This window comes from Hymenobacter latericoloratus (genome assembly GCF_014199535.1).
Taxonomy (GTDB): domain Bacteria; phylum Bacteroidota; class Bacteroidia; order Cytophagales; family Hymenobacteraceae; genus Hymenobacter; species Hymenobacter latericoloratus.
Genome location: NZ_JACHNV010000001.1, coordinates 452,051 through 911,773 on the forward strand (window position 1 = coordinate 452,051; position 459,723 = coordinate 911,773).

Genomic DNA, 459,723 nt, shown 5'->3' on the forward strand with positions numbered 1-459,723 from the left:
CCTTAACCGCCCGCCAAACCTGGCAAACGGTTGAGTTTAAGCTGATCTGCGAGGCGTGCAGCTTTCCGGCCCGGCGCAACTTCCGCCCGGCCGGACCGGTATAGCCAAGCAACATTCTTTCCTTACACCACGCCAACCATCCTGATGAAGTCCTTTCTGACTATAGCCCTGCTGCTGCTCGTAACGCTGGTAAGCAGCTGTTCTTCGCCCGTCGCCGTGCAGCAAAAGCCCGGCGTCGATTTCAGCCGGTACCGGACCTATGCCTGGGCCAAAACCGACGTGAAATCGGCCGATTCGCAGAACCCCATCTACAAAAGCTCCCTCAACGACGAGCTCATCCAGAACGCCATCAACGGCGAAATGGCCAAGCGCGGCATCCGGCCCGTAGCCGGTACCGCCCGCCCCGATTTCTACCTGACCTACCACCTCTACATTGAGGAAGCCGAGCGCACCGTAGCCAACCCGCCGGCGCCGGGCTACGCCTTTCCCTATGCCATGTCGTACCGGGGGCGCTTTATCCCCATCAATTACGGCTACTGGTACACCTCGCCGTACTACAACACGGGCTACCGCACGGAAACCTACAACGAAGGCACCATGATTCTGGACATTATTGATGCCCGCAGCCGTAACCTGGTGTGGCGAGGCTCGGTGGCCGACCCAGTGGGCAACCCCGCCCGCCTCGGGGATGAGTTTGCTAAAGCCGCCAAAGACATCCTGGATAAATTCCCAGTTGAGGCAAAAAAGTAACCAGCCCGGTACGGCATCCATAAAAAAACGCCCGTCAGTCTGACGGGCGTTTTTTATGAATGCCATACCGGGTATTGTTTTTTCGAGGGAATTTATTGCTGATTTTTTAATGGCATAGTGCTGTTTTATAAAAGACAAATGCCAGAAGATAGGTAGCCTTCATTTGGCTTTTACTCGTCAAAGCGCCTTCCCGGAAAAGGTTGTACCTCATGAAGATAATTATAAAAGACAGAATTTTATAAGCAAAAAACACGACTTGGCGGTAACGGCGCGGCCAAGCAGGGGCGTAAAAAGCACCGCTATGAATACACCCCCTAACCCTGCGGCCGGCGCTGCCTCCCGGATACCTGAAGTAGCTACTGATGCCTCCCTGGTTGTTCCTGTTATTGAGGAGCAGGCCGTGGTTCGGCGGGAGGTAGTGGAAACGGGCCGGGTGCGCTTGACCAAAACGGTAGAGGAACACCCGGAGACCTTGAATTTCACCCTGCTTCACGATGAAGTACAGGTGGAGCGGGTACCCGTAAACCAGTTTGTGGCCGATGGAGCTACCCTACCCGGCGTGCGGTACGAAGGCGACACAATGATTATTCCGGTGGTGCGCGAAGTAGTAGTAAAGCGCATGCTGGTGGTAGAGGAGCTGCACATCACCAAGCACGAAGTACCCACCCAGGAAAGCCACCAGGTAGTGCTGCGCCAGGAAATGGTGCAGGTTACCCGGGAGCCTCTGGCGCCGCCCACCCCGGGCCCGCCTCCGGCTTCCTGACTTTCCTTTTCCTTTTTTCTTTTTTCACCCAATCCTTCCCCAAGAGTTATGAACCAGACCGTAGTAGGAATATTTGAAACCGCTGCCCAGGCGCAGCAAGCCGCTCAACGCCTGGCCGAGGCCGGCTTCAGCACCGAACATGTAGACGTAGCCTCCAGCAGCAGCTACGGCGGCAGCACCGGCTCTAACAGCAATTACCAGAATACCAGCGGCACAGCCGTGGAAGGCGCCGCCGACGCGGCCGGCCGCACTGCCGAGCGGGCCGGTGACGGTATCAGCAACTTCTTCAGCAACCTGTTCGGGGGCGACGACTCCGAGGATGCCCGCCGCTACTCGCACGTGGCCCGCAACAGCGGCTCGGTGGTAACGGTGCACGCCCACTCCGACGAAAACGCCCGCCGCGCCGCCGAAATTCTGGATGAGGCCGGTGCTGTGGATGTGGATGAGCGCGCTGGCCAGACGGGCTACCAGTACGGCAACAGCTACGCTGCCGGTGCTACCGCCGGTACCACCACCGATACCGGTGCCACGGCGCAGGTAATTGAAGAAAACCTGCAGATTGGCAAGCGGGTAGAGCAAACGGGCGGTGCCCGCCTGCGCAGCCGCATTGTAGAGCGCCCCGTGGAAGCCAACGTGCGTCTGCGCGAGGAGCACATCAACATTGAGCGCCGCCCCGTGGACCGTCCGGCCACCGAGGCTGATTTTGCCGCCTTCAAGGAAGGTGAAATCGAAATTACGGAAAGCGCCGAGCGGGCCGTAGTGGGCAAAGAGGCCCGGGTTGTAGAGGAAATTTCGTTGGGCAAGGAGGTCACGGAGCGGGAGGAAACCATCCGCGACACCGTGCGCAAAACCGAGGTGGATGTAGAGCGCCTGGAGGGCGGCCGCACCCGCACCGACCTCGATACCGACTACAACAACCAGCGCAACAGCTAAGCACCAGCGCCTGAAATAGCCCATTCCTGAGAAAAAACGCCCGGCGCAAACCGGGCGTTTTTTTGTGCGCGGTGGCTGGCCGGGTCACCTGGGAATATGCGTGCGTATCTTGCGGGCGTCTGTGGGCGAGGCGCCCGGCCCTCGGAAAAAGGGCCGGCTACTGCCGGAGCGGGCTTCAGATTTCGGCCACTTTTTGCTTGTTGCTACCATGAGTTTTTTACGCGTTTCCGGGGTTAGTGTGCAGGAGAAAGAGCGGCTTGCTGTGCACGAGGTTAGCTTCACGCAGCAGCGCTTCCAGAAGCTGGCCATTGCCGCCGAAACCGGGGCCGGCAAAAGCACGCTGCTGCAGGTGGTGGCCGGCTTGGTGCAGCCCACGGCCGGGGAGGTATGGCTGGAGGACAGACGCGTAAAAGGCCCAACAGAACAACTGATGCCCGGCCACCCCGGTGTTGCCTACCTCTCCCAGCAGTTTGAGCTGCCCCGGTTTTTGCGCGTGGAGCAGGTGCTGCGCTACGCCAACAAGCTGCCCGGGGGCACGGCCGAGCAACTCTACGAAGTGTGCCGCATCAGTCACCTGGGTGGGCGCCGCACCGAGGAGCTTTCGGGCGGGGAGCGGCAGCGCATTGCCCTGGCCCGGCTGCTGCTGTCCTCCCCGAAGCTGCTGCTGCTGGACGAGCCCTTTTCCAACCTCGACATGGGGCACAAGCGGGTGCTGAAATCCGTTATCCAGGACATCGGCGAGCAGTTGGGTATTACCTGCACGCTCATCTCCCACGACCCGCTGGATACGCTTTCCTGGGCCGATGAGATTTTGGTGCTGCAGGCGGGCCGCCTGGTGCAGCAGGGCACCCCGGCCCATATTTACCGGCAGCCGGCCTCGGAGTACGTGGCGGCACTTTTTGGGAGCTACAGCCTGCTCAGCGGTCCGGTGGCGGCCCGGCTGGTCGGAAAAGGCCGCCCGCCGGCCGGCCGGCAGCTGCTGGTGCGGCCGGAAAGCCTGCGCCTGGCGGACGAGGCCGCGGCCGGGGTAGCCGGCACCGTGGTAAGCAGTCGGTTTTATGGTAGCTACCAGGAAGTGACGGTGCAAGTGGCAGACGCCCAGGTGCTGGTAAAAACCACGGAGGCCGGCTACGTGCCGGGCCAGCCGGTGCACCTTGCGTTGGCCGCTACAGAGGGCTGGTACCTGTAAGCAAGCTGGTGGGGTAGGGGGTAGAAAGAGTGCCGAAAAAGCTCAGGTGCCACCCAGAAAGCAACCGAGTGAAGCCGGCCGCTACTCGAACCAGTGCACCGTGAAGGTAGTACCCCGCTGGGGGGCGCTGCTTACGCTCAGGTGTCCGCCGCGGCTATTAATGATGCGCTGCACCAGATACAGCCCTACCCCGGCCCCGGCTATGCGGGGATGCTGGCGCTCAAACGTGTGAAACATCGGCTCGGTCTCCGCATTTACACGCATGCCCAGGCCGTTATCCTGCACTACCAGCACGGGCTGACCGGAATCCGCAACCAGGCTGCGCACCACCACGTGCGAGGCGCGCTCGGGGTGGGCAAACTTAATAGCGTTGCTGATCAGGTTGTGCAGCACGGAGCGCAGATTGGCCCGGCCGTACAGCAGGGTAGGAGCGGCGGCTATGTCCAGGTCAATGGTGGCCTGGCTTTCCTGTACCTGGGCCCGCAGCCCCAACAGCACTTCCTCGGTTACGCTGCGCAGATCCAGCTCCTCGGTGGGAGCGGCCAGCTCGCGCTGGTCCTGCACGGTGGCGGCCAGTTCCTGCAGGGTACCATCCAACTGGCTCAGGGCCTCATCCACCATGGTCAGCAGGGCTGCCTGCTCGGAGTCGTGGAAGGTAGCGGTGCGGCGCAGCTCGTCAAACAGGCCCCGCAGGTTAAACAGGGGCTGCTTTAAGTCGTGCGAGGCCGTGTACACGAACGTGTCCAGGTCGCGGTTGGTGCGGGCCAGCTCATCGTACTGGGTTTGCAGCACTTCCCGCAGGCGGTGCTGGTCGTCCACGTCGGTGCAGGCGCCAAACCAGCGCGGGCCGTTGCTGTCCGTGAGCTGCCGGGCCCGGATGATGTGCCAGCGGTATTGCCCATCGTGGCGACGCATCTGGTACAAGCCTTCAAACTCTTGGCCCGTGGCCACGCACTGCACCCAGCGCCGGGCCGCGGCGGCTTGCTCGGCGGGGGCCAGTAAGGCTATCCAGCCCGTGGGCCCCAGTTCCTGACCCGAACGGCCCGTGTATTCGGCCGTGTGCTTATTGTAGTACTCAATAAAGCCTATAGTCGAGGCCGTCCAGATCAGCTGCGGAATACTGTCGGCCAGAAAACGAAGCTCTGCCTCGCCCCGGCGCAAGGCCTCCGCCAACTCGCGCTGGTCGTGCACTTCCGTAACTGCCCCGTGCCAGAACACGGGCTTGTTGGGGGCGTGCAGCTCGGGTAGGGCCTGGCTCAGCATCCAGCAGTACTGCCCGTCGTGGCGGCGCAGCCGGTATTCATAGTTCCAGCCCACCCCCGTGGTGCGGGCTGCCTCCGACTGATAGAGCACGCGCAGCCGGTCATCAGGATGAATCAGCAGGGGCCAGATAACGTTCAGGTCGGCCGTGGGCGGCTGCCCCGTGAAGTAGTACCACTGCGGGCTCACGTACTCAAACTGCCCGTCCGCGTTCAGGCTGAAGGTAATCAGCGGGGCAGTTTCCGTGAGCACGCGCAGGCGGGCATCGAGGCGGCGGGTTTCCAGGGCCAGCTCATGGGCCCGCTGGCGGGCTTCTTCCTGCGTTGTGACATCCACGGCAAACACCAGTAACCCCAGCGGCTGCTCCTTCTCATCGTGCAGGGGCTCCAGCGTCAGGTCAAAGTAGTGCCGGTTGGGCTCGGCCTGCGCCGGTCCTGAGAGCAACAGGGGGTAGGCCTTGGCAACGTAGGGGCGCCCTGCCAGATATACCTGCTGCATAACCTCCAGCAAATCCGGGGTCAGTGGCCCGGCGTGAACGGCCAGCGGCTCATCGGCAGGCAGGGCACCGCCCAGCAGGTTCCGCATAGCCTCATTCAGGAAGCCAATGCGCAACTCCGGACCCAGCAGCGTACCAATGCCCGCAGGCATGTGCCGAAGAATGTGTTGCAGTTGCTGTTCGCGCATGAAAAACAAAAAAGCCGGTAAGCAAACGACCCGGGCAGTGCCTACGGCTACAGCGCCGATTGATCGGCCGCTCCCAGCACGGCTTGGCGCACCAGGTCCACAATCAGGGCATCGGCAATGGGCAAGGAGTCGGGAGTGGGCGGCAGCTGATGGGGCAGCAGGAAACCCTCCAGGGCCCTGAAGCTCTCCGACTCAAGCGGATGAAAAGCCATCGACCACTCCGCGAAGCTGCGGTGGGCAATGGGTTTATTGGCCAGCTGCAGCACGTGTGAGTGGCGGCCGTCGCGGGCAATCCGCTCGTATAGAGGCTCAATGACGGCCGGGGCGCCCTCAATCAGCTGGGCAATGTTGCCATGGCTGTAGAACAAGATACCTGTTACCTCGTGGCGGGCGTTGTCGTAACGGCACTGGTCCAGCAGGTCCCTCAGATCCTGATCCGACAACGGCCGAACAGCCCGGCTCATATACACAATGTGGTTCATATAAAGCAGAAAGAGCCCCTTCCCGCAACATATCAACTGGTTTCAAAGGCACAGGAGGGGTAGGAGAGGACACCTGATGCCAGAGCAAGGTACAAGCCTATCCTGATACAGAACAGCTTTATCTTGGATAAGACAACTTATCCGCTGCTTGTTTAGTTGCCTGTGGTGGTTGGCGGGCCGTAGGCACACCCTTCGCTCCGGTTGTTGCGCAGCCCGGGCGTAACGGGTTGTGCAGCCCTGCGTAGGTAGTAGTACGCGGCAGCCTCCGCGCCAGCCTGCAGCCGGGGCTACCCCCCCGCACAGGCAACAAGCAAAGCGGCCTTGGACCGCATAAAATAGTGTTGTTTATTTTTTCACCTACCGCCGTAGAGCACTCTCCGGGGTAGCGTACCCTAGCCCCTGCGGGCTTCCGTCCTCTCTCATTTGCCCTCTATCTATGAATAAGCTTTCCAGTATTCTTCTGGTTGATGATGATAAAACGACCAATTTTCTGAATGAGCTGATGCTGAAAAAAATGGACGTGGCCGACCGGCTGCTGGTAGCCCTCAACGGCCGCGAGGCCCTGGAGATGCTGCGGGAGCACTGCGCGTCCGGCACGCCCACCTGCCCGGTTCTAATCTTTCTCGATATCAACATGCCCGTGATGAACGGCTTTGAGTTCCTGGATAGTTACAGCCAACTGCCCTGGATGCAGCACCAGACCACCATTATCGTGATGCTGACTACCTCCCTGCACTCCCGGGACCTGCACCGGGCGGAGCAGCTGCCCGTAGCCGGCTTCGTGAGCAAGCCCCTGACGGCAGAAAAGGTAGAGGCCATCCTGCGGCAACACTTTCCGGCCTCCGCGGCCAGAAGCTCATCCGGCGGGCCTGCCTAAGCCGGCAGCCGTTGCAATGGCCGCGGAGGCCGCCATTGCAACGGCTGCGGGTTGCGTAGAAAGAGGGTTTGTACCATACTTTTTAGCATTCCACATCATGGCTGACTCCTCCCTGGCTTCTACCTCTGCTTCTGGCTGGGCTGCCCCCGGCGGTTTGTCGCCCATCCCGAAAGAAGAGCTGTTTCGCGTACTCGACGAAGAAAACATGCAGCTGGCAGACCTCCCCCGGAAAAACAAGCACCTGGCCGATAAAATCCGGGACATTCACGAGAAGTCGTCCGGCGAAAAACTGCAGCCCGCCGACATGGAGGCCTTTGAGGCCCTGGTGGGCCGCGAGGCCACCGAGTGGATTGCCCGCCGGCCGCACGTATAATTTTCCGGCAAAACCCGGCCCTGCCGCCCTGGGCCGGCAGCCGTACGTGGCGCCCCGGCGCGGCAGCACCCAGCACTGCCGCGCCGGGGCGCTGGCGCGTGGGCCCGTACGCAAGCCGCCCGAAGGGGTAGCCGCCCCAACCGTAGAAGCCGGGTTTAACGCAAGCTGAGCAATATCCAGGGAGTTTTGGCGGCCGTAGGGGGTAGGAGGTTTACCACTATTCCCACCCTCATGAGCCAACTTCTTCTGGGCAGGCTACGGCCTGCCTTTTCCCGCCACCGGGGGCGTACTCCGCTGGCTTCCGTGCTGCTCCTGCTGCTTACGCTGCTGCTGGGCGGCTGCGCTACCTCCCGGCCCGGGGCCAGCGTGCAGAAAAAAGTGCAGGGCAAAACCTACGTAATTATCGGGGCCTCCAGCGGCTTTGGCCGGGGCATGGCCGAGCAGCTGGGCTCTATGAAAGCCAATGTGGTGCTGGCCGCCCGCCGCACCGAAGTGCTGGAGGAAGTAGCCGGCAACATCAGGGCCGCCGGGGGCCAGGCCCTGGTAGTCACCACCGACATCAGCCAACCCGAGCAGGTGCAGCGCCTCGCCGACGCCGCCCTGCAGCAGTTCGGCCGGGTAGATGTGTGGGTGAACGACGCGGGGGTAGGCGGCATTGGGCGGTTCTGGGACATTCCCCTGGCCGACTACTCCCGCCTGATTGACGTGAACCTGAAGGGCGTGGTGTACGGCAGCCAGGTGGCCATCAGAATTTTCCAGCAGCAGGGCAGCGGCACGCTCATCAATCTGGGCTCGGTGGAAAGCAAGGTGCCCCTGGCCTACCACGCCGTGTACGCCGCCACCAAAGGCGCCATCCGCAACCTGGATCAGGCCCTGAACCAGGAGCTGCGCCTGCAGGGCTACCCCACTATTAAGGTGGTGACCATTGAGCCCTGGGCCGTGGATACGCCGTTCTGGGGGCACGCGGCCAACTACAGCGGCGGCACCCCGCGCATGGCCGCCCTGGACGCGCCCCGCAAAGTGGTGAATGCCCTGGTGCGTGCCTCGGTGCGGCCCCGGCAGGAGCTGCCGGTGGGCTGGAAGGCTCGCGGGGCTTCGTTCTCGCACCAACTCCTGCCCCACTTCACCGAGCGGATTTCAGCCAACGTTGCCCACCGCTACCAGATGAAAACTGCTCCGCCCACCCCAGTTACTACCGCCTCCCTGCACCAGCCCGTGCCCACCGGCCAGGGCGTGGACGACGGGGTGAAAAAGCGCATCAGGCAGGAAAACCGTCAGCGGAAGCAGAAAAAGCACTAGGCCCGGGTGCAACGGAAGGGGTAGGCCGGGGCCCGGCGGTTGTTGACATAATGACCATCAGAAGATAATAGTGGCGTAACCTCAACCGGATGAACACCGGCGTTCTTTGCGGCTCAAATCACAGAATCCTTTTTCCTGCTTGTGTATGAGCCGCAAATTCCTGGCTGCCACGCTTCTCTGGGCCGCTACGGCCGCACCTTTCCTCACGGCCTGCGACGATGACGACGCCATTAAATCGTCGGACAACAAGGTTACCTACAGCCCGCCGGCCAGTGTGGCCTCCTTGCGCTTCATTGGGGAGAACATTGTGCCCTACAATCAGAAGTTCAACAACACCACGCTGGGCGGCTTCTCGGGCATCGACTACCGGCCCGAAACCGGCATGTACTACATCATGAGCGACGACGCCTCGGCCCTGCAGCCGGTGCGCTTCTACATGGCCCGCCTGAATTTCGATGAAAACAGCTTTTCCGACGTCACGTTCACGAACGTAACCACGCTCAGGCGCCCCGACGGCAGCAACTTTCCCAGCGCCACCGCCGACCCCACCGCCACCATCGACCCGGAGGGCATCCGCTACGACCCCGCCACCTGGCGCATCATCTGGTCGAGTGAAGGGGTGCGCAACCTGACCCGCACCCCGGCCGTGCTCAACCACCCCTTCCTGCGCGAAGCCAACCCCGACGGTAGCTACGTAGCCGAATTTGGGCTGCCCTCGCTGTTCCGGATACAGGCCACCGACAACGGCACACGCTCCAACGGCTCCTTCGAGGGCTTGTCGTTGTCGCCGGACGGGCGCTTCCTCTACACCGCCCAGGAAGAGCCCCTCTACGAGGACGGTCCCCGGGCCAGCCCTACCGTGGCCGGCTCGCCCGTGCGTATTCTCAAGTACGACCGCGCTACCCGCCAGCCCGTGGCCCAGTACGCCTACAAGCTGGATGCGGTGCACAAGGCGCCCGTGCCCGAAACGCAGTTTCAGCTTAACGGGGTAGTAGAGGTGCTGGCCCTGTCGGAGACGAAGATGCTGGTAATGGAGCGTTCCTTTGCCGTGGGCGCTACCCCCGACTACGCCGTGAAGATCTATGAAATTGACCTGACCGGCGCCACCGACGTTTCATCCCTGACTTCGCTGCAGAGTACCAGTTACACCCCCGTGAGCAAGCGCCTGGTGCTGGACGTGGCCACTACGGGTATCAAGCGCATCGATAACCTGGAGGGCATGACGTTCGGCCCCAAGCTGCCTAACGGCCACCACTCCCTGGTACTGGTATCCGACGACAACTTCGGGGCCACTCAGATTTCCCAGTTCCTGGCCTTTGAGGTAATGCCCTAAGGCGCACCCCGCATCTGCCGAAACCCAAAAGCCGGCCTAGTGCCGGCTTTTGGGTTTTTTAGTCGCCCCGCAGCCAGAAACTGCTCATTTTGCCCTTATAATGGGCCATGAAACCGCACTATCCTATCCTTGATGGCCTCCGGGGCGTGGCCGCCATTCTGGTGGTTGTCTTTCACATCTTCGAAGGCCACTTCCCCAACTTCGCCCAGCACCCCATTCACCACGGCTACCTGGCCGTCGATTTCTTTTTTCTGCTCTCAGGCTTTGTGGTGGGCTACGCCTACGACGACCGGTGGCCGCGCATGAGCACCTGGGACTTCTTCCGGATTCGGCTGGTGCGCCTGCACCCGCTCATTCTGCTCAGCGTGCTTATTGGCGGCGTCTGCATCTGGCTCGACCCGTACCTGCCCATTGCCGGGCAGGTGGGCCTGCTTAAGCTGCTGGGCATCATGCTGCTTACCGCCACCCTGCTGCCCGCCCCCGACCTGCGCGGCTGGGGCGAAACCCACTCCCTGAACGGGCCGCTGTGGTCGTTGCTGCAGGAATACTTGGCCAACCTGCTCTACGCCCTGTGGGGCCGCAAGCTTAGCCAGCGTGGCCTGTGGGGGTTGGTGGTTATCAGTGGGGTAGCTCTTACCTGGGTGGCCGTGGCCCGCGGCGACATTGCCACCGGCTGGGCCCACTCTAACCTCTGGATTGCTGTCATCCGGATGCTGTACCCCTTCTTCGCCGGGCTGCTGCTGTTCCGGGCGGGGCGGCTGGTGCGGGTGCCATTTGCGTTTCCGCTGTGCTCCCTGGCGCTGGCGGCGCTATTCTGCCTGCCCTACTTTCCCATCAACGGGCTGTATGAAGCGGCCTGCATCCTGTTCGCGTTTCCGCTGATTGTGGCCATGGGGGCCGGCGGGCAGGTAAGCGGGGCCGGAGCCAGGGTATGCAAGTTCCTCGGCGACCTTTCCTACCCCCTCTACATCACCCACTACCCCTTCATGTACCTCTACGGCAACTGGCTTGCCAACCGTAAGCCCACGCCCGCCGAGGCGGTGCCCGTGGCCCTGGGCCTATTCGTATTCCTGCTCCTGCTGGGCTACGCCGCCCTCAAGCTCTACGATGAGCCAGTGCGCGCCTGGCTGAAGCGCCGCTTCCTGACGCCCGCTGCCCCGCCCGAGCTGGCCCGGAAGTAGAGCAGCTCAATTGAGCTGCCTGGGCAGTGTTCGGCGCGCTCCTTACTGCACTACCGTTACGGCAGCGGGATGGTAGAGGCCCTGCCAGTCGCGGCGCAGGATGGCGTAGAGCAGCTCGTCCTCAAACTCGCCCTGGTCATTCACCCCCGACTCGCGCATCACTCCCTCAAACTGAAAGCCGGCGGTTTTCTCGATGGAGCGTTTCGAAGAGAGGTTCGAGACGCGGCAGCCGGTAGCCACCCGGTTGAGGCCCAGCAGCTCGAAGGCCAGGTAAAACAAGTGGGGCTTGCTGCGCGGCGTCACTCCCCGTCCGCGCATGTGCCGGAACACATCGGCCCCGGTGGAGCCGGCTTTTTCGTCCCAGCTATCCACCGAGAGCAGGGTCATGCCGGCCAGCTCCGCGCCCAGGTAGGAGTAGAACCCGAAGGTGGTGCGGCGGCCGGCGCGGTCGTACTGGGGCAAGTAGTTGCGAAACAGCTCCTCAAGCATCTCCCGCGAATCGGGGTAGCCCTGGAACAGCCCCGCTATGTCGGCCAGGTTGTCCTCCTCAATGAGGTGCAGGGTGATGTCGTCGGAAATTAAGGCACGGAACATGGAGGCAGAAGCTGAGGTGGCAGCTCTGAAGATACGCGGCGACCGGGTTCTTTTATAATTGCCGTTTTGGCCGCACAAGGCGATGTTGGGGTAGTACACCGCATTGCTTGCGTGATAGAGGACCGTTAGGTAAGCAACGTATGTACTCTACCTACATTATCCCCGTACTTTGTAGCAACTACTACGCTTGTCATGTCCGCTTCTGCCGCCGTTCCCGGCTACCCCCGTCTCACCTACCTGCGCATCAAAAACTACCGTGCCCTGCGCGACGTGGAGCTGCGCGACCTGACGCCCCTGACAGTGTTCATCGGTCCCAATGGCAGCGGCAAATCCACCATCCTCGACGCTTTGGCGTTTCTGGCCGAAGCCGTGAGCGGCAACCTGCAACAAGCCTGGGAAAAGCGCAACCGCTTCGCCGGCATGCGGACGCGGGGGCAAGAGGGGCCGATTGAGTTTGAGGTGGAATGCTTTATGAGTGATAAAGTACCTCGCTTACGTTATCTATTAAGCATTGATGAGGCTGGAGGAACGGTATTCGTCTCTGAAGAAAAACTGACGGAACCCGGTGCCGCATTAGAAAGGATAATAGAGTTAGTGAATGCGGAGCCTAATCCTTTGCAAACTCCAGGTTATGAGGATATTTTTCGAATCAATATTTATGAAAGGGACGGTAATGAGGGACGCTATTATACTAGCCCTTCTTCAGATCCAATCATATATTTCACTCACGTATCCCCAAATGAAAGAGCTTCTGTTGCACCCAAAACCTTAGCTCTAACAAAGGTTCTCACCTCCTACCGCTACATCCACCTCACCGACGACCACCTGAAGGGCTACTCCGATGCGGGGCCGCGGGAGAAGCTCTCGGCCAACGGCGACAATCTGCCCAACGTGCTGTACTACCTGCACACCAAGCACCCGGAGGCGCTGGCCCGCATCAGCGAGAAGCTGCGGCGCTGGGTGCCGGGGCTGGCCGAGGTAGTAACGGAAATAACCTCCGACGAGAGACTGTTGCTGCGCTTCCGGGATGCGCCCTTCGAGAAGCCCCTACCGGCCCAGTACATGTCGGATGGGACCATGCGGCTGGCGGCCCTGCTGACGCTGCTCTATGAGCCTAACGCTACCGGGCTGCTGGGTATTGAGGAGCCGGAGAACGAGCTGCACCCGCGCCTGCTGCCCCGCCTGGCCGAGGAGCTTAGCAAAGCCACCGAAACGCGGCATCTGCTGGTGGCTACCCACTCGCCCTTTCTGCTCGATGCCCTGGAGCCGGAGCAAGTCTGGATTCTGGACCGGGGCGCCGATGGCTACACCCAGGCCACGCGCACGGCCGATATTCCGCAGGTAAAGGAGCTGGTGGAAGATGGCTCGCCGCTGGGCTACCTCTGGACCAGCAACTTCTTCCGCCTCGGCGACCCGCTGGCCCCCCGCACCCCAGCCGCGCAGTAGCATGCACATCGAGTTCCTGCTGGAAGAGCCCTCGGCGGAAGCCGCGCTGAATATTCTGCTCCCCAAGCTGCTGCCCTCCGATACCACCTGGAATTGCTACCCCCACCGTGGCAAAACCGACCTGTTCCAGCGCCTGCCCGGCCGCCTGAAAACCTACGCCCGCCAGTTTCCGCACCAGCCCGAGCTGCGGGTAGTGATTCTGATGGACGCCGATACCGACTGTCGCCGCCGCAAAGCCGAGCTGGAACAGGTAGTAGCCGAAGCCGGCTTGCTGACGAAAACCACCGCTGCCGGGCAGCCCTTCCGCATCATTACGCACTTGGCCGTGCAGGAGCTGGAAGCGTGGTTTCTCGGCGACCGTGCCGCTATCCAGGCTGCCTACCCCCGCGTGCGCCCCCAACACTTCAGCGGCCTCCCGCATGACCCTGACACCATTGCCGACACCTGGGAAACTTTGTGGCGCGTGTTGCAGCAAGGCAAGTACTACCCCACCGGCAAGGCCAAAGTAGAGTGGGCCGAAACCATTGCCCCGCACCTGGAGCCAGAGCGGAATACCTCGGCCAGTTTTCAGTATTTCTGCCAGGGCCTGGCGCAGCTGTAACGCCCGCTGCTGGGGTGGCAATACTGTTGCTGCAGAGGCTATGGCGGGACTGGTTGTGGTAGGGTACGAGAAGCGCGGGTTATGGGGCAACTGCATTATTTCCCCGCTCTGGTATCGGCCGCCGCCAAGTAAGCAGAAATGGCAGGCACCCCAGTATTAGTAGTCCCGAGCCTACTATACCTAAACGAGTAGCCAGTGGCCACGCCTCAAACGGCCACCGCAGAAATGCCAAGCCACTTTTGACAGCCTCTCTTTCATAGTAATGCGTCCACGAAGTGACTATAGCAAGTACAAACAGCGCAATGGGAAGCAGCTTGCTTTCCCGCCTGTGCCATACTACGAGTGCTGACAGAGCGCAACCAGCCAGAATGGCTAGAAACCATGCGTATAGAGGGTCTGCAATCAGTCCCCCTATATCTGCTGCCGTAAAGACCTGAGGCGAATCCTTCATTGCCTGTATTCCTCCCTTTTGATACAGGATTATCATCTCAGCGTACGGAACCAACGCTAATTGTCGCGCACCAAGAATGAGCAGAGGCATTGACAGAAAATGAAGGAGCAGTAGACGCCAGTTGATACGTGACAGTTGGCTCGACATAGCCATATGCTATATAGGTACACTATTTCCGCGAAGAAAGTCAGAATAGTAGGTTCCTGTATCCGTACATATTGTGGGAAACTCCATAAACACCATTCATCAACTAAAAAGCCCGTCTGCAGCGCAGACGGGCTTTTTAGTTGATTAGGTAAGCTACTCAGCTTTAGAGTGTTTGGCAACATCTGACAAGTAGTTTTTAAGCTCCTGCAGTTGTGTCGGCTTATAGTTAGTTAACCGGATGCGTTTCATCAATCCAGGACCTTGTTGCTCATACAGAGCGCCAAAGGAGGAGTTTAGAAAGGAACTCGAAAATGCAGTCAGATTGAGCAAGAATAGGGTGACGGGAGCATCCTGTCCTTCCAATGCATGGCGCAAAGCCAAGAAGAGCTTCAGGCCGTCCGTATTAGTCAGTGTGTTATCGACAATGTCAAAAAGCTGCAATACCGGGCCATTGGATACCGTGGTGTTCATGAGGCAGGTAGTTGGCAGGTGAGAAAATATTTTAGGCAGTATACGGAGTTTCGCTAGAAAAGTCCGCACTACACCCCTACCTTTTCCTCACTGCCCAACTCGCTCAGAATGCGCTTGGCAGCCTGGACGTTTTTCACTTCCTCCACGGAGAGGATGAGCTGCTCCTTGCGCTCCTTCATGGAAGCGGAGCGGGGGTGGGTTTGCACGTAGCTGAGGATGTTGCCGAAGGTGTCGCTCTGGAAGTACCGCTCGTTGTTATTGGCCGGGATGAAGCCTTTCAGCAGGCCCTTCTTCAGCGTCAGCTTCTCGAAACCCACCTGGCAGGCCTGCCAGCGCAGGCGCACAATGTCGGCCAGCTGCTCTACTTCCTGGGGTAGGGGTCCGAAGCGGTCCGTCATGCCCGTAAGGATTTTGCGCAGATCCTCGGGGCTTTTAGCCCTATCCAGCTTGCTGTACAGCTGCAGGCGCTCCGATACGCTGCTCACGTAGGAATCGGGAATGAGGATTTGCAGGTCCGTTTCGATGTTGCACTCCTTGGGGCCGCTGGTGCCGGCCGCTTCCTGCAGGCGCTGGGTGGGGTCGCCGAGGAACAGGTCGCGGAACTCGGTTTCCTTCAGTTCTTGCACTGCCTCGTCCAGAATCTGGTGGTAGGTTTCAAAGCCCAGGTCGTTGATAAAGCCCGACTGCTCCCCGCCCAGCAGGTTGCCCGCCCCCCGGATGTCCAGGTCGCGCATAGCCACGTTGAAGCCCGCGCCCAGGTCCGAAAATTCCTCCAGGGTGCTCAGGCGTTTGCGGGCGTCGCTCGGCAGGCCGGCCACCGGGGGCGTGAGCAGGTAGCAGTAGGCCTTCTTGTTGGAGCGGCCCACCCGGCCCCGCATCTGGTGCAGGTCGGAGAGGCCGTGCATGTGGGCCCGGTTGATGATGATGGTGTTGGCGTTCGGAATATCCAGGCCCGATTCGATGAGGGTAGTACTCACCAGCACGTCGTAGTCGCCGTCCACGAACTTCATCATGCGCTTTTCCAGCAGGTCGCCGTCCATCTGGCCGTGCACGTAGGTCACGCGGGCATCGGGCACTAAGCGCAAAATCAGGTTGGCTTGCTCCTCAATGTCCTTCACCCGGTTGTGCACATAAAACACCTGTCCGCCCCGCTTCAGCTCCCGCGAAATGGCGTCGCGCACCAGCATCTCGTCGAAGACGTGCAGCTCGGTTTGCACGGGTTGGCGGTTGGGTGGGGGGGTAGCAATTACCGACAGGTCGCGGGCGCCCATAAGGGAGAAGTGCAGGGTGCGCGGAATGGGCGTGGCCGAGAGGGTCAGCGTGTCCACGTTCACCTTCAACTCCTTGAGCTTATCCTTGGTTTTCACCCCGAACTTCTGCTCCTCGTCGATAATGAGCAGCCCGAGGTCCTTAAACTTCACGTCCTTGTTGGTGAGGCGGTGGGTACCAATGAGGATGTCGGTTTTACCCTCTGCTACCCGGCCTAAGGTTTCCTTGATTTGCTTGGTCGTCTTGAAGCGGTTCACGTACTCCACCGTCACGGGTAGGTTGCTGAGTCGCTCCCGGAACGTTTTGTAGTGTTGCATGGCCAGAATGGTGGTGGGCACCAGCACGGCTACCTGCTTGCCATCGGCCACGGCCTTAAACGCCGCCCGAATGGCTACTTCCGTCTTGCCGAAGCCCACGTCGCCGCACACGAGGCGGTCCATGGGGTGGGGCACCTCCATGTCGCGCTTCACATCTTCGGTGGCCTTGGCCTGGTCGGGTGTGTCCTCGTAAATGAAGCTCGATTCCAGCTCGGCCTGCATAAACGAGTCGTGGGCGAAGGCGTGGCCGGGCGCGGTTTTGCGCTTGGCGTACAGCCGGATCAGCTCGGCCGCAATGTCCTTCACCTTCTTCTTAACCGACTTCTTCTTGTTTTCCCACTCCGGCGAGCCCAGCTTGCTCATGGTGGGCGGCGTGCCCTCGGCCCCGCTGTACTTGGCAATTTTGTGCAGGGCGTGGATGCTCACCGTCAGCACATCGTCGTCGCGGTACACCAGCCGGATGGCTTCCTGCACCCGGTCGTTGATTTCTACCTGCGTGAGGCCCGCGAACCGCGCAATGCCGTAGTCCTGGTGCACCACGTAGTCGCCGGGCACCAGAGTGCGCAGCTCCTTCAGGGTCAAGGCCTTTTTCTTCGAGAATTTCCTGCCCTCCTGAGCGCGGTAAAACCGCTCGAACAGCTGGTGGTCGGTGTACACCACCAGCTTCAGGTTTTCGTCGATGAAGCCCTCGCGCAAGCCCAGCAGCATGTGCTGAAACTGCACGTTGTTGTCCAGCTCATCGAAGATGGTGCGCAGGCGGTCGGCCTGGCGGACCTGCTCGGCGGCAATAATATTGGTGTAGCCCTTCGCCTGGTTGTCGTGCAGGTTCTTGACGATGCGGTTGAAGTCCTTGTTGAAGCTGGGCTGGGGCTTGGTGGTAAACTGAAATTCCTCAGCGCCTTTGAAGTAAAACCGCTTGCCAAACTCCACCACCGGAAAACCCTCTAGCAGCTTCTTGAACGTCTTGCCCGACTCAAACAAATCGGCGGGCTTGCTCACTACCTGGGTGCCGCCCGCTACCTCCAGCAGCTCCTTGAAACTCGCTTCGGCCTTGTCAAACGACTCATCCACCACGTCCAGGGTCTGGCGCACATCCTTAGCCCAGATGCAGGTGTTCTTCGGGATGAAGTCCAGGAAAGCCTCCCGCGTTTCCTGCAGCAGCTTGGTTTGCACGTTCGGGATGATGCTCACCTGCTGGCGCTTCTCCACCGAGAGCTGGCTTTCCGGGTCGAACGTCCGGATGGTTTCTACCTCATCCCCGAACAGCTCGATGCGGTAGGGCAGCTCGTTGGCGTAGCTGAAAATGTCCACGATGCCCCCGCGCACCGCAAACTGCCCCGCCTCATACACAAAGTCAGTCCGCTCGAAATCGTACTCCGCCAGCATGTCGCTGATGAAGTTCACGTCGAGCTTGTCGCCCACTTTCACCACGAACGTGTTGGCCACCAGGCTTTTCTTGTTGATAACCTTCTCAAACAGCGCCTCGGGGTAGGTCACGATAAGGGCTCCGCCCGTACCCGGCACTGGGGTGGGGGTAGGGGTTTCCGCTTCCGCTGAGCCCTCGGCGCCCAGGTTGGCCAGCGGCGAAACCGGCGTGGTGCCGGCTGCGGCCGCCGCTTCCCGCCGGGCCGTGTTGAGGCGGTTGAGCACTTCGGCCCGCATCAGCACGTTGGCGTTTTCCGTCTCATCAAACTTGTAAGGGTGCTTGTAGGAGCTCGGGAACAGCAGCACCTCCGGCCCGTCGGGCAGTAGGCTCTGCAGGTCGGTAATAAAGTAGGCGGCTTCCTCCTTATCGTGCAGAATGAACAGATGGGAAAGCGGGCCGTGCGTTACGGCGGCCGCTATGACGGCATCCTGGCTGCCTACCAGCCCGCGCAGCTGCAGGCGCAGGTCGGGGGTGGCGGCGGGCTTAGCCGCCCCGTGCAGACGGGCCGACAGAATCTGTACGTCGGTATCGAGGCGGTAGAGACGAAGGAAATCGGAGACTTTCAAAGCGGGCTGGGCTAGGGGAGGAGGCAAAGGTAGAAGCCCGGCCGAATGAATATCCGGTCGGGCAAAGGGCACTTGTCATTCCGAGCGGAGCGAGGAATCTGGGTTAATCCGTTGGATAATCCATCCAGATTCTCCGCTGCCCTCGGAATGACACGCCTGAAAAGAGGTCGGGCGTGTGCCTTACCCAATACCGCCCCCGCGCCCCGAAAGTTTCCGACACATTTTGGTAACACTCCCGTATCTTCCCACTTCACGCAGTACAAGTAGCCCCGGTGGGTGTAAGGCTATGACGGACAAGCAACAGGACAGTGGCGCGGAGGAGTGGGACAACCTCCTGAGCCACCTGCGCCAGATTCGGGAACAAGTGCGCCAGCAGGGCCCCTTACCCGACCACGAAAAGCAGGAAGTCGCCAACGTATTTCACCGCGGCCTGGAGCTGCTGGAAAACCAGGTCCGCGACATGGAAGGCGGCCTGCGGGGCAGTTCGGGCCGGTGGTGAGGGGTAGGGGCTAGATGAGCCCGCGTTGCCGACAGCAAAGAAAACGCCGGTCATTCTGAGCGCAGCGAAGGGCCTCTACCTCTGGCTAACCAGAAGCGAGTTACCCTTAGCAGAGGTCCTTCGCTGCGCTCAGGATGACCGGCGTTTTTGCGTTGGTAGTCTTCTGCCCGGCCTACCCTATTTTGATAGGTACGAGACAAAAGCTGCGCCATTGATGCGTATTGCGGCTCCCCGCGGCGGTATCTTCGCGGCTTATTCCCTACTGTATTTTTCTAGTGCGCGGTTCTTCTCACCTGGCCATCGGCCTGATTACCGGCGTGGCTGTAGCGGGCCTCGTGCCGGGCATTCCATTTTCAGCCGCGGGTATTGCCCTGGCGGGCTTCTCCTCCCTCGCCCCCGACCTCGACCACCCCGGCTCCCGCCTGAGCAAGCGCCTGGGGTTTGCCCAGAGCTACGTGCGCTGGGCCTTTGTAGCGGTAGGGGCCGCGCTGGCCCTGTACACCCATTTTCAGCTTCCGCCCGGCCCCGACCGGCGCATGGGGTTTACGGCGGCGCTGGCGTTTGGCCTTATCGGGGCCGCCATGCAGGGCGACTCTACCCGCAAGCTGGCCCTTATGTTCACGGGGTTGTGCACGGTAGTGGCCGGCCTGTACACCGGGTTCGTGTGGCTGAGTATGCTGGGCCTGTTTGTGGCCGTAGCGCCTTATACCTCCCACCGCTCCTGGACGCACACGCTCTGGGCCGCTGCCTTCTGGACCTACATCGGGCACTTGGCCAACCAGGGCCTGGGGTGGCACGGCGTGGCCTGGTTCGCGGGCGGCGGGTACGTGTCGCACCTGCTGGCCGACACGCTCACCAAAGCCGGCGTGAAGTGGCTCATGCCCCTCACCGACCTGACGCTGAAAATCCCCCTGATCCGGACCGGCTCCAAGAGCGGCAATTTCCTGGAGGTGGCTATCTGTGCGGGTTACGGCTTGCTGGTGCTGGGGCTGGTAGTAGGCAAGCTGGGCTTCTGAGGGCCACGTAGTAGCCGGAACCCGCCGCGTTGATCTGCTGTTCACCGGGCTTGGACCATGAAATAGCCTGACCAGGCGAAATTGTGTTTGCTCTGGCCAGCTACGCCTTACCTTGCGGCCAGCTGCGGCTCCAGGTCTGCTTTCGGCCTGCCGGGCTTGCCAAGCTTAACGCATGGCGTTTGGCAGGAAGCGGCGTATTTTGCACTTATCGGATTCGTATAAAGAATATATATTATATAATATTGTGGAAGGATGTCATTTACTGCTATATTATTAAGGTGTATAACCCGTTGACTGTAAGTCGCCCGCCGGTGGTTGTTTGCGCACCTCATTCCTTGGATAGGAACAGCAGAGCCGTAGTGCCACCCGCCTTATTTTTCTGGTAGTTAACTTCGATAGGATGATGAGATAACCCCCAACCTTTCGGCGAACGGCACTACCGTAAAAGTGACAACTTGTATCTTTGACCGGGACCGTACCCTATACGTTTCCTACCGAACCAACCTACCCGCTCTTACTCACACACACCTTTTTGCGCTCAACCCGTTTCCTGTATGAACCAGATGAATAGCCCCCTGATTAGGATCGGCGTCTTCTACGACGGCAATTATTTCCTAAAGATCAGTGATTACTACTACTTCCAGCATGACCGTAAGGCCCGTATTAGCCTGGAAGGTCTCCATGAATTTATCCGGCACCAAGTAGCTGAAGAAGAAGATGTTGATGTGCGTCTGAGCCAGATCATCGACTCGCACTTCTTCCGCGGCCGCCTCTCCGCCACCGAAGCCCGCGACAAAGACCGTCTGTTCCACGACCGTCTGCTCGACGATATTCTGATGAACATGGGCATTACTACCCACTACATGCCCCTGAAAACGCGCGATGGCCGTTTGCAGGAGAAAGGCATTGATGTGTGGCTGTCCCTGGAAGCCCTGGAGCTGGCCATCCACAAGAGCTTTGATGTGGTAGTGCTTATTGCCGGCGACTCCGATTACGCCCCCCTGATCAAGAAGCTCAACACGGTGGGTACCCGCGTGATGCTGCTGAACTGGGACTTCAAGTACACCGACTTCAAGGGCGAAAACCGCGTTACCCGCGCCTCGCAGCAGCTGCTGGAGCAGGCTACCTACCCCGTGCAGATGCACGACATCATCGACCAGGGCATCAGCACCGGCGACGAGCTGATTGAGGCCATGTTCGTGAACACGCCCGAGCCGGCGGCCTTCCCGGCTGCGCCCAAGCCCGTGCGCCCCACCGGCCCTACGGCCGCTGGCCCGGTTGGCACGGTCGGCATCAGCACCATCAAAAACCTGAAAAACGGCTTTGGTTTCGTGGTAATGCCCCCGAACAACCTGTTCTTCAGCTACGCTGATATGGCCGAAGGTGACTTCAATGACCTGCGCGAAGGCGACTGGGTGGAATTCACGGTGGGCCGCAACCACCGCGACGAAGACTGTGCCCGCAACGTGCGCAAAGTAGAAGCCCCCGAAATGGAAGAAGGCGACGAATACGATGAGCACGAACACGAATCGGCCAGCTCACCCGAACGCCTCTAACCCCGATTAGCTTTTCGGTTCGGTCGCTCGAAAGCCGCCGGGCAGCCCGCATGTGAGTCGGGCTGCCCGGCGGCTTTCCTTTTGGGTAAGAGCTGAAATGGTGAAGGAGTGAAGTAGGCGGCAAGCCCGATCCGTCTGAACGATATCCGCCTACCCCTCACTACCCCTGAAACTGCCCGGTAGCAAACGTCAGCACGAAGCCAACCGGTCGGACGGGCTTCGCCCGCCGGACCGGCCCCACCTATTTTACTTATTCACCCACTTACTCATTCTCCCTACCCTCCGAAGGAAACAGCAGGTCGTGAAAGTCGCGCTTGGTGGCAGGGTAGCGGTTGAAGGTGCCCATGCCGCGGGCCACCACCAGATTGTTGCGAGCGGGGCAGGTAATGAAGGCGCTGCTCACCACCAGGGTTTTGCCGCTGTGCTCCACTACTCCGTGGGCCACTAGCTCGTCGTGCAGGCGGACGGGGGCGAGGTAGTTGATTTTGAACTCTACCGTTGATACCAGCTCGGCGGCCGTAAACGCCAGCGACAGGGCCGCCGCACCCAGGGTAGCATCCATTAGGCCGGCCAGTACGCCGCCGTGGCAGGTGCCGGGCGAGGAAAGGTGCTCGTCGCGGATGGTCATGGTATAGCGCACGTCGCCGGGCTGGGTAACGGTCAGCTCCATGCCGTTGGTGCGGCCATACTGGTTCATCTGGTTGTAAAGGGCAACGAGGGCGGGTACGTTGGGGATGGGCTGCATGAAGGAAGTAGGAGTTGGAAGAGCCGTAAAAGGTAAAGTACTTTAGAGAAACCCCACCGCCGTGCCCGCGTACGCCTCCTGCGCCGGGTTCTACCCCTACTACCTGCGCGAGCATCGGCAGCGCGGCCCCGCATTCTGCATTTCGTGGGCACCTCGCTGTTTCTGACGGCCGTTATCCTGGCCGTAGCCTGGGGGCGGCCCGGGCTGGTGCTGGCGGGGGTAGGGGCGGCTTATGGGCTTGCCTGGGTGGGGCACTTTTTGTGGAGCACAACCGCCCGGCTACCTTCCAGCCCCCCTGGCTTTCCCGGCGCGCCGACTTCCAGCTGTACTGGGATTTACTGCGGAGCAAGGAAAAGTTCTACCCCCCGGCTACAGCACCCGGCGCATGAGCAAGTGCGGAATGGTGCCGAACAGCGTGTGGGAGGGAGCCACCACCGCGTAACCCAGGCGCTGGTAGAAGGGTACGGCCTGCTCGCGGGCGTGCAGCACCACCTCGCGCAGCCCCTGGCTACGGGCCGCCGTTTCCAGATATTCCAGTACCTGCCGGCCCACGCCGCGCCCTTGCCAGGCGGGGTGCACGGCCATAAACCGCACCTGCCCCTGCGCCGGCCCCGAGGGGTGCAGCCGCCCTACCCCAGCCGCGTACCCCTCGGGGGCCAGCAGCAGGGCATGGGTAGTGGTGGGCGCGTGGTCATCGTCGGCTTGCTCCGAGCCCTCCGGCTGCTGCCAGGGCTGGCGCAGCACTTCGTAGCGGAGGCGGTAGTAGGCAGCCCATTCGGCCGGGGTGTGGGGGGGAGTGATGGCAGGCATTGGGTAAGGAACAGATGGCTGCCGCCAAGATACCCAGAAGCCGTCGGCAACTCAGGGCCCGGCGGTTTCGGCATTTCGCGGCCTGCTTATCTTTGAGCCTAACATGCGCGGCTGCCTCACGTAGCCTACTCTACATTTCTCCCCCAATTTTCTCCCATGGCCTCGTTTGATATTGTCAGCAAAGTAGATCCGCAAACCCTCGAAAACGCGGTGAACACAGCCAAAAAGGAACTCCAGACCCGCTACGACCTGCGCGACACCAAGGGCGGCATCGAGCTGGATAAGAAAGCCAACACCATCACGCTCAGCTCCGAAAACTCCATGCGCATCAAGGCTCTGGAAGATATTCTGCTGGCCCGCATCGTGAAGCAGGGCATTGATGGTACGGCCCTCGATTTCACGGCCGAAGAGCAGGCCAGCGGCGCTCTGGTCAAGAAAGTAGTGAAGGTGCGGGCCGGCGTCGATAAGGAGGTAGGCCGCAAAATCATCAAAGCCATCAAAGACGGCAAAGCCAAGGTGGAAGCCCAGATGCAGGACGACCAGGTGCGCGTTACGGCCAAGAAAATAGATGAGCTGCAGGCCGCCATTGCCCTGGTGCGCCGCGCCGACGTAGGCCAGCCCCTGCAGTTCGTGAACATGAAGTCGTAGGGTGATGAGGTAAATGGTGACAGGTGACAAGTGACAGGTAAGCGGTGAAAAGCGCCTGAAAAAAGTCGGCCGAACAGCTTCTTGCTACCCCCTGCTTCATCGGAAACCGTTTCAACCTGTCACCTGTCACCTGTCACCATTTACCTCCTCACCTCTTCACCCCATCACCTCCTCCCTCCATCACCACCTTACCGCCAATCCATGAATTTCGACTTTTCCGTTTTCTCTGACCCCCAGACCTGGGTGAGCCTGCTCACGCTCACGTTCATGGAGATAGTGCTGGGCATTGATAACATCATCTTTATTTCCATCATCGTCAATCGCCTGCCGGCGGAGCAGCACAGCCGGGGCCGTAGCATTGGGCTGCTGCTGGCGCTGCTGTTTCGCATTGGGCTGCTGCTGAGTATTTCCTGGATTGTGGGCCTAAAGGCTCCGTTGTTCTCGCTGCCCGTGCCCTGGATGGAAGGTGGCTGGAGCGTAACCGGCCGCGACCTGATTCTGCTGGGCGGCGGCCTGTTCCTGATTGGCAAAAGCACCACCGAAATCCATACCAAGCTGCAGGGCGAGGAAGAAGGGGAGCACGGCGCGAAAGGCAGTGCTACCATGGGCAGCGTCATCATCCAAATTATCCTCATCGACATCGTCTTCAGCTTCGACTCCATCCTAACGGCCGTGGGCCTGGTGGACAATGTGCTGATTATGATTCTGGCCGTTATCCTGTCTATGGGCGTAATGCTGGCCTTCAGCGGCCTGGTGGCCGACTTCGTGAACCGCAACCCCACTATTAAAATGCTGGCCCTGTCCTTCCTGATTATGATTGGGGTGATGCTGGTGATGGAAGCCTTCCACAAGGAAATCGAAAAGGGTTACATCTACTTCGCCATGTTCTTCTCGTTGGTAGTGGAGGTGCTGAACATGCGCCTGCGCAAGAAAACGACACCTGTGCACCTGCGCGACTCCCAGTACGACTAGCCAAAGTCTGGTCTTTCCTAAACCAAAAAAAGCGCCCGGAACCTGTGTTTCGGGCGCTTTTTGTTTTTATACACCAAGCTAGGCGCTCCGCATGAAGTACAGTATCACTATCAGCAGAAGCCCGCATCCTACCCCGCAGTTAAGCGCCAACCCGGGGGAGCTGTGGGTGCGGGCCCCGAGTGCTGCCACCAGCAGGAGCAGCAAGGGCGCGAACAGGAAATTGCCATAAATCGTGACGTCATCCGCCCGCTCAAGCCGCTGCCCACTGACTGCTACAGCCCGCACCTGACCAAACAAGGCACTGGCCCGGATAGTCAGTGCCGTGCCTACTTCCCAGTTGTACTCGTAGGTGCGGAAATTAACGTGGGGCGTGCGCACGGTATAGTACGTCACGGACCCGCTCCGGCGCGAGGACATGGAGTGCCGCTCCACGCTTTGTACCCGCTCCCGCGGATACTCCCGCGTCCAGCAGAAATCCAGGACCAGCAGCCCGCAGAACACCAGCATCAACCGGCAGAACCGCCGGCCCCAGGGCGCATAACGAGCATACAGGGCCGCGTAGGGGTCGGGGGCGGGGCCCCGGCGCCGCGCGGCCGCCCGCCGCTGCCGGACTTCGGCCTGGGCGCGGGTTGGCGCCGCTTGAGGGGGTAGGGTGGCCGATGGGTCCGGCGGGCGCCGCCGAATGGCCAGGGCCGCGTCGTAGAGCTGCCGGCGCGCGGGCTGGCTCAGCACCTCGTACGCGGCATTGATGGCCAAGTACCGCTCGTGGGCGGCCGGGTCGGGCGTACGGTCGGGGTGGGTGAGCAGCACCAGACGGCGGTAGGCCCGGCGGATTTCCTCGGGCGTGGCCTGCTCCCCAACCTCAAGGGTAGCGTAAAACGTGCTCATTCCGGCCGGAGTAACTGCGCCAGAGCCTCCGTCTGGTCCTGGGCCCGGCGCACGGCCAGCTCCAGCAGGCGGCGGTTCAGCTCGGCCCGGTGAAGGCGGTAAAAAGCCGTTTCCGCCTCCGTAAACAGCCCCGTAACCAACCCGACGATGGTATAGCGCAGCTTGGTGTTGCGCGTCAGCAGCTCGGCCACCACCCGCTCCTGCTCCCGCGGGCCCGCACCAACGAAGGCTATGCGGTGGTCATGCACGAAATCGGCCACTGCGGCCAGCAGCCGCAGGTTCTGCAGCTTCAGCACGGGCCGGAGCGTCAGATGCAGGAAGCTCCCGACCGTATCGGCCGGGGCATCTTCGGGCAGGGAAATGGAAACCGGGGGGCGCAGGGCCAGCAGGGCAGCATCGGAGGCGGATAAAGACGACGACATAGGGCAATAACCTGAAAATAGGCTGGAGTACTAAAAAAACTGCCCGCCCGGCCTCAAGGAGCCAGACGGGCAGTTTTTTGTTTATCTGTCGGAAAAAATCAGCCGGAAGGCTGGTTTAGTGCTGCACTACCACCTTTTTGGTGATGGTACCTTCCGAGGTGGTGAGGCGCACCACGTACACGCCGCCCGCGAGGTCAGCCGTGTCAATGTTCACGCCATCCAGCAAGCGAGCCGCTGCCACCTGCTGCACCCGTACCCGCTGGCCCAGAATTGAAACCAGCTCAACCTGTACCGGCGTGGCGCTGCTGATCTGGGTGCGTACCCGTACCTGGCCGTTGGCCGGGTTGGGAGCTACCTCCAGCAGTTTCTCGCTGAGGGCCTGGCGGCTGCTCGTTACGGTAGAAGGCAAGTCGAAGGCGGCCGTCTGGTCGTTGAGCAGGTTCGAGCTGCCTTGCTTGGCGCTGAAGCCCAGGCCGCGGCGGGCAAACACGCGCCAGATCAGGGCCGAGTTGGCGGCCTTGTTGTTCAGGGAATCAGCCTTCAGAATGGCGTTGCGGCCATCCACGAAGCCGGGGTTGCAGGCTTGCAGCTTCAGGCCGTCCATCACCAGCTGCAGAGCAATGTTGTTGCCGCCGGTAGAGCCGCGCAGGTCGGCGTTGTAGCCGTACTTGTTGATGAGGGCCCAGTTCAGGTCCCAGAGCATAGAGGCCCACACGTAGCCGATGGCGTGTTCCGCAGTGTACTCGCTCCCATTCACTGTCTTGCCCACATAAGCGTAGGTAGAAGGGTTAGTGGTCATGTTGGTGCTGTAGCGAGTAGGGCGAATGCCGGGGCCGCTGATTTCCTGGAACTTAGCATACGTACCAATGCCCCGGGCCATCGATTCCGTATCCGTGGGCTTGGTCGTCATCCAGAGGCCGAAAAAGTCGCTCCAGCCTTCGCCCATCTGCTCGGCGCTGCGCAGGCAGTTCGGAGCCGAGGCGCCACCCGTCAGGCGGGTAGAGATACCGTGGCCGTATTCGTGGGCAATAATACCGTTGTCGAAGTCACCGTCGCGGTAGTTGGTGATGCCGCTGGCCGAGAAGGTTACGGCCGTGCCCGCCTGCAGGGCGGTTTTCAGCTTGTTGCCATCGGCCTGAGAAATCATCACGCCCGGAATCCGGATGCCTACCGTATCGGCGGCGGCGCCAAAGGAAACGGCACCCTGAGTAGCGTTGTTGTTGATGATAACCACCATGCGGGCGCCAGCGGCCTGGGCCTGCTGCACTTTCACGGCAAAGATGCAGTCGCCGCGGTCAACCAGGGCAATGTTGCCTTTCACGGCATCGGCGTTGGTGTAGGTAGCGCAGCCAAACGTAGGCGTAGCCGTGCCGTCGTTTACCAGTACCAGATTGCCGGTGATGGGGCCGCTCCGGGACAGGCGACGCGTAAACACCCCTTCGGCGGCGGCAATGGGGCCGGCCAGGCTGGCCGGGGCCGTTACGCTGGCCGTGGTAATGTTTTGGTCCCACAGGTACATCTGCATCCGGGGGTTGCGACCTTCGGCGGGGGTAGAGAAGTTGGCGTTGTTCAGGCTAACCGAGTTGGCAATAATGGCATCCTGGGCCTCGGCAAACACGGCATCGCCGCCCCGGCCCTGGCCGGAGTAGTTGGTAGCCTGGAAGTTGCCGCTGGCCTCGTTGAAGCCTTTGCGGGCCATCACGTCGTGCATCATGTTGTTCCAGTAGAACAGGTTGATGATGGCCGCGTCGAGGTTGGCGTTGGGGGCAGCGGTAACGGCGTTGCTGAAGGGAGCATCGAAGATTTGGTTGGGGCCGCCCTTGGGGGCGTAGCCTCCGCGCCACAGCTCCGTGGTGCCGTTATTGCGGTTGTTGCGGTCTTCGTAGGCGTACACGTTGTTGCCGGCCGTGCGCAGGGAGTCGGCGCCGGGCTTGCCGTCCACGTCGTGCCAGCCGTAGGGCGAAACGGCCGGGTCAGCCGGGTCGGTTACTACCTGCCGGGCGCCGTGGTTGGGGCTTTCCACCGTAATGGGCCACACGTTGTAGCTGTTGCCGGCCGTGGGGCGGGCGGCCGGAGCCGGAGAAGGAGTAGAAGCCAGGGCCATGGGCTCGGTGAGCGGAGCCAGGGTGAAGGGCTCGTTAATCACCAGGTCGTGCTGGTCGAGCAGGGCACCCGTGGAGGCATCTACGCGTACGCTCCAGTAGTTGCGGGCGTGCTTGGGGTAGATGGTTACGTCCCATACCAGGCGCAGCTCGCCAGTGGGCATGGGCAGGTACATGAGCTTTACCGGAATGGTTTCCAGGGAAATACCCCCGGTGGAGAACTCCAGGCCGGCAGCCGGGGTACCGGCTTTCTCCACCTGCAGCCCCTGGGGAGAAGGCAAACTAAGCGCCCGGGCCGCCGCCGATACGGCCTGCTCTGCCGTGAGGCCGGGCGTGGCCGGACGGGCCTGAGCGGCCGTGTTGGCTACAAAGCTGCTGTGCAGGGTAGCTACCTTGCCCGCGGCATTCAGGTGCACATCGGCCACGGCGTTGTAAATTTCTACCCCCTGGTACCGCTGCCGGAAGTACACGTGCGTGATGCCGTTGTGCTCATCGGTAAAGGAATTGGTTACTACCGGGTCCGCTACATCAGTCGTTTTCAAACCAAAAGCGGACGTACGTGCTTTCAGGGCATTGCGTGCCTGGTCGAGCAGCACCGACGATTGGGCTGCCGCCAGGCCCGGTACGGCCAGAAGCGCGGCCGCGGCCAATGCCCGTGCTGAAGGAGTAAAGGTTGACTTCATCAAGAAGGGGTAGAAGAGGTACGTAAATGTGTAAGCAGAAGAAACGGGCCACCTAAGTAGGCGGCCCGTTCAAATCTACACAACAAAACGCGTATTTCACGCGAGTGTTTTTAAGTAAATGACAAGCTTTATTAACAGGCTCGCATTTCCTGGGCTTAGTTACCGCGCCGCCGACCAGCCTATCTTACTGATAAAGTCCCACAGGACTACCCCGGCGGCCACGCTCACGTTCAGGCTGTGCTTAGTGCCAAACTGCGGAATTTCCACGGCCGCGTCGCAGAGGGCCAGTACCTCGTCGTCTACTCCAAACACCTCGTTGCCCATCACCAGCGCGTAGGGCCGGCCGGTTTCGGGCCAGAAGGAGGGTAGGGGCTGGCTGCCAGTGGTCTGTTCCACGGCCACCACCACGTAGCCCGCCGCTTTCAGCTGCTCAATAGCGGCCGTAGTGGTAGCAGCGTACTCCCACGCCACCGACTCGGTGGAGCCCAAAGCCGTTTTGGTGATTTCGCGCTGGGGCGGGCGCCCGGTAATGCCGCAAAGCCATATTTTTTCCACCGCAAAGGCATCGGCAGTGCGGAAGGCTGCGCCCACGTTGTGCAGGCTCCGCACGTTGTCGAGCACTAGGGTGAGGGGGAATTTTCGCGTATTTTTGAAGTCTGCCACCGTCAGCCGGTTCAGCTCTTCCATGGAGAGTTTGCGCATGGCCGCAAAGGTAGGAACGCCCGGCCGGGTGTTGGTGGTTGAGGTTGCTGCCGGCCCCTGGCGCAATGCTCCGGCCGTGCGCCCCACCTAACCAAACCAGTGCTCTAACGCGGCCCCCGCCGCCCCCACGATGCGCGAAGCCGCGGTTTCGCGCTACATTCCGCTTACGCTAGTGAAAACTGCTACCCCCAAGCCCGACAAGAAACCCATCCGCACGCACGGCTCCCTGGGTCCCGCCCCCGTAGTCGATACGCCGCTGATGAAGCAGTACTACCAGCTCAAGCAGGCCCACCCCGGCGCGGTACTCCTGTTCCGGGTGGGCGACTTCTACGAAACCTTCGGGGAGGATGCCGTTAAGGCCTCCCGCATCCTCGATATTACCCTGACCAAGCGCGGGGCCGGCACCGCCTCCGAAACCCCGCTGGCGGGCTTCCCTCACCACGCCCTCGATAACTACCTGCCCAAGCTCGTGCGGGCCGGGCAGCGCGTGGCTATCTGCGACCAGCTTGAAGACCCCAAACAAGCCAAGGGGTTGGTGAAACGCGGCATTACGGAATTGGTGACGCCCGGCGTGAGCCTCCACGACAACGTGCTGGAGCGCAAAAGCAACAACTACCTCTGCGCCGTGCATTTCGGCAAGCAGGAGGCCGGCATTTCGTTTCTGGACATCAGCACCGGCGAGTTTCTGGTGGCCCAGGGCACCGTGGACTACCTCGGCAAGCTGCTCCAGAACTTTCAGCCCGCCGAGGTTTTGTTCTGCAAGAAAAGCCGCCGCGAGTTCGAGGAGCACTTCGGCCCCGACTTCTGCCACTACGCCCTCGATGAGTGGGTGTTCGGCTTCGACTACGGCCACGACACGCTCACGCGCCACTTCAACACTACCTCCCTTAAAGGCTTCGGCATCGACGGGCTGCGCGAGGGCATCACGGCCGCGGGCTGCATTCTACACTACCTCGCTGAAACCAAGCACACCGACGTGGGCCACATCGGCAGCATCGGGCGTTTGGAGGAAGACAAGTACGTGTGGCTCGACCGGTTCACCGTCCGCAACCTGGAGCTGGTGCAGCCCCAGCACCCCGGCGGCGTGCCCCTTATTGATATTCTCGACCAGACCGTAACGCCCATGGGCGCCCGCTTGCTGCGCAAGTGGGTCGTGCTGCCTCTCAAGGAGCCCGCTCAGATTCAGCGCCGCCTCGATACGGTAGATGCCCTGCTGCAAACGCCCGAGCTACTGGAAAACCTCCTGCAACACCTTCGCCAAATCAACGACCTGGAGCGCCTGATTTCCAAGGTAGCCGTGCGCCGCATCAATCCGCGTGAGCTGCTGCAGCTAGCCCGCGCCCTGGAGGCCATCGGGCCCATTCGGGAGCAACTGGCCGCCTCGGGCATCCGGGCCCTGCAGAAGCTCGCCGATCAGCTCAACCCCTGCGCGGCCCTGCGCGAGGAAATCCGGGTGAAAGTAAAGGAAGACGCGCCCATCCTGACCAACCAGGGCGGGGTGCTGAACGACGGGGTGAACAAGGAGCTGGATGAATTGCGCCAGATGGCCTTCTCGGGCAAAGACTACCTGTTTCAGCTGCAGCAGCGCGCCATTCAGGAAACCGGCATTGGCTCCCTGAAGGTGGCCTATAATAAGGTGTTCGGCTACTACCTCGAGGTAACGAATGCTCACAAAGACAAGGTGCCCGCTTCCTGGATTCGGAAGCAAACCCTGGTAAACGCCGAGCGCTACATCACGGAGGAGCTGAAAACCTACGAGGAGAAGATTCTGCACGCCGAGGAGCGCCTGTTCGTCATTGAGCAGAACATCTACAACGACCTGGTGCTGTTTGCCGCCGAGTATGTGGCCCAGATTCAGCAGAACGCCCGCGCCATTGGCGTGGCCGACTGCCTGGCGTCTTTCGCCGCTACGGCCCGCCAGCACCGCTACGTGAAGCCCGTCGTCGATGACTCCACGACCCTCGACATCACGGCCGGCCGCCACCCCGTAATTGAGCGCCAGCTACCCCCCGGCGAGCAGTACATCCCCAACGACATCCGTCTGGATCAGGAGGACCAGCAGATTGTGGTGATTACGGGCCCCAACATGGCCGGCAAATCGGCCCTGCTGCGCCAAACCGCCCTGATTGTGCTGCTGGCCCAGATCGGCTCCTTCGTGCCCGCCGATGCGGCCCACGTGGGCGTCATCGACAAGATCTTCACCCGCGTAGGCGCCTCCGACAACCTGAGCAAGGGCGAAAGCACCTTCATGGTGGAAATGACCGAAACAGCCTCCATTCTGAACAACCTCTCGGACCGCAGCTTGGTGCTGATGGATGAAATCGGGCGGGGCACCAGCACGTATGATGGCATCAGCATTGCCTGGGCCATCGTGGAGCATCTGCATAATAACCCCAAGGCCCGGGCCAAAACCCTGTTTGCTACCCACTACCACGAGCTGAACCAACTGGCCGATGACTGTCCGCGGGTGCGTAACTACAACGTGGCCGTAAAGGAGGCTGACGGTCGGATTCTGTTCCTGCGCAAGCTGCGCGAAGGGGGCTCGGAGCACTCCTTCGGCATCCACGTGGCCCGCATGGCCGGCATGCCCACCTCCGTGGTGCTGCGCGCTAACGAAATCATGCACCACCTGGAGCAGGAACGCACTTCCACCGGCCCCGAGGCCGACGTGCCCACCGAGTTCGATGAAGTGCTGGCTGGCCTGGATGAGCAGCCGACCGGCGGCAAAGTAGTGCCGCTGAACGGCGTACTACCTGCTTCAGCCGAGGCAGCTCGGCGCGGCCCTAAAGCCCAGCCGGCCGCCTCCGTGCACAATGCCCCGCGCCCCAGCCTGCAGTTGAGTATGTTCGAGCCCGCCGACCCGGCCCTTGAGCGCATCCGGGAACTGCTAGAGAAGCTGGACGTGAATACGCTCACGCCCATTGAGGCCCTGCTCAAGCTCAATGAGCTCAAGCTGACAATAACTTCTCGCTAAAGCCGGCACTGGTGTTAAAAACGCTACCTCCACTGCCTTCATGAAGGGAATGGGGGTAGCGTTTTTATTTTCAGCCGCTCCGGGCAGAGGGACAGAGACGCAAAAACAGACTTTTCAGGTAAAATTTTTCTGTCTGAAAATCAGGAAAAAAGCTTTGACGGGGAGAAAAAGTGCAGATTTTTTTGAGGTCACCTCTTGACTTCAGGATTTCCTGTACTACCTTTGTCACATCAAAACGCCACTACGGCGCCAAGATCAAAAGCGAGAGTAGCTCAGTTGGTAGAGCGCGACCTTGCCAAGGTCGAGGTCGCGAGTTCGAACCTCGTCTCCCGCTCCAAAAAAGACCCTGCTAAACGGCAGGGTCTTTTGCTTTATAGCAAGTCTTCCGCAAATCAACTGCTTGGTTATCGGTTGTCGCTGCTCCGCGCAAGCACTCCATCACGGATGAGGATTTTCGCCAACTAATGGTTTGAAAGAAAAGCTTGGGAGGGTGACCCTTACTGGAGCTGCACCATATAAATGGCAGAACAGTGACCATCGTTTGAAGAATTTGCAGTTACTTTGCCCCAATTGTCACGCGCAGGCCACATGCTACCGGGGCAACAATCAAACTAAAGCCAGAGTGGTGTAATGGTAGCCACGAGGGACTTAAAATCCCTTGTCTTCACGGACGTACGGGTTCGAGTCCCGTCTCTGGTACAAGTACTTACAACCGGAAGACCCGGAAAATGCCTTCTCAGTTAGCAGAAGGGGTTTTCCGGGTTTTTTGCGTTCACGCCATCGGTACTCTGCAACGCGAAATATGGACTGTACAAAGGGAGGTTCGCCACCCCACACGCCACCCATTCCGGATGAACACACAATTCGTACTTCGCCGCAACAAAATGGACAGCGCGGGGCGCTGCCCGGTTGTTTTCAATGCCTACTTCGGTGGGCTACGCCTTCGCCATTCTACAGGCGAAATGTGCAAGCCTTCTGAGTGGAACGAGGACAAGCAAAGGTTTCGGTCCTCCTATCCACTGGCTGAGGAGGCAAACCTGTATCTGTCCCGGCTGATGACGGATGCCTTGGCCTAGTGGCGCAAACGGCGGGCCTCGGGCGAAGCACCTACTGTCGAGGGGCTGAAAGCAGTTCTGAAGCCGGCAGCAGAGTTGGTAGAACAGGAAGAGAAGCCGCAATCGGTGATGGGCATATTCGAGGAGCACTGGCAGTCGCTGCAGGCGCGGGGCTATGCGCACTACACGTTGCGGCAGCGCAAGATGCTGGGCTCGTGGCTGAGCGCCTACGAGCAGGACCAGGGCGAGCTGCTAAACCCCTGCACGTATGACCTGGCGACGCATGACCGGGTGCTGAACTACCTGCGCTTGCAGCGCAATCTGGCACAAAACACGGTGGCCTCGTTCGTGCGGGGGCTAAAAGTGTTTCTGCGCTGGTGCCGGGAAGAGCGTGGGCTGGTAGTGCCGGTGGAGCTGCGCAAGCTGCAGGGGCGACACGCCGACGTGTTGAAGATGTGGCTGACGGCCAACAACCTCACGGCCCTGGCCGCGGCCGAGCTGCCGGAGTACCTCACGCGGGTGCGGGACGTGCTCTTGTTCTGCTGCTACACAGGGCTGCGCTACTCGGACGTATTCGCCCTGCAACGCGGCAACCTGCACCAGTGGGACGGGGGCCTGATTCTGCGGCTGGTGCAGACCAAAACCCGTACCGGCGTAAGCATCTACCTGACGGAGGCGGCGCGGGCCATCCTGGACAAATACGCCGACCCCGGGCGGGTGCGCCTGCTGCCGGTGCTGGCCAACCAGGTAATGAACCGCTACCTGAAGCGCGTGGGCAAAGCGGCCGGGCTGCTGGATGAAGTGGTGGTGACGACGGTAGTGGGCGGGGAAGTGTTGAAAAAGTCGGTGCCGCGCTACGAGCTGCTGACCAGCCACACGGCCCGGCACACCTTCGCCACGCAGAGCCTGCTGCGGGGCATGCCGGTAGAGGTGCTGCAGAAGGTAATGGGGCACGCGAAGATTCAAACTGCGCTGGTGTATGCCAAGGTGGTGGAAGAGCTGCAGCACCAAACCATGCGTCGCATCTGGGAAGGTCAGGGCGCCGCGACAGTCAACGTGGGGGCGCGGGCCAGCCAGATCTGCGCAGCAGAACCCATGGCCGCTTGACCCAAGGGCGAGCGGGACGGCGCCGGCCCGCCGGCTTGGCGCCGCTAGTTTCGTCAATAGACAAGAGATAAGGCAGAGCTGCTAGCAGAAACTCCCCTGCGGTATAAATAGCCGAGTACGCCGGGGCTGAAACTTCATGCGCGTAAGCGGGGCGTTGCGGGTGGCAGCAATCTGCTGACAGTGGTCAGAAAGGCAATCTGTTGCGCACTAACCGGGTGCGTGGTAACCGCAGGTTGATGGCAGCAAGGGAACAAAAAAAGAAGCTAACTTGTATACATGAACAAATGATCATACATTTGCAGCGCCTTATGACACCGACCACCGCCACTGCCGATCTGAATCTGACCACCGAACGGATGGAGAAGGTGGCGTTTATCCTCAAGACGACGGCCCACCCTACCCGGATTGCCATTGTGCAGCTGTTGGCTAACCAGGAAAGCCTCTCCGTAAGCGACATCAGTGAAAAGCTGGGCGTGGAGCAGAGCCTACTGTCGCATCACCTGACGGGTATGAAGCTTAAAGGCATTCTGGATAGCTCCCGCGCGGGTAAAAACATCTTTTACTCGTTGAAGATGCGCGAGGTGGTGGACGTGATTCAGTGCCTGGCCGCGTGCACCTTCCTGTAGGCTCCGGTTTTTTTTGCCAAAACACATGAACAAGATTTCATAAGTACATACGTTCACTTGTTTATTCATGCAGCACGCTCTCGGATATTTCGCGGCTATTTTTATTGGGTTGTCGCTGGGGATTATGGGCGGGGGCGGCTCCATCCTCACCGTGCCGGTGCTGGTGTACCTGATGGGCGTGAGCCCGGTGCTGAGCACGGCTTACTCGCTGTTCGTGGTGGGTTCCACCTCCGTGGTGGGCGCCTCAGGCTACTTCCGCAAGGGGCTGGTGTCGCTGAAAACGGCCGTGGTTTTCCTGCTGCCTTCGCTGCTGGCCGTGTTTGCGGTGCGCAAGCTGCTGATGCCAGCCATTCCGCACGAGTTATTCACCGTGGGCAGTATCGTCTTCACGAAAGATCTGCTGGTGCTGGTGGCCTTCGCCGTGCTGATGATCGGGGCGGCCGTGTCGATGATTCGCAGCCAGCAGGCCGAAGAAGTGCTGGACGAAGAATTGCCCCAGCGGCAGGCTTTCAACTACCCGCTGATTCTGGGCATCGGCTTGGGGGTGGGTACGCTCACGGGGTTTGTGGGGGCGGGCGGCGGCTTCCTCATCATCCCGGCCCTGGTGCTGGGGGCGCGCCTGCCTATGAAGCTGGCCGTGGGTACCTCCTTAGTCATTATTGCCCTGAACTCGCTGATCGGCTTTACCGGCGACCTGAGCGCGGGCACCCCTATTGCCTGGACCTTCCTGCTCGGCTTCCTGGCCTTTGCCCTGGTGGGCATCGTGCTGGGCACCTACCTGGCCCGCTTTATCCCCGGGGCCAAGCTCAAACCGGCCTTCGGCTGGTTTACCCTGGTCATGGGCACATTCATTCTGCTGCGTGAGCTGGTGCTTGCGCCATAAGTGGCTGACTGGTAACCTGGTAAGTAGCTTTTTGCACCGCCTTTCTCCATCTTCTTTATTCCGCTTTCCTTTCCTCACTCAATTGCGTTTAGCCATGAAAATTGAACAGTTTGAAGACAAGAGCCTGGCCCATTTCTCCTACGCCATTCTCAGCGAGTGTGCCCGCCAGGTTGTGCTGATCGACCCGGCCCGCGACCCGCAGCCCTACTACGACTTTGCCGAGGCCCATAACGCCAGCATCGTCAGCATCATCGAAACCCATCCCCACGCTGACTTCGTGAGCAGCCACCTGGAAATTGCCCAGCAAACCGGCGCTACCATTCGGGTAAGCAAGCTGCTGGGCGCCGACTACCCCCACCAGGCCTTCGACGAAGGTCAGACCTTCACGGTGGGCCAGCTCACCTTCCGGGCCCTGAACACACCCGGCCACTCGCCCGACTCGCTCAGCATCGTGCTCAGCCGCAACGGCCAGGACGAGGCCGTGTTTACCGGCGACACGCTGTTCATCGGGGACGTGGGCCGGCCCGACCTGCGCGAGCAGGCCGGCAACCTGACGGCCAAGCGTGAGGAGTTGGCCCGGCAGCTGTACCACTCCCTGCGCGACAAGCTCATGCCGCTCGACGGCACGGTGCTAGTGTACCCCGCCCACGGCGCCGGCTCGCTCTGCGGCAAGGCCCTGAGCGGGGCTAGCAGCAGCACCATTGCCGACGAGAAGTTTGGCAACCCCATGCTGCGGGACCTTAGCGAAGCGGAATTCGTGCAAGAGCTGCTCCAAGACCAGCCCTTTATCCCGAAGTACTTCGGCTACGATGTGGCCCTGAACAAGGCCGGTGCCCCCGCCTATGCGCCTAGCGTGCAGCAGGTGCCGCGCTTGGCCGCCGGCGCGGCCCTGCAGGCCGGCGTACTGGTAGTGGATGCCCGCCCTGAAGCCGAGTTTAAGAAAGGCCACGTGGAAGGCGCTATCAACATACAGCAGGGCGGCAAGTTTGAAACCTGGCTAGGCTCCATCGTGGGGCCGGACGAGCCGTTCTACCTGGTGGCCGCCGACGAGGCGGCGCAGGAAGACCTGATCCGGAAAGCGGCTAAAATCGGCTACGAGACCCTGATCAAGGGGGCACTGGTGGGCACGCCGGCTACCGAGGCTACTATGCCGCAACTGGAGGTGGAGCAGTTCCGCCAGCATCCGGAGCAGTACACCATTGTGGATATCCGCGCTGCCACGGAGCACCGCGACGAGCCCCTGTTTGCCGGTTCGCTCAACATTCCGCTGCCCGAGTTGCGGGAGCGGGCCCAGGAAATTCCCGCCGGCAGGCCCGTGGTGGTCCACTGCGCCGGGGGCTACCGCTCGGCGGCCGGCAGTAGCATCGTGGCCCCGGCCCTGCCCGGCACCGACGTGTTCGACTTAAGTGAGGCAGTGAAATCCTTTTAGCCTGCCGCGGCACCGGCTACCGGCCGGGCCGTGAACCCCAATGGCGCCGCGCCCGACTTCGCCCGCCGCGGGTTGGGTACCACGTAGCCTCTTGTATTCGTTTCTGTAACTGCTCATTTCATGCTTGACTTACTTCGCCAGCCCTGGCCCTGGTACGTGGCCGGCCCGCTGATTGGGCTGACCGTGCCCGCCCTGCTGCTCATTGGCAACAAGGCCTTGGGCATCAGCTCCTCGCTGCGCCACGTGTGCGCCGCCTGCGTGCCCGCCGGCATTCCCTTCCTAACCTACAACTGGCGGGCCGAGGCCTGGAATCTGTTTTTTGTGCTGGGCATTGCCCTCGGTGGGTTCATTGGCTACCGGGTGCTGGGCCACCCCGACATGGTGGCCATTTCGGCCGAAACGGTGCGGGACCTGCAAGCGCAGCTGCACCTAACCGACTTCTCGGGCTTGTTGCCCAACGAGCTGTTTGCCCTGGAAAATCTGGCGAACTGGAAGGGCTGGGTGTTCCTGGTGTTGGGGGGCTTTCTGGTGGGCTTCGGCACGCGCTACGCCGGCGGCTGCACCTCGGGGCACGCCATTTCGGGCCTCTCGAACCTGCAGTGGGTATCCTTGGTAGCCGTGGTGGGCTTCTTTGTGGGCGGCCTGCTGATGACCTGGGTATTCTATCCGCTGCTGTTTTAACCTGCCTTACTCCATGAAAAATCTGAAATACCTGGTGCTGGGCGTGCTGTTCGGCATCATCCTCACGAAAAGCGAGGTAGTGAGCTGGTGGCGCATTCAGGAAATGTTCCGCTTCCAGAGCTTCCACATGTACGGGGTCATTGGCTCGGCCATCCTGGTGGGCCTGGTGTCGATTCAGCTCATCAAGCGCAACCGCCTCCGCAGCCTAGATGGGCAGCTGATCACCCTGGCCGACAAGGAATATACGCATGGTACCTGGATTGGCGGCATCCTCTTCGGCTTGGGTTGGGCGCTGACCGGCGCTTGCCCCGGCCCCATGTTCGCGCAGCTGGGCAGCGGGGTAGCCGGGGCGGCGGTGCTGCTACTGGCGGCCTTGGCCGGTACCTGGACCTACAGCGCCCTGCGCGAGCGGCTGCCCCATTAAAGCCTTGCCCCCAGATGAGTATTGGCTCGGTTCTATTTACGCGGCCTGCCAAATTGCTGATTGGTAGATAGTTAGACGAGAACTTGGCCCAGGCTACCGCGCCGGTAGTAGTGTAGCGGGCCACGTACAGTACCCGCCGGCTGCTTCTGACCACCTGAGAACCAAACCGGATGCCCCCGTAGTCTGACTGGCCCGTAACGTAGCTGTTGCCCGCGGCATCGGTGGTTACGCTTTTGGCCGTAACGGCCGCACCGGAGCTGGTAAGCTGATTTGCCCAGTGTCAGCTAGACTGGGCGGCGGCACGAAGGCTGCCGAATAGCAGTAGCAGTAGCAGTAGCAGAAGTGTTTTCATAACTACAGCAGGAAAGAGGGTGGGATGTAGGCATAGCTGCAGGCAGATGCCGGAGCCCGGTAGGCGCTGAGCAGAAATGCGGCAACCTAGCCCTAGAGGCTACGCCGTCTTAGCGAAAGAGAATAGAACAGCCCGGCAATGCGGGACAGCAACACTGATTATCAACAACTTCGGGCGCTGAATACACCTGAATTATTCAGATGAGTTATAGCGGTTATATATTTTGTTATAAATAAACATGTGCAACGCGTGGCCCGCTGGAGTTGCTATAAGGAAAACAGATGTCCTGCCGCGCAGCCGGTGGTAGCGGTACTGAGCCGGTTTCTCTACCTTTAAGCCTCTTAGACCTGTTTTGCTCCCGTATGATGCCTCCGCAACCCGCTTCGGTGCCCGACTACCAGCAGAAAATCAAGCAAGTCTTTGCCGAGGTGGGCAAAGTGGTGGTGGGGCAGCACTACATGCTGAACCGGTTGCTGATTGGCCTCTTTACCGGCGGACATATTTTGCTGGAAGGGGTGCCGGGTTTGGCCAAAACCCTCACCATTAGCACCTTGTCCAAGGTGCTGCACCTGCACTTTCAGCGCGTACAATTCACCCCCGACCTGCTGCCCTCTGACCTGGTAGGCACCATGATTTACAACCAGAATCAGTCGGAGTTTGAGGTGAAAAAGGGCCCCATCTTCGCCAACCTGGTTTTGGCCGACGAGGTAAACCGCTCCCCGGCCAAAGTGCAGAGCGCACTGCTGGAGGCCATGCAGGAGAAGCAGGTCACCATCGGCGAAACTACGTACCCGCTGGATCTGCCATTTTTGGTGCTGGCCACGCAAAACCCGGTGGAGCAGGAAGGTACCTACCCCCTGCCCGAAGCCCAGGTGGACCGCTTCATGATGAAGGTGTACGTGGACTACCTCAAGAAAACCGACGAGCTGGAGGTGATGCGCCGCATGGCCAACATGAGCTACGTGGGCGAGGTAAGCCCGGTGCTGACCAAGGAAGACATCTTCGGTATCCGGCAGCAGATCAACCAGGTGCAGATTTCCGAAACGCTGGAGAAATACATTATTGAGTTGGTGTTTGCCACCCGCAAGCCCGCCGAGTACGACCTCACGGAGTTTCAGCAGTACGTGCAGTTTGGCGTGAGCCCCCGGGCCAGCATTGCCCTGCACCGGGCAGCCAAGGCCGTAGCCTTTCTGGATGAGCGCGACTACGTGCTGCCCGAAGACATCAAGGAGGTAGCCACCGACGTGCTCAACCACCGCATCCTGCTCAACTACGAAGCCGAGGCCGACGGCATCCGAACCCAGGATTTGATTGAAGCCATCCTGCGCAAAGTTCCGATTAGCTAAGGGGTATAGGGCTGAGTGTGAGGGCAAGAGGGGTTGGGGGTAGAAGGGGTTTGAGGTGGTAAAGGGGGTAGGCAAAATAGCGACCCAAGGGGCGAAACTCTCTCCCTCCAACCCCTCCACTGCTCAGCTCAGGAATTGAGGCCTGTAACCACTCCCAACCTCACCCCTGTACACTCCCAATCCCTCCTAAACTCCTACCCCCAACCCCTCTTACCCTTCCGTTGTCCCGATTTATCAAAACTCTGCGCGGGCTGGGCAGCCTGCTACGCAACCCCTGGCTGCTGAACCATGTGCTGGCCGCCGATGAAAGCGCCTGGCAGGCCCGGGCGCTGCGCCACGGTGCTCGTTGGCAGGTGACACCCGCGGGGCTGCCGGTAGTAAGTCTGCCCCAGCTGCTGCCCACAGAAGGCGAAACGGTTCGCCCGTTTGCCTTCCGCGACGGGGGCTCGCTGCCTACTGATCTGGCCCTGCTCCGGGCACTGGTGCGCCGCAGCGTGGGTCGCCGCTACTTTGAAATCGGGACCTGGCGGGGCGAAAGCGCCGCCAATGTGGCGGAAGTAGCCGCCGAGGTAGTGACTCTCAACCTCTCGGCCGCCGAGCTGCAGGCCTTGGGGCTACCGGTCCGCTACCAGGAGCTGCACGGGTTTTTCTCGCGGCCCCTGCCTAACGTGCGCCATCTGTACGGCAACTCCACTACCTACGAGTATGGTCCCCTGGGGCTTTTTGATGTTGTTTTCATTGATGGGGACCACCGCTACGAGGCCGTGCGAACCGACACCCGCCGCGTGTTTGACCATCTGGTAGGACCCGAAACCATAGTAGTGTGGCACGATGCCAGCCGCCAGCCCGGGCAACCGCGCTGGGAGGTACTGGCCGGTATTCTGGATGGGTTGCCGGCTGCGGCCCCCGGTCAGCTTGTGCAGGTTGGCAACACCCTCTGCGCCCTGTATTCGCCTACCCCTCTGCCCACGCACCAACCTGACCCCTGGGCCGACCCAGCGCCGTGGTTTGAGGTAAGCGTGAAAGCAGCCCGTTAACCCAGGCGCCGGCGCAGCAGCTGCCAGCAGTACCCGGCATCGGCGGGGCGCGGCAGCAGCAGGGCCGAAGGGGGCGTGCCCGTAGCCCGGCGGAAATGGTGCAGCAAAAAGAGGGTGGATGCGCCATAGGAAACCGAAGCCGCCCCGGCCGCCCCCCGGATGCCGAAGTGCGGAATCAGCAGGGCGCAGGCCAGCAGCGTTACGCCCAGCCCCACCACGGAGGCCAGATTGTTGATGCGGTACTGAGCCCGGCCGGCGAAGTAGCTGCTTACCAGCATCTGCACCGCCATCAGCACCGCGCCGGGAGCCAGCAACACCATCACCGGTCGGGCCGCCCCAAACTCCGGCCCGAACACGGTCGTGAGCAGGGCTGTGGGCAAGATGATAAGCGTGCCCAGGGCCGTGGCCGTACCCAGCACCGTGAGCCGGGCCACCCGCAGCGCCGAGGGGGGTAGGGGGGCGGCCGGGCCAGCGTGCACCAAGTCCACATACTGCACCAGGGCCGTGCTGCGCGGAATCAGCCAGACGGCTTCCACCAACGCTACCCCCACCGAGAGGATGCCCACGGCCCGGATATCGGCGTAGTGCGCCACAAAGTAGTGGCCGAGGCGGTAGTTGGCAAAGGCCAGAATATTGGAAAAATGAGCGCCTCGGCTATGGCGGGCCAACTCGCGGGTGGTAGCCCGCAGGCGCCGGCCCAGGCGTTGGCGCCGGTCGGGCTGCCGGAGCAAAGGCAGAAAGCTCAGCAGCAGCGGAAGCCCGAAAGCCAGGTACGAAACCCAGTAGTAAGAGCGCACCGACAGCCATTGCCCGCCGGCCGCAAACGCCAGACCCAGGCCGCCGGCCAGCAGCGTTACCTGGCTTAGAGTAAGTAAGTTGTAGGCGGCTTCGCGGCGGCGGCCCAGCACCAGGGCCGTGTTAATGGAGAAGAAAGCCTGCAGCACGCTCAGGCCTGCCAAGTGCAGCAGATACTCGGGGCCGGGCTGGCGGAACAGGGCCACCAGCGCCGTGCCCCCCAGGCACACGGCCACCGCCCAGGCATAGGCCGGGAGCAGCAGATGCCAAAGGTTGCGGCGCGGAGCCAGGTAAATCAGCGAAGAGCCTCCCAGCAGCCCAATAAACAGCAGCAGCGCCGCGCAATCCGTCACGAACAAGCTCACAGCGCCCCGCCCCGCCGCCCCCAGGTAGCGCGCCGTCAGCCAGACGATGCCGAAGCTGAGCAAAGCCGTACCCAGGCGGGTAGCAAAGTTTTGAATAATACGACGAAGCATTCAGCGCAGCGGTTAAGGGGCCGCTAAGATGCACTGCTTTCGCCCGGGTTCGGGCCGGCGCCGGCCCGCAGGGTAGCGTATAGCTGGTAAAACGCCTGCCCTACGAGGAGGTAGCTGCACCGGCTTACGGCATCGGCGCGCAGCTGCTCGGCCTCAAAGCGCACCGTTTGTTGCAGCACGGCGGTAAGGGCTTCGGCCAGGGCGGCCTCATCATCGGGGGGCACCAGGAGCCCAAACCGGCCCGCGGGCTGAAACAGCTCGGGCACGCCGCCGGTAGCCGGGCCCACTACCGGGCAGCCCGTAGCGCGGGCTTCCAGCAGCACGCAGCCAAACGTTTCGGCCCTGCTGAAGGACACCAGGGCCGCCGCGCGCTGCATTTCGGCGGCTACGGCCGGGTGCGCCAGCTTGCCCAGAAACGTCACCGTACCTTCAGAAAGCAGGCCCAGCTCAGCCGCTTGCCTGCGCAGCAAAGTTTCATCAGGACCGTAGCCAGCCAGGCGCAGGCGCAGGTGGGGGTAGTGAGGGCGCAGGCGAGCTACTACCCGCAGAATGCCGCTGATGTTCTTCACCGAATCATGAAACGCCGAAACGACCAGCAGTTGCCCGGCCACGCGGGGGGTAGGAGTGGGCTGGAATAGGTCGGTATCCACCACATTGGCAATAACGGCGCTGCGTTGGCTCCGAAAGCCCAGGCCGTGCATGGCGTCCCGCAGGTTTTCTGATACCGTGTGCAGGGCCGCCGCCCGGCCTACTACCCACCGGGTAAGGAGTTGGCGCAACCAGCCAATGTGCCCGGCCCGCGCGGGTAGGTAAAGCGTCCAGTGCTCCGTGATGAGGTAGGGAATGCCGTGGCGAAGGCGCTGCCACCAAGCCCACAGGCCTGTGCGCAGCAGCACGTGCACGTGCACCAGGTCGGGTGGGGCGCCCCAGTAGCGCAGCAGGCGGCGGTAGCCCCGGCTGAGGCACCAGAAATATAGCCCCAGCTTCAGCAGCTTATCCAGCGGCCCGATACCCGTGAGGCGTTGCCGGTAGTAGTAGCGCAGCGTCGGGACTGGCCCCGCGAGGTCTTCTTCCCATTCTACCACCCGCGCCAAGGGTCCGCGCGCCACGGTGGCCAGCAGCACCGCAGTTTCCACTGCAGGACCTGTAGCCTGGGCAATGGCCGCTACGTGCCGCGCTACAAAGTCGCCGTCCTGGTCGTCGTAGCGGTGAGGGTACCACTTGGGCAGGTGCAGAACGCGGAGCTTGGGCATGCGTGCAAGTTAGAAGGTGACCGGCAGAACCAGGAAACCCCTGCCCGTTGCCTCAAAAAAAGAGCCGGCCACCCGGAGGCAGCCGGCTCATAACCGGATAGAAGGGTAACAATAAAGTCCTTATCTGGCTACCACGAAGCGCACCGATTGGCTGGTTTCATTGGTAGTGACGGTGGCCACGTACACGCCGGCCCGCAGGTTGGTGGGCAGGGCTACTTGCTGCAGCCCGGCGGCCAGTTTGCCATCGGTCAGCACGGTGGCTACCTGCCGGCCCGTCAGGTCCAGCACGCGCACCGTGGCCGTGCCGCCGCGCTTCAGCTCGAAGCGCAGCTTGGTTTCGCCGACCGCGGGGTTGGGGGTTACCGCCAGTTGCTGGAGCTGATCGGAAGTAGTGCGGGCGGCCAGCGTCAGGCCCGCCACGTTGTAGCAAGTAGTGTTGGGGTTGAAGTTGGTCCAGCCCGCCGCCCAGTTGGCAGTGCCGGCCGGCCCGAAAGCGCCTTTGTAGGCCACATTATCGAAAAAGTCACCGCTGAGCTTGGCATCGGTAAACGCGGCGCCCGTGACCAGGGGCGAAGCGGCCGGCAGCGTAAAATCGGGGGTGCCGTTGGGGGTGCCGTTCTGGTTCAGGGCCTTAAAGTTGTCGGCGTTCAGATTCAGGGCCGAAATAGCGGCCAGCGTGGTGTTGCCGTTGGCCGCGTTTTCCCAGAAGCCCTGCACGTTGTACGTACCGCCCGACTGCTGGGAGTAGGGCGTGGTCATGCCCGCCAGAACGTTGTTTTTGAGTACCAGCGCGCCGCTGGTGGCGTTGGCCTGAGCGCCGGCGCCGTCCAGCGTCAGGCCCTGGGGCCAGCCCGTGAATACCGAGTTAAAGATGGAAATGGAGGTGTTGCGGCGCAGGTGCATGGCCCGGGTAAACTGCGTCACGGCCGGCACGTTCTGCAGAAAGGCGCTGACGTTGGAGAACACCGGCGCGGTCAGGGGCGTCAGGGCCGAGCCGCTCCCATCGTTATCCGACTCAAACGCCGTGGAGCCCGATACGTCGGACTGCTGGGGGTCGCGTACGGTTACGGCGTACTGCACCTTGCCCGTAAAGCCAAAATCCGTGTCGAAGTCGTCGTCGGTGGCGGCTACGGCTACCAGGTGCTTGGCGTTTACGGTGCCCCCAAACCACTCGAAGGAATCGTCGCCGGAGGCGTACACCTGCACGTAGTCGATGATAGTACCCGAGCCCACCCCCCCTAGGGTCAGGCCGTTGATTTCGTTGCCGGTGGTGAGGGCAATGCCCGGAAACTCAATGCGCACGTAGCGCAGAATGCCGGAGTTGTCGTTGGGCTGGTTGCCCCCGAACGTGCGGCCGGGCACACCTTCAATAACGGGCGTGCCGGGCTGGTTAATGGGCGCGCGGCCCAGAATCACGATGCCGCCCCAGTCGCCGCGGTTGCGGCTGCCGGCCGGCTGGTTGGAGGTAAATACAATGGGCTTGTTGGGCAGGCCGTCGGCCAGCAGGCGTGAGCCTTGCTCAATCACCAGCGTACCCAGGCCCGAGCCCTTAATAATAGTGCCGGGCTGGATGGTCAGCGTAGCGCCATTGGTCACGTACACCCGGTCGGTGAGCAAGTAAATGTTATTGCTGGTCCAGGTAACGTCGCCGGAAATGGTTGAGGGCACCGTAATGGGGGTAGGGGCGGCGGGGCACACCGTCTGGGCCCGCGCCTGGGGCGCCAGTGCCACCGTAGTAAAGGCCAAAAACAGGGGGAGTACAAGCTTTTTCATGGGTAAAGGAGGAGGAAAAGGATGGCTCAGATTCGCGGGGTAAAGGTCCGAAATGAGTACGCCCACCGGGGGCCGGCGGGCGTTATCGTTTCATTAGCCTGGTGTTACCTTATTGTTTAGAAATTGTACACCAGCCCGAGCATAGAGTAGTTGCCCCGGCGGTAGCTGCCGAAGGAGCCCCGCTCATCTTTCCCGATTTTGCTGTTGCGGTTGAAGTCGTAGAACTGGCGCACGGGCTGATTCAGCAAATCCTGCACGCCCGCTTTCAGCTGCAGGTGCCGCCCGATGCCTTTGGTAATGGCCAGGTCAATAACGTGGCGCGGCATCTCAATCACGGAGTAGTTCTGGGTCTGGTCGCCGATGAAGGTGAAACGCTGCCCGATAACATTGTACTGGGCCGAAATCTGCCACTTGGCTTCATCGTCCTGGTAGAACACGCCCGCATTCACTACGTAGGGCGACTGGCCCTGCAGCGGCCGCCCCGACAGGGCAAAGCCGTTGTTCTGGGCCGTGTTGGCCAGCGTCACGCGGCTATAAATAAGGGAGGCGTTCAGAATAAAGGAGAAGCGCTGCAAGTATTTGTTTTCCGAGACATCCAGTAGGCCTTTGCGCACTTCCAGCTCGGCCCCCACGTCGTAGGCTTTGTCGGCGTTCTGGTAGGTGCGCCAGAGCTGGCTGCTGGTCTGGTTGTAGGTAACCTGCTCAATAGCGTCGCGGAACGACTTGTAGAACACGCCAATCGAAATCAGCTCCGAGCGGGAGGGGTAGAACTCGTAGCGCAGGTCGGCGTTGTAAATGGTGGCCGTTTTCAGGCTGGAATCCCCCAGGATAATGGAGTTGGTCGTGAAGTCGTAGTACTGGTAAGGCGCTATTTCCCGGAACTCCGGCCGGTTCACGCTCACGCTACCCGCCAGGCGCAGCAAAGAGCGCTCCGTGAAATTATAGGCCGCGTTCAGTGAGGGCATCGGGATGGTCCGTACTTCTTCGTAATCGGCGGCTCCCTGCAGGCGGCGGCGGTTGTACTCTACCCGTACCCCGCCCGAGAGGTTAAACTTGTCGGAAATTGGGGCTACGGCTCCCACGTAGCCGGCCACCAGCACGTTGTTGGCCTGGTAGCGGTCTTCGGGGCGGGTGCCCTCATCCACGGTAAAACCGGTAATGGCATCCAGGCTCTGCGGGCCGAAAATCTGGTCAATCGGCAGCGTGAGCAGGTCTTGGCGGTTAAAGCGCAGGCCCCGGATAAAGGAGAAGTACCGGTTGCGCAGGTCCCGCTCTTTGTACTCGGTGTAGAAGCCGGCCCGCAGCTTAAACTGATTGGCCCGGGTAGTATCGCGGCCCGTAAAGCGCCGCTCCCACTGGCCGCTGCCCATATAAGTGTTTTCCTTCAGGGTCGAGAAAAAGCGGCTGGTTTCCGTGATGTTGCCTTCCGTGGGGATGTTCACGCTGAAGGGCTGGTTGAACTCCGTGTTGCGGAAGTTGGTGTAGCGGCTGTAGTCGGGCTCGTCGCGGAACACGTAGTTGTAGCCCCCGGCCCAGGAGAGGGTAGTGTTGCCCTGGCTGCCTACCTCGTGCGTACCCTGCAGCTGGCCCGAGTAAATGGTCCGGCTCTGGTAGTGCAGGGCGTAGTCGTCGCGCTCAAACCCATCCACGTTCTGGCCGGTGCGGTGCACTACCTCGTCGGTGGCGTACTGGTTCAGGAAGTTGCGGAACTCCAGGCGGTGCTGGCTGTTAAGGCGCACTTGCCAGTTATGAATCAGGCCGATGCGCAGGCTAGTCAGGGCGCGCTCGTCGTTGTACTCGTATTGGGCCCGGGGCAGGTTGGTTTGCTCGTCGCGCTCCACCAGGTAGCGGTTGCGCTCAATATTGTATTGCTCGTGGGTACTGGAGTAGGAAAGGGACGTCACGTTGCTCAGGGTCGCTGAGCCAATGTCGAAGCGCCGGTTCAGGCCCAGCGAGGCCCGCAGGTCGGGCAGGGCCCGGCCCACCTGGGGTAGCCACGTAGTGCTGCGGAACGAGCGGCTGATGGCCGTAAGCTGGTCGCTGGGGGTGGTGCCGCGCTTCACCGGCTCGTCGGGCAGCAGCGCCGATTTTTCCCGCTTGCCGTCGTCAAACCCCAGCCAATCGGTGCCACTGCGCTGGCTGGTCATGTAGTCGTTGCGGAAGGTAGTGCCCCCGCGCACCCACCCCGATACGCTCAGGCTGGTGGAGTTATCGAGCACGCTATTTTTGGTGTACACCTTCACTACGCCGCCGCCAAACTCGCCGGGTAGCTCCGGCGCCCCCGATTTGAAAATCAGAACCCGATCAATCACCGAGCTGGGCAGGATGTCAAAGGAAAACGAACGGGTATCTACCTCCGCCGAGGGCGTGAGGGCATCGTTCAGCAGCACCGTGTTATAGCGCTCGGCCAGCCCCCGGATTACAATAAAGTTGTTGCTCTGAATGGTCACGCCCGGAATGCGCTTCACCACTTCGGCCGCGTCGCGGTCCAGGCTTTTCACAATCTGGTCGTTGCTCATGCCACTCACCACCACTTCGGCCCGTTTCAGGTCCTGAATCAGGGCTACCTCGGTGCCGGTTTGCTTCTGGCCCGTTACCACTACTTCCTTCAGGGCCTGAGCGTTATCTTCCAGTACGCCGTTGAGGGTAGTGCTTTGGTCAGCCTGAATAGCAATGGCGTTGAAGGTCAGGGTTTTGTAGCCGATAGATTGAATAGTGATGCCGTAGGTGCCTGGGGCCAGCCTCAGGGAGTAGGAGCCATCCAGCTCTACTGGCGCGGCCTGGGTAGTGCCCGTCACCAGAACGGTGGCACCAATGGCGCCTTCGCCGGTTTTTTTGTCGGTTACTTTTCCCGTTAAAGTTCCTTGCTGGGCCAGTAGCAAGTGGCTTATTGTCAGGAAGAAAAGCAGTAAAGCTGAGCGCCGCATAGCCAGGTTGTAAAAGGGTTTCGCAAAGCTAGACTGGCCTTGTTATGCTAATATTGTGGCCACGTTATGCTTGTGTTACTGCCCCGGTAACCGGCTCACTTTCTGCGGGAAACCTCTACTTTTGCGCCCACTTTGCCCTAATCTGCCCATGCTGCACTCCATGACCGGCTACGGAATCGCCCACCGCGAAACCGACCGCTACTCCGCTACCGTCGAGATTAAGTCGCTTAATTCCAAAACGCTGGATCTGAGCCTGCGCCTGCCGCGCTTTCTGCTGGATCGGGAGCTGGAAATCCGCAATTTGGTCACCAAAAGCCTGATTCGGGGTAAAGTCAACCTCAACCTGGATTTTGTGCGCCCGCGCGCTACCGGGGCCCAGGGCTCCATCGTTAATAAGGAGGCCCTAACGGTTGCCTGCCGGGAGTTGCAGGAGCTTAGCCAGGTGGTAGGGCTTTCCCTGGAGCAGCTAACGGCCGTGGCCCACGCCCTGCCCGGGGCCCTGCGCATCCCCGCCGACGCTACGGCCGCCACGGAGGAAGAGGAGGAAACGCCCTGGGAAGAACTGCTCCCGCTGCTGCAGGAGGCCCTGGACCGCGTCAATCAGTTTCGCCGCGACGAAGGCCAGGCCCTGACTTCCGAAATTCTGGGCTACGTGGACCGCATCCGGATTCTGCTCGCCGAAGTGGAGCGCCACGACCCGACCCGGATTGAGCAGGTCCGGCAGCGCCTGCAGAACCACTTGGCCGAGGTGACCAGCAGCGAGCATTTCAACCCTACCCGCTTCGAGCAGGAGATACTCCATTATATTGAGAAGCTTGACATTGCCGAGGAAAAAGTGCGGTTAATCAACCATTTGCATTACTTCGCCGAAACGGCCGGACTACCAGAGCCCACCGGTAAGAAATTAGCCTTTATTTCGCAGGAAATTGGTCGGGAAATCAACACCATCGGGTCCAAAGCCAACGACTCCACTATCCAGCACTTGGTGGTAAGTATGAAGGAGGAACTCGAGAAGATCAAGGAACAGATCAACAACATTCTTTAAGTACCAGCGCCACGCCCAACGACAAAGTGAAGCCCTAAATTGAACTTTGTCGTTAGTATGTCGTATAGGCTATTCCCAATACAGTATTGGGATTTTTCAGGGAGATGGATTTAATATGTGTCAACCTGTATTTTTGCTTAAAACCCGCTTTACAGGCTTGGATGGCTGTTTTTGCTGCTAAATACTTAATGATGCAGCCTAGCTTCAGGATTATTTTTTTGTAAAATACTTGCGGCTTACGATTTTGTGCGTAAATTGTGTTATCCAAACAGAGCGACTTTTCACTCTCCGGACCTTAGCTTGCTTTTGAATTCCACCTTTTTTCAGTCCATACTTATGAAAAAAGTATTACTCGCCGCCCCTGTTTTCTGCCTGATGCTGCTGCTGATGGCTGCCCGTCCCTTCGCCGAAGTGGAGCTGATCAAAAAGCGCGTGCTAAGTGAGCGGGTGGAGATTCTCATCCCCAAAGGCTTTGAGGTGATGAGCGAACAGCAGATGGATTTCAACTACGCCAAGGCGCAGAGCCGCCCCAGCGTTATCTACACCAACAACAAGGAGGCTAGCATCGCCTTTTCCTACACCGACAACACGGCCGATCAGGACATGATCGACATGTACTCGGATAATTTCTACAAAACCTACACCAAGCAGTTCAAGGAAGCCAAGTGGTTTAACCACGGCGTGAAGGAAGTGAATGGCCGTAAAATTGGCTACATGGAGCTCATGAAGCCCGAACTCGGCCACGAAGTGTACACCTTGATTTTCTTCACCGACGTGGAAGGCAAACTGCTGATGTGCACCTTCACCTGCGCCGACCGTCAGAAGCCGGAGTGGGAAAACGTAGCGAAGCAGATTATGTCTTCGTTCAAAGCCAATAGCTAAACAGATTATTCTGGGCCGCAATCCGCCAGCCCACTGCAAACAGTTCGGGACGCTTCAGCACTAGCTGGGGCGTCCCGAATTGTTTGTAACAGCATCAGCAAGCGCAACTCAATCCTTGAGCGGAGTTGAGGGCAGAGCATGACGGATGTTTTCAGTCCTGACTTTGCCTGACCATGCGCCACCCTATATGTTACCGGGCTCCCTGCTGGTTGAGAAAGTCACGAAGCAGCTGAAAGGCACCGGTAAAACCTGCCAACGATAGGTTTTCCGGTCGGTCATATAGGTCGTGGTAGGCGGGACTGCCGCCGCGGGTATAGAGGAAGAATGCTGGCACCCCGCGCTCAGCGAAGGGGTAGTGGTCGGAGTTGGCGGCCCGGCCCCGTGCGCCCAGGGCGGGTAGGTACCGTCCGGCCGTATTCAGGTCCGTTAGCTGGGCAAACTGCCGCTCCCATATCCGGCCGTTGACGACGGTGGCACCTTGCTCACCGGTGCCCAGCAAATCAAGGTTCAGCAAGAAGCGGATGCGGGGCAAAGGCACCAACGGGTGCTCCACGAAATACCGGGACCCAATCAGGCCGGCTTCTTCGGCCCCGAAAGCAATGAAGACCAACGAATACGCCGGCCGATTTTCGGGGCGGGCGTAGTGGGCGGCCAGCTCCAGGAGCATGGCTACGCCGCTGGCGTTGTCGTTGGCCCCGGGAAAGTACATACGCCGGCCCATGCGGCCCAGGTGGTCGTAGTGCGCCGAAACCACCAGAAACGAATCGGGTTGGATGCGGCCGGGCAGGTAGCCCACAATATTCTGGGTTTGGTACTGGCTCCGTAGCGTGGCCTGCACGCGTGCGGCTACCAGCGCCACCGTAGGGCCACTGCCAGTACCGGGCAGGCTGTTCCACACGGAGTCCAGCACTTGCAGGCGCATCTGCGGAGCCTGCTCAGCGGCCAAAGAAGCCGTGAGCTTGGGAACCAAGGTTAGGCGCAGCGCCGCCGAATCCAGGTGCTGGCGCACCGGCAGGGGCAACATAGGCAGGCGGCGTTCATCGGCGGCCCGCAGCACCAGCCCGCCTCCGTGCCAGGGCTGCCGTAGTAGTTGCCGCTGGGTCCCGGCATCGGTGAAGACCAGGGTATCAAGGCGAACTAGTGGTACTGCCGAAAAAGGGCCCCCAACACTGCCAGCACCCGAAGCCGGGTCCGCAATAAAGTCGTGGCCAGGGCGGAGACGCCGCGCGCTGCCCAGCCCTGGAAACCGCAGCATCCCGAAGCTAAATTCCAGATCCAGCTTGCCAGGAAACGTGTTTACATCCAGCGCAAATAGCTGCCGATACTCGGGGCTGAGCGGTTGTAGGCCGAGCGCCCGGAACCGTCTCTGCAGATAACGGGCCGCTTGCTGGTCGCCTCCGCGCACGTACCCGCGGCCATGAAAAACAGGCGAGGCCAGCGTGGCAATGGTTTGCCGGGCCCGGGGCAGGTCTTGGGCTTGGGCAGAGACAAGGGGTAGGCCCGGAGCCAACAAGGCTCCCGCCAACAGGTAGGCTCGCCGAATTAAGACGGGGTAGGCACGTTTCATTGCCAAAAGCGGCGAGTAAGCCACATGAGCAGCAGGCCGGCCCCTACCCCCAGCGTGTCGCTGAGCAGGTCAGACCACTCGCCGTGGCGGCCCAGGTCCATCTGCATCTGCACCACTTCAATAAAAGCCCCCATGCCAACGGTTACCAGCAAGACAAAGCGGAACGCCCGGACTTTCAGCCGCGGAAACCAGGACTGTCGCCGGGCGGAGAAAACAGCCAGCGCGGCCTGTACCAGAAAAACGAAGGCGTGGGCGGCCGTATCGAAGGCCAGCAGCTCCCAGTGCGGAGTGCGGGGCATTTCCTGCGACGGGGTCAGCGTCAGGAGAAACACTAGCGCCGCCCACGCCAGCGGCAGGACCACGAGGGCCCGGCGGCGGGACGGGGGCGGCGCGGGGGCAGACAAGGCCGGAGAAGGCAAGCGGCGAAATTAAGCGCCTACCAGCTCGCCGTAGGCCTCTGCCGACAGCAGGGCCTCCAGCTCGGCGGCGTTGCCGATAGACATTTTAATCATCCAGCCGTCGCCGTAGGGGTCGGAGTTTACCAGCTCGGGGCTGCCATCCAGCTTGTCGTTGATTTCCAGTACGGTGCCGGTAATGGGGCTGAACAGGTCAGAAACGGTTTTTACGGCCTCCACGGTGCCAAATACCTCGTTCTGGGTTACTTCTTTGTCGAGGGTGTCAATGTCCACGTACACGATGTCACCGAGTTCCTTCTGGGCATGGTCGGTGATGCCGATGATGGCAACATCGCCTTCCACGCGGATCCATTCGTGCTCTTTCGTGTACTTCAGGCTGGCGGGCAGATTCATGGGGTGCGGTACTTGGGTAGATGAAACGGGATAAAGAAGGTTGCCGGGGCGAACCGCGTCAAAAGTACGATTTGCCGGGGAGTTTCCGAACGCAGCCCGCCGGGAAGATTCGGGCTAGCCCAAACGGCAGCAGGCTAGACCGGGCGGCGTGTACCGCCAATAGCTCCAGGTGAGGCCGGTTACACAAAAGCCCACCTTCCGGGAAGGTGGGCTTTGGCAAGCACGAAGAAAAGCGGCCGGTTACTGCGAGAGGCTGTAGCGCAGCTGCACGCCGCCCTCGGTGGTGGTATTGCGGAAAGCGTTCTGCACCCGCGGAGCCGTAATGTTCTGGGTAAAGAAGAACTGTAGGTTCAGGCGCTGGTTGAGCACGTAATCGACGGTAGGGCGGAGCTGGACCTGGCGCGTGCCGTTGGTTACCTGGCTGGTGGCCCGGCCCGCCGAAGCCGTGGTTGTTCCGCCCGGATCAACTACGTCCAGAATGGTGCGCTGAATAGTGAAGTTGTCGCGGATGCTCAGGTCGAGGCGGGCGTTGAGCTCGTTGCGCAGCACCCGCTGCTCGCCCCCAATGCGGAAGGGCAGCTTCAGGCGGCTGGTAGCAAAGCCCGCCCCGATAATGATTTCCTTAGAGTGCAGCTCCGTTACCTGGGCCGTCGGGATGTTGAGGCCGATGTTGCGGTCGATGCGGTACTCCAGGCGGCCCGTCAGATTGCCGGATGTCTGAAAATTCAGCCCGATTAGAGGGGCGAGCCGCTCGGCAATGGTTACCTGGCCCAGAATGTAGTAAGGTATATACTGCTGATTGTCGCTGATAAGGGTAGGCAGCCCCTGCGGCTCGCGGGTGTACGCGGCATTGGTAGTGTAGCTGTTAATGTTGTAAAGGGCCGAGTACGCGTGGTTCAGGGTGATGGAGCGGAAGTAGCGCTGCATAAAGGGAACCTCGGCCAGACCGTTGTAGGCGATATTCCAGTTCGGAATCGGTAGTACACCAAAGGGGTTGAATTTCTTGGACTTGTAGCCGTCCGACGACTTGCCCCGGTAGGCATCAAGGAAGGCCGGCAGTAGCACATCCTGGGAGTTATAGCTGTAGCGGCCCTCATCCCCGGCGGAGTTGGCCGCCGAGTTGTCATCCGACAGCCGCTGCTGCACAAACACTCGGTTGTCAATGAACCGCTGGAACGCCTTGGATCCTTCGCCCCGGTTGCTCAGGTCACCGAACAGGGTTCGGATAGAAATAACCGAGGTGCTGAACGTGCCCGAGCCCAGGGCGTTGCTGGCTCGTGGCCCTTCGTTGGCAATAGGCCGCAGCGTCAGCGTATCTACCTGCAGGCGGTAGAACACTTCCCGGTTGCGCACCAGGTTGCGGCGGGCATCCAGCTGAATGTTAAAGTCGCGGAAGGGCTCCAGGGTAGTGCGCAGGGACAAGGCCTCCGTCAGCAGCGAGCTGAGCGGCGTATTCAGGTACTGGCTGCTGGTGGTGTACCAGCCGTTGTTGTAGGCCCGCTGGTAGAGGGCGTCCAAATCGTACTGGCGCCCTAGCAGGAAGGGCACGCCCGGCGCATCAAAATCACTGTTTAGCCCGAAGAAGCGGGTGCCGGGCAGGTAACCCGGGAGCAGGGTGCCGTTGGAGCGGGTGTAGGTGAAGTTGAGGGAGCGGGCCGTCATCAGGGAGCGAAGCACGGCCTTCAGTACGCGCAGCTCCGGACCCTTCGTGGAGTCGGTGGGGGTAGCGGCGTCGGTAGCGCCCGGCTGCAGGCGGCGGGCCAGGCCGTCGCGGGGGTTGGCCGGCGCCTGGGCCCGGGGCTGGGGCGGCGGGGCGTTGTTGATGATGTTGAGGAAGCGCACCTTGTTGTAGAGCTTCACCAGATCAATGCGGCCGTTGGCGCTCAGCTCCCCGTTGTTCTGCACTGTGTTGCCCAGATTCAGGGGCACGGTTTCGCTGTTCGGGTCGGTGGGGTCCAGGGGCGCGGTCAGGGCCGTGGAAGCGGCCTGCCAGGTGTAGTTGGCCGCGTAGCGCGCATCGGCCGACAGCCAATCGGTGAGCGGAAACTTGTCCAGGGGCAGGCGGTAGGTGAAGGCAACGGTCTGGTTGAAGTTGGTGGTGCGGCCCCCGCGCAGCAGGTTGCGGCGCAGCAGCTCCCGGTTCTGGCGGGCCACCGGGTCGTCGCCGATGCTGCGGCCGGGGTTTTCATCCACCACGGCCCGGTTGGTAGCCGTGTAATCAATAGCCAAGGCCTTGGTCAGGTCCCAGCGCAAATCATAGATGCGGTTAAAGAAGAAGGCCTTCTGGAAAATACCCGGAATGCCAGCCGTGACGGGTACCTGGCCGGGCTCCAGGGTGCGCTGCAGAAACCGCTCGTTGTAGCGGCGGTCCAGGTCGGCGCGGAAGGAGAAGCGCGAAGGCAGGGGCGTGAAGTTCACTTCCTGCAGCATCTTGAGGTAGGGCGAATCGAAGGCCTTTACCTTGGCCAGGGGCGTGTAGTTGCGCGGCGTAGCCTGGTACACGTAGGCCAGGGCCCCGGTGTAGGTGCGGGTGTAGTCCCGGTCGGTCCGGATGTCGGTGTGCAGGCGCTCGGTGAGGGAGTAGCTCAAGGCGAAGTTCTCCACGTCGTAGGGGCGCACCTTTTTGTCGGGGTTGGTGCGCTCCTTGCGCACGTTCAGCACCGAAATGCTCCGCTGGCTGGTCTGGTCCACTACTTCCTTGCGGTAGGCTGCCTTCTCCTCCGAGGTCTTGAACTTCTCCAGCGACTGGGTCAGCTTGGTATCGGGGTCGAGGGGGTCGTACTTGGGGGCGCGGCTTTCCACGCCGGCCTGCACCAGCACCGGTACCCGCAGGCCCAGCTTTTCGGGGAAGAACTTCTCGGCGGCTACCGTGGCATTCACGTCGCCGCGGGCAATGTTGTCGAGGGAGCGTTGCTGGGCGCGGTCCTGCAGGCCGCCAAACCCGGTCGTCACGTAGCTGCCCGTGGCCGTGATGTTGGCAATGTCGGCCAGCTTGGCGTTGAAGCGGGCGGTAGCGGCCCAGCCGTTTTCCGTCTCAAACTCCGATACCCGCAGCTCATCGGCCCACAGCGTGAGGTTCTTGCTGGCATTGTCGTCGCGGGGGTTCAGAATCCCAATCATCACGCCCTGCACCGCCGACAAATCCGGGTTGCCGACTACGGTAATGGTAGAGTTGTCGGGCAGGGTTACTACGAAGGGCTTGCTGTAGTCGGCGCTGGAGCCGGCCTGCTGGTTGCGGCGGGCTTTGGCATCAATAAAATCCTGCAGCTTCAGGTCGATGCGGTTCGCCTCGGGCCATACATCTTCCACCTTGCTCTGGCCGCGCTTGGTCAGAATCAGGGGCTTGGAGTACTCGTAGTAGTTCTGGGTGTAGTCGGTGCCGAGGCGCACAAAGCCGCGCAGCTGCCCGTCGCGGGTGGTGCCGTCTTCGTTTTCGGCGTGCAGAAACAGCTTCAGACGCTTGTAGCGCAGCAAACTCAGGTTGATGTTCTTGTAAGCAGCTTTGGCGAAACCGTCGCGTAGGCCTTCCACCACCAGGCGCAGGCTCTGCTCATTCTGCTGGCGGTTCACGGTGCTGGAGCCGTACTCCCGGTCGCGGCGGATGTTAGGGGGTAGCACGTAGGGAATAGCATCGGTGCCCACCACGGCGGCCGGACCGTTTTCCTCGATGCTGACCGTTGAGATGTTGAAGGCGTCGGCGTCGGTATCGGGACTGACGATAACCTGGGTCGGGTCGGCAATTTTGGTGAGGTAGCGGCGCCACTGGTTGGCCACAAACTGGGGCTGCACCAGGCGCAGCACCACCGGCTGCTGCCACTGCGTGAGGTACATGCGCAGAAACCGGATCGACTTAAACCCGAAGTCCTGGGTAGTCTGGCCCTGCAGCGGGTCCACAATGCCGGTGGGCTGGCGCACCGGAATCCGGAACTGGTACCAGGTTACTTCCTCGTTATCCGTATCCGAGTTCTTGTTCGTGATTTTGTCCACGATGAAATTCTGGCCTACCTCCAGCTGGCCCGGCCGCAGCTGCATGCGGTACTCGTAGTAGCGCTCCGTGTCGGTCAGTACGTTGTCCCGGTTCAAGTCTTCCTTGTCGGGGAAGGCCGTGGAGCTGAGCTGGCTACCTTCGGGCGAGTTGCCCTGCATGCCGTTGAAATCTTTGTAGCGGGCCAGCACTTTAGCGTCCTGCTGGTCGTAGCTGGGGTCGAGGTGGTGGCGGAAGTTGTCGGCGGCCGGGTCCGGCACCGTGCGGTACACGGGGTCTGCCTCGGGCAGAGCCTTCTCCTCGTCGTCATTCACCCCGTCCAGACCTACGTCCTGCTGGGTGCGGGCGCCGGGGGTAGCATTAAAGGCATCGGTCAGGAAGGGCTGGCGCGACACCCGGCCGTAGGGCGTGGGGTTGGTATCCTGGGTCAGGTTGGCCCGGTCCACAGGCAAGCCGTTCTCGAACGCGTAGCGGTTGTTGTCCTTCAGTACATCTTCCGAAACAGTGCCCAGGTTGATGTACAGGTCGCCGCCGGTGGTATTATTATCGTCCTGCCCGTCCTGGTCCTTCACTTTGCCATTCTCACCGCCCAGGAAGGGGTCCATCATCCAGAACTCCAGGTACTCTACGTTGGCGTTGTCGAAGTCGGTGTCGAAGGTGATTTCGCGCGAAATACCGCCATAACGGGCGCGGTTAGCGGCTGCATCGGTGGTAGCAAACCGGCGCGGCTGGCTGGGGTTTACGGCCGGGTTGTAGTTGTACTGGCCTCGCTCGTCGGGGAAATAAGCTAGGTCGAAGGTCGCCTCAAAGGAGTTGCCGGTGGTGCCTACGTCGCGGTTCGGGAATACCTCCGTGCGCTTGATGCCGCGCACGTAGTGGTTTTTCAGATCATTCACCCCAACGTTCTGGGGTTTGCTTTGGCCGTTGGTGTAGTACGTCTGGTCGATGGTGTACCAGGCCAGCTTGGCCCGGCTGAAGCCGGCCGCCAGGCCCTGCACCCCGCCACCCAGGGGGGCGGGGGTAGCGGCCAACCGCCAGGTAACCGCCGAGTTGATGCCGCCCAGGGTGTAAGGCGTGCGGGCATTCTCGAAGTCATCAAGGTAGGAAACCCCATTTTCGCCCCCGCTCTCGCCCGAGCCCAGCCGCGACTGGCCCGGCAGCAGCTGCGCAAACTCGCCACTAAACGCCACCGATGACACCTCCTTGGTTGAAATCAGCGGGAGCAGGTCCAGGTACTTGGTCAGGGCCCGGGACTCGCGGCGCATGTTCACATCAAAGCCGTAGATGGTGTTGTTGCCCGGCTCGTCGCCCACGTTCACGCGGTTGATGCCCGGGGCCTGGTTTTCGCGCAGGTGCAGCACCGTGGCGCCAAAATTCAGGTCCGGCGACACCCGGTAGTCGAAGCGGGCGCCCAGCAGCTTGCGGGGCTGCACCTGCACCAGGGCGTTCTTCTCGAACTCCACGCGCAGCTCGTTGGCCGAGTTGAGGTAGCTCGGGTTCAGGATCTTCACCTTGGCCTGGTCGTAGAACACCTGGTAGTCCACGCCTTCCTGGAGCAGCGTGCTACCGGCCCGCACCCGCACCGAGCCCTCGGCAATGCCGATGCCGGGCAGGTTAATCTCGTCGGTGGAGGTAGCCTGGAAGCGGCCGCGCAGGAAGAACTTATCTTTCTCCTGGCGCTGCTGGGCGTCGCTCTGCACCTGGGTGTACAGCTCGCGGTACACATATTTGCGCGCCAGGTCGCGTTCGGTAGTAGAGGTAGCCGTATCGAACTGCGCCGCGAGGTAGTTGCCAAAGGGCTGCACCTCGGGGAAGATAATACGTCCTTGTTCGGTATCAATGGTGATACCGGGGAAGAAGTCGAAGTTGCCGTCGGGGTTTCGGTCGTTGTTGGGGTTTACGTTGTCAAGGTTGAGCACCTCAATCAGGGGGCGGTTGGCAATACGCTGGCCTTCTTTCAACGAAATCAGGTCCACCCCCGTCACGTCGTCTTTATAAACGATCTGAAGCTGGAAGTTGTCGCGGTTGAGCTGGCTGGCGTTCAGGGGATAGATGTTTTTCATCATCAAATCCCAGGTCGGCAGGTTGCGCGTGAGCAGGTTTTCGTTGCTCGGGTTTTGGCTGGGGTCGGCCAGGCCCACAGCCGGGTTGGTGGCTTTCAGCAGCTTCAGGTAGATTACCTCATCCTGCCCCCGCGAGCCATAATCGGTGGTAATTTCCCCTACCTTCTTGGGCTGGTTTTGGCCGCTGCTACTGGCCACATTGGTGACGTACTGGTACGATACGGCCAGCACCTGCTCGGGCAGCAGCTGCGTGTTCAGCGAGATGTAGCCCAGCTGCGCATTGTAGGTGTACTCGCGCGGGTCCAGCTTGCGGGCCCGTACGTGCTCATAGTCCACGCTGCGCTGGAGCTGCAGCGAACCGGCCAGGTAGTCATCTACGCCCTGCTCGCTGCGGGCATCCGTGCCACCAGCCAGCACCTGGCTCAGCAGGGTGTTGGCGTTGTTGTCGGCCAGGGCGTTGGGGCCAGCGGGCTTCTGAAACCGGCCCCGGTAGAGGCGCTTGGGCTCCCCCAGATCCTGAAGGGCCACCACATTGCGCAGGTTGTCGCTCTGGCGGTTGTCGTTGGTGACGTACACCTCCAGATTATTGATTTCAACCCCGCTCTGCACGGTAGGCAGGTTGCGCAGGGCAGCATCGTACCGGTCGCGGAAGGCCTGGGACAGGAAGTAGTGCCGGTCCCGCTCGTACTGGCTGGCTTTCAGCTCAAATTGCCGGCTCTGGCCCCCGTTCTGAATCCGGACCTCATCGGCCTGTCCACGCAGGGTACTGGCAACGGTAGTAATGCCCAGGCGCCCAAACTGAAACTGCGCCTTTACCCCGAACAGGTTCTGGCCGCCCTGAATCAGGGAGTTGTTCAGGGGCAGGGACACGTTGCCCAGCTCTATCTTGCGGATGATATCGGTTTCGTAGCCCGTGTAATCGAGCTTCATGTTGTTCTCGAAATCGAAGGCCGCGCGGGTGTCGTAGTTAAAGGTGAGCCGGAGCTTTTCGCCAATCTGCCCGGTCAGGTTCAGGTTCAGGTTTTGGTCGTACTGAAAGTCGCCAACCCGTTGCTGGCGCAGCGTCAGGGTAGGGTTTTCGTTGCGGTTGAAGCGGGCCCCCAGGCGCAGCGTCACGGCTCCCTGGGGCCGGATATCCACGTAGCTACCCCCAAAAATCCGGTCGGCCATGGGGCCCAGGTAGATCTTCGGAATTAGGCGCTGGGCGGCGGGCGTATTGGGGCTGCCGGCTACCCCCCCAGCCGAGCGCTGCCGGAAATAGTTGCGCACGGCCTGCTGCTGCTGCCAGCGCGAGTACTCCTCAAACGTCATGCGGCTCGGGTCACGGTAGTCGAGGTCCGTGCCCAGCTTCTCGCGCACATCAAAGTTTTTCAGGCTGTCGTCGGCCTGTACATCGAGTTCTACGTTAGAGGGGAGGGGCAGCACCAGCGGGGAGCGGCGGCGCTGCGGCGAAAACGGCGTACCCAGCCGGTCCTGCGGGGCCACGCGGGGGCGGCGGCTGGGCCGGTAGCGGGCCGTATCAATGCGCGGCGTATCAGGAGAAAAGCCCAGCGGCAGCCGCAGCTTCGGCGAGCCGGCCGGTAGCCAGTCGGACCAGAGCTGCTGCATGGTGAACGAGGTGCCCGGGCCCCCCACCGGCTTAGCCTGCGACCACCAGGTCACCAACGATACAACGGCCGCCAGGGAGGCGGCCAGGGACTTCTTACCGGTATTCAAGCGTCAATAATCGTCGGGAAGGGCGAAGGAAAGAAAGCGGTAGGTTAGTTTCGCCGTTTGCTTTCTGTTTTCCCGAAGGGCCACGTACTCTCTGCCGTCAGCCCGTACCAAACCCGGCCGGGCAGCAAAAAGCGGAGAGTGGAAAGCAAAAAAACGAACCTGACCTAATGAGACTTAAGAGCGAATTTAATTAATTCCTCCACGCTCAGGTCGTTGCCGTGCTTGTTCTGGATCTGGTCGAGGGTTTTCTCGGCCGCAGCCCGGGCAAAGCCTAGCGTTACCAGAGCCGCTAACGCTTCGCTGCGGTTGGTATTGTGCGCTTTGGCCAGCGGTACGGTATCAATACCGGCTTTGGCCAGCAGCTCGTCTTTACGCAGCTTGTCCTTCAGCTCCAGCACCACACGCTGCGCCGTTTTGGGCCCTACCCCCTTAATGGCCTGAATGGCCCGGACGTCCTCGCTGACAATGGCCTGGCGGATTTCGCCTACCGACATCGACGACACCATCACGATACCCGTGCCCGGCCCAATGCCCGACACCGAAATCAGCTGCATGAACAGGGCTTTCTCGTTGGGGTCCAGGAAGCCATAGAGTGCCTGCCCATCTTCCTTAATGTGCTGATAGGTATAGAGCTTGGCCTTCTCGCCATCGGCGGGCAGCTTGGAGTAGGTAGCCAGGGAAATCCGGACTTCGTAGCCAATGCCATTTACGTCCAGAATGGCTTGGGTGGGGTCTTTATAAGCGAGTTTACCGTCAACGTAGGCAATCATGCGGGGTGGTTAAAGTAGAAGTTGTCAGAACGGGCAGAACAACCCGCGGCAGGGTTTCGTGCCAAGTAACTTAGGCGTTCTAATCAGATTAGCCGGCTCAGGGTGCGCCGGCCGGGGATACAAGCAAGTTGGCGCGAATTTGCCCGGAATCAAAGTCAGGGGTGAGGAGGTGAATGGTGAGGAGGTGATGGGGTGAGGAGGTAAAGGCAAGGAGAAAATCGAAAGCCGGAGAAGGCAGAAGCCCGGCTGCTTACCAGGCAGCCGGGCTTCTGATACTTTAGAGGGGTAGGGAAGTGCGTTCTACCGTCACCTATCACTATTCACTTCCTCACCATTCACCTCCTCACCCCATCACCTCATTACAACCCCTTGCCTTCCGGGTGTTGGGCATCTACCACGGCAATGGCGGCCATGTTCACGATTTCGCGGACCGAAGCACCCAGTTGCAGAATGTGCACCGGCTTGCGCATACCCATCAGAATGGGTCCGATTACTTCGGCGCCGCCAATCTCCTGAATGACTTTGTAGGCAATGTTGCCGCTAATCACGTTCGGGAAGATGAGCGTGTTGGCCCCGCCTTTGTCGGCCAGGGGCGAGAAGGGGTACTGCTCGCGCAGCAGCTCCGGGTTCAGGGCCGTGTTAGCCTGCATCTCGCCGTCCAGAATCAGGTCGGGGTAGCGCTGCTTGGCCAGCTCGGTGGCACGGCGGGCCTTGTCGGGCAACTCACCGGGATTCGAGCCGAAGTTGGAGTAGCTGATAACGCCTACCCGCGGCTCGGTATCGAAGAACTTCACGGCCCGCGAGGTCAGGCCAATGATTTCCACCATTTCCTCGGCCGAGGGGTCGATGTTCACGGTGGTATCGGCGAAGAAGTACGGGCCTTTCTTGTGCTGAATGATGTACATGGAAGCCACACGCTTCACGCTTTCAGCTACCCCAATTACCTGCAGGGAAGGCACGATGCTCTTGCCGTAGTCCTTGCTCAGACCCGTGATAAAGGCGTCGGCCTCACCGGTTTCCAGCATCATGCTCCCGAAGTAGTTCCGCTCGCGCAGCAAACGGCGACCTTCGTAGAGGGTAATGCCGCGGCGCTGGCGCTTCTCGTACAGCTTCTGGGCGTACTCCTCGCGCTTGGCCTCCTCGTGCAGAATGTCGATGATCTGGCAGCCTTCCAGGTCGAGGGAGTTTTCGGCGGCAATGCGCGCAATCTTGTTGCGGTTGCCGAGCAGGATGGGCTGGGCAATGCCCTCGTCGTGCAGAATCTGGGCAGCCTTGAGAATTTTATAGGTGTCGCCCTCGGCGAATACCACGCGCTTGGGGTTGCTGCGGGCCGCCTGGGTAATGCGGTTCATCAGCTTCTGGTTCACGCCGAGGCGGGCGCGCAGCTCGTCCTCGTAAGCAAACCAGTCGTCGATCTGGGTGCGGGCTACCCCGCTTTCCATGGCGGCCTTGGCTACGGCCGGGCTGACGGTGGTAATCAGGCGGGGGTCCAGAGGCTTAGGAATCAGGTAGGTGCGGCCGAAGGAGAGGGTGTTGTCGCCGTAGGCCTTGTTTACCATGTCGGGCACGGGCTCCTTGGCCAGCTCGGCCAGGGCGTGCACGGCGGCCAGCTTCATGGCCTCGTTGATTTCCGTAGCCCGCACGTCTAGCGCGCCCCGGAAAATGTAAGGGAAGCCCAGTACGTTATTCACCTGGTTGGGATGGTCGGAGCGGCCGGTAGCCATAATGATGTCCTGGCGGGTAGCCAGGGCTAGGTCGTAGGCTATTTCCGGATCGGGGTTGGCCAGGGCAAACACAATGGGGTTGGCGGCCATCTTCAGCAACAGCTCGGGCGCCAGCACGTTGGCCGCCGAAAGGCCCAGGAAGAAGTCGGCGCCTTCCATGGCCTGGGCCAGGCTGGTGATGTCGCGCTGGGTAGCAAACTGCATCTGCAGAGCCGCCAGATCGGTGCGCTGGGGGTTAATGATGCCGTCTTTGTCGAACACCACCACGTTCTCGCGCTTCAGGCCCAGCTCCAGATACAGGCGCAGGCAGCTGATGGCGGCAGCACCGGCCCCACTCACGACCACCTGAATTTCGTCGATTTTCTTACCGACTACCTCCAGGGCGTTCAGCAAGGCCGCCGACGAAATAATAGCCGTGCCGTGCTGGTCGTCGTGCATAAGCGGAATGTTCATCTGCTCACGCAGGGCAGTCTCAATGGGGAAGCACTCGGGGGCTTTAATGTCCTCCAGGTTGATGCCGCCGAACGTGGGCTCCAGCGACTTCACGATGCGGATAAACTCCTCGGGGTCGGTGGCGTCGATTTCAATATCGAAGCAATCGATGCCCGCGAACTTCTTGAACAGTACGCCTTTGCCTTCCATAACCGGCTTGGAGGCATCGGGGCCGATGTTGCCCAGTCCCAGCACGGCCGTGCCGTTGCTGATAACGCCTACCAAGTTGCCCTTGGCCGTGTATTTATATACGTCGTCCTTGTTGGCGGCAATGGCTTTGCAGGGCTCGGCTACCCCCGGCGAGTAGGCCAGGGCCAAATCCAGCTGGGTGCTGACGGGCTTGGTCGGAATGACTTCAATTTTACCGGCGGGACTTTGCGAGTGGTAATTGAGCGCGTCCTGTTTGTTTATCTTCAGCATGCTACAATGCGAGGGGTGGAGCTTCCTTTAAACGGCAAGAAAGCAGGATGGGGCAAAATCAACCCAGGGCAAAGGTACAAGCCCCCGCCCGGATAAGAAAAACACCCCAAACCCAGCAGTAGGGTTTGGGGCGGGCAGGGGGTAGGGAGGCGAGGCTCAGCCTAGAGCAGCGGAATTTCCTCAAACGTACCGTAGCCTTTAATCTCACAGCTGCTGCGGCCATCTGAGCTGGAGCCGATGGCCAGGTAGGTGTAGGGGTCTTTGGCCTGCTTCACCGTGAACGTAAAAGAGCCGCTGATAAGCTGGCGGGCGGCGTCGTATTTGGTAATGACCAGGGAGCCCTCCATGGGGTGCGAGTTGCCGGAATACTGGTTCAGGTACACACCCGTATTGAAGGTCGGGCGCTCGTAGGTAGCTACTACCTCGCCCTGGCCGGGGTCGGGCTGCGAGGCCAAGGTGTAGGAGCCTACCAGGCCGCTTTTCTGTTTGCTGCGGGGAAGTACAAACCCTATGCGCTCCTCCGTGAGCATACCCACGGCGCGTGGGGCTTTTTCAAAAGCGAGGGTAAGCTTATCGGACGCCAGCTTGCCGGTTGGTTCCTGGGCCAGAAATGTCTGGCCTCGGTTGGCGGAAGCCGTTGGGTAGGTGTAGGTTAAGCTAACGTTGGCCTCTTGCACCGGCGGCGTAACCGTTGGCTCGGGCATTTCGGTGTCTTTCTGGCAAGCCGTAGTAAGCACTAGCAAGGTAACGCCGGACAGAAATGGGATACGTACTGATTTCAACATAGTAAGGAAAGGATAGGAAGGAGGACGCGGAATACCGGTGCTTAGCCAAGCGCCGTGCCAACTTCAGCCGAAATAGTTCCCTGCCTTGAATTTACTGCTGCATTTTTTGTGCAGGGTGTTGGTAGTCAAAAACAAAAAAAGTGCAGAGCGTTAGCCCTGCACTTTCTGAAACAGCGGAAGTAAGCCGTTATCCAGGCACTTTTAGTCGCCCAGGAAGGTGGTGAGCTCCCCGGAGTACGTGAGGGTGAGCTGGTGCATAGCTCGGGTGCAGGCCACGTAGAGCATGCTGCGGTCCACCTCCGTTTTGTAGGTGCGCGTCGAGGCGAAGGGCACGATGACGGCATCAAATTCCAGTCCTTTCGCCAAATGGGCCGTCGTGATGATAACACCGTCTTTGAAGGTCGTGGACTCCTCCGTGAGCAGGGCTACGCCGGGGCCCTGCAGCACCTCATACGCCCGCTCGGCTTGCCGGAGCGTTTTACAGATGACGCCCAATGACTGACTGCCGGAGCCCGGAAACGCGGTGACAAGCGCCCGCACCGCTTCCAGCTCCGCTTCGGGGCTGGGGTAGCGCAGTACGGCAGGCTCCTGCCCGTGCCGCTCCAACGGAATAATGTGAGGGTTGGGGCTGATGCGCTGGGCAAAAGCGGTAATCTCCAGGGTAGAGCGGTAGCTGCGGTACAGCTTCACCACATCGGCCTGCGGGAACACGCGCTCAATGGCTTCGGCCGAAGAGGCACTGTAGGGATTCACCGTCTGGCTGACATCGCCCAGAATAGTTTTGCGGCACGGAAACAGCCTGGATAGCACGGCGTACTGCACCGGGGTATAATCCTGCATTTCATCCACCAGCAGGTGCTTCACGTGGTCGTAGGCCGTGAGACCCTCCAGGCGCAGGCGCAGGTAAATCAGCGGGAAAACATCGGCGTACTCCAGGTGCAAGCGGTGTTGGTCGAGCTTGAGCAACTCTGGCCGGCCGAGCCAGCGGTAAAAATCCCGGTAGAATTCCAGCACGTTGCCGTAGCGGAACATGCGCGGAATACCTTCCCCGATGGCGGCCTTTTCGCCCCCCGTGAGCTTGCGGTCAGCCTTGTCGCGCACGTAGGCCCGCACATCATTGGCTACCTGCCCGAAACGCTTGAGCAGCGGCACCCGGTGGTAGGCCTTAAACTTCTGCTGTATAAACGCGCCGGGTACCACCGTGCGCCCTACCCGTAGGTCGGCCACGCTGAAGTAATTATTCTCAACGTGCAGCAGGTACTGGTTGAGCTGGCTCAGAAACTCAAACGAGGACTTGAACCGGATGCGCTCAATGAAGGCCGCGTCGTGGCGCTCCAGCAGCGCCGATACCTGCTCGAAAAAGGTCTGGAAGGTGTAACGATTATCAAGCAGGTCGGCGGCCACCTCGTCCATGCCCAGCTCCGGAATGTGCTCCTCGCCCAGCTCGGGCAGCACGTTGGAGATGTAGTCGGCAAATACCTTGTTAGGCGAAATGATGAGCACATCCTTGGCGGCCAGTGTATCGCGGTAGCGGTACAGCAGGAAGGCAATGCGGTGCAGGGCAATAGAGGTTTTGCCCGAGCCGGCTACCCCCTGAATAATCATCACCGGCGCGGTTTCGTTGCGGATTACGGCGTTCTGGTCCCGCTGAATCGTGGCAACGATGTTCTTCATCTTATCGTCGGAGGACTTGGCCAGCTCCTGCTGCAGCACGTCGTCGTGAATGTTCACGTCGCTGTCGAGCAGGTACTCCAGCCGCCCGTCCCGGATCTTGTACTGGCGCTTCAGCTCAATGGTGCCCTTTACCGTGCCGGAGGGGGTAGGGTAAGAGGCCTCGCCCAGCTCGAAATCATAAAACAGGGAGGAAATGGGCGCCCGCCAGTCGTAGATCAGGTTCTGGCGCTGGGTTTCATCGAGAAAAGAATACACCCCGATGTACACCGGGTTGGCCGCCTTGCCGGGGGTAGCGAAATCGATGCGCCCAAAGTACGGCGACTGGCCCAGCTTGAGCAGGCGGCGCTTGCGGGCCACGGCGCCCTCGCCCGTGTAGGCCATGCGGTTGATGGACTGCTCAGCGGAAACCATATCGGCCTCATCCATGCCCGACTGATGCTCGTGGATGTACTGCTTTTTCTCCCGCAGCTCGTTGGAATACCGCCGCACGGCGTCATCAATGCGCCGGATGGCCAGGGTCAGCTTCTCCTTGATTTCTTCCAGGTACTCTCGTTCTTCTTGCGGCGTGGCGTTCATCCCCGGTGGCTAGTGAAAAATTGGACCTCAAAGGTGCCAGCAAATTCCGGTTAGGAGAAGGGTTTACCGTATTTTATTAACCGAGTAGCCGGTAAGTAGCTCAGCCGGGCAAGGGCGCTGACAGCCGTTGCCTGACCAGGTTTCGGTAGCTGCTTCCTGGAAGCACCTTCCATAAAAAAGGGCAAAGCATGCGCTCTGCCCTTTCCGGGAATAAGAGGGGTAGGACTTTAGCTCTTAACAATGAGCTTCTGCCCGGGCTTTACCTCATCCGACTGCAGGTTATTCAGCTCCCGCAGCTTTTCTACGGTGAGGCCCTGGTAGCGGCGCGAGATATTGTAGAGCGTGTCGCCGGGCTGCACCAAGTGCACCTGGGGCGCGGGCAGGGCAGGGCGGGCGGCCCGGCGAGCGGGTTCCTGAGCGGCAGCGGCCGCCTCGCGGGTAGCGGTGGCTATTTCAGCGGCTGTGTCTTCAGTTTCCCGCAGGTTCAGCTTCTGGCCGGGCGTCAGAGTCGCGGCTGTTAGCTTGTTGCGTGCCATCAACTGGCTGACGGTCAGGCCGTGCGTGCGGGCCACCTTCTCCAGAAAGTCGCCGCGGCGCACTACGTAGGTAGCCGGCCCCGAATCATCGGGCTGCGCAGCGGCCACCGTTTCGGGCACGATCCGCGCCGTCCGGGCAGGCGAGGCCAGGCGGGAGGCCGGCCGGGCCAAGGCTGGGCCTTCAGGCTCGGATGTTTCCGCTACAGGGCGGATCTTAACGGCCGGCCGGGCCACCGCAACGTCGTTTTTCCGGTTTTCCGTAGCCGCCATGCGCACTTCAGAGGAGGCCGTAGAAGTTGCTGGCACCGGCACAAACACTACCAGCTGGCGGCGCGGCGTAAGGGCGTTGGCCCTGCCAAGCGTGTTCCAGCGCCGCAGCTGAGCCGGGCTTACCGCGTAGCGCTCGGCTACCGAGGCTACCGTCTCGCCCCGCTTCACGGTGTGGCGCACGCGCCGGAACCGGGGCTGGGCCTCCCGCGCTTTCTCGCGCAAACCGCCATCAGCTACTGTCCGGGTTGGGAAAGGCTCCACGCCGGTCAGGGCTACCACGCGAAACGGCAGCAGCTGGGGCAGCTCGGCCAGGGGGCGGCAGTAGTCGAACAGCGTTGCCCGATCAACTACGGCCAGCGCCGGCCGGACCGCCGCCGGCAGCTGCACGGCGTAGGGCCGGTAGCCCTGGGGCAGCCAGAGCTTGCGCAGCTCCGGATTCAGCCGTGCCAGCGCCATGGAGTCGGAGTAGCCGCAGGCGCGGGCCAGGCGGGTGAGGTCGAAGGCCCGGCCGGCCAGCTGCAGCGTATCCATGGGCTCGGGGTACTGGTAGCGTAGGGCGGGGGAGTGCAGCTGGTGCTGGTGGGCGTACTTCAGGGTGTACATGATGGCCGTGAAGGTGGGCACGTAGTTGCGCGTTTCGGCCGGCAGGTGGGGGTGCACTTCCCAGTAGGTTTTCTTGCCGGTACGCCGCACTACCTTCTGCATGTTGCCCGCCCCCCAGTTATACGCGGCCAGCACCATTTCCCAGTCATGAAACACGCCGTAGAGGTAGCGCAAATGTTTGCAGGCAGCCTCAGTAGCCTTTTCCGGGTTCATGCGCTCATCCACCCACTCGTCGCGGCGCAGGCGCAGGTCGTTGGCCGTAGGCCCCATGAACTGCCAGAGCCCGGTGGCGCCTACCCGCGACTTGGCCGTTGGAATCAGGGCCGACTCCACCACAGCCAGGTACTTCAGGTCGGTGGGCAGGTTATACTTGGCCAGATACTTTTCGAAAAGCGGAAAGTACAGGTTTTCGCGTTCCAGCACCCGCTGGGTGTAGCCGCGCTGCCGCTCCGTGAACAGCCGCACAAAGGCCATAACGTGCGAGTTGAAGACGTGCGGCACGTCCGTTTCAAAGCAGCTGATCCGGTCCCCTACCAGGTCGCGCAGCTCGGGCGGGGTCCGGAGCCAGGCCAGCTTCACGGAATCGAGGGGGGTAGGGGCCGCTACCAGCGAGTCGGGCAGCAGCTTCAGGTTTACCTGTAAGGAGTCGTCCGCCGCCGGTGGGGTAGCCGGCGCGGAAGGGAGGGTGGGCTGCACCTGGGCCGCCGCCGGCAGTGCTGCCGAGGCAGCAAACAATACGGGAACAGCAGCACGCAGCAACAACTTCTTCATACGTACATGTAAACGGGCAGGTAAGCCGAACGCTCAAAATGCTGTACCTCAGGGGGGCACATCTTCAAAAATAGCACGAAACCAGTACAATGCCAGCCCGGGCCGGGAATAAGAACCCCGAAGCCCCACGCAGGTCCCGCATCAGCAACCAGCTTACCACCGGTTGTCGGCCAAGACCGGAGTGGAACTCCGGGGTATCGAAGATCAGGGTACCGCCCTAGGCTTCTACCGAAGCCAGCGTTTCGGTAACCGAGTTGGCGAAGGCCAGCAGGTGCTCTTCGCGGAACGCCCCGCTCAGAATCTGCAGGCCGATGGGCAGGCCCTGCGAATCGGTGCCGGCCGGTACTGAAATAGCCGGTACGCCCGCCAGGGAAGCCTGCACCGTGAAGATATCAGCCAGGTACATGGCCAGCGTATCCTTGTTCACGTCGCCGATGCGGAAGGCCGTGGTAGGGGTAGTTGGCAGCACCAGAAAATCGTACTCGCGCAGCAGCTCATCGGTTTTTTCCTTGATGAGACGGCGCACGCGCTGCGCCTTGGTGTAGTAGGCATCGTAGTAGCTGGCGCTCAGTACAAAAGTGCCCAGCAGAATCCGGCGCTGCACCTCGGGCCCGAAGCCCTGGGAACGGGTTTTCTTGTACAGCGACTCCAGGTCGGTGGCATCCGGAGCGCGGTAGCCAAACTTCACGCCGTCGTAGCGGCTCAGGTTAGAGCTGGCTTCGGCTGTAGTAAGGATGTAATACGTGGGCACAATATAATCGAGGTAGGGAAAGTCCACTCCCTCCACTACGTGGCCCTGCCCGCGGAACCGGTCCAGGGCCTGCTCCGTGGCAGCCTTGATTTCCGCGTTCAGCCCGGGGCGCTCCAGACAGTCTTTGATGTAGCCGATGCGATAGTGCGGGGCCGGGGCCAGCTGCTGGCTATAGGCAGGAACCTCACGCTGGCTGGCCGTGCTGTCAAAACGGTCAGAGCCGGCCATTACCTCCAGCAGCAGAGCGGCGTCCTCCACCGAGCGGGTAAGCGTCCCGATCTGGTCAAACGAGGAAGCATACGCCACCAGACCGTAACGCGAGATGCGCGAGTAAGTAGGCTTAAACCCTACAATGCCGCAAAACGCCGCCGGCTGCCGCACCGAGCCACCCGTATCGGAACCGATAGAAGCTAAACACAAATCGGCTTGCACGGCCACCGCCGAGCCTCCCGAGGAACCCCCGGGCACTCGCTCGGGGTCCACCTCGTTGCGGGCTGGCCCAAAAAAGGACGTTTCGTTGGAAGCGCCCATAGCAAACTCGTCGCAGTTCTGACGACCAATCAGAATGGCGTCCTCATCGAGCAGACGCTGCACGGCCGTACCCGTAAACAACGACTTGAAGCCGTCCAGAATATGGCTACTGCTTTGCAGGGCGTGGCCCTCATAGGCCAGCACATCTTTCAAACCGATAACCATGCCCGCCAGCTTCCCGGCCGTGCCAGCCGCCAGCTTGGCGTCTACGGCGTCGGCCTGGGCCAGGGCCTCTTCGGGCCACACCTCCAGAAAGGCATTGAGGTGCTGTTTGCGGCGGATGTTATCCAGATAATACTCCACGAGCTGACGGCAGGACGTGGTGCCTGCCGTCAGCTCGTGGCGAACTTCCGTGAGGGAGTTGAAGCGTCTCAAGACGAAAAGGGTTTGGAGGAGGGAAGAGGTAGGGGCCAGAGGGTAGGACGATGGGCGTTGGTTCTCACATCCTGCTACCTTACCCCCGCTACTTAGGTCGTTTGGTCGAGGCGGGGCCGCTGCTCGGGGGCCGGCGCAACCGGCGGGGTTATGCCGCCATCCATGGGCGGGGCCACCGGTGCTGGGGCGGCGGCTACTGGTGCTTCGGCTACCGGAGTGGGGGTAGGCGCGGAGTAGGGCTGCTGATTGAATTGCTGCTGGTAAGGCTGCTGGGGTTGCGGCGTCTGCCCGGCGTTTTCAATTTCGCTGCGGATTTCGCGGGAAGCATCCTTAAACTCCCGGATGCCCTTGCCCAGGCCGCGGGCCAGTTCCGGAATTTTGTTGGCCCCGAAGAAAATAAGGATAAACAGGACGATGACCATCAGCTCACCGCCACCGATACCCTCCAGAAACAGAAAGAGAGGAGCGTTCATAGGGTAGGCAGCTTAGCGGCGCGGGGCCGTAGGGTCGTTGGGGTTGGCCGGCTGGTCGCGGAACTCGGGCTTGGGTTCCTTGGAAGCATCCTTGAACTCGCGGATGCCCTGGCCCATGCCCCGGAACAGCTCCGGGATACGCTTGGCACCGAAGAGCAGAATAATAGCAAGTCCGATCAGAAGAAACTCAGTACCGCCGAAGTTTCCGATTCCGAGCAGGAGTGTGGCAAAGTTCATAAGGGGAAGCCGTTAGGCTGGGTTTAGAGTGGCAAAGCTACGTGTACGCAGTTTTGTACGCATCAAGATTGTAAAGGTACCGCATAATTTCAAAATCAGTTCCTTTGCCTGCGCGCCCGCAACAAGACAGGCCTACCCGGTTTTAGCGCGTGGGGCTTCGATCTGGTGTGCAGCCTTACCCAGCAAATCCAACCGTTAGCCCCGCAATTTGAGCTGCTCAGCGGGTCAATAGGAAGAAATTAAGGCTATATACGCTATTTAGAAGGCAATTTATGCTTCGTTAACCGGATAGCACGTTTCAACTCCTGCATTAGCCCTAATGTCCTCTACCCTTCTCTCTCCCGACCAGACAATACCGGCTACGGTCCGTCGTCCTGCCGCCGATGCGGCCCGATTGGAAGCATTGCGCAACTACCACATCCTGGATACCCCGCCCGAGGCCGTGTTTGACGACCTGGTGCGGCTGGCCGCCTACATCTGCGGTACCCCTATTTCACTGGTTTCGCTGCTGGATGCCGAGCGGCAGTGGTTTAAGGCCCGTATCGGGCTTGATGTGCCGAGCACGCACCTTCATCTGGCCTTCTGCCAGCATGCCATCCGCACGGATAACGTGTACGAGGTGGAGGATGCTACCCTAGACCCCTTATTTCAGCGAAATGAGCTGGTAACCGGTGAGCCCAATATTCGATTTTATGCTGGTGCTCCGCTTATAACCCCCGAAGGACAGGCGCTGGGCACCATCTGCACCATTGATGTAGTACCCCGGCGCCTGACCGAGGAGCAGCGGGATGCCCTGCGCATTCTGGCGCGGGAGGTAGTATCGCACCTGGAGCTGCGGCGGGCCCGCATCCAGCTGGAAGAAGAAAAACATAAGCTGGAAGGATTACTGCGAATGGCCAACGATACGGCTGAATCATTTTACCTGCACGGAGGTCAAAACGAAATTTTCATCAAGCAGGATCATAAGCTGCTCCGCGTTAATACGGCCGATATCCGCTACGTAGAAGCCCTGGGCGACTACGTGAATATTTACTCGGGCCGGGAGCGGTACACTGTGTACAGCACCATGAAGGAGCTGGAGGCCAAGCTGCCGGTCCGCGACTTTGCGCGGGTGCACCGCAAGTACATCGTGCGCCTCGACCGCATCATTGCCATTGAGAATGATGCCGTGATTGTAGAAGCCGGCCGCAACGCGGAACAGGCCACCAGCGTGCTGCCCGTACCCATTGGCAACTCTTATAAGGCTGCCCTGCTGAGCCGCTTAAACCTGGTGTAAGCTCAACCAGTAGCCGCGCGGTTCGGATTGCTACAGTTCACCGAGGGAATAAACAGATTCAGCGAATTTGCCGGCACCGGGTTTGCTCCTCCATGTATCTTACAGCATGTTATCGGGAATGACCCCGGCCCGCGGCAGTTTTACCGCTGCGCGCTGGCAGGGGGAGGGATTCTGATAGCTAAGTTTGTTTTCATAGCTCAGAAAGACACCGCATCCTGTGCGGTGTTTTTTTTGTTGCCTGATTTTGCTACCCCCTGCCACGCCTGGAAAGGGTTTGGCGGCCCGGCAGGGGGTAGGAATAGAGAGTAGGCTGAGGCCGGATTCTACTTGCGGCCCAACCAGTTTTCGGGGTTGAGATTGGAGCTGTTGTGCCAGACCTGAAACTGCACTTCGGAAGTGCCTTCCGCATCAGTGGACACGGTGCCAATAGTCTGGCGGGCCGTTATGGTCTGGCCTTCGCTCACGCTCACGCTTCGCAGCTTGGCATACACCGTGAAATAGTCGCCGTGCTGCACCATCACAATGGTGTTCATGCCCGGCACGCTGGCAACGGTCAGCACCTTACCCCCAAAAACCGCGCGCACGGGTTCCCCGGCGTTGGTTTGAATATCAACCCCCCGATTTTCTACCACCACGTTCTTCAGTACCGGGTGGTTGTGCCGCCCGAAGTGCTGGCTAATAAACCCTCGGCCCACGGGCCAGGGCAGGCGCCCCCGGTTGTCGCGGAAAGAGGAGGCCAGTTCCGCGCTTTCCGGTGTTAGCGTCACGCGGTCCACACGCTCGGCCTCCGCTTCGGCCGCTGCCTCCGCGGCGGCAGTGCTGTTGGTACGGGAGGTAGCGCCGGGGCTGCGGGAAGGCGCAGTTGCTGCCGTGCTGGTACGGGCCGCAGCGGCCTTAGCGGCCGCGCGGCGGGCGGCCAGCCGGGCCGCGCGGGCAATTTCCTCGCGCACGCGCTGGGCAATCAGGTTGTCGAGGCGGCTTACGGCCTGCTGCCGGGCGGCCAGCTCCTGCCGCAGCGTTTGCTCCTGCTGCGTCAGCTTGGTGACTACCTGGTCCTGCTGGGTTTTCAGGGTCAGCAGGTTTTTCTTTTCGGAAAGCTGGCTGCTGAGCAGGGTGCCTTTCTCTTCCTGCTTTTCCCTCAGGCCGTTGAGCTGGCTGTTAAGCCGCTGCTGGGTATTGCTGATCTGGGCGGCTTGGGCCTTGCGCACTTCGGTGTACTGCCGGATGTAGCGCAAGCGCAGCATAAACTGGTTGAACGACTCCGCGGCAAACAGAAACATGACCCGATTGTAGCCATTAGCCGTTTTCGAGCCCGTGTAAATCAGGCGGGCGTACTCGGCCTTCAGCTGCTCCAGGCTCTGGCGGGTCTGCTGCACCTGGGTTTCAGTCTGGCGCACATCGGTTTCAAGGTAGCGCAGCTCGCTGCTGATGTTCTTGATGATGCCCTGCTGCACCGTCAGCTTTTCCTTCAGGGCGTTGAGCTGGCCCACCGAGGCCTGCTTTTGCTGCTGGGTCTGCTCCAGAATGCGGCTGGTTTCCTTGATGCGGCTCAGGGTCAGGCGCCGCTCGCGCTCCAATTGGGCCTTGGTTTTGCGGCCGCCCGAGGAGTTGGTGCGCTGGGCCCAGGCCGCATCCGGGGAGAAGCTCAGTACCAGCAGCCCGCCTACCAGGAGCAGCCGCCAGGCCTTACTTTTTCCGCGCATAGCCCTTGGGTACTGAGAACGGAAACTGCAGCCGCTCCTTGTCGATGTCCACGGAGCGGTAGGTAATGGTGAGGGTGGTAGGGGGCGTCTGGCCCTGCTGGATCTGCACGAGGCTGCTGTAGGCAAACGGCTGGGGCGTGCGCTCCAGCGCCCGGAAATCGGCGTAGTCAACCGTCAGCTTGTTCTGGCTGGCCGGGGCCTGCACCTGCAACTGCTGAATCCGGCCGCGCTCCAGGTTGATGAGCTGCTGCACCAGCAGGCCGGCTTCTTCGAAGTTTACGCGCTGCATGGGCCCCTCCGTTACCACAGTCGGCTGGGTGGAGGCGTTCAGGGGCGCGAGGTAATTGCCCAGCAGCAGGGCCTGCACCATATCAAAGGTAACGGGCACGTTCAGGCGCTGGCTCAGGTAGGCAAAGTCGCCGGCGTAGTACTCGCGGTGCAGCTTGTCGAGCACCTGCACCGAGTCGCGGGTGATGTAAATGCGGCCGCCTTCTACCCCAATCAGCGAGGCCGAAATCCAGATAACGCTGTCCTTGCGGATGCGCACGTTGATGTTACCGCTCTGCTGATCAAACTGGGCCTTACCCTTGGCCGCCAGAAAGCGGAAGTCAACATTGGCCGCCTTCACTGATTCTGGTATGGCCGCCGTGGGCTTAGGGGTTTTAGAGCCCGAGGAAAGCAAATTGCGGCTGCAGCTGCCCAGCATCAGGGTGGCGCTCAGCAGCACCAGCAGAAGGCGGTTACTCATATAGTTTCTTGTCTTTGATCTTCCGGTCGATGAGCGGGGAAGCACCGCCTGTTTTCTGCGCCCTTTGCCACTGGGCCAGGGCCTTGTCGGTTTCGCCCAGCTGGAAAAGTACGTCGCCGTAGTGTTCTATCACGGTACCATCAGCGGAGGTTTTCAGGGCTTTCTCCAGCTGCTGGCGGGCCCCGGTGTAATCCTTCAGGCGGTAGAGCACCCAGCCGTACGTGTCCAGGTACGTGTCATTGTCGGGAAACTGCTTGACCAGCTTGCCCGCCATTTCCTTGGCCTTGTCCAGCTTCTCGCCGCGCAGGGAGAGGTAGTAGCTGTAGTTGTTCAGGGCCTGGGCGTTGTTGGCATCAAAGGTCAGCGCGGCCTCGTAGGCCGCATCCGACTTGGCGTAGTCTTTCAGCTCGTGGTAAGAGTCGCCGAGTTGGGTATCGAACTGGGCCAGCAGCTCCGGGTTATCGGTGGCCAGCTTGCGCCCGTACTCCAGTGATTTGATGGCTCTGGCCGGCTGCTTTTTCAGCTGATGGCCTACCCCATTGTAAAACCATAGCGGGGCCTGATTCGGGAACAGCTCCAGGGCCTGCTCCGTGTGGGTCAGCAGTGAGTCCACCTGATTCAGCTCGGCATCAATCAGCACTACCTGCTGCCAGATCTGGTAGCGGGAGTTGTCGAGGCGGATGGCTTTCTGGTAGTTGGCCCGCGCCGCCGCCCGGTTGCCGGTTACGGTCTGGATGTCGCCGGCAATGGAAAAGGCCTTGGCCTCGCGCGGGTGCACCCGGGTAGTAATGGCGGCCAGGTCCTGGGCCGTTTGGTTCAGGGCCGGGTTGGGCAGCTGCTTGATGTAGTCAATCAGGATGCGGACCTTATCGTCAATGTCGAGGGCCGGGCTTTCGAAAGCCAGCTTGATCTGTTTTTCCGATTCGGGCTGATTGTTCTGCTGCCGGTACACGTCGGCCAGAATCATACGGGCCCGGGGGTTGTCGGGGTCCTGCTTCAGGGCCTGCTGGGCTACCCGAATGGCATCGGGGAAGCGGTTGTTGGCCGCGTACATCTGGGCCTGGGCCAGCACGTAGCGCACCTGGTCGGGGTTGCTGGCAATCAGGGCTTCGCCTTCCTGCAGAGCCTTGTCCAGGTTGTTCTGCTTCAGGTAGATCTGCTGCTTCTTAAAGGAAACCTCGTCCAGGGGCCCAAACTCTTTCTCGGCCTGGTTGAAGGTGGCCAGGGCCTCGTTCAGCTTGCCCTGGGCCATGTACAGGTCGGCCAGATTAAAGAGGTAGTACCCCGAGTTGGGCACCTGCTTAATCAGGGTCGTGTACACCTGGGCGGCCTGGTCGTACTGCTTTTGCGAGGTATGAACCTGAGCCAGCAGCAGGTAATAATAGGCGTTCTGAGGATCGAGCTTTACGGCCGCCTGCGCGAAGTTGGTAGCATCCTGCAGGTTACCGCTCAGCAGGTTGGTTTCGGCAATCTTGTAGTTGACGGCCGCGTTGGTCGGGTTCAGAGCATAAGCTTTCAGCAGCCGCTCCAGGGCCTTGTTGTAGTCTTCGAGCAGCACAAACCGCACCCCATCCACGAAATAAGCCTCGCTTATTTCGCGGTCCTTCTCCGAGAGTGTGCGCTTTTGCTGGGCAGCCGCATCCAGGGCAGCCCGCCGGGCCAGCTCTTTGCGCTCTTTGCGCGTGAGCTTGCGGGGCTTTTTTTCCGGGGCCGAGGTGGCCGCGGCCGGCTTTGCCTGTTGGGCATAGGTAGGCCCGGCCACCAGCAGGCCCAGCAGAAGCACGGAAACAATGCCAAATCGACTCATAGGAGGGTAGTAAGTACGGGGTAGCTGGTAGTGGTCCGCGGGAGAGCATCCCACCACCAGCTACCTTCGACCAACTACTGAAACGTCAGAAGACGCAAAAATATCACACGCGCAGCGTGTTGTAGTCACCCAAACTCAGGTCATTGGGCGTGCTGGCTACGGTGGCGTGGCTGCCGACCATGGAGTTGGTCAGGTTGGCATGCAACACCGTGGCCGACTGCTGCACAATGGAGTTTGAAACGATGGACGCGCGCACGTTGGTATGGTTGCCTACCGATACGTGGGGACCTACCACCGAATCGGTAATGATAACGCCTTCGCCAATATACACCGGCGGAATCAGGACCGAGTTCGTCACTTTAGCCGATTCCGCTACCAGGTTTTCGCCCCGCTCCTGCAGGTACTCCAGGTAGCGCTGGTTGGTGTAAACAGTAGCGTCCTTGTTGCCGCAGTCGAGCCATTCGGTTACGCGGCCGGGCACGAACTTGGTGCCTTTGTTTTTCATATTCTCCAAGGCGTTGGTGAGCTGGTACTCGCCTTTGTCCTTGATGTCGTTATCGAGCAGGTACTGCAGCTCGCTGCGCAGGTACTCGCCATCCTTGAAGTAGTAGATGCCGATGATGGCCAGGTCCGAAACAAAGGTTTCGGGCTTCTCCACGAAGTCGGTAATCTGGCCGGCCTCGTTAAGCTTTACTACGCCAAACGGCTTGGGGTCGTCCACGCGCTGCACCCAGATGGTGCCTTCGGCGGAAGAGTCCAGAATGAAATCCGCTTTGAACAGGGTATCAGCAAAGGCTACCACCACCGGCCCATCGAGGGCCGACTGGGCGCACAGAATGGCGTGGGCCGTACCCAGCGGCTCGTCCTGGTAGTGAATGGTACCCTTGGCACCCACCGATTCGGCAATCTTCACCAGGCTCTTTTCTACTTCCGCCCCGAAGCGCCCGATAATAAACGCTACCTCCTCTACCTGCTCGCCGCACACCTGGGCAATGTCTTCCACCAAGCGCTGTACAATGGGCTTGCCGGCAATCGGAATCAGGGGCTTGGGAACGGTAAGCGTGTGAGGGCGCATGCGCTTGCCCATGCCAGCCATCGGGACGATGATTTTCATACAAAAGAACGAGTGAAAGGTAGATGTTGAAGTAAGAGAGAGTACAGGTGACGCAGGGTCAGCTTGAGAGAAGTAAAAGATATCAAAAGAGGCCGGCTGGCCGGGGGCTACCGTACGCCCGTACTGCCGTAGCCGCCGGTGCCGCGGGAAGTTTCGCTCAGCACCGCCACGGGCTGCCACTCCACCGTTTCGTGGCGGGCTACCACCAGCTGCGCGATACGCTCCCCATCCTGCACCACAAACTCCTGGTCCGACAGATTCACGAGCAGAACTTTCAGCTCGCCGCGGTAGTCAGCGTCGATGGTGCCCGGGCTGTTTACCAGGCCAATGCCGTGCTTGTAAGCCAGCCCGCTGCGGGGGCGCACCTGCATTTCGTAACCCACCGGAATTTCGAGAAACAGGCCAGTTGGAATCAGGGCGCGTTGCAGGGGCTTCAACGTAACCGGCTCGGGGAGGTTGGCGCGCACATCCATCCCGGCCGCGTGAGCAGTTTGGTATTCCGGCAGCGGGTGGCTGGATGTGTTGATAACGGAAATCAGCATGAAGAAAAGGACTACAGGCAGTTGCCCGCAGTAAAGGTGAAAAGAGAAAAATGCCGGCCGTGGGTAATTTGGCAGATTACGAGGAATAACTGGATGATTCCGATGCAAAAATTTTCAGACCAATGGCCGAAGCTAAGGGTATTTCACCGTTCCCCACGAGTGCGCCGGAATCAAATTGTCCGCAGACGACGGCCTTCTACTACCCCTACCAAGCCCACAAAGCCCAGCGTGAGCAGCGCCTGCAGGCCGTAGCGCGGCCAGCCTTCCGCTACCGGCAGCCACCAGCTCAGGGCTACTACCCCTACGGCCAGCGCCAGCCAGGCTAGCAGTCGGGCTACGGGGTAGGGCACCGGGAAGTGCCGCTCGCCCAGCCACCAGCATAGAGCCGCCATCAGGAAGTAGCAGGCCAGCGTAGCCAAAGCCGAGCCCATGTACCCCAGCAGCGGAATCAGCAGGAAGTTGAGGGCCACCGTCAGCACCGCCCCGGCAAACCCGATGTAGGTGCCGTAGTAGGTTTTATCGGTGAGCTTAAACCACACCGAGAGGTTCCAGTACACGCCCAAAAACAGGTTGGCCAGCAGCAGTACCGGCACTACGGCCAGCCCTTCCAGGTACTCAGGCCGCTGCAGAAACACGCGGGCTACCAGCTCCACGTTCACGCTCACGCCCACAAACAGCATGGCGCAGCAGAGCGTAAACCACTTCAGCACCAGGGCAAAGGTGCGGGGCGAGTTCTTATCGTTGCTTTGGCCGAAAAAGAACGGCTCGGCGGCGTATTTGAAAGCCTGAATGACCAGGCTCATCAGGATGCTGATTTTATAGCAGGCCCCGTAAATGCCCACGGCCGCCAGGTTGCTTTTGCCGGGGTAGAAGCCTTCCGGCAGCCAGCGGGGTAGCAGAATCCGGTCCAGCGTTTCGTTAACCATGCCGGCCAGTCCCATCAGCATGATAGGGTAGGCGTACTGGAGCAGGGGCCGCAGGGGCGCCAGAGTTAATTGCGGGCGAAAATCCAGCAACTCGCGGCCCAGCAGCAGCAGGGTAAACGCACTGGCCGCCAAGTTGGAAATAAATACGTAGCCTACCCCAATGGTGGGGTCATACAGGCCCTCAACCAAGGGCCGCAGCCCGGCCAAGTACTTGCCCGCCAGCACATCGGGGCAGAACACAATGAAAAATAGGTTGAGCCCGACGTTGAGCAGGATGTTGGCCAACCGGATTGCCGCGAACTTGCGGGCCTTGTTTTCCAGCCGCAGCCGCGCAAACGGAATAGCCGCCACCGCGTCGAGGCCCAGAATCAGGGCAATCCAGAGGGCATACCGCTCGTGGCCGGGCGGCAGGCTCAGCAGGCTCATCAGGGGGCGGGCCAGCAGGGCCAGTACGGTGGTAAGCAGGGCGCTGGAAAGCAGCAGCAGCGTCATCACCCGGCTGTATAGCTCCCGGCGGTCAGTGTCGGGGCGGTTGGCAAAGCGGAAGTAGGTGGTTTCCATGCCGTAGGTAAACACCACGTTCAGAAATGCCACGTAGGCGTACAGTCCGGTCACGATGCCGTACTCGGCCGCCGCAAACCGCGCTGTGTACACCGGTACCAGTAGCGTATTCAGTACCCGCCCTACAATGCTGCTTACGCCATAAATGGCCGTTTGCGAAGCCAGACGCTTGGCTATACTCATGAAGAATAGTTATCAGGAATGACAGAAGGAACCCCCGGAGTGAACAGCAGAACGTCATGCCGCAGCAGCCGCGCAGCATGACGTTTCAGCCTCTGGTGCCCGGGGTTACTTGCCCGAAAACACGGCCGGGCGCTTTTCCAGGAAAGCGGAGGTACCCTCGCGGAAATCCTCCGAGGTAAAGCAGCGGGCAAAAGCATTGGCCTCGGCCTGATAGCCGTGGCGGTCCTTATCATAATACGCATTCACGCAATCCAGGCACAAACCCAGGGCCAGGGGAGCCTTGGTCAGGATGCGGATCAGGAGCTGCTTCGTGAAGCTGAGCAGCTCCGCTTGGGGCACTACGTGGTTTACCAGACCCAGGCGCAGGGCCTCGTCGGCCTTTACCATATCAGCCGTCAGCAGCAGTTCAATGGCCTTGCCTTTGCCAATGAGCTGGGTGAGGCGCTGGGTGCCTCCGTAGCCCGGAATAAGCCCCAGGTTTACTTCCGGCTGCCCGAAACGGGCGTTTTCGGCCGCCACGCGCATGTGGCAGGCCATAGCCAGCTCGCAGCCCCCACCCAAGGCAAAACCATTCACGGCGGCAATAACGGGTTTGGAGCTTTCCTCCAGCAGGCAAAAAGCCTCCTGGCCACGCTCGGCCGCCCGGCGCGCCGAAATTTCATCCAGCTGGGTAAGCTCCGCAATGTCGGCCCCCGCTACAAACGATTTCTCCCCGCTACCCGTCAGAATAATACCGCGCACGGCCGGATCGTCGAGGGCCTGCTGAGCCGCCGCCCGGATTTCCTCAATCGTGGCCGCGTTCAGGGCATTTAGCTTGTCGGGGCGGTTGATGGTAATGGTCAGAATGCCGGTTTCGGCTTCCAACTGGTAAAGCAGGTTGGTAAAGGTCATGGTAGAAAGAGCAAGGGCCAGGAAACAGGGCAAAGATAGGACGAATTGCTCCGCCTGCAGGTAACGCCTTTGCTCACCGAGCCCGCAACGCATTGAACGGGTAGGCGGCCGGCTTAACCGAAATGTGGTGCCAGCCGCAGCGTGGGCGCCCTACTTTTATAGTCCGGGTACGATAGCCGCTTTATATAATTAAACGCATATATTTATCCGGCTGCGTTTCTACTTCCACTCTCAACTACTTTCTGACTATGAGCTTTGTATCTGAGTTCAAAGAGTTCATTTCCAAGGGCAATGTTCTTGACCTGGCGGTCGGGGTAATTATTGGGGGGGCCTTCAACAACATCGTTAAGTCATTGACCGACGATGTGCTGATGCCCGTGCTGAGCAAGCTTACGGGCGGCATGGATTTCAAGGACTGGTTTATTGCCCTGGACGGTAACAGCTACAATGATTTGGCGGCGGCCAAAGCCGCCAGCGCGGCCACCCTCAACTACGGCCTGTTCCTGAATGCTGTCATCAACTTCCTGCTGATGGCTTTCGCCATTTTCTGGATTGTAAAGCTGGCCAACCGTTTCAAGAAGCCCCAGGAGGTAGTGGTAACCGACCCTGCTCCCACGCGCGACCAATTGCTGCTCACTGAAATCCGGGATGCGCTGCGTTCCCGTACCTGAAAGCGGACCGAAACAGTTCGGGCTTCCGCGCCGGACTTTAGGGTAGCCGCCCGTGTAAAATGAGTACCTGCCTCGGTCAGCATGAACTGTTCCCGGCCGCGGAGTGGATGCCGCACCTCCTTGACCGGGACAATCAACCAGGAGGCCAATCCGCGGGACGAACTGCGTGGCAACTCGTCCCATGGATTTTGGCGGACTATTGCGCTGAAATACAAGTTTGAGCCCCAGATGAACTAACTTTGGCGGGCACCCGTTGGGCGCAAAGCTGACCCCTCCTTTTATTTAAGCGTAAGCGTACCACCGACTGGTTTTCTCTGTTATTTTTCTGCTATGAAGAAGCTGTTTTCCCTCGTGTGCATTGCCGTTGCCGGCTGGCTGGCGGCTCCCGCTGCCCAGGCGCAAACCACGGCCAGCGCGTCCTACTCGGGGCAAACGCAGCGCGACAATGGGCAAGGACAGCGGAAGAAACGGAAAGCCTCGGCTACCGATATTGCCCGCATGCAGCAGCGCATGAGTATGAACCCCGATGAAGCCAAGCGCGACCAGCAAATGGAAATTCTGGAGGCTCGTTCGGGTATGAGCACGGCCAATACCAGCTTCGGCCGCTCAGCGGGCCCGTCCCGGCAGTTTGAGAAAGGCTCGGGAGGCTTTACGGTGCGCAAATTCAAGGACAGCCGCATTGGTACGGCTCGTCAGAAGCGCGGTCAGACCCGGGCCGCCGGCTTCGTTGACCCCAAAGGCAAACCCCTGTCTCACAAAAAGAAAAAAGGCTTTTTGTTTTTTTAGAGCCCGCTCCTGACCGAGCACAACAAAACGCCGCGGTGCCCTGCACCGCGGCGTTTTGTTGTGCTACGGGTGCTAATGCCGCGAACGGATAAAGGAAGGCCAGTACAATACTACCGGCGTAGGGGCCGGCCTCACCAGGGCTACCTCGTCGTTTGGCGGCAGCAAAGTGCCAGGGTTTGGGGAGTCGTCAGCCGCTTTCGGGCGCGGCGCGGCGGGCTGGGAGAGGCTTGTGGTAACCCCCGAAGCATGTTGAATTCGCCGGCCGGTTTCGGGCAGCAGTGCACACGACGATAAGACTAAGCCAGCAAGCAGGGTAGAAAAGAGTAATGTCTTCTTCATACAGACTGCATTAGGTAGTGTCCTAGCCCGTGGCCGTAACAAAGGCAAGTCAGTAAATCAGCCTGCGCTGCTGATTGTACCGCATCATGATAACTCAAGGGCCAGCAAGCCCGGTTTAATCTCTCCATCACACAAAGCCGTCAGGGTTTTCGAAGCACTGTCACTACATCATTCTTGCACATTCCGTCGGACTGTAATGAATGCTCCAGTTCTAAAGTAGATATTATTCAGGACTTTCCTGCAGAAATCAGGTTGAAGGACGACAAAGTTCGGCCCGGGCAACACCTGCGGCCTTTTCGCTGGACCGTTTGCGGGTTGTAGTAAGCAGCCGGGGGCTTCGCCGGGGAGCGTGCAGACGGCATGTCCTGCAAACAAAAAGCCCCGGCTGTAGCAGCCGGGGCTTTTGCGTAATCGGACAACGAATTACAGCGTCCGCTTTACTTCTTTCTCTTCGAAGCCTTCAATGTTGTCGCCTTCGCGCAAGTCGTTGAAGCCTTTCAGCGAAATACCGCATTCGTACCCTTGGCGTACTTCCGACACGTCGTCTTTGTAGCGCTTGAGGTCCTGAATTTCGCCGGAGTACACCACAATACCGTCGCGCACCAGGCGGACTTTGGTTTTGCGGGTGAACGTGCCATCCGTTACCATACAGCCGGCAATGGTACCCACCTTGGTAATGTTAAACACCTGGCGAACCTCGGCGTTGGCTACTACCACCTCCTGTACCGTCGGGGCCAGCATGCCTTCCATGGCATCCTTCACCTCGTTGATGGCATTGTAGATGATAGAGTAGAGGCGAATATCAATCTGCTCCTGCTCAGCTAGCTTACGGGCGCTTTGCGAAGGCCGCACCTGGAAGCCGATGATGATGGCATCAGAGGCCGAAGCCAGCAGTACGTCGGATTCCGAAATGGCGCCTACCCCTTTGTTGAGGATGTTCACGGCCACTTCCGGCGTGCTCAGCTTCAGCAGGGAGTCGGCCAGTGCTTCTACCGAACCGTCCACGTCGCCCTTCACAATAACGTTGAGCTCTTTGAACGAACCGATTGCCAAGCGGCGACCAATCTCGTCGAGGGTGATGTGCTTCTTGGTACGCAGGCTCTGCTCGCGGGCCAGCTGCTGACGCTGGGTGGCCAGTTCGCGGGCTTCCCGCTCCGTTTCCATCACCTGGATTTTGTCGCCGGCTTGCGGGGCGCCGGTTAGGCCCAGCACCTGCACGGGGGTAGCGGGGCCGGCTTTCTTCATCTTCTTGCCGCGGTGGTCCGTCATGGCCTTTACGCGGCCAAAGTGCGGACCTGCCAGCACGATGTCGCCAACCTCCATGGTGCCCGTCTGCACCAGAATGGTAGTCACGTAGCCCCGGCCTTTATCGAGCGAGGCTTCAATAACGGCACCTACCGCGCTGCGGTCTGGGTTTGCCTTCAAGTCGAGCAGCTCGGCTTCCAGCAATACCTTTTCCAGCAGATCATCGATGCCCAGACCCGTTTTGGCCGATACTTCCTGGGACTGGTACTTACCGCCCCATTCTTCCACCAGAATATTGATAGCCGACAGCTCTTCCCGCACTTTATCGGGGTTGGCACCGGGCTTATCAATCTTGTTCAGCGCAATAACAATCGGTACCCCGGCTGCTTGTGCGTGGTTGATGGCTTCTTTGGTTTGGGGCATCACCGAGTCGTCGGCAGCTACCACAATGATGGCAATGTCAGTAATCTTGGCACCCCGGGCACGCATGGCGGTAAACGCTTCGTGACCCGGCGTGTCCAGGAACGTAACGCGCTTGCCCGACTTGGTCATCACGTCGTAGGCCCCAATGTGCTGCGTAATGCCCCCGGCTTCGCCTTTAGCCACGCTCGCATTGCGGATGTAGTCCAGCAGCGAGGTTTTACCGTGGTCAACGTGGCCCATGATGGTCACGATGGGAGCCCGCGGCTGCAGATCCTCTTCGGCGTCCTCAATTTCAACGGTCGTTTCTTCTTCTTCGGCGCTCAGGAACTCTACGTCGTAGCCAAATTCATCCGCAATAACGGTAATGGCTTCAGCGTCGAGGCGCTGGTTGATGGAAACGAACATGCCCATGTTGAGGCACACCTTAATAACTTCGTTCACCGACACATCCATGAACGACGCGAGGTCGTTGGCCGAAATAAACTCGGTTACTTTGAGCGTTTTGGCGTCAAGCTCATTCTGAGCGCGCAGAGCCTCGCGGTCCTCGGCCGCCATGTTCCGCTTGTCGCGGCGGTATTTGGCGCGGTTCTGCTGCTGGCCACCCCGGCCGCCGCTGAGCTTGGCCAGCGTAGCCTTGATCTGTTCCTGAATCTGCTTGTCGTTTTGCTCGGGCGTGAGAGCCGGAGCCGGCTGACGGTTGCCGCCGCCTTGCTGGCCCGGACGATTACCGCCCTGCTGACCACCCGGACGGTTACCGCCTTGCTGGCCCGGACGATTACCGCCGCCTTGCTGGCCGGGACCACCCGGACGGTTGCCACCGCCTTGCTGACCGGTACCGGTCTGGCCCCCTTGCTGGCCCGGCTGACCGGGGCCACCCATGGGAATGCGCTGGCGCTTCTTCTTGTCGGGGCTGATGCCGCTCTTGCGCACATCCGAGGAAGCCACCGGACGAGCCCCGCGGCCACCCCGCCGCGATGAGTCGAGCGGAAGTTCAATTTTGCCTAGTACGGTCAGGCCTTTCAGCTGATCGGCCTTGGCCACGATTGTTCCTTCCTCCGTAGCTGCTGCTTCGGGAGCAACTGGAGCAGTCGGGGCAGCAGGCGCTGCGGCCGGAGCAGGCTTAGGAGCCTCGGCAACGGGTGCGGGAGCCGGAGCCGCAGGCTGAGGCGCGGCTGGCTTGGGGGCTTCTGCTACCGGAGCGGGCTGAGGAGCCGGCGCAGGTGCTGCCGGCTTAGGAGCTTCGGGTGCGGGAGCTGGCTTGGGAGCTTCCGCTACCGGAGCCGGGGTAGGCTTAGGAGCCTCGGCCGCCGGCTTGGGAGCTTCAACTGCCGGAGCAGGGGTAGGCTGGGCCGGAGCCACCGGACGAGGGGGCACGGGGCGACCCTTCGAGTCCAGCTCAATCTTGCCCAAAACCTTCAGACCCGGTACTCGGGAGGGTTCCTCGGCCGGAGCTGGTTTAGGGGCTTCGGCGACCGGAGCCGGGGTAGGGGCTTGCGGAGCAGCCGGCTTAGGAGCCGGGGCAGCGGGAGCAGCTGGTTTGGGCGCAGCAGCCTCAGCGGCCCGCGCCTGAGCAGCCTGGGCCGCTGAGGCTTCCAGCTCGCTCTGGCGCTTGGCCTGGCTGAGCTTGGCAGCTTCCATCTTGTCCTGCGCCGACGATGCAAACGCCTTTTCGAGCAGGGATACCTGCTCCGACGTCAGCTTGGTCGTCGGCTTGTTTTCGATGTTGTGCCCTTTTCCCGCCAGAAAATCCACAATCGTGGAAAGCCCAACGTTCAGGTCTTTGGCTGCCTGATTCAGCCGTTTGGTTGCTGCTTCCGCCATTCTATGCTCGCGAACGATACTCTTATCTGGTTGCAAAGGTACTACATTAAATCTTGCCGGGCGGGGTCAAAATCAAGCCACCCGGCCTGATGTTAACGCCCTTGCCGTACCGGCCGCCGCGCACTCATTGCGCGGCGCCGGAATTTTGTGCTTCCTCGCCTTCCGGCTCGTCGCTCTCGTTGTCCTCGAACTCGTTGCGGATGACGCGGAAGAGCTCCTCGACGGTTTCCTCTTCCAGCTCCGTCCGCCGCACGATATCTTCCTTGCTGACCGCCAATACGGCGCGGCCGGTATCGAGGCCGATTTTCTTGAGCTCATCCAAGATCCAGCCTTCGATTTCGTCCTGGAACTCGTCCAGGGCAATATCTTCCTCGAAGTCGCCGGCATCCCGGAATACGTCGATTTCCATGCCTACGAGGCGGGAAGCCAGCTTGATGTTGGCGCCGCCGCGGCCGATAGCCAAAGAAACCTGGTCAGGCTTCAAGAACACCGAAACCCGCCCAGTTTGTTCGTTGATCTTCATCGACGTCAATTTGGCCGGTGACAAAGCCCGGGCGATGTACAGCTCCAGGTTGTCGGTGTAGTTGATGATGTCGATGTTTTCGTTTTCCAGCTCGCGCACCACGGCGTGAATACGGGAGCCTTTCATACCCACGCAGGCCCCTACGGGGTCAATGCGGTCATCGTAGCTTTCTACGGCTACTTTGGCCCGCTCGCCGGGCTCACGCACGATATTCTTGATGGTGATAAGGCCATCGAAGATTTCGGGTACTTCCTGCTCCATAAGGCGCTCCAGGAAAGCCGGCGCGGCGCGCGACAGGATAATTTTGGGCGTGCCGTTCAGCACATCTACGCGGTGCACTACGGCCCGGATGGTGTCGCCCTTGCGGTAGCGGTCCTTCGGGATTTGCTCGCCCTTGGGCAGCACCAGCTCGTTTTCGTCTTTGTCGAGGATGAGAGCTTCGCGGCCCCACACCTGGTACACCTCGCCCACCACAATTTCGCCTACCTGGTCTTTATAAGCCTGGTAGAGGTTGTCGCGCTCCAAGTCCTTCACGCGCTGAATCAGCGTCTGGCGGGCCATGAGCACGGCGCGGCGGCCGAAATCTTCCAGCTTAATTTCCTCGGCTACCGATTCGCCTACCTCGTAGTCGGGCTCGATCTTCTGGGCCTCGGCCAGCGGAATCTTGTCCAGGTCCCAGATATCCTCGGAGTTGTCGTCCACAATTTCGCGGTTCCGATAGATTTCCAGGTCACCTTTGTCCACGTTCAGGATGACGTCGAAGTTCGAGTCGTCATCATACTTCTTGCGAATCATGGTGCGGAACACTTCCTCCAGGATGCTCATCATCGTGGGGCGGTCGATGTTTTTCGACCGAGCGAATTCGGCAAACGATTCAATCAGGACGTTGCTGTTCATCTTTGTTTGAGCTATTAGCTGTTAGCTGCCGGCGGCCGGTAAGGCGCTTGAGCCAGGCAAATAAAACAGGTTAAAGGGCTGGTCGGGTGGCTAATACCAGCCGAAGCCGGTTCGACAGCCTTCTACTTAAAGGAAATAATCACTTTCGCTTCCTGAATGCTGGCGAACGGTACCAGGGCAGCGGGCAAGGATTTCTTTTTGTTTTTCTCTTTCACAACCTCCGCCAGCTGAATGCCTTCGGCTTCCACGGCTTCGAGGGCCCCGGTTTTCTCAGTCCCATCGGTGAGCTTGAGGCTGAGGCTGCGGCCCACGTGGCGCGTGTACTGGCGCGGGTCGCGCAGAGGCTGATCGGCACCCGGCGAGGTCACCTCCAGCGTATAGCTGGCATCCTCGCCGTACTCCTCATCAACGCGGCGAGCAAGGCGGCGGCTAATCTGAGCGCACTCATCAATCCCTACGCCCTGTTCCCCGTCGAGGGTAACAGTGACTTTGGGCCGAATGGCGTCGGAGACGGTCAGGTCCACTACGAACAGGCTGCCGTCGGTAGGCAGGCTGTCCTGCAGCAACTCCGCGAGGCGGGCACGGTCAAGTTTCATAGGCGAGGCACCGGGTGATAAAACAAAGAGGGGACTGTCCGTCCCCTCTCGTTGCGTTGTAGTTTTCAGGTGCAAATATACTATACTTTTGCCCTGAAAACAAGCCTGCTCAGCAGGTTTGCCTGAGGCCACAAACAGCCCGGTTGGGGGTGGGCTCTGCTACTCGGTATCGGAGCTGGTCAAGACTGTTGTTGCTGCCGAAGACAACCAGGCGACAAAGGCAGCAGGGGCCGTGGCAGAACCGCAGGCTGCTAACCCGGAACGGCTACCTTTGCGCCTGATCCTGTTGCTGGAAAAAGGTTGCCTGTGCGTCGTTCGTTTGCCTTCAAGTGTACCGTGTTGCTGATGCTGTGGGTGCTGGCAGCTATTGCCTGCGCTCAGATTCCGGCCTACACCTTCTGGCCCGCCATTTTTGGTGCCCTTACCCTACCCCTGGCGCTGGGGCTAAACCTGCTGGCGGGCCTGTACTGGTTGCTGCGGCGCTGGCTGGTGGCCCTGCTGCCGTTGGGGCTGGCCGTGCTTACCTGGCCGCATTTCCAGCGGGGGCTGGCCGTACACCCCTTCCGCTTGGCCTCTGCAGCCAAAGAGCAGGCCGGCGGGCCAGTGGTGAAGCTGCTGTCGGCCAACGTGCGCATTTTCAACGTGTATCCGCAGCTGCGCGACGCTGATTTAACCTCCTCGCGGGAAATGGTGCGCTGGCTGGCCGAAAACCCCGCCGACATTCTCTGCCTCCAGGAGTTCTACAACGAGCCCGTAGGTACCCGCTCCCGCGACGGCAACGTGTTCCGGACGGTGGACCAGATTGGGCGGCGGGCCGGCCGGGAAGTGTTTCTGTCGAAGACGCTGACCAACAGCGCCGGCGCCGAGTTTGGCATGGCTATTTTCAGCCGGTTCCCGATTGTGGCGAAGGGCACCGTCAGCTTCGGCAAGCTCACCCAGAACCACGCCATGTGGGCCGATATCCGGCTGCCCTCCCAGGATACCATTCGGGTGTACAGCTTCCATTTGCAGAGCATGAGCATGGAGGAGAAAGACATCGTGGACAGCTATTCCAGCAAGGCCGGCCTCAAGCAGAAAGGGCTGGGACTGCTGCGCCGCTTTAAGCGCGGGGCCGTGGCCCGGCACTGGCAGGTAGATACCCTGGTCCGCCGGTTTGAGCGCAGCTCCTACCCCCTGCTGCTATGCGCCGACCTCAACGACGTGCCCTACAGCTACAGCTACGACCAGCTGGCCGACCACTTCCAGAATGCCTGGGCCACCGTGGGCAACGGCGTGGGCAGCACCTACAATGGCCGCCTACCCTTCATCCGCATCGACAACCAGTTTGCCGGGCCGCAGTGGCGGATAGCGGACTATCAGGTGCACTACGATATTCCTTACTCCGACCATTTTCCTAGCACGGCTACCTATCAGTTGCGTGGGAGCAAGGAAGCTGAGTGATTTTATACTTGCAGTTCTATCTTATAAACTGGCTACGGAACTTTATAAACTACCAGCCTTTGGTTTTGTACCGTTTGAGGTGAGGTTTATACTTAGTTGCCGATAAATAGCGGCTTAGTGCAGCCATTTCCAGTAGTTTTCTGTTAGTACTGCCCGCAGTCTGGCCGGGTGGTAGCGCGCAGGTTACAAAATCTGTGCAATCCGCTTACTCTGCAGAATCTGCGGTTACTTTTGCACCTATGCAGCCTACCCTCTCGCTCTACAACACGCTTACCCGCCGCAAAGCCCCATTTCAGCCCCTGAATGCGCCTTTTGTGGGCGTGTACCTCTGCGGCCCTACCGTTTACAGCGAGGCCCACGTAGGCAATGCCCGGGGCCCGGTGGTGTTTGATGTGCTCACGCGCTACCTCCGCCACCTGGGCTACACCGTGCGCTATGTGCGCAACATCACGGATGTGGGCCACCTGGAAGGCGACGCCGACGAGGGCGAGGACAAAATCAGCAAGCGGGCCCGCGCCCAGCAGCTGGAGCCCATGCAGGTAGCCGAGCAGTACACCAACCTCTACCAGAACCACATGGAGGCGCTGGGCTGCCTACCCCCCGATATTACCCCCCGGGCCAGTGGCCACATCATCGAGCAGATTGAGATGATTCAGCAGATCATCAATAACGGCTTTGGCTACGAAACCAACGGCTCGGTGTACTTCGATGTGCCGGCGTACAACGCGGCAGGCCGCGGCTACGGCAAGCTCTCGAACCGGGTAGTGGAAGAGTTGCTGGCCGGCTCCCGCGACAACCTCGCGGGCCAGGACGAGAAGCGTAGTCCCCTGGACTTTGCTCTCTGGAAAAAGGCCGATGAGCGCCACCTCATGCGCTGGGCCTCGCCCTGGAGCGAAGGGTTCCCGGGCTGGCACCTGGAGTGCTCGGCCATGAGCCGCAAGTACCTCGGCGCGGAGTTCGATATTCACGGTGGGGGGCTGGACTTGATGTTCCCGCACCACGAGTGCGAAATTGCCCAGAGCCAGGCCTGCAACCATCCCACCAATGAGGCCCAGGTGTGGATGCACAACAATATGATTACGGTGAACGGCCAGAAGATGAGCAAGGCGCTGGGCAACTTCATCACCATGAGCCAGCTCTTCGAGGGTACCAATACTACGCTCAGTCAGGCCTACTCGCCCATGACGGTGCGCTTCTTCCTGTTGCAGGCCCACTACCGCAGCACCATCGATATTACCGATGATGCCTTGCAGGCGGCCCGCAAAGGCTACCGTAAGCTCATGAACGGTCTGCGTTTGCTGGATAAGCTGGTGCTACCCCAGGGAACCGAGCAAACCGCCGACACGGCCGCCGCTGATGCGGAGCTGCGCAAGCTTTCCGCTGACTGCTACACGGGCATTAACGACGACCTGAACACGGCCCGCACCATTGCCAGCCTGTTTAATTTGCTGCGCAAGCTCAATGCCTATGCTGCCAACCTAGCTACGCTGGCTCAGGTTAGTACCGAGGCGCTGACCGAAGCCACCACTACGTTCCGGACGCTGGTGCAAGACGTGCTGGGCCTGCAGGATGAACCGCGGGCCAATGTAGAGGACCTGCTGGGCCTGACCCTCGACTTCTATAAAATTGCCAAGCAAAGCGCCAACCAGGCCCGCGAAGAAGGCAACATGGAAGAGGCCACCAAGCACTACGGTGAAATTGACCGTATCCGAGCTGCTCTGAAAGACCAAGGGATTGTGGTGAAGGACACCAAAGCCGGCGTAGATTGGGCCTATAGCGAAGAATAAACAGTAGCGCGAAGCTCCAGCTTCGCGGCGTGCCCGTGCTGAGCGCGGGCGGCAGCAACCCCGACTGTTCAACGAGGTACAAAGCTGGAGCTTTGTGCCGCTGGTAACGCTCCCCGAATGAACCTTCTTTCTCGTCTTGCTCCGGCCGCAATGGTAGCCTTGCTGCTGCTCACGGCCTGCCCCTCTAAAAAGGAAACCACCGAAGCCGAAACCTCCGCGGCCAGCCAGCCTACCTTACCTAAAGCACCGGACTTCAACCCGGACTCGGCCTATGCGTACACGGCCAAGCAGGTGGCTTTTGGTCCGCGTGTGCCTAACACCAAGGCTCACGTGCAAACCGGCGACTGGATTATCGGCAAGTTCAAAGAAGCTGGGCTGACGGTGAAGGAGCAGCCGTTTGAGGCCATGGCTTTTGACGGCAAAATGCTGAAGTCACGCAACATCATTGCCCAGTACATGCCGCAGGCGCCTCGCCGCATTGCCATCTTCACCCACTGGGATACCCGCCCCTTCGCCGATAAAGACAAGGAAAAGAAAAACCAGCCGCTTGATGGTGCTTCCGACGGCGCCAGCGGGGTAGGCGTTGCCCTGGAAATGGCCCGGATTCTTTCCCTGCAGAAGGACGCGGCCGCACCTGGAGTTGGGGTCGATTTTATTCTGTTCGACTCGGAGGACTACGGCTACGACGGCAGCACCCAAGGCGAGAAAAAGAACCTACTAGGCCAGCAGGAAACCTGGTGCTTGGGCTCTCAGCACTGGGCCAAAAACATGGTGCCCGCCAACTACAAGCCTAACTATGGCATTCTGCTGGATATGGTAGGAGCCAAAAACGCCAAGTTTACCCGCGAGCAGCTTTCCCGCGAAAAAGCCGCCGACGTGGTAGAAAAAGTGTGGAACAACGCCGCTCAGCTCGGCTTTTCCGATTACTTCCTGTTCACGGATGGTTATGGCCTCACCGATGACCACGTTTTCACGAACCAGGCTGGTGTGCGCACCATTGATGTCATCGACTTCCTGCCTAATGGGGAATTTCAGCCCTACCACCACACCACTCAGGACAATATGAGCATCATCGATAAGCGGACGCTCAAGGCCGTGGGCCAAACCCTACTGACGACTATTTACGCCGAGTAGCCTACCTCTGCTAAAACGCCAAAGCCCTGACGATGCGAGTTGTCAGGGCTTTGGCGTTTTAGCAGGGGTAGGCTTTAGCTTATCAACTCAACAGCTTGTAGTAGTACACTGTGGCAAGCGGTTCGCCTCTCTCGTTATACACAAAGTTGGGGATGGCGCCTACTGGTACGTAACCGAGGTTCTGATACAGCCGCTCGGAGGGGGCGCCCTGTAGGGTGTCCAGTACCAGCGTAGTGCGGTGGTGCCGCCGTGCTACCCGCTCTACTTCCTCCATAAGTCGGCGGCCGATGCCTTGGCGCTGGGCTTTGCTATGCACGAGCAGCTTGGCTACCTCGGCGCGATGCAGCCCATTGGCTTTCCGAACTAGGTGCAGCTGTACGGTGCCTACCAGCTCGCCATCCTGTTCTGCCACTACCAGCAGTATGTTGCCCGACGGCAGCATTGTTTCAATCTCCTGCCAGTACTCCCGAGCCTCAGCAGCAGCTAGGGGCAGCAGAAACCCTACCGACGCACCCGAACCAACAGCATCTTGCAGCAGTTCAGTCAGGCCAGGGAGGTAGGGCGCAAATTCAGCGGCTGATACAAGACGAAGGACGATGGACATACCAAACAGAGGTAGGGATTATAGATATTCCAATCGGGCCCCGGCCTCATCTACAGTCAGGCGGGCCTGCCGACCTACAATCAGGGCTATGTTCTGGGGCTCGTGGCCGATGGGAAAGCCGTGGGCAACCGGGAAGCCATACTTGCCGGCGTAGTGCTGAATTATTTCGTTGGGTGTCTGGCCGTAGGGCACGGCGTTGTCCTGAGGGTTGGTGAAATGCCCTACCAGCAGACCGGCCAAATGGCGCAGCTTGCCGGTGCGGTCCAGGTGTAGCATCATCCGGTCGATGGCGTAGAGGTATTCATCGATGTCCTCTAAAAACAGGATGCGGCCGGCAGTGGATACATCGGAGGCGGTGCCGGTGAGGGTTTGCAGTAGGCTGAGGTTGCCGCCCACTAACTCACCGATAGCGGTGCCAAGCTGGTTGAGCGGGTGGGCCGACAACGTGTAGCGGAGCTCTTCGCCAAACAGTGCCTTCCGCAGGCTTTCTACCGATTCCTCTCCGCCTTCTTGGTGGAATAGCAGCGGCATCACGCCATGGATACTTTGGTGCCCGAGCTTCAGCAGATGGCAATGCAGGGTCGTAATGTCGGAGAAGCCGACAATCCACTTAGGGTCCTGGGCGAAGCGGGAAAAATCGAGGCCATCAATAATGCGCGGGGTACCGTAGCCGCCACGGGCGCACAGAATAGCCCGGATGTCGGGGTTGTCGAGCTGCTGCTGAAAATCCTGTCGGCGCACCTCATCGTCGCCCCCAAACTGGTGATGAGCAATGTTGGTGCTGGCTCCTAATACTACCCGCAGCCCCCAGCTTTCCAGCGTGGCAACGGCCGCCGCCAGTTCCTCGTGCGAGGCTTTGCGGGCGGGGCAGACAATAGCAACCTGGTCGCCGGGGCGGAGGGGAGCGGGGGCAGTGGTGGGCATAGCGAGGGGTAGGGAAATTCAGACGCCACAAACCTAAATAAACCCAGAGCCAAAAACGCTACCTCAACGCAAGGGTGGGGGTAGGGCAGGTGGTATCTTTGTGGTGGCGTGCGTAGCTCGTACCCTCTTACGTATGAAATTTTACCTTCTGTTGCTCCTACTCTGCTTGAGCTTGTGGCCCGCCAGCCTGCGGGCCCAGGTAGCTCCCGATACTACGCGGGGCCGCTACCATCGGCCCGTATTCCGGCAGGTGAACGTGCGGCGCAACGTGGAATTTGGGCAGGCTACCACGTTGCTCGGCCTCTCGCAAACGTTGTACATGGATGTGTATGAGCCAGCCGGCGACACCGTGCGCCGCCGGCCGCTGGTGGTACTGGCCCACGAAGGCGGCTTCCTGACCGGAACCCGCGACGACGCTGTGATGACGGCCCTCTGCAATCGGCTGGCGCGGCTGGGCTACGTAGCGGCTACCATTGATTACCGGCTTTACTTCTTCCCATTTGATACCGTGGGCATTGGGCGGGCAGCCATCCGGGCCACCCAGGACATGCGGGCGGCGGTGCGGTTTTTTCGGCACGATGCCGCTACGGCCAAGAAATTTCGGGTGCACCCGGGGTATGTGTTCGTGGGCGGGTCCTCCGCCGGCGGCTTTATGGCCCTGCAAACCGGCTACCTCAACAAAGCGGCTGAAGTGCCCGCCTACCTTGATCTGAAAGCTCTGGGCGGGCTGGAGGGCAGCGGCGGCCACCCCGGCTACAGCAGCAAGCCCCGTGGGGTTATTAACCTGTGTGGTGCTTTGGCCCGGGCCTCCTGGCTGGAAGCCGGCGACGTGCCCCTCTGCAGCGTGCACGGCACCCGCGACGGACTGGTGCCCTACGGGCGGGGAACGGTGGGCTCGGCTCTGCCCCCGCAGCTGGTGTATGGCAGTGGCGCCCTCCGCGTAAGGGCCAACGCTGTGGGCGTGCCCAATGTGCTGCGCCGACTGCGCGGGGCTGGTCATGTGCCGTACTCATTTGAGCCCACTTACCTTGATTCCGCCTTCTTTGCCATGCGTGACTTTCTGCGCCCTTTACTGGGGGTAGGAGCCCCCGGCCCCCTGCTGGCCGCAGCACTTAACCCGCGCCGAGTGGCGCAAGTAACCGCTCTGCTATTACCTCGCCGTATCGGTTTGCAAGGCTTATCAGCTCCTGCCGAAGTAACCTGGCGGCCGGATCTGCTGAAAGCCGTGCCCGATTCAACCCAGCGCCCCATCAGTCCAGCATCCTCACTACCGGCGGCTGATGCAGTTCCTGCCGCTCCAGCAGTTTCAGTTCCGCCAGGGGGTAGCAAATCAGAGCCGGAGCCCTAGGTAGGAAACCTAAGCTTGCTCTGTAAACCAGAAAGCCCCACCTGACGCAGTCAGGTGGGGCTTTCGCTTCTTGATCGGCGCTACTACGCCGAAAATTCCTCGGCCAGAGAGGCTACACTAATTGGGCGCAGGCGGCCGGTGCGGACGATGAAGGCGCCGTATTTGCGCAAAGTGTCACGGTGACGGATGAGGTTTTCCAGGGCCACGTAGCCTACTACATATTCATCCTCGTCGGCTTCTTCGGAAATCTCGCTGAAATCGAGCAGGTCGATGATGCGGTCTTCATCGGTGCGGAGGTAGATTTCCACTTCCAGGTCGGAGGCGTAGGTAGGCGGGTTAGCCGCTTTGGAATACTGATACGTAAAACCCTGCCGGAGGGCCGCTAAATCAGCCAGCACAGCCGAGCCGGTGGGGTGTCCACCAGCCCCACGACCACGTAGAAACTGCTCACCAGCAAAATCGGCTTCAAGTACTACCCCGTTAAACTCGTGGTCTACGGCGTATAGCGGCGACTCAGGGCCGACCAGCTGAGGTGTTACCAACACCGTCACGCGGCCATCGGGCAGGCGCTGCAGACCGGCTACTACCTTTATTTTCTGCCCCTGGCTAGCGGCGAAGGCAATATCAACGGCGCTGATTCCCTCAATGCCCAAGTTGAGTACCTGCTCCGGCTGCAGAAACGCCCCGTAGGCGTGCGCGGCCAGCAGCACGGCCTTGGAGCGCGGGTCGAAAGCACCCATGTCAAGGCTGGGGTCGGTTTCGGCAAAACCTCGTTCCTGGGCTTCTGCCAGGGCCGATGAGTATTCCGAGCCTTCCTCGCCCATGCGCGTGAGCACGTAGTTGGAGGAGCCGTTGAGGATGCCCGTCAGGCGGCTGAGTGGCTCTGCACTGAAATAGGCGTCCAGGGTCCGGATGATGGGAATACTGCCACACACGGCTGCCTCATATAATAAGGTGCCTTGGCCTTCGCGCTGCAGCTGCACCAGCTCGGGGAGGTGGCGGGCCAGCATGGCTTTGTTGGCCGTTACTACCCGGCGGCCCCGGCGCAAGGCTTCGGCCACCAGCCGGAACGCAGCGTCAGCATCGTCGATTACCTCTACCAGCACATCCAGCGTTTCGTCGTTCAGTAGGGCTTCCGCATCGAACTCAAACCGCTCGGCTGGAAGCGGCCGAACCTTGTCCGGGGTTTTCACCACAATGCGGGCAATGTAGAAACCAGCGTCGGGCTGCTGATCCAGAAGTTCGTAGAGGCCCTGGCCTACACAGCCAAACCCAATCAGACCCACCCGCCAGGGCCGAGCAACAAAGGAAGCAGAAACGGGGGCAGTGTTAGTGGGCATAGCTCTGAACGTAGAATCGGTCGAGGAAATGAGTAATCTGGGCAGTTTCAATCAGGAAGCCGTCGTGGCCGTAGTGCGAGTCCATTTCGGCGTACATGGCTCCCCGGATGTGGCGGACTAGCAGTTGCTGCTCGGAGGTCGGGAACAATACATCGGAGGTAATGCCAATGACCAGCGTGCGGGCCCGGATGCGGTCCAGGGCGGCTTTCACGCTTCCCCGGCCCCGGCCCACATGGTGGCTATCCATGGCCCTTGACAGCGTGACGTAGCTATAGGCGTTAAAGCGGTTCACTAACTTATCGCCTTGGTAGCGCTGGTAAGAGCTGGCGAGGTAGTTCGTCAGTTTCGTGTCGTCGGTGTCCGTCTGGGTCTGGCCGTAGGCCTGGTGGCTGCGGTAGCTGAGCAAGGCCATGGCCCGGGCCGCCCGTAGGCCCTCCGCGCCGCCTTCAGGCGTAGCGGAGGGGTAGGAAGGATCGGCGAAGATGGCCAGGCGCTGGGCCTCGTTGAAGGCAATGCCCCAGGCTGAGTGCCGGGCGTTGGTGGCCAGCAGTACTAAGTTTTCGAACAGCTCAGGCCGTTGCACTGCCCATTCCACGGCCTGCTGCCCCCCCAGGGAGCCCCCAATCAGGGTATGTATGGAGCTCAGGGCCAGGTGTTCGCGCAGGGCTTCGTGAGCCGCTACCATGTCGCGGATGGTGAGCAGCGGAAACTCGTGGTAGGCTACCTGTTCGGTCAGCGGGTCGGGGGTGAGTGGGCCGGTAGTGCCGTAGCAGGAGCCCAGCACGTTGGCACACACAATAAACCAGTCGGCTGGGTCGAAGTGGCAGCCGGGGCCAACCAGGCCCGGCCACCAGCTGAGCACATCGGCATTAGCCGTGAGGGCATGGCACACCCACACCACATTGTCGCGGGCGGCATTGAGGCGGCCGTAAGTATGATAAGCAACTTCTACCCGGGGCAGCATGGCCCCGCTTTCCAGCCGCAACGGCCGGGGTAGGCGGAACAGGTGTGGTTCGTCGGGCTCAGGCATACTAGGAGCATCTGTCAGCCGAAGCGGCGCCAGGAAGCTTCTCACAGGAGCCGTAGGAGTATCAGTCGTCTTCACAGGAGAAAATCCTTGCCGCGTCATCCTGACGCATGGTGGTGGTAATGCGCGAAAACCTAGCCCGCGGGCGGAGCCGATTCTGCCCGGCTCCGCCCCGGCTAAGCGCGGGCGGCTGTCTGCTGAAGATTCCTCTCTCACAAAAAACTTCAGCGCCTACCCGCTTACCGCGGTGCTGGAAGAAGCTACCTGGCGGCTCTCTCACCTGCCGCCAGGCATCAACCCCTCTCAAGTGCTAGACTTCCAGCGTAGCGGCGTGTTCTACTTCCGGCTCGGGCAGCAGGGTGCTACCGGCTTCCTCCGAAGAAACCGAGGCCGCGTTGCGCACGGCGTCAAAAGCTTGCGCCAAATCGGCCCGGATGTCTTCAAAGTGCTCAATGCCTACCGAGAGGCGCAGCAGGGTGGGCGTTACGCCGGCCGCGCGCTGCTCCTCGTCGGAGAGTTGCTGGTGGGTAGTGGCCGAGGGCTGAATGATCAGCGTCTTGGCGTCGCCTACATTCGCCAGGTGGCTTACCAGCTTCAGGTTATCAATAAACTGCGTAGCGGTTTCCTTGCTGCCTTTGATGGCGAAGGTGAGAACCCCGCCGTAGCCGCGCTTCAGGTACTTCTGGGCCAGGGTGTGGTAGGGGCTGCTCTTAAGGCCGGGGTAGTTCACGGCCTCCACCTGCGGATGCTGTTCCAGCCAGGTAGCCACGCGCAGGGCGTTTTCCACGGTGCGGTCCACGCGCAGGCTCAGCGTTTCCAAACCCTGAATCAGTTGCCAGGCGTTGAACGGGCTCTGCGAGGGGCCAAAGTCGCGCAGGCCTTCTACCCGTGCCCGGATGATAAAGGCGATGTTGCCGAACGGCCCGCCCTTCCCGAACACGTCGTTAAACACCAGCCCGTGGTAACCTTCTGATGGCTCCGTGAACTGCGGGAACTTGCCGTTGCCAAAGTCATAGGTACCGCCATCCACAATCACGCCCCCAATGCTGGTGCCGTGGCCACCAATCCACTTCGTAGCCGATTCTACCACGATGTGCGCGCCGTGCTCCAGCGGGCGGAAAAGGTAGCCCCCGGCCCCGAAGGTGTTGTCCACAATCAGGGGTAGGTCGTGCTTATGGGCAATGGCGGCAATGCGCTCAAAATCCGGGATGCTGAAGCTGGGGTTGCCAATGGTTTCCAGGTAAAGGGCCTTGGTGTTCTCATCAATCAGGTCCTCAAACTTCTCGGGCTGGTCGCCGTCGGCGAAGCGCACCTCAATACCGAGGCGCTTGAACGCCACCTTGAACTGGTTGTACGTGCCGCCATACAGGTGGGTAGTGCTCACGAAGTTGTCGCCGGCCTGCAGAATGTTGTTGAGGGCAATGAATTGCGCGGCCTGCCCCGAGGAAACGGCCAAAGCTGCTACCCCACCTTCCAGGGCCGCTACCCGCTGCTCGAACACGTCGGTAGTGGGGTTCATCAGGCGGGTGTAAATGTTGCCAAACTCTTTCAGCGCAAACAGATTAGCACCGTGCTCGGCATTTTTGAACACGTAGCTGGTGGTCTGGTACAGCGGCACGGCGCGGGCACCGGTTACCGGGTCGGGCTGCTGGCCGGCGTGGAGTTGAAGGGTCTCGAAGTGGAGGTTCTGCGTGGACATGGCAGGGCAGGGTTAAAGGCCGATTGGGGTATGGAATAGGAAGCGAAAACGCTGGAAATAGGCCACGACAAGGCGTAGCGCGGGCCGCACCGGAACCAGCGTGGAGTTGCTCCGAAAGCTGGTCAGGATGCGCAGAACCTGGGTGCCGCTGTGGGTCACCGAGGGTTCAGGCCGGAAGAAGGGGTAGGGATGCCGGGTAGCCGCCGGGGGGCTAGCAACAGCAACAACAGGCGCCAGAGCAGCGCATTCGCATTCGCCGGTTTGCAGCAGTGGCCAGAGCAGCTACCGAAACGCAGAAACCCCACGGCAAAGCGGCGCGCAACAAAGCGACCGGGGCGGTGGGGGTGAAGGGGGCGAAAGCGAGGGTGTTTTCCATGGTACTCCTGAGTTATATGCCCCGCCGGCAAAAGCTTGGTCGGGCAGGAATTGGCACCTTTCGCGCGGTCGAAGGTTGCCAGCGGGTCACGGAGCCTGTTCTCTCGCCGCTTCTGTATAAATCTTATGAAAACTACCCCGCCGCGAGCGGGGGAGTACCGGGTTGGTAGTGCAAAGGTATAGCGGCGTTTTTGATATATGCAATAGCTGAGTGAAAAATATCATTTCCGCTTGCTATAACTACTGTGGCGTTTGGAGGTAGTTAATACTCGTGGTTAATAGTCTGATTTACAACAAATAAATCCTATGAAGGATCAGCCGGGTTTAAGTTTAAGCGAAGGGGTAGGCCCTTGCCCATCGACGGAAATATTGGCCCTCGGTGCTCAATCTGAGTGCTCGGCGTTTGCAAAAACCGACCGTTGAACAGCAAAAAAGCCACTCCGGATAGAGTGGCTTTTTAGGATATTTCAAAGTTAGGGCAAAGGCTTACAGCTTGGGCAGCGTCAGGACCTGGCCTACTTCAATGTGGTCGGGGTTGGAGCCGATGATGTTTTTGTTGGCATCATAAATCTGGTGCCATTTGGCAGCGTCGCCGTAATGGCGCTTGGCGATTTTGGAAAGAGAGTCGCCGCTTACTACCGTGTAGGTTTCGCCTTGAGTAGCAGCCGGAGCGGCTGCGGGTTGGTTGGCGTTACCAAAAAAATCGGTGGCACCGCCGGCAGCAGGTTTAGCGGCAGGTTGTACAGGCTTTTTTTCGCCGTCGTTAGAGAGGAAATCGAACAGTCCCATGGCAGTAAAGTCAAGTAAGTGTGGAGGAAAGCGTCCGCTACGGAGTAGGTAGCGGGCGTTGGTTTCGGTTATTACGCCAAGGCCAGCAATAAGTTATAGGTTGGAGGCTCAACCCGGGGTGGGCTGAACATCTTGCGCAAAGGGCGCGTAAGAAGCCCAAAGTCAGCCACTCGGCCGACCCACACATTCTCTTTTACTCATTCTCCCTACCCCATGAAAACTCACGCTTCCCCCTTGCGCTACCTCGCCAGCCTGCTCCTGTTTGTGACCCTTTTTGCGGCCTCCTGCGGCAGCAAAGAAGGCAAAGTAGAAGGCGTAAATATGCTGTATGGCACCGAAAGCAAAGTCTGGAAAACCGATAAGGAACTGGATTCTGCTGGTGATAAGGTAAAGCAGACGGATGCCCAGGAAGACGACCGCATTACCTTCTTCGCCAACAAGCAATACAGCATGACCTCGTCCGCCGGCGCCGTAAACGGCAAGTACGAGTTCGACCAGGCCGGCAAGAAAATCACCATGACGCCCGACGGCGCCTCGCAGAGCAACACCTTCGACGTGGTAACTCTCACCGATGACAAGCTCACGCTCCGCAGCCCCCAGGGCGCTGAGCTGCGTCTGGAAAAAGAATAACCTGATTTAGCGTCAGAGTATCAAAAAAGCCCTTTCACGTTGCGTGGAAGGGCTTTTTTCGGTGTCAGGCGCAGCAAAAGCCCGGGCAGGCGGCAGTGACAGCCAGCCACGGCCGCCTGCCCGGCGGCGACCTTCGGCCGGCCGCAAATTTCCGGCCCGGCGAATTGTTTATGCTGTAACTATATTTATTTTTGATTGAGCTTGAGCGATATAGGCTCTATTGTTAGCAACCATAGTTCGTGCATATGTTGATACCCCAGGCAGCCCGCCGAGTGGCCTTGCTTTGCCGCCTTATCGTGTTTCTGCTGGCGCCATTGGCCAGCCAGGCACAAACTACCAGCACCATCGTCGCTTTTGACTTCAACTCCGGCACCAGCTACGAAACCTTGGCGCCGGTGACGGCCCCAGGGGTTGCGGCCGCGGCTTCCTCCACCGAAAGCTTCGTTACGTTTGGCGGGGTTGCTGCAGGGGCTAATGCGTTCAGCCCTGCTACGGCCGGGGTAGCGCTGGGCATGAGCAACTCCAGCGGCACCAACAGCCGCTTCTTTCAGTTCACGCTGGCCGGAGCCAACTTAAGCAGCTACTCGGCTTACAAGCTGTACTTCCAGTCATTTCGCCCTTCTACCGGTGCGCCCACCATTACGGTGACTTACAGCACCGACGGCGGCACGAATTTTACTGCCGCTACTTCCGTGAGCAACCCGGCGGTCAGCACCTTCGCCGAGCACGTGGTGGATTTGTCGGGCGTTACGGCCCTGAATAACAAGCCCTCGGTTATTCTACGCCTGCTGGCCAGCGGGGCTTCCGGCTCGGGGCCTCTGCGCATCGACAATTTCCAGGTACAGGCTACCTCTGCCTTAAACCCTACCCCCGTCCTCACGGCCGTAAGCCCCACCAGCATTGCCGCGGGCAGCAACGGCTTCGTGCTGACCGTAACGGGCAGCGGGTTTACCAGCGGCAGCGTAGTGCGCTTCAATGGCGCGGACCGGCCCACCACGTTTGTAAGCGCTACCCAACTGACAGCCACCATTCCGGCCTCTGATGTGGTACAGGCCGGCACCTATCCCGTAACGGTGGCAAACCCCGCGCCGGGCGGCGGCTCGTCGGGGAGCGTGGGGTTTGTGGTAACGCCCGTGGTGCGCTGGGACGGCGGGGCCAGAACCAACAGCTGGTTTGACGCCCTCAACTGGGATACCGATGCCGTGCCGACCACCACCGACGACGTGCTGCTGGACCACGCCACCGTTGCCGGCCGCTACACGGTGCTACTCGATGCCGGTGGGGCCGTGGCGCCGGCTACTACCCCCACGGCCGAGGTTCGGTCCCTGACCATCAATCCGGGCGCCGGGGACTCTATTCTGGTCGAAATTTCAGTGCTGAATACGGCCACCACTCCACTGCGGCTGAACCGGACGGGCGCCACGGAAACCGCCTTAGCCATCTATAACAAAGGCGTGCTGACGAACAGCAGTGACAGAGGAACCATTGACATTCCGAATGACAATCCGAATTTCTACCTCTACAATGGCGGCACTTACCGGCACTACACAGAGCAAGGGCATGCAGGGCTGGTAGAAAACCTGGCTGCGGTGCCTGGCACAGAAAACGGAACGTGGGAATTCCGGCGCAAAACAGCTGGCAGTACCACGTTGTCCTTCTCCGGAAGAAGCTATCCGAACGTCGTATTCAGGAAGCTGAACACCATCACAAATGCCTCCTACGCCGCAAGCGGCAGCAGTCCGATAACAATACGGGGTAGCTTGATAGTAGGACCTGGCGCCGTATTCACGGCTTCAGCCAGCAATGAGTTGCGGGTAGCCGCCGACATCGTGGTGCAGGGCTCCTTTCGGTTTCAGCCCCAAGTTGCCGGAACCACCACCGCGCGGCTGGTGCTCAACGGCACCCGGCCCCAGCGCATCAGTGGGGCGGCCTGGGGTAGCCCGGCAACAGCGGCTACCTTTCTTGGCAACGACGTTCCCCTGCAACTCAACAATACCAGTCCGGAGGGTGTTACGCTGGCTACCCCCGTTACGGTCAATAACGTGCTGCAGCTCACGGCAGGGCGGCTGAATACCGATGCCACGAACGTTCTGACGTTGGTTAATCAGCCTACCGGCGGCTCCGATAATAGCTTCGTGAACGGCCCCGTAGCCCGCCCGGCCAGCGGCGCCGCTACCCTCACGTTTCCGCTGGGCCGCCTAGACGCCCAAGGGCCGGCCTACCGCCCCCTGACGCTCACCATCAGCAGCCTGGGCCGGGCCACCACGTTCACGGCTACCCAAACCGAGGGCGGCTTTGCCACCAAAGACCTGACCGGCGACCTGCGCCGCCTGAATGCTACCCGCTACTTCACGGTAACGCCCACGCCCGCCCTCACCAGCGCCGACGGTTTTTCGGGCACCATCACCCTCAGCTTCGGCCCCGATGACCAGGTAGCGGACCCCAGCGCCAGCACCCTGGTAGTTGCCAAACACGACGGCAACGGCTGGGTGAATATCGGGCGGAGTGCTAGTTCCGGTTCCGCGAGTACCGGCAGCTTTGTGGCGGGTACGCTTACTTCCGGCCCGTTTACTTCCTTTAGCCAATTCACCCTGGCCAGTACCAGCGCGGCGGCCACGCCCAACCCGTTGCCCGTAACGCTGCTGCACTTCCGGGCCGAAGGTAAGCCCGAAGGCGTGCGCCTGAGCTGGGCCACCGCCGCCGAGCTGAACAACGCCCGCTTTGAAATTCAGCGCAGCTCCAATGGCCGGAACTTCACTGCCGTAGCCTCCCTGCCGGGCCAGGGCACCAGCACCACTTCGCGCACGTACAGCTGGCTGGACACGGCTCCGCCCGTGGGCACAGTGTATTACCGCCTGCGCCAGGTAGATGCCGATGGGTCCAGCCAATGGTTGGGGGTAGCAGTGGTACAGGGCCGGGCCATTGCTACGTTCTACCCGAATCCGGTGCAGGACCAGCTCTCCATTCAGGCCGCTTCGGGGCTGCGGTATCGGGTGCTGAACCCGGTAGGACAGGTGGTGCTCAGCGGCCAGACTTTAGAGGGCGGAACGCGCCTGGATGTGCGGCTGCTGCGGCCGGGCGTGTACTACCTGCGCCTGGAAGGCCACGGAAACGCAGAGGGCTTCAGCTTCTATAAGCAGTAAAGGCAAGGCAGAAATAAGGCTGGCGAGCATAGGATGAAGGCTATATAGCTGGCAATTGGTAGCTTGACCTGATTTTATTCGCGTCTCAATTCCTGCTGATATGCTTTCTGGATTACTTCGCGTAGCAACTGGGTTGCTGCTGCTGATTTTTTCGCCCTGCAGTTTGCTGGCCCAAACTACGCCTTCCGGGCTGCCAGTGCACGCTGTCCGTAGCATTGCCCCCGCCGATACCAGCTTCCAGGACCTGGAGTTTTTGCGGGCAGAGTTGGGTAAGGCCCGGGTGGTGATGCTGGGAGAGCCTACCCACGGCGAGGGCAACGTGTTTGCGGCGAAAGTCCGGCTGATCCGGTTTCTGCAGCAGCGCATGGGCTTTACCACGGTGGCGTTTGAAAGCGGCTTCTACGAGCTTGACAAGGCCCAGCGCCAGATAGAGGCTGGTACGCCCACGCAGGAAGCCATTGCCAACAGTGTGTTTCCGGTCTGGACCAGCACCCAGGAGTTTCAGGCGGTGCTGCCGCTGCTGGGCAAGGGCCGCTTGCGCGTGGCAGGTTTCGACTATCAATTGAGCGGTGCTTACCAAGATGAGCTGCTGGAAGAGTTAGAAACCTTTCTGAAATCCGAAAAAGGCGCCGACGGCATTGCCTACGACTACCTCGACGAGTGCCTGAGCATAATGGGGGAGAATTTCCTGTTCCCGCCCTCCCACCAGATCTTGCTCTTTAAGGCGCAGCTGGGCAAAGCCCGGAAGCTACTCGAAAAGGTAGCCGCTGGCCCCAACCCGCAGCGCCGGGAGCGGGCCGCCTTCTGGCTCCAGAACCTGCGCAGCCTGCAGGCCCTGGCCCACGACTACGCCACCAACGACCCCGGCACCAAAACCGAAGCCGAGTTCAACGCCACCGACAGCAACCCCCGTGACGCCCAGATGGCCGACAACCTGCTCTGGTACCTGCGCCAGCACCCCCAGGAAAAGGTGATTTGTTGGGGCGCGCTGCCTCACCTTGCCAATAAGGTGGAGGTGCTGGAAGATGCCGAAATCAAAACCTACAAGCCCATGGGCCGAGCCGTGAAAGCCGCTTTGGGCCCCGATGCAGTGTATGTAGTAGGTACGCTGGCCGGTAGCGGTACTCACGGTTTCCTGGGCATGGGTGGGTACAAAGATGTGCCAGTTCCGGCGGCTGGTACCCTGGAAGCCGAACTGCTGACCCAGGGGCAGGAATATAGTTTCGTGAGCCTGAAGCACGATGCCCCCGGCCGCGTGCTGACTACCTACGCCTTCGAGTACAAGCCCCACGCCGGCCCCTGGAGCGAGGTAGTCGATGGATTTCTGTTCTTACAATCGGTGAATCCGCCCCACGGAGCAGTTGCCACCGCGGCCGCAGCGGAAGAAGCTACGCCCGTAGCTGCTGCGGCCAGAGAGCCCAAAGCCCCACGTCGGCTGAACCCGGCGGCTCGCCCTAGCGCCAAAACTGGCGCTCTGCTTACCCTGAGCGGTACTATCCTCGACCGCAAAACCAACCAGCCGGTGCCCTTCGCTACCGTGGCCGTGCCCGTCCGCAGCGCCGGCACCGTGTCGGATGCTCACGGCCGCTTCCGGCTGCAGGCGCGTCAGGGCGAAATCATTCAGGTTAGCAGCATCGGCTATAAGCCGATTACGTTAGTCGCCCAGCCGGGCAGCGCGTTGACTATGCACCTCGTGCCCGCGGCTTTTGCCCTGGCCAACGTGCGGGTAAGTGCCGAGTCTCAGGACCCGAAGCGCATCATGAAGAAAGTCATTAAGGCGGCCGAAGCAAATTATGAGCAGCAGGACTACCTGGCGCAGGTGTACGCTCACCGCCGCATCAGCAACTTCGATACGCTGCAGTCGGAAGTGGAATATGTGAGTCAGCTATTTGAGCCGGCGGGTTACCGGCACCGGGATGGAGGATTTCTGTTTATGGGCCCCTTCCAGAAACACCGAGTACAGGAGAAGCACATTATAATACAGCCCCGGGATTCTACTCGCAGAAGCGGGTTGCCCATCGGAAGTTCCGGCGCGGAAACTTCCGACCCGGTACGGACCTCGCCGCTGTTCAAATCCGCTACGCTGGGCAAATATCGGCTACGGCTGGATACCATCAGGCGCTACGGCGAGGGCACGGTGTACGTCATTGATTTCACCGTCAAACGGGCCACGCACCGCAGCACCGGAACCTACCTGGAAGCCGGCTATTCCGGCAAAGTGTACGTGCGCCAGGACGACTACGCCGTAGTGCGGTACGAGGCTCTCTGGCAGTTTGATACCGTGCGTTACAACGCCGTGGCGCACAAATATTACGGCCGCAACAACCAGATTTCCCGGTTGTACACCGAAGTTTTCTCGGATAACCGGGCCACGAATACGGTGCTCTACGAGAAAGGCACGAATAGCCGTTATCATCCGGCCGTAAGTTCCTTTCAGAGCGTGGCAATCGGCCGAAAGCTAGGCGGCAGAACTTTTTACTACCAGGGGGCTGGAGAAGAATATTTCACCGGCTTGCCTGCCGGTACGGCTTTGTTGCCAGTAAACCCCAACATAGATCCGCGCCTCGCTGAGTCTCTGCAGGTTCAACTAAAGCATACACCCTACCGCCCCAAGTTCTGGCAAACCTACCAGCGCCCTAAACCCGCCGAGCCAGCCCCGGCGCTGGAAGCCACCAAGTAACCACCCGTCATTCTTCGTGCTGCTTGCGAAGTGATATACTAAGAGTGCATAACCTCTTCCACCTTGCGCTTGCCGAAGATGCGGGCCACCCAGCGGGGTAGGAACACCGCGCCCAGCACCAGGTAGAGGTAATACGTCACCACGCGGTAGAGCAAGACCATGAAGTTGGTCATAGTAGGCGTGCCGATGAACTTGCCGAAGAAGGTAGGGAAGGCACCCTCGGCAATGCCGGCGCCGCCGGGCGTAATGGCAATCAGCAGAATGACCTTATAGGTGAGGTTGCGCCCAAAAATCAGCCAGAACTCCGGCCAGGTCACGTCGATAAACGCCGCAATCAGGCACCCGATAACCAGGTAACGGGCCGTCCAGACGAAAGCCGTGCTCAGGCAGGCCCGCAGCCAGTACGCCAGCCCGTTGCCGCGCAGCTCGGCCGAAGCCAGCACCATCTCGTTGCCCATTTTGTAGGCCTTGCTGCGGAAGCGCCGGATGCCGCGCACCGAGAACAGGCGTACCAACAGCCGCTTCACGGCCTGGGGGTTGATGAAAATGGCGTACATCATCAGCAGGGCGTACACCGTCACGAACACATAGCTCAGGATAAACCCTACCCTCAGGGTCGCCACCAACCCGCCTTGCAGGGCCTCGTGGGGGTAGAGGGCGTCGCCACCGATGAGCACTACCAGCGGCACGGCCAGCACATAATACAGGTTATCGAGCATGGCCGTAGCCATAATGTAGGCCACCGATTTGCCCAGCGGAATACCTTCCTTGTGCAGCAGCACCGGGGCCACGGCCGTTCCGCCCACCGCCGAGGGGAGCACGCACGAAGAAAATTCCCAAAGCATAATCACATCCAGGGCGGCCCGCCAGCTCAGCACTTTCTGGGTGAGGTAGCGGATGCGGTACACATAGCCGGCGTCGCGGGCCACCAGCACCACCAGCATTACCAGCAGCCACACGGGCTTGGCATCGGCCAGCGGGGCCAGGTCGCCGGGCTGGTAGCTGCGCCAGAACATGAAGCCCACCACCCCTAATCCAATCAGTACCGGCAGAATAATCCGCGAAGGACGAAGCTTATCCAGCAGCTGCTGGTCTTCGGTCTGGGTAGTGGTGAGCTGAGGCATGCGGCGGAAAGGGGGTGGTACGAACAGTAAAGGTACGGATTCGGGTAGGGGAGGATGTTAACGTGTAGTGAATAGGTGATGAGGTGATGGGTAATAGGGATCTTTGCGGACTGGCGGCAGACTTCTCGCCTTCGGCGAGGCGTCTGCCGCCAGTCCGCAAAGATCCCTATTACCCATCACCCCTTGTCCCCTGTCACCATTTACCTCTTCACCCCATCACCTCCTAATTTCGCAACTCAGCAGTTCAACCGCTCGGCTGGAAAAGCCGTAACTTTGTTCACTCTGTGCATCAGTGGCCTGAAACAAGCTTAACCTTTTGCTTTAGCTGCCTGTTGCCTTGCTACTTATCCCCCTTTTCTACCCCCTGCGCATGATTGTTGAACCTGGTGCCCTGCTGGCGGAAATTAATTCCCCCGACGACCTCAAGAAGCTCAGCCCGGACCAGTTGGTTCAGGTTAGCCAGGAGCTGCGGCAGTTCATTATTGATTCCGTCTCGATTTATGGCGGGCACTTCGGGGCTTCCCTGGGGGTAGTAGAGCTGACGGTAGCCCTGCACTACGTCTTCAATACGCCCCACGACCAGCTGGTGTGGGACGTGGGACACCAGGCCTACGGTCACAAAATCCTCACCGGCCGCCGCGACCGGTTCCCGACCAACCGCCGCTACAAGGGCATGTCGGGCTTCCCGAAGCGCAGCGAAAGTGCCTACGACGCCTTCGGGGTAGGCCACAGCTCCACCAGCATCGGGGCCGCCCTGGGCATGGCCGTGGCCTCGGACTACAAAAAGGAGTTTGACCGCCAGCACATTGCCGTTATCGGCGACGGGGCCATGACGGCCGGCATGGCCTTCGAGGCCCTGAACCACGCCGGCGTCGAGAAGTCCAACCTGCTGGTTATCCTCAACGACAACTGCATGAGCATTGACCCCAACGTGGGCGCGCTCAAGGAATACCTCACCGATATCACTACCTCCCGTACCTACAACAAGGTGCGCGACGAGCTGTGGAACGTGCTGGGCAAGCTCAGCAAGTTTGGCCCCAACCCCCAGCAGATTGCCCGCAAAGTGGAGTCGGCCATGAAGGCGACCCTGCTCAAGCAAAGCAACCTGTTCGAGGCCCTGAACTTCCGCTACTTCGGCCCGGTAGATGGGCACGATGTGCAGCACCTGGCTACTATTCTACAGGACCTCAAGAGCATCCCGGGCCCCAAGCTGCTGCACTGCGTGACGGTGAAGGGCAAAGGCTACGCCCTGGCCGAGAAAGACCAGACCCTGTGGCACGCCCCCGGCCTGTTCGATAAGGTGACAGGCGAAATCCACAAGAAAACCTACGAGAAGCCCCAGCCGCCCAAGTACCAGGATGTGTTCGGGGAAACTATTGTGGAGCTGGCCGAGCAGAACTCCACAATCATGGGCGTGACGCCGGCCATGCCCTCGGGCTGCTCGCTCAACCTCATGATGAAGCAGATGCCCGACCGCGCCTTCGACGTGGGCATTGCCGAGCAGCACGCCGTGACCTTCTCGGCGGGCCTAGCCACGCAAGGGCTGGTGCCGTTCTGCAACATCTACAGCTCCTTCATGCAGCGCGCCTACGACCAGGTGCTGCACGATGTGGCCCTGCAGAACCTGCACGTCGTCTTCTGCCTCGACCGCGCCGGTTTTGCCGGTGCCGACGGCCCCACCCACCACGGCTGCTACGACCTCGCCTATATGCGCTGCATCCCGAACATGGTCGTTTCGGCGCCCATGAACGAGGAGGAGTTGCGTAACCTGATGTACACGGCTACCCTGCCCGAAAACGCCGGTCCGTTCAGCATCCGCTACCCCCGCGGCGAAGGCGTTATGCCCGAGTGGCGCAAGCCTCTGAAGAAGCTCGCCATTGGCACGGGCCGGGTGGTGCGCGAGGGCGAAGGCGTGGCCGTGCTCAGCATCGGCCACATCGGGAACTACGCCGTAAAGGCCACCGACAAGCTGCTCGCCGAAGGCCTCAACCCCGGCCACTACGACATGCGCTTCTGCAAGCCCCTGGATGAGGAACTACTGCACCGCATTGCCCGCCAGTATAAGGCTATTGTAACCGTAGAAGATGGCTGCTTGCAAGGTGGTTTCGGGGCCGCCGTGCTGGAGTTCCTCGCCGACCACGGCTACGCCCTCCCCGTGCGCCGCCTCGGCATCCCGGACCGCATCGTGGAGCACGGCACCCAGGATGAACTCTACAAAGAATGCGGCTTCGACGCCGACGGTATTGCCACCGCCCTCCGCGAAATGGCCGGCAAAGTAGCCGCCCAAGTTCCAGTAGAATCGGTGCTGCTGTAAGTTGCTGATATTGATATCATCGAAAAGCCCTGCTGGATTCGTCTAGCGGGGCTTTTTGCTGTTTATACTACTTTGATCTGGCTTTCTACTAAGAAGCGCAGACGTATCCGACGAGGGCTAACTTTATCGGCAAGGATGGCCTGCTGTTCTCGAAGCCGGGCACCGTTGTAGGGTATTTCGCGGGTGAAGCCGACGCAGGCGTAAGCAAACACCGTTTCTCCAGGCTCAATTATTTCTCGGTCGTATAACTCGCAGATTGAGGCGGCGAGTTGCCGGATACACTCACCCGGCCCCGTGTTACGGTCGGCTGCGGAGGTTTTGAATTCTATGAAGTGCAGCTGCTGGTTGATGATCAGGGCGCAGTCGCAACGCTCGGAGTCTCCATCACCATACAGGCATTTATCAATGGCAAGAAAGTGAATCTGCCGTTGCTCCGGGTTCAGTACATGTAAATCAGACTTAGCTCGTCGCGCATCAGTAAGCACCACGCACGGTCTTGCCGGGGGTGGAGGCGGGTCGTGCACAAATGAGCTGGCATGGCTATGTTGCTCCAGACACGGTTGTTGCTGAAGCTGCTGCTGAAAGGCAGTAGTGATACGACGAATCATTCTGCTTCCAGCCCTGCATTAATGTCTAACAACTGGTCGAACTCAGTGGCGCTGTTTCCCGCCAGTGCATCCAAGTCATTGTAGCTGATAAGTCCAGTCTCTGGATTTACAATGGAGTGTACCCCATTTTCCTTCTGACCTTCCACATGATAAGCAGCAAATTCCTTCGGGTTGATCCAGCTTTCCCGCGGCACAATTTTCGCAACATCATCCGCGCGGTCGGGGTGCCTCTCGGCTACTTGGTAAGCATAGAGAAGTAGGTTTAGGTGAGAAAGTATGTAAGGACTATGAGTTGTGATTGTCAAATCATTTTCACCAGTTGTACATTTCTCTACAAGCCAGTTTAATAGTCCTTGCTGCGTAGTTGGATATAGGTTTAATTCCGGTTCTTCAATAATAAAGCTTTGCGCTTGCTCGTTACTTTTAGCAAGGTGTTCTATTAAAACTAATAGGGGGGCCACTGACTGAATCCCACTAGCAGCATTGTGTAGATTGATTAATTTTTTATTGTTTTTTATTTCGATAAAATCCTCGTCTTTTCTGTGTATGTATTTTACGTCGAACATAGGTAGGTGTAAGGCATTTACTTCTGAGCGAATTTGAGCATAGTTATTAGCGAAAGTCAACAGTGGAGCTGGTAGTCCTATATCATCTCGCATTAGGCCAGCCCAAGAATTGTTAAGAGCAGATACAAATATTCTTTCAGATGGTATATAGACAGGATGTTTGTAAAAGAATATTTTGGAGAAAACTAATTTTAATATTTCTAAGCTTGTCTCATGTATTAATGTGTCTGTTATTGATTTTATGTTTTCTACTATTTCATCTATTTCTGTTGATACTAGTTCTGTCGACTTAGCTGTAGCTCTTATTGTCTTAGCTAATTCAGGTATTTTGTCTGTAGATTGTTTGTTGAATACCTGGGTAGCTTGCTTTACTTGGCTGTTTATTAAGCGACGCGTATTATGATCGTATGTAATACGACGGCCTTTCGCTTTTACTTTGTACCTACCCCTACTTAATTCTAATGCACTGCTTGAATTAAAATAATCTTCTAGGCTGTAGTAGTCAAAAAGATATTCAGGCCCATTTTGTTGCGCATAAAAATCTACATCTCTGAGCACCGCCGCCAGCTTCGCCAGCGTGCTCTTTCCTCCACCCGTGGGCCCGATGAACACCGTCACTTTCTTGAAGTCCACGGTGGCGTCTTTGATGGGGCCAAAGTTTTTGACAATGAGTTGCTCGTTCATAACGGTAGGTAGTCGGGCCGCCGAAGCGGCGGGAAGCAAAGGTAACTTTCTACACTAACCGCCGCTGCGGGGGTAGCGTTGCCGCATTCAAACCCGGAGTAGCCGCCGCTGCTTCGGGTTTGGAGCGTTTAGTGAGGTAGGGAACGAAAAAATATTTATTCGTGTAGGTACATCAATCAAATAAATGTCTCTACATTTGTTCCGGATTCAGCGGGGCCGGTGCCCTAGAGTCTGCACAGTGTACTTAACCGCAACGCCTACTACCATGGCTACTACCACTTGGGTTATCGACCCCACCCACTCCGAAGTACAGTTCAAAATCAAGCACCTCGTTATTTCCACCGTTACGGGCTCGTTCAAGAAGTTTGAGGGCCAGGCTGTAACCGAAAACGACAGCTTCGAGAATGCGCGCATCACGTTTGCCTTGGACGTGAACAGCATCGACACCAACCAGGAGCAGCGCGACGAGCACCTGCGCAACAACGACTTCTTCGACGCCGCTACCTATCCCCAAATCACTTTCACCTCGACCTCGCTGACCGCCAAAGGCGACGACGAGTACAAGCTGACGGGCAACATGACCATCAAGGACGTGACCAAGCCCGTAACCCTCGATGTGGAGTTTGGCGGCGTGGCCACCGACTTCTACGGCAACGAAAAGGCCGGCTTTGAAATTAGCGGCAAAATCAACCGCAAGGAGTTCGGTCTGACTTTCCACGCCGTAACCGAAGCCGGTTCCATCGTGCTCGGCGACGACGTGAAGCTCTCGGCCAGCGTGCAGCTGGTGAAGCAAAAAGAAGCAGTAGCCGCCTAAGTAGCGCCTGCCACACCCCTGGTACATCACGACGAGAGCCAGCGGCCCCGGGCCGCTGGCTCTTGTGCTATACCGAGGGAGCAGCGGCCGGTGCTTCGCAGCGCTGCCGGATGACCGTCAGGATACGCCGCTGTATCTCGCTCATCACGTAGTCGGTCCAGAGGCCGGCGTAGGGGTTGAGACGGGTGCTTAGGCGCTGCTGGCTGTAGAGAATGAGCCGGGTGCGGCCGGGGCCGGCGGGTTCCAGCTGGTAGGTACCGCGCAGCACATCAAAGAAGCGGCCGCCTACGGTAACGTGCTCGTCGAAGGTAGTGGGCGGAATAGTGGCCGTGTTGGGTACAATGCTGAACGATAGTCGCCGCTGAGGCTCCCACAGATCTATGGTTTCAATAAACTCTACGCCCCGCTCAAAGGTAGCGCGGCGCACTCCGCCCACCCCTTCGTGGCTAAGCGTGGCTTCTACGGGCCGCGGAAACCCAAAATCATCTACCAGGCTAGGGCCCAGATCCTGGGCCTGAATAGGCGGCACCCGGATAATGTGCTGCCAGACTACCGCCGGAGGAGCTTGAATAACGATAGTATTTTCCACTCGGCGGAAGTCATGAGGGGCGGTCAGCAGGCCCTCCAGGGGGGCCAAAAGAAACGGTAATAGCGCAAAAGCAGCTACCACGTAGGTATTCTGGTCGTTGGACCGGCCTTTTGTGAGGGTAGTGTAGAGGAAGGCACCTAGCCAGGAAGTGAAAAGAAAGAGGGGCGAAATAACCAGCACGCAGATCATGCCCTCCAGATGAAACAGCAGTGCCGTAACTAAGAATAGCATCACCGTCACGACCGGGCCCAGTACCAGGCTCCAGGTTTTGGTGGCAGTTGGTGGGATGAAATGGGCCGTAGTAGCTCCGAGGGCCATGGGAACCAGGAGCAGAAAGCAGAGCATCAGCAGTCCGCCGGCATCATCAAGAGCATCGCTGGCGAATACAAACCGGCCCAGCAGGGCAACGAATAAGCCAGCAGTTGCGGCAATGAGGTAGTGCAGATACTGACGTTGAATAAAGGCCATACGGGTGGGGGAGGCGCATAACGAACCGGGCAAAAGTGCGTAATTGTGCCCGTTCAATCTGCATAGCCGCTTGCGCAGCGGTGCTTTTCTTATGTCATCTTCCCAACCTACTATTCTTTTCCTGCACGGTTTTGCTGAAAGCCGGGAGGTCTGGACGGAATTTACCCGCGACTTTCCCGAGGGCTACCGCCTGCTTACGCTCAATCTGCTCGGGCACGGCACCAACGTGCACGACATCCGCGACTACTCCATGGAGGCCCAGGCCCGCTACGTGGCGGAGCAGCTGCGCCAGAAAAACGTGGAGCGGGCGCTGCTGGTGTGCCACAGCATGGGCGGCTACGTGGCGTTGGCTTTCGCGGAGCGCTACCCCGATATGGTGGCCGGACTGGTGCTGTTCCACTCCACGGCCCTGCCTGACTCGGAAGAGAAAAAGGCCAACCGCGACAAAAACCAGGACTTTGTGCGCCGCCACGGGGTCGAGAAGTTTATGGAGTCGTTTATCCGGCCGCTGTTTGCCCCCGCCAACCGGGAGCAGCTGCTGGAGCAGCGCGAGTTTCTGGAGGATATTGGCCGCGCCACGCCCGAGGCCACCGTGCTGGGCGCCCTGGAAGCCATGAAAAACCGCCCCGACCGCACCAAAGTGCTGCGGGAGGCCCGCTTCCCGGTGCTGTTCATTGCCGGCAAAGACGACGTGGCCGTGCCCACCGACGCGCTGCTGCCCCAGTTGGCCCTACCTGCCCAAAGCCACGCCCTGCTCCTGAGCAACGTAGGCCACCTGGGCTACTTCGAGGAGCCCGAGCTGACGCGCCGCGCCGTGGTAGATTTTGCGGGGGTAGTGTTTGAGGCGGCTACATAACCCCGCGGCCCGGCAACAAAACAGGAAGGTAGCCCCTTGCCCGCGGGGCAGGAATTAAAAAGTCCTGAAAGTCACAGGAAACAACTGGCATACTCGCACGGGGCGCCCGTTGTACCGAACTGGCTGGCACGGCAGAGCGGCTTCTACGGCGCGCTTGGTTGCGGCATCTACGCCCTGGGAAACAGAACGTACTATCTCTACCTTTTCCGGCCTTCCCTGCTCCGACACTTCTACGTACACCAACACTACGCCCTGAACTCTGTTATGAATAGCGCTGGGCGGGTAGCGCAGTGCGCGCGCTACCATTTCCAGGGCCCTGGGTCCCAAGGCCGGCAACTCGCCGGTATTAACCAGAGGAATAGCCTCGGGGGTGCCGCCAAACACCACCGGCACCCGCTGCACCGAAAAATCGGGTTTGCCATTGCGTACGGCTGGGGTCCAGGCGGGCATTGCGGCAATTAAGTCGGCGGCGGCCTTCAGCAGCTCTGCCGGGGCGGCGGGTACGGCGGGTTGCTGGTGCAGGCGGCGCTGGTCGCTGAGGGGCAGGGGTTGCACGGGCGTAACGTGTGATACCTGGCCCGTGGGAGATACCACAAACTCGACGTACACCCGCGCTGGCGTGCTGGAAGGCTGGAAGCTAGCCGGGAAGGGTGCCGAAGTAAGATACGTGCGGAGGGCTTCCAAGCCCCCGGGAAACCGGGCAACGCTGTCCGCGGCCGCAACGGGCAAGGGTTGTGCCGGTGGGGTAGTAACCAGGGCTGGGCGGGTGGAGGGCTCTTGGGCCGTACTACGCAGCGGCAGGGCCAGTAGGCAAATACTGCCCAGGATAAGGTAGAAGCGCATAAATGGGAAATGATAGTACTGCCCGTGACCACAGAAAACCTGGGCACGGATAAGGCCGGTAGTCGGCGGCCAAAATAAGCAAAATGCTGGGCAGCGAAAGCGGCTTTCCCCGGGGCACTGGGGCAGCCGGACGTAACAAGTGGCACGGGTGCGGAAGGTGGCCGGCTCAGGTAAGCGCCACGCTATACCCTGTGCTTGGTTAGCCCGTAAGAAAGAGCCTATGGCCCACACCCGCCCTACCCTCGTTTTTCTGCACGGCTTTCTGGAAAGCAGTGAAATCTGGGATGACTTCCTGCGCGACTTTCCGCCTCACTACCGCACCCTTCGGCCCAACCTGCCCGGCTACGGCCCGGAGCCGCCGCCCGCCCCCGACTGCTCCTTTGAAGCCGCCGCCAACTACGTGCAGGCGCAGCTACGGGCCGAAGGCATGCACGAGGTGCTGCTGGTGGGCCACAGCATGGGTGGCTACGTGGCGCTGGCTTTCGCCGAAAAGTTTCCGGCCCAGGTAGCGGGCCTCTGCCTGTTTCATTCCTCCGCCCTGCCCGATTTGGAAGAAGACCGGGAGCGGCGCCAGCGCAACCGCGAGTTTCTGGAGCAGCATGGGGTAGCGGCCTTCACCAAGGAGTTTCTGAAGCCCCAGTTTTCGGCCGCCCACCGCGAGTCCATGGAGCACCACCTAGCCACGTTGCAGCGCATTGGGGCCGCCGTGCCGCTGGAAACGGCCCTGGGTAGTATGGAGGCCATGGCCCACCGCCCCGACCGGCGCTCCGTGCTGGAAAAGGCTACCTACCCGGTCCTCTTCATAGCCGGTAAGGACGACAAGGCTGTGCCTCTGACCAAAACCCACGAGGAAAGCCTCCTGCCTGACCACTGCACGGTGCTCTGGCTGGCCAATGTAGGCCACCTGGGCTTCCTGGAGCGCCCCACCGATACGCGCAAGGCTATCGAGGGCTTTGCGGAGCTGGTGTTTGGCAAATAGGGAGTGCTGTTGCTGCAGTACCGCGCAAAAAAAGAGCCCAGGCCAGCTTGGCTCAGGCTCATTTTCTCTTCAAACAAAGAAAACTACGCCTGCAGCAAGCCCATCTGCAGCATTTTCTCGGCAATCTGGACGGCGTTGGTAGCGGCGCCTTTGCGCAGGTTGTCGGCCACTACCCACATATTGAGGGTGCGGGGCTGGGTTTCGTCGCGGCGGAGGCGGCCGACGAGTACGGCGTCGCGGCCGTGGGCGTCTTTGGGCATGGGGTACACGTTGTTCTTCACGTCGTCCACCACTTCCACGCCTTCGGTTTCGCGCAGGATGCGGTACACGTCTTCCAGCTCAAATTCCTGCTCAAACTCCACGTTTACGGCTTCGGAGTGGCCGCCCACTACCGGAATCCGCACGGTAGTAGCCGTTACCCGAATGCTGTCGTCGCCGAGGATTTTCTTGGTTTCCTTCACCATCTTCATCTCCTCTTTGGTGTAGCCGTTGTCCTCGAACACGTCGATGTGGGGCAGCACGTTCAGGTCGATGGGGTGGGGGTAGGCCTGGCTCGTTACCTCCTGGCCGGAGCGCTCCTGCATGAGCTGGTCCACGGCTTTTTTGCCGGTGCCCGTCACGCTCTGGTAGGTGCTCACCACAATGCGCTGCACCTTGTAGGTTTCGTGCAGCTTGTTGAGGGCCACCACCATCTGAATGGTAGAGCAGTTGGGGTTGGCAATGATTTTATCGTCGGGCGTAATTTCCTTGGCGTTGATTTCGGGCACCACCAGCTTCTTGGTGGGATCCATGCGCCAGGCCGAGGAGTTGTCGATAACCACGGTGCCCACTTCGGCAAAGCGCGGGGCCTGCTCCTTGGAAATGGAGCCACCAGCCGAGAAGATGGCCACGGCCGGGCGGGCCGCAATGGCGTCGTCCATGCTTACCACCTTGTATTTCTGGCCCTGGAATTCAATTTCCTGACCTACCGAGCGCTCGGAGGCTACGGGCAAGAGTTCCGTGACCGGGAAGTTACGCTCGGCCAGTACTTTCAGCATTTCGCCCCCGACCAGGCCGGTGGCGCCTACTACGGCTACTTTCATTGGGTTTCGGTGTTTACGAGGGCGTAAAGGTACATCACGATTTGTGGTTATATTTCACCCAGTGAAAGAAGGAGGGTTGCCCTGGCTTCGGCTGATTATCAGGTTGCTCCCTTTTGCTCACGGCGCATCTTATTACTACCGCCTTCATTCGCGTGAAACTATTATTACTGCTGGCCCTGTGCCTGGGGGCCACTACGGCTACCGCCCAGCTGACCGACTCCTTCGCCGACGGCAACTTCACCCAGAACCCCGCCTGGACCGGCGACGCAACTTCTTTTCAGATTAACCCGGCCCAGCAGCTACAAACCAACGGCCCCGCCGTAACCGGCGCCGAGGTGCAGCTGGTCACGCCCTGCGCCGCTATCACGGGCACTACCTGGGAATTCTGGACCAACCTGAAGCTGGCGACCAGCGGCGGCAACTACGCCGATGTGTGGCTGATGGCCGACGCTGCCGACCTGAAAGCCACCGGCACCAAAGGCTACTTTGTGCGCCTGGGCGGCACTCCCGACGAGGTAGCCCTGTTCCGGCAGGATGCCACCGGCAGCCCGGTGTATGTAATTAACGGCCAGGATGCTACCCTCAGCTCCGCTGCCAACAACCTGGTGCGGGTGCGCGTTACGCGCACCACCCAAAACGTCTGGACCCTGGAGCGTGACCTGACCGGCGGCACCACTTACACGCTTGAAGGCTCGGCCACCGATGCCACCCACCAGCGCAGCGCCTACTTCGGGGTGTACGCTACCTACTCTTCGGCCAACAACCGCGGGTTTTACTTCGATGATTTCCGGGTGACGGACGCCGCGGCGCCCCTGCTGCTGCGAGCCGCCGCGCCCAGCGCCCGCCAGCTCACCCTGACCTTCAACGAGGCCGTAGCCGCTAGCCAGTCGGCCGGCAACTACCGGCTCGCGGGCGGTGGCGGCCCGGCTGTAGCCGCTGCCGCCCGGGATGCCGCCGACCCCACGCTGGTGCACCTCACCCTAGCCGCCGACCTACCTCTGGGCAGCGTGACGGTAGAGGCCCGTAACGTGGCCGATGGATTCGGGAATGTGGCCGCCGGCCCGCTTACGGCTACTTTCCAGAACAACGGCTTTGCGGTAACGCCCGCGCTGAACCAGCTGCTCATCACCGAAATCCTGGCCGATGAAACGCCCAGCGTAGGGCTGCCGGCCTCGGAGTTCGTGGAAATTCATAACCCCTCCGCCACCGCCGTGCTGGATTTGGCTGGGGTTAGGCTTCTGAAGCAGGGTAGCACCGGCAATCCGGCCGTGTTTCCGGCCGGGGCGGTGCTGCTGCCGGGCGAGTACGCGGTGGTGTGCGGCAGTACCCGCACGGCGCAGTTCGCGGGCTACGGCAAAGTATTCGGGCTAACCAACTTCCCCAGCCTGACCAACAGCGGCGACCAGCTAGTGCTACGGGGCAAGGATGGCCGCACCTTGTTTGAAGTCAGCTACTCGGATGCCTGGTACCGCGACGCCCGCAAGAAGGAAGGCGGCTGGACCCTGGAACTGATAGACCCCGCCAACCCCTGCGGCGGCCCTGAAAACTGGCAGGCCAGCCAGGATGCCAGCGGCGGCACACCCGGCCGCGCTAACTCCGTGCGCGCCACCAACCCCGACCGCACCGCGCCTGTCCTGTTGCGCGCTCTGGCTCTTAATCCGACCACGGTGCGGTTGTATTTCGGCGAGAAGTTGGACAGCGCTGCCGCCGCTACCCCCGCGCTGTACACGCTCATGCCCGCCGCCGCCATTACCCGCGCCGCGCCCGTTGGCCCCGATTTCCGATTAGTAGATTTGACCTTGGCTACCCCGCTGACGCCCAATCAGCCCGTGGCGGTAACCGTGCAGCGCTTCCTCGATTGCGTGGGCAACGCCAGCGGCCCGGTCACTTCCGTCACGTTTGCCCTGCCCGTACCGGTAGCGGCCGGCGACGTGGTCATCAACGAAATCCTGTTCAATCCGCGCTCCGGTGGGGTTGATTTTGTGGAAGTACTCAACCGCTCCGGCAAGTACCTGGATGTGCAGGGGTGGCAGGTGGGGAGTGAGCGGGCCGGGGGCGCCCTGGATGCGGAAGTTGTGAGCAGTACCTCGGTACTGCTCCCGCCGGGCGGCCTGCTGGCCTTTACCACCAGCCTTTCGGTGCTGCAAAGCCAGTACCCGGCCAGCATCAATCCAGCCAATGTACTCCAGGTGCCTGCCCTGCCCACCCTGCCCGACGACGCTGGAGTAGTAGTGCTGCTCGATGCCCAGGCCCGGCCCCTGGACCGTGTGGCCTACTCCGAAAAACAGCACCTGCGGCTGCTCGACGACGTGAACGGCGTGTCCCTGGAGCGGATTCGGGCTACGGGACCCAGCGAGGCCGGCAACTTCCACTCGGCGGCCGGTAGCGCGGGCTACGCCACACCCGGCCGCCCGAACTCCCAGCAGCAGGCAGACCCTACCGGCTCAGATGTATTGACCTTGGCGCCCGAGCTGTTCACCCCCGATGACGACGGTCAGCAGGATTTCACTACCCTCAGTTATCAGCTGGATGCTCCGGGCTACGTAGGCTCCGTAACGATTTATGATGCTCAGGGACGTTTGGCCCGCCAGCTGGTGCGCAACGAAACCCTCGGCACGAAAGGATTCTGGCAGTGGGATGGCCTCACCGACCGGGGCCAGAAAGCCGCCGTGGGCTATTATGTGCTGCTGATTGAGCTGTTCAAACCCAGCGGCGGACAGCAGCAGCAGTACCGGAAAACGGTGGTGGTAGGAGCCCGTTTCTGAGTGCGCAGCTAAGCAGTTGGGCTCCCGGTATCAAGCTCAGCCTTGCGCGGGAATCTAAATGAAAAATTCAAAAAAATCTATACTCAACAATACCCTTTCAAAAAACAGGGCGTAAGATAGGGCAGTCAAGGACTTCAACCTCAAACTGCCTACCCATGAAAGTTATATTACCCCGCATGCACGGCATGCTCGACTACGGCACCATCGCCATTTTTGCGCTGGCTCCCACGCTGTTCAACTTCGCTGGCCCCTATGCTACGGCCTGCTACGTGCTGGCCGCCGGCTACCTGCTCATCACCCTGATGACCGACTTCCCGATGGGTATCATGCGGATGATTCCGTTCCCGATGCACGGCGGTCTGGAGTTGGTGAGTGGCCTGGCCCTGCTGGCCGCGCCTTTCATCTTTGGCTTCAACGACGATAATACCCTGGCCCGCAACTTCTTCATGATTATGGGGGTAGCCTTTTTGGGCTCCTGGATGCTGACCGACTGGCGCGCTGATACCCACACGGCCAACAACATGAATGCCCGCGGCCACAAAAACATGGCTCCTCAGCACTAAGCTGCGGTAACTAGTATGGATTTGAAAGGGCCTGATGACACTGTGTTATCAGGCCCTTTTGTTTGAGCGGTAGAATGTTGTGTCTAAGCTCGGCTATACCCTTGCTGCCCTGCCGCCGTACTTGTTTTATCCTTCCACCTCAGCTTCTGACCCTATGAAAATTCTGTCGCCGACTGCCCACGGCTTCATCGATGTGGCCTTTATTACGGTGCTGGCCATGGCTCCCATCATGTTCGACCTGGAGCCGGCCGTTGATACCGCCTGCTTTGTGCTGGCCGGGGGCTACCTGCTTATCACCCTGCTCACCGATTTCAAGCTGGGCATCTTCCGCGTAATTCCGTTTCCGGTGCACGGCTGGCTGGACTTGCTGACGGGCCTGGCTCTGCTGGCCGCGCCGTTTCTGTTTCATTTCGAAAGTGGCAGCGCCGAGCGGAATCTGTCGTGGCTGCTGGGGGTAGTATCGGTGGTAACCTGGTTTATTACCGACTGGAAAGGCCAGACCCGCAGCCTGATGACCGACCGGGGCTAACGCAGTGTACCTAGGCTGAGCCGGTTTCGGTGGTAGGGAGCGGGGCTTGCCCCCGCCCGGCGCCTGCACAACTACCTGAAGGTGGCCGGGCGGGACCAGACACGCTCCCCACCTACCGCCGGAACGTAAACCCCACGAAAAACTCCCGGTCGGTTTCCTTACTCAGGGCCAGGTGGGTGCCGAAATCTACCTGCAGGTTCTCGTTGAGGGTGAAGATAGGGGCCAGGTTAAGCGAGGAGCGCCAACCACGGCGCTGGGCATCCCACTGCGTCACGCCTTCCACCAGGAAGCTGAACACGTCCGTAAATTCGTGGTCGAGGGCAATGGAGGGCATCACGCGGGCGTAGTGCTTGCCCTGCTCCCGGTCGTAGTTCAGGTCACCTTGCACCTGCAAATCGAGGTTGAACCGGTCGGGCAGCTCAATATTGACGGGCACAATCAGGCCGCCTTCTACGGCGCCACTACCCGTTTTGCCACCCGTAGGCAGGCGGGTGTAGGCTACCACCGCCATGGCAACGGGCCCCTCCTGGTCGTCGCCGAGGAAGTTGTGCTTGAGCCGCAGGGCCACGTCGCCGAAGCTGGCCTGGCGCTGCCAGGCGGTTTCGCCGGCTTCGCGTTCCTTCTCCACCTTGTAAAGCGGCATTTCTACCTGCACATCGGTGCGGCGGCTCAGGCCTAGTTTCAGGGTAGTGTACGCCACCTTTAGCTCCCGGCCACGCGAGGTACCCTCCCGCTCATTCACGAGGCGAATGGCATCGGTTTCCGTCTGGAAGTGGCCGGCATCTACCGTAAAGGGGCTTTCCGTCACGCCGGGGCGGTCGGGGCGCAGGGGCCGCAGCTGGTTGCGGGGCACCGGCTTAAACAGGTTAAAATGGGCCGAATCATAAGGACAGGTTTTGGGCTCTTCCTGAACCTGAGCCTGGGCCAGGCTGGCTGCAGTCAGCAAACCCAGCAGCGCGATATAACGAGAAATAGGCATGAAATGAGGAGAGAAAAGAGTACGGTGCCCCTGATACGCAATCTGCCCCCGATAGGTGCCCCCACTACCCCCTAGGCAAGACCAAAGGCCTGTTGCTCACAAAAATCCCCTACCTACAGCGCGTATCGCACCCCTAAAAACAGCCGTCGGCCCTGAATGGGCGCGTAGTTGTAGCTGGTGTCAAAGGTGTAGCCCTGCGGATTATCTACCCCCACGTTTTTGTCGAAGGGGTCGAAGGGGCGCAGCAGGGCGTAGCGGGGCAGGAAGTTGAACAGGTTCTTCAGGCCCCCGTACAGCTCCAGCCCCTCGCGCAGCTTGCGCGTGACCTGCACGTTCTGCAAAGCATACCAGGGCGAGCGGCCGGGCCGAAAGTCGTTCGGGAAGACGGGCAAAGCCATGGGGCTGCTCACCTGACCCGTATAATCCAGCGCGAGGCCCAGCTTTTCCCAGGTGTAGCTCACGGCCCAGGTGCCCGAGAAAGGTGGCGAGTGGAACTGCGCTACCCGGCGGCGCGGACCGCCTTCCAGGGGCTGCTCCTGCCGGAATACATCCAGCAAAGTCACGCCCAGCATCACCTTCAGGGGGCGAGACAAAGCCAGGTCGGTGTTCAGAGTCAGGCCCCGACTGATGGCGTACCCATCGAGGTTTCGGTAGATAATCTGGTTGGGGTTGGTGTCGTAGTCGGGGCTGATTTTGTTGGTGAAGTAGGTGTAGAATACGCTGCCATCGAGGGTGAGGGTAGCGCCGCCGGGTAGCTGCAGAAAGCGGTTGTAGTTCACGTTCACGTTCCAGCTTCGCTCGGGCTCCAGGGCTTCGGGTACCACTACCTGCCGGGCGCCGGTGAGGGCGGCGTGGTCCTCGGTGAACAAATTCACTACCCTATAGCCGTTGCCTAACCCCACGCGCCACACCTGGCTGCCATCGGGCCGGCCCCACTTGTAGTTCAGGCGCGGACTCAGGATGCTGCCGTGGCGGGAGTTGTAGTCGTAGCGCAGGCCCAGGAGCAGGGTCGCGTCGGGCGTGAGGCGCCACTCGTCCTGCACGAACAGGCCGGGCAGCTGCACTAGGTCGGGGGCGTTGCGGCGGGTATCGTTGGGGCCAACTGAGGCGGTAGCGGGCGTGTTGTCGTCGTACCACGTGAGGCGGTAGGTAGCACCCGTGAGCAGGTTGTGCCGGATGCTCAGCTCCTTGGCCCAGGTCAACTGCCCAAAGCCCACGCGCTGCACCGCTTTGTAGAGGGTAGTACCGTAGGCGGAGTTCTGGTTGTGCTGGTTGAAGGTGCCGCTGAGCAGGATTTTCTGCCCCCGTACGGGCAGCTGGTACTGGCCCAGCAGCTCGTAGCGGCTGGTGTACACGCTTTCCCCGTACACGCTGTCCTGGCCGCGGTGCTCCGGGCTCCAGTTCAGCTGCCCCCCAAACCGGTCCTCGTAGTAATAGCGGCCGGCCAGACTAGCCACTTGCTGCTCGGGCCGCGCCCAGGTCCACTTATTGAACACCGACACGCGCTGCTGGGTAGGCACGTCGGTAAAGCCGTCGTTGTTCACATCGCGGCGCTGGTTGTAGTGGTAGAGGTTGGTACTGAGTAGGGTAGAGGCCGCCCCGATTTTGCGCGCCACCCCTAGGTCGAGGTTCACGTCGCGGTGGGAGGTAGCAAACACATCGGCCGAGAAGCGCGGGGCCTTCGCCGGGTTTTTGGTGATGACGTTGATGAGCCCACCCACGGCCTCGGAGCCGTAGAGCGTAGAGGCCGGGCCTTTCACTACCTCCACTCGCTCAATTAAGCTGCTCGGGATGCCGCTTAGCCCGTACACCGTGCTCAGGGAGCTGACCAGCGGCATGCCGTCAATCAGCACCATAGTGTAGGGCCCTTCCAGCCCGTTGATGTGGATGTCGCCGGTGCCGCACACGTTGCAGTTCAGCTGGGGCCGCACCCCGTTAATCATGGTCAGGTTCTCGAACAGGCACACCGCCGGGTTTTTCCGAAACAGCTTGGGCGAGTACAACTCCACCGCCACCGGCGACTCACTGCGGATCACCTCGTTCAGGGTCCCGCTCACCACCACGTCGCCGAGGGCGTTGGGGCCGGGGTTCAGGCTAAGGTGCAGGGTAGTGGTTTGGCCGGCCGTGACGGTGATACTCCGCTCGGTGGGTAGCAACCCTACCGCGCTACCCACCAGCCGGTAGCTGCCCGCCGGCACATTTGGTACCACGTAGCTGCCGTGCTCATCGGCGGTAGTGCCCAGGGTAGTCCCCTTCAGCCCGATGCTGGCAAACGGCACCTCTTTCCCTTCTGAGCGCACCACCCCCCGCACCGTACCCGTTGGCTGGGCCGCCGCCGCCAGGCAACTCATCATCAAAGCGAAGCAAAAGAAAAGGTGTTTCATTTTAGCAGGGTATGATGATAAAATTTAGATGAGCCTAAATCTGTCGAGCTTAAAAAAGCGCGGCGATGCGCGCTGTATGCAGGTGGTAGGGAGCGGGGCTTGCCCCCGCCCGCTGTTTGCACGGTATGTTGGAATGATTGCTGGATACCATACCACGCAAACGGCGGGCGGGGGCAAGCGCTATAGTTCTGGTATCGGGCGGGGGCAAGCCCCGCTCCCTACCCGAAAAACGTTTCCCAGAGCAGGTACACGTTCAGCAGAATGATGACGCCGGATACCAGCCAGGCCAGCAGCTGCACCCAGGGCTTATTCACGAACACGCCCATTTTGGCCTTGCTGCCCGTGAACATCACCAGCGGCACTACCGCGAAGCTGAGCTGAAACGACAGGATAACCTGGCTCAGGACCAGCAATTCGCCGGTACCCTTCTCGCCGTAAAGCAGGGTTACGATGAGGGCCGGTACTACGGCAATAGCGCGGGTAATGAGGCGGCGCAGCCAGGGCTTGAGGCGCAGGTTCAGGAAGCCTTCCATCACAATCTGCCCGGCCAGGGTGCCGGTGAGGGTCGAATTCTGGCCCGAAGCCAGCAGGGCCACGGCAAACACAATGGAGGCGGCTCCGGCACCCAGCACGGGGGCCAACAGCTCGTAGGCCTGGTTGATGTCGGCTACCTCGTGGTGGCCGTTTTTGTGGAAGGCGGCGGCGGCCGTAATCAGAATGGCGGCATTCACGAAGAAGGCCAGAAACAAGGCCACCGTGCTGTCGATGGTGGCAAACTTGATGGCCATGCGCTTGCCCTGTTCCGTCTGCTCAATGGCGCGCGTTTGCACAATGCTGGAGTGCAGGTACAGGTTGTGGGGCATCACGGTAGCGCCCAGAATCCCGATGGCCACGTACAGCATGCCCGGCGTGGTGACTACCTCCGGCCGGGGCACCAGCCCGCTCAGAATCCCAAAATAATCGGGGTTCGACACGATGATTTCGTACAGGAAGCAGCCGAAAATCAGCACGATCAGGCCGGCCACAATGCTTTCCAGTACCCGGAATCCCTTGTTCTGGAAGAAGAGCACCACCATCACGTCGAGAATGGTGAGCACTACCCCCCAGGGTAGCGGCAACCCAAACAGCAGGTTCAGGGCAATGGCCGAGCCGATAACCTCGGCCAGGTCGCAGGCGGCAATGGCGACTTCGCAGAGAAACCACAGTACCATGCTTACCGGCTTGGAAAAATGGTCGCGGCAGGCCTGGGCCAGGTCGCGCCCCGTCACGATGCCCAGCTTGGCGGCCAGATGCTGGAGCAGCATGGCAAACAAATTGGAAATCAGAATGACGGAAAGCAACGTATAGCCAAAGCGGGAGCCGCCGGCAATGTCGGTAGCCCAGTTGCCGGGGTCCATGTAGCCTACGGCCACCATCAGCCCCGGGCCCCAGAAGGCCAGCAGCTTGCGCCAGAACGAGGCGTCGTGGGCGGGCACCCGGATGGAGGCAAATACCTCCTGCAGGGAAGGGGCCGTGCGGGCGCGGCGCCAGCCGGCTTCCGGCGGCGTTGGGGAGGTAGCTTCTGTATCGGGGGTAGAAGGTAACACTGAAGGCATAGCGGCAAGTAAGGGCTCCGGCTAGTAACCGGAAGCGCTGGAAATCACAAAGAAAAATAAATTTAGAGTAGTCTAAATTTATTTTTAAGACAGTCTATCTACTGCTTTTGTTTGAAAAAGTTGCTGCCGCTGTCACATCCGCTGATTTTCCCGGAATTTTGCGGCCCTTTTCCGTGTCTTGGCTTGCCCGCCACCGGAACCTGAAGTAGCCGCGCCGCGCTATACTACCCCCCTCATTGCTCCCCATGGCTTCTCGACTGCTTGCCCGCTCCATGTTTTCGTTGCCGCTGAAAACGCGCTTCGCCCTGCTTTCCCTGGTCGTGAGCGTGGTGCTGGTGGCCGTGAAGTTCTACGCCTGGCTGCTGACCCGCTCCCAGGCCGTGCTGACGGATGCGCTGGAGTCTATTATTAACGTGGTAGCCAGCGGCTTCGCGCTGTACAGTATCTACCTGGCCAGTCTGCCCAAGGACGAAAACCACCCCTACGGCCACGGCAAAGTGGAGTACCTCTCGGTAGGCTTCGAGGGCGGACTGATCTGGATGGCGGGCGTGTACATTTTTTACACGGCGCTGCAGTCCTTGCTGCACCCGCACGCCGTAGCCCGCCCCGATTGGGGGATGGGCCTGCTGGCCTTCACGGCCCTGGTCAACCTGGGCACCGGGTTTCTGCTGGTACGGGCGGGGCGCAAGCACCATTCGCCTACCCTGGTCGGCGACGGGCAACACCTCTACCTCGATGCCGTGAGCACCCTGGTTTCGTGCGCGGCCCTGCTGCTGGTAGTGTTTACCGGCAACGTGGTTTATGACTCAGCTGCGGCGCTGATTCTAGGCGTTTTCATTGTAGTAAACGGGTACCGCATGGTACGCCGTTCCGTATCGGGGCTGATGGATGAGGTGGATGTAGCTACCGTGCAGCACGTGGTGGCCGAATTGCAGGAACACCGCGAGCCGGCCTGGATTGACGTGCACAACCTGCGCGTGGTGCGCTACGGAGCCAATCTGCACATCGACTGCCACATCACCATGCCCTACTACTTCAGCCTAGAGCAAACCCACACCGAGGTGCACCGCATTGAGGTGCTGGTGGACCAGGAGTTTGAAGTGCAGGTAGAAATGTTCGTGCACGCCGACCCCTGCAACTTTGCCGCCTGCTCCCACTGCCGCATGCCCGAGTGCCCCGTACGCCAGCACCCCTTCAGCCAGGAAATTCCCTGGACTCTGGCCAACGTGGTGAAAAACGAGCGGCACCAACTGGTTGAAGTGATGGGATAATGGGGTGATGAGGTGACAGGAAAAAAGCCGGTCATCCTGAGCGGAGCGAAGGACCTTATCACGCCAGAACGACCATCGTAATAACGGCCCGTTTTACCGTGATAAGGTCCTTCGCTCCGCTCAGGATGACAGTTGCCATTGCAACGGCAGCACGCGAGACTCCTCGACAAGCTCGGCATGACGTTCTGCTTGTCACCTGTCACCTGTCACGATTCACCTCATCACCCCATCACCTCCTCACCTCAACCCCGAATTACTCCACCACCAGCCGTTGCGTACCCAGATCTGATTTTACGGAGTAGAAGCCGGGTTGCAGGCCCTGGAGGGGTAGGGAGAGGCTGGACTGGCCGGCGGTGAACTGGGCGGTGCGGACCGTGCGGCCCAGCGCATCGTGGATCTGAACGGGGCTTGCGGCGGTGGCGGGGGTAGGGCGCTGCAGGGTTACGGCGTGGCGGGCGGGATTAGGCCACAGGCTGAGCTGGCTGGTGCGCCGGGCCGTGGTGGAGGTTGGCACGAAGGCCCGGTTCTCCAGCACCAGAATCTGGTCATCGGCGGCGCCGGGGGTAGCGCGGCCGTCGCGGTTGCTGGTGCCCACGTACACCCGGCCCTGCGGCGACACGCACACGGCCCGCAGCCGCCCGAAGGAGGTGAGCGTGAACACGCCTTCGCCGGCGGTGGTACCGGCCGTGTTCAGCGGGGTTTGGGTGAGCTTGTTGCCGCGCAGCGTGGCCGCGAGCAGGCTGTTACGCCAGCCCGGAATGGCCGGGTGGTCGTAGTACGCCAAACCGGCTACCCCCACCGTGGGAGCCCACGTAAAAATAGGCTGCCGCACGCTGTTAGCGGTGCAAAAGCCTTGTTCACTGGCTAGGTTGCAAAGCCCTTCCACGGTAGGCCAGCCGTAATTCTGGTTGGGCTCGATGATATTGACCTCGTCCTCGGCATTTTCGCCGTGCTCCGAGCTGTAGAGGCGGCCGTTGCCGGCGCGTACCAGCCCCTGGGGGTTGCGGTGCCCGAAGCTGTAGCTCCGGTTGCCGGCCACCGGGTTATCGGCCGGGATGGTACCATCGAGGTTGAGGCGCAGGACTTTACCGTTGAGGGAGGTGCGGTCCTGGGCGGCAGGGCGGTTCTGGGCGTCGCCGGTGGTCATGAGCAGGGTGCGGTCGGGCAGAATGAGCAGGCGGGAGCCGCTGTGGGTACTTACGGCCGGAATATCGCCCAGCAGCACCTGGGGGCTACCCAGCGTGCCGTTGGCGTAGGTCAGGCGCACCAGCTTTTCCTTGTAGCCGTTGTCGTTGTAGTTATACACCACGTACACGTAGGGCGAGGTAGCAAAATCGGGGTGGAGCACCATACCCAGCAGGCCGCCTTCGGAGGAAGTTGCCACGTCGGGCAGGGTAGTGAGCACCGTTACCTGGCCGGAGGTGGGGTCAACGCGGCTGATGCGGCCGCCGCGTTCCGTCATCCAGATAACGTTATCGGGGCCCCACACCAGCTCCCAGGGCACCTGCAGGCCCGTAGCCAGGGCCGAAACCGTCACGGTAGTAGCTCCCACCGGAAAGGTGGTCAGGGCGGGTGCCGGCGCCTGAGCCAGTGCCCCGGTGCTGCATAAAAAACTGCCAACGAAAAGCGTGTTCAGGTGTTTCATAGCCAGATAGTTAAGTGAAAGGTGAAGTATAGGAATAACGTAATGCCTCCGCTTTCGGATGAAGACAAGCCGTAGTCCTATCGGAACCTCCGTTCTTCCGGTATTCACCCGCTTTTCCTACGCCACTATGTACACCGTCAGCACCGATCCGCACCGCCTGGATATTCCCCTGATTCACCGCTATCTGGCCGAGGGCTCGTACTGGGCCACCAACATTCCGCTGGAAACCGTGGAGCGGGCCATTACCAACTCCCTTTGCTTTGGCGTGTATGGACCCGGTGGCGGACAGGTGGCCTTCGCCCGCGTCATCACCGACCGGGCTACCTTCGCCTGGCTCTGCGACGTGTTTGTGCTGCCGGAGTTCCGGGGGCAGGGCATCAGCAAGCAGCTCATGCAGGAAGTCTGGAGCCATCCGGATATCAGGGATGTGCGCCGGCAGATGCTGGCTACCCTGGACGCGCACGGCCTCTACGAGCAGTTCGGTTTCCGCCCAATAGCCAACCCTGAGCGGTACATGGAGGTAAAGCGGAGCAACCCCTACGGGGTGCCCACGGGCAACTAGCGTTTCACTCTGCTTTCTATTGCTACTATACCACCCTGCTGTTACCCAATTCGATTACTAACCATGAATACTACCCTGCTTGCCCGTTGGAACCGGCTTACTACCCCGCTGCTACCGGATGAAGCGCGGCGTAAAGCTACCTATCAGCAGCTCACCGACGCCTACAGCGCCTCCGACCGTCACTACCATGCCCTGCCCCACATCCGGGCCCTGCTGGATGCCGTGAAACAGCACCCTACCCTCGTTCAGGACCGGGAAGTGGTGGAGCTGGCCATCTGGTTTCATGATGCCGTGTATAGCACCCTGCGCGACGACAATGAGGCCCGTAGCGCCGCCCTGGCCCTGGAGTTTTTGCGACATTCCACCCTCTCGCCGGCGCGCCGCCAGCGCGTGGCCTACCTCATTGAGCGCACCAAAGACCACACCCAGCCCCAGCCCGCCGCCGACCCTGACCTGCACTTTTTCCTTGATGCTGACCTGCAAATCCTAGGTGCGCCGGAGGCCGACTACTGGCAGTACGCCCGCCAGGTACGGCAGGAGTACCGCCTCGTGCCCGACTTTATGTACCGCCGCGGCCGCCGCAAGGTGCTGGAGAAGCTGCTTGGCGTTCCGGTCCTTTATCAAACTCCCGCCTTCCGGGAGCGGCTGGATGCGCAGGCCCGCCGCAACCTACGGGCCGAGCTGAAAGTGTGGGAAAGTGGCGGGGAAGTGTGAGGTAATAAGAGCGGCGTCAGGGGGTAGCCGACGGCTTAAGATTAACCATGACACGGCACTCCGGCCTTTTCATGTCAATCAAATTTCACCCAGTCAATTTCAACGGGCATGGTGGTTTTGGCTGATACCACCAGCGTGTGCGTGCCGGGCTTGAAGGTAGATAGAGGGGCTTTCACCTCCTGCCAGCGGCTTCCCTTCGGTACAGTAACCTGAGCCAGGACGGGGCCAGAGGCTCCATCAACCCTGATCTGCACCGTGGCTCCGGCCGCGGCCGTTACGCGCATAGTCACCGTCCGGAGGGGCTTCGTGCCGAAGGCTACCCCATTGTACCGCACCCAACCCTGGCTGCCGTTGAATACCGTCTTCCAACCCTGAAACTTGTTGGCCGTATCCAGGAAAGCAACGGAAGCGCCGCCGGGGCTGAGCTGGCTGTAGCGGTCCAGCTGAATTTTCTGTCGGGCGTCCGTCAGGCCTACGCCGCGCAGGGTGGGCACTACTTTCCGGATGGCTCCATCGGGCTCAAAAAACAGACTGTCGATACGAACGGAGCGGTTTTTGTCGAAGGCCGGCGACAAATCGTTGTGGTGGTAAAATAGGTACCACTGGTTTTTGAACGGTAGGATGGAGTGGTGATTGGTCCAGCAGCCCGTTGGCGACTCGTCCATAATCACGCCCTGGACTTTGAACGGACCCAGCGGACTGGTGCTGGTAGCGTATTCGAGGCGCTCGGTTTTATTAGCCACGTGCGGATAGGTCAGGTAGTAGGTAGCGTTGCGCTTGAACACGTACGGGCCCTCCTTCAAGCCTTGCGTGGGCAGCTCGCCCAGCGTAACGGGCTCGGAGGCCAGCTCCAGCATGTTTTCCTTGAGCTTGGCCCCGTAGATGTTGCCTTGTGACCAGTAGAGGTAGGCCTGCCCATCCTGGTCGATAAATACATTGGGGTCAATGCCGCGCACTCCTTTGATAGGTAACGGCTGGGGCACGAACGGGCCGGTGGGCTTATCGGCCACGGCCACCCCGATGGTGAAGCCCTTGCTGCTGGTCGTGTCTTTGGGGGTAGTCGGGAAGTAGAAATAATACTTGCCGTTGCGGTACGTGCAGTCGGGCGCCCACATGCTGTAGCTGTCGGGCTTCACCCAGGGCACCTTGTTCTGGGTTACAATCACGCCGTGGTCGGTCCAGTCGGTGAGGTTGGCGGAGGAAAACACGTGGTAGTCTTCCATCACAAACCAGCCCGCCCGCCCGCGCCCGGGAGCGGCCCGAATGTCGTGCGAGGGGTACACGTACACCCGCCCATTAAACACCCGCGCCGTGGGGTCGGCCGTGAACTGGTTGGTAATAATGGGGTTCTGCGCCCGGGCCGCGCTGCCCAGCAGGCCGGCCAGCCCCGTCAGGATACAGGAAAGTTTGTGCCTCAGCATAAGCGGGTAGAAGTTGGAAGTTGTTGGAGGAACCTACTGGGAGAGGTCCGCAAGCGCCATCCGTCATGCGGAGCGCAGCGAAGCATCTCGCTCGCTTCATTGGGTTAGTCCCCTTGGCGTCAGCGCGCGAGATGCTTCGCTGCGCTCTGCATGACCTAGGGAGCAGGTTACTTGGCCCCAGTAATCTGGTCCGCAATCCGGAAGTAGTCGAAGTCGGCGTAGCCGCCGGCAATTTTGGTGGCGTAGTTGAACAGCCCGAACCGGTAGCCCATAAAGTGCGGCAGCGTGTAGGCCATCTTGAGCGGCTGCCCGATGGGGCGCCACGCTTTACCATCGAGGCTGTAGTAGAAAGTAGCCACATCCTTCCGCTCCCGAAAGTCGCACTCCGCTTTGAGATACACCGTGTTCTGCGTTAGGGGCAGGCGCTGCAGCTCCACGGGCTTCTCCGTTTCGGCGCTAATCATGACGATGGATTTGGCGCCGTTGCGGGCTTCAACTCCCACCAGGCCGTACCTTTTTTGCAAGAGGGCCAGGCCGGCAAAATCCCCGTCTTTCAGGTGCGATACATCGAGGGCGGTGGTGCCGGCACAGGCCGGGCCAATGGTGCGCTGGGTGAGGGTGTTGCGGGCCAGCAGGAAGGTGGTGTCCACGCGGCCGGTGCGCAGGCGCAGGTAGCCGGGGCGGTCGGTGAGCGACCAGAGGGAATTTTCGGGGTTGTGGTTCCACTGCCACACCAGCGGCAGGGCGGGCTCGTTCTTGCGCCGGGCAAACTCATCCGATGCTGCAATACCCGGAATCAGGCCGCTGCTGGGGGGTAGGGGTAGCGTGGTGGGTACCTTGCCTGCCGGGCTGCCCAGCACCGGCCAGCCATCGGCCCAGGTTACCGGCACCAGGTAGGGGATGCGGCCCACGGCCCCGTAGTCGCGGAACAGATAGGAAAACCACCGGCCGTCGGGCGTGTCGATGAGGCCGCCCTGGGCCACACCCAGGTCCTGGAGCGCCACCCGGCCTTCGTAGGGGCCAGTGAGCTTGTCGGCCCGGTGTACTACCACGGTGCGCATGCCGCCCTTGGGCCAGGTGATATTGAAGAGGTAGTACGTGCCCCTGATGTTGAACAGCTGGGAGCCTTCCGCCGGCAGACCGACGTTGGGGCCGGCCGGGGCGCTGGCATTGTCAATGAGCACCTGCTCCGTGGCGCCGGGCTTCACGGCGGAGGCATCGGCCGTTAGCTCCACCAGCCGCAGCTTACCGGCGCCGTACACCAGGTACACGCGGTCATCGTTGTCAAAAAACAGGGAATGGTCGTGGTAGCTCGGTTTGAATGAGGCAAGTTTCCAGGGACCTTTCTCGATGTTTCTGGTGGAGTAAATGTAGGTCTTGCCCGTGGTCTGAGCGAACGTCGAGACGTAGTAGGTGCCCTTATGGAACCGCAGGCTGCTGGCCCACGAGCCGCGGCCGTAGGTGCTCTTGCCGTTGCGCAGCGCCAGCTCATCCTCGCTACCCAGCGTGTCGGAGGCGTAGCCGACCAGCTGCCAGTTTACCAGGTCCCTGGATTTCATAATGGGCACGCCCGGGCTCATGTGCATGGTCGTGCTGCTCATGTAGTAGGTCTTGCCCACCCGAATCAGCGACAGGTCCGGCACATCGGCATGGATGATGGGGTTTTGCGCCTGCGTTACCTGCGCAGCCAGCGGCAGCGCAACGGCGGATGCCACAACAAGGCCAGCGAGTACAATACGATGCTTCATTCAGTACGGTAGGGGCGGGTTGCGTATCGGGCGAGGGGGTAGCTACTGCTGGGCGGGCTTGATAGCCTGGTACTTGCCGCTCAGGTGCAGCAGGCTGAACAGATACAACAGGCCGTCGTAGTAGGGGTCGAAGTAGCCATCCTCGTAGGGCGCCAGCTTGGCGTTCCAGAGGGCATGCACGAAGGCCAGGTCCCGGTCTTGGCGCATGAGCGAGGCCGAGGCGCTGGTGGCTACCAACCCCAGCGAGTGCCGCAGCTTCCTGACGTCGCCGGCCGGCAAGATGAAGTCGGGCCGCGAGCCGTCCACGTTAAACTGGTCCTCGAACGTGTTCAGGCCCTTGCCGCGCAGAAAGCCCTGGAAGCGCCGCGCGTACTGCTCCTGCCAGGCTTTGTCCTTGCCAAACCACACGTAGTCCATGGCAATGTTCATGGGCACCCGCCACGAATCGTAGCGGAAGGCGGGCGGCGCCCACGTGGTGGCGTGGGGCTGGCCGCTGAACTCGGTGTAGTCGTAGTTGAGGCCGGTGGGGGCAGCGCAGGCCCGGTGCAGAAACGCCCGCGCCGTATCAGCGCAGGCCCGGTAAAACGGCTCGTGCCCGTCCTTGGCGTAGGTGGCCCACACCTCCAGGAAGGCCGGCACGTGGTACGAGGGGTCGGTCTAGGTATACATGTCCCCCACGGGCACAAACGTTATCTGTTTGTGCTCGGTGTTGAAGAGGTTGCGCACGCCGCCGGTGCCATCTTTTTTCCACGAAGCATCCAGGATGCGGCGGGCCTCCTGGTAATAGTTGATGCCGGTGTTATTGCCCCAGCGGTTGGCGGCAAACAGCAGGCTGGTAATGAAATACAGCTCCCCATCCGAAGCGGGGCCCTCCGAATTAAGCTTCCTGGTAGTGGTGCTGAAGCTCCAGGCGAAGTAGCCTTCCAGCGGCCCGCTTTGGTGCTGCAGGTTCTTCTTCGACCAGCGCCAGAGGCGGTCAAATACCTCCTTTTTTGTTGAGCTGCACGGCCACCATCATCCCGTACGACATGCCTTCGGTGCGGGCGTCGTGGTTTTTCAGGTCCGATACGTAGGCCATGGAGTCGCCCACCTCGAAGTACACCTTGTTGGGCCCTTCAAACACGTCGTGGTAGGCCTGGGTTACTTTCTGGTCGATGGCGGCCTGGCTGTAGCCTGCCTCCCGCAGCAGGCTAGGGTACTTGCCCGTGTAAAAAGCCCCTTTCTGTGGGGTAGGCGCCGACTGGGGCGCGCGCTGGGCCGCCGCGCTACCCAGGCCAGCGCCGTGCAGTCCCAGCAGCAACAGGCTAACCCGGCTAAGGTGGAGGATAGAGAAGCGTGTTTTCATAGAGTCAGGGCCGCTGCGGCTCAGCGGGGCGCTTCGCGCAGGTTGGCCGCTTGGTGAGGGGTAGGAAGAATAGGACGCTGATTTAGGGCTGCACCACGAAGCCACCCTGCGCGTGCAGCGTCACGCTGACGGTGCTGCCTGCCACAGCCCGCGTGCTGAAGCTGCGGTTCGTATTGCCGTCGGTGATGACCGTGCCGCCTTTCAGGCCCAGCTTGCCGAGGTCAACCTGAATGGTTTTGGGCGCATCGGTGGCGTTGATGCCGGCCACGTACCACCCGCCGCCGGGCGCCTGCCGAGCCAGCACCACGTACTCGCCGGGGAAGCCGTCCACGTACTTCACGTCGGCCCAGCGCGGGGGTAGCTTCTTCACGAAGTCCTGCACGTAGGCCGGCTGGGCGGCCATGCCCTCGGGCACCTCGGCGTAGTGCTGAATGCCCGACTGAAACAGCACCGACAAGGCCAGCTCGAAGGCATCAGATGTGCGGCGCTCTTTGTCGCGTATCTCCGAGAAGGCCATGGGCGTGAAGTCCATCGGGCCCACGGCGTTGCGGGTGAAGGGCAGCGTAGCGCAGTGGGTGGCCTCCTGGTCGGTGTTGCGCTGGTCGAAGGTCAGGAACTCGAAGCCCTTCACGGCCTCCATGGTCATCAGGTTGGGGTAGGTGCGGTTCCAGCCCCGGGGTAGGGTAGTACCGTGAAAGTTCACCAGCAAGCCCGCCTGCGCGGCATCCACGAGCAAATCCTGGTAGTAGTTCATGAACGACTGTCCGTCGCCCCCGAAGAAGTCGATTTTGACCCCGGCCACGCCCATCTGCTTGATGCGGGCAAACTCCCGGCGCCGGCTTTCGGGCTCAAACAGCACGCCCGTGGGCGTTTGCGGGGCCTCGTTCCAGCGGCCGTTTGAGTTGTACCACACCAGCAGCCCCACGTTTTTGGAGCGGGCGTACTGGGCCAGCTCCTGGGTTTTGTCGTAGCCTATCTGCTTGTCCCAGAGCGCATCCACCAGGCAGTATTGCCAGTTCATAGTAGCGGCGTAGTCGATGAAGCGGCGCTGCACGTCGTAGGTCGTGTTCTGGTCGCCCATCAGCACCCACGACCACGACGACTTGCCGGGAGCCCCGGTGAGCACCGGCGTGGTAGCCGGCGCGCTCAGGTCCGTCGTCAGGGTTGATTCTACGATGGGCGCCAGCGAGTTGCCCACCACCACCACGCGCCAGGGCGTGCGCCACGGCAGGCGGCTTTCGGGCAGCAGGGCCGCCTCGGGCGTGGTTTTTTCGGGCGGCTGCGGGAAAGCAATGCCGTACTCCGCATCGGGCGACTCGTGGGCCAAGTGGGTGCCGGCGTAGGTGCGGCCCATGCCGGCCTCGGTCAGCAGTATCCAGTGCCCGTTGGTTTGAAACAAGGCCGGAAACGACCACCCCTGCCCGATGGTGGACGGCGTACCGGCCGCTATGCCGCGCTGGTAATTTTCCTCGTACGAGGGCTGGGTGTTGGCAAACCCGGTCTGGGCTTTGGCGTGGGGGTGCAGCCAGCCCTTGGCCCCGGCCGGCAGGTGAAACGTGGTGCCCTCGGCCGTGATGCGCTGCACCTCCTGGCCCGGGCCTTCCAGCACGTACTGAAACGCTACCCCATCGTTCGAGACCTGAAATACCACGCTGAACTCGGGCGTCCCGGCCGCCCCGGCAAAGTGCAGCACGCGCCGGTTGGCCCGGTAGCGGCAGTTCGCGCGCTTGTCGGTAGTGAGCTGGTAGTCGTCGGTTACGGTGGTTTGCTTGTCGGCTTTCGTGAGCCGGAGGCCCTGGGTCAGGTCGGCGCTGGCGAGGCGCAGGCCCAGGTGGGAGGGCCGCAGCAGCTCGGTTTGGCGGTAGCGCACGGTGTAGGTGGGCTGGCCCTGGGCCGTTACGTCCACGGTCACCTGCACGGCCCCGTCGGGGCTTTTGATACGGATGGGTGTAGCGGCCTGGGTTGCGGCGAGGGGTAGGGCCAGCAGGCAAAGCAATGGGAGGAAGCGCATAGAAGGTGGGTTGGAGCCTGACGAACCGCGAATTATTTCTTGTACATGGGGTCATTCCCCGCGTACTTCAGCCACTTAAAGGAGGCCGTGTTGGTGGTTGGCTGCCCGGCCGAGGTGCCGTACATGCCGTACAGGCAGCCGATGAAGCCGCCCGCTACCTGCGTGCTCAGGAAGCGCGTATCCACCTTGTCCTTCAGTAGCGTATAGTTTTTGCCGTCCTCCGAAAAGCGGAAGCTGTAGGTGTCCCCGTCGGCGTTGATGCGCAGCTGTACTTTGCCGGCCGCCGTTTTCAGGGGCGCTTGCGCCAGCAACTCGGATTTCTTCGCGTCGGTGGTGCTCTTGAGCAGCTGCACCACGGGCTTGCCACCTTCTACCGATTTGCAGAGGTAGTAGAAGTGCTTCTCATCCTGAAACACCACCAAACCGGCCGTTTCGTTTTCGGACTTGGCGGCAAAGGTCAGCTCGGTTTCGGCGCTGCCGTATAGGTGTTGCTGCCGCTTGCCGATAAAGGCCGGGTTGCCCAGTTCGGCTACGGTTTCGGGCTTCAATTTCAGGGTGAGCCCTTTGGCCTTGCTCAAAGAGAAATTGGTGCTGTCCACGGTGCGCATGAACAGGAGCGCGGGGTCGAGCTGCTTCTCGAAGGTGAGCGTGTAGCTGAAGTTGCCGCTCTGGGGTAGAGCATCCTTTTGCTTGACTTCCGGGAATTTGGCGGGGTAGGAATACTGCACGCCGTTCGGGCCCGGCACCGTCACGGGCCACTCGTCCTTCCACTCCACGGGCACAATAAACGTTTCGCGGCCGGTGTTGTAGAAATTGCCTTCGTAGGGCCGCACGGCCAGGAAAATAGCGTAGGTCTTGCCATCGGGCCCGTCCACAAACTGCGCGTGCCCGGCCGAGGTGATAGGGTCTTTGCGGTCCTTGGGCAGCTCGCGCTGCGAGAGAATGGGGTTTTTCTCGTAGGGCACGAACGGGCCCAGGGGCGCCTTGCTGCGGAACACTACCTCCGTGTGGTTGACCGAGGTGCCGCCCTCGGCCGCGTAGAGGTAGTACCAGTCGCCGCGCTTCATTAGGTGGGGGCCTTCAATCCAGACGGGTTTTTTGCTCAGATCCACGCCACCGTTCACCAGTATTCTGGCCTCGCCCACGGTTTGCAGCTTCACGGGGTCCAGCTCGATCATCTTGATGGAGCGGTGGCCGTCGTAGAGGGGCTTGTTGTTGGGCGGGTCGCTGTTGTAGATAACGTAGGCTTTGCTACCCTCGAAGTACAGCGAGGGGTCGATGCCCTTCACCTCCGGCAGAAAAATCGGGTCGCTCCAGGGGCCGGCGGGGTTTTTGGCCGTCACCACAAAGTTGCCCTTGTGGTCAATCAGGGTGCAGGTGACGTAGTACGTGCCGTTGTGGTACTCAATGGCCGGCGCGAACAGCCCGCGCGTCATCCGGTCGCCCAGGAAGTTCATTTGCGAGGGCCGGCTGATAACGTTGCCAATCTGCTGCCAGTTTTTCAGGTCCTTGCTATGAAAAACCGGAATGCCCGGGAAGTAAGAGAAGGTAGAGTTAACCAGGTAGTAATCAGTACCTACCCTGATGACGCTGGGGTCGGGATAGAAGCCATTCAGGATAGGATTAGTCAACTCAATCGATTGTGCAGACAGCATAAAGCTACGGAGCAGCAGCGCCGGCAGAATGGCGAAGGAGGGTTTCAGTCGCGGTAGTCGCATGGAAAGGAGAGAGGGTGAATATTCTGCAATGCTTAAGTAATACGCCCGGCAATGACAAGTATTTATTGAAAATGTCGCATAGAGTTGCTCCATTCCTTGCAAATTGCTGAGTACTCTCTTGCTTCTCTTCGTTTATATGAAGCTAACCATAGCATTGCTTAGCCCCACGCTTATACTATGGGCCCCCACCACCCAGGCGCAAGTCCCAACGCCTCTGCACAGGTTTTTTCAGCAAAACTTCGATAGCACTATTGTTTATCAGAGCGGCTCCAGCCGGAATAATTCGCCCCACTACCTGATTTTGGCTAAGTACCAGAATCGGCTGGCGTTTTTCACCTACACCAGCCCGTACCGCAACATCCCAGGGCACTACTTTCCTGGCAAGCTGAGCCAAAAATTTGCCAATGAGGAACGACGGTTCCGGGCCACCATTCCGGATACCAACCAGTATTTGCTGCCCAGAAGGATAGCCGGCGAGATACTGAGCCGCAACTGGCGCCTACTGAACCCGCCCCAGTTGTGGACGATACAGGGAGATCAGCAGGCGCCAAAATCAAAAAGTAAGTGCGCAATCGATGATGGCGATGAAAACACGTTCTATTTACTTTCGAAGACCACTATCCAAGTCGCGCACTTTTACGCCCCGGAGTATTATGAGCAGTGTGCGGGAAAAGATGTGAATCGGGAGCAGGCCATTCGGGCCAGAAATACATTGCACGCGCTTCTGGCCGAGGCCCGGTAGCCGGGCTCCTACTTCGTTGAGTAGCTTGGTTGCGGGCTGATAGCTAGGTGGCATGCTCTGGCAAATGCAACGCTGGCCGCCCGGCTATGTCCATTGCAAGCCGCTGCGTAAGTTGCGGCCCGACCCATTCCCTACCCCGCTTTCATGTTGAAACCTTCTATACTGCCGCTAGGTGCGGTACTGACGTTGCTGGCCAGCCCGGCCCAGGCGCAGCAGCTGGGCCCGCTCACCGTCGAGAAAATCATGCGCGACCCAGCCCAGTGGCTGGGCAGCTCGCCTAACAACATTGCCTGGGCCGAGGATGGCAAAACCATCTACTTCACCTGGAACCCCGAAAAAGCCCGTCGCGACTCCCTCTACCGCCTTGCCCCAAGCGGCGGCACCGCGCGCAAAGTGAGCCTGCGGGAGCAGCAGAGCCTACCTACTCAGGCCGGCGAGTACGACCAGGGCTACACCCGCAAAGTGTACGAGAAGGACGGCGACATTTATCTGCTCGACCTGAAAACCCAGCGCGTGCGCCGCGTAACCAACACGGCCGAGCGGGAAACCGACGCCCAGTTTGCCCTCCAGGGCCGCACCATCAGCTACACCCGGGCCGGCAACCTGTTTACCTGGGACCCCGCCACCGGCGAAACCACCCAGCGCACCGATTTCCGCCGCGGCAACAAGCCGGCCTCGGGCGAACCAACCGATAAATCGGAGAAGTTTCTGCGGGCTCAGCAGCTGGCTTTGTTTGAGGTGCTGCGCGGCAAGGAGCAGGATGCCAAGGCCCGGCAGCGGCAGCAGAAAGCCTTGGCCAAGCTGCGGCCCAAAGCCATTTGGCTGGGCCAGCAGACGGTGCAGAACCTGCGCCTCTCGCCCGATGGCCGCTACGTAACCTACACCCTGGTGCAGGAGCCCGCTGCCCAAAAAGTAGCTCTGGTACCCAACTTCGTGACAACCTCGGGCTTCACCGAGGACATCAGCACCCGTACCAAGGTAGGCGCCGCCCAAACCGCCTACCAGCTGGGCCTCTATGATGTTGGTCGAGACACGACCTTCGTACTGGGCTACAAGGAGCTGAAAGGCCTCGATGAGCAGCCCGCCTACCGCAAGGAGTACCAGCTGCAGGCCAAAGCCCCTACCCCCTCTGACACGGCCAAGGCCGCCGGGACCAAAAAGGAGAAGCCCGCCACCGAAGTGCGCCGCGTAATTCCGTTCGGGCCGTTCTGGTCCGACAACGGCCAGCACGCTTTCCTCGTCATCCGCAGCACCGATAACAAGGACCGGTGGATTGTCGCCCTCGACCCGGCCACCCAAAAAATCCGGCTCCTGGACCGCCAGCACGACGACGCCTGGATTAACGGCCCCGGCATCGGCTACGATGAAGGCAACGTGGGCTGGCTCCCCGACAATCGCCGCATCTGGTTCCAGAGCGAGGAAACCGGTTTCAGCCATTTGTACACTGCCGATTTCACCTCGGGCCAGAAGAAAGCTCTGACCAGCGGCCGCTGGGAAGTGCAGAAGGCCCAGCTCAGCCGCGACCGGAAAACCTGGTACCTCACGGCCAACAAAACCCACCCCGGCGAGCAGCACTTCTACCGCCTGCCCCTGGAGGGCGGCTCGATGACCCAGATTACGACCCAGCCCGGCGCCAGTGAAGTCACGCTTTCCCCCGACGAGAAGACCCTGGCCGTGCGCTACAGTACCTCTAACAAGCCCTGGGAGCTGTTCGTGATGGACAACAAGCCCGGCGCCAAGCTGCGGCAGCTTACCCACAGCACTACCCCCGAGTTCGAGAGCTACCCCTGGCGCGCCCCCGAAGTCATCAGCTACAAGGCCCGCGACGGGGCTGATGTGTACGCCCGCCTCTACCGCCCGGCCAACGCTGCAGCCCAGGGCCCGGCCGTGATTTTCGTGCACGGGGCCGGCTACCTCCAGAACGCCCACAAGTGGTGGAGCACCTACTTTCGGGAGTACATGTTCCACAACCTGCTGGCCGACAAGGGATATACCGTACTCGACATCGACTACCGCGGCTCCGCCGGCTACGGCCGCGACGTGCGCACGGGCATCTACCGCTACATGGGCGGCAAGGACCTCACCGACCAGGTCGATGGGGTAAAGCTGCTGACCGAGAAGTACGGCGTCAGCCCCCAGCGCATTGGTATTTACGGCGGTTCCTACGGCGGCTTCATTACCCTGATGGCCATGTTCACCCAACCCGAGGTGTTCCAGGCCGGCGCGGCCCTGCGCTCCGTTACCGACTGGGCCCACTACAACCACGGCTACACCGACAACATCCTCAACGAGCCCTACAACGACAGCCTGGCCTACGCCCGGTCCTCGCCCATCAACTACGCCGCCGGCCTGAAGGGGCACCTGCTCATGTGCCACGGTATGGTCGATACCAACGTGCACTTCCAGGACATTGTGCGCCTCTCCCAGCGCCTCATCGAGCTGAAAAAAGACAACTGGGAACTGGCCGTGTACCCCGTGGAAGACCACGGCTTCGTGGAGCCCAGCTCCTGGACTGACGAGTACAAGCGTATTCTCAAGCTCTTCGAAACCACCCTGAACCCCGCCGCGCCGGCCGCGGGCACAACGGGTGGGCAGTAACGCATGGCGGGTAGATTTTCCGGGCTGCTGCGGCGTGCAGCGGCCTGTACCTTGCTGATTGTACTGGCCACGGCTTCCTTTTTGTTTTCGCCGGCGCCCCGCACCGAGGCGGAATACTGTGGTACCTATCTGCACCTGACTTCCTTTGCCGGCTTCACGGCCAACTGCGACGGGTTTGTGTACATGGAAGACGCCCGGCACCCCTGGCATCTGCTGGAGCCCAATGAGGTCCGGCAGTCGCGCCCCTTGTTTATTCTGCTTGGCACGGCGGTAGGCTACCCCTGCACCTGGCTGGTGCAGGGCCTCACGGCCGCTGGCTTGCTACCCCCGCAAGTGCTGGCCCACCTGCCCAGCAAGTACCAGCCCCTGCTGGGCTTTTACATCGGGTACGTGCTGCTTAACTACCTGGTGCTGCTGGGCAGTATGTTGCTGTTCACTGAGTTGTACCACCGGCTCAGGCCGGGGCGTACTGAGCCAATGCTGCTGGGTGCCCTGTTACTGTTCTTCGCCTCAAACCAAGTGACGAAGGCATTTTTCTGGACGGTGCATCAGCAGATGTTCACATTCTTGGTGCCGCTGTTTTGCGCGTGGCTGCTGCTAGAGCAAACCCAACCCAACCTGCGCCGGCCCCGCCGGGTAGCGGCCTGGGCTTTCCTGACGGGCCTTCTGGCGCTGGTGTACGGTAGCTTCGTGCTGGTGCTGCCCTGCCTGCTCGTTGGTATTTGGCGACAAAACCGGGGTCGGCGCCTGCCTTCTCCCCTGCGTTTGGGGGTAGGAGCCGGGCTGCTGTTCATGGTCCCAACCCTGCTCTGGATTGGGCTGCTTCGCCTGCAGGGAGTCACGTACTATAATCACGAAGCCGAAGCCTACCACCAACTGGTGTGGCTGCTGGACGTGTTTCGGCGGCCCGCCGACGAATTTGTGGCGCTGGTAGGGCAGCACGTCGGCCGCTTTCTGGCCACGCTACCCGCCGTGGGGCTGTTTGCCGGGCTGGTACTGGGCCTGCTGGGGCTGCGGCGCTACTGCCGGTGGCCGGCTGAGCGGCAGCCGCTAGCAGTTGCGACTGGGCTCCTGGCGTTGTTTATGAGCTTTTTTGCCGTGCTGGGCTACTATCAGGAGCGGCTCACGTTCATTCTGATGCCACTGCTGCTGTGTCTGCTGGTGATTCTGCTGCCGCCCCGGCTGCCCCGCTGGTCGGGGTGGGCGGGGGTGGTTGTGGCCCTGGGGTGGCACGTATGGCAGGTTATTTCCTACGGGCCGTTTTCCTGAAGCGGCGTGCAGCCCAGCCACAACACCCGCCGCGCCCCTCGGACGCGGCTGATTGCGGGAAATGCACCAGAACAGCAGGCCTGAGTTGCTACAGCTGCCGCGTCAGCAGCAGGCCCCCGTAGGCGTGGCCGTTGCTGTTCAGCCCCTGAATAGGCACCATGCTCAGCCGGCCGCCACTGCTCTTGTGCAGCTGAGGCACCAGAATACCCGCGCCGGCTCCCACGGCGTAGCCCAGCAGGTTGTCGGAGAGGAAGTGCTTGCCGGCCTTCAGGCGCAGGTAGCCCACGGCCGCTGGCACGGCTGCCGCGCCGGCCCACACAAATGGCCGGGCCGGCGAGTTGGGGTGAAAGTCGTGAAATACTTTGGCGGCGAAAAACGTAGCCGAGGCCGTAGCGGCCGTGTGGCCCGCGAAAAACGAGTTGGTGGAGTTGCGGCTGGTGCGGTCCGAAAGATCGAGCCCGGCGTTATAAGCCAGGGGCCGGCTGCGCTCCACCAGGCCCGTGGCCATCGTGAACAGGGCCCCGGTGGTAGCCATGGTCTGGAGATACAACCCCCCAATCTGCCCAAACTTCCGGCGCACATCCCCATCGGCTACCATAAGCAAGGGCGCGGCGGCAAACGAAGCGTAAAACGGATAGTCGCTGATGCGCTTGGCCGTGGCGCTGGAGTTGCCGGCGGCAAACCGGTCGAAGCGGTTCACGTCGCGGCGGTCCAGGGCCAGGGCTTCGGCGTCGGTTAACCCGTCCTTATGTTTAGCCAAACTCAGGCCCAGCGCATTCACCCCAAGCAGGCCCACGGTAACGGGTGCATCTACCCCAAAGCGGGTACGGTAGGGCGACGGCGCGCGCTGGGCGCGGACACTGGAGGTCAGCAACGTGAAAAGTACCAGCGCAAAAAGACGAAGTTGCGGCATAAGAAAGAGGACAGAGGTAGAATGAACATGTCCCTAAACGCAGCGCCCGCGGCTGAGTTAACCTCAAGCGTGAAAGACCGCAAGCGGATAGCGCCCCAGTCAGTAAAGCTGTTCACAAGAGCATGTATCTATAAGTTGGCCGTTCTGCTGAGGACCGCGCAGGACCTTCTCTCAGCAGCCTATAGTCGGGAGGACGACTCATGCGGGCGGGACGAGGTTTTGCGCCGCCCTTCCCGGCTAGATTTGGGAGTTCACCCACTCAGCCACGTAGAAAACTTGTAGCTTTGCAGCCCTTGTCCGGCAGTACCGCCCGGCCGGGGCAGGGGCTGCCGGCCCCTCGCGCACTTCTACCTTACAAGCTGATGCCCTACCTGTTCACCTCCGAATCCGTTTCGGAAGGCCACCCCGATAAAGTAGCCGACCAGATTTCCGACGCCCTCCTCGACGAATACCTGCGTCAGGACCCCACGGCCAAAGTGGCCTGCGAAACCCTGGTTACCACCGATTTTGCCCTGGTGGCCGGTGAAATAAAATCGACGGCCCGCGTGGAGGCCGAGCCCATTATTCGGGAGGTAATCCGCCGCATTGGCTACAATAAGCCCGAGTACCTGTTCAACGCCGACACCTGCCAGGTAATGAACCGCCTGCACGAGCAGTCGGCCGATATCAACCAGGGCGTGGAGCGCGCCAAGCCCGAGGAGCAGGGCGCCGGCGACCAGGGCATGATGTTCGGCTACGCCACCCGCGAAACCGAAAACTACATGCCCCTGGCCCTCGACCTCTCGCACCGCCTGTTGCGCGAGCTGTCGGCCATCCGCAAGGCCGGCCAGGAAATGACTTACCTGCGCCCCGACGCCAAAAGCCAGGTAACCATCCGTTACAACGACGACAACACGCCCGAGGCCATCGAAACCATCGTGGTCAGCACCCAGCACGACGACTTCGACCAGGATGAGCAGGTAATGCTGCGCCAGATTGAGCAGGACATCAAATCCATTCTGATTCCGCGGGTGAAGGCCCAGCTGGGCCAGGAAGTGCAGGCCTTGTTCACCTCCGACATCAAGTACCACATCAACCCCACCGGCAAGTTCGTTATCGGTGGCCCCCACGGCGACTCCGGCCTCACGGGCCGCAAAATCATTGTGGACACCTACGGCGGCAAAGGAGCCCACGGCGGCGGCGCCTTCTCCGGTAAAGATTCCTCGAAGGTGGACCGTTCGGCGGCTTATGCCGCCCGCCACATCGCCAAAAACCTGGTAGCCGCCGGTGTGGCCGACCAGGTGCTGGTGCAGGTAGCCTATGCCATTGGCGTGGCCGAGCCCGTGGGCGTGTTCGTGACTACCTACGGCACCACCAAGGCCACCGGCTCTTTCGGCCACCAACTCACCGACGGCGAAATTGCCGAGAAGGTGCAGCGTATTTTTGATTTGCGCCCCTACGCCATTGTGCAGCGCCTGGGCCTGCAGAACCCGATTTTTGCTGAGTCGGCGGCCTACGGGCACATGGGCCGCCAGCCCGGTACCAAGCAGGTGCAGCTGGCCGATGGCACCACCAAAACTGTCGAAACCTTCACCTGGGAAAAGCTCGACTACGTGGATAAGATCAAGGCTGAGTTCAGCCTGTAGCCTTTTTTGAGCTGTCAGCCGTCAGCTTTTCCACTAAAAAGCCCCGCCTGATTAATTCAGGCGGGGCTTTTTTTATCTATCAGCTAACAGCCGGTAGCTATACCCATCAGTGACTGAGTAGCTTCTCCTTGTATTTGGTAATCTGGCGCTTCAGGTTTTCGGCGGCGGCATCGGCGGCGGCTTCAAACGTGCCGGCGTCTTCCTGCGAGAAGAGGGTAGTGCCGGGCACGTGCAGCTTCACTTCCACGGTTTTATTATTGATGCCATCTTTATTATTCAGGCGAAGAATAACTTCACCCTCGGTCACGCGGTCATAGAAGGTTTCGAGTTTATCGAGGCGCTTCTGGATGAAATCAAGCAGTTTTTGGTCGGCGTCGAAATGCACCGATTGCATCTGTACTTTCATCGGTTGGGGGGTTAAGAGGTACGAAAAGAAACAAAATCAGGCCTTGGGGTGGGCCTTTTCAAATACGGATTTCAATTTGTCAATGCTCAGGTGGGTGTACACCTGGGTAGCCGCCAGACTAGCGTGCCCGAGCAGCTCCTTAATGGCGTTCAAATCAGCCCCTTTGCCCAGCAAATGGGTGGCGAAGGAATGACGAAGCACGTGCGGGTGCTGCTGGCCGGAAGCGGTGGTTATCTGGCTCAGATAGTGCTTCACGGTACGGTACACAAACTTTTCATAGAGCGGCTCTCCCTTATTCGTAACGAGGAGGGCGGTGCCGGCGTTGCTCTGTGTCCCAAATTCCCGTTGCTTAGCGTCTATATAACGGCTGAGCACGAGCAGCAGGGTAGGGTTCAGGGGCACCACGCGCTGCTTGTTGCCTTTGCCCGTCACGCGCACGGTTTTACCCGGCAAACTCAGGTCATCGGCCTTAATACCAATCAGCTCCGAAAGCCGGATGCCGGTACCGTAGAGCAGCTCCAGCACCAGCTGGTCGCGCACTCCGGCAAACGTATCCGGAAACTCAAACGAGTTCAGCAGCCCATTCAAGGAGTCCTCGGCCACAAAATCGGGTAGCTTCTTGGCTGCTTTAGGCGAGGTAATGCGCAGCATGGGATTTTTCTGGATAACCCCCGTCCGCAGCAGATACTTGTAGTAGGAGCGCAGGGTAGCAATTTTGCGGTTGACGGTGCGCGGGTCCTGCTGCTTTTGCATCAGGGCCACCACCCACGAGCGGATCAGGGTGTGGTCGGCTTGGGTAGGGTCGGTCAGTTCGTAGGTAGCCAGCAGAAACTCCGCGAACTGCCGCAGATCCGTCTGGTACGAGAGAACTGTGTGAGGGCTGTAGCGCCGCTCGAAGCGCAGGTAGTCAAAAAATAATTCCATACATCAGGCGCCAGCCGCTACGGCCGGACAACCAATGTATGGAATTCAGGAGAAGAAAGCGCAACGGCCCGGACGCGAAAAAGCCGGCTGACTTGCTTCGGAAAGCGAATCAGCCGGCTTTTTCGTCCTGGCTTCGGCAGGGCTACAGCTTACGCGTTGGTTGCGTCGGGGCCGTAGGTAGCCAGCTTATAAATGGCCTTCTGCTTCTGCTTGCGGTTGGTGATGGAGGGCTTCTGGAAGAACGTGCGACGACGCAGCTCTTTCAGAACGCCCGTGCGCTCAAATTTCTTCTTGAAGCGCTTCAGCGCACGGTCAACCGACTCGTTTTCTTTGATTTGGACGATGATCATATCTGCAGTGAACTTAGAAACCCGAACTTGGAGGGGCCGCAAAGATAATAAAGTCTGAACCGCAGATGCAAATGATTTGCGGATTAACTCTGATTCAACAACCTAATCAACAGGTAGTACCTGCTTCAGATTGATTCTCATGTCATTCGCACCTGCGGTTCAGGCATCTACTTGAGCAGCGCCCGGGCAATTACCAGCTTCTGAATTTCGGAGGTGCCTTCGCCAATGGTGCACAGCTTAGCGTCGCGGTAATACTTTTCAGCGGGGTAGTCTTTGGTGTAGCCGTAGCCCCCGAAGATCTGTACCCCTTCGTTGGCTACCCGCACCGACACCTCTGAGGCATACAGCTTGGCCATAGCCGATTCCAGGTTTACGTTCAGGCCGCGGTCCTTCATATCGGCGGCTCGGTATGTGAGCAGGGAGGCGGCTTCAATTTCAGTGGCCATGTCGGCCAGCTTAAAGCTGATGCCCTGGAAGTTGCTAATGGGCTGGTTGAACTGCTGGCGCTCCTTGGAGTACTGCAGAGCCGCCTCGTAAGCTCCCTGGGCAATACCCAGGCTCAGAGCCGCAATGCTGATGCGGCCGCCGTCGAGCACCTTCAGGGCTTGCACGAAGCCGTCGCCTACCTGGCCAATGACGTTTTCCTTGGGTACGCGGCAGTCGGTGAAAATCAGCTCCGTGGTTTCGGAGGCGCGCATGCCCAGCTTGTCTTCCTTGCGGCCCGCCGCGAAGCCCGGCGTACCCTGCTCGATAATAAAGGCCGTCATGCCGCGCGAGTCACCTACCTCCCCGGTTCGGGCAATTACTACGGCCACATTGCCGCTTTTGCCGTGGGTAATAAAGTTCTTGGCCCCGTTCAGCACGTAATGGTCGCCGTCCAGCACGGCCGTGGTGCGCATGTTCCCGGCGTCCGAGCCGGTGTTGGGCTCCGTCAGGCCCCAGGCCCCAATCCACTCGCCGGAAGCCAGCTTGGGCAGGTACTTATGCTTCTGCTCCTCGGAGGCGTGCTGCAGAATGTGGCCGGTGCAGAGCGAGTTGTGGGCGGCCATGCTCAGGCCAATGCTGCCGTCAATCTTGGCCAGTTCGGCAATGGCCGTTACGTATTCCACGTAGCCAAAGCCAGCCCCCCCGTACTCCTGGGGCACCAATACCCCCATCAGGCCCAACTCGCCGAGCTTATGAAATACTTCTTTGGGGAATTCCTGCGTTTCATCCCAGCGCATCATGTGGGGCTTGATGTATTGGGCGCCGAAGTCGCGCACCATCTGGGCAATCATCGTCTGGTTTTCAGTAGTGACCAGTTCCATGGTAGTAGGGGTGGGGTGGTAGAGTTTAGTAGAAGCCAAGCAAGCTGGTTGCGAGTAACAGCAACCAAAACGGCCCGGTTTTGGGTCCGCGAAAGTAGGATTTTACTGGCGTACAAGCCAGTGCAGGATTAAGGCCTCCGCAATGGAATTTTGAAAGGGGGCACTAATTCGGTTTCTTTGAAGGTTTTTTAGGGAAAAACTGCCCGCACGAAGGTAGCCCTAGTTATTCTGATCCCCCATCTGGTTTTTCCAGTCTGCATGAATCAAGCTGCTTCTCGTTCTTTGTTGCGTCTCTGGCTGTTAGGCCTGCCTCTGCTCCTGCTTACCTTTTCATGCACTACTTCCCGGGTCCGGCAGCAGAACATTCTGTTTCGCACGGATGGAGCGGGGCGCCTGGATACGGCCCGGCTGCGGGACGTAGTAAACCGGGCAGAACGCAACTACATCATTCAGCCCAACGACTACCTGGATGTGCGGGTGTACACCAACAAAGGGGAGCGAATTTTGGACCCTAACGGGGAACTGTTCTTTGGCTCACCCGGCGGAACCAATACCGGCGGAGGGGGCTTTTCCCGGCAGGGTGGGGGCATTGGCATTCAACGGGGCGGACAACAACAGCAGCAACAGCAGCGCGGGAATGGGCAGCAGGGCGGTATCTCCGAGTTTCTGGTCCAGCATGATGGCATCGTGAAGCTGCCGATGATTGACTACGTGAAAATTTCGGGCCTAACGCTGCTGCAGGCTGATAGCATGCTGCAAGTGAAGTACACGGCTTTTTACAAGGACGTGTTTGTGACGACCCGGGTCACCAACAACCGCATCATTGTGCTGGGCGCCGCCGCCGGCGGGGCCCGCGTAGTGCAGATGTTCGACGATAATATGAACCTGCTGGAGGTACTGGCCCAAGTGGGCGGTATTTCGGGCGGCTTTGTTGGTCCTACCAGTAGTAATGGCCAAGCGGGCCGGGCCGATAACATCCGCCTGATTCGGGGTGACCTGAAGAACCCGCAGGTGCAGATTATCGACCTGACTACCATTGACGGCATGCGGCGGGCTAACCTACAGGTGGAGCCCAACGATATTATCTACGTAGAGCCCATCCGACGGCCTTTCTACGAGGCGTTAGCTGACGCTACTCCTCTCTTTTCGTTTCTGGCCGGACTCTCGGGTATTGCTACCCTCATCATTGCCATTTCAAGATAAGTATAAGCCTGCAGCATTTCTTTTAGGCACTGCCTAAAAGATCGTCTCACTACTCATTATTACATGGCGGCAAAAGAAGAGGCTGAACTGGAAGAACTAATTCGTAATGCGGGCGGCGGCGAGGCCGAAGAAGCCGACGAGGGCGAAGGCCTTGATTTGACCACCCTGCTCATGGTGGTGCGCAAGAGCCTGCCCTGGATGCTCCTGCTTATCCTGTTAGGTCTTACCGCATCGTGGCTGTTTCTGCGCTACACTCCTCCCCTCTATAAGTCCACCTCATCAATCAAAATAGATGAGAAAACAGAGGCCGGGGTGCTGGGCCTGGAAGGCATTGGGGGCGCCGTGGAAAAGCAGCAGAGCATCAACAAGCTCTCGGGGGAGGTAGAGCTCATAAAATCCGATATTATTTACCGTCGGCTGAAGGACTCCCTGAATCTGTCGGTAAGCTACTATGCCCAGGGCACAGTGCTGGAAAACGAGCTGTACCGAAGCTCCCCGTTCCGGGTGGAGTACACGGCCTCCCCGCAGGCGGTGTACAACGTGAAGATTGGAGTGCGGCTGCTGCCAGCCAACCGGGTGCGGGTGCAGTATGAATTTCAGAACCAGGAGGAAAGCCGGGAGTATGCCTTTGGTGAAGCTATTAACGCTCTGGGCTTTACGTTCCGGATTTATCCCACGGACCTGTACTCGGCTGACAAACTGGAGGCCGATTATCATTTCGTTATTCATGACGAAGGTAGCCTGAACGCGTACCTGAGTCAGAACCTGCTGGTGGAAATCGGCAACGCCGATGCCAACGTTATCGGCATTTCCTTTACCGACCACAATCCGCTCAAAGCCCGGGACATTGTCAATAAGGTCGATTCGGCCTACCTGGTGGAAAAGCTGGCCCGGAAACAGGAGCAAGCCGCCCGGGCTACCCGCTACATCAACGAGCAGCTGGGGGAGAACCGGAAGGATTTGCAGAGTGCCGAGGAAGATATGCAAGCCTTCGTGAAGCGTAACGGCACGTATGATGTGAAAGGTGACGTAGGCCTGATTACAGCCGCGCTGGAGGAGCAGGAGCAGGAGCGGGAAAAGCTGCAAAACCAGATTGACATGTTGGACGAGCTCGGCCGGCTTCTTAACCAGAAGCGCCTGACTGAGCGCGAGGATGGGGATATTTTCCAGACGATTCCGGCCCTGAGCGAAATCAAGGACCAGCAGCTGGCCCAGCGCATTACCGAGCTGAGCGACCTGCAGCTGGATTTGAAGCGGGCAGAGCTTTCCTACCAGCCCGGCGCTACTACCGCGCTGCAAACCAAGGAGCTACAGATAACCAACACCAAAAAGGTTATCCGGGAGCTGCTGCAGCGCAACCAGCAGCTGGTGCGGCGGCAGCTGGCCAAAATGGATGGCAAGCGGGCCGAACTGGAGGCCCGCCTGCGCGAGCTGCCCGAAAAGCAAACCGAGCTGGCCCGACTGCAGCGCCCCCTGGAGTTATACGAGAAGTATAACCTGAACATGATGGACAAGAAGATTGAATTTGGCATTTCGATGGCGGGCACCACCGCCGACTTCCAGATTCTCTCGCCGGCCACGCTACCCGCTACCCCCATTTCGCCGGTAAAGCTGATGGTGTATGCCATTGGGCTAGCTGCGGGTATTCTGCTGGGCCTGGGCCTGATTGCCGTGCGCTACCTCATGCACAATACCGTGACCAACGTGCGGGAACTGGAGCGCAACACCTCCGCCTCGGTGCTGGGTATCATTCCTACCTACGATAAGGAGAAGATGGCCGTCTCGAAGCTGGTGGTGGATAAAAATCCGAAGTCGGCATTGTCGGAGGCTATCCGCTCCATCCGGACCAACCTGGAGTTTATTTCTTCGTCCAAGAAGAAGCGCCTGATTTCTATTACCTCCACCATCAGCGGGGAGGGTAAAACCTTCGTGACGGTAAACCTGGCCGGCATTATTGCGGCCTCTGACCAGCGGGTGATTATCCTGGACCTGGACATGCGTAAGCCTAAAGTAAACTTGGCCTTCAACGCCGAAAACGTGAAGGGCGTGAGCACCGTCTTGATTGAGAAACACACCTGGCAGGAGTGCGTGCAGCACACTTCCATCCCGACCCTGGACTTTATTTCGGCCGGGCCTACCCCCCCCAACCCCTCCGAGCTGATCCTGAGCCCGCGCTTCGATGAGCTGATTCAGGCCCTGCACGAACACTACGATGTGGTGATGATTGATACCCCGCCAGTGGGCCTGGTGACGGATGGCATCCTGATTATGCGCAAGGCCGATGTGCCGATTTACATTGTGCGCAGCAACTACTCGAAGAAAGCCTTCCTGAAAAATATCAACAAGCTGATTCGGGTGAATGGCTTCACCAAGCTCAGCACCATTCTGAATGATGCGCAGGGTAGCGGGGGCTATGGCTATGGCTACGGCTACGGCTATGGCTATGGCTACGGCCAAGGCTACTACGAGGAACCAACGGCCAACCGGGGGTTGCTGAGTCGTTTCCGGAAGCGGACATCTTAATTCCGTAGTCTCCGGTACATGTCCTTTCTGCAGAAGTTATTTGGCTCGGCCGCGAAAGAGCCCGCGGCAGTACCCTCACTGGCCGGCCTGGGCACCGACATGCACTCCCATGTGCTGCCCGGCCTCGACGATGGTGCCGAAACCCCGGAACAGTCGGTGGCGCTGCTGCGCCAACTGCAGGAATTGGGCTACCGCAAGCTGGTGATGACGCCCCACGTAATGGGCGACTTCTACCGCAATACCCCCGAGGGAATCCGGAAAGCGCTGGATGCACTCCGCGCCACTGCCGCCCAGGCCGGCATTACGGGCCTGGAGCTGGACTGTGCCGCCGAGTACTACCTGGACGAATGGCTGGGCCGCAAACTGGAGCAGAAGGAGCCCCTGCTCAGCTTCGGGGGCGAGCGGCGCTACGTTCTGTTTGAAACTTCCTACATCAACGAGCCCTTCAACTTCGCCGAAACCGTATTCAACCTGCAGGCCGCGGGCTACCAGCCGGTGCTGGCCCACCCGGAGCGGTACACTTACCTCTACGGCCGGTTTGAGGAGCTGATCCGGATTCGGGAAAACGGAGTGCTGCTGCAAGTGAACCTGAACTCGCTGGTAGGCTACTACTCGGCCGGCGCCAAGCGGGTAGCCGAGAAGCTGATTGATGCCGGCTTGGTGGACATGGTAGGTTCAGACGCGCACAATGGCAAGCACCTGGAGCACATCCGTAGCAAAGTATTGCGCAGCGACTATTTGCCCCGGCTGCTGAGCCTGCCGCTGCTCAACTCTTCCTTGTAGCCTGCTTATTCCTTTCTCCCCACCTACTGTACTTCGCATTCATGATTTTTGTCACCGGTGTCAGCGGCCTGGTCGGAAGCTTTTTACTCTCGGCGCTGCTGGAGCGGGGGCTGCCGGTGCGGGCACTCTATCGGAAACAGCCCCCGGCTTTCAGCGGAGCCGAGCGAGTAGAGTGGGTGGAAGGCGACATCCGGGACGCCCTGGGGCTGCGCGCCGCGCTGGAAGGGGTAACGCACGTATTTCACTGCGCCGGGCTGGTGTCCTACGCGCCCCAGGACGAAGAGCTGCTGCTGCACATTAACGTAGAAGGCGCGGCCAACTTGGTAGATGCCTGCCTGGAGCGGCCTGGTATTCGGCTGGGTTTTGTATCATCGGTGGCGGCCCTGGGAGGGGGCACCACGCCGGGGCAGCCGGAAACAAGTGGCCCCCTGGTGCTGGATGAGAACAGCAAGTGGGACCTGGGCGCTGAGCACAACGCCTACGCTACCTCCAAATACCTGGGCGAGCTGGAAGTATGGCGCGGAATATCGGAAGGGCTGCGCGCCGTGATGGTCAACCCATCGGTTATTCTGGGGCCGGCCGATTGGGACCGGACGAGCACCCGCCTGTTTCGGTATGCCTACAATGAGCATCTGTTCTATACTCCCGGCCGCATCAATCTGGTGGACGTGCGCGACGTGGTGGATGCCCTGCTGCGCCTCACGCTGGATACTGATTACAGCGGAGAACGATACGTGCTGAATGGCGGCTCCTTACCCCTGCGCGAGTTCCTGACCCAGGCCGCTACCTGCCTGGGCAAGCGCCCCCCCACCGTGGCCGTACCCAAGTGGGCTGCCGAAACTATCTGGCGCCTGGAGCACGTGCGGTCCTTGCTGACGGGGGCACGCCCCCTTATTACCAAAGATACGGCCCGCGCCGGCCGCCGTGCCACCGAGTACCAAACCCGCAAAATTGAGCAGGCACTGGGAATGCAGTTCCGGCCACTACCTGAAACGATTAGGTGGTGCTGCGCGGGACTCAAACAAAGCCAGGGGGTAGCGGCGTAGCAGCAGAATTGTGCGCACGCCCCCTGCGCCGTAGAAACGATTCCGCGGCGCCTCAGCTACCCAGGTACCCCGCAAGAACCCATCGGGCTCCGGTGCGGTTATTGTATATTCAGGGCCTAAGGTTTTTCTAAGAAAAAGAGCCTTATTGACCCCACTAAGTCTGCCGTTTTGGCGGCTGTGTGTTGATTGTAGCAGTATGAGAATGAACGAGAATTTTGAGGACCGGGACGAGGTGCTGGCTACGGTGCGTCGGTTTGAGCACATGGTAGCCCACAACGAACCCGTGTTTTTTGACCTGGCCGATTTTGAAAACATCATCGACCACTATACCAGCAACACCCAGTACGAAAAGGCTCTGCAGGCTTGCGAGGCCGCCATTGCCCTGTATCCCTTCAGCACGGAGCTGCTCATCGACCGCTCGCAGGTGCTGGCTATGAAAGGCGAGTACGCGGCGGCCAGCACCCAAATCGAGGACGTAGCCCAGCTCGACCCCGACAATCCCGACGTGGCCGTGACGCGCGGCATCATTGCCACCCAGAAGGGCGAGTTTGCCGAGGCCGTGGCTTTCTTCCACCAGGCGGCTGAGCGTGCCCAGGACCGCGACGATATTTTCTTCAACCTGGGCCTGGCCTACCAGAGCTGGCAGAAGTTCAAGAGCGCCGCCAAGTTCTACAAGCAAAGCCTGCGCCTGAACCCGGATAACGACGTGGCCGTGCAGGAACTGCTGTATTGCCTGGAGGTGAGCGAGCGGCTGGAGAAAAACCTGGAGTTCTTCCGGCGCTTCACCGACGACGACCCGTACTCGGCAGTAGCGTGGTACAACCTGGGGCAGGCCTACTACCGGGCCGGCAAGCTCGATGATGCCATCAGCGCCTTTGAGTACGCCATCCTGATTGACGGTAAGTTTCATGAGGCCCACGGCTTCCTGGCCAGCGTGTACGTAAGCCAGGAGCGCTACCGGGCGGCCATCAGTGAGTTTGAGCTAAGCTACCCCGAAGGCCAGCCTACCCCCGAGGCGCTCTGCAACATTGGCGAGTGCCACGAGAAACTGGCCGAGTGGGACCTGGCCCGCCGTTTCTACCAACGCTCCATCGACCTGGATCCGGAGATGGACGAGGCTTGGTTTGGCATCGGCATTGTGATGAACGTGCAGGAAAAGTATTTCGAGGCCATTCACTTTTTCCGGAAGGCCGTGAGCCTCTACGAGGAAAGCGTGGAGTACTGGATGGCGCTGGCGGCGGCCGAGTACCAGATTGGCAACATCGTATCGGCTATTGAGGCCTACGAGAAAGCCGTGGAGGTAGCCCCCGACCATAAGGACGCCTGGCTGAACTGGAGCATCATTCTGTATGAGCAAGGCAACTTCGACGGGGCCATTGACCTGATGCGCAACGCCGTGGAAATTCAGCCCCTGGAAGCCGAGCTGCACTACCGCCTGTGCGCCTACCTGCTGGCCGGCGGCCGCTACCGCGAAGCCTATCAGTGCCTGGAAAACGCCCTGGTACTCGACTTCGACAAGCACCGCCTGCTGTTCGACTACTTCCCGGAGCTGGAGTCGCAGAAGGCCCTGGCCCGGCTGATTGATCAGTACCGGAAATAAGGAAAACCAGTACCAGAAACAAGGGCCTTACCTGCCGGATGGGGGGTAGGGCCCTTTTGCTTTTTAAGCAGTTACAGAATTCGGGCGTACTTTTGGCCCTGGCGGCGGCGCTATATAGTCGGCGCATTTGGTTCTCCGTCCCCCGGACTTTCCGTCTTTAAGACCCTACAGCATGAATTACACGCTTAACCAACTCCCCGAACGCACCCAGAAGCCGCGCGAGCAAGGCTTTACCATGGTCATGGATAAAGGCCTGAGCGTGCGCGAGGTAGAAGACTTTCTGGAGGTAGGGGCTACCTACACCGATATTGTGAAGCTGGGTTGGGCTACCTCCTACGTGAACCCCAACCTCAAGCGCAAGCTGGCGGTGTACAAGGAGGCCGGCATTCCGGTGTATTTCGGCGGAACGTTGTTTGAGGCCTTCATCATCCGCAACCAGTTCGATGATTATCGCCGCCTGCTGGAAACCTTTGGCATGGAGTACGCCGAGGTATCGGACGGCTCCATCGACCTGAACCACGACAAGAAGCTGGAGTTTATCCGAACCCTGAGCCAGGACGTGAAGGTACTCTCGGAGGTAGGCTCCAAGGACGCGGAGAAGATTATTCCGCCCTACAAGTGGATTTCGCAGATGAAAACGGAGCTGGAAGCCGGCGCCGTGAAGGTTATTGGGGAGGCGCGCGAGGCGGGCAACGTGGGTTTGTTCCGGAGCACCGGCGAGGTACGCTCGGGCCTGGTAGAGGAAATTCTGACCCAGATTCCCTTCGAGAAAATCATTTGGGAAGCCCCGCAGAAAGCGCAGCAGGTGTGGTTTATCAAGCTGCTGGGCGCCAATGTAAACCTGGGCAACATCGCGCCCAACGAAATTATCAGCCTCGAAACCATCCGCCTGGGTCTGCGCGGCGACACCTTCACTGATTTCCTGGACATGGACAACGTGGATGAGATGTTCAAGCCCGAGCCTAAGGTAGCCGGCAAGCCTGGCACCTCCATGCCCCGCGGCTAACCGCTTGCAGAAGCCGCCGTTTTGCTTTACACTTATGAAGGCTGCGCCAACCACTGGCGCGGCCTTTTACTTATTCGCTATGCTCTGCCGCTTACTACGCGCCCGTTACCAAACTCTTCTCGGGCTGGCGCTGCTGCTGCCCGGCTTTGCCTTCGGGCAAAACCTGCCGGCGGCCCTCCCGGATACCACCACCTACAACCCCGCCAATACACTGCTATGGCGGGTTTCCGGGCCCGGCGTGGCCGGGGCCTCCTACGTGTTCGGGACCATGCACGCGCTGTGCCCCGACGACGCAGCCATGCCCACCGAAATGGCCGCCGCCTTCCGGGAAACCCAGCAGCTGGTACTGGAGCTGGACATGGACGCGCCCGATTTCAATAAGCAGATGCGCCGGGCCGTGCAGCTGCCCTGGCCCAATAGCCTGCGCCGCGTACGGAAGCAGCGCGACTACCGGGTGGTGCGTAAGTTTTTCAAGTTCCGGCTGCATCAGCCCATTCTGCCGTTTATCCTCATGAAGCCCGCCTTTGTGGAGTCGTACGTGTACAGCACCTTGCTGCCGTGCACCCCGGTAAGCTACGAGGAGCAGTTGGTGCAGCTGGCCCAGCAGCAGCACAAGGAGCTGCTGGGGCTGGAAACCATTCAGCAGCAAATGGCCTCCTTGGACAGCATTTCCTACCCCCGGCAGATGCAGGCCCTCGTGAAAGCTATTCAGGAGTACGACACCTACGCGCCCCTGATGCAACAGATGGTAAGCGTGTACCAGGCCCAGAACGTGGATGCCCTCTACCGTTTCGTGGTGGACCCCGCCCGCAACCCCGATCAGAGCGAGGTAGCCGACCTGGCCCAGCGCAACCAGAACTGGATTCCGCAGATGAAAATTCTGCTGCAGAGCAAGCCTACTTTTTTCGCGGTAGGGGCCGGGCACCTGGGCGGCCGCACCGGTGTGCTGCAGCTGCTGCGCCAGCAGGGCTACCAGCTGGAGCCGGTACTGCTCTCGAGGGCCCCGGCGGCGCCGGGGCCTACCCCCGGACGGTAGCTCAACCCCAACGGCCTCAATTCAGTAAGAGAAAAAGCCCGGCCACACCAGGCCGGGCTTTTGTTGTCTTCTATGTTTACTGAAATGAATCGGAATCTTGCGGGCCCGGCCCTGAGTCTGCTCACGTTGCTGGCGGCCTGCGGCGGGCCTTCGAAAGAGGAAAAGGCCGAGGCAGCGGCCACCACCCCCGCCGATACGGTTGCTACCCCCACGACCGCCGTAAACCTGCCCGCGCCCTACACCTCGGAATCGAAAACCAAGCGCAGCAAGGTAATTGGCTGGCCCCAGGGCAAAATGCCCACCGCCCCGGCCGGCTTCGTGGTAACCAAGTACGCCGATGGCTTCGAGAGCCCGCGCAATACCTACGTGCTACCCAACGGCGACATGCTGGTGGCCGAGTCGAACACCATCCCGAAAGACCCCAAGAAGAAGGTAGTAGCCGCCCTCGACCTCGACCCCTCCCGCTCATTGCGGGCCACCAGTGCCAACCGCATCACGCTGCTCCGCGACGCCGACAAAGACGGCAAGCCCGAAGTGCGCGAAACGTTTCTGGCTGGTCTGAATCAGCCCTTCGGGATGCTGGTACTGGATAAATATTTCTACGTGGCCAACACCAACGGCGTGTGGCGCTACCCCTACCAGGTGGGCCAAACCAACATTGCGGGCCCGGGCCAAAAGATTCTGGACCTGCCGGCGGGCGGCTACAACAACCACTGGACCCGCAACCTGCTGGGTAGCCCCAACGGCGCTAAAATCTACGTGTCGGTGGGCTCGGCCTCGAACGTGGCGGAGCAGGGCATGGAGGTGGAGAAGCGGCGGGCCGATGTGCTGGAAATAAACCCCGACGGCTCGGGCGAGAAAGTGTACGCCGCCGGCCTGCGCAACCCCGTGGGCCTCGACTGGGCGCCGGGCACTCAAACCCTCTGGGCGGCCGTGAATGAGCGGGATGAGCTGGGCGACGAGCTAGTGCCCGACTACCTGACCAGCGTAAAGCCAGGAGCCTTTTACGGCTGGCCCTACGCCTATTTCGGTCAGCACGAAGACCCGCGCCGCAAAGGTGAGCGGCCCGATCTGGTGCAGAAAACCCTGGTGCCCGAGGTGCCGCTGGGGGCGCATACGGCTTCGCTCGGCTTGGCTTTTTATAAGGGCGAGGCTTTCCCGGCCCAGTACCGCAGCGGGGCCTTCATTGGGCAGCATGGCTCCTGGAACCGCTCGGAGTTTTCGGGCTACAAAGTGGTGTTCGTGCCCTTCAAGGACGGCAAACCCAGCGGGCCCATGCAGGATTTCCTGACCGGCTTCATTGCCAACGCCGCCGATAAGGAAGTGTACGGCCGCCCCGTGGGCATCACCTACCTGCCCGACGGCTCCCTGCTGGTGGCCGATGACGCCGCCGATACGCTCTGGCGCGTGGCCGCCCGGTAAGCTTCCCGATCTGCTGAAAAGTAAACCCGCGCCCCGCAAACAGGCGCGGGTTTACTTTTTGCTGGCAACCAAGCCGCGCAGCCGGAGTTTGCGCTGGCGGCTGCAGCTTGGGTAGGCAGGCCGGGCCGTGGGGTGTAACCCGCGGAAGCTGCTATGTTTGCGGCCTATGAACAGGTTGTTGGCTACCCTGCGCCGCTGGCTGAACCAAGCCGCTCCCGGCTCGCGGCGGGTGCAATCGGTGCACAGTGGCATGCTGGAAATTACTTGGCAGGAGGGCCGGAAAGTGCTGAATACGGCGCACGCCAATTACTCCTACGGCCCGTTGCACACGGTTATGCGCTACGGGCTGCTGTTCACGGAGCCCGCCACGGCCGGCGCCATTCTGGTACTGGGGCTGGGCGGCGGCTCGGTGGTGCAGGTGCTGCGCCAGGAGTACCAGGCTGCGGGCCCCATCACGGCCGTGGAGCTGGACCCGGTAGTTATCCGGGTGGCGGCGGAGGAGTTTGGCATTCGGCCTGATGATACCCTGCGCATTGTGTGCGCCGATGCCTTTGGATGGGTTGCCATGGCCCCGGCGGCCAGCTTCGGCCTCGTGGTGGTCGATTTGTTTATTGACCTGGCCCTGCCGGCTGGCTTGTACACGGCCGCTTTCTGGCAGCAGTTGTGGCGTTTGCTGCGGCCCGGGGGCTACGTGGTGTTTAACACGCTGCTCGGCACGGAGGTGTGGGTAGAAAGCCTGGAGGTGAGCTCTTACCTGGAGCAGTTGGGGTTTCAAGTGAAAGAAGCCGAAGTGGAAGAATTTAACCGCCTGCTTATTCTGCGCAAGCCCAGGTAGGGTACGCAAGAGCTTGCGGCCCCAGGCAGGGTAGGGTTTTGCCGGGCAAGTGCTTTCTTTGCAGGCTCAACCCCCGCTCTATGGAAATCCTGAAGCATCTCATCGACTTTGTTCTCCACCTCGATAAGCACTTAGCCGAAATCATTCAGGACTACGGTGCCTGGACCTACGCCATCCTGTTCCTGATCATCTTCGTGGAAACGGGGGTAGTGGTGCTGCCCTTCCTGCCCGGCGACTCCCTGCTGTTTGCGGCGGGCTCCCTGGCAGCCCTGCCCGGCTCCCCGCTCAACGTCTGGACCATGATGGGGCTGCTGATTGTGGCGGCTGTGCTGGGCGACACGCTCAACTACCACATCGGCGACTACCTGGGGCCGCGGGTGTTCCGCGAGAACTCCCGGTTTCTGAAGCGGGAGCACCTGGAGAAAACCCAGGCCTTTTACCAGAAACATGGCGCCAAAACCATTATTCTGGCCCGCTTCATTCCCATTATCCGCACGTTCGCACCCTTTGTGGCCGGGGTAGGCACCATGAGCTACACCAAGTTTCTGTCGTACAACGTGGTGGGCGCGGTGCTGTGGGTGGTCCTGCTAACCGGCGCGGGCTATTTCTTCGGGCAGATTCCGATAGTTCAGAAAAATTTCTCCTTGGTTGTGCTGGCAATCATTGTGCTATCGGTGCTGCCGGCCGTGTTTGAGTTTATGAAGGGCCGCCGGGCCAGCCGGCCGGTTGCCTAGGCTGTCTTATTGAATAAATGATAAAAACCGCTCGGCCTGATTTGGGGCCGAGCGGTTTTTTGTTGTTGTTTACAAAGCAATTATCTGTGTCTTATGCCCGAATTTGGACTTCTGGGACGTTCCCTCCGTCACTCCTTTTCTCAAGCCTATTTCTCCCAGAAATTTCACAATCTGGACCTGGCTGATCATCGGTACGAGCTGTTCGAGCTAGCCACGCTGGACGAGCTGCCCGCCCTGCTGGCCCGGCACCCCGATCTGCGGGGCCTGAACGTGACTATTCCCTATAAAGAGCAGGTGTGGCCTTTCCTTAATGAAGTAGCGCCCTCCGCGGCCCGTGTGGGGGCGGTTAATGTCGTTGAGTTTCGGGAGGATGGGCAGCTGATTGGGCACAACACCGATTACCTGGGCTTCCGCGACTCGCTCCGTTCCTTTCTGCCTAAGGGCGGCCTCCCCAATGCCCGGGCCCTGATTCTGGGTAGTGGGGGGGCTTCCAAAGCTGTGGAAGTGGCTCTGCGGGAATTGGGGATTAGCTACTGGGTGGTATCGCGCAACCCGTTAGGCGCCGGCCTCACCTACCAGGACCTGACGCCGCAACTGCTGCAGGAGCACGCCCTCATCATCAATACCACCCCGCTGGGCACCACCCCGAACGTGGAGGAGTGTCCGCCCATTCCCTATCTGTACCTACGCGCGCACCACTACCTCTACGACCTCATTTATAACCCCACCGAAACCGAGTTTATGAAGCGCGGCGCCGCCGCCGGCGCCCAAACCAAAAACGGCTTCGAAATGCTCTGCCTCCAGGCCGAAGCCGCCTGGAAAATCTGGAATCAGTAAAGCGGTGAGATGGTGAGGTAGGTGTCATGGCGAGGACGCAGGACGAAGCCATCCGTCCTTTCCTGAGTCCGAAGCCTGCTAACGTGACAAGCCCTTGACGTACGGTAGCGCCAAGGGCTTGTCACATTTCTGGGGGGGTGGTGCTGCGTGAAGGACGGATGGCTTCGCTTCGCTCGCCATGACACTCAGTCACCATCTCGCCACCTCACTCTACTTCTCCGCTAGCCTCCCGTGTTGCTACCTTGCTTAGAGTCGTCGTTGCGGATGGTGCGGCGCTGGCGCTGGGCGCTGTTATCGGCCTTGCCGAAGCGGTAGTTAAAGGCCAAGCGCACGGAGCGCTGGTACTGGTAAAAGCTGCCGACGCTGCGGAACTGGTCGGTGGTGGTGATATTGCGGAATTCGCGGCCGGGCGAGAGGAAGTTGTTGGCGCTCAGCGTTAGATCGGCTTTTTCCTGCCAGAGCATCCGCTTCAGGCCCAGGCCGTAGTACACGCCCCCGGAGTAGCGCGTCTGGAGCTGCACGCCGCCCGTCCAGAAACCGCCGTAGCCCTGCAGGGTGTAATGGGTTTTGAATTTCCACGAGGAGTTCAGGTTCATAAACATCGAGGCCCGGCGGCTGGTGCGGTTGAGGGCCGTGCTGCGCAGCTGCGTGTAGTCGCCGCTGATGTTGCTGCTCACGTTCCAGTCTTTGGCAGGCTTCAGGGAACCGTAAAAGTTTAGGCCGTAGGTAGTGTTGGTAGCTAGGTTGCCGAAGGTGGTTTCGGAGCGGGCCAGCTCCTCGTTGTAGCGGTAGAACTGCTCGATGGAGTTGCCGGTGCGCCGGGCGTAGGCCGACAGGTTCAGAGAGCTTTTCTCGCCGTAGGTACCGTAGCTTAGCTCGTAGCTGTCCGTCACCTCAGGACGCAGGTTAGGGTTGCCAAACTGAATGCTGCTGGGCGTCACCTGGTTTACGTAGGGGTTGAGATAGAATATGTGCGGGCGCTGGATGCGCCGCGAGTAGCTGAAACGCAGCGTCTGGCCTTCTTTTTTAAGCGTGCGGGTGGCGCTCAGGTTGGGCAGCACATTAAGGTAGTCATTCGAGAAGCGGCCGTTTTCGCCCTGAAACTCGCCGGCTATGCCCGTGCGCTCCAGGCGGGTGCCCAGGCTAAGCGTGTGCTTCTTGCCCCAGGCGAAATTATAGGTACCGTAGGCCGCCAGCACATTCTGCTGGTAGTCGAAGGCGTTGGAGCGGCGCGGGTTCCGCACAAACCCGTTGTGCTGGTCCGTGAGCAGGGTGTCCAGGGAGTAGTCGCTGGTTACGTGGCGCTGGATCAGCTTGGCCCCGGCTTCCAGCGTATTCTTCTCACCAAATGGGTGCGTGTAATCGGTCTGGACGGTGGTTTCGAGGTTGCGGGCCAGGTTGAGGCTCTGCTCCCGGTATTCCAGCGGGCCGCCCCGTAGCTCGGCAGCCCGGTACTGATCGAGGCGGTAGCTTTCGTCGGAGCGGTTGCGGGTGTGCTGGGCCAGTACGGCCCACTCCCGGCGGGGTTGGTTTTCCCCGAAGGTGCGGGTGTAGCCAGCGTTCAGGTCGTAGTTGCGGTTTTCGCCGCGCCTGGTAATGTCGCGGGTGTAAAGGGTGTCGAGCTGGGGCTGACCGCGGTACTGATTGAAAAAGTCCTGCGGCGAGCGGCTGCTGTAGAGGTTGCCGTTGCCGCTGAGCGTGAAGCTATGCTGGGCCGAGGGGTCGTAGGTAAGCTCTACCTGACCGTAGCCGCCGGTGCCCACATTGCGGGAGGTAGTGCGCTCCGTGAGCTGGCCCGTGGCGCCGCCCGGCAGGAAATCGGTGCGCTCGTTGTTGCTTGTATAGGGGTACACGTTGTGAAAGCCGCTGAGCTTGGTGCTTACCCCTATTTTGCCGCGCCGCGCGTTCAGGCTTCCGTTCAGGCCCTGGTTGCGGTTGCCCGTATTGGCTCCCAGGCTACCGTTCAGGCCCTGTAGGCTATTCTTTTTGAGCACAATATTGATTACCCCGCCCGAGCCCTCGGCATCGTAGCGGGCCGAAGGAGCCGTTACTACCTCAATAGCCTTGATCTGGTCGGCCGGAATCTGCTTGAGGGCCTCCGCCAGATTGCCCGCGAGCATGGAAGACGGCTTGTTATTGATGAGGATGCGCACGTTGCCGGTGCCGCGCAGCTGGGGGTTGCCCTCCGCATCGAGGTTGACCAGGGGCGTTTTGCGCAGGATGTCGGCGGCCGTACCGCCGGCGTTGGTGGCGTCCTGGTCGGCGTTGTACACGAGGCGGTCGGGCTTGGTTTCGATGACGGGCCGCTCCCCGGTTACCGTCACCTCGCCCAGGTTTTGGGCGGCGGCCGGCAGCAGCAGCGCGCCCAGGTCCTGGGGCTGTTCTGTTATTGTCACTGCTTTTACCTGCGTGCTGTAGCCCACAAAGCTGATTTGCAGCCGAAACGAGCCCGTAGGCAGGTCCGGTAGCGCAAACCGGCCCTGCGCGTCGCAGGTAGCCCCCGTCAAGGGGGTAGCACCGCTGGCGGGCAGCAGGGCCACGGTGGCATATTCCACCGGCTTTTGGGTGGCGGCATCTACTACCCGGCCAGTCAGGCGGCCCGGACCTTTAGTAGTGGCGGCAGGGGTAGGAGAGGTGGTTTGCGCCTGGGCTACAGGCGCGGCCAGTACGGCCAGCAGCAGCAGGGTAGCGGTATGCTTCATGCGGGTATAGAAAGAAAGTAGATAATGCAGCCGGTAGTCGGGACGCAAGGCAGGAGCACGTAACAGAGCCTTGACTGATAAGAATGGTGGCAGAACGCTGCGAACCTACGCGCTATTTTCTGCCTATCCCGCAGAAATCAACCAACCTGGGAGTTTTCTTCAACCAATGACCTGGTACTGGTTTCTCAACCCGGGCACTGTAGCGGTGCGTCACGTCTCGTCTGCTCGTTGAAGCATGGTCAGCCGCGGGCAGAGGCTGCCCGCGAGTGGTTGAATCTGGCGTGGCGTTGGTTGAAAAAGCAGTGCCGCTAGCGGGCTACCGTGCTACATTCGCCAAGCTGCTTGTTCCACTACCCCCTGACTCCCGCGTATGCCTCGCTCCTCCGCCCGCCGTTTGCTATTGCCATCGGGGCTGCTGCGGGTGCCGTGGCCGCATCTGGTGTGGCTGGGGCTGCTGGTGTACACCGATGTTCAGCTCTGGTTCACGCGGGCGGGCCTGTACTACCAAGCCCCCGAAAGCCCGGCCGAGTTCTGGCGCAACGCCTTGCTAGCCGACATGTTCAATTGTGCCCTGTTTTACCTGAACTACCTAGTGCTGGTGCCCCGGCTGTTTCGGGGGCGGCGGTGGCTAGCGTTTCTGGGAGCGGCGGTGGCGGCCCTGCTGCTGTTTGCTGCGGCCCGGGTAAGCGCGAGCGTGCTCTGGCAGGAAGGCGTGCAGCAAGGCCCCATGCGCCTAGACTTGGCGGCGCACCTGCAGCTGCTGCTGGCCTACCACGTACCGTTGGGCGGACTGATTCTGCTGCTCAGCAGCGGCCTGCGTCTGGCCGGCGACTACCTGCGGGAGCGGGAAAGCCGCCGGCAGCTGGAGCAGCAGCACCTGCGCACCGAATTGTCGTTGCTGAAAACCCAGCTCCACCCGCACTTTCTGTTCAACACCCTCAATAACATCTACTCCCTTACCCTGCAGGCTTCGCCGCAAGCGCCCGAAGCGGTGCTGCGCCTGGCCGAGCTGCTGCGCTACCAGCTCTACGACAGCTCGGATGACCTAGTCCCGCTGGCCCGCGAAATCCGCCACGTGCGCGGCTTTCTGGCCCTGCAGCTGCTGCGCCTGCCGCCCGAGGAGGCCGACGAGGTGCTGCCCTTCACCATCCTGCTGCCACCCGGGGCCGAGTACGCCCGCCGCCTGCCGCCTATGCTGCTGCTGCCCCTGGTGGAAAACGCCTTCAAGCACGGCGACCTGGCCGCCCGACCGCACGTGGCTCGCTTCCAGCTCCGGCTGGAGCCAGGCGGGCAGCTGCAGTTTAAAGTGGAGAACTATGTGGCGGCGGGTGGTGGGCCGGGGTTGGAGGCGGCCGGCGGGGTAGGGCTGGCCAACCTGCACCGTCGGCTGCAGTTGCTTTACCCGGGGCAGCATACTCTAACCACTACAGCCACGGCCACCTGGTTCTGCGCCACCCTGGAGGTGCAGCTATAGTTGCCGCCTACCCTGGCTTGCCAGGATGTATGTTTGTGCTTTACCCTGCTTGCTATGGAACCCACCGGCGCCCGCCGCCCGCTTACCTGCCTGCTCGTAGATGATGAGCCCCTGGCCCTGAATGTGCTGGCTGAGTACTGCGCGCAGGTACCCTTTCTGGAGCTGAAAGGTCGTTTTCACGAGGCCCTGGCGGCCGTAGAATTCCTGCAGGGTACCCCCGTGGACTTGGTGTTTCTGGATATTCATATGCCGCGCCTGAGCGGGCTGCAGCTGGCGCAGCTGCTCCCCCAACCGGCGCCCCGCATCATCTTCACCACGGCCCACGCCCAGTACGCCGCCGCCAGCTACGAGCTACCCGCCCTGGATTACCTGCTCAAGCCCGTGCGCTTCGAGCGGTTTGTGCAGGCGGCCCACCGGGCCCAGGCGGCCTTGCGCCCCGCCGCGGCGCCTACCCCCATCGGGCCGGCAGAACACCCCGATGAGGCCTTATTTATCCGCCAAGACGGTCGCCTGCACCGCGTGCCTGTGGCCGACTTGTACTATGCCGAGGGACAGAAGGAGTACCTGATGCTCTACTCCGCCGCGGGCCGTCTGCTCACGCTGCAGTCGTTTCGGGGGCTGGAGGAGCAGCTGCCCCCGGGCCGCTTTGTGCGCATTCACAAATCCTACCTCATCAACCTACGCCACCTGGATTTTGTGGAGCGCCACCGGGTGCAGGTCCGCGGCACGCTGCTGCCCCTGGGCGAAACCTACCGCGACGCCTTCCTGGAACAGCTCCGCTTCCACGGCCGGGCGGTAAGGTGGTGAGGTGGTGAATAACGAGGATATACTCCGGCTGTCATCCTGAGCCGCGCGAAGGACCTTACCACGCCAGCCCGACATCGTAACCACGACTCGTGCCAACGTAATAAGGTTCTTCGCGCGGCTCAGGATGACAAACTATGTTTAACTCACCACCTCACCGTTACTGCTGGCCTTGGCCCTGGCCGCCTTCGCCTTGCTTCACGTCGTCGTTCTGGATGCTGCGGCGGCGTTTCTGGGGCTGGGTGGTGGTTTTGCCGAAGCGGTAGTTGAAGGCCAGGCGCACCCCGCGCAGGTAGATGTAATTGTTGCTGATCTGGCGGAACTGATCGGTGTTCAGCTCCGAGCTCAGGTTGCGGGTGGCCTGCAGGAAGTTATCGGCGTTGAGGGTCAGGTCGGCCTTCTCCTTGAGCAGGTTTTTGCGCAAGCCCAGGGAGTAGAACGTCCAGGCGCGCTGGGAGCCTTGCAGCTGCACGCGCGGCGAGTTCAGGCCCCCGAAAAACTGCACACTCAGGCCCTTCTCGAATTTGTAGCTGGAGTTCAGGTTCAGGTTGTACATCACCCCGCTGTTCGAGTAGGCCGAGGTAGTAATGGCGCCATCCTCAAACGTCAGGGCCGGGCTTTTCAGCGACACGTAGTACACGTTCACGTTGCCGCTCAGGTCCCACTTCGGCAGGGGCTTCACGGAGGTAAACAGGCTCACCCCGAAGGTAGCATTGCGGCCAATGTTGCGGAACGTCTGGTTGTTCACGCCGTTGCGGTCAATGAAGCGCACCGCCTCAATAGCGTTGCCGGTGCGCCGGGCGTAGGCCGACAGGTTCAGCACCGAGCCCTTGATAAAGGTGGTGTAGTTCAGCTCGTAGCTGTCGGTGAGTTCCGGCTCCAACTGGGGGTTGCCGTAGCTCACGTTCAGCGTATCGGAGGTGTTGCGGAAGGGGTTGAGGTAGAAAATCTGGGGGCGCTGGATGCGGCGGGAGTAGGCCAGGCGCACGGTTTGGCCGGGCTTCTTGGGGTTCTGGGGCTGGTAGCTCAGGCTCAGGTTGGGCAGCAGATTGAAGTAGTCCTGCTCCACGCCCGAGTTCTGGCTTTCCAGCTGCTGGAAGCTGCCCCGGATGCGGGTGTTTTCTACCCGCGCCCCCAGCTTGAAGCTCACTTTCTTTGAGGCCGAAAACCCATACGTACCGTAGGCCGACAGCACATCCTGGTTGTAATCGAAGAGGTTGGAGCGCTCCGGGTTATACACCGGGTCGATGCTACCGCCGTTGCTGGCCGGGCTATTGAATACGTCGTAGTCGCTGCTCACGCGGCGCAGAATGGCCTTGGCGCCGGTTTCCAGCAGGGCCGTTTCCGAGAAAGGATGCGCGTAGTCGGTTTGCAGGGTGGTTTCGAGGTTGCGCGAGAGGTTGTTGCTTTCCTCGCGGTACTCTTTATCCAGGTTGCGTTCCGAGTCGCCCCGAAACTGGTCGAGGTAGTAGTCCTGGAAGTTACGGTTGCGGGTATGCTGGGCCAGCACGCTCCACTCGCGGCGCTTCTGCTCGAAGGTGCGGGTGTAGGAGCCGCTCATATCGTAGCTCTGGGTACGGAAGCGCCGGTCGGTGTCGCGGGTAAACTGGTTGGCAAAGGGCAGCAGCACGTTGTTGAACTGGTCGTAGTTGCCGCTGTTGCGGAACAGGCTGCCCTGCACGTTCAGGGTGAGGTTGTGGTACTGGGCCGGGTCGTAGTCGAGGCCCAGCCGCCCAAAGCCGCCGCCCCCAATCGTGTTACCGTCGCCCTCCTGCCGCAACGATTCTTCTTCGCCACCCGGCGTTTTCAGGTAGCGCACCAAATCATTGCGGTTGGGGCTGTAGAAGCTGAAACCGCTCACGGAGCTGGTCAGGCCCACTTTGCCTTTGCGGTAGTTAAGGGAGGCGTTGCCGTTGGAGCTGCGCGTGCCCGCGGCCAGGCCCACCGAGCCGTTCACGCCCTCCAGGTTGTTCTTCTTGAGAATGATGTTGATAATGCCGCCCGTGCCCTCGGCATCGTACTTGGCCGAGGGGGTCGTGATGACCTCCACGCTCTTGATCTGGTCGGCCGGAATCTGCTTCATGGCATCGGCCACCGACGAGGCCACAATGCCCGAGGGCTTGTTATTGATGAGCACGCGCACGTTGCTGGTGCCGCGCAGCTCCACGTTGCCATCGGGGTCCACGTTTACCAGGGGCACTTTGCGCAGCACATCGGCGGCCGTGCCGCCCGTGTTGGTCAGGTCCTTATCGGCGTTGTACACAATGCGGTCGGGCTTGGTTTCCACCACATCCCGCTCCCCGGTCACCGTCACCTCGCCCAGCTTCTGAGCCGACGATTCCAGCTGAATGGGCGGTAGGGTGGTAGCACCCGCGCCCACCGTTACGTTGCGCGTTTGGGTAGCGTAGCCCACAAAGCTGATCTGCAGCCGAAACTCGCCGGCGGGCAGGTTGCGCAGCGAAAACCGGCCCCGCTCGTCGCACACGCCGCCATCAACGGGCGTGGTGCCGCTTAGGGGCAGCAGCGCAATGGTGGCAAACTCCACCGGTTTTTTGGTGGTGGCATCCAGCACCGTGCCATCCAGCCGACCGGCGCCCCGCGGGGCTGTGGGCAGCACCGGCTTGGCCGTTGCGGGCCCGGCGGGCGCTCCGGCCGGCCGCTGTCCCGCCGCCGGGGTGGTTTGGGCCAGCACCGGGGCCGTGAGCAGGGTGGTCAGGAGCAGGGGCAGGGTAGCGTTTTTCATGAGGATAGGGTAGAGACTGGTAACAAAGAGAGGGGTAGGCGCACCCTGCTGAAAATACAGGTTGCTGAAGTGTCGGGAGAGAGGACTGAAGCGGCGAAAAAGCCGAATGGGGCAATTGTTGAGCGAAAGGACTCCAAAGCTCGGGCGGCAGTTGCTAGCGCCGGCAGTTTATTCATCCAACCCAATGGATTCAGCCGGTGACGCCTGCGGCCCCCTGGCGCCGGCCCCGGTGGCGGTAGCTGCCCGGCTGGTTTTCAGCCGCGTCGTCGGAAGAGCCGCCGCGGAACATCAGCACGAAACCAACTGGCTGGGCCCCTTCGGCCTCGGGTTGGGGGTAGGCCCGGGTAGTTAACTAAGTGGTCATGTTGCGGCGGTAGAGCAGCAGGTAGCCCAGCAGCAGAGCGCCGCCACACCACGCCAGCGAGTACCACTCATGCTTGGCCAGCTCATGGCCGGCCTCCAGCACCCCGGCTTTACTCATGCGCATCGAAACCGAGGTCATCAGAGGGGCGGCGTACGGAATTTTATCGGCGTGCTCCCATGAAAGCAGGGCCACGGTGGCTACCACGGCTCCCATGCCTACCCCCACCGGCACCACAAAGGAGCGCCAGTACAGGCTCACCACGTACTGCACCGCCAGCAGCCCTAGGGTGGCCACGTAGGTGCGGCCCAGCATTCGGAGTACCACCTCCATGGGCACGGCGTGCGCCTGAAAGCCCAGCTTCGGCTGCAGCACTCCCAGCAGCGCGCCCGCCCCCAGCACCAGCCCCACAAACAGAACCAGGGCCACCGCATTCAGGGCCAGAATCAGCAGCAGCTTAGAGAAGAACACGGCCCCGCGGCCAACTGGCTGGGCGTAGAGGTGTTTCCAGGCCGTGGCCTTGGTTTCAATGTTCACCACCAGGCTCGTCAGCAGCACCACAAACAGGGGCAGCAGCAGGGTGCCGGCCGTTTGCCAGGCCAGGCTGATAAAACGCGGCCACGGCGTACCGCCCGCCTTCAGAATCTCGTGGCCTTTGAAAAAGAAAATCAGGAAGGCGAGCAGCACCGGAAACGCCCCGCTCAGCAGCGTCAGGCGCAGGGCGGCCGTGCGGCGCAGCTTCAGGGCGTCGGCGGCCAGGGTGCGCCGGAGCTGCCCGAAGGGGTTTGTCGCGGCGGGCAGGGTAGCAAGCTCCGGCAGCGCAGGGGTCAGGACAGAATTCATACCTCAACGGATAAGTAAAGCAAATCAGTGAAAAAGGCAGACTACTAAGCCAGCGTGGGCCGGGCTTCCGTCAGGTGCAGGAAGGTATCCTCGAGGCTGGGCTGCTCCAGGTGCAGCCCGTAGAGGGGCAGCCCGGCGGCGGTAACGGCGGCGGCCACCTCGGCGGTGTGCTCCCGCGAAACCCAGGGCAGCCACAGAGTGCCCGGTCCGGCCGGGGTGGCCCCTGCCAGCAGGCGGGGCAGCAGGTTGCGGCAGGTGTCGGCGTCCTGGGTTTCCAGCACCAGGCGGGTCCGGCCGGTTTGCAGGCGCTGCAGGTCCGGCAGGCTGCCCTGAAACACCAACCGCCCCTGCTGAATTACGCCCACGTGGGTGGCGACCTTCTCAATTTCGTTGATGAGGTGGCTGCTGACCACAATGGTTTTGCCCTGCTCCTGGCGCAGGCGCCGCATCAGCTCCCGCATTTCAATAATGCCGTTGGGGTCGAGGCCGTTGGTGGGCTCATCCAGCAGCAGCAGGTCGGGGTCAGAAAGCAAGGCAATGGCCAGGCCCAGGCGCTGCCGCATGCCCAGCGAGTACTCGCGGGCCGGCCGGTGGGCGTTGTCCGTGAGGCCCACCAGGGCCAGCACCTCGGCGGTGCGGTGGGCCGCTACCCCGCGCAGGCGGCGGGTGGCCTCCACGTTTTCGTGGCCCGTGAGGTGGTCGTAGAGGGAGGGATTCTCAATGAGGGCGCCTACCCTACCCAGCAGAGCCACCCGGTGCCGGGCCAAATCGTGCCCGAACAGCTGCACCGAGCCGGCCGCGGGCCGCAGCAGCCCCAGCAGCAGGCGCATGGTGGTGCTTTTGCCGGCCCCGTTCGGCCCCAGAAAACCATAAATGCTGCCCGGCTCTACCCGCAGGTTTACGTCGTGCAGAATAGGCCGTTTTCCAAAGCTGAAGCACAGGCCGTGGGTGGCAAGCAGGGGGGAAGAGGAGGAGTTCATAGAAGTAGCTGGCAGGAAGACGGCAGCAAACCTAGGGCACCCGCTATATCGTGCCGGCACTATTCAACCAACCTGGGCGCCCGCCCCCGTAACAGCTTCTTTTCCTGGCTGAATCCTGGTTTCGGGGCCCGCCAGCGCCCGGTAGCAGGTTAGCCGCCGGCCAGGGGGCGTTGGCGGGCTGAAGTAAAGGGTTGATTGAAAAGAGAGGCTTTCCGGGCCTTTGCCGGCGTATGTTTAGGCTATGGAAGTCCCTCTTGCCTCCGTGGCTGCCCCACTGGCCGAAGCAACCCCCGCTACCCGGTTGGGCTGGCGGGCCCGGCTGCGCCCGTGGCTCCGGTCGGCCAACTGGCCCGCCACCTCCGAGTCGGTGCCGGTGCCGCGCTCCGTGCACGTGCTGCTCTGGCTGTGGCTGGTGGGCATTGATGCGCTGAAGCTGGGCAACACCATTTCCCTGCTGCCCCACTTTCCCGCTTCGGCTCATGAGTGGCAACCGCTGCTGCCCCTGCTGGGCCGGTTGCTGCTGGAAGATATGTGCGGAGCCCTGCTCTTTTACCTTACCTGGCGCTGGCTGATTCCGCAAACGCTGGGCCGGGCCCGGGTGGTGCACTACGTGCTGCTGGCCGCCCTGCTGGTGCTACCCTACAGCGCGCTCATCGGCTGGGTTACCACCCAAACCTCGCGCAAAGGCGTACAGATTTCGGCGTACCGGGTAACCCGCCCCGCTGCGGGCCAGAAAAAACCAGTGACCACCATTGTGTCGGGCAACAAGCAGCCGCCTGCGGTACCGGAGTTCTGGATGCGCATTATCAGCGCCGGCATTATTGGGGTGTTTATTGTCGGGAGCAGCTCGGCCCTGCGTATTACCGGCGACTACATCCGGGGGCAGCGCAACCGCCGCGAAATGGAGCGCCAGCAGCTGCTCACGGAGCTGGCCATGCTCAAAACCCAGATCAATCCGCACTTCCTGTTCAACACCCTCAACAACATTTACTCCCTTACCAGTCGCAAGTCGGATAAGGCGCCCGAGGCCGTGCTGCGCCTGGCCGAAATCATGCGCTACCTGCTGTATGAGAGCAGCACCGATACCGTGCCCCTGAGCCGGGAGCTGGCTCACCTGCGCAGCTTTCTGGACCTGCAGCGCCTGCGCCTGTCGGCTTCGGCTCAGGAAGCCATTCAGCTGGAGGTAAGCGGCACCTCGCCCGAGTGCGCCCACCCCATTGCGCCTCTGCTGCTGCTGCCTTTGGTGGAAAATGCCTTTAAGCACGGCGACCTAACGGCCCGCCCCGTGGCCGTGCACATTTCCCTGGTGCTGGCTCCCGATGGGCTGCTGCGCTTTTCCGTGCTCAACCACGTAGCCCCCGCCGATGCCGAACGGGAGCTGCCCCGGCAGCCCGGCGGGGTAGGCCTTGTAAACCTGCGCCGCCGCCTGGAGCTCCTCTACCCCGGCCGCTATGCCCTGGATGTGCAAACCCCACCCGGCCAGCACCTGGTTACTTTGGTGCTGCTGGGGTAGGGCTGCGTAGGGTGTGAGGGTAAGAGGGCGTGAGGGTGTGGGGGTAGGGAAAAGTAAACAGTATATTCTACCTTCCTGCCCCGCAAACCTTCCCCTCACACCCTATGCAACCCTACCCCCATTCCCTCCCCAAACCCTCCTGCCCTCACGCCCTCCTACCCCCATACCCTACCCAAACCTCCTCATGACCTGTGCTATCCTCGATGATGAGCCTCTGGCCCTGGATCTGCTGGCCGACTATTGCGCGCAGGTGCCGGGCCTGGAGCTGAAGGGCCAGTTCGACGACGCCCTGGCCGGCTTGGCCTTCCTGCAGGACAACCCCGTGGATGTAGTGTTTCTGGATATTCATATGCCCCGCCTCACGGGCCTGCAGCTGGCTCAGCTGCTGCCCCAGCCGGGTCCGCGCATCGTCTTTACCACCGCCTACGACCAGTACGCCGTGCGCAGCTACGAGCTGAACGCCGCGGATTACTTGCTCAAGCCCATTGCCTTCGAGCGGTTTGTGCAGGCCGTGCAGAAAGTACGCCAGCAGCTGAGCGCGGCCCCTGCGGCACCCTCCGTTGCCCAGGCCGCCGAGGCCCCGCCCACCGCCCCGGATGCCATGTTTGTCAAGAACGAGCATCGGCTGCAGCGGGTCGCCTTCGATGACATCCTGTACATCGAGGGCATGAAGGAATACCTGATGATTTATACCACCACCGGCAAGGTGCTCACTCTGCAGTCGTTCCGGCGGGTAGAGGAGGTGCTGCCGCCCGAGCGGTTTGCCCGCATCCACAAGTCGTACCTGGTGGCCCTGAGCCGCATTGAGCACGTGGAGCGGGGCAAGGTGCAGGTAGCCGGCCGCCTGCTGCCCATCGGCGACACCTACCGCGACTCGTTCAACGCCCTCATCAAAGCCTACAACCAGCTATAAGGCGTTGTCGCCTCGGGTTCGGGTGGAGGTGGCCTCAGCCGACGGAGCGCAGCCACTGGCCGGCCTCCGCTAGGTTGTCGAAGAGGCGGGCCTCGAAGGCCGTGAGCAGGCTGGAGAAGGTATCGGCGGAGCTTTGGGCCAGCGTTTCCGGGCTGGTTACCATGGCAAAATAGCGCAGCCCGGCCTGGGCCGCGGCGGGCGCCCACTCGTTTACTACCCACTCCATGGAGTGGTCCCAGGGGCCGCGCACGGCGCGGGTATCGTTGAGCACGCACGCAAAGCCCGCCTGCGCCAGGGCAGCGGTGTAAGCCTGCGCCCCGGCCTGCACGTTGGCCGCCGTGAGGTAGCCCTGCCACTGCACTGCTATCCAGCGGTTATCATAATCCGTGTCTATCGTGAGATACACCCGGCCCAAGGAAGACTTCAGTTCCTGTATTGGCATCGGATAAGGGTCATTATGGAAGGCGAGCGGAGGCGTTGCCGAACGACGTGGGGGTAGGGCCGCCCAGGCTAGGCGCAGGCCCAGGCCCGGGCCGTTGTCAGATCGGCGAAGGCGCGTACCTCAAAGCTCACATCGGGGGCAGCCTCCTGGTACATGGAGCCGATAAGCATCCGGTTTAGGGTTTCCTGCGACTCCAGGCGGGCAAAGCGCCTGACGCCTAGGTCGGCCATGGCGGGCAGCACCTCCTGGGCCACCCACTCCAGGTCAACGGGCCGCACCGCTCCCAGCCAGCTGTCGTTGGCAATCCAGCCCGTAACGCCGTGCTGCCGGGCCAGCCGCAGGGCTTCCGTGACGTAGCGGCGGAAGTTGGGGCTGCTGGTGAACCCCAGCCATTCGGTTTCCAGGGCGTAGTGCGGGCCCGCGTGCAAGTGCAACACCAGGGAGGGGTAGGAGGCAAGGACAGCCATGCAGAAGCTGGTAGAAAAACGGTTGAGGCGCCCTGCTTACCCCGAAGCCCGGCCGGCCAGGGGCTGCCGCGCCAGTACTGCTCCGGGGTGGCGCATCGGAGGCAAAGGCACCAGTAGAAGGGCTAAGATAGCCGCCGGACAGTTATTTCCGGCACTACGCGGCGTAACCAGGGCGGGCAAGCCGGGAGCGGGCCATTCGTAGGACGACCCGCCCCACATGTATGACAACAGAGTATTACCTTAGCCTACCCGCTATGAGGTGCCGGTGGTGGTAGGTTGTGGCCCGGCAGAAACCAGGCGGCCGGGCACTGGCCCCGCCCCACCTAGCTCCGGAGTCTGCTGCTGCCCGTATTGTTTGCCCGTCTTCTGTGTCGATGCTTGCTCCGCCTGATTTTGTTTCTGCCCCCGATTTGCTGCACGATGCGCTGGAGCTCTCGCACACGCCTCTGGCGCTGCTGCGTCCGGCTTATGCGGCCACTGGCGAGCTGACGGATTTCTATCTGGAGTATCTGAACCCGGCCAGCCAGCGGGCCACGGGCCTACCCGAGCGGCCGCCCCAAACCCTGGCTACGTACTTCCTGACGGTGGCCGCTACCGGTACGCTGCCCTTTCTGCAGCAGGTATTCGAAACCGGTGAAGCAAGCCAGCACGAGGTAAGCTACCAGCACCCGGGCCTGGATGTTCGGTTGCGGCTGAGCGCCCGGCGCCGGGGTAATCTGCTGATTGTCGCTTTCACTGAACCCGCTGGCACCGACCGCTCCGCCGTGGAACAGGCCCTGCGCGAAAGCCGGGGCCGCGAGCAACTGGCCCGCGCCGAGGCGGAGGCACAGCGCCAGCAACTGCAGGACCTGTTTATGCAGGCGCCTGCCTGCATTGCCAGCCTGGAGGGGCCACAGCTGGTGTTTACCCTGGTAAATCCTCAGTATCAGCAGTTGGTGGGCGAGCGGCTCCTGCTGGGCTTGCCCCTGCGCCAGGCCTGGCCCGAGCTGGAAGGGCAGCCCTTTTACGACCTGCTGGAAAGTGTGTACCAGACCGGCAAAACGGTGTACGGCACCGAGCAGGTAGCGTACCTGGACCGCACTAATTCCGGCCGGCTGGAGCCCGTGTATTTCAATTTTATCTACGAGGCCATTCGCAGCGGGCCGGAGCAGGTAACGGGCGTTACCATTTTTGCCTACGACGTAACCGAGCAGGTAGTGGCCCGCCAGCAAGTGCAGCGCCTCAACGAAGAACTGGCCGCGGCCAACGAGGAGCTGCAGGTAGCAAATGAAGAGTTTCTGACCAACAACGCTGCCCTGCAGCAAACGCAGCAGCAACTCCGGCTGCTTAACCTGGAGCTGGAAGCCCGGGTGCTGAGCCGCACCCGGCAGGTGAAGGCCGCCCAGGCCGCCACGGAAATTCAGCGCGCTACCCTGGAGCGCCTATTTATGCAGGCGCCGGCCGCCATCTGCATCCTGACGGGGCCGCAGCTGGTGTTCGAGCTGGTAAACCCGGCCTACCAGCAGCTGTTCCCCGGACGGGCGTTGCGGGGCAGGCCTATTCTGGAGGCGCTGCCTGAAATTGCCGGCCACGCTGTGTTCCGTACGCTGGAGCAGGTGTACCAAACCGGCCGGACCCACGAGGAGCTGGGCATCCTGATTCCTTTGGCCGGGCATGATGCCAATACGCTGGAGGAACGGTTCTTCGACTACGTTCAGCAGGCGTATTTTGATGAGCAGGGCTTGATTACAGGGGTAGTCGTGTTTGCCTTTGAGGTAACCACGCAGGTCAGGGCCCGCCAGACCAGTGAGGCTTCCGTCCGCCAGCTGCAGCTCATCACCGATTCCCTTCCCATCCTCATTAGCTACATAGACCGGGCCCAGACCTACCAGTTTGCCAACCAAGCCTACGAAAGCTGGTTTCAGCTCTCGCCCCGGCAGCTGCTAGGCCGGCCGGTAGTGGACATCATCGGGGAGCGGGCTTACCAGAACGTACAGGGCTACATCCAGCGGGCCCTGGCCGGCGAGCGGCTCGACTTCGAAGCCCAAATGCCCTACCGCAGCGGCTTTACCCGCCACATCCGCACCAGCTACGTGCCCGATGTCCGGGACGGGCAGGTACTCGGGTTCTACAGCATGGTGTTGGATATTACGGCCCAGGTAGCGGCCCAGCAGGAGGCTGACCGCCAACGCCAACTGCTGCATACGCTATTCATGGAGGCACCCGCCCCCATCGTGATTCTCGACGGCCCCGCGTTCGTATTTCAGTTGGTGAACCCTGCCTACCAGCGCATTTTCCCGGGCCGCGCCCTATCAGACAAGCCCATTCTGGAGGCCTTGCCCGAGCTGACAAACACCCCCATTATTGGTATTCTGAAGCAGGTGTATAGCACCGGCGAAACCTTTGTGGCGCAGGAACTGCCCCTGCAGCTGGCCCGCCACGAGGGTGGCCCGCTGGAAGACATCTACTGGACCTTCACTTACCAGGCCCGCCGCAACCTGGAGGGCGCGGTTGACGGAATTCTGGTGTTTGCCCACGAAGTAACCGACCAGGTACAGGCCCGGCGGGTAATAGAGCAAAGCGAGCAGTACGTGCGGCAGCTGGCCGATAATGTGCCGGCCATGATTTGGGTGACCAACCCCGAGGGAAGCTGTACCTACCTCAACCAGCAGTGGTTTGCCTACACCGGCCAAACGCGCGCCGAGGCCCTGGGGCGGGGCTGGCTCCAGGCCGTGCATCCGGAAGATGTAGCTACCACCACCGACGTTTTCCTGGAAGCCACCGCCAGCCAGACCGCCTTCTCGCTGCTTTACCGGCAGCGCCGCCACGACGGCCAGTACCGCTGGGCCATTGATACAGGGTTGCCCCGCTTCAACGCCCAGGGCGAGTTCGAGGGCCATATCGGGACGGTATTCGATATCCATGAGCAGAAGCAGGCCGAGCAGTCGTTGCGCCGGCTAACCCGGCAGCTGCGCGCTACCAACCAGCAGCTGGTGCGCACCAACGTGGACCTGGACAATTTCATTTACACGGCCTCTCACGATTTGAAGGCCCCTATTACCAACATCGAGGGCCTGGTGTACGCCCTGCAGGCACAGCTACCCCCCCAGGAGGCCATAACCCAGCAGGTAGCCCCGCTGCTGACCATGATGCAGGAGTCGGTGGAGCGCTTCCAGCGGACTATCCACCACCTCAGCGACGTAACCAAGCTGCAGAAAGAGTACGGGGAACCTACCACGCTCGTGCCCCTGGCGCCCGTGGTAACCGATGTGCTGCTGGATCTGCAGGGACTGGTGGACCAGGTGGGCGCCCAGGTAGAGGTGGACGTAGCCGAGTGCCCCAGCGTGTTGTTTTCAACCAAGAACCTGCGCTCCGTGCTGTATAACCTGCTCAGCAACGCGCTCAAGTATCACCATCCCGGCCGGGTGCCACGCATCCGGGTGCAATGCCGGCAGGAGGAAGGCTTCACCGTGCTGCTGGTAGAAGACAACGGGCTGGGCCTCGAAGCCAGCAAACAGGCGCAGCTTTTTACCATGTTTCGCCGCTTTCACACCCACGTTGAGGGCTCGGGCATTGGCCTCTACATGGTGAAGCGCAGCGTGGAAAACGCCGGCGGCCGGATAACCGTGCAAAGCAAGCCCGACCAAGGCTCTGTCTTCTCGGTGTACTTCCGCAACGCCGCCCCGGAGCCGCTGGTAGCCCGCTGACCTTTGGCTGTGGCTAGGGAAGGGCAGCGGCCCGGCAAGCGTCAACCGCACTTCTCTGCCTAGTCCAACCCACTTGGCGGGCAGGCCCGTAACGCCAAACGGGGCAACGCCGCTGCTGGCGTTGCCCCGTTTGGTTTCGGAGGCGGGCCGGTGCCCGTATTTACTTGGCTAGCTTGCTGGCAATCTGGGCGGTATGCTCGCCCTGGTGCCGGGCGCCTTCCAGCTCGTTGGCGCTGGGCTGCCGCTCACCCTGGCCGCCGGCCACGGTGCTGGCGCCGTAGGGCGTGCCGCCCGTTACTTCCTCGTGGCCCATCTGTCCCTGCCAGGCGTAGGGTAGGCCTACTATCACCATACCGTGGTGCAGCAGCTCGGTGTGCAGGGCCCGGATGGTGGTTTCCTGACCGCCGTGCTGGGTGGCCGTGCTCACGAAGGCGCCGCCCACCTTACCAATCAGCTTGCCCTGGGCCCACAGGCCGCCGGTAGCATCCAGGAAGGCCTGCATCTGCCCGCACACGTTGCCATAGCGCGTAGGCGTCCCGAAGATGATGGCATCGTAATCAGCCAGCTCTTCAGGGGTAGCCACCGGCACGTGCTCAAACGCCTTCTGGGCCTGCGTAGCCCCAATTTTGTCGAGCAGGGCGGGGGGCAGGGTTTCGGGCACACGCTTGAGGGCTACCTCGTTGCCAGCCACGCGCCGGGCGCCTTCGGCTACGGCTTCCGCCAGCTTGTACACATGACCATAGGTGGAGTAAAACAGCACGAGCGTTTTCATAAGCAAAAAGTAAGGTGAAGAAGGGTAAGTGAAAAACAAGGGGTAGGAAAGCCGGCCTGGGCTAGCTAGGCCCGGTTGTGGCTTCCGGAAACTGATACGCAAGTGGCTCTCCCATGGCTGGAAACGCATGAGTTGAGCGACACATGTATGTACATGATAGTGCGGAAATAGGTTATAGCTCAGCTGTTTTTAGCTATTGATTTTCAGCAAGTGTTTGTTTGCGGCTCAACCCAAAAAAAGCCTGAGCCACCGATGCAACCTTCCCGGGCGTCAGTAGCATCTACCCTGCACAGCCTTCCTTTCCAGCCAGAAGGCATCCTTATTTTTATCTGTCTGTCATTGCAGCGTATGCAGCATTCTTACTTGCGCGGAACCGGGCCTTTGTGGAAGGCGCTGGCCGCTGGTGAGCCTCTTAAAGCCGGACCCCGCCAGGGCCGGAGCGCCCGATGAGCGCCCTATCGGCCGCCTTGGGAGGGAGCGGGCTACGCAGCCTGTTACCGGGCAGCGCCCCTGCAGCCCGCCCGGAGTCCCTATCCTCGTCGTTATCCGCTCCCGTGCGCACCCTTACCCCGCCTTCCCAGCTCTCCGATCTGGAGCTGATTGACGGTTGCCTGGCCGGTAGCCGCCTGATGCAGAAGTATCTCTACGAACGATTTGCCGGCCGCATGATGGCCGTCTGCCTGCGCTACGCCCAAACCACCTTCGAGGCCGAAGACGTACTGCAGGAAGGCTTTCTGACCGTGTTTAAGAACCTGGCCAGCTTCCGCCGCGAGTGTCCGCTGGAATTCTGGATTCGCCGTATCATGGTGAATGCCGCCCTGCGCCAGCACCGCCGCAACGCCCCGCTGGTAGCCGTCAGCGACGGAGGCGAGTACCCCGAGGACCTGGCCGGCGAGGAGTTCACGCTTTCCAATTACAATTTCGAGGAGCTGCTGAACATGATTCAGGACCTGGCCCCGCGCTACCGCATGGTGTTCAACCTGTTCGCCATTGAAGGCTACGGGCACAAGGAAATCGGCGAGATGCTGGGTATTTCGGAAGGAACCAGCAAGTCGCAGTATTCCCGGGCCCGGGCCATTTTGAAAAGTAAACTCGAGCGTCTCGACGCCCACCGTACCCATGGCAGCATCCGCTCCTAATACCCCTAACACCCCCGACCAGCGCCCCACCGGCGACCTGGAGCACCTGTTTCGGCAAAAGTTTGCCGAAGCGGAGGTGGCTCCGCGCGCCAGCTTCTGGGACCAGCTCGACCACGAGCTGGTAGTGCAGCAGAACGAGCAGGTGGTGCAGGAAAACGTAACCTACCGCCGCCGGCTAGTGATGCACCGCTGGGTGGCCGCCGCCTGCCTGCTGCTGGCCCTGGGCTGCGGCGGTTGGGCCCTTCTGTGGCAGAAAGGCTCGGTGGCGGGCCCCGATCTGGCCGTGCTGTTGCCCACCGGTTCCGCCTACCAAACTGCTACCCCCGGAGCGGGTCTGAACCCCGAAACTGCTATGCCCGGGGCTGAACCGTCCGTTGCTTCGGTTGCCGCAGAAGAAAAAGCCGGCCTGGCGCTGGCTGCTGGCAGCTCCGCTGAACCCGCCACTGCGGCTGAGCGGGGCTACGCCGCAGTGTTGCAAGGCCGCGCTGGCCTGCAGGGTAGTCAGGCAGTAGGTAAGCGGGCTGCATCGGGCCTGTTGTATTCTTCTCCCGCCAACCCCGGGGCCGACCACTACGCCGCCCTGTACCGGACGGTAGGGGCAGGAAATGAAAGCCAGGCTTTCGGGAGTGGCTCCTCGTTGCTGGCCAGCTTTGCCGGCATGCAGCCCCGGGCTGCCCAGCTGCGCAACTACCTGGGCCTGCTCCACCCCGACAGCCTTAAGCCCGCGCTGGTTACCCTGCCGCAGCCCGTAACCATCCCGGCCGAGCTTACCGACGTGGCAGAGCCCGAGCAGAAAGAAACCCCGAAGCTGTGGCGGCGCCTGCGCCTGGGCGGCGGCTACGCCGTGGGTTCCTACAATCCCAACATCAACTTCTCCCGCGCCGATGGCCGCATGAACTCCACGGCGGTTACCAATGCCCTGCGCAGCTACTACCAGGATGAGGCTGAGGACGAGTACCGCCGCAACCTGCGGGCCGGCGTCAGCCAGCGGGCTGCCCTGATGGTTTCGTATGCGCTGAACAACCACTGGACCGTTACCTCAGGCGCCGAAGTGGCCGAGCAGCGCGCCAGCTCCGCTACCTCCTACGGGTTTGTGAATGGCAAGCAGGTAGGCCCCACGGCCGCCGACCTGTTCAACCGCCCGGCGGCCTATAGTGCGGCTCCCGCTCAGCCGCGCGTAACCAACTACCGCTACCGCTCCGCCGCCGTGCCCGTGAGTGTGCGCTACGGCTCTACCAAACAGGGCCTTTCTCTGTACGCCAAGGTAGGCGCGGCGGTAAGCGTGCTGTTAAGCAGCCGCTCCGACGTGGAAGGCACCCCGGAGGCCACGCTCACGTACACCCTGAAATCGGCGGAGTCGCCGTACCGGCAGGTGCTGACCTCGGTGCGCGGCGGTACGGGAGTGCGCTATCAGCCCACCGCTTCGGGCTGGAACGTGGTGGTGGGCCCCACCGCCGAAGCCGGCCTGACGACGCTCAACGCCAACCCCAACCAGCGCGGCTCGCGCCAGAGCCGGCCCTACAGCTTCGGGCTGGAGGCCAGCGTGGAGTTTGGCGCGGCCAAGCCCCAACCCATTACTCAATAACCGGAGTTCGGGAGCTCCTTTTGTTTCATGAGCCGCTTACGCCTACGCTTTCTGTTGTGGCTTTTCCTGCTGGGCCTCGGGGCTACCGCCTGCTCCGATGCGCTGGATGAAGCCACAAGTGCTACCTGCCCCGGCAATTTTTCTGCTACCCTCATTGAGGAGCTCAAGCAGAAACCCAAGCAAACGCCGGCGGCCGAGGTAATTCAATACACTTACCAAAACCGCACGGTTTACCTCGTGACGGGGGGTAGCAGCTTCAATTACCTTTTCGATGCCTGCGGCAACGTGCTGTGCGCGGCCACCCTGGGCCCCAGCAACGCCGGCGACGGCCGCTGCCCCGACTTCGCCACGGCTGCTACCGACCCCCGCGTGCTCTGGCGCGACCCCCGGTAGTAAGAGCCTGGTATCATTAAAGGGCAATCAGTCTATTGTAAAACACCTTACGACGAGATGTATGATGCGGTACGGTTGCCTGGTATTGATGCTTTTGCTGCTAGGCTGCAGCAAAAAAGAAGAAGAAGTGCTGGACTTTGTGCCAGGGCAAGTAGCGGTTGGTGCCCAGGATGCTACCACCGTACCGCAGCTGTTCACGCTGGCCAACGCGCGTAGCCTGTCCATCGCCTATATATTTCCGGCCCGGTACAGCTCCGCGCTGCCCGCCGATAGCCTGGGCTACCTGCGCCGACAGCTGGCTACTAAAGCCTACGCCAACGCCCCCGATTGGCCCGTGCAGATAGTACGCAACGCCCAAACCAATGCCGTACAGCTCACTGTCCGGCTCGTGGACATGACGGCTCCCAACCAGCAGGATTGGCTAACTACCGTGCAGCAGCTGCAGCTGCAGGAGCTATCCGGCAGCAAAACAGCCTTGCTGCAGGTGCCCGTCGGTGAGGAAAAGCGGTGGGTAGCGGAGCTTCAGCAAAATGCGGCGCTCCGCTGGGCCGAGCTCAATCACATAAACAAGCGTACGCCGCAGTAACGGCGTGGCAATTCGCCGGGAAAACCTGTCCGCCACCCGGATGGGTTTTTTCTGTTGCCGGGAAACCTCCCTCCGGGGAATTGAGTTATCACAGGCTACCCTTTCTGGCCTATCTTTCCCCGCATGGAATACCAACTGACCTCGGAATTCAAACCCACCGGCGACCAGCCCCAGGCCATCCGCCAATTGGTGGAGGGCATCAACAACGGCGAGCCGGCGCAGGTGCTGCTCGGGGCCACGGGTACGGGCAAAACGTTTACTATGGCCAACGTTATTGCCCAAACCGGCAAGCCTACCCTGGTGCTCTGCCACAACAAAACCCTGGCTGCCCAGCTCTACGGCGAGTTCAAGCAGTTCTTCCCCAACAACGCCGTCGAGTACTACATCAGCTACTACGACTACTACCAGCCCGAGGCCTACATTGCCTCCACCGACGTATTCATTGAGAAAGACCTGGCCATCAACCAGGAAATCGAGAAGCTGCGGCTGCACTGCACCTCCACGCTGCTTTCGGGCCGCCGCGACGTGGTGGTTATTGCTTCGGTGTCGTGTATTTACGGTATCGGCAACCCCGAGGAGTTCGGGAAGAACGTGATTTACCTGGCGCCGGGCCTGCGCTACTCGCGCAATAACCTGCTCTATTCCTTCGTGCAGATTTTGTACTCGCGCACCGAGCAGGAGTTCACCCGCGGCACGTTCCGGGTGAAAGGCGACACCGTGGACCTTTTTCCGGCCTATGCCGACCACGCCTTCCGCATCTTCTTTTTCGGCGACGAAATTGAGGCCATCCACAAGATTGACCCGGTGAGTGGCAAGAAGCTCAGCGACGAGAAATCGGTGACGCTCTACCCCGCCAACCTGTTCGTAACCGGTAAGGACACGCTTAACCAGGCCATCAAGGAAATTCAGTTCGACATGGTCCAGCAGCACGCCTACTTCGAGAAGGAGGGGCGCGATGCCGAAGCCAAGCGCATTATGGAGCGCACCGAGTTCGACCTGGAAATGATTCGGGAATTGGGTTACTGCTCGGGCATCGAGAACTACTCGCGCTACTTCGACGGCCGCCAGCCCGGCTCCCGGCCCTTCTGCCTGCTCGACTACTTTCCCGATGACTTCCTGCTGGTAGTCGATGAAAGCCACGTCACCATGCCCCAGATCCGGGCCATGTGGGGCGGCGACCGAAGCCGCAAAACCGCGCTGGTGGAGTACGGCTTCCGCCTGCCCTCGGCCATGGACAACCGCCCTCTGACCTTCAACGAGTTTGAGGGCATGGTGCGCCAGGCCGTGTTTGTATCCGCTACCCCCGCTGACTATGAGCTAACCCAGGCCAATGGGGTAGTGGTGGAGCAGGTAATCCGTCCGACGGGCCTGCTGGACCCCGAAATTGATCTGCGCCCCAGCGTCAATCAGATTGACGACTTGCTGGACGAGGTGGACAACCGCGTGAAAATGGGCGACCGGGTGCTGGTGACAACCCTCACCAAGCGTATGGCCGAGGAGCTGCAGAAGTACATGGAGCGCCTGGGCATCAAATCCAGCTACGTGCACTCCGATGTGAAAACCCTGGACCGCGTAGAGATTCTGCGGCAGCTGCGCCTGGGCGAAATCGACGTGCTGATTGGGGTGAACCTGCTGCGCGAAGGCCTCGACTTGCCGGAAGTAAGCCTAGTAGCCATTCTGGATGCCGATAAGGAAGGCTTCCTGCGCGACCAGCGCAGCCTTATCCAGACCATGGGCCGCGCCGCCCGTAACGACCGGGGCAAGGTAATCATGTACGCCGACCGCATCACGGGCTCCATGCAGCGCGCCATCGACGAAACCAACCGCCGCCGTGCCGTACAGATGGCGTACAACGAGGAAAACGGCATCACGCCCAAAACCGTGCGCAAATCCCGCGAGGCCATCATGGAGCAAACCTCGCTGTCGGACTACCGCATTGCGGAAACCCCGAACTACGCCAGCCCCGAGGCCGACGTGGCCCTGGCCATTGCCGCTGAGCCGGTAGTGTCGATGATGAGCAAGGTGGAGCTGGAGAAGCTGGTGAAGCAAACCGAAAAGCAGATGGAAGCCGCCGCCAAGGACCTCGACTTTTTGACGGCCGCCAAGCTCCGTGATGAGTTGGCCGGCCTCAAGCAGGTACTCAAAACCAAGCGCGACTAACGCTCTGGCATAATAATAGGAGAAGGCAGAGGGCGCCGCTACCGTAGGCGGCGCCCTCTGCTTTTTTTATGAAATATTCTTTACTGATTGCTGTATTCCTCGCACTCCACAGCGCAGCCGAAGCGCAAACCACCGAGGCAAAGAAAGTCGCACGGCCGGTTCCGGCCTTCCCAACGCTGCCTGAAGCAGCTATGCAGCCCACCGCTACCGTAACCCGGGCGCCGGGCAACCCGGCCGGGCCCCGCTTTCAGTATCAGCTGCTGAAAATCCAGAACGGGCAGATAGCTATTCTGGCCCCGGCGTGGCGCGGCCTTACCATGCTGAAACCTGAGCGTATTCAGAAAAGCTTGTGGACGGAAATAGTACCAGGCTCGCTCGATGACAAGGTAATGCATACCCTCAACGAGCTGACTGCCGAAGGCTGGGAGCTATTGGAGGTGTACAATCTGTCGCAGCCGGTAGGCGCCCAGCAAAGCATTGAAACCAGCCTAGCCTTTAACGACCCCAACCGACCCGTGTATTCAGGTACTACCTCCATTACCACGTACACAGAAACCCGGTATTTGCTGCGTCGGCCGTTGCCCTAGCTCTACCCCCACTGCGCCAGCAAAGTCGGCACCTCGGCCAGGGAAGCTACCTGCTGAAATGCTACCCCAGCCAGCTCGGCCTCCGGCACCCGCTCCATCACCCAAGTGGTATGGTAGGGCACGTACACGGCGTGGGCGCCCAGCCGGGCCACCGGCAGCACATCCGACTTCAGGGAGTTGCCCACCATCAGGAACTCCTGGGGGCGCACTTGATAGCGGGTGAGCAGGCGTTGATAGGTGTTCTCATTTTTCTCGCTCACAATTTCCACGTAGTCGAACAGGTCGCCGAGGCCGGAGCGGGCCAGCTTGCTTTCCTGGTCGAACAGGTCGCCTTTGGTGAGCAGCATCAGCGGGAAGCCCTGTTGTTTCAAGGCCGTCAGCACTTCGGGTACGTCGGGCAGCAGCTCAATCGGGAAGCTGAGCAGGCGTTTGCCGTGGTCGAGGATGTGCTGGATTTCGGTGCCGGTTACGGCGCCCTCCGTGAGCTGAATGACGGTTTCAATCATCGAGAGCATAAACGACTTGGCGCCGTAGCCGAACAGGTGCATGTTCTGGCGCTGCACCTCGTAGAAGCGGCTCCCGATAACGGCCGGCTCGCCGTAGTGCGTCAGCAGCTCATAAAGCTGGGCCTCGGCATAGTCGAAGTGAGGCTGGTTAGGCCAGAGCGTATCGTCGGCGTCAAAGGCAATCAGGCGGAGGGCAGACATGCGGGCAGGGGGTAGCAGCTACGAAGGGTAGGCCAAAGTTACCGAACTTGCGGGCCTATGAAGCAGCTAATCGACGTAGAAACCTGGAACCGGCGGGAGCATTTTGCGTTCTTTTCGGCCTTTGAGGAGCCCTTTTTTGGGCTGGTAGCCGAGGTAGATACCACTCGGGCCTACGGCCGGGCCAAGGCCCAGGGCGTATCGTTTTTTCAGTTGTACCTGCACTGTGCCCTCACGGCCGTAAACGCAGTAGAAGCCCTGCGCTACCGCATCGAAGAAGGCAAGGTGTACTGCTACGACCAGATTCACGTATCGGCCACGCTAACGCGGCCCGATACCACCTTCGCGTTTTCCTTTGTCCCCTACGCGGCTTCGCTCAGCGAGTTTGGGGTAGGGCTGGCGGCCGAAATGGAGGCCGTGCGCCAAAGCACCGGCCTGCGCCTGAGCCCCACCACCGCCCGCCCCGATGTGATTCACTTTTCGGCTATTCCCTGGGTTTCCTTTACCAGCCTGACCCACGCCCGCGCCTTCGCTCACCCCGACAGTATCCCGAAGATTTCGGTGGGCAAAGCGCGCCGCCAGGGCGAGGCTTTGTTGCTGCCCGTCGCCATCAACGTGCATCACGGCCTGGCCGACGGCTACCACGTGGGGCTGTTTCTGGAAGCTTTTCAGCGGGAGCTGAATGCTGCATAAATCCGCCCCCGATGGCGCGGGCGGCTACTTTGGCTGCCAGGTAAAGCGCAGGCCCGGTCCGCCCCCAAAGGCGCTGGCCTGCCCGGGCGCGTAGCCGCTCTGCCAGGTGGGCGTGAAGCTCATGCCCTCGGGCAGGCGGGGTTTGCGGCCCCAGCGGTTGCGGTGAGTAAGGTAGCCCAGGTGGGCCGACAGAATTCCGAAGCCGGCACCCGCCACCACGTCGCTCTGCCAGTGCTTGTTATTAATCATGCGCAGCGCCGCCACGCTGGTGGCAATGGTGTAAGCGCCAATGCCGTACCACTGGCTTTTGTCGCGAAACTCGTTGTGCACGATGCTGGCGGCCAGAAACGCCTGCGCCGTGTGGCCCGAGGGAAACGAGAGGTTATCGGAGCCATCGGGCCGGGTTTCGCGACTCAGGTGCTTCACGGCAAACACGGTGGTCAGCATAATCAGCTCACTTTTCAGCACTACCAGCCCCACATTAATCCGGTCGTTGCGCGACTCTACTCCCGCCAGCGCCACCAAGCCCAGCTCGGCGTAGGGCGCGAAAATCAGAATGTCATCGGCTTTGGTCCGGAACGTAGGGAACAGCTTGTGAATGTCGCGGTTGGCCTCCTGGTTGGTATAGAAGCCGCCCCCGTTAAACGTGTACGCCCCGTAGCCAATCAGCACCGCGGGCACGGCCACCGCCTTCACCAGTTTGCCCTTGTACCAAGGCTGCTTGACCGGGGCCGGCACCCCCGCCGGATTTTCAAACTTATGAATGGTATCGGCCGAAGTAGCGGGGGGCGAAGCCGGAACAACTTGAGCCGCGGCCGGGGCCAGGGAAGCAACGCTAAGCGCGAAGCTCAGCGCAGCCCGTTGGAGAAAGGAGCGTAACAAAGCACAAGGAGGTAAAGGTGAACTGATCAGGAAGACTGCGCCGCTGGCGCGCAAGCGCGGAGTCGTGTACGTACCGAGTGCCTACCCCGCCGAAATAAGTAAACGTTCCGCCCGTTCATCTGTAGTATTTCCGCTCAGTATTCGTGCAGTGCTCGGCTGGAATGAGCCGCTTGTTGCTTTGTGTGCCCCACGGTGGGCACCACCAACAAAAAAAGCCACTTGCCTCGAAAGACAAGTGGCTGATTTGCAATGAGCGGGAAACGAGGCTCGAACTCGCGACCCTCAGCTTGGGAAGCTGATGCTCTACCAACTGAGCTACTCCCGCGTGGTAAGGCAAAAGTACGGCGGGAAAATCAAATTCCAACTGCTTGCGTATTTCTGAGCTCCTTTGTGCTGTGTTTCACCCCCGGTGCTCCGTGCGCCGGATTTCGCTGCTGCTTATGTCCTGGCCTCTTCCGCCTACAACGCGCCGCCTGGTTGGCTGGCTTTTCCTGATTGCCGGGTTTCTGCTGCTGCTGGGGGTAGGGTTGCGGCTGGGCGTGGTGTACTACGAGTACCAGCAGCTAGGCAGCGCGGCCCTGAATTCAACTCGCCTGATTCTGAGCCTGATGATGCTGGTAGCGGCCATGCTGATGCTGCGCTACGGCTGGCGCGAGCGGCGCGGCAACGATACCGTGGACTAGCTGCCTTACCTTTGCCGCTTTCCGCCGAACTGGTTTTCTGCTATGTCTTTTCCGCTCCGCATTCTGGTAGCCAAGCGCAACGCGGCCACCGCCGCCCAGCTCGCCGAGCTGGGCCAACGCCTCTTTCATGAAACGTACGTTAACCAAAACACCGCCGAGGACATGGCGGCCTACGAGGCGGCCAACTTCGGCCCCGAAAAGCAGCTGAGCGAGCTGCAGGACCCCCATACCATTTTTCTGCTGGCCCAGATGGAGCAGGAGGTGGTTGGCTACGCCAAACTGAAGCTGCATTCCTCCCTCGGCCTCGACCCCGACAAAACGCCTGAGGAACGCTTGGAAATAGAGCGGCTCTACGTGAGTGAAGACTGGATCGGGACCGGGCTAGGCGCGGCCCTGATGCGCCGCGCCCTGGAAGAGGCTCGTCAGCAGGGCTGCCGGGCCGTGGTGCTGGGTGTTTGGGAGAAGAATACCCGCGCCCTGGAGTTCTATCGGCGCTTCGGGTTCCGGCAAATTGGCCAGCACCTGTTCACCATCGGTACCGATGAGCAGACCGATTTTATTCTGCGCAAAGGACTGCACTAAGGCGCTTTGGTGCGGTTATTAACCCAACAGAATCCATTTCCGGCATTACGGGGCCATCTGTCTTTCATGTAGTTCAGCTTGATGCCAGTGAAATCAGCGCGTTTTGGTAGGAATACGATGCGGCCTCAAGGGTGGGTAGCCGGGGTGCTGCTACTGGCCGCCTGCTCCCCCGATTCCGGCGGCAACGCGCAAACCACCGCGCCCCTGCCCACGGGCCACTACGAGGGCCCCATCAGCTACCAGGGTACTGAGCTGCGGGTAACGCTCGATCTGCGGGAGGTGGCGCCCGGGAAGCTGCAGGCCGATGTCAGGTTTCCGCAGGTGCCGGGGCTGGAGTTTGAAGCTACCCGGCTGAACTACCAGGAGCCCCAGTTGCAGCTGGCGCAGGGGGTAGGCGGCATTAGCCTGCAGGCGGTGCGGGAAGGTGATTTTTTGCGCGGCGTGTTCAGCTGGGACAGTGTACGCACCGATTTTGTGTGGGCCCGGCGGGGCGAGGCCGCAGCGCGCCCGTTTCGGGAGCAAATCCTGGCCCTGCGCTCGGCCGGTGGGGCGCAGGCCGGCCAGCTACGCATCCCCGATGATACCCTGACTCGCCATCCGGCCGTAGCGCTGGTAGCCCAGCCCCAGACGCTGGCCGCCGCCCAAACGCGGGCGGCGTATCTGGCACGGCGTGGTTTTGTAACCCTGGTTGTAACCGCCGCCACTCCATCGGCGCCTTCTGATTCCGGGGGCTACCGCACAACCGGCCTGGCCCTGGCCGCCTTGCGCCAGCACAGCGCCGTCGATTCGGGGCGGGTAGGGTGCTGGGTGCGCGGTAGCTTGGCCCCGCAGGTAGCTGCCGCCGCCAGCCAAACCAGCCCCGCGCATTTTGTGGTGCTGGAAGCTGCGCCCGCCGCTACCCGCGAGCAGGCCGCCGCCTACCTGCCCCTGAGCCGCCAACGCGTTCCGGTACTGGCGCTGTACGCTGGCCTCGATACCACCACCGATGTGCGCGAAAGTGCCCGACGGATTCGCCTCGTGCTGGGGTACCTCGGTAATTCCCAGGTGCGCGTTTATCCGCAGACAAATGCCGAGTTCCTGCAGCGGGGCCGCACCAGTCCTGATGGACAGTGGCAGTGGCCAAAACCGGCCGCTGGCTACTGGGAAGACTTGGTTGACTGGTTGCGGCGAAGCGGCAGATAGTAGGGTAGGGCTACAGAACCAGCAGGCCTTTTTCCCGGAGCAGCTGCCACCCCGGCGACAACAAAAACTGCTCCCAGGGTTGGGGCGCGCCAGAGGGGTAGGAGGCCGCCGCGTCTTTCAGCAGCACTTTGGTATCGTAGTCGGTGGTTAGGCTGGTGAGCAGCTCCTGCAGCCAGGGACCCAGCACGGCGGGTACTTTCACCTCGAGGTCCTCGGCCTGCTCATAAAATGTCAGGACGGCGCGCTGGCCTTTTTTGGCGGGCTCATAGCGCAGCTCAGGTGCGTTGCCCAGCCAGAACAGCCGGTTGTTGGGGCGGGAAGCATCGGGCTTGCCGGGCTCCTGCAGAGCCTGCTGAATCAGGTGGCGGGGCACGGTGGGCTTGGGCGTCCGGAAATCAAACCAGAAGCTGAGCGGCTCCTGCAGGGCTACCCCGTGCAGGTAGTTGTACAAGGCTTTGGTCAGGCCGGGGCCGAAAGCTTCGTGGTCGGTGCCCGTGGGGTCGTCGTGCCACAGGTCGTTCCAGGCAAACGGACCGGGCTCGGGGCCAATGGCGGCCACTTTATACTTAGCGGGGTTCTTCCCAACCGGCGAGTGGGCCGTCATGGAGAAGCGGTGCCAGTAGCCGCTCTGCACAATGCCCGCCTGAAACAGCTGCCGCACTACCTCCAAAGAGTCAATGGTTTCCTGGGTGGTTTGGGTGGGAAACCCGTACATCAGGTAGGCATGCACCATAATCCCGGCCTGGGTGAAGCCATCCGCCACGCGGGCTACCTGGGCAATGGTTACGCCTTTCTCCATGAGAGCCAGCAGCCGGTCGGAGGCTACTTCCAGGCCGCCGCTTACGGCAATGCAGCCGCTGGCGGCCAGCAGCCGGCACAGGTCGGGGCTGAAGGTTTTTTCGAAGCGGATGTTGCCCCACCACGTAATATTTACCCGCCGCTTCAGGAGCTCAACGGCCAAGTCGCGCAGGGCCAGGGGCGGGGCGGCCTCGTCCACGAAGTGAAAGCCCGTTTGGCCGGTTTGGGCGATTATCTGCTCGATGCGGTCCACGAGCAAGGTAGCGGGAGCTGTTTCGTAGCGCGAAATATAGTCCAGTGTCACGTCGCAGAAGGAGCAGCGCTTCCAGTAGCAGCCGTGGGCTATGGTGAGCTTGTTCCAGCGCCCGTCGCTCCAAAGCCGGTGCATGGGGTTCAGCACCTCAATCACCGATAAATACTCCGTCAGGGGCAAATCGGAGTAGTCGGGCGTGCCGATTTCCGGGTGGGGAACATCCGGAAAGGGCTGGTTAATGTACTCCACCTCCCCGGCCGCATTGCGCCGGAACGTGCGTTGTAGGGGCGGGGCTTGCCCCCGCCCATCGTCGAACGGTAAGGCAAAGGACTCATCACGGAAATTCGACGTTGGGAAGCTACCTGTCGGCTGTTCTAGCGGCGCGTGGAGGTGGTGGGCAGGAACAAGCCCTGCCCCTACGTGTTCCAGCAGGCGCAGCCAGGGGCCTTCGCCGTCGTCCAGGGTCAGGTAATCGATGTAGTCGAAAAAGCGGGGCTCCCGGATGGTTCGCAGCTCGGTATTGGGGTAGCCACCGCCCATCAGGGTCAGGGTGCGGGGGCTAGTTTCCTTGATGCGCCCGGCCAGGCGCAGGGCGCCGTACAGATTGCCGGGGAAAGGCACCGTAAACCCGGCTACATCGGGCTGCACGCGGGCCACCAGCTCATCCAGCAGCTCCTGCAGCATCTGGTCCAGCAGGTTCGGCGGAGCCTGCAGGGCTTCGTGCAGCCCATCGAAGCTGGTAGCCGACATAGCCAGCTTCTCGGCGTAGCGCGAAAAGCCGAACTGCGGCCCCACGGTTTCCTTGATCAGGTCGCCGAGGTCTTCCAGATACAGCGTGGCCAGGTGCCGGGCCTGGTCGGTGAGGCCCATGGTGCCGAAGGCCGACTCCAGGTCGGCTACGTTATCAAAGCGGCCAGCCTCGGGCAGAAAGCGCGAGTGGCAGATGCGCGGGGCCAGGGTGTTGTCCTTGTTCTGCAGAAACCGGATGACGGGCCCAATGGTGCTCAGGTAGCTCTGCTTGAGGCGCACCATGCGGCGGGCATTGTCGCTCAACTCGAAACCCTCGGTTTCAATGGCCCAAAAAACGCGCGCTAGGCCTTCCTTCGAGAACAGCTTCAGCACCAGCTCCAGCCCCAGATCGGCCTGGGTTACGTGGTAGCCGCGCCCGCCCAGAAAGCCTTTCAGATAGGCCGTGGCCGGGTAGGGCGTATTCAGCTGGGTAAGCGGCGGGGTAACAAGCAGAATGCGAAGCGAAGAAGACACGGGCACTGGGTCAGAAGAACCACAAAGATACGGCGGTTTAACCCGCGGCCCGCCGGCTCCGTTCCCCGGCGCCTTTCTTGCCAGCCGTTTTCCTACCCCCCTAAACACGCCAAAGCCCCGAAGTGCCGGTGGCAGCTTCGGGGCTTTGAGAGATAAGCAAGCGTGGGTTACGCCAGCTGGTCCAGGGAGAGGCGCTTGGGCATCAGGTCGCGGCGGAATTCGCTGACGGAGCGGCCCGTTACCTGCCGGAACTGATTGCTCAGGTGCTGGCCGGAACTGTAGCGCATCTGCTCGGCAATTTCGCTCAGCGTCATTTCATTGTAGCTCAGCATTTCCTTTACGCGCTCAATTTTCAGGCGGATCAGGTACTTCTCAATGGTCAGGTTGGCCGTGCGCGAAAACACCTTGCTCAGGTGCGAGTAGGTAGCGGCAAACCGGTCGGTGAGGAAAGCGGAGGTAGTCAGGGGCATGCGCGCCGTGCGCAGGTGCTCCAGGTACTCGACCAGGGCGCTCTTGATTTGCTCCGTTAGCTGGTCGGCGCGGCCCATCAGTACATCAAAGCCGGCTTCGCGCAGCAGCGGAGCTACGGAGGCCGGATCGGCCGGCGTGCTGTGGTCGAGTTGGGCCTGGCCCAGCGTAACGTCGGTGGGGCGGTAGCCCGCTTGCTCAAGAAGGCTGCGCACGGCTTCGATGCAACGTGGGCAAACCATATTTTTGATGTGGAGGAGCGTCGTTTTCACGGTTGTTGGGTTGAGTTCAGCCGCGTTGCGGTTCGCGTGGGTTTACGGGTAGAAGCCGGGTTTGGGTTGGGCCGCGGACGCCGCACGGGTTCCACGGGGTGTTCTGCCCATGCTTTTCCAAACCAGTTGGCGGCCGCCCAGTTCACAAAGGGAACAACCCCCAGAAATGTTACGGCCAGCAAGGAGAAAAATACGAAAAAAGCACCGAAGAGTCGGCCAAAGAAGGAGTCCTGCACCCCAAACAGGTAGGTTACCAGAGTCAGGGCCAGCAGAAAGCTTATTCCGGCCAGGATGATAACCCGCCGCAAAGGGGCTTTGGAAGTGACAAGCTGAAAAGCAGAACGGTTCATGGCGACGAGGACAGGAGGACAAATATAAAGGTCTGTCCTATTCAGCGGCCACTGGAGTTCAGGGCACGGGCAGCAGTCAGGAGTAGCAACAAAGCATAGCGGCTGAAGTTGGTTGTGGTGGTAGAACAGGGCGGTAGAAGCGGGGAAATCATGATACGTAAAAACCAGCGGCGCGGTCAGCCGTACAGGCCAAAATACTACACGTCTTTCTACTCTACCCTACCAAGCACATGAAAACTTCTGTTTTTCCGCGCATTATAGCCGCCGCGGCCCTGTTGGCCGGCTCTCTTACCGCCTGCAATACCGGCTCCGAGGCCGGCGACACCAACGTGGAGCGCGGCGCCGCCAAAGACCTGGGCATGGATACCAATATGCCCGGCCAGAACCTCGCCGCCGATTCTGCCACCTCCGGCATGAACCGCGACACCATGAAGACGCCAACCGGCCGGCAAGTGTACGAAGAAGGAGCCGACCGTAAAGACCGCAACAACGACGGCCTAGCCGACTAGCTCGGTAGTTGTCCTTAAACGCAACACCGCCGGCTCCTGCACAGGAACCGGCGGTGTTGCGTTCAGGTAGGAAATCTGTGCTGGTGGTTTAATAGAATACGAAGCTGCTCGGGCCGATTCCAACCGTAAACGAGTCGAGGGCGGCACCCGTGCTGCGGTAGCGAATCACTTTGTCAGCGGCCGTAAATGAGCCGATGCCGCCGTAAATAGTGTTGTCCTGCGGATCGACCCCAAGTCCGTAGAAGCTTCGCCGAATGAGGGGAGTAGTGGGCAGTTGTGCCTCATTGATGCCTACCGTGTACACGCCGCCTCGGTAGGTGTAGTACAGCTGGTCTTTAGGCCCGTTAATGGTGAGGTCGCCGGGTGAGCTGGTGTTGGAATCCACCTGCCGGGTTTGGGCCGTTAATTGGCCGGGTGCAATCACCGACAGGCTGCCTTTGGTGGTTTTCGTGTAGTCGATGGCCGTATAATCAGCGTTGTACACTACTTTCCCGCCACTGAGCACCCACACGTTGCCGTTGCGGTCAGTTACAGCGCTGCCCGGCGAATCGCCCACGGGAACGGTGCCTTCAATAGCATCCGTAGTGGTGTTGATAACCGTCACGCTGCTCTCGCCACTGTTGGTTACGTAGAGGCGGTTGCCTGACACCGTCATGCGCTCGGGCTGCGCGCCTACCGCAATAGTGCGGGTTACTTGGTTTGTCTTCAGATTCACTACGGAAACCTGTCCGGCCCCACCATAGGCTACCGTTTCGGTTATGTAACCCTTATCCGAAGAGACGGCTACGAAGTAGCGCGGTAGCTGTAAGTTGCTGATAGTGGCTTTCGACTTGAATTTAGCCAGAGATACTACCTCAAGCTTGTTGCTATTGTTCACCACAATGTAGCCGAGCGAGTCCTGCACAGCCATGCTTTGCGCTACATCGCCCAGGGCGCGGCCGTTGGCAGTGCTGAAGAGGGTTGGGCTGGTAACCGAACTGCTGGCTTTGTTGAATAAACTGATGTCGGCGTTAGCCCGGCGGAAGTTACCTTCATTCACCACAAACACACTGCGGGTAACAACGGGTGTTTCGGTAGGCTCAGGGTCGTTGCTGGGGTCGCAGCTCAGCAGGCCAAGGGCGGCAGCGCTGCCCAACAGCACCCGGAAGGGTAAGTTGGCGGAAGTAGGAAATAGCTTCATAAAAAAGGGTTGAGAAAGAAAAGATGGCAGGTTAGCGCCACAGTACCCGTAAGCTCAGCAGGCCATTGCGGAGCGGCATGGCACTGTTCTGGTAGCTTTGGTAGCTGCGGTTGGTGAGGTTGTAGCCTTGGGCCAGTACCAGCAATTTCCAGGTCGGACCCATGGCCACCGTGCGGCCCACCGTGGCGTTCAGCAGCAGGTAGGAGGGCAGGAAACTGGTGGCTGAGGCATCGGTGTAGCGGTAGCCGGTAAAGTTCAGGGTAGTGCTGAGCTGCCAGCCGCGCCACAGGTGGTCGGTGCTGAAGGCTGCCGTATGCAGGGGCGTGAACGGCAGCTGGCGGCCAACAGGGTCAGAGTCGGCGGCGGTGCCTTTCGTCTTTTCGGAATGGGTGAAGGCGTACGACGCCCGCGCCGTGAGCTGGTAAGCTCCCGGCTGCCAGCCTAGCTGCGTACTGGCCTCCAGACCCTGAGCCCGCACCTGCCGCAGGTTGCGGGGCGACCAGTAGGTAGCGCCCGGCGTCCACTGCACCCAGTTATCGACGAGCTGTCGGTAGCCCGTCAGCTCGGTTTGCAGGCGCAGGTGGGCCGGCGCCAGGGTCAGCACATGCGCTACCCCGCCTTCGTAGCCCAACCCGTGTTCGGGTAGCAGATCGGGGTTACCACCGGGGCGCCAGTACCGCTCATTTAAAGTGGGTGCCCGGTAGCTGCGCGAGGCGCTGGCCTTCAGGCTGATGGTCTGCTGAGGTGTTTGCAGCGCTACCCACTCGGCGCCGGCCGTGGGCGTGAGGGGGGGCTGGCGGCCCGGGAGCAGGGCCTGGCGCGTGTTCAGGGACAAACGCAGCCGGGGCTGCGGGTCGTAGCGCAGCAGGGCAAAGCCGGAAAAGCGGTTCTCGGTGCGCGGCCGGGTGCCGTAGCCATCTACCTGGGCCGCAAAGTGCTGGGCCTCGCCGCCTACCCGCAACGAAGCGTTGGAAGCGAAGCGCCACGTATGCTCGGCCTGGGCCTGGGTGGTGCGCACCCGCGACTCGCTGAGCCCGCTCACATCGTCGCGGTAGTTAATGATGTCTTCGAACCAGGCAACCCGCGCTGCCCATTCGTGGCGCGAGCTGACGTGGCGGTAGCCGGCCATAAGGCGGCGGCTCTGGTCTCGCTCTTCAGCGTTCGTGTTGTTGGTGCCAATACCGGGCTGAATCTGTCGGTCAGCGTCTGTCAGCCAAACCGCGGCCGTTAGCTCCCCACGCTGACCCAGGCGTAAGATCAGGTCCTGGGAGAGGCTGGCTTGCTGCAGGGCGGCATGTTGCTGCCGGCGGCGCACGCGGCCGGTGCCAGCCTGCTCGTAATACGTAAAATCGTTTTGGGCCTGGCGATAAAGCAGGCTGGTGCGCAAGGCCAGTTTCTGGTTGCTGAAGCTAGCCTCCAGGTTTCCCGCTCGCAACCCAAAGCTGCCGTAATCGGTTTGCACGCTTCCGCGCCAGCCGGCCCCCCACCGTGGCGGAGAGGAAAGCAGCAGTGTGCCGCCCACGGCACCGTTGCCGTAGGTTGCGCTGGCTGGCCCCGGCTGAATATCTACCTGCGTGGTGCCGCTAATGGTAAGCAAAGCAAAATCGGCCTCGCCCAGGGAAGGCAGGTTGATGTTGAAGCCGTTCCAGAGCACGGCCGTATGCCGGGCCGAAGTACCCCGCATGGTAATAGAAGCCAACTGCCCCGGACCGTAATTCTTCAGGTGGAGCGCCGTGCGGGCGCTCAGCACATCAGCCAGCGTGCCGGTGCGGTAAGTGGTCAGGGCCAGCGAATCGAGAGTGAAGCGGCGGCTGCCCACGGCAAACCTGTCGGGGCGTAGGCCGGGCACCCGCACCGATGGCAGGTTTTGGGTGCGGATGGAGTCGGGAGCCGGCAACCCCAATTGGGCGGCTGCCGGGAAGGAAGCGGTAGCGGCTAAGGCCACGCCCAGAAACTGCGGGAAATTCCGCAGGCAGGAAACAAAACGCATCTTCCGAACCAAATTTTCGCAATCGAAAAATTCAGTTCAAAACCCCGGAAACCGAGCAGCCGCCAAACGACTACCCCTTCCCCGAAGCCGAGGCCGAAAACAGATGATAATTCTGCGCCGCCGAAGCGCCGCCACTGCATTCGTTCTCCGCCCTTCCTCCGCAGGCGCTGAACATAGGAAATGCAAAGGCAGGTCTCCTGGCTTGCTCCGGGCGCGTCGCCTTCCCATTTCTCCGGCCTGCCGCAGCAATGCCTTCCTTGAAACAGTGGCCGGTGATGACGCGCCGACTCCTGAAGCGTACAGTTGCGGGGACAGCTCCGGATTTTAACCGGATTCCCTTTTCAGCCTCGCCCCGCAATCAGGGTCCGGCCACCTTTACGGGGCAAAGGTAAGGCAAAATGAGGAAGAAGCCAGACGTTGGCAACTTACGGGAAGGACAACAGGGGAGGGCCGAGGACGTCGGGCCCGCAACCTTCCCGCGGCAATTGGGTACCATCTGGCGCCTACCCTTTCCTTCTGCATGAAACTTCCCACCTCGTTTTACCGCCACCCCGACCCCGTTGCTATTGCCCGCGACCTGCTGGGCAACTACCTGTTTACCCGCATCAATGGTGTGCTCACTGGCGGCCGTGTGGTGGAAACCGAAGCCTACGCCCACCTGGGCGACCAAGCATGCCATTCCCACTTGGGCCGTTATACTGCCCGCACCAAGGTGATGTATGAGCCCGGCGGCGTAGCCTACACGTACCTCATTTATGGCCGTTACGTGCTCTTTAACATCATCACCAACGAAGCCGGCAAGGCCGACGCGGTGCTGATCCGGGGACTGGAGCCCACGGAGGGAATTCCGGAAATGCTGCTTCGGCGGGGCCTAGCGCGGGTGCAGCGCAACCTCACCGGCGGCCCCGGCCTGCTGACCCAGGCCCTGGGCATCACCACGGCCCACTACGGCCTCGATGTAACTGGCAACACCATCTGGCTGGAAGACAGGGGGGAGCTAGTACCCGAAGCGGAAATCCTGGCCTCCCCGCGCGTGGGCATTGACTACGCCGGCGAAGACGCCGCGCTGCCCTGGCGCTTCCGCATCAAAAGCAGCCCCTGGACCAGTCCCGCGAAATAGTGATGAGGTGAAGAGGTAATGAGGTAAATGGTAGCACGGCTTCTGTCACTTGCTACCACTTACCTCATTACCTCTTCACCTCGTTACTTTATCACAGCTTCTCACACACCAGCACCATCAGCCTGCCCTCCAAATTGGTGGTAGCGAACAGGTACAGGTCGCCGCCTTCGCGGATGCCGGTACGGTGGCGGAACTCGGCTACGGTGTCGGGAAAGTTACGGGTCGTGACGTGGGCGCGGGCTTCCGGGCCTAAGTGAGTGCGCAGGGCCTGACCATCGTATTTCTCTACGGCCCGGATGCGGAAAATACGGCCCGGAAACTCCGGTCGTAGCGTATCGGAGGTGTAAAGGTGGCTGTGCTGGTGCAGCTTTAGCATTTCGAAGGCCGTGCCCACGCTGCGAAAAGCCCCGGCTTTCAGCACCGCTACGTTGGGCTCATAAAGAAACTGCTGAGGCTCGGCGTAGCGGGCAATGGCGCGGGCCTCGCGGGCCCGGTTCAGGCGAAATTCCTGCTGCTGGCCGTTGCGCAGCAAATTCACGGTGAAACGCTCCGGGTCGATGGCCGGCTCGGGTCCCAGCTCATACAGCACCTCCTTGCATTCATTATCCACGGCCACTACCCAGAGACGGCGCACATGCCGCAGCTCCTGAATAGCCTGCTCAATATCTAGCATGGGCGAGGTTTTCAGCAGTACGCTCCGGCCCTTTTGCAGCAGCAGCGGCATCAGGCGCAGCACGTCGGGCTCACAGTCCTGCAGGCGGAAAATCTTTTTGGCGGCAGTATCCCGGCGGGCCGGGTCGAGGTACAGCCAGTCAAAGGTACCGGGTGTATTGCGCAGAAAGTGCACCGCATCTTCGGTATGGCACTCCACGTTCCCGATGCCCAGCTGAGCCAGGTTGAAGCGTACCACCTCGGCCAGCGCCGCGTTGCGCTCCACGTAGTGCACCTCGGCTACCGTAGCCGCAAAGTGCGCCGAATCAACCCCGAAGCCCCCGGTCAGGTCGGCTAGGCGCTGGCCTTGCACCAGCGAAGCCTTAAATGCCGCCGTACGGGCCGAAGAGGCCTGCTCTACCGAGAGAGAAGGCGGAAACACCAGGTCCGGGTTGTCAGCCCAGGTGGGGAGTTTGGCGCGGGCCTTCTGGCGGGCCTGAATCTGACGCACCAGATCCGGGACGGGCAGGCCGGGGTAGCGGCGGGCTTGCAGGGCAAGCTGGGCGGGGTCGTCGTGCAGATGGTCGGCAACGTATTGCCGAGCCGCTGCCGGCAGCGGGTATTCCATGTAGGATTCCTACGAAAATGCGACAGGCCCGGACGCGGTGCCGAGCCCACAAAAACAACAGATAGCCAAACGTAAGCAGGAATCTGGCAAGAGCCAGCAAACCGCCTTCGTGCGCGGGCAGTCAGAGACAGAAAAAGCCATTCCGGTTACGGCCCGACTTCTGGGGTAGAAGCGCAGGCCGTAACCGGAATGACAGGTAACGCGCGGAAGGTTAGCGCAGGTTCCAGGTGAAGGCCACCAGCGGGTGCCCCGTGCGGCTGGCCGTGAGCCCCACGGCGCTGGGCCGCAGCTGCACGGCCCCGGTGCGGGCGGCCGGGTGGCCGGCGTTGTAGGCTTCCACGGCCCGCTGGAAGTGCGAATTGGTATTGCGCGAAATCAAGACGTTGCTCAGTAGGCTGGCCAGGGCAATGCCAGCGGCGGCTTTCTGGGTATTGTTGAAATACTGCTGTTTCTCATCCAGGGCCAGTACCTGCTGGCTGTACAGGCCCACGGCCCCCACAAACGTGAGGCGCTCGGCCAGGAACAGCCACTTCTGGCGGCGGTAGCGGTTCAGGTTATCCAGGGCTTCCTCGTTGCCGGCCAGGTAAGGCCGCAGCCGCTGCCCGAAAAAGCCGGCGCTCTGGTACTCCGCTTCGGTAGAGCCGTTACTGATGGTGAAGAAAAAGTTCTTTTGCACACCGTTCAGGCCCCGCTGCTGATCCTCGGGGCTGAGGCGAATAACGGTAGGAGCCTGCTGGGCGTGGGCACCTAGCGCCAGGCCGAAAGAACAGGAAGCAACAAGTATAGTGCGGCGCACAACGCTCGAAAATCGGGCAGAAATCAGTTGAAGCATGAGTACAAATCTATACTACTATTCTTGAGTGTCCTAAGCGTTCTGACGAGAAAAAAGTGCAATTCGCCGAGGGAAATTTCTTCTGTTACTCAACAAAAGCGCATAGCCCTTCGTTCTCACGGGCAATTCACCAAGCTCTGTGCTATGAAAACCCTGACTTCCTTTCTGCGTCCCGCCATTCTGCTGGCTGCTTTGCCGGCCGCATTGGCTTTCACGGCCTGCTCCGATGACGACGATGACAACGCGGCTACCCCTGACCAAGGCAATGTGCTGATTTCTCACGCCGCCGCCTCCGCTAACGTGCAGGTAACCGCCTTGGCCGATGATAAACAGGTAGGACAGCTGACCTACGGCCAGAGCAGTGGCTACGTGAAAGTAAACGCGGGCACGCCCACCCTGAAAATCAACAACAGCGCCGGCCAGACGGCCGCCTCCCAGGCCGTTACCGTAGCCAAAGACCAGAACTACTCCGTGTTTGCCTACGCGCCTACTGCCACCACCGTGGGGCTGCTCTCCGTTTCCGACGACTTAACGGCGCCAGCCGCCGGGCAAGCCAAGGTACGGGTGGTGCACTTGGCTCTGGGCGCCCCGGCCACCGTAAAACTCTCGCAGCAAACCGTAGCGGGGGCTACCGATGTACCGGGCGTGACGGCCGCATTCGGGGCGGCTTCCGCCTTTGTGTCCGTTCCAGCCAGCTCCTATAATCTGCTGGTTACTACCGGTACCCCATCTACTACCGTGGTAGCCGTGGGCGACGGCACGGGAACGGGGTCAGCTACGGCCACCAAAAACTACGAAGCCGGTAAAATTTATACGGTGCTTGTGCGGGGTATTTCCTCCAGCATTGATCCGGCCCTGCAGCCCAAAGCGGTTGTCATTCAGCACAACTAGGCCAGTTAGCTGCATTTTAGCACTTTACCGCCCGCTCAGGCTGCCTGAGCGGGCGGTGTTGTTGATAAGGGGCTGTAAATCAGAGGTGGAGTAAAAGGATAACAAATCAAGTATCTTTGCGGTTGAAACGCGACAAAGCATCCAGTATTCTGCATCATGGTTGATACCAAGACCACGGCCTACGTTCCGTACAAAGTAAAAGACATGTCTCTGGCCGAGTGGGGCCGGAAAGAAATACGCCTGGCCGAAGCCGAAATGCCCGGGCTGATGGCCCTGCGCGAGGAGTACGGCGCCAGCCAGCCCCTGAAGGGCGCGCGTATTGCCGGCTGCCTGCACATGACCATCCAAACGGCCGTGCTGATTGAAACCCTGAAGGAGCTGGGTGCCGACGTAACCTGGTCCTCGTGCAACATCTTCTCGACCCAGGACCACGCCGCCGCTGCCATTGCTGCCGCCGGTATTCCGGTGTACGCCTGGAAGGGTATGAATGAGGAGGAGTTTAACTGGTGCATCGAGCAGACGTTGTTCTTCGGCGAGAAGCGCGAGCCCCTGAACATGATCCTCGATGACGGCGGCGACCTGACCAACATGGTGCTGAACCAGTACCCCGAGCTGGCCGCCGGTATCAAAGGCATTTCGGAAGAAACCACCACCGGCGTGCTGCGCCTGATTGAGCGCGTGAAGAACGGCACGCTGCCCATGCCCGCCTTCAACATCAACGACTCGGTTACCAAATCGAAGTTCGATAACAAGTACGGCTGCAAAGAGTCGGCCGTGGATGCTATCCGCCGGGCTACCGACGTGATGATGGCCGGCAAGATTGCCGTAGTTGCTGGTTACGGCGACGTAGGAAAAGGTACCGCCGCTTCGCTGCGTGGGGCCGGCGCCCGCGTTATCGTGACGGAAATCGACCCCATCTGCGCCCTGCAGGCTGCCATGGACGGCTACGCGGTGAAGAAAATGGAAAACGCCATCAAGGAAGCCGACATCGTGGTAACCGCCACCGGCAACTGCGACATTATTACGGAAGAGCACTTCCGCGCCCTCAAAGACAAAGCCATCGTCTGCAACATCGGCCACTTCGATGATGAAATTGACATGGCCTGGCTGAACAAAAACTACGGCCACACCAAAGACACGGTGAAGCCCCAGGTAGATCTGTACAACATCGAAGGCAAAGAGGTGATTATCCTCGCCGAAGGCCGCCTCGTGAACCTGGGCTGCGCCACCGGCCACCCCTCGTTCGTGATGTCGAACTCGTTCACGAACCAGACCCTGGCCCAACTGGAGCTGTGGCAGCATGCTGACCAGTACGAAAACAAGGTGTACACCCTGCCCAAGCACCTCGACGAGAAGGTAGCCCGCCTGCACCTCGCCAAAATTGGCGTAGAGCTGGACGAGCTGAAGCCCAAGCAGGCCGAGTACATCAACGTACCCGTAGAAGGCCCCTTCAAATCGGACCTGTACCGTTACTAGCCGGTCCTATCCCCGATACGCAACAAAACCCCCACCCGGCACGGCGCCGGGTGGGGGTTTTGTTGTGGGGTAAGTCGGAGTTATTCGGCCACGGTAAACCACGGCACGCCCAGTCGGCCGGGCATCTCGTAAATCCGGACCCGGGCGCCGGGCTGCACCTGCTGGTAGTACTCCTCGGATACGGCGACGTCTTCGGCTTGCCGGCGCGGGCCCCACGGCGTCACGTTCAGGTAGTAGGTAGTGGTTTTGCCGGAAGAGGAATGCTTGCGTAGCACCGTCGCCGTGTGGTGTTTGGCTGGGCCTTCATCGAAGACGCAATTAACCGCTACGGTTGCCGCGTAGCCGTAGAGCAACGCATAGAGTGCCACCTGTCCCAGAACACTGGCGCGGAGCTTGGGCTGCTGCAGAAACGGGCGGCTACCCAGGAGTAGCAGTAACCCGAACAGTGCGGCCGCTCCGCCGGCCAGGGGCCAGAGAGCGTCGTAGTGCAACAACTCCAAATCCAGCAGTTCCCGCAGCAGCAGACCCAGCGCAGGCATCAGCAGAGCAACCGACACGTTGGGGTAGGCGCTGTTTTTCTGCTCGTCGGGCCGGATGGTGCCGCGGTGCCAGAGGATAGCCAGCGCGGCCACGGCGGGCAGGGTGAGCCCGGCCGTAAAGGCCGCTTCGTAAAAGCGGGGTAGGAACAGCAGCCAGGCGCCGGTCAGCCAGCCCAGAGTGTTTAGCGCGCTTGCCACCCGGCGCGTCTGGGTAAGGTTGGTTTCCCGCTCCTCAGTCGTGCGCCCGAAAGTATCGTCCAGCAGGATGGCCTCTTCTTCCTGCTGCTGCTCCTGCTCGTCGAGGTTGGGGTAGTGCTCCGCCAGCCACTGCTGAATTTCCTTGTAGCCTTCGCTCGTGTAGCCAACCTTTATTTTGGGGTAGGCCTTCGACGTGGGCAGAATATGGGTGTACTGCTGATCAGTGCGAAACCCCTTAATAGCTTCCAGCGGCAGCTCCTGGCGGTAGAGCGTGCCCGCGTAAACAAAAGCCGTATCCGTGATGATGTGGCGGCCCTTAGCAGTTTCGTAGAGACAATAGACGAAGAACAACCCGAACAGGCCCATGCCTACAGTAAACCCGATGCGCAAGGCGTTCCAGTCTCCGGACAGCATCCAGAACGGTGCCGACCAGAACAAGGCAATAAGCAGGGGACCAAACACGTAAATAAAAATGCGCCAGCCGCGGGCTGTGCCGTAGGAGCGGTGTACTGGCTGAATTTTGGTAGTTGTCACGAATAGGACAATAAGGTTGAGTTTCCTCAAAAGTAGCAGTTGGCGCCACGTTCTACGCCCCAGAAAGCTTGCCCAGCGAAAAGAGGACCAGCGGCTTCTGAACTCCGCTAATACAAAGCGCCACCCCTGAAAAGCAGAGGTGGCGCTTGCCTGGCAATAGGCTAGGAGAATTAAGCTGTCTGCGGAGCCAAGGCCCGCTGCACAGCCGGGGACACTACCTGCCCAAACAGCTCAGTAGAACGCAGTACGGCCTCGTGCGGCATGCCCTCCAACATCAGTTGGCCAATGAAGCGGGTGTTCTGGAACAGGCCGTGCAGGTGCACCAGCTTATCGGCAACTTCCTGGGGTGTGCCCACAAATAAGGGCCCTTCCGGGCCACAGAGGTAGTCGAACTGCTGGCGCGACATCGGGCGCCAGCCCCGCTCCCGGCCAATACGGTTCATCACCTAGGAGTAGGCCGGGAAAAACTCATCGGCGGCCTGCTTCGAGGTGTCAGCCAAGTGGAAATGACAGTTCAGGCAGAGAGGTAGGGTAGCCGGGTCATGGCCGGCCTGCTGGGCCGAGCGGCGGTAGAGGTCGGCGAAGGGCACGTACTGAGCCGGCGCGCCACCCAGAATGGCAATGGTAAGCCCCAGTCCCAGGGAGCCCGCCCGCGCCGCCGAAGCCGGCGTGCCGCCTACGCCAATCCAGACGGGCAGGCGGGGCTGCAGCGGCCGCGGATAAACGCCCTTATTGGCAATAGCCGGCCGGTGGCGGCCCTGCCAGCTAACGACTTCCTGCTCATTAAGCTGCAGCAGCAGCCCCAGCTTCTCCGCGAACAGTGCGTCGTAGTCGCCGAGGTCTTGCCCAAACAGCGGAAACGATTCAATGAAAGAACCGCGGCCGGCAATGATTTCGGCCCGGCCGTTGGAAATCAAATCTAGGGTAGCAAAGTTCTGGAAGGTGCGCACCGGGTCGGTAGAGCTGAGCACTGTCACGGCGCTGGTGAGCCGCACCCGCTGGGTTACGGCCGCAATAGCGGCCAGCACCACTTCCGGCGCCGATACCACATAGTCGGCGCGGTGGTGCTCCCCAATGGATACCACATCGAGGCCGGCCTCATCGGCGCGGCGTCCCAGGGCTACTAGTTCCTGCAGGCGGTGGGCGGCCGCCGTGTCGCCGCCGGCTACGTGGGCGGGGGCTATTTCCCCGAATGAGCTAATGCCAAGTTCCATAAGGAAGTAAAATCAGGTAGGTACATGAATTATGGTATAAAGCTACCAACCGGCTAGATGTTTTGATGCTTCCGGCTAGCGAAACACCTGCTTACAGCAGCTGCGGCTGCCGCACGCAGCCTGCAGCAGAGCTACAATCCCCGGGCCGTAACCAAGCTAACGTGAATGGTTGCGCTGGCCATGAAGGGTAGGGGTAGCAGAGCCGGTGCCGTGGGGTAGGGAGTGCTGGGTGATATACGCAGATTTGCCGCCGCACTGATACTCTGCTGCTAATAGCTTCTGAGGGCGGCCGTTTCCGGGCGATATAAAATCCGGATATTTGCCCGTACTATGCCCACCGTCCCGCTTTCTGTCGTCATCATTACCTTCAACGAAGAGGCCAACATTGCCCGCTGCCTGGAGGCCGTGCGGGGGGTAGCCGACGAAGTGGTAGTAGTGGACAGTTTTTCCACCGACCGCACCGCGGAAATTTGCCGGCAGTTGGGGGCGCGGGTGGTGCAGCATCCGTTTGAAGGCTACGTGCAGCAGAAGAACTTTGCCACAGCCCAGGCCCGGTACCACCACGTGCTGCAGCTGGATGCCGATGAAGTGCTGACTGAGGCGCTGCGCCACAGCATCCGGGAGGCCAAGCAGAACTGGCAGGGCGCCGGCTATACCCTGGCCCGCCTCACCAACTACTGCGGCAGCTGGGTGCGCCACGGCGGCTGGTACCCCGACCGCAAGCTGCGCCTCTACGACCGGCGCCTGGGCCAGTGGACCGGCCTGCTCCTGCACGAGCGGTACGAGCTGCAGCCCAATCAGCCTACCCCCTTACCCCTGGCCGGCGACGCCCTGCATTACTCGTACGATTCGGTGGAGCAGCACGTAAGCCAGCTGAACCGCTTCACCAGCATTGCTGCCGATGAGCTCTGGCTACGGGGCAAGCGCCGCGTTTCCGTATTTCATCTGCTCCTGAAGCCGTGGTGGAAATTCACGCACGGCTACTTTTTCCGGTTGGGTTTTCTCGATGGATTCGCGGGCCTCAGCATTGCCGTTATTTCAGCCTGGGGGGTGTTTCTGAAGTTTGCCAAGCTGAAAACCAAAGCCGCCGCATGAAAACCTTCCTGATTAGCCGCACCGATGCCATCGGGGACGTGGTCCTGACGCTGCCGGTGGCGGGGCGGTTGAAGCAGCTGTACCCGACATGTCGGGTAGTGCTTATCGGGCGTACCTATACCCACGCCGTAGCGTCCGCCTGTCCGTGGGTAGATGACTTTCTCAACTTTGATGAGTTTCAGCAGCTGACGCCTACCCAGCAGGTAGCAGCCCTGCAAACCCAGCAGGCCGACGTCATTCTGCACGTATTCCCGAACCAGCTACTGGCCTGGTCGGCTCGTCGGGCCGGCATTCCGGTTCGCATCGGCACCCGCAACCGGTGGTATCATTGGCTTACCTGCAACCGCCTGGTATCCCTGAGCCGGAAGAACTCCCCGCTGCACGAAGCCCAGCTGAACCTGCAGCTGCTCCGGCCGCTTACGACTACCCCGGAAGTGCTACCCCTACCAACAGTGGCAACCCTCACGCAGCTGGCCCCCACGGTGCCGTTGCGGCCGGCGCTGCGCGAGCTGCTGGCGACCCGCGCAGCCCGGCAACTCAACCTTATTTTGCACCCGCGCAGCCGCGGCAGCGCCCGGGAGTGGGGGTTGGGGCACTTTGGCACCCTGGCCCGGTTGCTGCACCAGGCCGGGCACCGTGTGTTCATCACGGGCACGGCGGCAGAGGGGGAGGAGTTGCGCGACTGGCTGCGGGAGCATGAGCAATTCATCACCGCCGACCTCACGGGTAAGCTCGACCTCCCGGAGTTCATTGCCTTTATTGGAGCGGCCGATGGGCTTGTGGCCGGCAGTACGGGGCCTCTGCACCTGGCGGCGGCCCTGGGCCGGCAGGCCCTCGGCCTGTACCCGCCCATCCGGCCCATGCATCCGGGCCGTTGGGCTCCGCTGGGGCCGCGCGCAAGCCTCCTGGTTTTTAACCGCCCCAATTGCGGGGAGTGCCGTACCCAGCCCGCCGCCTGCAGCTGCATTAAAGCCCTGGAGCCTGCGCAGGTAGTAGCACGTATGCAGGAGTGGATGCCGTTGCCATCTGCGGGTTTCTGAACTATTTGCCGCTTTCCATGACCCCGCCGACTCTTTTAACTTCGACGCTTACTTCCGTGTGGCAGGTAGGGTGGCGCACCGGCCGCTTGTCGCAACATCTGCTGCTGCTGGCTTGTGTGGCGGGGGTAGTCGGCCTCCTGACGTCCCGCGCCCTGGTGGCACTCAGCCCGGTGGTGGGCATGCTGGCTGCGTTAGCCGCTCCGCAGCTGCGCCAGCAGCTACCCCGCTACCTGCGCCTGCGGACCATGTGGGGACCGGCCGCGCTCTACGGGTTGCTGCTCCTCAGTGGCCTGTACACGCAGGAGTGGGCTACCTGGCGCCACGAAATGTACCGGCTGCTGCCTTGGCTGGGGGTGCCGCTGGCATTTGGCCTGGCCGTGCCCCTTAGCAGCCGTCAGCGGTTTGGGGTGGGGTTACTATATGTGGGCGGGGTAGCCCTAATTGGGGCCGCTACCATGGCGCAGTACTTTCTGGACCCGGCCGCCGCTAACCTGGCATTTGGGCTGGGCCAGAGCATGCCTTCCATCACCCGTATCTTTCACATTCACTTCGGGCTGATGCTGGCCCTGGCTACCTTCTTCGGCCTGTCATTGCGCCGCGAGCCGGAAGCCCGACCCCTGGTGCGCATGGCTCTGCTGGGTGCCGTTGCCGTTTGCGTCCTCACCTTACACGTGCTGGCATACCGTACCGGGCTCATGGCTTTGTACGGCATGTTGCTGATAGATGCGCTACTGGTGTTGGTCATCCAGGGCCGATTCTGGTTGGGCATCGCTCTGGTGCTGACCTTGGCCCTAACTCCTTGGGTGGCATACACTACGCTGGAGTCGGTGCGCCAGCGCGTCAGGGCTACTACCTACGATATCGAGCAGTTTCAGCTCAACCGCGACATTAATGAGTACTCGTTGTCGCGCCGGTTGGCGGCTTGGCAAACGGCGCTGGTGGTAGCGCGGCAGCATCCGGTGGCCGGGGTTGGCCCCGCCGATGCCTACCAGGCCATGATGGCGCAGTATGATTGGCAGAACTACGGCCTACGACCCGAAAACCGCGTAATGATTCATAACCAGTACCTCCACCAGCTGGTGGGGGGGGGCTTAGTGGGCCTGAGCCTATGGCTTCTGGTGTTATTCGGGCCGTTGGTGCAACCTGCCCAGCGCCGAAACCCGTACGTGTATCGGTTCCTGCTGCTGCAGGCGCTGGCCATGACGGTCGATTCATTGCTGGAGTTGCAGACCAGCTTTAACCTGTTCGTGTTTTTGTACGGGTTTTTGGTGGTGGCAACCGAGCGGCGCACCGTTACCAAAACCTTCCTTCCCGCGGATGGTATTAGTTCTACATTTGTCTAACGGCGGTATTTTTCCAATATTCAGCCGAATTTTTTTTGTGTCCATGAGCGAATCCCCCGAACGAGTACCAAAACTGAGCAAAGAGGAAAAAGACCGGCGTTTTCAGGCCGAATTAATGCCTGTGCTCGATTCTCTGTACAACTTCGCCTTCCGCCTCACCCTCGATGAAGATGATGCAAATGACCTCGTACAGGAAACTTATCTGAAAGCATATCGCTTCTTTGAGTACTTCGAGCCGGGAACGAACGCCAAAGCGTGGCTGTTTCGCATCCTGAAAAATTCGTTCATCAACGATTTTCGCAAGAAAAGTAAGCAGCCTGCCAAGGTTGACTACAGCGAAATCGAAGGGTACTACAACTCGGAAGATGTGGAAGCCGAAGGCGACGCCGGCAGCACCTCAACCGACATGCGGCAGCAAGCCGTGCGCGACCTCATCGGCGACGAAGTGGCCAGCGCCCTCAACTCGCTGCCCGTGGATTTCCGTACCGTTATTATCCTCTGCGACCTGGAAGGGTTTACGTATGAGGAAATGGCCAAGGTGCTGGATATCCCCATCGGAACGGTGCGCTCCCGCTTGCACCGGGCACGCAACTTTCTGAAGGACAAGCTTGAACGCTATGCCAAATCAATGGGTTATGGCTCTGAAGGCGAAGGCGACGATGGATTGACAAACGACGACAACGAATAAACCCTTTAAGCACAGGACCCCGTTATGGAAACGACCTCTACTAAGCAAACCAACCAGAACTCGGCGGCCAATGGCCCCGACTGTGAACGCGTGAATACAATTCTTGACCAAATCATCGTCGGGCAGGAGCCCACGGCTGAGGATGAGGACTACTTTGTCCATCATGCCCAAGACTGCTCTCCGTGCTTCGATAGCATCGAGAAGCAGCACATATTCATCGACTTTCTGGCGCAGCACGTAGGACGTAAAGGGGCACCTTCTTCGTTGTCGAACTCAATTCTTGCGCGAGTTAAAGCGGAAATGGCCTAATTTTGCCCGATGCAGGGTAAAATCATCGCCTTTTCGGCTCCTTCCGGCGCCGGTAAGACCACTATCGTCCACCGGCTGCTGGAGCGAATTCCGGAGCTAAGTTTCTCTATTTCAGCGTGCACCCGCGATAAGCGTGGCCGCACCGAAGCCAACGGCAAGGATTACTACTTCATCTCCGTGCAGGAGTTTCAGGAGAAGATCCGCCACGATGACTTCGTGGAATGGGAAGAGGTGTATGAAGGTGCTTTTTATGGCACCCTGAAGTCGGAAGTTGAGCGTATCTGGAGCAACGGCCAGCATGCCGTGCTGGATGTGGACGTGAAAGGTGGTCTCAGCATCAAGGAGTTTTATAAAGACCGCGCCCTTGCGGTGTTCGTGAAGCCCCCATCGCTGGAAATTCTGGAGCAGCGCCTCCGCAACCGCGCCACCGACTCTGATGCCAGCATCTCCGCCCGCCTCTACAAAGCCAACTTCGAGCTGACATTCGAGGACCGCTTCGATGTCACTATCGTAAATGATGACCTCGAGCGAGCCATTGACGAGGCCGAAAAATTGGTGCGCAATTTCATAACTGCTGAGTCTGCTATCCTGTGAGCAGCCCTGCTTCTGTCCCTGATGAAGGCCGGAAAGTAGGGCTGCTTTTTGGTTCGTTTAACCCCATTCATACAGGGCACCTGATTCTGGCCAACTTCATGGCAACCCATACCGACCTGGAGGAAGTGTGGTTAGTAGTATCGCCCCAGAGTCCTTTCAAAGTAGGGCAGGAGCTGCTACCCGAGCAGGATCGGCTGCGGCTGGTAGAGTTGGCTATTGCGGGCAATACCCGGCTGCGGGCGCTGGATGTGGAGTTCACCATGCCCAAGCCCAGCTATACCGCCGACACGCTGAGAGAGCTTCGGGGGCGCTACCCCGGTACGCGCTTCGTGCTGCTGATGGGAGAAGACAACCTGGCGGGCCTACCCCGCTGGAAACACGCCGACCAGATTCTGGCTGAGCACGAAGTGTACGTGTACCCGCGGCCGGGAGTGGCTGACTACGAGCCAAGCACTCATCCGGCCGTACGAATAGTGAAGGCCCCTCTGCTGGATATTTCGGCCACCTTCATACGGGACTGTGTGCGGGCCGGCAACTCTATTCGCTACTTGGTGCCCGAGGCTGTGGAACAGCACATCCAGGCTGCCGGTTACTGGCGGCAGTAGAAGTCTGCTATATGAAATAAAGCAAAGCCCCAGCGGATAGCATCCACTGGGGCTTCGTGTTGAGAAGGGGGGTAGGGAAATCAGATAGTCATGATTTCGGATTCCTTCTTGCCGAGTAGTTCATCTACCTTGCTGATATAGCTATCGGTGAACTTCTGCACTTTGGCTTCTGCATCTTTGATATCATCCTCGGCGGCCCCGTCTCTGAGCAGCTTGCGTAGGGAGTCATTGACATCCTTCCGGATACCCCGGATGCGCACCTTGCCGCTTTCCGATTCGTTCTTGGCTTGCTTCACCAGGTCGCGGCGGCGCTCCTCCGTCATGGGCGGGATGTTCAGGCGTACCCCTTCCGCATCCGACTGGGGGTTCAGGCCCAGGTCGCTGTTCTTGATGGCCTTGGCAATTTCGCTGATCATGTTCTTCTCCCAGGGCTTGATGAACAGCGTCCGGGCGTCGGGGGCAGCCACATTGGCTACCTGCCCAATGGGAGTAGGCGTGCCGTAGTAGTCCACCCGCAGCGAGTCGAGCATGGCGGGAGTTGCCTTGCCGGCCCGGATGCGGGCAAACTCCTGCTGCGTGTGCTGCAGCGCTTTGCCCATCGACTCTTCTGCCTCGTCCAGATAAAACTTTATTTCTTCGTCCACTTCTGAAAAGTTAAGTGTTGAAAGGTGAATGTTAAGTTACGCTTGCATTGCCCGGCGGCCAGGCGCTTGCGAAAAAGCAATTAAGCCTGCTGGTCCGGAGTGCTCTTTACGGCCGGCTGCAGAGTGCTGGGTCGGGCTGACCGGTACGCTTCGGAGCCGTGCATGCTCACCAGCGTGCCCACGCTTTCCCCATCCAACAGGCGCTGCAGGTTACCCTCCTTGTTCATATCGAACACAATGATAGGAAGGTTATTTTCCTTGCAGAGCGTGAAGGCCGTCATGTCCATCACGTTGAGGTTTTTCTCCATTACCTCATCAAAGGTAATTTCGGGGTAGCGAACCGCCGTGGGGTCTTTTTCCGGATCGGCCGTATAGATACCATCTACGCGGGTACCCTTCAGTACCACATCGGCCTCAATCTCAATAGCGCGCAGTGAGGCGGCAGAATCAGTGGTGAAATACGGAGACCCGATGCCGGCCCCGAAGATAACCACGCGGCCTTTCTCCAGGTGGCGCAGGGCCCGCCGGCGAATGTAGGGCTCGCACACCCGCTGAATGGTAACGCCTGAAAGCAAACGGGTATTCACATCGAGCTTTTCCAGGGCGCTTTGCAAAGCCATGGAGTTGATAACCGTAGCCAGCATACCCATATAGTCGCCCTGCACCCGGTCTAGCCCGAAGGCCTCGGCCTGTACGCCCCGGAAGATGTTACCCCCTCCGATAACCACGGCTACCTGCGTGCCGGTGGCGGCTACGGCTTTAATTTCTTCGGCGTATTGCATGAGCCGGGTGGCATCAATGCCGTACTGTTGCTGGCCCATCAAGGCCTCGCCGCTTAGCTTCAGCAGGATTCGGTTGTACTTCAAAACGAAAGAGGTTAAGCGTGGAACGCGGATGTACGTAGTGAGGCCGCAAGGGGTGCCGGGGCGGAAAGCCACATGGCACCCATTACGGCCGTAATGGAAAAGCGAAAAGCAGGTTAGCTGAATTGAATCAGAACCTGCCCCTTGGTTACGTTGTCGCGTAAATTGACTTTGATGGCTGCTACGGTGCCTTCGCCCGGTGCTTTGAGAATGTTTTCCATTTTCATGGCCTCCAGTACCAGCAGCGGGTCGCCCTTCTGCACCGTCTGGCCAGGTGCTACCCGGATATCCACAATCAGGCCGGGCATGGGGGCTTTTAGCTCGTTCACTTTGCTGGCAGCAGCATTGCTCATGCCCAGCTTGTCCAGCAGCAGATCAAACCGGTCTTTCGCCTGCAGCTCAAGCTGCTGCCCGTTCAGCTTCAAGACCACGGTTTTGGTGGCGTAGTCTGCCGAAACCAGCTCAACTGAGTAGGAGCGGTTTTCATGCACCGCATGATAGCGGCCATTGCCGAGCGGCAACAGGTCCCAGTGGAAAGGCTGGCCATTAACCGTAACCGCCCCATTCGGGCGATAATCAACCTCCCAGGTATGGTCGGGGGTAGTGCCAGTGCGTACCTGTAGCATATGACGAGGGCAGGGGTGGGGTGGAAAAGGGCTTAAAGATAGGCCAATTCTGAAATAAATTCGGAACTTGACCCTCCAATACCCTAGTGCCTTTCCGCATGAAATACCCGGTCCTCGGCGCCCTTGCTCTAACACTGTTCTGTCAGGTTGCGGCTTCCGCTCAGGCAGTTAAATCCAGCCGCCCGGCTTCCAGCGTCAGCCACCCGGCCCGTAAGAAAACTCCTGTTGCCGAAGCGCCTGTTTCTGCTCCGGCCGCGCTGCCTATTCCTAACTGGCTGCCTTCCACTAACCCGGTCCAGCCGGCGGCTACCCTGCTGCATGATCTTATGGATACCAAGCTGGATGTGCGCTTCGATTGGGCCAAGCAATGGCTACTGGGCACGGCTTCGCTTACCGTGCGGCCCCATTTCTACCCCCAGAACCAGCTGGTGCTCGATGCGAAGGGTTTTGATATCAAAGGCGTAGAGCTGCTCAATGGTGGGAAGAAAGGCAAAGACCTGAAGTATAGCTACGACAAGAAAAAGCTAACCATCAACCTCGACCGGCAATACCAGCGCACGGAGCAGTACCAGGTGCGGATTCAGTATGTGGCCAAGCCCAATGAGCTGCCCAAAGGTGGGAGCGAGGCCATTACGGAAGATAAGGGCCTGTATTTTATCAATCCGCTGGGCACCGAAAAGGATAAGCCACGCCAGATCTGGACCCAAGGTGAGACGGAAGGTAGCTCCTGCTGGTTTCCGACCATTGATAAGCCCAACCAGCGGATGACTCAGGAAATCAGCTTAACTGTGGAGAGTGGGTTCAAAACTCTTTCCAATGGACTGCTGGTTTCCTCGCGCCGCAACCCCGATGGTACTCGTACCGATGTCTGGAAGCAAAGCCTACCGCACGCACCCTACCTGGCCATGCTGGCCGTCGGCGATTTTGCAGTAGTCACGGATACGTGGCGAGGAAAGCCGGTAGAATACTACGTTGATCCGCCGTTTCAGCACACCGCCAAGCCAGTATTCGGCAACACGCCCGAGATGCTGGAATTTTTCTCTAAAAAGCTGGGCGTAGATTATCCCTGGGAGAAATACGCCCAGGTAGCTGTACACGACTTTGTGTCCGGCGCTATGGAGAATACCACGGCCTCTACCTTTCAGCAACAGCTGGTGCAGTTCAGCTCCCGCGAGTTGCCCGACGTGTCGTACGAGTCGGAATCCGTTATTGCGCACGAGCTGTTTCACCAGTGGTTCGGTGATTACGTGACCACCGAATCATGGGCCAATCTGCCGCTGAATGAGTCGTTCGCCGATTATTCGGAACTGCTGTGGGCCGAACACAAATATGGCCCCGATGCTGCCGCTCTGGTGCAGCAAACCAAGCTCCGCAACTACCTCGAGGAAGCGCAGACCAAGCGGGAGCCGCTGATTCGCTACCGCTATGCCGATCGGGAAGACATGTTCGACCGCCACTCCTACGACAAGGGTGGCCGGGTACTGCACATGCTGCGCAGCTACGTAGGCGACGATGCCTTCTTCGCGGCTCTGAACCGTTACCTGAACCAGAATAAGTTTTCAGCTACCGAAATAGCCAAGCTGCGTCTGGCCTTTGAGGAAACGACGGGAGAAGACCTCATGTGGTTTTTTGACCAGTGGTTTATGCAGCGTGGACATCCAGAGCTGCGGGTGACGCATTCCTATGAGAGCAGCCAGGTAGTCGTGCGCGTGCAGCAGGTCCAGGACACCCTCTACCAGCCCGTGTACCGCCTGCCCGTGGTAGTAGCCACCTGGAACAATAACCAACCCACGGAACACCGGATTTTGGTTACCAAAGCCGACCAGACGTTTCGGTTACCGACCAGCCAGCGCCCTAGCCTAGTGAAGTTCGACCACGAAGGTGTTCTGCTGGCTCACATAGATGAAGCCCAAAGCCAAGAAGAACTGCTGTATCAACTCAGTCACGCCCGAGGCTACCAACAGAAGTATGATGCTATCCAGGGGCTGCGCAGCAAATCAGCCGACTTAACAGTTAGCTCCGCGTTCCGCAATGCCTTAAATGACCCTTTCTGGGCCGTGCGGGTGGCCGCCCTCAATGGCCTGCGCCGGTACCGGGGGGCCGAGGGCAATGCAGTCCGGAAGGATCTGCAACGCGTGGCCCTAACGGAGAAGAAGGGGGTAGTGCGTGCTACCGCTATCAGTGTCTTATCCTCTTTTCCCAACGAGGATTTCAACGATGTGTATGCCACTGCCCTCAAGGATAGCTCGTATTTGGTAGTAGGGGCCGCCGTGGAAGCGTTGTCCAAGGCGCCTACCCCCACGACACGGGCCCAAATGGCGGCCTTGCAGGAAACCAAAAACTCAGCGTTGCTTACGGCGCTATCAAATTACTACGGCCTTAACGGTAATTTAGAAGACTACCAATGGTTTCTGCGCCGCAGCCAAGATGCCCCGGCTGAGGTGCTTTACGTAATGCTGGAAAATTTTGGAACGCTCATGCAGCGCATCCCGCCTATAGAGCGTGAGAAGGGTATTCAGCGCTTGGAGTTCCTAGCCCGGAACCACTCACAGATGTACGTACGACTGGGTGCTTACAAAGGACTACACCAGCTTGTGGCCAGCATGCCTACCCTCAAACCTGTTCTGCAGGACATCCGGAATAAGGAAAAGGACACGGACCTAAAATCAATGTACAGTCTTATTCAGTAATTTTTTTCAAGCTGCTGTACAAGTGCATTTGCTTTCTTTCGAGTAGGTAGTCAATAGTTTAACCTTCCCGCGACCCGATAATGACCGCCGGCCGAAAGAAAAAAATAAAACCTTTTTGCCCCGGAGACTTGACTTACATCAGAAAGCCTCTAATTTTGCAGCTCCAATCGACACAATAGCGACTTCGGCCGCTTAAGGTTGAAAGGATATTTTCCTTGTAAACGACAAGGAAAAACAAGCTGGGGGGATTCCAGAGCGGCCAAATGGGACGGACTGTAACTCCGTTGTCTTACGACTTCGAAGGTTCGAATCCTTCTCCCCCCACAAAGTGAAATAGTGAAATGGTGAAACAGTGAGTCAATCTCACGTCTCGCCATTTCACCATCTCACACACGCGGGAGTAGCTCAGTTGGTAGAGCGGCAGCCTTCCAAGCTGCAGGTCGCGGGTTCGAACCTCGTCTCCCGCTCGGTGCCCTGAATGGCAGCGAGAAGCAATAAGCTTAGTTTGCACTGGCGAAAGTTCTTCCGCTGTTATATCTTTGCCAAACCAAAATAAGCCGTTTTAGCTCAGTGGTAGAGCACTTCCTTGGTAAGGAAGAGGTCATGGGTTCAAATCCCATAAATGGCTCTAGAATTACGAGTACCAACGGGGCAGCGCGACTGCACCGTTTGGAAACTGTCAGCAAAGTAAAGCGACGTGCAGTCCCGACTAAACGGAGCTGTGTTTCGCTTTCTTACTGTATAGTCTAGTCGCGTTTCCCCCTCTTTACCTCAAAATTCCTCTTAATCTCTTTACAATGGCTAAAGAAAATTTTGACCGGTCCAAGCCGCACGTAAACATCGGCACGATTGGTCACGTGGACCACGGCAAAACCACCCTCACCGCTGCCATCACCACGGTTCTGGCTAACAAGGGTCTGGCTGCCAAGCGCGACTTCTCTTCGATTGACAATGCTCCCGAAGAAAAAGAGCGTGGTATCACCATCAACACCGCTCACGTAGAATACGCTACCGAAAACCGTCACTATGCTCACGTTGACTGCCCCGGTCACGCTGACTACGTGAAGAACATGGTAACGGGTGCTGCTCAGATGGACGGCGCCATCCTCGTAGTAGCTGCTACCGACGGCCCGATGCCCCAGACTCGTGAGCACATCCTGCTCGCTCGTCAGGTAGGTGTACCCCAGCTGGTAGTGTTCATGAACAAAGTGGACATGGTGGATGACCCCGAGCTGCTTGAGCTGGTAGAAATGGAAATCCGCGAACTGCTCTCGTTCTACGACTTCGACGGCGACAACATTCCGGTTATTCAGGGCTCGGCTCTGGGCGGCCTGAACGGTGATGCCAACTGGGTTCCCAAGATCGAGGAGCTGATGGCCGCTGTTGACTCCTACATTCCGATTCCTGCTCGTCTGACCGACCTGCCCTTCCTGATGCCAGTAGAGGACGTATTCTCTATCACGGGTCGTGGTACGGTTGCTACCGGCCGTATCGAGCGTGGCATCATCAACTCGGGTGAGCAAGTTGACATCCTGGGTATGGGTGCCAAGCAAGGCCTGAAGTCGACGGTTACGGGTGTGGAAATGTTCCGCAAGATCCTGGACCGTGGCGAAGCTGGTGACAACGTAGGTCTGCTGCTCCGCGGTATCGAGAAAGACGATATCCGTCGCGGCATGGTAATCTGCAAGCCGGGTTCGGTTAAGCCGCACACTAAGTTCAAAGCTGAGGTGTACGTGCTGTCGAAAGAGGAAGGTGGTCGTCACACTCCGTTCTTCAACAACTACCGTCCCCAGTTCTATTTCCGCACCACCGATGTAACCGGCATCATTACGCTGGCCGAGGGTGTAGAAATGGTAATGCCCGGCGACAACGTAACCATCTCGGTTGAGCTGATCAACGCCGTAGCTATGGAGAAAGGCCTGCGTTTCGCTATCCGCGAAGGTGGCCGTACCGTAGGTGCCGGTCAGGTTACTGAAATTACCGAGTAGTTTCTAACCAGATTCTGGTGAAATAAGATAATCCGCCCCCGAAAATTTCGGGGGCGGATTTGTTTTGTGTAAAGAGTTCCATACATTTGCAGTCCCAATCCAGCACCTTGACTGGTAAGGATGCATACACGGGCGTAGTTCAAGGGTAGAATAGAGGTCTCCAAAACCTTTGATGGGAGTTCGAATCTCTCCGCCCGTGCCAATAAAAACTACGGCTGCTTCGGCAGCCGTAGTTTTAACATACCAAACCGGTGCCATCACTATGAGCAAGCTAACAAACTACTTCCGGGAAACCTCTGAAGAGATGCGCTACAAAGTGACGTGGCCTTCGCTGGAAGAGCTGCAGAAAAGCGCTGGTCTTGTCCTGATCGGCTCGCTGCTTTTTGCTGCAGTAGTAGGTTTGATGGATGTGATTTTCAACAAAGGCTTAGATGCCTTCTATAACTCGTTCCGTTAATCGGTAGAACTAGACGACAGCAATGGGCGAGTTGAAATGGTACGTAGTTCGTTCAGTGAGCGGACAAGAGAAAAAAGCCAAAACTTATCTGGAAACTGAGATTGGTCGGCATGGTCTTTCCGATCTGGTGCCACAGGTATTGATTCCGGTAGAGAAGGTGTTTGAGATGCGCAACGGCAAGAAGCGCGTACGAGAGCGGAACCTTTATCCTGGCTATATCATAATCCACGCCGATCTTACGCACGGGGAAGTTGACCATATTATCACCAGCACGCCTGGTGTAATTGGTTTCCTCAGTGACAAGGAAGGCAAAGCGGCTAACCAGAATACCAAGCCCGTTCCCCTGCATATTTCTGAAGTAAACCGCATCCTTGGAATTGTGGATGAAGTGGAAGAGCAGGCTGCTACTTTGGAAACTCCATTTGTAGTAGGCGAACTGGTTAAGATTGTGGATGGTGGATTTGCAGGTATGTCGGGCACAGTGTCCGAGGTATTTGAGGAACGGAAGAAGCTGAATGTTATCGTGAAAATTTTCGGCCGTAGCACGCCCATGGAACTGAGCTACACCCAGGTCGAAAAGGAAGCGTAACCCGATAAAACGTCACCGGTTATCCGCTCCGGACCGGTGGTGCTTCCACTTTTGGAGCAATTTTCATCTGAGGGCAACTGCGAGTTACCGCAGGAGCCTGAAGCCTTTCAAACCAAATGGCCAAGGAAATTAGAGGTTATCTGAAGCTTCAGATAAAGGGAGGCGCCGCGAACCCCGCGCCGCCGGTTGGACCTGCACTTGGTAGCAAAGGCCTTAACATCATGGAGTTCTGCAAGCAGTTCAATGCTCGCACCCAGGATAAGGCCGGCCAAGTTTGTCCTGTACTCATCACCATGTACACCGACAAGTCGTTTGACTTCGTGGTGAAGACCCCACCGGTGCCGGTTCTGCTCATGGACGCTGCTAAGCTCCAGAGCGGCTCGAAAGAGCCGAACCGTAACAAAGTAGGGTCGGTATCATGGGACCAAGTGCGCACCATCGCCGAAACGAAAATGCCTGACCTCAATGCCTTCAAGGTAGAGTCAGCTATGCGTCAGGTGGCTGGTACGGCTCGCAGCATGGGCATCACCATCTCGGGTACTTCTCCCTTTGCTGAATAATTAACAACGGAGAAGACACATGGCAAAGATTAGCAAAAAGCGCAAGGAAGCCCTTGCCAAGCACGACCTGACCGAAATCCGGAGCCTGGTTGAAGCCGCCAAAGTGGTAAAGGACATTACCTATACCAAGTTTGACGCTTCGGTAGACATCGACGTTCGTTTGGGTGTTGACCCCCGCAAAGCCGACCAGATGGTACGTGGCGTAGCTACGCTGCCCCATGGTACCGGCAAAACGGTTCGCGTTCTGGCCCTGGTTACCGCCGACAAAGAAGCCGAAGCTACCGCAGCGGGTGCTGACTACGTTGGTCTGGATGACTACATCTCGAAAATCGAGAAAGGCTGGACGGATATCGACGTAATCATCACGATGCCGTCGGTAATGGCTAAAGTTGGTCGTCTGGGTCGCGTACTCGGTCCTCGCGGCCTGATGCCGAACCCTAAGTCAGGCACCGTAACCACGGACGTAGCTAAGGCTGTGCAAGAGGTGAAAGCTGGTAAAATCGACTTTAAAGTTGATAAAACCGGCATCATCCACTGCTCGGTTGGTAAAGTGTCGTTTGACGAGCAGAAGCTCGCCGAAAACGCCATCGAAGTTATCCAGACGCTACAGCGTTTGAAGCCTTCCTCGGCTAAAGGCACCTATATCAAGAGCATCACGCTTTCGAGCACGATGTCGCCCGCCGTTCCGGTTGACACGCAAGTAACTTCCGCTTAAGTTTTAATCAACACGACGATATGATCCGGGAAGACAAACAAGCCCTCGTCGACGAGTTGAGCGAGAAGTTTCAATCGCACAACGCGTTCTACATCGCCGATGCTTCGGGGATGTCGGTGGCGAAAATCAACGAATTCCGTCGCCTGTGCTTCAACCGCGGCATGGAGTTCAAAGTGTACAAGAACACGTTCATCCGTAAGGCGCTCGACACCCTCGGTGGCGACACTTCGGAGATGGACACCGCTCTGAAAGGTCAGTCGGGCATCCTGTTCTCAAAAGAGTCGGGCAATGCTCCTGCTAAATTGCTGCAGGATTTCTACAAAGCCCAGAACTACGGCAAAGGCGTTGAGCCCAAGCCGGCCCTGAAAGGTGCTTACGTAGACGCCAGCATCTACATCGGTGCTAACCAGCTGACCAGCCTCAGCACGTTGAAAGGCAAGAACGAGCTTATCGGTGATGTTATCGGTCTGCTCCAGTCGCCCGCCAAAAATGTTATCTCTGCTCTGTCGAGCAGCGGCAACAAATTGGCTGGCATCCTCAAAACGCTTTCCGAAAAAGAAGAGGTTGCAGGCTAACCGCTGCTCATCTTTTTCACTTTCAATTTCCAAAAGTTCAACAACCCCCTTTTTAACAATCTACAGAAATGGCAGATTTGAAAGCATTCGCCGAGCAGCTCGTTAGCCTGACGGTAAAAGAAGTAAACGAACTGGCTACTATCCTGAAAGACGAGTATGGCATTGAGCCTGCTGCTGCTGCTCCCGTAATGGTAGCTGGTGGTGCTGGCGCTGGTGCTGCTGAAGCCGCTGAGGAGAAAACCTCGTTCGACGTAATCCTGAAGTCGGCTGGTGCTGGCAAACTGGCTGTAGTGAAGCTGGTAAAAGATCTGACCGGTCTGGGCCTGAAAGAAGCCAAAGAACTGGTTGACGGTGCTCCCAAGCCCCTGAAAGAAGGTGTTGCTAAAGACGAAGCTGAGTCGCTGAAAAAGCAACTGGAAGAAGCCGGCGCTGAAGTAGAAGTTAAGTAATTTCTGCTGCCTGCTCGTAAAACCAGCAAATATGGAGAGGCCTGGCAACTAAGCCAGGTCTTTTCCTGTTTGTAGGCAACAAACTAATCGGAAGTTCGTTTGCGCGCCGCTTTGCGGCTTTTCGTGCCTACGGACGCTAACAGCGCAAGGTTAAGGCTTTGCGCTTTCGTGCGCTCAAATCTTCCGCTTTTGCTCAGGTTATCGGGGCTCCTGACTGCTTGAGCTGGATTCTCTCAGTATCCATTTCCTAACCCCACATACATTGGCTACATCGAAAGCACAGGCAGGGCTGCAGAAATTGTCGGCCGCTGACGAGCGGATCAACTTCGCCAAGATTAAAAAGGTTATTGAGTACCCAGATTTCCTGGACGTGCAGGTTCGTTCGTTCATGGATTTCTTCCAGTTGGAAACGGCTGCCGAGAACCGTACCGATGAAGGCCTCTTCAAAGTATTCGCCGAAAACTTTCCGATTTCGGACTCGCGCGAAAACTTTGTGCTGGAGTTCATCGACTACCACGTCGATCCGCCGAAGTATTCCGTGGACGAGTGCATTGACCGGGGTCTGACGTACTCAGTGCCGCTGAAAGCCAAGTTGCGCCTGATCTGTAATGATACGGACAACGAGGATTTCGAGACGATTGAGCAAGAAGTGTTCTTGGGAAATATTCCCTACATGACCGAAAAGGGCTCGTTCGTTATCAACGGGGCAGAGCGCGTTATCGTGTCGCAGCTGCACCGCTCGCCGGGCGTGTTCTTTGCTCAGAGCAAGCACACGAATGGCACCAAGCTGTACTCGGCTCGTATCATCCCGTTCAAAGGCTCGTGGATTGAATTTGCCACGGACGTGAACAACGTGATGTATGCTTACATCGACCGGAAGAAGAAGTTTCCGGTTACTACGCTGCTACGCGCCATCGGTTACGGCACCGACAAAGACATTCTCGACCTGTTCGGGCTGTCGGAGGAAGTGAAGGCCGATAAGAAGAACCTCAAGAAAGCCGTAGGCCGTAAGCTGGCTGCTCGGGTGCTCCGCACCTGGACGGAAGACTTCGTGGACGAGGATACCGGTGAAGTGGTGTCCATTGACCGGAACGAGGTTCTGCTGGAGCGCGACTCAACCATTGAAGAGGAAGACATCGACGTTATCCTTAACGCTGGGGCCAAGTCGGTAATTCTGCACCGCGAAAACGTAAACATTGCCGACTACGCAATTATTTACAACACGCTGCAGAAGGATAACTCCAACTCGGAGAAAGAAGCCGTGGAGCAAATCTACCGTCAGCTCCGGAACACGGAGGCTCCCGACGAAGAGACTGCTCGCGACATCATCCAAAAGCTGTTCTTCTCGGACAAGCGCTACGACCTCGGGGACGTAGGCCGCTACCGCATCAATAAGAAGCTGGGTATTGACACGAACTGGGACGCCCGCGTGCTGACCAACGAGGACATTGTCCTTATCGTGAAATACCTGATTGGTCTGATCAACTCGAAGGCCATTGTCGATGACATTGACCACTTGAGCAACCGCCGCGTGCGCACGGTAGGGGAGCAGCTCTACGCCCAGTTCGGCGTAGGTTTGGCCCGTATGGCGCGTACCATCAAGGAGCGCATGAACGTGCGCGACAACGAGGACTTCAAGCCGGTTGACCTGATCAACGCCCGCACCTTGTCGAGCGTTATCAACTCGTTCTTCGGTACGAATCAGCTTTCCCAGTTCATGGACCAGACCAACCCGCTGGCCGAGGTGACGCATAAGCGTCGTGTATCGGCACTGGGGCCGGGCGGTCTGTCGCGGGAGCGGGCTGGTTTTGAGGTGCGTGACGTTCACTACACCCACTACGGTCGCCTGTGCACCATCGAAACGCCGGAAGGACCGAACATCGGTCTGATTTCGTCGCTGTGCGTGCACGCTCGCGTTAACTCGATGGGCTTCATCGAAACTCCCTACCGCACGGTAGAGAACGGTAAGGTGGACATCACGGAGAACGTGAAGTACTTGACCGCTGAAGAGGAAGACACCCACCACATCGCGCAGGCCAACGCCCGCATCGATGAGTCGGGCAACTTTGTGAACGAGCTGGTAAAAGGCCGTTTCGAAGGTGACTTCCCCGTTGTAGGTCCGACGGAGTATTCCTACATGGACGTAGCGCCGAACCAGATTGTATCGGTGGCTGCTTCGCTGATTCCGTTCCTGGAACACGACGACGCCAACCGCGCCCTGATGGGTTCGAACATGCAGCGTCAGGCCGTGCCTTTGTTGCGTGCTGAGGCTCCCATCGTAGGCACTGGTCTGGAAGGCCGCGTGGCTATTGACTCCCGTACTCTGGTAGTAGCCGAGGGCGACGGGGTTATTGACTACGTAGACGCCAACAAGATTGTGGTGAAATACGACTTGACGGAAGACGATATCCTCGTGAGCTTCGACGCCGAGAAGATTTCGTACGACCTGATCAAGTTCCGTCGTACTAACCAGGACACCTGCATCAACCTGACGCCCATTGTGAAGAAGGGCGAACGGGTAACCAAGGGTCAACCTCTCTGCGAAGGCTACGGCACGAACCAGGGCGAACTGGCCTTGGGTCGCAACATGCAGGTAGCGTTCATGCCGTGGCAGGGCTACAACTTCGAAGACGCCATCGTAATTTCGGAGCGGGTAGTTCGCGACGACATCTTCACTTCAATTCACATCGAGGAGTTTGAGCTGGAAGTGCGCGAGACCAAGCGTGGCGAAGAAGAGCTGACCTCGGAAATTCCGAACGTGAGCGAAGAAGCCGTGCGCAACCTCGATGACAATGGCATCATCCGTCTGGGTGCTGAGGTTCGCGAAGGCGACATCCTTATTGGTAAGATCACGCCGAAAGGCGAAACTGATCCGACTCCGGAAGAAAAGCTGCTCCGCGCCATTTTCGGTGACAAAGCCGGCGATGTGAAGGATGCCTCCCTCAAGGCGCCGCCATCCCTGAACGGGGTAGTAATCGGCACTAAGCTGTTCTCACGTCCGAAGAAAGATAAAAACCTACGGGCCAAGTCGAAGAAGGAAGTAGAAGAGCTGAAGGAGTCGTATGCTCGCGAACTGCGCGGTATCAAAGCCGTGATGATCGAGAAACTGGTGCAGTTGCTGGAAGGCAAGACGTCGCAGGGCGTAAAGCACAAGTTTGGCGATGAAATCCTGACGAAGGGTGTGAAATTCGGGAAGAAGAACATCACGGAAGCGCTGTTCCCCGAGAAGAACCCCTATAAGGATGAGAGCAACTACGCCGTGCCGGAAGAGGTGAACATGTTCAAAGACCTTATTCTGGAGAACTGGACTGCTGACGATAAAGTGAACCGGATGTTGTCGGAACTGGTGAAGAATTACACCAAGAAGCGTAACACCATCACGGCTCGTTTCAAGCGCGACCGGTTCACGCTGGAAGTAGGCGACGAACTGCCCGCCGGTATCGTGCAGCTGGCTAAAGTGTACATCGCCAAGAAGCGCAAGCTGAAGGTAGGTGACAAGATGGCCGGTCGTCACGGTAACAAAGGGGTAGTAGCCCGCATCGTGCGCGATGAGGACATGCCCTTCCTGCCCGACGGCACCCCGATGGACATCGTGCTCAACCCGCTGGGTGTACCTAGCCGCATGAACATCGGTCAGATTTACGAGACCGTACTGGGCTGGGCTGGCTTGAAGCTGGGCCGCACCTATGCTACCCCCATTTTCGACGGTGCTACCGAAGAGGAAGTATCACGCGAACTGACGGAAGCCGGGCTGCCGCACTTCGGCCGCGCTTACCTGCACGACGGTCTGACGGGTCAACGTTTCGACCAGCCGGTAACCGTAGGCGTGATTTACATGCTCAAGCTGGGTCACTTGGTTGACGACAAGATGCACGCCCGTTCTATCGGGCCGTACTCGCTCATTACCCAGCAGCCGCTGGGTGGTAAGGCGCAGTTCGGTGGTCAGCGCTTCGGCGAGATGGAAGTGTGGGCGCTGGAGGCCTTCGGTGCTTCCAACGTGCTGCAGGAAATCCTGACGGTGAAGTCGGACGACGTGGTAGGCCGCGCCAAGGCGTACGAAGCCATTGTAAAAGGTGACGTACTGCCCAAGCCAAATATCCCCGAGTCATTCAACGTACTCATCCACGAGCTACGCGGTCTGGCCCTGGAAATCACGCTTGACTAAGGTTTGAAAATGGGAGCTTCATACTAGCTATAGTCAGTATGAAGCTCTCAAAATCTTCTTTATATGATTGCTGCACTTATTAAATCCTATAAGAAATCTTGGAAGCTCAAACGCTTATCTAAAAAGCTGTCAGAGCCTCTTAATATGTCCGATTTCTTAAACGTAACCACTCAACTTAGTAGTAAAGATTTACTGGAAGAGGAGTTATTGGATTTATGTATGCAGGATGCTGTGAGGCAACAGGTCATTGCTAAATACAACGTAGGTAGAAAAGACTTAAAGAGTATATATGGTCTTCTATCTGGTCTTGGCGCAGGCCAATGGGCCGGTGGACACTATGTGTCAGCTTCAAGTTTAGTATACGCGCAGACTTTAGACTATTTGCTCAGAATCTATACAAGTCATGAAAAGACGAATAAGGATGTTTGGGTAAATGCTGCATACAGGCTAATCATATACTTTGAAAAAGGAGAAACAGGTTTAGTGAAAGATTAGAGTACCGCAGCCGAAACTGCCGGCGTCGTTCCGAGATATGGTCAGAACGACATCAACCCCGACCAGTGAAAGCCAAACCCGGTTCAGCTTGCTGAACCACCCGCATACCCAGACCTGGCGGAAACCTACTGCGCGGCGTACCTATCCGACCCGCAGAGCACTTTTCGCAGAGTCGAACTGTTATGTTCTTTCCGACCTCTCTTAAGACTGGCGGAACCAACGAACAGATAAAAGCCACCAGCTAACAACAGCTACCCTACATGGCGTTTGCAAAAAACAAGAAACTGGTACAGGACTTCTCGAAAGTTACCATTTCGCTGGCCTCGCCCGAATCCATTCTGGAACGGTCGAACGGTGAAGTAGTAAAGCCCGAGACGATCAACTACCGGACGTACAAGCCCGAAATGGGCGGCCTGTTTTGCGAGCGGATTTTCGGTCCCGTAAAGGACTGGGAATGCCACTGCGGCAAATACAAGCGGATTCGCTACAAAGGCATCATCTGCGACCGGTGCGGCGTGGAGGTGACCGAGAAGAAAGTACGCCGGGAGCGGATGGGCCACATCGAACTGGTGGTGCCCGTTGCGCACATCTGGTACTTCAAGTCCCTGCCCAATAAAATCGGCTACCTGCTGGGCCTGCCCACCAAGAAGCTCGACCAGATTATCTATTACGAACGGTATGTAGTAGTACAGCCGGGCGTATTGGCTGAAGAAGGCGTGCAGCAGCTCGACTTCCTCACCGAAGACGAGTACCTCGACATCATCGACAAGCTCCCCCGCGAGAACCAGATGCTGCCGAACGAGGACCCCAACAAGTTCATTGCCCGCATGGGTGCCGATGCCCTGCAGCTGTTGCTGGAGCGCATCAACCTGGACGAACTGTCGTACTCGCTGCGTGACTCTGCTGCCCACGAAACTTCGCAGCAGCGTAAGGCTGAAGCATTGAAGCGTCTGCGTGTGGTAGAAGCCTTCCGGGATGCTTCGACCCGCATTGAGAACAAGCCCGAGTGGATGGTAATCCGCATGGTACCGGTGATTCCGCCGGAACTGCGCCCCCTCGTGCCGCTAGATGGTGGCCGTTTCGCTACCTCTGACTTGAACGACTTGTACCGTCGCGTTATCATCCGCAACAACCGCCTCAAGCGCCTGATCGAAATCAAGGCTCCTGAGGTGATTCTGCGGAACGAGAAGCGCATGCTGCAGGAAGCTGTGGACTCGCTGTTCGACAACTCGCGGAAAGTAAACGCCGTGCGCGCCGAAGGCAACCGCGCTCTGAAGTCGCTGTCCGACATGCTGAAAGGCAAGCAGGGCCGCTTCCGTCAGAACCTGCTCGGTAAGCGTGTTGACTACTCCGGCCGTTCGGTTATCGTGGTAGGCCCCGAGCTGAAGCTGCACGAGTGCGGTCTGCCTAAGAACATGGCCGCCGAGCTGTTCAAGCCGTTTATCATCCGTAAGCTCATCGAGCGCGGCATCGTGAAGACGGTGAAGTCGGCGAAGAAAATCGTTGACCGCAAGGACGCTGTCGTATGGGACATCCTGGAAAATGTGCTGAAAGGCCACCCGGTGCTCCTGAACCGTGCCCCTACTCTGCACCGCTTGGGTATCCAGGCATTCCAGCCTCGCCTCATTGAGGGTAAAGCTATTCAGCTGCACCCGCTGGTGTGTACGGCCTTCAACGCTGACTTTGACGGTGACCAGATGGCTGTGCACGTTCCGCTCGGACCGGCCGCTATTCTGGAAGCCTCCATGCTCATGCTGGCCTCGCACAACATCCTGAACCCTGCCAACGGCGCGCCCATCGCGGTACCGTCGCAGGACATGGTTCTGGGCTTGTACTACGTGACCAAAGGCAAGCGTAGCACCGAAGAGGAGAGCATTCAGGGCGAAGGCCGCATGTTCTACTCCGATGAGGAGGTAGTCATTGCTATCAACGAAGGGCAGCTGTCGAAGCACGCCTATATCAAGGTGCGCACGAAAGTTCGCGATGAGGAAGATAACCTTGTAACGAAGATCATCGAAACCGTAGCCGGCCGCGTGCTGTTCAACCAGCTCGTGCCCGAGGAAGTAGGTTTCGTAGATGAGCTGTTGACTAAGAAGAAGCTCCAGCAAATCATTTCGCTGGTGTTCAAACGTACCGGTATGGCTCGTACCGCGCAGTTCCTCGACGACATCAAGACGCTGGGCTTCCAGTCGGCGTACAAAGGTGGTTTGTCGATGGGTCTGGGCGATATCAACATCCCCGCCGAGAAAGACGCCCTCATTGCCCAAGCTCAGGCCGACGTAGCTGCCGTAACGCAGAACTACCAGATGGGTCTGATTACGGATAACGAGCGTTACAACCAGGTTATCGACATCTGGACGCGCATCAACAACCAAATCACTGAAACCCTCATGGGTCGCCTCGAGAAGGAGAACCAGGGCTTCAACTCGATTTACATGATGATGCACTCCGGTGCTCGTGGTTCGCGCGAACAGATCCGTCAGCTTGGCGGTATGCGTGGTCTGATGGCCAAGCCGCAGAAGTCGCTACAGGGTTCAGTAGGTGAGATTATCGAAAACCCGATTCTGTCTAACTTCAAAGAAGGCCTGGACGTAATCGAGTACTTCATTTCGACCCACGGTGCCCGTAAGGGTCTGGCCGATACCGCTCTGAAGACGGCTGACGCCGGCTACCTGACCCGTCGTCTGGTGGACGTGTCGCAGGATGTTATCGTAAACGAAAACGACTGTGGTACGCTGCGCGGTATCGAAACCTTCGCTCTGAAGGATAATGAGGACATCGTAGAGCCGCTGGCCGAGCGTATCCTGGGCCGTGTGGCGGTACACGACATTGTGGACCCGCTGACCGACGAGGTTATTCTGCCGGCTGGTACGGAAATCACCGAGGACATCACCCGCCGCATCGATGCTACCAGCATCGAATCGGTGGAAATCCGCTCGGTGCTGACCTGCGAATCGAAGCGTGGTATCTGCGCCAAGTGCTACGGCCGCAACCTGTCGTCGGGCCGCATGGTACAGAAGGGTGAGGCTGTCGGCGTAATTGCTGCGCAGTCTATCGGTGAACCCGGCACCCAGCTGACCCTGCGTACCTTCCACGTAGGTGGTACGGCTTCGAACATTGCCGTAGAAGCCAGCCTGCGCGCCAAGTTCAACGGTGTAATTGAGTTCGAAGACATCCGCACTGTAGACACCGCCAACGCCGATGGCGAACCGGTGAAAGTAGTGATGGGTCGCTCGGGCGAGATTCGCATCGTGGAGAAAGGCACGGGTAAGGTGTACATCACCCACCACGTACCGTACGGCTCGTTCCTGCTGGTTGACGAAGGTCAGGAGGTAGAGAAAGGCCAAGAGCTGAACAACTGGGACCCCTACAACGCCGTTATTCTGGCCGAGTTCGATGGTGCCGTTCAGTACGACGCCATCACCGAAGGCATCACCTACCGCGAGGAATCGGACGAACAGACCGGTCACCGCGAGAAAGTGATTATCGAATCAAAGGCCAAGGATCAGAACCCGGCCATCATCGTTCGTCCCGGCAAGAAGGGCGACCTGGAAGGCTCCAAAGCCTACTCCATCCCGGTTGGTTCGCACTTGAACGTGGAGAACGGCGAGAAAATCAAGGCTGGTCAAATCCTGGCCAAGATTCCGCGTGCCGTGGGCAAAACCCGCGACATTACCGGTGGTCTGCCCCGCGTCACCGAGCTGTTCGAAGCCCGTAACCCCTCGAATCCGGCCGTTGTGGCTGAAATTGATGGGGTAGTAACCTACGGTACGGTGAAGCGTGGTAACCGTGAAATCTTCGTGGAGTCGAAAGACGGCGTGAAGAAGAAATACATGGTGCCGCTGTCCAAGCACATTCTGGTGCAGGACAACGACTTCATTCGGGCTGGTGCTCCGCTCTCCGATGGTGCCATCACCCCGACCGACATCCTGAACATTCAGGGTCCCGGCGCGGTGCAGGAATACCTCGTGAACGAGATTCAGGAAGTATACCGTTTGCAGGGTGTGAAAATCAACGACAAGCACATCGAGGTGGTCGTTCGCCAGATGATGCAGAAGGTGGTTATCCTCGATGCCGGCGACACGACTTTCCTGGAGCACCAGGTGGTAGACAAGATTTCCTTCATGGAGGAAAACGATACCATCATCGACATGAAGGTGGTTACCGAAGCCGGTGACTCCAGCAACCTGAAGCCCGGCCAGATTGTAACGGCCCGCCGCCTACGCGACGAAAACTCGTCGCTCAAGCGTCGTGACCTTGCCCTGGTACAGGTGCGGGATGCCCAGCCGGCCGTATCACGGCCCACACTGCAGGGTATCACGCAGGCGTCGCTGGGTACGCAGTCGTTCATCTCGGCCGCTTCCTTCCAGGAAACGACCAAGGTGCTGTCGGAGGCTGCCATCCGTGGCAAGGCCGACGAACTGTTGGGCCTGAAGGAGAACGTAATCGTAGGTCACCTCATTCCGGCCGGTACCGGTCTGCGCGAGTACACGCGTCAGATTGTGGGCTCGAAGGAAGAGTTGGAAGCCCAACAGGCTGCCAAGACCGAGGAAGCGGCGGCTCCTACTAAGCGTCCCGCCCGCGCTTCGCGCCGCGAGTCGGTATCGGAGTAATCTGAACCGGAGTAAATAAGAGAAGCCGGCTGGGGAAACCCAGCCGGCTTTTTCTTTCTTTGGGCTGTATTATATCGCCAGCTTTATGAATTCATCAACAGCTCTTGTAGACGTCACAAGCTCGAAATACCAAGTGGGGCAGGTGTGGAAATACAAGAATCGTCCGAATGAAGATAAGTCGACAGTGACGGTTGTGAAAGTCGAGTTACAGCATTCGAAGGCCGTAGTGGTGCATGTTGCAGTAAGCAAAGTGAAACTTCATGCTGAAGAGCCGAATGCGGAAAACGAAATATCTCATATGCCGTTCTCCGAAGACGCCTTGGATTCCAGCGTAACTGAGCTTCTCGATGTAGTAGTAGATTTGCCTGACTTCGAGGAAGGATACGAAACTTGGAAAGAATCTTTCATGAGAGGAGAAGCAGGTTTCTTTTCTGTTAGCGTAGCTCAGGCTGTCGATTTCATAGACAGAACAATAAATTCCTGCGAGTAACACACTCAAGTAATATGCAACCCGAAAACACTCCCGAAACCAATCAACCCCAGGACCCCAACGCCATCAGCATCGAGCTGTCAGAGGAAATTGCAGAGGGCGAATACGCCAACCTTGCCATGATTGCGCATAGCAACAGCGAGTTTGTTATTGACTTTATCCGGCTGATGCCGGGCCTGCCCAAAGCCAAGGTGAAGTCCCGCATCATCCTCACACCCGAGCACGCCAAACGACTGGTAGCGGCCCTGAACGAGAACATTGAGCGGTTCGAGAAAACCAATGGCACCATCAAGGAGCAACCCGGTGAGGGGCCGTTATACCCCATGGGTTTCGGGGGTAAGATAGGCGAGGCCTAAACCAGAAAAAATCATACGTGAATAAGGGCTTTTATCGAGAAGATAGAAGCCCTTTCTTCTTTATGTCTTATTTGCATGCTTTCAGAAGGCCCGGTAGAAGTACGTTATCTTTACCAGATGAACTACCTGATTTATCTGGCCTACGGTTCGGAAGCCATCCGCTGCGAAGCCTGCTACAGCATCCTCTCATACTACGAGCAGGTAGGCAGTCCCGCCCCTGATACGCAAATCCTGGTGTACACCGACGCCGCCGCCGCGTTTCAGCAGATTCTGGGGAGCCGGCCCTATATTTCCTACCCCGCCGTAAGCCCAGAACAGTGGCAGGCCTGGCGGGGTGCGGCCAACAAGGTGTACCTGCTCAAAATTGGGGTGCTGGAACACGCGGCGGCGCACTACCCTGGCAACCTGCTGTTTTTGGATACAGACACCATCTGGCGCCGTAACCCGACGCCGCTGTTTGCTGCCATTGCGGCCGGGCACTTCTACATGCATCAGAATGAGGGCCGGCTCATCAATGGCAATACCCTGAGCCGGAAAGTGTACCGCCATCTGAAAACGCACGAGTGGGAAGTAGCAGGCCACACATTTAGGGTGACGCCGGAAACGGAGCTGTTCAACTCCGGAGTTATTGCCCTGCGTAGCGACAAAGCCTACCTGCTGCGGGAGGTGATGACGCTGGCCGAGCAGCTCTACGCCACCTACAACAAGCATATGATGGAGCAGCTGGCTTTTAGCCTGCGCCTGGCCGCCGAGGGCCCCATTGCCGACGTGCCCGATTACCTCTGGCACTACTGGAACCTAAAAGAAGCGCGGCCAGCCCTTGTGCAGGTCTTCCACACATATGGCACGCACCCCTCCGCCGAGTTATTAGCGCGCCTGCACCAGCTACAGCTGCCGCGGCTGCATGAGCAGGAACTGGCCTACCGGAATTTGCCGGGCTGGCGCCGGGCCCTGCGCAAGCTCGTCGGGCGCCGCTGGCGCCTACCCCCGTTAGAGGTTTGAAGGTCGGCGGGGGGGTAGGAGAGAGGCGGCCGCGCGCAGAAATAACCACGGCCGTAGCTCCCGGAGAAGAGGCGATGAGTTGCTCTAAAATTAACTCTTTCAACCCGTTTGCTATTTCATACGAACTTCTCTACCTTTGCAAGCCTAATTTTTGGGAGAGAACCCTCCTTGACAAAACCTACCGTAGATGCCTACTATCAACCAGTTAGTACGAAAAGGCCGCGAGAAGCTGACGACCAAGTCGAAGTCGCCGGCCCTTGATTCGTGCCCGCAGCGCCGTGGCGTTTGCACCCGTGTGTACACCACCACGCCTAAGAAGCCGAACTCGGCTATGCGTAAAGTTGCCCGTGTGCGCCTGACCAACGGCAAAGAAGTTAACGCCTACATCCCCGGTGAAGGCCACAACCTGCAGGAGCACAGCATCGTGCTGATCCGTGGTGGCCGTGTGAAAGACCTTCCCGGTGTACGTTACCACATCATCCGTGGCGCTCTTGACACCGCCGGCGTAAACGGCCGTCTGCAGCGTCGTTCCAAGTACGGCGCGAAGCGTCCGAAGCCCGGCCAGGCTCCCGCAGCTGGCAAAGGTGGCAAACCCGCACCCGGCAAGAAAAAGTAATTGAAAACGAGGGCGGCAGCGCCCGGCGCCGGCTAGCAAATGGTTCTTAGTCCGTTGCCTGCTGTCCGTCGCTCATTTCTACTCCCATGAGAAAGTCAAAACCGAAAAAGCGCATCCTCCTGCCTGACCCCAAGTTCAAGGAGACGCTGGTAACCCGCTTCGTCAACTACATGATGTACGACGGGAAGAAAAACCTGGCCTACACCATTTTCTACGATGCCTGCGAGCTGGTTGAGCAGCGCACCAAGGAAAGCGGCCTGGAAATGTGGCGCAAAGCCCTCAACAACGTAATGCCGACCGTGGAGGTGAAAAGCCGCCGCGTAGGTGGTGCTACCTTCCAGGTGCCCACCGAGGTTCGTCCGGACCGTCGTATTGCCGTTGGCTCGAAGTGGCTGATCCAATACGCTCGTCGTCGTGGTGAGAAGACCATGAAGGACAAGCTGGCTGGCGAAATCATTGCCGCCGCCAAAGGTGAAGGTGCTGCCGTGAAGAAAAAGGACGACACGCACCGGATGGCAGAAGCCAACAAGGCTTTCTCGCACTTCCGCTTCTAATCAGACCGAGCAGGGGCTTTAGAAGTTGTCGGCTCCGGGAATGAGAAAAGAGATTTTCGCGTTCTACGAGCTCAACTACTGAAGTCCCTACGTCACAAAAAAAGCAATGGCTGTTAATAAAGATCTGCAATACCTCCGGAACATCGGGATTATGGCGCACATCGACGCCGGTAAGACCACCACGTCGGAGCGCATTCTCTACTACACCGGTAAAACCCACAAAATCGGGGAGGTGCACGAAGGTGCTGCCACGATGGACTGGATGGAGCAGGAGCAGGAGCGTGGTATCACCATCACGTCGGCCGCTACTACTACCTTCTGGAACTACCCGACCGTACAGGGCGACCCGACTCCGGAGACCAAACAATACAAAATCAACCTGATCGATACCCCCGGTCACGTGGACTTCACCGTAGAGGTAGAACGTTCGCTGCGTGTTCTGGACGGTGCCGTGGCTCTGTTCTGCGCTGTTTCGGGTGTGGAGCCGCAGTCGGAAACCGTATGGCGTCAGGCTGACAAATACAAAGTGCCGCGCATCTGCTTCGTTAACAAGATGGACCGCGCTGGTGCTGACTTCTTCAAGGCCGTATCGGAAATCAAAGAAAAGCTGGGCGCTAACCCCGTGCCGCTGCAAATCCCGATTGGCGCTGAAGATACCTTCAAAGGCGTAGTTGACCTGCTGACTGGCAAAGCCATCGTATGGGACGACGCTACCCAGGGCAAAACCTACAAGGAAGTGGAAGTTCCCGAAGACCTCGTGGACACCGTAGCCGAGTGGCGTGAGAAGCTCGTGGAAAGCGTAGCTGAGTACGATGACACCTTGATGGAGAAATTCTTCGAGGATCCGGACAGCATCACCCGCGAAGAGATGATGACGGTAATCCGCAAAGCGGTTATCGACATGAAGTTCTCGCCGGTAATGTGCGGGTCAGCCTTCAAAAACAAAGGTGTTCAGGCTATGCTGGACGCGGTAATGGCCTACCTGCCCTCGCCGCTCGACATGCCTGCTATTATGGGTACCAACCCTGACACCGGCGAGGAAGTTGAGCGTCACCCCGACAACGACGAGCCCTTCACGGCTTTGGCATTCAAAATTGCTACCGACCCCTTCGTAGGTCGTCTGTGCTTCTTCCGTTGCTACAGCGGGCAGCTGGATGCTGGCTCGTATGTATTCAACAACCGCACCGGCAAGAAGGAGCGTATCTCGCGCCTGATGCAGATGCACTCCAACAAGCAGAATCCCATCGACAAAATCCAGGCTGGTGACATTGCTGCCGGTGTGGGTTTCAAAGACATCAAAACCGGTGACACGCTGACCGACGAGAAGTCGCGCGTAGTGCTGGAGTCGATGTCGTTCCCCGAGCCCGTTATCGGTTACGCTATTGAGCCGAAAACGCAGGCTGACGTGGATAAGATGGGTATGGCTATTGCCAAACTCGTGGAAGAAGACCCCACCCTCGTAGTACAGACCGACCAGGAAACTGGTCAGACGGTATTGCGCGGTATGGGTGAGCTTCACCTCGAAATTATCATCGACCGGATGCGTCGTGAATTCAAGGTGGAAATCAACCAGGGTGCTCCGCAGGTAGCGTACAAAGAGGTTCTCACTAAGAAAGTTGAGCACCGCGAAACCTACAAGAAGCAGACCGGTGGTCGTGGTAAATTCGGTGATATCGTGTTCGAACTGGGCCCGAAAGAAACCGACCCCGAGAAGCCCGGCCTGGAGTTCGTGAACGACATCACGGGTGGTGTAATCCCCCGCGAATTCATCGCTCCGGTGCAGAAAGGTTTCGAAGAAGCCATGAAGAACGGTCCGCTGGCCGGCTTCCCGCTCGACAACATGAAGGTGCGTCTGTTCTTCGGTTCCTACCACGATGTGGACTCGGATGCTCTGTCGTTCGAACTCGCTGCTCGTGGTGGCTTCCGTGAAGCTGCCAAGCAAGCTGGTCCGAAACTGCTCGAGCCCATCATGGCCGTTGAAGTAGTAACGCCGGATGAGTACACGGGTTCGGTAACTGGTGACTTGAACCGTCGTCGGGGCATCATGAAGGGCATGGACACCAAAGGCGGTGCTAACGTGGTAAAAGCTGACGTTCCACTGTCGGAGCTGTTCGGCTACGTAACCTCGCTGCGTACCATCACTTCGGGTCGTGCTTCGGCCTCGCTGACCTTCTCGCACTACGACCAGGTTCCCACGAACTTGGCTGAAGGCATCATCGCTAAGCAAAAGGGTAACGCCATCCGCTAATACCGCTTCCTCATTACAGACATGAATCAGAAAATTCGCATCAAACTGAAATCCTACGACCACAACTTGGTGGACAAATCGTCGGAGAAGATTGTGAAGGCGGTAAAGGCTACGGGCGCTATCGTAAGCGGCCCCATTCCGCTGCCCACCGATAAGGAGAAGTTCACCGTACTCCGTTCGCCCCACGTGAACAAGAAGTCGCGGGAGCAATTCCAGCTCTGCACCTATAAGCGCCTCGTTGACATCTACTCGACCTCGTCGAAGACGGTAGATGCCCTGATGAAGCTGGAGCTGCCCAGCGGCGTTGACGTTGAAATCAAAGTCTGAGGACCTGATTTTTAGCTAAGCCACAAAAACGCCCCATTGGTTTTTCGGAACCGATGGGGCGTTTTCTTTTATTGGTTGCAACTTGTACCTAAGGTAAGAGCTCCACTGTAGGTAGAGTCTTGTCTGTATGTTTAGACAGGTGCGGTCTGCCGCTCCTTCATTTTGTTGCATGATTTCTTCTCTGGGCTCCATCCTGACACTTCAGCGGCTACAGATAGCTGCTACCTTTTTCTGTATTTGTGTTATCCTGGGGTTGTTCACGAGTTCTTTCTTCCGGATTCTACCCAGCATCGGCATGGCCGGACTATTGGCAACCGGTATTGTGAGTTATGGCTTGCACAGAAAGGTTTACTCCCGGATGCACGGATCAATCTATAGTGCTTTTTCCTTGGTGTACATTATCCATCTGGTATCAGGATTTCTAATATCGGCGGTTAACTGGGGGGAGTATAAGCGGGATATAGTGCTGCAGTTACCATTCCTGATTTTACCTCTTGCATTTTGGCTATTACCAGCTTTGCCGGGCGCCCATCTTCGGAAGCTTTGGTTTTGCCTGATAGGCGCTGCTACTACTGCGGCCCTACTGAGCACTGTTAATTACGTTCTGCACTTCGAGCAGATAAATGAGCTATACCTTCATTCGAAAGTAATGCCCACCGAGCCAGACCACATTCGGTTCAGCCTAATCATTACTTTGGCTATTGCTGCTGGTGGAGCACTGTTGATGCACCAAAGCATTACAGGCATTGGCAAGAAACTGGTGGTAGGAGCCGTGCTGTTCCTGGCGCTATACCAGCATATGCTGGCTGTACGTAGTGGCCTCCTGACATTTTATTTTTTGGGAGGGGTAACGTGCTTATGGCTCGTTATGCGTCGGCAGCAGTATTACCGAGCTCTACAACTGGCCGCCGGCCTCTTATTACTGCCTGTATTGAGTTATGTATGCTTTCCAACATTTCGCAATAAATCAGTAAATACCCGGGAGGACGTTGGCCGTGTGGAGCACACCGCCTCCGCCAATAACTACTCCTTGGTAGGTAGAGTGTACTCCTATAAAGTAGCCTTAAAAGTTATTAAGGATAATCCGTGGTTTGGCGTAGGCAAAGCCGATATCGAATCGGAAATGGCCATTCACTACCGGCAAGATTACCCTACCATTCAACCAGAAGCATACATCCAGCCTCACAATCAATATCTGTACTCTACAGTAGCGTTTGGTGGGGTTGGTTTGTTACTGTTCATTATCGGGTTTTATTATCCGGGATTGAGCATATGGCCACGTCATGCTCCTTTGTTGTTAGCTCAATACATCATTACTACACTATCGTTTCTGGTTGAATACACCCTGGAAACCCAAATAGGATTGGCTTTTGCCTTATTTTTTCTGTTGCTGGCGCTAGAAGGATGTAAAAGCCCCGCCAGCCCGGAGAAGGAATGGCGCCCAGCGTAGGGTTCCGTTAATCCGTACATTTCTTGTGTACTGGATTGGATTTTCCCGTAACAGAACCAACTGTTGAAGCGTCTGCCGGGTAGAGAAGATTCTAGGGTGAGTAAGCGAATTCTGCCAGACGTTACAAGAGTAAGAAGTTGAAAGTCAGGGTAGCTCACTGCAAATGAAACCGCCGGGGTAGCGTTCGAAATATTTCGAAACGCAATTAGAATATCAGGTAACAATTTCCTAGCTTTGCACTCCATTTCCGAAAACGCCACTTGGGCGTTTTCAAGTGTGTCTTTTTCTAAAACCCCAATCGAATGCCTGGCATCATCGGTAAGAAAATCGGTATGACAAGCCTCTTCACTCCGGACGGGAAGAACATCCCTGTTACGCTCATTGAAGCGGGTCCGTGCGTAGTGACGCAGGTTAAGACCATCGAAACGGACGGCTACACCGCCATCCAGCTCGGCTACGGCGAGAAGAAGGCGAAGAACACCACCAAAGCACTGGCTGGTCACTTCGCGAAAGCCGGAACCACTCCCAAGAAAAAACTCGTTGAGTTCCGCACTGACGAGGCCAGCTCCTTCACGGCTGGTTCCACCATCGACGCTACCTTGTTTGAAGAAGGTGAGTTCGTTGACGTGGTAGGCACCTCGAAAGGCAAAGGTTTCCAAGGCGTTGTAAAGCGCTACAACTTTGCCGGGGTAGGTGGCCAAACGCACGGTCAGCACAACCGCGGCCGTCACCCCGGTTCTATCGGTGCCTGCTCCTGGCCCTCCCGCGTGTTCAAGGGCATGCGCATGGGTGGCCGTATGGGCAACGACCGGGTGAAAGTGCAGAACCTGAAGGTGATGCGCATTGTAGCCGACAAAAACCTCATCGTGGTGAGCGGCTCGGTTCCCGGTGCCAAGAACTCTTTCGTGGTCCTGGAAAAATAAGCTAGCAAGATGGAACTGTCAGTAATTAACATCAAAGGCGAGGACACCGGCCGTAAGGTTACCCTGTCCGACGCCATCTTCGGCCTGGAGCCGAATGAGCACGTGATGTACCTCGACGTGAAGCAGTACTTGGCCAACCAGCGCCAAGGCACGCACAAGTCGAAGCAGCGTAACGAAGTACACGGCACCACCAAAAAGCTGAAAAAGCAAAAAGGTACTGGTGGCGCCCGTGCTGGCTCCATGAAGTCAGGTGTATTCGTAGGTGGCGGCCGTATTTTCGGTCCTCAACCCCGCGACTACGGCTTCAAGCTGAACAAGAAAACCAAGCGTCTGGCCCGTCTGTCGGCTCTTTCTAGCCTGGCTAAAGACGGCAAAGTAGCCGTAGTGGAAAACATCACACTGTCGGCTCCTAAAACCAAGGAGTTTGCCGCCATCCTAGCTGATCTGAAGCTGAACAATGGCCGCAAGACCCTGCTGGTGACTGGCTCGGTTGACAAGAACGTGGTGTTGTCGGCCCGCAACATTCAGCGAGTGAGCGTAGCTACCCCCGTAGCCCTGAACACCCACGACTTGCTGAACACAGACACCCTGCTGCTGTCGGAAGATGGGTTGAGCGCACTGGAACAACTCTATACCACTGCTGAGTAATGAGCATCCTGAAGAAACCCATCGTAACTGAAAAGGCTACGGGTCTGAACGACAAAAGCCAGTACGCTTTCGAAGTGGCTATTGACGCCAACAAGGTTCAGATCAAAAAAGAGATTGAGCAACTGTACGGAGTGACGGTAACGGGCGTTAGCACCATCCGCACCATCGGCAAAGTGAAATCGAAGTTCACGAAAGGCGGTGCCGTTTCCGGCCGTCGCCCTCATGGCAAAAAAGCCATCGTGACCGTGAAGGAAGGCGACGTTATCGACTTCTACAGCGGCCTGTAAGCCTGCTTCCCGCCAAGATTTTTTTTCTTAAGCAAGAGTAATGGCACTCAAAAAACTAAGACCAACATCACCGGGTCAGCGCTTCCGCATCGCCCCGGCCTTCGACGAGATTACCGCGTCGACGCCGGAGAAGTCGCTGTTGGCACCCCTCAAAAACTCCGGTGGCCGTAACAATTCGGGCAAAATGTCCAACCGCTACATCGGCGGTGGTCACAAAGCCAAATACCGTATCATCGACTTCAAGCGTGACAAGGCCACGGTGCCCGCTACGGTGAAGACGATTGAGTACGACCCTAACCGCACCGCTCGTATTGCTCTGCTGCAGTACGCTGATGGTGAGAAGCGCTACATCATTGCTCCCGCCGGCCTAGCCGTAGGTGCTACTGTTGTATCGGGTTCGGGTGTAGCTCCGGAAGTAGGCAATGCCCTGCCCCTACGCGAAATTCCACTGGGTACCATCGTACACAACATCGAGCTGATGCCCGGTGGTGGTGCTGCTATGGCTCGCTCGGCTGGTACTTACGCCCAGCTGGTAGCCCGCGAAGACAAGTACGCCACCTTGAAACTGCCTTCCGGCGAAATGCGCATGGTACTGGTTACCTGCATGGCTACGGTAGGCACCGTTTCAAATGGCGACCACATGAACGTACGTCTCGGCAAGGCTGGTCGTAACCGGTGGTTGGGTCGTCGTCCGCGCGTACGTGGTGTGGCTATGAACCCTGTCGATCACCCCATGGGTGGTGGTGAAGGTAAGTCGTCGGGTGGTCACCCGCGCAGCCGTAACGGTATCTTCTCGAAAGGCCAGAAGACCCGTAACAAGAATAAGTATTCCGAGAACCTGATCGTAAGCCGGAAAGGCAAGAAATAAGCAATGGCACGTTCACTAAAAAAAGGGCCGTACATTGACTTCCGGCTCGAGAAGAAAGTATCGGCAATGGACGAGTCCGGCAAAAAGTCGGTGGTGAAGACTTGGTCGCGCCGCTCGATGATTTCGCCTGACTTCGTTGGCCACACCTTCGCTGTGCACAACGGCAATAAGTTCATCCCGGTGTATGTAACGGAGAACATGGTAGGACACAAACTCGGCGAGTTTGCCCCTACCCGTAACTTCCGTGGCCACATCGCCAAGAAAGATAAAGGCAAGCGCTAAGATGGAAGCAGTAGCTAAACTCCGTAACGTGCCCACCTCGCCGCGCAAAATGCGCCTGGTGGCCAACCTGGTGCGCGGTCAGAAAGTAACCCGTGCCCTCGGCCTGCTGAAATTCGAGGCTAACTCCGGTGCTGCCCGTGTTGAAAAGCTGCTCCTGTCGGCCCTGGCTAACTGGCAGCAGAAAAATGAGGACGAGCGCATCGAAGATGCCAACCTCTATATCAAAGAGATTTTCGTGGATGAAGGCCGTCAGCTGAAGCGTCTGCGCCCCGCCCCCCAGGGTCGCGGCCACCGCATTCGCAAGCGTAGCAACCACGTAACGCTGGTTATTGACAGCAAAGTAGAGCCCCTCGGCAGCAAGGCTGCTGCTAAACAAGCTGCTGAAACTAAACCAGCTGCTACGGTTGTTGACGAGGCTCCCAAGAAAACTCGTCGCAGCTCGGCTAAGAAATCCAACGAAACCACGGCAGAAGCCACCGCATAAGCACTATGGGACAGAAAGTAAATCCGGTTGGCTTCCGTCTGGGCGTCATCAAAGGATGGGACTCGAACTGGTACGGCGGCAAGGACTTTGCCGACAAGCTGGTTGAGGACGAAAAAATCCGCAAATACATCAACGCTCGTATCCCGAAAGGCGGCATCAGCCGCATCGTAATCGAGCGTACGCTGAAGCGCGTTACCATTACCATCAATACGGCTCGTCCGGGTGTTGTAATCGGTAAAGGTGGTGCTGAAGTGGACAAGATCAAGGACGAGCTGAAGCAGATTACCGGCAAAGACGTTCAGATCAACATCTTCGAGATTAAGCGTCCGGAACTCGACGCTAAACTGGTAGGTGAGAGCATTGCTCAGCAGCTCCAGGCTCGTATCTCGTTCCGTCGCGCTATGAAAATGGCGATTCAGGCTGCGCTGCGTGTTGGTGCCGAAGGCATCAAGATCCAATGCGGCGGCCGTCTGGGCGGCGCCGAAATTGCTCGCTCGGAGCAATACAAAGAAGGTCGTACCCCGCTGCACACCCTGCGTGCTGATATCGACTACGCTCTGTCGGAAGCTCAGACGGTGTATGGCAAAATCGGCATTAAGGTGTGGGTGATGCGTGGTGAGGTATTCGGTAAGCCCGACCTCTCCCCGAACCAACAGCCTGCTGGTGGCCAAGGCGGCGAAAGCCGTGGCAACGACCGTGGCCCGCGCGGCGAGCGTGGTGACCGGGGTGGTGACCGTGGCCCGCGCCGTGACCGGAATGACCGAGGCGGCGAAGGCCGTGGCGGTGACAACCGGGGCGGTCAAGGTGGTGGACAGCGTCGCGGTGGCGGCCCTGGCCAAAACCGTGGTGGCCAAGGCGGTGGTGCTCCCCGTCGCTAGCCTTTTTCTTTTCTCTCGAATTTCAATTCAAGATAACTCATGTTACAACCGAAAAGGACCAAGTATCGCAAGATGCAAAAGGGTCGCGTGCATGGCTTAGCCCACCGCGGCAGCTCCATTGACTTCGGTTCGTTCGCTATCAAGTCGCTGGAACAAGCATGGATTACGGCTCGCCAGATTGAGGCTGCTCGTATTGCCATGACCCGCGCCATGAAACGCGAAGGTCAAGTATGGATCCGCATTTTCCCGGATAAGCCGATCACCAAGAAGCCCGCTGAGGTTCGGATGGGTAAGGGTAAGGGTTCGCCTGAGTATTGGGTAGCCGTAGTGAAGCCTGGCACCATTCTCTTCGAATCGGACGGCGTTTCGCTGGAAGTGGCGCAGGAGTCGCTGCGTCTGGCCGCTCAGAAGCTGCCGGTGCGCACCTCGTTTGTTGTTCGTCGCGACTATCAAGAAGCTTAAACAAGATGAAGAACACCGAAATCCGCGCCCTCTCCCTGGAGGACCTCAAAAACCAAATTAAGACGGAGCAGACCAACGGCCAGACCTTGCGTTTCGCGCATGCCATCTCGCCCTTGGAAAACCCGATTCGTCTGAAGCAAGCCCGCAAAAATGTCGCCCGTCTGCTGACCGAGTTGAAGCGTCGCGAGAACGAGCAGGCTACTAACTCTGCTAACTAACGATGGCAAGCAACGAAGAACAGCAGGCAACGACCGCTACCGAGCGGAACCTGCGTAAAGAAATCATCGGGCGCGTTTCTTCTTCCAAGATGGACAAATCCATCACGGTAGTGGTAGAAAGCAAAATCAAACACCCGATCTACGGTAAGTTCGTTACCAAGTCGACCAAGTTCATGGCCCACGACGAGAACAACGAATGCGGCGAAGGGGATACGGTTCGCATCATGTCGACCCGTCCGCTGAGCAAGAACAAACGCTGGAGACTGGTAGAAATCGTAGAACGCGCCAAGTAAGATGATACAGCAAGAATCCCGTCTGACCGTCGCTGATAATAGCGGCGCCAAAGAAGTTCTCTGCATTCGTGTCCTCGGTGGCACGGGCAAGAAATACGCCAGTGTAGGCGACAAGATTGTAGTAGCAATTAAGTCAGCTATTCCTTCCGGCAACGCCAAGAAAGGCGCTGTATCGAAGGCAGTAGTAGTTCGCACGAAGAAAGAAGTACGCCGCAAAGACGGTTCGTACATCCGCTTCGATGACAATGCTGCTGTACTGCTCAACAATAACGACGAGCCCCGCGGTACCCGCATCTTCGGCCCCGTGGCCCGCGAACTGCGTGAAAAGCAGTTCATGAAGATTGTTTCGCTGGCTCCTGAAGTTCTCTAAGCAATGGCAACGAAAACGAAAGCAACGCCCGCGAAACTGCACGTAAAAACTGGCGACACCGTTCTGGTGATTTCCGGCGACGAGAAAGGCAAAACCGGTGTTATCAAATCGGTGAACCGTTCGACGCAGCGTGTTATCGTGGAAGGCCTAAACCTGGCAACCAAGCACAACAAACCTAGTGCGAAGAACCCCCAGGGCGGCATCACCAAGATCGAGGCACCGATTCACGTGAGCAACGTGAAGCGCGTTGAATCGACCAACGCCTAACCCGCTCTACGACTATGGCTCGACTGAAAGATAAATATCAGAAAGAAGTAGTACCGGCGCTCCAGGAGAAATTCCAGTTCAAGAGCATCATGCAGGTACCGCGCATCACTAAGATCTGCATCAACCGCGGCATTGGTTCAGCAGTAGCTGATAAAAAGCTGGTAGATAATGGTGTTGACGAATTGACGACCATCACGGGTCAGAAAGCCGTTGCCACTATCGCCAAGCGGTCGGTATCGAACTTTAAATTGCGTGAAGGCATGCCCATCGGGGCCCGCGTTACCCTGCGTGGTAACCAGATGTACGAGTTTCTCGACCGTCTGCTGACGGTTGCTCTGCCCCGCGTTCGTGACTTCAAAGGCATTAACGACAAGGGCTTCGATGGCCGTGGTAACTATACCCTGGGCATCAAGGAGCAAATTATCTTCCCGGAAATTTCGATTGACAAAATCAAGTCAATTGCCGGTATGGATATTACCTTCGTAACGACAGCTGAAAACGACGAGCAGAGCTACGAGCTGCTACGCGCCTTCGGAATGCCGTTCGCTAACGCCAAGAAACAGAACAATGGCTAAGGAATCAATGAAAGCACGGGAGCGGAAGCGTATTGCTACCGTAGCCCGTTACGCTGAGAAGCGCAAGGCTCTAAAAGAGGCTGGCGACTACGAAGCTCTGGACAAGTTGCCCCGCAATGCTTCGCCCGTGCGCCTGCACAACCGCGACAAGATTGACGGCCGTCCTCGTGGTTACATGCGCAAGTTTGGCATTAGCCGCGTGCGTTTCCGCGAAATGGCTCTCGCCGGCAAAATTCCCGGTGTAACCAAGTCCAGCTGGTAGTACCGCTGTTCCTGCCAAACCAGAGTTTTCTGTAAGGCATTGTTATTTGGCAGGTTGCCGAAAGAAACCATCAGCCGAGCCCTTAAAAGCCGAGTTGAGTAGTCTTAACCGAAAATTTCGTCGCCTCTTTCTGTGGCGGCGAAATTTTCATATCTTTGCGGCTCCCTAAAAATGGGCGCTTCATTTTCATAATCAAATGAACACAGATCCAATTGCCGACTACCTCACCCGGGTGCGCAATGCCATCAAGGCTAATCACCGGGTAGTAGAAATCCCGGCCAGCAACATCAAGAAGGAGATTACGAAGGTGCTCTACAAGAAGGGCTACATTCAGAGCTACCGGTTTGATGACGCCGCAGTACAGGGCACGATCAAAATCGCGCTGAAGTACAATCCGGCTACCAAGAAATCCGCCATTACGAAACTGGAGCGCATCAGCACCCCGGGTCTGCGTCAGTATGCTCACGTGGAAAACCTGCCGCGCGTATTGAGCGGCTTGGGTATTGCGATTCTGTCGACGTCGAAAGGCGTAATGACCGAGAAAGAGGCGAAAGCCGAGAACGTGGGCGGCGAAGTGCTGTGCTACGTCTACTAATCTGAAAGGAAAACGAGACTATGTCACGCATTGGTAAACTGCCCATCAGCCTGCCCACTAACGTGCAGGTTGAAGTGAGCAACGAAAACACGGTAACCGTGAAGGGCCCGAAAGGCACCCTGACCGTTCCGGTGGACCGCGACATTACCGTAGCAACCGAAGATGGTCAGCTGGTAGTGACTCGCCCAACTGAGCAGAAGCGCCACAAAGCCATGCACGGCCTCTACCGCTCGTTGCTAAATAACGCCGTGGACGGCGTTAGCAATGGTCTGGAAGAGAAGCTGGAGTTGGTAGGTGTAGGTTACAAGGCTTCGATGTCGGGTACTACGCTGGAACTGTCGCTGGGTTACTCGCATAATATCTTCCTGGCTCTGCCTAAAGAGGTAACGGCAACGGCTGTAACGGAAAAGGGTAAGAACCCTATCGTTACGCTGACTAGCATTGACAAGCAACTGCTGGGTCAGGTAGCCGCCAAGATTCGCTCGCTGCGCAAAGTTGAGCCCTACAAAGGCAAAGGCGTGCGCTTCGTAGGTGAGCAGATTCGTCGTAAGGCTGGTAAAACGGCTTCGAAATAATATCACACCATGGCTTTCGATAAAGCAACTAGAAGAAAACGGATCCAGCGCATCATCCGCACTAAGGTCGCTGGCACGTCCGAGCGTCCGCGTCTGTCGGTCTTTCGTAGCAACACGGGCATCTATGCCCAGATTATTGACGACACGAAGGGTCACACGCTGGCGTCTGCTTCCTCGAAGCACGTTTCGGTGGAAGGGGGCAACGGAGTAGCCCTCGCCGCCGCAGTCGGCAAAGAAATTGCCGCCCGTGCTCAGGCAAAAGGAATTTCGAAAGTGGTATTTGACCGTTCCGGTTACCTCTACCACGGCCGCGTAAAATCATTGGCAGAAGGAGCCCGCGAAGGCGGCCTCAATTTCTAACTCATCATGGCAGAATTTAACAACGGCAACCGTGGTGGTGGCAATGACCGTGGCGGTAATGACCGTCGGGGTGGTGGCAACGACCGTCGCGGCGGCAACGACCGGAACGCTGAACAGTCACGCACCGGTGATTCCGATCTGAAAGAAAAAGTGGTTGCTATCAACCGCGTAGCGAAAGTAGTGAAAGGCGGTCGTCGTTTCAGCTTCTCGGCTATCGTGGTAGTAGGTGACGGCAACGGTACCGTAGGCTACGGCCTGGGTAAAGCCAATGAAGTAACCGACGCCATTGCCAAGGGCATTGACGACGCGAAAAAGAATCTAGTGAAAGTGCCGCTGTACAAGCACACGGTGCCTCACGTAATGGAAGGTAAGTATTCGGGCGGTTTTGTGCTGGTTCAGCCGGCCGCGGCTGGTACGGGCGTAATTGCCGGTGGTGCTATGCGTGCCGTATTCGAAAGCGCCGGTATCAAAGACGTACTCGCTAAGTCGAAAGGCTCGTCCAACCCCCACAACGTGGTAAAGGCTACCTTTGACGCTTTGTTGAAGATGCGTGACCCCATGCAGATTGCACAGGCTCGCGGCATCACTCTCTCCCAAGTGTTTAACGGCTAAGAGCAGATGGCGCAGATCCAAATTAAACTCGTTAAGAGCGTTATTGACCGCCCCGAGCGGCAGAAGCGCACTGTAAAGGCCCTGGGCCTTGGTAAGATCGGCAGCACGAAGGCGGTGGAAAACACCCCCCAGGTAGCTGGTATGATTGATGCCGTAAAGCACCTGTTGGAAGTAACCGAACTCTAGGAATCTCCCGAAAATGAATCTCAGCAATCTCCAACCCGCCGCCGGCTCCACGCGCAACGAAAAGCGCATTGGCCGTGGTACGGGTTCCGGCCGTGGTGGCACATCCACGCGCGGTCATAAAGGTGCCAAGTCCCGTTCGGGTTACTCCAAAAAGTCGGGCTTCGAAGGCGGCCAAATGCCGCTGCAGCGCCGGGTACCGAAATTCGGTTTCAAGAACATCAACCGTGTAGAATATAAAGCCGTCAACCTCGACGTGCTGGCCGCTCTCACCGAGAATGGCACTACTACGTTGGATGCTGCGTTCTTCGTAACTGCTGGTTTGGCTTCCAAAAACGCCAAAATCAAAGTTCTGGGGCGTGGTGAAATCACCAAAGCACTGGAAGTACATGCTCACGCTTTCTCTAAGTCGGCTGTTGAAGCTATTGAGAAGGCTGGTGGCAAAGCTGTGACGCTGTAAGCCTGACTGGCAATGAACAAGTTCATCACCACGATTAAGAACATTTTTGCGATTGAAGATCTGCGTATGCGGATCTTCAATACGCTTTTTTTCATTGCCATCTACCGGCTGGGTTCTTACGTGGTGCTCCCCGGCGTCGATCCGACTCGGCTCACCCAAGGCGGCGCTACCGGAGTTCTGGGTATATTAGATACCTTACTCGGTGGTGCTTTTAGCCATGCCTCGATTTTCGCGCTAGGCATCATGCCTTACATCTCGGCATCAATCGTACTGCAGCTGCTTACAATTGCAGTTCCCTACTTCCAAAAATTGCAGAAGGAGGGCGAATCGGGACGTAAGAAGATCAACCAGTACACACGCGTACTTACAATACCAATTGTAGCATTGCAGTCAGTCGGCTTCATTGCCACGATTAACGCAGACGCCATTGTTAATCCAGGTGTCTTTTTTACCGTCTCAACAGCCATAATAGTAACAGCAGGTACGCTGTTCTGCATGTGGTTGGGAGAAAAAATTACCGACAAAGGCATTGGTAATGGCATTTCCATGATCATTATGATTGGGATTGTGTCTCGCCTACCTGGCGCTTTGATCGGAGAAGCTACAGCCCGTACTATGCGGGGCTCGTTGATTTTCCTGATTGAACTGGTTGTACTGTTCCTGGTAGTTATGGCGGTTATCATCCTGACTCAGGCTGTCCGTCAGATTCCCGTTCAGTATGCCAAGCAAATTGGGGGAGCTGCCAGTCTCAGTTCACAACGCCAGTACATTCCGATGAAGGTGAATGCAGCCGGGGTTATGCCGATCATCTTCGCTCAATCGTTGATGTTTGTGCCTGCCATTGCTGCATCAGCTTGGAACAAAAATAGTGATACGGCCACCCTCATTGGGACTTGGTTTCAACCAGACCATTTGGTGTACAACGTGGTGTTTGGATTACTAATCATCATCTTTACCTACTTCTACACAGCTATCAGCGTTAACCCCAATCAGATTGCGGATGACCTAAAGCGCAGTGGGGGGTTCATTCCGGGTGTAAAGCCTGGCCGTGACACTTCGGAGTATATAGATGAAGTACTCACCCGTATTACGTTGCCTGGTGCTGTGGCCCTGGCTGTTATTGCCATTCTCCCCTCTTTAGCTACAGTGGCTGGGGTAACCCGTCCGTTTGCTCAGTTTTACGGCGGCACCTCGCTTATCATTATGGTAGGGGTAGTATTGGACACCATGAACCAAGTGAAAAGCTATCTGCTCATGCGTCACTACGATGGCATGATGAAGACTGGCAAAGTTCGCGGCCGTTCGCAAAACATTGCCCTCGCCTCGTAAGATGATTTTTTACAAGACCGAGGAAGAAATAGAATTCATGCGAGCTAGCGCGAAAGTGCTGGCTCAGGCCCACGGAGAAGTGGCCCGCATGATTCAGGAAGGAATCACGACGCGTGCATTAGATCAGCGTGCCGAGGAATTCATCCGGGACCATGGTGGCCAGCCTTCCTTCAAGGGATACAATGGATTTGAGTATAGCCTCTGTATCTCTCCCAACTCGGTAGTAGTGCACGGTTTCCCGGGTGACTACACGCTGAAAAGCGGTGACGTGGTTTCGATTGATTGCGGAGTTTTGCTTAATGGCTACCACGCGGATAGTGCTTATACCCACCCGGTAGGGGAGGTAGCACCGGAAGTGACTAAGCTGCTAGAGGAAACTAAGAAGTCGCTGTACCTCGGTATTGAACAAGCAGTGGCTGGCAACCGGATGGGCGACGTAAGCTACGCTATCCAGAACCATGTTGAGAAACAAGGGTATGGAGTGGTTCGGGAGCTAGTTGGTCACGGCATTGGCAAAAAACTGCATGAGCGGCCTGAGGTACCCAACTACGGTAAACGTGGAGCCGGTCTGAAGCTGCAAACCGGGCTAGTACTTGCCATTGAACCCATGGTGAACCTCGGCAAGAAGGATGTGATTCAGGAAAAGGATGGCTGGACTATCCGAACCAAAGATCTAAAGCCCTCGGCGCACTTTGAGCATACAGTAGTTGTTCGCAAAGACAAGGCGGAAATACTTACCTCCTTCGAATACATAGAAAAAGCCTTACAGTAGCCTTATGGCCAAACAAACTTCCATTGAGCAGGACGGTGTTATCCTGGAAGCCTTATCCAACGCCATGTTCCGCGTGGAGCTGGAAAACGGTCACCAGCTGATTGCCCATATTTCGGGTAAGATGCGGATGCACTACATCAAGATTCTGCCGGGAGATAAGGTAAAACTCGAAATGTCGCCCTACGATTTGTCGAAGGGACGAATTGTGTACCGTTACAAATAACCCGACGACATGAAAGTCAAAGCGTCAGTAAAGAAGCGTAGCGTTGATTGCAAAATCATCCGCCGCAAGGGCAAGCTCTACGTGATTAACAAGAAGAACCCGCGCTATAAGCAGCGTCAGGGCTAGTAGCACCAGACTTTTTAAGAAAGCACATGGCTCGTATTGCAGGGGTAGATATCCCAGACAACAAGCGCGGTGAAATCGCGCTGACCTACATCTTCGGCATTGGCCGTCCTTCTGCTCAGCAGATTCTCACCAAAGCAGGTGTTGACCTGAACAAGAAGGTGAAGGATTGGACTGAAGCTGAGGCTGGCGAAATCCGCGGCGTGATTGCCGCCGAGTATAAGACCGAAGGTGTGCTGCGCTCAGAAGTGCAGCTGAACATTAAGCGTCTGATGGACATCGGTTGCTACCGGGGTCTGCGTCACCGCAAAGGTTTGCCGGTTCGTGGTCAGCGCACCAAGAACAACTCACGCACCCGCAAGGGTAAGCGTAAGACCGTTGCTGGCAAGAAGAAGGCTACTAAATAATCTGTAGCGGGAATCGAAGCCCGGCTTCCTTTGTTAGGAGCGGGCTTCAACACCTTCCGCAGTTTTTTGCGATAACCAAATGGCACAAAAAAGAAAAGACAAAGCCAAAAAGCGCGTTGTCGTTGTGGAACCCGTAGGTCAGGTACACATCAAGGCCTCGTTCAACAACATCATCATCTCCATCACCAACAACAATGGTCAGGTAATTTCCTGGGCTTCGGCTGGTAAGATGGGTTTCCGGGGTTCGAAGAAGAACACCCCCTACGCAGCTCAAATGGCTGCTACGGACTGCGGCAAAGTAGCCCACGACTTGGGTCTGCGCAAAGCTGAGGTGTTCGTGAAGGGTCCGGGCGCAGGCCGTGAATCGGCTATCCGTACGCTGGGTAACGTGGGTATTGAGGTAACGACCATTAAGGACGTGACGCCGCTGCCCCACAATGGCTGCCGTCCTCCCAAACGTCGTCGCGTTTGATTTAGTGAACAGGCCTGCACTGCAGGTCACCGGTGTCGGATTCCGGTTGCGCCTTTTCACCCCTGCAAGGTGCGCCTCGGGAATCCGACACGCGCGGTTCAACCCCCTCAAAACTCAACAAACCTGAAATGGCACGTTATACTGGTCCTAAAACCAAGATTGCCCGTCGCTTCAATGAGCCGATTTTCGGCCCGAGCAAGGCACTCACCAAAAAAGCATATCCTCCGGGCCAGCACGGCCGTGGTCGTCGTAAGAAGCAGAGCGAGTACGCTGTCCAGCTGATGGAGAAGCAGAAAGTGAAGTACATGTACGGTGTACTGGAGAAGCAATTCGAAAACCTGTTCCACAAAGCTGCTACTCTGCCCGGCATTACTGGTGACAACCTGCTGGCTTTGCTGGAGTCGCGCCTCGACAACACAGTGTACCGTCTGGGCATTGCCCCGACCCGCCGTGCTGCTCGTCAGCTGGTGTTGCACAAGCACATTACCGTTAATGGAGAGGTAGTAAACATTGCCTCCTACCGTCTGCGCGCTGGCGATGTAGTGGCCGTGCGTGAAAAATCGAAGTCGCTGGAGGCTATTACCACGAGCCTGAGCGCCCGTAACGCCCGCGCTTTCTCGTGGCTGGAGTGGGACGGCAAGGAGCTGGTGGGCAAGTTCATCAGCGCCCCCTCGCGTGACCTGATTCCGGAGAAAATCACGGAGCAGCTCATCGTCGAGTTGTACTCGAAGTAATTCTTGGAACGGCCCGGCAGTCCGGGCCGTTTCTCTGCTTCGACTTTTTTCCTTGTTATAACTGGAACTGGGTAGCAGGCGGTAAGAAATTAGGCTACATTGGCCGCGTTCTTACTGTCTGCTATTCACTACTTCAAACGCCCCACTTATGTCAATCTTAGCTTTTCAAATGCCGGAGAAGGTGGTAATGGAGAAATCCGACGACTTCTACGGAACGTTTGAATTCAAACCGCTGGAGAAAGGCTACGGCGTCACGATCGGCAACGCTCTGCGCCGCATCCTGCTGTCGTCGCTGGAGGGCTATGCCATCACGTCGGTGCGCACCAACAGCGTTCTGCACGAGTTCATGACCATTGAAGGGGTGATTGAGGATATGTCCGAAATCATTCTGAACCTAAAGCAGGTTCGCTTCAAGAAAGTGAGCGACGCCATCGAAGACAAAATCACGGTGCGCGTAAAAGGGCAGGATACCTTCTCGGCTGGCGATATCAACAAGTTTACAACCGGCTTCCAGGTACTGAACCCCGAGCTGGTAATCTGCAACGTGGACCCCGCGACGGAGCTCGAATTTGAGTTCACGATTCAGAAAGGTCGTGGCTACGTTCCCGCTGAGGAAAACAAGCCTGCTGACCAAGTTTTCGGTCAGATTGCTATTGATGCTATTTTCACGCCTATCAAAAACGTGAAGTATAGCATCGAAAACACTCGCGTGGAGCAAAAGACCGACTATGAGAAGCTCGTTATCGAGATTCACACCGACGGTTCCATCCACCCGGAGGATGCGTTGAAAGGTGCCGCTAACATTCTCATCCAACACTTCATGCTGTTCTCCGACAGCACCATGACCTTCGAGACGGCCAAGGCTGAGGAAGAGGAGACGGTGGACGAGGAGACGCTGCACATGCGCAAGGTGCTGAAGACGCCGCTGGCGGATATGGACCTGAGCGTACGCGCGTACAACTGCCTCAAAGCTGCCGACATCAAAACCCTCGGTGACTTGGTGCAGCTGGACATGGCTGACATGATGAAGTTCCGCAACTTCGGTAAGAAGTCGTTGACTGAGCTGGAGAACCTGGTAGAGGAAAAGGGGCTGACCTTTGGGATGGACCTAAGCCGCTACAAGCTCGACGAAGAATAGCAGATATAAACGGAATGGGCTGATGGTGAACTGTGTGTTGTGCACATATTCATCATCAGCCCATTTTTCATAGCAAGGTATTACGTACCTTTGCACGCCATTTCACACTTTATCAACTTAGTAAGCCCCCGAGGAACAACGGTTCTAATGTGAAAGCACTCTGGTGGCAGATTGCTTTTCCGCCGTGGTCGTTGTTCGCAAGCTTACCCCTCTTTTCATTTTATGCGTCACGGTAAAACCATCAACCACCTCGGCCGGACGGCCTCGCACCGCAATGCCATGCTCTCGAACATGGCTTCGTCGCTGATTCTGCACAAGCGTATTTCGACGACGGTTGCCAAAGCAAAAGCTCTGCGCAAGTTTGTAGAGCCCCTGCTGACCAAGTCGAAAAACGATACCACGCACTCGCGCCGTCTGGTTTTCGCTGAGCTGGGCAACAAAGAAGCCCTGAAAGAGCTGTTCGGCACGGTATCGAGCAAAGTGGCTAACCGCCCCGGCGGTTACACCCGTATCATCAAGCTGAGCGACGTGCGTCTGGGCGACAACGCTGAAATGTGCATCATCGAGCTGGTTGACTTCAACGAAACCCTGCTGGAAGCGAAGAACGCTGGTGAAGCGAAAGCTGCCGCCCCTGCTACCCGTCGTTCGCGCAGCAAGAAGAAAGCTGACGCTCCGGCTGGCGAGGCTGTAGCTCCGGCTGCAGTAGTAGAAACCGCTGCTCCTGCTGACACGGCTACCACTACCGTACAGGAAGGCGAAACCCGCGACGAAGCGAAAGCTGACGAAGAAGCTGCTTCGTAAGCTGTAGTTACTGCGCCATTAGGAAAAGAGGCTGTCCCAAGTGGGGCAGCCTCTTTTTTTATTGTCTGCTCTGCAGCGACACGACTGACAGAAGAACTCGCTACGCTATAATGAGTAGGGTGAGTGCTGGCCTTTTGATCAGGATTTAGGTGGTAAGAAGGGGTAGGAAAAGTCTGTAGGACTGGATTTCAGCTACGCCCCGAATGGAGTATGCCACGTAGCGTTACACTGCTACTTCGTACGGACTCGTTGCTTAGGGTTTGGCGATACGGGAGGGGTAGGGGCACGGCAGAGTGATGGGCGAAATTCTGAAGCTGAAACGTCGGGGCTAATTTTTACCTTGCGGCGCAAACCCCGCCAGGCAGCGGCCTGGCCTCTACCCTGATTCATTTCACCCCATTTTCCTCATCCCTTATGAGCATTATCACCGAAATTCACGCTCGTCAGATTTTCGATTCCCGCGGCAACCCGACCGTTGAGGTGGATGTGACCACCGAGAGCGGAACCGTTGGCCGCGCCGCCGTACCGTCGGGTGCTTCTACCGGTAAGCACGAAGCCGTAGAGCTGCGCGACGACGATAAGTCGAAGTACATGGGCAAAGGCGTGCTGAAAGCGGTGGAAAACGTGAACAGCAAAATTGCGGAAGAGCTGATTGGCTTTTCGGTGTTCGAGCAAGGCCTGCTTGATAAAATCATGCTGGAACTGGATGGCACCCCGAACAAAGCTAACCTGGGCGCCAACGCCATTCTGGGCGCTTCGCTGGCTATTGCCCGCGCGGCGGCCGCCGAAGCCGGAATGCCCCTGTACCGCTACGTAGGCGGCGTAAACGCCACTACGCTGCCCGTGCCGATGATGAACATTCTGAACGGTGGGTCGCACGCCGACAATAGCATCGACTTCCAGGAGTTCATGATTATGCCCGTAGGCGCGCCTTCGTTTTCAGAAGCGCTGCGGTGGGGTACTGAAATCTTCCATCACCTGAAAAACGTGCTCAAGAAGCAAGGCCTGAGCACGAACGTAGGCGACGAGGGTGGTTTTGCTCCGAACATCAAATCCAATGAAGACGCCATCAAGGTGGTGCTGCAGGCCATTGAAACGGCTGGCTACAAGCCCGGCGACGACGTGATGATTGCCATGGACGCGGCGGCCTCGGAGTTCTACCAGGACGGGCACTACCATTTCAAGAAGAGCACCGGCGACAAGCTGACTTCGGCGGAAATGGTGGCTTACTGGACCGATTGGACCAAGAAATACCCCATCATCAGCATTGAAGATGGCATGGACGAAGACGACTGGGCAGGCTGGAAAAACCTCACCAACAGCATCGGCAGCACTACCCAGCTGGTGGGCGACGACCTGTTCGTGACCAACGTAAACCGTCTGCAGCGCGGCATCGATGAGCAGATTGCCAATGCCATCCTCATCAAAGTAAACCAGATTGGTACCCTGACCGAAACCATCGACGCCATCAATCTGGGGCGCCGCCACGGCTACAAGAGCATTATGTCGCACCGCTCGGGCGAGACGGAAGACAACACCATCTCTGACCTGGCCGTGGCCCTGAATACGGGTCAGATCAAGACGGGCTCGGCTTCGCGCTCCGACCGGATGGCCAAGTACAACCAGTTGCTGCGTATTGAGGAAGAACTGGGCGAAACGGCTTACTTCCCGGGCAAGAAAATGTAATTGCAGCGGTGGCGCCGGCTTTTGTGTAGCGGCCACTGAGTAAGAAGGCACTGCTGACCTCGGTCAGGAGTGCCTTTTTTCGTGTGTAGCAACCAGTCAGCAGACGTGTGGAGCAAGTAGCTGGGATGTGGGCAGAAAACAGGATATTTGTTGCAACAGCCTACCCTCGACTCCGTACTCAACCAGCACTCTTGCCATGAGCTTCTCCGGTATACTTGAGCGGATTCCCCGCTTGTTGCGCAGCTTTTACTTTCTGACAGGCCTGAGCTTTCTGGTGTGGATGTTTCTGTTCGATGCCAACGACTTTCTGAAGCAGTACGATATGTACGCCAAGTGGCAGGAACTGCAGAACGATAAGGAATACTACCTCCGCGAAATCGACAAAGTGAAAGAGGACCGGGCCGAGCTGCTGAGCAGCCCCGAGCTACTGGAGAAATTTGCCCGCGAAAAGTACATTATGAAACGCCCCGGCGAAGATGTGTTTGTGCTCGTGCCCCCCGCAAAAGAGGAGGAATAGAGTTACGCCTGATCTGACGCTACCCGATCCATCGTATGAAATCTGCTGTTATTTTAGCCATCGGCCTGCTGCTGGGCTGCTTGCCGTTGTATGCAACGGCCCAGGTTAAGCCTGATCTGGTGGTGGTGGAGCCGTATTCGATACCCACGCTGCTGTACAGCGGTGCTACCTACCCCTTTTCCGCCACTATTCGGGTGCAGGGCACCAATGGCTCCCAATTCAATTGCATCGGCTACTATCTGTCGGGGGATGCTACCTGGGACGCCACTGACGCTTACCTGGGTTCCAGCTGCCGGTCGTTGATGTTTCCTGGGGAAAGCGGCACGTGCGCCATCAATGGCACCATTCCGCCGCTGACCACGGCGGGCACGTATTACGTGCTGCTAGTGGCTGACCCTCTGAATGCGGAGCGGGAACTGGACGAAACCAATAACGTGGTGAGTGTGCCCGTTACAGTTGTTCGGGGCGTGACGCCGCTGCCGGACCTGCTGCTCTGGCGGCCGTCCTTATCGTTTGGAGAGGTGCCGGCCGGGGGCAGCACCGGGGCGTTTACCTTCATGTATAACCGGGGAGCCGGAGAGACTGGCGCCTATGAACTGGGGTTCTATTTATCGGCGGATACTGTATTTTCTGCCGGCAACGATGTTTTTTTGGATCTACTGGCGAATGGCATCAATCTGACCATGAATGGAGGTACCATCCACTCGGCCCCGGTGCTCACCATTCCGGCCACTACCGCACCCGGCACTTACTACCTACTGCTGGTGGCCGACCCGCGCAACCGCATCAGTGAGTCGGACGAAACCAACAACTCGCGGGCCCTACCCCTGCGCGTGGCCGGAACGGTAACTGCTACCGCCGCCAGCCGTCAGCAGGCAATAGAAGTGTACCCAAATCCGGCCGATAACGCGGGGTGTACTGTGCGGTGGGCGGGCGCCGGCCTCAACCGGGTAGAGGTATTTAATAGCCTGGGGCAGCTGGTTGGCTCGGCGGTTTCCTCCGGCGCGTCCCGCCCCGAGGTAAAACTGGATACGCAACGCTGGGTGCCGGGCATGTATACGCTGCGGCTTTTCGGGAGAGACGGACAGGTTGCCACCCAGCAGCTCCTCTGCCAGTAAATCGGCTCTTGGGTTTACAGAACGTAGTTATGCGCAACTGTTTCCGATGACTGCTGGCGTCTTCCCTTTTCTAGTGGGGCAATTGCTTGGGCTGACAGGGCCACATCACCCCCAGCAGGAGGCTCAGATGCCCGCTGGCGGCTACAGCCTTGGGCCAATCTGTACACAGGCCGCTCCGCTTTCGCAGGTGCAGGTGGCTCGGCGGTTTTTGCTAGCAGTAGTGCAGGGCGAGTGGGCCACGGCCTATAGCTACCTAGCGCCCGATGTGCGGCAGTCAATAACTGTGGAGCAGCTGCAGGTAGTCGCCCAGCCTTTTCGGGTGCAGGCCGGGCGCTATGGCAAAACCATTGATTTGTACAAGCTGGGCTACCGGCTGCGCGGCGCGGAGGCGCCAGAGCCGTTCGTTGCGTTTTCCTTCCGGGCCGATACCTTACGGCGTGTGCCCCATTTCCAGCTAGACGTTACCTTCCGCGACTCCACCAGCCGGCAGGTAGCCGGTTTCACCCTGATACCCCTGGCCGGCGCCGAAAACTAACCCACCGCTACCCTGGCCACGAGATTTTACCCATACTAACGCCCGGCACCCGCTGCCGCCCGCTGCCGAGGCTGATAGGCGTACCTGCCACGGCTTCGTTGGCCAGCACAGCGAAAAGGACGGCCTCTTTGGCATCGGGCAGCAGCCCCAGGGCCTGGGTGGTGGCGAAGCGGCAGCCGGGTAAGTGGCGCCGCAGGGCGGCCAGTAGGGTAGGGTTGTGGGCACCGCCCCCGCTCACATAAATGGACAGCTTCGGCTGCGCCCCGAAAGCCTGACGGACCGCTCGGGCCACGCCCAGGGCACTAAACTCGGTCAGGGTTGCCAGCAAGTCCTCCGGGCCTAGTGCCGGGGTAGCACTACGCTGCTGCGCCTGCTGAAGGTAAGCCACACTAAACAGCTCCGGACCGGTGGTTTTGGGGAGGTTACTCTCAAAAAAGGGGTGATTCAGCAGGGTCGCCAGCAGGCCTGCGTGCGCGCGGCCCGCGGCCGCCAGCTGGCCGTTGGCGTCATAAGCCAGGGTAGGGAAGTGGGTGCGCACCGTGGCGTCGAGTAGGGTGTTGCCGGGACCGGTGTCGGTGCTGAATACGGTGTGAGCGTCCTGGCCGGCACGAGGCAGGTAGGTGAAGTTGGCAATACCACCCAGATTGAGCAGCAGCCGTTCCTCATCGGGGCTGCTGAGCAGCAGATAGTCGCCGTAGGCAGCCAGGGGGGCTCCCTCACCGCCCGCTGCCACATGCTTCTGCCGAAAGTCGCTGACGGTGATAATACCTGTGTGCACGGCCAGGTGGTCGGCGTCGCCGAGCTGCAGGGTGGCATTCAACGGAAAATCGGGGTGCTGGTGCTGATGGTGCGGGGCGTGGTAAACGGTTTGGCCGTGGCTGGCAATCAGGTCAACGGCGGCGGGAGCTACCTGCCACTGTTCCAGGCAGGCCGCTACCATTGTCCCATGCGTGCGGCCCAACCAGGCGTGCAGCAGCGTCAGGTACTCCAAACTCACCTGGGGGCGTGCGAATACCTGCCGGATGCGGTGGCGCATATCGGCGGAGTACGGCACCGTTGTAAACTCCTCCAGCTCCAAACGGGTAGCCAGCCCGTGCCCGTGTAGGCGGCAAAGCGCCACGTCCAGCCCATCCAGCGAAGTGCCCGACATTAGGCCAATAACGCGGCGACTGGGCTGCTGGGCAAGTTGGGCCAGACGGACAAGGTAAGGATTCATAGCAAGACAGACTTTGTGCTTTTTACTACTGGGTTCCCCGAGTAAAAATATTTTTTGTACTTCCTAATACTAAGTCTGGGGGGAGGATAATTGGATTCACGCCCCGACGCAAAGAAAATGAAAGGGCTTCACCATTCGTTGGTAAAGCCCTTCCACAGCACCTGTGCTACCCGGTTGCCCGATAAATAGCCGTACGGGCTACTCTATTTTCTTGCCAGCCATGGCCTGGCTGATGCTGATGTTCATGACCCGCTCAGCTAAGGGCCGCGTCAGCTCTTCCAGCTCGTCCACGGCTTTCAGAATGGTGTCCTTATCCTGGGTGCCCAAGGCAGTCTTCAGCTGGTTCACGCCGGCTGTGGTCTGGTCGATTTCTTCCGGCGACAGGTGCTGGCCATTTTTGGCCACGAAGCGCTCCACCTGATACAGCATCTGCTCGGCTACGGTGCGGGCCTCAATTACCATGCGGGCCGCCACGTCCTCGCGGGCGTGGGTCAGGGAGTCCATCAGCATCTGCTCCACCTGGTCGTCGGTGAGGCCATACTGAGGCTTGATTTCCACGGCCTGCCGGGTGTTGGAACGCAGCTCAATGGCTTCTACCTTCAGAATTCCATCGGCATTCAGAATGAAGTTTACATCGATTTTGGGCAGGCCAGCGGGCATAGCCGGAATACCACGCAGGTCAAACTCGGCCAGCTTACGGTTTTCCTTTACCAAATCCCGCTCGCCCTGGTACACTGAAATCTTTAGATTGACCTGCCCGTCCACGGAGGTAGTGTACTGGCGGCCGGCTTTGGTGGGTATTTTAGAGTTGCGCGGGATAATGGGGTCCATCAGGCCGCCCAGGGTTTCGATGCCCAGCGTGAGGGGCGTCACGTCCAGCAGCAGCACGTCGCGGCGGTTGCCGCCCAGGATGTCGGCCTGAATAGCGGCGCCCAGGGCCACCACCTCGTCGGGGTTGAGGGAGTTGTTGGCGGGCTGCTGGAAGAACTCCGATACCGCCTCATACACCAGCGGCACACGGGTAGAGCCGCCTACCAGCAGCACGGCATCCAGGTCCTGGGGCGTGAGTTTGGCGTCGGCGAGGGCCTGTCGGCAGGAGGCAATGGTGCGGGCCACCAAGGGCTGCACCAGCTCGTTGAATTTAGGTTTGGTGAGGGGTAGGGTAGTGCCGCCAAACTCCGCCTCAAACGTGTCTTGCTGACTAAGTTGCCGCTTGGCCTGCTCGGCCAGCAGGCGCAGCTCCTGCTGAGCCGACGGATTCTGGTACAGAACCGTTGAGAGCTGATACTCGCCGGCCCAATAGTCGTAAATAGCGCGGTCCAGGTCGTCGCCGCCCAGGTAGGTATCCCCGTTGGTGCTCAGCACCTCAAATATGCCCTGCTGAATACGCAGCACGCTGACATCGAAGGTGCCACCGCCCAAATCGTACACGGCCACGGTTTTTTCTTCGTCGGGCGAGAGGCCAATGCCGTACGCCAGGGCCGCGGCCGTTGGCTCATTCACAATGCGCAGCACCTCCAGCCCGGCCAGGCGGCCGGCGTCGCGGGTGGCCTGGCGCTGGGAGTCGTTGAAGTAGGCGGGTACCGTAATAACGGCCTTGTTAACGGCGGTTTTCAGGGCGTGCTCGGCCCGCAGGCGTAGCTCCTTCAAAATTTCGGCCGACAGCTCAATGGGGGAGTAGAACTTCTCGCCCACCCGGATTTTCACCAGGCCCTCCGAGTTATCGTCAATCACCTTGTAACCCAGCTCCTGCGCGTGCTGGCCCAGGTCGTGGTACGATTTGCCCAGCAGGCGCTTCACCGAATAGATGGTGTTCTGCGGGTCGGTGAGCAGATACTGCTTGGCCTCGGTGCCCACGATGGGCGCGTCGCCCCCGCCGGGAAAGTGCACTACCGAGGGCACAATGGTGCCGCGGCCCTGGTCGTTGATGGCCAGGGGCTGGCGGCCGTCGGGGTGAATGTAGGCCACCAGGGAGTTGGTAGTGCCCAAATCAATACCGACGATGATTTCCTCCTGCTGGAGGCTACCAGTGGAAAGGTTAATTGCAACTTTAGCCATAAGCAACAAAGCGCGCCGCGGCGCGCCGAAGAAGTGCGAAAACAAAGGGAGTGGCCTTATAACCAGCCTACGCCCCGAATGGCACAAAAGTACGGAACAAATGGGCGCCAAGCCGAGGCCGCGCCCGCTTGGTTCCTACCCCTGCCCTGGGCCGCAACCGGGCCCCCGTATTTTGGCAGTAGCCGATGACGGTTGCCCGGCCGTGGGCCGCAACGCTAGGCAGCCTGAGAAAAGAGCGTCGGGTGCAGCTTGCGTACGGCGGCACAAATACCGATTTTTGACGGCCCCAACCGGTTTTCTATGTTGCTATCCGCCGCCGCCGCTCTCCTTCTTCGTGCCCAGGGTGGCGGCTGGCGGCGCTGTGTGCTACTGGCAGTGGTAGGGGCGGCCGTGGCCGGGTGCCAGCCCTCGGGGGCAGAAGTGGCGGTTTCGCGCCCGCCGGCCATGGCCGCGTCCCGCCCGAAAAATCCCGCGCCTGACGTCCGGCCGATAACCGCCGCGCCCGACTCTCTGCAGCTAACGCCCCTGCTACCCCTGGCCGCAGTACCCGATTCCGTGCGGCGGGCCGTGGAAGTGCTACGCGCCCGGCTAGGGCCAGCCGCCGCCGGGTTGCGCCCGCAGGTGCTGGAGCGGGCTTGTGTGGGCTACTTGAATCTGCGAAAAGCCGGTCTCGTGCGGCAGGCCGGCATCCTGGCCGTAGCCGATATGGATATGCCCTCCTCGGAGCCGCGGCTGTGGGTGCTTGATTTGCCCGCGGGCCGGGTGCTGCACCACAGCCACGTGGCGCACGGCCGAGGCTCGGGGCGTTTGCGGGCCCGGCGCTTTTCCAATACGTTAAAATCGGCGTGCACTTCCCTAGGCTTCTACCAGACCCTGGACACTTACCAGGGTAAGCATGGCCTTTCGCGGCGGCTGCGCGGGCTGGATGCCGGCCAGAATACCAATGCCCTGCGCCGTTACGTAGTGCTGCACGCCGCCGACTACGTGAGCCGCCAGTACCGCGAGCAGCACGGGCAGGTAGGCTACAGCCGGGGCTGCCCGGCCCTACCCCCCGATCAATACCGGGCCATCATCCGGACTATGGGCCAGGGTGGCTGCCTTTACCTTAGCGGACCGGGGTTGGAATCGAAGTGGCTGAAGGGCTCCGTTGCGGCCAGCCAGTTAGCCGCCCAGGGCTGGCGCTGAAGGCGGTGCCCAACTGCTGCTGGTGTTAGAGGCAGTGCTAGGAATGTACTAAGTTATTATATAACATTATTTACAATGATGGTCCTTTGAAATTGTTCGGATAACTGTTAGAATTATGAACTGTTAAATTACATATGTCTGATTATCATTGATTAAAATTTTATTTGATTGAAATAATTATAATATTAATTGTTATAGGTAAAAAATAAAATTATCGTGTTTAGACGGGACGCAGTCCTCTTTCATCGGGTGATTACGGAGTTTCAGCTAAAAGCCCGGGTTGGTTAAAGCCGAAATTTGGTTACCTACGTAGATTTGTAATCCAAAATGGGAAGCAGTTCCCGTTTTGAGCGCTGACTTTGGTTTTAACGGGTATATCACAGCCGCTCACATCCGGGGCAAACAACAGCCTAATAAGGTGTTGAGGGTTGTGGTCAGGCATTTTAGTTGGAGTGCTAATGGATTGGCAAGTGGTAAGCAAGTATGAAATTTTCTCTTCTTGGGAAATGCAAATTGTTTTCTCCTGGGGTGCGTGCTCCAGCAGGTTGCCGCTAGGCAAAGCAGGCATAGCACACTAAGTCACCTGTTCTGCCCGTCTGCCCGCCCTTCTACCCCAGTACCTGGCCCCAATACGAGTCACTACGCACACTGTACATACCTACTTAGAGGCTGCATAAGAGCCATCATCAGTTCTACCTGCCTCTGCATACTGTTTTTCAATGACTAAAATCTCTACTGTGCTGTGCTTGCTGCTAAGCTTTATGCTGGGCAGCTGTGCGTATGATAAGGCCGATGAAATAGCGGAGCCCAAAGTGCCCTGTACTACCCCGGCCGTGGTTTCCTATAGCGTTTCTATTTCGCCGCTGCTGGACAAAAACTGCCGAAGCTGCCACAACCCCGCCCTGCTCACGGGCAGCGTTAACCTGGAGGATTTCTCCGTGATTCAGAAGTACATCCGCTCGGGCGAGCTGATGGGCAACGTGAAGCATCTGCCGGGCTATAACCCTATGCCCCAGGGCGGAACCAAGCTGTCGGATTGTGATATTGAGCTGTTGCAGAAATGGGTAGATGCGGGCGCTCCTAACAACTAAATAAGGATGCGAAGCCTGATCCGTTCCGTGAGCTTACCAATTTGTGGCCTGCTGCTTTCCCTGGCCGGGGGAGTTACCACTGGGCTGGCCCAGGGCAAATACATGACCCAAAAGGGGGTAGTAAGCTTCTTCTCCAGCAGCATCCTCGAAGACATTGAGGCCCATACCGAGCAGGCCGCAGGCCTGATTGATTTGCAGACCCAGCAGCTGGCGTTCAGCATTCCAATCAAGTCGTTCCAGTTTAAGCGCACCCTCATGCAGGAGCACTTCAACGAGAACTACATGGACTCCGACCGGTTCCCAAAATCGTCTTTCCGGGGTAAAATTCTGGATTTTGACCCGGCTACCCTGGCCAGCGGCCAGTCGCAGCGCGTGACGGTGGAGGGCGACCTGACCATCCACGGCGTTACCAAGCACCTGACGGTAACCGGAGCCCTGCAGCAGCAAAGCGGCCAGCTGATGGTGAATGCCTACTTCAGCGTAGCGCCGGCCGACTACGGCATTGAAATTCCGCTGCTGGTGCGCGAGAACATTGCCAAAATCGTCGGGATTAAAGTGGTCATGTCCTGCGAGGCCGTTTCCCAGCTCACCGCCAAATAAGTTCAGCTATTGTACCGCCGGCCCTGGGGGCTGGGCCGGGTTTCACCGCTTTTGCTTTTCTATATGCATCCAACTTTTCCTCTCTACCGGGGCCGGCTGGCCTCTTTACTGGTGTTGCTGCTAACTGCCTGGGCCGGGCCGGCCTGGGCTCAGGACGACCTGCTGGGGCAACTGGAAACCCAGGCTACCCCCACGGCCGCCACGGAGGTAGTAGCCGCTACCTTCAAAAGTACCCGCCTCATTAACGGGCATACCGTAGAAACGCCCGGACAGGGCACCATGGTATTCCTGATTTCGCACCGCTTTGGTACACTGAACAGCGGCGCCTACAATTTCTTCGGCCTCGACCAGGCCAGCATCCGGCTGGGGTTGGAGTACGCCCTTACCGATAAGCTGGAAATAGGCATCGGCCGCAGCTCCCTGGAAAAAACCCTGGATGGCTTCGTGAAGTACCGGGCCCTGCGCCAAAGCACCGGCCGCCGGGCCATGCCCGTGAGTGTTACGCTGTTTGCCAGCTCGGCCCTGAATACGTTGCGCGATGACCGCTCGTGGTACACCACCTCGCACCGCATGAACTACTCCTACCAGGCCCTGATTGCGCGCAAGTTCAACCCCAGCCTGTCGGTGCAGCTAATGCCCACCCTGATTCACCGCAACCTGGTGGAAGACAGAACCCAGTCGAACGATGTGTACGCGGTGGGCATTGGCGGACGCCACAAACTCACCAAGCGCACCTCTCTGAACGCGGAGTACTACTACCTGGTGCCGCGCACGGCGCCCACGGGCGTGCGCAATGCGCTGGCTCTGGGCTTCGATATCGAGACGGGCGGCCACATTTTTCAGCTGCACGTGACCAATTCCCAGGGCATGATTGAAAAGTTCTTCGTGGCCAACACCCGGGGCAACTTCTTCAAGGGCGACCTGTACTTCGGCTTCAACGTCAACCGCAACTTCACCATCCGGCCCAAAGAGGGCTTCCGGAAATAGCATTTCTCACCCATTCTCTTACCTCACCCTTTTACCGTATGAATCTGAAAGTTACTACCCTGGCAGTACTCCTGATGGGCTCTGCCGCACTTGTAGCCTGCGAAAAAGACGAAACCACCACCGCTACCCCCACGGATTCGGTGGAAATGACGGCTACCCTTGATGGCAAGCAGGAGGTAGGCCCGAACAACTCGGCCGCTACCGGCACCATGACGGGCACCTACAACAAAACCACCCGCACCCTGAGCTACCGCGTTACCTACCAGGGCTTCACGCCCACCATGGGCCACCTCCACCGCGGAGCCGCGGGCACCAACGGCAACCCGTTCGTTTCTTTCTCCAACGTTACCACCTCGCCCATCACGGGCACGGCTACCCTTTCGGAGGCCGACGCAGCCCTGCTGCTGAAGGGCGAAACCTACGTAAACCTGCACTCCCAGGCCTACGCGGGCGGCGAAATCCGGGGGCAGGTAATGTCGAAGTAACCTCTGCTCTTATCCAGTCCTGAATCCCGTTTGCTATAGCCAAAACGCGTGAAGCACAACCGATTTCTGCAGCTAGGCTTGGGCTTGCTGGTGCTGCTGGTGTGGGCCAGCTGGGAAGAACCCAGTCTGCATCATTACGCGCGGCCCGTGCGCTTTCTGCAAGTGCAGGTAGATGGCTTGGCCGCCCCCGCCGAGGCCGCCACGGTGCAGCGGCAGGTAGCCGCCGTGCCCGGCGTGGCCGCTTGCGTTATTAACAGCAGCACGCAGGTCGCTACCGTGCTGTTCCACGAGGAGGATGTTTCGGAGGCTGATCTTGAGCGGGTACTTTCCGTGGGCGGAACCTTCCGGATAACCCGGCCCCAACAGGCGCCGGCCGCGCCTACGGGCCGGGAGTGCCCGGTGCCCGCCAGTTACCTCGAAACCCTGGACCAGATTCGGTTTGCCCTGAATCTGCGGCGGCTGTTCATTTCAGTATAAGCTCCCAACCCTTAGTAGCCGGAAACCAGCTGGTTTCCGGCTACCCGTATTTCTTGATTCTCCACTTTTTCCTGTTCTTATGATCTTACCTCGACTCCAGTTTCCGGCCGTTTTGCTGCTGGCCGGTACCCTATGCTTCACCACGGCCTGCGGCTCTAAGGAGGCAGACCCTACGCCCACCCTGTATGAGCGCATGGGCGGCCTGAAGGGAGTGGAAGGGTTTGTGGACGTGCTGATGGCCAATGTAGCGGCCGAAACGGAAGTGAAAAACTCCCAGATGCTGCGCACCCACACCCCCCTGCTCAACGACCCCGACAAGCCCGCCCGCCTGGCCCGCCTGCGGAACAACTTTATTAATCAGATGGGCGAGGCTACCGGCGGTCCGCTCAAGTACACGGGCCTGAGCATGCTGACGGCCCACAAAGGCATGATGATTACCGAAACCGAATGGGCCGTGTGGCGCCAGGCGGCCGACGCCTCCATGGCGGTCAACAAGCTGGGCGACAAGGAAAAAGCCGAGCTGGCGGCCATCCTCGACGAAATGAAAGCTGCCACCGTAGGCCACTAGGCCCACCAACCCTGTTTTCACTAAAAAAGCCCCACCGGATAATCCGGTGGGGCTTTTTGGGTACAAGGAGGGTAGGGCTGGAGGTTACTTGACCACCACTTTCCGGCTCAGGCCCAGCTCCGGCACGTGCAGCTGGTACACGCCCGCCGGCAGGGCTTGGCCTACGCGCAGGCGCTGCTCGGTGGAGCCGGGGTAGAGGCGCACCGACTGCTCGTGCACGAGGCGGCCGGTCAGGTCGAGTAGGCGCAGGGTGGCCGTCACGTCCTTCGGGGAGAGCAGCACCACCTCAATACGGTCGGCGCTGGTGGGGTTCGGGTACACGGCCAGGTCGGCGGTGGTTACGGTTTCCGTGGCCGGGTTGGCCGCCAGCACGGCACTTTCGCGCAGGGCAGTGGGGCTGAGTACGGCCGGAGCGGTGTAGGTAACTTTCACGAAGGCGCGCTGAGCGGGATTGGTGGCCGCGGCGTTCTTGGCGCGCAGGGTAATCCAGCCGGTAGCCGTGGGCGTGTAAGTGCCGGTGAGGGTGCCGGTGCCGGTTTTGCTGCTCAGGATGGTGCCGCTGCCGTTCACCAGCTCCACAGCCAGGCTGCGGGTAGCGTCGGTCGGAATCAGGCTGTAGCTGACGGCTTTGCCCGAGGCTACGTAAATGCGGCCCGCCGTGCGGTAGGCCGTGGAGGAAGCCGGCAGCTGCCCGCCCTGCTTCAGCGACGAAGCGTGGGAGTCGCCCAGGTCGTCGGCCAGTTCCCACTCCTGGGTGGTTGTCAGCGCGGCGCGGGTGTAGTTGGTACTGATGCCCGTAGGCGCCCACACCGAGTAGCCCCGGCGGCCGCCGCTGGCCGTGCCGTTGCAGGGCGGGGTGTTGATGGTTACGGTCTGGGCGCTGCTCACCGTTACGGTAGCCGTGCCGTTGGCCCCGGAGTAATCTTTCAGCACGGTACCCGGCGCGAAGTCGCAGGAAACCGTGTGGTTCTGCCAGGCCGAGAAGTTGTCGTTGATGCCGATGATGGCCTTGGTGCTCCGCTCAATTACCAGGTGGTCGGGGGCCTGGTAGCGCACTTTGTAGGCGCCATCCTTGAAGCGCAGGTTCTGGTGGCACCAGATCAGGTTCTCAATGTCGGAGCGCTGGGGTAAGTCGGCGGTGCTGGTGGGCTGGTGCGAGTAGCGTTTGCCGGTGCTGCCCACGTTAAACAAATCCTCGAAGAAAATCTGGGGGGAACCATCCACGGCCAGCGCCGCCGCATAAGCCGCCGAAAGGCGCGGATCGAACGGGTCGATGTGGGGGGCCAGCTCCGAGCCCGTGTTCCAGCCCGTGTAGTTGCCCGTGCTGCTCACCTGGGGCCGGAAGGTGTCATGGTTGTTTACGAAGGGCACCGTGCGGTGCACATACTGTCCGTTGATGTTGAATACCCGGGCGCCCTGCTGGTAGCCGGGCAAGGAGCCCACATCAAAGTTGCCGCCCCCACTAATGATGTTATAGAGGCCGTTGCGCAGGGAAAAATCGAAGGTGCCGGCGCGGTTCTGCACGTTGGCCACCCAGCCATCCATCTGCCCCCCGGAGCCTACCCACTCGCCCACGGCGTACATAGTAGCCCCGCCCGAAGCCCAGCCCGCGTTGCTCTGCAGGTTGTAGAGAAAATCTTCGGAGGCAAAATCCGGAAAGTGCTTCACGGCGTCCATGCGCACCCCGTCAAAGCCCACTTGCTTCTTGTACCAGATCAGCCAGTTCCGCACCCCGTTGCGCATGTAGTCGGCGCCCTGGGCGGGGTTGAAGGTAGCGTTGGAGCTTTGCCCGTAGGAGCCGTTGTAGTAGCTCACGTCGGGCCCGAAGTACACGGCGTTCCAGTCGCCGGAGCTGGAGTTGTTGCCAGGGTTGGGGTTGAAGTTCTGCCAGTTTTTAGGGAAGCGGCCATTGCGGGCCAGGTAGTTGGCCGCGTCTTCCGAGGTAGCGGGCCGGCTGTAGCTCACGTACCGGAAGTTCTTGTACTTGCTGGTTGAGTAGTCTTCCCAGGCGGCGGGGTCCTGGCCGCCGGCCCCGGTTTGGGAGCCGGCCCCATCGTTGTGGTTGAGCACGATGTCCTGCACTACCTCAATGCCGTTGGCGTGCAGCACGGCCACGGCCCGCAGCAGCTCGTCCTTGGTGCCCAGGCGGGTAGCCACGAAGCCCTTCTGGTACTTGTCGCCGAGGTCATAGTTGTCGAAGGGCGAGTAGCCGTTGCCCTGGTTGCCATTCTTAATGCTGGGCGGCAGCCACACGGCATCAATGCCCATGGCTTTCAGGCGCGGGGCCAGCAGGGCAATGTAATTGGCCCAGCCGTTGGGGTAGTTGGTGTTCCAGTAGTCCCACCAGTAGCCCTGCAGAACTACTTTTTGGGCTTTGGCGGGTTGTCCGCCCAGCACTAGCAGCGCGGCGGCGGCCAGGGTGAGCTTACGCATCCAGGAGGTACACGTGTGCATGTGGGAAAGTGGGAATTGAGTGGTGGGAAAAAGACACGGCGCGGCAGGCGCCGATAAGAGCAGAATTGGGGCCTGTAAGATTAAAAATCGGCTACTAAAATTCTGGTGGCGTATTGGCAGATGCCGGTGCTCTTTTTGCCGTTTTTAACCGACCGGGAATCTATCAGCCGGAATGAGCATTATAGCTGCGGGCCCAGATTTTCGCTACCGGCAGGGCATCTGCAATGGCCAAAGTCTCGTAAAGCCTGTGGGGTCTGTTTGTGGTAAAGCAAGCGCCTTATCGAAACCCGAAACCAACCTGTGTCGATGGAAAATCTGAGTGTCGTTCGTCGCCAGCGTCTGAAGCTGCGTACCCGCCGGATGGCGCGGCGGGTACTGCCCTTCGTGGCCTCGCTGTTTCTGGCTACGCCGCTGGCTGCTCCGGTAGCAAAGTCAAAAGCTGCCACCACCAACCACCAGGCGCGGCTGGTAGCGGCCCCGGTAGTTGCGCCGGCCACGCTGTACAACCAGCGCCTGCACGACTTATACCGGGAACTGGGGGTAGAGCAGCAGGGCCTGCGCTATGAAGTGTTCGAAAAGGCCATGACCGGCTACCTTAACCTGGAAAGCGAGGGTAAGCTCAGCGGCAAGCAGCTGCTGACCGTGGTCGATTTCGAGCTGCCGTCCACCGAAAAGCGCCTGTGGGTGCTGGATCTGGCCGCCCGGCAAGTGAAGTTTCATACGCTGGTAGCCCACGGCCACAACTCCGGCGAGAATATGGCGACCAACTTCTCCAACGAAAACGAATCGAACATGAGCAGCCTGGGTTTCTACGTGACCCAGGGCGAGTACCAGGGCAAGCACGGCCGTTCCCTGAAGCTGCAGGGCCTCGACGAGGGCTTCAATACCAATGCCTTCTCGCGTGCTGTGGTAATGCACGGGGCTGATTACGTGAGTGAGGATTTCATCCGGCAGTACGGCCGCCTGGGCCGTAGCCTGGGCTGCCCCGCGCTGCCCATGGATCAGAAAGACGCTATTATTGAGGCGGTGGAAGGGCAAACCTGCTTGTTCCTGAACGGCCCTGATGCGCAGTATTCCTCGAAGTACCTGAACCAGGACGTAGCCATGAGCAAACTGCTCGGCCAAACGCAGCTGATTTAAGGTTGCATAACCTGAACGCCCAAGCCCGCCCGGTAACCCGGGCGGGCTTTTGGTTGCTGACTGGGGTAGTATTTACAGCTTCACGCCAAACTTGGCGCCTACTGTTTCCAGATCTTGCAGCACGGGCTCCAGCAGCGGAATACCCTCCAGCAGCCGGTGCCCCGACATTTCCCGCTCCGGGTCGCCGGGGATGAGCACGTGCTGGCCTTCGGTGGCGCGGGCGCTACGGAAGGTGGTAATCCAGTTGTCCATGTGGGCTTTGAACTCGGCGGCCGGGCGGAAAGCGTCCACGCGCATCGCCCCGAAGAAGTGGCCCAGACCCTCGCCCACGGGGTTAGCCGAAGGCTGCAGAAACGCTACGAAGGGCGGCACCCAGGGCCCATAGTTGGCCCCGCTGAGCACGGCCGAAAAGATATCGACTACGGCGCCCAGGCCGTAGCCTTTGTGCGAGCCGGTGGCCCCCCCGAGGGGTAGCAGAGCGCCGCCATTTTTCACCGCATTGGGGTCGGTGGAGCCTACCCCGGCCGGGTCCTGGGCCCAGCCCTCAGGAATGGGCAGGTTCTTGCGCTGGGCAATTTCGAGCTTGCCGTTGGCGGCGGTGGTGGTAGCCATATCCAGCACGAAGTCGGGCTGCTCGCCGGCGGGCACCGCCACGGCAATAGGATTGGTACCGAGCAAACGCTCCAGGGAGTAGGTAGGCGCCACCAGCGGCGAGGCATTGGTCATCGCCACCCCAATCATGTCGTGGGCCAGGGCCTTCATGGCGTGGTAGCCGGCAATACCGAAGTGGTTGGAATTTTTCACCGCTACCCACCCCGTGCCTACCTGCCGGGCCTTCTCTAGGGCTACCTGCATGGCCTTCGGGCCCACTACCAGGCCCAGGCCCCCGTCGCCGTCCACTACGGCGGTGCTGGGCGTCTCGTAGGTAACGCCCACGCGGGGGGTAGCATTGATGCGGCCGGCTTCCCAGAGCCGCACGTACCCGATCAGGCGGGCCACGCCGTGCGAGTCAATGCCGCGCAAATCGGCGGAGAGCAGGGTTTCGGTGGCCAGGATGGCATCTTCGTCGGAGCAGCCAAGGCCTTTGAAAACCGACTCCGTGAAGGTGAAAAGCTGAGTATAGGGAAGGGTTGTCGTCATGAGCAAGGGGTAGGGGCCGCGCGGCCACGTACGTCGGGAAGCTGCCCGCACCGCCACTTGGTGGCACAGGCTCCAGCAGGGCTACCTGGGAGGAATTACTGCTCCAGCATTTCGGCCAGCAGCCCCTCTTTGAGCGCGTAGGCCGAGGTTTGAAGGTGGGTGATGCCGGTGATGCGTAGCACGAAGTCAATCAGCACGGAGGCCACGACCAGCATATCAGCGCGCATGGGCAGGATGCCCGGCAGGGCCACACGCTGCGCATGGGTGAGGCTAAGCAGCTGCTGGTAGCTGGTTTGAAAGCTACTGAGGGCCAGTTCTGTGCTGGGCGGCAGCTCGGCTTCGGTGCGCAGTTGGCCCAGTTGCATATCGGCCAGGCTATCGAAGGAGCCCGAGGCGCCTACCACGCCCACCGGCCGGAACTCCTGCACGGCGGCGGCCAGCGGGGCCAGCACTTCCGCCAGGTACTGCTGCTCGGCCGCCACCGCTTCCGGTGGGAATACGCCGCTGGGGTCCGGAAAAAACTTGTCGAGCAGGCGCTGGGCGCCAATTTCAAAGCTTTGCTTCCAGAAGATGGTGGTGGCATCGGCGATAATAAACTCTACGGAGCCGCCGCCGATGTCCATAATCAGGTGGGGCTGGGCGCCCAGTGGCACGGCCCGCCGCACCCCTTTGGCAATCAACTCCGCTTCCCGCTCTCCCGGAATCACCTCCACCCGAATACCGGTTTGCTCGAAGATGGCCTGGGCCAGGGCCGGGCCGTTGCGCGTGACGCGCATGGCGCTGGTAGCGGTAGCCCGCACGTCCGTGACCTGGTGCAGCTCAATTTCCTCCTTAAAGCCCACCAGCGTGTGCAGCGCCCGCTCAAAAGCCGCCGGCGCAATTTCGCCCTTGCTGATGCCGCCTTCCCCCAAACGCACGCCTACCTTAGTGCGCAGCAGCGTAACGGGCTGCTGGTGGCTGGGCTCGGGCAGCTCCACAATCAGCAGGTGAAACGTATTCGTGCCCATATCAATCAGGGCCAGACGACGGTGGCGCATAGAGTTAAGGGTGATTTAAGTGAAGAAGTGAAGAGGTAATGAGGTAATGGGGTGAAAAGTGACAGGTGACGGGACAGGTAACAGGTGACCAGCAGAACGCCATGCTGAGCCGGAGGCGAAGCATCTCGCGTGCTGACGTTGCCAAAGTATCTACTCCGTTCTACCTGAGGAGAAGGAGCCGGGGGGCGGTTCACCGAGGCGAGCAAGATTCCTCGACAAGCTCGGCATGACGTTCTGCTGGTCACCTGTTACCTGTCCCGATTCACCTGTCACCCCATCACCTCTTCACCCCATCAAACCGCAAACCGGCAGAAAGTACCGAGCGGCAGCTTGCGGGCGGCTTTATCGTGCAGATAGATTTCCCCGATTTCACGGCTTTGGCGGGCCTGCGGGAAGATTTCGTGGATCAGGTTTTCCAGAATCAGGGCCGAGAAGCCCAGGGAGTAGAGGTTGATGAGAAAGAAGTGGTCCTCGGGGTCGAGCAGCTCCTTGCAGAGCTTGAGCATTTCGTTGAGCTCATCTTCCAGCTGCCACTTCTCGCCGTTGGGGCCGCGGCCGTAAGCGGGCGGGTCGAGGATGAGGCCCTGGTACTTGCTGCCGCGTTTTACCTCGCGCCGCACGTACTTCATGGCGTCCTCTACCAGCCAGCGTACGCCATCCAGGTTAGAAGCCTCCATGTTGTCGCGGGCCCAGAAGTTTACCTGCTTTACGGAGTCGAGGTGAGTGACGTCGGCGCCGGCGGCGCGGGCGGCCAGGGTGGCCGCGCCAGTGTAGGCAAACAGGTTCAGCACCCGCGGCTGGGTAGCGCGGCGTTGGCGCGTCTGGTTATAGATGAACTGCCAGTTGGGGTCCTGCTCCGGAAACAGGCCGACGTGCTTAAACGACGACATGCCCAATCGGAACCGCAGCTTCAGCCCGTCGGGCCGCTCGTAGCCGATAACCCACTGCTCGGGCGTGCCCGGTTTGATTTTCCACTGGCCGCGCTCCTGGCTGCCCTTCTCGCGGGTGAAAATGGCGTTGGCCCGCTGCCACTCCGAGGCGGGCAGGTGCGGGTCCCAGATGGCCTGGGGCTCGGGGCGCGCCAGAATGTGTTTGCCGAAGCGCTCCAGCTTCTCAAAGTTGCCGGCGTCAATCAGCTCGTAGTCGGCCCAGGGGCTGGTGGTGAGGAACGTGTACATAGAACTACCTTTACGCTGCCCGTGGGGGCAGGCAGGCAAAGGTACGGTATGGCACAGTCTCGGTCGGCACCGTATCTTGAAGGGGAAGATAATGCAGGAGCAAGATGCCACACGAAATCAACCGAATTACCGGCCAGCTGCCGGGGTAGGCTTCCAGCCATGCAGGCGGCCTACCCCCCGCGCCCCTATGAACCTCTTCTGGCAACTACGGCCGGAACTTCCGCAAAGCTACCGCCAGTTCCCGGCCACCAGCAAAATCCACCGGACCCCGCGCCGGGCAGCTTCCCGAAGCGGCCGGAATAGCCCTTACGTTTCGCTGTACGGGCTGCTGCATGGTCTGGTGCAGCCTTATCTTTACTCCGCCGGCCAGGTAGCGCTGCTGCGCAAGTTTCTCTAACCTCCTTTTGCTTTCCTCCCCCGTGACGCTTTCTTTTTACAAATACCAAGGCACCGGCAACGACTTCGTGATGGTGGACGACCGCGCCCATCAGTTCGATGAGCATAACCACCAGCTCGTGCGCTTCCTCTGCGACCGGCGCCGCGGCATTGGGGCCGATGGCCTGATTTTGCTGCGCCAGCACCAGCACTACGATTTCGAGATGGTGTACTTCAACGCCGATGGCTACCTGGGCTCCATGTGCGGCAACGGCGGCCGTTGCACCGTGGCCTTTGCCAAGCAGCTGGGGGTAGTAAAAGACACTACCCGCTTCCTGGCCGCTGACGGCCCCCACGACGCCCGCGTAGATGCCGACGGCACCGTGCACCTGCGCATGCAGGACGTCATCGGGCAGCAGGAAGTAGAAGAGTACGGCGTGTTTCTCGATACCGGCTCGCCCCATCTTGTGCGCTTCCAGCCCGCCAGCACCCTGGCCGAGCTGAACGTATTTACCGAAGGCCGGGCCATTCGCTACAACGAGCGGTTCCGGGAGAAAGGCACCAACATCAACTTCGTGGAAGCTCCCGCTACCCCCGGCCAGCCCTGGCAGGTGCGCACCTATGAGCGGGGGGTAGAAGACGAAACCCTGAGCTGCGGCACCGGCGTCACGGCCGTGGCCCTGGCGGCTTCGCGGCGCGGCGCTACCAGCCCCGTACACCTACGTACTCCCGGCGGCGACCTGCGCGTGTCCTTCGAGGCCAACCCCGACGGCTCTTTCTCCAACATCTTCCTCAGCGGCCCCGCCACCCGGGTCTTCGATGGCAAAATAGAGGTAGCCGACCGGACGAAGTAATTATCATTCCGAGCACAGCAAGGAACCTGGGTTAGTCGCTTCTCGCGGAACCAGGTTCCTTGTTTTTTCTACCCCACTACTCAGGCAAAAGCTACGAGCGCTGCTTAGCTAACTTGGCGGCGCCTTGCTAAAAGTCTTCAGACGGATGGGTATTCCCAAGGTGGCGCTAAAGCCCGACCCACGCACGCGCAGGGTAGTAGCACCCCGTTGCGCGTTGTACTGATACGCCACCGGCACCAGCACCATATCCGTCAGGCCCTGCGTGTAGTACACGCTCAGGTTGAGGCGCTCCTTGCCTAGCCGGTAGAAGCGGGCTGTTACGCCGCCTATCAGGAAACCGCCCCATTTACGTTTTACGATAGGTGTTTCCTTGAATTCGATAGTATCATAGAAAAGTCCTCCAGTTCCCAGTTGGCCGCAGTCAAGGCAGTTGTTGCCAATGCGATTCAAGCCTCCACCTAGCACTGCCTCCAGCCGGAAGCTGGCAAGGTAGGTGTGCCGGATGGTATCGATTTGCCTGATATTATACTCTCTGAAAGTTCTGCTGACCAGCAGGGGTAGCTGATGCATATACAAGCTGGCGCCTTGGCCCTTCCACTCCCCATGATACGGATTGACGGTGTACTGCTGCGGCATTTGCAGGCTATACGCCCAGGCCAAGGCGCTGCCACTATAACCTGTGGAAATGCCCCACTTCTCCCGCAACTGCAGGCGCAACATTAGCACACCCTGCTCGTCGAAGCTCATGTCCTTCAACGTGCTGTACGGTTTGAAAGGCAAGCGGCTTTTATCAAAGTAGACTCCTTCGGCGGCATTATGGCTGGCCCCTACTTTCAGATCGAGGTATAATTTGCTTTGCGCCCATCCTTTGTAGGGTGATAATAAGATACAGATAACCAAGAGATAATACAGATGCTTCATGAGAGTGTGAGTAGATAAGTAGGATGAAGTAAGGGATGCTTATATATAATCTATCAACGAAACGGAATACACCAGAAATCTAGTATACTGTACTGGCGAAGTTCTCCTAAAAAAAAGATAGCGCCGCAGGCCCGCTTGGACTTGTGGCGCTGTCTTTTCCAGGGGATAGATAACTACAGCTGCCGGTCGCCTTTGGTGAAGTCCAGCATCCAGCCGGGGTACTCGGGGGCCAGTTTGCTTACTTCATCCAGCTGCTGCAGCTCCTCGGGTGTTAGCTGCACATCTACGGCCTTGAGGTTATCTTCCAGCTGGTTTATCTTCTTAGCCCCAATGATGACACTGCTTACCACCGGTTGGTGCAGCAGCCAGGCCAGCGCCAGCTGGGCCACCGTGGCGCCTTTGGCCTCGGCCATGGGCCGAAGCGCATCAATAATATCGAAGGCTTTCTCTTTGTCAACGGGCGGAAAGTCGAAGTTCACGCGGCGGGCGCCTTCTTCGTTCTGGTTTTCACGAGTGTATTTGCCGCTGAGAAAACCACCGGCCAACGGGCTCCACACCAGCAGCCCTACCTTTTGGTCCTGCAGCAAGGGCACCAGCTCCCGCTCCAGGTCGCGGCCCGCAACGGTGTAGTAAGCCTGCAACGACACGTACTTCTCCACGTGGTTGTAAGTGGAATAGCTCAGCGCCTTCATCAGCTGCCAGGCCGCTACGTTGCTGGCCCCGATGTAGCGCACTTTGCCGCTGCGCACCAAGTCGTCGAGGGCGCGCAGGGTTTCCTCCAGGGGCGTCAGTGGGTCGTAGCTGTGGGTTTGGTATAGGTCGATGTAGTCGGTTTTCAGTCGGCGCAGGCTGTCATCCACCTGCTGAAAAATGTGCTTGCGGGTCAGGCCAGCATCGTTGGGGCCTTCGCCCATTTTACCGCGCACTTTGGTGGCCAGCACCACATCGTGCCGCGAAATGCCCAAGTTGTGCAAAGCCTGGCCCGTCAGCTCCTCCGACAAGCCCTCGGAGTACACGTTGGCCGTGTCAATAAAGTTGATGCCGGCGTCGAGGGAACGTTTTACCAGCTTATCAACGGCTGGCTGATCCAGGGAACCCATGGCGGCGGCCCAGCCTCTGCCACCAAACGTCATGGTGCCCAGGCACAGCTCCGATACCTTCAGGCCGGTAGTACCCAGCAAATTGTATTTCATGTCAGGAAGATTTAATTGGATGATACCGGACTCAACTTCCCGGCTCAAAGGAATGTTAAGGTAAAATTTGGGCCTCTGACTTGGTTTCGCGGCGAGGCCCGTAGGTTTGCTACCCCCACTCACGGCCTGAACCATGCTTCACTCCGACCTGATTTTGCTACGCCCCCTGGAAGCCGAAGACCTCGATTTTCTGTACGCGCTGGAGAACAATCCGGCGGTGTGGGGCGTGTCCGATACGCTCGTGCCCGTGTCGCGGCATGTGCTACGACAATATCTGGACAGCGCCGCCGCCGATTTTTTTGAGGTGCGCCAGTTGCGGCTGGTTATCTGTGCGGTTGCTACTGGACAAGCCGTAGGCACGTTGGATATTTTCGGGTTTGAGCCTTTGCACCAACGGGCCGGGGTCGGGATTACCATTCTGGCGGAATTCCGGCAAAAGGGTTACGCTCAGGCCGCTTTAAGCCTGTTGCTTTCCTACGCTCGGCAGCAACTTCAACTTCACCAGGTTTATTGCACTATTGCGGTATCAAACGCGGCCAGTCTGCAGCTGTTTGAGGGGGTAGGATTCAGTAGGGTAGGGGTAAGAAAAGACTGGCTACGTACTCCTGCTGGCTGGCAGGATGTTGTAGAAATGCAATATATTCTAGGCTGAAGTAAGAAATACATCGTAAGTTAGGCTCAACAGAGCCCAGCGCATTTAGTTAGAGCTCATCTATACCCTTTTTTTACGGGTGGCGTATGAGGGATAAACAGTAGCCTGCCATCGTGCTGTACGGTCCGGCGAAAGCGCTGCTGTTCTAACATATCATTTCGCCTTTATGTCGCTGTCTCCACCAGCGGAGCCGCCAGTGCGCGCCTCCCAATCTTCCCTCGCTACCCAATCTGCTGCCCCTGCCGAAACGCTACCCTACGTTCTGCCCGATTTAGTTTGTTTTGCCCACCTGCACTGGGATTTTGTGTGGCAGCGGCCCCAGCACCTGATGTCGCGCTTTGCGCAGCAGGGGCGGGTGTTCTACGTGGAAGATGCCTTCTACCACGCCGACGATTTGATTGAGCCGCACATGGAGGTGAAGGAGCGGCAGCATGGCCTGAAAGTGCTGGTGGTGCACCTGCCAGCCCGTTTGCGCCACAACGAGGAAGCCTCCGAAGAGGCCCAGTACGAAGTGCTGCGCCAGTACTTCGCGGAGCACAACATCGAGAAATTCATTGCCTGGTACTACACGCCCATGGCTCTGGGCAAGTCGCGTAAGTTTACGCCGGCCCTCACCATCTATGACTGCATGGATGAGCTGGCCGCCTTCAAGTTTGCGCCGCCGGCCCTGCGGGAGCGGGAGCAGGAGTTGTTCAAGAAGGCTGACTACGTATTCACGGGGGGCCATACGCTGTACGAGGCCAAAAGCCAGCAACACGCTGATGCGCACCCCTTCCCCAGCAGCATCGATAAGGACCACTTCGGACAGGCCCGCCGGGAAATGCCCGAGCCCGCCGACCAGGCCGGCATTGCCCACCCCCGCGTGGGTTTCTTTGGGGTAGTTGATGAGCGCCTCGACATTGAGCTGCTCCGCCAGCTGGCCGATGCTCACCCCGAGTGGCAGTTCGTGATTATCGGCCCGGTAGTGAAAATCGACCCGGCTATGCTGCCCCGCCAGCAAAACATCCACTACCTGGGCGGTAAAGACTACCAGGAACTGCCCGCCTACCTGCGCGGCTGGGATGTGGCTACCCTGCTCTTCGCCGACAACGAAAGCACGAAGTTCATTTCGCCCACCAAAACGCCCGAGTACCTCGCGGCCGGCCGCCCGGTAGTGAGCACGCCCATCCGCGACGTGGTGCGCCCCTACGGCGACCTGAACCTGGTACACATAGCCGATAACGCCAAGGACTTTGGCGCGGCCATCGAAAAAGCCCTGCTTCAGCACCAGGATGCCGACTGGCGCCAGCGCACCGATGACTACCTCGCCACCATCAGCTGGGACCAAACCTGGCAGCAAATGGTGGCGCTGATGCAGAAAAAACTGACTGCTACCCCGGCTAGCCGCTGATTTTCACATTAGCTGCCAACCAGCTGGCGCCGGCAAAGGGCCGAAAGGCCACCTGACCACCCAGCCCCCTTCTCCCGAAATTTTCGCCCTCCTGTCCAACCCTGCCTGTTCATCCCCCTCATTCTTACCTCAAAACTCCGCTTAGCTATGTTCGATTATCTCATCGTCGGAGCCGGATTTGCCGGCAGTGTATTGGCCGAGCGGCTCGCTACGCGCTCCAATAAAAAAGTGCTCATTGTGGATAAGCGCTGCCACATTGCAGGCAACGCCTACGACCACTACAACGAGGAAGGCATCCTGGTCCACAAGTACGGGCCCCACATTTTCCACACCAACTCGAAAGACGTTTTCGAGTACCTCTCCAACTTCACCGATTGGCGCCCCTATGAGCACCGCGTACTGGCTTCCGTGGATGGTCAGATGGTGCCCATGCCCATCAACCTCGACACCATCAACAAGCTGTATGGCCTCTCGCTGAATAGCTTTGAAGTAGAGCAGTTCTTCGAGTCGGTAGCCGAGCAGGTGCCGGTTATCAAAACGTCGGAAGACGTGGTGGTAAGCAAGGTCGGCCGCGAGCTGTACGAGAAATTCTTCAAGAACTACACCCGCAAGCAGTGGGGCATGGACCCCTCGGAGCTGGATAAGTCGGTAACGAGCCGGGTTCCTACCCGCACCAACCGCGACGACCGGTACTTCACCGATACGTATCAGGCCATGCCGCTGCACGGCTACACCCGCATGTTTGAGCGCATGCTGGACCACCCCAACATCAAGGTGATGCTCAACACCGACTACCACGACATCGTGGACTTCATTCCCTTCAAGGAAATGATTTTTACGGGCCCCGTGGACGAGTACTTCGACTTCAAGTACGGCAAGCTGCCCTACCGCTCCCTGGAGTTCAAGCACGAAACGCTGAATCAGGAAAACTACCTGGCCGCGCCGGTGGTCAACTACCCCAACGACAACCTGTACACGCGCATCACGGAGTTTAAGGCCCTCACCGGCCAGAAGCACCCCAAAACCAGCATCGTGTACGAGTATCCGAAGGCCGAAGGTGACCCGTACTACCCCGTACCGCGCCTCGAAAACGCCGAGCTCTACAATAAGTATAAGAAGCTGGCCGACGAAACTCCGAACGTACACTTTGTGGGCCGCCTGGCTACCTACAAGTACTACAACATGGACCAGGTAGTAGCCCAGGCCCTGACACTGTATAAGAAGCTCACGGAAAAAACCGAAGAAGCCCAGAAGGCTGCCAAGCCCACCATCATCGGCTCGGCCTCCATTATGGAGAAACTGGTGCCCCGCGACCCGGCCAAGGAATAGCGCGCATCAGAATACGCGGTACCCAGAGTCTGTCACTCTGAGCTGGTAGCAAGAAGCCGACGGTAACGGCTGCCCTGTTCGGGGTAGCAACCCTCCGGCGCTTGCTCCCTGCTCAGGGTGACAGAGCTGTTTTCAGATGGTAGTAACTCAACACTGCCACCCTGATGCAAGGCAGCTACTAAAGGATGGAAGTATGGAAAAAGTAGAAGTATGGGGTGGGGTGGAATGCACTATCCGGCGGATTGGCAACGGCTACTCCGACCAGCTCCGGAGCAGCGGCCACCGCAGCCGCATCGAGGACCTGGACCTGTTTGCTGAGCTGGGCATTAAAAAGCTGCGCTACCCCATTCTGTGGGAACAGGTAGCCCCCGAAAGCCTGAACCACCCCGACTGGACCTGGACCGACGAACGAATGGCGCGTTTGCGGGAGCTGGGCATTGACCCCATCGTGACGCTTCTGCACCACGGCAGCGGCCCGCGTTACACCGCCCTCCACAACAAGAACTTTGTGCCCGGCCTGGCCCGGTTTGCCGGCATGGTGGCCGAGCGCTACCCCTGGATCAAGCACTACACCCCCGTCAACGAGCCCCTGACCACGGCCCGCTTCAGCGGCCTCTACGGCATCTGGTATCCGCACGCCCTCGACGACAAAACGTTCGTGCGGATTCAGCTCAATCACATCAGGGGCGTGAAGGAAGCCATGAAGGCCATCCGGCGGGTAACGCCTGAGGCCCAGCTGGTACAGACCGAGGACCTGGGCAAAACCCACTGTACGCCCAAGCTGCAGGAGCAAGCCGAGTTCGAAAACAGCCGCCGCTGGCTCACGTTTGATCTGCTCTGTGGCCGCCTTGATCAGCACCATCCGCTGTGGTCCTATCTGCGCAGGCACGGCGCTTCCGAGGCCGAGCTGCTGGAGCTGGTGCACGACCCCCTACCCCCCGATGTGCTGGGAATCAACCACTACATCACCAGTGAGCGGTTTCTGGACGACAACCACCACTATTTCCCGGCTCATCATCTGTGCCAGAGTGAAGCGCGCGTGGAGTACGCCGATGTGGAGGCCGTGCGCGTGCGGCTGGTACAAATGGCCGGCCTGCACCGCCTGCTGCTGGAAGCCTACGAACGGTACCACTTGCCCATTGCCGTTACCGAAGTACACCTGAACTGTACCCGCGAAGAGCAAATGCGGTGGATAAAATACGCCTGGGATGCCGCTAACCAGCTAAAGCAGGAAGGGATTGATCTGCGCGCCATCACCATTTGGTCGTTGCTGGGCGCCTATGATTGGAATACACTCCTGACCCAGGACGGCGCCTCCTATGAAAGCGGGGTGTTTGATATGCGCGGCGGCAGGCCCCGCCCCACCGCTCTTTTCAAAATGGTAAAGGCGCTGGCTACTGAAGGCCAATATCACCACCCGGTACTCCGTAACAAAGGCTGGTGGGAGCGAGACGACCGTTTCCTCTACCATCATCATTGTCCTACTTCCCAGACCACCTGAGCTATGCAAATTCTTGACTTTAGTGACATGTCCACCGCCCAGCCCCCGGTGCAGCCCCTGCTGATAGCCGGCGCCAAGGGTACCCTGGGCCGGGCCTTCCAGCGCATCTGTGCCATTCGTGGCATCGATGCTGTTGCATTAAGCCGCCACGAGTTGGATATTACCGATCCGCTTTCCGTGGAAAAAGCTCTGAGCCGCTACTCGCCCTGGGCCGTGGTAAATGCTGCTGGCTACGTGCGCGTAGATGAGGCCGAAACCCATTTCAAGCAGTGCTACCACGAGAATAGCGTGGGCCCCGCCATTCTGGCCGCCGCCTGCGCCTACCGCGACGTTCACTTCCTGACGTTTTCCTCCGACCTGGTTTTCGACGGTAGCAAGTCGGCCGCTTACGTAGAAAATGATACCCCCTGCCCGCTGAACGTGTACGGGAACAGCAAGCGCCTGGCCGAGCGCGACGTGCTGCGGCACATGCCCCAGGCCCTGGTAGTGCGCACCAGCGCATTTTTCAGCCATTGGGACGAATACAACTTCGTGTACGCGGCCTTGCACGCCGGCTACCACAAGCAAGCATTTGAGGCCCCCGACAACGTCCTGATTTCTCCTACCTACGTGCCGGACCTGGTGAATGTGTCCCTGGACTTGCTCCTTGATGAGGAGCGGGGCGTGTGGCACCTGGCCAACCAGGGGGCCTACACCTGGGCCGACCTGGCCCGCCTGGCCGCCGATATGGCCCGCCTGGACACTTCCTTCGTGGTGCCCCGCTCCATGCAGGCGTTCGGGTTGCCCGCCGCTCGCCCGGCCTATAGTGTGTTGGGCAGTCGCCAAGGTAATTTATTGCCTACGGTTGAGGAGCGCCTGCAGCAGTGTGTATCGGAGGTGATGACCCTCATGAAGGCTTCGCCCGAAGAAGAACCAATGGCTGTGGCGTCGTAGGCAGCAGCGCCGCCGTACTAGTCTCGCCGCACCTTTTGATCTTTCCTTTCGTGAAAACCCCGCGCCCCCCCCCCGGCAGCGGGGTTTCCTCGTTTTACAACCCGGTAAGAACGGTGGCCTTCTGGCTCCCCGGCAGTGCGGACCGGAATCTTTTGGGCAGCCGTATTTTGCGCCATATTTTTAGCTGCGCCCATGCAAAACAACTTCGATGCCGTGCGCCTAGGGTTAGCCCTGACGGTAGTGCTGTGCCATCTGGCCGTGCTGTCGGAGGTGCCAGCCTTCCAACCCTTTCTGGCAGTGCTGTCGGCTGATTTTGCGGTGAAAGGCTTCTTCGTTATCAGCGGCTGCCTGGTTACCCGCAGCTTTCTGAGCAGTGCCAGCGGCCGGGAGTACGCCGAAAAGCGGGTTAGGCGCATCTATCCGGCGTATCTGGTAACTCTGGGACTGGCCTGGCTGATAGGGTTGGTGGCTACCACGCTCCCGGTAGGGGAGTACCTGGGGCACCCGGCCACCTACCGCTACCTGGGAGCCAATGCCATTTTTCTGAATTTTCTGCAGCCTACCCTGCCGGGTGTTTTCGGGCAGCAGCCCGTGCCGGTACTCAACGGCTCCCTCTGGACCATTAAGGTAGAGCTGTGCCTGTACGCCTGCGTGCCGGTGCTAGTATGGCTGTGCCGCCGGCTGGGGCCCTATCCGGCCGTGGGGCTGGTGTATGTGGGGGCCCTGGCCTGGGGCTGGCTGCTGCCCTGCGTACCCGGCCTAAGTCCCCGGGCCGTAACCGAGCTAAGCCGGCAATTTCCTGGTATGCTGCATTTTTTCGCCCTGGGTGCCTTGTTTACCCTGCAGGAGCGCCGGCTCGGGCCGTGGCTGGGCGGGCTGACGCTGATAGTGGGGGTAGCCTTCCTGCTGCTGCGCCACCATGCGCTACGCGAAGTACTAGAGCCGGTTTGCTACGCCAGCCTCGTGCTGTTTCTGGCTACCCGCCTGCCCGCTCAGCTTCCCGTGGGCAAGTGGGGCGACGTGTCCTATGGCGTGTATCTGGTGCATTTTCCGCTGATACAGCTGTTTGTTTACTGGGGTGTTTTCGCGTCGGCCCCCTGGCAGGGACTCAGTGGGGTGCTGCTGCTGATTTTGCTGGTAGCATTTGGGTTATGGCACCTGGTAGAAAAGCGCTGGCTCCGGCGCAGCGCACGCAGTGGGGAGCTGGAGAAAAGTAGCTGGGCTGTTGCCGGAAGCAGGAGGCCCTGAAATTGCGCCCGTTACAGCAGTGGCCGCCCGCCCGGTAAGCAGCGAAACCAGCCACATTGTCTGTTGATTACGATATGGGGCGATTTTGGCTAGAAATCCTGTAAATTTGGGGAGCGCCCCGGCGTTTCAATTAAGGTAAACCAGCATGTTTGATTTTCTAGGGAAAACCGTCGCCAAGATTTTCGGTACCAAATCGGACCGGGATTTGAAGGAGATTGTTCCGTACGTGGCGCTCGTAAACGCCGAATATGCCAACTTGGCACAACTCAGCGACGATGAGCTGCGCGCCCGCACCGACGAAGTCCGGGCCCGGATCGACGCCTACCTGAAAGCCATCGACGACCAGATTGCCGCCCTGCACCAGCGCGTAAACGAGGATGCCTCCCTCGACGCCGTGCAGAAAGAGCAGCTGTTTGATCAGATTGACACGCTGGAAAAGCAGCGCAACAAGGAGCTGGAAGTAGTGCTCATGGAAGTGCTGCCCGTGGCCTTTGCCATTGCCAAAGAAACCGCCCGCCGCTACACCCAGAACGGCCAGCTGGTAGTTACCGCCACCGATTACGACCGGGAATACGCCCGCCGCAAGTCCAACGTGACCATCCAGGGCGACAAGGCCATCTGGAGCAACAAGTGGACCGCCGCCGGCGCCGAAGTTACCTGGGACATGATCCACTACGATGTGCAGATCATCGGGGGGGTAGTGCTCCACCAGGGCAAGATTTCGGAAATGGCGACGGGTGAAGGTAAAACGCTGGTTTCTACCCTGCCTGCCTTCCTCAACGCCTTGGCCCGCCGTGGTGTGCACCTGGTAACCGTCAACGACTACCTGGCCAAGCGTGACTCGGAGTGGAATGCGCCTCTGTTCGAGTTCCACCGCATCACGGTGGACTGCATCGACAAGCACCAGCCCAACACCGATGCCCGCCGCCAGGCCTACCTCGCCGACATTACTTACGGCACCAACAACGAGTTCGGCTTCGACTACCTGCGCGACAACATGGCCCGCGACCCCCAGGAGCTGGTGCAGCGCCGCCACCACTACGCCATGGTCGATGAGGTGGACTCCGTACTGATTGACGACGCCCGGACCCCGCTCATTATTTCGGGCCCGGTGCCCCGCGGCGACGTGCACGAGTTCTACCAGCTCAAGCCCCGCATTCAGATGCTGGTGGATGCGCAGAAGAAGCAGGTGCAGAACTACCTGGTGGAAGCGCGTAAGCTGATCAAAGAAGGCAAAGACGGCCCCAAGGAAGGGGAGGGCGGCCTGATGCTGTTCCGCGCCTACCGCGGCCTGCCCAAGAGCAAGCCGCTGATCAAGTTCCTGTCGGAAACCGGCATGCGCGCCGTGCTGCAGAAAACCGAGAACTACTACCTGCAGGACAACCAGCGCCAGATGCCCAAGGCCGATGAGCCGCTGTTCTTCACCATCGACGAGAAAAACAACCAGATCGAGCTGACCGAAAAAGGCATCGACCTGATTACCGGCCAGGGCGAAGACCACAGCTTTTTCATCATGCCCGATATCGGCTCGGAGCTGGCCGTTATCGAGAACAGCAAGGAGCTAAGCGCCGAAGAAAAGCTGCACACCAAGGAAAAGCTCATGGACGACTTCCAGGTGAAGTCGGAGCGCATCCACACCATCAACCAGCTACTGAAAGCCTACACCCTCTTCGAGAAGGACGACCAGTACATCCTCACTGATGATGGCAAGGTGAAAATCGTGGACGAGCAGACCGGCCGCGTAATGGAAGGCCGCCGCTATTCCGACGGCTTGCACCAGGCTATTGAAGCCAAGGAAAACGTGCGCGTGGAAGACGCCACCCAGACCTACGCCACGGTAACCCTGCAGAACTATTTCCGCATGTACCACAAGCTGGGCGGCATGACGGGTACGGCCGAAACCGAGGCCGGCGAGTTCTGGGAAATCTATAAGCTCGACGTGGTAGTAATTCCTACCAACCGCGGCATTGCCCGCAAAGACGAGCACGACAAGGTGTACAAGACCGTTCGTGAGAAGTACAACGCCGTAGCCGAGGAAATCCAGACGCTGGTGCAAGCCGGCCGCCCCGTGCTGGTGGGTACCACGTCCGTTGAAATTTCGGAGCTGGTGAGCCGCATGCTCAACCTGCGCAAGATTCCGCACCAGGTGCTGAACGCCAAGCAGAACCAGCGCGAAGCCGAGATTGTAGCCGCTGCCGGCTACCCCGGCACCGTAACCATTGCCACCAACATGGCCGGCCGTGGTACCGACATCAAGCTGCGCGGCACCGCCAAGGAAGCCGGTGGTCTGGCCATTATTGGTACGGAGCGCCACGAGTCGCGCCGCGTTGACCGCCAGCTGCGGGGTCGTGCCGGCCGCCAGGGCGACCCGGGTTCTTCGCAGTTCTTCGTGAGCCTCGAGGACAACCTGATGCGCTTGTTCGGCTCCGACCGCATTGCCAAGCTCATGGACCGTATGGGCCTCGAGGAAGGCGAGGTGATTCAGCACTCCATGATTACTTCTTCTATCGAGCGTGCTCAGAAGAAGGTAGAGGAAAACAACTTCGGCATCCGGAAGCGCCTGCTGGAGTACGACGACGTGATGAATGCCCAGCGCGAGGTGGTGTACAAGCGCCGCCGCAACGCCCTGCATGGCGAGCGTCTGGAGCTGGACATCTGGAACATGATCTACGACGTCTGCGAAGACATCGTGGTGGGCCACAAAGGCAATAACGACTTCGAGGACTTCAAGCTGGCCGTTATCCGGGTGTTCGGCTACGATACCCACCTGACGGCTCAGGACCTGACCGGCATGCAGGCCGGGCAGCTCACCCAGAAGCTCTACGATGAGGCACTGGGCTACTACCACAGCAAGAACGAGTTTATTGCCGGCAACTCCCTGCCGCTGATTAACGACCTGCTGAGCCAGAACTCGCCCTACGAGAATATTGCCATTCCCTTCACCGATGGCCGCAAGCAGATTCAGGCCGTGGCCAACCTGCGCCGCGCCCAGGCGAACGGCGGCCACGAGGTGATTCGGAGCATGGAAAAGGTGGTGGTGCTGTCGGTAATTGACGAGGCCTGGACCAAGCACCTGCGCGCCATGGACGACCTGAAACAGGTGGTGCAGAACGCCGTGTACGAGCAGAAAGACCCGCTGCTGGTGTACAAGTTCGAGTCGTTCGAACTGTTCAAGCAGATGATCAGCAAGGTCAACGAGGACACCATCCAGTTCCTGTTCCGCGCCGACGTGCCCATGCAGGCCGGCCAGGATGGCTACGATGAGCCCGAGTACTTCACCGAAGACGAGTTGCCCGTAGCGCCGCCCCAGCCCCGCCTGAAGGCCGAAAAAGAAGTATCGTCGGCTTCGTTGGGTGCTGGCCCCGAGGATCTGGAGCAGGACGGCGCCCAGGTGCTGGAAAAGCAGCAGCCCGCCAAATCGCAGAAAGTGGCCAACCGCAACGAGAAGGTGAGCGTGCAGTACATGGACGGCCGCATCCTGCGCGACGTGAAGTTTAAGCAGGTAGAAGACGACCTGCTCAACGACCGGGCCGTGCTGATCGACTAACGGCCAGCAGGTAAATAGCAAACGGGCCGCGTTTCCAGTTGGAAGCGCGGCCCGTTTGTTGTAGCATGCAGGTCACTTCGCTCGTGCCGCTCACGTCCGTTACCTTTGCCTTCTTATGTCGCAAAAGCTCGCCGCCGCCATCGACCACACCCTGCTGAGGCCGGACGCCACCCCGGATCAGATAACCCAACTCTGCCAGGAGGCAGCGGCCCACCGCTTCGCCAGCGTGTGCGTGCCGCCCTGCTACGTGCGCTTTGCGGCCGAGCAGCTCCAGAACACCGGGGTGCCCGTGTGCACGGTTATTGGGTTTCCGCTGGGGTATGCGTTGGCCAAGGTGAAGTTCTTTGAGGCCCACCAGGCCCTGGCCGACGGTGCCACCGAGCTGGATATGGTTATCAACGTGGGGGCGCTGAAAGCAGGCCGGCTGGAAGAAGTGGAAGAGGAAATAGGGCAGTTGGCCGAGTTGTGCCACCTGCGCGGCGCCATTCTCAAAGTCATCATTGAAACCGCCTTGCTTACGGAGGACGAAATTGTAACCGCCTGCCAGCTCTGCGTAGAGGCCGGCGCCGATTTCGTGAAAACCTCCACCGGCTTTGCCAACCGGGGCGCTTCCGTGGCCGATATTATGCTCATGCGCCGCTCGTTGCCGGGCGGCGTGCGTATCAAGGCCTCGGGCGGCATCCGGACGCGCACGGCTGCCCTGGCCCTGCTGGCCGCCGGTGCCGACCGAATCGGCTCCTCCAATAGTCTGGCTTTGCTGGAAGAACCTTCTCATGAAACATCTGCTACGTAACGTGCTGCTGCTGTCCACTTTGTTTTCCCTGGGCGCTTGTGCCTCGTCGGGTCCGGCCGCACCGGCGGCTTCCACTGCTACCCCTGATACCACGCGGCGGACCTCTGCGGCTGCTACCCCCACCGAAGACCTGAGCCGGTACCGGCCGGTGTTTGCCGCGCCCAAAGCGCCAGCCGCTGCGCCTGCTACCCCTGCCCGTCCGGTTACCCCCACCAACCACGTCAACCCCCAGATTGAGCAGCGCCTCCGCGACCAGGCCTTCACCAACCAGAACGTGAAGTACGCCCAGGGCTACCGCATTCTGGCCTACGTAGGGCTGGAAAAAGAGCAGGCCATGGCCGTGCGCCGCGCCGTTATCAGCCGCTACCCCGAGGAAACCGACTACCTCGCCTACAAGCAGCCCATCTTCCGCCTCTGGATTGGCGACTACTTAACGCGCCTGGAAGCAGAGCAGGCCCTGATCCGGATTCGGCCCCTGGCTCCGAAAGCTGAGTTGGAATCGGCCCAGGTGATTATCAACAAAACTACTTTTTAACCAAATCGGCACACGAGAATCCGGGGCCCTGAATGGTGGCGCCGGGGTTTTCAGGCGGCCGCAGCTATTTTTCTCCGCCACCACACGCGAAGCCAGAGCTTTGCGCCATTGCTATGCAACATCTACTGCCCCGCATTAAAACCCTGGCGGCCGAAACGGCGGCCGATACCGTAGCTCTGCGCGAGCATCTGCATGCCCACCCGGAGCTGTCGTTTCAGGAACATGACACCGTAGCTTTCGTGACGGAGCAGCTGCGGCAGTTGGGCCTGCGGCCCCAGCCCATTGCCGGTACGGGGGTAGTAGCCCTCATAGAAGGCCGGAACCCCGGCTCCCGCACCGTGGCCCTGCGCGCCGACATGGACGCGCTGCCTATTACGGAGCAAAACGACGTGCCTTACAAATCCCGGAACCCCGGCGTGATGCACGCCTGCGGCCACGATGTGCACACGGCCTCCCTGCTGGGCGCGGCCCGCATCCTGACCCAGCTGCGCGACGAGTTTGAAGGCACCGTGAAGCTGATGTTCCAGCCCGGTGAAGAGCTGCTACCGGGGGGCGCTTCTCTTATGATTAAGGAAGGAGTGCTGGAAAACCCGAAGCCGGCCAGCGTGCTGGGCCAGCACGTATTTCCGCGCCTGCCGGCCGGCAAAGTAGGCTTGCGGGCCGGCCGCTACATGGCCAGCACCGATGAGCTGTACCTGACCGTGCGCGGCCAGGGCGGCCACGGTGCCATGCCCGAGCAGAACCTGGACCCGGTAGTAGTAGCCGCGCATATTATCGTGGCGGCCCAGCAGATTGTCAGCCGCCGCGCCAACCCCAAGCTGCCCTCCGTGCTGTCGTTCGGGAAGGTAATTGCCCAGGGTGCCACCAACGTTATTCCCAACGAAGTGTACATCGAAGGCACGTTCCGGACCCTGAACGAGGAGTGGCGCAACGAGGCTCACCAGCACCTGCGCCGCCTCTGCGAGGGCCTGGCCGACAGCATGGGCACTACCTGTGAGCTGGAAATCCGCCGGGGCTACCCCTACCTCGAGAACGAACCCGCCCTGACGGCCCGCACCGAACAAGCCGCCGTGGAGTACCTGGGCCGCGAAAACGTGGTGGAGCTGGACCAATGGATGGCCGCCGAGGACTTCGCTTACTTTAGCCAGGCCGCCAGCGCCTGCTTCTACCGCCTGGGCACGGCCGCCGCTGACGGCAGCGGCCGCCACACCTCCTCCGTGCACACCCCCACCTTCGACATCGACCCGAAAGCCCTGGAAACCGGCCCCGGCCTGATGGCCTGGCTGACCCTGCGGGAACTGGCCGAAAAGTAGCCTCTACCCGGTCCTTGCGCTCCGGTCCGACGCCGGAGGCGTCCGACCGGGTAGTGGGGTGGTGTCTGAATCATGGAGCTTTTTCAGCTCGTTAAGTTGTTGCAGTGTCAATTTGACATCATCTTGGGAAGCTGATTATACTTGTTTGAACTATAATGAGGGGCATTTTCTCAAAGTAACAGCGGTTGCTGCAGCAGATTATTTTCGAAATAATGACAAATTGACTGTAATAATGCATTGGTATAGAATTTATAGAGTACAGGTGTCGCCACACTGCTGGCGACGCTCAAACCTGAACTCAAAACTTCTAGATTACCATGGCAACTCTGCTGTATAACAACCTGCCTGCCCTACGTCCTTCCCGTGCTTTCAGCTCGGTTCTCAATGAAATGCTGCGCGACACGTTGCCCTCGCAAACCGCGCCTTCCCAGAGCTTTATTCCGCAAGCCGATATTGTGGAGCTGGAGCAGGGCTTTGAGCTACACCTGATGCTGCCCGGCGTAGCGAAGGAAAACGTAAAGATTGACTTCCACGAGGGCAAACTCACGGTAACCGGTGAGCGCAAAGCCCCGGAAGCCACCGAGAACGGACCGAAATTCCGGCGTGTAGAGTCGGGCTACGGGGCCTTTACCCGCACCTTCCGCCTGCCCGACACCGTGGACGTAACCGCCATTGATGCCCAGCTTCAGGACGGGGTGCTCCGCCTGTTGCTGCCCTTCGACAGCAAGAAGGTAACCAAGCATCAGATTGAAGTGCGCTAAGCGCGGCAATTCAGGAAAAAAGGCACCCCTTGCTGGTGCCTTTTTTCTTGTTTCGTGTGTTCTTACATCAGTAGCCGGAGGGGTAGGAGTGGGCCGTTGCCAGGCAGGTAATCTACCAACCGGCTAATTTCCTCCTTCAACAGGCATGCAACCGGACACCATTCGCTAGGTATCTAGCGTTAGGTAGGCAGCCAGGGAGTTGGGGCATCTTGGAAAGTCCCGCCGCATGGTTCGCTCACGATTCTGTTGTATTTTCAACTCGACATCTTTCATCTCACCTCTTTCTTACCCATGCAAGCAAAACAAATGATGCTCGGTCTGCTTGGTTCCGCCATTTTGGGTGGAGGCGTGGCCGTGGGTGGGTACAAGCTGCTGGAACCGGAGCGCGGCCTTGCGCCCCAGACCGTAGCTGCCGACCCGAACGTTCGGTACACCAGTGAGTTGCGCAATAGCACTTACACCGTGCCCGAAGGGTTAAATTTCACGGCTGCCGCTGCTTCCGTAACGCCGGCCGTAGTGCACGTCATGACGGAGTACGCCCCCAAGGCCAGCCAGGGCGGCGACATGTCGCGCATGGACCCCTTCCTGCGCCAGTTCTTCGGGGAAGAGTTTGACCAGTACCAGGGTCGCGGCCGCCAGCAAGGGCCGCAGCAGGGTTCGGGCTCAGGCGTTATCATCGCCGCCAACGGCTACATCGTGACCAACAACCACGTCATTGAGAAGGCCGACAAGATTGAAGTGGTGATGGACGACAAGCGCAAGTTCCAGGCGGAGCTGGTGGGCGCCGACCCTACCACCGACCTGGCCTTGTTGAAAGTGAAGGCTGATAACCTGCCCTTCGTGCGCTACGGCAACTCCGATAACGTGAAAGTAGGGGAGTGGGTACTGGCCGTGGGTAACCCCTTCAACCTGAACTCTACGGTTACGGCCGGCATCATCTCGGCCAAGGGCCGCAACATCAACATTCTGCGCCGCGAGGACAACATGGGCATCGAGTCGTTCCTGCAGACGGACGCGGTGGTGAACCCCGGCAACTCGGGCGGGGCCCTGGTAAACCTCAACGGCGACCTGGTGGGGATTAACTCGGCTATTGCCTCGCACACCGGCTCCTTCGAGGGCTACTCGTTTGCCGTGCCCAGCTCCATCGTGAGCAAAGTAGTGGATGACCTGCTGAAGTACAAGACGGTGCAGCGGGCTCTGCTGGGCGTCCAGATTCGGGAGGTAGATGCTACCCTGGCTTCGGAGAAAAAGCTGAAAAGCCTGAATGGCGTGTACGTAATGAGCCTGGGCAAAAACAGCTCCGCCGCCGACGCAGGCTTGCAGGAAGGCGACATCATCACGGAAATCAACGGGGTGAAGGTGAACACCTCCTCGCAGCTGCAGGAGCAGGTGGCCCGCTTCCGTCCCGGCGACAAAATCAAGGTGACGTATCTGCGCGGCAGCGACTCGCGGGTGGCCACGGCTACCCTGCGTAACGCCACCGGCACCACTGACATTGTGCGGGACGAAGTAGCAACGCTGAAGTACGAAGGCGCTACTCTGGCGCCGGTGAGCCGCCAGGAGCTCAACAAGCTCGGCATTGACGGCGGAGCCAAGATTAACGGCATCAAAGGCTCGAACTTCCGCGAAACCGGCATTGCCGATGGCTTCATCATCACCCGCATCGACAAGAACAAGGTGACCAAGCCCCAGGACGTGCAGCGCTACCTCGAAGCCGCCAAAGAAACCGATGGCGCCCTGGTAGAAGGCGTGTACCCCGACGGCCGCAAAGCTTACTACCCCATTGGGCAGGCGCAGTAAGCTTGCCTGAGCTACAAAACAGAAGCGCCCCCCGCTACTTTAGCGGGGGGCGCTTCTGTTTTGTAGCCGGCTGGTTTGCTACCCCAGCAGCCACTGCAAAGCGGGGCCTTCTTCAATGAACAGGCGCATGTGGTAGGTGCGCTCCGGAGCCAGTCCAAAGTTCAGGTACTGCTCCTGCGTCGGGTCGGCCTTGTAAATTTCCAGCCGCGCCGGTGAGCACAGCACCGCCAGGCGCAGGGGCTGGGGCGCCAGTTGGGCCGCCGCGCCGGGGTAGAACTCGTGGGTAGTCCACTGCCCGATTTCCGGGTCGAGCTCATTGCGGCGGCGTACATCCAGCAACCAGCGGCTCAGGTGGTGGTGGGTGGCGGCCGCCAGAATGGCTTGGTAATCAGCCCGCAGCTGGGCCGAAGACGCCTGCATGGGCCAGCGGGCTACCAGAACCCCCAGATCGGGGCGGCTAGTGATGGTGCAGACAGTATCCGACATAGCGTGAAGATACGCAGCGGCCTGGGAATCAGATTTCGCGAGCCGGTTGGGGGTAGGTCGCTGCTTTGGCGGTTTGCGGCCCTAGGCCGGCAAAGCGAAAGGCGTGCCCACCGTCTCCGACAGCAGCCACTGCATCACGTCAGATTCGTTCAGGAAAATGCGCATCAGGTAGGGTTGGGCTGAATCCTGGCTGCGGGTAATGGCCGCGTGCTGCACGGTAGACTCGGCCAGAATGGTTTCCAGCCGGGTGGGAGAAATGAGGTAGCCTACCCGCAGCAGGGCGGGCTGCAGGCGTAGGGCTGCCGCGGGCAGGAACGTGTCCGACATCCAGGCGGAGCGCTCGGCGTTAACGGTCACACGCCGGCGCACGTCCACGACCCAGTGCGCAATGCCGTGGTGTTGGGCCAGCTCCAGCGCGGCCTGGCAGCCGGTCTGCAGTTCGGGTAATGTAGTATCGCGCAGCCAGCGTAGAACCAGCACCTGCAAATCGGGGCGGTGCGTGAGCTGAAGGTAGTCGGAATAAGAAGCAAACATCAAAAGCAGAAGTAACGCGCCCCAAAAATATGTGCTTCGCCCGTAACAGAGCAGCTGGCGTCGGCGGGGCAGCCCATGCTGAGCCGCCCTGCCGACGCCAGCGCGGCGGGCGTATTCGTTTTTATAGCTTGCTTTGCAGATGGCAGCCTGCGGGTACGCCGCGCCGCCCAGGCGCTTAGTTGAAGCTGTTCTCCCACCCAACCTAACTTTTCCATGAAACAAGCCCTCGAAGAAGCCACCGCCACCGGTACCGATGTGCAGGAGCACGACCCCCACGGCATTCAGCAAGTGTTGCAGGAGCTGGGCGTAGAGGCCCATAACGCCGCCTGGAGCACCGGCCTGCAGTGGGGCGGCGCTTCAGGCGGCAGCGTGCGCGCCATCCACTCGCCTACCGATGGCCGCCTGATTGGCACCGTCGCTATGGCTACCCCCCAGGACTACGACAACGTGGTAGCGCAGGCCCAGCAGGCCTTCCAGGCGTGGCGGCTGGTGCCGGCCCCCAAGCGCGGCGACATCGTGCGCCAGATTGGCAACAAGCTGCGCGAAAACAAGGAGCCCCTGGGCAAGCTGGTAAGCTACGAAATGGGGAAGATTCTGCAGGAAGGCCTCGGCGAAGTGCAGGAAATGATTGACATCTGCGACTTCGCGGTGGGCCTCTCGCGCCAGCTCACCGGCTACACCATGCACTCAGAGCGGCCGGCCCACCGCATGTACGAGCAGTACCACCCGCTGGGGGTAGTGGGCATCATTTCGGCCTTCAACTTCCCGGTGGCCGTGTGGAGCTGGAATGCCATGCTGGCCGCCATCTGCGGCGACGTGTGCATCTGGAAACCCTCCGAGAAAACCCCGCTGGTAGCCGTGGCCGTGCAGCACATCCTGCGCGACGTGCTCCGGGAAAACGAGCTGCCGGAAGGCATTTTCAACCTGGTTATCGGGGATGCGGAAATTGGCGCCGCCATGGCCGCCGACCCGCGCGTACCGCTGGTGTCAGCTACGGGCAGCACCCGCATGGGCAAGAAGGTAGGTGAGGTGGTGGGCGGCCGCCTGGGCCGGGCCCTGCTGGAGCTGGGCGGCAACAACGCCATCATCCTCACGGAACATGCCGACCTGGACATGGCCATGCGCGCCGTGGTGTTTGGGGCGGTAGGCACGGCCGGGCAGCGCTGCACCACCACCCGCCGCCTCATCATCCACGATTCGATTTACGAGGACGTGAAGGCGCGCCTGCTGAAAATCTATCCTAACTTGCCCATCGGCCACCCCCTGCAGGAAGGCAACCTGGTAGGCCCCCTGATTGACAAAACGGCCGTGGAAGCCTTCACGCATGCCCTGGACGCTGTGCAGCAGGAGGGCGGCACGCTGCTCATGGGGGGCGAAGTGCTGACCGGGGCGGGTTACGAAACCGGCACTTACGTGACGCCCGCCCTGGTAGAAGCCCGCAATGAATACCACACGGTGCAGGAGGAAACCTTCGCGCCCATTCTCTACCTCATCCGGTACAGCGGGGGGGTAGAGGAAGCCATTGCCCTGCAGAACGGGGTGCGCCAGGGCCTCTCTTCCAGCATCTTCTCCCTGAATATGCGCGAAACCGAAACCTACCTCAGCCACGCCGGCTCCGACTGCGGCATTGCCAACGTGAACATCGGCACGAGCGGGGCCGAAATCGGGGGGGCCTTCGGGGGCGAAAAGGAAACCGGCGGCGGCCGCGAGTCCGGCTCCGACGCCTGGCGCATCTACATGCGGCGCCAAACCAATACCATCAACTTCAGCACCCAGCTGCCCCTGGCCCAGGGAATTACGTTTGACGTGTAAAACGCCCGGGAAAAAGCAAAAGGCCCGTTCGGTATCCTACCAGGCGGGCCTTTGTGTTAGTGCAAGGCAGCCAGCGGCGGCTACATCCCTACCTTAAAGTCGCCGTGGCCTTTGTAGTACAGGGTGTTATCAGAGTTGTAAAAGACATAGTACAGTCGGTACACCCCTTTGTCAGCAAACTTACTGGTAGGCAGTTCCAGCAAAAGCTGGCTTCCGTAGCGGCCACCGACTGCGGCGGGCACATCAAGCCGGTTCAGGACTTTGTACTTCTTATCAACGAAGACGAGGTGCAGGCGGGCACTAGTCAGGGCAGTACGGTACAGCAGCGTAGCTTGCCCGCCGGCCTCCACTGGGTTAGGGAAAAAGCCCAGATCAAAGACGTTACCGGCCGGCTGGCTGTTTACCTTGACCTTCAGGTCGTCGGCGAAAAGCTTGACTTCCTGTTTATTCCACTTACCGTCCAGGGTCCAGTCCGATTTATCGGCGTAGCCCATCGGAACATTCTGGTGGTCGCGGTAGCTAACGCCCTCGTCGGGCCCAAAGTCAATTTTATTATTACACGATCCGGCCAGCAGGGCTACCCAAAGCAGGAGTATATATTTTCTCATAAACCGGGGAATGAAATGAAGCCATTAAAAGTACTAGAAGTGGCCGGAATGACAACCTGGTGCAACCCCGCCCGGGGCCGGCTGTCTTTCACCTGCTTACCTGATAGCACGAGCCTTTTTGCCCGGAAAGTTGGATATTTACGATTCTCTCGTTTCCGGACCCCCGCCAACCCAGCAGCAACCTATGGAGGCATTTGCGTACACTGACATCAACGCCCCGCTAGTCGAGCGGTGCCGCTTAGGCGACCGGCGCGCCCAGGCCGAAATCTACAAGCGCTACTCCAAGGCCATGTTCAACGCCTCCCTGCGCATTACCGGCGACTTTGCCGAGGCCGAGGACGTGTTGCAGGAGTCGTTTCTGAGCGCCTTCCGGGAGCTGCACAGCTACAAAGGCGACTCGTCTTTCGGCTCCTGGCTGAAGCGCATCGTTATCAACAAAAGCATTAACTGCCTGCGCAACCGGCGCCTGCAGCTGGTGCCCCTGGCCGACCAGCACGACGGCGCCGCCCCCGACTCCGACGACCATGGCCCCGATATGGAGGAGCTGGGCTGGCGTGCCGATGTAGTGCGCCGCTGCGTGCAGGAGCTGCCCGATGGCTACCGGGTAGTCCTCTCGCTGTACCTGCTGGAGGGCTACGACCACGCCGAAATTGCCGGTATTCTCAACATCACGGAATCCACTTCGAAGTCGCAGTACAGCCGGGCCCGGAAAAAGCTCCTGGAGCTGGCCCGCCAGCACGGCCTGTAAAACGCGCGACCTGATTTACCCTCCCTCCCCGACGACGACCTGCTGCCCCCGTTGCGCTGGCCCACCCAACCCCGACCCGCGCGCCGCTCCTGGCAGCCTGCCCATTACTACCGCACATGAACGAGAAGAAAACCGGACTGGAAGCCTTTGTTGAGCGCCACCGCGCCGACTTCGATGTGTTCGAGCCGCGCCCAACTCTCTGGGACGACCTTGAACTGGAGCTGACTGCGCCCAAAGCCGCTGAAGAGGAAGCTCCTCTGCGCATACTCCCCCTGCACATTACCCCCGAAAATACGCCGGTGGCACCGGCAGTAGCGGCGGCCCAGCCGTTGGCTACCGCTGATTCTGCTGTGCGCTCCGCCCGCCCCTATGGCATTGCTGCCGCCGTAGCGGCTTTGTTGATGGTTGGTACCTGGTTCTGGCAGCACCAGTCGGACGCTACCCGCTGGACGCGCACGGAGCAGGTAGCCGTAACCGGGCCGGCGGCCCCTGAGGAGGTAGGGCAGCCCCTGCTGGCCGCTACCCCGGCCGCGGCCGGCCCGGAGCAGCGCCTGGCCGGCGCCGTGCAGCGCATGGAGGCCTACTATGCCACCCAGATTGCCGAGCGCCAGCGGGAACTGCAAGCCCTGGACAAAGAAACCCCTGCCACGGCCCCACGGTCGGACTGGCAGCAGGAGCTGCGCGGCCTAGACTCCACGTATCAGCAGCTCCGGACGGAGCTGTACCGCAATCCGGAGCCTGAGGTAGTGCTGGATGCCATGGACCGCAACCTGCAGATCCGGCTGGATTTGCTGAACCAGCAGCTGCGCACCCGCGAGCAGATCAAGGATTATCACTCCCAACCTTACATGGTGGCCGAGGGTCGCCGCAAGCCCTAAGCCATGCCCCGCACGTTGCTTTCTGTTGGAGGGGTAGGGCCGCTGCTGCTGGCCGCCGTACTGGTGGCCGGCGTCCGCACTGCGGGCTACGGCCAGCAAACGGTAGCCCCCGCTGAGGCAGAGCTGCACTATTATCAGCCCACAGCCGCCCCCCTGGCGCCGGGGAGCGGCTCGGCGCCGGATGCGCGCCAGGGCGGTGGGCAAGGCCCGCAGGAAGAAGCGCAGCCGACGCCCGCCGTGGAAAAAGTGCGCAAAATCAGCCGCACGTTTCCGGCCAGCGCCACCAAGCTCTACTCCCTCGATACCCGCTACGGCCGGGTGCAGGTAAACGTGTGGAACCGGGCCGAGATTCGCACCGACGTGGACATTATCACCCGCGCCGAAACCGAGGAAAAGGCCCAGCAGCTCCAGGACATGATTCAGGTGCAGCTACAGGACCAGGACCCCGCCACCGGGGGCATTGTGGCCCGCTCGCGCTTTGGCGCCATGCCCCGCGAATGCTGGAGCCGCACCAAGCTTTACGAAGTAAACTATACCGTGTGGGTGCCCAAAAATACGCCCCTGGCCCTGCACAACACCTTCGGCGAAATCAGCCTGACCAGCGACCTGACCGGGGCTACCGAGCTGGCCATTGAGTACGGCACCCTGCGCACGGCCCGGCTGGAAGGCCCCCGCAACTCGGTGCGCGTGTGCAATGCCCAGTGCACCGTGCCCTACGCCGGCCGCGCCACCGTGGATGCCTCCTACTCCAAGCTGCGCCTGACGGAAGGTGGCACCGTGGAGCTGCGCAACAACTATTCGGATATTGACATCGGCTCGGTGCAGGACCTGACGGTGCACAGCAAGTACGGCGACGTGGCCCTGGGCACCGTGCGCAACCTGCGGGGCAGCTCCGGCTACTCCCGTTTCAGCATCGATAAGCTCAGCAACCAGCTGGACATGAAGCTGCAGTACTGCCCCACCTTCGAGGTGCGCAGCACCGGCAAAAATTTCCGGCAGATCAACGTGGATGGCGGCTACAGCACCATTCTGCTTAATTTCCCCGACGGGGCCGGCTTTAACTTCGATGTAAATACCGAGCACGGCAAGCTGCTGGTCGATAAGCGCCTGGTGAAGGTAGATTCAGAGGAAAGCAGCCCTTCTTCCAGCGACATGCAGGGTACTTTCGGGGCCGTGCAGACGCGTAACCTTGGCAATGTGAACATCAAAGTGCGCTACGGCAACGTGAGCTTTAAACGGTAAGCAGCCCCGCCCTGCTAAGCAGCAAGCCGGCCGGGCAGCAACCAGCAGTTGCTGCCCGGCCGGCTTTTATCTGTTTATTTGCCCATATGCGCTTCTTTTTGCTCGCGGCGCTGCTGGCTTTTCAGGCCACGGCAGCCGCTGCCCAATCCTTGCCTACTGGTATGCCCCCTGCTCCTGGTTTCGCGCCCTCGTCCTCGCTCCGCACGTACGCCCTCCGCCTGAAACCGGGCCAGGACGTGCGCCGCGAGCTGCTGGCTTTTGCCGAGCAGCACCAGCTGCGGGCGGCGGCCGTGCTTACCTGCGTTGGCAGTCTGACTACGGCTACCCTACGGCTGGCCAATCAGGAGGGGCCTACCCGGTACCAGGGGCACTTCGAAATTGTATCCCTGGTAGGTACCCTCTCCGTCAATGGCAGCCATCTGCACCTGGCCATTGCCGATTCCACCGGCCGCACCCTGGGCGGGCATTTGCTAGATGGCAACGTTATTTATACCACGGCCGAGCTGGTTATCGGGGAAATGCCGGAGTTAGACTTTCGGCGGGAACCCGACGCTACCTATGGGTATCAGGAGCTGGTGGTTTATCCGGGTAAGAATAAAAAGTCTAAGTCAATGGCGAAAAAACACAAATAAAAAGTGAGTAAGCGGGTATCCGGCTAAAGATGAGCTGGAAATAGTGCTGAATGCTTTTCGGCCCGCCGGAAAGCGGTTATACTTGTAGAACTATCTGCTAGTCACCGCAGAGTGCGGAAGGGCTGGTGAAGTATTTTAGTTGTTACCATTTGATGCGAATTCTACCGTATAGCACCCTGCTAGGCCTGTGTGCCGGGGTGGCTACCCCCCTGTTGGGCCAGCAGCAGCCCGCCACCCTGGTTACCTCCCGACAAGCACTATCCGAGGGCATTGCCCTGCACGACAAAGGCGACTATGCCGGGGCCATCCGCCAGTATCTGCTGGTGCCTTCCTCTGACTCCGGCTACGTGCAGGTGCAGGGCGAGCTGGCATTGTCTTACTCCGAAAACAAGCAGTATAAGGAAGCCATTGAGGTTAGCCAGCGGGCCATTGCCCTGCACCTGCACGACGCGCAGCCCTATTACGTTCTGGCCGAGGCGGAGGAGGCCCTGCACCACGAGGAAGCTACCTTCCGGGCGTATGCCGAGGGTCTGAAGCGGTTTCCGTACAGCCAGCGGCTGTGGTTTAACCAGGGCGTGAGCTATGACTTGGTGAAGCAGCGGCCCGCCGCCCTGGCCAGTTGGCAGCGCAGCCTGGAACTAGCGCCCCACCACCCCAACACGCATTACCAGCTAGCCTGGCTGGCCCTGGAGCAGGGCCAGACGGCCCGCGCCCTTATCAGCCTGCTCACGTTCCTGGCCCTCAGCCCCGACGGCGAAAACAGCCAGCAGGCCCTGATTCTGGCCGAGCGCATTGCCACCAACGTGCAGGAGGTGGAGGAAAAGGACCGCGAGAAACCCTTCGTGCCCAATGAGGCCTTTCAGGAGCTGGACCTGCTGATTACCTCAAAAGTTGCCCTGCAGAAAGGCTACCAGTCGAAGGTGAAATTCGATGCAGCCATTGTCAAGCAGGCGCAGTTGCTGGTGGAGAAGTTTCCGGCTGCCGGCCCCCACGAGCAGGACCTGTGGCTGCGCGCCTACGGCCCCATGGTGGAGGCCCTGCGCCGCAACGACAACCTCACGTCCTTCACCTACCTCATCCTCCTATCGGCCGAGGATAAAAAGGCTGCCCAATGGGTGAAAAGCAACAAAAGCAAGGTGGAGCGCATGAGCCAGGAAGTAGCCGGGGCCCTGTTGCAGCTGCGCGCTCAGCAGCCTGTAGCCGACGCGGCTACCCCCACCGCGCGGCGCAGCGCCTGGTTTCATGAAGGCAAGCTGCAGGGCATCGGGGCGGGCGAGGTGAAGGACGGCAATCTAACCGGACTGCACGGCCCCTGGCTGATTATTGACCAGGCCGGAGCCATTTCCGAGGCCGGCAGCTTTACGGAGGCCGGCAAGCGCACTGGCCTCTGGCGCGAGTACCACCCCAACGGCCGGGTGGCCAAGGAAATGAACTACGACACCGAAGGCCGCTACGAGGGCCGCTACGTGGAGTACTTCGACAATGGGGCCCTTTCGGTGGAAGGTACCTACAAAGCCGGCCAGATTGTGGGGCAGGCCAAGCTCTACCACTACTGCGGCGAAGTCCGCGAGGTGCGCCCTTACCAGAATAACGACGTTACGGGCGAGGTAATAAGCTACTACCCCAACGGCAAGCTCTACCGCAAAGCCATCTACCGGGCCGACAAGCGGGAAGGCGCCTCGGCCGACTTCTACCCCGACGGCACCCCGGAAGTAACCGCCACCTACGCCGCCGATAAGCGCCAGGGGCCTTTCCAGGTGTTCTACCCCGATAAAACCCTGGAGCGCAAGGGGGGCTACGACCAGGACGAGCTCCACGGCGACTATCAGGATTTCCACCCCAACGGCAAGCTGGCCTCCACCGGGCGCTACGAGCACGGTAAGCAGGTAGGCCGCTGGCAGGTGTTCTACGCTTCGGGCAAGCCCAGCGAGGAAAGAAACTATGACGCTGCCACCGGCGAGCTGCACGGCGTGTTCAAAGACTACGACGGGCAGGGCCAGCTGATTACAGAGCTGCTCTACGACCAGGGCCGCGTCACGAAAGTCACCTCCGTGGATGCCAATGGCAAAGCCCTGGCCCAGACAGCGGTGGCCAAGAAGGGCAAAACCGAAGTGAAAGGATTGCACCTGAACGGGGCTACCCGTTTCACGGGCACCTACGTGGATGGCCGCCAGAACGGGGAGTGGCGCTGGTTTCGGCGCGATGGGAGCCTGAGCCTGGTGCGCCGCTACCAGGCCGGCCAGCAGCAAGGCGCCGAGGAAATCTACGCCAGCACGGGCCGCGTGCAGCAGCGCACGCACTACCAGGATGGGCAGCTGCAGGGCCTCTACGAGCACTTTTACGACCACGGGCAATTGCAGCGCACCGGCTTTTACCAGGCCGGCCAGCAGCAAGGCACCTGGCGGCAGTACTACCCCACCGGGCAGCTCAGCGAAGAGTACAACCTACTCGACAACGACCTGCACGGCTGGACGCGCAGCTACACCCCCGGCGGCCACATTACGGAGGAGCGGTGGATGCAGTACGACCGGCCCCTGGTGGTTACTTCCTTTGACTCCACCGGTCGTGTGCTGGACCGCTTCGACGTTCAGCCCACTACCAAATCCCTGACCTTGCACTATGCCAATGGCAAGCCCCGCTCGGAAAGCGGCTGGCTCTGCTACGCCTACCAGGGCCCCGACAAATGGCTTTACCCCAACGGCAAGCCTGAGCTGACGGTGGAGCTGGACCGCGGCAACCGCCAGGGACCGTACCGCACGTACCATCCGCTCACGGGCAACCTCGCGGAGGAAGGCGCTTACCGCCAAGGTAAGCGCGAGGGTGAGTGGAAAGGCTACTACGCCTCGGGAGCCCTGCGTTTCAAGGGCAGCTACCGCACCGGTGAGCAGGAGGGAGAGTGGCAGTACTACACGGAGAAAGGAGGCACGGAAATTCTGCTGAACTATGCCAATGGGGAGCTGGACGGCCCCTGTCGCACCTATAACCTGCAGGGTGAGCTGCTGCTGGAAAAAGTGTACGCCAACGGCGAGCTGCTGGGCTTCCGCGGCCCCGGTCCCGATGGTAAGCCTGCCGGGGAGCTGAAACCGGCCGGTCCCATCTCGACTACCTTCGCCAACGGCAAGCCCGCCGCCACCGAAACCTACCAGAAAGGCCGCCTGACGGGCACCCGCACCTACTACTACAGCTCGGGCCAGGTATTCCGCCGCTCCCAGAACACGCCCGACGGGCAGCTGACGGGCCTGCTGACTACCTACTACCCCAACGGCAAACCGTGGGAGGAGGAAAACTATGCCTTCGACCAGCTGCACGGCCGCAGCCGCTACTACCGCCCCGATGGCACCCTGGAGCGCGAGGAAACCTACCGCTGCGGCGAAAAAGCCGGCCCTACCGTGTATTACGACGCCCAAGGCAAGCCTCTGCGCACCGATGTGTACTGGAATACCCGTGTGTATGAAACCCGCTAACCTCTACCGGCAGTTGGGCGGGCTGGCCCTGGCCCTGCTGCTGGCCCTGAGCGCCCAGGCCCAGCAGCCCTTGCAGTTGCTGCAGCAGCTCAAGCAGCAGTACCCCACCGAGCCGGCCGTGTACCTCGACTACCGCCAGGACGTGACGGTGGAAGTAAAGGGCGACTCGGTGCAGGTGCTGGCCCGCCACCGCTACGACATGCTGCACCTAGGCAGCCAGTCGGCCATGTACGCGCCGGATCAGGTGTACACTTCCCACTTCAACCGCCTGCAGAAGCTGGAGGCCCGCACCCTGCTACCCGCCACCAACGACTACAAGCCCATCAAAGTCACCGAGTTTAAGGACAAGTTTGACATTCGGCCCGGCGTGTTCTTTGATGACGCCCGGATTGTCAGCTTCACCTACCCGGCCGTGGCCCCCGGCGCGCGCACCGTCTGCGACTACACCATCCGGCAGCCCGACGCGCGGTTCGTATCGCCCTTCTACTTCGCCAGCTACGTGCCCATTCGCCACGCCGAGCTGGTCATTACCGCCCCGCGCGGGGTGCGCATCAACGCCAAGCAGTTCCACATTCCGGAGGGCCTGGTAACGTACACCCGCCAGGAAAAGGGCAGCAACGTCATCTACCGCTGGACGGCCGAAAACCTGCCGGCCGCGCCCCGCGAGGCAGATGCGCCCGAGGCTGCCTACTACCTGCCTCACCTGGCTTACTTCCTGGAAGAAGCTACCGTAAACGGCCAGCCCCGCGCCCTGCTGGGCGGCGTCAAGGAGTTGTACAGTCTGTACTCGGGCTTCGTTAGTGGCCTTGATAAGCAGGAGAACCCCGCCCTGCGCCGGGTCGTCGATTCGCTGACGGCCGGGGCGCGCACCGAGCCCGAGCGGGTGGCGCGCATCTACTACTGGGTGCAGGACCACGTACGCTACATTGCCTTCGAAAACGGCCTGCGCGGCTTTATTCCGCACGATGCGGGCCGGGTGTACGCCAACCGCTACGGCGACTGTAAGGACATGGCCAACCTGCTGCACGAGATGCTGCGCATGACCGGCGCCAAAGCCTACCGCACCTGGATTGGCACCCGCGACCTACCCTACCACTACGCCGAGCTGGCTACGCCCGGCGTGGACAACCACATGATTACTACCTACGAGCCCCGCCCCGGCGAGTACGTGTTCCTCGACGCCACCAGCAAGTACACGCCCTACGGCATGCCCTCCTGGATGATTCAGGGCAAGGATGCGCTGCTGGCGCTGGATGGCACTACCTGCAAAGTGGTTAGTGTGCCCGTAATGGAGCGCCAGCGCAACCGCACCGTGGATAGCTCGGTGGTAGTGCTGGATGGCACGACGGGTTTGCGCGGCTCCGGCCGCCTGGCCCTGGGCGGCTACACCAAAGTGCGCCAGGCCTATGCTCTCGATGGGCTGAACCAGGCCGAGGAAGCCAAGCTGGTGAAAGGCCTGCTGGAGCGGGGCAACAACAAGTTTTTCGTGGATAAATACGCCGTGCAGCACCTCGACGCCCGCGACCAGCCCCTGGTAGTGGATTACCAGTACCGCCTGCAGGACTACGTGCAGCGCCTCGATGACGAGGTGTACGTGAACCTAAACCTGGACCAGACCTACGCCACCGACCGCCTCGACCCGTCCAAGCGCCGCCTGGCCCGCACCAACGACTACTACCACACCACCCGCACCCGCACCGAGTTTGAGGTGCCCACCGGCTACGAGGTAACCTACCTGCCCGCCAGCACCCAGGGCCAGGCCGCGGTGCTGGGCTTCTCTATTCGCTACGAGCGCCAGGGCAACAAAATCATTCAGGAGAAGGAGCTGTACGTGAACTACCTGCTGCTGGAGCCCGCGCAGTTCGGGCAGTGGAACGGGGTAGTGGACAAGCTCAACGCTGCCTACCGCGACGCCATCATTCTCAAGCGCAAAAAAGCCTAGCCTTCCGGCGCGCTGCAGGCCCGCGCCTACGGCGGCTTACCTACCTAACCTTCGCTTCATCAGCCTGCTTACCGGGCGTTTATCCTCACGTATTTCGTGTCTTTACCTACTCTTCGCGGCTGCGCGGGCCTGATGGCCGGGGCCCTACTCACTCTGCCGGCCGGCGTGCGCGCCCAAACGGCTGCGCCCGGCCTGCCCGCCACGCTCAGCTACGCCTCTTACAACTGGGAAGCCCGCCGCAAACCCATGGCCGTTACCGCCGCTGAGGGCCAGCAGCCCGCCGTGGTACTGCGCGATTTTCGGGTGGAGGAATTTGCCGCCGATGCCCGCGACCAGCTGCACCTCTACTCCCTCGACCACCGCATTGTGCGCGTAAATTCCTCCGACGGTATTGAGCGCTTCAACAAAATTTACCTGCCCGTGCAGGATGGCGGCCGCATCGTGTCCCTGAAGGCCCGCACCATCAGCCCCCGCGGCGAGATTGTGGAGGTGCCCGAAGGCAACATGAAGGAGCTGAAGGACGAGGACGGCGGCCGTGGCTACAAGGTGTTTGCGGTGGAAGGCGTGGAGAAGGGCAGCGAGATTGAGTACCTGTTCACGCGGGAGCGGCCCATCAGCTACTTCGGGCGCATTTACGTGCAGGAAGAAGTGCCGGTGCGCGAAATGCAGGTGGAGCTGATTTCGCCCGAGGCCCTGACCTTTGAAATGCGCCGCTACCCCGGCGGCCTCGTCCGCGACACGGTGCTGCAGCAGAAACACGTTATCCGTCTGCTGGGGAAGGATGTGCCGGCCCTGCGCGAGGAAGGATTCGCCCAGGCCCAGGCCAACCGCCAGCGCCTGGAGTACAAACTGGCTTACAGCGCCGCCCGCGGGCAGCAGCGCCTGTTCACCTGGGCCGAGGCCAGCCAGTTTATCTACGGCCGCAATTATAAGCTGGACAAGGATGAGCTGAAAGCCCTGGATAAGTTGGTAAAGCAGATGAATCTGCCCGCTCCGGTTTCGGTGGCCGCCCTCGAAAGCTACGTGAAGACCAACTTCCGCGTAGCCCCCGAGGCCGACCTGAGCCTGACCAGCATCATCACCTCGCGCACGGCTTCCGAGCCCGGCTTTACGCGTCTGTTCGCGGCCCTGCTCACGCGCTTCAACATCGCCCACGAGCTGGTGCTGACCTCCGACCGCACCGAAGTAGCCTTCGATGAGGCGTTTGACACCTGGAACTCGCTGGATCATTCGGTTTTCTACTTTCCGGCCACCAAGCAGTGGCTGGCCCCCAGCCGCCCCGATTACCGCCTGCCTCTGATTCCGGCGGAGTGGACCGCCAACAAGGGCCTGTTTATTCGTGGCGTGAAGCTGGGTACCACCGAAACCGCCGTGGGCCGCATCGGCGACATTCCGACCCTGACGGCCGACCAGAGCCCCAGCGACCTGGACATTGCCGTGCAGTTCGCGCCGGGCCTCGACAAGAGCATTGTTACGATCAAGGAAACCTACGGGGGCTACCACGCCCAGGAGATTCAGCCGTTCTACCCCCTGATTCCGGACGATAAGCGCCCCGAAGTGCTGCAGGGCCTAGTGAAGTCAAGCGTACCGGATGCTACTTTTCAGAAAGTAACGGTTACCAACGCCGAGGTAGGCCTGAACCCGCTGGAAAAGCCCTTCATTGTAGATGCTACCGTGGAATCGGTGGCCCTGCTGGACCGGGCGGGCCCCAAGTACCTGTTCAAAGTGGGCACGCTGCTGGGGCCGCAGTCAGAGCTGTACCAGAGCGAGGAGCGGCAGTTTGATGTGGAGAACGGTTTCAACCGCCGCTACAACCGTACCATCACGTTTGAGGTGCCGGCCGGCTACCAGGTGCGCAACCTGCAGGATCTGAACTTCAACGTGGCAGCCGGCCCCACGGCAGCCGGCCCCGAGTTCCTGTTCAAATCAAGCTACCAGCAGCAGGGCCAGAAAGTAACCGTCACCATTCAGGAGTACTACCGCCAGATCCGGTGGCCCAAGCAGGACTTCGAGGCCTTCCGGGGGGTAGTAAATGCCGCCGCCAACTTCAACAAAGTGGTGCTGGTGCTGGAAAAGAAAGGGTAACCCCCGGGCCACCTACCCCCCTCCCTTGGTAATCCGGGGCGCTGAGCTGGGCTCAGCGCCCCGGATTCTTGTTTTCTGCTGAATCCCTATCTTCCGGTATGAGCCAGGCCCTTGTCCCAACCACTTCTTCGGCGGCCGCCCGCATGGAGAAATTCCGCCGCGACATCAGTAATCCGCTGAAGCTGCGCTTATTCATGCTGCGGCGTCTGCCTATGGCCTACCTGGCCGGGCTGCGCGTAGCCGCCCTCAGGCCCGAAGCGGCTACCGTAACGGTACGCTATAAATACCTGACGCAAAACCCTTTCCGTAGCATCTACTTTGCCTGCCTGAGCATGGCGGCCGAAATGGCTAGCGGCCTGCTGGCCATGATGCACGTACAAAGCGGCCCGCCGGTTTCCATGTTGGTCGTAAGTCTGGAAGCCGATTTTACCAAGAAGGCCGTCGGGCTCATTCGCTTCACCAGTCAGGATGGCGCCGCCATTGGCCAGGCCATAGCCGAAAGCCGCGCCACCGGCGAAGGCCGCACCGTAGTGTGCACCAGCACCGGCCTGGACCAAGCCGGCGACGTAGTAGCTACCTTCCGCATCACCTGGTCGTTTCGGGCGAAGAGGTGAGGAGGTGAAAAGTGAATGGTGAATGGTGACAGGTGATAGGGGGAAAATGAGAAACGAACGGCCTGGTAGGCTTACTCAGGAAGCTTACCTGTCACCTGTCACTATTCACCTTCCACCTTTCACCTTCTCACCCCTCCCGCAGGCTTTCTTTGGTGATGACATCCACGAGACCGTCTTCGCTGACCACAATGGCCAGGCAGGGGTAGGGTGAGCTTTCCACGTAGCGGATGGCGGAATTGTAGCGGGCGCCGCGGGTGCTGGTGCCGTGCCCGGAAGCTTTGCCGTCGAGAATCACGCCGATAGAATAGCAGTAGCTTTCCGGGTCCAGCAGCACGGCGCCATCAATGGCTGTAACCAGGCGCGTGATGAGGGGAGTAAGCGGCACCGGTTCAATAAGGGTGCATTGCAACTTGAGGCGGTCGGCTTCGGCCAAAGCTTCGGTGGTAATAACCAGCAGGGTGCCGTGCTTTTGGCGGCTGGCTTCCACTACTACATCCCAGAGCCGCTCTACCTTGGCCGCGTCGGTGAGCTGGAAGGTGTGCTTCAGGTCGCGGCGGAAGCGGGCCCGGTGCAGGCGGGTGCGCGGCAGACTGGGCAGGCCGTAGTGGGCCCGCATAAGAACCTGGTTGCCGTGCTGAAACTCCCAGGCGTAGTGATTCACGAAGCTGATGACAAACAAATCCTCGCGGCTGGCGTCGTAGGAGCCCACCTGTTTGCCCAGGGCGTACACGTTTTCGCCGTCGGCCAGCAGGCTCACCTCGGGCGTTGTCATTTCCAGCAGCTTACGCACGGCCCGGTAATCGGTGAGGGGGGTAGGGCAGGTGAGGGCAAAAATTTCCGTGAGGTTGGGGTGGCCCCGCCGGGCCAGCAGCACTTTGCCTACCCCCTCGGCACCCTCGTAGCGCAGGGAGGAAATGGTATTGCAGGTGGCAAACAGCTTGGCCGCGGCCGGGTTGGTGCCCAGGTCCTGGGCCGGCGTATCCATGAACAGCTTGCCCGCCGAACGGATAATCTCGTCGGTGTCGCGGGGGCGCACCAGTAGGCCGGAGCCGGGCTCGGGCTCCGTCAGCGACTTAAGGCATTCCTCGTGAAAGCGCAGGACCGCCGACATCAGCAGGGAGTGGGACAGGGGCCGCCCGTCGGTATAGTAGCGGTTTTTCTGGAGGGTAGGATACGCCTGCATGGCCTTGCGGCTAAGGCGCAGCACCGGCACCACCGAGTGCTGGCTGATAGCCACCGGGGCGCCCGCAAAGTACACGTGCCGCGAGCCGGTGGCCACTTCCTCCAGCACTTCCTGCACGGCCTGGCGCAGGGCAATGGCGGTTTTTTTGCGCTCAAACATTTCCTCGCTCATCAGCTCCCGGTCGGGCGAGTTCCAGGGGTGCAGGTACTGGTAGTAGCGGCCACGGGCCTGCGCCTCCCTGAATGCTTCCGTATCGAGGCCGCAATCTACGGGCTCCAGGCATACGGGCACCGCCTCGGGTACCGTATCCGCATCGGTGGGCAAAGCCAGCAGCAGCACGTAAGGAGCCAGGTCTTCATCGAGGGCATCGAAAATGCCCTGGGCCACCGCCTGAGCGGCCTGCCGAAACCGGGTCTGATAGGGCCAGATAGAGTAGCTGGCTGGCAGGGGTAGGGGGGTGCCAAAGGCAACGGGTGGGGCGGAAACGAGCGGCAGAGGGGAAAGCATAGCGAAAGAAAAAAGGTCAGACCGGAAGCGGGACCAGACCCGGACTCATCAGCCCCGGTAAACGGACTGACGCACACAAGGGAAAAGTACTTGACAAGAGCCGGAAAACGGACGCGGCGTTGCCCGCAAAACGAGCAAATGGCACCACATCGTTTACCAACGCTATTCAGATGAGTTGCTGGTTGCAGCTATGCTACACTAACCGCGAAACCGCCAAAAAGCTTTCTACTGGCCGCACAGGTCCGCGCTAGAGCGTAAATACCACCGGCAGCACCATTTTCTGGCGCATGGGCTGACCCTGATAAGTGGCGGGCTGCCACTTGGGGGCGGCCTTTATCAACCGGATGGCCTCCTCATCGAGCCCCGACCCCAGGCGTTTAACGGGCTTAATATCGGTGAGGGAGCCGTCTTTATCCACCACAAACTCCATCATCACGCGGCCTTGTACTTTACGCTGCCGGGCCAGGGCGGGGTACTTCTGGTTTTGCTGAATCCACTCGAAAAACGCCTCGGTGCCGCCCACCGGCCGGGCCGGCGAATCGGGTTTTACCAGCTGGGTTGTGGGGGCAGAGCCGGCCGGAGCGGGGCTGCCCGCGGCCGGGGTGGCGCCCGTTTCGCCCGGAATCTGGAAGCTGATGGGCACCGATACGCGCTGGCGGACTACACCCCCGCGGTGCTGGGCCGGCGTCCAGCGCGGGCCGCCCTTAATCAGCCGGATGGCCTCGGCATCCAGGGCCGGGTTAACGGGCTGTGCCACTGCCACGTTGGAGATGGAGCCGGTTTTTTCCACTACAAAGGTTACCGTAACCGTGCCCTGCACCCCGGCCTGCAACGCTTCGGTGGGGTATTGCTGCTTGTCGGCCAGGTACTGAGCGTAGGCCTCCAGGCCGCCCACCGGCACGGCGGGCTGCGCCACGGCATCATAGATTTCGGAGGCGGCGGGCTGCTTGGGGTATTTCAGCTTCTGCTGGGCCAGGGCCGGAGCCGTGACCCCTAGCAGGCCGGACAGCAGGAAAAGGCGGAAAGCGTGTTTCATAGAGAAGAGAAAGCAGGAGAGAAGCCAGGGCTGGCGCAACAACCGCACCAGCCCCCGGTGGAGTTTCCGGTTTTCTACGAAAAGTGCCGGTTTTCGGTAGCTTTGGCCCGATGGCCTCTGACGCAACTTCCGCCGCCCATAACTCCGCCCGCGCCCCCGAGCCGGTGGGCCTGTATCCGCACGCCCGGCGCGCGGGCAACCTGCTGTTTCTCTCGGGGGTAGGGCCGCGCCAGCGGGGGCAGCAGCAAGTGCCCGGCGTAGAGCTAAGCGACGACGGCAGCATCCGGAGCTACGACTTCGAAAGCCAGTGCCACGCCGTGTTTCAGAACGTGCGCTACATCCTGGAAGAAGCCGGGGCACGCTGGGAAGACCTGGTGGACGTGACTGTGTTTCTGACCAACATGCAGGCCGACTTTCCAACTTACAACCGCCTCTACGCCGAGTATTTCCAGACCAACCAGCCTTGCCGCACTACCGTGGAAGTGAACTGCCTGCCCACACCCATTGCCATTGAGCTGAAGTGCATAGCGGTGGTGGCGGGGTAGGAATCCGAGGAGCTTCGGTAGTTGAGAAGTATAATGTAAGGTGAATACCCCCTTCGTAGCAGGCTGCCGGCTTTGATGGTATCGGTCGGGGGGCCGCTGCGGCACCTGCGAAAGCGGTAGTCCTACCTCCCCTGGGGCTGCGTACCTTCGTGGCCTCACCAGATGCTGCCGCTGTGCCCGATTCCGCCACTTTTCGCCCGCTTACTGTTCCGCCCGCTGAGTTGTTCCAGGAAAATCTCGCGCACTACACCGGGCGCGAAAACTACTTTGCCGGCCGGCATCGGGTGGTAGCCCTGGTGCGGCTGCTGGTATTCGGGGGGGCGGCGGCCGGCGCCTGGGCCTTGTTCAGCCAGGGGCAGATTGCGGCCGGGTTTGGGGTGATAGGAGTGGCCTACCTGGTGTTTCTGGGGCTGGTGCGCTGGCACACGCGGGTGGGCTACCAGCGGGAACACCAGCGCCTGTTGGCCCAGCTTAACCAAGACGAGCTGACGCGGCTGGAAGGCCAGCTCGCGGGCTTCGACCCCGGCCTGCGCTACCTCGACACCCAACACGCCTACGCCGCCGACCTCGATGTATTCGGCTCGCACTCCCTGTTTCAGCTCCTGAACCGCAGCACTTCCCGCCTGGGGCAAGACTGGCTGGCGGGTTGGCTGCTGGCCCCCGGCCCGGTGGCGGCGGTGCAGGAGCGACAGCAGGCCGCTGCCGAGCTGGCGCCCGATGTGGCCTGGCAGCAGGAGTGGCAGGCCCGCGCCCGCCACTACCCCCGGCAGGAGTCGGACCCGCGTGGGTTTGCGGCCTGGCTGCGGCTGCCCGATTTTTTTGCTGGAAAAGGCTGGCTGCTGCCCCTTATGGCCTTGCTGCCCGTGGTGGGGGTAGGGGCTATTGTGGCTGCCCTGAATGGCTACGGCACCTGGCCCTTGGTGGTGCTGCTGCTAACCAGCGCCCTGAACGCCCGGTTTAGTGTGCTCCGGGCCGAGTACTACCAGCACGTAACTGCCATGCGCGACGCCCTGCGCGCCGCCCACGACCAGCTGGCTTTGTTTGAGGCCGGCCAGTGGCAAAGTCCGGCTCTGCGCCGCCTGCACCGCACCTTGCATGCTACCGGCGGGGTAGCCGCCGCCCGCCTGCTGGAGCAGCTTGCCGGGGTAGCGGGCTGGTTTTCGGCCCGCCAGAACCCGGCCGTGGCGGGGCTGCTCAACACCGTACTGCTCTGGGATTTGTGGGGCATGTGGCAGCTGGAGCGCTGGAAACGTCGTCTGCCCGATGGCCTGGAACCTTTGCTGGAAGCCGCTGCCGAGCTGGATGCCCTGGTAAGTTTGGCGGCCTTCCGGGCGGCCAACCCCACCTTTGTGCAGCCCGCCCTGACGGAAACCCCGCTTACCGTGGTGGCCGAAGCCATGGGCCACCCGCTGCTGTTTGGCGGCACCGGGGTGCGCAACACGTTCCGGACGGAAGGCGCGGGCCAGACGGTAGTAGTGACCGGCTCGAATATGGCGGGCAAGAGCACTTTTCTGCGCACGGTGGGCCTGAACCTGGTGCTGGCCCAGGCCGGCGCCGTGGTGCCCGCCGCCGCGTTTGCCTGCGGCCCGGCCCAGGTGTACACGGCCATGCGCACCAACGATAATCTGGCCGAAAGCACGTCCTCTTTCTACGCCGAGCTGAAGCGCCTGCGCCTGCTGCTGGACCTGACTACCCCCGAGGCCACGGCCAGCGCCTTGCCTGTGTTCTACCTGCTCGATGAGATTCTGAAGGGCACCAACTCCCAGGACCGCCACCGCGGGGCCCGCGCCCTGGTGCACCAGCTGCGCCAGCGCGCCGCCAGTGGCCTTATCAGTACCCACGACCTGGAGCTGGCGGCCCTGGAGCAGGAGCTGCCGGAACAGGTGCGCAACGTGAGCTTCAACAGCTTCCTGAACCCCGACGGTACCCTGCACTTCGATTACCACCTCACCCCCGGCGTGTGCCGCTCCTTTAACGCCAGCCAGCTTATGCGCCTGATGGGCATTGTACTCAGCGACGAATAAACATTCTGGCTTAAACGGCCATAAGGTAACTGTTGAACTCAGGGAATGCGTAGAACATAGGGGCATTCAGCATTAATACGAGGTTAATGTTGGGCGCCTACCTTGTCCGTCTTACCTCCCGTAGCCTCTTAACGCTCCCTGCGTGTATATCCGCGAAAACCTCCGCCTGCACATTATCTGGAAACTAGGCTGGAAATCTGTCACGATTTTCACTGTGTACAGCCTTCTGGTCTGCCTTGTTTACGGTCCGTTGGGATTTCACTCCGTGGCCATTCCGTGGCAGCCCGTAGCTACCCTGGGTACGGCCGTGGCCTTCTACATCGGCTTCAAAAACAACGGCTCCTACGACCGTTTCTGGGAAGGCAGGCAGCTGTGGGGCGGCATCGTGAACAGCAGCCGCACCACTGCCGTCCAGATTCTGGAGTTTATTACCTCCGTGGTGGATGCGCCCGGTATCGAGGCCCCCGCCGCTTCGGCCGAGGAGCTAACCCGCCGCCACCGCCGCATGGTGTACCGCCAGATTGCCTGGTGCAACGCCTTGCGTATTCATCTGCGCCGCCAGCCCGAGCAGTGGGATACCGCCGTGGCTCCCTTTCTGGAAGAAGAAGAGTCGGAGCGGCTGCGCCAGATGGCCAACCCGCCGGCCCAGCTGGTCCGGCAGCAGGCCGCCGAGCTGCGCGTGCTGCGCGAAGAGCGCGGCCTGCTCAACGATTTTCAGCACGTGACCATGATGAACACCCTGGAAGTCCTCTACAACCTGCAAGGGGGCTGCGAGCGAATCAAGAACACGCCTTTCCCGCGCCAGTACGCCTTTTTCAGCATGGTGTTCGTGTACCTGTTCACGGCCACCATGCCCCTGGGGCTGGTAACGGAGTTTGCCAAAATGGGACCCGACCACATCTGGCTCACGGTGCCTTTCTCCGTGATGGTATCGTGGGTGTTTGCCACCATTGAAACGGTGGGCCACAACAGCGAGAACCCCTTCGAAAACAACATGAACGATGTGTCCATGACGGCCATCTGCCGCTCCATTGAGATTGACCTGCGCCAGATGCTCGGCGAAACCGAGGTGCCGTCTAAGCTGGAGCCGATAGAAGATATTTTGTACTAAGGCTGCCGGTGCCCCTGCCTTTAGCTTCAGGCAGGGGGTAGGCCACCCCAGGTCCTTCCGGAATGACATGGTTTTATTTCCTCCAACCTTAACCTGCGCAGAGGGCCCGGCGTACCCCATCAGGACACTTTCATTCTGACCCTGACTTCTCCCCGCCGCTATGCCTACGCCCAACCCTGCCCAAACTTCCGGCACGACCGTTTCCTCGTGGTTTGCTACCGCCGCGCCGCTACCCTCCTTCCCACCCCTGACCAGCAACCTCACCACCGATGTGGTGGTAGTGGGCGGGGGCATTGCCGGCCTGACCACGGCCTACCTGCTGGGGCTGGAAGGAAAGCAGGTGGTGCTGCTGGAAGATGGCGAGCTGACCAGCGGCGAAACCGGCCGCACGACGGCCCACCTCAGCTTTGCCCTCGATGACCGGTACACCACCTTGGAAGAGCTGTTCGGCAAAGACGGCGCCCGCCTGGCCGCCGACAGCCACCGCGCCGCCGTGGACCGCATTGAGCGGATTGTACAGCAGGAGCAGATTGACTGCGACTTTACCCGCCTGCCCGGCTACCTGTTCCTGCCCCAGAGCGGCTCCCCCCAGGAGCTGGACGACGAGCTGAAAGCCGCCCACCGGGCGGGCCTCGTGGACGTGCAGCGCCTGCCCGACGCCAACGCCCAGGGCTTCCGGACCGGCGAATGCCTGGTGTTTCCAAACCAAGGCCAGTTTCATATTCTGAAGTACCTGAGCGGCCTGGCCCAGGCCATAGAGCGGCAGGGCGGCCGCATCTTCACCCGCACCCACGTAGCGGAGGTACACGGCGGCCCCGGGGCCCGGGTGGTAACCGACGGCGGCCAGGAAGTGCGCGCCCAGGCCGTGGTAGTGGCCACCAACACCCCCTTCAACGACCGGGTAGTGATGCACACCAAGCAGCATCCCTACCGCACCTACGTTATCGGGGTTCGGGTACCCAAGGGCTCCGTCACGAAGGCCCTGTACTGGGACACCGCCGACCCCTACCACTACGTCCGGCTGCAGGAGGTGGACAACGCCGGGTACGACCTGCTGATTGTGGGCGGCGAGGACCACAAAACCGGCCAGGAGCCCGACCCCGAAGAACACCTGCGCTGCCTGGAGTTCTGGACCAAAGCCCACTTCCCTACGGCCGGCCCGGTGGAGTACCGCTGGTCGGGGCAGGTGATGGAGCCAGTGGACGGGCTGGGCTACGCCGGCCGCAACCCCCTCGACGATGAGAATGTGTACATCATCACCGGCGACTCGGGCCACGGCATGACCCACGGCACCCTCGGCCCTATCATCATCACCGACCTGATTCTGGGCCGCGAGAATCCCTGGACCCAACTCTACGACCCCGGCCGCGTGACCATGAAGTTTGAGTCGGTGAAGGAGTACGTGAAGGAAAACGTGCAAGTCGCCGCCGACTACGCCGAGCTGCTGACCGGCGGCGACGCCAAGACGAGCGAAGAAGTAACTCCCGGCACCGGCGCCATTATTGGCCGGGGCCCCCTGAAAGTGGCCGTGTACAAAGATCCCCAGGGCCAGGTGCACGAGTGCTCGGCCGTATGCCCGCACCTGGGCTGCATTGTGCACTGGAATGGGCTGGAAAACAGCTGGGACTGCCCCTGCCACGGCTCCCGCTTCGATGCCTACGGCAAGCTCATGGCCGGCCCCGCCAACACCAATTTGCCGCCCGTGACGGAGTAAGGAGCGGGCCTCGCCCCCGCCCGACACCGGTACAACTTCCGTTGAACAGACGCGGATGTCGGGCGGGGGCGAGCCCCCGCGCCCTACCGTTACCTTCCTTGCGTCGTCGGGGCGGGTCCAGATAAAGGGCCATTCACCTGAGCGCTGCCTACCTTTCGCCCCCGAACCGAAGCTGGTACGTAGAAGCCAGCTCTACCTTTCGGTGCTGTTATCATGAACGAACGGGTCCGTTCCTTTCAATACTTCTTTACCAGTCAGGAATTCTCGGATGGTCTGCGGACCACGCTTTCCATTTTGCTGCCCGGTCTGGTACTGGGGCTGCTGGGCCACCTCACGGAAGGCCTGACCGTGTCACTGGGGGCCGTGTGCGTCAGCCTCACGGATACGCCGGGCCCCATGGTGCACAAGCGCAACGCCATGCTGGCCGCCACCTGCCTGACGGGGCTGATGGCCGTGGTGACGGGCTTTCTGCACCCCTACCCCTGGCTGCTGGGGCTGGAAATTGTGGTGTGCAGCTTCGTGTTTACCATGCTGCTGGTGTACGGCAACCGGGCCGGTGCCGTGGGCACGGCCGGGCTGCTGGTTATTATCCTGATGCTGGACAAGCCCCTGAAACCGGCCGAGGTGCTGCCCTACGCGGGCATGGTGGTAGCCGGGGGCTTGTGGTACCTGAGCCTGACCATGCTGCTGTACACGCTGCGCCCCTACCGCCCGGCCCAGCAGGCCCTCGGCGACTGTATCCGGACTATTGCCGATTTTCTGCGCCTGAAGGCCGAATTTTACCGCACCGGCACCAACCTGGAGGCCGACTACCGCCGCCTGGTAAGCCAGCAGGTAACCGTGAGCGAAAAGCAGGACGCCGTGCGCGAGCTGCTGTTCAAAACCCGCCAGACCATCAAAGAATCGACGGGCACCGGCCGCCGGCTGGTGCTCACGTTCGTGGATGTGGTGGACCTCTACGAGCAGATTACCATTACCTACCACGACTACGCGGCCCTGCACCAGCGCTTCGAGGCTACCGGCGTGCTCGACCTGATAGCCCGCGAAATTGAGGAGCACGCCGCCGAGCTGGAAAACATCGGCTTCGCCATTCAGGCCAACCACGGCTACACGGCCCGGCGCAACCTGCTGGCGGGCCTGGAAAAACTGAAGGCCCGCATTGATGCCCTCGACGACCCCGCCCGGCCCGGCTACACCCTCATGCTCAAGAAAATTCTGGTGAACCTGCGCAACCTCAGCCAGCGCCTTCAGGATATTCTGGCCTACTTCGATGCCAACGCCCCAGCTCCTTCCGGGCGGGAGTTGGAGTTCGGGCGCTTTGTGGGCCACCAGAGCTTCGATCTGAAGCAGCTGCGCGACCACCTGACGCTGCAGTCCGGCATTTTCCGCCACTCCATGCGCATGTTCGTGGCTTGCTCGGTGGGGCTGCTGGTGACGCAGGTTTTGTCGGGCCACCACAGCTACTGGGTTATCATGACGATTACCTACATGCTCAAGCCCGCCTTCAGCCTCACCAAAGAGCGCAATGTGCAGCGCGTGCTGGGTACGCTGGGCGGCGGCGCCCTTGGAGCCGTGGTGCTCTGGCTGATTCCGGACCACCGCGTTTTGCTGGGGCTGATGGTGCTCTTCATGCTGATTTCCTACAGTCTGGTGCGCATCAACTACCTCGTCACGGTCACCTTCATGACGCCCTTCATCCTGATTCTGTTCAGCTTTCTGGGCCTGGGCTACGTGCAGGTGGTGGAGGAGCGGGTGTTTGATACGGTGCTGGGCTGCCTGATTGCTTTTTCCACTGGTTACCTGCTGTTTCCCAACTGGGAATCGGGACAGCTGCATGACTACCTGAAGGCCGTGTTGCGCGCCAACCTGCACTACCTGCGCACCCTGCAGGAAACCCTCACCGGCTCGCCGGTGGCCTTGCTCGACTACAAGCTGGCCCGCAAGGAGGTGTACGTCAGCTCGGCCAACCTGGGCGCCGCGTTCCAGCGCATGATGTCGGAGCCGCGGGGCAAGCAGCACCGGCCCACCGAAGTGCACGAGTTTGTGGTGCTCAACCACATTCTGTCCTCCAACGTGGCGGCCATTACCTCCGCCGTGCTGGCCGGCGAGCTGGAGCCCCGCCTACCCCTGGCCAGTCTGAAAGCCCTGCGCCAGGCCCAGCAGGCCCTGCACCGCAGCCTTCGCCGCCTCGATCCGCAGGAGCCCGAAGCCGCTTCTACCGAGCCCGCCGTGCCTACCCCGCCGGCCGTGCCCGATGCCCAGCTCATTGAGCAGCTGGAATTCATTCAGAAAGTCAGCGGCGACATCAATAAGGTGATGGAAGCGGTGCTGAAGTAGGGTGGTAGCGCCCCGGTCCGGCGCCGCGGGTTGGCCCTCTTCCCCCGAGCTCATCGGCTACCTGGGGTTGCCGCCCCGGCCCAACGGCGCCGCCACCCGACCGGTCAGCTGCGTGCTGATTTCCGCGCGGAAGGGTTCAGCCGGCAGTCAGGGGTAGGCAGATAGGCCCATCGGGCAGGAGGCGCGGGCGTGAGGGTAGCAACTCGCCAGGATTTGCTTAGTTTCGGGGCCTATCCTGTTCACTATCAGCTTGCCGCCCGTGTCTCATCTTGTCCTGCGCGAAAGTACCGGCCTGCGGTACTTCACCTTCTTCTACCTCTATGTAATGCAGGGCATTCCGGCGGGCTTCGGGCTGACGGCCGTGGTAAACTACCTGATCGGGCGGGGACTGGATTCGGCCACGGTAGCTTCCTTTTCGGCGGCCGTGGGGCTGCCCTGGACCCTGCAGTTCGTGTGGGGCCCCCTCATTGACAAGTACCAGGAGTCCATTATTGGGCAGCGCAAGCACTGGGTGCTGCTCACGCAGTTGCTGGCGGCCGTGGCCTCGTTGGTACTGCTGCTGGTGCGCAACCCCGCCAGCCAGCTCCGGCTGCTGCTGCTGGCCTTTGTGGTGCACAGCGTGTTTGCCTCCGTGCAGGACGCCAGCGTGGATGCCATTGCCATTGCGGTGGTTCCGGAGCCGGAGCGGGGTAGGGTGAATGCCTTTATGCGCGGGGGCTTTCTGCTGGGCTCTTCGCTGGGGGCGGCGGGGCTATCGTGGATGCTGCACCGCTACGGGTTTTTTCAGGCGGCGCTGGCGCAGTCGGGGGCGCTACTGGCTTTCACGGTGCTCACGTTTTTTATTCGCCTGGAGCGCACTGATCGGCTGGTGCCGCGCTTCGGGGCCCTACCCCCCGGCGCGCGCCGCAACGCCGATAATCCGCCGGTGGCCTGGCTGTTCCGGGAGCTGTACCGCGCCATTACGGAGCCGCGCACGCTGCGGCTGTTTGGAATTATTGCGCTGGCCTACCTCTGCTTTGGGGTATTTGGCTGGGCTTATTCCTACCACCTGATTCATGAGCTGCACTGGCCCGATAGTGACGTGTCGGTTCTGCAGGGCAGCTGGGGTAGTGCGGCTACGCTGTGCCTGATTGTAGCCGGCGGCGTGCTGGCCGACCGCCTCGGGGCGGCCCGGCTGCAGCGCTGGGTGATGCTAGGGCTGGGTTGTTTTCTGGTGGTGTTCTGCGGGTTGAGCTTCTGGTGGCATTACCGGCCGGTGGCTACCCTGGGGTTGCTGGTCTGGAACCTGGCCGACCCCAGCCTGAGCGTGGCGGCCCTGCCCCTGCTCATGGCCCTGTGCCGTCCGCGCATCGAAGGCTCGCAGTTTACTACCTACATGGCGCTGGTGAACCTGTGCGGGGTCAGCGGCTCCTACGTAACGGGTTGGGCCCTGAAGGTGGTATCGGCGCCGGGGCTGGGGCTGGGGTGTGGGGTAGTGGTGCTGGGCCTCTGGGCCGTGCTGCGCCGCCAGGCGCGGCCCGCACGGCCCGCTGAGCTGAGGGCGGCTTCCTAGCAAGGCACTTGTACGGTGATGCAGGTACCCCCGGCCGTGCTGTCCACGCTCAGTTGCCCGCGTAGGTAATCAACGCGGGCCTGCACCCCGCGCAGGCCAATGCCTTTGGCCGTTTTGCTTTGGTCGAAGCCCCGGCCGTTGTCCTGCACCCGAATGTGCAGGGCGGCGGGCAAGCGCTGCAGCTCCACTTGCACCGTGGTGGCGCCGGCATGCCGCACGGCGTTGTTGAGCAGCTCGGCCGCAATGCGGTAGGCTACCTGCTGCAGGGCAGCCGGCAGCTCATCGAGGGTTTCGGGAGCGTGCAGGTGTACAGTGGGGCCGCCGTAGAGGTTGAGCAGCTCGGCGAGGGTAGCCAGTGCCTCGCGCAGACTGCCCGCACCCGGCTCGGCCGGCAGCAGGGTGTGGCTGAAAGTGCGCACTTCGTCGGTGAGGTGGCGCAGCAGCAGCTCGGTCTGGTGGCCGGCGGCGGCGGCTTCCGGTGAGGCTGCCAGAGCCTGGCGCAACGCCGGTCCCTGCCAGGCAAAGTGCAGGGCGGCTAAATTGGGCCCAATGGCATCGTGCAGCTCCCGGGCCAGCTGCCTGCGCTCTTCTTCCTGGGCCGCAATCAGGCGGGCGCCCTGGGCGTTGCGCTGGTGCAACTGCCGGATGCGCAGGCGGGCATTCTGGCGCAGGGTGTGGCGGAAACGGCCCGTCAGCAGTGCGCTCAGCACCAGCAGCTCCAGAAACAGGCCCCAGGCCAGGGGGTTCGGGTAAATAGGGTTGAAGCTGCTTAGGCCCACATGGTTGCTCCAGAAAACAGCAAAGCCCGTGAAGAAGAACAGATAGGTAAGGGCATAGTACGCCGCCAGGTTTCGGCGGGGCCGGGAGCGGGCCACCAGCAGCAGCGCAGCCCACCCGTACGCAAACAGGCTGAGCAAGAGCACCTCGCGCCCGATATTCAGCACCTGCAGGAAGGCCAGACTATGCCGTACGGCCCACGGGGCCAGCGCCGCGTACAGCCCCACAAACCCCACGGCCCCCAACGCCAGTAGGCTGCCGGCCCGGTGCAGCCGGGGCCAGCCGCGGCGCAGGCGCACAAACAGCTGCATAATCCGGATGCCCGTTGCGGCGGCCAGCACCATGAAATTAAACTGCCCCACCGTCCAGAGCAGCTGGTAGGGCGCCGTGGGCAGCACCAGGGCATCCAGCCCGTCCTCCATCATCAGGAACACCGTCACGCACACCACGTAGGCCACGTACCACACATGAATTCTGTCGCGCAGGAAGGCAAACAGCACCAGGTTGAACAGGGCGCTACCCAGGTAAAAACCCAGCAGCCAGACCCAGTGCCGCTCAAACGGAAAGGTCATCTCCCAGGCCAGGAAGTGTTCCGCGGTTTCAATGTAGGTAGGCAGATAGAGGGCACCGGCGTGCAGATCGATGCGCAGGTAGAGCACGGCTGTTTCCTGGGGCTCCAGCGCAAACGGGAAACTCAGGGAGCGAGCCGGGTAGGCCCGCTCGGCGGCCGGCACCCAGGAGCTGGCCGCCCCCAGCTGCCGGAAAGTGGCTTCGCCCGGACGCCGACAGTACAACGCGGCGCTATCGGTGAAGTTGAAAATGCTCCACAGAAAGCGCAGGCGCAGCGTATCGGTGTTGCGCACCACCAGCCGCAGCCACACCCGCTCGTGGCGCAGGCCCAGGTTCAGGGTTTTGTGCCAGGGCCCGGCCCGAAACTTGCCGGCCCGCCACTGGGCTTCCACCTGCTCCGGGTTAACCGGCTCCGTAAACGGCTCGGTGTAGTAGCGGCAGGCCTCCGAAAGGTGGGCGCCCTTCGGGTCCTTGAGCAGCAGCGTATCGCGCAGGGGGCCGGGTGGGGCCGCGGCCTGGCTTGGCCGGGGAAGGAGCAACCAGCAACTCAGGAGCAGAATGGGCAGAAGACGGAGCCACATGGGAGGAGAGCCAAGGGAGGATCTGTCTTCGTAAGTAACTACTTTTTATAGCAAAATAAATATGTTTTAATAGTTGCTAAGCCGCCCCCCCCGGTTCCGGTCCCTGCATAACCCGGCGTGCTTCCGGCTGGCTGCTGATTTCCTGGAGTTTCAGCGCTTCGGGGCCAAAGATGCGGTAACGAACGAGCGCCGGCCGGGGCGCTTAGTAGTAGGTATAGCGGTACTCGTAGCGCACCACGGAATGGCCATTGTCCTGGGTTTCGGTGAGGAGCAGGCCCTTGGCAGAATACGTTTTGGTGGTAACCAGGTGCAGGTTCGGTCGGGCCGGTATCCCAGCCGGTGCCGGCGGAAAACCGGCCTGAATTTCTTCGCGCACCAGCTGGCCCCGGTGGTCGTACTGGTACAGCCTCCGGCTGGTAGTAGCGGAAACGGTGGTAAGGGTGCCGTACTGGCCCTGGGTGCTGACGGGGGCTGGCTCAGACGGCCACTGGCGGTTTTCAGTTGTAATGAGCTGGCCCCGTGCGTCGTACCCAAAGAGGGTGGTGGGTTGGTAGCGGCCCTTGGGGCGGAAGCCCGGCCGAGCCGGCCGGGGCTGCGGAACCGGCTCAAAAGATACCTCGCCGCTTTCGGTCAACGCTTTCTGTTTATAAATGAAATACAGCGCTTCGTGCACCCGCGCCTGGCCGGTTGCGTCGTACCCGAACAAGTCGAGGCGGGTGGTATCGGGGCCGGCCGTGTACTTCCTCGACACGAGGCGGGTCAGGGTGTAACCCTGGCGCACTTGGGGCTGATGCAGCTCCGCCGTGCCCACCAGCGTATCGGCGTGGTAGCGGTGCGTAACGGAGCTGTACAAGTGGTTAGGTGCCTCCGAGAGGTCGTGGTATGCAGTGTAGGTGTTGTGTACGGGGTCCATCACCTCCCGAACCTGGTAGGGGTAGCCGGGGGAAGGCAACTGCACAAGCTCAACCAAGCGGTTGCGGGCATCATAGCGGCGCAAGGCGCGGGTCCGGAAAGTGGGGTCGTACGTCAGGACCTTGTTGCCGCGGCGGTCCAGCTCTACGTATTCCACTGAATCTATTTCGCCGGTCTTTTCCTGCATCTGAAGCTTGGTGATACTCCGGACCTTGTTGCGGGCATACGCCGTGCGCGCCAGCGAGTCGGGCCGGCTGATGCCCCAATTGCCGCTGGGCACCAGGGCTATCAGCGGCAGCTGGAAAGGCACCGACATGGTTATCGTTTCCGTTTGGCTGGTGTCCGCCAGGATGGTTTGCTGGCCCTGGCTGGTAAGAGCAGGTAGGCAGAGGATACTACCGGCGAGGTATCGGAAAGAGAAAGGCATAGCGCGTAAGAATAAAGTAGCGGGCTAAAAGTAGGGCTTTTGAGGTCAGTGCGCAAAAAAGCCTACCCAGGCGGGCTGGGTAGGCTTTGTTATCAGGAAGGGGGTAGGGCTACTTAGCCGCCTGACCCTCGGGTTTCAGGGTGCGGGCCAGCCACTCAAAGAACACCCGGTTCCAGAGCACCGAGTTCTGGGGCTTCGAAATCCAATGGCCTTCGTTGGGGAAGTACAGAAAACGGCTCGGGATGCCGCGCAGCTGGGCCGTGCCAAAGGCCTGCATGCCCTGGTCCTCGGGTACCCGGAAGTCCTTGCCGCCGTGAATCACGAGCAGGGGCGTGTCCCAGTTTTTGGCGAAGAGCTGGGGGTTGAAATCGGTGTAGCTTTTGTGGAGGGTAGCATCCCAGGGTGCGCCGCCCATGTCGTGCTTGGCGAAGAACACTTCCTCGGTGCTGGGGTACCAGCTGGTGAGGTTGTAGAGGCCGGCGTGGGCAATAAAGGTCTTGAAGCGGCCTTCGTGCTTGCCCGCCAGCTGGTACACCGAGTAGCCGCCGTAGGAAGCGCCCACGCAGCCCCGGCGGTCCTTGTCCACGTAGGGCTCCTGGCTTATGGCGTCAATGGCCGAGAGGTAGTCGCGGATGGGCTGCCCACCCCAGTCGCCCGAAATGCTGTTGTTCCACTCCGTGCCGAAGCCCGGCAGGCCGCGGCGGTTCGGGGCCACTACAATGTAGCCGCCTGCGGCCAGCAGCTGGAAATTCCAGCGGTACGAGAAGCTCTGGGTGATGGGGCTTTGCGGCCCACCCTGGCAATACAATAGGGTAGGGTACTTTTTGCTTGGGTCGAAGTCAGGTGGGTAGATAACGTACACCTGCATCTGCTTGCCATCAGTGGTGCGTACCCAGCGGGCTTCGGTTTTGCCGGTTTTCACGCCCGCCAGTTCCTGCTCATTGATGCGGGTAAGCGGGGTTTCGCGGCCGGTTTTCAGGTCGAGACGCACCAGGTCGGCGGGCTGGGCCTGGGTGGTTTTATTGGCAATGGCTACATCTGGGCCGGCCAGCTCGAAGGAGTTGTAGTTCTGAGCGCCTTTGGTCAGCTGCTTCAGCTTGCCGCCCTTGCTCGGAATGGAAAACAGCTGCTCGGTGCCTTCCAGCACGCTCAGAAAGTAGAGGGTCTTGCCATCGGGGCTCCAGCGAATGTTGGCCGCCGACTGCTCCGAGCCTTTCGTAATATCCTCGCGCTTCCGGGTCTTGAAGTCATACACCACAATGCCGTTACGGTCCGACTCGAAGCCGGGAGTAGCCATGCTCAGCCACGCTACCTTGGTGCCATCGGGCGAGAAAACGGGCTCCACGTCGTAGCCGCCCAGCCCCTCCGAGAGGTTCTGGGTGTTGCCCTCCCGGATGTCGTAGAGGTAGATATCGGAGTTGGTGCTTTCGGCCTCGGCCTTGCCGTAGAGCTTGCGCGAGGTGTAGGCCAGCCGGTAGCCGTCGGGCGAAAACGCCAGCTGCTCGGAGCCGCCCAGCGGGGCCAGGGGCGCGTCAAACCGCTCACCGGGCATCACATCCTTGCCGTAACCGGTGGGCCGGCCATCGTCGCCGAGGGGCTGAAAGAAGACGTGGCTCGACTTATAGTCGTCCCACACGTTCCAGTGGCGGTAGTTCAAATCGTCGATGATGCGGGCGTCGGCCTTGGGCAGATCGGGGTACCAGTCCTGCACGGCTTTGCCGGTTTTCACGTCCTGGGTGTACAGAATGAACTTGCCGGTGGGCGCGTACTTCAGGTTGGCCAGGCCCTCGTCGGGAAACTCGCTCAGCTTTTGCTTGCCCGAGCCATCGGCGTTCATCACGTAAAGCTGCTCCGTGCCGCCTTCCCCGGAAAGAAAGGTCAGCTTGCCATCGGGCCGCCAGTTCAGGGTGCTTTCCGAACCCGGCGTGTTCGTGAGCTGCCGGGCCGGGCCGCCCGCTACCGGCACCACCCAGATATCGGCCTGGCTTTTGTTTTCACTGAGGTTGTAGCGCGTCACGGTGTAGGCCACCGTTTTGCGGTCCGGCGACACCTGCATTTCGCCCAGGCGGCCCAGCTTCCAGAGCAGCTCGGGGGTATACACAGTGCTTGGTTGAGCGGCGGCGGCCAGCGGCAACAACGCCAGCGCCGTCAGGAAAGGTCTTTTCATGGGGTGGATTCAGGGAAACAAAGGAAAGAAGCAAGGTAGGCAGAAGCAGGTTTGCATCAGCGGAAGGGGGTAGGCCGGCGGGGCTGCTCTTGCCCTGTTCGCCCACCCCCGTACCTTGCATCTATGCCCGATTTTCGTTTGCGCGTTTTTCAGTCGGTGGCCCGGCACCTGAGCTTTACCAAGGCTGCGCAGGAGCTTTACATCACCCAGCCCGCCATTACCAAGCACATCCGGGAGCTGGAGCGCACCTACGGGCAGCGCCTGTTTGAGCGGCGCGGCAACCGCGTGAGCCTCACCCAGGCCGGCACCCTGCTCCTGGCCCACGCCGACGAAGTAGCTCAGCTGCACCAGCAGCTCACGGAGCAGCTGCACAACCTGCACGGCGAAGCGGCCGGCCGTCTGCGCCTGGGCGCCAGCACCACCCTTACCCAGTACGTGCTACCTGGTATTCTGCCCGGCTTCCAGAAACGCTACCCCCAGGTAGAGCTGACCCTGCTCAATGGCAACTCCGAGCAAATTGCCGAGGCCATCCTGAGCGGCCAGCTCGACCTCGGTTTCGTGGAGGGCCGCTCCAAAAGCCGCGACCTGCACTACGAGCCCCTGCTGGCCGATGAGCTGGTGGCGGTGCGCAAGGCCACCCCAGCCGGTGTGCCCCCCGAGCCCATGCCCCTAGCCGAGGTCGTGGCCCATCCGCTGGTGCTGCGGGAGCGGGGCTCGGGCACCCTGGAGGTGCTGGAATTTGCCCTGCGTGAGCGAAAAATCAAGCTTACCGACCTGCGCGTAGCCTTCTACTTCGACAACACCGAAGCCATCAAATCCTACCTCGAAGCCGCGCCCGAAGCCCTGGGGTTTGTGTCGAGGCGGGCCCTGGCGCGGGAGCTGGAGGCGGGTTTGCTGGAGATAGTGCCCATCCGGGACCTGCAGCTGCCGCGCAGCTTCGAGGCGCTGTGGGTGCAGGGCCAGCCCCTGTCCAGGGCGGCCGAGCGTTTTTTGCGCTACGCGCATCAGCAATATAACTTTAAGTAATACTAGATAACCATTTGGGATTATCATGGGGGTAGGGGCTCCCGTACTTTTGGCCAGCAGTACCCGCCCCGCCTATGAAAGTTACCCGCCCCTTCACCCACACCTCTGCTTTCGTTGATGCCCCCGCGCCGCATCCGCAGGCCTTGCACACCCCGCCTACTGTAGCGCCGGCCGGTGCTACCCCCGGTTTGGCGGCCAACCGCTCCGGGCACTTGCCTCAGGTGGTATTCGTCGTTTTGCTGGGTATCTGCCTTACGCCCTGGGCTTCGCCGCCAGTGGCTTTGGCGCTGGGCCTGGTGCTGGCTCAAACGGTGGGCAACCCGTTTCTGGCGCAAACCCGCAAGCTCACGGCCAAGCTGCTGCAGTACTCCGTTATCGGGCTGGGCTTTGGAATGAACGCGCAGGCCGCCGTGCAGGCGGGCCAGCAAGGGCTGTTGTTTACGGCGGCTTCCATTGCCGGCACTCTCGGGCTGGGCTACGTGGCCGGCCGCTGGCTGGGGCTGGGCCGCCACATCACCCACCTGATTTCCTGCGGCACGGCCATCTGCGGAGGCTCGGCCATTGCGGCGGTGGGGCCGGTGCTGCGGGCCAAGGAAGAGGAAATGTCGGTGGCGCTGGCTACGGTATTTGTGCTCAATGCTCTGGCTTTGTTTGCGTTTCCGGTGGTAGGGCACGCGCTCAGCCTGAGCCAGAACCAGTTCGGCCTGTGGTGCGCCATTGCCATTCATGATACCAGCTCCGTGGTAGGCGCTGCCGCCGCCTACGGCGAGCAGGCCCTGCAGGTAGCCACCACCGTGAAGCTGGCCCGCGCCCTCTGGATTGTTCCGGTGGCGCTCGGCACCGCCCTGGTATTTCGGCAGAAGGATGTAAAAGTCAAGATTCCTTACTTCATACTGGGCTTTATCGGGGCCATGCTCCTGAATACCTACGTGCCGGCTACGCACGTAGTAGCGCCCTACCTGGTGCAGCTGGCAAAGCTGGGCCTCACGGTTACCCTGTTCTTTATTGGGGCGGGCCTATCCATGCGGGCGGTGAAAGCCGTAGGGCCGAAGCCGTTTATCCTGGGCACCGGACTGTGGCTAGTGGTTTCCCTGGTTTCGCTCTACGCCATTCTGCATAGCCTGTAAGCGCCCTACCCCTTTCAGCAAGTAAAAGCCTCGATTCTGCTTAGGAACCGGGGCTTTTACTTGCTGGAAGGGGTAGGGGCAGCGGTTACTCGCCGGCCTTTTTGCGGCCCGAGCCGCTTTTCTTGCCGCCACCATCTTGCTTATTTACGGTGGCCCAGGCGCGCTTCTCGGCTTCTTCTTCCGAGAGGCCGCGCTTCTCGTAGCTTTCTTCAATGTGTTCAGCCTGCCGCTTTTGCTTGTCGGTGTAGGCCGATTTATCTCCCTGTGGCATAATGCAAGTGTGTTGAGGGTGAACGAATTAGGCTTCGTGCCTGAACCCGGTTTACGGGGGTCTTCTCAGGTAGTTATGCCGAGCTTACGCCCCGCAGTTGGCCGCTCCTGCCTATCTTCGCCCCTCGTTCATCAGTCCTCTCCCGCCATGCGTCAGCTCGCCATCATTCCGCACCCCGATGTCAAGATTACTCTCTTCAGCTGGAACGGTAAGTACCTGATTAAGCTGGAAAAAGGTCCTTTCGAGCAAACCTATAAGGTGAGTGAGCTGGACCTGACCGGGGAGGAAGATATTCACCTGCTCCTGGACCAGGAATTTGTGCAGGCAGCGGTGCAGCGGTTCGTGGGCATGCAGCAGGATCTGCAGGCGGCCTTCGACCGGCACGGTATCTGATAACGCCGCGCTCTGACCTCGTTTTTCCGTTTTTCTACTCCGTCTATATGAAACGATTTTTCGGTCTCGGGCTGGTGCTGGCCGCTTTTTGTGCGCCCCTGGCCGTGCGGGCCCAGCTCTACGACGCCCGCACGAGCAGCGTCAACTACGACAAGCACGAGCGGGACGCCGTGAAAGTGCAGGTAGAAGGCACCGCCCAGTGGACCCGCGACTTCTGGCAGGCCTGGCTGAAGGACACCTATAATATCAAGCTGAAAGGCTCCGGCGTGTTTGGAGTGGGCAAAAAGGACGTGCTGGAAGCCAGGCAGGTGCCCATGTCCAGCGTAACGGGCAAGCTGCTCGATTTGTATTCCACCGTCACCTCGCCGGCCGATACCGTTTCGGAGTTGTCGGTGTGGGCGGGGGTAGGGCCCGATTCATTTCTGTCGGCTTCGGGCACGCCCTCCGAGTTCAGCTCCCTGCGCACCATTACCCAGAACTTCGCCGCCGCCGCCCGCCTGAAAGCCTACCGCGAGCAGATTGCCGAAGCCGAAAAGCAGCTGGCGACGGCCGAGAAAGACAAGGAAAAGCTGGAAAAGGAGCGGGCCAGCCTGGCCGCCAACACCAAAGCGAACCTGGAGAAAATAGAGCAGTTGAAAAAGCAGAACGCCGACAACAAGCTAAAGGCCGCCGAAGACTCCGTCAAGCTCCTCGACAACGCTCGGCTTACCGAATTGCGTAAAGCGCAGGTAGAGCGCCGCCGCGCCCGCCTCACCAACCTCGACCGGAAGTAGCCCGCGCCGCCTTTCGGCAGCTTTTAGCCATGGAAAAAGACCCCTCTCCCCTCGACACCCTCCGGCAACTCAACGAGTGGCTGGAAAAAGGCCTCATCACGCCCCAAGAGTTCGACACGCTAAAGAAAAAGCTGCTTTTTGCTGATGCCGCGCCCGCACCGGCCGCCGTGGAGCCACCGGCGCCGCCTGTAGCGCCGACTCCCGTAGCGCCAACGCCCGTTCCACCGGCGGCGCCTACCCCTCCGGCTTCGGCCCACTTCCCCACGCCCCCGGCCACTACCAGCGGCCCCATTGAGGACCCCTTGCTGCCCCCGGTCACGTCGCGCCCCCTGCATACGCCCTACGTGGCCGAGCCGCCCGCGCCACCCGTAGCTACGCCGGGCCTTACGCATCCGCTGGAAGCCGGCCGGCCCGGCTCTTCGCCCTCCCGCGAGGATGCCTTCGTGCCCTCTAACCAGCCAGTAGGTGAGGAGCCACTAGAGGAAGTGGTAGAGGACGAGCCCTACGTGGCCCCGCCCAAAAGCCCGCTCGGCACCATTCTTATTGTGGGGGGCATTGTGGCCCTGCTGGCGCTGGTGGCCTACCTGATGTGGGGCAACCAAAGCTCCGAGCGGCTCACCAGCACTACTCTGACCGCCGCCGATTCGGTGGCCGCTACCCCGGAAGTCGGGCCGCAGTCGGAGCAGATTGAGCTGCCACCCGCCGCCGCTCCCGAAACCGTGCGTGTTGCTCCCGCCGTGCCGCCCGTTGTTGTCCCCACCGATACGGCCAGTCCCGCTACTACTGCCCCAGCAGAAGAGGCTGCCCCTGCCGCCCCGGCCGTAGATGAAAGCACCGCCCAAGCGCGCATTGAAAGCGTGCTGCAGAGCTACTACTCCGATTTGCAGGCGGCGCCCTTTTCGGCGGCTTCCTACTTTGCGCCCCGGGTAGAGCGGTTTTACCTGCAGCAGAACACCACGCCGGCCGCCATTACAGCCGAGCTGGAAAAGTCGCACTTCCCTGAGTTTTTGGAGGGGCAAACCACCATTGAGCCCGGTAGCCTGAAGGTGAGCCCCCCGGTAGCCGACGGCTCGCGGGTGGTTACGTTTATCGAAAAGAGCACCGCGCTGCGCCAGTCGCTGCAAAAGCGGCAGCAAACCACGGCCCAGGTGCGGGTCCGCTTCGACAAGAACTTCAAAATGGTGTACCTACGCCAGGAGCGCCTGCTGGAAAACACGTTTAGCGAGTAGGCCTCAAGCCGGTAGCGGTTCTACTCCGGCTCCCTGGTGCATCACTCACGCGCGCTGCCTGCAACCGGTGGTGCGCGTTGGTGTTTATTACCGTCGATTTCCTTTTAGCTGAATGCATACCCCCCTATTTCGTTTACCTCTGCTGGGAGCCTTGTTGGCGCTGGGCTCTTGCCTCACTGTTATCAAGCCCGGCAAAGACTTCGCGCGCGTGGCTACCCCGGAAGCGCCCGACTACCGCATGGAGGACAACTGGGCCGCCCTGCCTGACCGGCGCGACTCGGCCGATGCCGTGCCGCGCCACACCCGGCTGCGCAACCAGCAGCGCGACGCCCCCGTGGATGTGTTTTTCGTGCACCCTACGACCTACTACGGCCGGACCCAGTGGAACGCCAGCCTCACCGACGCGCGCGTAAATCATCTGACCGATGCCAGCACCATCCGGAAGCAGGCTTCCGCCTTTAACAGCACGGGCCGCATTTACGCCCCCCGCTACCGGCAGGCTACGCTGTTTTCCTTTTTTGATGAACACAGCACGAATGGCCAAGAGGCGCTGGCCGTGGCGTACAGCGACGTAAAAACGGCGTTTCAGTACTACCTCGACCACTACAACCAAGGTCGGCCCATCGTCATTGCCAGTCACAGCCAAGGCACCCACCACGCCACGCGGCTGCTGCGCGAGTTCTTCGACCAGGACCCGAAGTTGCGCCGACAGCTGGTAGCGGCCTACCTCATCGGCTTCAAGGTGCAGCCCGAGCAGTTCCAGGTGCTGCGCCCCTGCGACGACTCGACCCAAACGGGCTGCTACGTAGGCTGGAACACCGTGGAGTGGGGGCAGGAGTATCCGCCTTTCCAGGGAGGCGTGGCCGTAAATCCGCTCACCTGGACGCGCGACACAGCTACTGCCCCGGCCCGCCTCAACCTGGGCGGCGTGCCCTACAGCTTCGATGGAGTAGATAAACGCGTGGTAGATGCCAAGGTGCACAACGGCCTCGTCTGGATTCATCCTACCACCCGCCCCGGCTACCCCCGCTTCCTGCTGCCCGGCCGCCCCGAGCTGCGCCACTCCTTCCACATCGCCGACTACTCCTTGTTCTACTACAACATCCGCCAGAATGCCGAGGCCCGCGTCCGGTCCTACCGCATGCTCATGCACGGGGGGTAGGCTCTTGTGTACTGCGTAGCAGCGCAGTTAGTATGTATATAAAGTAAAAAACCCCACTAGTTTGGATACTAGCGGGGCTTTTTGCTGGTAAAGGCGGTTGCTTAGTTCAGGGCAGCCGTCTGGCCTTTCAGGATCTGGCGAGCCATGGCCAGGTTCGTGTCGCGGGAGTTTACGGCCAGGTAAATGAACTTGTCGCCGGTAGGGGAGAGCTTCAGCAGGTGCAGCTGGTCGGTCAGGGTCAGCAGGATGTCCTGGATGGTCTGGTCCAGCTTCAGAGCCGAAATAGCTTTCAGCTTCTGCTTTACTACCTCCGTGTTGTAAGCAGCGGCCGTTTCGGCGTCGAAGGCGGGCGTGTTGGAGTGGTGGGCCAGGGGCATGCCAGTTTCCGTTTCCACTACGGCTACGGCTACCAGAGAAGGTAGCTCCTTAAGAATGTTCTGAACAGCTTGTGCGGGCGTAAGAGTAGCCATGAGAAGGTGTGTTAAAAAAGTGTGTTAAAGCAGATAAAGAATGCAATGATTCACTTAGGCGGCACAGCGCCGCATTACTTCCCGAACCAAGGCCATGTTGGTATCGGCACTGCGCACGGCCACGTAGCATAGCCACCGCTGGTTGGCGGTAGTTCGGAGGCAGTGCAACTGGTCTTCCAGCAGCACCACCAAGTCCGTGAGTTGCTGATTTTCCAGCCAGGGCGCCAAAAGCATCCGGTGCGTAGTGCGAATCAGCTCCGCATTCCGGCTGCTAATTTTATAAAGGTCGAAGCTGGACTGGGTTGTGTACGCAACCAGGGTTTTGCCGGAGCTAATGTCTACCACAGCCGCCGCAATCAACTCAGGAAGCTCACCGAGCACGGAGCGGATAATGGTTTCGGCCTGCTCACGCTCGGGGCCCGTAGCATCTCCCGTAATTTTCTTCACCGCAACTTTGTGCAGAAAAGGAAGTCTCATAAAATAGCTACTGGGGTAGCAAAAGTGCAGTAGCCAGTGCCGGAGGCAGAAAGAGCTACCGCGCTATCTGCGGTAAAAAGTGCCGTATTCGGCAAAGCGGACTAGGTGTGTAGGAAAGCGAAGCAGGAAAGCCAACAGGCTTCGGCAAGTGGTTAGAAGAACAGCCAGCGTTTTTTGGCGGGCTTCATGTTCTGGGCGTTAGGCAGCAGGGTAACGTTTTCAGTCCGGCTGGTTTTCACCTTCAGCTCCTCCTCCTTATACCCGGCGTAGGCGTACTGCAGGGTAGCAGCCTCATGGGTAGCGGCGGGAACGCGCAACGTGTAATTGCCATTGGCGTCAGTGCTTACCCCCCGCCGGGTACCTTTCTGCCATACCGTGGCACCTACCAGCGGCCGGCCGTTTTCGTCGAGGATGCGGCCCCGCACGGAAACGGTGCGGTAGGCACTAGCTGCTCCGGCCTCGGCTGGCAACTCCAGCACATCCGTCATGCCAACGGGGGTATTGTCGGTGGGGGTGTTTTCAGTGGGGGTGTTTTCAGTGGGCAGGTTGGTGCCGGCAAATACGGCGGCGCTCATCAGGGCGCCAACTGCTACCATACCAGCGGCCCGGCGACGGAAACGCTCGGGCTCCGTCCGGATCAGGTCAAACTGCCGCTGCACCCAGCCCACCGGCTTTACCGTGTGGCCCTTACTGCGCAGCTCATAAAACCGGCTCAGGGTTTCATCAGCGGTGTCTTTGTTGCTTTTCAGGTAAGCGTCCACCAACTCAGTATTCGCACTGGATAAGTCGCCCCGCAAATAAGCGTCGCGGTAAGCCGGTAGCAGTTCCCCGGTGGCAGGATGGAAAGGTAGAGCGCTGAGTTTCATATTGGGAAATTTGGTGAATGGTAGTGCACAAACATTCTTCGCCAGAGAACAAAGGTGTTAAAGAACTCCCTTGTGTAATTGGATTAGTGCAATTAACGTTGCGCGTTTTCGATGAAATTAGCATTAACTGGGGTTGAATTATATAAATAGCCGGTTGAATATATATATTCCCATAATAAGAAAATGCTATAATATAGTAATAATTATATTATTTATTTATTAAGTGATACCATGTTATGGATTTAATATATATATATGCTAATAAATGAGAAATTGAGATGAGAAATATTGGCAGCGTCCTATTACGGTTGAGCTTCTTTGGGGGATATTTAACTGCATAAAACAAAAAAGCTCACCGGCACGCCGGTGAGCTTTCTGCAAAACAGAAGGAATTCAAATTAGCCTAGCCTACGATGGCCACGCGTTTGAAGTCCGAAATGGTGAGACCCTTCTGGGTCTTGTCAAGCAGCTGAGAAATGGTCACCGAGTTGTCCTTCACGAACTCTTGGTTGAGCAGGGTATTCTCTTTGTAGAATTTGTTCAGCTTGCCTTGCGCAATCTTCTCCAGCATAGCTTCCGGCTTGCCTTCGGCGCGCGCCTGGTCTTTACCGATTTCGATTTCACGCTCGATGGTAGCAGCATCCACGCCGTCTTTGTCGAGGGCAACGGGCTTCATGGCTACAATCTGCATAGCTACGTCGCGGCCTACCGAGGCTACGTCGGCGCCGCCTACGTTCTTCAGGGCTACCAGTACGCCTTTCTTGTTATCCGAGTGGATGTAAGAGGCTACGCGCTCGGCCGTTACGTTTTCGTAAGCAACCACGTCTAGCTTCTCACCAATTTTGCCCATCAGGTCGGTGATGTGCTCCTGCAGGGAGCGGCCATCTTCCTGAGCGGCGGCCAGCAACTCTTCTTTCGAAGCAGCGTTGGTTTTCACGGCCGTAGCCAAGATCTGCTGCGCGAGGTTTTTGAAGTCTTCTACTTTCGCAACGGGCTCCGTTTCGCAGGCCAGGGCAATCAGCTTGCCGTTGGTGCCATCTTCGCTAACGGCGGCCAGCACGAGGCCTTCCGAAGTAGTGTTTTCCGAACGCTTGTCGGCAATTTTCTGGCCTTGCTTACGCAGGATGTCGCGAGCGGCTTCGAAGTCGCCGTTCGCTTCGGTCAGAGCTTTTTTGCAATCCATCATGCCCGCACCGGTCATGGTGCGCAGCTTGTTCACGTCTGCGGCGGTAATTGCTGCCATTGTTGTGAGTTATATGAGGTTGAGAGGGTTTTCTGAGTTGCGCTACTGCCTTTGTCGCCAGGGCGGGGGTAGTAGTTATAGAAAAAGGGAACACCGGAGCCGAGTGCTTCGCATGTTCCCTTTTCCTTAGAGGGCAGCTAGCCTATTCGTCGGCGTTCTGCTTCTCCTGAATGCCTTCTTCTTCGGCTTGCTTCTTGTCGGCATCTTCTTTGTCGACTTTCCGCTCCGACAGACCATCTTCGATAGCCTTACCCATTACGCTTACAATCAGCTGGATAGACTTCGAGGCGTCGTCGTTGGCCGGGATGGGGAACTGAACCAGCTCGGGGTTCGAGTTCGTGTCGCAGATAGCGAATACCGGAATACCCAGTTTCTGCGCTTCTTTCACGGCAATGTGCTCGCGCTTCACGTCCACTACGAACAGCGCGGCGGGCAGGCGGCTCAGGTCGGCAATACCGCCCAGAACACGCTCCAGCTTCTCCCGCTCACGGGTCAGCATCAGACGCTCACGCTTAGCCAGGGCCGCGTACGCCGTGTTTTCCTTCACCATCTTGTCGATGGTGCTCATCTTCTTCAGCGACTTGCGAACGGTGGTGAAGTTGGTGAGCATGCCGCCCAGCCAACGGTCCGTTACGAAAGGCATTTTCAGGCGCTTCGCTTCTTCCGTTACAATTTCCTGCGCCTGCTTCTTGGTTGCTACGAACATCACCTTGCGGCCGCTCTTCGCAATGTTGCGGATGGCAGCAGCAGCCTGGTCCAGCGAAACCAGCGTTTTGTTCAGGTCGATAATATGGATGCCGTTCTTCTCCATGAAGATGTACGGCGCCATTTTCGGATCCCACTTGCGCGTAAGGTGACCAAAGTGGGCACCAGCGTCAAGCAGTTCTTTATAAGTGGTGGTCTGAGCCATGATAAGGGTTCCTCTGGAAGATTAGCGTTTCGAGAACTGGAACGAACGACGAGCTTTGCGCTTACCGAATTTCTTACGTTCCACCATGCGCGGGTCGCGGGTCAGGAAGCCTTCTTTCTTCAGCGCGGGGCGAACCTCCGCGTTGTCGCCTACGAGGGCTTTCGAGATGGCCAGACGGATAGCTTCGGCCTGAGCCGAAATGCCGCCACCGCGCACGTTTACCTTAATGTCGTACTGACCGACTTGCTCGATCGTCGCCAGAGGCTGGTTCACGATGTTTTCCAGGAGTTCGTTGGCGAAGTACGCCTTGATGTCCCGGCCGTTGATAGTGATATTCCCTTGCCCGGCCTGCATGTAGATGCGGGCCACCGAGGTTTTTCTTCTACCAGAGGTATTGGAGATTTCCATTAAGTGAAGAAGTTAAAGAGGGGCCGAAATTCGGCTTAGAGATTCGTCAGAGAAACAGCTTTGGGCTGCTGAGCTTCGTGGGGGTGGGTAGCGCCGGCATATACGAACAGGTTCCGGAATTGCTCTGCGCCCAGCTTGTTGCCTTGCAGCATACCCCGTACAGCGTGCTCAATCACGCGGGTCGAGTCCTTGGCTTTCTTGTCGCGCAGGTTGATGCGCTTCTGACCGCCGGGGTAGCCCGAGTGGGTGATGTAGATTTTGTCGGTCATCTTTTTGCCGGTCACGCGCAGGTTGTCGGCGTTGATGACGATGACGTTGTCGCCACAATCCGAGTTGGGCGTGAAGGAGGGCTTGTGCTTGCCACGCAGCATGTTGGCAATTTGGCTGGCCAGACGACCCAGGGTAGCGTCGGCGGCGTCAACCACAACCCAGCCCTTGTTGGCGTTGGCTTTGTTGACGGATACCGTCTTGAAGCTCAGATGATCCATTGGGGAGGAGGATAAGCGTTTGAAAATGAAGAAGAAGCCGAACAGGGTTCGGGGAAAACGGACACAAAGTTACCGTCTTTCCCCGAATATTCAAGCCAGTGGCTAATTATTGTCTCTGAAACACTTGACCGATGGCCTCCCCGCCGCCGCTGCGTACTTTTACGCTACTTATGCTACCCCCTGCCTTCTCGCCGGCACCTGCTGGCCCGCTCCCCGCTAACCGCCGCGCCTACGCGCTGCTGCTTGCCCTGTTTCTGCTCTCGGTGCTCATGTGCTTTATTACCGAAGGTACCTACGACTCCGGCGACAGCATCAACCATTACCTCTTCGCTCGGTACGCTTTCGAGCATCCCATCAATTTTCTGGAATCGTGGTCGAAACCGCTGGTGGTGGAGCTAATGGCTCTGCCGGCGCAGCTGGGCCTGCGGGCCGTAATGGTGCTGCAGTGCGTGCTGGTGGCCGCTGCGGCCTGGCTGGCGTATGGGGCGGCTCGTGCGCTGCGCCTGCCGTGGCCGTGGCTGGCTATTCTGTTTTGCTACGCCTCCCCGGATTATTTCCGCATCCAGTTCTCGGGCCTGACGGAGCCGACTTTCGCGTTGGTGCTGATGGCCGGGGTAGCCCTGGTGCTGCAAGGGCGGGTGAGCCTGGGGGCTGCCATCGTGTCCTTTCTGCCATTCGCCCGGTCCGAAGGCTTTATTCTGCTGGGCTTATTTGGCTTGTATCTGCTGCTGAGCCGCCACTGGCGGGCCCTGCCGTGGCTGGGGTTGGGCTTTGTGGTGTATGGCGTGGCCGGGCTGTTTGTGTACCAGGATTTCCTGTGGGTGTTCACGCACAATGCCTACCCCACCCGAAATGAAAACTACGGCCATGGGCAGTGGCCGCACTTTATTTTGAGTTTGCCCGGCACTATTGGCTGGGTATTGTACGCGCTGTTCTGGATTGGCGGATTCCGGATGCTATGGGAATGGAGTAAGCCAACGGCACGGCTGCGGCCAGAGAAGTTCACGGCCGAGCTGCTGCTGGTGTACGGCAACGTGGTGGTATTTATCGGGGCCCATACCATTTTCTGGACCTTCGGCATTTTTGGGTCCTTTGGCCTGACGCGGGTGTTGTGCTGCGTAGTGCCGTTAATAAGCCTGATTGCCCTGCGGGGGGTAGCAACGCTGGCCGGGTTGGCCCGCTCGGAGCAGGCGCGCCACCGCATCCGGGTAGTGCTGGCAGTGGCGGTGGTCGGTTTGGTGTTTAGTGGGATGCGGGCCGGGCTTCGGTGGGAGCGGGACTTTGGCAGAGCTTCCGACCAGATTCTGGCCGACGAAGCAGCCACGTGGGCACTACGCCAGGGGCGCCCGCCCCACGTAGTTTTTCAGCATCCTTACTTTGCCCTCCCCCTGCAGACCGACCCATTCGGTCCGCAGTACAGCCACATACCAGCCGTGCGTGAAAAAAGCTGGCCTCTGCCCGTTGGCACGCTGGTGTTCTGGGATGAATGGTACGCTGTGCTGGAAGGGCAGGTGCCCCTGAATGATCTGCGCAACGACCCACAGTATCGGCTGCGCTGGCAGCGGGCCATGCCCCGCAACCGCCGCAAACCCACCGCCGATTCGGTACGCATGGCCATCTTCGAGAAGGTTCAGTAGCGACCGGGCTTACCAGCCAGCACAAAAAAGGACGACCTATGGGAAGGTCGTCCTTTTTTGTGCTGGGCTGGTGGGGCTACTGGTATTGCCGCAGCGTTTCTACCAATACCCGAAAATCCTTGGGGTAGGGGGCTTCAATGCTTACCTGCTCCCCGTTCATTTTGGCAAAGGTGAGCTGAGCCGCGTGCAAGGCAAAGCGCTTGATGAAGGGCTGCTCATCCTCGCCCTGCTTCATGTTGAACTTCCGCTTGAGCGACGACAAGTAAAAATCGTCGCCGCCGTACATACCGTCACCTACAATAGGAGCCTGCAGGTAGGCCAGGTGCAGCCGGATCTGGTGCATGCGGCCCGTGATGGGCTGGCACTCTACCAGGGTGTGGCGGGCAAAGGCCTCCAGGGTGCGGACCAGCGTCACGGCCGGCTTGCCTTTGTAGGCCAGGCGGGCTTTCCCCTTGGTGGTGGTTTCAATGCTGCGGTCCACGCGCAGGCCGTCGTACTGGTGCACGCCCCAGGCTACGGCATGGTACACCTTTTTCACCTCGCGGTTCTCGAACTGCATGGCCAGGTGCCGGTAAGCCGCCGGGTTTTTGGCCAGGGCCAGCGCGCCGCTGGTTTCCTTATCGAGGCGGTGGCAGGCCTGAATATCATCGTAGTGTTCCCGCGCCAGGCGCAGGATGTTGGGCGCCCCGCCAAACCGCTCGTCGAGGGTGGCCAGAAAGGGGGGCTTGTTGATGATGACGAAGTCCTCGTCCTCAAACAGAATCAGGTCGGTGAAATTGGGCAGCTTCATAAAGAGCTGCAAAGGTACTTACTTCTTACGTGGCATCGGTAGCCGGGGCCACGGCAGCGGCACGGGGCCGGGGTAACTTAAACTCCAGGGTAGTACCCTGGCCTACCTCACTGCGGACCCGGATGGTGGATTTGTGCGCTTCCACGATGTGCTTGCTGATGGCCAGTCCCAGCCCGGAGCCGCCCGCTTCCCTTGACTCGCGGGTGCGGCTCTTGTCAATGCGGTAGAAACGCTCGAAAATCCGGCTCTGGTGCTGCTTCGGAATGCCCTCGCCGTCGTCCTGCACACTGATGCGCAGAGCTTTCCCGCTTTCCGCTAAAGCTACCGTTACGTGGCCGTTCTCGCGGCCGTACTTGATGGCGTTGTCAATCAGGTTAATCAGCACCTGCCGGATGCGGTTACGGTCCGCCACCACCCACGCGCTATTGCCCGGCACAGGCGCCAGTTCCAGGGTAACGCGCCGGCGGGAGGCTTTCAGCTCCAGCTGCTCGAAAATGTCAAGCACCAGCCGGGCAATATCAAAGGGTTGGCGGCGCATGCGCACTACCCCCTTCTCCAGCTGAGAAATGGTTACAAGGTCCTGCACCAGTAAGTCCAGCGCGTCTAGGCTGGCGGCGGCTTTCTGCAGAAATTTCTTGCGGGTGAATTCGTCGGTGTCGTCGTCATCCAGAATGGTGTGCACAAAGCCCTGCGCCGCGAAAATGGGTGTTTTTAGCTCGTGCGATACGTCGGCCAGAAACTCGCGGCGCAGCACCTGCAGGCGCTTCAGCTCATCAATTTCCTGCTGCTTGCGCTGGGCCATATCCAGAATTTCGTCGCGCATGCGCTTGAGCGGCTCCGGCCGGAACAGAAACTTGTTCGACATGCGCCGCAGCTCCTTGCGCTTGATGTGCTCCAGCCCCTCGTAGATGTTGTTGATTTCCCGAAAGATCAGGGCCTCAAACATCAGGTACAGCAGCAGAAAACAAGCCGCCACTGTAATGCCCGCAGCCAGCACCCCTTCCCGCAGGGAGAGGGTAGGCGCTACCCAGGCTAGTGCGGTCAGGACGGCCGCTACCAGCAAGGACAGGATAATGGCAATGACGCGGGAGGAAACAGTAAACCGCATGGGAGGTAATTAGCAATTAATAGTTAGTGATGAGAAATTGCCTGACGCTGAAGCGGATAATTCCTCCCTACTAATTAGTAATTGCTAACTAAATCAATTATCCGTGTTGAACTTGTAGCCTACCCCCTTAATGGTCTGGATATGGTGGTCGCCTACCTTTTCGCGGACCTTGCGCACGTGCACGTCCACGGTACGGGCCAGCACAAACACGTCGTTGCCCCAGATGTTCTGCAGCAGCTCGTCGCGGCCGAATACTTTGTGGGGCGAGGCCGCCAGGAAGGCCAGCAGCTCAAATTCCTTTTTGGGCAGCGTGATTTTGCGGCCATCCTGGTACACCGCAAAGCCGGTGCGGTCAATCTTGAGGCCGTTGATTTCGATGCTGCTGATCTGGGTTTGCGGGTCTTTGTCGCGGCGCACGAAGGCGGCCAGGCGGCTAAGCAAGGCCCGGGGTTTGATGGGCTTGGCAATAAAGTCGTCGGCGCCGGCTTCAAAGGCGGCTACCTCCGAAAACTCCTCGGCCCGGGCCGTCAGGAAGATGATGTAGGTGTCTTTGAAGCGGGGTAGCTCCCGCAGCTGGCGGCAGGCGGCAATGCCATCGAGGTGGGGCATCATCACGTCCAGCAGAATGATGTCGGGGCCGAACTGCGGAGCAACTTCCAGGGCTTTGCGGCCGTCCGGGGCGCTGGCTACCTCGTAGCCTTCCTTGCGCAGATTATACTCCAGCAATTCCACGATGTCCGGATCATCATCAACTACCAAGATCTTGTAGGCGTTCGGGGCGACGGTTGGCTGCACGGGGCGAGGTGGTTTGGGGTAAAACAGAATGCGCGAAGACAAAAGTATGGCCGGCCGGCGGGCGCGGCGTATTACGTTTTCGTTACTGGCCGCCCTGGCCGAGGAGGGCGCGGGCAGCGGAATCGGCCAAACGTAATCAACCAGGGAGGGAGCGGGTTTAGCGCTGGCCGGCGCTGGGTGCCGGGGCGGAGGAAGAATAGAACGGCGGGAAGGAGCTAAGGTAGTGTGCATCAGGTAGGTGTGGTCGGGCGGAGGGAAAAGCAGGAAAAAAGAAAAGCGGCCCCCAACGGGAGCCGCTTCGCGCAAGCATCAGTTTGTTGCCACCAGATTCAGTCGGTTTCGGAGGCCTTTGTATTTGAACATGTCCACCTTCACGGAGCCCACAAACATTTCCGCCTGAATCAAGACCGGTATTTTATTTCGGTCGTCGGAGAGATACACCGAAATGGCGTTTTCCCCTTTGAAAAGCTTGTTGCTGGGCATTTTCGGGACCAACCGAATGGCGCGGATGACGCCGGCCTTGGTTTCCACGGTTTCCCGGCCCTTGTATATCACGTCCATGGTAAAGACGTCTTCGTCGAAGAAGCCCTGCACCTTGATTACTTCGCCGGGGCGGCGCTGGTCGTAGTTGAGGGTGCGCAGGAAGTAGAAGCCGCTGACCAGATCCTGCACGTTGTTAGGCGTTTTGAAGGTGCCTTTCTTAACGTCGTTCTTGTCTTTTTTATGACTTTCCACGTTGGCTACGTCCCGTACGTGGTCGAAGTCCACCGTTTCGCGCTTGCGGTAGCTTTTCTCCTCAATGTTGCGGAAGAAGCGCTGGGGCAGAATACTGGTGGTGTCGATATAAGACCGCCACGTGTCCCGAATGCGCAGGAAATAGTCGAAGGAACCCAGGGTGCGCCCCGTTACGGTAGCGCGGTAGCAGGGGCGCTCATTTACTTTATGCACCGCATTATCTACCTCAATCGTCGCCTCGGCGGCGTTGATAAGCCCGTAGTGCACTTTATATTGGAGCACTTCGCCCCGCTCAAAGCTGGTGTTGGGAACAGTGCGGGTCGGCTCCGAAGACGGGCCAAAAGCCGTGAGTACCGCTGCCAGGGGCAGCGCGCATACAGGAAACAGGAGCCAGCGGCGAATCATGTAAGAGCGGCAAATAAAGGTGTAGCCGGTACCTTCTCAAATGCGGTGCCAGCAAAGATAATCGGATTCTGACAGGGCAGGAAATACGCTGTACGAAAAGAAAGCCGCAGCTGCTGAAAGTGCAGAATATAGCACCACTGATAAGGTTTGGGGGTGGGTGAGGGGGTAGGAACTCAGGCGGAGGCAAGCCTATAAAAAAGCCCCGCTAATGAATAGCGGGGCTTTTTCAGCATCAGATGAGCCGGTGTCTTACAGGTTACAGCTCTACGGTTTCGTCATCGTCCATGGAACGGTCCTCGGGAATAGCAGCCATGGCTTCTTCCGGGTCGCCTTTCACTTTGGCGCGAATCTGGGCTTCGATTTTGTCGGCCAGCTCGGGGTTGTCGAGCAGCACGGTTTTCACACCCTCGCGGCCCTGGCCCAGGCGGTTGCCATCGTAGGAGAACCAGGAGCCCGACTTGGCAATAATGCCCATGTCAACGCCCAGGTCGAGAATCTCGCCTACTTTGGAAATGCCTTCGTTGTAGATAATATCAAACTCAATCACCTTGAAGGGAGGCGCTACCTTGTTTTTCACCACCTTCACCTTGGTGCGGTTACCCGTCACGTTGTCCTTGTCTTCTTTGATCTGGCCGATCCGACGGATGTCGAGACGAACCGAAGCATAGAACTTCAGGGCGTTACCACCGGTAGTGGTTTCGGGCGAGCCGAACATTACCCCGATTTTCTCCCGCAGCTGGTTGATGAAAATGCACAGGCAGTTGGTCTTGTTGATGGTGCCGGTGAGCTTACGCAGGGCCTGCGACATCAGGCGGGCGTGCAGACCCACCTTGGAGTCGCCCATGTCGCCTTCCAGCTCGCCTTTCGGTACCAGCGCGGCCACGGAGTCGATAACGATAATGTCGATGGCGCCGGAGGAAATCAGCTGATCGGCAATTTCCAGGGCTTGCTCCCCATTGTCGGGCTGAGCAATGAGCAGGTTCTCGGTGTCGATGCCCAGCTTTTTGGCGTACAGCGGGTCAAAGGCGTGTTCGGCGTCGATGAAGGCCGCAATGCCGCCTTTCTTCTGCGCTTCGGCAATAGCGTGCATGGTCAGCGTCGTCTTACCCGACGATTCCGGACCGTAAATCTCAACCACGCGGCCTTTAGGCAAACCGCCTACACCCAGGGCAATATCCAGACCCAGCGAGCCGGTGCTGATGACTTCTACGTCCATCACCTTGTTGTCGCTGAGCTTCATTACGGTGCCTTTGCCGTAGTTTTTGTCCAGCTTGTCCAGCGTGAGCTGGAGGGCTTTCATTTTCTCGGCGTTGGCGTTGACGGCCTTGTCAGTAGTTGCAGCCATTATAGAGGAAGGGTTGTTTGGAAATGCTTAGGTTTGGTGAATGTAGGCCTTTTCGCTCGGCTGCACAACGGCTTGCAAAGCGTGCCGGAACTACACTGCCGGGCCCTTTTCAGGTCGGCTAGTAGTAACGCACCTGGGCTATATTTTGTGCCCACAATGCTAAAAAAATTCGTTGAGTTTAGTAAGATTTTCCTGTGCTAAAAATTTTGGGAAATAGCTCATTCTGTACCTCTCTGATACTGACGTTGGTAGGGTGGTTGGGTAGTACGGGGGTAGGGTTTGGGCAGCTGAACAACCGGGCATTTGTGTACCCGCTGCCGTTGGGCCCTGAATACGAGCACGAGCTGCGCCTGGATGTTCAGGGGTTCCTATTCAACAAGGACAACGAGTACTTCAACAAGATTGATCCGGGCCTAACTTATTTCGGGGCGCAGCTGGCGCCCCGGCTGGTGTACTTTCCCTCGGCTAACCTACGCCTCGAGGCCGGGGTTTTCCTGTGGAAAGACTATGGCACGCCCCGGCTCCGGCAGGTACGCCCCTTGTTTACCTTGAAGTACCAGAATGGTCCGCACCGCCTGCTGTTTGGCAACATCGAGGGCCATTTACACCACGGCTATATTGAACCGATGTTTGATTTTGAGCGGGTGATTACCAACCGGTTGGAGGAAGGAGTGCAGTATAAGCTGCAAACCCCGCGCACGGCCCTGGATGCCTGGGTAAACTGGCAGCGGCAGCAGTACCGGTTCAGCAACTTTCAGGAGGAAGTGGCCGGCGGCCTGAGTGTGGAGCACACGCTATTGGGAGATTCTGCGAAGTGGCTGCTGAAGCTACCCTTTCAGTTCACCGCCACGCATACTGGTGGCCAGCTGGACACCATCGACAAGCCCCTGCAGACGCTGTTCAATGTGGCCACCGGGGTTCGGCTGCGTCGGGTGCTCCCCGGTAAATGGGTGCAGGCAGTTCACTTTGATGGCTACGGCACTTACTTTCACGACTACTCCTTTACTTATCTGCTGCCCTACAAACGAGGGACGGGCCTCTACCTCAACGCCGGCCTGGACACGCGCCTTTCCGATGTGCAGCTAGCCTACTGGCAGGGCAGCCGGTATATTTCGCCCTTGGGAGGGCGGCTGTACCAGTCCGTGTCGGTTTCCACCGCCGACCCGGGCTACACCGAACAACAGAGGCAACTGCTGATTCTGCGGGTGCTGCGCGATTACCAGCTGCCGGGTAAGGTTATTCTGACCACCCGCTTCGAGCCCTTGTACGACCTGAATAATGGGCTGTTTGACTTCTCTTTTGCTCTTTATCTGAATTTCAACCAGAGCTTTTTGCTAACCAGGCTGAAAAACGCCGATTAAGGTGGGAGCTGCCGACAAAAACAGGATCTTCTGCCGGTGCTTACTCTCGCCGACGGATGTAGTATAGAACAGCCTGCTCGGCGCTAAGAAAAGGGCGCAGTGGCCAAGGGCGCGGACGGGGCGGTAGGTGTTGGAAGCCCGTTGCTTCCGCCACGGCGCAGCTGCGGGGGTTATTGGCCCGGCACCGGATGAGCAGGCGGGAGGCATTCAGCGTGTTGAAGCCAAAGCCAACTACGGCCCCCAGCGCCTCGCGGGCGTAGCCCTGGCCCTCGGCGGTTTCGGCCAGGTAGTAGCCAATTTCCAGGGTCACGGGCGCCGACCAGTTAGGCTTCAGGCTGATGTCGCCGAGGTAGCGGCCAGTGGCCGTGTCCCAGATGCCCAGTACGTACAGGCGGCCCGAAACCCAATCCTGCCGAAACTGAGCCAGCACCTGCACGGCGTCAGCCGGGACCCTTACCGCACCCTCCCGCGCCGGAAAGGAAGGCTGGAGGCGAAGCCGGTTCAAGTCAATCAGCTGAAAGAAGTCGGCAGCATCGGAGGGCAGGTAGGGACGCAGGGTAAGCCGCGCCGACAGGATGGGCGCACCGGACGGGGAAGGCAGGGGCGGGGCAGCATCGTACATGATTTGGAGAATACGGCTGCAGGGAGTACGGCGGATGCGGTGACAATGGCCAAATCGGGGTCTGGGAGAAGCACGCGCAGAAACCCCGCCGCCCGTCAGCCGTTGAAAAGCACCATCTGGCTACTAGCGAAGCACTTGCCGGAGCTTAGATACCTGCTTTTATCCGTTCAACCTTCTTATCTACTCTCCTCATGTCAGGCAGACTCACAAATAAAGTAGCCATTGTAACCGGCGGCGGCGCGGGCATTGGCGAGGCCATCAGCAAGAAATTCGCCCGCGAAGGGGCCGCCGTGGTCGTGGTGGGCCTCGATAGTGACCCGGTACGGGAGGTGGTCGATGAAATTCTGGCTGAAGGCGGCCGGGCCATCGGCTACCTCGGCGACATCTCCCGCGAAGAAACCGCTAAAGCTTGCGTAAAAGCGGCTGTGGAGGAGTTCGGCAAGCTTGATATCCTGATCAACAACGCCGGCGCTTTCCCTACCGTCTCCACCATCGACAAGTACCCCACGGAGGCCTTCGAGTACATGATCAAGAACAACATCTACTCGAACTTCATGATGACGCGGGCTGCCATTCCGCACCTGCAGAAAAGCAAGGGTAATATTGTATCGGCCGGGTCGGAAGCCGGGCACATGGGCGAGCCGCAGAACACGCCGTATGGCGGTACTAAAGGCTTCGTGCATGCCTTTCAGCGCGGGGTAGCCGTGGAGCAGGCCAAGTTTGGCGTGCGCTCCAATATTGTGGGCCCTGGCCCGATCGACACGGCCTGGACCCACAAAGAAACGGGTCCTATGAACGCCAAAATGGAGAAGCTGACGGTGCAAGGCGTACCGCTGGGGCGGCGCGGCACTCCTGAAGAAGTAGCCAACGTGTACCTGTTCCTGGCTTCCGATGAGGCCAGCTATGTGACCGGTGCTACCTACTACGTGGATGGCGGCGTGACCATTTCCAAAGGCCCGCACGGCGACGAAGTGCCCAGCCACCTCAAGCAGGAACCTACCGGCGAGTTGAACCTGAAACACTCCAAAGACGGCAATACCAAAGTGCGCAAGGAAGCCCTGGCCTCCATGTCATGAATTGCGGATTGACGCGGATTTCACGGATTGTTGTTCGTGAAGTTAACTAGCCGTTCGTGTTAGCCTATAATATAAAAGGCAGAAACAAAGAAGCCGCTCCTACTTGGAGCGGCTTCTTTATTTTACAGGCTTCACGAATTTATGTGGGGTAGCAGGTTAAGCACACGACCGACATCCGCGAAATCCTACCAATCCGCGATTCTATTTTTGCAGGGCGGCACCTACGCCGGAGCGCGACTGAGGCGGGCTGCCCAGGGCGTGCTGGTTGCGCATCACGTTTACCTGACGGGCGGCTTCGTTGAAGTACTCCAGCCGGCGAATCAGCATTTCTTTGGTGAGGACGCGGCCTTCCGGCGTGCGCATTACCGATTTCTTGTCAGAGAGAATCTGCTGCATGAGTGCCTCCGTGCCGGCTTCATTCTGGCGGAATTGCGCGTAGAACTCGCGCAAACGGCCTAAAACGTCGTCGGTAGTCAGGCGGAACTGGCCGCCGGCCTGGTTCAGCACCTCGCTCAGCACGTACACTTCCAAGGGCAGTGAAACGCCCAAAGCCGTGGGCTGGATGTTGAGGCCCGCTTCTAGGCCGCTGAGAATGATTTCGAGGTTGCGCTCAAATTGCTGGTAGTAACCGGCTGCTTCCACTATTGAAAAGTTGAGTGTTGAGGTGTGGGTGTTGAACTCTAGGAGCGACAGCGCTGATGGGCTACGCTTTCCTGTATTGCAGCACCGCTAAAGAAGTTCTTTTACAATCTGGTCGATGCTGATGCCTTCGGCCTCGGCCTTGAAATTGCGCACCAAACGGTGCCGCAGAATCGGGAGAGCTACGGCTTTCACGTCCTCGATATCGGGCGAGTACTTGCCGTGCAGCAGAGCGTGGCACTTAGCCCCCACAATAAGGTGCTGCGAAGCCCGTGGGCCCGCGCCCCATTCCAGCAGCTGCGTAGCGCGGGCGGCTGCCCGGCCGGTATTGGGGCGGGTTTTGTGCACAAGGCTTACGGCATATTCCACCACGTTGTCGGCTACCGGTACCCGCCGCACCAACTGCTGATAGGCCTGGATTTCGGCGGCGTGCAGCACTTTGCTGACCGTGGTCTTGGTATCCGAGGTGGTGTTCTTGACAATCTGCAGTTCCGCCTCGTAGCTGGGGTAGCCCAGCTCGATGTTGAACATGAAGCGGTCGAGTTGCGCTTCGGGCAGGGGGTAGGTGCCTTCCTGCTCAATGGGGTTCTGAGTGGCCAGCACGAAGAACGGCCGCTGCAGGGGGTAACGCTTGCCCGCCACCGTTACGGCGTATTCCTGCATGCTTTCCAGCAGGGCGGCCTGGGTTTTAGGTGGAGTGCGGTTGATTTCGTCGGCCAGTACGATGTTGGCGAAGATGGGGCCCGGCACGAAGTGAAAGTCGCGCTGCTGGTTAAGCGTTTCCGAGCCTACGATGTCCGAGGGCATCAGGTCGGGGGTGAACTGGACGCGGTTAAAGGAAAGGTCCAGCGAGTCGGCAATGGTTTGAATGAGCAGGGTTTTGGCCAAGCCAGGTACCCCCACCAGCAGGCAGTGGCCCTGGGAAAAAACCGCCGTCAGGACCAGTTCCACTACCTCTTCCTGCCCGATAATTACCTTGCCGATTTCCTGGCGCAGCTTCTGGTAGGAACGGGCCAGCGCGTCGGCGGCTTCTTTATCGGAGGCAAATGTCATAGAAAGCAATCGGAAGGTTAAATACCAATACAGAGACGGGAGAAGCAAGACAATGTTGCGGCGCAACGGCCGGGCCAACATCCTGCTTCTCCCGCTCAGGGCTTCTGGATTATAAGGTGGCGTTCAACAGCTGACAGCCAGAATACTCGGGGTCAACTTCGAGGTACACCGTGCCCCGATTCTGGGCAAACCAGGCGTCGAGGGCTTTGTTTTTCTTTTCGTTGAGGGCAGCGGCGGCAATCTTCTGGTAGTCGTCGGTGAGGTTGGCCTGGTGGGGCGGCGTGTTCGACTTCAGCCACAGAATCCGCACGGCATCTTTGCCGTCATCGGTGCGGTAGGGCAGGGGGGGCGTGATGCTACCCACCTTCATCGTATCAATGGTGAAGAACACGGCCGGATCGAGCTGGTCGAGGGGCAGGTAGGTGCTGCCGTCGCGGCGGTTCTGCAGCATGCCACCGTTGCCGCCGGTCAGCTTGTCGTCGGACTTGTCCTTGGCGGCTTTGGCGAAGGTCAGCGAGTCGCCCAGAATCTGGCGGCGCAGCTTGGCGAGCTGCTGAGCGGCTTCGTTGGTATCGGCCGTGCCGGTTTCGGGCTTGAGCAGAATGTGGCGGGTGCTGTACGAGTCGCCTTTGCGCTCAATCAGCTGAATCAGGTGGAAGCCGAACTGCGACTCCACAATGGGCGACAACCCACCGGGCTCCAGGCGCAGAGCGGCGGCTTCGTACTCCGGCACCAGCTCGCGGCGCTTGAAGAAGCCGAGGTAGCCACCTTCCGCCGCCGAGCCAGGGTCCTGAGAGAACTGCTTGGCGAGGGTTGCGAAGTCTTCGCCGGCCACAATGCGGGCCCGCAGCTCATTGAGCTTGGCCTGGGCTTCCTGCTTGGCTTTGGAGTTAGTTTTGGCCAGCATCACAATCTGGCCCACTTCTACCTCGGTAGAATAGTAAGGCAGGCTGTCCTTGGGCATGCGCGAGAAAAACTGGCGCACCTCCCGCGGGGTCACGGACACTTTACCGGCAATCTGGTCCTGCATTTTCTGCTGCACCAGCTGCTCCTTTACCTGTATCCGCAGCTCTTCCTTCAGCTGTTTGAGAGGCTTGTTGTAGTATTCTTCCAGCTTTTTCTCCGAGCCAATCTGCTGCACGAAGTAAGCCATACGCCGGTCCAGCTCGCCCTTCACCTGGTTGTCCTCCACCACCACGGAGTCGGTTTCGGCTTTGGCCAGGAGCAGCTTGTTCAGGGCCAGGCTCTGCAGAATGCGGCATTTGGTATCCGGGGGCAGCGGTTTGCCCTCGGCGCGGGCTTCTTCCTGGGCATAAATGGCATCCAGGTCGGAGCGCAGCACAATCTGGTTATCGACTTTGGCGATGATGCCATCAACGACGCGTTGCCCCACCGGCCGGCCAATGCCGAGCTGGGCAACGCTGGCCGTAGCCGAAACAGCCACCAAGGCCGCACTGAGCAGCACCTGGCGGGCCGATACTTGCAAAAATTGAATCATGGAGTAGTTCCGTAATGCCGGGGTGCTACACGAACACTACCCCGGCCAGACAGCAGGCAAAACGCCAAAAGCCGCCCGTAAATTTCATCATAAATCCTTTCTCCGGCAAAAACAGCGAGTTATACCGCATAATGCCGCTGCTGCCCTGTAGAGCTACTTTCGGGGCATAGAGTTGCACCACCCTAAAACAAGTCAGGCGCGGAAGGCGGGGGCCTGCATGGCGACAACTGCCGCGCAGGCCCCCGCCTTCCGCGCCTGACAAATGGCGGGCTCCGGGCTTATTTAGTTACCAGCTTGTCCACTTCGGCCTGGTTCACCTTAACGGGGTACTTGGCGCGCAGCTGGCTCAGCCACTCCTTTTCCAGATAGTTCTGATAGTCGGAGGTAGCCTGGCCGCGGGCCTCGTTCAGAGATTTGGGGCCGGCCGGGAGCTGACCTTCAATCTGCACGAGGTAGTAGCGGCCATCCTGCTGGGTGGTGTAGGAGCCGGGGCCGCGGGTCAGGAACTGATCCAGGGCCTTGTTTTCGCCTTTCTGAAAAGTGCGCTGCTGTACCTGCACGGCCAGCGGGTTCTGGCTGTTCAGTGCTTCTTCCAGGGCGGCGGGATTGGTGGTGGTCAGCTCGAAGGCTACCTGGGCGGCGCTGGGCTTGGTATCGGCCACGGCGCGGATGGTGCCGGCGGCTATGCCTTTGCTGCCAATGTAGGCCACGGCGCGCTCGGCGCGGCGGCGGGCCAGTGCGGCCGATTCGCCCCGCTTTACACGGCCAATTACCCGCAGCGTCAGGCCAGTATCCACGCTGATACGGGCGGCTAGCTCATCGAGAGCGGGCACGGTAGCCGGCAGCTCGGCGGAGTTGGTTCGGAAAGCTACCGGGCCCGGTACGCCGCTCCGCAGGGGGTAGCGCCCGGTTTTTTGCAGCTGCTGCGCCTGGGTCAGCAGCTCAGGGGTAGCCGCGCTGATAACGGTAGCCTGTACCCGGGGCTCCCACTGATACTTGGCCTGGTTTTGCTGGAAAAACTGCCGGAGCCCTACCGTGTCCTCAATGGCCTTGCTCCACACTTTTTCATCCATGAGCTGGAACAGCAGAATCCCGTCGCGGTACTCTTTCACTAGCATGCGGTAGTCCTCGTACTTGGTTTCTAGATTGGCCTTTTCGTACTCGGTCAGGCTCTGGTCCACGTACTGGTCGTAGAGCTGCTGCATGGCAAAGCGGGCATCGGCGCCGGGGCGGGGCTTCTGGTTTTGCTGGGCAAACGCCAGGAAGTCAGCCACCAGGTAGGGCTTGCCACCAATGGTAAACAACGTCTGAGCATCGCCGGCGGCCTTTTTGCCTTTGGTGGGGGTAGGCGCGGCCGAAGCTGTGTAAGTAAAGCGACCAGCTACCAAAGCGCTGTCAGCTTTGGAAAAAGCGTAGTCTTTGCCAGCCTGGTTTTCGGTGAAGTTGTTCTCGGTGCGCACACGCTTCAGGAAAGCCGTACGGTTCAGCTCCGAGCGGGAATCCTTGGCCACCTTGCTTTTCAGGGTGGGCTCCATGGCCTCGAAAGAAGGCACCGGCTGCTTTTCCAGCAGCTTGATAATGTGCCAGCCGTAGGGCGTCTGGACGGGTTGCGAAATCTCGCCGGGCTTCTGCAGCTTGAAGGCTACTTCCTCGAACGAAGGAATCATACGGCCGGTGCCGAAGGGCGGCAACTCGCCGCCGTTAGCCGCCGAGCCGGCATCTTCCGAAAATTGGGCTACCAGCTTCTCCCAGCTTTCGCCGCGGCGCGCCAGGCGGTTGTAGAGCTCATCCACCTTTTTGCGGGCCGTAGCCGAGTCGGCGGCGGGCATGCCGGGCGTGGCCCGAATCATGAGGTGAGCCACCTTGATTTCGCCCTGGGCCGGGCGCACATCATTGACCTTGATGATGTGGTAGCCGAAGCGCGTACGCACCGGCTGCGACACCTGGCCCGCGGGCGTAGCGTAGGCCACCGACTCGAACGGGTACACCATCTGCATGGCCGTGAAGTAGCCCAGCTTGCCCCCGTTTTCGCGGGCCGAAGGGTCCTCGGACAAGTCGCGGGCTACCCGGCTGAAGTCTTCACCGCTGGTTACGCGCTGGCGCAGGGCCATAATTTTCTGGTAGGCGGCCAGGGTGTCTTTGGGGGCCGCGTCGGGCTGCACGCGCACCAGAATGTGGGCCGCGCTTACTTCCTTGCTCAGGCGGTCGTAGGCCTCGCGCACCAGTTTGTCGGTTACGCTTTTTTCGGTGAGGTAGGGCTGGGCCAGTTGCTGCTTATAGCCTTCCAGCTCCCGTCGGAACGCCTGGGTGGTATCGAGGCCGCGCTGCTCGGCCTCCAGCACCTTCAGCTTGAAATTGGTGTAGAGGTCAAGGTACTCCTGTACGCTGGCCTTGGTGCCATACTCCGGGGCCGAGCTGTTGTTTTTGCGGTAGACGTAGGCAAATTCTGAGGCAGGAACTTCCGTAGTGCCCAGCGTTTCGAGGGTAGGCGATTGGGCCTTGGTAGTTGGTTTGGAGGCCTGGCACCCGGCCAGGAAAGCGGCCGCGGCGGTGCTGGCGAGCAGAATGCGTTTATGCATACAAAGAGTAAGAATCGGCAAGGCGGGTACTGCGGCCGAAAACTAGTCCGGCCGCGGAGGCTACTGTTGCAATTTTACGGATTTTTTCGGGGAGCCGGGCGCGGGCTTCGGCTGCCGGAAGGCTCAACTATAATTACAAAAAAAGCACTCCCTGCAGGAGTGCTTTTCTGGTGGCCAACTGCAAACGAGCAGCTAACCTATTTTCTTGTACAGCCGGCACAGGTTATGGCCTCCGTTGGTGGTGAACTCCACCCGGTCCATAATCCGGTTGACCAGCATCATGCCTACTCCGCCCTTCTTGCCAATGCGCACGTACTCCTGCAAGTCGGGCTCGCGGTAGCTGGCCGGCGAGTAAGAAGTGAGGTTGGTATCCTCGATTTCAATGCCGAACTCCTTATTCAGGATCCGGGCCCGCACGTCCAGGAATTGGGATTCGTCTTCGCCGTTGCCGTGAATAATAAGATTGGCCACCACTTCATCCACGGCCAGCACAATTTGATTTACCAGCAGGTCGGTGAGGTGGTAGCGTAGTAAAAAGTCGCTCACGAAGTCGCGCACCACCTTAAGGTTGCGGCGTGTGCAGCTGATTCGGATTGCGTGTTCCATTCCCCGCGGTTGCTCTCTGGAGCGACTAAATAGCAGTGGCGTCGGCCTCCGATGGCACAATAGTCATCAGCGAGTCGAGGCCCAAAATCTCAAAGACGTTGTGGACTTTCTCCTGCATGTTGAAAAATACCAGCTTCACGCCCGCATCCTGAAAGCGCTGCAGGTGCGAGATAAAAACGCCCAGCCCAGCGGAAGAAATATAGTTGAGCTTCTGGCAGTTGACCAGTACTTTATGGTTGTGCAGAATTTCCGGCTTACTCAGCTCCGTATCCAGCACTACCGATGAGCTGGCGTCCAGCTCTCCGTCTAGGCTCAGGGTGAGAGTATTTTCGGTTGATTGTTGAGTTATTTTCATACCTCCGTGCTACGTTAAAGGCTGGGTTCGGGTTGGGACGCTTTGAATTTTATGACCAGCAGGGTCTGATCGTCGTGCATGGGCTGGCCCCGGCTGAACTCGTTTAAGTCGGCCAGAATCTGCTCCTTTATTTCGTCGGCGTCCAGGTAGTAAGTGCGCTCCAGCATCTGCTTAAGGCGGTCTTCTCCGTACTCCTCCTGGTCGGCACCGCGGGCCTCCACAATTCCGTCGGTGTAAATCACCATCACGTCGCCGGGGTTGTAGTCGTAGAACTGGTTTTTGATGTGCTTCTCGTAGCCATCGTTCCGGATAATGCCCAGGCCCAGCCCCGCCGTATGGAAGTAGGACACTTCCTCCTTAATAGAGTGGTAGTAGAGAGTGTGGCAGTGCCCGGCGCGCGCAAATACAAAGCCCCCGTGCTCATAATCAATGATGTAGAGGGAGGCCGTGATGAAGGCCGCTTTTTCGAGGCAGCGGGCCAGGGCATTGTTGGCCTGAGCCATAAACTTGCTGGGCACCGGAAACTTTTCCCGCTCATTGCGAGCCAGCGGGTTTTCCTGCATCAGGGCGTGAAAAATCCCTTTCATCTGGGCCACGTGGAAAGCGGCCGTCACGCCCTTGCCCGAAACGTCGCCGATGAGTACGGCCAGGCGGCGGCCCGGCAGGTGCAGGAAATCGTAGAAGTCGCCGCCTACCTCGGTAGCGGCCAGGGCGTGCGAGCTGATTTCAAACCAGTTGTCAATGGGCAGGTTTTTGGGAATAAGGCTATCCTGCACTGCCGAAGCAATCTTGAGCTCGTCCTGTACGCGCTGGTTGTCCAACGAGGCCTGCACCAGCTGCAGATTTTCGATGCTCAGCACCGTTTGACTGGCGAAGGTTTGCAGAATGCTCAGGTTTTCCCGGTCGAAGCTCTGGCTGGGCTCCTTGAGCATGTACAGAGCCCCATACTGGCGCTTGCTGGAGCGCAAAGGCATCACAATCAGGGAGCCGAAGGGCAGACCCAGGCCCCGGAAGCCGCTGCTGTTCAGCAAGTCGTTGTTGAGGTATTCAATGTGGCCCAGGTTGTAATCGGCCAGCAGGTGGCAGATGGCCTGCGCCTGCTCGGGCAGGATGTGATGGTACTGGCCGGAGTACTCTTCATCAGAGGTAGTTTCCACCGACAACCAGGCAGCATCGGCATTCACCGTCTGCACCGATGAGTCGAAAAATACCTGGTACACCTCCTGCGGGTTTTGTCCGCGCTGGATAAGCTGCGTCAGGCGCTGCAGGTTAAGAATTTCCTCCCGCTTCTGCTCAAACACCCTGCCCGTAGGCATGTTGAAAACGGTTACCAGTAACCCCATGAGCGCATAGAACCCGGCAAAGAACGCATTCACCGTCAGGAAGCTGCGTTGGATAACCAGGGCCGGCAGCTTCGGGTAGTGCGGGGCGTGCAGGAAGTAAAAGATAAACGTGGCCATGGTTAGGATGACGGCCAGCTGCAACAGCACTGCCTCCAGCTTCTGCCGACGGCTGAGGTAGGCTACCCATTTCTGGTGGCTGCTGACATAAGCGCCAAAGACCGCCAGCACGCCCAGCAAGGCCGGGCCGAGGCCGTAGGGCAGCGTCCAGGTGAACAAACGCAGCAGCAGGGTAGCACCCAGGAGTGCTTCAAAGCAGAACCACAGCCGCCGTAGCTGATCCGAAGAGCGAAAGAGCACCAGGGAGCGCCACGCATAGTTGGTGCGCGCCAGCAGAATCACAAACAGCCCGATATTGAGGGTATGCAGCACCGTGTGCGTGACGGAGCCAGCAGGCGGACGACCCACTACTAATTGTAGCAGCAGGTGCAGCCCTGCAAATGCCACCGCCAGCAGCACGGGGCCCAGCACCAAACGGCGCAGCAGCCCCACAAAGTCGAGGCCCCGCAGCCGGTCGGGGGTAGTGCTTTCCTCCGCAAAGACGGCCACCATGAACAGTGCCTGCAGGAGCAGCAGCAGCCAGCCAGGCACTTCAACATGAGGCCCGAACAGGTCCGGATGCGCGGACAGTAGCGTGCAAGCCAATAGCCCCAGCCAGCTCAGAATAGATAAGATTAGCAGAAGGGAGTTTCGCTTCCGGGCAAATAACATGCAAGTGCGGGTACTAGGTAAGCAGGGGCCGGGGGTAGGGCAAATGAATGGGCAAGATACGCGGCAGACCGGAAAAATGTCCCTGAGTTCGGTATTTACAGCGGGAGGCTATGTACGTAAGAACAAAAAAAGCCGACGACTGGAAGAGTCGTCGGCTTTTGGGGGCGTGCCCTACGGGGCAAGAAGCCGCACTAACGGCTGCTGTAGTTCGGGGCTTCGCGGGTAATCTGCACATCGTGGGGGTGCGACTCGCGCAGGCCGGGGCCGGTAATGCGCACGAACCGGGCGGTCTGCAGGGCCTCAATGCTGGCTGCTCCGCAGTAGCCCATGCCGGCCCGCAGGCCGCCGGCCAGCTGATAGAGCACCTCGGCAGCCAGGCCTTTGTAAGGCACCCGGCCCACAATGCCCTCGGGTACCAGCTTCTTCACGTCGTCCTCGGCATCCTGGAAGTAGCGGTCCTTTGAGCCTTCTTCCATGGCCTCCACCGAGCCCATCCCGCGGTAGCTCTTGTACTTGCGGCCCTCGAACAAGGTCACTTCGCCGGGTGCTTCCTCGGTGCCCGCCAGCAGGGAGCCCACCATCACGGTGCCAGCGCCGGCGGCCAGGGCTTTCACTACATCGCCGGAGTATTTAATACCACCATCCGCAATAAGCGGAACGCCGGTGCCTTCGAGGCCGCGGGCCGCTTCCAGCACGGCCGAAAGCTGCGGAACCCCAATGCCGGCGATAATGCGGGTGGTGCAAATAGAGCCGGGACCTACCCCTACCTTCACGGCATCGGCGCCGGCATCGGCCAGGGCGCGGGCCCCCTCGGCGGTGGCCACGTTGCCGGCAATAACTTCCAGCTTCGGGAACTGCTGCTTGATGTTGCGCACTGCGTCCAGCACGCCTTTGCTGTGGCCGTGGGCGGTATCCACGCTTACCACGTCCACGCCGGCTTCTACCAGGGCGGCAATGCGGTCCAGCAAATCAGCGGTAACACCCACGGCCGCGCCCACGCGGAGGCGGCCAAACTCGTCTTTGCAGGCGTTGGGGGTACGGCGGCGCTTCCGGATGTCTTTATAGGTGATAAGGCCTACCAAACGGCCTTCGGTATCTACCACCGGTAGCTTTTCTACCTTGGAGTCCTGCAGAATGTCCTCGGCGTCGGCTAGCTCGGTACCGGCTTTGGCCGTCACCAGGGGCGAGGGCGTCATCACGTCGGACACGGAGCGGGTCATGTCTTTCTCGAAGCGCAGGTCGCGGTTGGTCAGGATGCCTTTCAGGCGGCGCTGCTCGTCCACAATCGGAATGCCCCCGATGTTGTTGTGGCGCATCAGCTTTTTAGCGTCGGCGAGGGTAGCGGTTTCCTCCAGGGTAAAGGGGTCGAGAATCATCCCGCTTTCGGAGCGCTTCACGCGGCGCACCAGCTCGGCCTGGGCCCGGATGCTCATGTTCTTATGAATCATGCCGATGCCGCCTTCCTGGGCCATGGCAATGGCCATTTCCGCCTCCGTGACGGTATCCATAGCCGCCGAAACGAAGGGAAGCTTGAGCCGGATGTTGCGGGTGAGCTGGGAGCTGGGGTCGGCGTCGCGGGGCAGTACTTCCGAGTAACCGGGCAGCAGCAGGACGTCGTCGTAGGTAAGCGCCTCGAAGGCAATTTTGGCAGCGTGGTCGGCCATGGCAACAAGTAGGTTAGGTTCCGCTTATTGCCGGGTAAATTTACGGTGAATAATCGGGTTTCCGGTTTCAGTCCGCTTATTTCCTGTTGTCGTTCTGTTAATTTCCTCCCAAAAGCCCCGGCGCTACCCCTGCTCCGGCACTGCCGCCTGCCGCGGTGGAACGCCCTGAAAACCCCTACCCCCGTTTCTGGGTTAAACCTCCCAACTGCCTTCCGCCGGAAGGCTTCATCCCTTATTCCCCTCCATACATGGCAACCACGAAAACCTGGTTTATTACCGGTGTCAGCACCGGATTTGGCAAAGAACTGGCCGAGTACTGCCTCCGCCACGGCGACCAAGTAGCGGCCACGTTCCGCCAGCAGGAGCAGGCCGATGAATTTACGCAGAAAGCGGGCGAGAACGGCCGCGGCTTCGTTTGCGACGTGGTAAGCGAGCAGCAGGTACAAGCCGCCGTGCAGGCTGCCATTCAGCATTTCGGGCAGCTCGATGTGGTGGTAAACAACGCGGGCTACGGCTCCCTGGGCAGCATTGAGGAAATTGATGAGGCCGAAGTGCAGCGCCAGTTCGATGTGAACGTGTTCGGGCCGCTGCGGGTGCTGCGGGCGGTGCTGCCCCACCTGCGCGAGCGGAAAAGCGGGCACGTGCTCAATATCACCAGCATTGGGGGCCTCAAGACGTTTCCGGGGGTAGGCGTGTACAACGCCAGCAAGTTTGCCCTCGAAGCCCTGGGCGAAAGCCTGGCCCAGCAGGTTGGCCCGCTCGGCATCAAAGTCACCAACATCGAGCCCAGCGGCTTCCGCACCGACTGGGCCGGTCGCTCGGCTTCGTTCGTGGATACGGCCATTGACGACTACCGTGCTACCGTGGGCGAGAACCTGAAGGGCATTCAGAGCTACAGCGGCCGCCAGCCCGGCGACCCGCAGCGCGCCGCGAAAATCATGTTTGATCTGGTGCGCCAGGAAAATCCGCCCCTGCACCTGCCCCTCGGCAAGGCGGCCGTGAAGGGCGCCCGCGAGAAGTTTACCAACCTGGTGAAAGAGCTGGAGCAGGTAGCCGACCTCGGCGACTCAGCTGATTATCCGGCCGGCGAATAAGCTGTCTGTTCAGCCTGTAATTAGAAAGCCCCGCGGCACTGCGCCGCGGGGCTTTTTAGTGTTGGCACGGCTTCGTCAGCTACTGCTCAGCTTCGGGTGCCGCCCGCCGGAAATCAGGGTGGAAGGACAGGCTTAATTGGATGTTCTCACTAACCTCGTAACGGTTTTCCTGCCGGAGCTGCACCAGCTGATTCAGGTAGCCCACCTCCACCGAGGCGGCCTTGCTGATCTGGTAGCCCAGGCCCGCGTAGGCGCGGTTTTGCTTGATCAGGCTGTTCGTTTCGTGGCGGCCGAAGCCCAGAAATAGTTCATCCGAAGCCACCACAAACGGTACTCCGGGGGCCAGTTCCCGCCCAATCAGGGGCAGGGCCAGCCGCAGCTGGTAGCGCATCCGGTTGAGGTAGGTGTAAGAGCGCATGGGCATAAACTGCACCCAGCGCTGCTCCAGTCGGTAGCGGTGCTGAAATTTCACCCGGCTCTTGTGGTCCTGCAGCTGCACCTGCTGGTAGAGGCGGTGTTCGGGGGCACTGAGGGGGGTAGGGTAGCCCGCCTCCAGGTACGAGCGGGAATGCGCGTATCCTCCCGACAACACCAGCACATCCGCCGCGTGGTAGTTCACCCCCAGCCGCACCACGTTCTGCCAGTCCAGCTCCGAGGTGCGGGCCCGAATCAGCTGGGTTTCGGCATGAAGGCCCCAGCGCTTGCTCAGGCGGGAGTCGCTGAAAAACAGGAGCCAGGCATTGCGGGTACCGGGGCGGGTAGGGGCTTGTATGAGGCCGGGGTGGAGCTGCTGGGCCGCGCCCGGGTGCAGAGACAGCAACAACAGGCTCGTCAGCAGCAGCAGGCCCCGGGCTGGAAGAGGAGCTGTCGGCATAGAGTAATGTTACTGAATTGTTACCAGTGTTGCTTACTGGGCTATGTTATGTTTTAACCCCTTGTCGATGAGGGTAAAAGAATAGCGGGCGAACCCCGGAGTTAGCCGGATTTGCTACAGCCCGTTTTGCTTTTTTGTGCCCCGGATGGCCTGGGCCTCCAGCGGGTTTTCGGGCCAGTAGTGCTTGGGGTAGCGGCCGCGCAGCTCCTTGCGCACCTCGAAGTAGCTGCTGGTCCAGAAGCTGCGCAGGTCCCGGGTTACCTGGGCGGGGCGGTAGCCGGGGGAGAGCAGGTGCAGGGTAAGCGGCACCCGGCCGCCGCCCACGGTAGGCGTATCTAACAACCCAAACACTTCCTGCAGGCGCACGGCCAGAATGGGCGCGGCGGGGTCGGCGTAATCCAGCCGAATGCGGGAGCCGGTGGGCACTTCCAGGTGGGAAGGAGCCAGCCGGTCCAGCTCCTGGCGCTGAGCCCAGCCACCGGGCAGCAGACTAAGCAATGCTTCCGAGAAATCAACCCGGCCCAGCTCTGCCCACGATTTCACGCCCGTCAGGTAAGGCCCCAGCCAGTCCTCCAGACCAGCCAGCAACGCCGCCTCCGACACATCGGGCCAGGCTTCCGGTAGCAGCTGATGCAGAAAGGCCAACCGCTCCCGCAGCTGGGTGGCAGCCTCGCTCCAGGGTAGGCGGCCTACCCCACCGGCCCGGACGACCTCCAGCAGAGTGGCCATCAGCACTTCCGGGTCGGGGTTGGGCAGGGCGGAGTCGGCCAGGACCAGCGCGCCCAGGCGGCGCAGGCGGCGGGCGGTTACGCGGCCAGCGGCTTCGTCCCAGCGCACCTCGTCGCGCGTTTCCATCTGCTCCGCGAAATACTGCTCCAGCTCGGCTTTGCTCAGGGGCGCGGCCAGACTGGCGCGGGGCTGAGTGGCTACCCCGTCCAGGGCCGCCACCGCAAAAAACACGTCCTGCTGGCTGAAAAACTCACCCGGCAGGGTGGCCCGCTGCCCGCTGACCAGCCGCACCCGCTCGGGCGTTTCGCGTTGGGCCAGGCGGTCGGGGTAGGCGAAGGCGGCCAGCAGCCCGGCCACATCGGGCTCAATTTCACCTTTGGCGCCGGCCCGGTTGCGCAGCACGGCCGCCGCTTCCCGCACGCGCCGCACGGCGGCCACATCGGGCACCAGCCCCGGCAGGGGCGCGCGGCCCGTCGCCAGCGCTTCAAGCCGTAGGCGCAGATCGGGCGGGCCAAACGAGCCATCGGCGGGGCGCAGAATGTCGCGCTCCGTGAGCAGGGCGGCCAGGGCGCAGGCGGTAGCCCCGTGGCCGGTTTCCTGCCCTCGCACCACCAGGTGCGCCAGGCGCGGGGCCAGCCCCAGGCCGGCCAGGGCCCGGCCGTGCGCGGTGGGTAGGCCGTCGGGACTGAGGGCCTGGAGGCGCACCAGCAAGTCGCGGGCCTGGGCCAGGGCCGGGGCGGGCGGCGCATCCAGCCACCGCAGGGCCGAGGCGTCGCGGGCACCCCAGAGGGCCAGCTCCAAAGCTAGGGGGCTAAGGTCGGCGGTCAGGATTTCGGGGGCGAGGTGGTAGGGTAGCTCTTGGTATTCAGTTTCGGTCCAGAGGCGGTAGCAGGTGCCGGGACCCAGGCGGCCGGCGCGGCCCCGGCGCTGGTCGGCGGCGGCCTGGCTTACGGGCTCGGTACCCAGGGTCGTCAGGCCGGTGCGGGGCTCGAAGCGGGGCACCCGGGCGTAGCCGCCATCCACCACAATCGTGACGCCCTCAATGGTTAAGCTGGTTTCGGCAATGCTGGTAGCCAGTACCACCTTGCGCCGGCCAGCCGGCGCGGGGCGCAAAGCAGCGTCCTGCTGCTCGGCGGGCAGCTCGCCGTGAAGCACATGAATGTCGATGTGATTGGGCAAAGAAGCCAGCTTATCCGCTACCCGGCGCTGGTCAGCCAGGCCGGGCAGAAACACCAGCACGTCGCCGGTGGCGTGGTGCTGCAGCGCTTCGCGGATGATGGCCGGGGCAAGGTCCTGAAGCTTCTCGTGGGGGCGGCGCGACACGGTGGCGGCCCGCTGGGGGCTGAGGTAGTGCGTTTCCACCGGAAACATGCGGCCCAGGCTGCGCACCACCGGCGCGCCCAGCCAGCTACCCAGTCGGTCGGCGTCCAGCGTCGCCGACATCACCAGAATCCGCAGGTCGGGCCGTAGCACGTTTTGCGCGTCCAGGGCCAGGGCCAGGCCCAGGTCGGCCTGCAGGCTCCGCTCATGAAACTCATCGAACAGCACCGCCGCTACGCCTTCCAGGGCCGGATCGTCCTGAAGCTGGCGGGTCAGAATTACCTCGGTTACTACCTCAATGCGCGTTCGGGCCGACACCTTGCTTTCCAGGCGCATGCGGTACCCGACGGTCTGGCCCACCGGCTCGCCCAAGAGCTGGGCCATACGGGTAGCGGCGGCACGGGCAGCCAAACGGCGCGGTTCCAGCACCAGAATCCTACCCCCCTCGCGCCACGCCGCCTCCAGCAGGGCCAGGGGCACTACGGTGGTTTTGCCGGCGCCGGGCGGGGCCTGCAGCACGGCTACGCTGTGGTTTTCCAGCGTAGCCAGCAGCTCCGGAAGGGAATCTTTTATCGGGAGGTCGGGGAGGAGCATAGGTGTTCAGACAAGTTTAGCCCGCAGAGGGCACAGTGTTTTCGCGGAGGGCGCTGAACTGTTCTGCGTCCTCCGCGAAAACACTGCGCCCTCTGCGGGAACCGACGTAGGAACGTTAATAAACCGCCACCGAAGGGTCAACCCGCAGGCTCCAGGCATGGATGCCGCCGCGCAGGTTCAGCAGGTTGGTGAGCTCGTGCCGGTGCTGAAGGTAGGCCAGGGCCTGCATGGAGCGCACCCCGTGGTGGCAGATAAGCACCGTCGGCCGGTCGGGGTCGATTTCCTCGGCCCGGCTTGCCAGCTCGCCCAGCGGAATCAACTGGCTACCCTCGATGCGGCAGTAGGCAAATTCCTCGGGCTGGCGCACGTCAATCAGCTGAATATCCTCGCCGCGCTGGAGGCGGGCGTGCAGGTCTTCGGGGGTGAGTTCAGGGAGCATGGCGGGCGCAAAAGGGGTAGGGGAACAGCAATTTTCCGGCAAAATTACCCTAATGCTGGTTAGCTTTGACCTTCGTGGTGGTTGAGCTACTCCGTGCGGCCGTAGCTTCGTCTTTCAGTTGTCTTGTTGTGTTGCAATCCTTGTACGAGTTCTGGACCGCCGCTGCCGGGGGGGGGCCGCTGGAGTGGGTGGCCGTCCTGACGGGCTTTGCCTGCGTGTGGCTGGCCGCCCGCGAGTCGCTCTGGAACTTCCCGGTGGCTATTTTCAGCTGCGCGCTTTTCGTGGTGGTGTACTATCAGGCCAAGCTCTACTCCGACTGCGGCCTGCAGGGCGCCTTCATTCTGCTGAGCGTATACGGGTGGTACGAGTGGCTGCACGGCGGCCAAAACCGGGCGGAGCTGCCCGTGTCGCGGACGCGGCCCTGGGAGTGGGTGGCGTGCCTGCTGTTTATTACCGCCTTTACGGTGGGCTTTGGCTACTACCTCCAAACCCGCACCGATGCCGCCCTACCGCACTGGGACAGCCTGACCACGGCCATCAGCCTGGCGGCCCAGTACCTGCTCATGCGTAAGCGCCTGGAAAACTGGTGGCTCTGGATTGTGGTGGATGTCATGTACGTGCCCATTCTGTGGTACAAGCAGCTCTACCCCACCAGCGCGCTGTACGCCCTGTACCTGGGCCTGGCCCTGTACGGCTTTCTGGAGTGGCGGCGGACCCTGCAGCGTCAGCAAGCCCCTTCTTCCGCGTTTCAACCGGCCTGATCTATGCTGCGAGTTGCTCTGACCGGCCCCGAATCGACGGGCAAGACTACCCTGAGCCGCGCCCTGGCCGAGCACTACCACACCGCCTGGGCCCCCGAATACGCCCGCCAGTACCTGGAAGAGCGCGGCCCGAACTATACGCTGGCTGATCTGGAGGAAATAGCCCGCGGCCAGCTAGATGCGGAGTACGCCGCGGCCGCCGCGGCTTCGCGGATAGGTAAGCCGCTGGTGTTTTTTGATACCGACCTGTTGGTTATCAAAATATGGGCGGAGCATGCGTTCGGGCACTGCCCCGAGTGGATCAGGCGCCAGATGGAGGTGCAGCGCTACGATTTGGTCTTGCTGCTGAACGTAGATTTGCCCTGGGAGCCTGACCCCCTGCGCGAGCACCCCAACCACCGCCAGTATTTCTATGAGCTGTACCAGCGGGAACTCCGCGACCAGTTTGCGAACTTTGCCGAAATCAGCGGCAGCCCGGCGCAGCGCCTGGACGCGGCCTGTTTTCACATAGATGCCCTGCTGGGCCGCAACCCGGCCGCAGCCCGGCCGCTTGCCGCGCCCCGGGGTGGGCCCGCAGTATAGCCTGATCTTTTCGGGACGAATTTCGTTTGGCTACCTCGTGCTTTCTCTGGTACTCCGCAATTGATAGTTGAATGACTTACTACCTCGAAAACGAGCAGTGCCGCGTGGGCATTAACTCCCACGGCGCCGAGCTCAGCAGCTTCGTCCGCAAAGACCTGAACGACCTGGAGTATATCTGGCCCGCCGACCCGGCCTTCTGGAACCGCCACGCGCCGGTGCTCTTCCCCATCGTCGGGCGCCTACCCCAGGATCAGTACCAACACGAAGGCCAAACCTATAGCCTCAGCCAGCACGGCTTCGCTCGCGACCAGGAGTTTGCGCTGCACAGCCACTCGGGCACAGCCATTGCTTTCGAGCTGCGCGCCACCGAGGAAAGCCGGACCCGGTTTCCGTTCGAGTTTCTGCTGCGCATCACGTACCGTTTGGCGGGGCCTACCCTCACCATTGGCTGGGAAGTAGAAAACCCCGGCACCAACGAGCTACTGTTCAGCATTGGGGCGCACCCGGCCTTCCGCTGCCCCCTGCAGGAAGGCGAAACCTTTGCCGACTACGAGTTTGTTTTCGATCAGCCTACCACGGCGGAGCGCTACCTGCTGGAGGGCGGTTTGCTGACGGGCCAGACCGAGCCCCTGCTGCACAACCAGGAAGTACTACCCCTGAGCTACGAGCTTTTTGCCCAGGATGCGCTGGTGTTGAAGCATTTCGATTTTACCCACGTAACCCTGCGCAGCCGCCGCTCGGGCCGCTCCGTGCGCGTGCGCTTCGATGGGTTTCCCTACCTCGGCCTCTGGACCAAAGGCCCCGGCGCCCCGTTTGTATGCATTGAGCCCTGGCAGGGTATTGCCAGCTCCACCACCGGCTCCCCGGAGCTGGCCGATAAAGAAGGCATTCTGAGCCTGAACCCCGGTCAGCAGTTCGTCACTTCCTATAGCATCACCGTTGAGTAACCTTTTCATGACCTCTGAGATTACCATCCGCCCCATCAAGGCGGCCGATACCTACCCGCTCCGCCACGAAGTGCTGTGGCCCCAGGAGTCAATTGACTACGTGAAACTAAACCAGGACGAGCAGGGCCACCACTTCGGGGCTTTCCGCAACGGCAAGCTGGTTTCCGTTATTTCCTTGTTCATTGATGGCAACGTGGCCCGGTTCCGCAAGTTTGCCACCCGCCCAGACTGCCAGGGCCAGGGCATCGGGTCCCAGCTGCTGCGCCAGGTGCTGGAAACGGCCCGCGCCGAGGGCGCCCAGCGCATCTGGTGCGACGCCCGCGCCGTGAACGAAAATTTCTACCGGGCCTTCGGTCTGGAGCCCGAGGGCAACCGCTTCTACCGCGGCACCATTCCCTACGTGCGCATGGCCAAGGATCTGTAAGTGGGTAGGAAGCAGAACGTTGATTTTAGGTGCCGATAAGCCCCGTAGGGCCAGTATCGGTAGCAGTCCTACCCCTCCTGCTTGTTTAACGCCCCAGCCGGGCGACACCTAATCGTTGAACGACAAGTGTCGCCCGGCTGGGGCTTTTGTCTATACTACCGTTCAGTTCTCTGCTACTATGCTGCCCCTGCGGGGCTTACTGGCATCCAAAGTCAATTTCCGGCCGCTTACCTCCTATGGTTCACATTTCAACTGGTACCCGTGGGCGGTTGTAGTCGGGCTCCCAGTCGTTGATGGGGCGCGAGATGCCGGGCGGCAGGTCAAAGTCGGGCAGGCCGTCGTCGAGGGGCTCGCCGCCGTCGTCATCGCTGTCGGGGGTAGGGGGCTGCCGGAAGCGGCGGCGGGGCAGTACCAGTACAAGCCCGGTGAACACAAGTACCACGAGCAGATAAAGTAGGCTGGTGATGGTCATGGCGGAGAGAGCTGAGGTTCAACGGCGTACACTCAGGAAGTGACAGTCTTTCCAACAGAAACGGAGCGGCGGGGCGGGTTGTTTTCCCAAAGCTCTTTTTTCTGAATACTTCGCAGGCTGGTTTCTAATTTACTTGATTGTCAAGAGATAAAGGAATGATGGGGCCTGATTTATTCCGGGTTTGCGCCAGGGCAGTGCAAAACTTAAACTTCCCGCTTACCTTTGACCCAGAAGTTTAGGGGTGCCCCGCCGCTTGCGCGAGGCTGAGATCATACCCATTGAACCTGCCCGGGTAATGCCGGCGAAGGGAACAAACGATCCGCGAACGAAAAACCTGAGGTGCCGACCCCTGGCACCGGGTCCGTTCCATTTTTTCCATTTTTCACTTTTGAAAAATTTCCTGACTACCGGAGCGGCGCTGCTAGCGCTATCCGGTACGGCATGGGCGCAAGGCCCCGTGTCCGGAATCATTACCGATGCCCGCACGGGTGCGCCTCTGCCCGGGGCCACCGTGCTGCTCGACGGCACCCCCAGCGGTGCCACCGACGTGGCCGGCGCCTTTACCCTGCCAGCCGTGCCAGCGGGCTTACACGAGCTGCGCGTTACCTTCCTGGGCTACGAGCCGCTGGTGCAGCGCCTGCAGGGCCAGCCCACCGAACAGCGCCTGAGCGCCCGCCTGCAGGCCGGGGGCGTGCTCACCGCCGAAGCCCTGGTAACGGCCTCCCGCGCCAACAACCGCACCGCCACGGCCTACACTAACCTGAGCCGCGAAGATTTAGCCAAGCGCAACTTCGGCCAGGACCTACCCTACCTGCTCGACCAGACGCCCTCGGTGGTGGTAACCTCCGATGCCGGGGCCGGGGTAGGCTACACCGATATCCGTATCCGGGGCACCAGCAACACGGGCATCAACATGACCATCAACGGGGTGCCCCTCAACGATGCCGAGTCGCACGGCTCGTTTCTGGTGAACCTGCCCGATCTGGCGTCGTCCATCAGCAGCCTGCAGGTGCAGCGGGGGGTAGGCACCAGCCAGAATGGCGGGGCCGCCTTCGGGGCCAGCCTCAACATCTCAACCCTGGAGGCGCGGCCTGAGGCCTACGCCGAAACGCAGAACACCTTCGGCTCTTTTAACACCTGGCGCAACAACGTACAGTTTGGCACCGGGCTGCTGGGCGGGCGCTTCACCGTCGATGGCCGCCTCTCGCGCATCAGCTCCGATGGCTACGTGAAGCGCGGCGCCTCCGACCTGAAATCGTACTACTTGGCGGCCGGCTACCAGGGCAAGAATACGCTGCTGAAGTTCATCACCTTTTCGGGCCGCGAGAAAACCTACCAGTCGTGGAACGGCGTGCCCGAGCCCGCCCTTACCGGCGACCGGGCCCTGCTGCAGCAGTACATTGATAACGGCGAGCTGAGCCCGGCCGATGCGGAGCGCGCCCTGCGCGAGGGCCGCCGCTACAGTTACTACACCTACGACAACCAGACCGACAACTACCAGCAGAATCACTACCAGCTCCACCTCTCCCAGGGCCTGGGCGAAGGCTGGAACCTGGGCGCGGCCCTGCACCTGACGCGCGGCTTTGGCTACTACGAAAGCTACCGCACGGGCCGCAAGCTGGTGGAGTACGGGCTGCCGAACCTGGTACTCGGCGACACCACCATCAAGCGCAGCAACCTGGTGGACCGCAAGTGGCTGGATAACTACTTCTACGGCGGCACGTTCGCCCTGAACTACCAGCCCCGCGAAGGCAAGCTGCAGGCCACCCTGGGCGGCGCCTGGAACCAGTTCCGCAACGACCACTACGGCGAGGTTATCTGGGCGCAGTATGCCTCCAGCGGCAACACCCGGCAGCGCTACTACTTCAACGACGCCCGCAAAACCGACTACAACGCCTACGCCCGCGCTACCTGGCAGGTGCTGCCCCGGCTGGGCGTGTACGCCGATATGCAGGTGCGCCACATCACGTACCGCATTGATGGCGTGGAGGACGACCAGAACGACGTAACCACCCGCGCCCGCTACACCTTCTTCAACCCCAAAGCCGGCGCTACGCTGGCTCTGGGCGAAGGGCAGCAGCTCTACGCCAGCTACGCCGTGGGCCAGCGCGAGCCCGTCCGTTCCGACTTCACCGACCGGCCGGCCGGCGACCAAAGTGCCCGGGCCGAGCACCTGCAGGATTTTGAGGGCGGCTACCGCCTGACGCTGCCCACTACCTCGGCGCTGGGCCCGGTTACGGCCCTGCGCTTCGAGGCCAACTACTTCTACATGAAGTACCGCAACCAGCTGGTGGCTACCGGCCAGCTCAACGATGTGGGCACGGCCCTGCGCACCAATGCCCCGCGCAGCTACCGCACCGGCCTGGAGCTGACGGCCGCCGCCTCGGCCAGTGATAAGCTGAGCCTGAGCAGCACGCTCACGCTCAGCCGCAACCGCATCCTCGATTTCCGGGAGGTGACCTATGATGCCGACTACAACCCCGTCACGGCCGCCGAAGGCCGCACGACCACCATTTCCTACTCGCCGTCGGTGGTATCGGGTCATACGCTGGAGGGGCAGCCGCTGCGGGGCCTGCGTCTGGCGCTGCTCTACAAAACCGTCAGCCGCCAGTACCTCGACAACTCCGCCAGTGAGGACCGGCGCCTGAAGCCCTACCAGGTGCTGGATTTCCGGGTCCGCTACAGCATCCGGCCTGAGTTTGTGAAGGAGATTGAGCTGGGCCTGTTGGTAAGCAACGTGCTGAACCGGCGCTACGAGGCCAACGGCTATACCTACGGCTACCCCGGCGCCGATGGCCGCCAGCAAACCTTCAACTGGTATTTCCCGCAGGCCACCCGCAACTTCCTGGCTTCGGTGGGGGTGAAGTTTTAGCGCTCCGCGCCCAGAGTGGCCTGCCATGTATTTTGTTTCATGAAAATGATACTAATACATAGGCTAAATTTTATACTTTCGGCACACGCTTTGCAGAAGAGCTTGCATTGACATTTCCCGGCCGAAAATCTGCCTTTCGGTCGTTTTTGGCGCCCAGGCTGTCGGTGGGTCTTTGGCATTCCCGACCCCAGCCGCGCGGTGCCCCGAAACCCTGACCAGCCCCCTTTCTGGTCAGGGTTTTTCGTTTTTCAGGGGGTAGGGGTATTGCCCATCCGGCGCAGTGAAATTCTTATCTTTGGTCAGTCAACCCACCCACTTGCTCACTATGTCTTCCCAAGCTGACGTTCTTTCCACCAAGGCCCAGGTGCAGCGCAACAAAGGCTCCCTGAACGCCGCCGGCTTTACCGATTACTACGACATCGACGACCTGCTGACCGAGGAGCACAAGCTCATCCGCCAGAGCATCCGCGACTTCGTGAAAAAGGAGATTTCGCCCAACATCGAGCGGTGGGCCCAGCAGGCGCACTTCCCCTCCGAGATTGTGCGCAAGTTTGGCGAGGTAGGCGCCTTCGGTCCCACCATCCCCACCGAGTACGGCGGCGGCGGCCTGGACTACATCAGCTACGGCCTGATTATGCAGGAAATTGAGCGCGGCGACTCCGGCATGCGCTCTACGGCCTCGGTGCAGGGCTCCCTGGTGATGTTCCCGATTTACCAGTACGGTTCCGAGGAGCAGCGCCGCAAGTACCTACCCAAGCTGGCCTCCGGCGAGTGGCTGGGCTGCTTCGGCCTGACCGAGCCCGACCATGGCTCCAACCCCGGCGGCATGGTCACCACCCTCAAAGACCAGGGCGACTACTACCTGCTCAACGGGGCCAAGCTCTGGATTTCGAACTCGCCCGAGTGCCAGGTAGCCGTGGTATGGGCCAAGGACGACAACGGCCGCATCCGGGGCGTCATTGTGGAGCGCGGCATGGAAGGCTTCACGACCCCCGAAATCCACAACAAGTGGAGCCTGCGCGCCAGCACCACCGGCGAGTTGGTGTTCGACAACGTGAAGGTGCCCAAGGACAACATCCTGCCCAACATCGACGGCCTGAAAGGTCCGCTCTCCTGCCTCGACTCGGCCCGCTACGGCATTGCCTGGGGGGCGCTGGGCGCGGCCATCGACTGCTACGAGTCGGCCCTGAAGTATTCCCTGCAGCGGGAGCAGTTCGGCAAGCCCATTGCCGGCTTCCAGCTCCAGCAGCGCAAGCTGGCCGAAATGATTACCGAAATTACCAAGGCCCAGCTGATGGTGTGGCGCCTGGGCCTGCTCAAAAACGAAGGCAAAGCCACCTCGGCCCAGATCAGCATGGCCAAGCGCAACTCCGTGGAAATTGCCCTGGATATTGCCCGCGAAGCCCGCCAGATTCACGGCGGCATGGGCATCACGGGCGAGTACCCCATCATGCGCCACATGATGAACCTGGAATCGGTAGTAACCTACGAGGGCACCCACGACATTCACCTGCTCATCACCGGCGCCGATATCACCGGCATTCAGGCCTTCAAATAGAGCTTCGGAAGAGCAAAAGCCCCGCTGCTACCTTGGTAGCAGCGGGGCTTTTGCGTGGCTAAAGGGCTAGGCGGCCGCCAGTGCAGGTGGCTTACCGGGGCCGAAACAACCGGTAGCCTACCCGGAACGAAACCGTCAGGTGCAGGCGGTCGGAGTAGCTGCCGTCGGCGGGTTGGGTGCCCAGCCGCCACTCCTGGTTCTGGTAGCTGCTGATGCGGGCCGAGTCGGCGAGCTGTTGGTTGCGAATGCGGGAGTAGCGCGCGGGCACCCGCCGCAGCCCCAGGCCCAGGGCCGTTTCAAACCACCAGCGCTGGCGCGGCCCGAAGGGGTAGTACCAGCCGTATTTCAGGCCCGTGCCCCAGGTGCGGCGCCTCACCCGGGCCTGGTCGTAGGTGTAGAACGTGCCGTCCCGCAGTAGCAGGCCGTCGCGGCTGGTGTAGGCGTAGGGCACGTAAAACCCTTCTGCCGCCACAAACTGCTGGGAACGGCCCGTGAGGGGAAAGTAGTACCGCACCTCCGCCCGGTAGGTTTGGTGGCGCACCTGCTGGCCCGGGCGCCGGAAGCTTTCCGGCACGACAACCCGCGTACCCACATCGGCTCCCAGGCTCAGCTGCGGGGCCAGAAAGTACTCTACGCCGAGCTGCAGGGTAGGCCGGCGCGGATCGGCCAGCGACAGAGGCGCCAGGCGCGGCGCCCAGCGCCGGAGCGTATCGGTTGGAAAGCGGGGCCCGGCCCCCGAGGAGAGGAAAGTAAGCGCGAGGATAGCGGTAATAGCCATAAAACGAGCGGATTGCTTAGTCGGGAGAGGAAAATTCCGGAGCCGGGGTTGCAAGCTGCCGCCGGAAATTTCCGCTGCTTTCACGTCCAAGGTGTCCGCTGCTGTGCGTACGGAGCGGTATTTTCGGCAGCCGCCTTATGCATACCGGGTGGGTCCTCAGCAAGCAAAAGCCCCGCTGATATCCGATTCAGCGGGGCTTTAGGGGGCGTTTGGCCGGTAGCCGGCGGGGGCTCTACTTCTTTTCCAGGTAATAAATCGTCTGGCTGAATACCGTGGCGCCCTGGCCCGCCGCCACATCGCTCGGGACGATGCTGATGATGCGCCAGCCCTGCGACTCGTATTTGTTAACGACGGCCAGTGCGGCTTTGTGCACTTCAGTCATGTTGCTAGCCATTTGTTTGGCTGAAAAGCGGCTAAAGTCCACCTCTTTTACTTCCTGCTTGCCATCGGGCTGCACGGTTACAATGCTGGCCTGAGCATCGAAGCCCATAGATACGCGGCTGATAATCATCATGTAACCGCTGCCATCGGCGGCGGTGGCAGCTGGCGTGAGGCGGCCAAAGCTAACTACGCCCAGCAACAGGGCCAGTACGAGTACTCGTAATTTCATGCTGAAAAAGATAAAGTGAAATACTACCGCAATATGGCGGATGACCTGAAGAATACAAGCTGTTGCGTAGCTGAACTGTAGGAAACACCCGGTGGTAACTCGTCAAAGGTAATTGGTGCCCTCCTCTACAATTTGGACAGGGCCAGGGATGCGGGGCACCAAGAGGGGTAGCCCATCACTAGGGCCGGGCTAGCACCTGCCGCTCGCGGCCCTGATGATGGGCTATGCGCCACACAGACTACCCCCCCGAAAACGGACAGTGTACCTCACCGCTATCTGGGATGAGGGCAGCCCAGCACAGCAGGGGAAGCCCGAAAATCTGGTAAGGGCTGCAGAGACGAGTTACTGGAAGCTGGCGGCAGCTTCCTTATTTTGCATCCTCACTTCCTTAACTACTCGCTATGCCCACTGCTGCTACATCCCCCTTGGTATTGCTTGAGTGCCTGGTAGCTGGCACCACCCACCGCGAGGGCCTGGCCGAGTATGAGCCCCGCCTGCAACCCAACCAAAAACTCACGCTTCAGCGCGAATCCGACAGCTCCTACGACGACTGGGCCGTACGCGTGTACACCGCGGGCCCCGAAGGCTTCTGGCTGGGCTACCTGCCCGAAGGTCGTAACGAAACCGTGGCGCGCCTGCTCGATGCCGGCTACCCCCTCAGCGGCCGCCTAACCCACAAGGCCTGGGAAGACGACTGGCTCCACCTGGAAATTGAGGTGCTGTTGGAGGAGAAGAAGGGATGAGGTCAAGAGGTAAATGGTGACAAGTGACAGGTGACAAGACGAGCCGTCATGCAGAGGCGCAGCCGAAGCATCTCGCGTGCTGACGCCTGAATAGCACCACAACGTCGGCACGCGAGATTCCTCGGCTGCGCCTCTGCATTACGTTCTATCACCTGTCACTATTCACCTCATCACCATGCACCCCATCACAATGTGTCTGCCAGGGCCAGGATTTCCTGGCGGGCTTGCTGGATTTCTTCGGACTCGGGGAAGGTGTGCTGCACCCAGTGCGTGAAGCCGCTGACCATTTCGCCCACGGCCTGGCGGTTGCTTACCGGCGCGGCTTCCGTGGCTGCATTTTCGGCCTCCGATAGGGTAGGGAAGGCGTCTTCCAGCCCCAGCCGGCTCATCACATCCGACACGAAAATCATTCCGCAAACCTGCATACCCTGGTAAAGCTGCACCAGTTCGGGCATAGTGAGGGTGAGCTGCTCCTGGGCCCGCACGCGCCCCAAGTGCTCAATCAGCGGCTCCAGCGCTTCGGGCTGCAGATGGGGGAGCTTGCCCACAGCCTGCAGAAAGGGGTGGTCGGCGGTGGCGGGCAGGCTATGCACCAGTAGCAGGGCCAGGCGCAGCATTTGCAGCTGCGGCTCCGCCAAACGCAGGTTGGCTGCGGGCGGGGCCGCCGTGGGGTGGGCCGCCAGTAGTTTAGCAAACGCTTCCTCAATGTGCAGGCGGTGCAGGCTCAGCGAGGCTACCCCCACCGGAGCCGGCAAATGTTCCTCCAAGGTGTTCAGGAAGGCCCCGCTCAGCTCCAGGCAATACGTTTTTAGGTAGTCGAGCTGCTGCTGCTCTACCCGCATCTGTTGCTGCACGTAGGCCAGCACCGGTGCGGCCAGGGAAGTTTCCAGGGTCAGGCGGCCCAACAGCAGCAGGTGGTACAGGGCCAGGGGCTCGGTACGCAGGCTGGTCAGCAGCTGCTCGTGGTTCTGAATACCGTTCAGCTCCTGTACTTTGCGGCTATCCAGTGCCGTGAGGGTAGCCAGACGGTGCGATTCAGGCTGACTCAGCAGCTCGGCCGCCGCCATGCCGTGCAGGCTCAGGCAGTGAGCCAGCTGATCGTAGAAGTCGGTAGGAAGGGCATCAAGCCAGGCAGCATCAGACATGGGAAGCAAAGGGGGATGAGGCCGCAAGTTAGGAGAGAAGCACAACCTAGCCTGCGGTTGAGCAATAAGGAAAAGAGCTTTTGCTAACGATGTTAGTTAGATAGATAATTGGTAATATTTTTTGCTAAAAAAGGCACCAACCCCGCCCCCGAACTGTTACCTTTCGACACGCTGAATTACTTTCTACGCTTATGCGCGAACCGTATATGACTGGTGGTAAAGACCACATGGACGCCACCGAAAAAGACATCGACAAGGCTCTGCGGCCCCTTTCCTTCGATGACTTCACCGGCCAGGGCAAGGTAGTCGAAAACCTGAAGGTATTCGTAGCCGCTGCCAAGCACCGCGGCGAAGCCCTCGACCACGTTCTGCTGCACGGGCCTCCCGGCCTGGGCAAAACGACCCTCTCGCACATCATCGCCAACGAGCTGGAATCGGGTATCAAAATGACCTCCGGCCCGGTGCTCGACAAGCCTTCTGACCTGGCAGGCCTGCTCACCAACCTGGAGCCGAACGACGTACTCTTCATCGACGAGATTCACCGCCTGAACCCGGTGGTGGAAGAGTACCTGTACTCAGCCATGGAGGACTACCGCATCGACATCATGCTCGATTCGGGTCCGAATGCGCGCTCCGTGCAGATTTCCCTGTCGCCGTTTACCCTCATTGGGGCTACTACCCGCTCGGGCATGCTGACCTCGCCGCTGCGGGCCCGCTTCGGTATCAGCTCCCGTCTGGAATATTATGATTCTGCCCTGCTGACCAGCATTGTGCAGCGCTCGGCTGAAATCCTGGGCACGCCTATTTATGAGGACGCAGCCTTCGAAATTGCCCGCCGCTCGCGCGGTACCCCGCGTATTGCCAACAATCTGCTGCGCCGCACCCGCGACTTTGCCCAAATTAAAGGTACCGGCACCATTACCCGCGAAATTGCCCAGTTTGCCCTCAACGCCCTCGACGTGGACCAGAACGGCCTCGACGAAATGGACATCCGCATCCTGAGCACCATCATCGACAAGTTCAAGGGCGGCCCTGTGGGCCTCGGCACCATTGCCACGGCCTGCGGCGACGAAGCTGAAACCATTGAGGAAGTGTACGAGCCCTTCTTGATCCAGGAAGGCTTCATCAAGCGCACCTCCCGCGGCCGCGAAGCCACCGAACTCGCCTACCAGCACCTGGGCCGCCAGATGCCCCAGCACCTGCGAGGAAATACCGGCACGCCGGGGGAACTGTTCAGCTAAAACTCATATGATTTGTTGAGGCGGAGAGAAGCATGTATTGCTTCTCTCCGTTGTTTTTTAGGGGTGATAATTTAAAAAATCAGCAGAAGTGGGATTTCCGTTAAAAGATATAACTATATATCACGAAGGTGAAATTATTGTAGATGCACCGATGTATTGGGAATTCAGAACTAAGGCGAACTTCATTGCTGATTTCTATCATGATAGGATGGGTGGATATAAGCCGCCTAAAACCGGTAGAATTTGCATTCGTTTTGTAGAAAGAACTAATTGTCGAAATTCGCATTATTTTGGCTCGATATGTACAAGTGAAATTACTATTGATGCTAATACATATTTAAACTTAACTGAAGCGCAAAAGAGTAGATACATTCTTGATTTACTACATACATCCATCATAGATCTGGCTGATGTTTACAATTGGGAGAAGAAGTATTTTCAAGATGCATATGACTATATTATTCAATCTGATTTTCAGTTTAGAAGAAAATATTCAAGTAAACAATCACCGGGAAGAAAACATACTGCTTGCGTAGTTTTGGAAAAAACGGAAACGCAAGCTGCTTTGCGTGTGCTTATCACAGGTGAAAGCAGAGTAGATAAAGTCATCCTAGAAAAGAAGAACTGGTATTGGTGGGATAGTACTTACAAACTAGCTAAACAATGTAAATGGCTGGATAATCATTCGTTTGGTTTTGCTAAAGATGGTAAGAAATGTTGCTTATCCATCGTAAGCGAAGAAGTAACAAATGATTTCGAATTCGGTGAGCGAGATTTTTAACTCTACTTTTGCAGGTCTTTTGTCTTATCTAACATGCTCCCCACCGCCCACTATACTGCTTTCATCAAACGCCGGGCGGCGGAGTTGGGCTTTATGTACTGCGGCATCAGCAAGGCAGAGTTTTTGGAGGAAGAAGCGCCGCGGCTGGAGAACTGGCTGAACCGTCAGATGAATGGCAAAATGGCCTACATGGCCAACCACTTCGATAAGCGCCTTGACCCGCGCCTGCTGGTAGATGGGGCCAAGTCCGTCATTTCGCTGCTGCTGAATTACTACCCTCCCGAGGAAGCCCAACAGCCCGACGACACGCTCAAAGTCAGCAAGTACGCCTACGGCCGCGACTACCACTTCGTCATCAAGGACAAGCTCAAAACCTTGCTGCAGGATATGCAGGCGGAAATAGGGGAGGTAGGCGGGCGCTGCTTCGTGGACTCGGCCCCCGTAATGGACAAGGCCTGGGCCAAGAAGAGCGGCCTGGGGTGGGTAGGAAAAAACACCAACCTGATCCGGCCCGGCACCGGCTCCTTCTTCTTTATCGCCGAGCTGATTGTGGATGTGGAGCTGGACTACGATGGCCCCATTAAGGACTACTGCGGCACCTGCACGAAGTGCGTGGATGCCTGCCCGACCCAGGCCATTACGGAGCCCTACGTGGTGGACGGCAGCAAGTGCATCAGCTACTTCACCATTGAGCTGAAAGACCAGATACCGCGGGAAGTGGAAGGTAAGTTCGGCAACTGGGTTTTCGGCTGCGACATCTGTCAGGACGTGTGTCCCTGGAACCGCTTTTCGAAACCTCACCAGGAGCCCCAGTTCAACGCCCACCCCGCCCTGAAGGACCTTACGCCCGGCGACTGGCAGGAAATCACCCACGAGCTGTTTTCGGAGCTGTTCCGGCAGTCGGCGGTAAAGCGTACGGGCTACGCGGGGCTGCAGCGCAATATTCGGTTTGTACTGGGCGAGGAGCCAGTAACCCCTGCTTCCCCGGCCCCGGATACGGAGGCGCCGCGCATGTAGCAAACGCTACCCCCTGAACACACCGGAGCCGTAAGCAGGCCCACTTTGCAGCGGGTGGCTTACGGCTCCGGTGTGTGGAAAGAAAGGGTCAGTTAGGCAACCACCGGCTGCGTGAACACGCGGTTCAGGATGCGGCGGTACAGGTTGGAGAACTGCTGGTAGCACCAAGCTTTCAACTCGGAAAGCTCTGCCGGCACCAGGGTGCGCAGGGCTTTGCGTAGCTCCTTCTCGAAGAGAATCTTGTCGAAGCTCACTTTGAGCAGAATGGTTTTAGCGTACTCAAGCATGGGTGAATTGGGTTTCACAGGGTGGTTAAAAGAGCGGTTATTCGGGTGGGTCGGGCCAGTGTACGAAAGCAGTTGAAAAAAGCTTTGGTACAGCATATCCTTTCGCTGCTTTTTGTTGAAAGATACAAAAAAATAGCCTCTCAGTGCAAGCGTCAGACGCCGGGAGGTTGGAAACGGTTCCCGGACGGAATAAAAAAGAGGAACATATACATGTTCCTCTTTCTACAAAGGTCAACAGAGCAGATGTACTGCGTGTGTCCACCGGGTTACTAGTAGATAAATAGTTGAGCAAGTTCGGTGGCCGTGGCGGCGTTGATCGGCTCATCAAATGCCTCGGCTACTTTGGCTAGCAGGGCTTCTTTGCTCAGCGCGGGAGTCCCTACGTTGATGGGCAGCGTGGTATCGAAAGGAATCAGGCGGGGCGCCGGCGTGTACTGAGCCGTATTCGATTCGCCGGCGTAGGCTTGGCCGGGTACCGAGCCGGTAGTGGTAATGGCCGCGTCGGTGGGGTTTACCCAGCTTTTTACTGCTGCTCCGCGCTGTCGGCGCATCGTGCGAATGTGGGCGGCATGGCGGCCCTCGGTGGAATGTAGCCGCAGCAGGGTTCCTAGCAAGAGGCTGTCCAGCTGCAGAAACTCTACCTGCCCCTTGTACGCCCGAATGCCAACATCCTCCAGGAGTTGAGCTACCTTCAGAAAGGTGTCGAAGTTGGTGAATATATCCGGGAACAAGGCGGTTTGAGTGCCGTTTTTACTGCCCGTGAAATCGAAGCTGGGCTTGGACGGAACGGTAGCGCCGGCCTCCGTGAGCAGCCGCTGTAGCAGGGCTACGTGCTGGCTCTCGTGCACGGCAATGGTCTGGATGGCGTTCCGGTTAGCGGCGGAGCCGAAGAAAGCGGCCGCGTTAGGCAGGGCCAGAGCCTGGGCGTAAAACTCGCTTTCCAGGTACTCCAGGGTCAGGGCCAGCCGTAGCACGTCGAGCACGGTGCTGTTGTCTTGTACGCCGGCGGCAGCCGGGCGGGGCAGAACTGCTACGGCGGCCGGCAGCAAGGTAGCTCCGGCCTGACCCAGGCGGGCCAGGGCCGTGCGGCGCGGCGCGGCCCCGGCTTCGGTGTCAGCAGAAAGGTCGGCGAGTCGGGCCAGAATATTCAGGAAGTCCATAAGAAGATAAAAGGCGCGACTAAATGAAGGGCAGGGCAGCAACGTTGAGCGTGATGGGCAGGTAGGCCGCAATAAGCGGTGCCACCTCGGCAGGCGTTTTGGCGCCGTCGAGGCCATTGGTATCTACCACATCAGGGGCGGCAAACGAGTTGGACTGCAGCTGCTCGCGCACGAAGGCCGCGTGGCGCGACTCCACGGAGGCCATTTTCACCAGCAGCTTCAGGTGGGCCTGAAAGGTCACCCGCTCGGCGGCGTCAGTCAGCAGCATGCGGCTGATGCCATTATAGGCGGCCACGCTGAGGTCTTTGAGCGTCCGGGCGGCGGCATAGGCTCCGCTCCGGCTGCTGAGGTTGAAAGAATCAAACTTGAAAGCCAGCGCGTTGGTGCCCAGATTGACATCATAGGCGTTGGTGTCCAGGGTGTACTTCAGCGTTTCGCGGTGAATCACCTCATGGTCGCGCAGGTCAGTGAAGGCGGCCCGGTCGTCGGCCGTAAAGTCGTCGGGAAAAGCATCCACCACCTTCTGGAAAAAGGCTGCCTGCAGCTGCTCCAGCAGATACAGGTAGTTGAGCAAGCCTACTGTATTGGCGGTAAGAACCAGGGTGTTGCTTGTAGTGACGGGGGTAACGTCGTCGTCGTCGTTGCAGCCTGCCAGCAGCAAGGCCGAAGAAGCGACGGTAGCCCCCGCTACCCGGAGGAAAGAGCGGCGGCGCAACGGGCGCCCCGGAAAGGAGGATGCGGAGTCAGACATGTGGTAGAAACCCGGCGGGGAGCGGCCCAACGCAGGCCGCCACTTCCCGAGTGGCAAAGGTACTCCGATTCAGCCGGATGCACCACAGCTAAGAGTACTGCCAGACCGGAAAGGTTGCGTACCCCAGGGGCGCATAAAAAAAGGACGACCTTTTCAGGCCGTCCTTCTCAAAAAAACCGGGGGCGCTAGAACGTCACCACCGATTTGGCAATGTTGGTAACGGTAGTGCTATCGAGGCCCTCGTCGAAGGCCGCACTTACGTCGGCGGCATCGTAGGTAGCACCCAGGGCCGTGGTCAGGTTGGTGATGCCACCCTGAGCCACGTTGCTTTCGGCCGGGAAGGTAGCCACCGGGTTGCCGGCGCCGTACACCGGAGCCGGGGCGCCGTTGGCATCAGCATTCATAATCCAAGGCATGATGGCGGTTTGGTTACCAGCCGTAGCGCCGCGGCGCATGTAGCGGATGTGGGCCGCGTGGCGGGCCTCCACCGAGTGAATCTGCAGAGCCGTCTGCAGGACGTTGTTGGGGTTGCCGGCCGTTTTAATGGTTACGGCCTGGCCTTTGTAAGCCCGAACGCCAATGTCCTCGAACGCCTGCGCGAAGGTCAGGAAGTTGGCGTAGGTAGCAAAAGCGTTGCCGAAATTGAAACCGTTGGCCGGCTGTGGGTCAGCGGCCGTACCAAGGGCCGAGGTCAGCAGCGTTACGTGCGCCAGCTCGTGGCCCCGGATGGTTTCGATGGCCGTGCGGGCTGCCCCAGTCAGCGGTACGGTGAGAGTAGCTGCCTTCAGGGCTTGGTCGTAGAAGCTATACTCCAGGCGCTCCAGCAGCAGGGCATAATTGAGCACGCCCGCAACGGTGGTCAGGGTATTTTGTCCCATGGCCTTGTTGAAGGCCGAGCCGATAGCAATAGGAGCCGCGGCCAGAGCCATCTTCTTGCTCAGGTCGCCGAGGGCGGTCAGGGCGCTACGGCGGTGGGTGAGGCGGTCCATGATTTCAGGATCAACCTTCTCCAGCTCGGAAATTATCTTGAACAGGTTCATAACTACAGGAAAATCGGAGGTGAGAGAAGATGAATTACTTACCGACGTTGTCGCCGTTGAGGGTTTCCTTGATAAACGGCTGCGCGGCAGTCAGCACCTGCGCTACTGTCAGGGCCTGGTCGAGGCCTTGGGCGTTTACCACATCACTGCCCGAGAAGCTGCCGGGGGTCAGCAGGTCGCGGATATAAGCGGCGTGGCGAGCCTCCACCGATACAATTTTGCCGGCAATCAGCAGATAGTCGTTGGTTTTGATTAGGGAGCCAGCGCCATTATAGGCCGCTACCCCCAGGTCCTCAAACGTGCGGGCCGTCGTCAGCACCGAGTTGCGGTCGGTGAAGTTTACCTTGCTGAAGTCGGGGTTCAGGCCCGGAATAATCTGGCCCGGAGCCGCTGCCGTCAGGGCAGCCTTAAAAAAGTCGCGGTGAATGGCCTCGTGCTTGGAAATAGCCGTCAGCGCGGCCCGTTCGTCGGTCGTGATACCGGAGTAGGGCGTAGCAATTACCTGGGCGTAGAACGCGGCTTCCAGCTGCTCCAGGGCGTAGGCGTAGTTCAGCACGCCCACGTCGCCGGAGCCCAGGCTGACCGTGCCATTATTCGTGGTCACGTTGTCATCGTCGTCGTCGCAGCCGGTGAGCAGCAGGGCGGTAGCACCCGCCGTAGCGCCGGCATACATAAAGAAGGAGCGCCGCTTGATGGGCGTGTACAGCGGTTTGGCGAATTCCGCTTCGTCGCCGCCTGGTTGCGTGATGTTGGACATGGTGAGAATGGGTTGGATGAAAAGTGAAGGCAATACAAATCCGCCCCGCCGGTGGGTGGGTTTTTTCTGTTTATCAGAGAATTAGGCGGGTAGGTGGGGTGGAGTTGTCAGCAGGTACGGGCTAACCAGAGCTATGGATTTGCCAACGCCATAATCTTGTAAGCTCAACCGTACGCTATTGTTGAGCTACGCCCTGGAAACGCGTTTTCGCCCTGTCATTTTCAGTAGAAAGAGTGGTTTTGCCTAGCTTTGATTAGTTGGCCAGTTGTTACCTGCTTATGCGCTTGCTGTTTATTTTTCTGGGGGTGCTGTGGCTGAGTAGCGGGGTGCTGCGGGCGCAGCAGCCGGCCCCCACCGCCGACATCGTGCTCGGTAAGCCGGCTTTTCCCATCAATGAGTACTATACTATCAGCTTCCGGCTGCGGGGCGCCCCGCTGGAGCGGTACTCGGCGTTTCCGGAGCTGGAGGGCTTCAAGAAAAGCGGCAAGTCGAGCACGACCACCACGCGCACGGTTAATGGGCAAAGCTCCACGGAACTGACCATTACCCAGCGCTACGCGGCTTTTGCGGAGGGAGCCTTCACGGTGAAACCTTTCAGCATGACGGTCAATGGCCTGACGCTTCGCTCGGAGGGCGCCAGCCTGCGCGTGGGGCCCCAGCAGACTACCCCCACGCCGCCCGCCGCTAGTGGCAGCGGCCCATTGCAAGGCATTGGCCTGCTCGATCAGCTGTTTGGCAAGCCCAAGCCCCAGGAGTACGTAGAGCCTCAGGACCAGGCCTTTCTGGCCGTGGTGCCCGATAAGGCCCGGGTGTATGTGGGCGAAGGGTTGCACGTAGGGCTGTACTTCTACCTGGCCCCCCAGGACCAAGCCGTGCTGAACTTCCACAACTTTGCCGGCCAGCTGCCCGGCATTATCCGGCAGCTGCGCCAGCGCACCGTGTGGGAAGAAAGCTTTGATGAGCAGGAAGTGCTGCCCGAAAACGTGACGGTAGGGGGCAAACCCTTTCTGCGCTACCGGCTGTGGGAGGCCGAGCTGTACCCGCTGAACACCCAGCCCCTGGCTTTTCCGTCGGTAGGACTGCAAATGGTGAAGTACCGGGTAGCTAAAAAGCCAGCCGCCGGCCTCGACAACCGTCTGGAAGGCTATAAGATTTACTACTCAGCGGCGCGCACCGTGCCGGTAGTGGCCCTACCCCCGCACCCCCTCCGCGACCAGGTGCCTGTAGGCAATTATCAGGTAAAAGAAGCTGTTGACCGCACGGCTTTCCGAACCGGGCAGGCTTTTGCTTACTCGTTTATCCTGGAAGGCGAGGGCAACCTGGCGGCCCTGAACCTGGAAGCGCCTACCCCCTCTGCGGCCGTGGAAGTGTACGGCCCTGAAGTGCAGCAGCAGCTCACGCGCGAAGGCGGGCGGGTAGGAGGGCGCAAAAGTTTCCGGTTCCGATTGGTGGCCCGGCGGCCGGGGCCGCTGGCTTTGGATACCCTGTTTCAGCTGGTTGTATTCAACCCGACTACCGCTCACTACGATACGCTGCGGGCCGAGCTACGGCCGCTACTTCGGGGGGCGGCACAGGCAGCTTCGGCCTTCCGCGGGCGGCTCGATGACCCTTTTTACCGGGTTGCACTGGCCGAAGCCGAAGCCGTACCGCACCCCCGCGACACCTACCAGAACGTGCGGCGCTATGCCAACCTGGTGGTGCTGGGGCTGCTTCTGCTGGCCGGGGTAGGCTGGTGGCGGGCCAAAAGGTGAGGTTCTGAAATTGTGAAATGGCGAGTTTCCTGCTGTATTTGCGCCCTTGGTACAGCTTGAAGTTCAAGCTCACCACCTCACCACCTCATCACCTCACCGCATGAACACCTTCGGCACCCTGTTTCGCATCACCACTTTCGGGGAATCACACGGGCCGGGGGTAGGCGTGGTACTGGACGGGTGCCCGGCCGGTTTGCCCATTACGGAGGCCGAAATTCAGGCGGCCCTGGACCGTCGGCGGCCGGGCCAAAGCGACCTGACTACCCCCCGCAAAGAAGCCGACCGGGTAGAAATTCAGTCGGGCATTTTTGAGGGTTTCACCACGGGCACGCCCATCAGCCTGCTCATCCGCAACCAGGACCAGCACAGCCACGACTACTCTCACATCGAGCACGCCTACCGCCCCTCGCACGCCGACTATACCTACGACCAGAAGTACGGCCGGCGCGACTACCGGGGCGGCGGGCGCAGCTCGGCCCGCGAAACGGCCGCGCGCGTAGCCGCTGGGGCCGTAGCCCAGAAACTGCTGGACCAGCACGGCATTCAGGTGCAGAGCTACGTGTCGCAGGTGGGGGCGGTGGCCGTACCGGTGGGCTATGAGCAGCTGGACCTGGGGCTGATTGACAGCAACCCCGTGCGCTGCCCCCATCCTGAAACGGCCGGGCGCATGGCCGACCTGATCCGCCAGACCCGCGACCGACACGATACGGTAGGCGGCCTGGTAACGGGGGTAGTGCGCGGCGTACCTGCGGGCCTCGGCGAGCCGGTGTTCGATAAGCTGCACAGCGAGCTGGGCCGGGCCATGCTCAGCATTAACGCCGTGAAAGGGTTCGAGTACGGCTCGGGCTTCGCGGGCGTCCTGCTCTTCGGCTCTGAGCACAACGACCCGTTTTATACCGATGAAGCCGGTCAGGTGCGCACCCGCACCAACCACAGCGGCGGCATTCAGGGCGGCATCAGCAATGGGCAGGATATCTACTTTCGCGTGGCGTTCAAGCCGGTGGCTACTATTCTGCAAAATCAGGCTACCATCAACGACCAGGGCGAGGAAATAACCCTGGCTGGCCGCGGCCGCCACGACCCCTGCGTGCTGCCCCGCGCCGTGCCCATCGTGGATGCCATGACCAGCCTCGTGCTGGCCGATATGCTGTTGCGCGCCCGCGCCAACCGGGTGTAAGAACAGTGCCTTACTACTTATTCTGCGGCGGTTCGGGCTCAATCCAGGGGTAGGGAGCCAGGCCGCGCCGCAGGGGTAGCAGGTTGAGGCGGGGGCTGACCAGCGGCCGCGCCGGATGTCCGTTCAGACTCACCCACGAATCGCAGTACACTGCCACGGGGTGCAGGCCGCGCCGCTGGTAGTCCTGGGCCAGCAGGTGGGCAAACTGCAGCAGCAGGTCGGGGCTGTAGGTGAGCTTGTTGGCTTGGTTGCGGGTGAGGTAGGCGCCGGGCCATACGGTTTCCTCGCGGCCCTCGGGCAGGCGTACCCGGAAAACCGCCGAGCCGGATTTGGTGCGCAGCATCAGGTGCCAGCTGAAGCGGTGGCCCTGCTCCGTCCAGTGGGTAGAGCCGGGGTACAGCAGGTAGCGCAGCGGCACCAGCACCTGCACCAGCACGTATAACGCTAGGCCAGCCAGCACCAGCCACTGCTGCCGCAGGGTTGGCGGGCTGGCAGGGGGTAGGGTAGTGGCTGCTTTGGGTTCCGGAATGCGCTGCCGAAACCAACGACCCACGAATCCTGGCAGGTGGCGCGGGAAATCGGGGGCGAAAAACAGGCTGGTAATCAGCAGAGAAAACCAGGGAAATGTGCCCAGCCCGAACACCACCACGTTGCTGAGGTGGAACAGCGCCGCCACCCCGAAGGCCCAGGGCCGGGTGCGCCGCATCAGCAAAAAAGGCACCACCAGCGCATCAAAGGCCAGACCAGCATAACTCATAAACCAGGCCGCCGCCGAAGAAGCCAAGGCGGGCCCAACCAAGGGGTAGTGGGTTTTGGCCGCCAGCCACACCGTAAGAGGGCGGGCCGCCAACCAGTCGGGGTTTAGTTTGGCCAGGGCCGCGAACAGGTACACGAGGCCAATCTGAAACAGCAGAAGCAGGCGCGCCCAGGCGGGAACGGTGGCGGCCGGGGCCACCCGGCCGGCCCGCACGTCGGCCGAGGCGGCGCGGTGGGCGGGCAGCAGCACCAGCACGGTCGCTACCAGGGCGTAGAGGTAGAAGTGGTTGATGTACTCGGTTTCCTCCAGCAGCAGCAGCGCTGTGTAGCCCAAACTCAGCAGCGCCGCCATGAGGCGATAGTGCCAGCCCGCCGCTACGGCTACCCCCGCCCCGGCCACCATAGCGTACACGGCGTAAATGCCCGCCGGAGGTAGGGCTGGCAGCCACTCCCACCCCAGGTAGCGAAAGTGAAACTGCGGCTGGGTGTAGTTGAGTACCCGCCCGATAACCAGTCCGCCGGCGTGCTCCAGAGCCAGCAAAACGCCGGCTCCCAGCCGGAAGTACACCAGCCAGGCAATATCAACCGGACGAAATAGCGCGTGGGTAAAGCGTGTTGCCATATCCATAGCCATACGCAGCCCCGGCCCCCACCGGTTGGCCGGCCTAGCTCATCCGCCGCTACATCCACAGCAGCCACCCGCTCACAATACCCAGTATCGGGAGCAGGTAGGGCAGGGCGTAGCGCCCGATGTAGCCGAAGAAGCTAGGCATGGGTACGCCTTCTTTCTCGGCAATGGCGCGCACCAGAAAATTAGGTCCGTTGCCGATGTAGGTAAGCGCCCCGAACAGCACCGCGCCGCTGGAAATAGCCCGCAGCAGCGGCAGGGTGGCCGTATCCGTGGCAAACTGCTGCACGGCGCTAGCCTGCGCGAAATCCAGCTGATGACCGGCCAGACTCAGCCCCAGGAAGGAAGCGTAGGTGGGCGCGTTGTCGAGAAAGGCCGACAGCACGCCGGTGAGCCAGTACAGCGCGGCAGGCGTGAGGCGGGAAGCCACGGCCGGATTGGCGGCTACGTGGGCGGCGGTTTGCAGGGCCGGCATCATGGTCAGGAAGATGCCGAAGAACAGAAACGCTACCTCCAGAATAGGCTCGAAGTGGAAATGGTTAGCCGCCAGGGCTTTGGGGCTGGCCGTGCGGTAGCACCCCCAGGCCGCCAGCAGCTGAATGGCTTCGCGCACAAACGAAACGTGTAGCCCGGCTATGGGCAACGACGGCAACCAGGGCAGGCGGGTGGGGTCCAGGAATACGGCACCCAGTATCAGGGCCAGCCAGAGCAGGTTGTAGCGGCCGTTGAAGTCGAAGGGGGGTAGTCCTTTCTTTGATTGAGCGCGCCGTTGCTCACTTTTAGAAAGAGGCGCGGGGTAGGCCGTGCGGCGGTCCAGGAGCCAGAACAGCAGCAGCAACAGGCTATTTGCCAGCAGCCACGGGGCCAGCAGGTGCCAGGTGGTCCAGAAAAATGGCACCCCACGCAGGTAGCCGATAAACAGGGGCGGGTCGCCGAGGGGCGTGAGCATGCCACCCGCGTTGCTCACAATGAAGATAAAGAAGATGATGTGGTAAGGCCGAATGCGCGCATCGTTGAGCCGGATAAACGGCCGGATCAGCACCAAGGAAGCGCCTGTAGTACCCACCACGGAAGCCAGCACCGCGCCCACGGCCAGCAGCGCCACGTTGCGGCCCGGGGTACCCGGCACGTTGAGGTTCAAGTACATCGTGCCGCCCACCACAAACAGCGCCGTGAGTAACACCACAAAAGAGGAATATTCGGCCAGGGTTTCCACGGCCGTGTGCCAGTCGTGGCGGACCAGCCCATAGTAGCCCAGCATCAGCAGCCCCAGACTTACGGCAATGTGCGCGTACCACTTCTCCCAGAACTTCGGGAACAGCAGCGGCCCGGTGGCAATCAGCCCCAGCAGGCCAAAGAAGGGTAGCAGCAGCGGCCACGCCGGGGCAGCGGCGGGGGCCATCAGAAGCAGCGGAGTAGGAAAAGCCATGCTCAAAACTACGGATGCCAGCCGGAACGGTCGGTGGTTGCGCTTCGGGGTGGCGGGTGGGGTAGGGCCGAAACGCCCCCGGGCTACCCCCACAAGGGCCCGTAGCCTCTACCCAAAAATCCGGAAAGTGCACTTCCTTGGCGTCCCGGTTGTTCCTACATTCGGTTACCTTTGCAACCATTGCCGCTTCCGGCGGTTTACCTGGTCCGGCCGATACTGGTTCGGCCGACTTTCCCTTCGCTTGTCTCCAAGTCTTTCAAACATGGCTGAACAACTCACTGCCCCCGCCGCGCCGGTTTCTATTTACGCCGAAGCCAGCCCCAACCCCGAATCCATGAAGTTCGTGCTCAACACCCAGCTCCTGACGGAGGGCGTGAGCGTGGACTACCCCAACCTGGAAGCCGCTGCCAACTCGCCGCTGGCCCAGGAGTTATTTAACTTCGATTACGTGGGCCGTGTGTTTATCGCCCAGAACTTCGTGACTATCACCAAAACCACCGAGCACCAGTGGGCCCAGCTGATTCCGGAGCTGCGCACCTTCCTGAAGTCGTACGTGGAAGCTGGTGGCCCCATCTTCACGGTGGACCCCGCTGCTGAGCAGCGCGCCGCCCAGCAGGCCGCCGCTACCGGCGACGCCTCGGAAGCCGATCAGCAGACCAGCCAGAAAATCATTGATCTGCTCGATAACTACGTGCGCCCCGCCGTGGAGCAGGATGGTGGCAACATCACCTTCAAGAGCTACCACGAAGGCATCGTGACCGTGAACCTGCAGGGCTCGTGCTCCGGCTGCCCCTCGGCCACCGTCACCTTAAAGTCGGGCATCGAAAACCTGCTCAAGCGCATGGTTCCCGAAGTGAAAGAGGTAGTAGCTGAAGGCGTAACCGCCAGCTTCTAACATCACGGATTTAGACGGATTGCACGGATTCGTTCCGGCGTCCGATATTCCTCCGAAACAGAAAGCCCGGCCTAATGGTCGGGCTTTTTGTTTCTGAGGAGTCTATCTAAGAAAGTCTGAAAACGAATGAACGTCATGCAGAGGCGCAGCCGGACCATCTCGCGTGCCGATGTTGCGAAAGTAACCGTCATTCCGAGCGCAGCCGAGGAATCTTGCGTGCTGACGTTGCCAAGGTATCTACCCCCCCCCCTTTCCCTTGGGGAGGGGACCGGGTGTAAGATAAATCTCCGCACAACGTTCAAACGTTTCCAGCCCTCCTAAATAGCTTCCCGGCTGATCTTGAATAGAAAGCTCCACGCCAAAAAAAGAGCCCGGCCTGATGGCCGGGCTCTTTCGCTTTCCAGAAGCACCCGTGCAATCCGAAAAATGCGTGATTTAGATTTGAGCCGTGCTCAATTTGGGAGCGTCGGCGTCGGTAGTCGTATTCAGGCGCTCCTTTTCCTTGCGGCCGTAGGTGTCCAGAATCAGCGGCGCGGCAATGTACAGCGACGAGTAGGTACCGAAGATGATACCCAGAATCATGGCGAAGGAGAACGAGCGGAGCGTTTCACCGCCGAACACATAGAGTACCACCATCACGAGGAATACCGTGGTGAAGGTAATCATGGTGCGAGAGAACGTGCTGTTCAGGGCCGGGTTTACTACCTGGGCAAACGTGAGGTGCTTGTTCTCGCGCAGGTATTCCCTGATTCGGTCGTAGATAACGATGGTGTCGTTCATCGAGAAGCCGATGGTCGTCAGGATAGCCGCCACGAATACCTGGTCCATCTCGTAGTTCAGGCCGAAGGCGCGGGCAATCGGGAAGCAGGCAATAACGAGCAGGGCATCGTGGAACAGAGCCACTACCGCCGCCATCGAGTACTGCCACTTCTCGAAGCGGAAGAGTACGTACACAAAGATGGCCAGCAGAGTCAGGCCCAGGCTCAGCACCGAGGTCCGCTTAATGTCGTCGGCAATGGTAGCGCCTACCTTCGAGGAGCTTACTTTGGTGGGGTTCAGGGCTGAGTACTTGGCGTTAAGTCCCTTGAACATGGCCGCTTCTACCTGGTTATCGGCATCGGCGCTTTCATCAGCGGCCAGGTAGCCGGTGGTGATGCGCAGGCGGCTTTCGGCCCCGAAGGTTTTCACCTCCGTGCCCGCGCCTCCGAAGTAGTCGTTCGTGAGCAGGTCGCGCACGTCAGAGGCCACAATCGGCTGGTTGAAGCTCACAATGTACTCGCGGCCCCCGCGGAAGTCAACGCCCAGGTTGGGGCCGCCCTGCAGGTACATCAGCACGAAGCCGATGATGATAAACACGGTCGAAGCCGCGTAGGCAATTTTGCGCTTGCCCACGATGTCGAGGTTGATGCCTTTGAACAGATTGTGCGAAAGCGCGGTGCTGAAGCTCAGGGTCGTATTGCCGTTCTTCACCATGCGCTCAATAATGAGGCGCGACACGTACACGGCCGACAGGAAGGAGGTAAACACGCCGATACCGAGAGTAATGGCGAAGTTCTGGACCGGACCCGTGCCGAAGAAGCCCAGAATAACGGCAATGATCAGCTGGGTTACGTTGGAGTCGAAGATGGCCGATACGGCGCGGGAGTAGCCTTTGTTGATGGCATCCGTCGGTGAGAGGCCGTGGTCCAGCTCTTCCCGAATCCGCTCGAATATCAGTACGTTGGCATCCACGGAGGCGGCAATAACCAGCAGCAGGCCCGCAATACCCGGCAGGGTAAGCGCGAAGGACAACTGGGCCAGCACACCCATAATCAGGAACAGGTTGAAGAGCAAGGCGGCATCGGCTACCAGGCCGGCACGGCCGTAGTACACGGCCATGAACACCATGATGATGGCCAGACCGGCCAGCGTCGAGTACAGACCCTGATTAGTGGCTTCTTTACCCAGTGAGGGGCCTACAATGGCTTCCTCCACAATGCGGGTAGGAGCGGGCAGCTTACCGGCCTTCAGAATGTTGGCCAGGTCCTGCGCTTCTTCAATGGTAAAGTTGCCCGAGATGCTGGAGTTGCCCCCGGCAATTTCGGCCTGCACCACCGGCGCCGAGTACACGTTATCATCAAGCACAATAGCTACCTGACGGCCAATGTTGGCCGCCGTTAGGCGCTGCCACTTGCGGGCCCCGCCGGGGTTCATCTGCATCGAAACTTCGGCGCGGCCGCTCATCTGGTCGAAGTCGCCGCGAGCGTCGCTGATTACTTCGCCGCCAATCGGAGCTTCGGCCTCGCGGCTCTTGCGGATGGCATAGAGCTGCAAGTATTCCTGGCCGTCAATTACGTCGGGCTTCACGCCCCACATAAAGGTGAGGTTGGAGGGCAGTACGGCGCGGGTATCGGGGCTGCGCAGCACGGCGTTTACCCGGGCCGTGTCGCGGATGTTAGCGCCCAGCGTACCGGGCATCGTGAACAGGCTGCCCAGTACGTTCTTCTGGGGTGCGGCCGAGTCGGCTTTGGCTGTGGCGGTGTTTTTCTTGGCCAGCTGGCTGGCCAGGGAAGTAGAGTCGCCGGTGGCGGCAGCGGCCGTAGCCGTGGTATCGTTGGTGGCGGTGGCGGGGGTAGCGGCAGCCGTGGTGGCTGCGGCCGTTTCCTTGGCGCTCAGCACCTGGTTGAGCTGGTTGAGGTAGGGCGCGAATTCATCCTGGCGCCATACTTCCCAGAACTCCAGCTTGGCCTGGCCCTGTACCAGCTTGCGTACCCGGTCGGGGTTATCTACGCCGGGCAGCTCAATCTGAATGCGGCCCGTGCCTTTCACCCGCTGAATGCTGGGCTGGCTGGTGCCGAACTTATCGATGCGGCTGCGCAGAATGTTAAAGGAGCGGTCAATGGCTTCGTCCACTTCCTTGTTGATTTCCCCGATTACCTTCTCATTGGTCGAGTTGATATCGATGCCCCGGCTTTTGTTGGTGGTGTTGGCGAATACGCGGGCCAGCTTGTCGTTGGGCGCTACGTCGCGGAACGCCTGCGCAAACAGAGTAGTGAAGGGCGTGGAGGGGTTGGTTTTCCGCAGTTCCTGCGCCTGCTCAATGGCTTTATTGAAGGCCGCATCTTTGGAGTTGCCGCTCATGGCGCGCACAATTTCCACCGGCGAAACCTCCAGGGTTACGTGCATCCCGCCGTTCAAATCCAGGCCCAGGCCCAGCTCCGACTGGCGCACGTCTTTGTAGGTCAGTGGCCCGAACACGGGCGCCCGCCACACGGAATCGAGGTAGTGCTGACGAGCTTTTTCGTTGAGTTGGCCGCTACGGGAAGCGTAGCGTGCTGCATCTTTCTGCACTCCGCGCGACACTAGGGTCAGCGAGAGGAAGTAGATGCACAACGCTGACACGAGAAGGGTCAGCGTAATGACAAGTCCTTTATTGCGCATGAAATAAGTTGTTGAGTATCCTGTGGGGAAAGGCTGATGCGCAGGTTGGGGGCCGGGGTGGGGGTAGTAGAAAGCAGGCCGCACCAGAGGCCCGGCGGCGCTGGCGTCGGCATCAGCAACGAGCCACCAGCAGTCAGCTACACTAGCACAAAACGGCCCCGGCCGCTACGGAGCCTGGGGCGAGAGGGCGGCAACCAGCAGCCGCACCCGGAACCAGTCCGGCACCGCGCTGGGCAAGGGGTTCGGCCCCGTGGGGCAGGCAGGAAGCCACAGGGCAACCGGAAGCTCCAGCGGCTGCGGAAACCAGGCATCGGCGGCTGGGGCCACGAAGAACCCAAGCGGGGAGGTGGCCTCCAGCGTAACTCGCTGCTTTACTACTGCTGCCCTAGGCCCGGCGCTTACATGGGTGGCGCCGGAAGCCGGCAACACCCGCAGCGTGGCCACCGCCTGGTGGTTCAGCCCCAGCACCATCAGCAGGGTTGCTGTGATGCAGGCGAAGCGCAAGCGGGCTAAAAGGCGAGTGAAGGAAAGCACTGTATTCTAGGTAAGAGCTACAAATATAGCTTTTTGCCGTGGGTACGACAACGCCCCAGAATCACGGATTTAGATGGATTCATCGGATTGCACGGATTCTGCCGCGCCTGCCCAAAGGCCCTACCCCGACAAAACGGTTGAACCCAAATGAAAAAGCCCCACGAATAGGTGAGGCTTTTCTGTACAGATATGGATGGGCCAGATGGCTAAAAATCCGTGCAATTCGCTGAACCCGCTTGAATTCGTGATTTACATGAGGTCTTCCAGGGGGTAGCGGGCCTGGCTCCAGAACTCATCTAAAGCCAGCAGCCGGGGCTTGAAGAACGAAATCAGGGCGGGCCAGTCTTCACGGTTCAAGGGGCTGACGCCGTCGAGCTGCTGCTGCACCCGGCTCATGGGCTGGCCGTTTTCCTCGGCGTCCGGCTGCCAGTCCCAGCTTTGGCCGGGCACGGGGGGTAGCATGTTGCTCAGGGCCTGCAGCTGCTCGAAGTGCAGGGCCCGGATGTCGGCGTCGGGGTGCACCAGCTCCAGCCCGATGGTGGCCCGGCGGCCCTCCGTGCGCATGCGCAGCTGCACATGCTTCAGGCCGGTGCGGTAGTTAATCCAGTTAATCGTTTCGCCTTCGGCCGAGGGTACCGGGGCCATGTACTGGCCAAACGTGGTCCAGAAGGCCTGGCGCAGCTGAGCAGCTTCGGCTTTACCGTACATGGCTTACAGGGAAATGACTAAGCCGTGCGGCCGGCTTCTACCTTGCTGCGCAGAAACGATACCAGCACATCCAGCCCCTTATCAAAGTGGCGGTTGTTCGGGATGATAATGTCGGCGTCGTGCTTGAAAGGCTTGATGTACTTTTCGTAGGTAGGCGCTACGTGGTTGGTGTAGCGGTAGAGCACGTCCTCCAGGTCGTAGCCCCGCTCGTCCCGGTCGCGCACGATGCGGCGCTGCAGCTTTACATGCTCCCGCGCATCGATGTACACCTTCAGGTCCAGCAGCTTGGCTACTTCCTCGAAGTAGAACACGAAGATGCCTTCTACCACCACAATGGGCGCGGGCCGGAATACCAGCTCGGCGGGCACCACGTTAGGGTTGTTGAAGGTGTACTCCTGGCGGCGCACCTCCAGGCCCTGGCTGATGCGCAGCACGTCGGCGGCGTAGGCGCGGGAGTCAATGCTGCTGGGCAGGTCGAAGTTCGTGACGCCCTGGGCGTCCACCTGCTGGGCTTCCCGCGGGTGGTAGTAGTTGTCCTGCGAAATCAGGCAGATTTCTTCTTCGGGAAACGAGGCCAGCAGCCGGCGCAGAAACGTGGTTTTGCCAGAGGCGCTGCCGCCCGTAATTCCGACGATGAAAGGGTGTTGCATGGGGGGGGAATAGGCCCGTACCGGCGGGGCCAACCCTGCAAAAGTACGAAATCTAGCGGAGGCCAGGGCGCTGAGGTGGTGAAATGGTGAAATTGTGAAGTGGTGAAATGCTGAGTTTGACGTTTTGGCGGCGCAGAGAGGGTAGCCCCAGCGAGGCGACATGTCGGTAGAAACCAGCGGGGCGACACAAACCGTTCATCGACGGGGGCCGCCCCGCCGCTGGGGCTTTAGGAAAGGTGGAGGGGTAGGGATACTACTGACAGGCCGCCAGAACGGCAGTTTCACAACTGCATAAACGCATCATTTCACCACTTCATTCAGATAGCGCACCAGCCCGGCCACGGCGCGGGCCCGGTGGCTGATGGCGTTCTTCTCCTCCAGGCTCATCTGGGCGAAGGTGCGCCCGTCGCCTTCCGTGGGTTGGAAGATGGGGTCGTAGCCGAAGCCATCCTGGCCGCGCACCTCCTCGGTAATCGCACCAGCCACCGCGCCCGCAAACTCGTGTATCTCACCGGTGGGCAGCACCAGCGCCACTACCGTCCGGAACTGAGCCGAGCGGTTGGGCTGGCCCTGCAGCTCCCGCAGCAGCTTGGCTACATTGTCGGAGGCAGAGCGCTGGGGGCCGGCGTAGCGGGCCGAGTACACGCCGGGCTCCCCGTGGAGGGCGGCCACTTCCAGGCCGGTATCATCGGCGAAGCAAGCCACCCCATAATGGTCCCACACGTATTGGGCCTTCTGGCGGGCGTTGCCTTCCAGGGTGTCCTGGGTTTCGGGTAGCTCCTGCTGGCAGCCAATATCGGCCAGGCTCAGCAGCTCCACGGAGGCGGGCAGCAGGGGCCGGATTTCATCCAGCTTGTGGGCATTGTTCGAGGCAAAGCAAAGGCGCATCTGGGCGAGAAGGAATAGATGGAGAAAATCAGGGCGAAGAAAGTACCAGAAGCAGAAGGGTACAAAAAAACCGGGCAGCGCCGGTTTTGTCTTGTTTACCGGCCGGAAAGCCGCGGCCCCGGCAGCTCACCGAAACATCAATTTAACGGTAGTCCAGGAGCGAGCCACCAAATTCGGGAGCGGCGCGCCAGGGCCACCCGCGGCGCGCGCGGAGGAACCTGCCGCTGCTGGTGCCGACAGCAGGGCAGTGGAGGTGCCATAAGCCAGAGCCGCCCCAAGGAGCAGCAGCATTAACAGAGCAGATACACGAATCATAAGGCAGTAACTAGGAGCTAAGATGTGGTAAGTATAATAGAAGCCCGGCGGAAACGCCTCGGCCCCGGTGTTAAGCTTCTGCTACGCCCCCTGGAACAGAAAAATAGCTTTTGAAATCCGGACCCAACGTGTACTTTTGCAGTCCCTTCCGCAAAATCGGCAGGCAACAAGGTACAAACGGCACTACGACCATGAAAAAAGACATCCACCCCGAGTACCGCGAAGTGGTATTCCAGGATACCTCCAGCGGCTTCAAATTCGTGACCCGCTCGACGATGAACTCCAGCGAGACCATCACGATGGAAGACGGCAAAACTTACCCCGTAATTAAGGTGGAAGTTAGCTCGGAGTCGCACCCCTTCTACACCGGCAAAAACGTACTGCTCGACACGGCTGGCCGCGTAGAGAAGTTCATGAACCGCTACAACAAGAAGAAGTAATTCCGGCGGGCAGGCAGCGAACCGCATGGTTGCGCCGCCCCTCGAAACGACTTTTTCCTCGAAGCTCCTGCTGGCATTCGCCGGCAGGAGTTTTTCTTTGTAGTACGGTAGGGGTGCCCGCCCCAGCGCCTACCCCCTGGCCGCGGCCAAACCGGCCGCAGCTCTCATCCTGATTTTCCTCCCATGCATATTCTGCTCTTCGATGACCCGGCCATTCGGCCCCACCTGCTGCCATTTACGTTTACCCGGCCGGTAGCAGCCCTCCGCTGCGGCATTCTGACGCTGGCGGAGAAGTGGCAGCACCGGCTAAAAGCCACTCAGGTGGGCTACCTCACGGAAAGCTACCTGCAGGCCAAGTACCCCGCTGGCAACACCCAGGGACCCGCGCTGGTCATCAACGGCGCCATTTGCCCCGACGACCTGTTGGCCCAGCAGGTGCAGGCTCTGGCGCCCGGCGAGGCCCTGTTTGATGAAGACATGCTGGTAGCAGCTCACCTGGCCGATGCTACCCAGGTAGCGGAGCTGATTCAGGATGGCTTCCAGAAAACCCGCGACGTAGCCGAGCCCGTAACAGCCATCAAGGAAGTGTGGCATCTGTTTCTGCGCAACGGCGCCGAAATCCGCCGCGACTTTGACCTGCTGACCCGGGGTAGGGAGTCGGCCCCGGTGGGCGACGCGCATACCATTGTGTACGCGCCGGAAAACATCTTCATTGAGCCGGGCGTGAAAATCCGGGCGGCCATTCTCAACGCCGAGAACGGTCCGATTTACCTTGGTAAAAACTCCCAGGTACACGAGGGCGCCATTATCAGCGGACCGCTGGCCTTGTGCGAGGGCAGCCACATCAACGCCGGGGCCAAAATGCGCGGCGACAATACCGTAGGCCCTTATTCCAAGGTAGGCGGCGAAGTGGGTAACAGCATTCTGCTGGGCTACAGCAACAAGGGCCACGACGGCTACCTCGGCAACTCCGTCATCGGGGAGTGGTGCAACCTGGGGGCCGATACCAACACCTCCAACCTGAAGAATAACTACGCCCCGGTAAAAATCTGGAGCCACTCGGCGGGCCGCTTCGTGAACACGGGCCAGCAGTTCTGCGGGCTGATGATGGGCGACCATAGCAAGTGCGGCATCAATACCATGTTCAATACGGGTACGGTAGTGGGGGTAGGGGCCAACATCTTCGGGGCCGGTTTCCCGCGCACGTTTATCCCGAGCTTCAGCTGGGGCGGAGCCGCCGGTTTCGAAACCTTCAAGCTGCCGAAAGTAGCTGAGGTAGCCGAGCGCGTCATGGCCCGCCGCCAGCTAGTGTACGATGCCACTGAGCAGGCCATCATGCAACACGTGTACGAGGCCACGGCCAAAGACCGGGTGTGGGAGCAAGCGAAATGAGTTGCCGGTTGCCAGTGGTCAGTTGCCAGTTTGTGCTGAAAAATTAGAGGTTGCTGATCCCCAATAACTGACCACTGGTGACTGACCACTAACAACTGATACAACATGCGTTTTTCTGAGATTCCGGGTCAGCAGCAGGTGAAGCAGCTTCTAGTGGGGAGCGTGCGGCGTAACCATGTGGCCCACGCTCAGCTGTTTCGGGGGGCGGAGGGCTCGGCGGCGCTGGCCCTGGCCCTGGCGTATGCTACCTACCTGAACTGCGAAAACCGCACGCCGGAAGCCGAGGATTCCTGCGGAAGCTGCCCCAGCTGTCAGAAAATCGACAAGCTGATTCACCCCGACCTCAACTTCATCCTGCCCGTTACCACCACCAAGGCCGTAACCAAGGACGCCATCAGCAGCAAGTTTGCGGCCGAGTGGCGGACCTTCGTGCTGGAAAACCCCTACCAGGGCCTCAACGACTGGATGCAGCACATCGGGGCCGAAAACAAGCAGGGTAGTATTTCCAAGGAAGAAAGTCTGCAGCTGCTCAAACTGGTGTCGCTGAAGGCGTTCGAAGCCCGGTTTAAGCTGGTTATCATCTGGCAGCCGGAGCTGATGCACCCCTCGGCGGCCAATGCCGTGCTGAAGCTGCTGGAAGAGCCCCCGCCCGCCACCGTGTTTCTGCTGGTGAGCCACGCCCCGCAGCAACTGCTCCCCACCATTATCAGCCGGGTGCAGCCGGTAGTAGTACGCTCCCTCTCCGAGGAAGAGCTGACTGCCTGGCTGCGCGACGAGCGGCAGGTACCGGAAGTGAAAGCCCGCCAGCTGGCCCAGCTAACCGAGGGCAACGTTGGTGCGGCGCTGGCGGCGCAGGCTGCCGCTACGGCCGACGCCGACTATTTTGAGCTATTTGCCAAGTGGATGCGCACCTGCTACGGCAACAAGGTGGCCGAAATGCTGGAAAAAGCCGATGAGTTTCAGAAGCTGGGCCGCGAAAACCAGAAGGAGTTTCTGCAGTACGCTCTCACCTTGCTGCGCAAGGTGCTCCTGTTCGGCCTCGATCCGCACTTGGTGCCCCACCTGCCTGCCCAGGAGCAGCAGTTCGTGCAGGGCTTCAGCCGCTTCGTGACGCCGCGCAATGCCGGGCCGCTTACGCAGGAAATCAACGAGGCCCACTACCATGTAGAGCGCAATGCCAACCCCCGCATGGTATTCGTGGACACTTCCCTGCGGGTAGCCGAACTGCTACGGGCTGCTTAAGTGGGCTGCCTATAGCTCCGAAAACAGCTTCTACGCGCAGCAAACCAACAAAATACGTTTTGCTAAAATGCTATAGCTTGCGCTAAAACAGCTATAGCCAGTGCCCCGGTCATCAGTAGCTGTATCTTTGCAAGGAGGCTTCCGGTTTCCGCCAGTTGTTGCGGCTGGAAGTAAAATACCTCACCGGCCGTTGCCGCGCTGCGCAAAGAAACGAGATGGGCCGTATATTCTGAACTAGCTGATTCTGCTTTGAAGACTTCCATTCGCATAGGTACCCGCGGCAGCAAGCTGGCGCTGTGGCAAGCCAACCACGTAGCCGGCCAGCTTACCGCCGCCGGTCTCGCCCCCGAAATCGTCATTATTACCACCAAAGGCGACGTAGTGCTGGACCGCTCCCTGGACAAGATTGGGGCGAAGGGCGTGTTCACGGAAGAGCTGGAGGAAGGCCTGCGCACGGGCTACGTGGATATTGCCGTGCACAGCGCCAAGGATGTGCAGAGCACTATTCCGGCCGACCTGGAGCTGCTGGCCTTTATGCAGCGGGAGCGGGTAAATGACGTGGTGGTCAGCTTCGACCCCAACCTCGACCTGCAGCGCCCCGACCTGGTGCTGGGCACCAGCAGCACCCGCCGCAAAGCCATGCTGCGCCGCTTTTTGCCCCACGCCACTACCGCCGAAGCGCGCGGCAACCTTCAAACCCGCTTGCGTAAGCTCGAGGAAGGCCAGTATCATGCCCTGGTGCTGGCTTACGCCGGGGTCCACCGCATGGAGTACGACGGTCTGATTCGCCACGTGTTGCCCGAAACCCAGTACGTGCCCGCCACCGGCCAGGGCAGCGTAGCCATTGAGTGCGCCCGCAGCCTGGAGCCCGCCCTGAAAGAGGAGTTGCGCCGCATTCTCGACCACCCGGCTACCCACGTTTGCCTGGCCGCCGAGCGGGCTTTCCTGCGCACGATGGAAGGCGGCTGCAGCATCCCTTCCTTCGCCCTGGCCTCGCTTTCCGCCGATGGGCAAACGGTGCAGCTGCACGGCGGCCTCATCAGCCTCGACGGGCAGGAGCTTATTGAGGAAACCCACACGGCCGCCGCTACCGAAGCAGAGGTCCTGGGTACCCGCCTGGCAGAAAGCGTGCTGGCTCGCGGCGGCCGGCAGATTCTGGATGACATTCGCCGCGTCCGCCACGAGGCCTAACCTCATTTCCTACCCCCGGTGTACCCCCCAAGAGCTGCTGTCTGGCGGCTCTTTTGGTTCCGGCGCGAGACCGGGCTCCCGCTGACGCAGGCGCTGCCGGCCACCGAACCATAAGAGCCCGGTTCCGGTGGCCTCGCTCCCGCCACCTCTTGCCGCCACGGTGTGCTACCCTCCGCGAAACTGTTTACTTTCGCTCTCCACACTCTTTCCCTCTGCTTCCGCTATGAAACTCTTCTTTCGCTATACCCTGCTGGTGGGCTTGGTTGTTGGGCTGGCAACACCGATAGTGCACGCGGCCAAAAAGCCTCGCAAAAGCAGGAAAGATGAGGTAGTGACCATCAGCACGCCCCAGGGTGATATCCGGCTGATTCTGTTTGATAAGACCCCCTTGCACAAAGCCAATTTCCTGAAGCTGGCGCAGAGTGGCTTCTATACTGGTACTACCTTTCACCGCGTCATTCCGAACTTCATGATTCAGGGTGGCGACCCCAATTCCAAGGACGCTGACCCCGCCAACGACGGCGCCGGTGCCTCGGATGAAAAGATGATTCCGGCCGAAATTCTGCCGGAATTTACCCACAAGCGCGGGGCGGTAGCCGCGGCCCGCACCCCCGATTTTATCAATCCGCAGCGCCAAAGCAGCGCTTCCCAGTTCTACATCGTTCAGAATCCCCAAGGCACCCCACACCTGAACGGACAGTACACCGTGTTCGGGCAGGTTATCAGCGGCCAGGAAGTGGTGGATAAGATTGCTCAGCAGCCCACCGCCGAGCGTAACCGCCCGGTTACCAACATCCCCATGACGGTGAAAGTGGAAAAGCTCAAGAAGAAAAAGATTACCGAGCTCTACGGTTACCAGTATCAGTAACCGGCTATTAATCCGGTGGATAGCTTTTTTTCGCGCATGAAAATACTGGTTACAGGCTCTAATGGCTTGTTAGGGCAGAAAGTAGTGGAATTGCTGCAGCGGCAGCCCGGTCTGGAGCTGGTGGCTACCTCCCGCGGGCCGAACAAACTGGCCGGGCTGTTGCCGGCCGTGCGCTTTGTGGCCCTGGATGTGACTGACCGGGCCCAGGCGCAGCGCGTGGTGGCCGCGGAGAAACCAACCCACCTGCTGCACACCGCCGCCATGACCAATGTGGACGAGTGTGAGCTGCAGCAGGCCGCGTGCTGGCAACACAACGTAACGGCAGTGCAGCATTTGGTAGAAGCCTGTGAGCAACACCAGGTGCACCTGCTACACGTCAGCACCGATTTTATTTTCAGTGGGGAAGAAGGCCCGCTGGCGGAAGATGCCGCGCCGGGGCCCGTAAATTTCTACGGGGAAAGCAAGCTGGCCGCCGAGCAACTGGTACAGCAGTGCCGCGCGCCCTGGGCTATTCTGCGCACTGTGCTCGTGTACGGGGTGGCCCACGAGTACGGCCGGACCAACCTCGTGCTCTGGGTCCGCGACTCCCTGCGGGCCGGCAAGCCTATTAAAGTAGTGGATGACCAGTATCGTACGCCTACCCTGGCCGAGGACCTGGCTCTGGGCTGCTGGCTGGCCGCCCGCCACAACGCCACGGGCATTTACCACCTCAGCGGCCAGGAGCTGCTTACCCCGTACCAGATGGCGCTGCAAACAGCGGCTTTCTTTCAGCTGGATAGTCGCTTGATTGAACGGGTGGATGCTAGCACCTTCACCCAGCCGGCCCGCCGCCCGGCCCGCACGGGCTTTCTCATTCACAAAGCTCAGCAGCAGCTAGGGTATCAGCCGCGCTCCTTCACCGAAGGCATTGCCCTACTGGCCCGCCAGACGGAGGCGTCGGTTTAAGAAGCCGGTTTGGGCTGGGCGGCCTGTGCCGGGTAGATGGGGCTACCCCTTAAAACGCAAAAAACCCACAGGCAACGCCCGCGGGATTTTCACACACCTATTGCAACAACCTATTAGTAGCGAAGCAGGCGACGAGCAGCTGCCGGGCTTCGTACTGTATTTCAAATAAAGCCACCTGGGAAAGCATCTTTGTTGGCCACTAGTAGCAGAGGAAAATCGGGTACCTCTGACGTTAAGCGCGGAAGACCGTTCGTCTTTCGGCAATCCGCCGGCGCGTTGGCACGTAGCGGGAATCACGGCAGGAATACAAAGAGCTGAGGAAGTACAACACTGCTTGTGAGTAGCGTTCTAGCTGTTCCACATGTCAATATTAGGGCCCGAATAAGGGCTTGTAAAGGACACTTTGGCCAATATTGTGACTTGTATAATTAGGCTATAGAATAGGGCTGATTTAATGAGTTGGATAGTTTCGTTAAAGCAGATAGGTAGATGGAAGATTGATAATGAAAATCTTGTGAGAATAGCTGCCGCCGATGTTGTCAATAGCAGTGGTCATAAATGGCAGAATTTGTGACATCAGCGTGTGCGGGCGGCACTACATTTTTCGGCGACTGAGGTACTGTAGGCTTAGAATGGTGAGAAGCAGTGTGACGCCGGGCCAGACCAGCAGCCACCAGGCCGTTGGACTTTGACGAATACCTGCGAGCAGGCGCCCCCAGCTGGGCGTATCGGGGGGCAGCCCCACGCCCAAAAATGATAGCGTCGTTTCCAGACCGATGAGCAGGGATACCGTGAGCGGAAAACGAACCAGCACCACGGGCCAGGTTACGGGCCAGATGTGCCACCGCAACAGTTGCCAGTCGGAGAGGCCAGCTACGCGGGCGGCTTCCACGTAGGTGTGCCCGCGGGCCTGCAGGGTAGCAGCCCGCATCAGGCGGGCCGGTGTAGTCCAGCAGGTCAGGGCCATCAGCAGCACCAGTCCGCCTGCGGAGGGCCGCTGAACGGCTGCCACCAGCAGCACCAGAATCAGTAACGGCACGGAGTCAAGCAGCACTATCAGGCCCGCTACCAGGGCGTCGGCGGGCAGGGCCCAGGGGCGTCGGCCCCAGACGGTACGATGTAGCACCCACCCCAACAGGGCCGCGGCGGCCAAGAGCCCGATACCTCCTACTACGCCCCGGGCAAGCAACGGCGCGGCGAACAGCAGGGCACTCAGCACCAAAGCCGCGCCTGCTACCCCCACACTGCGGGTTAAGCGCAGCCGGGTATTGCCCCAAAACCCGGCTATGCTCCCAAGCCCGGCTCCCAGCAGGAGCGTAAGGATTGCCGCCGGAAGGCTAACCAGCAGAATCGTGCGGGCGCCTTGCACCAGAGCCCGGGCCACATCCTGGCCTTGCGGATCGGTGCCCAGCCAATGAGACGGCAGAAAAGGAGGCTGGTTGGTATGCAATAAATCGGGGGCCAGCAGAGAAGAGGGGGCCAGCAGGGCTGCGCTTGCTACCCCAGTCAGCCACCCGAAGGCCAGAACCCGGGGCCAGTTGCGGCGAGAGCGACGTTGCCGTTTCATGCCTGCAGCCTGATGCGTGGGTCCGTGCGTAGGTACAGGGCATCGGCCAGCAGTTGGGCCACCACCCGGGCCAGCACCACCAGCGTTACGCCACCCAGTAGCACGGGATAATCCTGGGTAGCCGCGGCCTCCGCGAGTAAGCGGCCCATACCGGGCAACGCGAACAGCACTTCCACCACCACGGCCCCAGCCACCAGGTTGGGCAGCAGCTCCGTTAGCAGCGTAATGGTGGGCAGCAGGGCATTGCGCAGGGCATGTCGCCACACAACTTGGCTTGGTGCAGCGCCCTTGGCCCGGGCCGTGGCTACGTAGGGCTGTCGTAGCTCGTGTTGCAAGGCCGCATCCAGCTGAATAGTCAGAGCGGGTGCGCTCATCAAAACCAAACTGCCAACCGGGAGGGCCAGATGATATAGTAGGCGGCCCGGTGCCTGCCACCAGGTAGCAGATTCTTCCTCTAAGCCCAAGCCAAAAGCGGGAAACCAAGCCAGAACATCAGGGTTGGCGAATAGCAGAAGCAAACCCGTAGCCAGCAGAAACAGCGGTGCGGCTTGCAAGGCGTGGAGCAGGTAGAGCAGGGCCCTCCGGCCGGCGGGGTAGCGCCCATTAAGGGTGGTAGCCAGTCCCACACTGACCATTGCGCTAAGCACTGCGGCTAGTACCGTCAGGGGCAACGTGTAGCGCAGGGCTTCCAGGAGCAGGCCACTAACCGGAGCACTACTCCGGTAAGAGGTGCCCAAACGACCCTGCAGCAGATTAGCGGCCCACGCATGGTATTGATTAGCCGTGCCCTCCCACTGCCAGCCCTGGGTTGGTTCGAAAGAAATGTAAAATAACGGCAAATCGAGGCCGGCCCGGTGCAGCAGCTGCCGGGTCAGCTGACTCCGTTCGGCGGCCTGAATGCGGCTGTCGGCCTCCAGGGCAGTTTGCAGGTAGCTGGTAGCATCGGTGAGGCCCCGCGTAAGCAGAAACAGGCCCGACAGCACCAGCCAGGCCGTAACCAGGTTTCTGCCAACATGGCGCCACACCGTCGGAGCTTTCATAAGCCGTTAACGGGTAGTCGGTTTCTTTTCCAGCCGGATGCGGCTGGCTTCGTAGCCGGGAACCAGCCCCATTACCGGTACCACGCCGAGGCGGCGCGAGGCGGCAACGCGGTACCGCATGAAGTAGAGCACCGAAAAAGGACGCTCGTAAGCCAAGGCACGCTGGAACTTGCGCAAAAGCCGCGCTTTCTCTGCCGGGCTGGTAGCCAGAGGGATAGCCTCAATCAGGCGGTCAGTCTGGGGCGTCGAAAAGCCGGTGGTATTGCCGTTGCCAATGCCTCGGGAGTGCAGCAGGGAGGTGAAATCATACGAAAAGGGGTTGCCGGCCAACTGGCGGATGTTCATATCATACTCCCCGGCCCGCAACTGCCGGCTCAGCAGCGACTGTTCCGTGGGATGCAGCTGGACCGGGATACCCAAGGCTAGGGCCGCGCTTCTAAATTGCAAGGCTACCGTTTCAAAGCTTGGCTCCCCGGCCCGGTAGCTGATAGTTAGCTGCAGACGCTCGGTGGTGGCCTGTGCGCCCTGCCGTTGCCAGCTGCCATCGGGTTGCCGCTGCCACCGGGCCTGGCGCAGCAAAGCTGCTGCGCGGGCGGGGCTGAAGGAGGGCAACGGGAGGCTGTCGTTGTAATAGCGTGCAATCCGTGGGCTGATGGGGCCTGCACTGGGGGAGGCCGCGCCCTGCTGGGTAGCCCGGATCAGGGCCGGAATGTCAAACAGATAAGTTAATGCCTGCCGGGTAAGGGCATCGCGCAGGGCCGGCCGACGAACATTGAAATTTGCCGTCAGAAATTCGTAGGAGTTGGTGGTGTAAAAGCGGAGGCTGGTCTGATCGGGGGAGGCGTGTTGAAGCCGGGCAAATTCGGCAGCTGGCATAAGCGCGTACAAGTCTATTTCGCCGCGGCGCAGTGCCATAGTAGCCGTGGTAGCATCCGGAATCACTTGGTAGGTAAGCTGGGGCGGGAAGGCTTGCAGCTCGGGAGGAGGAGCCGGCAGGCTATCAGCCCACCAGCGGGCTTTCCGCCGCAGCGTGAGGTAGCGGCCAGGTTGCCAAGCCGTGAGGGTGTAGGCGCCGCAGCCAGGCAGCCGCTCCGGATGGCGGGCCAGATTAAGCGCTTGGTACCGACGCGCAAATGCCTGCGCAACCGATTGGAACCGGGGCAGGGCAAGTTGCGGGAGCGGTACAGTGCGCAGCGTACCGCGGGGGTCCAGCACGTACTCGGGCAGAATGGAAAAGTCTCCGGAAATGCTAACCCGGTCCCCGGATTGGCCCGCGCACACCAAAGTAAATTGCCGTGGGTCGTGCGCGTCAAGCTGAATATTCCGGATAAACCCAAAAGTGGCCTGGTCGCGCTCAATGGGCAGGCCGGGGCAGTTCATCACCTTAAGGGTGAAGGCTACGTCGCGGGCCAGCACGGGGGAGCCGTTGTCCCAGGTGGCCTGCGGACGCAGGCGGTACGTTACCAAAAGCAGCGAATCGCCGAGGGGCCGGGTGGTTGGCTGGGCTTCGGCAAGCCAGGGCACAAACCGGTTTTGGGCCTCATTGCCTTTCAGCAGGCTGCAGTGCAACAAGTTGGTTACCTCAAAGGCGCTGGGGTTATCCACTAGCAGCGGATCCAGGTTGTCGGGGTCCCGGGCCCACCGGATGCGGATGGTTTCGGCGGAGGTGGCAGTGGTTGTGGGCGAGCAGGCGCTGAGGCCCAGGCCCGCCCATACCAACAAAACCAAACCGAAAAGTATTTGCTTCATGACCAGGTAACCGTGCGGGGCGTTTGGCCGGGCAAGTTACCACGTTTCAAGCAGCAGGTAGAGTACGGTGCAGAGCCTAGTGGCCTTCGCCCCAGCCGCTGGTGCCGTGGTCATCAATGTGGCCTTCGCCCCAGCCGCTGGTGCCGTGGTCGGCAATGTGGCCTTCGCCCCAACCGCTGGTGCCGTGGTCATCAAGTGATGAAGTTTGGGTGGTAGCAGCGTTCGGGGCTGCGGCAGGCGTAGCCGACGTGAACGTGAGGCTGGAAAGCTGGAGAAGGCCGAAAAGGAGAAGCTCAAACATGGTCTGGAGTATTTGTGGTTCAAGTGGTTGACTGACACAAATGTGGGCTTCAAACCGAGCGGCGTAAAGGACAGAGAAAGGGTAAATGTGACGTCCTTTTCAGTGCATATTCCCGGCAAAAAGGCTAGGCTCACTTTTCTTTTGGGCGTTCATAAAGCCAATACGAAGGATTCGCCTTGCGTATTAGCTGGTCATTTTATCTTCGAATGTGACATATGCATCTTCGAAAGAACACAAAAACTTAGGTACAAATGACGATTGTAGCTTGGCAACTGTAAAGGCCTAAGCTACTTAATTTGTGACATGCATTTAAATAACCCTGTATATTGCACAACCCTATTCATTAGCTTAAAAGCAGGATTTTGATATGGATGAATTAGCTACTTTAGTAAAAATTGTGACAGATAGGCGCCTGGCCGTGCTGCCTTTTCTGGACTTTTCGGCCCGCAAATCCACTAATAAGGACTTACAACTGGTTCGGATGCTGGAGCAGGAGCCCAACATCACGCAGAGTAAGCTCATCAAAGGACTGTATGGCAATACCGAGCCGAAAAGTCAGACGGCATTCCGGCAGCTGAAGTCCCGAGTACAGCAGAAACTGCTGAATCACTTGTACTTCCTGGACCATACCGACGTCCGGCACGTGGTGGCTCGCCGACACGAGCAGCATTGCCTGGGCTTGCTGCACCAAGCCCGTATTCTTACGGGGGAGGGAGAATACAAGCTGGCCGAAAAGCTGTACCGGAAGGCCACCATGGTGGCCATAGAAGCGGAGCTGACCCAGTACGCCGTGATGTGCACCCGGATTCTGCGCAACCTCTACGCCGAAATGCGCAACCCGGCCCGCTTCAAGGCCATGAACCAGCAGTTAAACAAGCTGCAGGAACGCTTGACCCTGGAAGATGAGGCGGAGCAGACATTCTTTGAAGTGAAGATGTTTTCAATCTATCAGGTTCGGTGGCGCCAGTTTCTGATCAAGCAGCTGCCCGAGTACCTGGCGCAGCTGGAGCGGCTCCATAAGAAAGTAAATAGTTATAACACATTCTATTATCTCTATGTAACGAAGCTCTCCCGCGAGGAGTTGGAGGGCAATTACGAAGAGATTATCAAAATCACGGCGGAAACAGAAAAGGCCCGAAAACAGGGCAAAATCAACGAAAAACGGTTCGACAAGCGCTTTAATAACTACATGAGCGTGTACGCGCACCTGCGCTGCCGACAGGCCGAAAAGGGCTTAGTACTGGCCGAGGAATATTTCAAGGATTTTCATTATTCCTCCGGCAACTGGTTTTACTACCTCGAAACCTATCTGCTGCTGGCCGTGCACGCCCGCCAATACGAGCAGGCGCTGGAGCTGCTGCAGCAGGCGCGCAAAAACCCATACTACCGCAAGCAGCGGGAGGCGGCCCAGCAGCGCTGGGAGCTGTATGAGGCCTACATTCAGTTTGTGCAGCCGGAACAGTCGCCGCTGAAAATGCGGCACTTCAACCAGTTTGTGCAGAAAGTGCCCGACTACAGCCGCGACAAGCAGGGGTACAACGTGGCCATCCTGATTCTGCAGTTCCTGTATTTTCTGCGGCGGCGAGATGTAGAAGGGCTGCTGGCCCGCCTGGAAGGGCTGCGCAAGTACGAGCAGCGCCACCTGCGCGACCCCGCCACGCTACGCAGCCAGCTTTTCTTCCGCATGCTGCTGATGACCGTGAAAGAGAACTTCGCCCCCGAGGCCTGCGAGAAAAAAGCAGCGCCCCTGCTGGAGCGGCTGCGGGCCGCCCCCCAACCCGGCGAAGCCTACGGCGAGATTGAAATTGTCCCGTACGAGGACCTCTGGCAGCTCACCCTGAATATTCTGCGGCAGTTGGCTGCCGAGCAATCGGCGGAGGAACACGCTACCCGCAACCGGGTACTATAAAACACCCCGGGCCACTACCGCCGGGCTGGGGCTAGACCGTGGCGGCAGGGTTCCGGTTGCTTATGGGGGTAGCCTACTTTGGAGGAAAGGCTGATTTCACCGGTGCAGTTGGAGTAGCCCAGCCTCCCAGGCGCCCAGCCTACTTGGCTAAGGCACTACCACTACCGTCCGGCTGACGCAGTGACTGGTAGGACAGGCATCGGGGCCGTTACCGCGCAGGCTCATCCGGATGGGGTACTGGCCGGGGCGCCGGAAGGTATGCTGCACCCGGCGGCCGTTGGTTACATATCCGTCGCGGAAGTCCCAGAGGACCACCACGTTTTCGCAAAGCGGCAGTTGTGAGTCCAGCGCATCGAAGGTGACGGGCTGGCCTGCCTTCACCGTGTCGGTGGGGGTAGTGCGAAAATTGAGGACGATTTCCTGAGTGAAGTCAACCGGAATCAGCTTTTCGGCGCGCCGCACCTCACCGGTGGCATCCTCCACCACATCGAGTTGTACGGTATAGAGCTTGCGCTCCTGGTAGCAGTGCAACACGGTAGGGCCGGTGAGCTGCGTGCCGTCGCCCATGTGCCAGCGAAATGAGAGGGCTCCGGCGCCGGGGTCCACGGCGCGGCGGGCATCCAGCTCCACGCACAGCTCCACCACCCGGGGCAGCGGACAAACAACGCTCAGCGTATCGCCGGCCTCCTGGGCGTAGGCGGCCGGGGCCACCAGCAGCCCGCAGCTCAGAGCTAGCAGGCCGGAGAAAAAGAACCGCACGCTTAATGGAATAGAGTAAGAAGATGGAAATCAGAACCGGTTGAGCCGCTGGAATACCTCACGCTGGTAGGTTTGGCCAATTGGAATGTGCTTGTCGTCGAGAATAACGGTGTTGTCCTCAATGGTTTGTACCCGCTTCAGATTAACGATGAAAGAGCGGTGCACCCGCACGAACAAGGAAGCCGGGAATTTCTCCTCCACAGCCCGCATGGTGCTGTACACAATCAGCTTGCTCTTAGCCGTAACAATGTGCACGTAGTCGCCGAGGGCCTCCACGTAGCGCACCTCATCAAACAGAACCTTTACCAGCTTGCTATCTACCTTTACGAAGGTGAATTGCGTGTTGGTCGGCGCCTCAATCGTATCAAGCGCCGGGTTGAGGCGTGCTTCGGAAGCGGCAAGAGCTTTCTGGGCGGCCTGCAGAAAGCGGGCGTAGCTGATGGGTTTTACCACGTAGTCCAGTACCTCATGCTCGAAGGCTTCTACGGCGTAGCTCTTGCTGCTGGTAATCAGGATGACGAGCGGCGGGTGCTGCAGGGTGCGCAGCAAATCCAATCCCGACATTAGGGGCATTTCCACGTCCAGAAACAGCAGGTCGATGGGCTGGGTGCGCAGCACTTCGGCGGCGGCAATGGCACTGTCGCAGCTGCCGGCGTGCACCAGGAAAGGCGTGCTGGCTACGCAGTTTTCAACAATCTGCAGGGCCAACGGGTCATCATCAACAACTAGGCAGCGCAGGGGGGGAGCAGTTTCAGCCATAACGTCAAAGGTACAGGTCAACCCGAAAAAAGCCTATAGTTTTACGCCGGAGTGTGCGGCAGCCGCAGCCGTAGCAGAGGATATAAGCCGGTGAGCTGCTGCTGCATAAGTGCCAGCTGCGGAGCCAGCGCAGCGGGCAAACTTCCGCGCCGGCCCTCCTGCTCCAGCTGTTCCAGCTGCTGCGTGAGAGGCTCCACCCCAAAATACGCTACCTGCCCTTTCAGCTTATGAGCTACCGCCGCCAGCTCGGCCCCCGAGGTGGCGCTCAGCAGCTGAGCAGCCAGCAGGGGCGCCTGCGTCAGAAACGTCCGGACAATCTGCTGCACGAAGCTTTCGTTGCCGCTCGCCAACTCTTCCAGTAGGCTCCAGTCGGGCTGCGGGGGTAGGGGGCCGGGGGAAGCGGGCGTCGGGGCCACCTCCGGCGGGCTTGGCGCCGCGGGCGGCTGCGGAGCCGGGGTCCGGCCCGTGAAATACGCCAGGCGGGCATAGAGCACGGCCGGGTCAAACGGCTTGGCCAGGGTATCGTTCATGCCGGCTTGCAGGGCCAGGGCGCGGTCTTCGGGCAGGGCCGAGGCCGTCAGGCCGATGAGGGGTAGGCGCCTACTGTCCGGAAACAGCAGGCGCAGCTGGCGGGCAGCCTCATACCCATCCATTTCGGGCATCTGTACGTCAAGCAGCACCGCATCAAAAGGCTGCTGCTGAGCGGCCTCCACGGCCAGACGGCCGTTGGCGGCAATGGTTACCCGCACGTTCCAGGCTTCTAGGGTTTTGCGGGCCACCAGCTGGTTCAGGTCGTTGTCTTCGGCCACCAGCACCTGCAGGGCAGGCTCGAAGGGAGCCAGGAAAGCAGCCGTTTCGGGCCGGACGCTGGCCTCATCGGCGGGCAGGCAGGGAATTTCAAACCAGAAGGTAGAGCCCTGGCCTTCCGTGCTTTCTACCCACATGCGGCCCCCGTGCAGGTGCACCAGGTTCCGGGCAATGCTCAGGCCCAGGCCCGTACCGCCAAACTGCCGGGTAGTGCTGGCATTGGCCTGGGAGAAGTCCTCGAAAATGGCCTCCAGCTTACTGGCAGCAATGCCGATGCCGGTATCCTGCACGGCAAAGCGGAGGCGGGGCAGCTCCGCATCGGGTACCACTGCTACGCGCAGCCCAATTTCTCCCCGTGTGGTGAACTTCACGGCGTTGCCGACAAGATTTACCAGCACCTGATTCAGCCGCACCGAGTCGCCGAAGATGGCGGCCGGGACCTCCGGGGCTACCTCGGTGCGCAAGCGCAGGCCTTTGGCTTCCGTGGCGAAGGCAAACAGGCGGCTTACCCGCTCCACCAACTCCGGCAGGCGGAAGGGCGCCTGTTCCAACGTCAGTTTGCCGGCCTCCATTTTCGAGGAGTCCAGAATATCGTTGATGATGACCAGCAGATTCTGCGACGAGGACTGAATGGCCTCCAGGTATTCGCCTTGCTCGCTGCTCACGGGGGTATTGCGCAGCAGGTGGGTCAGGCCGATAACCGCATTCATGGGCGTGCGGATTTCGTGGCTCATGTTGGCCAGAAACTGTGCCTTGGCCCGGCGCGAAGCCTCCGCCGCATCCCGGGCCACGCGCAAATCGGCGTTGATCTGCTCTATTTCGGCTTTTTGCTGGCGCAGCTCGGCGGTTCGCTCGCGCACGGTGGTTTCCAGCTGCAGCTTCTGGCGGCGCAGGGTCAGCTCCCTACCCCGCACCACGGCCCAAACGCCCGCTCCGGCTGTCAGCAGGCCCAGGGCGGCAAACCACCCGGTGCGCCAGAAAGGGGTAGCAATGCTGAACGAAGTAGCCACGGGCTCCGACCAGGGGCCGTGTTCCCCTAACCGGGCGCGAACCTCGAATATATACTGGCCGGCATCCAGCCGCGGAAACTGCGCCTCGCCCACGATAGTGGGGGTGCTCCATTCCTCCTGATAGCCCCGCAGGCGGTATTGGTACTGCATACCGGCCCGGCCCGGCAGCAGGCTGACGCCCCGAAACCGGAAACTGACCCGGTGCCGGGTGGCCGACAGCTCGCCCAGCTGGTGCGGCGGGCGGGCGGCCCCATCTACCTCGCTGAGCAGCAAAGCCGGCTGAGGTGCGGCCGCGGTTGGTAACAGGTCCGGCTCATCGGTACGCAGGCGCAGCAGGCCCGTACGGGTTTTAAGCCAGAGGCAATAGTCGTCCCAGGCTGCAGCGGCCTGGGGTAGCAGGTCGCGCACCAGGGGGTTGTCGGGGAGGGTAGCGGGCGCAAAACGCCCGCCGGAATCGGCAAAACTGACAGCGTTGCGGTGAACTACGACTATCCTTTCCCGTCGCGGATCATTGTTATAGCCGCCGTGGTAACTAGTGCCCCAGCGTACGGGTAGCAAGGCATAGCAATACGGGGAAGCCAGGCCTTGGGGGGTGCTGTACGTCTGAAACCGGCCGTTGGTGTAACAGAGTACGCCCCGGCCTTCTGTTCCAATCCAGACGCGGCCCGCATCGTCCGTCAGTAGGGCCGAAACATCGATGCCGCCCTCCGCAAAACGGTGATAGTAGAACCGGCCGTTACGCCATACAGCCAGCCCGGTATCGTGAGTGCCAATCCAGACGGCCCCGGTAGTATCAGCCGTAAGCGCATAAATGGTATTATGCAGTAAGCCATTGGCCGTGGTGAAGTGCTGGGCTGGCCGGGTGGAGTCGGCCGGTAAGCGGTAAACCCCATCCAGGGCCGTGCCTACCCACAAGTCGCCGTTGGGATGCTGAGTTAGGGCGGTTACCGCCAGGTTGGCGGGCACCCGCCGAACCAGGCGCGGGTGGGCCAGCTTGTTCTGGGCAACCTGCTCCTCCACCTGCCAGAGGCCGTGTCCGGTGGTGCCGGCCCAGATGGTGAAAGGTGCCGGTTTTCTGAGGCGTTTCTTGAAAACTCGCTCTGCTCGTTGGGTAAAAGAGGGCAGCAGCACGGTGGGGGCGTAAGGCAGGCGTTCCGTGAGCCGCCTAACCGCAGAACCTGCTTTCGCCCCCCGGCCCAGAATGGCGAAATAGCCATCGGACAATCCGCCAAGGCCAGCCGCGTTGCTGCCCAACGAGGTCAGCTCAGGAGATGATGCGGGAAAAAACGTTACCTGCCGGTCTGACCAGCGCCACAGGCCCTGGCCGGCGGTGCCAATCCAGAGGTTATGCTCCCGGTCGGGCAATACGCATTGCACTACAGTGCCCGACGGCAGTAAGTGCTGCAAGTTAAAAGACGGTTCAAAACCGGGTGGCTCAACTATGGTGGAAGGAGACTTTCCGTACTCTCTGAACGCAGTATCGGGCGGCAGTATGCCGGTGTGTGGGCGCAGGGGAGCAGTTGCCGCCTCAGCTGGTGTCAGCCGTTGAAACCGCCGTCCGGTCCAGCGGGACACGCCGCCCTGGTAGTGCCCTACCCACGGCTGACCGGTGCGTGGGTGCACGTATAGCTTGGTCACGAAGTTCTCGGCCAACCCCTCTTTCGTAGTAAACGTGACGAACTCCGTACCATCGAAGCGCACCAGACCTTCGGCGGTGCCAATCCAGAGGTAGCCGGCGCGGTCCTGGGCCAGGGCGTAGATGAACGGCTGGGGCAGCCCCTCGGCCGCCCCGAACTGCTTCAGGAACCGCTGACTCGGGCGCAGTTGAGCCGTGGCAACGTGGGTAAAAAAGAGCAGAAGAAGCAGTACGCGGCGCATCACGAGGGGCAAGATACTGCGGCCGGCCTGGCCGGCCCGGCTTCCTCGGTGGACGCCTGCGTCCAGACGCTTAACCAGGTATTTAGCCTGCGGAGGGCCCACCCGTCTGCCAAACCGTTGCAAAACAGCTCGGCGGACCGGTAGGCCCTCCGTGGAAACCGTCGCCGAAACCTTACTTGCCCGTTACCTTAAACTCGGTGCGGCGGTTGAGCTGCCGGCCCGTTGCGGTGGTGTTGGTGGCTACCGGCTGCGTATCGGCGTACCCAAACGAGGTCAGGCGGGCCTTGTCGATGCCTTTGGTTACCAGATAATCCACTACGGCCTGGGCCCGGCGCTGGGAGAGGTCCTTGTTGAACTCGGCTTTACCTACGTTATCCGTGTGGCCCGAAATTTCCAGGCGCAGCGCCGGGGTTTCCGCCAGCAGCTTCTGCAGCCGCTCCAGCTCGCCGGTGCTTTCCTTGCGCAGCGTAGCCTTCCCCGTATCGAAGAAGATGTTGTTGAGCACGACTTTCACCCCCACGTCCAGCTTCTTGAGGGCAATATTTTTCACCACCTCCGAATACGCGGCGCCGGCCGGCAAATCGAAATTTTCGGAGTGGAACAGGTAGCCGTCTTTCCGCACTACAATACCGTAGTTCACGCCCGAAGGCAGCGACACCAGGTAGCGCCCCGACTGCGCGTTGCTCTGGAACGAAGCAATAATCTGGTTCAGGGAGTTGTCAATAACATCAATGGTAGCCTCGGTGGGCTGCTTGCTGGCTTCTTCCGTTACTACCCCCTTCAGAATGGTAACCTGAGCCGAGGCAATGGCCACGGGCGGCGCCAACAGCGTTTCCTTTACCGGCTGCACCCTGGAGGCCAGCAGTTGGTCTTCCTGGCTGAGCAGGGGCGGCTTCTCGGGGCCCAGGAAGGTAATCTGGTAGATGTCCTTGGAGCCCAGCCCGTCGTCGCGGAAGGAGGAGTAGTAGCCGTGGCGGCCCGAGGCAGAAATCACGAAGAACACGTCGTCGTCGGGGGTGTTGATGGGCCAGCCCAGGTTTTCCGGGGCGCTCCACCTGCCATTCTGGTACACCGACTTAAAGATGTCGTAGCCGCCCATGGAGTTGTGTCCTTCCGAGGAGAAGTACATGGTTTTGCCATCGGGGTGCAGAAATACACCCTCCTCGCCGTACTGGGTATTAATCACGGAGCCCAGGTTCACGGCCGGCCCGCGACCTTCCATTTCAATCCGGTAGATGTCGCGCCCGCCCAAGCCGCCTTCCTTATCGGTCACGAAGTAGAGGCTGCGCCCGTCGGGGGTGTAGGCCGCCGACGACTCGTGGGCCTTGGAGTTGATGCGGGAGCCCAGCCGCTGGGGCTTGCGCCACTCCGCGCCGCGCAGGTTGGCCTCGTGCAGGTCGCCGCCGTTATCCTCCAGGTACACCAGCAGACGCTGCCCGTCGGGCGAGAGGCCCACGGTAGCATCGTGGCCCTCCGTATTTACGGACTCGCCCAGGTTGCGGGCATCCACCCAGTTGCCTTGGGTAGTGCGGGTGCTGGTGTAAATGTCCTCGAAGAAGCCCCCGGTTTCCGGGTCTTTCTGGCCGCCCGTAGAGGCCGGCCGGCGCGAGGTGAACAGAATCACCGATTCGTCGGCGGTGATGACGGGGCCATACTCGGGGTAGGGCGAGTTCACGCCGGGGCCGGCGTTGTCAATGAAGACGCGGCTGGGTTTGGCGGCCAGCTTGCGGCCATTCTCGCACTCCCGGATTTTTTTTTGAATATCCTGCGTGAAACCGGCCGTGTTTTTGGCCCCGCCCGCGGGGGTAGCGCGCTTGTACTCGGCAATGGCCTCGTCCCACTTGGCATTCAGGTGCAGGCCCCGGCCCAGCAGGTAATGAATGCGCGGGTCCACGTCGGGGCTGAGCTGGTAGGCCTTCTGCAAATACTCCAACGCCCGGGGCTTAAAGCCCGAATGCAGGTAGCAGTCCCCGATTTTGAGGTTGAGCTGGGCGTTATTGGGGTTGAACTTCTGGGCGGCCAGGTAATGCGGGAGGGCCTGCTCGTAGCGCGGCGGGTCTAGGTCATAGAACTCGTCGCCGGTCTTTATTTCCTTCTGCGCGGTTTTCAGCCCCTCCTTATCGTTGCCGAACCGGTCTTTGCTGAACTCCACGTTCTGGGCCGAAGCCGCCGTAGTGGCAAGCAACAGGAAGGCGAGTAGATATATATGCATCGTAGTTGTTCTGGCGGTTTTGGCCCGCAGAGGGCGCGGTGTTTTTCGCAGAGGGCGCCGAGGGGCGCGCTTACTCGGCGCCACAGCCGGAGTTGGCGGCGTGAGCGTTGCCGATTTCCAGGCCCAACTCAGCGGCTTTGCGCCAGTCCTGGCAGGCAGCATCAGAAAGACGCAGCATTTCGCGGGCGTGGCCCCGGTTAAGGTAAGCCTCGGCATACTGCGGGTTCAGGCCCAGGGCTTTGGTAGCGTCGGCTTCGGCGCGCTTGTAGTCTTCCAGCTTCAAGTAGGCGGCGGCCCGGTTGTTCCAGGCGAAGGCGTAGCCCGCATCCAGCGCCACGGCCCGGCTGAAATCCTCGGCGGCACCTTTGTAGTCGCCCTGCTCGTAGCGGGTGCTGCCGCGGTTGGTATAGGCCAGGGCATTGTCCTGTTTTTTGGTCAGGTACTCGTTGTAGTCCTGGAGGGCCCCTTTCAGGTCGCCGGCGCGGCGGCGGGTAGCGGCTCGGTTCAGCAGGGCCGGCAGGAGTTCCGGCTGCAGCTTAAGCGCCTGGGTATAATCCTGAATGGCGGCGGGCAGGTTGTCCAGCTGGCGCTGGGTGCTACCCCGGTCGTGCCAGGCGTAGGCGTAGGTAGGGTCGGCCTTGATGGCGGCGTCGAAATCGGCTTTGGCCCCCTGGTAATCGGCTTTTTCGAAGCGCAGGGCTCCGTGGTAGTACCAGGCCGGGGCATAGTCGGGCTTCAACTCAGCGGCTTTACCGTAGTCCTGTTCGGCTTCGGCGGACTGCTTCAGTGCTTCCCGGGCCTGGGCCCGGCCAAAGTAAAACCCAAAGGTGGTGGGGTCAAGCTTGATGGCCTGGTCGTAATCCTGCACTGCCGGCTGAAAATCTTTCAGCTCGTAGCGAACCGCGGCGCGGTTGTAATAGGCCTTGGCGAAATCAGGCTTGGCCGCCAGGGCCCGGTCGAAATCCTGCAGGGCTGCCCGGTAGCTTTTCTGGTTAAACTTGGCCACGCCGCTGTTGTAGAGCTTCTCGGCCAGTTGGGCCGGGGGCAGGGTAGTGGCCCGCACGGTATCTACCTGGGCTAGCGCTGCCGGGGTCGTCAGCAGCAAAGCAGCCGGTAAAAGGATGATCTTTCGCATTGCATACCGCCGATTTCAGAGGCGCGGGATAAATATAATTTTAATTGCGCAATAAGCAGCAAATCAGCTTGATGAATACGCAATGCTATAATTTTATCAAGACGTAATAGGCTCGGCGGCAAGGGGCCGCCGCTGTTCTGCGGGCCCGGTTAGGCCGGCAACTGGGTCCGGGCTAACTCCTCCCATTCGCGCCGCAGCGTACCGGTAAACACCGGCCGGCCAGCACGGCGGTACCAGTAAGCAGCATTACCCAGGTCGCCCTCCTGGCGGTGCAGAAACGCGTGGAGCCAGTTTTGCAGCGGGTCGTGCTCGTTATCCTGGGCAATGTCGTGGGCCTGGTGCCATTCGTCGCGGCCGGCGTGCCAAAGCGCCAGTAGCAGCGGCGAGAGGCCAGTGGGCGGGGCAGGCTGGGTTTGGGAGGCAAGAAATTCGGCGTAGGTCATGGCAATAACAGGCAGTATGCGAACAGCTGTAGCAATTCTCGGACCAGGGCGGTGGCCGGTAAACTTCCGGGACCCAATGATAGTTATACAAGCCAACTGCGCCAGTGCGGCGGCGGTTGCGTAATTTTGTTGTGCCGCCGGCTTTTTGCCGCCGGAAAAGTTCACCTTAAAGCCTAGCTTTCACCTATGGCCACGTATCCTGAATACATGGTAGCGCCGATTCGCCAGGACCTCGTTGAGGCCGGTTTCGAGCAGCTGATGACCCCCGAAGAAGTTGATTCCGTGCTCACCGAGCAGAGCGGTACCGTGCTGGTGGCCGTAAACTCGGTGTGCGGCTGCGCGGCCGCCAAAGCCCGCCCGGCCCTGAAAATGGCCGTTTCCAGCTCCGATAAGAAGCCCGCCAAACTGGTAACGGTGTTTGCCGGCATGGAAACCGAAGCCGTAGCCAAGGCCCGGGAGCACATGCTACCCTACCCCCCCAGCAGCCCCTGCATTGCCCTGTTCAAAGACGGTGAGCTGGTGCACATGATTGAGCGCTACCACATTGAAGGCAACGACCTGATGCGCATCGTCAATAACCTGCAGGGCGCTTTCGAAGAGTACTGCTAGCTCGCCCCGGACTTTACTTCGTACGGAAGTCCGAGCTACAGAAAAAGCCCGCCGAAACTCAGGTTTCGGCGGGCTTTTTCGGGTTTCAATTCGTGGCTTCTTATTTCCGCAGCAGAAACGGCCCCAGTACCAGGGCATCGAGGCCGGAGCGCAGGTAGCAGTCCAGAGCATCGGCCGGCGACTCGACCAGAGGCATGCCATTAAGGTTGAAGGACGTGTTGAGCAGCACCGGCACACCGCTGCGCCGCTCAAAAGTGAGCAGCAGCTCGTGAAACAGCGGATTGTCCTCGGCGCGCACGCTTTGCAGGCGGCCGGTGCCGTCGTCGTGCGTCACGGCCGGGAGCTGCTGCCGGGCCGCCGGCCGCAGCGGAAACACCTTTTCCATGAAGTAAGCCGTTTCGCCCGCCGGCAGCTCGAAAAACTCGTGCTGACGCTCCTCGGGCACGGCTGGGGCGAAGGGGCGAAAGGCTTCGCGGTACTTGATGCTGGCATTGACCCGGTTTTTCATGTCGGGCCGGGTAGGGTTGGCCAGAATGCTGCGGTGCCCCAGCGCCCGCTGCCCCAGTTCCGAAGCGCCCTGAAACCACCCCAGCACCTGCCCATCGTGGAGCAGAGCGGCCGTGACCGACAGCAGGTCGGCGGGGCGCTCGTAGCGCAGCTTGCGCCGCTGCAGCTCGGCCTCCATTTCCGCTTCGGCATATTCGCGCCCGAAAAAGTTATGCGTGCTGGCTGGGGCCACTGGCAGGGGTAGCCCCAGTAGGTATTGCCGGCCGTACAATGCACTGCCCACGCTGATGCCCGTATCGTCGGGGGTGGCGCCGATGAATACTTCCTGGTAGGGCGTGTAGCGCGTGAGCTTGCCGTTGAGCACGGAGTTCATCAGCACGCCCCCGCCCAGCACCAGGCGGTGCCCACCGGTGCGGGCGTGTAGGTTGCGGAGCAGCTCACACACTACCTCCTCCGTGATGCGCTGTACAGCGGCCACGATATCAAACTCGCGTTGGGTTGGCTCGGCGCCGGGGGGTAGGGGCGGCCCCAGCAACTCCACCAGCTTGGGCGAGTAGTAGTGCGGGGTGAAAAACAGGAAAAACTCGAAGTAGCGCAGGTCCAGCTCAAACTGCAAACCATTCACCTGAATGAGCGGCCGCAGCAGCTCATAATACGTCTGGGGGGTGCCGCGGGCGGCCAGGGCCATAATTTTCCACTCGTCGCCGTTGGGCCGAAATCCCAGAAACTCCGTGAAAGCCCCATAGAAGAGGCCCAGCGAGTGGGGGGTGCGGTTAGCCGCCAGCTCCTGCAGGCCCGCCGCCGTGGCCATACCCAGCATTCCCGTGGTGGTTTCCCCAAACCCATCGGCCACGAAGAAATCAGCTTCGGCAAACCTGGATTGCAGCAGGGCATTGGCCAGGTGGGCGCGGTGGTGGTCCACGTAGTGCAGGCGCATCGGGGAGCCCCGTAGCCCCGTTAACGTTTGGCTGATGCTGCTGACGCCGCCCTGCAGCGCGGCCAACTCATTGAGGGTGAGCTGGGCCAGCTTGCCCCGGTTCTGCAGCGCATCAGCCAGGGGTTGCTGGGGCTGCAGCAGGTAGGGAGCCGGGTTCCAGCCGATAAACACATCCGAAATATCCGTCAGCTCAATGCCGGCCGTTTCGCAGCAGTACCGGATGGCCAGGCGCGGAAACGACTTGTCCTGCTTTATGCGGCTCAGCCTCTCCTCGGCAATGGCTACCCGCACCCGCCCATCGGGCCCCAGCAAGCAAGCCGACGAGTGAAAACCACTGCAGTTAATGCCGAGAATATGTTGTGCCATCAGAAAAGCCAGAAGGAAAAAAGTCCGCGTCACCCCAAAAGTACACGCACCGGCGCGGCTAACCACGCTCCCATCACCCGGCAGCTCTTTCCTACCCCCAACCGCACGAAAAAGCCCCGCCAAAGGCGGGGCTTTCAATCAGATGTGGCCGCAACCAAAATCCGCGAAATCCAAAGAATCTGCGTCAATTCGCGAGGTTAGTTGGCTACCTCGCTCAGGAACTTGATGCGCATTAAACGCAGGTCCTCCTCGGTGTAGTCGTCGGTCCCGAGTTCCTTGAGGGCCACGGCAATATTATCGGTCTGGGCCGTCATGAAGTAGTCGTAGATTTCTTCCTGCCGCTCCTCGTCCAGCACCCCGTCGATGTAGTAATCGAGGTTGAGCTTGGTACCTGAGTAGCAGATGTGCTCGATTTCCTCCATCAGCTCCCGCATATCAATGCCCTTGGAGGAAGCAATTTCCTCCAGATCCATCTTTTTGTCGATCTGCTGAATGATGTAAATCTTGATTTTTGACTTGTTGACGGCCGATTTCACCACCACGTCGGCGGCCGTGACAATGTCATTTTCGTCCACGTACTTCTGGATCAGAGCCAGGAAAGGCGCACCAAACTTCTGGGCCTTGCCCTGGCCTACCCCCGAGACGTGGGCCAGGTCGTCCATCTTGGTGGGGAAAGTCGTGGCCATTTCCTTCAGGCTCGGGTCCTGAAACAGCACGTAGGGGGGCAGATTTTTCTGCTGGGCCACTTTCTTGCGCAGGGCCTTCAGCATGTCGAACAGGGCCTCGTCGTGACCGGCCGCCTGCTGAACTTCTTCTTGTTCCTGTTCTTCTTTCACCTCTTCCTCGTAGTTATGGTCCTTGGTGAGCTTGATTGAATGCGGATTTTCAATGAAGTCGATACCCTTGGCCGTAATCTTTACCACGCCAAAGTTTTCGATGTCCTTTTCTAAGTAACCATTCAGCAACGTCTGACGCAAGAGCGAGTGCCAGAATTGGGCGTCGTGCTCTTTGCCCTGCCCGTAAATGGGCAGCTGGTCGTGGCCGTAGCTTTCTACGTGCGGGTTGTTCATGCCCATGAGCACGGTGCCAATGTGGTCGAGGCCGAACCGCTCGTCGGTTTGCACCACGGCTTTCAGGGCCATTACTACCTCATTTTTGGCCTCAAACCGCTCCTTGGGGTGCTTGCAGTTGTCGCAGAAGCCGCAGTCCTTCTCGAAATGCTCGCCGAAATAGTGCAGCAGCTGCTTGCGCCGGCACACCGCCGAGTCGGCGTAGTTGGCCATTTCCTGGAGCAGCAGCTTGGAGTTGTCGCGCTCCGTTACGGGCTTGTCTTTGTTGAACTTCTCCAGCTTCACGATGTCGTCGTAGCTGTAGAACATCAGGCAGTCACCCTCCAGGCCGTCGCGGCCACCGCGGCCGGTTTCCTGGTAGTAGCCCTCAATGCTCTTGGGCGTGTCGTAGTGAATCACGAAGCGCACGTCGGGCTTATCAATGCCCATGCCGAAGGCAATGGTGGCCACAATCACGTCGCACTCCTCATTCAGAAAGGCATCCTGGTTGGCCATGCGCACGTGGGGGTCGAGGCCGGCGTGGTAGGGGAGGGCCCGCACGTCGTTGACTTTCAGCAGCTCGGCAATTTCTTCTACCTTCTTGCGGCTCAGGCAGTACACAATGCCGGCCTGGCCCTTGCGCAGCTTCACGTACTGAATCAGCTGCTTTTTGGTGTTGTGCTTGGGGCGTACCTCGTAGTAGAGGTTGGTGCGGTTGAACGAGGTCTTGAACACCGAGGCATCATCCATCTGCAGGTTCTTCTGGATGTCCTGCTGCACCTTGGGGGTAGCCGTGGCCGTGAGGGCGATGATGGGCACCTGCACGCCCAGCCCGTCAATAATGCTGCGGATTTTGCGGTACTCGGGCCGGAAATCGTGGCCCCACTCCGAAATGCAGTGGGCCTCGTCAATGGCCACGAAGCTGATGGTCGCCTTGTTGAGGAACTCGATGGTTTCGTCCTTGGTCAGGCTTTCGGGCGCTACGTACAGCAGCTTCACCTCGCCGCTAATCACGTCCTTTTTCACCTTGTTCATCTCTGACTTAGACAAGGTCGAGTTCAGAAACTGCGCGTTTACCCCAAAGGCGTTGAGCTGATCGACCTGATTTTTCATCAGGGCAATCAGGGGCGAAATCACAATGGCCGTGCCCGGCAACACAAGCGCCGGAAGCTGGTAGCACAGGCTTTTGCCCGCGCCGGTAGGCATAATCACGAACGTGTTATTGCCGGCAATAACGTTCTGAATGATGTCTTCCTGTACGCCCCGGAACTGACCGTACCCGAAAACTTCCTTTAACTTGCCTTTCAAATCAGCCTCTCGCTGCACTTGTTGTTTCACGGCTGGCATGGACATCCTCACTTACTCAATTGGGGTGGTAGATTGGATAAACGACACGACGGTGTTGTTACCTCAATCTAGGGATTTTATGGTAGTTGGTACTAAGCAGTTAGGGGAAAGAATTCGGGTTTATTCCTGAAAATGCGCTACTGCTCAGCTTCCGATACGCAATACCAAATTTAGATTGAAACCACAGAACGAACTCAACTTACTTGCAAAAAAAGTGCTTCAGCAGGAAGCGGAAGCCATTCAGGGAGTTGCCGATGCCATAGCGCATACTCCTGATTTTGCACAATGCGTAGAAGCTATTCTCTCTTTGCGAGGCCGGGTAGTGGTAACTGGTATTGGTAAGAGTGCCCACATTGCGGGCAAGATGGTGGCCACGCTTAACTCTACCGGCACGCCCGCCCTGTTTATGCACGCCGCCGACGCCATCCACGGCGACCTGGGCATGATTCAGGCCGATGATTTTGTTATTGCCATCAGCAAATCCGGCGACACGCCCGAAATCAAGGTGCTCGTGCCCCTGCTCAAGCGCAAAGGCGTGCCGCTGGCGGCCTTAGTCAGCAACGCCGACTCCTACCTTGCCGTGCAGGCCGACTACGTGCTGCACGCCCCCGTGGACCGTGAGGCCTGCCCCCACAACCTGGCCCCCACCACCTCCACTACCGCCGCCCTGGCCCTGGGCGATGCCCTGGCCGTGTGCCTGCTGGAAAGCCGGGAGTTTACCCGCCAGGATTTTGCCCGCCTGCACCCCGGCGGCACCCTGGGCAAGCAGCTCTACCTGAAGGTAGGCGACCTGAGCCGCCAGAACCAGCAGCCCCAGGTAGCAGATACGGCGCCGCTCAAAGACATCATCCTGGAAATTTCGGGCAAGCGCCTGGGCGCTACCGCTGTGCTCAGCGACGATGGTAAGCTGGTCGGCATCATTACCGACGGCGACTTGCGCCGCATGCTCACCACTTTCGAAGGGCGCCTACAGGCAGTGCGGGCCAGAGACATCCTTACTCCCCATCCCGTGACAATTGATATTGAAGACTTTGCGGCGGAAGCACTAACCCGCATGCAGGACCGCAATATCACGCAGTTGGTGGTAACGGAGCAAGGCCGCTTCGCTGGGTTCATTCACCTCCATGATTTGCTGCGGGAAGGATTGGTATAGCCTACCAGTATGTGCAGTGTGCGCTTAGCCAACTGGCAGGAGGCAGTGTGTAATAAATGGATATAATTAAATAATTTACAGATATTATTATACATAATAAATATTCCACTATCATTGCCCGAAAGCCCAAGTCTAATTGAAATCAGTTTCTGCGTAGTTACACCCATTATACGGAGAGTCTGAATTTCCCTATTTTGGCTTTTTGCAGAGTATATTCCTTTCCTAAACACGGGCGTTACGTCCGGCTTCGATGGAACAACATACGTATCTCGTGGTAATGGCTGGTGGTATTGGCAGCCGTTTTTGGCCTTTCAGCCGCACCCATCACCCCAAGCAGTTTCATGATGTGTTGGGGCTGGGGCGCTCCATGCTTCAGCTCACGGTAGATAGGTTCCGAGGCATTTGTCCGGCTGAAAACGTGTTTGTGGTTACCAACCGCGACTATACGGAGCTGGTGCACCAGCACCTGCCGGAGCTACCCTTCGACCAGATTCTGGGCGAGCCCATCGGCCGCAACACCGCGCCCTGCATTGCCTACGCCAGCTACCGCATTGCCCAGCGCGACCCCGAGGCCGTGATTGTGGTAACCCCCGCCGACCACGCCGTGATGCACGAGGAAAATTTCCGGGAGGCTATCCGGACGGCCGTGGACGGCGCCCGCACCCACAACGTGCTGATTACGCTGGGTATTCAGCCCTCGCGCCCCGATACCGGCTACGGCTACATTCAGTTTATTGATGAGGTAGTGCAGCCAGAGCACGTGCAAACTGCCCCCGGCCACGAGGATGGCGTTTTCCCACAGGCCCTTCGGAAAGTGAAAACCTTCACCGAAAAGCCAAATCTGGAACTGGCCAAGATGTTTGTAGCCAGCGGCGACTTTCTGTGGAACTCGGGCTTGTTTGTGTGGCGGGCCGATGCCATCATTCACGCCTTCCATCAGTACCTCAGTGATATTGCCGAGGTGTTTGACGAAGGCCGGGACGAGCTGGGAACCTCCCAGGAAGAAGACTTCATTTCCCGCGCCTACACCCGCTGCCGCAACATCAGCATTGACTACGGGGTGATGGAAAAGGCCGATAATGTGTATGTGCTACCCGCCGACTTCGGCTGGAGCGACCTGGGCACCTGGGACTCCCTGCACCGCATGGGCCAGCACGATGCCGACGAAAACGTAGTGGACGGCAATGCCCTGCTCTATGATACCAGTGAATGCGTTATCAAAACGCCGCCCGAGCGCCTCGTGGTAGTGCAAGGCCTGGAAGGCTACATCGTAGCGGAGTACGACAACGTGCTGCTCATCTGCAAGCGCACCGAAGAGCAGCGCGTAAAAGAGTTCGTCGCCGATGTGAAGTCGAAGAAGGGCGTAGGGTATAATTAATTAACAATTAAGAATTAACAATGAAGAGTTGGGCAGTTCAACGCTCCGTAATGAGGAGGTTGAACTGCCCAACTCTTCATTGTTAATTCTTAATTGTTAATTGACTTCAGGCGCTGCCGCAGTACCTCGTAGAGCATGATGCCGCTGGCTACGGATACGTTGAGGGAACTGATCTGACCAGCCATCGGGATGCGTAGCTTGTGGTCGGCGAGGCGCAGGTACTCGGGGCTGATGCCGTCCTCTTCGCTTCCCATCAGAATAGCTAAAGGCCCGGTCAGGTCCACGGTTTCGGCTTCCAGGCTGGCGTCCGACTTCTCCGTACAAGCCACTACCTGCACCCCCGATTCGCGTAGGAAAGTGAGCGTGTCTTTCAGGTTGGGCTCCCGGCATACCGGAATCAGGTTCAGGGCGCCGGCCGAGGTTTTCAGAGCGTCGCCGTTTACCTGGGCGGCGCCGCGGCTGGGCACCACAATGGCATGCACGCCCATACACTCGGCGTTGCGGGCAATAGAGCCGAAGTTGCGCACGTCGGTGATGCGGTCCAGCACCAGCAGAAGCGGAGTTTTGCCTTCCTCGTACAAGCTGGCCAGAATGCTGTCCAGGGGCATGTAGTCAATCGGCGAAACATAGGCTACCGCGCCCTGGTGGTTTTTGCGGGTGATGCCGTCGAGCTTTTCAACGGGCACCATCGACACCGGAATATTGGCCGTTTTGGCCAGGGCCGTAATATCCTGGGTCATGGAGTTCTTGGTGCCGCGCAGCAAGAAAATCTTGTCTAGGGTACGCCCGGCGTTCAGGGCTTCCAGAATCGGGCGCAACCCAAAAATCATGTCGATGCTGCGGTCCTGGGCCGGGCGGTGGGGGTAGCGCGGCTTGTCCGATCGGCTGCCTTCGTAACGGCCACCTTCAGCGCGGCTGCCCTCAAATCGTCCTTCCTCGGCACGACCTTCGGCGTCGCGCGAAGCTGGCCGCCGATTGGGTACCGGGCGGTTTTCAGAATCAAAAAATTGGCGGCGCTCAGTTAGCGGCCGGGGCGGGCGGTTCGTCCTTTTCTCCATTGCTCCACGGCGGCATACCAGAGTTGTTCGTGCTCGGGGCGGCGCACCAGTTCATAGTTATCAGGTGCAAAGGTACTGGGTTTGGCGCGGAACACGAAGGTGCCGCCCATGCCTTGGTCGGCGCGGTACACCCAGCGTTCCTCGCCGGCCTCCCGATACACGCTTTCCGGTGGCCCCAGCACCAGATACAGCAGGCCACGGTCGGTGAGCCAGCCGGCCTTGTGGGCTGAAAAAAACTGGTTGGCTTCCTGCACTCGCCCATAGTACGTCCGGATCAGCTGCTTGGCAATGGTTTGATTATTTCCGGCCACCGTAAGCCAGAACTGATCCACGGCCTTCTTGGGCTCGGGCGCATCAAACAGCTTTTTGCGCTCCACGGAGGTAGTAAGGTAAACCAAGGGCGCAATCAGCTCATCGGCGGAAGTAAGCGCCGGGAAGGTATTCTCTTCCACCAAAATGCCACTGCGTGGCTCCGCAGGGTTTACTCGCAGCAGATACATGCCCGGTTGCAGGCGCAGCAGGCTACCAGCCCGGTAGCGCGCCGAATCCTGGGCGCTGAGCTTGCGGGGCTGGGCGGGCATGGCGCCGGGACTCGTCATGGGTGGGGCCGCGGGTAGGGAGCTGAGCGGGTAGCGGTAGGCCTGCACGTTCAGATCTTCGCCGTAGGAATCAACCATAAACGGCTCTCCGGCCCGCACGTAGTGGCGCAGTAGCGGCTGCCCTACGGAGTCCGTCAGGATAAAGGAGCGGGTAAGATGTTCCGGGGTCAGACGCAGCCAGCCAGCCTCGCCGGAGGCAGCTTCATCAGCAGGACCAGCAGCCAGGCTGAGCACCTGGCCGGCTCGCAGCCGCGGCAGGGGTAGGCAGAAATCTATGCGGGCACCTTCACCATCGGGCTGCAGACGCCGGCTGAAGCGCCGAACGGTATCCTGCCAGAGGGCCCGCTTGGCATCGTAATCAGCCCAAAGCGCTACGTGCAGCGGGAAGCCCCGCCTAATAAGCGTGGTATTTGGGAAGCGCAGATAAAGCCGCACACTGTCGCCTTCCCGCCGGGTGTCGATGATGATACGGCGTTCGGCCCGGTACTGGGTGGCAAAATCCCGACGCGGCGCGGCCTGGAGGGCGCTACCCAGGCTCAGCAAGACGACTAACAACAGATAAAGGGGTTTCACGGCAAGGAAGGGGGTAGGGAGCAGAAACTTCAAGGTATGCTTTCTAACGAAAGAAGCCGGCTCCGTTTCCGGAGCCGGCTTCTGGAGCGACAAAAATCGTGCGGCTTAGCGCTGGTAGTACTGCTGCAACAGGCTGATGGCCTTAGTAGCCCGCTGCTGGTCGCCGATCTGCTCGGCGGCGCGGCCGATGCTGTTCAGCGACATCAGATAGGTCTGGAACTCCTGGTCGAAGAGGGCGCTGTTGTGGGTGCTGTAATAAGCCAGAGCCCGCTCGGCGCGGCCGGTCATCGTGTCCATGATTTCGTTGGCGCGCTGCTGCTCACCCACGGCTACCAGGGCCGGAATGAACTGGGGTACATAGTAATCATAGGGAATGGCCTTGTCAGGCATCACCTCAAACGCTTTGTCGAGTACCTGTTTAGCACGGGCTTTGTCGCCTTGAGCCAGTAGGGCATTGGCCAGGCGCGAGAACTTGTCGCGGTAGTTGGCCGGGAAGCGCAGGTTGTTCTCGTCGTAGAAGATGCTGGAGTTGTTCAGGCCCCGGAAGGCGAATTTCTTCATCAGGTTCTCGTACATCAGCTCCGTGGCCACGTAGCCTTCGTCGCCCCCTTTGGGGTCGTAGTTGGGGTCTTTGGCCGGCAGGATGCGGTAGGCCATGCCATCGAGCTGGAAGTAGGGCTGCAGGCCCATGAAGTCGCGCGAGTCCACGGTGCTGGAGAAGTACACCGGGCGCTGCCAGTTGTTGGTAGCCAGAATGTCGAGAATCACGAGGCTCTTCTTCTCGATGGCGCTCTTGCCTACTTCCCACTCCATGCGCGGCACCAGCTGCTTGCGGCGGCCAGCCGGAATGATGTTCATTTTCTCGACGGCGGCCGTGTCAATAGGCAGGTAGAACTTGCGGGAAGGGAAGGACAGCAGGGACTTCGAGCCGTCGCCGTAGCTTACCTGCAGCAGGGGGCTGTTCTGGTTCACCAATTGCATGAACTGGCGCACATCAATGTCCTTAACCGAGGGTTTCTCGGCGTAGGGAAGGTAATCGTTGGTGCCTTGCTTGTAGTTGGCATTCTCCATGGAGATGGGCAGCGGCTGCGACTTATAAGCCCGGCGCTTCATCTGGTCGATGTACCAGTCGGTGTTCAGGTAGCTGAGTACCGCCACGCGCACGTCGGTACGCACGCCCTCCACTTCCTGGGCGTACCAGAGCGGGAAGGTGTCGTTGTCGCCGTTGGTGAACAGAATGGCATTCGGCGCCAGCGAGTTCAGCAGGTTTTGGGCCGAATCTACCGACAGGTAACGGTCGGAGCGGTTGTGGTCGTCCCAACCCTGGGCCACCATAATGCCCGGTACTACTAGGCCCAGCAGCGTTACTACGCCAGCCCGCGCCGTTTCTGATTTCACCACTTTCTCCAGCAGTTCCGCCAGGGCCAGCACACCCAGGCCAATCCAGATGGCAAAGGCGAACGTGGCACCCGCGAAGGTATAGTCCCGCTCACGCGGCTCAATGGGCGGCTGGTTCAAATACAGTACAATGGCCAGGCCCGTAAACAGGAACAGCAGGCCCACGATGAAGGCATTGCGGCCGTCGCGGCGGACGTGAAGGAATAAGCCCAGTACGCCCAAAATAAGGGGTAGGGCGAAGAAGGCGTTACGGGCGGGGCTGTCGGCAATGCGCTCGGGCAGGCCGGCGCCAGCGCCGCTACCCCACAAAATGCCCGACTGCTGAATGTCGCCCTCGCGGCCCACGTAGTTCCACATGAAGTAGCGCCAAAACATGTGGCCCATCTGATACTTGAACAGGAAGCTCAGGTTCTGACCCATGGTCGGCTTCACCCCATCCTGAATATCCACCCACTTCTTATAGTTGTAGAGGTGGAGCGGGTCGTTGCTGTATAGGCGGGGTAGCAACATTTTGTCCTCGGAGGCATACTGCAGCACGGGGCGGTATTCAGCCACCACGTACTTGTCGCCCTGGCGCACGTAGCGCGGGGCGCCGTCTTCCTGAGCAATGGGCTGGGCGTTGAACTGCGGGCCGTAGAGCAGGGGCCGGTCGCCGTACTGCTCGCGCTTCAGGTAGCTCACGAAGGACAGTACATCCTCCGGGGCGTTTTCATTGATGGTGGGGTGGTAGGAGCTGCGGATGGGTACAATCAGGTAGCTCGAATAGCCAATCAGGATGAACACCAGGCTGAGCATAACGGTGTTCAGCAGGCGGCTGCGGCGCTTGAACGACTGCTGAAAGCCAAACCAAAGCACACCCACGAACAGGAGCAGGAAGAACACCAGACCCGAGTTGAAGGGCAGCCCGAAGGAATTAACAAAGAACACTTCGAAGGCACCCGCCAGGGTAGGAAGACCGGGGATGATACCGGCCAGAATCAGACCCACAATAATGCTGCTCACTACCAGGGTAATGATGCCGCCTTTAGTGGTAGGGTTTTGGGTGCGGCGGTAGTAGTAGATAAAGCCCAGCGCCGGAATGGCCAGCAGGTTCAGCAAGTGCACCCCAATGCTAAGGCCAATTACGTAGGCAATGAGTACCAGCCACCGGTCGGAGTCGGCCTCGTCGGCGCGGTTTTCCCACTTCAGCATCAGCCATACCACGGCCGCCGTGCACAACGACGACATGGCGTACACCTCGGCTTCTACGGCATTAAACCAGAACGAATCGGAGAAGGCGTAAGCCAAAGCGCCCACCGCGCCGGCGCCCAGAATCAGCAGAGTTTGGCCCGAAGTCGGCTCCAGGTTCCGGTCGTCGTGCAGGCCGGGGCGGTGCAGCACCAGCTTCTTGGCCAGCATGGTGATAGTCCAGAACAGGAATAGCACCGTGAACGAAGAGCTCAGCGCCGACAGGGCATTCACCAGCACCGATACTTTGGTGACGTCACCGAAGGAAAGCAGGGAAAACAGGCGGCCCAGCAGCAGGAAAGTAGGTGCCCCAGGAGGGTGGGGTACCAGCAGCTTGTAGGAGCAGGCAATGAACTCGCCGCAGTCCCAGAACGAAGCCGTAGGCTCCAGGGTGAGTAGATACGTGATGGTGGCAAGGGCAAATACCAGCCAACCGACCAGATTATTCAGGCTTTTGTAACTCCGCATACGAAATAAAGTGAGGCTGACCACGGCCAGCCCGCTGCTGAACGACGGGTTTTAGGGTCCGGAAGGAAATCAGTGAAAGATCAAAAGTAGAGAATAAGTAGCGAGAGCCGCGAATCAGGTTGCGTGCTACCGGCTAGTTTCTACTGAGCTACCCCCATGGGCACAAAAAAAGCAGCTCCATAGGAAGCTGCTTTTCTAATTTTATTCAGAAGGACTTAGTTCTGTAGCACCAAGCGTTTGGTAGAAACTACCTTATCGTTCTGCACTAGGCTATAGAAGTACATGCCGGGCGGCAAATCCGAAAGGTTGAGGTTCATGCCCCCATCAGCGGCTTCCGGCCGCAGCAGCACGCTGCGCACCTCCCGCCCAATGATGTTGCTCAGGCGTAGCTTGTAGTCGCCCCAAGGTAGCTTCTGACCCACCGATACCGTAATCAGGCCTCGCGAAGGGTTAGGATAAACCGATAGAGCCGGGGCCAGCGCCCGGGCGGCCGCCGAGGTGTTAACACCAACGGCGGGGGTAGCAGCCGTAGGAGTTACCTGTTGCAGGGGCCGGGAAGGGGTAGCATGCCGCAGGCTAGCTTCCAGCCGGACCGTGGCAGCCAGCAGGGGCAGTTGCCACAGCAGCAGCAGTAGTACTGGGAGAAAGCGCGTAGTAAGTTTCATGGCATTCAGTCGGCGTCTGGAGCGCACGGCCAAGCCGCGCGGCAAAGTCAAATAAGTACGATTGTCCTCCGCAGGACAAAGCGGCAGAAACGGCCGCCTGCCTCTGGATAGACAACTACCATGCCTCATTGCGGAGGCTGTGTTGTAAGGCAGATGCGTAAGTAAGGAATAAGGTTGCATAGATGTTTAAGTAAACTTACGACGAGGTATGGTAAAGGGTTGAAGATGAGGGAAGTAAAATTGAATAGAATTATTGCCTTTGGCGCAGTCCGAGGCTACCACGACGGCTGGCAGCGGATGTGTACAGCAGGCAGAGCCTATACGGCTCCTACTCTCCCGCGACACGCCGACCTTCATATATAGCGAATTTCTTTTAAATCGAAATAATGCAGTTTCCCTTTCGTTGCTACTGCTAAGCGGCCGGTTTCATCCACACCCACAATCTGGCCCCGCAAGCGGCGGCCGGCAGCTTCGTACTCATGCTCTTCCTGAAAGCGGTACAGCACCTGCAGGTACTCTGCCCGCAACGTACCCACCTTGCCGGAGCGCAGCTGTAGGTAGCGCCGCTCCAGACTTTCGAGCAGCCGGGCTACTAAAGTTGGCAAGGAGTAGGCGCGGCCGGTCAGGCAGGCCAGGGAGGTAGCGGTGGGTACCGCAAATTGCCGCTGGTTGATATTTAATCCTATCCCGACGATGCTGTGCTGAATCTTCGGGCCGCTAAGTGTGTTCTCAATCAGAATGCCCCCCAGCTTCTGACTTCCAAAAAAGATATCATTCGGCCACTTTACCCGCAGCGCGGGGTCGGGGCCAAGCAGGGTTACCAGCCAGTCATGCACGGCCAGCGCTACGGCCTGGCTTAGCAGAAACTGGTCGGCGGCTGGCAAAAAGCCAGGGTGCCATACCACGGACAGTGTCAGGTTTTCGCCCGGCGCTGCTTCCCATTGGTTGCCACGTTGGCCGCGACCAGCGGTCTGTTTGTCGGTAATGACGCAGCAACCATCCGTGGCCCGGTTTTGGACAGCCAGTTGGTATGCCTCGGTGTTCGTCGAGGGGCATTCGGGCAACCAGACAAGCTGTTGGCCCGTGAAGAGCGTTTGGGGGTATATAGCCTCCACCTGTTTTTCGTACTTTGTGACGTTCAAACCTAACAATACCCCATGAAAAGTACCCTGGTTCGGCAGGATTCGGACAAGTTGGCAGATGTAGTAGTGCGCGGCATGCAAGAGAAGAAAGCAGCCGATATCGTGGTACTCAACCTCAAAGACCTAAAAAATGCCGTGGCCGATTATTTTATAATCTGCTCGGCTTCTTCAGATACGCAAATTGACGCTATTGCCCGCTCGGTAGAAGAGGAGGTAGAAAAGCTTACCGGCCAGAACCCTTGGCAAACCGAAGGGCGCATGAACCGGGAGTGGGTGCTGCTCGACTACGTGGACGTGGTAGTGCACGTTTTCCTGCGCGACCGGCGCCAGTTCTACGGCTTGGAAGAGCTCTGGGGCGACGCGCAGATTACCTACGTAGAGGAAGAGGAAACTCCGGCGGCGGTAAGGTAAAACCTTCCCTTCGGCGTCTTGCAAAATACTGGCGGATGCGCCAACAAACAATCGAGTGGCGTGTTGCGCCTTTGTTTATTGTCTTAGCAACCTCAATTCATGTCTGATACGACGCCCAAAAAGAAAAAACCTATGCTGCCGAATCCCGCGCCCCGGCCCGGGATGCAGCTCTGGGTGCTGACGGGCTTGGTGGTGCTCATCCTGGGGATGGTGTACCTCTCCCGCAGCAATCCGCTTATTGAAATTACGCAGAAGCGCTTCGAGCAGATGCTCAGCGCCGGCGACGTGCGCGACATTACTCTCGTGAACGACCGGCAGGTAGAAGTTTCGCTTAAAAAGGAGGCCATTCAGAAGGCGCCCTACGATGCCGAGCTGAAGCGCCGCGGTCCGCTTTCTATGGACCAGGGTGCCCAGTACGGCTTCCGGGTGGTAGATGGCAAAACCTTCAAGGAAGACCTTGACAAGGTACAGGCCACCCTACCCCCCGACCGGCAGGTAGGCCTGAAAGTTACAGACCGCACGGGCTACGGCGAGTACGTAACCACGTGGGGCTTCATGATTCTGCTGTTCGTGGGTTTCTGGTTCCTGATGCGCCGCATGAGCGGAGCGGGCGGACCCGGCGGTCAGATCTTCAATATCGGTAAGTCCCGCGCGGCCCTGTTTGAGGGTGGCGACAAGGTGAAAGTTACCTTTAAGGATGTAGCCGGCCTGGAAGAGGCCAAGGAGGAAGTGCAGGAAATCGTGGAGTTCCTCAAGAACCCCTCGAAGTTCACCATCCTCGGCGGTAAAATTCCGAAAGGCGCCCTGCTGGTTGGTCCTCCCGGTACGGGTAAAACTCTGCTGGCCAAGGCTGTAGCTGGCGAAGCTGATGTTCCGTTCTTCTCCTTGTCGGGTTCCGACTTTGTGGAGATGTTTGTGGGGGTAGGCGCGGCCCGTGTGCGCGACCTGTTCAAGCAGGCCAAAGCCAAGGCACCGTGCATCATCTTTATCGACGAGATTGACGCCATTGGCCGCAGCCGCTCGCGTGGTAACGTGCCCGGCGGCAACGACGAGCGGGAAAACACCCTGAACTCCCTGCTGGTAGAAATGGACGGTTTCGGTACCGATTCCGGGGTTATCATCCTGGCTGCTACCAACCGCCCCGATACGCTGGACTCGGCGCTGCTGCGTCCCGGCCGTTTCGACCGTCAGATCAGCATTGACAAACCAGACATCAACGGCCGCACCCAGATTTTCAATGTGCACCTGAAGCCGCTGACCCTGGGCCCCGACGTGGAAGCCAAGAAACTGGCCGCTCAGACGCCTGGTTTTGCCGGTGCTGAAATTGCCAACGTCTGCAACGAAGCCGCCCTGATTGCCGCCCGCCGCGACAAGAAGATGGTGACCATGCAGGACTTCACCGACGCCGTGGACCGCGTGATTGGTGGCCTGGAGAAAAAGAACAAGATCATTAGCCCCGGCGAGAAAAAGATTGTGGCCTACCACGAAGCGGGTCACGCCATTGCGGGCTGGTTCCTGGAGCACGCCGATCCGTTGGTAAAGGTGAGCATTGTACCCCGTGGGGTAGCGGCGCTGGGTTACGCTCAGTACCTACCGCGCGAACAGTTCCTGTATAATACCGAGCAGCTCATGGACGAAATGTGCATGACGCTGGGTGGCCGCGCCGCTGAGGAGCTGGTATTCGGGAAGATTTCGACCGGCGCCCTCTCTGACTTGGAGCGCATCACGAAGGTAGCCTACAGCATCGTGACCATGTACGGCATGAACGCCAAGCTCGGCAACGTATCGTTCTACGACTCGAAGGGCCAGAATGAGTACGGTTTCACCAAGCCTTACTCAGAAGCTACCTCCCAGATGATTGACGAGGAAGTACGCGCCATCATTGAGCAGGCGTACGTGCGCACCAAAGAGCTGCTGACGGAGCGCCGCCACGAGCTGGAGGTAGTGGCGAAGGAGTTGCTGGAAAAGGAAATCCTGCTGCAGGATGACCTGGAGCGCCTCGTGGGCAAACGCCCCTTCGATAGCCAGACTACCTACCAGGCGCACATGTCGGGCACGGACCGCTCGGAAACGCTGAGCGAGCGGAAGCAGGAGCACCCCGGCGTTCCGCTGGGCAACGACCTGCCCGACCTGAAGCTGCCGGGCGTTGACAACGGCACCGACTCGGCCGGTTCGGCTACTGAGCCCACGGGCAGCGCCGTAACGCCGGTGTAGCTTGGTTAAACCTCATATAAAAAAACCGCTGCCGGAGTAGGCAGCGGTTTTTTTGTGAGTACAGAAGTGTGCTGCATACGCGTAAGCTTATGGCACCGGCTGCCCCCGTTCCTGCAGGTAGCTCTGGAAAGCAGGCAGCTGACAGCCTTTCTCGAAGCCTTGTTGCGCAATGGCCGCTCCAATACCAGGCAATAACTCAGCTACCCATTGCGCAAAGTCGGCTGCCGTAGGCTCATAAGCATCCGATGAAGGGGAACAGGGAGGCATATTATTCATTGTCAAGTGTTTTGGGGGTAGCTTGCTAAAAAAGTGCCAGCAGTAAGGCCGCCTTGCTTTTATGCAATTCCAGGCGGCTGCCTCCAAGTCTGAAATCAACCCGAAACGCCTTGCACAGCCCGTTCGCACGGCTTACACAGCAGATGCTACCCCATAATCTTGTGAGGTCAGTCAATTCAGGGTTAGTGGTAGTCAGGCGTTTATCTCAGGCCAGAAGATGCCAGGCACGCCAGTAGCTTTTGCTGCTGATGGTTGGGGTAGGGAAGTAAGCTGCTGCCACTCCCGGGTATGGCCATACGCCATTCGCCCAGAGCCAGCCGGCTCCGGCCACTTGCACGGGCAGAGGGGGCAGGGGTGGTACGCATGCCTAATCCTTGTACCTTTACCGTATGGCGGAAACCTCTCGTGACCTGATCCTGCGCCGTATCCGGGAATCGTTGCGGCAACCCGCGCCGCAGCCAACTCGCCCCGATTTTACCGCGCCCCTGCACCCCCGGCCCACCTCCGCCGACGACCTGGCCGTGGCCTTCGCCCAGAGCTTTGTGCGGGTAGGCGGCGTGTTCTATTACTGCGAATCGGTGGAGCACTTTTACGACCAGCTCTTCACTTACAAGAAGGAGAAGAACCTGGAGCACCTCTACGTGTGGGAGCCGGAGCTAAAGAAACTGTTGCACGAAGGAAACATCGTGTTTCAGGGCGATGAAGCCGATTTCCGGACCCAGGCCGACGCCGGCCTGACCAGCTGCGAAGCCCTAGTGGCCCGCACCGGCAGCGTGCTGGTAGCCGCCGCTACGGCCAGTGGCCGCCGCCTCAGCATCTACCCCGACCAGCATTTGGTGGTAGCCCGTACCTCCCAGGTGGTAGCCGACATCGGCGACGCGCTGAAGCTGATGCAGCAGAAATACGGCCCCGACAAGCTGCCCTCCATGATTTCCCTCACCACCGGGCCTAGCCGCACGGCGGATATTGAAAAAACGCTGGTGCTCGGTGCCCACGGCCCGCGCAGCATCGTGTTGTTTTTACTGGATGACGCGCCCGCCGCAACTGCCTGACCTCGCGCTGCCCGCCGGCCGCCGCGTGTACTTTGCTTCTGATTTTCACTTGGGTGCCCCCGATGCCGCCCGCTCCCTGGAGCGGGAGCGGCGCATCGTGCGCTGGCTCGACGCGGCCGCCCAGGATGCCGCCGCCATTTACCTGCTGGGGGATATTTTCGACTTCTGGTTTGAGTACCGGCATGCTATTCCGCGCGGCTTTATCCGGCTGCAGGGCAAGCTGGCCGAACTGACCGATGCCGGCTTGCCCGTGACGTTTTTTACCGGCAACCATGATATGTGGATGTTCGACTACTTCACCAAAGAGCTGAACATTCCGGTGCTGCGGCACCCGGTCAGTCAGCGCATTGGGGGGCACCAGTTTCACATCGGGCACGGCGACGGCCTGGGCCCCGGCGACCATACCTATAAGGTGTTGAAGCGCGTGTTTGCCTCGCCGGTGGCGCAGTGGCTGTTTGCCCGCCTGCACCCCAACCTGGGCATTGGCATTGCCAACCGCTGGAGCCGGCATAGTCGCCTGCAGAATGGCGCCGCCGATGAGCAGTATTTCGGCGACGATGAGTGGCTGCTGACCTACTGCCGCGAGGTGCAGCAGCAGTTTCCGCATGAGTACTACGTGTTCGGCCACCGCCACCTACCCCTCGATGTGGAAGTAGAGGTAGGGAGCCGCTACATAAACCTGGGCGAATGGGTCAATTATTGCTCCTACGGCGTGTATGATGGCAACCAACTGGAGCTTCGGCACTTTGAGCAGGAGAAATAAAGCTGAACAGCTGGTGCTGAGAACCAGAAAGCAAGTAGCAACTGGCTTTTTAACTCTCAGCTCGGTCTGCTTAGCTCTTAGCTCAGCATACGCCCAGACCACGGCGCCGGCCGCCGGCTCGGTAGCGCCCGCCGGGCAGGCCGCGCCCGTGGTTACAATACCCGCCGATACCAGGGAAGCGGCTGCCGCTTGGGTACCGGTGCGCACCATTGCCCTGCCCCAACCGGGCCCGGCCTCCCTGGACCGACGCGGCAACCTCTACGTAACCGACGCCCAAAACAACCTGCGCCAGTACGGCCCCGATGGGCAACCCCTTAACACCTTTTCGCCCCCGCTGCCTGGGCACACGGCCCAGGTAGAAGCCTGGAACACGGCCAAAGTGCTGGTGTTTTATGATGACCGCCAACAGGTAGTGCTGCTGGACCGGTTTCTGACGCCCATAGCCGAAGTACGCTGGCAGGATTACCTCGACGGGCAGATTCGCGCGGCTACCCTGGCCCCCGACGACCGGTACTGGCTGCTCAACGAATCAGACCTGACGCTCCGGCAGTTCGATACCAGCCAGAAGCGCTTCTCCATCACTACCCCCCTCGACCTGCTCATCGGCCGCAGCCGGCCCGACTTCCGGTTTCTGCGCGAATACCAGAACAACCTCTATCTCGTGGACCGCAACAGCGGCATTTACGTGTTCGATAACCTGGGCAACTACCGCAAAAAGCTGCCGCTACCCGGCCTGAGCTACGTAGGTTTCCGCGGCGACGAGCTGTATTATCCGGGACCTGACGGGCTGCATTTCTGGCACCTTTACAATCAAACGGACCGCCTGCTCCCCTTGCCCACGGCCGGAGCCCAGCAGGTGCTGGTGGGTGAGCAGTACGCCTATGTGCTGACGAGTGCGGAAGTACAAGTGTATAAAATATAGGTTCTTCGGGCAGAGAACCACCGTCGAGGTTGCCTCTGGGAACCGCAAATACCGGCCAGATTGAGGCTTTAGAGCTGGTGAAGGGGTAGGGGGCCGCTGCTTTGGGGCGTAACTCCCTGGCCCGGCGAGGCGTTAGCGGATGAGCTGGCCCTGTGGTCAGCGGCTGTTCATCCACTCCACAACCCTGGTTAGCTATGAAAGCACTCGTGTATCACGGAATCAAAGACGTGCGCGTCGATACCGTAGAGGATCCGAAGATTGAAGACGCCCGCGACGCCATTATTCGCGTGACGAGCACGGCCATTTGCGGCTCCGACCTGCACATTTACAACGGCAGCATCCCGCAGCCCCGGCCCATGGTGCTGGGCCACGAGTTTATGGGCATTGTGGAGGAAGTAGGCAAGGGCGTGGGTGGCAAGCTGAAGGTCGGCGACCGGGTAGTGGTGCCGTTCCCGGTGGCCTGCGGCACCTGCTATTTCTGCAACCACGCCCTGCCGGGCCACTGCGAGAACTCCAACCCCGACCACTACGGCCCCGAGGGCGGCCTGCTGACGGAAAAAGGCGGGGCCCTGTTCGGCTACACCGATTTGTACGGCGGCTACAACGGCGGCCAGGCCGAGTACGTGCGCGTGCCCTACGCCGATTACGGACCCCGCGTCATTCCGGATAGCCTCACCGACGAGCAGGCCCTGTTCCTGACCGATATTTTCCCGACCGGCTATTCCGGCATTGACTGGGGCGAAGTGAAGGGCGGCGAAACGGTAGCCATTTTCGGTGCCGGCCCCGTGGGCATTATGGCCGCGAAATCGGCGTGGCTGCGCGGAGCCGCCCGGGTGGTTATTGTGGACACGCTACAATACCGCCTCGACAAAGCCCGGTACGCCACCAACTGCGAAACCATATTGTGGGAAAATGCCAAGGATGTGGTGGAGCAGATTCGGGACATGAGCGGCGGCCGGGGCGCCGATGTGTGCGTAGAGGCCGTAGGCTTCGAGCCCGACCGTGGCCTGCTGGATCGGGCCAAAGCAGTGGTCAACTTCGAGAAAGGCTCGCCTAAAGTGCTGGAAGCCTGCATGAGTGCCGTGCGCCGCGGCGGCATCGTAACGGTACTGGGTGTGTACGGTACCCCCTTCGATAATTTCCCCGTAGGGCAGTTCTTCGATAAAGGCATCAAGCTGGTAGGCGGCCAGGCCCCGGCCCACAAGCACATCGACAAGTTGCTGCAGTATGTAATTGAGGGTAAAGTGGTGCTGGATGATATCATTACCCACCGCCTGCCCCTGTCCGAGGCCGCCCACGGCTACGACATCTTCCGCAACAAGAAGGACAACTGCGTGAAAGTGGTCCTGAAGCCCTAGCCCACCCGGGCGTGCTACCCCCTAAAAGGCCGGCAAGTTGCCGGCCTTTTTCGTGCCAGCGGGGGTAGGGGCAAGCGGCTATTTCTGCCTACATTTGAAAGAGACGACTCTGGTCGTTGTTCCCGCCCTGCTGCCTTCTGCCACAACCAATTCCTTGCTATGTCTGCTGCCGTTTACTGCCGCCGGTATCTTCGTTATTTACTGCTTGCGGCGGCTAGTATCGGCGGTAGTTCAGCCCTGGCGCAAACGACAGGACCCGTCCGGCCCCGCGCCCGGCTGGCGCCCGGTCTGGAAGCCAACCAAGCCGGACGCGTATTACGGGTAAGCGTATCCGATGAGGCTGGGTTTCGGGAGTGGCTGGCTCAGAAGCAGCCCCGGGCCGTAGCCAGTCAGGAGCCCCATCAGGCGGGCCTCTGGCAGGTACGCGGTACCACGGCTACCATGCTGAGCCAGTGTCCCTACGTGAGCTTTGTGGAAGTAGCCGACCGGGCCGCCCGGCCGGAGCGCCAGCTCAACGGCGCCGACTTCGCGGCCAACAAAGTAACTGCGGTGCACACGCGCTACCCCCAGCTGGCGGGACAAGGCCTGACGGTATCCGTCAAGGAAGGCCCCCTGGATATAAACGACATCGACTTCAAGGGCCGCCTGGTAAACCCTAATCCGCAGGCTCAAACACTGAATTCGCATTCCACCCTGATGGCTACCCTGATTGCTGGGGGCGGCAACTCGGCCCCGGCGGGCAAAGGAGCCGCCTGGCAGGCGCGCATTGCGCAGGCCAGCTACAGCAATCTGCTGCCCGATGATGATGCCACCCTGGCCGGCCAGGGGGTTTCGGTGCAGAACCACTCGTACGGGGTAAGTGTGGAGAATTTTTACGGCCTCGAAGCCCGCGCCTACGACCAGCAGGTGCTGCGGCGCCCGGAGCTGCTGCACGTCTTTTCTGCCGGCAACTCCGGCAGCCAGCCGGCCCCGGCGGGCCCGTACGCCGGCCTGGCCGCGGTAGCCAACCTGACGGGGCAGTTCAAAAACTCGAAAAATACCCTCACGGTAGGCGCCACCGATGCTTTCGGGCAGGTAGCTCCGCTTAGTTCCCGCGGCCCCGCCGCCGATGGCCGCATTAAGCCGGAGCTGGTAGCCTTCGGCGACGGTGGTACTTCCGATGCCGCGGCTCTGGTATCGGGCGTGAGCTTGCTGGTGCAGCAGGCCTACCGCGACCGGCAAGGGCGCCTACCCTCGGCAGCCTTGGTGAAGGCTGCGTTGCTGAACTCGGCCGATGATACCGGGCGCCCCAACGTGGACCACGTAGCTGGCTACGGCCAGGCCGACGCCCTGGGAGCCGTGCAAACTATACTGGAGCGGCGCTTTTCCGAAGGTTCCGTTGCCCAGGGGCAGGAGCAGGTGGTACCCCTGATGGTACCGGCAGGCACCCACCGGCTGAAGGTTACCCTGGTCTGGCACGACCCGGAAGCGGCGGCCAATGCCCCAGCCACCCTGCTCAACGACCTTGACTTGACGCTGGTCCGGGCCACGGACGCGCAACGCTGGCTACCCTGGACGCTGAGCACCTTTCCTCACCCCGATTCGCTGGCCCTACCGGCCCGCCGCCGCCCCAACCGCCGCGACAATGCCGAGCAGATAACCCTGGATGCCCCGGCGGCCGGTACGTATCAGCTGCGGGTGCGGGGCTACGCTGTGCCGCAGGGGCCGCAGGCATTCAGCCTTGTGTATGAGTTTGAGTCGGGCCTGACGTGGATAAATCCTACCGCGGCCCGCACCCTGCGTGCTGCCGAAGCAGCGGTGTTACGCTGGCAATGGGCCGGGCCCGCCACCACGGCGCAGCTGCAGTACCGCCCGGTGGGCCAGCCTACCTGGACCACGCTTTCGGCTTCCGTTGATTTGCAGCAGCAAGCCTTCCGCTGGACTGCTCCTTCGGGGCCAACGCTGGCCCAGGTGCGCCTGCTGACGGGAGCTGGCGCTGTCGAGTCAGATACGTTTTTTGTGGCCCCGCCCCTAGCGGTGCAGGTGCTCTACAGTTGCCCCGAAGAAACCCTGCTGGCTTGGAAACGAGTACCGGGAGCTACCCAGTATCAGCTTTACCGGTTGGGGGCCACGCACCTGGAGCCCTACCGCCTGCTTACTGATACTGCGGTGGCGCTGTCGGGCCCGGATGCAGCCGCGCTGTACTATGCTGTCGGGCCCTGGGTGGGGGGGCAGGTACGGGAGCAGGGCCTTACCGCCAACGTTGGTCCGGAAAATAATGGGTGCTACATTCAGTCCTTCCTACCTGCCCAGCCAGTGGCCGACAACGTACGCTTCAACCTGCTGCTGAGTACCACTTACCGGCTGCAAACCGTAACGTTGGAGCGCCGCAACCCCGACGGGAGCTTCGGGGCCGTGCAACGCCTGGCCTCCGTGCCCGGTACTGCCCTGGAGCTGTCGGACCCCAGTCCCCAGCCCGGCCGGGGTGAGTACCGGGTCCGCCTCGATCTGAATAACGGCCGCACTTATTATAGTGCCGTAGAGGCCGCGTTTCTCGTGCGCAGCACTGCCGATGTGCTCGTGTACCCGGTGCCCGTGGTGGCCGGCGAGCCGCTGACCATCGTAGGCCCGCAGGATCAGGCCCTGCACATCCGGGTGTATGACCTGACTGGTCGTCTGCGCCTCGATCTTACCACCAGCAGCAGTTCCCAGCATGTCCTTGATAGTCAGGCACTGGGGCGGGGTACGTTTCTGCTGAGGTTCAGCACGCCCGGCGGGCAAGAAATAACGCGCCGTATCCTGGTATTATAGCTTCGGTGCCACGCGCCGTGAGTTGGGGCGCCGGCTGCTCTCTGCTTATGCAAGCAGATAAGGGCCGTTGTCACGGGCGCTTTCGAGCTGCGGAGCAGCCCCGGTCAGACACGTCTGATCTACCTGGTTGACTTTCTGTTGACGCTTGGGGGTAGGAAACCAGCCCGTAGCGTACAGGCCGCCGTGTTGGCCCTGTCCCGCTAGCCTGCGCGGTGGTAGTGGGGTAGCAACCTCGGTTTGAGTTTGCCAGATGCCGCTTTGCACTCCGCATAGCCGCCGGGAGCTAAGCAGAAATAGTTGCTGTTCTGCCCCCTTTTATTCAGCTGGTTCATGCCGCTAAAACAGAAAACGGCCCCGGCTCATGTGAGCCGGGGCCGTTTTTTAACCAGTGTTAAGCGGTTGCTTAGTACACGTAGCTCAGTGCAACACGGTCGTTGCTGTTGAACGGACGGCTTACGCCGTTGCCCACGCAGGCCAGCATCCAGGAGTTCGGGTCAGCGCCCGAGGGAGTGCCGGGGATGAGGATAGCGCCCACCGTGCTGGCGCCTTCGTTCGTGGCCGAGCCACCGCAGCTATAGGCACGGTTGAAGTAGTCAGTGTGGCGGAAACCGATGCAGTGGCCGATTTCGTGTGCCATGATGGTGGCAATGTAGCCCACGTTGGTGCTATTGATGGCCGTCGGCGACAGTTTGAAGCCGGGAGCCGGGTTGCCGCCCGAGGGGAAGCCACCCGACTGGCCCAGCACGCCGGGGCCCAGGTTAGCAGAAGTGATGGGCAGGTTAGCCGTGCCCGACGTGATGCGGCGGAACGTCAGGCGCAGACCTTCGGCGTTATAGCGGCGGATGGCTTCGTCGATGGCCGATACGTAGGCCGAGGGGAACGAGCCTTCCAGCTTAACCGTCAGAACGCGGGGCAGGCCCGACACCAGGTTGGTGGTGCGGTACTGCTCGTCTTCGCCAACGCGCAGCAGCTCTCCGGCAGGGGCGCTGGCTAGCATTTCGTTGGTCAGCAGAATGTCGCCCTCTACCCGTACGCCGCCCTCAACCTGCTGAGCGCCAGCGGCCGTAAAGCCCAGAGCACGAATCTGGTTGATGGTGGTTTCCGAAACCTGACCTTTTACTTCAACATTGGCTTTTTCTTGGCAAGAGGAAAGCGAAAGGCTGGTAACGGCGAGCAAAGCCAGGGGAGCGAGTACTTTAAATTTCTTCATGGGTTTGGTTGTGGATGGATGAAAGAACGTTGTAAACATAGGCTTTTATTAGGGATATTTCAAAATATGGCGTTGTTAATTATCAAAATTATATACAACATGATTCTCTATTGATGAGTTGTTAATACAGTCTGAAAGCGCGCAAAAATTGCACTATTTTGTTTTATCATTATTCGGTGATAATTGATTATTTGCGGTAGAAGTTAATTTTCACCAGTAGTAACCTATCTGTAGAATAGGACTGTTGTAGCTACATCAAATCTGGCGTTTTACCGGCAAACTATTTTCACTGCGCAAGAGTGGGCAAGGCCCTCCGTCTCTAAATCTGTATCTTTGTCTAGAACCGATTTCAGGCGGACCAATCCTTTCCGCTTTACCATATAGATCTTTCAGGCCGTGGCTTGCTCATCCTGCTCCTCCTCCGGCGGGGGCTGCTCCACTACTTCTGCCAAGGGCTGCGGCTCCAAGGGCAGTTGCAGTAGCGGCTGTACCCGCCTCAACGTATTCGACTGGCTCCAGGACCTGGAGTTGCCCAGCGACTTTAAAGAATTTGACTTAGTAGAAGTCCGTTTCAAGGGCGGACGCAAAGATTTTTACCGCAATAAGAGCCGCCTACCCCTTATTACCGGCGACGCCGTAGTGGTGGAGTCGGCGGGTAGCGGTTGGCATCTGGGCCACGTCTCGCTGAAAGGCGAGTTGGTGCGCCTGCAGATGAAAAAGAAGAAAGTGCCCCAGGACTCGAAGGACATCCGCACTATTCTGCGGGTAGCCACCGAGCAGGACGTGGAGCGCTGGCAGGCCGTGCGCGACCTGGAAACCGGCACCATGTTCAAGGCCCGGGCCGTGGTGGATGAGCTGCGCTTGAAAATGAAGCTCTCCGACGTGGAGTACCAGGCTGACCGCACCCGCGCTACCTTCTTCTACTCCGCCGATGACCGGGTGGATTTCCGCGACCTGATCAAGCGCCTGGCCGATGAGTTTCGGGTGCGGGTGGAAATGCGCCAGATTTCCCTGCGCCACGAAGCCGGCCGCCTGGGTGGTATTGGCTCGTGCGGGCGGGAGCTGTGCTGCTCCACCTGGCTCACCGATTTCAAGAGCGTAAGCACTACCGCCGCCCGTTACCAGAACCTGAGCCTGAACCCGGCCAAGCTCTCGGGCCAGTGCGGCCGCCTGAAGTGCTGCCTCAACTACGAGCTGGACACGTACCTCGACGCCCTCAAGGACATTCCGCAGGTGCAGCGCCCGCTCCAGACCGAGAAAGGGGACTATACGCTCCAGAAAACCGACATCTTTAAAAGAAAGATGTGGTTTGCCGTGCGCGGCGACAATAACTGGGTGGTAGTGCCCACGGAGCGCGTGCGCGAAGTGCTGGAGCTGAACAAGCGCGGTGAAAAGCCCGAAAGCTTGCTGGCCCCCGTGCTGGAAGAGGAAAAAGCGCCCGAGGTAACGGCCATCGTGGAAGGCTCGCTCGAGCGCCTCGACGACAAGATTAAGGCCTCCAAGCGCAGCAAGCGCGGCAAAAAGAAGCGGGAGAAAGGCCCGGAAGATGCGGCCGTGGCTACTGCGCCTACCCCCCGGGCTGGCCGCAATGCCCCCGGCCGGCCGGCCACCCCGCCGGAGCAGAACAGCGAAACGGCCGACCTGGTTGCCTCTCCGGAAACCGAGGGTGTGTCCCCGACTGAAGAACGAAGCCGTCCGCGGGGAGCGGCAGCCCGCCCCCTGAACCGCCGTGGCCGCGGCCGTGGCGAAGGCAAACGCGCCGCCGACGGCAACCGAACTCCGGATGCTCCCTCCGAGGCGCCCCGCCCGCCGCGCGAAGGCCGACCGCCCCGGGCGGCTACCCCCGGCGAGGCACCCGAGGGCGGCGCGGGTAGAGGAGAAGGCGGCGAGGGCCGGCGGGGCGGGCGCTCCGGCCGGCGTGGTAGTCGCCCGGGCCGCTCCGGCGGCCCCGCCGAAGCTGGTTCAACCCCCTCTGCCTCCTGATGTTGTTTTCTATGCGCTTCCTCTCCCGGATACTACCCGCCTGGGGCATCGGGCTGCTGCTGCTGACGGCCTGCGACCCAAATCAGGTATTTGAGAAAAACATCGACCTCAAGTCGCCGGCCGGCGACCCCTACGTGTGGGCCGTGCAGGACAAGCCCACCTTCGAGTTTGATATTGCCGATACCACCCAGCGCTATCAGGTGTACTTCAACATCCGCAACGCGGCCGACTACGAGTACTACAACCTGTACGTGAAGCAAACCCTGTGGGGGCCCGATGGGAAGGTGATTTCGCGCCGCCTGCACCAGATGCTGCTGCTGGACCCCAAAACCGGGGAGCCCCGCGGCAACGGCACCGGCGATATTTATGACCACCAGATTCTGGCTCTGCCCAACCAGCAGTTTCGGCAGGTGGGTCGCTACCGCATTATGCTGGAGCAGTACATGCGCCAGGATCAGCTGCGCGGCATTATGGCCGTGGGCGTGCGGGTAGCCAAGCGGGCTGCGGAGCAATAGCCGGCCCGCGAAACAGGCAAAGAAAAACCCCGATCGGCCAGCCGATCGGGGTTTTTCTTTGCCGTGCAACCTGAAGTTAAATGCGCTCTACCTTCACGGCGTTCTGGCCCTTCTTGCCGTCAATGATGTCGAAGGTTACCCGGTCATTCTCCCGGATTTCGTGCACGAGGCCCGTCTGATGGACGAAGATCTCCTGACCATTTTCGTCTTGAACAATGAAGCCGTAGCCTTTCGATTCATTAAAAAACTTCACTTTGCCGGTTTTCATAGCGGGGCGTAAGCGGTTGTGGGGTGAAAGAATGGCGGTAAATCTACATGGTTTTCCAACTTGGCAAAACCCACCCGGGCTGAACGCGGGCCCCCTGGCTGCGTATGCAAGTGGATTCCAGCTCATCTATATCTTTTTGTCATGACTGATTCCACCTCCCCCGGACCCACTACTTCCGCTTCTGCCAGTGCTGCTGGCGGCTCCCAGCCCCAGCAGCCGGCCGCCGTTCCTACCGGCGGCCCGGCTAACTCAGCCCAGGCGCAGCCTCCTTCTCAGCCCGCAGCCGAGCCCCACGAGCTGCAAGCCCCGGCCAATACCACCGGCCAGCAGCCCTTCGCCCACGATGCCAACCACGAGCAGAATGAAGTAGCCGGCGCCAGCCGGGGCGAGTTTGGGCGGCAATCAGACCAGGGCATTACCCAGGGCGGCTACGGTGCCGAGCTGAGCCGTGGAGGAGCTACCTACGCCGGAACTCTTGACACGCCCGCGGCTACCACCGGCTACATCGGCGAGCGGGAGCAGCGTCCGGCCGGTTTCGAGGATGCCGGCAACGGCAGCTACGGAACCCAGCCGGTGGGAGGTACCGCGCCCGCCGGCTCTGCCGTTGGGGCGCAGTTTGCCAACGACAACGCCGCCCCCCAGGGTCCCGACTCGGGCTTCGCGGATAACTACGGCACCTCGTCGTTGGGCGGAACCCGAGCCGGAAGCAGCCAGCCCGATGCTACCCAGCGCAACCAGCGGGAAGACTACCGCCCCAGCCACCCCGACGGCGGGCCTGAGGGCCAGCGCACGGGTGTAGCCGCTACGAATACCAGCCAGGGCACCGATGAGGCCGACGCTACGCCTACCGCCGGCTCGCGCAGCGGCTACGAGGCCGCCAACTCTCCCGATGCCCAAGGCAGCGAAAAAACGGGGTTCGGCTCCCGCGGCGGATCGTATAACGATGAGTACGATGCGGCTACTAACTCCGGCGACCAAACCGACAGCTCGCCCTCCCGTGGGGACTATAGCCAGGAAAACGCGGCCCGTAATTACGGTGGCGCTTCCGACGACCGGACCAGCTCCGACCGCCGCCCCGACTACGGCCCCATGCCCGGCCGGCCCGGCTCACCAGAATAAGGAGAAGCTCTGGGTACTATTACGCGCCCCGCCGGCCAGCCGGCGGGGTTTATTGTTTGCGCGTGGCCAGGAACAGTTTGCCCTTCTCGTTGCTGAAAACGAAGTTCTGGTCGGCTACAAACACCACCGCTTCCGTTTGGCCCGACCCCGGCGTATCAAGCGTGCTTTTCAGGCCGTCGAAGAGACGGCGGCCGGGCAGGCGCTCAAACAAATACACTTTCTCGGCGCCCAGCAGGGCCACGCGCTTGCCGTCGGGGCTGATGTCGGCGCTGGTAACCCAGGTAGGCAGCTGCAGGCTGTCGGCGAGGCGGGCGGTGTGCCGGCCGGGGCGGGCGGGTAGCACGTACTGCTTTAGCCACCGGCTTTCCCCGCGGTTTTTCGTGAACAGATACAGACTGTCCTGATAATAGTAAAACGCTTCGCAGTCGAAATTGCGCCGTGGTTTGCGTGGTGGAAATTCGTGCTGGTCGGCGTACCGGAACCGAATGGTATCGGCTTGCTGCAGGGTAGGACCGCTGAGCCGGTAGATGCACAGGTTGCGCCGTTTGTTCTGGTTGTTACCGAAGTCGCCGAGGTAAAGGCGGTGTTCATCGTCCTGGGCCAGGTCTTCCCAATCAATGTTCTGGAGCGGTTCCAGATTCAGGGTCTGCAGCAGGTCGCCCTGCCGGGTTATTTTGTAGAGGCGAGCCGTGTTGCCGCCATCGGCGTGGGTCCACAGGTCGCCCTCGGGGCTGGCTATGGCCAGGCCGGAGCTTTCGGCTACCTGCTCCCGGTTGAGCCGCCCTACTTCCTCTATCTCATACTGGTCATTTACGCTGGCGAAGCCGCCGCGGCCCTGGTCGGAGGAGCAGCCCGTGAGCAGGGGCGGCAGCAGGCAGAGAGCAAACGGGACAAGGCGCGGCGGGCAAAGCATAAGGCGGGCACGAAAACAAGGCCCCGGCCAACCCTGGCCAGGGGAATACACACACTGGCAGTGCTGGAGCGCCCGCCGCCCGAAAATTACCACTTCCGGCCGGAAGCAGCTGACATCCGGCTTCGGGGGCTAGGTTTTTAGCTGCCTCCTCAGCCGTAGTTTCGGGGGCTTGCTGGCCACGGCGCCCGGGTTACGGCCGTTTCTGCAACCCGGCAGGCCAAGCAGGGCCCGCCGCCGTACCCGGATGCGCCAGAACGTGCTGGCGGCTTGGGGGCTGGTTCACTTGTTCTGCGCCAGCTACTTCAGGACCAGGTAGGGCATCAGCTTCTCGTAGGTGGCTTGGTCCAGAATCCGGATCTGGCGCAGGTCGGTGGGCTGCCGGAAGGGCCCGTGCTGCTGTCGGAAGGCTACCAGCACGCGGGCCAACCGCTTGCCTACATACGGGTGCGCCTGCAGCACCTCAAAGGAAGCATTGTTCACATCGAGGGGGGTAGGGGTGAAGCCCGGGGCCACGAAGGTGTACTTGCGCAGGCTGTCCACCAGGTCGGGCGCGTCGCGCAGCACGTAGATTTCGGCCGTTTGATCTTCTTTCTGAAAGCCTCCCAGTCGCTGCCGGTACTCCACAATGCGCCGGGCATACCCCCGCCCAATACCCCGGATCTGCATGAGCTGGGTGGTGTCGGCCGCATTCAGGTCGAAGGGGGCCAGGCGGGTTGGCTTGCGCGGAAACCGGCTTTTCTCAGCGCCCCCAAAGGCGGTACGCTCCGGGTAGGAACCGGGCCGGCTGCCGGCGTAAGGGCGGGCTTCGCGGGGCGGGAGCTGGTCGGGCAGGAGCATGTAGGGCGCCAGGCGGGCAAATACCGAATCGGGCAGGCCGTAGGTGCGCCGGATCTGCTCTTTGGCTTTGAAGCCGCCCAGCACCGTGCGGTAGTTTACCAGGCGGCGCACCACGTAGCGCGGCAGGCCCCGGGCTTCCCAATCGGTTTCCGTCAGCTGGTTGGGGTCAAAGGGGGCCAGGGCTACCCGGGGTACGGGCGCACGACGGGGGTAGCGGCTGGCGTAGGCCGGCCGGGTGGTGCGGCGCGCAGCCAACTCGGCTGCCCACGCATTGAGGCGCTGCTGATCGGGCGCCGGGTTATAGGCCGGCAGGGCCGGCCGCAGCAGGTAGGGCAGGCCCAGCCAGAGCAGCATCAGGAGCAGCAGAGCCACAAAGCCGGAGGTTTCGCGGCGGGAAAAGCCAAAGTAGCGCCGGATAGCCCGCAGCCACGGATAAGAGGCCTTGGCGTGACGCGAGGGGGTAGCGGGCTGCGGAGCGGCCGGGCGCGCGGTAGGCATAACAACGGATAGGTAGCGCGGAAATAAGCTAAAACACAACCAGTATAAAAGAAAGCCGGCAAACCAGCAAGCCGCGCCGGCGGCGGCCGGGCCGCCTACTTCCGGATTTTTACGTCCACCTCGTAGCGGTAGCGTGGGGGGCCGCCCAGCGGAATGGCAAAGAAGGGCAGGGCCACGTCGTATTGGTCCGTGACGTAGAACACCAGGTCATTGGAGGCTTTGGACAGGGAAGTAATCTGCAGATCCAGCGAAAGGCCGTGCTCTTTGGCCGCAATGGCGTGCACGCTGCTGGCCCAGCGCTGATCGGGGCTGATGGTGGCCGGGTGCCCGTTTTTCGCGACGCTGAAAATCTTGAGCAGGAGGTCGTCGTCTCCGTCGAAATTGCTTTGCCGGATGCTGACCACCCGCTCGTTGATGAAGGGGTAGAGGTGAGTTTTGGCCCCGCGCTCCGGCGAAAGGCGAAAAGAGTATTCGTAGGTGAAAGCGTTACCGCCTTCCACGGCCACGTTCTGGGTAGGAGAGCTGCTGAGAAAATAACGGTACAGGTTACCGTCGTCGCCTTTTCTGCCCTGGGTTACCAGCTTGAACACGTACCCGTCGAACTCCGGCACGAACTCGCCCTCCAGCGGATTCAGCGGCCCAAAGGTAAACCACTGGTTGTCGTAGGTCGGCTCCGGTCCAAAGGTGCGGGTTTTCAGCAACGTACCCGAGCGGAAAGTGCCTTTGGGCTCCGTGCTGCGGGCATCGGGGCCGGAGTGCGCGCCGGAGCCGCCGTAAAGGCTGAACTCGGTGGTGGTATTCCAACCCGACTTGGCCTCGTCGTGGCGCCCGCCGCAGTCGGGGTCGAAGACGCGGATGTACACGGGTTGGCGGTTGCCCTTGGGCACCAGGAAAAAGAAGGTCTGGGTGAAGTCATCGTCGCCCCAGCTTTTGTCGCCCTGGGCCCCAAACGTCACCAGAAAAGCAATGTTCTCGCCCGGGTTGGGCACGGCCTGCGCCGCCACGGGCAGCGGCCCCAGCAGGCCCCAGGCGCCCAGCAGGCTCAGCAGGCAGGAAAAGAAACGCACCATGCCCCGAAGGTACGCTACCACCTGAATTTTAAGTGAATCGGAGGGGCCGCGTACGACTAGCGTTGCCGAAACCGTTTGGGGGCTGTATCATTACAGTAGATTCTGCCTTATTGCCCGTCAACCATGAGCGCCACTGCCCGTCGTACCACTGATTTTCTGGACTCTCTGGCTGCTGATTTGCAGCGGGTGCGGGAAGTTACCCACCGCCGCTTCCGCCCCCTCACCGACGACCAGCTGAACCGCGGGCCGGGGCCGGGCAAGTGGAGCGTGGGCCAGTGCCTGGAGCACCTCAACATTGTGGGCGGCTTGTACCTGCCCGCGATGAATCGAAAAATCAAGGCTGCCAAAGAGCGGGGCTCCAGCCCGGCGGAAACGGTGGTGCACGGCTTTTTTGGCAAGAAAATGACCGAGGCCATGCGGGTGCCGGCCAGCGAAAAGCCCATGAAAACGCCCCAGCAGTACGCGCCCAGCGGCTCGCGGCTGCCGCGCACGGTGGTGGAGGTATTCAGCCGCCAGCTCGATGAGCTGGAGAGCCTTATTGGCCAGGCGCGCACGATCAACGCCAACGCCGTCCGGATTCCGAACCCCATCGTGCCCCTGCTGCTGCCCCGCCTCACCGATGCCCTGGAGCTGCTGGTAGAGCACATGAAGCGCCACATTCAGCAGGCCGAGCGGGTGCTGGACAGCCGCAGCTGAGCTACCCCCCCAACGGCAAAAGCCCTCGTAACCCGGGTTACGAGGGCTTTTGCTGTTGGGGGGGGGTAGGGCAACGGCTTACTTGCCGCCGAAGAAGTAGGCTACCGACAGCTGCACGCCCCGGTTGCGTATTTTCTCCTTTGCGTCGTCATCGTCGTCGTACTTCGGAATCAGGTTGCCCAGGCCCAGGCCGTAGCCCAGCTGCGCCTGGAAAGGCCCGGCCTTATAGCCCAGCCCGGCATTGATGCCGAAATCGATACGGCGGAACTCGGGCTCGTTGCCGTCGGTGCCCTTGCCCACAAATTTGATGTCCTCCGTCTCCTCACTGGAGCCCGAGGAGGATTCATCTACCTGCCCGTTTACCGTGGTCATGATGCTGCCCTTCGCTTTGTACTGGCCATTAAGACCTATGCCAACGTAGGGCCCGGCAAATACCTGAAAGCCGCCTTCTTCGCCGCTGGTGTTATACACCAGGTTCACCGGAATTTCGAGGTAGTTGAGGCGTATGTCCACCTTTTCCTCGCCTTTCACCGCTACGGTGTAGCCAAAGTCCTCGTCCGTGTAGGAGGCATCAATTTTCTCCTCAAACCGGGCCCCCTTCTGCGAGAACAGCAGGGAAGGCTGCAGGGAAAAATGGCCGAACTGCGCGTTTAGCGTAAGCCCTACCTGCGGTCCGTAGATAGACTTCGTATCAGGCGAATCATCTTCGATGTCAAAATTGAGCGTGCTGGCATTCAGGCCAATGCGCGGCCCGATGGTAACCTGAGCCTGGGTAGTTAAAGCGCCGCCCAGCAGCACGCCCGCCGTCAGGCAGGTCCGGAATACAGAAGAAATCATCAGAGAAAAAATAAAGAAACGAGAATGGGCTTATGATCAGCGTAACGTGCTTGCTCCGGCTATTTGCCGCCGAAGAAATAGTTTAGAGAAACCTGTACGACCCGGTTGCGCAGCTTGGCTTCGGGCTCGCTTCCATCGGCCGAATCCGGAATCAGGTTGGAAAGGCCCAGGGAATAGCCCGCCTGAACCTGGAACGGGCCCGCTTTGTAGCCCAGCCCGAAGTTGGCGCCGAAATCGGGCTGGCGCACAAACTGCTGGTCGCTGTTCGCGTCGTCTTGGTTAGCGAACTTGACGTTAGTGGATTCCGAGACGTTAAAGGAGCTGCCGCCGCCGCTGAAATCGACTTCCGTTTTGGCTTTGCCACCCAGGCCAATGCCAACGTAGGGTCCGGCAAAAATCTGGAAGCCACCCTCTTCACCGCTGGTATTGTAGACCAGGTTTACCGGAATTTCGAGGTAGTTGAGGCGCATGTTGCCTTTCACGCTGGCCGAGTACACTTCGCCGTCTTCCACACCGCTTATCTCCTCCTCTACCTTGAACCCCTTCTGCGAAAACAGCAGCGAAGGCTGCAGCGCCAGGTTGCCAAACTGGGCGTTCAGCGTAACTCCTACCTGAGGGGCGAGGATCATTTTAGGATCGGCCTCGAACCCATCGAATTCTGTGTCGCCCGACACGGTGGCCAGGTTCAGCCCAACGCGCGGACCAATAGTAACCTGTGCCTGAGCAAACTGAGCCCCAGCCATCAGCATGGCTGTAATCAGGAGGGGGGCGTGTTGTTTTGCAATCATGATAGATAAAGGTGAATAAAATGGCTTACTGGGCCACGGCACGAAGGTAGAAGGCTTCATCCAACCTTTATCTACCCATTTATAGGTATATTTTATTGTTGAAATAGATTTACGGGAGATAATAAGCCAGACCCCTGAAAACCTTCTTGCACGTCAGCAATAGCGCGGAGGTAGCCAGGGCCCGGCCCGCGTGGTACTATAAGCTCTGTGTCATTTGTTTGGCTCGGCCACGAGGCGTAATTGCGCTTGTTTTTTGCGGGGAGCTTATGGAATCGGGGCTTGGCAGGCATCTACTATTTACCAACTTGCCCGCCTGTTACGTTCTGCCCCTATGCGCCCTGTCCTGTTAAGCTTACTGCTGCTCCTGCTCTTGTTTTCCGCCGGCTCCTCCCAAACGAATCCTACCCCTCCCGGTGCCGGCAACCCCGCCGCCTGGAAGAAAATTGACCAGCTGCTGGCCAAAGACCAAACGGCTTCGGCCGCCAAGCTGCTGGAGCCCCTCTACCAGCAGGCCCGCCAGCGCCAGGATGCGCCCGAGTATCTGCGGGCCCTGCTCTACAAGCTGCGCCTGCTGGAAGCCAAAGAGGAAGAATCCGATGTGCAGGCCATTGCCCTGGTAGCGGCCGACCTGAAAACCGCCCGGTTTCCGGCCCGGCCCATGTTGCACAGCCTGCTGGCCCAGCTCTACGCCAACTACTACCAGCAGCACCGCTACCAGCTCTACGACCGCACCACCCCGGCCGCTGCTGACCCCGCCGACGCCAGCCAGGCCGACATCCGCACCTGGGATGCTGCCCGCCTCGGCAGCGCCGTTATCCGCCACTACCGCGCCTCGTTGCAAGAAGAGCCCCAGCGCCTGCAGCAGCTGAAGCTGGCCGCCCTGGGCTACGCCGTAACCGGCGGCGACGCCGAAAGTCGCGCTTTGGTGCCCACGCTCTACGACGTGTTGGCCCGCCGCGCCATTGAGGGCCTCGGCAACGATGAATACTATATCACCAAGCCCGCCGAGCAGTTTGAGCTGAAAGAAGCCGCGCTGTTTGGGCCGGCCGCGGCCTTTGCCAGCCTGCAGCTAACCGCGCCGCCGTCCGATTCGCTTAATGGCCAGCTGCAGGTGTTGCGGGTGCTGCAGCAGCTTACCGCGTTCCGGCTGCAGGATGCCGCCAACCCCGCCGCCCTGGCCGACGTGGACCTGGCCCGCCTGCGCTTCGTGCACCAACACGCCACGCTGCCCAACAAAGACGAGCTTTACCGTGCCGCGCTAAGCCAGGCCACCACTACCTACGCGGCGCTACCCATCGTCACGCGGTTTATGTTTGAGCAGGCTTCCCTGGAGGAGGAAACCAATGCCGCGAAAGCCCGCGCCCTGGCCCTGGAAGCTGAAAAGCGTTTCCCGAAGTCGCAAGGGGCAGCCCAGGCCCGGGCGCTGCGGCAGAGCATTGAGCAGGTTGAAGTAACCTTCACGACCGAGGAAACGGTGCTGCCCGGCCAGCCGTGGCTGCTGAAGCTGCAGGTGCGCAACGTGACCCGGCTCTACGCCAAAGCCTACCGTATCAGCAACGCCTACAACGTCCGGCTTTCCGAGCCCGTCTCCGCCGATGAGCCATACAGCTTCCAGAAGACCTTCTCCCGCGCCCTGGCCGGCAAGCCGGCCGCGGCCTGGACGCTGAACGTGCCCGCTCCGGCCGACTATAAAGCCCATACCGTGCAGCACGCTGGCCCGGCTTTGCCGCTGGGCCACTACCTCATTGTGGTGAGCACCGCCGCTGAAAACCCGACCAAGGAGCGGGCCGGCGTCATCACGGCGCGTTCTTTCCTGAGCGTGAGCGAGCTGAGCCAGGTGCGGCGCAGCTCGCCCGAGGGCACCAGCCTGCTGGTACTGCACCGCCAAAGCGGGCAGCCGCTGGCCGGGGTGCGGGTGCGGCCCCTGTTTCAGTACTACGACCAGAAAGCCCGCCAGTACAAGCAGCGCCGCGGCGCGGTACTGACCACCAATACCGAGGGCCAGACGCACATTGCGCAGGGTACGCAAACCGGTGAAAACGAGCAGCTCAGCAACCTGTTCCTGACCTTGGGCCGCGACTCGCTGCTGGTTGAAAACGTGGGCTACTACTACCCCCGCCGCCCCCGCAACCCCGAAGCCGTGCAGCCCCAGCGCCGCGCGTTCCTCTTCACCGACCGCGCCATTTACCGTCCCGGCCAGACGCTCTACTTCAAAGGTATCCTGACCGAAACCCGCGCCGGCAAATCACAGCTTCTGACCCGGCAAGCCGTGTCGGTGCACCTCATGGACGTGAACGGCCAGACCGTGCAGACGCTACCTTTCACCACGTCGGAATTCGGCTCTTTCCACGGCTCTGTGGTGCTGCCCACCGGCCTGCTCAACGGCGAAATGAGCCTGCAAACCGATGATGGCAGCATCAGCTTCGCGGTGGAGGACTACAAGCGCCCTACCTTCCAAGTGACGTTTGCGCCCGTAGCCGGTACGCCCGGGCTGGGGCAGGAAGTAACCGTGCGCGGCAAAGCCAGCGCCTACGCCGGCCAGCCCATTGACGGGGCCACGGTGCAGTACCGCGTGGTGCGCCGCACGTTCTGGCCCCTGTTCGGGATGGGCTACCGCAGCCTCTACGGCCACCAGGGCCGGCCGGAAGTGGAAATCCTCAACGGTACCGCCCAGACCGATTCCGCCGGCGGCTTCGTGGTGAAGTTCATAGCGAAAGGGGAGGACCTGAGCGCGGCCAAGCGCGGCCCCTGGAACCCCGGCTACGTATTCGAGGTAACCGCCGACGTGACCGACGCGGCCGGCGAAACCCGCACCGGCCAGCAGTCCGTCAGCCTCGGCACCAATGCCCTGAGCTTGCGCCTGGAAGTGCCTGAGCTGCTGAACCGGGAGCAAGTACCCGCCTTACGGCTGCTCAGCACCAACGCCACCGGCGAAGCCCTGCCCGCCCAGGGCCAGTTGCGCCTCTACCGCCTCACGCCGCCCGCCCGTGCCCTGCGCCCGCGCGCCTGGGAACGGCCCGAGCTGGAAGCCCTAAGCCTGGAGGAGTTCAAGCGCCAGTTCCCGCTCGATGCTTACGCCCGCGAAGACAACGACAGCACCTGGGCCCGCACGCTGGTCGTCACCCAGGACTTCAACACCGAAAAAAGCTCGCTGCTGCCCGACATGGCGCAGGCCCTGAGCAGCCAGCAGCCCGGCCGCTACGTGCTGGAAGCCACCGCCACCGCGCCGGCCTCCACGCCCCCCGCCAAAACGGAGCAGGTGTTTACTCTCTATTCGACGGCGGCCAAGACCCTGCCCATCCCTACCCCCGATTGGTTCGTGAACCTCCAGGACAGCGTAGCGCCGGGCCAGGCCGCGCGCTTTTTGGTGGGCAGCTCCGAAGCCGGGGCGCGCTTGCTGCTGGAAGTAGAAGCCAAAGGCGAAACTCTGCGCCGCGAGTGGCTGACCCTGGCCGCCGGCGAGCAGCGCGTCATCGAAGTGCCGACCACTGCCGCGCTGGAAGGCGCGCCGCTGTACGCCCACCTCACCCAGGTGCGCGACAATCGCCTTTATACCCACAGTGCCACCGTGCAGGTCGCCACGCCGCCCGCGCCGCTGGTGCTCAGCATTGCTACCTTCCGCGACAAGCTGCAGCCCGGCCAGAAGGAAACCTGGCGCGTCACGATTCATAACACCGCCGGTCAGCCCGCCAACGCCGAGCTGCTGGCTACTCTCTACGATAAGTCCCTGGATGTTTTCCGGGCGCACTCCTTCACGGAGCTGGAATTTCCGAAGCCGTATTACCCTGCCCTGTTGGCCTGGAACGGCCGGTTCGGCACGCAAGAGTCGGATGAGCTATTTGACGGTGACAATGATGCAATAGAGGTGGCCGAGTTAGTGTATCCTCACTTAAATATGTGGGGCTACATGGGCGAGGACGAAGATAGATTTGGCGCAGGCGGTTCGGACAAAGCCCAGGGGTTCATCGCCAGCCCAGTTATAATGCAGGACGCGGAAGTCCGGGTGCGCGGCAATGGGGTGATGGCCGAGGCCGCTGCCCCCCAAATGGCTATGCGAAAGATGCCCCCACCACCGCCCCCACCTAGTGCGCCACCCAGACCTGGTGAAACAGATGAGCTTCCGGATATGGAGGAGCTAGTAGATAAATCTAGCTCCGACCTCTCCAATGTCCAGGTCCGCAAAGATTTCCGCGAAACGGCTTTCTGGCTGCCCGAGCTGCGTACTAATGCCCAGGGCGAAACCGTGTTGGAATTCCAGATGCCCGAAGCCGTGACCCGCTGGCAGCTGCTGGCCCTGGCCCACGACCAGCAGCTGCATTCCGGCCTGTTGCAGCGGGAGCTGGTGACGCAAAAGCAGCTGCAAGTGACGCCTAACGCCCCGCGCTTCTTCCGCGAAGGCGACCAGCTCACGCTCAGCGCCAAGCTCAGCAACCTCTCCGAGGCACCCCTGAGCGGCAGCGCCCAGCTGTTCCTGCTCGATGCCCGCACCCAGCAGCCCCTGGAAAGCAAGCTGCTGAAAAGCCCTGCCCAGCTAAAATTCAGCCTAAAGGCCAACCAAAGCAGCGCCGTAAGCTGGAACCTACAGATTCCGGAAACCGCCGAAGGCCAAGTACCCCTCGAAGCCATTACCTACCGCGTGGTGGCATCGGGTAGTCAGTTGTCAGTTGTCGGTTCTCAGTTGTCAGGCAAAGACAAGAAGGAGCAGCGCAAGCAGCGCCGCCAGAACAAACCGGCAACCGGCAACTCACAGCTGGCAACTGTACAAGATGGCGAGGAAAACACCCTGCCCGTGTTGCCCAACCGCTTGCTCATCACCGAGAGCCTGCCCCTACCCCTGGTGGGGCCCGCAACCCGGGAGTTCGAGCTGAAAAAGCTCACCAGCACTACCTCGCCCACGCGCCGCAACTACTCGCTCACGCTGGAAATGACCCAAAACCCCGCGTGGTACGCCGTGCAGGCGCTGCCCTACCTCATGGAGTACCCCTACGAGTGCTCCGAGCAGGTGTTCAGCCGCCTCTACGCCAACCTGCTGGCTGCCAAAATTCTGCAGAGCAACCCGCAGCTGCGCACCACGCTGGCCGAATGGAAGCGCGCCGCCGACGCCGGCGACAAAGCGGCCCTCACCAGCAAGCTGGAGCAGAACCAGGAGCTGAAAAACCTGCTGCTCCAGGAAACGCCCTGGGTGCGCGATGCGCAGTCGGACACGGAGCGTATGCGCCGCCTCTCGGAGCTGTTCGATGAGCCGCGCCTGCAGGCCGAAACCAGCCGCGCCCTGGCCAAGCTGCTGCAGATGCAGCAGTCCAATGGGGCCTTCCCGTGGTTTGAGCGCATGCCCGACGACCGGTACATCACCCAACTCATTGTGGCTGGTTTTGGCAAGCTGCAGAAGCTGGGCGCGCTGAATGTGCAGCAAACCCCGCAGGCCCAGCAAATCGTCAACAATGCCCTTATCTACCTCGACACTCAGCTGCAGCGCGACTACACCGAGCTACGCAAACAGCCTCAGGTGGACCTCCAGCAGCAGCACGTAGCCGATATCCAGGTGCAGGCCCTGTACGCTCGGAGCTTCTGGCCAACGGAGGCCGTGTCGAAAGCCGCGCAACCAGCTCTGGCCTACTACCGGCAACAGGCCGCTACCTACTGGAAAGCCCAAACCCGCTACCTCCAGGCCCAGACGGCCCTGGCCCTGCACCGCCAGAAAGCCCAGCCCGCCGCCGTGAAAACCATCCTGACGGCCCTCGCAGAAAACGCCCTGCACTCACCGGAGCTGGGTATGTACTGGAAGGAAGTGCGCGGCGGCTACTACTGGCGCGAAGCTCCCACCGAAACTCAGGCAACCCTCATCGAGGCCTTCGACGAAGTGCTCAGCGACCAGAAATCGGTGGATGAAATGAAGCTCTGGCTGCTCCAGCAGAAGCACACCCAGAACTGGGAAAGCACCCGTGCCACCGCCGATGCCTGCTACGCCCTGCTGCTGCGCGGCACCAGCTGGCTGCAGCCCACCCAACCCCTGCACGTGACGGTAGGAGGGAAGCCCGCCCCCGCTGCGGCCCAGCAGGCCGGCACGGGCTACTACAAAACCACCTGGCCCGCCGCCGAAATTCAGCCAGAGCTGGGCAAAGTAGTAGTGCAGAAAACCGACGCGGGCGTGGCCTGGGGCGCGCTGTACTGGCAGTATTTCGAGCAGCTGGATAAGATTGCCCCCGCCGCCACCGGCCTGCAGCTGGAGCGCCAGCTCTACCGCGAGCAGCGCACCGCCGCCGGCCTTACCCTACAGCCCCTCACGGCCGCTACCCCCCTGCGGGTGGGTGATGTGCTGGTAGTGCGCCTCGTGCTCCGCTCCGACCGGAACCTGGAATACGTGCACCTGAAGGATCAGCGCGCCGCCGGCCTGGAGCTGATCAGGCAAACTTCCGGCTACCGCTACCAAAGCGGCCTGGGCTACTACGAAAGCCCCCGCGACGCGGCCACCAACTTCTTCATCAGCTACTTCCCCAAAGGCACCCACACCTTCGAGTACCGGCTGCGGGCCGCGCAGGCCGGTAATTTCTCCGGTGGCCTCTCGCAGCTGCAGTGCCTCTACGCCCCGGAGTTCACCACGCACTCGGCCGGCACGCGGCTGCAGATCGGAGCTCAACCGTAACAGTTATTATTGTAATTTGAGCCGGTGCAGCTGCACTATTACAACAGATTGTCTGCGCTTTACCCCCGCAGCTTGAGACTACCAGCCGCTGATTGTACCTTTGCGCCTCGTTTGTTTTTCAGAAGGATGAAGTTGATGCATAAACTAGGAATGGTTGCCGCAGTACTGCTCCTGAGCGGTACTACGGCGTGGGCTCAGGGAGACAAGAAAACGACAGCTACCACTACCCCCACCCAACTGCCGGGTGAAGAAAAACTATCGGCCCAGGAGCGCGCCGAGCGCGACTTTCTGATGCCGGTGCGCCGCAAGCAGGCCGCCGCCCTGCGTGCTACTGCCGAAGAAGCCGGTGTGCACCAGCCCGCCGTGGAAGTAACCGCCCGCAACCTGGAGGCCCCCGAAGAAGACAAGCCCGCTACCGAAGCCGCTGAGGCAAAGGCCGCCCCGGCTGCCGTGCACCGCACCAGCACCCGCAGCTACCACCGGCGTAGCTCGCCTGGCCGCCGCCGTTCGTCAGTCTCTGCGCGCGGAAAGACCACTGCCAAGAAATCAACGGCCAAAAAGAAAAAGACTACCCGCCGGCGCTAACCTGCCGTACCCCTGGCCACCAAAAAAGCCGGCCCGAATTTATCGGGCCGGCTTTTTCAGTCCCTGGCCTACCCACTCACTCGACCAAGGGCCTGGGAGCCCGGCACCCCGGGAGCAGGTGTAGAGCCGCGCAACTCGGCATGCCCTGCTTGTATAGTGCGTTGTGCTGCTGTCCGGACGTCATACAGTTCCATCAAGCAAGTAGAAGCTAGTTCTCATCGGGGTCCTCGGCTGGCTCGGCGTCGGGGTTGGGGGTAGGGGGCAAGCTGTAGCGGGGCGTGCCGGGGCGCACAGTGGCGGCCGGGCCGGCGCCCCACTGCCAGCCGTAGCCCAATTGCACCAGGGCTGCCGAACCGCGCATCGAAACGACAAAGCGGCCGTCAGTACGTAGGCCGCTGTGGGTATCGGGGTAGCTGGTCTGCACAGACTGCACCTCGCCCAGGCGGCGCAGGCCCCACTGGTAGCCGGCATTGAGCAGCACAAAATGCCGCTCAGAAAGCTCGTAGCGCAGCAGCAACTCGGCCCCTAGCAGCAAGGTGCTGCGGTGGTGGCTGTGCGCCTGCCAGCGTGCTCCTAGTCCGTTGTCCGGAGTGCCGGTTATGCCCTCGGCAGTGGCGTAAGCGCGGGGCGCCCAGCCGTAGGCCACGTGCCCGGCCGCGTCTAAAGCCAAGCGCGGACTGATAGGCCACAGCTCCCGCTTGCGCAGTCCCAGCCCAACTTGCCACAGATCCAAGGCGGGCAGGCCACTTCCGCCTTGGGCCACAAAGTTTTGGCCCGACACACGGTAGCGCAGCCCCGGGCTTAGGCCTTGCACCTGGGCCCGGGCCTCCACGGCCCACAAGTTCCGAAGTGGCAGCGTCAGACGCAGGCTGGTGGCCAGGTGCGGGTTAGTACCTGCCCGGAACACCCGCGGCATATCGTAGCGCCTGATGCCTGGGTGCACCAAGCTCAGGCCGCCGCTTAGGCTCAGCGCTGGACCCTGCTGAGCCCGTGCCGGTGAGCAGGCCGCACCCCAAAGCCCGGCAGCTACCAGCCGGGCTCCCCATTTGTAACAATAGCGCATCAGTACCACAGAATAAGAAGGAATGTTAGCATAAGGAGGACGAAGCGTGCCCCGTCGCCTAACGCCCCGTCCCGAACCCGTAGTATAGTCTATATATACAACCAAAAAGCCAGGCACGGGGCCTGGCTTTGGGGCAACTATGGGCAACAGCCGCAGAGGCTTACGCGTCCTGGGGCATGAGGCGCACCACCAGCCCATCTACGCGCGGGGTCAGCCGGATCTGGCAGGAAAGGCGGCTGCCCTGGGTCATGACGGGTAGGCTCTCCAGCATGGCCAGCTCATCGTCGCCGGGCTCCGGCAGCTCCGGGCCAGCCAGCACCTCTACGTGGCAGGTGCCGCACAGCGCCATGCCCCCGCAAGTGGCCTGAATGTCGTACCCATCGGCCTTCATAATTTCCATCAGGCTCAGGCCCATATCGGTAGGAGCCACAATTTCGCGCCGCTGACCCGGCGCTTCCTCTACATATACGCGTACTTCGTCGGTCATATACTATCAGTGGTGAAATAGAGAGATGGTGAAATAGTGAGTTGGCTGTTTTAGCAGCGCGGTACTACCGGGCGTAAAACTCACCATCTCCCTATTTCACCCTTTCACTTACAGCGTGGGTACCCCGTTTACGGTCGTGTACTTGAGCACGTACTTCTTGTCGGGGTTGATGTACTTGAAGGCACCCTGGCACATGAGCGCGGCCTCGTGGAAGCCGCACAGAATCAGCTTCAGCTTACCGGGGTAAGTGTTGATGTCGCCGATGGCGTAGATGCCCGGCTCCGAGGTAGAGTAGTCCACGGTATTCACCTTCACGGCGTCGTCTTCCAGTTCCAGGCCCCACTCGCCAATGGGCCCCAGCTTGGGCGTCAGGCCGAACAGGGGAATAAAGCTGTCCACGTTTACCGTTTCGGTTTCGCCGTTATTGGCCGTAATAGTCACGGCTTCAAGCTGGCCGTTGCCGTGCACATGCGTTACGTTGGAGCTCAGCACCAGCTTCACTTTGCCCGCCTCGTGCAGGTTCTTCACTTTCTCGGCCGAGTCGGCGGCGCCGCGGAAGGTGGTGCCGCGGTGGACCAGAGTTACCTCTTTCGCCACGTCGGCCAGGAAGATGGTCCAGTCCAGAGCCGAGTCGCCGCCGCCGGCAATAACCAGGCGCTGGTTGCGGAAGGTTTCCGGGTCGCGCACCATGTAGTACACGCCTTTGCCGCTTTCATAATCCGTGAGCCCGTCGATGGCCGGTTTGCGCGGCTCGAAGGAGCCCAGGCCGCCGGCAATGGCAATGGCTTTGCACAGGATTTCAGTGCCGTCAATGGTCGTCACGCGGAAGGAACCATCTGCCAGCTTTTCGTAGCCCTCTACCCGCTCCCCCAGCGTGAAGGTGGGATGGAAGGGCTCAATCTGCCGCATCAGGTTCTGAATCAGGTCACCGGCCAGTACTTCGGGGTAGCCCGGAATGTCATAGATCGGCTTCTTCGGGTAGATTTCGGAGAGCTGACCGCCTACCTGAGGCAGCGCGTCCACTACGTGGCAGCGCAGCTTCAGCAAGCCGGCTTCAAATACAGCAAACAGGCCTACCGGGCCGGCCCCAATAATGCAGATAT

398 protein-coding genes, 7 tRNA genes, 2 pseudogenes and 2 riboswitches (1 of these 409 running past the window's edge) are annotated in these 459,723 nt (G+C 60.2%); of the genes and pseudogenes, 232 read left to right on the forward strand and 175 right to left on the reverse strand.

Annotated features, from left to right (window positions below):
* Nucleotides 1–144 precede the first annotated feature (144 nt).
* The 4 genes from GGU46_RS02035 (at nt 145) to GGU46_RS02050 (ending at nt 3,635) form a co-directional block, all read left to right on the forward strand.
* Nucleotides 145–750: a DUF4136 domain-containing protein gene (locus tag GGU46_RS02035; protein ID WP_183401918.1), complete on the forward strand. Its 606-nt coding sequence runs from the start codon at nt 145–147 to the stop codon at nt 748–750.
* A 301-nt stretch (nt 751–1,051) separates the two neighbouring features.
* On the forward strand, nt 1,052–1,513 hold the full coding sequence (locus tag GGU46_RS02040) for a YsnF/AvaK domain-containing protein (RefSeq protein ID WP_183401919.1): 462 nt from the start codon (nt 1,052–1,054) through the stop codon (nt 1,511–1,513).
* Between the two features lie 48 nt (nt 1,514–1,561).
* Complete coding sequence (locus GGU46_RS02045) at nt 1,562–2,446, forward strand: YsnF/AvaK domain-containing protein (RefSeq protein ID WP_183401920.1); 885 nt, start codon at nt 1,562–1,564, stop codon at nt 2,444–2,446.
* Between the two features lie 208 nt (nt 2,447–2,654).
* Entirely contained in the window at nt 2,655–3,635 is a 981-nt protein-coding gene (locus tag GGU46_RS02050) for an ABC transporter ATP-binding protein (protein ID WP_183401921.1), read from the forward strand.
* An 81-nt stretch (nt 3,636–3,716) separates the two neighbouring features.
* On the opposite strand, the gene GGU46_RS02055 is transcribed toward GGU46_RS02050, so the two are convergent.
* The gene (locus GGU46_RS02055; RefSeq protein WP_183401922.1) at nt 3,717–5,579 is read right to left on the reverse strand and encodes a PAS domain-containing protein; all 1,863 of its coding nucleotides are present in this window, start codon (nt 5,577–5,579) and stop codon (nt 3,717–3,719) included.
* Between the two features lie 47 nt (nt 5,580–5,626).
* Nucleotides 5,627–6,061, reverse strand: coding sequence for a BLUF domain-containing protein (locus GGU46_RS02060; protein WP_183401923.1), 435 nt, complete (start codon nt 6,059–6,061; stop codon nt 5,627–5,629).
* 436 nt (nt 6,062–6,497) lie between these two features.
* Between GGU46_RS02060 and GGU46_RS02065 the strand changes: the two genes are divergently transcribed.
* From GGU46_RS02065 to GGU46_RS02085, 5 genes are all read left to right on the forward strand, one after another.
* Entirely contained in the window at nt 6,498–6,938 is a 441-nt protein-coding gene (locus tag GGU46_RS02065) for a response regulator (protein ID WP_183401924.1), read from the forward strand.
* Between the two features lie 97 nt (nt 6,939–7,035).
* The gene (locus GGU46_RS02070) at nt 7,036–7,311 is read left to right on the forward strand and encodes a hypothetical protein (protein WP_183401925.1); all 276 of its coding nucleotides are present in this window, start codon (nt 7,036–7,038) and stop codon (nt 7,309–7,311) included.
* Between the two features lie 231 nt (nt 7,312–7,542).
* Complete coding sequence (locus GGU46_RS02075) at nt 7,543–8,610, forward strand: SDR family NAD(P)-dependent oxidoreductase (protein WP_183401926.1); 1,068 nt, start codon at nt 7,543–7,545, stop codon at nt 8,608–8,610.
* 145 nt (nt 8,611–8,755) lie between these two features.
* Nucleotides 8,756–9,943: an esterase-like activity of phytase family protein gene (locus GGU46_RS02080; protein ID WP_183401927.1), complete on the forward strand. Its 1,188-nt coding sequence runs from the start codon at nt 8,756–8,758 to the stop codon at nt 9,941–9,943.
* Between the two features lie 107 nt (nt 9,944–10,050).
* A complete protein-coding gene (locus tag GGU46_RS02085; protein ID WP_183401928.1) occupies nt 10,051–11,124 on the forward strand; it encodes an acyltransferase family protein in 1,074 nt (357 codons plus the stop codon).
* Nucleotides 11,125–11,166: 42 nt separating this feature from the next.
* On the opposite strand, the gene GGU46_RS02090 is transcribed toward GGU46_RS02085, so the two are convergent.
* On the reverse strand, nt 11,167–11,718 hold the full coding sequence (locus tag GGU46_RS02090) for a GNAT family N-acetyltransferase (RefSeq protein ID WP_183401929.1): 552 nt from the start codon (nt 11,716–11,718) through the stop codon (nt 11,167–11,169).
* 192 nt (nt 11,719–11,910) lie between these two features.
* Between GGU46_RS02090 and GGU46_RS02095 the strand changes: the two genes are divergently transcribed.
* Both GGU46_RS02095 and GGU46_RS02100 read left to right on the forward strand, forming a co-directional pair.
* The gene (locus tag GGU46_RS02095; protein ID WP_183401930.1) at nt 11,911–13,164 is read left to right on the forward strand and encodes an AAA family ATPase; all 1,254 of its coding nucleotides are present in this window, start codon (nt 11,911–11,913) and stop codon (nt 13,162–13,164) included.
* Nucleotide 13,165: 1 nt separating this feature from the next.
* Nucleotides 13,166–13,765: a DUF4276 family protein gene (locus GGU46_RS02100; protein ID WP_183401931.1), complete on the forward strand. Its 600-nt coding sequence runs from the start codon at nt 13,166–13,168 to the stop codon at nt 13,763–13,765.
* A gap of 751 nt (nt 13,766–14,516) precedes the next feature.
* Here the strand turns inward: GGU46_RS02100 and GGU46_RS02105 are convergent.
* Complete coding sequence (locus tag GGU46_RS02105) at nt 14,517–14,834, reverse strand: STAS-like domain-containing protein (protein WP_183401932.1); 318 nt, start codon at nt 14,832–14,834, stop codon at nt 14,517–14,519.
* A gap of 68 nt (nt 14,835–14,902) precedes the next feature.
* Nucleotides 14,903–18,412, reverse strand: coding sequence for a transcription-repair coupling factor (gene mfd / locus GGU46_RS02110; protein WP_183401933.1), 3,510 nt, complete (start codon nt 18,410–18,412; stop codon nt 14,903–14,905).
* A 286-nt stretch (nt 18,413–18,698) separates the two neighbouring features.
* Here mfd and GGU46_RS02115 point away from each other — a divergent pair, with 286 nt between their 5' ends.
* From GGU46_RS02115 to GGU46_RS02125, 3 genes are all read left to right on the forward strand, one after another.
* Nucleotides 18,699–18,911, forward strand: a complete 213-nt coding sequence (locus tag GGU46_RS02115) for a hypothetical protein (RefSeq protein WP_183401934.1) — start codon at nt 18,699–18,701, stop codon at nt 18,909–18,911.
* Between the two features lie 275 nt (nt 18,912–19,186).
* Complete coding sequence (locus GGU46_RS02120) at nt 19,187–19,927, forward strand: metal-dependent hydrolase (RefSeq protein WP_183401935.1); 741 nt, start codon at nt 19,187–19,189, stop codon at nt 19,925–19,927.
* A gap of 554 nt (nt 19,928–20,481) precedes the next feature.
* Entirely contained in the window at nt 20,482–21,483 is a 1,002-nt protein-coding gene (locus GGU46_RS02125) for an NYN domain-containing protein (protein WP_183401936.1), read from the forward strand.
* A 262-nt stretch (nt 21,484–21,745) separates the two neighbouring features.
* Here the strand turns inward: GGU46_RS02125 and GGU46_RS02130 are convergent, their stop codons facing one another.
* Entirely contained in the window at nt 21,746–22,228 is a 483-nt protein-coding gene (locus GGU46_RS02130; RefSeq protein ID WP_183401937.1) for a PaaI family thioesterase, read from the reverse strand.
* 144 nt (nt 22,229–22,372) lie between these two features.
* On the opposite strand from GGU46_RS02130, the pseudogene GGU46_RS22395 reads away from it, so the two are divergent.
* Nucleotides 22,373–22,429, forward strand: a pseudogene (locus GGU46_RS22395) (hypothetical protein); the annotation flags it as partial.
* 168 nt (nt 22,430–22,597) lie between these two features.
* On the opposite strand, the gene GGU46_RS02140 reads toward GGU46_RS22395, so the two are convergent.
* On the reverse strand, nt 22,598–23,038 hold the full coding sequence (locus GGU46_RS02140; RefSeq protein ID WP_183401938.1) for a GNAT family N-acetyltransferase: 441 nt from the start codon (nt 23,036–23,038) through the stop codon (nt 22,598–22,600).
* Nucleotides 23,039–23,194: 156 nt separating this feature from the next.
* Between GGU46_RS02140 and GGU46_RS02145 the strand changes: the two genes are divergently transcribed.
* Together GGU46_RS02145 and GGU46_RS02150 are read left to right on the forward strand one after the other, a co-directional pair.
* Nucleotides 23,195–23,686 (forward strand): YajQ family cyclic di-GMP-binding protein, encoded by a 492-nt coding sequence (locus tag GGU46_RS02145; protein ID WP_139925511.1) that lies wholly within the window; start codon nt 23,195–23,197, stop codon nt 23,684–23,686.
* A gap of 201 nt (nt 23,687–23,887) precedes the next feature.
* Nucleotides 23,888–24,658, forward strand: coding sequence for a TerC family protein (locus tag GGU46_RS02150; protein ID WP_183401939.1), 771 nt, complete (start codon nt 23,888–23,890; stop codon nt 24,656–24,658).
* A 78-nt stretch (nt 24,659–24,736) separates the two neighbouring features.
* On the opposite strand, the gene GGU46_RS02155 is transcribed toward GGU46_RS02150, so the two are convergent.
* From GGU46_RS02155 to GGU46_RS02170, 4 genes are all read right to left on the reverse strand, one after another.
* Nucleotides 24,737–25,546, reverse strand: coding sequence for a J domain-containing protein (locus GGU46_RS02155; RefSeq protein WP_183401940.1), 810 nt, complete (start codon nt 25,544–25,546; stop codon nt 24,737–24,739).
* Entirely contained in the window at nt 25,543–25,968 is a 426-nt protein-coding gene (locus GGU46_RS02160; RefSeq protein WP_183401941.1) for a hypothetical protein, read from the reverse strand. Before GGU46_RS02160 ends, GGU46_RS02155 begins: the two co-directional genes overlap by 4 nt.
* Nucleotides 25,969–26,083: 115 nt before the next feature.
* Entirely contained in the window at nt 26,084–28,753 is a 2,670-nt protein-coding gene (locus GGU46_RS02165) for a T9SS-dependent M36 family metallopeptidase (protein WP_183401942.1), read from the reverse strand.
* A 159-nt stretch (nt 28,754–28,912) separates the two neighbouring features.
* Nucleotides 28,913–29,455, reverse strand: a complete 543-nt coding sequence (locus GGU46_RS02170; protein ID WP_183401943.1) for an RNA methyltransferase — start codon at nt 29,453–29,455, stop codon at nt 28,913–28,915.
* Between the two features lie 259 nt (nt 29,456–29,714).
* On the opposite strand from GGU46_RS02170, the gene mutS reads away from it, so the two are divergent.
* The 10 genes from mutS to GGU46_RS02215 all read left to right on the forward strand — a co-directional run bounded on the left by mutS (nt 29,715) and on the right by GGU46_RS02215 (nt 38,634).
* A complete protein-coding gene (gene mutS, locus GGU46_RS02175) occupies nt 29,715–32,429 on the forward strand; it encodes a DNA mismatch repair protein MutS (protein WP_246398774.1) in 2,715 nt (904 codons plus the stop codon).
* Nucleotides 32,430–32,690: 261 nt separating this feature from the next.
* Nucleotides 32,691–32,766, forward strand: a tRNA-Gly gene (locus GGU46_RS02180).
* Between the two features lie 279 nt (nt 32,767–33,045).
* Nucleotides 33,046–33,128 (forward strand) — tRNA-Leu (locus GGU46_RS02185).
* Nucleotides 33,129–33,280: 152 nt separating this feature from the next.
* A complete protein-coding gene (locus GGU46_RS21975; protein WP_262890918.1) occupies nt 33,281–33,505 on the forward strand; it encodes an Arm DNA-binding domain-containing protein in 225 nt (74 codons plus the stop codon).
* Nucleotides 33,506–33,613: 108 nt separating this feature from the next.
* Nucleotides 33,614–34,591: a tyrosine-type recombinase/integrase gene (locus tag GGU46_RS02190; RefSeq protein WP_246398686.1), complete on the forward strand. Its 978-nt coding sequence runs from the start codon at nt 33,614–33,616 to the stop codon at nt 34,589–34,591.
* Nucleotides 34,592–34,899: 308 nt separating this feature from the next.
* Nucleotides 34,900–35,217 (forward strand): ArsR/SmtB family transcription factor, encoded by a 318-nt coding sequence (locus GGU46_RS02195; protein WP_246398684.1) that lies wholly within the window; start codon nt 34,900–34,902, stop codon nt 35,215–35,217.
* Between the two features lie 67 nt (nt 35,218–35,284).
* A complete protein-coding gene (locus tag GGU46_RS02200) occupies nt 35,285–36,100 on the forward strand; it encodes a sulfite exporter TauE/SafE family protein (RefSeq protein WP_183401945.1) in 816 nt (271 codons plus the stop codon).
* A gap of 94 nt (nt 36,101–36,194) precedes the next feature.
* On the forward strand, nt 36,195–37,529 hold the full coding sequence (locus GGU46_RS02205; RefSeq protein WP_183401946.1) for an MBL fold metallo-hydrolase: 1,335 nt from the start codon (nt 36,195–36,197) through the stop codon (nt 37,527–37,529).
* Between the two features lie 120 nt (nt 37,530–37,649).
* Entirely contained in the window at nt 37,650–38,210 is a 561-nt protein-coding gene (locus GGU46_RS02210; protein WP_183401947.1) for a YeeE/YedE family protein, read from the forward strand.
* Between the two features lie 13 nt (nt 38,211–38,223).
* A complete protein-coding gene (locus tag GGU46_RS02215; protein ID WP_183401948.1) occupies nt 38,224–38,634 on the forward strand; it encodes a DUF6691 family protein in 411 nt (136 codons plus the stop codon).
* 193 nt (nt 38,635–38,827) lie between these two features.
* Here GGU46_RS02215 and GGU46_RS22555 read toward each other — a convergent pair.
* A pseudogene (locus GGU46_RS22555) lies at nt 38,828–38,899 on the reverse strand (hypothetical protein); the annotation flags it as partial.
* Between the two features lie 449 nt (nt 38,900–39,348).
* On the opposite strand from GGU46_RS22555, the gene GGU46_RS02225 reads away from it, so the two are divergent.
* Nucleotides 39,349–40,332 carry an AAA family ATPase gene (locus GGU46_RS02225; protein ID WP_246398682.1) on the forward strand — a complete coding sequence of 328 codons (984 nt, stop codon included), beginning with the start codon at nt 39,349–39,351 and terminating at the stop codon, nt 40,330–40,332.
* 221 nt (nt 40,333–40,553) lie between these two features.
* A complete protein-coding gene (locus GGU46_RS02230) occupies nt 40,554–41,369 on the forward strand; it encodes a class I SAM-dependent methyltransferase (protein ID WP_183401949.1) in 816 nt (271 codons plus the stop codon).
* Here GGU46_RS02230 and GGU46_RS02235 read toward each other — a convergent pair.
* From GGU46_RS02235 to GGU46_RS02250, 4 genes are all read right to left on the reverse strand, one after another.
* Entirely contained in the window at nt 41,366–42,640 is a 1,275-nt protein-coding gene (locus tag GGU46_RS02235) for a lipopolysaccharide biosynthesis protein (RefSeq protein WP_183401950.1), read from the reverse strand. The genes GGU46_RS02230 and GGU46_RS02235 overlap by 4 nt on opposite strands.
* A 23-nt stretch (nt 42,641–42,663) precedes the next feature.
* On the reverse strand, nt 42,664–43,893 hold the full coding sequence (locus GGU46_RS02240; protein WP_183401951.1) for a glycosyltransferase: 1,230 nt from the start codon (nt 43,891–43,893) through the stop codon (nt 42,664–42,666).
* A gap of 120 nt (nt 43,894–44,013) precedes the next feature.
* Nucleotides 44,014–45,666: a T9SS type A sorting domain-containing protein gene (locus GGU46_RS02245; RefSeq protein ID WP_183401952.1), complete on the reverse strand. Its 1,653-nt coding sequence runs from the start codon at nt 45,664–45,666 to the stop codon at nt 44,014–44,016.
* A 116-nt stretch (nt 45,667–45,782) separates the two neighbouring features.
* Nucleotides 45,783–48,593 (reverse strand): TonB-dependent receptor, encoded by a 2,811-nt coding sequence (locus tag GGU46_RS02250; RefSeq protein ID WP_183401953.1) that lies wholly within the window; start codon nt 48,591–48,593, stop codon nt 45,783–45,785.
* A 148-nt stretch (nt 48,594–48,741) separates the two neighbouring features.
* Here GGU46_RS02250 and GGU46_RS02255 point away from each other — a divergent pair, with 148 nt between their 5' ends.
* Nucleotides 48,742–49,638 (forward strand): YicC/YloC family endoribonuclease, encoded by an 897-nt coding sequence (locus GGU46_RS02255; RefSeq protein WP_183401954.1) that lies wholly within the window; start codon nt 48,742–48,744, stop codon nt 49,636–49,638.
* A 336-nt stretch (nt 49,639–49,974) separates the two neighbouring features.
* Nucleotides 49,975–50,520: a hypothetical protein gene (locus GGU46_RS02260; protein WP_183401955.1), complete on the forward strand. Its 546-nt coding sequence runs from the start codon at nt 49,975–49,977 to the stop codon at nt 50,518–50,520.
* A 190-nt stretch (nt 50,521–50,710) separates the two neighbouring features.
* Here the strand turns inward: GGU46_RS02260 and GGU46_RS02265 are convergent, their stop codons facing one another.
* The 12 genes from GGU46_RS02265 to GGU46_RS02320 all read right to left on the reverse strand — a co-directional run bounded on the left by GGU46_RS02265 (nt 50,711) and on the right by GGU46_RS02320 (nt 71,648).
* The gene (locus GGU46_RS02265) at nt 50,711–52,087 is read right to left on the reverse strand and encodes a M28 family metallopeptidase (RefSeq protein WP_183401956.1); all 1,377 of its coding nucleotides are present in this window, start codon (nt 52,085–52,087) and stop codon (nt 50,711–50,713) included.
* Nucleotides 52,084–52,491: a VanZ family protein gene (locus tag GGU46_RS02270; protein ID WP_183401957.1), complete on the reverse strand. Its 408-nt coding sequence runs from the start codon at nt 52,489–52,491 to the stop codon at nt 52,084–52,086. Before GGU46_RS02270 ends, GGU46_RS02265 begins: the two co-directional genes overlap by 4 nt.
* 24 nt (nt 52,492–52,515) lie before the next feature.
* Nucleotides 52,516–52,896, reverse strand: a complete 381-nt coding sequence (gene gcvH, locus GGU46_RS02275) for a glycine cleavage system protein GcvH (protein WP_139925531.1) — start codon at nt 52,894–52,896, stop codon at nt 52,516–52,518.
* Between the two features lie 240 nt (nt 52,897–53,136).
* Nucleotides 53,137–60,660 carry a T9SS outer membrane translocon Sov/SprA gene (gene sov, locus GGU46_RS02280; protein ID WP_246398680.1) on the reverse strand — a complete coding sequence of 2,508 codons (7,524 nt, stop codon included), beginning with the start codon at nt 60,658–60,660 and terminating at the stop codon, nt 53,137–53,139.
* Nucleotides 60,661–60,824: 164 nt separating this feature from the next.
* Complete coding sequence (gene ruvA, locus GGU46_RS02285; RefSeq protein WP_183401958.1) at nt 60,825–61,430, reverse strand: Holliday junction branch migration protein RuvA; 606 nt, start codon at nt 61,428–61,430, stop codon at nt 60,825–60,827.
* 359 nt (nt 61,431–61,789) lie between these two features.
* Nucleotides 61,790–64,066, reverse strand: a complete 2,277-nt coding sequence (locus tag GGU46_RS02290; protein WP_183401959.1) for an NADP-dependent malic enzyme — start codon at nt 64,064–64,066, stop codon at nt 61,790–61,792.
* A gap of 161 nt (nt 64,067–64,227) precedes the next feature.
* Nucleotides 64,228–64,851, reverse strand: coding sequence for a hypothetical protein (locus tag GGU46_RS02295; RefSeq protein ID WP_183401960.1), 624 nt, complete (start codon nt 64,849–64,851; stop codon nt 64,228–64,230).
* A 201-nt stretch (nt 64,852–65,052) separates the two neighbouring features.
* Nucleotides 65,053–67,101: a HelD family protein gene (locus GGU46_RS02300; protein ID WP_183401961.1), complete on the reverse strand. Its 2,049-nt coding sequence runs from the start codon at nt 67,099–67,101 to the stop codon at nt 65,053–65,055.
* 227 nt (nt 67,102–67,328) lie between these two features.
* Entirely contained in the window at nt 67,329–69,281 is a 1,953-nt protein-coding gene (locus GGU46_RS02305) for a LysM peptidoglycan-binding domain-containing protein (protein WP_183401962.1), read from the reverse strand.
* A 217-nt stretch (nt 69,282–69,498) separates the two neighbouring features.
* Nucleotides 69,499–70,938: an Asp-tRNA(Asn)/Glu-tRNA(Gln) amidotransferase subunit GatA gene (gene gatA / locus GGU46_RS02310; RefSeq protein WP_183401963.1), complete on the reverse strand. Its 1,440-nt coding sequence runs from the start codon at nt 70,936–70,938 to the stop codon at nt 69,499–69,501.
* Nucleotides 70,939–71,030: 92 nt separating this feature from the next.
* Nucleotides 71,031–71,411 carry a Sec-independent protein translocase subunit TatA/TatB gene (locus tag GGU46_RS22400; protein ID WP_183401964.1) on the reverse strand — a complete coding sequence of 127 codons (381 nt, stop codon included), beginning with the start codon at nt 71,409–71,411 and terminating at the stop codon, nt 71,031–71,033.
* A 12-nt stretch (nt 71,412–71,423) separates the two neighbouring features.
* Nucleotides 71,424–71,648, reverse strand: a complete 225-nt coding sequence (locus GGU46_RS02320) for a Sec-independent protein translocase subunit TatA/TatB (protein ID WP_183401965.1) — start codon at nt 71,646–71,648, stop codon at nt 71,424–71,426.
* Nucleotides 71,649–71,967: 319 nt separating this feature from the next.
* Between GGU46_RS02320 and GGU46_RS02325 the strand changes: the two genes are divergently transcribed.
* A complete protein-coding gene (locus tag GGU46_RS02325; RefSeq protein ID WP_183401966.1) occupies nt 71,968–72,924 on the forward strand; it encodes a GAF domain-containing DNA-binding protein in 957 nt (318 codons plus the stop codon).
* Nucleotides 72,925–73,247: 323 nt separating this feature from the next.
* On the opposite strand, the gene GGU46_RS02330 is transcribed toward GGU46_RS02325, so the two are convergent.
* From GGU46_RS02330 to GGU46_RS02360, 7 genes are all read right to left on the reverse strand, one after another.
* Nucleotides 73,248–74,627, reverse strand: coding sequence for a murein hydrolase activator EnvC family protein (locus GGU46_RS02330; RefSeq protein WP_183401967.1), 1,380 nt, complete (start codon nt 74,625–74,627; stop codon nt 73,248–73,250).
* Nucleotides 74,611–75,375, reverse strand: coding sequence for a DUF4292 domain-containing protein (locus tag GGU46_RS02335; RefSeq protein ID WP_183401968.1), 765 nt, complete (start codon nt 75,373–75,375; stop codon nt 74,611–74,613). The genes GGU46_RS02330 and GGU46_RS02335 overlap by 17 nt, the downstream gene beginning before the upstream one ends.
* The gene (locus GGU46_RS02340) at nt 75,368–77,182 is read right to left on the reverse strand and encodes a tetratricopeptide repeat protein (RefSeq protein WP_183401969.1); all 1,815 of its coding nucleotides are present in this window, start codon (nt 77,180–77,182) and stop codon (nt 75,368–75,370) included. The genes GGU46_RS02335 and GGU46_RS02340 overlap by 8 nt, the downstream gene beginning before the upstream one ends.
* A 103-nt stretch (nt 77,183–77,285) precedes the next feature.
* A complete protein-coding gene (locus GGU46_RS02345) occupies nt 77,286–78,296 on the reverse strand; it encodes a sugar phosphate nucleotidyltransferase (RefSeq protein WP_183401970.1) in 1,011 nt (336 codons plus the stop codon).
* A 107-nt stretch (nt 78,297–78,403) separates the two neighbouring features.
* Nucleotides 78,404–78,838: a dUTP diphosphatase gene (gene dut / locus GGU46_RS02350; protein ID WP_183401971.1), complete on the reverse strand. Its 435-nt coding sequence runs from the start codon at nt 78,836–78,838 to the stop codon at nt 78,404–78,406.
* 170 nt (nt 78,839–79,008) lie between these two features.
* Nucleotides 79,009–80,508: an oligosaccharide flippase family protein gene (locus tag GGU46_RS02355; RefSeq protein WP_183401972.1), complete on the reverse strand. Its 1,500-nt coding sequence runs from the start codon at nt 80,506–80,508 to the stop codon at nt 79,009–79,011.
* A 105-nt stretch (nt 80,509–80,613) separates the two neighbouring features.
* Nucleotides 80,614–81,399, reverse strand: coding sequence for an enoyl-CoA hydratase/isomerase family protein (locus tag GGU46_RS02360; RefSeq protein WP_183401973.1), 786 nt, complete (start codon nt 81,397–81,399; stop codon nt 80,614–80,616).
* 248 nt (nt 81,400–81,647) lie between these two features.
* Here GGU46_RS02360 and mscL point away from each other — a divergent pair, with 248 nt between their 5' ends.
* Together mscL and GGU46_RS02370 are read left to right on the forward strand one after the other, a co-directional pair.
* Nucleotides 81,648–82,070, forward strand: coding sequence for a large conductance mechanosensitive channel protein MscL (gene mscL / locus GGU46_RS02365; RefSeq protein ID WP_183401974.1), 423 nt, complete (start codon nt 81,648–81,650; stop codon nt 82,068–82,070).
* A gap of 330 nt (nt 82,071–82,400) precedes the next feature.
* Complete coding sequence (locus GGU46_RS02370; RefSeq protein ID WP_183401975.1) at nt 82,401–82,856, forward strand: hypothetical protein; 456 nt, start codon at nt 82,401–82,403, stop codon at nt 82,854–82,856.
* A 762-nt stretch (nt 82,857–83,618) separates the two neighbouring features.
* On the opposite strand, the gene infB is transcribed toward GGU46_RS02370, so the two are convergent.
* From infB to GGU46_RS02385, 3 genes are all read right to left on the reverse strand, one after another.
* Nucleotides 83,619–86,684: a translation initiation factor IF-2 gene (infB, locus tag GGU46_RS02375; protein ID WP_183401976.1), complete on the reverse strand. Its 3,066-nt coding sequence runs from the start codon at nt 86,682–86,684 to the stop codon at nt 83,619–83,621.
* A 124-nt stretch (nt 86,685–86,808) separates the two neighbouring features.
* Nucleotides 86,809–88,104: a transcription termination factor NusA gene (nusA, locus tag GGU46_RS02380; protein WP_139925550.1), complete on the reverse strand. Its 1,296-nt coding sequence runs from the start codon at nt 88,102–88,104 to the stop codon at nt 86,809–86,811.
* Nucleotides 88,105–88,226: 122 nt separating this feature from the next.
* Nucleotides 88,227–88,700, reverse strand: coding sequence for a ribosome maturation factor RimP (locus GGU46_RS02385; protein ID WP_183401977.1), 474 nt, complete (start codon nt 88,698–88,700; stop codon nt 88,227–88,229).
* Nucleotides 88,701–89,006: 306 nt separating this feature from the next.
* On the opposite strand from GGU46_RS02385, the gene GGU46_RS02390 reads away from it, so the two are divergent.
* The 3 genes from GGU46_RS02390 to GGU46_RS02400 all read left to right on the forward strand — a co-directional run bounded on the left by GGU46_RS02390 (nt 89,007) and on the right by GGU46_RS02400 (nt 93,061).
* Nucleotides 89,007–90,140: an endonuclease/exonuclease/phosphatase family protein gene (locus GGU46_RS02390; protein ID WP_183401978.1), complete on the forward strand. Its 1,134-nt coding sequence runs from the start codon at nt 89,007–89,009 to the stop codon at nt 90,138–90,140.
* Nucleotides 90,141–90,379: 239 nt separating this feature from the next.
* Nucleotides 90,380–91,927, forward strand: coding sequence for a cysteine--tRNA ligase (cysS, locus tag GGU46_RS02395; RefSeq protein ID WP_183401979.1), 1,548 nt, complete (start codon nt 90,380–90,382; stop codon nt 91,925–91,927).
* Nucleotides 91,928–92,044: 117 nt separating this feature from the next.
* Complete coding sequence (locus GGU46_RS02400; protein WP_183401980.1) at nt 92,045–93,061, forward strand: M28 family peptidase; 1,017 nt, start codon at nt 92,045–92,047, stop codon at nt 93,059–93,061.
* 82 nt (nt 93,062–93,143) lie between these two features.
* Here the strand turns inward: GGU46_RS02400 and GGU46_RS02405 are convergent, their stop codons facing one another.
* Both GGU46_RS02405 and GGU46_RS02410 read right to left on the reverse strand, forming a co-directional pair.
* Entirely contained in the window at nt 93,144–93,665 is a 522-nt protein-coding gene (locus GGU46_RS02405; protein WP_183401981.1) for a GNAT family N-acetyltransferase, read from the reverse strand.
* An 18-nt stretch (nt 93,666–93,683) separates the two neighbouring features.
* Entirely contained in the window at nt 93,684–94,589 is a 906-nt protein-coding gene (locus GGU46_RS02410) for a S66 peptidase family protein (protein ID WP_183401982.1), read from the reverse strand.
* A 133-nt stretch (nt 94,590–94,722) separates the two neighbouring features.
* Between GGU46_RS02410 and GGU46_RS02415 the strand changes: the two genes are divergently transcribed.
* Nucleotides 94,723–95,937 (forward strand): alpha/beta hydrolase, encoded by a 1,215-nt coding sequence (locus tag GGU46_RS02415; RefSeq protein ID WP_183401983.1) that lies wholly within the window; start codon nt 94,723–94,725, stop codon nt 95,935–95,937.
* 83 nt (nt 95,938–96,020) lie between these two features.
* Here GGU46_RS02415 and GGU46_RS02420 read toward each other — a convergent pair whose 3' ends face one another.
* The 4 genes from GGU46_RS02420 to GGU46_RS02435 all read right to left on the reverse strand — a co-directional run bounded on the left by GGU46_RS02420 (nt 96,021) and on the right by GGU46_RS02435 (nt 101,167).
* Nucleotides 96,021–97,277 carry a homoserine dehydrogenase gene (locus GGU46_RS02420; RefSeq protein ID WP_183401984.1) on the reverse strand — a complete coding sequence of 419 codons (1,257 nt, stop codon included), beginning with the start codon at nt 97,275–97,277 and terminating at the stop codon, nt 96,021–96,023.
* Entirely contained in the window at nt 97,267–98,307 is a 1,041-nt protein-coding gene (gene metX / locus GGU46_RS02425) for a homoserine O-acetyltransferase MetX (protein WP_183401985.1), read from the reverse strand. The genes GGU46_RS02420 and metX overlap by 11 nt, the downstream gene beginning before the upstream one ends.
* Nucleotides 98,308–98,614: 307 nt before the next feature.
* Nucleotides 98,615–100,003, reverse strand: coding sequence for an O-acetylhomoserine aminocarboxypropyltransferase/cysteine synthase family protein (locus tag GGU46_RS02430; RefSeq protein WP_183401986.1), 1,389 nt, complete (start codon nt 100,001–100,003; stop codon nt 98,615–98,617).
* Between the two features lie 385 nt (nt 100,004–100,388).
* A riboswitch (SAM riboswitch) is annotated at nt 100,389–100,502 on the reverse strand.
* A gap of 362 nt (nt 100,503–100,864) precedes the next feature.
* Nucleotides 100,865–101,167, reverse strand: a complete 303-nt coding sequence (locus tag GGU46_RS02435) for a LysM peptidoglycan-binding domain-containing protein (protein WP_183401987.1) — start codon at nt 101,165–101,167, stop codon at nt 100,865–100,867.
* Between the two features lie 213 nt (nt 101,168–101,380).
* Between GGU46_RS02435 and GGU46_RS02440 the strand changes: the two genes are divergently transcribed.
* From GGU46_RS02440 to GGU46_RS02450, 3 genes are all read left to right on the forward strand, one after another.
* Complete coding sequence (locus GGU46_RS02440) at nt 101,381–101,797, forward strand: lipocalin family protein (protein WP_183401988.1); 417 nt, start codon at nt 101,381–101,383, stop codon at nt 101,795–101,797.
* A gap of 245 nt (nt 101,798–102,042) precedes the next feature.
* Entirely contained in the window at nt 102,043–104,940 is a 2,898-nt protein-coding gene (locus GGU46_RS02445; RefSeq protein ID WP_183401989.1) for an IPT/TIG domain-containing protein, read from the forward strand.
* 100 nt (nt 104,941–105,040) lie between these two features.
* Nucleotides 105,041–107,620, forward strand: coding sequence for an erythromycin esterase family protein (locus GGU46_RS02450; protein ID WP_183401990.1), 2,580 nt, complete (start codon nt 105,041–105,043; stop codon nt 107,618–107,620).
* Nucleotides 107,621–107,658: 38 nt separating this feature from the next.
* On the opposite strand, the gene GGU46_RS02455 is transcribed toward GGU46_RS02450, so the two are convergent.
* The gene (locus GGU46_RS02455) at nt 107,659–108,744 is read right to left on the reverse strand and encodes a lysylphosphatidylglycerol synthase transmembrane domain-containing protein (protein ID WP_183401991.1); all 1,086 of its coding nucleotides are present in this window, start codon (nt 108,742–108,744) and stop codon (nt 107,659–107,661) included.
* A 370-nt stretch (nt 108,745–109,114) separates the two neighbouring features.
* Between GGU46_RS02455 and dxs the strand changes: the two genes are divergently transcribed.
* A complete protein-coding gene (dxs, locus tag GGU46_RS02460; RefSeq protein WP_183401992.1) occupies nt 109,115–111,058 on the forward strand; it encodes a 1-deoxy-D-xylulose-5-phosphate synthase in 1,944 nt (647 codons plus the stop codon).
* Between the two features lie 62 nt (nt 111,059–111,120).
* Here dxs and GGU46_RS02465 read toward each other — a convergent pair whose 3' ends face one another.
* The gene (locus GGU46_RS02465; protein WP_183401993.1) at nt 111,121–111,666 is read right to left on the reverse strand and encodes a hypothetical protein; all 546 of its coding nucleotides are present in this window, start codon (nt 111,664–111,666) and stop codon (nt 111,121–111,123) included.
* Nucleotides 111,663–112,916, reverse strand: coding sequence for an AAA family ATPase (locus GGU46_RS02470; RefSeq protein ID WP_183401994.1), 1,254 nt, complete (start codon nt 112,914–112,916; stop codon nt 111,663–111,665). Before GGU46_RS02470 ends, GGU46_RS02465 begins: the two co-directional genes overlap by 4 nt.
* 265 nt (nt 112,917–113,181) lie before the next feature.
* On the opposite strand from GGU46_RS02470, the gene GGU46_RS02475 reads away from it, so the two are divergent.
* On the forward strand, nt 113,182–113,730 hold the full coding sequence (locus GGU46_RS02475; RefSeq protein ID WP_183401995.1) for a YceI family protein: 549 nt from the start codon (nt 113,182–113,184) through the stop codon (nt 113,728–113,730).
* Between the two features lie 67 nt (nt 113,731–113,797).
* Here GGU46_RS02475 and GGU46_RS02480 read toward each other — a convergent pair whose 3' ends face one another.
* The gene (locus GGU46_RS02480) at nt 113,798–114,787 is read right to left on the reverse strand and encodes an SRPBCC family protein (protein ID WP_183401996.1); all 990 of its coding nucleotides are present in this window, start codon (nt 114,785–114,787) and stop codon (nt 113,798–113,800) included.
* 91 nt (nt 114,788–114,878) lie between these two features.
* Here GGU46_RS02480 and GGU46_RS02485 point away from each other — a divergent pair, with 91 nt between their 5' ends.
* On the forward strand, nt 114,879–115,643 hold the full coding sequence (locus GGU46_RS02485; protein WP_183401997.1) for an alpha/beta fold hydrolase: 765 nt from the start codon (nt 114,879–114,881) through the stop codon (nt 115,641–115,643).
* Nucleotides 115,644–115,697: 54 nt separating this feature from the next.
* On the opposite strand, the gene GGU46_RS02490 is transcribed toward GGU46_RS02485, so the two are convergent.
* Nucleotides 115,698–116,486, reverse strand: a complete 789-nt coding sequence (locus tag GGU46_RS02490; RefSeq protein WP_183401998.1) for an energy transducer TonB — start codon at nt 116,484–116,486, stop codon at nt 115,698–115,700.
* A 220-nt stretch (nt 116,487–116,706) separates the two neighbouring features.
* On the opposite strand from GGU46_RS02490, the gene GGU46_RS02495 reads away from it, so the two are divergent.
* Nucleotides 116,707–117,465 carry an alpha/beta fold hydrolase gene (locus GGU46_RS02495; protein ID WP_183401999.1) on the forward strand — a complete coding sequence of 253 codons (759 nt, stop codon included), beginning with the start codon at nt 116,707–116,709 and terminating at the stop codon, nt 117,463–117,465.
* 83 nt (nt 117,466–117,548) lie between these two features.
* Here GGU46_RS02495 and GGU46_RS02500 read toward each other — a convergent pair whose 3' ends face one another.
* Entirely contained in the window at nt 117,549–118,547 is a 999-nt protein-coding gene (locus tag GGU46_RS02500; RefSeq protein WP_183402000.1) for an aspartate-semialdehyde dehydrogenase, read from the reverse strand.
* Nucleotides 118,548–118,699: 152 nt separating this feature from the next.
* On the opposite strand from GGU46_RS02500, the gene GGU46_RS02505 reads away from it, so the two are divergent.
* The 3 genes from GGU46_RS02505 (at nt 118,700) to GGU46_RS02515 (ending at nt 122,404) form a co-directional block, all read left to right on the forward strand.
* Nucleotides 118,700–121,312, forward strand: coding sequence for a lamin tail domain-containing protein (locus tag GGU46_RS02505; protein ID WP_183402001.1), 2,613 nt, complete (start codon nt 118,700–118,702; stop codon nt 121,310–121,312).
* 155 nt (nt 121,313–121,467) lie between these two features.
* Nucleotides 121,468–121,875, forward strand: a complete 408-nt coding sequence (locus GGU46_RS02510; protein WP_183402002.1) for an SPW repeat domain-containing protein — start codon at nt 121,468–121,470, stop codon at nt 121,873–121,875.
* Between the two features lie 154 nt (nt 121,876–122,029).
* Complete coding sequence (locus GGU46_RS02515; RefSeq protein WP_183402003.1) at nt 122,030–122,404, forward strand: SPW repeat domain-containing protein; 375 nt, start codon at nt 122,030–122,032, stop codon at nt 122,402–122,404.
* Between the two features lie 112 nt (nt 122,405–122,516).
* Here the strand turns inward: GGU46_RS02515 and GGU46_RS02520 are convergent, their stop codons facing one another.
* The 3 genes from GGU46_RS02520 to GGU46_RS02530 form a co-directional block, all read right to left on the reverse strand.
* On the reverse strand, nt 122,517–123,383 hold the full coding sequence (locus tag GGU46_RS02520; RefSeq protein WP_183402004.1) for a transporter: 867 nt from the start codon (nt 123,381–123,383) through the stop codon (nt 122,517–122,519).
* A gap of 113 nt (nt 123,384–123,496) precedes the next feature.
* Nucleotides 123,497–125,767 carry a TonB-dependent receptor gene (locus GGU46_RS02525; protein WP_183402005.1) on the reverse strand — a complete coding sequence of 757 codons (2,271 nt, stop codon included), beginning with the start codon at nt 125,765–125,767 and terminating at the stop codon, nt 123,497–123,499.
* 218 nt (nt 125,768–125,985) lie between these two features.
* On the reverse strand, nt 125,986–127,362 hold the full coding sequence (locus GGU46_RS02530) for an Nramp family divalent metal transporter (RefSeq protein WP_183402006.1): 1,377 nt from the start codon (nt 127,360–127,362) through the stop codon (nt 125,986–125,988).
* 245 nt (nt 127,363–127,607) lie between these two features.
* Here GGU46_RS02530 and GGU46_RS02535 point away from each other — a divergent pair, with 245 nt between their 5' ends.
* A complete protein-coding gene (locus GGU46_RS02535) occupies nt 127,608–128,633 on the forward strand; it encodes a cation diffusion facilitator family transporter (protein WP_246398677.1) in 1,026 nt (341 codons plus the stop codon).
* A gap of 253 nt (nt 128,634–128,886) precedes the next feature.
* Here GGU46_RS02535 and GGU46_RS02540 read toward each other — a convergent pair whose 3' ends face one another.
* A complete protein-coding gene (locus tag GGU46_RS02540) occupies nt 128,887–130,278 on the reverse strand; it encodes a PQQ-dependent sugar dehydrogenase (RefSeq protein WP_183402007.1) in 1,392 nt (463 codons plus the stop codon).
* 127 nt (nt 130,279–130,405) lie between these two features.
* On the opposite strand from GGU46_RS02540, the gene GGU46_RS02545 reads away from it, so the two are divergent.
* Both GGU46_RS02545 and GGU46_RS02550 read left to right on the forward strand, forming a co-directional pair.
* A complete protein-coding gene (locus tag GGU46_RS02545) occupies nt 130,406–130,840 on the forward strand; it encodes a GNAT family N-acetyltransferase (protein WP_183402008.1) in 435 nt (144 codons plus the stop codon).
* Between the two features lie 63 nt (nt 130,841–130,903).
* A complete protein-coding gene (locus GGU46_RS02550; protein ID WP_183402009.1) occupies nt 130,904–131,554 on the forward strand; it encodes an HD domain-containing protein in 651 nt (216 codons plus the stop codon).
* Between the two features lie 74 nt (nt 131,555–131,628).
* Here the strand turns inward: GGU46_RS02550 and GGU46_RS02555 are convergent, their stop codons facing one another.
* The 7 genes from GGU46_RS02555 to GGU46_RS02575 form a co-directional block, all read right to left on the reverse strand.
* Entirely contained in the window at nt 131,629–132,975 is a 1,347-nt protein-coding gene (locus GGU46_RS02555) for a family 43 glycosylhydrolase (protein ID WP_183402010.1), read from the reverse strand.
* Nucleotides 132,976–133,142: 167 nt separating this feature from the next.
* Nucleotides 133,143–134,723, reverse strand: a complete 1,581-nt coding sequence (locus tag GGU46_RS02560) for a glycoside hydrolase family 43 protein (protein WP_183402011.1) — start codon at nt 134,721–134,723, stop codon at nt 133,143–133,145.
* Nucleotides 134,724–134,765: 42 nt separating this feature from the next.
* Nucleotides 134,766–135,362 (reverse strand): hypothetical protein, encoded by a 597-nt coding sequence (locus GGU46_RS21985; RefSeq protein ID WP_246398675.1) that lies wholly within the window; start codon nt 135,360–135,362, stop codon nt 134,766–134,768.
* An 18-nt stretch (nt 135,363–135,380) separates the two neighbouring features.
* Entirely contained in the window at nt 135,381–135,671 is a 291-nt protein-coding gene (locus GGU46_RS21990) for a glycosyl hydrolase family 8 (protein ID WP_246398766.1), read from the reverse strand.
* Nucleotides 135,672–135,699: 28 nt separating this feature from the next.
* Nucleotides 135,700–136,068 (reverse strand): hypothetical protein, encoded by a 369-nt coding sequence (locus GGU46_RS21995; protein WP_246398673.1) that lies wholly within the window; start codon nt 136,066–136,068, stop codon nt 135,700–135,702.
* An 82-nt stretch (nt 136,069–136,150) separates the two neighbouring features.
* A complete protein-coding gene (locus GGU46_RS02570; protein WP_183402012.1) occupies nt 136,151–138,079 on the reverse strand; it encodes a glycoside hydrolase family 97 protein in 1,929 nt (642 codons plus the stop codon).
* Between the two features lie 32 nt (nt 138,080–138,111).
* The gene (locus GGU46_RS02575; RefSeq protein WP_394353388.1) at nt 138,112–139,797 is read right to left on the reverse strand and encodes a glycoside hydrolase family 43 protein; all 1,686 of its coding nucleotides are present in this window, start codon (nt 139,795–139,797) and stop codon (nt 138,112–138,114) included.
* Nucleotides 139,798–139,933: 136 nt separating this feature from the next.
* On the opposite strand from GGU46_RS02575, the gene GGU46_RS02580 reads away from it, so the two are divergent.
* From GGU46_RS02580 to GGU46_RS02590, 3 genes are all read left to right on the forward strand, one after another.
* Nucleotides 139,934–140,539, forward strand: coding sequence for a hypothetical protein (locus GGU46_RS02580; protein ID WP_183402013.1), 606 nt, complete (start codon nt 139,934–139,936; stop codon nt 140,537–140,539).
* A gap of 144 nt (nt 140,540–140,683) precedes the next feature.
* A complete protein-coding gene (locus GGU46_RS02585; protein WP_183402014.1) occupies nt 140,684–143,137 on the forward strand; it encodes a S9 family peptidase in 2,454 nt (817 codons plus the stop codon).
* 51 nt (nt 143,138–143,188) lie between these two features.
* A complete protein-coding gene (locus GGU46_RS02590; RefSeq protein ID WP_183402015.1) occupies nt 143,189–144,406 on the forward strand; it encodes a hypothetical protein in 1,218 nt (405 codons plus the stop codon).
* A gap of 88 nt (nt 144,407–144,494) precedes the next feature.
* On the opposite strand, the gene GGU46_RS02595 is transcribed toward GGU46_RS02590, so the two are convergent.
* Nucleotides 144,495–145,319, reverse strand: a complete 825-nt coding sequence (locus tag GGU46_RS02595; RefSeq protein ID WP_183402016.1) for a phosphatase PAP2 family protein — start codon at nt 145,317–145,319, stop codon at nt 144,495–144,497.
* Between the two features lie 362 nt (nt 145,320–145,681).
* Between GGU46_RS02595 and metK the strand changes: the two genes are divergently transcribed.
* Nucleotides 145,682–146,944, forward strand: a complete 1,263-nt coding sequence (gene metK, locus GGU46_RS02600; protein WP_183402017.1) for a methionine adenosyltransferase — start codon at nt 145,682–145,684, stop codon at nt 146,942–146,944.
* A 106-nt stretch (nt 146,945–147,050) separates the two neighbouring features.
* Here the strand turns inward: metK and hpf are convergent, their stop codons facing one another.
* The 4 genes from hpf to GGU46_RS02620 all read right to left on the reverse strand — a co-directional run bounded on the left by hpf (nt 147,051) and on the right by GGU46_RS02620 (nt 149,931).
* Nucleotides 147,051–147,350 (reverse strand): ribosome hibernation-promoting factor, HPF/YfiA family, encoded by a 300-nt coding sequence (hpf, locus tag GGU46_RS02605; RefSeq protein ID WP_183402018.1) that lies wholly within the window; start codon nt 147,348–147,350, stop codon nt 147,051–147,053.
* Nucleotides 147,351–147,386: 36 nt separating this feature from the next.
* A complete protein-coding gene (locus tag GGU46_RS02610; RefSeq protein ID WP_183402019.1) occupies nt 147,387–148,274 on the reverse strand; it encodes a tyrosine-type recombinase/integrase in 888 nt (295 codons plus the stop codon).
* A 149-nt stretch (nt 148,275–148,423) separates the two neighbouring features.
* Nucleotides 148,424–148,624, reverse strand: a complete 201-nt coding sequence (gene rpsU, locus GGU46_RS02615; protein ID WP_125425461.1) for a 30S ribosomal protein S21 — start codon at nt 148,622–148,624, stop codon at nt 148,424–148,426.
* 167 nt (nt 148,625–148,791) lie between these two features.
* Complete coding sequence (locus GGU46_RS02620) at nt 148,792–149,931, reverse strand: acyl-CoA dehydrogenase (protein WP_183402563.1); 1,140 nt, start codon at nt 149,929–149,931, stop codon at nt 148,792–148,794.
* Nucleotides 149,932–150,189: 258 nt separating this feature from the next.
* Between GGU46_RS02620 and GGU46_RS02625 the strand changes: the two genes are divergently transcribed.
* The 11 genes from GGU46_RS02625 (at nt 150,190) to GGU46_RS02675 (ending at nt 162,956) form a co-directional block, all read left to right on the forward strand.
* The gene (locus GGU46_RS02625; RefSeq protein ID WP_183402020.1) at nt 150,190–151,134 is read left to right on the forward strand and encodes a polysaccharide biosynthesis/export family protein; all 945 of its coding nucleotides are present in this window, start codon (nt 150,190–150,192) and stop codon (nt 151,132–151,134) included.
* A 63-nt stretch (nt 151,135–151,197) separates the two neighbouring features.
* Nucleotides 151,198–153,657, forward strand: a complete 2,460-nt coding sequence (locus GGU46_RS02630; RefSeq protein WP_183402021.1) for a GumC family protein — start codon at nt 151,198–151,200, stop codon at nt 153,655–153,657.
* 18 nt (nt 153,658–153,675) lie between these two features.
* Complete coding sequence (locus GGU46_RS02635) at nt 153,676–154,440, forward strand: tyrosine-protein phosphatase (RefSeq protein ID WP_183402022.1); 765 nt, start codon at nt 153,676–153,678, stop codon at nt 154,438–154,440.
* A gap of 41 nt (nt 154,441–154,481) precedes the next feature.
* The gene (locus GGU46_RS02640) at nt 154,482–155,486 is read left to right on the forward strand and encodes an NAD-dependent epimerase/dehydratase family protein (RefSeq protein ID WP_183402023.1); all 1,005 of its coding nucleotides are present in this window, start codon (nt 154,482–154,484) and stop codon (nt 155,484–155,486) included.
* A gap of 202 nt (nt 155,487–155,688) precedes the next feature.
* Nucleotides 155,689–157,086, forward strand: coding sequence for a tetratricopeptide repeat protein (locus tag GGU46_RS02645; protein WP_183402024.1), 1,398 nt, complete (start codon nt 155,689–155,691; stop codon nt 157,084–157,086).
* A gap of 172 nt (nt 157,087–157,258) precedes the next feature.
* Nucleotides 157,259–158,092: a phosphosulfolactate synthase gene (locus GGU46_RS02650; protein ID WP_183402025.1), complete on the forward strand. Its 834-nt coding sequence runs from the start codon at nt 157,259–157,261 to the stop codon at nt 158,090–158,092.
* A gap of 79 nt (nt 158,093–158,171) precedes the next feature.
* Entirely contained in the window at nt 158,172–159,128 is a 957-nt protein-coding gene (locus GGU46_RS02655; protein ID WP_183402026.1) for a TraB/GumN family protein, read from the forward strand.
* Between the two features lie 84 nt (nt 159,129–159,212).
* Nucleotides 159,213–160,550, forward strand: a complete 1,338-nt coding sequence (locus GGU46_RS02660; protein WP_183402027.1) for a PQQ-dependent sugar dehydrogenase — start codon at nt 159,213–159,215, stop codon at nt 160,548–160,550.
* Between the two features lie 166 nt (nt 160,551–160,716).
* Entirely contained in the window at nt 160,717–161,385 is a 669-nt protein-coding gene (locus tag GGU46_RS02665) for a spermidine synthase (protein WP_183402028.1), read from the forward strand.
* An 80-nt stretch (nt 161,386–161,465) separates the two neighbouring features.
* A complete protein-coding gene (locus GGU46_RS02670) occupies nt 161,466–162,119 on the forward strand; it encodes a DedA family protein (protein WP_183402029.1) in 654 nt (217 codons plus the stop codon).
* Nucleotides 162,120–162,212: 93 nt separating this feature from the next.
* The gene (locus tag GGU46_RS02675) at nt 162,213–162,956 is read left to right on the forward strand and encodes a shikimate dehydrogenase family protein (protein WP_183402030.1); all 744 of its coding nucleotides are present in this window, start codon (nt 162,213–162,215) and stop codon (nt 162,954–162,956) included.
* Between the two features lie 221 nt (nt 162,957–163,177).
* On the opposite strand, the gene GGU46_RS02680 is transcribed toward GGU46_RS02675, so the two are convergent.
* Nucleotides 163,178–165,658 (reverse strand): outer membrane beta-barrel family protein, encoded by a 2,481-nt coding sequence (locus GGU46_RS02680; protein ID WP_183402031.1) that lies wholly within the window; start codon nt 165,656–165,658, stop codon nt 163,178–163,180.
* A gap of 370 nt (nt 165,659–166,028) precedes the next feature.
* Here GGU46_RS02680 and GGU46_RS02685 point away from each other — a divergent pair, with 370 nt between their 5' ends.
* Both GGU46_RS02685 and GGU46_RS02690 read left to right on the forward strand, forming a co-directional pair.
* On the forward strand, nt 166,029–167,132 hold the full coding sequence (locus GGU46_RS02685) for a sensor histidine kinase (RefSeq protein WP_183402032.1): 1,104 nt from the start codon (nt 166,029–166,031) through the stop codon (nt 167,130–167,132).
* Between the two features lie 54 nt (nt 167,133–167,186).
* Nucleotides 167,187–167,939: a LytR/AlgR family response regulator transcription factor gene (locus tag GGU46_RS02690; protein WP_183402033.1), complete on the forward strand. Its 753-nt coding sequence runs from the start codon at nt 167,187–167,189 to the stop codon at nt 167,937–167,939.
* A gap of 157 nt (nt 167,940–168,096) precedes the next feature.
* Here GGU46_RS02690 and GGU46_RS02695 read toward each other — a convergent pair whose 3' ends face one another.
* Nucleotides 168,097–170,679, reverse strand: a complete 2,583-nt coding sequence (locus tag GGU46_RS02695; RefSeq protein WP_183402034.1) for an outer membrane beta-barrel family protein — start codon at nt 170,677–170,679, stop codon at nt 168,097–168,099.
* Between the two features lie 184 nt (nt 170,680–170,863).
* On the opposite strand from GGU46_RS02695, the gene GGU46_RS02700 reads away from it, so the two are divergent.
* Nucleotides 170,864–171,031, forward strand: coding sequence for a hypothetical protein (locus GGU46_RS02700; RefSeq protein WP_183402035.1), 168 nt, complete (start codon nt 170,864–170,866; stop codon nt 171,029–171,031).
* Here the strand turns inward: GGU46_RS02700 and GGU46_RS02705 are convergent, their stop codons facing one another.
* Nucleotides 171,032–171,883, reverse strand: a complete 852-nt coding sequence (locus tag GGU46_RS02705; RefSeq protein WP_183402036.1) for an ABC transporter permease — start codon at nt 171,881–171,883, stop codon at nt 171,032–171,034.
* A 44-nt stretch (nt 171,884–171,927) separates the two neighbouring features.
* The gene (locus tag GGU46_RS02710) at nt 171,928–172,863 is read right to left on the reverse strand and encodes an ABC transporter ATP-binding protein (RefSeq protein ID WP_246398671.1); all 936 of its coding nucleotides are present in this window, start codon (nt 172,861–172,863) and stop codon (nt 171,928–171,930) included.
* Between the two features lie 241 nt (nt 172,864–173,104).
* Between GGU46_RS02710 and GGU46_RS02715 the strand changes: the two genes are divergently transcribed.
* Nucleotides 173,105–174,376: a sensor histidine kinase gene (locus GGU46_RS02715; protein WP_183402037.1), complete on the forward strand. Its 1,272-nt coding sequence runs from the start codon at nt 173,105–173,107 to the stop codon at nt 174,374–174,376.
* Nucleotides 174,377–174,560: 184 nt separating this feature from the next.
* Complete coding sequence (locus tag GGU46_RS02720) at nt 174,561–175,289, forward strand: LytR/AlgR family response regulator transcription factor (RefSeq protein ID WP_183402038.1); 729 nt, start codon at nt 174,561–174,563, stop codon at nt 175,287–175,289.
* 34 nt (nt 175,290–175,323) lie between these two features.
* Here GGU46_RS02720 and GGU46_RS02725 read toward each other — a convergent pair whose 3' ends face one another.
* Together GGU46_RS02725 and GGU46_RS02730 are read right to left on the reverse strand one after the other, a co-directional pair.
* On the reverse strand, nt 175,324–175,731 hold the full coding sequence (locus GGU46_RS02725) for an STAS/SEC14 domain-containing protein (RefSeq protein ID WP_183402039.1): 408 nt from the start codon (nt 175,729–175,731) through the stop codon (nt 175,324–175,326).
* A gap of 68 nt (nt 175,732–175,799) precedes the next feature.
* Nucleotides 175,800–176,198 carry an acylphosphatase gene (locus tag GGU46_RS02730; protein WP_183402040.1) on the reverse strand — a complete coding sequence of 133 codons (399 nt, stop codon included), beginning with the start codon at nt 176,196–176,198 and terminating at the stop codon, nt 175,800–175,802.
* Between the two features lie 374 nt (nt 176,199–176,572).
* Between GGU46_RS02730 and GGU46_RS02735 the strand changes: the two genes are divergently transcribed.
* Nucleotides 176,573–179,884 (forward strand): PAS domain-containing sensor histidine kinase, encoded by a 3,312-nt coding sequence (locus tag GGU46_RS02735; protein WP_183402041.1) that lies wholly within the window; start codon nt 176,573–176,575, stop codon nt 179,882–179,884.
* A 160-nt stretch (nt 179,885–180,044) separates the two neighbouring features.
* Here the strand turns inward: GGU46_RS02735 and wrbA are convergent, their stop codons facing one another.
* The gene (gene wrbA / locus GGU46_RS02740; protein ID WP_183402042.1) at nt 180,045–180,656 is read right to left on the reverse strand and encodes an NAD(P)H:quinone oxidoreductase; all 612 of its coding nucleotides are present in this window, start codon (nt 180,654–180,656) and stop codon (nt 180,045–180,047) included.
* A gap of 554 nt (nt 180,657–181,210) precedes the next feature.
* Between wrbA and GGU46_RS02745 the strand changes: the two genes are divergently transcribed.
* From GGU46_RS02745 to GGU46_RS02770, 6 genes are all read left to right on the forward strand, one after another.
* Nucleotides 181,211–181,795: an RNA polymerase sigma factor gene (locus GGU46_RS02745; RefSeq protein ID WP_308217160.1), complete on the forward strand. Its 585-nt coding sequence runs from the start codon at nt 181,211–181,213 to the stop codon at nt 181,793–181,795.
* A complete protein-coding gene (locus GGU46_RS02750; protein ID WP_183402043.1) occupies nt 181,776–183,380 on the forward strand; it encodes a hypothetical protein in 1,605 nt (534 codons plus the stop codon). The genes GGU46_RS02745 and GGU46_RS02750 overlap by 20 nt, the downstream gene beginning before the upstream one ends.
* A 27-nt stretch (nt 183,381–183,407) precedes the next feature.
* Nucleotides 183,408–183,773, forward strand: coding sequence for a DUF6970 domain-containing protein (locus tag GGU46_RS02755; RefSeq protein ID WP_183402044.1), 366 nt, complete (start codon nt 183,408–183,410; stop codon nt 183,771–183,773).
* Nucleotides 183,774–183,861: 88 nt separating this feature from the next.
* A complete protein-coding gene (locus tag GGU46_RS02760; RefSeq protein ID WP_183402045.1) occupies nt 183,862–184,359 on the forward strand; it encodes a hypothetical protein in 498 nt (165 codons plus the stop codon).
* 123 nt (nt 184,360–184,482) lie between these two features.
* Complete coding sequence (gene uvrB / locus GGU46_RS02765; RefSeq protein ID WP_183402046.1) at nt 184,483–186,519, forward strand: excinuclease ABC subunit UvrB; 2,037 nt, start codon at nt 184,483–184,485, stop codon at nt 186,517–186,519.
* 68 nt (nt 186,520–186,587) lie between these two features.
* Nucleotides 186,588–187,106, forward strand: a complete 519-nt coding sequence (locus GGU46_RS02770) for a hypothetical protein (RefSeq protein ID WP_183402047.1) — start codon at nt 186,588–186,590, stop codon at nt 187,104–187,106.
* A 2-nt stretch (nt 187,107–187,108) separates the two neighbouring features.
* On the opposite strand, the gene GGU46_RS02775 is transcribed toward GGU46_RS02770, so the two are convergent.
* A complete protein-coding gene (locus GGU46_RS02775; RefSeq protein ID WP_183402048.1) occupies nt 187,109–187,813 on the reverse strand; it encodes an HAD family hydrolase in 705 nt (234 codons plus the stop codon).
* Between the two features lie 57 nt (nt 187,814–187,870).
* Between GGU46_RS02775 and GGU46_RS02780 the strand changes: the two genes are divergently transcribed.
* Entirely contained in the window at nt 187,871–188,503 is a 633-nt protein-coding gene (locus GGU46_RS02780) for a chloramphenicol acetyltransferase (RefSeq protein ID WP_183402049.1), read from the forward strand.
* 24 nt (nt 188,504–188,527) lie between these two features.
* Here GGU46_RS02780 and GGU46_RS02785 read toward each other — a convergent pair whose 3' ends face one another.
* Together GGU46_RS02785 and GGU46_RS02790 are read right to left on the reverse strand one after the other, a co-directional pair.
* On the reverse strand, nt 188,528–189,385 hold the full coding sequence (locus GGU46_RS02785) for a phosphatase PAP2 family protein (protein ID WP_183402050.1): 858 nt from the start codon (nt 189,383–189,385) through the stop codon (nt 188,528–188,530).
* A 252-nt stretch (nt 189,386–189,637) separates the two neighbouring features.
* A tRNA-Gly gene (locus GGU46_RS02790) sits at nt 189,638–189,710 on the reverse strand.
* Between the two features lie 115 nt (nt 189,711–189,825).
* Here GGU46_RS02790 and GGU46_RS02795 point away from each other — a divergent pair.
* The 3 genes from GGU46_RS02795 to GGU46_RS02805 all read left to right on the forward strand — a co-directional run bounded on the left by GGU46_RS02795 (nt 189,826) and on the right by GGU46_RS02805 (nt 191,832).
* Complete coding sequence (locus tag GGU46_RS02795) at nt 189,826–190,068, forward strand: hypothetical protein (protein WP_183402051.1); 243 nt, start codon at nt 189,826–189,828, stop codon at nt 190,066–190,068.
* A gap of 42 nt (nt 190,069–190,110) precedes the next feature.
* Nucleotides 190,111–190,650: a GNAT family N-acetyltransferase gene (locus tag GGU46_RS02800; protein ID WP_183402052.1), complete on the forward strand. Its 540-nt coding sequence runs from the start codon at nt 190,111–190,113 to the stop codon at nt 190,648–190,650.
* Between the two features lie 117 nt (nt 190,651–190,767).
* The gene (locus tag GGU46_RS02805) at nt 190,768–191,832 is read left to right on the forward strand and encodes a dienelactone hydrolase family protein (RefSeq protein ID WP_183402053.1); all 1,065 of its coding nucleotides are present in this window, start codon (nt 190,768–190,770) and stop codon (nt 191,830–191,832) included.
* 10 nt (nt 191,833–191,842) lie between these two features.
* Here GGU46_RS02805 and GGU46_RS02810 read toward each other — a convergent pair whose 3' ends face one another.
* The 3 genes from GGU46_RS02810 to GGU46_RS02820 form a co-directional block, all read right to left on the reverse strand.
* Nucleotides 191,843–194,146 (reverse strand): B12-binding domain-containing radical SAM protein, encoded by a 2,304-nt coding sequence (locus tag GGU46_RS02810; protein ID WP_317171841.1) that lies wholly within the window; start codon nt 194,144–194,146, stop codon nt 191,843–191,845.
* Nucleotides 194,147–194,313: 167 nt separating this feature from the next.
* Nucleotides 194,314–194,886 (reverse strand): AraC family transcriptional regulator, encoded by a 573-nt coding sequence (locus tag GGU46_RS22405; protein WP_215906244.1) that lies wholly within the window; start codon nt 194,884–194,886, stop codon nt 194,314–194,316.
* A complete protein-coding gene (locus GGU46_RS02820) occupies nt 194,883–195,236 on the reverse strand; it encodes a hypothetical protein (protein ID WP_183402056.1) in 354 nt (117 codons plus the stop codon). Before GGU46_RS02820 ends, GGU46_RS22405 begins: the two co-directional genes overlap by 4 nt.
* 230 nt (nt 195,237–195,466) lie before the next feature.
* On the opposite strand from GGU46_RS02820, the gene GGU46_RS02825 reads away from it, so the two are divergent.
* Nucleotides 195,467–195,745 (forward strand): hypothetical protein, encoded by a 279-nt coding sequence (locus GGU46_RS02825; protein ID WP_183402057.1) that lies wholly within the window; start codon nt 195,467–195,469, stop codon nt 195,743–195,745.
* A gap of 88 nt (nt 195,746–195,833) precedes the next feature.
* On the opposite strand, the gene GGU46_RS02830 is transcribed toward GGU46_RS02825, so the two are convergent.
* Entirely contained in the window at nt 195,834–196,925 is a 1,092-nt protein-coding gene (locus tag GGU46_RS02830) for a DUF5074 domain-containing protein (RefSeq protein ID WP_183402058.1), read from the reverse strand.
* Nucleotides 196,926–196,956: 31 nt separating this feature from the next.
* Nucleotides 196,957–198,915 carry a TonB-dependent receptor gene (locus tag GGU46_RS02835; protein WP_183402059.1) on the reverse strand — a complete coding sequence of 653 codons (1,959 nt, stop codon included), beginning with the start codon at nt 198,913–198,915 and terminating at the stop codon, nt 196,957–196,959.
* 170 nt (nt 198,916–199,085) lie between these two features.
* Nucleotides 199,086–199,307, reverse strand: a riboswitch (cobalamin riboswitch).
* Nucleotides 199,308–199,435: 128 nt separating this feature from the next.
* Between GGU46_RS02835 and GGU46_RS02840 the strand changes: the two genes are divergently transcribed.
* Nucleotides 199,436–200,035 carry a DNA-3-methyladenine glycosylase gene (locus tag GGU46_RS02840; protein ID WP_183402060.1) on the forward strand — a complete coding sequence of 200 codons (600 nt, stop codon included), beginning with the start codon at nt 199,436–199,438 and terminating at the stop codon, nt 200,033–200,035.
* Nucleotides 200,036–200,126: 91 nt separating this feature from the next.
* On the opposite strand, the gene GGU46_RS02845 is transcribed toward GGU46_RS02840, so the two are convergent.
* Nucleotides 200,127–201,314, reverse strand: a complete 1,188-nt coding sequence (locus tag GGU46_RS02845) for a THUMP-like domain-containing protein (RefSeq protein WP_183402061.1) — start codon at nt 201,312–201,314, stop codon at nt 200,127–200,129.
* A gap of 211 nt (nt 201,315–201,525) precedes the next feature.
* The gene (locus GGU46_RS02850) at nt 201,526–202,146 is read right to left on the reverse strand and encodes a hypothetical protein (RefSeq protein ID WP_183402062.1); all 621 of its coding nucleotides are present in this window, start codon (nt 202,144–202,146) and stop codon (nt 201,526–201,528) included.
* 144 nt (nt 202,147–202,290) lie between these two features.
* Between GGU46_RS02850 and GGU46_RS02855 the strand changes: the two genes are divergently transcribed.
* Both GGU46_RS02855 and ahcY read left to right on the forward strand, forming a co-directional pair.
* Nucleotides 202,291–203,037, forward strand: a complete 747-nt coding sequence (locus GGU46_RS02855; protein WP_183402063.1) for a DUF4397 domain-containing protein — start codon at nt 202,291–202,293, stop codon at nt 203,035–203,037.
* 156 nt (nt 203,038–203,193) lie between these two features.
* Nucleotides 203,194–204,513, forward strand: coding sequence for an adenosylhomocysteinase (gene ahcY / locus GGU46_RS02860; RefSeq protein WP_183402064.1), 1,320 nt, complete (start codon nt 203,194–203,196; stop codon nt 204,511–204,513).
* Nucleotides 204,514–204,593: 80 nt separating this feature from the next.
* Here the strand turns inward: ahcY and GGU46_RS02865 are convergent, their stop codons facing one another.
* The 3 genes from GGU46_RS02865 to GGU46_RS02870 all read right to left on the reverse strand — a co-directional run bounded on the left by GGU46_RS02865 (nt 204,594) and on the right by GGU46_RS02870 (nt 206,998).
* Entirely contained in the window at nt 204,594–205,784 is a 1,191-nt protein-coding gene (locus tag GGU46_RS02865; RefSeq protein WP_183402065.1) for a hypothetical protein, read from the reverse strand.
* 170 nt (nt 205,785–205,954) lie between these two features.
* On the reverse strand, nt 205,955–206,227 hold the full coding sequence (locus tag GGU46_RS22005; RefSeq protein WP_246398668.1) for a hypothetical protein: 273 nt from the start codon (nt 206,225–206,227) through the stop codon (nt 205,955–205,957).
* 3 nt (nt 206,228–206,230) lie between these two features.
* Entirely contained in the window at nt 206,231–206,998 is a 768-nt protein-coding gene (locus GGU46_RS02870) for an LLM class flavin-dependent oxidoreductase (protein ID WP_246398665.1), read from the reverse strand.
* A gap of 330 nt (nt 206,999–207,328) precedes the next feature.
* Here GGU46_RS02870 and GGU46_RS02875 point away from each other — a divergent pair, with 330 nt between their 5' ends.
* From GGU46_RS02875 to nadD, 7 genes are read left to right on the forward strand one after another with little or no spacing between them, the layout of a single operon-like run.
* Complete coding sequence (locus GGU46_RS02875) at nt 207,329–208,093, forward strand: glycosyltransferase family 2 protein (RefSeq protein WP_183402066.1); 765 nt, start codon at nt 207,329–207,331, stop codon at nt 208,091–208,093.
* The gene (locus GGU46_RS02880; RefSeq protein ID WP_183402067.1) at nt 208,090–209,133 is read left to right on the forward strand and encodes a glycosyltransferase family 9 protein; all 1,044 of its coding nucleotides are present in this window, start codon (nt 208,090–208,092) and stop codon (nt 209,131–209,133) included. The genes GGU46_RS02875 and GGU46_RS02880 overlap by 4 nt, the downstream gene beginning before the upstream one ends.
* Before the next feature lie 17 nt (nt 209,134–209,150).
* On the forward strand, nt 209,151–210,476 hold the full coding sequence (locus GGU46_RS02885; RefSeq protein WP_183402068.1) for an O-antigen ligase family protein: 1,326 nt from the start codon (nt 209,151–209,153) through the stop codon (nt 210,474–210,476).
* Nucleotides 210,477–210,519: 43 nt separating this feature from the next.
* Entirely contained in the window at nt 210,520–211,164 is a 645-nt protein-coding gene (locus tag GGU46_RS02890; RefSeq protein ID WP_183402069.1) for a sigma-70 family RNA polymerase sigma factor, read from the forward strand.
* A gap of 24 nt (nt 211,165–211,188) precedes the next feature.
* The gene (locus GGU46_RS02895; protein ID WP_183402070.1) at nt 211,189–211,473 is read left to right on the forward strand and encodes a hypothetical protein; all 285 of its coding nucleotides are present in this window, start codon (nt 211,189–211,191) and stop codon (nt 211,471–211,473) included.
* A 9-nt stretch (nt 211,474–211,482) separates the two neighbouring features.
* Complete coding sequence (gene gmk / locus GGU46_RS02900) at nt 211,483–212,067, forward strand: guanylate kinase (RefSeq protein ID WP_183402071.1); 585 nt, start codon at nt 211,483–211,485, stop codon at nt 212,065–212,067.
* Nucleotides 212,064–212,672 (forward strand): nicotinate (nicotinamide) nucleotide adenylyltransferase, encoded by a 609-nt coding sequence (nadD, locus tag GGU46_RS02905; RefSeq protein WP_183402072.1) that lies wholly within the window; start codon nt 212,064–212,066, stop codon nt 212,670–212,672. Before gmk ends, nadD begins: the two co-directional genes overlap by 4 nt.
* Nucleotides 212,673–212,752: 80 nt before the next feature.
* Here the strand turns inward: nadD and frr are convergent, their stop codons facing one another.
* The 3 genes from frr to GGU46_RS02920 form a co-directional block, all read right to left on the reverse strand.
* Nucleotides 212,753–213,316: a ribosome recycling factor gene (gene frr, locus GGU46_RS02910; protein WP_183402073.1), complete on the reverse strand. Its 564-nt coding sequence runs from the start codon at nt 213,314–213,316 to the stop codon at nt 212,753–212,755.
* Nucleotides 213,317–213,396: 80 nt separating this feature from the next.
* On the reverse strand, nt 213,397–214,182 hold the full coding sequence (pyrH, locus tag GGU46_RS02915) for a UMP kinase (RefSeq protein ID WP_183402074.1): 786 nt from the start codon (nt 214,180–214,182) through the stop codon (nt 213,397–213,399).
* A gap of 113 nt (nt 214,183–214,295) precedes the next feature.
* On the reverse strand, nt 214,296–214,805 hold the full coding sequence (locus tag GGU46_RS02920; RefSeq protein WP_183402075.1) for a biotin/lipoyl-containing protein: 510 nt from the start codon (nt 214,803–214,805) through the stop codon (nt 214,296–214,298).
* A gap of 98 nt (nt 214,806–214,903) precedes the next feature.
* Here GGU46_RS02920 and GGU46_RS02925 point away from each other — a divergent pair, with 98 nt between their 5' ends.
* The 56 genes from GGU46_RS02925 to GGU46_RS03200 all read left to right on the forward strand — a co-directional run bounded on the left by GGU46_RS02925 (nt 214,904) and on the right by GGU46_RS03200 (nt 258,601).
* Nucleotides 214,904–217,495, forward strand: a complete 2,592-nt coding sequence (locus GGU46_RS02925; RefSeq protein ID WP_183402076.1) for a M1 family metallopeptidase — start codon at nt 214,904–214,906, stop codon at nt 217,493–217,495.
* Nucleotides 217,496–217,736: 241 nt separating this feature from the next.
* Nucleotides 217,737–217,819: transfer RNA gene (locus tag GGU46_RS02930), tRNA-Tyr, on the forward strand.
* A 70-nt stretch (nt 217,820–217,889) separates the two neighbouring features.
* Nucleotides 217,890–217,962, forward strand: a tRNA-Gly gene (locus GGU46_RS02935).
* A gap of 89 nt (nt 217,963–218,051) precedes the next feature.
* Nucleotides 218,052–218,123: transfer RNA gene (locus tag GGU46_RS02940), tRNA-Thr, on the forward strand.
* Nucleotides 218,124–218,292: 169 nt separating this feature from the next.
* On the forward strand, nt 218,293–219,483 hold the full coding sequence (gene tuf, locus GGU46_RS02945; RefSeq protein ID WP_139925658.1) for an elongation factor Tu: 1,191 nt from the start codon (nt 218,293–218,295) through the stop codon (nt 219,481–219,483).
* 128 nt (nt 219,484–219,611) lie between these two features.
* Nucleotides 219,612–219,685: transfer RNA gene (locus GGU46_RS02950), tRNA-Trp, on the forward strand.
* Entirely contained in the window at nt 219,680–219,940 is a 261-nt protein-coding gene (gene secE / locus GGU46_RS02955) for a preprotein translocase subunit SecE (RefSeq protein ID WP_317171842.1), read from the forward strand. The genes GGU46_RS02950 and secE overlap by 6 nt, the downstream gene beginning before the upstream one ends.
* 22 nt (nt 219,941–219,962) lie before the next feature.
* On the forward strand, nt 219,963–220,529 hold the full coding sequence (nusG, locus tag GGU46_RS02960; RefSeq protein ID WP_125427631.1) for a transcription termination/antitermination protein NusG: 567 nt from the start codon (nt 219,963–219,965) through the stop codon (nt 220,527–220,529).
* 116 nt (nt 220,530–220,645) lie between these two features.
* Complete coding sequence (gene rplK, locus GGU46_RS02965; RefSeq protein WP_110976697.1) at nt 220,646–221,089, forward strand: 50S ribosomal protein L11; 444 nt, start codon at nt 220,646–220,648, stop codon at nt 221,087–221,089.
* A 19-nt stretch (nt 221,090–221,108) separates the two neighbouring features.
* Nucleotides 221,109–221,804, forward strand: coding sequence for a 50S ribosomal protein L1 (gene rplA, locus GGU46_RS02970; protein WP_183402077.1), 696 nt, complete (start codon nt 221,109–221,111; stop codon nt 221,802–221,804).
* Nucleotides 221,805–221,824: 20 nt separating this feature from the next.
* Complete coding sequence (gene rplJ, locus GGU46_RS02975; RefSeq protein WP_183402078.1) at nt 221,825–222,379, forward strand: 50S ribosomal protein L10; 555 nt, start codon at nt 221,825–221,827, stop codon at nt 222,377–222,379.
* 68 nt (nt 222,380–222,447) lie between these two features.
* On the forward strand, nt 222,448–222,828 hold the full coding sequence (gene rplL / locus GGU46_RS02980) for a 50S ribosomal protein L7/L12 (protein WP_183402079.1): 381 nt from the start codon (nt 222,448–222,450) through the stop codon (nt 222,826–222,828).
* Nucleotides 222,829–223,117: 289 nt separating this feature from the next.
* Complete coding sequence (rpoB, locus tag GGU46_RS02985) at nt 223,118–226,993, forward strand: DNA-directed RNA polymerase subunit beta (protein WP_183402565.1); 3,876 nt, start codon at nt 223,118–223,120, stop codon at nt 226,991–226,993.
* A 63-nt stretch (nt 226,994–227,056) separates the two neighbouring features.
* The gene (locus GGU46_RS02990) at nt 227,057–227,488 is read left to right on the forward strand and encodes a hypothetical protein (RefSeq protein ID WP_183402080.1); all 432 of its coding nucleotides are present in this window, start codon (nt 227,057–227,059) and stop codon (nt 227,486–227,488) included.
* A gap of 260 nt (nt 227,489–227,748) precedes the next feature.
* Nucleotides 227,749–232,101 carry a DNA-directed RNA polymerase subunit beta' gene (gene rpoC / locus GGU46_RS02995; RefSeq protein WP_183402081.1) on the forward strand — a complete coding sequence of 1,451 codons (4,353 nt, stop codon included), beginning with the start codon at nt 227,749–227,751 and terminating at the stop codon, nt 232,099–232,101.
* 85 nt (nt 232,102–232,186) lie between these two features.
* Complete coding sequence (locus GGU46_RS03000; protein WP_183402082.1) at nt 232,187–232,591, forward strand: hypothetical protein; 405 nt, start codon at nt 232,187–232,189, stop codon at nt 232,589–232,591.
* Nucleotides 232,592–232,605: 14 nt separating this feature from the next.
* Nucleotides 232,606–232,947: a DUF3467 domain-containing protein gene (locus GGU46_RS03005; protein WP_183402083.1), complete on the forward strand. Its 342-nt coding sequence runs from the start codon at nt 232,606–232,608 to the stop codon at nt 232,945–232,947.
* Between the two features lie 117 nt (nt 232,948–233,064).
* Nucleotides 233,065–233,949: a putative nucleotide-diphospho-sugar transferase gene (locus tag GGU46_RS03010; RefSeq protein WP_183402084.1), complete on the forward strand. Its 885-nt coding sequence runs from the start codon at nt 233,065–233,067 to the stop codon at nt 233,947–233,949.
* Between the two features lie 187 nt (nt 233,950–234,136).
* Nucleotides 234,137–234,565: a 30S ribosomal protein S12 gene (rpsL, locus tag GGU46_RS03015; RefSeq protein ID WP_110976704.1), complete on the forward strand. Its 429-nt coding sequence runs from the start codon at nt 234,137–234,139 to the stop codon at nt 234,563–234,565.
* A gap of 86 nt (nt 234,566–234,651) precedes the next feature.
* Nucleotides 234,652–235,119 (forward strand): 30S ribosomal protein S7, encoded by a 468-nt coding sequence (rpsG, locus tag GGU46_RS03020; protein WP_110976705.1) that lies wholly within the window; start codon nt 234,652–234,654, stop codon nt 235,117–235,119.
* A gap of 106 nt (nt 235,120–235,225) precedes the next feature.
* Complete coding sequence (gene fusA, locus GGU46_RS03025; protein ID WP_183402085.1) at nt 235,226–237,367, forward strand: elongation factor G; 2,142 nt, start codon at nt 235,226–235,228, stop codon at nt 237,365–237,367.
* Between the two features lie 21 nt (nt 237,368–237,388).
* Complete coding sequence (gene rpsJ / locus GGU46_RS03030; RefSeq protein WP_022822123.1) at nt 237,389–237,694, forward strand: 30S ribosomal protein S10; 306 nt, start codon at nt 237,389–237,391, stop codon at nt 237,692–237,694.
* Nucleotides 237,695–237,863: 169 nt separating this feature from the next.
* Nucleotides 237,864–239,144 carry an O-antigen ligase family protein gene (locus tag GGU46_RS03035; protein WP_183402086.1) on the forward strand — a complete coding sequence of 427 codons (1,281 nt, stop codon included), beginning with the start codon at nt 237,864–237,866 and terminating at the stop codon, nt 239,142–239,144.
* A 302-nt stretch (nt 239,145–239,446) separates the two neighbouring features.
* Nucleotides 239,447–240,067, forward strand: a complete 621-nt coding sequence (rplC, locus tag GGU46_RS03040) for a 50S ribosomal protein L3 (RefSeq protein ID WP_139925668.1) — start codon at nt 239,447–239,449, stop codon at nt 240,065–240,067.
* 9 nt (nt 240,068–240,076) lie between these two features.
* A complete protein-coding gene (gene rplD / locus GGU46_RS03045) occupies nt 240,077–240,715 on the forward strand; it encodes a 50S ribosomal protein L4 (RefSeq protein WP_139925669.1) in 639 nt (212 codons plus the stop codon).
* Nucleotides 240,715–241,002: a 50S ribosomal protein L23 gene (gene rplW / locus GGU46_RS03050; RefSeq protein ID WP_183402087.1), complete on the forward strand. Its 288-nt coding sequence runs from the start codon at nt 240,715–240,717 to the stop codon at nt 241,000–241,002. Before rplD ends, rplW begins: the two co-directional genes overlap by 1 nt.
* Before the next feature lie 40 nt (nt 241,003–241,042).
* Complete coding sequence (gene rplB, locus GGU46_RS03055; RefSeq protein WP_139925671.1) at nt 241,043–241,870, forward strand: 50S ribosomal protein L2; 828 nt, start codon at nt 241,043–241,045, stop codon at nt 241,868–241,870.
* A gap of 3 nt (nt 241,871–241,873) precedes the next feature.
* Nucleotides 241,874–242,152, forward strand: coding sequence for a 30S ribosomal protein S19 (rpsS, locus tag GGU46_RS03060; RefSeq protein WP_110976712.1), 279 nt, complete (start codon nt 241,874–241,876; stop codon nt 242,150–242,152).
* A gap of 1 nt (nt 242,153) precedes the next feature.
* Nucleotides 242,154–242,636 (forward strand): 50S ribosomal protein L22, encoded by a 483-nt coding sequence (gene rplV / locus GGU46_RS03065; protein WP_183402088.1) that lies wholly within the window; start codon nt 242,154–242,156, stop codon nt 242,634–242,636.
* A 5-nt stretch (nt 242,637–242,641) separates the two neighbouring features.
* Nucleotides 242,642–243,514 (forward strand): 30S ribosomal protein S3, encoded by an 873-nt coding sequence (gene rpsC, locus GGU46_RS03070; RefSeq protein WP_183402089.1) that lies wholly within the window; start codon nt 242,642–242,644, stop codon nt 243,512–243,514.
* Nucleotides 243,515–243,553: 39 nt separating this feature from the next.
* A complete protein-coding gene (gene rplP, locus GGU46_RS03075; protein WP_045688456.1) occupies nt 243,554–243,976 on the forward strand; it encodes a 50S ribosomal protein L16 in 423 nt (140 codons plus the stop codon).
* Between the two features lie 5 nt (nt 243,977–243,981).
* Nucleotides 243,982–244,194 carry a 50S ribosomal protein L29 gene (gene rpmC / locus GGU46_RS03080; protein ID WP_110976715.1) on the forward strand — a complete coding sequence of 71 codons (213 nt, stop codon included), beginning with the start codon at nt 243,982–243,984 and terminating at the stop codon, nt 244,192–244,194.
* Nucleotides 244,195–244,196: 2 nt separating this feature from the next.
* On the forward strand, nt 244,197–244,487 hold the full coding sequence (gene rpsQ, locus GGU46_RS03085; protein WP_183402090.1) for a 30S ribosomal protein S17: 291 nt from the start codon (nt 244,197–244,199) through the stop codon (nt 244,485–244,487).
* Nucleotide 244,488: 1 nt separating this feature from the next.
* Entirely contained in the window at nt 244,489–244,857 is a 369-nt protein-coding gene (gene rplN, locus GGU46_RS03090) for a 50S ribosomal protein L14 (protein WP_110976717.1), read from the forward strand.
* Nucleotides 244,858–244,860: 3 nt separating this feature from the next.
* The gene (gene rplX, locus GGU46_RS03095; protein WP_139925674.1) at nt 244,861–245,124 is read left to right on the forward strand and encodes a 50S ribosomal protein L24; all 264 of its coding nucleotides are present in this window, start codon (nt 244,861–244,863) and stop codon (nt 245,122–245,124) included.
* A 14-nt stretch (nt 245,125–245,138) separates the two neighbouring features.
* A complete protein-coding gene (rplE, locus tag GGU46_RS03100; RefSeq protein WP_139925675.1) occupies nt 245,139–245,699 on the forward strand; it encodes a 50S ribosomal protein L5 in 561 nt (186 codons plus the stop codon).
* On the forward strand, nt 245,692–245,961 hold the full coding sequence (gene rpsN, locus GGU46_RS03105; protein ID WP_110976720.1) for a 30S ribosomal protein S14: 270 nt from the start codon (nt 245,692–245,694) through the stop codon (nt 245,959–245,961). The genes rplE and rpsN overlap by 8 nt, the downstream gene beginning before the upstream one ends.
* Before the next feature lie 196 nt (nt 245,962–246,157).
* Nucleotides 246,158–246,556: a 30S ribosomal protein S8 gene (gene rpsH, locus GGU46_RS03110; RefSeq protein WP_110976721.1), complete on the forward strand. Its 399-nt coding sequence runs from the start codon at nt 246,158–246,160 to the stop codon at nt 246,554–246,556.
* Nucleotides 246,557–246,576: 20 nt separating this feature from the next.
* Nucleotides 246,577–247,131: a 50S ribosomal protein L6 gene (rplF, locus tag GGU46_RS03115; RefSeq protein WP_183402091.1), complete on the forward strand. Its 555-nt coding sequence runs from the start codon at nt 246,577–246,579 to the stop codon at nt 247,129–247,131.
* Between the two features lie 9 nt (nt 247,132–247,140).
* Nucleotides 247,141–247,491 carry a 50S ribosomal protein L18 gene (gene rplR / locus GGU46_RS03120; protein WP_183402092.1) on the forward strand — a complete coding sequence of 117 codons (351 nt, stop codon included), beginning with the start codon at nt 247,141–247,143 and terminating at the stop codon, nt 247,489–247,491.
* A gap of 6 nt (nt 247,492–247,497) precedes the next feature.
* On the forward strand, nt 247,498–248,103 hold the full coding sequence (gene rpsE, locus GGU46_RS03125; protein WP_220614391.1) for a 30S ribosomal protein S5: 606 nt from the start codon (nt 247,498–247,500) through the stop codon (nt 248,101–248,103).
* 6 nt (nt 248,104–248,109) lie between these two features.
* Nucleotides 248,110–248,289, forward strand: coding sequence for a 50S ribosomal protein L30 (gene rpmD / locus GGU46_RS03130; RefSeq protein WP_110976724.1), 180 nt, complete (start codon nt 248,110–248,112; stop codon nt 248,287–248,289).
* A gap of 13 nt (nt 248,290–248,302) precedes the next feature.
* Complete coding sequence (gene rplO / locus GGU46_RS03135) at nt 248,303–248,746, forward strand: 50S ribosomal protein L15 (RefSeq protein ID WP_183402093.1); 444 nt, start codon at nt 248,303–248,305, stop codon at nt 248,744–248,746.
* 12 nt (nt 248,747–248,758) lie between these two features.
* Nucleotides 248,759–250,075, forward strand: coding sequence for a preprotein translocase subunit SecY (secY, locus tag GGU46_RS03140; RefSeq protein WP_183402094.1), 1,317 nt, complete (start codon nt 248,759–248,761; stop codon nt 250,073–250,075).
* A 1-nt stretch (nt 250,076) separates the two neighbouring features.
* Nucleotides 250,077–250,847, forward strand: a complete 771-nt coding sequence (map, locus tag GGU46_RS03145) for a type I methionyl aminopeptidase (RefSeq protein WP_183402095.1) — start codon at nt 250,077–250,079, stop codon at nt 250,845–250,847.
* Between the two features lie 4 nt (nt 250,848–250,851).
* Complete coding sequence (gene infA / locus GGU46_RS03150; RefSeq protein ID WP_022822146.1) at nt 250,852–251,070, forward strand: translation initiation factor IF-1; 219 nt, start codon at nt 250,852–250,854, stop codon at nt 251,068–251,070.
* A 9-nt stretch (nt 251,071–251,079) separates the two neighbouring features.
* On the forward strand, nt 251,080–251,196 hold the full coding sequence (rpmJ, locus tag GGU46_RS03155) for a 50S ribosomal protein L36 (protein WP_045688470.1): 117 nt from the start codon (nt 251,080–251,082) through the stop codon (nt 251,194–251,196).
* A gap of 26 nt (nt 251,197–251,222) precedes the next feature.
* A complete protein-coding gene (gene rpsM / locus GGU46_RS03160; RefSeq protein ID WP_045688471.1) occupies nt 251,223–251,600 on the forward strand; it encodes a 30S ribosomal protein S13 in 378 nt (125 codons plus the stop codon).
* Nucleotides 251,601–251,679: 79 nt separating this feature from the next.
* The gene (rpsK, locus tag GGU46_RS03165) at nt 251,680–252,072 is read left to right on the forward strand and encodes a 30S ribosomal protein S11 (RefSeq protein WP_110977283.1); all 393 of its coding nucleotides are present in this window, start codon (nt 251,680–251,682) and stop codon (nt 252,070–252,072) included.
* A gap of 128 nt (nt 252,073–252,200) precedes the next feature.
* Entirely contained in the window at nt 252,201–252,806 is a 606-nt protein-coding gene (rpsD, locus tag GGU46_RS03170; protein ID WP_110976728.1) for a 30S ribosomal protein S4, read from the forward strand.
* A gap of 148 nt (nt 252,807–252,954) precedes the next feature.
* Nucleotides 252,955–253,944 carry a DNA-directed RNA polymerase subunit alpha gene (locus tag GGU46_RS03175; RefSeq protein ID WP_139925681.1) on the forward strand — a complete coding sequence of 330 codons (990 nt, stop codon included), beginning with the start codon at nt 252,955–252,957 and terminating at the stop codon, nt 253,942–253,944.
* Nucleotides 253,945–254,166: 222 nt separating this feature from the next.
* Nucleotides 254,167–254,745, forward strand: a complete 579-nt coding sequence (gene rplQ, locus GGU46_RS03180) for a 50S ribosomal protein L17 (protein WP_110976730.1) — start codon at nt 254,167–254,169, stop codon at nt 254,743–254,745.
* A 414-nt stretch (nt 254,746–255,159) separates the two neighbouring features.
* Entirely contained in the window at nt 255,160–256,431 is a 1,272-nt protein-coding gene (gene eno, locus GGU46_RS03185; protein WP_183402096.1) for a phosphopyruvate hydratase, read from the forward strand.
* Between the two features lie 196 nt (nt 256,432–256,627).
* Nucleotides 256,628–256,948, forward strand: a complete 321-nt coding sequence (locus GGU46_RS03190) for an FtsB family cell division protein (RefSeq protein WP_183402097.1) — start codon at nt 256,628–256,630, stop codon at nt 256,946–256,948.
* Between the two features lie 35 nt (nt 256,949–256,983).
* Nucleotides 256,984–258,066 carry a CARDB domain-containing protein gene (locus tag GGU46_RS03195; RefSeq protein ID WP_183402098.1) on the forward strand — a complete coding sequence of 361 codons (1,083 nt, stop codon included), beginning with the start codon at nt 256,984–256,986 and terminating at the stop codon, nt 258,064–258,066.
* A gap of 208 nt (nt 258,067–258,274) precedes the next feature.
* The gene (locus GGU46_RS03200) at nt 258,275–258,601 is read left to right on the forward strand and encodes a hypothetical protein (RefSeq protein ID WP_183402099.1); all 327 of its coding nucleotides are present in this window, start codon (nt 258,275–258,277) and stop codon (nt 258,599–258,601) included.
* A 7-nt stretch (nt 258,602–258,608) separates the two neighbouring features.
* On the opposite strand, the gene GGU46_RS03205 is transcribed toward GGU46_RS03200, so the two are convergent.
* Both GGU46_RS03205 and hscA read right to left on the reverse strand, forming a co-directional pair.
* Complete coding sequence (locus GGU46_RS03205; RefSeq protein ID WP_183402100.1) at nt 258,609–259,817, reverse strand: anhydro-N-acetylmuramic acid kinase; 1,209 nt, start codon at nt 259,815–259,817, stop codon at nt 258,609–258,611.
* A gap of 198 nt (nt 259,818–260,015) precedes the next feature.
* Nucleotides 260,016–261,875 carry a Fe-S protein assembly chaperone HscA gene (gene hscA / locus GGU46_RS03210; RefSeq protein WP_183402101.1) on the reverse strand — a complete coding sequence of 620 codons (1,860 nt, stop codon included), beginning with the start codon at nt 261,873–261,875 and terminating at the stop codon, nt 260,016–260,018.
* Nucleotides 261,876–262,175: 300 nt separating this feature from the next.
* On the opposite strand from hscA, the gene GGU46_RS03215 reads away from it, so the two are divergent.
* From GGU46_RS03215 to GGU46_RS03245, 7 genes are all read left to right on the forward strand, one after another.
* Nucleotides 262,176–263,060: a murein L,D-transpeptidase catalytic domain family protein gene (locus GGU46_RS03215; protein ID WP_183402102.1), complete on the forward strand. Its 885-nt coding sequence runs from the start codon at nt 262,176–262,178 to the stop codon at nt 263,058–263,060.
* 719 nt (nt 263,061–263,779) lie between these two features.
* Complete coding sequence (locus GGU46_RS03220; protein WP_183402103.1) at nt 263,780–264,151, forward strand: c-type cytochrome; 372 nt, start codon at nt 263,780–263,782, stop codon at nt 264,149–264,151.
* A gap of 27 nt (nt 264,152–264,178) precedes the next feature.
* Complete coding sequence (locus tag GGU46_RS03225; protein ID WP_317171845.1) at nt 264,179–264,751, forward strand: YceI family protein; 573 nt, start codon at nt 264,179–264,181, stop codon at nt 264,749–264,751.
* A 63-nt stretch (nt 264,752–264,814) separates the two neighbouring features.
* Nucleotides 264,815–265,738 (forward strand): DUF5777 family beta-barrel protein, encoded by a 924-nt coding sequence (locus tag GGU46_RS03230; protein ID WP_183402105.1) that lies wholly within the window; start codon nt 264,815–264,817, stop codon nt 265,736–265,738.
* A gap of 38 nt (nt 265,739–265,776) precedes the next feature.
* Nucleotides 265,777–266,223 (forward strand): CHRD domain-containing protein, encoded by a 447-nt coding sequence (locus tag GGU46_RS03235; RefSeq protein ID WP_246398660.1) that lies wholly within the window; start codon nt 265,777–265,779, stop codon nt 266,221–266,223.
* A 48-nt stretch (nt 266,224–266,271) separates the two neighbouring features.
* Nucleotides 266,272–266,700 (forward strand): heavy-metal-associated domain-containing protein, encoded by a 429-nt coding sequence (locus GGU46_RS03240; RefSeq protein WP_183402106.1) that lies wholly within the window; start codon nt 266,272–266,274, stop codon nt 266,698–266,700.
* 79 nt (nt 266,701–266,779) lie between these two features.
* Nucleotides 266,780–267,268, forward strand: coding sequence for a group I truncated hemoglobin (locus tag GGU46_RS03245; protein WP_183402107.1), 489 nt, complete (start codon nt 266,780–266,782; stop codon nt 267,266–267,268).
* An 84-nt stretch (nt 267,269–267,352) separates the two neighbouring features.
* Here GGU46_RS03245 and GGU46_RS03250 read toward each other — a convergent pair whose 3' ends face one another.
* Entirely contained in the window at nt 267,353–269,722 is a 2,370-nt protein-coding gene (locus GGU46_RS03250; RefSeq protein WP_183402108.1) for an alpha-amylase family glycosyl hydrolase, read from the reverse strand.
* 306 nt (nt 269,723–270,028) lie between these two features.
* Here GGU46_RS03250 and GGU46_RS03255 point away from each other — a divergent pair, with 306 nt between their 5' ends.
* Nucleotides 270,029–270,862, forward strand: a complete 834-nt coding sequence (locus GGU46_RS03255; protein WP_183402109.1) for a murein L,D-transpeptidase catalytic domain family protein — start codon at nt 270,029–270,031, stop codon at nt 270,860–270,862.
* Nucleotides 270,863–270,934: 72 nt separating this feature from the next.
* On the opposite strand, the gene GGU46_RS03260 is transcribed toward GGU46_RS03255, so the two are convergent.
* The 3 genes from GGU46_RS03260 to GGU46_RS03270 form a co-directional block, all read right to left on the reverse strand.
* Entirely contained in the window at nt 270,935–272,002 is a 1,068-nt protein-coding gene (locus tag GGU46_RS03260; protein ID WP_183402110.1) for an Ldh family oxidoreductase, read from the reverse strand.
* A 95-nt stretch (nt 272,003–272,097) separates the two neighbouring features.
* Nucleotides 272,098–273,039: a Ppx/GppA phosphatase family protein gene (locus GGU46_RS03265; protein ID WP_183402111.1), complete on the reverse strand. Its 942-nt coding sequence runs from the start codon at nt 273,037–273,039 to the stop codon at nt 272,098–272,100.
* 293 nt (nt 273,040–273,332) lie between these two features.
* The gene (locus GGU46_RS03270; protein ID WP_183402112.1) at nt 273,333–274,217 is read right to left on the reverse strand and encodes a class I SAM-dependent methyltransferase; all 885 of its coding nucleotides are present in this window, start codon (nt 274,215–274,217) and stop codon (nt 273,333–273,335) included.
* 187 nt (nt 274,218–274,404) lie between these two features.
* Here GGU46_RS03270 and GGU46_RS03275 point away from each other — a divergent pair, with 187 nt between their 5' ends.
* Nucleotides 274,405–274,614 carry a hypothetical protein gene (locus GGU46_RS03275; protein ID WP_183402113.1) on the forward strand — a complete coding sequence of 70 codons (210 nt, stop codon included), beginning with the start codon at nt 274,405–274,407 and terminating at the stop codon, nt 274,612–274,614.
* Between the two features lie 22 nt (nt 274,615–274,636).
* Nucleotides 274,637–275,446 carry a diaminopimelate epimerase gene (gene dapF, locus GGU46_RS03280; RefSeq protein WP_183402114.1) on the forward strand — a complete coding sequence of 270 codons (810 nt, stop codon included), beginning with the start codon at nt 274,637–274,639 and terminating at the stop codon, nt 275,444–275,446.
* A gap of 108 nt (nt 275,447–275,554) precedes the next feature.
* On the opposite strand, the gene GGU46_RS03285 is transcribed toward dapF, so the two are convergent.
* Entirely contained in the window at nt 275,555–276,367 is an 813-nt protein-coding gene (locus GGU46_RS03285; protein ID WP_183402115.1) for a hypothetical protein, read from the reverse strand.
* 173 nt (nt 276,368–276,540) lie between these two features.
* A complete protein-coding gene (locus tag GGU46_RS03290; protein WP_183402116.1) occupies nt 276,541–277,560 on the reverse strand; it encodes an aldo/keto reductase in 1,020 nt (339 codons plus the stop codon).
* A 133-nt stretch (nt 277,561–277,693) separates the two neighbouring features.
* Here GGU46_RS03290 and GGU46_RS03295 point away from each other — a divergent pair, with 133 nt between their 5' ends.
* The 12 genes from GGU46_RS03295 (at nt 277,694) to GGU46_RS03345 (ending at nt 293,362) form a co-directional block, all read left to right on the forward strand.
* Nucleotides 277,694–278,212, forward strand: coding sequence for a GNAT family N-acetyltransferase (locus GGU46_RS03295; protein ID WP_183402117.1), 519 nt, complete (start codon nt 277,694–277,696; stop codon nt 278,210–278,212).
* Nucleotides 278,213–278,378: 166 nt separating this feature from the next.
* Complete coding sequence (locus GGU46_RS03300) at nt 278,379–279,602, forward strand: glycosyltransferase family 1 protein (protein ID WP_183402118.1); 1,224 nt, start codon at nt 278,379–278,381, stop codon at nt 279,600–279,602.
* Nucleotides 279,603–279,749: 147 nt separating this feature from the next.
* Nucleotides 279,750–280,931, forward strand: coding sequence for a UDP-galactopyranose mutase (gene glf, locus GGU46_RS03305; RefSeq protein WP_183402119.1), 1,182 nt, complete (start codon nt 279,750–279,752; stop codon nt 280,929–280,931).
* 193 nt (nt 280,932–281,124) lie between these two features.
* Nucleotides 281,125–282,432: a family 1 glycosylhydrolase gene (locus tag GGU46_RS22010; protein WP_246398656.1), complete on the forward strand. Its 1,308-nt coding sequence runs from the start codon at nt 281,125–281,127 to the stop codon at nt 282,430–282,432.
* Nucleotides 282,433–282,435: 3 nt separating this feature from the next.
* A complete protein-coding gene (locus tag GGU46_RS22015) occupies nt 282,436–283,365 on the forward strand; it encodes an SDR family oxidoreductase (protein WP_246417540.1) in 930 nt (309 codons plus the stop codon).
* A 192-nt stretch (nt 283,366–283,557) separates the two neighbouring features.
* Nucleotides 283,558–284,613: an acyltransferase family protein gene (locus GGU46_RS03315; RefSeq protein WP_183402120.1), complete on the forward strand. Its 1,056-nt coding sequence runs from the start codon at nt 283,558–283,560 to the stop codon at nt 284,611–284,613.
* Nucleotides 284,614–284,758: 145 nt separating this feature from the next.
* Nucleotides 284,759–288,160: a preprotein translocase subunit SecA gene (secA, locus tag GGU46_RS03320; RefSeq protein WP_183402121.1), complete on the forward strand. Its 3,402-nt coding sequence runs from the start codon at nt 284,759–284,761 to the stop codon at nt 288,158–288,160.
* A 115-nt stretch (nt 288,161–288,275) separates the two neighbouring features.
* Nucleotides 288,276–288,953, forward strand: coding sequence for a deoxyribose-phosphate aldolase (deoC, locus tag GGU46_RS03325; RefSeq protein ID WP_183402122.1), 678 nt, complete (start codon nt 288,276–288,278; stop codon nt 288,951–288,953).
* Entirely contained in the window at nt 288,934–289,488 is a 555-nt protein-coding gene (locus GGU46_RS03330) for a sporulation protein (RefSeq protein ID WP_183402123.1), read from the forward strand. The genes deoC and GGU46_RS03330 overlap by 20 nt, the downstream gene beginning before the upstream one ends.
* Nucleotides 289,489–289,601: 113 nt before the next feature.
* Entirely contained in the window at nt 289,602–290,801 is a 1,200-nt protein-coding gene (locus tag GGU46_RS03335) for a M20 metallopeptidase family protein (RefSeq protein WP_183402124.1), read from the forward strand.
* Between the two features lie 317 nt (nt 290,802–291,118).
* Nucleotides 291,119–291,562 (forward strand): Hsp20/alpha crystallin family protein, encoded by a 444-nt coding sequence (locus GGU46_RS03340; protein WP_183402125.1) that lies wholly within the window; start codon nt 291,119–291,121, stop codon nt 291,560–291,562.
* A gap of 291 nt (nt 291,563–291,853) precedes the next feature.
* Nucleotides 291,854–293,362 carry a Do family serine endopeptidase gene (locus tag GGU46_RS03345; RefSeq protein ID WP_246398651.1) on the forward strand — a complete coding sequence of 503 codons (1,509 nt, stop codon included), beginning with the start codon at nt 291,854–291,856 and terminating at the stop codon, nt 293,360–293,362.
* 78 nt (nt 293,363–293,440) lie between these two features.
* On the opposite strand, the gene GGU46_RS03350 is transcribed toward GGU46_RS03345, so the two are convergent.
* Nucleotides 293,441–293,848, reverse strand: a complete 408-nt coding sequence (locus GGU46_RS03350; protein WP_183402126.1) for a hypothetical protein — start codon at nt 293,846–293,848, stop codon at nt 293,441–293,443.
* 81 nt (nt 293,849–293,929) lie between these two features.
* Nucleotides 293,930–294,382 carry a hypothetical protein gene (locus GGU46_RS03355; RefSeq protein ID WP_183402127.1) on the reverse strand — a complete coding sequence of 151 codons (453 nt, stop codon included), beginning with the start codon at nt 294,380–294,382 and terminating at the stop codon, nt 293,930–293,932.
* A 213-nt stretch (nt 294,383–294,595) separates the two neighbouring features.
* Here GGU46_RS03355 and amaB point away from each other — a divergent pair, with 213 nt between their 5' ends.
* On the forward strand, nt 294,596–296,194 hold the full coding sequence (amaB, locus tag GGU46_RS03360) for an L-piperidine-6-carboxylate dehydrogenase (protein ID WP_183402128.1): 1,599 nt from the start codon (nt 294,596–294,598) through the stop codon (nt 296,192–296,194).
* Nucleotides 296,195–296,274: 80 nt separating this feature from the next.
* On the opposite strand, the gene GGU46_RS03365 is transcribed toward amaB, so the two are convergent.
* The gene (locus GGU46_RS03365) at nt 296,275–296,802 is read right to left on the reverse strand and encodes a hypothetical protein (protein ID WP_183402129.1); all 528 of its coding nucleotides are present in this window, start codon (nt 296,800–296,802) and stop codon (nt 296,275–296,277) included.
* A 184-nt stretch (nt 296,803–296,986) separates the two neighbouring features.
* On the opposite strand from GGU46_RS03365, the gene GGU46_RS03370 reads away from it, so the two are divergent.
* From GGU46_RS03370 to GGU46_RS03405, 8 genes are all read left to right on the forward strand, one after another.
* On the forward strand, nt 296,987–297,550 hold the full coding sequence (locus GGU46_RS03370; protein ID WP_183402130.1) for an RNA polymerase sigma factor: 564 nt from the start codon (nt 296,987–296,989) through the stop codon (nt 297,548–297,550).
* 116 nt (nt 297,551–297,666) lie between these two features.
* The gene (locus GGU46_RS03375) at nt 297,667–298,428 is read left to right on the forward strand and encodes a hypothetical protein (protein WP_183402131.1); all 762 of its coding nucleotides are present in this window, start codon (nt 297,667–297,669) and stop codon (nt 298,426–298,428) included.
* A gap of 3 nt (nt 298,429–298,431) precedes the next feature.
* The gene (locus tag GGU46_RS03380; RefSeq protein ID WP_183402132.1) at nt 298,432–299,670 is read left to right on the forward strand and encodes a hypothetical protein; all 1,239 of its coding nucleotides are present in this window, start codon (nt 298,432–298,434) and stop codon (nt 299,668–299,670) included.
* An 86-nt stretch (nt 299,671–299,756) separates the two neighbouring features.
* Nucleotides 299,757–300,302, forward strand: coding sequence for a PPC domain-containing DNA-binding protein (locus GGU46_RS03385; protein ID WP_183402133.1), 546 nt, complete (start codon nt 299,757–299,759; stop codon nt 300,300–300,302).
* A gap of 152 nt (nt 300,303–300,454) precedes the next feature.
* Nucleotides 300,455–303,766 (forward strand): tetratricopeptide repeat protein, encoded by a 3,312-nt coding sequence (locus GGU46_RS03390; RefSeq protein ID WP_183402134.1) that lies wholly within the window; start codon nt 300,455–300,457, stop codon nt 303,764–303,766.
* On the forward strand, nt 303,753–305,708 hold the full coding sequence (locus tag GGU46_RS03395; protein WP_183402135.1) for a DUF3857 domain-containing protein: 1,956 nt from the start codon (nt 303,753–303,755) through the stop codon (nt 305,706–305,708). The genes GGU46_RS03390 and GGU46_RS03395 overlap by 14 nt, the downstream gene beginning before the upstream one ends.
* Nucleotides 305,709–305,804: 96 nt before the next feature.
* On the forward strand, nt 305,805–307,793 hold the full coding sequence (locus GGU46_RS03400) for a DUF3857 domain-containing protein (RefSeq protein ID WP_183402136.1): 1,989 nt from the start codon (nt 305,805–305,807) through the stop codon (nt 307,791–307,793).
* Between the two features lie 98 nt (nt 307,794–307,891).
* Nucleotides 307,892–308,407: a PaaI family thioesterase gene (locus GGU46_RS03405; RefSeq protein WP_215906246.1), complete on the forward strand. Its 516-nt coding sequence runs from the start codon at nt 307,892–307,894 to the stop codon at nt 308,405–308,407.
* A gap of 127 nt (nt 308,408–308,534) precedes the next feature.
* Here GGU46_RS03405 and GGU46_RS03410 read toward each other — a convergent pair whose 3' ends face one another.
* Together GGU46_RS03410 and GGU46_RS03415 are read right to left on the reverse strand one after the other, a co-directional pair.
* Complete coding sequence (locus tag GGU46_RS03410) at nt 308,535–310,097, reverse strand: DNA integrity scanning protein DisA nucleotide-binding domain protein (RefSeq protein ID WP_183402137.1); 1,563 nt, start codon at nt 310,095–310,097, stop codon at nt 308,535–308,537.
* 247 nt (nt 310,098–310,344) lie between these two features.
* Nucleotides 310,345–311,133 (reverse strand): energy transducer TonB, encoded by a 789-nt coding sequence (locus GGU46_RS03415; protein ID WP_183402138.1) that lies wholly within the window; start codon nt 311,131–311,133, stop codon nt 310,345–310,347.
* 110 nt (nt 311,134–311,243) lie between these two features.
* Between GGU46_RS03415 and GGU46_RS03420 the strand changes: the two genes are divergently transcribed.
* The 6 genes from GGU46_RS03420 to GGU46_RS03445 all read left to right on the forward strand — a co-directional run bounded on the left by GGU46_RS03420 (nt 311,244) and on the right by GGU46_RS03445 (nt 320,416).
* On the forward strand, nt 311,244–311,678 hold the full coding sequence (locus GGU46_RS03420; protein WP_183402139.1) for a RidA family protein: 435 nt from the start codon (nt 311,244–311,246) through the stop codon (nt 311,676–311,678).
* 173 nt (nt 311,679–311,851) lie between these two features.
* Nucleotides 311,852–313,702, forward strand: coding sequence for a MutS-related protein (locus GGU46_RS22410; RefSeq protein ID WP_183402140.1), 1,851 nt, complete (start codon nt 311,852–311,854; stop codon nt 313,700–313,702).
* A gap of 142 nt (nt 313,703–313,844) precedes the next feature.
* On the forward strand, nt 313,845–314,813 hold the full coding sequence (locus tag GGU46_RS03430) for a bestrophin family protein (protein ID WP_183402141.1): 969 nt from the start codon (nt 313,845–313,847) through the stop codon (nt 314,811–314,813).
* Between the two features lie 160 nt (nt 314,814–314,973).
* Nucleotides 314,974–316,527, forward strand: coding sequence for an FAD-dependent oxidoreductase (locus GGU46_RS03435; protein ID WP_183402142.1), 1,554 nt, complete (start codon nt 314,974–314,976; stop codon nt 316,525–316,527).
* A 213-nt stretch (nt 316,528–316,740) separates the two neighbouring features.
* Nucleotides 316,741–318,864: an FUSC family membrane protein gene (locus GGU46_RS03440; RefSeq protein WP_183402143.1), complete on the forward strand. Its 2,124-nt coding sequence runs from the start codon at nt 316,741–316,743 to the stop codon at nt 318,862–318,864.
* A gap of 259 nt (nt 318,865–319,123) precedes the next feature.
* Nucleotides 319,124–320,416: an MFS transporter gene (locus tag GGU46_RS03445; RefSeq protein ID WP_183402144.1), complete on the forward strand. Its 1,293-nt coding sequence runs from the start codon at nt 319,124–319,126 to the stop codon at nt 320,414–320,416.
* On the opposite strand, the gene GGU46_RS03450 is transcribed toward GGU46_RS03445, so the two are convergent.
* The 3 genes from GGU46_RS03450 to GGU46_RS03460 all read right to left on the reverse strand — a co-directional run bounded on the left by GGU46_RS03450 (nt 320,413) and on the right by GGU46_RS03460 (nt 325,850).
* On the reverse strand, nt 320,413–322,344 hold the full coding sequence (locus GGU46_RS03450) for a sensor histidine kinase (protein WP_183402145.1): 1,932 nt from the start codon (nt 322,342–322,344) through the stop codon (nt 320,413–320,415). The genes GGU46_RS03445 and GGU46_RS03450 overlap by 4 nt on opposite strands.
* Before the next feature lie 202 nt (nt 322,345–322,546).
* Nucleotides 322,547–323,683, reverse strand: coding sequence for a hypothetical protein (locus tag GGU46_RS03455; RefSeq protein WP_183402146.1), 1,137 nt, complete (start codon nt 323,681–323,683; stop codon nt 322,547–322,549).
* A 109-nt stretch (nt 323,684–323,792) separates the two neighbouring features.
* Entirely contained in the window at nt 323,793–325,850 is a 2,058-nt protein-coding gene (locus GGU46_RS03460; RefSeq protein WP_183402147.1) for a S9 family peptidase, read from the reverse strand.
* Between the two features lie 123 nt (nt 325,851–325,973).
* On the opposite strand from GGU46_RS03460, the gene GGU46_RS03465 reads away from it, so the two are divergent.
* A complete protein-coding gene (locus GGU46_RS03465) occupies nt 325,974–326,876 on the forward strand; it encodes a LysR substrate-binding domain-containing protein (RefSeq protein ID WP_183402148.1) in 903 nt (300 codons plus the stop codon).
* A 74-nt stretch (nt 326,877–326,950) separates the two neighbouring features.
* On the forward strand, nt 326,951–328,003 hold the full coding sequence (locus tag GGU46_RS03470) for a YeiH family protein (protein WP_183402149.1): 1,053 nt from the start codon (nt 326,951–326,953) through the stop codon (nt 328,001–328,003).
* Nucleotides 328,004–328,088: 85 nt separating this feature from the next.
* Here GGU46_RS03470 and GGU46_RS03475 read toward each other — a convergent pair whose 3' ends face one another.
* Complete coding sequence (locus tag GGU46_RS03475; protein ID WP_110976776.1) at nt 328,089–328,274, reverse strand: hypothetical protein; 186 nt, start codon at nt 328,272–328,274, stop codon at nt 328,089–328,091.
* Between the two features lie 147 nt (nt 328,275–328,421).
* Here GGU46_RS03475 and GGU46_RS03480 point away from each other — a divergent pair, with 147 nt between their 5' ends.
* From GGU46_RS03480 to GGU46_RS03495, 4 genes are all read left to right on the forward strand, one after another.
* Nucleotides 328,422–328,667 carry a hypothetical protein gene (locus tag GGU46_RS03480; RefSeq protein WP_183402150.1) on the forward strand — a complete coding sequence of 82 codons (246 nt, stop codon included), beginning with the start codon at nt 328,422–328,424 and terminating at the stop codon, nt 328,665–328,667.
* A gap of 47 nt (nt 328,668–328,714) precedes the next feature.
* Entirely contained in the window at nt 328,715–329,440 is a 726-nt protein-coding gene (locus tag GGU46_RS03485) for a hypothetical protein (RefSeq protein WP_183402151.1), read from the forward strand.
* A 29-nt stretch (nt 329,441–329,469) separates the two neighbouring features.
* Nucleotides 329,470–330,669, forward strand: coding sequence for an SHOCT domain-containing protein (locus GGU46_RS03490; protein ID WP_183402152.1), 1,200 nt, complete (start codon nt 329,470–329,472; stop codon nt 330,667–330,669).
* 112 nt (nt 330,670–330,781) lie between these two features.
* Complete coding sequence (locus tag GGU46_RS03495; protein ID WP_183402153.1) at nt 330,782–331,831, forward strand: DUF3089 domain-containing protein; 1,050 nt, start codon at nt 330,782–330,784, stop codon at nt 331,829–331,831.
* 101 nt (nt 331,832–331,932) lie between these two features.
* Here GGU46_RS03495 and GGU46_RS03500 read toward each other — a convergent pair whose 3' ends face one another.
* The 7 genes from GGU46_RS03500 to rplM all read right to left on the reverse strand — a co-directional run bounded on the left by GGU46_RS03500 (nt 331,933) and on the right by rplM (nt 336,693).
* Nucleotides 331,933–332,301: a hypothetical protein gene (locus GGU46_RS03500; RefSeq protein WP_183402154.1), complete on the reverse strand. Its 369-nt coding sequence runs from the start codon at nt 332,299–332,301 to the stop codon at nt 331,933–331,935.
* A gap of 54 nt (nt 332,302–332,355) precedes the next feature.
* The gene (locus GGU46_RS03505; protein ID WP_183402155.1) at nt 332,356–332,778 is read right to left on the reverse strand and encodes a hypothetical protein; all 423 of its coding nucleotides are present in this window, start codon (nt 332,776–332,778) and stop codon (nt 332,356–332,358) included.
* A 152-nt stretch (nt 332,779–332,930) separates the two neighbouring features.
* Nucleotides 332,931–333,644 carry a carboxypeptidase-like regulatory domain-containing protein gene (locus tag GGU46_RS03510; RefSeq protein ID WP_183402156.1) on the reverse strand — a complete coding sequence of 238 codons (714 nt, stop codon included), beginning with the start codon at nt 333,642–333,644 and terminating at the stop codon, nt 332,931–332,933.
* 403 nt (nt 333,645–334,047) lie between these two features.
* Nucleotides 334,048–334,887 (reverse strand): translation elongation factor Ts, encoded by an 840-nt coding sequence (gene tsf / locus GGU46_RS03515; RefSeq protein ID WP_183402157.1) that lies wholly within the window; start codon nt 334,885–334,887, stop codon nt 334,048–334,050.
* 142 nt (nt 334,888–335,029) lie between these two features.
* Complete coding sequence (gene rpsB, locus GGU46_RS03520) at nt 335,030–335,797, reverse strand: 30S ribosomal protein S2 (protein WP_183402158.1); 768 nt, start codon at nt 335,795–335,797, stop codon at nt 335,030–335,032.
* 21 nt (nt 335,798–335,818) lie between these two features.
* Nucleotides 335,819–336,205, reverse strand: coding sequence for a 30S ribosomal protein S9 (gene rpsI, locus GGU46_RS03525; RefSeq protein ID WP_110976786.1), 387 nt, complete (start codon nt 336,203–336,205; stop codon nt 335,819–335,821).
* 35 nt (nt 336,206–336,240) lie between these two features.
* The gene (gene rplM / locus GGU46_RS03530) at nt 336,241–336,693 is read right to left on the reverse strand and encodes a 50S ribosomal protein L13 (RefSeq protein ID WP_110976787.1); all 453 of its coding nucleotides are present in this window, start codon (nt 336,691–336,693) and stop codon (nt 336,241–336,243) included.
* 170 nt (nt 336,694–336,863) lie between these two features.
* Between rplM and GGU46_RS03535 the strand changes: the two genes are divergently transcribed.
* Nucleotides 336,864–338,330: a hypothetical protein gene (locus tag GGU46_RS03535; RefSeq protein WP_183402159.1), complete on the forward strand. Its 1,467-nt coding sequence runs from the start codon at nt 336,864–336,866 to the stop codon at nt 338,328–338,330.
* Nucleotides 338,331–338,406: 76 nt separating this feature from the next.
* Here GGU46_RS03535 and GGU46_RS03540 read toward each other — a convergent pair whose 3' ends face one another.
* The 5 genes from GGU46_RS03540 to recA all read right to left on the reverse strand — a co-directional run bounded on the left by GGU46_RS03540 (nt 338,407) and on the right by recA (nt 343,508).
* Entirely contained in the window at nt 338,407–339,120 is a 714-nt protein-coding gene (locus GGU46_RS03540) for an RluA family pseudouridine synthase (RefSeq protein ID WP_183402160.1), read from the reverse strand.
* Nucleotides 339,121–339,145: 25 nt separating this feature from the next.
* Nucleotides 339,146–340,228 (reverse strand): sensor histidine kinase, encoded by a 1,083-nt coding sequence (locus tag GGU46_RS03545; protein ID WP_183402161.1) that lies wholly within the window; start codon nt 340,226–340,228, stop codon nt 339,146–339,148.
* A gap of 93 nt (nt 340,229–340,321) precedes the next feature.
* Nucleotides 340,322–341,023 carry a response regulator transcription factor gene (locus tag GGU46_RS03550; protein WP_317171862.1) on the reverse strand — a complete coding sequence of 234 codons (702 nt, stop codon included), beginning with the start codon at nt 341,021–341,023 and terminating at the stop codon, nt 340,322–340,324.
* A gap of 309 nt (nt 341,024–341,332) precedes the next feature.
* On the reverse strand, nt 341,333–342,163 hold the full coding sequence (locus GGU46_RS03555; RefSeq protein WP_183402163.1) for a DUF3108 domain-containing protein: 831 nt from the start codon (nt 342,161–342,163) through the stop codon (nt 341,333–341,335).
* A 256-nt stretch (nt 342,164–342,419) separates the two neighbouring features.
* A complete protein-coding gene (gene recA, locus GGU46_RS03560; RefSeq protein WP_183402164.1) occupies nt 342,420–343,508 on the reverse strand; it encodes a recombinase RecA in 1,089 nt (362 codons plus the stop codon).
* A 194-nt stretch (nt 343,509–343,702) separates the two neighbouring features.
* Between recA and GGU46_RS03565 the strand changes: the two genes are divergently transcribed.
* Nucleotides 343,703–344,869, forward strand: coding sequence for a hypothetical protein (locus tag GGU46_RS03565; RefSeq protein ID WP_215906247.1), 1,167 nt, complete (start codon nt 343,703–343,705; stop codon nt 344,867–344,869).
* A gap of 40 nt (nt 344,870–344,909) precedes the next feature.
* Here the strand turns inward: GGU46_RS03565 and GGU46_RS03570 are convergent, their stop codons facing one another.
* Nucleotides 344,910–345,491, reverse strand: coding sequence for a GNAT family N-acetyltransferase (locus tag GGU46_RS03570; RefSeq protein WP_183402166.1), 582 nt, complete (start codon nt 345,489–345,491; stop codon nt 344,910–344,912).
* A 191-nt stretch (nt 345,492–345,682) separates the two neighbouring features.
* Here GGU46_RS03570 and GGU46_RS03575 point away from each other — a divergent pair, with 191 nt between their 5' ends.
* Entirely contained in the window at nt 345,683–346,567 is an 885-nt protein-coding gene (locus GGU46_RS03575) for an SDR family NAD(P)-dependent oxidoreductase (protein WP_183402167.1), read from the forward strand.
* Nucleotides 346,568–346,768: 201 nt separating this feature from the next.
* On the opposite strand, the gene GGU46_RS03580 is transcribed toward GGU46_RS03575, so the two are convergent.
* The 8 genes from GGU46_RS03580 to guaB form a co-directional block, all read right to left on the reverse strand.
* Nucleotides 346,769–347,209 (reverse strand): hypothetical protein, encoded by a 441-nt coding sequence (locus tag GGU46_RS03580; RefSeq protein ID WP_183402168.1) that lies wholly within the window; start codon nt 347,207–347,209, stop codon nt 346,769–346,771.
* Nucleotides 347,210–347,296: 87 nt separating this feature from the next.
* Nucleotides 347,297–348,259 (reverse strand): AAA family ATPase, encoded by a 963-nt coding sequence (locus tag GGU46_RS03585; RefSeq protein ID WP_110976799.1) that lies wholly within the window; start codon nt 348,257–348,259, stop codon nt 347,297–347,299.
* Nucleotides 348,260–348,368: 109 nt separating this feature from the next.
* Complete coding sequence (locus GGU46_RS03590) at nt 348,369–349,757, reverse strand: peptidylprolyl isomerase (RefSeq protein ID WP_183402169.1); 1,389 nt, start codon at nt 349,755–349,757, stop codon at nt 348,369–348,371.
* Between the two features lie 278 nt (nt 349,758–350,035).
* Nucleotides 350,036–352,336, reverse strand: coding sequence for a peptidylprolyl isomerase (locus GGU46_RS03595; protein WP_183402170.1), 2,301 nt, complete (start codon nt 352,334–352,336; stop codon nt 350,036–350,038).
* Between the two features lie 192 nt (nt 352,337–352,528).
* A complete protein-coding gene (locus GGU46_RS03600) occupies nt 352,529–352,942 on the reverse strand; it encodes an ATP-binding protein (RefSeq protein ID WP_183402171.1) in 414 nt (137 codons plus the stop codon).
* 25 nt (nt 352,943–352,967) lie between these two features.
* Nucleotides 352,968–353,297: an STAS domain-containing protein gene (locus tag GGU46_RS03605; RefSeq protein WP_183402172.1), complete on the reverse strand. Its 330-nt coding sequence runs from the start codon at nt 353,295–353,297 to the stop codon at nt 352,968–352,970.
* 14 nt (nt 353,298–353,311) lie between these two features.
* A complete protein-coding gene (locus tag GGU46_RS03610; RefSeq protein ID WP_184093904.1) occupies nt 353,312–355,288 on the reverse strand; it encodes a SpoIIE family protein phosphatase in 1,977 nt (658 codons plus the stop codon).
* 311 nt (nt 355,289–355,599) lie between these two features.
* Complete coding sequence (gene guaB / locus GGU46_RS03615; protein ID WP_183402174.1) at nt 355,600–357,072, reverse strand: IMP dehydrogenase; 1,473 nt, start codon at nt 357,070–357,072, stop codon at nt 355,600–355,602.
* 248 nt (nt 357,073–357,320) lie between these two features.
* Between guaB and GGU46_RS03620 the strand changes: the two genes are divergently transcribed.
* A complete protein-coding gene (locus tag GGU46_RS03620) occupies nt 357,321–358,166 on the forward strand; it encodes an oxidoreductase (protein ID WP_183402175.1) in 846 nt (281 codons plus the stop codon).
* Nucleotides 358,167–358,245: 79 nt separating this feature from the next.
* Here the strand turns inward: GGU46_RS03620 and GGU46_RS03625 are convergent, their stop codons facing one another.
* The 3 genes from GGU46_RS03625 to GGU46_RS03635 all read right to left on the reverse strand — a co-directional run bounded on the left by GGU46_RS03625 (nt 358,246) and on the right by GGU46_RS03635 (nt 362,122).
* A complete protein-coding gene (locus GGU46_RS03625) occupies nt 358,246–359,040 on the reverse strand; it encodes a DUF2490 domain-containing protein (RefSeq protein WP_183402176.1) in 795 nt (264 codons plus the stop codon).
* 114 nt (nt 359,041–359,154) lie between these two features.
* The gene (hrpB, locus tag GGU46_RS03630) at nt 359,155–361,683 is read right to left on the reverse strand and encodes an ATP-dependent helicase HrpB (protein WP_183402177.1); all 2,529 of its coding nucleotides are present in this window, start codon (nt 361,681–361,683) and stop codon (nt 359,155–359,157) included.
* 115 nt (nt 361,684–361,798) lie between these two features.
* Nucleotides 361,799–362,122 carry a rhodanese-like domain-containing protein gene (locus GGU46_RS03635; RefSeq protein ID WP_183402178.1) on the reverse strand — a complete coding sequence of 108 codons (324 nt, stop codon included), beginning with the start codon at nt 362,120–362,122 and terminating at the stop codon, nt 361,799–361,801.
* 128 nt (nt 362,123–362,250) lie between these two features.
* Here GGU46_RS03635 and pnuC point away from each other — a divergent pair, with 128 nt between their 5' ends.
* The 4 genes from pnuC (at nt 362,251) to GGU46_RS03655 (ending at nt 364,836) form a co-directional block, all read left to right on the forward strand.
* Nucleotides 362,251–362,883 (forward strand): nicotinamide riboside transporter PnuC, encoded by a 633-nt coding sequence (gene pnuC, locus GGU46_RS03640; RefSeq protein WP_183402179.1) that lies wholly within the window; start codon nt 362,251–362,253, stop codon nt 362,881–362,883.
* Between the two features lie 3 nt (nt 362,884–362,886).
* Nucleotides 362,887–363,465 carry an AAA family ATPase gene (locus GGU46_RS03645; RefSeq protein WP_183402180.1) on the forward strand — a complete coding sequence of 193 codons (579 nt, stop codon included), beginning with the start codon at nt 362,887–362,889 and terminating at the stop codon, nt 363,463–363,465.
* A 71-nt stretch (nt 363,466–363,536) separates the two neighbouring features.
* Nucleotides 363,537–364,412 carry an aldose 1-epimerase family protein gene (locus GGU46_RS03650; RefSeq protein ID WP_183402181.1) on the forward strand — a complete coding sequence of 292 codons (876 nt, stop codon included), beginning with the start codon at nt 363,537–363,539 and terminating at the stop codon, nt 364,410–364,412.
* 7 nt (nt 364,413–364,419) lie between these two features.
* Nucleotides 364,420–364,836 (forward strand): GNAT family N-acetyltransferase, encoded by a 417-nt coding sequence (locus GGU46_RS03655; RefSeq protein ID WP_183402182.1) that lies wholly within the window; start codon nt 364,420–364,422, stop codon nt 364,834–364,836.
* 241 nt (nt 364,837–365,077) lie between these two features.
* On the opposite strand, the gene GGU46_RS03660 is transcribed toward GGU46_RS03655, so the two are convergent.
* Nucleotides 365,078–365,308: a hypothetical protein gene (locus tag GGU46_RS03660; RefSeq protein ID WP_183402184.1), complete on the reverse strand. Its 231-nt coding sequence runs from the start codon at nt 365,306–365,308 to the stop codon at nt 365,078–365,080.
* 457 nt (nt 365,309–365,765) lie between these two features.
* Here GGU46_RS03660 and GGU46_RS03665 point away from each other — a divergent pair, with 457 nt between their 5' ends.
* The gene (locus tag GGU46_RS03665) at nt 365,766–368,180 is read left to right on the forward strand and encodes a TonB-dependent receptor (protein WP_317171846.1); all 2,415 of its coding nucleotides are present in this window, start codon (nt 365,766–365,768) and stop codon (nt 368,178–368,180) included.
* A 325-nt stretch (nt 368,181–368,505) separates the two neighbouring features.
* Nucleotides 368,506–369,738, forward strand: a complete 1,233-nt coding sequence (locus GGU46_RS03670) for an acyl-CoA dehydrogenase family protein (protein ID WP_246398646.1) — start codon at nt 368,506–368,508, stop codon at nt 369,736–369,738.
* Nucleotides 369,739–369,829: 91 nt separating this feature from the next.
* On the opposite strand, the gene GGU46_RS03675 is transcribed toward GGU46_RS03670, so the two are convergent.
* Nucleotides 369,830–370,516 (reverse strand): DUF3575 domain-containing protein, encoded by a 687-nt coding sequence (locus GGU46_RS03675; RefSeq protein WP_183402186.1) that lies wholly within the window; start codon nt 370,514–370,516, stop codon nt 369,830–369,832.
* A 232-nt stretch (nt 370,517–370,748) separates the two neighbouring features.
* Complete coding sequence (locus GGU46_RS03680; RefSeq protein WP_183402187.1) at nt 370,749–371,126, reverse strand: hypothetical protein; 378 nt, start codon at nt 371,124–371,126, stop codon at nt 370,749–370,751.
* 401 nt (nt 371,127–371,527) lie between these two features.
* Between GGU46_RS03680 and GGU46_RS03685 the strand changes: the two genes are divergently transcribed.
* Nucleotides 371,528–371,869: an HIRAN domain-containing protein gene (locus GGU46_RS03685; protein ID WP_183402188.1), complete on the forward strand. Its 342-nt coding sequence runs from the start codon at nt 371,528–371,530 to the stop codon at nt 371,867–371,869.
* A gap of 185 nt (nt 371,870–372,054) precedes the next feature.
* On the opposite strand, the gene GGU46_RS03690 is transcribed toward GGU46_RS03685, so the two are convergent.
* Nucleotides 372,055–373,014 carry a hypothetical protein gene (locus tag GGU46_RS03690; RefSeq protein WP_183402189.1) on the reverse strand — a complete coding sequence of 320 codons (960 nt, stop codon included), beginning with the start codon at nt 373,012–373,014 and terminating at the stop codon, nt 372,055–372,057.
* A 191-nt stretch (nt 373,015–373,205) separates the two neighbouring features.
* Between GGU46_RS03690 and ruvB the strand changes: the two genes are divergently transcribed.
* From ruvB to queG, 3 genes are all read left to right on the forward strand, one after another.
* Nucleotides 373,206–374,255 (forward strand): Holliday junction branch migration DNA helicase RuvB, encoded by a 1,050-nt coding sequence (gene ruvB / locus GGU46_RS03695; RefSeq protein ID WP_183402191.1) that lies wholly within the window; start codon nt 373,206–373,208, stop codon nt 374,253–374,255.
* Between the two features lie 88 nt (nt 374,256–374,343).
* Nucleotides 374,344–375,036 carry a hypothetical protein gene (locus GGU46_RS03700; protein WP_183402192.1) on the forward strand — a complete coding sequence of 231 codons (693 nt, stop codon included), beginning with the start codon at nt 374,344–374,346 and terminating at the stop codon, nt 375,034–375,036.
* Nucleotides 375,037–375,069: 33 nt separating this feature from the next.
* Nucleotides 375,070–376,053 (forward strand): tRNA epoxyqueuosine(34) reductase QueG, encoded by a 984-nt coding sequence (gene queG / locus GGU46_RS03705; RefSeq protein ID WP_183402193.1) that lies wholly within the window; start codon nt 375,070–375,072, stop codon nt 376,051–376,053.
* 92 nt (nt 376,054–376,145) lie between these two features.
* On the opposite strand, the gene GGU46_RS03710 is transcribed toward queG, so the two are convergent.
* The 5 genes from GGU46_RS03710 to GGU46_RS03730 all read right to left on the reverse strand — a co-directional run bounded on the left by GGU46_RS03710 (nt 376,146) and on the right by GGU46_RS03730 (nt 380,048).
* Nucleotides 376,146–376,340, reverse strand: a complete 195-nt coding sequence (locus GGU46_RS03710; RefSeq protein ID WP_110976885.1) for a hypothetical protein — start codon at nt 376,338–376,340, stop codon at nt 376,146–376,148.
* 269 nt (nt 376,341–376,609) lie between these two features.
* Nucleotides 376,610–377,500 (reverse strand): ferritin-like domain-containing protein, encoded by an 891-nt coding sequence (locus GGU46_RS03715; RefSeq protein WP_183402194.1) that lies wholly within the window; start codon nt 377,498–377,500, stop codon nt 376,610–376,612.
* A 19-nt stretch (nt 377,501–377,519) separates the two neighbouring features.
* Complete coding sequence (locus GGU46_RS03720) at nt 377,520–378,251, reverse strand: ferritin-like domain-containing protein (RefSeq protein WP_183402195.1); 732 nt, start codon at nt 378,249–378,251, stop codon at nt 377,520–377,522.
* Nucleotides 378,252–378,436: 185 nt separating this feature from the next.
* On the reverse strand, nt 378,437–379,291 hold the full coding sequence (locus GGU46_RS03725) for a ferritin-like domain-containing protein (RefSeq protein WP_183402196.1): 855 nt from the start codon (nt 379,289–379,291) through the stop codon (nt 378,437–378,439).
* Between the two features lie 34 nt (nt 379,292–379,325).
* Nucleotides 379,326–380,048 carry a ferritin-like domain-containing protein gene (locus GGU46_RS03730; protein ID WP_183402197.1) on the reverse strand — a complete coding sequence of 241 codons (723 nt, stop codon included), beginning with the start codon at nt 380,046–380,048 and terminating at the stop codon, nt 379,326–379,328.
* A 278-nt stretch (nt 380,049–380,326) separates the two neighbouring features.
* Between GGU46_RS03730 and GGU46_RS03735 the strand changes: the two genes are divergently transcribed.
* Nucleotides 380,327–381,799 carry a BatD family protein gene (locus tag GGU46_RS03735; RefSeq protein WP_183402198.1) on the forward strand — a complete coding sequence of 491 codons (1,473 nt, stop codon included), beginning with the start codon at nt 380,327–380,329 and terminating at the stop codon, nt 381,797–381,799.
* 100 nt (nt 381,800–381,899) lie between these two features.
* The gene (gene aroC, locus GGU46_RS03740) at nt 381,900–382,976 is read left to right on the forward strand and encodes a chorismate synthase (RefSeq protein WP_183402199.1); all 1,077 of its coding nucleotides are present in this window, start codon (nt 381,900–381,902) and stop codon (nt 382,974–382,976) included.
* A 13-nt stretch (nt 382,977–382,989) separates the two neighbouring features.
* On the opposite strand, the gene GGU46_RS03745 is transcribed toward aroC, so the two are convergent.
* The gene (locus GGU46_RS03745; RefSeq protein ID WP_183402200.1) at nt 382,990–384,354 is read right to left on the reverse strand and encodes an HTTM domain-containing protein; all 1,365 of its coding nucleotides are present in this window, start codon (nt 384,352–384,354) and stop codon (nt 382,990–382,992) included.
* Nucleotides 384,355–384,412: 58 nt separating this feature from the next.
* A complete protein-coding gene (locus GGU46_RS03750; protein WP_183402201.1) occupies nt 384,413–385,789 on the reverse strand; it encodes a sodium:proton antiporter in 1,377 nt (458 codons plus the stop codon).
* Nucleotides 385,790–386,051: 262 nt separating this feature from the next.
* Between GGU46_RS03750 and GGU46_RS03755 the strand changes: the two genes are divergently transcribed.
* Nucleotides 386,052–386,684, forward strand: a complete 633-nt coding sequence (locus GGU46_RS03755; protein ID WP_139925793.1) for a NifU family protein — start codon at nt 386,052–386,054, stop codon at nt 386,682–386,684.
* 435 nt (nt 386,685–387,119) lie between these two features.
* On the opposite strand, the gene secDF is transcribed toward GGU46_RS03755, so the two are convergent.
* The 5 genes from secDF to rdgB all read right to left on the reverse strand — a co-directional run bounded on the left by secDF (nt 387,120) and on the right by rdgB (nt 392,884).
* Nucleotides 387,120–390,104 (reverse strand): protein translocase subunit SecDF, encoded by a 2,985-nt coding sequence (secDF, locus tag GGU46_RS03760; protein WP_183402202.1) that lies wholly within the window; start codon nt 390,102–390,104, stop codon nt 387,120–387,122.
* A gap of 165 nt (nt 390,105–390,269) precedes the next feature.
* Nucleotides 390,270–390,638, reverse strand: coding sequence for a hypothetical protein (locus tag GGU46_RS03765; RefSeq protein WP_183402203.1), 369 nt, complete (start codon nt 390,636–390,638; stop codon nt 390,270–390,272).
* Between the two features lie 249 nt (nt 390,639–390,887).
* A complete protein-coding gene (locus tag GGU46_RS03770) occupies nt 390,888–391,346 on the reverse strand; it encodes a DUF4268 domain-containing protein (RefSeq protein ID WP_183402204.1) in 459 nt (152 codons plus the stop codon).
* Nucleotides 391,347–391,363: 17 nt separating this feature from the next.
* A complete protein-coding gene (locus tag GGU46_RS03775) occupies nt 391,364–391,996 on the reverse strand; it encodes a uridine kinase family protein (protein ID WP_183402205.1) in 633 nt (210 codons plus the stop codon).
* A gap of 300 nt (nt 391,997–392,296) precedes the next feature.
* Nucleotides 392,297–392,884 carry an RdgB/HAM1 family non-canonical purine NTP pyrophosphatase gene (gene rdgB / locus GGU46_RS03780; protein WP_183402206.1) on the reverse strand — a complete coding sequence of 196 codons (588 nt, stop codon included), beginning with the start codon at nt 392,882–392,884 and terminating at the stop codon, nt 392,297–392,299.
* Between the two features lie 506 nt (nt 392,885–393,390).
* Between rdgB and GGU46_RS03785 the strand changes: the two genes are divergently transcribed.
* From GGU46_RS03785 to GGU46_RS03795, 3 genes are all read left to right on the forward strand, one after another.
* Nucleotides 393,391–393,639 carry a type B 50S ribosomal protein L31 gene (locus tag GGU46_RS03785; protein WP_139925799.1) on the forward strand — a complete coding sequence of 83 codons (249 nt, stop codon included), beginning with the start codon at nt 393,391–393,393 and terminating at the stop codon, nt 393,637–393,639.
* A 183-nt stretch (nt 393,640–393,822) separates the two neighbouring features.
* A complete protein-coding gene (locus GGU46_RS03790; protein ID WP_183402207.1) occupies nt 393,823–395,031 on the forward strand; it encodes a GlmU family protein in 1,209 nt (402 codons plus the stop codon).
* 105 nt (nt 395,032–395,136) lie between these two features.
* On the forward strand, nt 395,137–396,273 hold the full coding sequence (locus GGU46_RS03795) for a DNA polymerase III subunit (protein WP_183402208.1): 1,137 nt from the start codon (nt 395,137–395,139) through the stop codon (nt 396,271–396,273).
* A 62-nt stretch (nt 396,274–396,335) separates the two neighbouring features.
* Here the strand turns inward: GGU46_RS03795 and GGU46_RS03800 are convergent, their stop codons facing one another.
* Entirely contained in the window at nt 396,336–396,536 is a 201-nt protein-coding gene (locus tag GGU46_RS03800) for a hypothetical protein (RefSeq protein WP_183402209.1), read from the reverse strand.
* On the opposite strand from GGU46_RS03800, the gene hemC reads away from it, so the two are divergent.
* The 3 genes from hemC (at nt 396,523) to GGU46_RS03815 (ending at nt 399,277) form a co-directional block, all read left to right on the forward strand.
* Nucleotides 396,523–397,464 (forward strand): hydroxymethylbilane synthase, encoded by a 942-nt coding sequence (gene hemC, locus GGU46_RS03805; RefSeq protein WP_183402210.1) that lies wholly within the window; start codon nt 396,523–396,525, stop codon nt 397,462–397,464. The genes GGU46_RS03800 and hemC overlap by 14 nt on opposite strands.
* 223 nt (nt 397,465–397,687) lie before the next feature.
* The gene (locus GGU46_RS03810; RefSeq protein ID WP_183402211.1) at nt 397,688–398,332 is read left to right on the forward strand and encodes a peptidylprolyl isomerase; all 645 of its coding nucleotides are present in this window, start codon (nt 397,688–397,690) and stop codon (nt 398,330–398,332) included.
* Between the two features lie 36 nt (nt 398,333–398,368).
* The gene (locus tag GGU46_RS03815; protein WP_183402212.1) at nt 398,369–399,277 is read left to right on the forward strand and encodes an SDR family oxidoreductase; all 909 of its coding nucleotides are present in this window, start codon (nt 398,369–398,371) and stop codon (nt 399,275–399,277) included.
* A gap of 595 nt (nt 399,278–399,872) precedes the next feature.
* Here the strand turns inward: GGU46_RS03815 and GGU46_RS03820 are convergent.
* From GGU46_RS03820 to GGU46_RS03835, 4 genes are all read right to left on the reverse strand, one after another.
* Entirely contained in the window at nt 399,873–400,844 is a 972-nt protein-coding gene (locus tag GGU46_RS03820) for an ABC transporter permease (protein WP_183402213.1), read from the reverse strand.
* Nucleotides 400,841–401,884 carry an ABC transporter permease gene (locus tag GGU46_RS03825; RefSeq protein WP_183402214.1) on the reverse strand — a complete coding sequence of 348 codons (1,044 nt, stop codon included), beginning with the start codon at nt 401,882–401,884 and terminating at the stop codon, nt 400,841–400,843. The genes GGU46_RS03820 and GGU46_RS03825 overlap by 4 nt, the downstream gene beginning before the upstream one ends.
* Nucleotides 401,885–401,890: 6 nt before the next feature.
* Nucleotides 401,891–403,633, reverse strand: coding sequence for an ABC transporter substrate-binding protein (locus GGU46_RS03830; RefSeq protein WP_183402215.1), 1,743 nt, complete (start codon nt 403,631–403,633; stop codon nt 401,891–401,893).
* 76 nt (nt 403,634–403,709) lie between these two features.
* Nucleotides 403,710–403,934, reverse strand: a complete 225-nt coding sequence (locus GGU46_RS03835) for a hypothetical protein (RefSeq protein ID WP_183402216.1) — start codon at nt 403,932–403,934, stop codon at nt 403,710–403,712.
* 397 nt (nt 403,935–404,331) lie between these two features.
* Between GGU46_RS03835 and GGU46_RS03840 the strand changes: the two genes are divergently transcribed.
* Nucleotides 404,332–405,843 carry a hypothetical protein gene (locus tag GGU46_RS03840; protein ID WP_183402217.1) on the forward strand — a complete coding sequence of 504 codons (1,512 nt, stop codon included), beginning with the start codon at nt 404,332–404,334 and terminating at the stop codon, nt 405,841–405,843.
* Between the two features lie 147 nt (nt 405,844–405,990).
* Here GGU46_RS03840 and GGU46_RS03845 read toward each other — a convergent pair whose 3' ends face one another.
* The 6 genes from GGU46_RS03845 to GGU46_RS03870 all read right to left on the reverse strand — a co-directional run bounded on the left by GGU46_RS03845 (nt 405,991) and on the right by GGU46_RS03870 (nt 414,846).
* Entirely contained in the window at nt 405,991–406,602 is a 612-nt protein-coding gene (locus GGU46_RS03845) for a PKD domain-containing protein (RefSeq protein WP_183402218.1), read from the reverse strand.
* 30 nt (nt 406,603–406,632) lie between these two features.
* Complete coding sequence (locus GGU46_RS03850) at nt 406,633–407,361, reverse strand: LytR/AlgR family response regulator transcription factor (RefSeq protein ID WP_183402219.1); 729 nt, start codon at nt 407,359–407,361, stop codon at nt 406,633–406,635.
* Nucleotides 407,362–407,402: 41 nt separating this feature from the next.
* Nucleotides 407,403–411,056 (reverse strand): hybrid sensor histidine kinase/response regulator, encoded by a 3,654-nt coding sequence (locus tag GGU46_RS03855; RefSeq protein ID WP_183402220.1) that lies wholly within the window; start codon nt 411,054–411,056, stop codon nt 407,403–407,405.
* A 172-nt stretch (nt 411,057–411,228) separates the two neighbouring features.
* Nucleotides 411,229–413,268 carry an OmpA family protein gene (locus GGU46_RS03860; RefSeq protein ID WP_183402221.1) on the reverse strand — a complete coding sequence of 680 codons (2,040 nt, stop codon included), beginning with the start codon at nt 413,266–413,268 and terminating at the stop codon, nt 411,229–411,231.
* Between the two features lie 70 nt (nt 413,269–413,338).
* The gene (locus GGU46_RS03865) at nt 413,339–414,373 is read right to left on the reverse strand and encodes a tetratricopeptide repeat protein (protein WP_183402222.1); all 1,035 of its coding nucleotides are present in this window, start codon (nt 414,371–414,373) and stop codon (nt 413,339–413,341) included.
* Nucleotides 414,374–414,552: 179 nt separating this feature from the next.
* Nucleotides 414,553–414,846, reverse strand: coding sequence for a hypothetical protein (locus GGU46_RS03870; protein WP_183402223.1), 294 nt, complete (start codon nt 414,844–414,846; stop codon nt 414,553–414,555).
* Between the two features lie 186 nt (nt 414,847–415,032).
* Here GGU46_RS03870 and GGU46_RS03875 point away from each other — a divergent pair, with 186 nt between their 5' ends.
* Complete coding sequence (locus GGU46_RS03875) at nt 415,033–415,455, forward strand: BrxA/BrxB family bacilliredoxin (RefSeq protein WP_183402224.1); 423 nt, start codon at nt 415,033–415,035, stop codon at nt 415,453–415,455.
* 100 nt (nt 415,456–415,555) lie between these two features.
* Here GGU46_RS03875 and GGU46_RS03880 read toward each other — a convergent pair whose 3' ends face one another.
* Both GGU46_RS03880 and recQ read right to left on the reverse strand, forming a co-directional pair.
* The gene (locus GGU46_RS03880) at nt 415,556–417,265 is read right to left on the reverse strand and encodes a carbamoyltransferase family protein (RefSeq protein ID WP_183402225.1); all 1,710 of its coding nucleotides are present in this window, start codon (nt 417,263–417,265) and stop codon (nt 415,556–415,558) included.
* Nucleotides 417,266–417,462: 197 nt separating this feature from the next.
* Nucleotides 417,463–419,661, reverse strand: coding sequence for a DNA helicase RecQ (gene recQ / locus GGU46_RS03885; RefSeq protein ID WP_183402226.1), 2,199 nt, complete (start codon nt 419,659–419,661; stop codon nt 417,463–417,465).
* Between the two features lie 175 nt (nt 419,662–419,836).
* Between recQ and GGU46_RS03890 the strand changes: the two genes are divergently transcribed.
* On the forward strand, nt 419,837–420,814 hold the full coding sequence (locus tag GGU46_RS03890; RefSeq protein ID WP_215906248.1) for a KpsF/GutQ family sugar-phosphate isomerase: 978 nt from the start codon (nt 419,837–419,839) through the stop codon (nt 420,812–420,814).
* Nucleotides 420,815–421,064: 250 nt separating this feature from the next.
* A complete protein-coding gene (locus tag GGU46_RS03895; protein ID WP_183402228.1) occupies nt 421,065–422,192 on the forward strand; it encodes a mannose-1-phosphate guanylyltransferase in 1,128 nt (375 codons plus the stop codon).
* 89 nt (nt 422,193–422,281) lie between these two features.
* Here GGU46_RS03895 and rlmB read toward each other — a convergent pair whose 3' ends face one another.
* The 5 genes from rlmB to GGU46_RS03920 form a co-directional block, all read right to left on the reverse strand.
* Nucleotides 422,282–423,250, reverse strand: a complete 969-nt coding sequence (gene rlmB, locus GGU46_RS03900) for a 23S rRNA (guanosine(2251)-2'-O)-methyltransferase RlmB (RefSeq protein WP_246398643.1) — start codon at nt 423,248–423,250, stop codon at nt 422,282–422,284.
* Nucleotides 423,214–424,422 (reverse strand): GWxTD domain-containing protein, encoded by a 1,209-nt coding sequence (locus tag GGU46_RS22415; protein ID WP_183402229.1) that lies wholly within the window; start codon nt 424,420–424,422, stop codon nt 423,214–423,216. The genes rlmB and GGU46_RS22415 overlap by 37 nt, the downstream gene beginning before the upstream one ends.
* A gap of 105 nt (nt 424,423–424,527) precedes the next feature.
* Nucleotides 424,528–427,515: a glycosyltransferase family 117 protein gene (locus tag GGU46_RS03910; protein WP_183402230.1), complete on the reverse strand. Its 2,988-nt coding sequence runs from the start codon at nt 427,513–427,515 to the stop codon at nt 424,528–424,530.
* A gap of 215 nt (nt 427,516–427,730) precedes the next feature.
* Nucleotides 427,731–428,180: a T9SS type A sorting domain-containing protein gene (locus GGU46_RS03915; RefSeq protein ID WP_183402231.1), complete on the reverse strand. Its 450-nt coding sequence runs from the start codon at nt 428,178–428,180 to the stop codon at nt 427,731–427,733.
* Between the two features lie 353 nt (nt 428,181–428,533).
* Nucleotides 428,534–429,322: a biotin--[acetyl-CoA-carboxylase] ligase gene (locus GGU46_RS03920; RefSeq protein ID WP_183402232.1), complete on the reverse strand. Its 789-nt coding sequence runs from the start codon at nt 429,320–429,322 to the stop codon at nt 428,534–428,536.
* A 15-nt stretch (nt 429,323–429,337) separates the two neighbouring features.
* Between GGU46_RS03920 and rsfS the strand changes: the two genes are divergently transcribed.
* Together rsfS and ftsH are read left to right on the forward strand one after the other, a co-directional pair.
* Nucleotides 429,338–429,733, forward strand: coding sequence for a ribosome silencing factor (gene rsfS, locus GGU46_RS03925; protein ID WP_110976925.1), 396 nt, complete (start codon nt 429,338–429,340; stop codon nt 429,731–429,733).
* Nucleotides 429,734–429,832: 99 nt separating this feature from the next.
* Nucleotides 429,833–431,947 (forward strand): ATP-dependent zinc metalloprotease FtsH, encoded by a 2,115-nt coding sequence (ftsH, locus tag GGU46_RS03930; RefSeq protein ID WP_183402233.1) that lies wholly within the window; start codon nt 429,833–429,835, stop codon nt 431,945–431,947.
* 87 nt (nt 431,948–432,034) lie between these two features.
* On the opposite strand, the gene GGU46_RS03935 is transcribed toward ftsH, so the two are convergent.
* Nucleotides 432,035–432,214 carry a hypothetical protein gene (locus tag GGU46_RS03935; RefSeq protein WP_183402234.1) on the reverse strand — a complete coding sequence of 60 codons (180 nt, stop codon included), beginning with the start codon at nt 432,212–432,214 and terminating at the stop codon, nt 432,035–432,037.
* 398 nt (nt 432,215–432,612) lie between these two features.
* Here GGU46_RS03935 and GGU46_RS03940 point away from each other — a divergent pair, with 398 nt between their 5' ends.
* From GGU46_RS03940 to GGU46_RS03960, 5 genes are all read left to right on the forward strand, one after another.
* Nucleotides 432,613–433,275, forward strand: a complete 663-nt coding sequence (locus GGU46_RS03940) for a LutC/YkgG family protein (RefSeq protein ID WP_183402235.1) — start codon at nt 432,613–432,615, stop codon at nt 433,273–433,275.
* Nucleotides 433,250–434,038, forward strand: coding sequence for a UDP-2,3-diacylglucosamine diphosphatase (locus GGU46_RS03945; protein ID WP_183402236.1), 789 nt, complete (start codon nt 433,250–433,252; stop codon nt 434,036–434,038). Before GGU46_RS03940 ends, GGU46_RS03945 begins: the two co-directional genes overlap by 26 nt.
* A 13-nt stretch (nt 434,039–434,051) precedes the next feature.
* Complete coding sequence (locus GGU46_RS03950) at nt 434,052–434,960, forward strand: hypothetical protein (protein ID WP_183402237.1); 909 nt, start codon at nt 434,052–434,054, stop codon at nt 434,958–434,960.
* A gap of 194 nt (nt 434,961–435,154) precedes the next feature.
* Entirely contained in the window at nt 435,155–436,318 is a 1,164-nt protein-coding gene (locus GGU46_RS03955; RefSeq protein WP_183402238.1) for a zinc-dependent alcohol dehydrogenase, read from the forward strand.
* Between the two features lie 159 nt (nt 436,319–436,477).
* The gene (locus tag GGU46_RS03960) at nt 436,478–439,108 is read left to right on the forward strand and encodes a S8 family serine peptidase (protein ID WP_183402239.1); all 2,631 of its coding nucleotides are present in this window, start codon (nt 436,478–436,480) and stop codon (nt 439,106–439,108) included.
* Between the two features lie 403 nt (nt 439,109–439,511).
* On the opposite strand, the gene GGU46_RS03965 is transcribed toward GGU46_RS03960, so the two are convergent.
* The gene (locus GGU46_RS03965; protein WP_183402240.1) at nt 439,512–440,318 is read right to left on the reverse strand and encodes a M57 family metalloprotease; all 807 of its coding nucleotides are present in this window, start codon (nt 440,316–440,318) and stop codon (nt 439,512–439,514) included.
* Between the two features lie 396 nt (nt 440,319–440,714).
* On the opposite strand from GGU46_RS03965, the gene GGU46_RS03970 reads away from it, so the two are divergent.
* Nucleotides 440,715–442,301 carry a PSP1 domain-containing protein gene (locus GGU46_RS03970; RefSeq protein ID WP_183402241.1) on the forward strand — a complete coding sequence of 529 codons (1,587 nt, stop codon included), beginning with the start codon at nt 440,715–440,717 and terminating at the stop codon, nt 442,299–442,301.
* Between the two features lie 11 nt (nt 442,302–442,312).
* Nucleotides 442,313–442,816 (forward strand): gliding motility lipoprotein GldH, encoded by a 504-nt coding sequence (locus GGU46_RS03975; protein ID WP_183402242.1) that lies wholly within the window; start codon nt 442,313–442,315, stop codon nt 442,814–442,816.
* Nucleotides 442,817–442,892: 76 nt separating this feature from the next.
* Here GGU46_RS03975 and GGU46_RS03980 read toward each other — a convergent pair whose 3' ends face one another.
* Entirely contained in the window at nt 442,893–443,084 is a 192-nt protein-coding gene (locus tag GGU46_RS03980; RefSeq protein ID WP_139925838.1) for a cold-shock protein, read from the reverse strand.
* A gap of 141 nt (nt 443,085–443,225) precedes the next feature.
* On the opposite strand from GGU46_RS03980, the gene GGU46_RS03985 reads away from it, so the two are divergent.
* Nucleotides 443,226–444,203 (forward strand): hypothetical protein, encoded by a 978-nt coding sequence (locus GGU46_RS03985; RefSeq protein ID WP_183402243.1) that lies wholly within the window; start codon nt 443,226–443,228, stop codon nt 444,201–444,203.
* 49 nt (nt 444,204–444,252) lie between these two features.
* Here the strand turns inward: GGU46_RS03985 and GGU46_RS03990 are convergent, their stop codons facing one another.
* The 3 genes from GGU46_RS03990 to GGU46_RS04000 form a co-directional block, all read right to left on the reverse strand.
* Complete coding sequence (locus GGU46_RS03990; protein ID WP_183402244.1) at nt 444,253–445,116, reverse strand: hypothetical protein; 864 nt, start codon at nt 445,114–445,116, stop codon at nt 444,253–444,255.
* A 297-nt stretch (nt 445,117–445,413) separates the two neighbouring features.
* Nucleotides 445,414–446,451 carry a ComEA family DNA-binding protein gene (locus tag GGU46_RS03995; protein ID WP_183402245.1) on the reverse strand — a complete coding sequence of 346 codons (1,038 nt, stop codon included), beginning with the start codon at nt 446,449–446,451 and terminating at the stop codon, nt 445,414–445,416.
* Between the two features lie 95 nt (nt 446,452–446,546).
* Nucleotides 446,547–447,521 (reverse strand): hypothetical protein, encoded by a 975-nt coding sequence (locus tag GGU46_RS04000; protein WP_246398640.1) that lies wholly within the window; start codon nt 447,519–447,521, stop codon nt 446,547–446,549.
* Between the two features lie 123 nt (nt 447,522–447,644).
* Between GGU46_RS04000 and GGU46_RS04005 the strand changes: the two genes are divergently transcribed.
* Nucleotides 447,645–448,217, forward strand: coding sequence for a DinB family protein (locus tag GGU46_RS04005; RefSeq protein ID WP_183402246.1), 573 nt, complete (start codon nt 447,645–447,647; stop codon nt 448,215–448,217).
* Nucleotides 448,218–448,295: 78 nt separating this feature from the next.
* Here GGU46_RS04005 and GGU46_RS04010 read toward each other — a convergent pair whose 3' ends face one another.
* Together GGU46_RS04010 and GGU46_RS04015 are read right to left on the reverse strand one after the other, a co-directional pair.
* On the reverse strand, nt 448,296–449,054 hold the full coding sequence (locus GGU46_RS04010; RefSeq protein ID WP_183402247.1) for a porin family protein: 759 nt from the start codon (nt 449,052–449,054) through the stop codon (nt 448,296–448,298).
* Nucleotides 449,055–449,113: 59 nt separating this feature from the next.
* Nucleotides 449,114–449,842, reverse strand: a complete 729-nt coding sequence (locus GGU46_RS04015) for a porin family protein (protein ID WP_183402248.1) — start codon at nt 449,840–449,842, stop codon at nt 449,114–449,116.
* 331 nt (nt 449,843–450,173) lie between these two features.
* Between GGU46_RS04015 and GGU46_RS04020 the strand changes: the two genes are divergently transcribed.
* Nucleotides 450,174–456,485: an alpha-2-macroglobulin family protein gene (locus tag GGU46_RS04020; RefSeq protein WP_183402249.1), complete on the forward strand. Its 6,312-nt coding sequence runs from the start codon at nt 450,174–450,176 to the stop codon at nt 456,483–456,485.
* A gap of 150 nt (nt 456,486–456,635) precedes the next feature.
* Nucleotides 456,636–457,070: a hypothetical protein gene (locus tag GGU46_RS04025; RefSeq protein WP_183402250.1), complete on the forward strand. Its 435-nt coding sequence runs from the start codon at nt 456,636–456,638 to the stop codon at nt 457,068–457,070.
* Between the two features lie 208 nt (nt 457,071–457,278).
* Here the strand turns inward: GGU46_RS04025 and GGU46_RS04030 are convergent, their stop codons facing one another.
* The 3 genes from GGU46_RS04030 to GGU46_RS04040 all read right to left on the reverse strand — a co-directional run.
* A complete protein-coding gene (locus GGU46_RS04030; RefSeq protein WP_183402251.1) occupies nt 457,279–458,133 on the reverse strand; it encodes a hypothetical protein in 855 nt (284 codons plus the stop codon).
* Between the two features lie 160 nt (nt 458,134–458,293).
* Complete coding sequence (locus tag GGU46_RS04035) at nt 458,294–458,620, reverse strand: 2Fe-2S iron-sulfur cluster-binding protein (RefSeq protein ID WP_139925849.1); 327 nt, start codon at nt 458,618–458,620, stop codon at nt 458,294–458,296.
* A 108-nt stretch (nt 458,621–458,728) separates the two neighbouring features.
* On the reverse strand, nt 458,729–459,723 hold the 3' portion of the coding sequence (locus tag GGU46_RS04040; RefSeq protein WP_183402252.1) for an NAD(P)/FAD-dependent oxidoreductase. Its footprint extends 19 nt past the window's final position; only the last 995 of its 1,014 coding nucleotides appear in the window; the start codon falls outside the window, past its right edge — the gene reads right to left on this strand; its stop codon occupies nt 458,729–458,731.

Bases quoted from the DNA above. Each gene is read 5' to 3' on its own strand.
- GGU46_RS02035 (WP_183401918.1), top strand. From the start codon at position 145: ATGAAGTCCTTTCTGACTATAGCCCTGCTGCTGCTCGTAACGCTGGTA.
- GGU46_RS02040 (WP_183401919.1), top strand. From the start codon at position 1,052: ATGAATACACCCCCTAACCCTGCGGCCGGCGCTGCCTCCCGGATACCT.
- GGU46_RS02045 (WP_183401920.1), top strand. From the start codon at position 1,562: ATGAACCAGACCGTAGTAGGAATATTTGAAACCGCTGCCCAGGCGCAG.
- GGU46_RS02050 (WP_183401921.1), top strand. From the start codon at position 2,655: ATGAGTTTTTTACGCGTTTCCGGGGTTAGTGTGCAGGAGAAAGAGCGG.
- GGU46_RS02055 (WP_183401922.1), bottom strand. From the start codon at position 5,579: ATGCGCGAACAGCAACTGCAACACATTCTTCGGCACATGCCTGCGGGC.
- GGU46_RS02060 (WP_183401923.1), bottom strand. From the start codon at position 6,061: ATGAACCACATTGTGTATATGAGCCGGGCTGTTCGGCCGTTGTCGGAT.
- GGU46_RS02065 (WP_183401924.1), top strand. From the start codon at position 6,498: ATGAATAAGCTTTCCAGTATTCTTCTGGTTGATGATGATAAAACGACC.
- GGU46_RS02070 (WP_183401925.1), top strand. From the start codon at position 7,036: ATGGCTGACTCCTCCCTGGCTTCTACCTCTGCTTCTGGCTGGGCTGCC.
- GGU46_RS02075 (WP_183401926.1), top strand. From the start codon at position 7,543: ATGAGCCAACTTCTTCTGGGCAGGCTACGGCCTGCCTTTTCCCGCCAC.
- GGU46_RS02080 (WP_183401927.1), top strand. From the start codon at position 8,756: ATGAGCCGCAAATTCCTGGCTGCCACGCTTCTCTGGGCCGCTACGGCC.
- GGU46_RS02085 (WP_183401928.1), top strand. From the start codon at position 10,051: ATGAAACCGCACTATCCTATCCTTGATGGCCTCCGGGGCGTGGCCGCC.
- GGU46_RS02090 (WP_183401929.1), bottom strand. From the start codon at position 11,718: ATGTTCCGTGCCTTAATTTCCGACGACATCACCCTGCACCTCATTGAG.
- GGU46_RS02095 (WP_183401930.1), top strand. From the start codon at position 11,911: ATGTCCGCTTCTGCCGCCGTTCCCGGCTACCCCCGTCTCACCTACCTG.
- GGU46_RS02100 (WP_183401931.1), top strand. From the start codon at position 13,166: ATGCACATCGAGTTCCTGCTGGAAGAGCCCTCGGCGGAAGCCGCGCTG.
- GGU46_RS02105 (WP_183401932.1), bottom strand. From the start codon at position 14,834: ATGAACACCACGGTATCCAATGGCCCGGTATTGCAGCTTTTTGACATT.
- GGU46_RS02115 (WP_183401934.1), top strand. From the start codon at position 18,699: ATGACGGACAAGCAACAGGACAGTGGCGCGGAGGAGTGGGACAACCTC.
- GGU46_RS02125 (WP_183401936.1), top strand. From the start codon at position 20,482: ATGAACCAGATGAATAGCCCCCTGATTAGGATCGGCGTCTTCTACGAC.
- GGU46_RS02130 (WP_183401937.1), bottom strand. From the start codon at position 22,228: ATGCAGCCCATCCCCAACGTACCCGCCCTCGTTGCCCTTTACAACCAG.
- GGU46_RS02140 (WP_183401938.1), bottom strand. From the start codon at position 23,038: ATGCCTGCCATCACTCCCCCCCACACCCCGGCCGAATGGGCTGCCTAC.
- GGU46_RS02145 (WP_139925511.1), top strand. From the start codon at position 23,195: ATGGCCTCGTTTGATATTGTCAGCAAAGTAGATCCGCAAACCCTCGAA.
- GGU46_RS02150 (WP_183401939.1), top strand. From the start codon at position 23,888: ATGAATTTCGACTTTTCCGTTTTCTCTGACCCCCAGACCTGGGTGAGC.
- GGU46_RS02155 (WP_183401940.1), bottom strand. From the start codon at position 25,546: ATGAGCACGTTTTACGCTACCCTTGAGGTTGGGGAGCAGGCCACGCCC.
- GGU46_RS02160 (WP_183401941.1), bottom strand. From the start codon at position 25,968: ATGTCGTCGTCTTTATCCGCCTCCGATGCTGCCCTGCTGGCCCTGCGC.
- GGU46_RS02165 (WP_183401942.1), bottom strand. From the start codon at position 28,753: ATGAAGTCAACCTTTACTCCTTCAGCACGGGCATTGGCCGCGGCCGCG.
- GGU46_RS02170 (WP_183401943.1), bottom strand. From the start codon at position 29,455: ATGCGCAAACTCTCCATGGAAGAGCTGAACCGGCTGACGGTGGCAGAC.
- mutS (WP_246398774.1), top strand. From the start codon at position 29,715: ATGAAGCAGTACTACCAGCTCAAGCAGGCCCACCCCGGCGCGGTACTC.
- GGU46_RS21975 (WP_262890918.1), top strand. From the start codon at position 33,281: ATGAACACACAATTCGTACTTCGCCGCAACAAAATGGACAGCGCGGGG.
- GGU46_RS02190 (WP_246398686.1), top strand. From the start codon at position 33,614: ATGGGCATATTCGAGGAGCACTGGCAGTCGCTGCAGGCGCGGGGCTAT.
- GGU46_RS02195 (WP_246398684.1), top strand. From the start codon at position 34,900: ATGACACCGACCACCGCCACTGCCGATCTGAATCTGACCACCGAACGG.
- GGU46_RS02200 (WP_183401945.1), top strand. From the start codon at position 35,285: ATGCAGCACGCTCTCGGATATTTCGCGGCTATTTTTATTGGGTTGTCG.
- GGU46_RS02205 (WP_183401946.1), top strand. From the start codon at position 36,195: ATGAAAATTGAACAGTTTGAAGACAAGAGCCTGGCCCATTTCTCCTAC.
- GGU46_RS02210 (WP_183401947.1), top strand. From the start codon at position 37,650: ATGCTTGACTTACTTCGCCAGCCCTGGCCCTGGTACGTGGCCGGCCCG.
- GGU46_RS02215 (WP_183401948.1), top strand. From the start codon at position 38,224: ATGAAAAATCTGAAATACCTGGTGCTGGGCGTGCTGTTCGGCATCATC.
- GGU46_RS02225 (WP_246398682.1), top strand. From the start codon at position 39,349: ATGATGCCTCCGCAACCCGCTTCGGTGCCCGACTACCAGCAGAAAATC.
- GGU46_RS02235 (WP_183401950.1), bottom strand. From the start codon at position 42,640: ATGCTTCGTCGTATTATTCAAAACTTTGCTACCCGCCTGGGTACGGCT.
- GGU46_RS02240 (WP_183401951.1), bottom strand. From the start codon at position 43,893: ATGCCCAAGCTCCGCGTTCTGCACCTGCCCAAGTGGTACCCTCACCGC.
- GGU46_RS02245 (WP_183401952.1), bottom strand. From the start codon at position 45,666: ATGAAAAAGCTTGTACTCCCCCTGTTTTTGGCCTTTACTACGGTGGCA.
- GGU46_RS02250 (WP_183401953.1), bottom strand. From the start codon at position 48,593: ATGCGGCGCTCAGCTTTACTGCTTTTCTTCCTGACAATAAGCCACTTG.
- GGU46_RS02255 (WP_183401954.1), top strand. From the start codon at position 48,742: ATGCTGCACTCCATGACCGGCTACGGAATCGCCCACCGCGAAACCGAC.
- GGU46_RS02260 (WP_183401955.1), top strand. From the start codon at position 49,975: ATGAAAAAAGTATTACTCGCCGCCCCTGTTTTCTGCCTGATGCTGCTG.
- GGU46_RS02265 (WP_183401956.1), bottom strand. From the start codon at position 52,087: ATGAAACGTGCCTACCCCGTCTTAATTCGGCGAGCCTACCTGTTGGCG.
- gcvH (WP_139925531.1), bottom strand. From the start codon at position 52,896: ATGAATCTGCCCGCCAGCCTGAAGTACACGAAAGAGCACGAATGGATC.
- ruvA (WP_183401958.1), bottom strand. From the start codon at position 61,430: ATGATTGCCTACGTTGACGGTAAACTCGCTTATAAAGACCCCACCCAA.
- GGU46_RS02290 (WP_183401959.1), bottom strand. From the start codon at position 64,066: ATGCTGAAGATAAACAAACAGGACGCGCTCAATTACCACTCGCAAAGT.
- GGU46_RS02295 (WP_183401960.1), bottom strand. From the start codon at position 64,851: ATGTTGAAATCAGTACGTATCCCATTTCTGTCCGGCGTTACCTTGCTA.
- GGU46_RS02300 (WP_183401961.1), bottom strand. From the start codon at position 67,101: ATGAACGCCACGCCGCAAGAAGAACGAGAGTACCTGGAAGAAATCAAG.
- GGU46_RS02305 (WP_183401962.1), bottom strand. From the start codon at position 69,281: ATGAAGAAGTTGTTGCTGCGTGCTGCTGTTCCCGTATTGTTTGCTGCC.
- GGU46_RS22400 (WP_183401964.1), bottom strand. From the start codon at position 71,411: ATGAACGCTCCTCTCTTTCTGTTTCTGGAGGGTATCGGTGGCGGTGAG.
- GGU46_RS02320 (WP_183401965.1), bottom strand. From the start codon at position 71,648: ATGAACTTTGCCACACTCCTGCTCGGAATCGGAAACTTCGGCGGTACT.
- GGU46_RS02325 (WP_183401966.1), top strand. From the start codon at position 71,968: ATGTCCTCTACCCTTCTCTCTCCCGACCAGACAATACCGGCTACGGTC.
- GGU46_RS02330 (WP_183401967.1), bottom strand. From the start codon at position 74,627: ATGCGCGGAAAAAGTAAGGCCTGGCGGCTGCTCCTGGTAGGCGGGCTG.
- GGU46_RS02335 (WP_183401968.1), bottom strand. From the start codon at position 75,375: ATGAGTAACCGCCTTCTGCTGGTGCTGCTGAGCGCCACCCTGATGCTG.
- GGU46_RS02340 (WP_183401969.1), bottom strand. From the start codon at position 77,182: ATGAGTCGATTTGGCATTGTTTCCGTGCTTCTGCTGGGCCTGCTGGTG.
- GGU46_RS02345 (WP_183401970.1), bottom strand. From the start codon at position 78,296: ATGAAAATCATCGTCCCGATGGCTGGCATGGGCAAGCGCATGCGCCCT.
- dut (WP_183401971.1), bottom strand. From the start codon at position 78,838: ATGCTGATTTCCGTTATCAACACATCCAGCCACCCGCTGCCGGAATAC.
- GGU46_RS02355 (WP_183401972.1), bottom strand. From the start codon at position 80,508: ATGAGTATAGCCAAGCGTCTGGCTTCGCAAACGGCCATTTATGGCGTA.
- GGU46_RS02360 (WP_183401973.1), bottom strand. From the start codon at position 81,399: ATGACCTTTACCAACCTGCTTTACCAGTTGGAAGCCGAAACCGGCATT.
- mscL (WP_183401974.1), top strand. From the start codon at position 81,648: ATGAGCTTTGTATCTGAGTTCAAAGAGTTCATTTCCAAGGGCAATGTT.
- GGU46_RS02370 (WP_183401975.1), top strand. From the start codon at position 82,401: ATGAAGAAGCTGTTTTCCCTCGTGTGCATTGCCGTTGCCGGCTGGCTG.
- infB (WP_183401976.1), bottom strand. From the start codon at position 86,684: ATGGCGGAAGCAGCAACCAAACGGCTGAATCAGGCAGCCAAAGACCTG.
- nusA (WP_139925550.1), bottom strand. From the start codon at position 88,104: ATGAACAGCAACGTCCTGATTGAATCGTTTGCCGAATTCGCTCGGTCG.
- GGU46_RS02385 (WP_183401977.1), bottom strand. From the start codon at position 88,700: ATGAAACTTGACCGTGCCCGCCTCGCGGAGTTGCTGCAGGACAGCCTG.
- cysS (WP_183401979.1), top strand. From the start codon at position 90,380: ATGCAGCCTACCCTCTCGCTCTACAACACGCTTACCCGCCGCAAAGCC.
- GGU46_RS02400 (WP_183401980.1), top strand. From the start codon at position 92,045: ATGAACCTTCTTTCTCGTCTTGCTCCGGCCGCAATGGTAGCCTTGCTG.
- GGU46_RS02405 (WP_183401981.1), bottom strand. From the start codon at position 93,665: ATGTCCATCGTCCTTCGTCTTGTATCAGCCGCTGAATTTGCGCCCTAC.
- GGU46_RS02410 (WP_183401982.1), bottom strand. From the start codon at position 94,589: ATGCCCACCACTGCCCCCGCTCCCCTCCGCCCCGGCGACCAGGTTGCT.
- GGU46_RS02415 (WP_183401983.1), top strand. From the start codon at position 94,723: ATGAAATTTTACCTTCTGTTGCTCCTACTCTGCTTGAGCTTGTGGCCC.
- GGU46_RS02420 (WP_183401984.1), bottom strand. From the start codon at position 97,277: ATGCCCACTAACACTGCCCCCGTTTCTGCTTCCTTTGTTGCTCGGCCC.
- metX (WP_183401985.1), bottom strand. From the start codon at position 98,307: ATGCCTGAGCCCGACGAACCACACCTGTTCCGCCTACCCCGGCCGTTG.
- GGU46_RS02430 (WP_183401986.1), bottom strand. From the start codon at position 100,003: ATGTCCACGCAGAACCTCCACTTCGAGACCCTTCAACTCCACGCCGGC.
- GGU46_RS02435 (WP_183401987.1), bottom strand. From the start codon at position 101,167: ATGGGACTGTTCGATTTCCTCTCTAACGACGGCGAAAAAAAGCCTGTA.
- GGU46_RS02440 (WP_183401988.1), top strand. From the start codon at position 101,381: ATGAAAACTCACGCTTCCCCCTTGCGCTACCTCGCCAGCCTGCTCCTG.
- GGU46_RS02445 (WP_183401989.1), top strand. From the start codon at position 102,043: ATGTTGATACCCCAGGCAGCCCGCCGAGTGGCCTTGCTTTGCCGCCTT.
- GGU46_RS02450 (WP_183401990.1), top strand. From the start codon at position 105,041: ATGCTTTCTGGATTACTTCGCGTAGCAACTGGGTTGCTGCTGCTGATT.
- GGU46_RS02455 (WP_183401991.1), bottom strand. From the start codon at position 108,744: ATGCCTCAGCTCACCACTACCCAGACCGAAGACCAGCAGCTGCTGGAT.
- dxs (WP_183401992.1), top strand. From the start codon at position 109,115: ATGATTGTTGAACCTGGTGCCCTGCTGGCGGAAATTAATTCCCCCGAC.
- GGU46_RS02465 (WP_183401993.1), bottom strand. From the start codon at position 111,666: ATGATTCGTCGTATCACTACTGCCTTTCAGCAGCAGCTTCAGCAACAA.
- GGU46_RS02470 (WP_183401994.1), bottom strand. From the start codon at position 112,916: ATGAACGAGCAACTCATTGTCAAAAACTTTGGCCCCATCAAAGACGCC.
- GGU46_RS02475 (WP_183401995.1), top strand. From the start codon at position 113,182: ATGGCTACTACCACTTGGGTTATCGACCCCACCCACTCCGAAGTACAG.
- GGU46_RS02480 (WP_183401996.1), bottom strand. From the start codon at position 114,787: ATGGCCTTTATTCAACGTCAGTATCTGCACTACCTCATTGCCGCAACT.
- GGU46_RS02485 (WP_183401997.1), top strand. From the start codon at position 114,879: ATGTCATCTTCCCAACCTACTATTCTTTTCCTGCACGGTTTTGCTGAA.
- GGU46_RS02490 (WP_183401998.1), bottom strand. From the start codon at position 116,486: ATGCGCTTCTACCTTATCCTGGGCAGTATTTGCCTACTGGCCCTGCCG.
- GGU46_RS02495 (WP_183401999.1), top strand. From the start codon at position 116,707: ATGGCCCACACCCGCCCTACCCTCGTTTTTCTGCACGGCTTTCTGGAA.
- GGU46_RS02500 (WP_183402000.1), bottom strand. From the start codon at position 118,547: ATGAAAGTAGCCGTAGTAGGCGCCACCGGCCTGGTCGGGGGCGAAATG.
- GGU46_RS02510 (WP_183402002.1), top strand. From the start codon at position 121,468: ATGAAAGTTATATTACCCCGCATGCACGGCATGCTCGACTACGGCACC.
- GGU46_RS02515 (WP_183402003.1), top strand. From the start codon at position 122,030: ATGAAAATTCTGTCGCCGACTGCCCACGGCTTCATCGATGTGGCCTTT.
- GGU46_RS02520 (WP_183402004.1), bottom strand. From the start codon at position 123,383: ATGCCTATTTCTCGTTATATCGCGCTGCTGGGTTTGCTGACTGCAGCC.
- GGU46_RS02525 (WP_183402005.1), bottom strand. From the start codon at position 125,767: ATGAAACACCTTTTCTTTTGCTTCGCTTTGATGATGAGTTGCCTGGCG.
- GGU46_RS02530 (WP_183402006.1), bottom strand. From the start codon at position 127,362: ATGCCTTCAGTGTTACCTTCTACCCCCGATACAGAAGCTACCTCCCCA.
- GGU46_RS02535 (WP_246398677.1), top strand. From the start codon at position 127,608: ATGGCTTCTCGACTGCTTGCCCGCTCCATGTTTTCGTTGCCGCTGAAA.
- GGU46_RS02540 (WP_183402007.1), bottom strand. From the start codon at position 130,278: ATGAAACACCTGAACACGCTTTTCGTTGGCAGTTTTTTATGCAGCACC.
- GGU46_RS02545 (WP_183402008.1), top strand. From the start codon at position 130,406: ATGTACACCGTCAGCACCGATCCGCACCGCCTGGATATTCCCCTGATT.
- GGU46_RS02550 (WP_183402009.1), top strand. From the start codon at position 130,904: ATGAATACTACCCTGCTTGCCCGTTGGAACCGGCTTACTACCCCGCTG.
- GGU46_RS02555 (WP_183402010.1), bottom strand. From the start codon at position 132,975: ATGCTGAGGCACAAACTTTCCTGTATCCTGACGGGGCTGGCCGGCCTG.
- GGU46_RS02560 (WP_183402011.1), bottom strand. From the start codon at position 134,723: ATGAAGCATCGTATTGTACTCGCTGGCCTTGTTGTGGCATCCGCCGTT.
- GGU46_RS21995 (WP_246398673.1), bottom strand. From the start codon at position 136,068: ATGAAAACACGCTTCTCTATCCTCCACCTTAGCCGGGTTAGCCTGTTG.
- GGU46_RS02570 (WP_183402012.1), bottom strand. From the start codon at position 138,079: ATGCGCTTCCTCCCATTGCTTTGCCTGCTGGCCCTACCCCTCGCCGCA.
- GGU46_RS02575 (WP_394353388.1), bottom strand. From the start codon at position 139,797: ATGCGACTACCGCGACTGAAACCCTCCTTCGCCATTCTGCCGGCGCTG.
- GGU46_RS02580 (WP_183402013.1), top strand. From the start codon at position 139,934: ATGAAGCTAACCATAGCATTGCTTAGCCCCACGCTTATACTATGGGCC.
- GGU46_RS02585 (WP_183402014.1), top strand. From the start codon at position 140,684: ATGTTGAAACCTTCTATACTGCCGCTAGGTGCGGTACTGACGTTGCTG.
- GGU46_RS02595 (WP_183402016.1), bottom strand. From the start codon at position 145,319: ATGCCGCAACTTCGTCTTTTTGCGCTGGTACTTTTCACGTTGCTGACC.
- metK (WP_183402017.1), top strand. From the start codon at position 145,682: ATGCCCTACCTGTTCACCTCCGAATCCGTTTCGGAAGGCCACCCCGAT.
- hpf (WP_183402018.1), bottom strand. From the start codon at position 147,350: ATGAAAGTACAGATGCAATCGGTGCATTTCGACGCCGACCAAAAACTG.
- GGU46_RS02610 (WP_183402019.1), bottom strand. From the start codon at position 148,274: ATGGAATTATTTTTTGACTACCTGCGCTTCGAGCGGCGCTACAGCCCT.
- rpsU (WP_125425461.1), bottom strand. From the start codon at position 148,624: ATGATCATCGTCCAAATCAAAGAAAACGAGTCGGTTGACCGTGCGCTG.
- GGU46_RS02620 (WP_183402563.1), bottom strand. From the start codon at position 149,931: ATGGAACTGGTCACTACTGAAAACCAGACGATGATTGCCCAGATGGTG.
- GGU46_RS02625 (WP_183402020.1), top strand. From the start codon at position 150,190: ATGAATCAAGCTGCTTCTCGTTCTTTGTTGCGTCTCTGGCTGTTAGGC.
- GGU46_RS02630 (WP_183402021.1), top strand. From the start codon at position 151,198: ATGGCGGCAAAAGAAGAGGCTGAACTGGAAGAACTAATTCGTAATGCG.
- GGU46_RS02635 (WP_183402022.1), top strand. From the start codon at position 153,676: ATGTCCTTTCTGCAGAAGTTATTTGGCTCGGCCGCGAAAGAGCCCGCG.
- GGU46_RS02640 (WP_183402023.1), top strand. From the start codon at position 154,482: ATGATTTTTGTCACCGGTGTCAGCGGCCTGGTCGGAAGCTTTTTACTC.
- GGU46_RS02645 (WP_183402024.1), top strand. From the start codon at position 155,689: ATGAACGAGAATTTTGAGGACCGGGACGAGGTGCTGGCTACGGTGCGT.
- GGU46_RS02650 (WP_183402025.1), top strand. From the start codon at position 157,259: ATGAATTACACGCTTAACCAACTCCCCGAACGCACCCAGAAGCCGCGC.
- GGU46_RS02655 (WP_183402026.1), top strand. From the start codon at position 158,172: ATGCTCTGCCGCTTACTACGCGCCCGTTACCAAACTCTTCTCGGGCTG.
- GGU46_RS02660 (WP_183402027.1), top strand. From the start codon at position 159,213: ATGAATCGGAATCTTGCGGGCCCGGCCCTGAGTCTGCTCACGTTGCTG.
- GGU46_RS02665 (WP_183402028.1), top strand. From the start codon at position 160,717: ATGAACAGGTTGTTGGCTACCCTGCGCCGCTGGCTGAACCAAGCCGCT.
- GGU46_RS02670 (WP_183402029.1), top strand. From the start codon at position 161,466: ATGGAAATCCTGAAGCATCTCATCGACTTTGTTCTCCACCTCGATAAG.
- GGU46_RS02675 (WP_183402030.1), top strand. From the start codon at position 162,213: ATGCCCGAATTTGGACTTCTGGGACGTTCCCTCCGTCACTCCTTTTCT.
- GGU46_RS02680 (WP_183402031.1), bottom strand. From the start codon at position 165,658: ATGAAGCATACCGCTACCCTGCTGCTGCTGGCCGTACTGGCCGCGCCT.
- GGU46_RS02685 (WP_183402032.1), top strand. From the start codon at position 166,029: ATGCCTCGCTCCTCCGCCCGCCGTTTGCTATTGCCATCGGGGCTGCTG.
- GGU46_RS02690 (WP_183402033.1), top strand. From the start codon at position 167,187: ATGGAACCCACCGGCGCCCGCCGCCCGCTTACCTGCCTGCTCGTAGAT.
- GGU46_RS02695 (WP_183402034.1), bottom strand. From the start codon at position 170,679: ATGAAAAACGCTACCCTGCCCCTGCTCCTGACCACCCTGCTCACGGCC.
- GGU46_RS02700 (WP_183402035.1), top strand. From the start codon at position 170,864: ATGGATTCAGCCGGTGACGCCTGCGGCCCCCTGGCGCCGGCCCCGGTG.
- GGU46_RS02705 (WP_183402036.1), bottom strand. From the start codon at position 171,883: ATGAATTCTGTCCTGACCCCTGCGCTGCCGGAGCTTGCTACCCTGCCC.
- GGU46_RS02710 (WP_246398671.1), bottom strand. From the start codon at position 172,863: ATGAACTCCTCCTCTTCCCCCCTGCTTGCCACCCACGGCCTGTGCTTC.
- GGU46_RS02715 (WP_183402037.1), top strand. From the start codon at position 173,105: ATGGAAGTCCCTCTTGCCTCCGTGGCTGCCCCACTGGCCGAAGCAACC.
- GGU46_RS02720 (WP_183402038.1), top strand. From the start codon at position 174,561: ATGACCTGTGCTATCCTCGATGATGAGCCTCTGGCCCTGGATCTGCTG.
- GGU46_RS02725 (WP_183402039.1), bottom strand. From the start codon at position 175,731: ATGCCAATACAGGAACTGAAGTCTTCCTTGGGCCGGGTGTATCTCACG.
- GGU46_RS02730 (WP_183402040.1), bottom strand. From the start codon at position 176,198: ATGGCTGTCCTTGCCTCCTACCCCTCCCTGGTGTTGCACTTGCACGCG.
- GGU46_RS02735 (WP_183402041.1), top strand. From the start codon at position 176,573: ATGCTTGCTCCGCCTGATTTTGTTTCTGCCCCCGATTTGCTGCACGAT.
- wrbA (WP_183402042.1), bottom strand. From the start codon at position 180,656: ATGAAAACGCTCGTGCTGTTTTACTCCACCTATGGTCATGTGTACAAG.
- GGU46_RS02750 (WP_183402043.1), top strand. From the start codon at position 181,776: ATGGCAGCATCCGCTCCTAATACCCCTAACACCCCCGACCAGCGCCCC.
- GGU46_RS02755 (WP_183402044.1), top strand. From the start codon at position 183,408: ATGAGCCGCTTACGCCTACGCTTTCTGTTGTGGCTTTTCCTGCTGGGC.
- GGU46_RS02760 (WP_183402045.1), top strand. From the start codon at position 183,862: ATGCTTTTGCTGCTAGGCTGCAGCAAAAAAGAAGAAGAAGTGCTGGAC.
- uvrB (WP_183402046.1), top strand. From the start codon at position 184,483: ATGGAATACCAACTGACCTCGGAATTCAAACCCACCGGCGACCAGCCC.
- GGU46_RS02770 (WP_183402047.1), top strand. From the start codon at position 186,588: ATGAAATATTCTTTACTGATTGCTGTATTCCTCGCACTCCACAGCGCA.
- GGU46_RS02775 (WP_183402048.1), bottom strand. From the start codon at position 187,813: ATGTCTGCCCTCCGCCTGATTGCCTTTGACGCCGACGATACGCTCTGG.
- GGU46_RS02780 (WP_183402049.1), top strand. From the start codon at position 187,871: ATGAAGCAGCTAATCGACGTAGAAACCTGGAACCGGCGGGAGCATTTT.
- GGU46_RS02795 (WP_183402051.1), top strand. From the start codon at position 189,826: ATGTCCTGGCCTCTTCCGCCTACAACGCGCCGCCTGGTTGGCTGGCTT.
- GGU46_RS02800 (WP_183402052.1), top strand. From the start codon at position 190,111: ATGTCTTTTCCGCTCCGCATTCTGGTAGCCAAGCGCAACGCGGCCACC.
- GGU46_RS02805 (WP_183402053.1), top strand. From the start codon at position 190,768: ATGCGGCCTCAAGGGTGGGTAGCCGGGGTGCTGCTACTGGCCGCCTGC.
- GGU46_RS02820 (WP_183402056.1), bottom strand. From the start codon at position 195,236: ATGAACCGTTCTGCTTTTCAGCTTGTCACTTCCAAAGCCCCTTTGCGG.
- GGU46_RS02825 (WP_183402057.1), top strand. From the start codon at position 195,467: ATGAAAACTTCTGTTTTTCCGCGCATTATAGCCGCCGCGGCCCTGTTG.
- GGU46_RS02830 (WP_183402058.1), bottom strand. From the start codon at position 196,925: ATGAAGCTATTTCCTACTTCCGCCAACTTACCCTTCCGGGTGCTGTTG.
- GGU46_RS02835 (WP_183402059.1), bottom strand. From the start codon at position 198,915: ATGCGTTTTGTTTCCTGCCTGCGGAATTTCCCGCAGTTTCTGGGCGTG.
- GGU46_RS02840 (WP_183402060.1), top strand. From the start codon at position 199,436: ATGAAACTTCCCACCTCGTTTTACCGCCACCCCGACCCCGTTGCTATT.
- GGU46_RS02845 (WP_183402061.1), bottom strand. From the start codon at position 201,314: ATGGAATACCCGCTGCCGGCAGCGGCTCGGCAATACGTTGCCGACCAT.
- GGU46_RS02850 (WP_183402062.1), bottom strand. From the start codon at position 202,146: ATGCTTCAACTGATTTCTGCCCGATTTTCGAGCGTTGTGCGCCGCACT.
- GGU46_RS02855 (WP_183402063.1), top strand. From the start codon at position 202,291: ATGAAAACCCTGACTTCCTTTCTGCGTCCCGCCATTCTGCTGGCTGCT.
- ahcY (WP_183402064.1), top strand. From the start codon at position 203,194: ATGGTTGATACCAAGACCACGGCCTACGTTCCGTACAAAGTAAAAGAC.
- GGU46_RS22005 (WP_246398668.1), bottom strand. From the start codon at position 206,227: ATGAACCGTATTGGCCGGGAGCGGGGCTGGCGCCCGATGTCGCGCCAG.
- GGU46_RS02870 (WP_246398665.1), bottom strand. From the start codon at position 206,998: ATGGAACTTGGCATTAGCTCATTCGGGGAAATAGCCCCCGCCCACGTA.
- GGU46_RS02875 (WP_183402066.1), top strand. From the start codon at position 207,329: ATGCCCACCGTCCCGCTTTCTGTCGTCATCATTACCTTCAACGAAGAG.
- GGU46_RS02880 (WP_183402067.1), top strand. From the start codon at position 208,090: ATGAAAACCTTCCTGATTAGCCGCACCGATGCCATCGGGGACGTGGTC.
- GGU46_RS02885 (WP_183402068.1), top strand. From the start codon at position 209,151: ATGACCCCGCCGACTCTTTTAACTTCGACGCTTACTTCCGTGTGGCAG.
- GGU46_RS02890 (WP_183402069.1), top strand. From the start codon at position 210,520: ATGAGCGAATCCCCCGAACGAGTACCAAAACTGAGCAAAGAGGAAAAA.
- GGU46_RS02895 (WP_183402070.1), top strand. From the start codon at position 211,189: ATGGAAACGACCTCTACTAAGCAAACCAACCAGAACTCGGCGGCCAAT.
- gmk (WP_183402071.1), top strand. From the start codon at position 211,483: ATGCAGGGTAAAATCATCGCCTTTTCGGCTCCTTCCGGCGCCGGTAAG.
- GGU46_RS02920 (WP_183402075.1), bottom strand. From the start codon at position 214,805: ATGCTACAGGTACGCACTGGCACTACCCCCGACCATACCTGGGAGGTT.
- GGU46_RS02925 (WP_183402076.1), top strand. From the start codon at position 214,904: ATGAAATACCCGGTCCTCGGCGCCCTTGCTCTAACACTGTTCTGTCAG.
- tuf (WP_139925658.1), top strand. From the start codon at position 218,293: ATGGCTAAAGAAAATTTTGACCGGTCCAAGCCGCACGTAAACATCGGC.
- nusG (WP_125427631.1), top strand. From the start codon at position 219,963: ATGGGCGAGTTGAAATGGTACGTAGTTCGTTCAGTGAGCGGACAAGAG.
- rplK (WP_110976697.1), top strand. From the start codon at position 220,646: ATGGCCAAGGAAATTAGAGGTTATCTGAAGCTTCAGATAAAGGGAGGC.
- rplA (WP_183402077.1), top strand. From the start codon at position 221,109: ATGGCAAAGATTAGCAAAAAGCGCAAGGAAGCCCTTGCCAAGCACGAC.
- rplJ (WP_183402078.1), top strand. From the start codon at position 221,825: ATGATCCGGGAAGACAAACAAGCCCTCGTCGACGAGTTGAGCGAGAAG.
- rplL (WP_183402079.1), top strand. From the start codon at position 222,448: ATGGCAGATTTGAAAGCATTCGCCGAGCAGCTCGTTAGCCTGACGGTA.
- GGU46_RS02990 (WP_183402080.1), top strand. From the start codon at position 227,057: ATGATTGCTGCACTTATTAAATCCTATAAGAAATCTTGGAAGCTCAAA.
- rpoC (WP_183402081.1), top strand. From the start codon at position 227,749: ATGGCGTTTGCAAAAAACAAGAAACTGGTACAGGACTTCTCGAAAGTT.
- GGU46_RS03000 (WP_183402082.1), top strand. From the start codon at position 232,187: ATGAATTCATCAACAGCTCTTGTAGACGTCACAAGCTCGAAATACCAA.
- GGU46_RS03005 (WP_183402083.1), top strand. From the start codon at position 232,606: ATGCAACCCGAAAACACTCCCGAAACCAATCAACCCCAGGACCCCAAC.
- GGU46_RS03010 (WP_183402084.1), top strand. From the start codon at position 233,065: ATGAACTACCTGATTTATCTGGCCTACGGTTCGGAAGCCATCCGCTGC.
- rpsL (WP_110976704.1), top strand. From the start codon at position 234,137: ATGCCTACTATCAACCAGTTAGTACGAAAAGGCCGCGAGAAGCTGACG.
- rpsG (WP_110976705.1), top strand. From the start codon at position 234,652: ATGAGAAAGTCAAAACCGAAAAAGCGCATCCTCCTGCCTGACCCCAAG.
- fusA (WP_183402085.1), top strand. From the start codon at position 235,226: ATGGCTGTTAATAAAGATCTGCAATACCTCCGGAACATCGGGATTATG.
- rpsJ (WP_022822123.1), top strand. From the start codon at position 237,389: ATGAATCAGAAAATTCGCATCAAACTGAAATCCTACGACCACAACTTG.
- GGU46_RS03035 (WP_183402086.1), top strand. From the start codon at position 237,864: ATGATTTCTTCTCTGGGCTCCATCCTGACACTTCAGCGGCTACAGATA.
- rplC (WP_139925668.1), top strand. From the start codon at position 239,447: ATGCCTGGCATCATCGGTAAGAAAATCGGTATGACAAGCCTCTTCACT.
- rplD (WP_139925669.1), top strand. From the start codon at position 240,077: ATGGAACTGTCAGTAATTAACATCAAAGGCGAGGACACCGGCCGTAAG.
- rplW (WP_183402087.1), top strand. From the start codon at position 240,715: ATGAGCATCCTGAAGAAACCCATCGTAACTGAAAAGGCTACGGGTCTG.
- rplB (WP_139925671.1), top strand. From the start codon at position 241,043: ATGGCACTCAAAAAACTAAGACCAACATCACCGGGTCAGCGCTTCCGC.
- rpsS (WP_110976712.1), top strand. From the start codon at position 241,874: ATGGCACGTTCACTAAAAAAAGGGCCGTACATTGACTTCCGGCTCGAG.
- rplV (WP_183402088.1), top strand. From the start codon at position 242,154: ATGGAAGCAGTAGCTAAACTCCGTAACGTGCCCACCTCGCCGCGCAAA.
- rpsC (WP_183402089.1), top strand. From the start codon at position 242,642: ATGGGACAGAAAGTAAATCCGGTTGGCTTCCGTCTGGGCGTCATCAAA.
- rplP (WP_045688456.1), top strand. From the start codon at position 243,554: ATGTTACAACCGAAAAGGACCAAGTATCGCAAGATGCAAAAGGGTCGC.
- rpmC (WP_110976715.1), top strand. From the start codon at position 243,982: ATGAAGAACACCGAAATCCGCGCCCTCTCCCTGGAGGACCTCAAAAAC.
- rpsQ (WP_183402090.1), top strand. From the start codon at position 244,197: ATGGCAAGCAACGAAGAACAGCAGGCAACGACCGCTACCGAGCGGAAC.
- rplN (WP_110976717.1), top strand. From the start codon at position 244,489: ATGATACAGCAAGAATCCCGTCTGACCGTCGCTGATAATAGCGGCGCC.
- rplX (WP_139925674.1), top strand. From the start codon at position 244,861: ATGGCAACGAAAACGAAAGCAACGCCCGCGAAACTGCACGTAAAAACT.
- rplE (WP_139925675.1), top strand. From the start codon at position 245,139: ATGGCTCGACTGAAAGATAAATATCAGAAAGAAGTAGTACCGGCGCTC.
- rpsN (WP_110976720.1), top strand. From the start codon at position 245,692: ATGGCTAAGGAATCAATGAAAGCACGGGAGCGGAAGCGTATTGCTACC.
- rpsH (WP_110976721.1), top strand. From the start codon at position 246,158: ATGAACACAGATCCAATTGCCGACTACCTCACCCGGGTGCGCAATGCC.
- rplF (WP_183402091.1), top strand. From the start codon at position 246,577: ATGTCACGCATTGGTAAACTGCCCATCAGCCTGCCCACTAACGTGCAG.
- rplR (WP_183402092.1), top strand. From the start codon at position 247,141: ATGGCTTTCGATAAAGCAACTAGAAGAAAACGGATCCAGCGCATCATC.
- rpsE (WP_220614391.1), top strand. From the start codon at position 247,498: ATGGCAGAATTTAACAACGGCAACCGTGGTGGTGGCAATGACCGTGGC.
- rpmD (WP_110976724.1), top strand. From the start codon at position 248,110: ATGGCGCAGATCCAAATTAAACTCGTTAAGAGCGTTATTGACCGCCCC.
- rplO (WP_183402093.1), top strand. From the start codon at position 248,303: ATGAATCTCAGCAATCTCCAACCCGCCGCCGGCTCCACGCGCAACGAA.
- secY (WP_183402094.1), top strand. From the start codon at position 248,759: ATGAACAAGTTCATCACCACGATTAAGAACATTTTTGCGATTGAAGAT.
- map (WP_183402095.1), top strand. From the start codon at position 250,077: ATGATTTTTTACAAGACCGAGGAAGAAATAGAATTCATGCGAGCTAGC.
- infA (WP_022822146.1), top strand. From the start codon at position 250,852: ATGGCCAAACAAACTTCCATTGAGCAGGACGGTGTTATCCTGGAAGCC.
- rpmJ (WP_045688470.1), top strand. From the start codon at position 251,080: ATGAAAGTCAAAGCGTCAGTAAAGAAGCGTAGCGTTGATTGCAAAATC.
- rpsM (WP_045688471.1), top strand. From the start codon at position 251,223: ATGGCTCGTATTGCAGGGGTAGATATCCCAGACAACAAGCGCGGTGAA.
- rpsK (WP_110977283.1), top strand. From the start codon at position 251,680: ATGGCACAAAAAAGAAAAGACAAAGCCAAAAAGCGCGTTGTCGTTGTG.
- rpsD (WP_110976728.1), top strand. From the start codon at position 252,201: ATGGCACGTTATACTGGTCCTAAAACCAAGATTGCCCGTCGCTTCAAT.
- GGU46_RS03175 (WP_139925681.1), top strand. From the start codon at position 252,955: ATGTCAATCTTAGCTTTTCAAATGCCGGAGAAGGTGGTAATGGAGAAA.
- rplQ (WP_110976730.1), top strand. From the start codon at position 254,167: ATGCGTCACGGTAAAACCATCAACCACCTCGGCCGGACGGCCTCGCAC.
- eno (WP_183402096.1), top strand. From the start codon at position 255,160: ATGAGCATTATCACCGAAATTCACGCTCGTCAGATTTTCGATTCCCGC.
- GGU46_RS03190 (WP_183402097.1), top strand. From the start codon at position 256,628: ATGAGCTTCTCCGGTATACTTGAGCGGATTCCCCGCTTGTTGCGCAGC.
- GGU46_RS03195 (WP_183402098.1), top strand. From the start codon at position 256,984: ATGAAATCTGCTGTTATTTTAGCCATCGGCCTGCTGCTGGGCTGCTTG.
- GGU46_RS03205 (WP_183402100.1), bottom strand. From the start codon at position 259,817: ATGAATCCTTACCTTGTCCGTCTGGCCCAACTTGCCCAGCAGCCCAGT.
- hscA (WP_183402101.1), bottom strand. From the start codon at position 261,875: ATGGCTAAAGTTGCAATTAACCTTTCCACTGGTAGCCTCCAGCAGGAG.
- GGU46_RS03215 (WP_183402102.1), top strand. From the start codon at position 262,176: ATGTTGCTATCCGCCGCCGCCGCTCTCCTTCTTCGTGCCCAGGGTGGC.
- GGU46_RS03220 (WP_183402103.1), top strand. From the start codon at position 263,780: ATGACTAAAATCTCTACTGTGCTGTGCTTGCTGCTAAGCTTTATGCTG.
- GGU46_RS03230 (WP_183402105.1), top strand. From the start codon at position 264,815: ATGCATCCAACTTTTCCTCTCTACCGGGGCCGGCTGGCCTCTTTACTG.
- GGU46_RS03235 (WP_246398660.1), top strand. From the start codon at position 265,777: ATGAATCTGAAAGTTACTACCCTGGCAGTACTCCTGATGGGCTCTGCC.
- GGU46_RS03245 (WP_183402107.1), top strand. From the start codon at position 266,780: ATGATCTTACCTCGACTCCAGTTTCCGGCCGTTTTGCTGCTGGCCGGT.
- GGU46_RS03250 (WP_183402108.1), bottom strand. From the start codon at position 269,722: ATGCACACGTGTACCTCCTGGATGCGTAAGCTCACCCTGGCCGCCGCC.
- GGU46_RS03255 (WP_183402109.1), top strand. From the start codon at position 270,029: ATGGAAAATCTGAGTGTCGTTCGTCGCCAGCGTCTGAAGCTGCGTACC.
- GGU46_RS03260 (WP_183402110.1), bottom strand. From the start codon at position 272,002: ATGACGACAACCCTTCCCTATACTCAGCTTTTCACCTTCACGGAGTCG.
- GGU46_RS03265 (WP_183402111.1), bottom strand. From the start codon at position 273,039: ATGCGCCACCGTCGTCTGGCCCTGATTGATATGGGCACGAATACGTTT.
- GGU46_RS03270 (WP_183402112.1), bottom strand. From the start codon at position 274,217: ATGTACACGTTCCTCACCACCAGCCCCTGGGCCGACTACGAGCTGATT.
- GGU46_RS03275 (WP_183402113.1), top strand. From the start codon at position 274,405: ATGAACCTCTTCTGGCAACTACGGCCGGAACTTCCGCAAAGCTACCGC.
- GGU46_RS03285 (WP_183402115.1), bottom strand. From the start codon at position 276,367: ATGAAGCATCTGTATTATCTCTTGGTTATCTGTATCTTATTATCACCC.
- GGU46_RS03290 (WP_183402116.1), bottom strand. From the start codon at position 277,560: ATGAAATACAATTTGCTGGGTACTACCGGCCTGAAGGTATCGGAGCTG.
- GGU46_RS03295 (WP_183402117.1), top strand. From the start codon at position 277,694: ATGCTTCACTCCGACCTGATTTTGCTACGCCCCCTGGAAGCCGAAGAC.
- GGU46_RS03300 (WP_183402118.1), top strand. From the start codon at position 278,379: ATGTCGCTGTCTCCACCAGCGGAGCCGCCAGTGCGCGCCTCCCAATCT.
- glf (WP_183402119.1), top strand. From the start codon at position 279,750: ATGTTCGATTATCTCATCGTCGGAGCCGGATTTGCCGGCAGTGTATTG.
- GGU46_RS22010 (WP_246398656.1), top strand. From the start codon at position 281,125: ATGGAAAAAGTAGAAGTATGGGGTGGGGTGGAATGCACTATCCGGCGG.
- GGU46_RS22015 (WP_246417540.1), top strand. From the start codon at position 282,436: ATGCAAATTCTTGACTTTAGTGACATGTCCACCGCCCAGCCCCCGGTG.
- GGU46_RS03315 (WP_183402120.1), top strand. From the start codon at position 283,558: ATGCAAAACAACTTCGATGCCGTGCGCCTAGGGTTAGCCCTGACGGTA.
- secA (WP_183402121.1), top strand. From the start codon at position 284,759: ATGTTTGATTTTCTAGGGAAAACCGTCGCCAAGATTTTCGGTACCAAA.
- deoC (WP_183402122.1), top strand. From the start codon at position 288,276: ATGTCGCAAAAGCTCGCCGCCGCCATCGACCACACCCTGCTGAGGCCG.
- GGU46_RS03330 (WP_183402123.1), top strand. From the start codon at position 288,934: ATGAAACATCTGCTACGTAACGTGCTGCTGCTGTCCACTTTGTTTTCC.
- GGU46_RS03335 (WP_183402124.1), top strand. From the start codon at position 289,602: ATGCAACATCTACTGCCCCGCATTAAAACCCTGGCGGCCGAAACGGCG.
- GGU46_RS03340 (WP_183402125.1), top strand. From the start codon at position 291,119: ATGGCAACTCTGCTGTATAACAACCTGCCTGCCCTACGTCCTTCCCGT.
- GGU46_RS03345 (WP_246398651.1), top strand. From the start codon at position 291,854: ATGCAAGCAAAACAAATGATGCTCGGTCTGCTTGGTTCCGCCATTTTG.
- GGU46_RS03350 (WP_183402126.1), bottom strand. From the start codon at position 293,848: ATGTCGGATACTGTCTGCACCATCACTAGCCGCCCCGATCTGGGGGTT.
- GGU46_RS03355 (WP_183402127.1), bottom strand. From the start codon at position 294,382: ATGTTTGCTTCTTATTCCGACTACCTTCAGCTCACGCACCGCCCCGAT.
- amaB (WP_183402128.1), top strand. From the start codon at position 294,596: ATGAAACAAGCCCTCGAAGAAGCCACCGCCACCGGTACCGATGTGCAG.
- GGU46_RS03365 (WP_183402129.1), bottom strand. From the start codon at position 296,802: ATGAGAAAATATATACTCCTGCTTTGGGTAGCCCTGCTGGCCGGATCG.
- GGU46_RS03370 (WP_183402130.1), top strand. From the start codon at position 296,987: ATGGAGGCATTTGCGTACACTGACATCAACGCCCCGCTAGTCGAGCGG.
- GGU46_RS03375 (WP_183402131.1), top strand. From the start codon at position 297,667: ATGAACGAGAAGAAAACCGGACTGGAAGCCTTTGTTGAGCGCCACCGC.
- GGU46_RS03380 (WP_183402132.1), top strand. From the start codon at position 298,432: ATGCCCCGCACGTTGCTTTCTGTTGGAGGGGTAGGGCCGCTGCTGCTG.
- GGU46_RS03385 (WP_183402133.1), top strand. From the start codon at position 299,757: ATGCGCTTCTTTTTGCTCGCGGCGCTGCTGGCTTTTCAGGCCACGGCA.
- GGU46_RS03390 (WP_183402134.1), top strand. From the start codon at position 300,455: ATGCGAATTCTACCGTATAGCACCCTGCTAGGCCTGTGTGCCGGGGTG.
- GGU46_RS03395 (WP_183402135.1), top strand. From the start codon at position 303,753: ATGAAACCCGCTAACCTCTACCGGCAGTTGGGCGGGCTGGCCCTGGCC.
- GGU46_RS03405 (WP_215906246.1), top strand. From the start codon at position 307,892: ATGAGCCAGGCCCTTGTCCCAACCACTTCTTCGGCGGCCGCCCGCATG.
- GGU46_RS03410 (WP_183402137.1), bottom strand. From the start codon at position 310,097: ATGCTTTCCCCTCTGCCGCTCGTTTCCGCCCCACCCGTTGCCTTTGGC.
- GGU46_RS03415 (WP_183402138.1), bottom strand. From the start codon at position 311,133: ATGAAACACGCTTTCCGCCTTTTCCTGCTGTCCGGCCTGCTAGGGGTC.
- GGU46_RS03420 (WP_183402139.1), top strand. From the start codon at position 311,244: ATGGCCTCTGACGCAACTTCCGCCGCCCATAACTCCGCCCGCGCCCCC.
- GGU46_RS03435 (WP_183402142.1), top strand. From the start codon at position 314,974: ATGCCTACGCCCAACCCTGCCCAAACTTCCGGCACGACCGTTTCCTCG.
- GGU46_RS03440 (WP_183402143.1), top strand. From the start codon at position 316,741: ATGAACGAACGGGTCCGTTCCTTTCAATACTTCTTTACCAGTCAGGAA.
- GGU46_RS03450 (WP_183402145.1), bottom strand. From the start codon at position 322,344: ATGTGGCTCCGTCTTCTGCCCATTCTGCTCCTGAGTTGCTGGTTGCTC.
- GGU46_RS03455 (WP_183402146.1), bottom strand. From the start codon at position 323,683: ATGCCTTTCTCTTTCCGATACCTCGCCGGTAGTATCCTCTGCCTACCT.
- GGU46_RS03460 (WP_183402147.1), bottom strand. From the start codon at position 325,850: ATGAAAAGACCTTTCCTGACGGCGCTGGCGTTGTTGCCGCTGGCCGCC.
- GGU46_RS03465 (WP_183402148.1), top strand. From the start codon at position 325,974: ATGCCCGATTTTCGTTTGCGCGTTTTTCAGTCGGTGGCCCGGCACCTG.
- GGU46_RS03470 (WP_183402149.1), top strand. From the start codon at position 326,951: ATGAAAGTTACCCGCCCCTTCACCCACACCTCTGCTTTCGTTGATGCC.
- GGU46_RS03475 (WP_110976776.1), bottom strand. From the start codon at position 328,274: ATGCCACAGGGAGATAAATCGGCCTACACCGACAAGCAAAAGCGGCAG.
- GGU46_RS03480 (WP_183402150.1), top strand. From the start codon at position 328,422: ATGCGTCAGCTCGCCATCATTCCGCACCCCGATGTCAAGATTACTCTC.
- GGU46_RS03485 (WP_183402151.1), top strand. From the start codon at position 328,715: ATGAAACGATTTTTCGGTCTCGGGCTGGTGCTGGCCGCTTTTTGTGCG.
- GGU46_RS03490 (WP_183402152.1), top strand. From the start codon at position 329,470: ATGGAAAAAGACCCCTCTCCCCTCGACACCCTCCGGCAACTCAACGAG.
- GGU46_RS03495 (WP_183402153.1), top strand. From the start codon at position 330,782: ATGCATACCCCCCTATTTCGTTTACCTCTGCTGGGAGCCTTGTTGGCG.
- GGU46_RS03500 (WP_183402154.1), bottom strand. From the start codon at position 332,301: ATGGCTACTCTTACGCCCGCACAAGCTGTTCAGAACATTCTTAAGGAG.
- GGU46_RS03505 (WP_183402155.1), bottom strand. From the start codon at position 332,778: ATGAGACTTCCTTTTCTGCACAAAGTTGCGGTGAAGAAAATTACGGGA.
- GGU46_RS03510 (WP_183402156.1), bottom strand. From the start codon at position 333,644: ATGAAACTCAGCGCTCTACCTTTCCATCCTGCCACCGGGGAACTGCTA.
- tsf (WP_183402157.1), bottom strand. From the start codon at position 334,887: ATGGCAGCAATTACCGCCGCAGACGTGAACAAGCTGCGCACCATGACC.
- rpsB (WP_183402158.1), bottom strand. From the start codon at position 335,797: ATGGCTCAGACCACCACTTATAAAGAACTGCTTGACGCTGGTGCCCAC.
- rpsI (WP_110976786.1), bottom strand. From the start codon at position 336,205: ATGGAAATCTCCAATACCTCTGGTAGAAGAAAAACCTCGGTGGCCCGC.
- rplM (WP_110976787.1), bottom strand. From the start codon at position 336,693: ATGGATCATCTGAGCTTCAAGACGGTATCCGTCAACAAAGCCAACGCC.
- GGU46_RS03535 (WP_183402159.1), top strand. From the start codon at position 336,864: ATGCTACCCCCTGCCTTCTCGCCGGCACCTGCTGGCCCGCTCCCCGCT.
- GGU46_RS03540 (WP_183402160.1), bottom strand. From the start codon at position 339,120: ATGAAGCTGCCCAATTTCACCGACCTGATTCTGTTTGAGGACGAGGAC.
- GGU46_RS03545 (WP_183402161.1), bottom strand. From the start codon at position 340,228: ATGCGGTTTACTGTTTCCTCCCGCGTCATTGCCATTATCCTGTCCTTG.
- GGU46_RS03555 (WP_183402163.1), bottom strand. From the start codon at position 342,163: ATGATTCGCCGCTGGCTCCTGTTTCCTGTATGCGCGCTGCCCCTGGCA.
- recA (WP_183402164.1), bottom strand. From the start codon at position 343,508: ATGGCTGCAACTACTGACAAGGCCGTCAACGCCAACGCCGAGAAAATG.
- GGU46_RS03570 (WP_183402166.1), bottom strand. From the start codon at position 345,491: ATGTACGATGCTGCCCCGCCCCTGCCTTCCCCGTCCGGTGCGCCCATC.
- GGU46_RS03575 (WP_183402167.1), top strand. From the start codon at position 345,683: ATGTCAGGCAGACTCACAAATAAAGTAGCCATTGTAACCGGCGGCGGC.
- GGU46_RS03585 (WP_110976799.1), bottom strand. From the start codon at position 348,259: ATGACATTTGCCTCCGATAAAGAAGCCGCCGACGCGCTGGCCCGTTCC.
- GGU46_RS03590 (WP_183402169.1), bottom strand. From the start codon at position 349,757: ATGATTCAATTTTTGCAAGTATCGGCCCGCCAGGTGCTGCTCAGTGCG.
- GGU46_RS03595 (WP_183402170.1), bottom strand. From the start codon at position 352,336: ATGCATAAACGCATTCTGCTCGCCAGCACCGCCGCGGCCGCTTTCCTG.
- GGU46_RS03600 (WP_183402171.1), bottom strand. From the start codon at position 352,942: ATGGAACACGCAATCCGAATCAGCTGCACACGCCGCAACCTTAAGGTG.
- GGU46_RS03605 (WP_183402172.1), bottom strand. From the start codon at position 353,297: ATGAAAATAACTCAACAATCAACCGAAAATACTCTCACCCTGAGCCTA.
- guaB (WP_183402174.1), bottom strand. From the start codon at position 357,072: ATGGCCGACCACGCTGCCAAAATTGCCTTCGAGGCGCTTACCTACGAC.
- GGU46_RS03620 (WP_183402175.1), top strand. From the start codon at position 357,321: ATGGCAACCACGAAAACCTGGTTTATTACCGGTGTCAGCACCGGATTT.
- GGU46_RS03625 (WP_183402176.1), bottom strand. From the start codon at position 359,040: ATGCCGACAGCTCCTCTTCCAGCCCGGGGCCTGCTGCTGCTGACGAGC.
- hrpB (WP_183402177.1), bottom strand. From the start codon at position 361,683: ATGCTCCTCCCCGACCTCCCGATAAAAGATTCCCTTCCGGAGCTGCTG.
- GGU46_RS03635 (WP_183402178.1), bottom strand. From the start codon at position 362,122: ATGCTCCCTGAACTCACCCCCGAAGACCTGCACGCCCGCCTCCAGCGC.
- GGU46_RS03645 (WP_183402180.1), top strand. From the start codon at position 362,887: ATGCTGCGAGTTGCTCTGACCGGCCCCGAATCGACGGGCAAGACTACC.
- GGU46_RS03650 (WP_183402181.1), top strand. From the start codon at position 363,537: ATGACTTACTACCTCGAAAACGAGCAGTGCCGCGTGGGCATTAACTCC.
- GGU46_RS03655 (WP_183402182.1), top strand. From the start codon at position 364,420: ATGACCTCTGAGATTACCATCCGCCCCATCAAGGCGGCCGATACCTAC.
- GGU46_RS03660 (WP_183402184.1), bottom strand. From the start codon at position 365,308: ATGACCATCACCAGCCTACTTTATCTGCTCGTGGTACTTGTGTTCACC.
- GGU46_RS03670 (WP_246398646.1), top strand. From the start codon at position 368,506: ATGTCTTCCCAAGCTGACGTTCTTTCCACCAAGGCCCAGGTGCAGCGC.
- GGU46_RS03675 (WP_183402186.1), bottom strand. From the start codon at position 370,516: ATGGCTATTACCGCTATCCTCGCGCTTACTTTCCTCTCCTCGGGGGCC.
- GGU46_RS03680 (WP_183402187.1), bottom strand. From the start codon at position 371,126: ATGAAATTACGAGTACTCGTACTGGCCCTGTTGCTGGGCGTAGTTAGC.
- GGU46_RS03685 (WP_183402188.1), top strand. From the start codon at position 371,528: ATGCCCACTGCTGCTACATCCCCCTTGGTATTGCTTGAGTGCCTGGTA.
- GGU46_RS03690 (WP_183402189.1), bottom strand. From the start codon at position 373,014: ATGTCTGATGCTGCCTGGCTTGATGCCCTTCCTACCGACTTCTACGAT.
- ruvB (WP_183402191.1), top strand. From the start codon at position 373,206: ATGCGCGAACCGTATATGACTGGTGGTAAAGACCACATGGACGCCACC.
- queG (WP_183402193.1), top strand. From the start codon at position 375,070: ATGCTCCCCACCGCCCACTATACTGCTTTCATCAAACGCCGGGCGGCG.
- GGU46_RS03710 (WP_110976885.1), bottom strand. From the start codon at position 376,340: ATGCTTGAGTACGCTAAAACCATTCTGCTCAAAGTGAGCTTCGACAAG.
- GGU46_RS03715 (WP_183402194.1), bottom strand. From the start codon at position 377,500: ATGGACTTCCTGAATATTCTGGCCCGACTCGCCGACCTTTCTGCTGAC.
- GGU46_RS03720 (WP_183402195.1), bottom strand. From the start codon at position 378,251: ATGTCTGACTCCGCATCCTCCTTTCCGGGGCGCCCGTTGCGCCGCCGC.
- GGU46_RS03725 (WP_183402196.1), bottom strand. From the start codon at position 379,291: ATGAACCTGTTCAAGATAATTTCCGAGCTGGAGAAGGTTGATCCTGAA.
- GGU46_RS03730 (WP_183402197.1), bottom strand. From the start codon at position 380,048: ATGTCCAACATCACGCAACCAGGCGGCGACGAAGCGGAATTCGCCAAA.
- GGU46_RS03735 (WP_183402198.1), top strand. From the start codon at position 380,327: ATGCGCTTGCTGTTTATTTTTCTGGGGGTGCTGTGGCTGAGTAGCGGG.
- aroC (WP_183402199.1), top strand. From the start codon at position 381,900: ATGAACACCTTCGGCACCCTGTTTCGCATCACCACTTTCGGGGAATCA.
- GGU46_RS03745 (WP_183402200.1), bottom strand. From the start codon at position 384,354: ATGGCAACACGCTTTACCCACGCGCTATTTCGTCCGGTTGATATTGCC.
- GGU46_RS03750 (WP_183402201.1), bottom strand. From the start codon at position 385,789: ATGGCTTTTCCTACTCCGCTGCTTCTGATGGCCCCCGCCGCTGCCCCG.
- GGU46_RS03755 (WP_139925793.1), top strand. From the start codon at position 386,052: ATGGCTGAACAACTCACTGCCCCCGCCGCGCCGGTTTCTATTTACGCC.
- secDF (WP_183402202.1), bottom strand. From the start codon at position 390,104: ATGCGCAATAAAGGACTTGTCATTACGCTGACCCTTCTCGTGTCAGCG.
- GGU46_RS03770 (WP_183402204.1), bottom strand. From the start codon at position 391,346: ATGTACGGTAAAGCCGAAGCTGCTCAGCTGCGCCAGGCCTTCTGGACC.
- GGU46_RS03775 (WP_183402205.1), bottom strand. From the start codon at position 391,996: ATGCAACACCCTTTCATCGTCGGAATTACGGGCGGCAGCGCCTCTGGC.
- rdgB (WP_183402206.1), bottom strand. From the start codon at position 392,884: ATGCGCCTTTGCTTTGCCTCGAACAATGCCCACAAGCTGGATGAAATC.
- GGU46_RS03785 (WP_139925799.1), top strand. From the start codon at position 393,391: ATGAAAAAAGACATCCACCCCGAGTACCGCGAAGTGGTATTCCAGGAT.
- GGU46_RS03790 (WP_183402207.1), top strand. From the start codon at position 393,823: ATGCATATTCTGCTCTTCGATGACCCGGCCATTCGGCCCCACCTGCTG.
- GGU46_RS03795 (WP_183402208.1), top strand. From the start codon at position 395,137: ATGCGTTTTTCTGAGATTCCGGGTCAGCAGCAGGTGAAGCAGCTTCTA.
- GGU46_RS03800 (WP_183402209.1), bottom strand. From the start codon at position 396,536: ATGGAAGTCTTCAAAGCAGAATCAGCTAGTTCAGAATATACGGCCCAT.
- GGU46_RS03810 (WP_183402211.1), top strand. From the start codon at position 397,688: ATGAAACTCTTCTTTCGCTATACCCTGCTGGTGGGCTTGGTTGTTGGG.
- GGU46_RS03815 (WP_183402212.1), top strand. From the start codon at position 398,369: ATGAAAATACTGGTTACAGGCTCTAATGGCTTGTTAGGGCAGAAAGTA.
- GGU46_RS03820 (WP_183402213.1), bottom strand. From the start codon at position 400,844: ATGAAACGGCAACGTCGCTCTCGCCGCAACTGGCCCCGGGTTCTGGCC.
- GGU46_RS03825 (WP_183402214.1), bottom strand. From the start codon at position 401,884: ATGAAAGCTCCGACGGTGTGGCGCCATGTTGGCAGAAACCTGGTTACG.
- GGU46_RS03830 (WP_183402215.1), bottom strand. From the start codon at position 403,633: ATGAAGCAAATACTTTTCGGTTTGGTTTTGTTGGTATGGGCGGGCCTG.
- GGU46_RS03835 (WP_183402216.1), bottom strand. From the start codon at position 403,934: ATGTTTGAGCTTCTCCTTTTCGGCCTTCTCCAGCTTTCCAGCCTCACG.
- GGU46_RS03850 (WP_183402219.1), bottom strand. From the start codon at position 407,361: ATGGCTGAAACTGCTCCCCCCCTGCGCTGCCTAGTTGTTGATGATGAC.
- GGU46_RS03855 (WP_183402220.1), bottom strand. From the start codon at position 411,056: ATGCGCCGCGTACTGCTTCTTCTGCTCTTTTTTACCCACGTTGCCACG.
- GGU46_RS03860 (WP_183402221.1), bottom strand. From the start codon at position 413,268: ATGCATATATATCTACTCGCCTTCCTGTTGCTTGCCACTACGGCGGCT.
- GGU46_RS03870 (WP_183402223.1), bottom strand. From the start codon at position 414,846: ATGACCTACGCCGAATTTCTTGCCTCCCAAACCCAGCCTGCCCCGCCC.
- GGU46_RS03875 (WP_183402224.1), top strand. From the start codon at position 415,033: ATGGCCACGTATCCTGAATACATGGTAGCGCCGATTCGCCAGGACCTC.
- GGU46_RS03880 (WP_183402225.1), bottom strand. From the start codon at position 417,265: ATGGCACAACATATTCTCGGCATTAACTGCAGTGGTTTTCACTCGTCG.
- recQ (WP_183402226.1), bottom strand. From the start codon at position 419,661: ATGCCAGCCGTGAAACAACAAGTGCAGCGAGAGGCTGATTTGAAAGGC.
- GGU46_RS03895 (WP_183402228.1), top strand. From the start codon at position 421,065: ATGGAACAACATACGTATCTCGTGGTAATGGCTGGTGGTATTGGCAGC.
- rlmB (WP_246398643.1), bottom strand. From the start codon at position 423,250: ATGGAGAAAAGGACGAACCGCCCGCCCCGGCCGCTAACTGAGCGCCGC.
- GGU46_RS03910 (WP_183402230.1), bottom strand. From the start codon at position 427,515: ATGCGGAGTTACAAAAGCCTGAATAATCTGGTCGGTTGGCTGGTATTT.
- GGU46_RS03915 (WP_183402231.1), bottom strand. From the start codon at position 428,180: ATGAAACTTACTACGCGCTTTCTCCCAGTACTACTGCTGCTGCTGTGG.
- rsfS (WP_110976925.1), top strand. From the start codon at position 429,338: ATGAAAAGTACCCTGGTTCGGCAGGATTCGGACAAGTTGGCAGATGTA.
- ftsH (WP_183402233.1), top strand. From the start codon at position 429,833: ATGTCTGATACGACGCCCAAAAAGAAAAAACCTATGCTGCCGAATCCC.
- GGU46_RS03935 (WP_183402234.1), bottom strand. From the start codon at position 432,214: ATGCCTCCCTGTTCCCCTTCATCGGATGCTTATGAGCCTACGGCAGCC.
- GGU46_RS03940 (WP_183402235.1), top strand. From the start codon at position 432,613: ATGGCGGAAACCTCTCGTGACCTGATCCTGCGCCGTATCCGGGAATCG.
- GGU46_RS03945 (WP_183402236.1), top strand. From the start codon at position 433,250: ATGACGCGCCCGCCGCAACTGCCTGACCTCGCGCTGCCCGCCGGCCGC.
- GGU46_RS03955 (WP_183402238.1), top strand. From the start codon at position 435,155: ATGAAAGCACTCGTGTATCACGGAATCAAAGACGTGCGCGTCGATACC.
- GGU46_RS03960 (WP_183402239.1), top strand. From the start codon at position 436,478: ATGTCTGCTGCCGTTTACTGCCGCCGGTATCTTCGTTATTTACTGCTT.
- GGU46_RS03965 (WP_183402240.1), bottom strand. From the start codon at position 440,318: ATGAAGAAATTTAAAGTACTCGCTCCCCTGGCTTTGCTCGCCGTTACC.
- GGU46_RS03975 (WP_183402242.1), top strand. From the start codon at position 442,313: ATGCGCTTCCTCTCCCGGATACTACCCGCCTGGGGCATCGGGCTGCTG.
- GGU46_RS03980 (WP_139925838.1), bottom strand. From the start codon at position 443,084: ATGAAAACCGGCAAAGTGAAGTTTTTTAATGAATCGAAAGGCTACGGC.
- GGU46_RS03985 (WP_183402243.1), top strand. From the start codon at position 443,226: ATGACTGATTCCACCTCCCCCGGACCCACTACTTCCGCTTCTGCCAGT.
- GGU46_RS03990 (WP_183402244.1), bottom strand. From the start codon at position 445,116: ATGCTTTGCCCGCCGCGCCTTGTCCCGTTTGCTCTCTGCCTGCTGCCG.
- GGU46_RS03995 (WP_183402245.1), bottom strand. From the start codon at position 446,451: ATGCCTACCGCGCGCCCGGCCGCTCCGCAGCCCGCTACCCCCTCGCGT.
- GGU46_RS04000 (WP_246398640.1), bottom strand. From the start codon at position 447,521: ATGGTGCGTTTCTTTTCCTGCCTGCTGAGCCTGCTGGGCGCCTGGGGC.
- GGU46_RS04005 (WP_183402246.1), top strand. From the start codon at position 447,645: ATGAGCGCCACTGCCCGTCGTACCACTGATTTTCTGGACTCTCTGGCT.
- GGU46_RS04010 (WP_183402247.1), bottom strand. From the start codon at position 449,054: ATGATTTCTTCTGTATTCCGGACCTGCCTGACGGCGGGCGTGCTGCTG.
- GGU46_RS04015 (WP_183402248.1), bottom strand. From the start codon at position 449,842: ATGATTGCAAAACAACACGCCCCCCTCCTGATTACAGCCATGCTGATG.
- GGU46_RS04020 (WP_183402249.1), top strand. From the start codon at position 450,174: ATGCGCCCTGTCCTGTTAAGCTTACTGCTGCTCCTGCTCTTGTTTTCC.
- GGU46_RS04025 (WP_183402250.1), top strand. From the start codon at position 456,636: ATGGTTGCCGCAGTACTGCTCCTGAGCGGTACTACGGCGTGGGCTCAG.
- GGU46_RS04030 (WP_183402251.1), bottom strand. From the start codon at position 458,133: ATGCGCTATTGTTACAAATGGGGAGCCCGGCTGGTAGCTGCCGGGCTT.
- GGU46_RS04035 (WP_139925849.1), bottom strand. From the start codon at position 458,620: ATGACCGACGAAGTACGCGTATATGTAGAGGAAGCGCCGGGTCAGCGG.